At 70.2% G+C, this 454,655-nt stretch carries 400 protein-coding genes and 15 pseudogenes (1 of these 415 cut by a window edge); 189 read left to right on the forward strand and 226 right to left on the reverse strand.

Features of this window, described 5'->3' with window-relative positions; genetic code table 11:
* Window positions 1-29 precede the first annotated feature (29 nt).
* Together AB5J53_RS01705 and AB5J53_RS01710 are read right to left on the reverse strand one after the other, a co-directional pair.
* Entirely contained in the window at window positions 30-776 is a 747-nt protein-coding gene (locus tag AB5J53_RS01705; RefSeq protein WP_369243866.1) for an SDR family oxidoreductase, read from the reverse strand.
* A gap of 183 nt (window positions 777-959) precedes the next feature.
* Complete coding sequence (locus AB5J53_RS01710) at window positions 960-1,979, reverse strand: aldo/keto reductase (protein ID WP_369243867.1); 1,020 nt, start codon at window positions 1,977-1,979, stop codon at window positions 960-962.
* Between the two features lie 179 nt (window positions 1,980-2,158).
* Between AB5J53_RS01710 and AB5J53_RS01715 the strand changes: the two genes are divergently transcribed.
* Entirely contained in the window at window positions 2,159-3,043 is an 885-nt protein-coding gene (locus AB5J53_RS01715) for a helix-turn-helix transcriptional regulator (protein WP_369243868.1), read from the forward strand.
* A 9-nt stretch (window positions 3,044-3,052) separates the two neighbouring features.
* On the opposite strand, the gene AB5J53_RS01720 is transcribed toward AB5J53_RS01715, so the two are convergent.
* Window positions 3,053-3,493, reverse strand: coding sequence for a hypothetical protein (locus tag AB5J53_RS01720; RefSeq protein ID WP_369243869.1), 441 nt, complete (start codon window positions 3,491-3,493; stop codon window positions 3,053-3,055).
* A gap of 134 nt (window positions 3,494-3,627) precedes the next feature.
* Here AB5J53_RS01720 and AB5J53_RS01725 point away from each other — a divergent pair.
* Window positions 3,628-4,026: pseudogene (locus tag AB5J53_RS01725) on the forward strand (ISL3 family transposase); the annotation flags it as partial.
* Complete coding sequence (locus AB5J53_RS01730) at window positions 3,996-4,136, forward strand: hypothetical protein (RefSeq protein ID WP_369252933.1); 141 nt, start codon at window positions 3,996-3,998, stop codon at window positions 4,134-4,136. The pseudogene AB5J53_RS01725 and the gene AB5J53_RS01730, both read left to right, overlap by 31 nt.
* Here AB5J53_RS01730 and AB5J53_RS01735 read toward each other — a convergent pair.
* Window positions 4,133-5,575 (reverse strand): ArsR family transcriptional regulator, encoded by a 1,443-nt coding sequence (locus AB5J53_RS01735; protein WP_369243870.1) that lies wholly within the window; start codon window positions 5,573-5,575, stop codon window positions 4,133-4,135. The genes AB5J53_RS01730 and AB5J53_RS01735 overlap by 4 nt on opposite strands.
* 329 nt (window positions 5,576-5,904) lie before the next feature.
* Window positions 5,905-6,468, reverse strand: a complete 564-nt coding sequence (locus tag AB5J53_RS01740) for a helix-turn-helix domain-containing protein (RefSeq protein WP_369243871.1) — start codon at window positions 6,466-6,468, stop codon at window positions 5,905-5,907.
* Window positions 6,469-6,641: 173 nt separating this feature from the next.
* Here AB5J53_RS01740 and AB5J53_RS01745 point away from each other — a divergent pair, with 173 nt between their 5' ends.
* Complete coding sequence (locus tag AB5J53_RS01745; RefSeq protein ID WP_369243872.1) at window positions 6,642-7,751, forward strand: PP2C family protein-serine/threonine phosphatase; 1,110 nt, start codon at window positions 6,642-6,644, stop codon at window positions 7,749-7,751.
* A gap of 52 nt (window positions 7,752-7,803) precedes the next feature.
* Here AB5J53_RS01745 and kstD read toward each other — a convergent pair whose 3' ends face one another.
* Window positions 7,804-9,600: a 3-oxosteroid 1-dehydrogenase gene (kstD, locus tag AB5J53_RS01750; RefSeq protein ID WP_369243873.1), complete on the reverse strand. Its 1,797-nt coding sequence runs from the start codon at window positions 9,598-9,600 to the stop codon at window positions 7,804-7,806.
* A 250-nt stretch (window positions 9,601-9,850) separates the two neighbouring features.
* On the opposite strand from kstD, the gene AB5J53_RS01755 reads away from it, so the two are divergent.
* Entirely contained in the window at window positions 9,851-11,494 is a 1,644-nt protein-coding gene (locus AB5J53_RS01755) for a GMC oxidoreductase (protein WP_369243874.1), read from the forward strand.
* A 64-nt stretch (window positions 11,495-11,558) separates the two neighbouring features.
* Here the strand turns inward: AB5J53_RS01755 and AB5J53_RS01760 are convergent, their stop codons facing one another.
* Both AB5J53_RS01760 and AB5J53_RS01765 read right to left on the reverse strand, forming a co-directional pair.
* On the reverse strand, window positions 11,559-12,038 hold the full coding sequence (locus AB5J53_RS01760) for a carboxymuconolactone decarboxylase family protein (protein ID WP_369251988.1): 480 nt from the start codon (window positions 12,036-12,038) through the stop codon (window positions 11,559-11,561).
* A gap of 9 nt (window positions 12,039-12,047) precedes the next feature.
* Window positions 12,048-13,121: a dihydrodipicolinate reductase gene (locus tag AB5J53_RS01765; protein WP_369243875.1), complete on the reverse strand. Its 1,074-nt coding sequence runs from the start codon at window positions 13,119-13,121 to the stop codon at window positions 12,048-12,050.
* Between the two features lie 112 nt (window positions 13,122-13,233).
* Between AB5J53_RS01765 and AB5J53_RS01770 the strand changes: the two genes are divergently transcribed.
* Window positions 13,234-13,854 (forward strand): L-threonylcarbamoyladenylate synthase, encoded by a 621-nt coding sequence (locus AB5J53_RS01770; protein ID WP_369243876.1) that lies wholly within the window; start codon window positions 13,234-13,236, stop codon window positions 13,852-13,854.
* Between the two features lie 23 nt (window positions 13,855-13,877).
* Here AB5J53_RS01770 and AB5J53_RS01775 read toward each other — a convergent pair whose 3' ends face one another.
* Window positions 13,878-15,152, reverse strand: coding sequence for an ArgE/DapE family deacylase (locus AB5J53_RS01775; RefSeq protein ID WP_369243877.1), 1,275 nt, complete (start codon window positions 15,150-15,152; stop codon window positions 13,878-13,880).
* A 170-nt stretch (window positions 15,153-15,322) separates the two neighbouring features.
* On the opposite strand from AB5J53_RS01775, the gene AB5J53_RS01780 reads away from it, so the two are divergent.
* Both AB5J53_RS01780 and AB5J53_RS01785 read left to right on the forward strand, forming a co-directional pair.
* A complete protein-coding gene (locus AB5J53_RS01780) occupies window positions 15,323-15,760 on the forward strand; it encodes an Lrp/AsnC family transcriptional regulator (protein WP_369243878.1) in 438 nt (145 codons plus the stop codon).
* A gap of 67 nt (window positions 15,761-15,827) precedes the next feature.
* Window positions 15,828-16,421 (forward strand): hypothetical protein, encoded by a 594-nt coding sequence (locus AB5J53_RS01785; RefSeq protein WP_369243879.1) that lies wholly within the window; start codon window positions 15,828-15,830, stop codon window positions 16,419-16,421.
* Between the two features lie 13 nt (window positions 16,422-16,434).
* Here the strand turns inward: AB5J53_RS01785 and AB5J53_RS01790 are convergent, their stop codons facing one another.
* Entirely contained in the window at window positions 16,435-17,283 is an 849-nt protein-coding gene (locus AB5J53_RS01790; protein ID WP_369243880.1) for an SMP-30/gluconolactonase/LRE family protein, read from the reverse strand.
* A 107-nt stretch (window positions 17,284-17,390) separates the two neighbouring features.
* Between AB5J53_RS01790 and AB5J53_RS01795 the strand changes: the two are divergent.
* A pseudogene (locus AB5J53_RS01795) lies at window positions 17,391-17,633 on the forward strand (ABC transporter); the annotation flags it as partial.
* Window positions 17,634-17,657: 24 nt separating this feature from the next.
* On the opposite strand, the gene AB5J53_RS01800 reads toward AB5J53_RS01795, so the two are convergent.
* The gene (locus AB5J53_RS01800) at window positions 17,658-19,463 is read right to left on the reverse strand and encodes a PucR family transcriptional regulator (RefSeq protein WP_369243881.1); all 1,806 of its coding nucleotides are present in this window, start codon (window positions 19,461-19,463) and stop codon (window positions 17,658-17,660) included.
* Window positions 19,464-19,826: 363 nt separating this feature from the next.
* On the opposite strand from AB5J53_RS01800, the gene dnaK reads away from it, so the two are divergent.
* From dnaK to AB5J53_RS01835, 7 genes are all read left to right on the forward strand, one after another.
* Window positions 19,827-21,719: a molecular chaperone DnaK gene (gene dnaK / locus AB5J53_RS01805; protein WP_369243882.1), complete on the forward strand. Its 1,893-nt coding sequence runs from the start codon at window positions 19,827-19,829 to the stop codon at window positions 21,717-21,719.
* 9 nt (window positions 21,720-21,728) lie between these two features.
* Window positions 21,729-22,277, forward strand: a complete 549-nt coding sequence (locus tag AB5J53_RS01810) for a nucleotide exchange factor GrpE (RefSeq protein ID WP_369243883.1) — start codon at window positions 21,729-21,731, stop codon at window positions 22,275-22,277.
* A 6-nt stretch (window positions 22,278-22,283) separates the two neighbouring features.
* Window positions 22,284-23,237, forward strand: coding sequence for a DnaJ C-terminal domain-containing protein (locus tag AB5J53_RS01815; protein ID WP_369243884.1), 954 nt, complete (start codon window positions 22,284-22,286; stop codon window positions 23,235-23,237).
* The gene (locus AB5J53_RS01820) at window positions 23,234-23,629 is read left to right on the forward strand and encodes a chaperone modulator CbpM (RefSeq protein WP_369243885.1); all 396 of its coding nucleotides are present in this window, start codon (window positions 23,234-23,236) and stop codon (window positions 23,627-23,629) included. Before AB5J53_RS01815 ends, AB5J53_RS01820 begins: the two co-directional genes overlap by 4 nt.
* Window positions 23,620-26,262 carry an ATP-dependent chaperone ClpB gene (gene clpB / locus AB5J53_RS01825; RefSeq protein WP_369243886.1) on the forward strand — a complete coding sequence of 881 codons (2,643 nt, stop codon included), beginning with the start codon at window positions 23,620-23,622 and terminating at the stop codon, window positions 26,260-26,262. The genes AB5J53_RS01820 and clpB overlap by 10 nt, the downstream gene beginning before the upstream one ends.
* 5 nt (window positions 26,263-26,267) lie before the next feature.
* Window positions 26,268-26,711: a thioredoxin gene (gene trxA / locus AB5J53_RS01830; protein WP_369243887.1), complete on the forward strand. Its 444-nt coding sequence runs from the start codon at window positions 26,268-26,270 to the stop codon at window positions 26,709-26,711.
* 194 nt (window positions 26,712-26,905) lie between these two features.
* Window positions 26,906-27,466 carry a GNAT family N-acetyltransferase gene (locus AB5J53_RS01835; protein WP_369243888.1) on the forward strand — a complete coding sequence of 187 codons (561 nt, stop codon included), beginning with the start codon at window positions 26,906-26,908 and terminating at the stop codon, window positions 27,464-27,466.
* Here AB5J53_RS01835 and AB5J53_RS01840 read toward each other — a convergent pair.
* Window positions 27,427-27,663 carry a DUF6296 family protein gene (locus AB5J53_RS01840; RefSeq protein WP_369243889.1) on the reverse strand — a complete coding sequence of 79 codons (237 nt, stop codon included), beginning with the start codon at window positions 27,661-27,663 and terminating at the stop codon, window positions 27,427-27,429. The genes AB5J53_RS01835 and AB5J53_RS01840 overlap by 40 nt on opposite strands.
* Window positions 27,664-27,850: 187 nt before the next feature.
* Here AB5J53_RS01840 and AB5J53_RS01845 point away from each other — a divergent pair, with 187 nt between their 5' ends.
* Entirely contained in the window at window positions 27,851-30,583 is a 2,733-nt protein-coding gene (locus tag AB5J53_RS01845; RefSeq protein WP_369243890.1) for a SpoIIE family protein phosphatase, read from the forward strand.
* A gap of 201 nt (window positions 30,584-30,784) precedes the next feature.
* Here the strand turns inward: AB5J53_RS01845 and AB5J53_RS01850 are convergent, their stop codons facing one another.
* From AB5J53_RS01850 to AB5J53_RS01860, 3 genes are all read right to left on the reverse strand, one after another.
* Entirely contained in the window at window positions 30,785-31,645 is an 861-nt protein-coding gene (locus AB5J53_RS01850; RefSeq protein WP_369243891.1) for an ABC transporter permease, read from the reverse strand.
* Entirely contained in the window at window positions 31,605-32,477 is an 873-nt protein-coding gene (locus AB5J53_RS01855) for an ABC transporter ATP-binding protein (RefSeq protein ID WP_369251990.1), read from the reverse strand. Before AB5J53_RS01855 ends, AB5J53_RS01850 begins: the two co-directional genes overlap by 41 nt.
* 188 nt (window positions 32,478-32,665) lie before the next feature.
* Complete coding sequence (locus tag AB5J53_RS01860) at window positions 32,666-33,121, reverse strand: MarR family winged helix-turn-helix transcriptional regulator (RefSeq protein ID WP_369243892.1); 456 nt, start codon at window positions 33,119-33,121, stop codon at window positions 32,666-32,668.
* Window positions 33,122-33,273: 152 nt separating this feature from the next.
* Here AB5J53_RS01860 and AB5J53_RS01865 point away from each other — a divergent pair, with 152 nt between their 5' ends.
* The 4 genes from AB5J53_RS01865 (at window position 33,274) to AB5J53_RS01880 (ending at window position 36,465) form a co-directional block, all read left to right on the forward strand.
* Entirely contained in the window at window positions 33,274-34,086 is an 813-nt protein-coding gene (locus tag AB5J53_RS01865) for a LacI family DNA-binding transcriptional regulator (RefSeq protein ID WP_369243893.1), read from the forward strand.
* Window positions 34,087-34,408: 322 nt separating this feature from the next.
* Window positions 34,409-34,789 (forward strand): DoxX family protein, encoded by a 381-nt coding sequence (locus AB5J53_RS01870; RefSeq protein WP_369243894.1) that lies wholly within the window; start codon window positions 34,409-34,411, stop codon window positions 34,787-34,789.
* Window positions 34,786-35,253: a peroxiredoxin gene (locus AB5J53_RS01875; RefSeq protein WP_369243895.1), complete on the forward strand. Its 468-nt coding sequence runs from the start codon at window positions 34,786-34,788 to the stop codon at window positions 35,251-35,253. Before AB5J53_RS01870 ends, AB5J53_RS01875 begins: the two co-directional genes overlap by 4 nt.
* A 264-nt stretch (window positions 35,254-35,517) precedes the next feature.
* Window positions 35,518-36,465: a TauD/TfdA dioxygenase family protein gene (locus AB5J53_RS01880; RefSeq protein ID WP_369243896.1), complete on the forward strand. Its 948-nt coding sequence runs from the start codon at window positions 35,518-35,520 to the stop codon at window positions 36,463-36,465.
* 45 nt (window positions 36,466-36,510) lie between these two features.
* Here AB5J53_RS01880 and AB5J53_RS01885 read toward each other — a convergent pair whose 3' ends face one another.
* The 9 genes from AB5J53_RS01885 to AB5J53_RS01925 form a co-directional block, all read right to left on the reverse strand.
* Window positions 36,511-37,977: an FAD-binding protein gene (locus AB5J53_RS01885; RefSeq protein WP_369243897.1), complete on the reverse strand. Its 1,467-nt coding sequence runs from the start codon at window positions 37,975-37,977 to the stop codon at window positions 36,511-36,513.
* A 425-nt stretch (window positions 37,978-38,402) separates the two neighbouring features.
* Window positions 38,403-39,602 carry an SPFH domain-containing protein gene (locus tag AB5J53_RS01890; RefSeq protein ID WP_369243898.1) on the reverse strand — a complete coding sequence of 400 codons (1,200 nt, stop codon included), beginning with the start codon at window positions 39,600-39,602 and terminating at the stop codon, window positions 38,403-38,405.
* Between the two features lie 11 nt (window positions 39,603-39,613).
* On the reverse strand, window positions 39,614-39,865 hold the full coding sequence (locus AB5J53_RS01895; RefSeq protein ID WP_369243899.1) for a hypothetical protein: 252 nt from the start codon (window positions 39,863-39,865) through the stop codon (window positions 39,614-39,616).
* Window positions 39,866-39,971: 106 nt separating this feature from the next.
* Window positions 39,972-40,850, reverse strand: coding sequence for a hypothetical protein (locus AB5J53_RS01900; protein ID WP_369243900.1), 879 nt, complete (start codon window positions 40,848-40,850; stop codon window positions 39,972-39,974).
* Window positions 40,851-41,034: 184 nt separating this feature from the next.
* On the reverse strand, window positions 41,035-41,949 hold the full coding sequence (locus AB5J53_RS01905) for an ROK family protein (RefSeq protein ID WP_369251992.1): 915 nt from the start codon (window positions 41,947-41,949) through the stop codon (window positions 41,035-41,037).
* Window positions 41,950-41,981: 32 nt separating this feature from the next.
* Window positions 41,982-43,628 carry a nickel ABC transporter ATP-binding protein NikE gene (gene nikE / locus AB5J53_RS01910; protein ID WP_369243901.1) on the reverse strand — a complete coding sequence of 549 codons (1,647 nt, stop codon included), beginning with the start codon at window positions 43,626-43,628 and terminating at the stop codon, window positions 41,982-41,984.
* The gene (locus AB5J53_RS01915) at window positions 43,625-44,506 is read right to left on the reverse strand and encodes an ABC transporter permease (protein WP_369243902.1); all 882 of its coding nucleotides are present in this window, start codon (window positions 44,504-44,506) and stop codon (window positions 43,625-43,627) included. The genes nikE and AB5J53_RS01915 overlap by 4 nt, the downstream gene beginning before the upstream one ends.
* Complete coding sequence (locus tag AB5J53_RS01920) at window positions 44,503-45,462, reverse strand: ABC transporter permease (RefSeq protein ID WP_369243903.1); 960 nt, start codon at window positions 45,460-45,462, stop codon at window positions 44,503-44,505. Before AB5J53_RS01920 ends, AB5J53_RS01915 begins: the two co-directional genes overlap by 4 nt.
* A gap of 6 nt (window positions 45,463-45,468) precedes the next feature.
* Complete coding sequence (locus tag AB5J53_RS01925; RefSeq protein WP_369243904.1) at window positions 45,469-47,262, reverse strand: peptide ABC transporter substrate-binding protein; 1,794 nt, start codon at window positions 47,260-47,262, stop codon at window positions 45,469-45,471.
* Between the two features lie 176 nt (window positions 47,263-47,438).
* On the opposite strand from AB5J53_RS01925, the gene AB5J53_RS01930 reads away from it, so the two are divergent.
* Window positions 47,439-48,680 (forward strand): ROK family protein, encoded by a 1,242-nt coding sequence (locus AB5J53_RS01930; RefSeq protein ID WP_369243905.1) that lies wholly within the window; start codon window positions 47,439-47,441, stop codon window positions 48,678-48,680.
* 140 nt (window positions 48,681-48,820) lie between these two features.
* Complete coding sequence (locus AB5J53_RS01935) at window positions 48,821-50,350, forward strand: M81 family metallopeptidase (protein ID WP_369243906.1); 1,530 nt, start codon at window positions 48,821-48,823, stop codon at window positions 50,348-50,350.
* Between the two features lie 160 nt (window positions 50,351-50,510).
* Here the strand turns inward: AB5J53_RS01935 and AB5J53_RS01940 are convergent, their stop codons facing one another.
* On the reverse strand, window positions 50,511-50,750 hold the full coding sequence (locus AB5J53_RS01940; protein WP_369243907.1) for a chaplin: 240 nt from the start codon (window positions 50,748-50,750) through the stop codon (window positions 50,511-50,513).
* A 198-nt stretch (window positions 50,751-50,948) separates the two neighbouring features.
* On the opposite strand from AB5J53_RS01940, the gene AB5J53_RS01945 reads away from it, so the two are divergent.
* Complete coding sequence (locus AB5J53_RS01945) at window positions 50,949-51,155, forward strand: hypothetical protein (RefSeq protein WP_369243908.1); 207 nt, start codon at window positions 50,949-50,951, stop codon at window positions 51,153-51,155.
* 84 nt (window positions 51,156-51,239) lie between these two features.
* On the opposite strand, the gene AB5J53_RS01950 is transcribed toward AB5J53_RS01945, so the two are convergent.
* On the reverse strand, window positions 51,240-51,890 hold the full coding sequence (locus AB5J53_RS01950) for a DUF4360 domain-containing protein (protein WP_369243909.1): 651 nt from the start codon (window positions 51,888-51,890) through the stop codon (window positions 51,240-51,242).
* Window positions 51,891-52,208: 318 nt separating this feature from the next.
* Window positions 52,209-52,784, reverse strand: coding sequence for a YbhB/YbcL family Raf kinase inhibitor-like protein (locus tag AB5J53_RS01955; RefSeq protein ID WP_369243910.1), 576 nt, complete (start codon window positions 52,782-52,784; stop codon window positions 52,209-52,211).
* Window positions 52,785-53,038: 254 nt separating this feature from the next.
* On the opposite strand from AB5J53_RS01955, the pseudogene AB5J53_RS01960 reads away from it, so the two are divergent.
* Window positions 53,039-53,457, forward strand: a pseudogene (locus tag AB5J53_RS01960) (SAM-dependent methyltransferase); the annotation flags it as partial.
* A gap of 94 nt (window positions 53,458-53,551) precedes the next feature.
* Window positions 53,552-54,094, forward strand: a complete 543-nt coding sequence (locus AB5J53_RS01965) for a hypothetical protein (protein WP_369243911.1) — start codon at window positions 53,552-53,554, stop codon at window positions 54,092-54,094.
* 76 nt (window positions 54,095-54,170) lie between these two features.
* Here AB5J53_RS01965 and AB5J53_RS01970 read toward each other — a convergent pair whose 3' ends face one another.
* The 3 genes from AB5J53_RS01970 to AB5J53_RS01980 all read right to left on the reverse strand — a co-directional run bounded on the left by AB5J53_RS01970 (window position 54,171) and on the right by AB5J53_RS01980 (window position 56,079).
* Complete coding sequence (locus AB5J53_RS01970; RefSeq protein WP_369243912.1) at window positions 54,171-54,689, reverse strand: hypothetical protein; 519 nt, start codon at window positions 54,687-54,689, stop codon at window positions 54,171-54,173.
* A gap of 188 nt (window positions 54,690-54,877) precedes the next feature.
* Window positions 54,878-55,381, reverse strand: coding sequence for a DUF6624 domain-containing protein (locus AB5J53_RS01975; protein ID WP_369251994.1), 504 nt, complete (start codon window positions 55,379-55,381; stop codon window positions 54,878-54,880).
* Window positions 55,382-55,470: 89 nt separating this feature from the next.
* On the reverse strand, window positions 55,471-56,079 hold the full coding sequence (locus AB5J53_RS01980) for an ATP-binding protein (protein ID WP_369243913.1): 609 nt from the start codon (window positions 56,077-56,079) through the stop codon (window positions 55,471-55,473).
* A 154-nt stretch (window positions 56,080-56,233) separates the two neighbouring features.
* On the opposite strand from AB5J53_RS01980, the gene AB5J53_RS01985 reads away from it, so the two are divergent.
* Window positions 56,234-57,046, forward strand: coding sequence for an SDR family NAD(P)-dependent oxidoreductase (locus AB5J53_RS01985; RefSeq protein WP_369243914.1), 813 nt, complete (start codon window positions 56,234-56,236; stop codon window positions 57,044-57,046).
* A gap of 23 nt (window positions 57,047-57,069) precedes the next feature.
* Here AB5J53_RS01985 and AB5J53_RS01990 read toward each other — a convergent pair whose 3' ends face one another.
* Window positions 57,070-58,482: a hypothetical protein gene (locus AB5J53_RS01990; RefSeq protein WP_369243915.1), complete on the reverse strand. Its 1,413-nt coding sequence runs from the start codon at window positions 58,480-58,482 to the stop codon at window positions 57,070-57,072.
* Window positions 58,483-58,735: 253 nt separating this feature from the next.
* On the opposite strand from AB5J53_RS01990, the gene AB5J53_RS01995 reads away from it, so the two are divergent.
* The 4 genes from AB5J53_RS01995 to AB5J53_RS02010 all read left to right on the forward strand — a co-directional run bounded on the left by AB5J53_RS01995 (window position 58,736) and on the right by AB5J53_RS02010 (window position 61,318).
* Window positions 58,736-59,602 (forward strand): helix-turn-helix domain-containing protein, encoded by an 867-nt coding sequence (locus AB5J53_RS01995; protein ID WP_369243916.1) that lies wholly within the window; start codon window positions 58,736-58,738, stop codon window positions 59,600-59,602.
* A gap of 3 nt (window positions 59,603-59,605) precedes the next feature.
* Window positions 59,606-59,842, forward strand: coding sequence for a DUF397 domain-containing protein (locus AB5J53_RS02000; RefSeq protein ID WP_369243917.1), 237 nt, complete (start codon window positions 59,606-59,608; stop codon window positions 59,840-59,842).
* A gap of 133 nt (window positions 59,843-59,975) precedes the next feature.
* On the forward strand, window positions 59,976-60,473 hold the full coding sequence (locus tag AB5J53_RS02005) for a hypothetical protein (protein WP_369243918.1): 498 nt from the start codon (window positions 59,976-59,978) through the stop codon (window positions 60,471-60,473).
* A gap of 35 nt (window positions 60,474-60,508) precedes the next feature.
* Entirely contained in the window at window positions 60,509-61,318 is an 810-nt protein-coding gene (locus AB5J53_RS02010; protein WP_369243919.1) for an SAM-dependent methyltransferase, read from the forward strand.
* Between the two features lie 9 nt (window positions 61,319-61,327).
* Here AB5J53_RS02010 and AB5J53_RS02015 read toward each other — a convergent pair whose 3' ends face one another.
* The 4 genes from AB5J53_RS02015 to AB5J53_RS02030 all read right to left on the reverse strand — a co-directional run bounded on the left by AB5J53_RS02015 (window position 61,328) and on the right by AB5J53_RS02030 (window position 66,248).
* Window positions 61,328-62,725 (reverse strand): FAD-binding oxidoreductase, encoded by a 1,398-nt coding sequence (locus AB5J53_RS02015; RefSeq protein ID WP_369243920.1) that lies wholly within the window; start codon window positions 62,723-62,725, stop codon window positions 61,328-61,330.
* A gap of 159 nt (window positions 62,726-62,884) precedes the next feature.
* Window positions 62,885-63,712 (reverse strand): LuxR C-terminal-related transcriptional regulator, encoded by an 828-nt coding sequence (locus AB5J53_RS02020; RefSeq protein WP_369243921.1) that lies wholly within the window; start codon window positions 63,710-63,712, stop codon window positions 62,885-62,887.
* An 18-nt stretch (window positions 63,713-63,730) separates the two neighbouring features.
* Window positions 63,731-65,479 carry an AAA family ATPase gene (locus tag AB5J53_RS02025; protein WP_369243922.1) on the reverse strand — a complete coding sequence of 583 codons (1,749 nt, stop codon included), beginning with the start codon at window positions 65,477-65,479 and terminating at the stop codon, window positions 63,731-63,733.
* A gap of 253 nt (window positions 65,480-65,732) precedes the next feature.
* Window positions 65,733-66,248 carry a pep a2 gene (locus tag AB5J53_RS02030; protein ID WP_369243923.1) on the reverse strand — a complete coding sequence of 172 codons (516 nt, stop codon included), beginning with the start codon at window positions 66,246-66,248 and terminating at the stop codon, window positions 65,733-65,735.
* A gap of 304 nt (window positions 66,249-66,552) precedes the next feature.
* On the opposite strand from AB5J53_RS02030, the pseudogene AB5J53_RS02035 reads away from it, so the two are divergent.
* From AB5J53_RS02035 to glgB, 5 genes and pseudogenes are all read left to right on the forward strand, one after another.
* Window positions 66,553-66,744 (forward strand): annotated as a pseudogene (locus AB5J53_RS02035) (DUF5133 domain-containing protein); the annotation flags it as partial.
* Window positions 66,745-66,829: 85 nt separating this feature from the next.
* Entirely contained in the window at window positions 66,830-68,809 is a 1,980-nt protein-coding gene (locus AB5J53_RS02040; RefSeq protein ID WP_369243924.1) for an alpha-1,4-glucan--maltose-1-phosphate maltosyltransferase, read from the forward strand.
* The gene (gene treS / locus AB5J53_RS02045; protein WP_369243925.1) at window positions 68,806-70,527 is read left to right on the forward strand and encodes a maltose alpha-D-glucosyltransferase; all 1,722 of its coding nucleotides are present in this window, start codon (window positions 68,806-68,808) and stop codon (window positions 70,525-70,527) included. Before AB5J53_RS02040 ends, treS begins: the two co-directional genes overlap by 4 nt.
* A gap of 54 nt (window positions 70,528-70,581) precedes the next feature.
* Window positions 70,582-71,955, forward strand: coding sequence for a maltokinase (locus AB5J53_RS02050; RefSeq protein WP_369243926.1), 1,374 nt, complete (start codon window positions 70,582-70,584; stop codon window positions 71,953-71,955).
* 59 nt (window positions 71,956-72,014) lie between these two features.
* Window positions 72,015-74,243, forward strand: coding sequence for a 1,4-alpha-glucan branching enzyme (gene glgB, locus AB5J53_RS02055; protein ID WP_369243927.1), 2,229 nt, complete (start codon window positions 72,015-72,017; stop codon window positions 74,241-74,243).
* Window positions 74,244-74,390: 147 nt separating this feature from the next.
* Here the strand turns inward: glgB and AB5J53_RS02060 are convergent, their stop codons facing one another.
* Window positions 74,391-75,818: a M1 family metallopeptidase gene (locus AB5J53_RS02060; RefSeq protein ID WP_369243928.1), complete on the reverse strand. Its 1,428-nt coding sequence runs from the start codon at window positions 75,816-75,818 to the stop codon at window positions 74,391-74,393.
* Between the two features lie 412 nt (window positions 75,819-76,230).
* On the opposite strand from AB5J53_RS02060, the gene AB5J53_RS02065 reads away from it, so the two are divergent.
* Together AB5J53_RS02065 and AB5J53_RS02070 are read left to right on the forward strand one after the other, a co-directional pair.
* Window positions 76,231-77,124, forward strand: a complete 894-nt coding sequence (locus AB5J53_RS02065) for a Gfo/Idh/MocA family protein (RefSeq protein ID WP_369243929.1) — start codon at window positions 76,231-76,233, stop codon at window positions 77,122-77,124.
* A gap of 131 nt (window positions 77,125-77,255) precedes the next feature.
* The gene (locus tag AB5J53_RS02070; protein WP_369243930.1) at window positions 77,256-78,221 is read left to right on the forward strand and encodes an ATP-dependent DNA ligase; all 966 of its coding nucleotides are present in this window, start codon (window positions 77,256-77,258) and stop codon (window positions 78,219-78,221) included.
* Window positions 78,222-78,276: 55 nt separating this feature from the next.
* On the opposite strand, the gene AB5J53_RS02075 is transcribed toward AB5J53_RS02070, so the two are convergent.
* The 4 genes from AB5J53_RS02075 to AB5J53_RS02090 form a co-directional block, all read right to left on the reverse strand.
* Window positions 78,277-78,645: a DUF6479 family protein gene (locus AB5J53_RS02075; protein ID WP_369243931.1), complete on the reverse strand. Its 369-nt coding sequence runs from the start codon at window positions 78,643-78,645 to the stop codon at window positions 78,277-78,279.
* A gap of 78 nt (window positions 78,646-78,723) precedes the next feature.
* Window positions 78,724-79,542, reverse strand: coding sequence for a methyltransferase domain-containing protein (locus AB5J53_RS02080; RefSeq protein ID WP_369243932.1), 819 nt, complete (start codon window positions 79,540-79,542; stop codon window positions 78,724-78,726).
* A gap of 37 nt (window positions 79,543-79,579) precedes the next feature.
* Window positions 79,580-80,914: an MFS transporter gene (locus AB5J53_RS02085; protein WP_369243933.1), complete on the reverse strand. Its 1,335-nt coding sequence runs from the start codon at window positions 80,912-80,914 to the stop codon at window positions 79,580-79,582.
* Window positions 80,915-81,047: 133 nt separating this feature from the next.
* Window positions 81,048-81,659, reverse strand: a complete 612-nt coding sequence (locus AB5J53_RS02090; protein ID WP_369243934.1) for a LysE/ArgO family amino acid transporter — start codon at window positions 81,657-81,659, stop codon at window positions 81,048-81,050.
* Window positions 81,660-81,725: 66 nt separating this feature from the next.
* On the opposite strand from AB5J53_RS02090, the gene AB5J53_RS02095 reads away from it, so the two are divergent.
* Together AB5J53_RS02095 and AB5J53_RS02100 are read left to right on the forward strand one after the other, a co-directional pair.
* Window positions 81,726-82,646 carry a LysR family transcriptional regulator ArgP gene (locus AB5J53_RS02095; protein WP_369243935.1) on the forward strand — a complete coding sequence of 307 codons (921 nt, stop codon included), beginning with the start codon at window positions 81,726-81,728 and terminating at the stop codon, window positions 82,644-82,646.
* Between the two features lie 192 nt (window positions 82,647-82,838).
* A complete protein-coding gene (locus tag AB5J53_RS02100; protein WP_369243936.1) occupies window positions 82,839-85,367 on the forward strand; it encodes a SpoIIE family protein phosphatase in 2,529 nt (842 codons plus the stop codon).
* A 25-nt stretch (window positions 85,368-85,392) separates the two neighbouring features.
* Here the strand turns inward: AB5J53_RS02100 and AB5J53_RS02105 are convergent, their stop codons facing one another.
* On the reverse strand, window positions 85,393-86,379 hold the full coding sequence (locus tag AB5J53_RS02105; RefSeq protein WP_369243937.1) for an aldo/keto reductase: 987 nt from the start codon (window positions 86,377-86,379) through the stop codon (window positions 85,393-85,395).
* Between the two features lie 71 nt (window positions 86,380-86,450).
* Window positions 86,451-87,116: an NUDIX domain-containing protein gene (locus AB5J53_RS02110; protein ID WP_369243938.1), complete on the reverse strand. Its 666-nt coding sequence runs from the start codon at window positions 87,114-87,116 to the stop codon at window positions 86,451-86,453.
* Between the two features lie 107 nt (window positions 87,117-87,223).
* Here AB5J53_RS02110 and AB5J53_RS02115 point away from each other — a divergent pair, with 107 nt between their 5' ends.
* Window positions 87,224-87,577, forward strand: coding sequence for a hypothetical protein (locus tag AB5J53_RS02115; RefSeq protein ID WP_369243939.1), 354 nt, complete (start codon window positions 87,224-87,226; stop codon window positions 87,575-87,577).
* Window positions 87,578-87,644: 67 nt separating this feature from the next.
* Here the strand turns inward: AB5J53_RS02115 and AB5J53_RS02120 are convergent, their stop codons facing one another.
* Window positions 87,645-88,517 (reverse strand): universal stress protein, encoded by an 873-nt coding sequence (locus AB5J53_RS02120; RefSeq protein ID WP_369243940.1) that lies wholly within the window; start codon window positions 88,515-88,517, stop codon window positions 87,645-87,647.
* A 108-nt stretch (window positions 88,518-88,625) separates the two neighbouring features.
* The gene (locus AB5J53_RS02125; RefSeq protein WP_369243941.1) at window positions 88,626-89,666 is read right to left on the reverse strand and encodes a LacI family DNA-binding transcriptional regulator; all 1,041 of its coding nucleotides are present in this window, start codon (window positions 89,664-89,666) and stop codon (window positions 88,626-88,628) included.
* 375 nt (window positions 89,667-90,041) lie between these two features.
* Between AB5J53_RS02125 and AB5J53_RS02130 the strand changes: the two genes are divergently transcribed.
* Window positions 90,042-91,841, forward strand: coding sequence for a coagulation factor 5/8 type domain-containing protein (locus tag AB5J53_RS02130; RefSeq protein WP_369243942.1), 1,800 nt, complete (start codon window positions 90,042-90,044; stop codon window positions 91,839-91,841).
* Window positions 91,842-91,863: 22 nt separating this feature from the next.
* Here AB5J53_RS02130 and AB5J53_RS02135 read toward each other — a convergent pair whose 3' ends face one another.
* The 7 genes from AB5J53_RS02135 to AB5J53_RS02165 all read right to left on the reverse strand — a co-directional run bounded on the left by AB5J53_RS02135 (window position 91,864) and on the right by AB5J53_RS02165 (window position 101,998).
* Window positions 91,864-93,123 carry an SGNH/GDSL hydrolase family protein gene (locus AB5J53_RS02135; RefSeq protein ID WP_369243943.1) on the reverse strand — a complete coding sequence of 420 codons (1,260 nt, stop codon included), beginning with the start codon at window positions 93,121-93,123 and terminating at the stop codon, window positions 91,864-91,866.
* Window positions 93,120-95,537, reverse strand: coding sequence for a glycoside hydrolase N-terminal domain-containing protein (locus AB5J53_RS02140; protein ID WP_369243944.1), 2,418 nt, complete (start codon window positions 95,535-95,537; stop codon window positions 93,120-93,122). Before AB5J53_RS02140 ends, AB5J53_RS02135 begins: the two co-directional genes overlap by 4 nt.
* A gap of 163 nt (window positions 95,538-95,700) precedes the next feature.
* Window positions 95,701-97,548, reverse strand: a complete 1,848-nt coding sequence (locus AB5J53_RS02145) for a carbohydrate-binding protein (RefSeq protein WP_369243945.1) — start codon at window positions 97,546-97,548, stop codon at window positions 95,701-95,703.
* Window positions 97,549-97,626: 78 nt separating this feature from the next.
* Entirely contained in the window at window positions 97,627-98,511 is an 885-nt protein-coding gene (locus AB5J53_RS02150; protein ID WP_369251996.1) for a carbohydrate ABC transporter permease, read from the reverse strand.
* A 29-nt stretch (window positions 98,512-98,540) separates the two neighbouring features.
* Window positions 98,541-99,461: a carbohydrate ABC transporter permease gene (locus tag AB5J53_RS02155; RefSeq protein ID WP_369243946.1), complete on the reverse strand. Its 921-nt coding sequence runs from the start codon at window positions 99,459-99,461 to the stop codon at window positions 98,541-98,543.
* A gap of 26 nt (window positions 99,462-99,487) precedes the next feature.
* Window positions 99,488-100,801: an ABC transporter substrate-binding protein gene (locus tag AB5J53_RS02160; RefSeq protein WP_369243947.1), complete on the reverse strand. Its 1,314-nt coding sequence runs from the start codon at window positions 100,799-100,801 to the stop codon at window positions 99,488-99,490.
* Between the two features lie 18 nt (window positions 100,802-100,819).
* Window positions 100,820-101,998, reverse strand: coding sequence for an ROK family protein (locus AB5J53_RS02165; RefSeq protein ID WP_369243948.1), 1,179 nt, complete (start codon window positions 101,996-101,998; stop codon window positions 100,820-100,822).
* Window positions 101,999-102,176: 178 nt separating this feature from the next.
* On the opposite strand from AB5J53_RS02165, the gene AB5J53_RS02170 reads away from it, so the two are divergent.
* Entirely contained in the window at window positions 102,177-104,291 is a 2,115-nt protein-coding gene (locus AB5J53_RS02170; protein ID WP_369251998.1) for an alpha-galactosidase, read from the forward strand.
* A gap of 167 nt (window positions 104,292-104,458) precedes the next feature.
* Here the strand turns inward: AB5J53_RS02170 and AB5J53_RS02175 are convergent, their stop codons facing one another.
* The 4 genes from AB5J53_RS02175 to AB5J53_RS02190 form a co-directional block, all read right to left on the reverse strand.
* Complete coding sequence (locus AB5J53_RS02175) at window positions 104,459-105,088, reverse strand: hypothetical protein (RefSeq protein ID WP_369243949.1); 630 nt, start codon at window positions 105,086-105,088, stop codon at window positions 104,459-104,461.
* Between the two features lie 90 nt (window positions 105,089-105,178).
* Window positions 105,179-107,029: a GMC family oxidoreductase N-terminal domain-containing protein gene (locus AB5J53_RS02180; protein WP_369243950.1), complete on the reverse strand. Its 1,851-nt coding sequence runs from the start codon at window positions 107,027-107,029 to the stop codon at window positions 105,179-105,181.
* Window positions 107,026-108,408, reverse strand: a complete 1,383-nt coding sequence (locus tag AB5J53_RS02185; RefSeq protein ID WP_369243951.1) for a hypothetical protein — start codon at window positions 108,406-108,408, stop codon at window positions 107,026-107,028. Before AB5J53_RS02185 ends, AB5J53_RS02180 begins: the two co-directional genes overlap by 4 nt.
* A complete protein-coding gene (locus AB5J53_RS02190) occupies window positions 108,405-109,091 on the reverse strand; it encodes a FadR/GntR family transcriptional regulator (RefSeq protein ID WP_369243952.1) in 687 nt (228 codons plus the stop codon). Before AB5J53_RS02190 ends, AB5J53_RS02185 begins: the two co-directional genes overlap by 4 nt.
* A gap of 254 nt (window positions 109,092-109,345) precedes the next feature.
* On the opposite strand from AB5J53_RS02190, the gene AB5J53_RS02195 reads away from it, so the two are divergent.
* Window positions 109,346-110,542: a glycoside hydrolase family 64 protein gene (locus AB5J53_RS02195; RefSeq protein ID WP_369243953.1), complete on the forward strand. Its 1,197-nt coding sequence runs from the start codon at window positions 109,346-109,348 to the stop codon at window positions 110,540-110,542.
* Window positions 110,543-110,579: 37 nt separating this feature from the next.
* On the opposite strand, the gene AB5J53_RS02200 is transcribed toward AB5J53_RS02195, so the two are convergent.
* Complete coding sequence (locus tag AB5J53_RS02200; protein ID WP_369243954.1) at window positions 110,580-111,707, reverse strand: sulfite oxidase; 1,128 nt, start codon at window positions 111,705-111,707, stop codon at window positions 110,580-110,582.
* A gap of 33 nt (window positions 111,708-111,740) precedes the next feature.
* The gene (locus AB5J53_RS02205; RefSeq protein ID WP_369243955.1) at window positions 111,741-112,400 is read right to left on the reverse strand and encodes a TetR/AcrR family transcriptional regulator; all 660 of its coding nucleotides are present in this window, start codon (window positions 112,398-112,400) and stop codon (window positions 111,741-111,743) included.
* A 116-nt stretch (window positions 112,401-112,516) separates the two neighbouring features.
* Between AB5J53_RS02205 and AB5J53_RS02210 the strand changes: the two genes are divergently transcribed.
* Complete coding sequence (locus tag AB5J53_RS02210) at window positions 112,517-113,080, forward strand: NAD(P)H-dependent oxidoreductase (protein WP_369243956.1); 564 nt, start codon at window positions 112,517-112,519, stop codon at window positions 113,078-113,080.
* 137 nt (window positions 113,081-113,217) lie between these two features.
* Window positions 113,218-113,895: an AIM24 family protein gene (locus tag AB5J53_RS02215; protein ID WP_369243957.1), complete on the forward strand. Its 678-nt coding sequence runs from the start codon at window positions 113,218-113,220 to the stop codon at window positions 113,893-113,895.
* Between the two features lie 124 nt (window positions 113,896-114,019).
* Here AB5J53_RS02215 and AB5J53_RS02220 read toward each other — a convergent pair whose 3' ends face one another.
* The 3 genes from AB5J53_RS02220 to AB5J53_RS02230 form a co-directional block, all read right to left on the reverse strand.
* Window positions 114,020-115,798, reverse strand: a complete 1,779-nt coding sequence (locus tag AB5J53_RS02220; RefSeq protein ID WP_369243958.1) for a M4 family metallopeptidase — start codon at window positions 115,796-115,798, stop codon at window positions 114,020-114,022.
* Window positions 115,799-116,125: 327 nt separating this feature from the next.
* Window positions 116,126-117,175 carry a polyprenyl synthetase family protein gene (locus AB5J53_RS02225; RefSeq protein ID WP_369243959.1) on the reverse strand — a complete coding sequence of 350 codons (1,050 nt, stop codon included), beginning with the start codon at window positions 117,173-117,175 and terminating at the stop codon, window positions 116,126-116,128.
* Window positions 117,172-118,233: a tetratricopeptide repeat protein gene (locus AB5J53_RS02230; RefSeq protein WP_369252000.1), complete on the reverse strand. Its 1,062-nt coding sequence runs from the start codon at window positions 118,231-118,233 to the stop codon at window positions 117,172-117,174. Before AB5J53_RS02230 ends, AB5J53_RS02225 begins: the two co-directional genes overlap by 4 nt.
* A gap of 332 nt (window positions 118,234-118,565) precedes the next feature.
* On the opposite strand from AB5J53_RS02230, the gene AB5J53_RS02235 reads away from it, so the two are divergent.
* Window positions 118,566-119,456 carry an aminoglycoside phosphotransferase family protein gene (locus AB5J53_RS02235; protein ID WP_369243960.1) on the forward strand — a complete coding sequence of 297 codons (891 nt, stop codon included), beginning with the start codon at window positions 118,566-118,568 and terminating at the stop codon, window positions 119,454-119,456.
* Here the strand turns inward: AB5J53_RS02235 and AB5J53_RS02240 are convergent.
* Window positions 119,453-120,295 carry a helix-turn-helix transcriptional regulator gene (locus tag AB5J53_RS02240; RefSeq protein WP_369243961.1) on the reverse strand — a complete coding sequence of 281 codons (843 nt, stop codon included), beginning with the start codon at window positions 120,293-120,295 and terminating at the stop codon, window positions 119,453-119,455. The two genes, AB5J53_RS02235 and AB5J53_RS02240, sit on opposite strands and share 4 nt — an antisense overlap.
* A 101-nt stretch (window positions 120,296-120,396) precedes the next feature.
* Between AB5J53_RS02240 and AB5J53_RS02245 the strand changes: the two genes are divergently transcribed.
* Both AB5J53_RS02245 and AB5J53_RS02250 read left to right on the forward strand, forming a co-directional pair.
* Window positions 120,397-121,104, forward strand: a complete 708-nt coding sequence (locus AB5J53_RS02245; RefSeq protein ID WP_369243962.1) for an SDR family oxidoreductase — start codon at window positions 120,397-120,399, stop codon at window positions 121,102-121,104.
* A 57-nt stretch (window positions 121,105-121,161) separates the two neighbouring features.
* A complete protein-coding gene (locus AB5J53_RS02250) occupies window positions 121,162-121,788 on the forward strand; it encodes an alpha-ketoglutarate-dependent dioxygenase AlkB (RefSeq protein WP_369243963.1) in 627 nt (208 codons plus the stop codon).
* A gap of 45 nt (window positions 121,789-121,833) precedes the next feature.
* On the opposite strand, the gene AB5J53_RS02255 is transcribed toward AB5J53_RS02250, so the two are convergent.
* From AB5J53_RS02255 to AB5J53_RS02265, 3 genes are all read right to left on the reverse strand, one after another.
* A complete protein-coding gene (locus AB5J53_RS02255) occupies window positions 121,834-122,433 on the reverse strand; it encodes a TetR family transcriptional regulator (RefSeq protein ID WP_369243964.1) in 600 nt (199 codons plus the stop codon).
* A complete protein-coding gene (locus AB5J53_RS02260; protein ID WP_369243965.1) occupies window positions 122,430-123,875 on the reverse strand; it encodes an MFS transporter in 1,446 nt (481 codons plus the stop codon). Before AB5J53_RS02260 ends, AB5J53_RS02255 begins: the two co-directional genes overlap by 4 nt.
* Before the next feature lie 209 nt (window positions 123,876-124,084).
* Complete coding sequence (locus AB5J53_RS02265; RefSeq protein ID WP_369243966.1) at window positions 124,085-124,216, reverse strand: hypothetical protein; 132 nt, start codon at window positions 124,214-124,216, stop codon at window positions 124,085-124,087.
* A gap of 135 nt (window positions 124,217-124,351) precedes the next feature.
* Between AB5J53_RS02265 and AB5J53_RS02270 the strand changes: the two genes are divergently transcribed.
* The 3 genes from AB5J53_RS02270 (at window position 124,352) to AB5J53_RS02280 (ending at window position 126,342) form a co-directional block, all read left to right on the forward strand.
* Window positions 124,352-124,744, forward strand: coding sequence for a tyrosinase cofactor (locus tag AB5J53_RS02270; protein ID WP_369243967.1), 393 nt, complete (start codon window positions 124,352-124,354; stop codon window positions 124,742-124,744).
* A gap of 32 nt (window positions 124,745-124,776) precedes the next feature.
* Complete coding sequence (locus tag AB5J53_RS02275) at window positions 124,777-125,601, forward strand: tyrosinase family protein (RefSeq protein ID WP_369243968.1); 825 nt, start codon at window positions 124,777-124,779, stop codon at window positions 125,599-125,601.
* A 111-nt stretch (window positions 125,602-125,712) separates the two neighbouring features.
* On the forward strand, window positions 125,713-126,342 hold the full coding sequence (locus AB5J53_RS02280; protein ID WP_369252002.1) for a hypothetical protein: 630 nt from the start codon (window positions 125,713-125,715) through the stop codon (window positions 126,340-126,342).
* A gap of 12 nt (window positions 126,343-126,354) precedes the next feature.
* Here the strand turns inward: AB5J53_RS02280 and AB5J53_RS02285 are convergent, their stop codons facing one another.
* From AB5J53_RS02285 to AB5J53_RS02295, 3 genes are all read right to left on the reverse strand, one after another.
* A complete protein-coding gene (locus AB5J53_RS02285; protein WP_369243969.1) occupies window positions 126,355-127,053 on the reverse strand; it encodes a ribonuclease H in 699 nt (232 codons plus the stop codon).
* A 75-nt stretch (window positions 127,054-127,128) separates the two neighbouring features.
* On the reverse strand, window positions 127,129-128,127 hold the full coding sequence (locus tag AB5J53_RS02290) for an ArsR/SmtB family transcription factor (protein WP_369243970.1): 999 nt from the start codon (window positions 128,125-128,127) through the stop codon (window positions 127,129-127,131).
* A 111-nt stretch (window positions 128,128-128,238) separates the two neighbouring features.
* Window positions 128,239-129,036: a VOC family protein gene (locus tag AB5J53_RS02295; protein WP_369243971.1), complete on the reverse strand. Its 798-nt coding sequence runs from the start codon at window positions 129,034-129,036 to the stop codon at window positions 128,239-128,241.
* Window positions 129,037-129,178: 142 nt separating this feature from the next.
* On the opposite strand from AB5J53_RS02295, the gene AB5J53_RS02300 reads away from it, so the two are divergent.
* Both AB5J53_RS02300 and AB5J53_RS02305 read left to right on the forward strand, forming a co-directional pair.
* Entirely contained in the window at window positions 129,179-130,195 is a 1,017-nt protein-coding gene (locus AB5J53_RS02300) for a zinc-binding alcohol dehydrogenase family protein (protein ID WP_369252004.1), read from the forward strand.
* A gap of 62 nt (window positions 130,196-130,257) precedes the next feature.
* Window positions 130,258-131,484, forward strand: a complete 1,227-nt coding sequence (locus AB5J53_RS02305; protein WP_369243972.1) for a PP2C family protein-serine/threonine phosphatase — start codon at window positions 130,258-130,260, stop codon at window positions 131,482-131,484.
* Window positions 131,485-131,490: 6 nt separating this feature from the next.
* Here AB5J53_RS02305 and AB5J53_RS02310 read toward each other — a convergent pair whose 3' ends face one another.
* Entirely contained in the window at window positions 131,491-131,892 is a 402-nt protein-coding gene (locus AB5J53_RS02310) for an STAS domain-containing protein (protein WP_369243973.1), read from the reverse strand.
* A gap of 283 nt (window positions 131,893-132,175) precedes the next feature.
* Here AB5J53_RS02310 and AB5J53_RS02315 point away from each other — a divergent pair, with 283 nt between their 5' ends.
* From AB5J53_RS02315 to AB5J53_RS02325, 3 genes are all read left to right on the forward strand, one after another.
* Entirely contained in the window at window positions 132,176-132,850 is a 675-nt protein-coding gene (locus tag AB5J53_RS02315; protein ID WP_369243974.1) for a response regulator transcription factor, read from the forward strand.
* An 8-nt stretch (window positions 132,851-132,858) separates the two neighbouring features.
* Window positions 132,859-134,538, forward strand: coding sequence for an ATP-binding protein (locus AB5J53_RS02320; RefSeq protein ID WP_369243975.1), 1,680 nt, complete (start codon window positions 132,859-132,861; stop codon window positions 134,536-134,538).
* A 92-nt stretch (window positions 134,539-134,630) separates the two neighbouring features.
* Window positions 134,631-135,545, forward strand: a complete 915-nt coding sequence (locus AB5J53_RS02325) for an SGNH/GDSL hydrolase family protein (RefSeq protein WP_369243976.1) — start codon at window positions 134,631-134,633, stop codon at window positions 135,543-135,545.
* Here AB5J53_RS02325 and AB5J53_RS02330 read toward each other — a convergent pair.
* Complete coding sequence (locus AB5J53_RS02330; RefSeq protein ID WP_369243977.1) at window positions 135,542-136,249, reverse strand: TetR family transcriptional regulator C-terminal domain-containing protein; 708 nt, start codon at window positions 136,247-136,249, stop codon at window positions 135,542-135,544. The genes AB5J53_RS02325 and AB5J53_RS02330 overlap by 4 nt on opposite strands.
* 146 nt (window positions 136,250-136,395) lie before the next feature.
* On the opposite strand from AB5J53_RS02330, the gene AB5J53_RS02335 reads away from it, so the two are divergent.
* On the forward strand, window positions 136,396-138,183 hold the full coding sequence (locus AB5J53_RS02335; RefSeq protein WP_369243978.1) for an ABC transporter ATP-binding protein: 1,788 nt from the start codon (window positions 136,396-136,398) through the stop codon (window positions 138,181-138,183).
* A 64-nt stretch (window positions 138,184-138,247) separates the two neighbouring features.
* Here AB5J53_RS02335 and AB5J53_RS02340 read toward each other — a convergent pair whose 3' ends face one another.
* Entirely contained in the window at window positions 138,248-138,730 is a 483-nt protein-coding gene (locus AB5J53_RS02340) for a VOC family protein (protein ID WP_369243979.1), read from the reverse strand.
* A gap of 217 nt (window positions 138,731-138,947) precedes the next feature.
* Between AB5J53_RS02340 and AB5J53_RS02345 the strand changes: the two genes are divergently transcribed.
* Together AB5J53_RS02345 and AB5J53_RS02350 are read left to right on the forward strand one after the other, a co-directional pair.
* On the forward strand, window positions 138,948-140,147 hold the full coding sequence (locus AB5J53_RS02345) for an epoxide hydrolase family protein (protein ID WP_369243980.1): 1,200 nt from the start codon (window positions 138,948-138,950) through the stop codon (window positions 140,145-140,147).
* 122 nt (window positions 140,148-140,269) lie between these two features.
* Window positions 140,270-140,701 (forward strand): (2Fe-2S) ferredoxin domain-containing protein, encoded by a 432-nt coding sequence (locus AB5J53_RS02350; protein ID WP_369243981.1) that lies wholly within the window; start codon window positions 140,270-140,272, stop codon window positions 140,699-140,701.
* Between the two features lie 31 nt (window positions 140,702-140,732).
* Here AB5J53_RS02350 and AB5J53_RS02355 read toward each other — a convergent pair whose 3' ends face one another.
* A complete protein-coding gene (locus AB5J53_RS02355) occupies window positions 140,733-141,089 on the reverse strand; it encodes a putative quinol monooxygenase (RefSeq protein ID WP_369243982.1) in 357 nt (118 codons plus the stop codon).
* Between the two features lie 162 nt (window positions 141,090-141,251).
* On the opposite strand from AB5J53_RS02355, the gene AB5J53_RS02360 reads away from it, so the two are divergent.
* Together AB5J53_RS02360 and AB5J53_RS02365 are read left to right on the forward strand one after the other, a co-directional pair.
* Entirely contained in the window at window positions 141,252-141,905 is a 654-nt protein-coding gene (locus AB5J53_RS02360; protein WP_362019592.1) for an ATP-dependent Clp protease proteolytic subunit, read from the forward strand.
* 1 nt (window position 141,906) lies between these two features.
* Window positions 141,907-142,509, forward strand: a complete 603-nt coding sequence (locus AB5J53_RS02365; RefSeq protein WP_369243983.1) for a ClpP family protease — start codon at window positions 141,907-141,909, stop codon at window positions 142,507-142,509.
* A gap of 64 nt (window positions 142,510-142,573) precedes the next feature.
* Here the strand turns inward: AB5J53_RS02365 and AB5J53_RS02370 are convergent, their stop codons facing one another.
* Both AB5J53_RS02370 and AB5J53_RS02375 read right to left on the reverse strand, forming a co-directional pair.
* On the reverse strand, window positions 142,574-143,062 hold the full coding sequence (locus AB5J53_RS02370) for a helix-turn-helix domain-containing protein (RefSeq protein WP_369243984.1): 489 nt from the start codon (window positions 143,060-143,062) through the stop codon (window positions 142,574-142,576).
* A 214-nt stretch (window positions 143,063-143,276) separates the two neighbouring features.
* Window positions 143,277-144,731: a DUF6777 domain-containing protein gene (locus tag AB5J53_RS02375; protein ID WP_369243985.1), complete on the reverse strand. Its 1,455-nt coding sequence runs from the start codon at window positions 144,729-144,731 to the stop codon at window positions 143,277-143,279.
* A gap of 163 nt (window positions 144,732-144,894) precedes the next feature.
* On the opposite strand from AB5J53_RS02375, the gene AB5J53_RS02380 reads away from it, so the two are divergent.
* On the forward strand, window positions 144,895-146,202 hold the full coding sequence (locus AB5J53_RS02380; protein WP_369243986.1) for a streptophobe family protein: 1,308 nt from the start codon (window positions 144,895-144,897) through the stop codon (window positions 146,200-146,202).
* 12 nt (window positions 146,203-146,214) lie between these two features.
* Here the strand turns inward: AB5J53_RS02380 and AB5J53_RS02385 are convergent, their stop codons facing one another.
* The 4 genes from AB5J53_RS02385 to AB5J53_RS02400 all read right to left on the reverse strand — a co-directional run bounded on the left by AB5J53_RS02385 (window position 146,215) and on the right by AB5J53_RS02400 (window position 150,775).
* Window positions 146,215-147,216 (reverse strand): serine/threonine-protein kinase, encoded by a 1,002-nt coding sequence (locus tag AB5J53_RS02385; protein WP_369243987.1) that lies wholly within the window; start codon window positions 147,214-147,216, stop codon window positions 146,215-146,217.
* 69 nt (window positions 147,217-147,285) lie between these two features.
* Window positions 147,286-147,906, reverse strand: coding sequence for a hypothetical protein (locus AB5J53_RS02390; protein WP_369243988.1), 621 nt, complete (start codon window positions 147,904-147,906; stop codon window positions 147,286-147,288).
* Window positions 147,907-147,912: 6 nt separating this feature from the next.
* Window positions 147,913-150,255, reverse strand: a complete 2,343-nt coding sequence (locus tag AB5J53_RS02395) for an FHA domain-containing protein (protein WP_369243989.1) — start codon at window positions 150,253-150,255, stop codon at window positions 147,913-147,915.
* Window positions 150,256-150,364: 109 nt separating this feature from the next.
* Window positions 150,365-150,775: a hypothetical protein gene (locus tag AB5J53_RS02400; protein ID WP_369243990.1), complete on the reverse strand. Its 411-nt coding sequence runs from the start codon at window positions 150,773-150,775 to the stop codon at window positions 150,365-150,367.
* A 356-nt stretch (window positions 150,776-151,131) separates the two neighbouring features.
* Between AB5J53_RS02400 and AB5J53_RS02405 the strand changes: the two genes are divergently transcribed.
* Window positions 151,132-151,509, forward strand: coding sequence for a nuclear transport factor 2 family protein (locus AB5J53_RS02405; protein ID WP_369243991.1), 378 nt, complete (start codon window positions 151,132-151,134; stop codon window positions 151,507-151,509).
* A gap of 158 nt (window positions 151,510-151,667) precedes the next feature.
* Here AB5J53_RS02405 and mgrA read toward each other — a convergent pair whose 3' ends face one another.
* A complete protein-coding gene (mgrA, locus tag AB5J53_RS02410; protein ID WP_369243992.1) occupies window positions 151,668-152,657 on the reverse strand; it encodes an L-glyceraldehyde 3-phosphate reductase in 990 nt (329 codons plus the stop codon).
* A 128-nt stretch (window positions 152,658-152,785) separates the two neighbouring features.
* On the opposite strand from mgrA, the gene AB5J53_RS02415 reads away from it, so the two are divergent.
* From AB5J53_RS02415 to AB5J53_RS02425, 3 genes are all read left to right on the forward strand, one after another.
* Window positions 152,786-153,679 (forward strand): LysR family transcriptional regulator, encoded by an 894-nt coding sequence (locus AB5J53_RS02415; RefSeq protein WP_369243993.1) that lies wholly within the window; start codon window positions 152,786-152,788, stop codon window positions 153,677-153,679.
* A 99-nt stretch (window positions 153,680-153,778) separates the two neighbouring features.
* The gene (locus AB5J53_RS02420; protein WP_369243994.1) at window positions 153,779-155,269 is read left to right on the forward strand and encodes a carotenoid oxygenase family protein; all 1,491 of its coding nucleotides are present in this window, start codon (window positions 153,779-153,781) and stop codon (window positions 155,267-155,269) included.
* 27 nt (window positions 155,270-155,296) lie between these two features.
* On the forward strand, window positions 155,297-155,797 hold the full coding sequence (locus tag AB5J53_RS02425) for a DUF664 domain-containing protein (protein ID WP_369243995.1): 501 nt from the start codon (window positions 155,297-155,299) through the stop codon (window positions 155,795-155,797).
* A gap of 81 nt (window positions 155,798-155,878) precedes the next feature.
* Here AB5J53_RS02425 and AB5J53_RS02430 read toward each other — a convergent pair whose 3' ends face one another.
* Window positions 155,879-156,949 (reverse strand): adenosine deaminase, encoded by a 1,071-nt coding sequence (locus tag AB5J53_RS02430; protein WP_369243996.1) that lies wholly within the window; start codon window positions 156,947-156,949, stop codon window positions 155,879-155,881.
* A 55-nt stretch (window positions 156,950-157,004) separates the two neighbouring features.
* Complete coding sequence (locus AB5J53_RS02435) at window positions 157,005-157,403, reverse strand: VOC family protein (RefSeq protein WP_369243997.1); 399 nt, start codon at window positions 157,401-157,403, stop codon at window positions 157,005-157,007.
* A gap of 178 nt (window positions 157,404-157,581) precedes the next feature.
* Here AB5J53_RS02435 and AB5J53_RS02440 point away from each other — a divergent pair, with 178 nt between their 5' ends.
* The 3 genes from AB5J53_RS02440 to AB5J53_RS02450 all read left to right on the forward strand — a co-directional run bounded on the left by AB5J53_RS02440 (window position 157,582) and on the right by AB5J53_RS02450 (window position 160,163).
* The gene (locus AB5J53_RS02440; protein WP_369243998.1) at window positions 157,582-158,364 is read left to right on the forward strand and encodes a phosphatase PAP2 family protein; all 783 of its coding nucleotides are present in this window, start codon (window positions 157,582-157,584) and stop codon (window positions 158,362-158,364) included.
* The gene (locus tag AB5J53_RS02445; protein WP_369243999.1) at window positions 158,303-159,379 is read left to right on the forward strand and encodes a sodium-dependent transporter; all 1,077 of its coding nucleotides are present in this window, start codon (window positions 158,303-158,305) and stop codon (window positions 159,377-159,379) included. The genes AB5J53_RS02440 and AB5J53_RS02445 overlap by 62 nt, the downstream gene beginning before the upstream one ends.
* Window positions 159,380-159,452: 73 nt before the next feature.
* Complete coding sequence (locus AB5J53_RS02450; protein ID WP_369244000.1) at window positions 159,453-160,163, forward strand: dienelactone hydrolase family protein; 711 nt, start codon at window positions 159,453-159,455, stop codon at window positions 160,161-160,163.
* A gap of 51 nt (window positions 160,164-160,214) precedes the next feature.
* Here AB5J53_RS02450 and AB5J53_RS02455 read toward each other — a convergent pair whose 3' ends face one another.
* The gene (locus tag AB5J53_RS02455; protein ID WP_369244001.1) at window positions 160,215-160,886 is read right to left on the reverse strand and encodes an NAD(P)H-binding protein; all 672 of its coding nucleotides are present in this window, start codon (window positions 160,884-160,886) and stop codon (window positions 160,215-160,217) included.
* A gap of 178 nt (window positions 160,887-161,064) precedes the next feature.
* Here AB5J53_RS02455 and AB5J53_RS02460 point away from each other — a divergent pair, with 178 nt between their 5' ends.
* Together AB5J53_RS02460 and sph are read left to right on the forward strand one after the other, a co-directional pair.
* On the forward strand, window positions 161,065-161,652 hold the full coding sequence (locus tag AB5J53_RS02460; protein ID WP_369244002.1) for a TetR/AcrR family transcriptional regulator: 588 nt from the start codon (window positions 161,065-161,067) through the stop codon (window positions 161,650-161,652).
* Between the two features lie 158 nt (window positions 161,653-161,810).
* Complete coding sequence (sph, locus tag AB5J53_RS02465) at window positions 161,811-162,797, forward strand: sphingomyelin phosphodiesterase (RefSeq protein WP_369244003.1); 987 nt, start codon at window positions 161,811-161,813, stop codon at window positions 162,795-162,797.
* A 42-nt stretch (window positions 162,798-162,839) separates the two neighbouring features.
* On the opposite strand, the gene AB5J53_RS02470 is transcribed toward sph, so the two are convergent.
* Together AB5J53_RS02470 and AB5J53_RS02475 are read right to left on the reverse strand one after the other, a co-directional pair.
* Window positions 162,840-163,745, reverse strand: coding sequence for an aldo/keto reductase (locus AB5J53_RS02470; RefSeq protein WP_369244004.1), 906 nt, complete (start codon window positions 163,743-163,745; stop codon window positions 162,840-162,842).
* 20 nt (window positions 163,746-163,765) lie between these two features.
* On the reverse strand, window positions 163,766-164,053 hold the full coding sequence (locus AB5J53_RS02475) for an SHOCT domain-containing protein (RefSeq protein ID WP_369244005.1): 288 nt from the start codon (window positions 164,051-164,053) through the stop codon (window positions 163,766-163,768).
* A 234-nt stretch (window positions 164,054-164,287) separates the two neighbouring features.
* On the opposite strand from AB5J53_RS02475, the gene AB5J53_RS02480 reads away from it, so the two are divergent.
* From AB5J53_RS02480 to AB5J53_RS02500, 5 genes are all read left to right on the forward strand, one after another.
* Window positions 164,288-164,713, forward strand: coding sequence for a hypothetical protein (locus AB5J53_RS02480; protein ID WP_369244006.1), 426 nt, complete (start codon window positions 164,288-164,290; stop codon window positions 164,711-164,713).
* Between the two features lie 171 nt (window positions 164,714-164,884).
* Window positions 164,885-165,730, forward strand: a complete 846-nt coding sequence (locus AB5J53_RS02485; protein WP_369244007.1) for an SDR family oxidoreductase — start codon at window positions 164,885-164,887, stop codon at window positions 165,728-165,730.
* A gap of 46 nt (window positions 165,731-165,776) precedes the next feature.
* Window positions 165,777-167,240 (forward strand): cytochrome ubiquinol oxidase subunit I, encoded by a 1,464-nt coding sequence (locus tag AB5J53_RS02490; RefSeq protein ID WP_369244008.1) that lies wholly within the window; start codon window positions 165,777-165,779, stop codon window positions 167,238-167,240.
* Entirely contained in the window at window positions 167,237-168,292 is a 1,056-nt protein-coding gene (locus AB5J53_RS02495; protein WP_369244009.1) for a cytochrome d ubiquinol oxidase subunit II, read from the forward strand. The genes AB5J53_RS02490 and AB5J53_RS02495 overlap by 4 nt, the downstream gene beginning before the upstream one ends.
* Entirely contained in the window at window positions 168,289-168,804 is a 516-nt protein-coding gene (locus AB5J53_RS02500; RefSeq protein ID WP_369244010.1) for a gluconokinase, read from the forward strand. Before AB5J53_RS02495 ends, AB5J53_RS02500 begins: the two co-directional genes overlap by 4 nt.
* A 15-nt stretch (window positions 168,805-168,819) precedes the next feature.
* Here AB5J53_RS02500 and AB5J53_RS02505 read toward each other — a convergent pair whose 3' ends face one another.
* A complete protein-coding gene (locus AB5J53_RS02505) occupies window positions 168,820-170,562 on the reverse strand; it encodes a cation:proton antiporter (RefSeq protein ID WP_369244011.1) in 1,743 nt (580 codons plus the stop codon).
* Window positions 170,563-170,690: 128 nt separating this feature from the next.
* Here AB5J53_RS02505 and AB5J53_RS02510 point away from each other — a divergent pair, with 128 nt between their 5' ends.
* A complete protein-coding gene (locus AB5J53_RS02510; protein WP_369244012.1) occupies window positions 170,691-171,059 on the forward strand; it encodes a hypothetical protein in 369 nt (122 codons plus the stop codon).
* 16 nt (window positions 171,060-171,075) lie between these two features.
* Here AB5J53_RS02510 and AB5J53_RS02515 read toward each other — a convergent pair whose 3' ends face one another.
* The gene (locus AB5J53_RS02515) at window positions 171,076-171,498 is read right to left on the reverse strand and encodes a DUF6325 family protein (RefSeq protein WP_369252006.1); all 423 of its coding nucleotides are present in this window, start codon (window positions 171,496-171,498) and stop codon (window positions 171,076-171,078) included.
* 158 nt (window positions 171,499-171,656) lie between these two features.
* Between AB5J53_RS02515 and AB5J53_RS02520 the strand changes: the two genes are divergently transcribed.
* Window positions 171,657-172,994 carry a hypothetical protein gene (locus tag AB5J53_RS02520; protein WP_369244013.1) on the forward strand — a complete coding sequence of 446 codons (1,338 nt, stop codon included), beginning with the start codon at window positions 171,657-171,659 and terminating at the stop codon, window positions 172,992-172,994.
* A 7-nt stretch (window positions 172,995-173,001) separates the two neighbouring features.
* Here the strand turns inward: AB5J53_RS02520 and AB5J53_RS02525 are convergent, their stop codons facing one another.
* Window positions 173,002-173,970 (reverse strand): DUF389 domain-containing protein, encoded by a 969-nt coding sequence (locus AB5J53_RS02525; RefSeq protein ID WP_369244014.1) that lies wholly within the window; start codon window positions 173,968-173,970, stop codon window positions 173,002-173,004.
* Between the two features lie 131 nt (window positions 173,971-174,101).
* Here AB5J53_RS02525 and AB5J53_RS02530 point away from each other — a divergent pair, with 131 nt between their 5' ends.
* Window positions 174,102-175,037, forward strand: a complete 936-nt coding sequence (locus AB5J53_RS02530) for a cyclase family protein (protein WP_369244015.1) — start codon at window positions 174,102-174,104, stop codon at window positions 175,035-175,037.
* 19 nt (window positions 175,038-175,056) lie between these two features.
* On the opposite strand, the gene AB5J53_RS02535 is transcribed toward AB5J53_RS02530, so the two are convergent.
* Complete coding sequence (locus tag AB5J53_RS02535; protein WP_369244016.1) at window positions 175,057-175,701, reverse strand: GAP family protein; 645 nt, start codon at window positions 175,699-175,701, stop codon at window positions 175,057-175,059.
* Window positions 175,702-175,893: 192 nt separating this feature from the next.
* On the opposite strand from AB5J53_RS02535, the gene AB5J53_RS02540 reads away from it, so the two are divergent.
* The 4 genes from AB5J53_RS02540 to AB5J53_RS02555 are packed head-to-tail and all read left to right on the forward strand — an operon-like array spanning window position 175,894 to window position 181,722.
* Window positions 175,894-176,835 (forward strand): YhjD/YihY/BrkB family envelope integrity protein, encoded by a 942-nt coding sequence (locus tag AB5J53_RS02540; protein ID WP_369244017.1) that lies wholly within the window; start codon window positions 175,894-175,896, stop codon window positions 176,833-176,835.
* Window positions 176,836-176,890: 55 nt separating this feature from the next.
* Window positions 176,891-178,471 carry a GMC oxidoreductase gene (locus tag AB5J53_RS02545; protein ID WP_369244018.1) on the forward strand — a complete coding sequence of 527 codons (1,581 nt, stop codon included), beginning with the start codon at window positions 176,891-176,893 and terminating at the stop codon, window positions 178,469-178,471.
* Window positions 178,468-179,886, forward strand: a complete 1,419-nt coding sequence (locus tag AB5J53_RS02550) for a DUF2252 domain-containing protein (protein WP_369244019.1) — start codon at window positions 178,468-178,470, stop codon at window positions 179,884-179,886. The genes AB5J53_RS02545 and AB5J53_RS02550 overlap by 4 nt, the downstream gene beginning before the upstream one ends.
* A 12-nt stretch (window positions 179,887-179,898) precedes the next feature.
* Window positions 179,899-181,722, forward strand: a complete 1,824-nt coding sequence (locus tag AB5J53_RS02555) for a glycoside hydrolase family 15 protein (protein ID WP_369244020.1) — start codon at window positions 179,899-179,901, stop codon at window positions 181,720-181,722.
* On the opposite strand, the gene AB5J53_RS02560 is transcribed toward AB5J53_RS02555, so the two are convergent.
* The 6 genes from AB5J53_RS02560 to AB5J53_RS02585 all read right to left on the reverse strand — a co-directional run bounded on the left by AB5J53_RS02560 (window position 181,670) and on the right by AB5J53_RS02585 (window position 188,266).
* Window positions 181,670-182,977 (reverse strand): chloride channel protein, encoded by a 1,308-nt coding sequence (locus AB5J53_RS02560; protein WP_369252008.1) that lies wholly within the window; start codon window positions 182,975-182,977, stop codon window positions 181,670-181,672. The genes AB5J53_RS02555 and AB5J53_RS02560 overlap by 53 nt on opposite strands.
* 558 nt (window positions 182,978-183,535) lie before the next feature.
* On the reverse strand, window positions 183,536-183,748 hold the full coding sequence (locus AB5J53_RS02565) for a hypothetical protein (RefSeq protein ID WP_369244021.1): 213 nt from the start codon (window positions 183,746-183,748) through the stop codon (window positions 183,536-183,538).
* Between the two features lie 127 nt (window positions 183,749-183,875).
* A complete protein-coding gene (locus AB5J53_RS02570; RefSeq protein ID WP_369244022.1) occupies window positions 183,876-184,787 on the reverse strand; it encodes an arginase family protein in 912 nt (303 codons plus the stop codon).
* Between the two features lie 405 nt (window positions 184,788-185,192).
* On the reverse strand, window positions 185,193-186,080 hold the full coding sequence (locus AB5J53_RS02575) for a glycoside hydrolase family 19 protein (RefSeq protein WP_369244023.1): 888 nt from the start codon (window positions 186,078-186,080) through the stop codon (window positions 185,193-185,195).
* Window positions 186,081-186,376: 296 nt separating this feature from the next.
* Complete coding sequence (locus AB5J53_RS02580) at window positions 186,377-187,699, reverse strand: aldehyde dehydrogenase family protein (RefSeq protein ID WP_369244024.1); 1,323 nt, start codon at window positions 187,697-187,699, stop codon at window positions 186,377-186,379.
* A gap of 156 nt (window positions 187,700-187,855) precedes the next feature.
* On the reverse strand, window positions 187,856-188,266 hold the full coding sequence (locus AB5J53_RS02585; protein WP_369244025.1) for a MarR family winged helix-turn-helix transcriptional regulator: 411 nt from the start codon (window positions 188,264-188,266) through the stop codon (window positions 187,856-187,858).
* A gap of 114 nt (window positions 188,267-188,380) precedes the next feature.
* Between AB5J53_RS02585 and AB5J53_RS02590 the strand changes: the two genes are divergently transcribed.
* From AB5J53_RS02590 to urtE, 6 genes are all read left to right on the forward strand, one after another.
* Window positions 188,381-189,493, forward strand: a complete 1,113-nt coding sequence (locus tag AB5J53_RS02590; protein ID WP_369244026.1) for a substrate-binding domain-containing protein — start codon at window positions 188,381-188,383, stop codon at window positions 189,491-189,493.
* A gap of 282 nt (window positions 189,494-189,775) precedes the next feature.
* Complete coding sequence (urtA, locus tag AB5J53_RS02595; protein ID WP_369252010.1) at window positions 189,776-190,996, forward strand: urea ABC transporter substrate-binding protein; 1,221 nt, start codon at window positions 189,776-189,778, stop codon at window positions 190,994-190,996.
* A gap of 65 nt (window positions 190,997-191,061) precedes the next feature.
* The gene (gene urtB / locus AB5J53_RS02600; protein ID WP_369244027.1) at window positions 191,062-191,958 is read left to right on the forward strand and encodes an urea ABC transporter permease subunit UrtB; all 897 of its coding nucleotides are present in this window, start codon (window positions 191,062-191,064) and stop codon (window positions 191,956-191,958) included.
* A complete protein-coding gene (urtC, locus tag AB5J53_RS02605) occupies window positions 191,955-193,070 on the forward strand; it encodes an urea ABC transporter permease subunit UrtC (protein ID WP_369244028.1) in 1,116 nt (371 codons plus the stop codon). The genes urtB and urtC overlap by 4 nt, the downstream gene beginning before the upstream one ends.
* On the forward strand, window positions 193,067-193,924 hold the full coding sequence (gene urtD / locus AB5J53_RS02610) for an urea ABC transporter ATP-binding protein UrtD (RefSeq protein WP_369244029.1): 858 nt from the start codon (window positions 193,067-193,069) through the stop codon (window positions 193,922-193,924). Before urtC ends, urtD begins: the two co-directional genes overlap by 4 nt.
* 10 nt (window positions 193,925-193,934) lie before the next feature.
* Entirely contained in the window at window positions 193,935-194,627 is a 693-nt protein-coding gene (urtE, locus tag AB5J53_RS02615) for an urea ABC transporter ATP-binding subunit UrtE (protein ID WP_369252012.1), read from the forward strand.
* A gap of 1 nt (window position 194,628) precedes the next feature.
* On the opposite strand, the gene AB5J53_RS02620 is transcribed toward urtE, so the two are convergent.
* Together AB5J53_RS02620 and AB5J53_RS02625 are read right to left on the reverse strand one after the other, a co-directional pair.
* On the reverse strand, window positions 194,629-195,819 hold the full coding sequence (locus AB5J53_RS02620) for an RNA polymerase sigma factor (protein WP_369244030.1): 1,191 nt from the start codon (window positions 195,817-195,819) through the stop codon (window positions 194,629-194,631).
* A complete protein-coding gene (locus tag AB5J53_RS02625) occupies window positions 195,819-196,166 on the reverse strand; it encodes a YciI family protein (RefSeq protein ID WP_369244031.1) in 348 nt (115 codons plus the stop codon). Before AB5J53_RS02625 ends, AB5J53_RS02620 begins: the two co-directional genes overlap by 1 nt.
* Window positions 196,167-196,273: 107 nt before the next feature.
* Here AB5J53_RS02625 and AB5J53_RS02630 point away from each other — a divergent pair, with 107 nt between their 5' ends.
* Window positions 196,274-197,335, forward strand: a complete 1,062-nt coding sequence (locus AB5J53_RS02630; RefSeq protein ID WP_369244032.1) for an acyl-CoA dehydrogenase family protein — start codon at window positions 196,274-196,276, stop codon at window positions 197,333-197,335.
* Between the two features lie 193 nt (window positions 197,336-197,528).
* Window positions 197,529-198,752, forward strand: coding sequence for a GDSL-type esterase/lipase family protein (locus AB5J53_RS02635; RefSeq protein WP_369244033.1), 1,224 nt, complete (start codon window positions 197,529-197,531; stop codon window positions 198,750-198,752).
* Window positions 198,753-198,762: 10 nt separating this feature from the next.
* Here the strand turns inward: AB5J53_RS02635 and AB5J53_RS02640 are convergent, their stop codons facing one another.
* The 5 genes from AB5J53_RS02640 to AB5J53_RS02660 form a co-directional block, all read right to left on the reverse strand.
* Window positions 198,763-199,905, reverse strand: a complete 1,143-nt coding sequence (locus AB5J53_RS02640; protein ID WP_369244034.1) for an LLM class flavin-dependent oxidoreductase — start codon at window positions 199,903-199,905, stop codon at window positions 198,763-198,765.
* Between the two features lie 40 nt (window positions 199,906-199,945).
* Window positions 199,946-201,130: an SfnB family sulfur acquisition oxidoreductase gene (locus tag AB5J53_RS02645; protein WP_369244035.1), complete on the reverse strand. Its 1,185-nt coding sequence runs from the start codon at window positions 201,128-201,130 to the stop codon at window positions 199,946-199,948.
* 4 nt (window positions 201,131-201,134) lie between these two features.
* Window positions 201,135-201,689: an NADPH-dependent FMN reductase gene (gene ssuE, locus AB5J53_RS02650; RefSeq protein ID WP_369244036.1), complete on the reverse strand. Its 555-nt coding sequence runs from the start codon at window positions 201,687-201,689 to the stop codon at window positions 201,135-201,137.
* 36 nt (window positions 201,690-201,725) lie between these two features.
* Window positions 201,726-202,886: a dimethylsulfone monooxygenase SfnG gene (sfnG, locus tag AB5J53_RS02655; protein ID WP_369244037.1), complete on the reverse strand. Its 1,161-nt coding sequence runs from the start codon at window positions 202,884-202,886 to the stop codon at window positions 201,726-201,728.
* Between the two features lie 176 nt (window positions 202,887-203,062).
* Window positions 203,063-203,146 (reverse strand): putative leader peptide, encoded by an 84-nt coding sequence (locus AB5J53_RS02660; RefSeq protein ID WP_369252014.1) that lies wholly within the window; start codon window positions 203,144-203,146, stop codon window positions 203,063-203,065.
* Between the two features lie 137 nt (window positions 203,147-203,283).
* Between AB5J53_RS02660 and AB5J53_RS02665 the strand changes: the two genes are divergently transcribed.
* Window positions 203,284-204,210, forward strand: coding sequence for a LysR family transcriptional regulator (locus AB5J53_RS02665; protein ID WP_369244038.1), 927 nt, complete (start codon window positions 203,284-203,286; stop codon window positions 204,208-204,210).
* Window positions 204,211-204,393: 183 nt separating this feature from the next.
* Window positions 204,394-205,125 (forward strand): DUF4142 domain-containing protein, encoded by a 732-nt coding sequence (locus AB5J53_RS02670; RefSeq protein ID WP_369244039.1) that lies wholly within the window; start codon window positions 204,394-204,396, stop codon window positions 205,123-205,125.
* A 117-nt stretch (window positions 205,126-205,242) separates the two neighbouring features.
* On the opposite strand, the gene AB5J53_RS02675 is transcribed toward AB5J53_RS02670, so the two are convergent.
* Complete coding sequence (locus AB5J53_RS02675) at window positions 205,243-206,079, reverse strand: MBL fold metallo-hydrolase (protein WP_369244040.1); 837 nt, start codon at window positions 206,077-206,079, stop codon at window positions 205,243-205,245.
* Between the two features lie 126 nt (window positions 206,080-206,205).
* On the opposite strand from AB5J53_RS02675, the gene AB5J53_RS02680 reads away from it, so the two are divergent.
* Together AB5J53_RS02680 and AB5J53_RS02685 are read left to right on the forward strand one after the other, a co-directional pair.
* Window positions 206,206-206,808 carry a TetR/AcrR family transcriptional regulator gene (locus AB5J53_RS02680; RefSeq protein WP_369244041.1) on the forward strand — a complete coding sequence of 201 codons (603 nt, stop codon included), beginning with the start codon at window positions 206,206-206,208 and terminating at the stop codon, window positions 206,806-206,808.
* A 195-nt stretch (window positions 206,809-207,003) separates the two neighbouring features.
* Window positions 207,004-207,444, forward strand: a complete 441-nt coding sequence (locus AB5J53_RS02685) for an SPW repeat protein (protein WP_369244042.1) — start codon at window positions 207,004-207,006, stop codon at window positions 207,442-207,444.
* Window positions 207,445-207,576: 132 nt separating this feature from the next.
* On the opposite strand, the gene AB5J53_RS02690 is transcribed toward AB5J53_RS02685, so the two are convergent.
* Window positions 207,577-208,344, reverse strand: a complete 768-nt coding sequence (locus tag AB5J53_RS02690; RefSeq protein WP_369252016.1) for an ArsR/SmtB family transcription factor — start codon at window positions 208,342-208,344, stop codon at window positions 207,577-207,579.
* A gap of 176 nt (window positions 208,345-208,520) precedes the next feature.
* On the reverse strand, window positions 208,521-210,779 hold the full coding sequence (locus AB5J53_RS02695) for a molybdopterin-dependent oxidoreductase (protein WP_369244043.1): 2,259 nt from the start codon (window positions 210,777-210,779) through the stop codon (window positions 208,521-208,523).
* 206 nt (window positions 210,780-210,985) lie between these two features.
* Here AB5J53_RS02695 and AB5J53_RS02700 point away from each other — a divergent pair, with 206 nt between their 5' ends.
* The 3 genes from AB5J53_RS02700 to AB5J53_RS02710 are packed head-to-tail and all read left to right on the forward strand — an operon-like array spanning window position 210,986 to window position 213,383.
* Window positions 210,986-212,245 carry an aminoglycoside phosphotransferase family protein gene (locus tag AB5J53_RS02700; protein WP_369244044.1) on the forward strand — a complete coding sequence of 420 codons (1,260 nt, stop codon included), beginning with the start codon at window positions 210,986-210,988 and terminating at the stop codon, window positions 212,243-212,245.
* Window positions 212,245-212,829 carry a GNAT family N-acetyltransferase gene (locus AB5J53_RS02705; RefSeq protein ID WP_369244045.1) on the forward strand — a complete coding sequence of 195 codons (585 nt, stop codon included), beginning with the start codon at window positions 212,245-212,247 and terminating at the stop codon, window positions 212,827-212,829. The genes AB5J53_RS02700 and AB5J53_RS02705 overlap by 1 nt, the downstream gene beginning before the upstream one ends.
* Window positions 212,826-213,383, forward strand: a complete 558-nt coding sequence (locus AB5J53_RS02710) for a hypothetical protein (RefSeq protein ID WP_369244046.1) — start codon at window positions 212,826-212,828, stop codon at window positions 213,381-213,383. Before AB5J53_RS02705 ends, AB5J53_RS02710 begins: the two co-directional genes overlap by 4 nt.
* Window positions 213,384-213,415: 32 nt before the next feature.
* Here AB5J53_RS02710 and AB5J53_RS02715 read toward each other — a convergent pair whose 3' ends face one another.
* Window positions 213,416-214,870 (reverse strand): APC family permease, encoded by a 1,455-nt coding sequence (locus tag AB5J53_RS02715; protein WP_369244047.1) that lies wholly within the window; start codon window positions 214,868-214,870, stop codon window positions 213,416-213,418.
* Window positions 214,871-215,242: 372 nt separating this feature from the next.
* Here AB5J53_RS02715 and AB5J53_RS02720 point away from each other — a divergent pair, with 372 nt between their 5' ends.
* Both AB5J53_RS02720 and AB5J53_RS02725 read left to right on the forward strand, forming a co-directional pair.
* Window positions 215,243-216,424 (forward strand): ROK family protein, encoded by a 1,182-nt coding sequence (locus AB5J53_RS02720; protein WP_369244048.1) that lies wholly within the window; start codon window positions 215,243-215,245, stop codon window positions 216,422-216,424.
* Window positions 216,425-216,593: 169 nt separating this feature from the next.
* On the forward strand, window positions 216,594-219,320 hold the full coding sequence (locus tag AB5J53_RS02725; protein ID WP_369244049.1) for a sugar-binding domain-containing protein: 2,727 nt from the start codon (window positions 216,594-216,596) through the stop codon (window positions 219,318-219,320).
* Window positions 219,321-219,371: 51 nt separating this feature from the next.
* On the opposite strand, the gene AB5J53_RS02730 is transcribed toward AB5J53_RS02725, so the two are convergent.
* A complete protein-coding gene (locus AB5J53_RS02730) occupies window positions 219,372-220,814 on the reverse strand; it encodes a hydrolase (protein ID WP_369244050.1) in 1,443 nt (480 codons plus the stop codon).
* Between the two features lie 232 nt (window positions 220,815-221,046).
* On the opposite strand from AB5J53_RS02730, the gene AB5J53_RS02735 reads away from it, so the two are divergent.
* Window positions 221,047-221,310 carry a GlsB/YeaQ/YmgE family stress response membrane protein gene (locus AB5J53_RS02735; protein WP_369244051.1) on the forward strand — a complete coding sequence of 88 codons (264 nt, stop codon included), beginning with the start codon at window positions 221,047-221,049 and terminating at the stop codon, window positions 221,308-221,310.
* A gap of 145 nt (window positions 221,311-221,455) precedes the next feature.
* Complete coding sequence (locus AB5J53_RS02740) at window positions 221,456-222,337, forward strand: N-acetyltransferase family protein (RefSeq protein ID WP_369244052.1); 882 nt, start codon at window positions 221,456-221,458, stop codon at window positions 222,335-222,337.
* Window positions 222,338-222,564: 227 nt separating this feature from the next.
* Here AB5J53_RS02740 and AB5J53_RS02745 read toward each other — a convergent pair whose 3' ends face one another.
* The 8 genes from AB5J53_RS02745 to AB5J53_RS02780 all read right to left on the reverse strand — a co-directional run bounded on the left by AB5J53_RS02745 (window position 222,565) and on the right by AB5J53_RS02780 (window position 230,618).
* Window positions 222,565-223,476 carry an NAD-dependent epimerase/dehydratase family protein gene (locus AB5J53_RS02745; protein ID WP_369244053.1) on the reverse strand — a complete coding sequence of 304 codons (912 nt, stop codon included), beginning with the start codon at window positions 223,474-223,476 and terminating at the stop codon, window positions 222,565-222,567.
* 165 nt (window positions 223,477-223,641) lie between these two features.
* Window positions 223,642-224,415 (reverse strand): GNAT family N-acetyltransferase, encoded by a 774-nt coding sequence (locus AB5J53_RS02750; protein ID WP_369244054.1) that lies wholly within the window; start codon window positions 224,413-224,415, stop codon window positions 223,642-223,644.
* Between the two features lie 329 nt (window positions 224,416-224,744).
* Window positions 224,745-226,070 (reverse strand): MFS transporter, encoded by a 1,326-nt coding sequence (locus AB5J53_RS02755; RefSeq protein ID WP_369244055.1) that lies wholly within the window; start codon window positions 226,068-226,070, stop codon window positions 224,745-224,747.
* 298 nt (window positions 226,071-226,368) lie between these two features.
* Window positions 226,369-227,319, reverse strand: a complete 951-nt coding sequence (locus AB5J53_RS02760; protein ID WP_369244056.1) for a catechol 2,3-dioxygenase — start codon at window positions 227,317-227,319, stop codon at window positions 226,369-226,371.
* 10 nt (window positions 227,320-227,329) lie between these two features.
* Entirely contained in the window at window positions 227,330-228,418 is a 1,089-nt protein-coding gene (locus AB5J53_RS02765; RefSeq protein ID WP_369252018.1) for a 4-oxalomesaconate tautomerase, read from the reverse strand.
* Window positions 228,415-229,143: a 4-carboxy-4-hydroxy-2-oxoadipate aldolase/oxaloacetate decarboxylase gene (locus AB5J53_RS02770; protein ID WP_369244057.1), complete on the reverse strand. Its 729-nt coding sequence runs from the start codon at window positions 229,141-229,143 to the stop codon at window positions 228,415-228,417. The genes AB5J53_RS02765 and AB5J53_RS02770 overlap by 4 nt, the downstream gene beginning before the upstream one ends.
* Window positions 229,140-229,889, reverse strand: coding sequence for a PIG-L deacetylase family protein (locus AB5J53_RS02775; protein WP_369244058.1), 750 nt, complete (start codon window positions 229,887-229,889; stop codon window positions 229,140-229,142). The genes AB5J53_RS02770 and AB5J53_RS02775 overlap by 4 nt, the downstream gene beginning before the upstream one ends.
* A 78-nt stretch (window positions 229,890-229,967) precedes the next feature.
* Entirely contained in the window at window positions 229,968-230,618 is a 651-nt protein-coding gene (locus AB5J53_RS02780) for a GntR family transcriptional regulator (RefSeq protein WP_369244059.1), read from the reverse strand.
* 292 nt (window positions 230,619-230,910) lie between these two features.
* Here AB5J53_RS02780 and AB5J53_RS02785 point away from each other — a divergent pair, with 292 nt between their 5' ends.
* Window positions 230,911-235,203 (forward strand): discoidin domain-containing protein, encoded by a 4,293-nt coding sequence (locus AB5J53_RS02785; protein ID WP_369244060.1) that lies wholly within the window; start codon window positions 230,911-230,913, stop codon window positions 235,201-235,203.
* Between the two features lie 65 nt (window positions 235,204-235,268).
* Here AB5J53_RS02785 and AB5J53_RS02790 read toward each other — a convergent pair whose 3' ends face one another.
* Window positions 235,269-236,333, reverse strand: coding sequence for an LLM class flavin-dependent oxidoreductase (locus AB5J53_RS02790; RefSeq protein ID WP_369244061.1), 1,065 nt, complete (start codon window positions 236,331-236,333; stop codon window positions 235,269-235,271).
* A 30-nt stretch (window positions 236,334-236,363) separates the two neighbouring features.
* A complete protein-coding gene (locus tag AB5J53_RS02795) occupies window positions 236,364-236,819 on the reverse strand; it encodes a MarR family winged helix-turn-helix transcriptional regulator (RefSeq protein ID WP_369244062.1) in 456 nt (151 codons plus the stop codon).
* 131 nt (window positions 236,820-236,950) lie between these two features.
* Here AB5J53_RS02795 and AB5J53_RS02800 point away from each other — a divergent pair, with 131 nt between their 5' ends.
* Window positions 236,951-237,511: an NADPH-dependent FMN reductase gene (locus tag AB5J53_RS02800; RefSeq protein WP_369244063.1), complete on the forward strand. Its 561-nt coding sequence runs from the start codon at window positions 236,951-236,953 to the stop codon at window positions 237,509-237,511.
* Between the two features lie 9 nt (window positions 237,512-237,520).
* On the opposite strand, the gene AB5J53_RS02805 is transcribed toward AB5J53_RS02800, so the two are convergent.
* The 3 genes from AB5J53_RS02805 to AB5J53_RS02815 are packed head-to-tail and all read right to left on the reverse strand — an operon-like array spanning window position 237,521 to window position 239,108.
* Window positions 237,521-237,697, reverse strand: coding sequence for a hypothetical protein (locus AB5J53_RS02805; RefSeq protein WP_369244064.1), 177 nt, complete (start codon window positions 237,695-237,697; stop codon window positions 237,521-237,523).
* Between the two features lie 23 nt (window positions 237,698-237,720).
* On the reverse strand, window positions 237,721-238,548 hold the full coding sequence (locus tag AB5J53_RS02810) for an ATP-binding cassette domain-containing protein (protein WP_369244065.1): 828 nt from the start codon (window positions 238,546-238,548) through the stop codon (window positions 237,721-237,723).
* Complete coding sequence (locus AB5J53_RS02815) at window positions 238,545-239,108, reverse strand: carboxymuconolactone decarboxylase family protein (RefSeq protein ID WP_369252020.1); 564 nt, start codon at window positions 239,106-239,108, stop codon at window positions 238,545-238,547. Before AB5J53_RS02815 ends, AB5J53_RS02810 begins: the two co-directional genes overlap by 4 nt.
* A 233-nt stretch (window positions 239,109-239,341) precedes the next feature.
* Between AB5J53_RS02815 and AB5J53_RS02820 the strand changes: the two genes are divergently transcribed.
* Complete coding sequence (locus AB5J53_RS02820) at window positions 239,342-239,746, forward strand: cupin domain-containing protein (RefSeq protein ID WP_369244066.1); 405 nt, start codon at window positions 239,342-239,344, stop codon at window positions 239,744-239,746.
* Window positions 239,747-239,768: 22 nt separating this feature from the next.
* On the opposite strand, the gene AB5J53_RS02825 is transcribed toward AB5J53_RS02820, so the two are convergent.
* Complete coding sequence (locus AB5J53_RS02825) at window positions 239,769-240,623, reverse strand: LysR family transcriptional regulator (protein ID WP_369244067.1); 855 nt, start codon at window positions 240,621-240,623, stop codon at window positions 239,769-239,771.
* 68 nt (window positions 240,624-240,691) lie between these two features.
* Between AB5J53_RS02825 and AB5J53_RS02830 the strand changes: the two genes are divergently transcribed.
* Window positions 240,692-241,600, forward strand: coding sequence for a DMT family transporter (locus tag AB5J53_RS02830; protein WP_369244068.1), 909 nt, complete (start codon window positions 240,692-240,694; stop codon window positions 241,598-241,600).
* A gap of 31 nt (window positions 241,601-241,631) precedes the next feature.
* On the opposite strand, the gene AB5J53_RS02835 is transcribed toward AB5J53_RS02830, so the two are convergent.
* Window positions 241,632-243,638, reverse strand: coding sequence for an RICIN domain-containing protein (locus AB5J53_RS02835; RefSeq protein ID WP_369244069.1), 2,007 nt, complete (start codon window positions 243,636-243,638; stop codon window positions 241,632-241,634).
* A gap of 237 nt (window positions 243,639-243,875) precedes the next feature.
* Between AB5J53_RS02835 and AB5J53_RS02840 the strand changes: the two genes are divergently transcribed.
* On the forward strand, window positions 243,876-244,625 hold the full coding sequence (locus AB5J53_RS02840) for an MBL fold metallo-hydrolase (protein WP_369244070.1): 750 nt from the start codon (window positions 243,876-243,878) through the stop codon (window positions 244,623-244,625).
* On the opposite strand, the gene AB5J53_RS02845 is transcribed toward AB5J53_RS02840, so the two are convergent.
* Window positions 244,618-244,992 carry a MerR family transcriptional regulator gene (locus AB5J53_RS02845; protein ID WP_369244071.1) on the reverse strand — a complete coding sequence of 125 codons (375 nt, stop codon included), beginning with the start codon at window positions 244,990-244,992 and terminating at the stop codon, window positions 244,618-244,620. The two genes, AB5J53_RS02840 and AB5J53_RS02845, sit on opposite strands and share 8 nt — an antisense overlap.
* A gap of 96 nt (window positions 244,993-245,088) precedes the next feature.
* Here AB5J53_RS02845 and AB5J53_RS02850 point away from each other — a divergent pair, with 96 nt between their 5' ends.
* Window positions 245,089-246,330: an MFS transporter gene (locus AB5J53_RS02850; RefSeq protein WP_369244072.1), complete on the forward strand. Its 1,242-nt coding sequence runs from the start codon at window positions 245,089-245,091 to the stop codon at window positions 246,328-246,330.
* On the opposite strand, the gene AB5J53_RS02855 is transcribed toward AB5J53_RS02850, so the two are convergent.
* A complete protein-coding gene (locus tag AB5J53_RS02855; RefSeq protein WP_369244073.1) occupies window positions 246,327-247,181 on the reverse strand; it encodes a GNAT family N-acetyltransferase in 855 nt (284 codons plus the stop codon). The genes AB5J53_RS02850 and AB5J53_RS02855 overlap by 4 nt on opposite strands.
* 194 nt (window positions 247,182-247,375) lie before the next feature.
* Here AB5J53_RS02855 and AB5J53_RS02860 point away from each other — a divergent pair, with 194 nt between their 5' ends.
* Window positions 247,376-247,912 carry a GNAT family N-acetyltransferase gene (locus AB5J53_RS02860; RefSeq protein ID WP_369244074.1) on the forward strand — a complete coding sequence of 179 codons (537 nt, stop codon included), beginning with the start codon at window positions 247,376-247,378 and terminating at the stop codon, window positions 247,910-247,912.
* 49 nt (window positions 247,913-247,961) lie between these two features.
* A complete protein-coding gene (locus tag AB5J53_RS02865; protein WP_369244075.1) occupies window positions 247,962-249,425 on the forward strand; it encodes a glycoside hydrolase family 76 protein in 1,464 nt (487 codons plus the stop codon).
* A 65-nt stretch (window positions 249,426-249,490) separates the two neighbouring features.
* Here AB5J53_RS02865 and AB5J53_RS02870 read toward each other — a convergent pair whose 3' ends face one another.
* Entirely contained in the window at window positions 249,491-250,141 is a 651-nt protein-coding gene (locus tag AB5J53_RS02870; protein ID WP_369244076.1) for a chaplin, read from the reverse strand.
* Between the two features lie 280 nt (window positions 250,142-250,421).
* On the opposite strand from AB5J53_RS02870, the gene AB5J53_RS02875 reads away from it, so the two are divergent.
* Together AB5J53_RS02875 and AB5J53_RS02880 are read left to right on the forward strand one after the other, a co-directional pair.
* On the forward strand, window positions 250,422-251,990 hold the full coding sequence (locus AB5J53_RS02875; RefSeq protein ID WP_369244077.1) for an alpha/beta fold hydrolase: 1,569 nt from the start codon (window positions 250,422-250,424) through the stop codon (window positions 251,988-251,990).
* Between the two features lie 156 nt (window positions 251,991-252,146).
* Entirely contained in the window at window positions 252,147-252,692 is a 546-nt protein-coding gene (locus tag AB5J53_RS02880; RefSeq protein ID WP_369244078.1) for a DUF4232 domain-containing protein, read from the forward strand.
* On the opposite strand, the gene asnB is transcribed toward AB5J53_RS02880, so the two are convergent.
* On the reverse strand, window positions 252,685-254,526 hold the full coding sequence (asnB, locus tag AB5J53_RS02885) for an asparagine synthase (glutamine-hydrolyzing) (RefSeq protein WP_369244079.1): 1,842 nt from the start codon (window positions 254,524-254,526) through the stop codon (window positions 252,685-252,687). The two genes, AB5J53_RS02880 and asnB, sit on opposite strands and share 8 nt — an antisense overlap.
* Before the next feature lie 363 nt (window positions 254,527-254,889).
* Here asnB and AB5J53_RS02890 point away from each other — a divergent pair, with 363 nt between their 5' ends.
* Window positions 254,890-256,458: an FMN-binding glutamate synthase family protein gene (locus AB5J53_RS02890; protein WP_369252022.1), complete on the forward strand. Its 1,569-nt coding sequence runs from the start codon at window positions 254,890-254,892 to the stop codon at window positions 256,456-256,458.
* Window positions 256,459-256,461: 3 nt separating this feature from the next.
* Here the strand turns inward: AB5J53_RS02890 and AB5J53_RS02895 are convergent, their stop codons facing one another.
* Together AB5J53_RS02895 and AB5J53_RS02900 are read right to left on the reverse strand one after the other, a co-directional pair.
* On the reverse strand, window positions 256,462-257,724 hold the full coding sequence (locus tag AB5J53_RS02895; RefSeq protein ID WP_369244080.1) for an arginine deiminase: 1,263 nt from the start codon (window positions 257,722-257,724) through the stop codon (window positions 256,462-256,464).
* Window positions 257,725-257,760: 36 nt separating this feature from the next.
* Entirely contained in the window at window positions 257,761-259,179 is a 1,419-nt protein-coding gene (locus AB5J53_RS02900) for a basic amino acid/polyamine antiporter (protein ID WP_369244081.1), read from the reverse strand.
* 131 nt (window positions 259,180-259,310) lie between these two features.
* Here AB5J53_RS02900 and AB5J53_RS02905 point away from each other — a divergent pair, with 131 nt between their 5' ends.
* Window positions 259,311-260,408, forward strand: a complete 1,098-nt coding sequence (locus tag AB5J53_RS02905) for a chemotaxis protein (RefSeq protein WP_369244082.1) — start codon at window positions 259,311-259,313, stop codon at window positions 260,406-260,408.
* A gap of 60 nt (window positions 260,409-260,468) precedes the next feature.
* On the forward strand, window positions 260,469-261,482 hold the full coding sequence (locus AB5J53_RS02910) for a Gfo/Idh/MocA family protein (protein ID WP_369244083.1): 1,014 nt from the start codon (window positions 260,469-260,471) through the stop codon (window positions 261,480-261,482).
* 39 nt (window positions 261,483-261,521) lie between these two features.
* Here the strand turns inward: AB5J53_RS02910 and AB5J53_RS02915 are convergent, their stop codons facing one another.
* Entirely contained in the window at window positions 261,522-263,552 is a 2,031-nt protein-coding gene (locus AB5J53_RS02915; RefSeq protein WP_369244084.1) for a phosphocholine-specific phospholipase C, read from the reverse strand.
* A gap of 431 nt (window positions 263,553-263,983) precedes the next feature.
* A complete protein-coding gene (locus tag AB5J53_RS02920; RefSeq protein ID WP_369244085.1) occupies window positions 263,984-265,054 on the reverse strand; it encodes a medium chain dehydrogenase/reductase family protein in 1,071 nt (356 codons plus the stop codon).
* Window positions 265,055-265,170: 116 nt separating this feature from the next.
* Between AB5J53_RS02920 and AB5J53_RS02925 the strand changes: the two genes are divergently transcribed.
* On the forward strand, window positions 265,171-265,857 hold the full coding sequence (locus AB5J53_RS02925) for a TetR/AcrR family transcriptional regulator (RefSeq protein WP_369244086.1): 687 nt from the start codon (window positions 265,171-265,173) through the stop codon (window positions 265,855-265,857).
* A 74-nt stretch (window positions 265,858-265,931) separates the two neighbouring features.
* Here AB5J53_RS02925 and AB5J53_RS02930 read toward each other — a convergent pair whose 3' ends face one another.
* Entirely contained in the window at window positions 265,932-267,101 is a 1,170-nt protein-coding gene (locus tag AB5J53_RS02930) for an RNA-guided endonuclease InsQ/TnpB family protein (protein WP_369244087.1), read from the reverse strand.
* An 11-nt stretch (window positions 267,102-267,112) separates the two neighbouring features.
* Between AB5J53_RS02930 and tnpA the strand changes: the two genes are divergently transcribed.
* Window positions 267,113-267,538, forward strand: coding sequence for an IS200/IS605 family transposase (gene tnpA, locus AB5J53_RS02935; protein ID WP_369244088.1), 426 nt, complete (start codon window positions 267,113-267,115; stop codon window positions 267,536-267,538).
* A 434-nt stretch (window positions 267,539-267,972) separates the two neighbouring features.
* Complete coding sequence (locus AB5J53_RS02940; protein ID WP_369244089.1) at window positions 267,973-269,439, forward strand: PP2C family protein-serine/threonine phosphatase; 1,467 nt, start codon at window positions 267,973-267,975, stop codon at window positions 269,437-269,439.
* A gap of 72 nt (window positions 269,440-269,511) precedes the next feature.
* On the opposite strand, the gene AB5J53_RS02945 is transcribed toward AB5J53_RS02940, so the two are convergent.
* Window positions 269,512-271,011 (reverse strand): hypothetical protein, encoded by a 1,500-nt coding sequence (locus AB5J53_RS02945; RefSeq protein WP_369244090.1) that lies wholly within the window; start codon window positions 271,009-271,011, stop codon window positions 269,512-269,514.
* 233 nt (window positions 271,012-271,244) lie between these two features.
* Here AB5J53_RS02945 and AB5J53_RS02950 point away from each other — a divergent pair, with 233 nt between their 5' ends.
* From AB5J53_RS02950 to AB5J53_RS02960, 3 genes are all read left to right on the forward strand, one after another.
* Window positions 271,245-272,387: an aminoglycoside phosphotransferase family protein gene (locus AB5J53_RS02950; protein ID WP_369244091.1), complete on the forward strand. Its 1,143-nt coding sequence runs from the start codon at window positions 271,245-271,247 to the stop codon at window positions 272,385-272,387.
* A gap of 297 nt (window positions 272,388-272,684) precedes the next feature.
* The gene (locus AB5J53_RS02955; protein WP_369244092.1) at window positions 272,685-274,664 is read left to right on the forward strand and encodes an N-acetylmuramoyl-L-alanine amidase; all 1,980 of its coding nucleotides are present in this window, start codon (window positions 272,685-272,687) and stop codon (window positions 274,662-274,664) included.
* Window positions 274,665-274,839: 175 nt separating this feature from the next.
* On the forward strand, window positions 274,840-275,463 hold the full coding sequence (locus AB5J53_RS02960) for a dihydrofolate reductase family protein (RefSeq protein WP_369244093.1): 624 nt from the start codon (window positions 274,840-274,842) through the stop codon (window positions 275,461-275,463).
* A 51-nt stretch (window positions 275,464-275,514) separates the two neighbouring features.
* On the opposite strand, the gene AB5J53_RS02965 is transcribed toward AB5J53_RS02960, so the two are convergent.
* From AB5J53_RS02965 to AB5J53_RS03005, 9 genes are all read right to left on the reverse strand, one after another.
* Window positions 275,515-276,012: a hypothetical protein gene (locus AB5J53_RS02965; protein ID WP_369244094.1), complete on the reverse strand. Its 498-nt coding sequence runs from the start codon at window positions 276,010-276,012 to the stop codon at window positions 275,515-275,517.
* A 104-nt stretch (window positions 276,013-276,116) separates the two neighbouring features.
* Window positions 276,117-279,008, reverse strand: a complete 2,892-nt coding sequence (locus AB5J53_RS02970) for an AAA family ATPase (protein WP_369244095.1) — start codon at window positions 279,006-279,008, stop codon at window positions 276,117-276,119.
* Between the two features lie 145 nt (window positions 279,009-279,153).
* Complete coding sequence (locus AB5J53_RS02975) at window positions 279,154-279,753, reverse strand: ABATE domain-containing protein (RefSeq protein WP_369244096.1); 600 nt, start codon at window positions 279,751-279,753, stop codon at window positions 279,154-279,156.
* A gap of 77 nt (window positions 279,754-279,830) precedes the next feature.
* Window positions 279,831-280,733, reverse strand: coding sequence for a universal stress protein (locus tag AB5J53_RS02980; RefSeq protein ID WP_369244097.1), 903 nt, complete (start codon window positions 280,731-280,733; stop codon window positions 279,831-279,833).
* Between the two features lie 306 nt (window positions 280,734-281,039).
* The gene (locus tag AB5J53_RS02985; protein WP_099502242.1) at window positions 281,040-281,282 is read right to left on the reverse strand and encodes a DUF397 domain-containing protein; all 243 of its coding nucleotides are present in this window, start codon (window positions 281,280-281,282) and stop codon (window positions 281,040-281,042) included.
* Window positions 281,283-281,365: 83 nt separating this feature from the next.
* The gene (locus AB5J53_RS02990; protein ID WP_369244098.1) at window positions 281,366-282,532 is read right to left on the reverse strand and encodes a thiolase domain-containing protein; all 1,167 of its coding nucleotides are present in this window, start codon (window positions 282,530-282,532) and stop codon (window positions 281,366-281,368) included.
* A complete protein-coding gene (locus AB5J53_RS02995; RefSeq protein ID WP_369244099.1) occupies window positions 282,529-283,584 on the reverse strand; it encodes a thiolase domain-containing protein in 1,056 nt (351 codons plus the stop codon). Before AB5J53_RS02995 ends, AB5J53_RS02990 begins: the two co-directional genes overlap by 4 nt.
* On the reverse strand, window positions 283,585-284,523 hold the full coding sequence (locus AB5J53_RS03000; protein ID WP_369244100.1) for a Zn-ribbon domain-containing OB-fold protein: 939 nt from the start codon (window positions 284,521-284,523) through the stop codon (window positions 283,585-283,587). It lies immediately after the preceding gene.
* Window positions 284,524-284,599: 76 nt separating this feature from the next.
* Window positions 284,600-285,400 (reverse strand): crotonase/enoyl-CoA hydratase family protein, encoded by an 801-nt coding sequence (locus tag AB5J53_RS03005; RefSeq protein WP_369244101.1) that lies wholly within the window; start codon window positions 285,398-285,400, stop codon window positions 284,600-284,602.
* A 176-nt stretch (window positions 285,401-285,576) separates the two neighbouring features.
* Between AB5J53_RS03005 and AB5J53_RS03010 the strand changes: the two genes are divergently transcribed.
* Entirely contained in the window at window positions 285,577-287,196 is a 1,620-nt protein-coding gene (locus AB5J53_RS03010) for an acyl-CoA synthetase (RefSeq protein ID WP_369244102.1), read from the forward strand.
* On the opposite strand, the gene AB5J53_RS03015 is transcribed toward AB5J53_RS03010, so the two are convergent.
* Together AB5J53_RS03015 and AB5J53_RS03020 are read right to left on the reverse strand one after the other, a co-directional pair.
* Window positions 287,190-288,581 carry a DHA2 family efflux MFS transporter permease subunit gene (locus AB5J53_RS03015; protein WP_369244103.1) on the reverse strand — a complete coding sequence of 464 codons (1,392 nt, stop codon included), beginning with the start codon at window positions 288,579-288,581 and terminating at the stop codon, window positions 287,190-287,192. The two genes, AB5J53_RS03010 and AB5J53_RS03015, sit on opposite strands and share 7 nt — an antisense overlap.
* 301 nt (window positions 288,582-288,882) lie before the next feature.
* Window positions 288,883-289,671 carry an IclR family transcriptional regulator gene (locus AB5J53_RS03020; RefSeq protein ID WP_369244104.1) on the reverse strand — a complete coding sequence of 263 codons (789 nt, stop codon included), beginning with the start codon at window positions 289,669-289,671 and terminating at the stop codon, window positions 288,883-288,885.
* 107 nt (window positions 289,672-289,778) lie between these two features.
* Between AB5J53_RS03020 and AB5J53_RS03025 the strand changes: the two genes are divergently transcribed.
* From AB5J53_RS03025 to AB5J53_RS03035, 3 genes are all read left to right on the forward strand, one after another.
* On the forward strand, window positions 289,779-290,738 hold the full coding sequence (locus tag AB5J53_RS03025; protein ID WP_369244105.1) for a 5-dehydro-4-deoxyglucarate dehydratase: 960 nt from the start codon (window positions 289,779-289,781) through the stop codon (window positions 290,736-290,738).
* A 213-nt stretch (window positions 290,739-290,951) separates the two neighbouring features.
* Window positions 290,952-292,289 (forward strand): gluconate:H+ symporter, encoded by a 1,338-nt coding sequence (locus AB5J53_RS03030; RefSeq protein ID WP_369244107.1) that lies wholly within the window; start codon window positions 290,952-290,954, stop codon window positions 292,287-292,289.
* 62 nt (window positions 292,290-292,351) lie between these two features.
* A complete protein-coding gene (locus AB5J53_RS03035) occupies window positions 292,352-293,683 on the forward strand; it encodes an enolase C-terminal domain-like protein (RefSeq protein WP_369252024.1) in 1,332 nt (443 codons plus the stop codon).
* A 94-nt stretch (window positions 293,684-293,777) separates the two neighbouring features.
* Here AB5J53_RS03035 and AB5J53_RS03040 read toward each other — a convergent pair whose 3' ends face one another.
* Both AB5J53_RS03040 and AB5J53_RS03045 read right to left on the reverse strand, forming a co-directional pair.
* The gene (locus AB5J53_RS03040; protein ID WP_369252025.1) at window positions 293,778-294,326 is read right to left on the reverse strand and encodes a DinB family protein; all 549 of its coding nucleotides are present in this window, start codon (window positions 294,324-294,326) and stop codon (window positions 293,778-293,780) included.
* Window positions 294,327-294,495: 169 nt separating this feature from the next.
* Window positions 294,496-294,954 (reverse strand): bacteriocin immunity protein, encoded by a 459-nt coding sequence (locus AB5J53_RS03045; RefSeq protein WP_369244108.1) that lies wholly within the window; start codon window positions 294,952-294,954, stop codon window positions 294,496-294,498.
* 144 nt (window positions 294,955-295,098) lie between these two features.
* Between AB5J53_RS03045 and paaK the strand changes: the two genes are divergently transcribed.
* The gene (paaK, locus tag AB5J53_RS03050) at window positions 295,099-296,403 is read left to right on the forward strand and encodes a phenylacetate--CoA ligase PaaK (protein ID WP_369244109.1); all 1,305 of its coding nucleotides are present in this window, start codon (window positions 295,099-295,101) and stop codon (window positions 296,401-296,403) included.
* A 293-nt stretch (window positions 296,404-296,696) separates the two neighbouring features.
* Here paaK and AB5J53_RS03055 read toward each other — a convergent pair whose 3' ends face one another.
* On the reverse strand, window positions 296,697-298,232 hold the full coding sequence (locus AB5J53_RS03055; protein ID WP_369244110.1) for an acyl-CoA synthetase: 1,536 nt from the start codon (window positions 298,230-298,232) through the stop codon (window positions 296,697-296,699).
* Window positions 298,233-298,474: 242 nt separating this feature from the next.
* Here AB5J53_RS03055 and AB5J53_RS03060 point away from each other — a divergent pair, with 242 nt between their 5' ends.
* Window positions 298,475-300,904: an acylase gene (locus AB5J53_RS03060; RefSeq protein ID WP_369244111.1), complete on the forward strand. Its 2,430-nt coding sequence runs from the start codon at window positions 298,475-298,477 to the stop codon at window positions 300,902-300,904.
* Window positions 300,905-301,161: 257 nt separating this feature from the next.
* Here the strand turns inward: AB5J53_RS03060 and AB5J53_RS03065 are convergent, their stop codons facing one another.
* Together AB5J53_RS03065 and AB5J53_RS03070 are read right to left on the reverse strand one after the other, a co-directional pair.
* Window positions 301,162-302,712 (reverse strand): acyl-CoA synthetase, encoded by a 1,551-nt coding sequence (locus AB5J53_RS03065; protein WP_369244112.1) that lies wholly within the window; start codon window positions 302,710-302,712, stop codon window positions 301,162-301,164.
* A complete protein-coding gene (locus AB5J53_RS03070) occupies window positions 302,709-303,821 on the reverse strand; it encodes an NAD(P)H-dependent flavin oxidoreductase (protein WP_369244113.1) in 1,113 nt (370 codons plus the stop codon). Before AB5J53_RS03070 ends, AB5J53_RS03065 begins: the two co-directional genes overlap by 4 nt.
* A gap of 171 nt (window positions 303,822-303,992) precedes the next feature.
* On the opposite strand from AB5J53_RS03070, the gene AB5J53_RS03075 reads away from it, so the two are divergent.
* Both AB5J53_RS03075 and AB5J53_RS03080 read left to right on the forward strand, forming a co-directional pair.
* Window positions 303,993-305,777, forward strand: a complete 1,785-nt coding sequence (locus AB5J53_RS03075; protein ID WP_369244114.1) for a serine hydrolase — start codon at window positions 303,993-303,995, stop codon at window positions 305,775-305,777.
* Between the two features lie 59 nt (window positions 305,778-305,836).
* On the forward strand, window positions 305,837-306,421 hold the full coding sequence (locus tag AB5J53_RS03080; protein ID WP_369244115.1) for a dihydrofolate reductase family protein: 585 nt from the start codon (window positions 305,837-305,839) through the stop codon (window positions 306,419-306,421).
* 37 nt (window positions 306,422-306,458) lie between these two features.
* On the opposite strand, the gene AB5J53_RS03085 is transcribed toward AB5J53_RS03080, so the two are convergent.
* From AB5J53_RS03085 to AB5J53_RS03110, 6 genes are all read right to left on the reverse strand, one after another.
* Window positions 306,459-308,015 carry a phytoene desaturase family protein gene (locus tag AB5J53_RS03085; RefSeq protein ID WP_369244116.1) on the reverse strand — a complete coding sequence of 519 codons (1,557 nt, stop codon included), beginning with the start codon at window positions 308,013-308,015 and terminating at the stop codon, window positions 306,459-306,461.
* Between the two features lie 222 nt (window positions 308,016-308,237).
* Entirely contained in the window at window positions 308,238-310,517 is a 2,280-nt protein-coding gene (locus tag AB5J53_RS03090; RefSeq protein ID WP_369244117.1) for a tetratricopeptide repeat protein, read from the reverse strand.
* A gap of 65 nt (window positions 310,518-310,582) precedes the next feature.
* Window positions 310,583-311,380, reverse strand: a complete 798-nt coding sequence (locus AB5J53_RS03095; protein ID WP_369252026.1) for an oxygenase MpaB family protein — start codon at window positions 311,378-311,380, stop codon at window positions 310,583-310,585.
* A 69-nt stretch (window positions 311,381-311,449) separates the two neighbouring features.
* On the reverse strand, window positions 311,450-312,628 hold the full coding sequence (locus AB5J53_RS03100) for an acyl-CoA dehydrogenase family protein (RefSeq protein ID WP_369244118.1): 1,179 nt from the start codon (window positions 312,626-312,628) through the stop codon (window positions 311,450-311,452).
* A gap of 450 nt (window positions 312,629-313,078) precedes the next feature.
* Window positions 313,079-313,423, reverse strand: a complete 345-nt coding sequence (locus AB5J53_RS03105) for a ferredoxin (RefSeq protein WP_369252028.1) — start codon at window positions 313,421-313,423, stop codon at window positions 313,079-313,081.
* A 123-nt stretch (window positions 313,424-313,546) separates the two neighbouring features.
* Window positions 313,547-313,948, reverse strand: coding sequence for a nuclear transport factor 2 family protein (locus AB5J53_RS03110; RefSeq protein WP_369244119.1), 402 nt, complete (start codon window positions 313,946-313,948; stop codon window positions 313,547-313,549).
* A gap of 81 nt (window positions 313,949-314,029) precedes the next feature.
* Between AB5J53_RS03110 and AB5J53_RS03115 the strand changes: the two genes are divergently transcribed.
* The 3 genes from AB5J53_RS03115 (at window position 314,030) to AB5J53_RS03125 (ending at window position 316,119) form a co-directional block, all read left to right on the forward strand.
* Entirely contained in the window at window positions 314,030-314,593 is a 564-nt protein-coding gene (locus AB5J53_RS03115) for a PadR family transcriptional regulator (protein WP_369244120.1), read from the forward strand.
* A gap of 249 nt (window positions 314,594-314,842) precedes the next feature.
* Complete coding sequence (locus AB5J53_RS03120; protein WP_369244121.1) at window positions 314,843-315,538, forward strand: type 1 glutamine amidotransferase domain-containing protein; 696 nt, start codon at window positions 314,843-314,845, stop codon at window positions 315,536-315,538.
* A 5-nt stretch (window positions 315,539-315,543) separates the two neighbouring features.
* Entirely contained in the window at window positions 315,544-316,119 is a 576-nt protein-coding gene (locus tag AB5J53_RS03125) for a TetR/AcrR family transcriptional regulator (protein ID WP_369244122.1), read from the forward strand.
* A gap of 40 nt (window positions 316,120-316,159) precedes the next feature.
* On the opposite strand, the gene AB5J53_RS03130 is transcribed toward AB5J53_RS03125, so the two are convergent.
* Window positions 316,160-317,200 carry a LacI family DNA-binding transcriptional regulator gene (locus AB5J53_RS03130; protein WP_369244123.1) on the reverse strand — a complete coding sequence of 347 codons (1,041 nt, stop codon included), beginning with the start codon at window positions 317,198-317,200 and terminating at the stop codon, window positions 316,160-316,162.
* 111 nt (window positions 317,201-317,311) lie between these two features.
* Here AB5J53_RS03130 and AB5J53_RS03135 point away from each other — a divergent pair, with 111 nt between their 5' ends.
* From AB5J53_RS03135 to AB5J53_RS03145, 3 genes are all read left to right on the forward strand, one after another.
* Window positions 317,312-318,466, forward strand: a complete 1,155-nt coding sequence (locus AB5J53_RS03135) for a Gfo/Idh/MocA family protein (protein WP_369244124.1) — start codon at window positions 317,312-317,314, stop codon at window positions 318,464-318,466.
* A 79-nt stretch (window positions 318,467-318,545) separates the two neighbouring features.
* Window positions 318,546-319,667, forward strand: a complete 1,122-nt coding sequence (locus AB5J53_RS03140; RefSeq protein WP_369244125.1) for an NADAR family protein — start codon at window positions 318,546-318,548, stop codon at window positions 319,665-319,667.
* Between the two features lie 239 nt (window positions 319,668-319,906).
* Window positions 319,907-321,337, forward strand: coding sequence for an alginate lyase family protein (locus AB5J53_RS03145; RefSeq protein WP_369252030.1), 1,431 nt, complete (start codon window positions 319,907-319,909; stop codon window positions 321,335-321,337).
* A 63-nt stretch (window positions 321,338-321,400) separates the two neighbouring features.
* Here AB5J53_RS03145 and AB5J53_RS03150 read toward each other — a convergent pair whose 3' ends face one another.
* Together AB5J53_RS03150 and AB5J53_RS03155 are read right to left on the reverse strand one after the other, a co-directional pair.
* Window positions 321,401-322,396 (reverse strand): sugar phosphate isomerase/epimerase family protein, encoded by a 996-nt coding sequence (locus AB5J53_RS03150; RefSeq protein ID WP_369244126.1) that lies wholly within the window; start codon window positions 322,394-322,396, stop codon window positions 321,401-321,403.
* Between the two features lie 40 nt (window positions 322,397-322,436).
* Window positions 322,437-323,621: a Gfo/Idh/MocA family protein gene (locus tag AB5J53_RS03155; protein WP_369244127.1), complete on the reverse strand. Its 1,185-nt coding sequence runs from the start codon at window positions 323,619-323,621 to the stop codon at window positions 322,437-322,439.
* Between the two features lie 184 nt (window positions 323,622-323,805).
* Here AB5J53_RS03155 and AB5J53_RS03160 point away from each other — a divergent pair, with 184 nt between their 5' ends.
* A complete protein-coding gene (locus tag AB5J53_RS03160; protein WP_369244128.1) occupies window positions 323,806-324,852 on the forward strand; it encodes a LacI family DNA-binding transcriptional regulator in 1,047 nt (348 codons plus the stop codon).
* 22 nt (window positions 324,853-324,874) lie between these two features.
* Here the strand turns inward: AB5J53_RS03160 and AB5J53_RS03165 are convergent, their stop codons facing one another.
* The 6 genes from AB5J53_RS03165 to iolC all read right to left on the reverse strand — a co-directional run bounded on the left by AB5J53_RS03165 (window position 324,875) and on the right by iolC (window position 331,990).
* On the reverse strand, window positions 324,875-325,675 hold the full coding sequence (locus AB5J53_RS03165) for a GntR family transcriptional regulator (RefSeq protein ID WP_369244129.1): 801 nt from the start codon (window positions 325,673-325,675) through the stop codon (window positions 324,875-324,877).
* A gap of 92 nt (window positions 325,676-325,767) precedes the next feature.
* Window positions 325,768-327,261, reverse strand: a complete 1,494-nt coding sequence (locus tag AB5J53_RS03170; RefSeq protein ID WP_369244130.1) for a CoA-acylating methylmalonate-semialdehyde dehydrogenase — start codon at window positions 327,259-327,261, stop codon at window positions 325,768-325,770.
* 28 nt (window positions 327,262-327,289) lie between these two features.
* Entirely contained in the window at window positions 327,290-329,161 is a 1,872-nt protein-coding gene (gene iolD, locus AB5J53_RS03175; RefSeq protein ID WP_369244131.1) for a 3D-(3,5/4)-trihydroxycyclohexane-1,2-dione acylhydrolase (decyclizing), read from the reverse strand.
* On the reverse strand, window positions 329,161-330,045 hold the full coding sequence (gene iolB / locus AB5J53_RS03180; protein ID WP_369244132.1) for a 5-deoxy-glucuronate isomerase: 885 nt from the start codon (window positions 330,043-330,045) through the stop codon (window positions 329,161-329,163). The genes iolD and iolB overlap by 1 nt, the downstream gene beginning before the upstream one ends.
* A 43-nt stretch (window positions 330,046-330,088) precedes the next feature.
* The gene (locus tag AB5J53_RS03185; protein WP_369244133.1) at window positions 330,089-330,967 is read right to left on the reverse strand and encodes a deoxyribose-phosphate aldolase; all 879 of its coding nucleotides are present in this window, start codon (window positions 330,965-330,967) and stop codon (window positions 330,089-330,091) included.
* A 66-nt stretch (window positions 330,968-331,033) separates the two neighbouring features.
* Window positions 331,034-331,990 (reverse strand): 5-dehydro-2-deoxygluconokinase, encoded by a 957-nt coding sequence (iolC, locus tag AB5J53_RS03190; RefSeq protein ID WP_369244134.1) that lies wholly within the window; start codon window positions 331,988-331,990, stop codon window positions 331,034-331,036.
* A gap of 293 nt (window positions 331,991-332,283) precedes the next feature.
* Here iolC and AB5J53_RS03195 point away from each other — a divergent pair, with 293 nt between their 5' ends.
* From AB5J53_RS03195 to AB5J53_RS03220, 6 genes are read left to right on the forward strand one after another with little or no spacing between them, the layout of a single operon-like run.
* Window positions 332,284-333,303 carry a sugar ABC transporter substrate-binding protein gene (locus tag AB5J53_RS03195; protein WP_369244135.1) on the forward strand — a complete coding sequence of 340 codons (1,020 nt, stop codon included), beginning with the start codon at window positions 332,284-332,286 and terminating at the stop codon, window positions 333,301-333,303.
* Between the two features lie 5 nt (window positions 333,304-333,308).
* Entirely contained in the window at window positions 333,309-334,382 is a 1,074-nt protein-coding gene (locus tag AB5J53_RS03200; RefSeq protein WP_369244136.1) for an ABC transporter permease, read from the forward strand.
* 9 nt (window positions 334,383-334,391) lie between these two features.
* Window positions 334,392-335,300 carry an ATP-binding cassette domain-containing protein gene (locus AB5J53_RS03205; protein WP_369244137.1) on the forward strand — a complete coding sequence of 303 codons (909 nt, stop codon included), beginning with the start codon at window positions 334,392-334,394 and terminating at the stop codon, window positions 335,298-335,300.
* Between the two features lies 1 nt (window position 335,301).
* On the forward strand, window positions 335,302-336,204 hold the full coding sequence (locus AB5J53_RS03210; protein WP_369244138.1) for a sugar phosphate isomerase/epimerase family protein: 903 nt from the start codon (window positions 335,302-335,304) through the stop codon (window positions 336,202-336,204).
* Between the two features lie 23 nt (window positions 336,205-336,227).
* Window positions 336,228-337,247: a Gfo/Idh/MocA family protein gene (locus tag AB5J53_RS03215; protein WP_369244139.1), complete on the forward strand. Its 1,020-nt coding sequence runs from the start codon at window positions 336,228-336,230 to the stop codon at window positions 337,245-337,247.
* 21 nt (window positions 337,248-337,268) lie between these two features.
* Complete coding sequence (locus AB5J53_RS03220) at window positions 337,269-338,126, forward strand: sugar phosphate isomerase/epimerase family protein (protein ID WP_369244140.1); 858 nt, start codon at window positions 337,269-337,271, stop codon at window positions 338,124-338,126.
* On the opposite strand, the gene AB5J53_RS03225 is transcribed toward AB5J53_RS03220, so the two are convergent.
* On the reverse strand, window positions 338,123-339,886 hold the full coding sequence (locus tag AB5J53_RS03225) for a SpoIIE family protein phosphatase (RefSeq protein ID WP_369244141.1): 1,764 nt from the start codon (window positions 339,884-339,886) through the stop codon (window positions 338,123-338,125). The two genes, AB5J53_RS03220 and AB5J53_RS03225, sit on opposite strands and share 4 nt — an antisense overlap.
* 237 nt (window positions 339,887-340,123) lie before the next feature.
* Entirely contained in the window at window positions 340,124-341,122 is a 999-nt protein-coding gene (locus tag AB5J53_RS03230; RefSeq protein ID WP_369244142.1) for a LacI family DNA-binding transcriptional regulator, read from the reverse strand.
* A gap of 289 nt (window positions 341,123-341,411) precedes the next feature.
* Between AB5J53_RS03230 and AB5J53_RS03235 the strand changes: the two genes are divergently transcribed.
* From AB5J53_RS03235 to AB5J53_RS03250, 4 genes are all read left to right on the forward strand, one after another.
* Window positions 341,412-342,338 (forward strand): carbohydrate ABC transporter permease, encoded by a 927-nt coding sequence (locus AB5J53_RS03235; protein ID WP_369244143.1) that lies wholly within the window; start codon window positions 341,412-341,414, stop codon window positions 342,336-342,338.
* A gap of 4 nt (window positions 342,339-342,342) precedes the next feature.
* The gene (locus tag AB5J53_RS03240) at window positions 342,343-343,299 is read left to right on the forward strand and encodes a carbohydrate ABC transporter permease (RefSeq protein WP_369244144.1); all 957 of its coding nucleotides are present in this window, start codon (window positions 342,343-342,345) and stop codon (window positions 343,297-343,299) included.
* Window positions 343,300-343,381: 82 nt separating this feature from the next.
* Entirely contained in the window at window positions 343,382-344,722 is a 1,341-nt protein-coding gene (locus tag AB5J53_RS03245) for an ABC transporter substrate-binding protein (protein WP_369244145.1), read from the forward strand.
* Between the two features lie 101 nt (window positions 344,723-344,823).
* Window positions 344,824-346,881 carry a beta-galactosidase gene (locus AB5J53_RS03250; protein ID WP_369244146.1) on the forward strand — a complete coding sequence of 686 codons (2,058 nt, stop codon included), beginning with the start codon at window positions 344,824-344,826 and terminating at the stop codon, window positions 346,879-346,881.
* A 48-nt stretch (window positions 346,882-346,929) separates the two neighbouring features.
* Here AB5J53_RS03250 and AB5J53_RS03255 read toward each other — a convergent pair whose 3' ends face one another.
* From AB5J53_RS03255 to AB5J53_RS03270, 4 genes and pseudogenes are all read right to left on the reverse strand, one after another.
* Entirely contained in the window at window positions 346,930-349,314 is a 2,385-nt protein-coding gene (locus tag AB5J53_RS03255) for a phosphoketolase (protein WP_369244147.1), read from the reverse strand.
* Window positions 349,315-349,541: 227 nt separating this feature from the next.
* The gene (locus tag AB5J53_RS03260; protein ID WP_369244148.1) at window positions 349,542-350,432 is read right to left on the reverse strand and encodes a universal stress protein; all 891 of its coding nucleotides are present in this window, start codon (window positions 350,430-350,432) and stop codon (window positions 349,542-349,544) included.
* Between the two features lie 5 nt (window positions 350,433-350,437).
* Complete coding sequence (locus tag AB5J53_RS03265; protein ID WP_369244149.1) at window positions 350,438-350,620, reverse strand: hypothetical protein; 183 nt, start codon at window positions 350,618-350,620, stop codon at window positions 350,438-350,440.
* 293 nt (window positions 350,621-350,913) lie between these two features.
* Window positions 350,914-351,223, reverse strand: a pseudogene (locus AB5J53_RS03270) (histidine kinase); the annotation flags it as partial.
* A gap of 322 nt (window positions 351,224-351,545) precedes the next feature.
* On the opposite strand from AB5J53_RS03270, the gene dhaK reads away from it, so the two are divergent.
* From dhaK to AB5J53_RS03285, 3 genes are all read left to right on the forward strand, one after another.
* Window positions 351,546-352,538, forward strand: a complete 993-nt coding sequence (gene dhaK / locus AB5J53_RS03275; protein ID WP_369244150.1) for a dihydroxyacetone kinase subunit DhaK — start codon at window positions 351,546-351,548, stop codon at window positions 352,536-352,538.
* Window positions 352,539-352,728: 190 nt separating this feature from the next.
* The gene (gene dhaL, locus AB5J53_RS03280; RefSeq protein WP_369244151.1) at window positions 352,729-353,328 is read left to right on the forward strand and encodes a dihydroxyacetone kinase subunit DhaL; all 600 of its coding nucleotides are present in this window, start codon (window positions 352,729-352,731) and stop codon (window positions 353,326-353,328) included.
* Complete coding sequence (locus tag AB5J53_RS03285) at window positions 353,321-353,737, forward strand: PTS-dependent dihydroxyacetone kinase phosphotransferase subunit DhaM (protein WP_369244152.1); 417 nt, start codon at window positions 353,321-353,323, stop codon at window positions 353,735-353,737. Before dhaL ends, AB5J53_RS03285 begins: the two co-directional genes overlap by 8 nt.
* Before the next feature lie 28 nt (window positions 353,738-353,765).
* Here the strand turns inward: AB5J53_RS03285 and AB5J53_RS03290 are convergent, their stop codons facing one another.
* Window positions 353,766-354,431, reverse strand: coding sequence for a TetR/AcrR family transcriptional regulator (locus tag AB5J53_RS03290; protein WP_369244153.1), 666 nt, complete (start codon window positions 354,429-354,431; stop codon window positions 353,766-353,768).
* A gap of 163 nt (window positions 354,432-354,594) precedes the next feature.
* Between AB5J53_RS03290 and AB5J53_RS03295 the strand changes: the two genes are divergently transcribed.
* Window positions 354,595-355,359: an SDR family NAD(P)-dependent oxidoreductase gene (locus AB5J53_RS03295; RefSeq protein ID WP_369244154.1), complete on the forward strand. Its 765-nt coding sequence runs from the start codon at window positions 354,595-354,597 to the stop codon at window positions 355,357-355,359.
* A 40-nt stretch (window positions 355,360-355,399) separates the two neighbouring features.
* Here AB5J53_RS03295 and AB5J53_RS03300 read toward each other — a convergent pair whose 3' ends face one another.
* The gene (locus AB5J53_RS03300; RefSeq protein WP_369244155.1) at window positions 355,400-356,098 is read right to left on the reverse strand and encodes a glycoside hydrolase family 75 protein; all 699 of its coding nucleotides are present in this window, start codon (window positions 356,096-356,098) and stop codon (window positions 355,400-355,402) included.
* A gap of 401 nt (window positions 356,099-356,499) precedes the next feature.
* Here AB5J53_RS03300 and AB5J53_RS03305 point away from each other — a divergent pair, with 401 nt between their 5' ends.
* The 3 genes from AB5J53_RS03305 to AB5J53_RS03315 all read left to right on the forward strand — a co-directional run bounded on the left by AB5J53_RS03305 (window position 356,500) and on the right by AB5J53_RS03315 (window position 359,159).
* On the forward strand, window positions 356,500-357,453 hold the full coding sequence (locus AB5J53_RS03305) for a fibronectin type III domain-containing protein (protein WP_369244156.1): 954 nt from the start codon (window positions 356,500-356,502) through the stop codon (window positions 357,451-357,453).
* A 21-nt stretch (window positions 357,454-357,474) separates the two neighbouring features.
* Complete coding sequence (locus AB5J53_RS03310; protein ID WP_369244157.1) at window positions 357,475-358,404, forward strand: LysR family transcriptional regulator; 930 nt, start codon at window positions 357,475-357,477, stop codon at window positions 358,402-358,404.
* Window positions 358,405-358,592: 188 nt separating this feature from the next.
* Window positions 358,593-359,159, forward strand: coding sequence for a hypothetical protein (locus tag AB5J53_RS03315; RefSeq protein WP_369244158.1), 567 nt, complete (start codon window positions 358,593-358,595; stop codon window positions 359,157-359,159).
* Window positions 359,160-359,232: 73 nt separating this feature from the next.
* On the opposite strand, the gene AB5J53_RS03320 is transcribed toward AB5J53_RS03315, so the two are convergent.
* The 5 genes from AB5J53_RS03320 to AB5J53_RS03340 all read right to left on the reverse strand — a co-directional run bounded on the left by AB5J53_RS03320 (window position 359,233) and on the right by AB5J53_RS03340 (window position 364,918).
* The gene (locus AB5J53_RS03320) at window positions 359,233-359,778 is read right to left on the reverse strand and encodes a PadR family transcriptional regulator (RefSeq protein WP_369244159.1); all 546 of its coding nucleotides are present in this window, start codon (window positions 359,776-359,778) and stop codon (window positions 359,233-359,235) included.
* A gap of 86 nt (window positions 359,779-359,864) precedes the next feature.
* The gene (locus tag AB5J53_RS03325; protein WP_369244160.1) at window positions 359,865-361,880 is read right to left on the reverse strand and encodes an FAD-dependent oxidoreductase; all 2,016 of its coding nucleotides are present in this window, start codon (window positions 361,878-361,880) and stop codon (window positions 359,865-359,867) included.
* 110 nt (window positions 361,881-361,990) lie between these two features.
* Window positions 361,991-362,791, reverse strand: a complete 801-nt coding sequence (locus tag AB5J53_RS03330) for an alpha/beta fold hydrolase (RefSeq protein ID WP_369244161.1) — start codon at window positions 362,789-362,791, stop codon at window positions 361,991-361,993.
* 109 nt (window positions 362,792-362,900) lie between these two features.
* Complete coding sequence (locus AB5J53_RS03335) at window positions 362,901-363,674, reverse strand: putative protein N(5)-glutamine methyltransferase (protein WP_369244162.1); 774 nt, start codon at window positions 363,672-363,674, stop codon at window positions 362,901-362,903.
* Window positions 363,675-363,850: 176 nt separating this feature from the next.
* Window positions 363,851-364,918, reverse strand: coding sequence for a hypothetical protein (locus tag AB5J53_RS03340; protein WP_369244163.1), 1,068 nt, complete (start codon window positions 364,916-364,918; stop codon window positions 363,851-363,853).
* 228 nt (window positions 364,919-365,146) lie between these two features.
* On the opposite strand from AB5J53_RS03340, the gene AB5J53_RS03345 reads away from it, so the two are divergent.
* Window positions 365,147-365,557: a MarR family winged helix-turn-helix transcriptional regulator gene (locus AB5J53_RS03345; protein WP_369252032.1), complete on the forward strand. Its 411-nt coding sequence runs from the start codon at window positions 365,147-365,149 to the stop codon at window positions 365,555-365,557.
* A gap of 91 nt (window positions 365,558-365,648) precedes the next feature.
* On the opposite strand, the gene AB5J53_RS03350 is transcribed toward AB5J53_RS03345, so the two are convergent.
* Window positions 365,649-366,404 (reverse strand): GNAT family N-acetyltransferase, encoded by a 756-nt coding sequence (locus tag AB5J53_RS03350; RefSeq protein WP_369244164.1) that lies wholly within the window; start codon window positions 366,402-366,404, stop codon window positions 365,649-365,651.
* The gene (locus AB5J53_RS03355) at window positions 366,401-367,321 is read right to left on the reverse strand and encodes an NADP-dependent oxidoreductase (RefSeq protein WP_369244165.1); all 921 of its coding nucleotides are present in this window, start codon (window positions 367,319-367,321) and stop codon (window positions 366,401-366,403) included. The genes AB5J53_RS03350 and AB5J53_RS03355 overlap by 4 nt, the downstream gene beginning before the upstream one ends.
* Before the next feature lie 264 nt (window positions 367,322-367,585).
* On the opposite strand from AB5J53_RS03355, the gene AB5J53_RS03360 reads away from it, so the two are divergent.
* Together AB5J53_RS03360 and AB5J53_RS03365 are read left to right on the forward strand one after the other, a co-directional pair.
* Window positions 367,586-368,191: a sulfite oxidase-like oxidoreductase gene (locus AB5J53_RS03360; RefSeq protein WP_369244166.1), complete on the forward strand. Its 606-nt coding sequence runs from the start codon at window positions 367,586-367,588 to the stop codon at window positions 368,189-368,191.
* 16 nt (window positions 368,192-368,207) lie between these two features.
* Window positions 368,208-368,963 carry a ferredoxin reductase gene (locus AB5J53_RS03365; protein WP_369244167.1) on the forward strand — a complete coding sequence of 252 codons (756 nt, stop codon included), beginning with the start codon at window positions 368,208-368,210 and terminating at the stop codon, window positions 368,961-368,963.
* A gap of 23 nt (window positions 368,964-368,986) precedes the next feature.
* Here the strand turns inward: AB5J53_RS03365 and AB5J53_RS03370 are convergent, their stop codons facing one another.
* The gene (locus AB5J53_RS03370; RefSeq protein WP_369244168.1) at window positions 368,987-369,880 is read right to left on the reverse strand and encodes a universal stress protein; all 894 of its coding nucleotides are present in this window, start codon (window positions 369,878-369,880) and stop codon (window positions 368,987-368,989) included.
* A gap of 471 nt (window positions 369,881-370,351) precedes the next feature.
* Here AB5J53_RS03370 and AB5J53_RS03375 point away from each other — a divergent pair, with 471 nt between their 5' ends.
* A complete protein-coding gene (locus AB5J53_RS03375; RefSeq protein WP_369244169.1) occupies window positions 370,352-371,053 on the forward strand; it encodes a response regulator in 702 nt (233 codons plus the stop codon).
* Window positions 371,054-371,400: 347 nt separating this feature from the next.
* Here AB5J53_RS03375 and AB5J53_RS03380 read toward each other — a convergent pair whose 3' ends face one another.
* The gene (locus tag AB5J53_RS03380; RefSeq protein WP_369244170.1) at window positions 371,401-373,110 is read right to left on the reverse strand and encodes a GAF domain-containing sensor histidine kinase; all 1,710 of its coding nucleotides are present in this window, start codon (window positions 373,108-373,110) and stop codon (window positions 371,401-371,403) included.
* 271 nt (window positions 373,111-373,381) lie between these two features.
* Here AB5J53_RS03380 and AB5J53_RS03385 point away from each other — a divergent pair, with 271 nt between their 5' ends.
* From AB5J53_RS03385 to AB5J53_RS03395, 3 genes are all read left to right on the forward strand, one after another.
* A complete protein-coding gene (locus tag AB5J53_RS03385) occupies window positions 373,382-374,347 on the forward strand; it encodes an acetylxylan esterase (RefSeq protein WP_369244171.1) in 966 nt (321 codons plus the stop codon).
* An 8-nt stretch (window positions 374,348-374,355) separates the two neighbouring features.
* On the forward strand, window positions 374,356-374,757 hold the full coding sequence (locus tag AB5J53_RS03390) for a nuclear transport factor 2 family protein (protein ID WP_369244172.1): 402 nt from the start codon (window positions 374,356-374,358) through the stop codon (window positions 374,755-374,757).
* A gap of 322 nt (window positions 374,758-375,079) precedes the next feature.
* The gene (locus tag AB5J53_RS03395) at window positions 375,080-375,667 is read left to right on the forward strand and encodes a hypothetical protein (RefSeq protein WP_369244173.1); all 588 of its coding nucleotides are present in this window, start codon (window positions 375,080-375,082) and stop codon (window positions 375,665-375,667) included.
* Window positions 375,668-376,118: 451 nt separating this feature from the next.
* Here AB5J53_RS03395 and AB5J53_RS03400 read toward each other — a convergent pair whose 3' ends face one another.
* The gene (locus tag AB5J53_RS03400) at window positions 376,119-376,808 is read right to left on the reverse strand and encodes a type 1 glutamine amidotransferase domain-containing protein (protein WP_369244174.1); all 690 of its coding nucleotides are present in this window, start codon (window positions 376,806-376,808) and stop codon (window positions 376,119-376,121) included.
* 530 nt (window positions 376,809-377,338) lie between these two features.
* Here AB5J53_RS03400 and AB5J53_RS03405 point away from each other — a divergent pair.
* From AB5J53_RS03405 to AB5J53_RS03420, 4 genes are all read left to right on the forward strand, one after another.
* Window positions 377,339-378,358, forward strand: a complete 1,020-nt coding sequence (locus AB5J53_RS03405; protein WP_369252034.1) for a GlxA family transcriptional regulator — start codon at window positions 377,339-377,341, stop codon at window positions 378,356-378,358.
* Between the two features lie 305 nt (window positions 378,359-378,663).
* Window positions 378,664-379,545 carry an alkaline phosphatase family protein gene (locus AB5J53_RS03410; RefSeq protein ID WP_369244175.1) on the forward strand — a complete coding sequence of 294 codons (882 nt, stop codon included), beginning with the start codon at window positions 378,664-378,666 and terminating at the stop codon, window positions 379,543-379,545.
* A gap of 5 nt (window positions 379,546-379,550) precedes the next feature.
* Window positions 379,551-380,822, forward strand: a complete 1,272-nt coding sequence (locus AB5J53_RS03415; RefSeq protein WP_369244176.1) for an MFS transporter — start codon at window positions 379,551-379,553, stop codon at window positions 380,820-380,822.
* Window positions 380,819-381,841, forward strand: a complete 1,023-nt coding sequence (locus AB5J53_RS03420; protein ID WP_369244177.1) for a TolB family protein — start codon at window positions 380,819-380,821, stop codon at window positions 381,839-381,841. The genes AB5J53_RS03415 and AB5J53_RS03420 overlap by 4 nt, the downstream gene beginning before the upstream one ends.
* A gap of 208 nt (window positions 381,842-382,049) precedes the next feature.
* On the opposite strand, the pseudogene AB5J53_RS03425 reads toward AB5J53_RS03420, so the two are convergent.
* Window positions 382,050-384,764: pseudogene (locus AB5J53_RS03425) on the reverse strand (multifunctional oxoglutarate decarboxylase/oxoglutarate dehydrogenase thiamine pyrophosphate-binding subunit/dihydrolipoyllysine-residue succinyltransferase subunit); the annotation flags it as partial.
* Between the two features lie 501 nt (window positions 384,765-385,265).
* Here AB5J53_RS03425 and AB5J53_RS03430 point away from each other — a divergent pair.
* Window positions 385,266-385,811, forward strand: coding sequence for a DUF6884 domain-containing protein (locus AB5J53_RS03430; RefSeq protein ID WP_369244178.1), 546 nt, complete (start codon window positions 385,266-385,268; stop codon window positions 385,809-385,811).
* Here AB5J53_RS03430 and AB5J53_RS03435 read toward each other — a convergent pair.
* Window positions 385,796-387,106 (reverse strand): carboxypeptidase regulatory-like domain-containing protein, encoded by a 1,311-nt coding sequence (locus AB5J53_RS03435; protein WP_369244179.1) that lies wholly within the window; start codon window positions 387,104-387,106, stop codon window positions 385,796-385,798. The two genes, AB5J53_RS03430 and AB5J53_RS03435, sit on opposite strands and share 16 nt — an antisense overlap.
* Window positions 387,107-387,481: 375 nt before the next feature.
* On the opposite strand from AB5J53_RS03435, the gene AB5J53_RS03440 reads away from it, so the two are divergent.
* Both AB5J53_RS03440 and AB5J53_RS03445 read left to right on the forward strand, forming a co-directional pair.
* Complete coding sequence (locus AB5J53_RS03440; RefSeq protein ID WP_369244180.1) at window positions 387,482-388,648, forward strand: serine hydrolase domain-containing protein; 1,167 nt, start codon at window positions 387,482-387,484, stop codon at window positions 388,646-388,648.
* A gap of 144 nt (window positions 388,649-388,792) precedes the next feature.
* Window positions 388,793-389,518 (forward strand): GntR family transcriptional regulator, encoded by a 726-nt coding sequence (locus AB5J53_RS03445; protein WP_369244181.1) that lies wholly within the window; start codon window positions 388,793-388,795, stop codon window positions 389,516-389,518.
* 63 nt (window positions 389,519-389,581) lie between these two features.
* Here the strand turns inward: AB5J53_RS03445 and AB5J53_RS03450 are convergent.
* Window positions 389,582-390,202: pseudogene (locus AB5J53_RS03450) on the reverse strand (MEDS domain-containing protein); the annotation flags it as partial.
* 53 nt (window positions 390,203-390,255) lie between these two features.
* On the opposite strand from AB5J53_RS03450, the gene AB5J53_RS03455 reads away from it, so the two are divergent.
* The 4 genes from AB5J53_RS03455 to AB5J53_RS03470 all read left to right on the forward strand — a co-directional run bounded on the left by AB5J53_RS03455 (window position 390,256) and on the right by AB5J53_RS03470 (window position 393,059).
* A complete protein-coding gene (locus AB5J53_RS03455) occupies window positions 390,256-390,930 on the forward strand; it encodes a hypothetical protein (RefSeq protein WP_369244182.1) in 675 nt (224 codons plus the stop codon).
* Window positions 390,905-391,159: a hypothetical protein gene (locus AB5J53_RS03460; RefSeq protein ID WP_369244183.1), complete on the forward strand. Its 255-nt coding sequence runs from the start codon at window positions 390,905-390,907 to the stop codon at window positions 391,157-391,159. Before AB5J53_RS03455 ends, AB5J53_RS03460 begins: the two co-directional genes overlap by 26 nt.
* A gap of 183 nt (window positions 391,160-391,342) precedes the next feature.
* The gene (locus AB5J53_RS03465; protein WP_369244184.1) at window positions 391,343-392,176 is read left to right on the forward strand and encodes an alpha/beta hydrolase; all 834 of its coding nucleotides are present in this window, start codon (window positions 391,343-391,345) and stop codon (window positions 392,174-392,176) included.
* A gap of 61 nt (window positions 392,177-392,237) precedes the next feature.
* Window positions 392,238-393,059 carry an alpha/beta fold hydrolase gene (locus tag AB5J53_RS03470; RefSeq protein ID WP_369244185.1) on the forward strand — a complete coding sequence of 274 codons (822 nt, stop codon included), beginning with the start codon at window positions 392,238-392,240 and terminating at the stop codon, window positions 393,057-393,059.
* Between the two features lie 74 nt (window positions 393,060-393,133).
* On the opposite strand, the gene AB5J53_RS03475 is transcribed toward AB5J53_RS03470, so the two are convergent.
* The 3 genes from AB5J53_RS03475 to AB5J53_RS03485 form a co-directional block, all read right to left on the reverse strand.
* Window positions 393,134-394,597, reverse strand: coding sequence for an MFS transporter (locus AB5J53_RS03475; RefSeq protein WP_369244186.1), 1,464 nt, complete (start codon window positions 394,595-394,597; stop codon window positions 393,134-393,136).
* Window positions 394,587-394,850 (reverse strand): hypothetical protein, encoded by a 264-nt coding sequence (locus AB5J53_RS03480; RefSeq protein WP_369244187.1) that lies wholly within the window; start codon window positions 394,848-394,850, stop codon window positions 394,587-394,589. Before AB5J53_RS03480 ends, AB5J53_RS03475 begins: the two co-directional genes overlap by 11 nt.
* Before the next feature lie 139 nt (window positions 394,851-394,989).
* Window positions 394,990-395,760, reverse strand: coding sequence for a class I SAM-dependent methyltransferase (locus AB5J53_RS03485; RefSeq protein WP_369244188.1), 771 nt, complete (start codon window positions 395,758-395,760; stop codon window positions 394,990-394,992).
* Window positions 395,761-395,814: 54 nt separating this feature from the next.
* On the opposite strand from AB5J53_RS03485, the gene AB5J53_RS03490 reads away from it, so the two are divergent.
* Entirely contained in the window at window positions 395,815-397,410 is a 1,596-nt protein-coding gene (locus tag AB5J53_RS03490; protein ID WP_369244189.1) for an alpha-amylase family glycosyl hydrolase, read from the forward strand.
* On the opposite strand, the gene AB5J53_RS03495 is transcribed toward AB5J53_RS03490, so the two are convergent.
* From AB5J53_RS03495 to AB5J53_RS03555, 13 genes and pseudogenes are all read right to left on the reverse strand, one after another.
* Entirely contained in the window at window positions 397,407-398,381 is a 975-nt protein-coding gene (locus AB5J53_RS03495) for a hypothetical protein (RefSeq protein ID WP_369244190.1), read from the reverse strand. The two genes, AB5J53_RS03490 and AB5J53_RS03495, sit on opposite strands and share 4 nt — an antisense overlap.
* A 66-nt stretch (window positions 398,382-398,447) precedes the next feature.
* Complete coding sequence (locus AB5J53_RS03500; protein WP_369244191.1) at window positions 398,448-399,905, reverse strand: MFS transporter; 1,458 nt, start codon at window positions 399,903-399,905, stop codon at window positions 398,448-398,450.
* 442 nt (window positions 399,906-400,347) lie between these two features.
* A complete protein-coding gene (locus AB5J53_RS03505) occupies window positions 400,348-401,613 on the reverse strand; it encodes an RNA polymerase sigma factor (RefSeq protein WP_369252036.1) in 1,266 nt (421 codons plus the stop codon).
* Between the two features lie 29 nt (window positions 401,614-401,642).
* Entirely contained in the window at window positions 401,643-401,984 is a 342-nt protein-coding gene (locus AB5J53_RS03510) for a YciI family protein (protein WP_369244192.1), read from the reverse strand.
* Window positions 401,981-402,727: a nuclear transport factor 2 family protein gene (locus AB5J53_RS03515; RefSeq protein WP_369244193.1), complete on the reverse strand. Its 747-nt coding sequence runs from the start codon at window positions 402,725-402,727 to the stop codon at window positions 401,981-401,983. The genes AB5J53_RS03510 and AB5J53_RS03515 overlap by 4 nt, the downstream gene beginning before the upstream one ends.
* A 148-nt stretch (window positions 402,728-402,875) precedes the next feature.
* Window positions 402,876-404,405, reverse strand: a complete 1,530-nt coding sequence (locus AB5J53_RS03520) for an MFS transporter (protein WP_369244194.1) — start codon at window positions 404,403-404,405, stop codon at window positions 402,876-402,878.
* 13 nt (window positions 404,406-404,418) lie between these two features.
* Entirely contained in the window at window positions 404,419-404,841 is a 423-nt protein-coding gene (locus tag AB5J53_RS03525; RefSeq protein WP_369244195.1) for a VOC family protein, read from the reverse strand.
* 6 nt (window positions 404,842-404,847) lie between these two features.
* Window positions 404,848-405,618, reverse strand: coding sequence for an SDR family NAD(P)-dependent oxidoreductase (locus AB5J53_RS03530; RefSeq protein ID WP_369244196.1), 771 nt, complete (start codon window positions 405,616-405,618; stop codon window positions 404,848-404,850).
* A gap of 192 nt (window positions 405,619-405,810) precedes the next feature.
* Window positions 405,811-406,152, reverse strand: a pseudogene (locus tag AB5J53_RS03535) (cytochrome P450); the annotation flags it as partial.
* Between the two features lie 49 nt (window positions 406,153-406,201).
* Window positions 406,202-406,378: pseudogene (locus tag AB5J53_RS03540) on the reverse strand (IMP dehydrogenase); the annotation flags it as partial.
* A gap of 58 nt (window positions 406,379-406,436) precedes the next feature.
* Window positions 406,437-407,414, reverse strand: coding sequence for an aldo/keto reductase (locus AB5J53_RS03545; RefSeq protein WP_369244197.1), 978 nt, complete (start codon window positions 407,412-407,414; stop codon window positions 406,437-406,439).
* Between the two features lie 17 nt (window positions 407,415-407,431).
* Complete coding sequence (locus AB5J53_RS03550; RefSeq protein ID WP_369244198.1) at window positions 407,432-407,836, reverse strand: cupin domain-containing protein; 405 nt, start codon at window positions 407,834-407,836, stop codon at window positions 407,432-407,434.
* A gap of 48 nt (window positions 407,837-407,884) precedes the next feature.
* Window positions 407,885-408,866: pseudogene (locus AB5J53_RS03555) on the reverse strand (aldo/keto reductase).
* 199 nt (window positions 408,867-409,065) lie between these two features.
* Between AB5J53_RS03555 and AB5J53_RS03560 the strand changes: the two are divergent.
* Window positions 409,066-409,995 (forward strand): helix-turn-helix transcriptional regulator, encoded by a 930-nt coding sequence (locus tag AB5J53_RS03560; RefSeq protein ID WP_369244199.1) that lies wholly within the window; start codon window positions 409,066-409,068, stop codon window positions 409,993-409,995.
* Window positions 409,996-410,011: 16 nt separating this feature from the next.
* Here the strand turns inward: AB5J53_RS03560 and AB5J53_RS03565 are convergent, their stop codons facing one another.
* Entirely contained in the window at window positions 410,012-410,677 is a 666-nt protein-coding gene (locus AB5J53_RS03565) for an SDR family NAD(P)-dependent oxidoreductase (protein ID WP_369244200.1), read from the reverse strand.
* Between the two features lie 255 nt (window positions 410,678-410,932).
* Between AB5J53_RS03565 and AB5J53_RS03570 the strand changes: the two are divergent.
* From AB5J53_RS03570 to AB5J53_RS03580, 3 genes and pseudogenes are all read left to right on the forward strand, one after another.
* Window positions 410,933-411,849 (forward strand): annotated as a pseudogene (locus AB5J53_RS03570) (helix-turn-helix transcriptional regulator).
* 21 nt (window positions 411,850-411,870) lie between these two features.
* On the forward strand, window positions 411,871-412,482 hold the full coding sequence (locus AB5J53_RS03575; protein ID WP_369244201.1) for an AzlC family ABC transporter permease: 612 nt from the start codon (window positions 411,871-411,873) through the stop codon (window positions 412,480-412,482).
* Window positions 412,475-412,801, forward strand: coding sequence for a branched-chain amino acid transporter permease (locus tag AB5J53_RS03580; RefSeq protein WP_369244202.1), 327 nt, complete (start codon window positions 412,475-412,477; stop codon window positions 412,799-412,801). The genes AB5J53_RS03575 and AB5J53_RS03580 overlap by 8 nt, the downstream gene beginning before the upstream one ends.
* Window positions 412,802-412,827: 26 nt before the next feature.
* Here AB5J53_RS03580 and AB5J53_RS03585 read toward each other — a convergent pair whose 3' ends face one another.
* Window positions 412,828-413,748 carry a zinc-binding dehydrogenase gene (locus AB5J53_RS03585; protein WP_369244203.1) on the reverse strand — a complete coding sequence of 307 codons (921 nt, stop codon included), beginning with the start codon at window positions 413,746-413,748 and terminating at the stop codon, window positions 412,828-412,830.
* A 447-nt stretch (window positions 413,749-414,195) separates the two neighbouring features.
* On the opposite strand from AB5J53_RS03585, the pseudogene rho reads away from it, so the two are divergent.
* Together rho and AB5J53_RS03595 are read left to right on the forward strand one after the other, a co-directional pair.
* Window positions 414,196-415,344 (forward strand): annotated as a pseudogene (gene rho / locus AB5J53_RS03590) (transcription termination factor Rho); the annotation flags it as partial.
* An 89-nt stretch (window positions 415,345-415,433) separates the two neighbouring features.
* Window positions 415,434-416,336, forward strand: a pseudogene (locus tag AB5J53_RS03595) (D-alanyl-D-alanine carboxypeptidase family protein); the annotation flags it as partial.
* Between the two features lie 86 nt (window positions 416,337-416,422).
* Here the strand turns inward: AB5J53_RS03595 and AB5J53_RS03600 are convergent.
* The 16 genes and pseudogenes from AB5J53_RS03600 to AB5J53_RS03675 all read right to left on the reverse strand — a co-directional run.
* Window positions 416,423-417,733: pseudogene (locus tag AB5J53_RS03600) on the reverse strand (glycosyltransferase 87 family protein); the annotation flags it as partial.
* A 68-nt stretch (window positions 417,734-417,801) separates the two neighbouring features.
* Window positions 417,802-419,190 carry a polyprenol phosphomannose-dependent alpha 1,6 mannosyltransferase MptB gene (mptB, locus tag AB5J53_RS03605; RefSeq protein WP_369244204.1) on the reverse strand — a complete coding sequence of 463 codons (1,389 nt, stop codon included), beginning with the start codon at window positions 419,188-419,190 and terminating at the stop codon, window positions 417,802-417,804.
* Between the two features lie 226 nt (window positions 419,191-419,416).
* Window positions 419,417-420,349 carry a glutaminase gene (locus tag AB5J53_RS03610; protein WP_369244205.1) on the reverse strand — a complete coding sequence of 311 codons (933 nt, stop codon included), beginning with the start codon at window positions 420,347-420,349 and terminating at the stop codon, window positions 419,417-419,419.
* Window positions 420,343-420,576, reverse strand: coding sequence for a hypothetical protein (locus AB5J53_RS03615; protein ID WP_369244206.1), 234 nt, complete (start codon window positions 420,574-420,576; stop codon window positions 420,343-420,345). The genes AB5J53_RS03610 and AB5J53_RS03615 overlap by 7 nt, the downstream gene beginning before the upstream one ends.
* Window positions 420,577-420,649: 73 nt before the next feature.
* Window positions 420,650-422,062, reverse strand: coding sequence for an aspartate ammonia-lyase (gene aspA / locus AB5J53_RS03620; RefSeq protein ID WP_369244207.1), 1,413 nt, complete (start codon window positions 422,060-422,062; stop codon window positions 420,650-420,652).
* A gap of 92 nt (window positions 422,063-422,154) precedes the next feature.
* Window positions 422,155-423,174: an asparaginase gene (locus tag AB5J53_RS03625; RefSeq protein ID WP_369252038.1), complete on the reverse strand. Its 1,020-nt coding sequence runs from the start codon at window positions 423,172-423,174 to the stop codon at window positions 422,155-422,157.
* Window positions 423,175-423,182: 8 nt separating this feature from the next.
* Window positions 423,183-424,631, reverse strand: a complete 1,449-nt coding sequence (locus tag AB5J53_RS03630) for an amino acid permease (protein WP_369244208.1) — start codon at window positions 424,629-424,631, stop codon at window positions 423,183-423,185.
* Entirely contained in the window at window positions 424,628-425,305 is a 678-nt protein-coding gene (locus tag AB5J53_RS03635; protein WP_369252040.1) for a FadR/GntR family transcriptional regulator, read from the reverse strand. The genes AB5J53_RS03630 and AB5J53_RS03635 overlap by 4 nt, the downstream gene beginning before the upstream one ends.
* A gap of 327 nt (window positions 425,306-425,632) precedes the next feature.
* On the reverse strand, window positions 425,633-426,469 hold the full coding sequence (locus tag AB5J53_RS03640) for an undecaprenyl-diphosphate phosphatase (protein ID WP_369244209.1): 837 nt from the start codon (window positions 426,467-426,469) through the stop codon (window positions 425,633-425,635).
* Window positions 426,470-426,553: 84 nt separating this feature from the next.
* The gene (gene crcB / locus AB5J53_RS03645; RefSeq protein ID WP_369244210.1) at window positions 426,554-426,928 is read right to left on the reverse strand and encodes a fluoride efflux transporter CrcB; all 375 of its coding nucleotides are present in this window, start codon (window positions 426,926-426,928) and stop codon (window positions 426,554-426,556) included.
* Window positions 426,925-427,371: a DUF190 domain-containing protein gene (locus AB5J53_RS03650; RefSeq protein ID WP_369244211.1), complete on the reverse strand. Its 447-nt coding sequence runs from the start codon at window positions 427,369-427,371 to the stop codon at window positions 426,925-426,927. Before AB5J53_RS03650 ends, crcB (AB5J53_RS03645) begins: the two co-directional genes overlap by 4 nt.
* Window positions 427,368-427,853: a fluoride efflux transporter CrcB gene (gene crcB / locus AB5J53_RS03655; protein ID WP_369244212.1), complete on the reverse strand. Its 486-nt coding sequence runs from the start codon at window positions 427,851-427,853 to the stop codon at window positions 427,368-427,370. Before crcB (AB5J53_RS03655) ends, AB5J53_RS03650 begins: the two co-directional genes overlap by 4 nt.
* 329 nt (window positions 427,854-428,182) lie before the next feature.
* Window positions 428,183-429,163 (reverse strand): SMP-30/gluconolactonase/LRE family protein, encoded by a 981-nt coding sequence (locus tag AB5J53_RS03660; protein WP_369244213.1) that lies wholly within the window; start codon window positions 429,161-429,163, stop codon window positions 428,183-428,185.
* Window positions 429,164-429,194: 31 nt separating this feature from the next.
* Window positions 429,195-429,482 (reverse strand): helix-turn-helix domain-containing protein, encoded by a 288-nt coding sequence (locus AB5J53_RS03665; protein ID WP_369244214.1) that lies wholly within the window; start codon window positions 429,480-429,482, stop codon window positions 429,195-429,197.
* Window positions 429,483-429,650: 168 nt separating this feature from the next.
* Entirely contained in the window at window positions 429,651-431,210 is a 1,560-nt protein-coding gene (locus tag AB5J53_RS03670; RefSeq protein WP_369244215.1) for an arabinogalactan endo-beta-1,4-galactanase, read from the reverse strand.
* 180 nt (window positions 431,211-431,390) lie between these two features.
* Window positions 431,391-433,412, reverse strand: coding sequence for a beta-galactosidase (locus AB5J53_RS03675; protein WP_369244216.1), 2,022 nt, complete (start codon window positions 433,410-433,412; stop codon window positions 431,391-431,393).
* 184 nt (window positions 433,413-433,596) lie between these two features.
* Here AB5J53_RS03675 and AB5J53_RS03680 point away from each other — a divergent pair, with 184 nt between their 5' ends.
* From AB5J53_RS03680 to AB5J53_RS03705, 6 genes are all read left to right on the forward strand, one after another.
* A complete protein-coding gene (locus AB5J53_RS03680; RefSeq protein WP_369244217.1) occupies window positions 433,597-434,925 on the forward strand; it encodes an ABC transporter substrate-binding protein in 1,329 nt (442 codons plus the stop codon).
* A complete protein-coding gene (locus tag AB5J53_RS03685) occupies window positions 434,922-435,845 on the forward strand; it encodes a carbohydrate ABC transporter permease (protein ID WP_369244218.1) in 924 nt (307 codons plus the stop codon). The genes AB5J53_RS03680 and AB5J53_RS03685 overlap by 4 nt, the downstream gene beginning before the upstream one ends.
* On the forward strand, window positions 435,842-436,747 hold the full coding sequence (locus AB5J53_RS03690) for a carbohydrate ABC transporter permease (RefSeq protein WP_369244219.1): 906 nt from the start codon (window positions 435,842-435,844) through the stop codon (window positions 436,745-436,747). The genes AB5J53_RS03685 and AB5J53_RS03690 overlap by 4 nt, the downstream gene beginning before the upstream one ends.
* A complete protein-coding gene (locus AB5J53_RS03695) occupies window positions 436,744-437,775 on the forward strand; it encodes a LacI family DNA-binding transcriptional regulator (RefSeq protein ID WP_369244220.1) in 1,032 nt (343 codons plus the stop codon). The genes AB5J53_RS03690 and AB5J53_RS03695 overlap by 4 nt, the downstream gene beginning before the upstream one ends.
* A gap of 567 nt (window positions 437,776-438,342) precedes the next feature.
* The gene (locus AB5J53_RS03700; protein WP_369244221.1) at window positions 438,343-438,696 is read left to right on the forward strand and encodes a VOC family protein; all 354 of its coding nucleotides are present in this window, start codon (window positions 438,343-438,345) and stop codon (window positions 438,694-438,696) included.
* Window positions 438,697-438,778: 82 nt separating this feature from the next.
* Window positions 438,779-439,171 carry a MarR family winged helix-turn-helix transcriptional regulator gene (locus tag AB5J53_RS03705; protein ID WP_369244222.1) on the forward strand — a complete coding sequence of 131 codons (393 nt, stop codon included), beginning with the start codon at window positions 438,779-438,781 and terminating at the stop codon, window positions 439,169-439,171.
* A 9-nt stretch (window positions 439,172-439,180) separates the two neighbouring features.
* Here AB5J53_RS03705 and pqqB read toward each other — a convergent pair whose 3' ends face one another.
* The 4 genes from pqqB to AB5J53_RS03725 form a co-directional block, all read right to left on the reverse strand.
* Entirely contained in the window at window positions 439,181-440,089 is a 909-nt protein-coding gene (gene pqqB / locus AB5J53_RS03710; protein ID WP_369244223.1) for a pyrroloquinoline quinone biosynthesis protein PqqB, read from the reverse strand.
* A gap of 60 nt (window positions 440,090-440,149) precedes the next feature.
* Entirely contained in the window at window positions 440,150-441,262 is a 1,113-nt protein-coding gene (locus tag AB5J53_RS03715; protein WP_369244224.1) for a hypothetical protein, read from the reverse strand.
* A gap of 10 nt (window positions 441,263-441,272) precedes the next feature.
* The gene (locus AB5J53_RS03720) at window positions 441,273-441,602 is read right to left on the reverse strand and encodes a hypothetical protein (protein ID WP_369244225.1); all 330 of its coding nucleotides are present in this window, start codon (window positions 441,600-441,602) and stop codon (window positions 441,273-441,275) included.
* Between the two features lie 185 nt (window positions 441,603-441,787).
* A complete protein-coding gene (locus AB5J53_RS03725; protein ID WP_369244226.1) occupies window positions 441,788-442,207 on the reverse strand; it encodes an SseB family protein in 420 nt (139 codons plus the stop codon).
* Between the two features lie 401 nt (window positions 442,208-442,608).
* Here AB5J53_RS03725 and AB5J53_RS03730 point away from each other — a divergent pair.
* From AB5J53_RS03730 to AB5J53_RS03740, 3 genes and pseudogenes are all read left to right on the forward strand, one after another.
* Window positions 442,609-443,501 (forward strand): annotated as a pseudogene (locus AB5J53_RS03730) (family 2B encapsulin nanocompartment shell protein); the annotation flags it as partial.
* Between the two features lie 5 nt (window positions 443,502-443,506).
* Entirely contained in the window at window positions 443,507-444,802 is a 1,296-nt protein-coding gene (locus tag AB5J53_RS03735) for a family 2 encapsulin nanocompartment cargo protein terpene cyclase (RefSeq protein ID WP_369244227.1), read from the forward strand.
* Window positions 444,803-444,841: 39 nt separating this feature from the next.
* The gene (locus tag AB5J53_RS03740) at window positions 444,842-445,711 is read left to right on the forward strand and encodes a geranyl diphosphate 2-C-methyltransferase (RefSeq protein ID WP_369244228.1); all 870 of its coding nucleotides are present in this window, start codon (window positions 444,842-444,844) and stop codon (window positions 445,709-445,711) included.
* Between the two features lie 43 nt (window positions 445,712-445,754).
* Here the strand turns inward: AB5J53_RS03740 and AB5J53_RS03745 are convergent, their stop codons facing one another.
* Entirely contained in the window at window positions 445,755-448,727 is a 2,973-nt protein-coding gene (locus AB5J53_RS03745) for a carbohydrate binding domain-containing protein (protein ID WP_369244229.1), read from the reverse strand.
* Window positions 448,728-448,934: 207 nt separating this feature from the next.
* Here AB5J53_RS03745 and AB5J53_RS03750 point away from each other — a divergent pair, with 207 nt between their 5' ends.
* Window positions 448,935-450,200, forward strand: a complete 1,266-nt coding sequence (locus tag AB5J53_RS03750) for an alpha-L-fucosidase (protein ID WP_369244230.1) — start codon at window positions 448,935-448,937, stop codon at window positions 450,198-450,200.
* On the opposite strand, the gene AB5J53_RS03755 is transcribed toward AB5J53_RS03750, so the two are convergent.
* The 5 genes from AB5J53_RS03755 to AB5J53_RS03775 form a co-directional block, all read right to left on the reverse strand.
* Window positions 450,176-451,105, reverse strand: coding sequence for a PfkB family carbohydrate kinase (locus AB5J53_RS03755; protein ID WP_369244231.1), 930 nt, complete (start codon window positions 451,103-451,105; stop codon window positions 450,176-450,178). The genes AB5J53_RS03750 and AB5J53_RS03755 overlap by 25 nt on opposite strands.
* Before the next feature lie 4 nt (window positions 451,106-451,109).
* Window positions 451,110-452,117, reverse strand: a complete 1,008-nt coding sequence (locus AB5J53_RS03760) for an ADP-ribosylglycohydrolase family protein (RefSeq protein WP_369244232.1) — start codon at window positions 452,115-452,117, stop codon at window positions 451,110-451,112.
* Between the two features lie 68 nt (window positions 452,118-452,185).
* Window positions 452,186-452,893: a GntR family transcriptional regulator gene (locus tag AB5J53_RS03765; RefSeq protein ID WP_369244233.1), complete on the reverse strand. Its 708-nt coding sequence runs from the start codon at window positions 452,891-452,893 to the stop codon at window positions 452,186-452,188.
* Window positions 452,890-453,507: a cysteine hydrolase family protein gene (locus AB5J53_RS03770; protein ID WP_369244234.1), complete on the reverse strand. Its 618-nt coding sequence runs from the start codon at window positions 453,505-453,507 to the stop codon at window positions 452,890-452,892. Before AB5J53_RS03770 ends, AB5J53_RS03765 begins: the two co-directional genes overlap by 4 nt.
* Window positions 453,504-454,655: the 3' portion of a cytosine permease gene (locus AB5J53_RS03775; RefSeq protein WP_369244235.1), read on the reverse strand. Its footprint extends 354 nt past the window's final position; the window shows 1,152 of its 1,506 coding nt (coding positions 355-1,506); its start codon lies beyond the right edge, outside the window; the stop codon is at window positions 453,504-453,506. The genes AB5J53_RS03770 and AB5J53_RS03775 overlap by 4 nt, the downstream gene beginning before the upstream one ends.

Genomic DNA, 454,655 nt, shown 5'->3' on the forward strand with positions numbered 1-454,655 from the left:
CGCGAGTGGACGACCCGCCCGGCATGGCGTCAGGTCTGCGCTGTGCCCTGGACGATGACCTCGTTGACGTTGACGTCGGCCGGTTGAGCGATGGCGTAGGCGATGGCCTGAGCGATGGCGGAGGCGTCGATACCGACTGTTTCGAGTGCTGACCGCACCGCGCCCTGCAGCTGGTCGTCGCCGCCGGAGAGAGTGAGTTCTGTCTTGGTGAGGCCGGGGCTGACGACGGTGACGCGGATGTCGGCGGTCTCCTGACGCAGGCCGTCGGACACGGCGCGTACGGCGAACTTCGTCGCGCAGTACACGACGCCCGTCGGGTCCACGCGGTGCGCGGCAGTGGAGGCGACGTTGATGATCTGCCCGGACCGGCGCTCGCGCATGGAGGGGAGGACCGCCGCTATGCCGTGCAGCACGCCGCGCAGATTCACGTCGACCATCTGGTCCCATTCGTCGACGCGCAGCTCCTCCATGAAGGAGAGCGGCATCACGCCGGCGTTGTTGACCAGGACGTCGATGCGCCCGTGGCGCTCGAGCGCACTATCGGCGAAGGCCTTCACGCTGTCGCGGTCGGTGACGTCCAGCTGTGCGGACTCGGCGTGATGGCCTGCCTCGGTGAGCTCGGTGACAAGACGGTCCAGGCGGTCCGTGCGCCGGGCGCCGAGGACGACGTGGTGTCCGGCGGTGGCCAGGTGGCGGGCGGTGGCCTCGCCGATGCCGCTGGACGCGCCGGTCACCAGGATGATCTTGCGGTCGGGGGAAGAGGTGGGGTACTGCACAGTGATCTCCGAACGGGATAGGGATGTACGAGGTGGTGGGGTCCGCGGTCGGCTGCGCCTCCTTGTCGGTCGCGGATCCGCCGGGGGCGGTCGGGTGTGGCGCTTACGCGGTGAGCGCGGTCTGGGCCACGTGTCGATCGGCCGTTGTGCCGTGGTCCTGGCTTGTGATCCGGACCAGGCACGTCACCGGCGGCGCAAACGCTTGTCGAGGAGGGCCGGTGGCTGGGTGGCGAAATTGTCGGCGGCATTGACCTCGGTGCCGGGCGCGACGATCTCGTCGATCCGGTCGAGGATGTCGTCACTGAGTTTGGCGTCGGCACCGGCGAGCAGGCCGTCCAGCTGCTCGCGGGTCCGCGGCCCGATGAGCACCGATGTGACGGCCGGGTGGGTTCGCGCGAACGCCAGGGCCAGATGAGTCAGTGGCATGCCCGCGTCCTGTGCCACCTCGGCAAGCTCACGCACGGCCGTGACCTTGGCCTGGTTGGCGGGCTCGCTGAGATCGAATTGGCCTGCCGCGATACGGGCGCGGACCCGCGTGGTCGGGTCGGCGCCGGACAGCCAGCCGCTGGACAGGGGAGCGTAGGTCAGCACGCCCATGCCATATCGCTGAGCGGTGGGCAGAACGGCCTCCTCGATGGTCCGGCTGAGGATCGAGTACCGCGGCTGCTCGGTGAGGAAGCGTCGGTGACTGCCCCTCTCGGCGGCCCACTGTGCCTCCACGATGCGCTCGACGGGAAAGGTGGAAGAACCGATCGCCAGGACCTTGCCGGCGCGGACCAGGTCGGACAGGGCCGCCAGGGTCTCGTCCAGGTCGGTGTCGTAGTCGGGGCGGTGCATCTGATAGAGGTCGATGTAGTCGGTGTCCAGCCGGCGCAGGCTGTCCTCGACCGCGTGCTTGATCCACCGCGCGGAGCCGCCGGCGTGGTTGGCGTCCGCACTCATCGGAAGGGCGAACTTCGTCGCCAGCACCACCTGATCGCGACGGCCCTTGAGCGCCTTGCCGACGATCACCTCGGACTCGCCTTCGGAATACACGTCGGCGGTGTCGATGAAATTGATGCCGCCGTCCAGCGCCGCGTGGATGATGCCGACGGCGTCAGCGTGGTCGGCATTTCCGGAGCTGCCGAAATCACCGAAATTCATCGCCCCGAGAGCGAACTCGCTCACCGATATTCCGGTGGCACCGAGAATCCTGCGCTTCATGGGTGTTTCTCCCTTGCCTGTATCCGCCCTCGGCCCTGGTGGCCGGGTGACACATACAGAGCACCAGCGGCCGGGAACACCAGGAAGAGCTCTCCTTGGCCCGGGGTGCGGCCTACGGGGGTCCGGCAGTACCCCCCGGACCAGGCTGGGGGTCGGCTCGCAGAGCTAGCCTGAAATACATGAGCCAGCATGTGCCCGAGCCCGATATCCGGGATTTCCTCCGGACACGCCGGGCCCGCATCACCCCGGAACAAGCCGGTCTACCCCCGCACCCGGGCGTGCGCCGGGTGCCCGGTCTCAGGCGCGAGGAAGTCGCCCAGCTGGCCGGAGTCAGCGTTGACTACTACGTACGGCTGGAACGCGGACGCAACACGAGTGTCTCGGCTGCCGTCCTGGACGCCGTCGCTCGCGCACTGCAACTGAACGACACCGAGCGTGACCATCTGTTCGCGCTGGCCAACCCCACCCGGCAGCGCCCGCATCCGAGAGCAAGCCAGCGTGCCCGCTCCGGGCTGCTGCGGGCACTGGCGAACATCGCCGACGTCCCGGCTCTGCTACTGGGTCACCGCCTGGACGTTCTGGCCACCAATCACCTGGCCCGCGCGTTCTACCGTGATTTCCCGGGCCTGCCGGACGGCGAGTGGAACATGGCCCGCTACATGTTCCTCGACGCTGCGGCCCGCGATCTCTACGTCGACTGGCCCGCCACCGCCCGCGAGAACGTCGGCATGTTGCACCTGTATGCCAGCCACCATCCGCGCGATCCCCGACTCGCCCAGCTGGTAAGCGAACTGTCCGTCGCCGACCGGGACTTCCGCCGGTGGTGGGCGGAACACGACGTGTACCAGCCCAAGTACGGCTCCAAGCGCTACCACCACCCACTCGTCGGGGAACTCACCCTCGGATTCGAAGCCTTCACTCCGATGGGAGACCCCGACCAGACGCTCGGCCTGTACACCGTCGAACCCGGATCACCGTCGGAAAACGCCCTGCGCATGCTCGCCAGCTGGACCGCAGACAGCACGCACATCCAGCCCGAAGAAACCGCCGACCATGAACACTGAAACAGCACCTCAAACCCCTGTCGTTCGGAACTGTTCCGACGAACGCGGTGGGTGCGGCGAGAGCAGACGCGCGAGATCCGTCTCGTAGCAGCCATGACATCGGCACGTATCGACACCGTGGCCGACACCCCGAAGATTCTCACTACAACCGCGCCAGAACGGGCGGGGACTCACCGGCAACACCAGTGGCTGTAAAAGCAAGCACAAGGCGTTGGTGGCGCGGCACTCGGCGACAGCCTGGTTCGTGCACGGACACGGGCCGAACAGGCACGCGTCGACCAGGCCGAACAGCGCCTGATCCCAAGGGGGAAAGCCGATGACATTGAGGAAATCGACCACGGCACTCATGATGTCCGCACTGTGTGCCGGCGCGCTGGTCACCACCACGGGCACGGCCGACGCCGCACCGGCGTCGGACCAGAAGGCCACCGCTGTCCTCGTCGTGAACACCTTCCAGAGCCTGGGCACTTTGAGGGCTCTTCACAGTTGAGGGTGTAGTCGCTGGTTGGATGGTGGCTGGCGCGTCGGTGTCGAGGTCTTCCGAGGATGGAGGTTCCTACGCCGCCCATCTGGAAGACCTCGACGTGCCTGACGCTACCTTCGGCTGCCCTGACCTGACCACGTTCTGCCGCCTGGATGAGCTCGGCCTGGTCGTGGTCGGCCAGCGTCTGGAGCCCGATTGCGCGGTCCTGGCGTGCCGGGTCCTGGAGGCCGATGACGGCACCGAGGGCTGGTGCCGACGCTGCGGGTGTGCAGGAAGACCCCGGGACACCGTCACGGGGGAGCTGGCGCACGAGCCGCTGGGCTGGCGACCGACCACCCTGCTGGTGACGATCCGCCGGTACCGGTGCACCGGGTGTGGGCATATGTGCCGCCAGGACACCAGCCACGCGGCCGAGCCGCGGGCCAGGATGTCGCGTCGTGGACTGGCCTGGGCGCTGGAGGCGATCGTGTGTCAGCTCTTGAGCATCGCCCGCGTCGCCTCGCCCGCTACAACGGCACGAACGAGGACGCCCAGGAGTACGGGCGGCGAGCCCGCGACCTCTACAACATCTTCGAGAAGTACAACATGGTCATGCGGAACCGTTCCTAATCAGTGGGCAGGAGTGTGTCTTGGACCCACTGCCAGTCACTGCGCGCATCCCGAACGGTTTTGGGTGCGCTGGTCGCCCGCGTTCTTTGATTGTTCCCCGTCCGGGCGGGTGGCTCGTGGCCACGGTCCGTGACGGGGCGGCGGGTTTCCTCACGCCCTTGGACATCCGATCCGGCCTGGATGGTCCGATGCCCGTGCGCATCGCTCTGGTGTGCACGGGGCGGTGCCGTCCGTCGCCGGATCGGGTGTCCGAGGGCGCGTCGTCCAATCGCGATGCTCGCGGCATCGTGACGAGTGGTGGTGCGGCGGGGCGCGGTCATGGGCTTGTGCCAGTGCTGCGCGCCCCACTGGGAGGTGTAGGCCGGATCGACGGCGACGATGGCGATGCCGAGTGCGGCGGCCATCGACACGAGCCGCGCCTTGAGTCTGCCGGTAGGAATGCCGGAGATGAGTTGCCTAAACCGCTTGTTGCGGCCGTGCTTCTCGCGGGTCTTCTCGGCGGTGAAGTCGAGGTCTTCGATCGCGATCGCCGCGACGCCGCACTGCCTGGCCCAGTGCAGCAACTGGCTGATGGCGTGCCGGACCTGCGCGTCACGATGATGGGCGGTGCCGCTGAGATCGTAGTGGAACCGCTTGGGTTCGCCGGTCGGGTTGCCGTGCACGTCCAACTGCCATGCGGCGAAGTGGTCGGCGTTGGTGTCCACGCCGACCATGCCGCCCGCGTCGCGCAGGGCGGCGGTGTGCTGGGAGACCGCAGCGGGCGAGACGGCCAGCCGCCGGGCCAGTTCGGTCGTGGATCCGCCGCCGGAGGCGACGGCGGCGAGTAGTTCGGCACGGGTCCGGCCCAGCAGGGTGCGCAGGGCTTCACGGGCATCGGCGTTGCGTCCGAGGGAGCCCTGCGACCATCCGAGGTCGTGGGCGACGGGATAGACGATCACCGGAGGAAGGTAGGGGTCCCGCAAGGTGATCGGGGCACGCCAGCAGAAGAACGAGGGCAGCAGGATCACGCCGCGCCCTTCGAGATGGATGTCCCGCTCGTAGTTGCTGGTCACGGTGAGCACGGGGGGCTGCCAGCACAGGGATGGGTGCACCGTGGCCAGCATGCCTTCGGTGCCCCCGTCCAGGGCGGCACGCGCGCGCAGGGAACGGTCCGCCTCGAACGCGGCTCGCACGCGGTTCCAGTGCGGTCGCAGGGCGAGATCGAAGTAGCCGCGCAGGGCCGTGCCCAGGCGCCGCACCGTGTCGGAGTCCGCGTCGGCCATGGAGCGGGTCCACGTCGCGATCCGGCGGCCCCGGGCCAGCCGGGCCAGGTCCTGGCGGAATTGGCGGCGCGGGGTGGAGAGTACGGCGTCGATACCCGATTCCAATTCGCCCCGGTTGAGGGCGGGTGTCAGGAAGTCGGCGGAATATCCGCAGGGCGGTGCGAGGTCGAAGAGCATGCGGGTGCGTGGGGGTAAGTGAGTACGGACGCGGCTTTTCCATGCCCCGAACACCACCGCTCCATCTCTTTCTTGCAGCAAGTGCAGGCTGAGCAGGATTTCCCACAGGGGATCCGGGCTGGTCGCCATTCGGATACGGGCCATGTCGGCGTCGGTGAAGTGGAACTTCAGCATGGATCCCCCCGGGTTTGCTCCTCTCATCCTGGAGTTGTTCCGTATGAGGTAAGAGCAATCCATCGAGGGTTGGGTTGCGCAAGGGGCCAATAATGGGCGCAGTTTGGCTGATTCCGTCGAGATCAGGACCCGGCACGTCCAATAGAGCCCCCTGCTCAGTGAGCGGGGGCGTCGAAGGGGGTCTGGACGACGAGCAGCCCGCGGGCGTCGCTTCCGATGGCTTCGTAGAGGTGCGGTACGTCGGCACGGAAGCGCACGAAGTCACCGGCGCCGAGCTCCACCGGCTCATCCCGGGGGCCGACGCGGACCGTGCCCTTGTGCAGCAGGAAGTACTCGACCACACCCGCCTGGTGCGGCTGCGAGTGCTGCGGCGGGCCCGCGTGGATGGCCACGTCGTACAGCTCGGTGCGCAGGTGGGGATCGAGGTGATCGAGCAGTCGGGCGTCGACCGCGCCACCTCTCACCCGGGGGCCTTCGCCGGCCCGCAGCACCGAGGCACTGGGCGCACGCACATCCGCGATGAGCTCCGCCGGCGACGTGTCGAGCACGGTCGCCAGTGCGTAGAGGGTGTCGAGCGTGGGGTTGCCCCGACCGGACTCCAGCGCCGTGAGGGTGGCGCGCGCGACTCCCGACCGGCGGGCCAGTTCCGTTGTCGACAGATGCCGCTGTGCGCGCAGGCGGCGCAGATGGACGGCGACGGCGGCGGCTGGATCCCTCACCCTGCCTACTTTAATGAGCACGGTCGCCTACTTCAATGCTCAGGCCGCCGAAGGCGTCCAGAGAGCGCAGCCCTGCGCATGTGTCCGGCTGCCCCCGCGCATCGCCCTCCGCGGGGCATCGGAATGCGCGGCGGGGGCGAACGGAGGAGCGTGGTGATGTGAGGAGGAGCGTCATGGCCGGCAGGGCCGCTTCCGGGAGGCGGGACGGTGAGGAGCAGGGGTGGCTGCATGGTTCGCCGCCTCCGCGCTGGGTGCGTGCGCTGCCGCCGGCCCTGCTGGTGGGGGTCTGTGCGGCCGAGCTCATCAGTCGCGAGCCGCTGGACATCGGTTTTCTGCTGGGCGCCATTCCGTCGCTGGCCGTGCTGTCGTACGGGCCTGTGGCCACGGGCGTATTCGGTTTCATCGTCGTCGTGCTGTTGAACGTCCCTGCCCTGCAGCTCAACCGCCCCGGCAATACCGACCTGTGGACCATCAGCTTCATCGCCGTGCTGAGCGTCCTCGCGTCCCTGATGCGCAGCCGGCGGGACGAACACCTGGTGACGGTGCGAAGCGTCGCGGAAGCCGCCCAGCTCGCCGTTCTGCCGCCCCTTCCCGAGCGCGTAGGACCGGTGCGCTGCGCCGGTCTGTACCGGGCGGCGCAGCGCGAGACGCTGGTGGGCGGCGACTTCTTCGATGTGCGTGACGGGCCCTATGGGGTCCGGGCCGTGATGGGCGATGTGCGGGGGCACGGGTTGGCGGCCGTGGGCACGGTCGCCTCACTGCTCGGGGCGTTCCGGGAGGCCGTGCTCGACCAGCGCGACCTCGAGGCGGCCGCGGCACGCCTCGATCGCAGGCTGGTCGTGGACTCCGCGGGAACCGAGCATGCCGAGCTGTTCGCGACCGCCGTACTCCTGGAGTTCTCGCCCGGCGCCGATACGGTGCGGCTCGTGTCCTGCGGGCATCCGCAACCGCTGCTGCTGCGCGGCACGGAGGCCGTCGAACTCGATCTCGAGCCCGGGGCTCCACTGGGTCTCGGGCTCCTCGACGTCGCCGCCCCGCAAGGGCGCACCGTACCGCTGGAGCCCGGCGACCGGCTGTTCCTGGCGTCCGACGGAGTAACGGAGGGCCGGGACCAGACCGGTGCTTTCTACCCGTTGACCGAGCGTCTGGCCAAGTTCGCCGAGGATTCGCCGACCGCACTGATCGACGGCGTGTGGGAGGACCTCGTCGAGTTCTGCACCACGGTTCGCGACGATGTCACCATGCTGGTTCTCACGCCGCTACCGGACGACGTCCCGGAGTGAATCTCCCGTCACGGCGACTGATCGGCTCCCCGGCGCATCGCGCCCCGCGCTTTCAGGCCGTCGCCGCGATGTCCAGCGCCGCGATGTAGCCGAACGTCATCGCCGGACCGATCGTCGAACCCGCGCCCGCGTAGCTGTGCCCCATGACCGCCGCGCTCGCGTTCCCCGCCGCGTACAGACCGGGTATCACGGAGCCGTCCGGCCGCAGCACGCGGGCGCGGGCGTCCGTGCGCAGTCCGCCCTTGGTGCCCAGATCGCCGGGGACGATTTTGAAGGCGTAGTACGGGGCCAGCCACAGGGGGGCCAGACAGGAGTTGGGGAGGATCGCGGGGTCCGTGTAGTAGTGGTCGTAGACGCTGTCGCCGCGGTGGAAGTCGGTGTCCTTGCCATTCAAGGCGAGGCTGTTGAAGCGGTTGACGGTGGTGCGCAGGGCGGCCGCGGGTACGCCGATGGCGGCGGCCAGGGCGTCCAAGGTCCAGGCCTTGTACGCGGCGCCGGACGTGTACCACGCGTCAGGGAACGTGAACGTCGGTGCGACGTCCTTGAACAGGTAGCGGTTGCGGCAGTTCTGGTCGACGATCAGCCAGGCCGGGATGTCGGGCGCGGTCGCGTCACGCTCGTACATGGTGTGCACGACATCGCTGTAGGGAGCTGCCTCGTTGACGAAGCGCGCTCCGGCGGCGTTGACCAACAGTCCGCCGGGCAGGGTGCGTTCGGCGAGGCAGAAGTAGGGCTGGTCGGGCAGCGGGATCGCCGGGCCCCACCAGGCGTCGTCCATCAGCTCGAGCGCGGCGCCGGCCCGCTCCCCCGCCCGGATGCCGTCGCCGGTGTTCTCCTTCGCGCCGACCGTCCAGGCGGTGCCGATGGGCTGCCGCTGGTACTGGGCGCGCATGGCCGCGTTGTGCTCGAATCCGCCGGATCCGACGATCACCCCGCGCCGGGCCCTGACCAGGCCGGGTGCGCCGTTCTGGGAGACCACCGCGCCGGTGACGGCTCCGTTCTGCACGTACAGATCGGACAGCGGGGTGTTCAGCCATACCGGCACCTGGGCGGCGAGCAGTCCGGCGCGCAGGCCGGCTGCCAGCGACTGGCCCATCGTCAGGGGTTTCTGGCCGAGCAGTGCCGCCTTGGTGCCGCGGGCGAGACATGCGGTGGCGACGGCGGCGCCCTTCGCGCTGACGGCGGAGAGGGTGAGCCATTTGTAGTCGGCGCTGAAGACGACCATGCCGCTCGGGACCGTCATGTACGACGGGTTCAGACGGGCGAGTTCGGCGCCGAGGATGTTTCCGTCGAGCTGGTCGGGCTCGATGGAGCGGCCGTTCGGCAGTCCACCGGACAGCTCGGGGTAGTAGTCGCTGTAGCCCTCCATCCAGCGGAAACGGAGCGGGCTGTTGGCCATGACGAAGGAGATCATGGCGGGTCCGTGGCCGAGGAAGGCCTGTTGGCGGTCGGCGGAGACGTCGGGGCCGACCACCGCGGAGAGGTAAGTGGCGGCCTTCGCCGGGGTGTCGGGGACGCCGGCGGCGAGGATCACCGGGTTGTTCGGGATCCAGATACCCGCGCCGGAGCGTGCCGCCGAGCCCCCGAAGGTGGCCGCCTTCTCCACGACGACGCAGCTCAGTCCCTGTTTCGCGGCGGTCAGCGCGGCGGTCATTCCCGCCGCTCCGGAACCGATCACCACGACGTCGTACGTGCCGAGCAGAGGCAGATCGGCCGCCTCGGCGACACCCGGGAGGCCCGTCGCGAGCGCGAGCCCGGCGCCCGTGGCGGCGCCGAGCACATGGCGCCGCGACGGGCCGGGTGCCGAGAAGGATTCGGTACGTCTGACGGGGTCCGCGCTCGTGGACATGGCAGGGCGCTCCAGCCGGGCGAAGGAATGTGAGGCGTGCCGTGCTCCGGGAGCCAACAGGCCCCCGCCGCAGCAGTTCTGATGTGGCGTCAGGAAATGTTGCGCGGGGGTCTTGTGAAGTCAAGACACGCAGGGCCCACCACTCCAGACCACCCCAAGATCGGACACAAGTTACCTAGAGGTATGTAGTGACTTAACAAGCAAGCAACAGTAGAACGTGTTCCCACTCATCGAGAGTGAGGAGCGTCACATGAGTGACACTGCCCAGCAAAACAAGGCATTCAGGGGTGTCTCGCGTCGAAGATTCATCGCTGGAACCAGTTCTATTCTTGGAGCCGTGACTCTCGCGGGTCATCCCGCGGCGGCTCAGGAGCAGGCCGTCACGGCGGCCGGACCGATCACCTCCGGAGCGCACGTCCCCGTCCTGGTGATCGGCACCGGATACGGCGGCTCGGTCGCCGCCCTGCGCCTGGCCCAGGCCGGCATCGACGTACAGATGATCGAGATGGGGATGGCCTGGGACACCCCCGGCTCGGACGGCAAGATCTTCGCCAACACGACGAGCCCGGACTACCGGTCGTACTGGCTGCGCACCAGGACCAAGCAGCCCCTCAGCAACTTCCTCGGCTTCCCCATCGACAAGGACGTCCCCCGCTACACCGGGATCCTGGACGCCGAGGAGATGGGGCAGATCATCGTGTACCAGGGGCGCGGCGTCGGCGGCGGCTCGCTGGTCAACGGCGGTATGGCGGTCACCCCCAAGCGGGAGAACTTCGGTGCCATCCTCCCGTCGGTGAACGCCGACGAGATGTACGGCACTTACTACCCCCGGGCGAACGCCGGGCTCGGGGTCGCCACCGTCGACCCGACGTGGTTCGACAGCACCGACTGCTACCAGTACGCGCGGGTCGGCCGTAAGCAGGCCCAGCGTTCCGGCTTCCCCTTCGTCTTCGTACCCGACGTATACGACTGGGACTACATGGAGCAGGAGGCCGCCGGAACGGTCCCCAAGTCGGCGCTTGCGGGCGAGATCCTCTACGGCAACAACTACGGCAAGAAGTCCCTGCAGAAGACCTACCTCGCCCAGGCCAAGGCCACCGGCAAGGTCACCATCTCACCGCTGCACAAGGTGACTTCGGTCTCCCCGGCGGCCGGTGGCGGCTACACGGTCCTCATCGACCAGATCAACACCACCGGTGACACCACGGCCACCAAGACGGTCACCGCGGACCGGGTGTTCTTCGCGGCCGGCAGCGTCGGCACCAGCAAACTGCTGGTCAAGCTGAAGGCCACCGGAGCGCTGCCCGGCCTGAACGACGAGATCGGCAAGGGCTGGGGCGACAACGGCAACGTCATGTGCGGTCGCGCCAACCACCTGTGGGACCCGACCGGCGCACTCCAGTCGAGCATCCCCTGCGGCGGCATCGACAACTGGACCGCCGGTGGCGCGTTCGCCGAGGTCGCACCGCTGCCCACCGGGATCGAGACGTACGCGTCGTTCTATCTGTCCATCACCAAGAACCCGAATCGCGCCCAGTTCTCCTGGAACGCCGCCACCGGCAAGGTCGATCTGAACTGGCAGACCGCCTGGAAGCAGCCGGCCATCGACATGGCCAAGTCGATCTTCGACAAGATCAACGCGAAGGAGGGGACGATCTACCGGACCGACCTCTTCGGCACGTACAAGATCTGGGGCGACCACCTCACGTACCACCCCCTCGGCGGCGCGGTGCTCAGCAAGGCCACCGACAACTACGGCCGCCTGCAGGGCCATCCCGGCCTGTACGTCATCGACGGCTCGCTGATCCCCGGCAACACGAGCGTCAACCCGTTCGTCACCATCACGGCGCTCGCCGAACGGAACATCGAGAAGATCATCGCCACCGACCTCTAGCGCCGACCGGGCCGACCGGGCGGCCCGAAACCGTGCCGGGTCCTCTCAACCGGCCCCAGCCCGCTCAGTGGGTGGGCAGCACGCACACGGTGTCCAGGCCCAGCACATGGTTGAGCCGGCCGAACGCCAGCCAGGAGCCGATGCTCATGCTCAGCTCCACGATCTCGCGCTGGCTGTAATGCGCGGTCATCCGAGTCCAGAACTCGTCGTCCAGACCGTGGTGATCCAGTGCGTACCGCTCGGCGTACTCCGCGGCCAGCCGGGTGCGGTCGTCGAAGGCGTCGGTGGTACGCCACTGGGTCACCGCCTCGGCGAACTCCTCCTCGACCTTCTGCCCGTCCCGCTCCGTGCGCCAGTCGAGGCAGAACAGGCATCCATTGATCTGGGCGATGCGCAGCCGGGCGGCCTCGAACTCGCGCAGTCCCAGGGTCGTGTGCTCGTACACCGACAGCGAGAAGTTCGCGGCCGCCATGCCGATGCCGGGGACCATCTCGCCCCACACGTACCCGATCGGCTCCTGGCCCTCGGGGATGTCGATGTGCATGGTCATGGGTCATTTCCTTCCGAGTCTGCCGACTGCGGGACGCAGCGGGACGTCGAGCGCGTCGTAGAGTCCGGGTTCCGCGTCCACCAGCCAGTCGATGGCGCTCACCAGCCGGCCGACCGCGGTGGCGTTCCCGCCCGCGGAGCGGTTCTCGCCTTCGTCGGTGGCCTCCACGGTGACCTGGATACGGGGGCGGCCCTCGATGATCACGCGATGGGCTCCGTCGCCGTCGGGTGGCGTCGGCCAGTCCGGTGCGCAGGACGGGTGGATCCGGGTGACGTGCTCGATGACGATCCGGGGTTCGCCCCCGACGATCCCCTGTACCTCGAACCGGACCGCACCCTGGTTTCCGGCCTCGAACTCGCCCATCGTCCGGGTGCTCACCGTGGCGTCGAGCGGGCGCCGCTCCATGGTCTCGCGGATCTCGTCGAGTTCGACACCCAGCGCCCTGGCCATCAACCGTATCTGCCCGCCCCACACCATGGTGGGGATCGACGGCGCGAGCATCAGCGGTTCGTAGTCCATCGGACGGCCCATGCCGACCAGATACCGAACGGATTCTTCCTGCTCGTACGTGGAGTAGTCGAAGATCTCCTGACAGCGGATCGCGTCCACCTCGCTGCCAAGACCGCTGATCAACAGGGGCAGTACGTCGTTGCCCCAGCCGGGGTCGACACCGGAGACGAACAGGGAGCCGCCGCCGTCCTCGATGGCGGCGAGCACCGGGTCCCGGAACTCCGGCGGGGCGTTGCGCTGGTCGTAGAGCGGGTAGAGCGCGGGGGTGACGACCACCGCGCCGGCCCGGATCGCCCTGCCGATGTCGGCGAGGGCCTCGTCGGGCCGGATGTCGCCGGACGCCGCGTACACCACGGCCTGCGGTCCGGCGGCCAGTACGGCGTCGATGTCGTCGGTGGCCGCGACCCCCAGTCCGTGGTCGAGCCCGGCGAGGTCCCCCGCGTCGCGGCCGACCTTGTCGGGGTTGTGCACGAGCACGGCCGCGAGTTTCAGCGCCGGATGGGCCTCGACGGCGCGGATGGCCGCGCGGCCGACGTTGCCGGTACCCCAGACCACCGTGGAAATCATGCGGCGGAGGGTAGCGAGAGGACCTCGAGGTTCCTATAGCCGTGACCGGTGAAGATGCGGGAGGCGAGCGCCGGTCGGCCGGACGGCCCCGCCGCCGATCTAAGCTCGGCGCATGGCCAAGTACTTCGACGTGCACCCGGAAAACCCGCAACGGCGCATCATCGGCCAGGTGGTCGAGATCGTTCGCGCCGGAGGGCTCATCGTCTATCCGACGGACTCCTGCTTCGCGCTCGGGTGCGCCCTGGGCAACCGGGATGGGCTCGACCGCATCCGCTCGATCCGCCAGCTCGACGAGCGGCACCACTTCACCCTGATGTGCCAGGACTTCGCGCAGCTGGGCCACTTCGTACGCGTCGACAACGCGGTGTTCCGGACGGTGAAGGCGGCGACCCCCGGCAACTACACCTTCATCCTCCCCGCGACGAAGGAGGCACCGCGCAGGCTGCTGCATCCGAAGAAGAAGACGGTCGGGGTCAGGATCCCCGACCATGTCGTCGCCCAGGCCCTCCTCGCCGAACTCGGCGAGCCGCTGCTGTCGAGCACGCTGCTCCTTCCCGACGAGGAGAAACCCCTGACGCAGGGCTGGGAGATCAAGGAACAGCTCGACCATGTGGTGGACGCCGTGATCGACTCCGGTGACTGCGGCACCGACCCGACGACCGTCATCGACTTCTCCGGCCCGGAGCCCGAGATCGTACGCCTGGGGGCGGGAGATCCCTCACGGTTCCAGTAGCCCAGCACAGGCAGGAACTCGAGCTACTTGGTGCCGACCGCGCGCAGTGCGGCAAGCACCAACGCACGGGTGACGGTCACGACTTCGGCGAGGTGTACCTGCTCCCGCGGCCCGTGCGCCAGCCGCACGTCGCCGGGTCCGTACTGCACGGTGGGTACACCCGCCGCGCTGTACAGCCGCAGGTCGCTGCCGTAGGGCGCGCCGTGTTCGTGCGGGCGGTGACTTCCGGTGACCTCGGCGTGCGCGCCACCGACCAACGCCGCGAGCGGGTGCCCGATCGGCAGCCGTCCGCTGGCGAACTGGCCGCCGGGCCAGGTCACCGTAGCGGGGTGGGCGCGCAGCCATGGATCGTCCGCGCAGGCTTCGGCGACGCACGTCTCCAGTTCCGTACGCGCCTGTGACGGGTCCTCGCCCAGCCGGACACCCAGTCTTCCTTCGACCACGAGCAGGTCGGGGACGCTGCTGGCCCAGTCGCCCGAGCGGACCGTGCCCACGGACAGCGGGTAGGGGATGGGGTATTCGGCCATCAGGGGGTGCGGGTCGGCGTTGCGGCCGGTCTCCAGACGGCCGAGTGCGCGATGAATCGGCAGGTAGGCGTCGAGGGCGCTGACCCCCGCATAACGGGTGCTGCCGTGGGTGGCCTTGCCGGGCACCTCGATCCGGAACGTCAGCGCCCCGGCGTTCGCGGTCACGAGCGTGGCGCCGGTCGGTTCGGTGATGACGCAGGCGTCCCCGATATGGCCGCGCTGGAGTGTGCCGAACGCGCCGAGCCCGCCGTCTTCCTCGCTGACCACGAAGTGGGCCGCGACACGGCCGCGCAGCTCCGCCCCCACGGCGCGGATCGCCGCCACGGCCGCGAGCACGGCCGCTACTCCGGCCTTCATGTCGCACGCGCCACGGGCACGGATCACCTCCCCCGCACAGCGGGCGACGAACGGGTCCCCCGCCCACTGCGCGCGGTCACCGGGCGGTACGACGTCGACATGACCCTGGAGTATGAGGGTCGGGCCATCACCGCCGTTCCCCGTGCTGCCCACCAGCCCCCAGGCCTCCTCGCGCGGGGCCTCACAGCCCGGAAAGCCGGGATGCGCGCGCAACTCGGGCACGTTCATGGACCACAGGTCGACATCGAGATCCAGTCGTTGCAAGTGCCGGGCCAGATTGTGCTGCAGCTCGGACTCCGCGGCGCTGCCCGTCACGCTCGGAACGGCGAGCAGTTCCAGCAGCGTCCGGGCGATCGCCCCTTCATCGACTGCGGCCAGCGCGGCTGCTTCCACATCGCTCAGGATCGCTGTCATGGCGAATCCGCTCCCAGCACGTCGACGTCAGGACGAGCGGAGACTACGACCGTCAAGGTGACGCAAACAATCGCCAAATCCTGCTGATCACAGACAGTAACTTGCAATATTTGGCGCACTTTGGAGAATCATTGCGTGCTCGTCCACCCCCTGACGCCCGGAGGCCACTCGTGGACTCGATCGACGAGGAGATCATCCGCTGCGTGCTGCGCAACGCCCGGTCCACATACGCCGAGATCGGCAAGGCGGCCGGGCTGTCCGCGCCGGCCGCCAAGCGCCGTCTCGACCGCCTGGTCTCGACCGGCGCGATCCGTGGTTTCACGGCCATCGTCGACCCCCAGACGCTGGCCTGGCGCACCGAGGCATTCGTCGAGGTCTACTGCCGGGGCAACCCCACTCCCGCCGAACTGCGCCAGGCGCTGGAGGACATCCCGGAGGTCGTCGAGGCCTGTACGGTCTCCGGTGCCGCGGACGCGGTCCTTCACATGCTGGCCAGGGACATCACCCACCTGGAACAGGCCATCCAGCACGTCCGGGCCACCGCCCCCGTCGAGCGCACCGAAAGCGTCATCGTGCTCTCCCGGCTGATCGACCGGCCACGCCTGTGATCGGTACGGGGCAAGACGTGGGTCGCCCTTTCGAGGGTTGCCCCAGGACATGGTCGACAATCAGCGCATGGACGTCCCCGAAATACTCGAAGCGGCCGGCCTGTTGGTCCCCGAGAAGACGGCCACCGAGAACGACGTCACGGTACGAGAGGTCTGGGAGTACCTCGTCGCCGACGAGTGGGAGACCGCGCTCGGTCTGTTGGAGGAGTTCGGGGACGCCGGGCCGCTACCTCTGACGTTCTGGGAGACCCTCGGCGACGCCGCCGAGCAGCTGCGGATGGAACGGAGTGCGGCCTGGTGCCACTGGCGCTGTACCGAGATCCGCAACGGCATGATCCGGGCTGACCTGACACTTCGTCCGGCCGGGGAAGGCCGCCGTACAACGCCCATCGACGGGGCCGGAGTTCTGCGGCCGATGTGGGACATCGGACACAGAACGGCCACTGGTGAACGGTCGGTCAACATCGCGGCGCTGTGGCTTGAGGAGGTGCCCTTCCTCGAGCCCGGCGGACGGTGCCGGGTGCGACTCGTACCCCTCGTTCCCTCCTCGTGGCGGCAACTTGAGCCGGGACGCCGAATCACCATGCATGAGGACCGAACCGTGGCCGGCACCGCAATCGTCTTGGAAGTACGTCCGCCGGCTGCCCCGTCCGAGGGGTGATCGTCGGCCGGGGTCACGGCCAGCCCGCCCCCGGTACCTCGACCTCGGTGGCGAGCACCTGCCCGGAACCGGGTGTCACCAGCTCGGACGCCGTCATCCCCTGCCACCCGGCGGCCACGATGAACAGGGTCGTTCCGTCGAGGCCGCCCAATGCGCAGGCGAAGCCTCCGCGGTCCAGGTCGACCCGGTCCAGCACCGTGCCGCCCTCGGCGACACGCACACAGCACCGGCCCGGCACATCGGCGTACCAGACGGCGTTCTGCGCGTCGACGCAGATGCCGTCCGGGGTGCCCTCCCCGAGGTCGGCCCAGACACGCCGGCCGGACAGCCCGCCGTCCGCGCCTACGTCGAAGGCCACCAGACTGTGCCGGTAGGAGTCCGCCACGATCAGCGTGGAGTTGTCGGGCGTCACCGCCATCCCGTTGGGGAACGCGATGTCGTCGGCCACTTGGCGCACCGCGCCGTTGGGCGTGACCACCGAGACCGAGCCGGGCTTGAAGGCCTCCCCCGCCATCGGGTTGAAGTCGGCGCGATTGACGTAGGTGTTGCCGCGGCCGTCGATCACGATGTCGTTCCAGCCCGGCCTGCCCAGGTCCGCACAGGTGCCCAGCGAGCCATCGGGTTCCCGCCGCAGCAGTTGCCCGTCCGGTGACGAGACGATCACCATCCGCCCGTCGGGGAGCCAGTCGGTGCACAGCGGCAGCGACGCCACGCGTGCGATCACCTCGCTGCGGCCGGCCGGATCGAGGGCGAGGACCTCGCCCGCGGACCAGTCGGAGAAGTACAACCGGTCCCCGTGCCAGCGCGGTGACTCGACCAGTCCCCGTCCGCCGAGCAGCGTCCGTACCTCGTTCATCCTCATCACAGCCCTCGTCCCGCGCCGGCCGACGCCGACGTCTCACTACCTGAACGAACGGCCACCCGCCGAATCGACAGGGCCGTGCCCCCTGATGAGCTCTCCGCATGACGGCGCTCTCGTTCACCTCGTGCCTCGAACTGGTCGGGCACATCGACCGGTTGGCCAAGGAGGGCGGCCAGGTCATCTGCGCCACGCACTCCCCACCGCTGACCGCCCTGCCGGGCGCGGACATCGTCGAGGTCGGCGAGCACGGCATGCGCAGGGTCGCCTGGCAGGAGCTCGGCGTCGTGGACCACTGGCGCCGCTGTCTCGCCGACCCGCACGCCTATCTGCGGCACATCGTCGAGTCGTAGGCACGGCCTGCGGACTCGCGGTGGTCAGGAGCGCCGGGTCGGCCCGGCCTCGGCCGCGAAGCCGCTCACTTTCCAGATCCGCGTGGCCACTTGAAGGTTGAATCGGCTGTCCACGTCGTCGAGCCGCCGGCCGCTGACCTCGCGGATGCGCTGCAAGCGGTAGCGCAGCGTGCTGCGGTGGACGGCGAGAGCGTGTGCCGTCTCGTCGTAGTTGCCGCCGTGGTCGAAGTACTGGGTGAGGGTGAGGACCAGGTCGCTGTGGTGGGCGTGGTCGTAGTCGAGGAGCGGGCCGAGCCATTCGCGGACGAACAACTGCACGTCGTGGGAGTCGTTGCCTCGGTCGAGTATGCGGTAGAGGCCCAGCTCCTCGTAGGCAGTGGTGCCGTGCGGGGGCTGCGACTGGCCCCGTACGTTCAGCGCGCGGACGGCCTTGTCGTAGGAATGGGGAATGTCGGCCATGGTCTCGCACGGACTGCCGATGCCCACGGCGCCCTGATGAGAGCCCAACTCCTCGGCCACGGCTTCGTACAGGCCCGTGTCGCGCGGCTTGCCCCGCACGACGAGCACCGCCATGTCGGCGCGCCGCGCGAGCAGTGACCTGAGGCCCAGTCCCTGCGCGGCACGGCCCACCGCTGCCATGAACCGGTCGTCGGCGGCCGTTGCCTGCCACTGGACTACCACGACATGCTGCGGTCCGTGCAGGTCGTGGCCGACCGCTTCCGCCCTGGCGTACGCGCCGCCCTCGTCGGCGCCGGTGAGCAGGTCGTCCACCAGCTCCCGGCGCATCCGCAGCTCGACCTCGGCCAGACTGCGGCGGTGGGCCAGTTCGAGGGCCAGGGCCGTGCACGCGTGTCCGAGGGCGAACTCCTCGGCCGAGCCCGCCGCGCCCGCGGGGTCGATGAGCGCGATGGCTCCGAGGACTTCGCCGTGATGGCGGGCCAGCCCGACGAGCCGGCCGTCACGGCGGACGGGGGTCACATCGCGCAGCGCGGCCCGCATGAGCTGCTCCCGCTGCGACGGATCGGGCTTGTCGCCGGTCTCGGCGGGTCCGGGCCCGGCCGAGGCGATCAGGTTCCCGAAACGATCCTCGATGCGGGTGGGCAGGCCGGTCAGTTCGTGCACGGCGTCGGCGATCCCCGCCTCCCCCTCGTCGGCGATGTAGGTCCGGTTGAGGACGTCATGCACGGTGCGCTGTCCCTCCAGCTCCGCCACGAGCGTGGTGAGCCTTTCATTGACCGCGTCCCGCTCCTCGATGGCCCGGAACAGCTGCCGGGCGTACTCGCGGTCGCGGCGGCGCGCGTCGGCGTTGGAGAGCGCGGCGCCGGTCGGCCGGGCAAGGGCGTACAGGAGGAAGTGTTCGTCGTCGGGCGGCGGCTTCGGTGCGCTGACGACGAGGTAGCCGCGGAGTTCGTCGGCGCATCGCAGGCCTGCCGCCCATCCCCAGCCGCCCTCCGCGAACTTGACGGCGCCGTCCTCGCCATCGAGTGCGGCCAGCTGGTCGGCCGGTTCGGGCATGTCCTGCCGCGGGTGACTGCCGAGGGACTCCACGCCCGGGCTGGCCGCCAGGGCGAAGTGTCCGTCCCGGAGCAGATAACAGCCCTCCGGCCGACAGCCTCCGAGACGCGGTACCTCCTCCATGGCCAGCTGGAGGATCTCCTCCCCCGAGCGCCCGTCGAACATGGTCATGGCAAGCGCGAAGAGGTTGTACAGGCTCGCCAGCTGCCGACGCCCCCAGGTGGCCGGGGCCGTGGTCGGCGCGTGACTGTAGAGCCCACCCGGTTCGTAGCTCTGGTCCGCGGCACCTGCGACGTCGTCCGCCATGCCAGGCATGGGGCAATACTAACTTTTGCCCTGTTCGACCGCTTGCCGAGCCGATGGCCGGAGCAGGGATCGCTGCCCGGCGGTGGTGTACATCTGTTCCCCTGTGCTCCGAGGCTGAGTCGAGGGCGGAATTTGGCCCCGTCGGGAGCAAGCGTCCTCCCTTGGTCCTGTAACAGGCTGGCAGGGACAGGAACGACGAACCACGAATCCGTGTTCGCACGGGGCTTTCGTGCACGCCGACAGCGACTGGCGGGGCGCTCGCCGACACCGAAGGCTCCGCGGGAGCGCGCGGACGACACGGCCCCTCACCTGAACACAGCCGCCACCACCGGGTGCGGGTGGATGCCTGGGTGGCAGGCAAAGGAGTTCCTCATGGCCAAGGCAGTCGGAATCGATCTGGGCACCACCAACTCCGTGATCGCCGTGTGGGAAGGCGGTGAAGCGACCGTCGTACCGAACGCCGAAGGCTCGCGTACGACGCCTTCCATCGTCGCCTTCGCCGAAGGGGGCGAACGTCTGGTGGGTCAGCTGGCCAGGCGCCAGGCGATCCTCAATCCCAAGGGCACCATCTACTCGGCCAAACGGTTCATCGGCCGGCATTACGACGAGATATCCGACGAGGCCAAGGCGGTGGCGTACGACGTCGTCGAGGGCGAGGGCGGCGTCGCCCGCTTCAAGGTGCGCGACAAGCTCTACGCGCCCGAGGAGATCAGCGCCCAGGTGCTGCGCAAGCTCGCCGACGACGCGGGCAAGCAGCTCGGCGAGCGGGTCACCGAGGCCGTCATCACCGTGCCGGCGTACTTCAACGACGCCCAGCGCCAGGCGACCAAGGACGCCGGCCGTATCGCGGGGCTCGAGGTGCTCCGGATCATCAACGAGCCGACGGCGGCGGCACTGGCGTACGGCATGGACAAGAAGCAGCACGAGACGGTGCTGGTCTTCGACCTCGGCGGCGGCACCTTCGACGTCAGCATTCTGGACGTCGGCGACGGGGTCGTGGAAGTGCGGTCGACCGCCGGTGACAGCCACCTCGGCGGCGACGACTTCGACCGCCGGCTCGTCGACCTGCTGGCCGACACCTTCCAGAAGGAGAACGGCATCGACCTGCGCAAGGACCCGCAGGCGCTGCAGCGGCTGTTCGAAGCCGCGGAGAAGGCAAAGACCGAGCTGAGTTCGGTCACCCAGACCCAGGTCAGCCTGCCGTTCATCACCGCGGACGCCTCCGGTCCCAAGCACCTGACCGAGACGATCATGCGGTCCAAGTTCGAGCAGATCACCGCCGATCTGGTGGAACGGACCATGGAGCCGGTCAAGCAGGCGATGACCGATGCCAAGGTCAGTGAGAGCGACATCGACGAGGTCATCCTCGTGGGCGGCTCCACCCGCATACCCGCCGTGCAGAACCTGGTCCGCCGGCTGACCGGCGGCAAGGACCCGAACATGAGCGTCAACCCGGACGAGGTCGTGGCGCTGGGCGCCGCGATCCAGGCGGGTGTCCTCAAGGGCGAGGTCAAGGACGTCCTGCTGCTCGACGTGACACCACTGTCGCTGGGCGTGGAGACCCGTGGTGGTGTCATGACGAAGATCATCGAACGGAACACCACGATCCCGGTCCGCCGCTCGGAGACCTTCTCCACCGCGGAGGACAACCAGGAGGCCGTGGACGTCGTCGCTCTGCAGGGCGAGCGTGAACTGGCCGCCGACAACCGGGTCCTGGGCAGGTTCCAGCTGAAGGACATCCGCCCGGCACCGCGCGGTGAGCCGCAAGTCGAGGTCACCTTCGACATCGACGCCAACGGCATCCTGAACGTGACCGCTCGGGACAAGGACACCGGCAAGGAGCAGTCCATCACCATCAGCGAGGGCTCCAACCTCGACCAGGGCGAGGTCGAGCGGATGATCCAGGAGGCCGAGCGCCACCGTGGCGAGGACAAGGCGCTGCGCGAGGCCGTGGACGCCCGCAACGAGCTCGACGCCGTGGCCTACCAGGTCGAACGCCGGCTGAGCGAGCTGGGCGACGCCGCTCCCTCGCACGAGCGGGCCCGCGCGGACATGCTCGTCGCCGACGCCCGGGAGGCGGTCAAGCAGGAGGCGCCGCCGGACAAGGTCAGGCCGCTCACCTCCGAGCTGCAGCAGATGCTGGCCTCGCTCGCCGCCCACCAGGCGGGCGCGACCGCCCAGGCCCAGGCCGGCGCGGACGAGACCGCGAGCAGCACCGCGGGTTCCGAAGACGACGTGATCGACGCGGAATTCGACAAGAGCTGAGGTGCGGTCATGGCCACCGGACAGGAGCCGATGACGCCCCCGGAGCAGCAACCGGTCGAGAACCCGACCGCACAGCAGCCGGTCGAGAACGCCACGACCGCGCGGCAGCCGGAGGCGGACGATCAGACCGCGGCCCTCGACGAACTCCGGGACCGCTGGCGCAGGGCGCTCGCCGATCTGGACAACCTGCGCAAGCGCCACGCGAAGGAACTGGAGCGCGTACGCGGTGACGAGCGCGCCCGTACGGCTGCGGCCTGGCTGCCCGTTCTGGACAATCTGGAACGGGCTCTGGCCCACGCCGACGCGGACCCGACCGCCGTGCTGAAGGGCGTCGAAGCCGTACGCGATCAGGCCGTCGAGGTGCTGCGCGGCCTCGGATACCCCCGCTACGAGGAGACCGGGGTGCCCTTCGACCCGACCCGGCACGAGGTCGTCGGCGTGGTCGACGATCCCGACGCCGAGCCGAACACCGTGGCCCAGGTGGTGAGTCCGGGCTACGGCGCGGACGGGAAGCAGCTGCGTCCCGCGTTCGTCGTGGTCAGCAAGCGGCAGGAGTGACGCCCCATGGCACGCGACTACTACGACGTGCTCGGGGTGTCGCGCGACGCGAGCTCGGAGGAGATCCAGCAGGCCTTTCGCAAGCTGGCGCGCAAGCACCACCCCGACATCAACAAGGACCCACAGGCCGAGGAACGCTTCAAGGAGATCAACGACGCGTACAGCGTGCTGTCCGACCCCAAGACACGGCAGCGCTTCGACCGCTTCGGTGAGAACTTCCGGCAGATCCCGGAGGACTACGACGAGCGGGTGGCCGCCGGGGCGGGCGCCCGTGGCGGCTGGGGCGCAAGAGGAGGAACGGGCGGCACCCGGGTCCGCTTCCGCACCGACGAAGGTGTCGACTTCGACGGCTCCGGCATCGACATCGAGGACCTGTTCGGCGGGATCTTCGGACGGGGTGGCGGCGGGGGCTGGGGACCGGTTCCCGGCGCCGACCAGGAGGCCGAGATCCAGCTCGGCGTCGAGGAGGCGTACCGGGGCGGCAAGCGCAGCGTCACCCTGGGCGGGCCGGGCGGACAGCGGACGTACGACGTCAACATCCCGCGCGGCGTGGCCGACGGGCAGCGCATCCGGCTGGCCGGAGAGGGCGGGAAGGGCAGTGGCGACGCCCCATCGGGCGACCTGTATCTGCGGGTTCGGATCAAGCCCGACGCGCGTTTCCGTCTGGAGGGCCGCGACATTCACGTCGTCGTCCCGGTGACGCCTTGGGAGGCGGCGCTCGGCGCGACCGTGCCGGTGCCCACCCCCGGCGGCACGGCCAAGGTCACGGTCCCCGCGGGTTCGTCCAGCGGCCGTCGGCTACGGCTGCGCGGTGAGGGCATGCCCAACCCGCGTGGGAAGAGCGGGGACTTGTACGCGGAGATCCGCGTCATGGTGCCGCCCGATCCCACCGCCCGCGAGCGTGAGCTCCTCGAGGAGCTGGCCGCCGTGTCCGCCTTCGATCCGAGGAGGCCCCGATGACCACAGCCCCTGGTCCCGGCGGCGAGAACCGCCGAACGGCCACCCCGGTCTCCCGGCCGGGCCTGAACGTGCTGGTCCGCACCACCGCCCTCGTGCCGGTCCGCCGGCTCGGTCTCGACGTCGTCGCCCGGCGGTCCGGACTCCATCCGGACCTCGTACGGCGATTCGTCGCCCTCGGCCTCGTCGACGCCACCCGGGACGCCGCCGGGCGGCTGTGGTTCGAGCCGTCCGCTCCCGCCACCCTCGCCCGCATCCAACGTCTACGGGCCGCGCTCCCCCTCAACTACGCCTCCCTGGGTCTGGTGCTCGATCTGCTCGACCGGATCAGTGAGTTGGAGGACGCGCTGAGGCGCAGCAACGCCGGCTCCAGGAGTGATGAATCGTGGATATGAACCGGCTCACCCAGAAGTCCCAGCAAGCGCTGCAGGAAGCGCAGACGATCGCCGGCCGGCTGAACCAGACCGAGGTCGACGGCGAGCATCTGCTCCTCGCCCTCCTCGACCAGCCGGACGGACTGATACCACGTCTGATCGACCAGTCCGGAGCCGACACCCGGGCCCTGCGCACCGCCCTCTCCGACGAGTTGGCGCGTCGTCCGAAGGTGACCGGCCCCGGCGCCACCCCCGGCCAGGTGTACGTCACCCAGCGGCTGGCCAAGGTGCTGGACGCGGCCGAGCAGGAGGCCAAGCGGCTCAAGGACGAGTACGTGTCCGTCGAGCACCTGCTCCTGGCGCTGACCGACGAGGGCTCGCGGACCGCGGCCGGACGTCTGCTCAAGGAGTACGGCGTCACCAAGGACGCGTTCCTGTCGGCGCTGACCCGGATCCGCGGCCACCAGCGCGTCACCTCGGCGACGCCCGAAGCGTCGTACGAGGCATTGGAGAAGTACGGCCGTGACCTGGTCTCGGAGGCGCGCAGCGGCAGGATGGACCCGGTGATCGGCCGGGACGCGGAGATCCGTCGCGTGATCCAGATCCTCAGCCGCAAGACCAAGAACAACCCCGTACTCATCGGTGACCCGGGCGTCGGCAAGACCGCCATCGTGGAAGGTCTCGCGCAGCGCATCGTGCGGGGTGACGTGCCCGACGGGCTGCGCGATCGCACGATCTTCTCGCTCGACATGAGTTCGCTGGTGGCGGGCGCCAAGTACCGAGGCGAGTTCGAGGAGCGCCTGCAGGCCGTGCTGAGCGAGGTCAAGGCGGGCGAGGGGCGCATCCTGCTCTTCGTCGACGAACTGCACACGGTCGTCGGCGCGGGCGGCGGCGCCGAGGGCGCGATGGACGCGGGGAACATGCTCAAGCCGATGCTGGCGCGCGGCGAGCTGCACATGATCGGCGCCACCACCATGGAGGAGTACCGCAAGTACGTCGAGACCGACGCCGCCCTCGAACGCCGCTTCCAGCAAGTACTGGTGGACGAGCCGAGCGTGGAGGACACCGTCTCCATCCTGCGCGGGCTGCGCGAGCGCCTGGAGGTCTTCCACGGCGTGAAGATCCAGGACACCGCGCTGGTCGCGGCGGCGACGCTGAGCCACCGTTACATCTCCGACCGGTTCCTGCCCGACAAGGCCATCGACCTCGTCGACGAGGCCTGCGCGCGGCTGCGGACCGAGATCGACTCCATGCCGGCCGAACTGGACGAGATCACCCGCCGGGTGACCCGCCTGGAGATCGAGGACGCGGCGCTCGCCAAGGAGAGCGACCCGGCCAGCGCCAAGCGCCTGGACGAGCTGCGCCGCGAACTGTCCGACCTGCGCGCCGAGTCCGACGCCATGCACGCCCAGTGGGAGGCCGAACGCCAGGCCATCCGCCGCGTACAGGACCTGCGCCAGGAGCTGGAGCAGGTGCGGCAGGAGGCCGAGGAGGCGGAACGCGCCTACGACCTCAACCGTGCCGCGGAGCTGCGCTACGGCACGCTCACCGAACTCGACCGCCGGCTGGCGGCCGAAGAGGAGCGGCTGGACACCAAGCAGGGCGAGAACCGGCTGCTGCGCGAGGTGGTGACGGAGGACGAGATCGCGGAGATCGTCGCGGCCTGGACCGGCATCCCCGTCACCCGTCTGCAGGAGGGCGAGCGCGAGAAGCTGCTGCGCCTCGACGAGATCCTCACCGAGAGGGTGGTCGGCCAGGACGAGGCGGTCAAGCTGGTCACCGACGCGATCATCCGGGCCCGTTCGGGCATTCGCGATCCGCGCCGGCCCATCGGTTCGTTCATCTTCCTCGGCCCCACGGGGGTCGGGAAGACCGAGCTGGCCAAGACGCTCGCGGCAGCCCTCTTCGACTCCGAGGAGAACATGATCCGCCTGGACATGAGCGAGTACCAGGAACGGCACACGGTCAGCAGGCTGGTGGGAGCGCCTCCCGGGTACGTCGGCTACGAGGAGGGCGGCCAGCTCACCGAGGCGGTGCGCCGCAAGCCGTACTCGGTGGTGCTGTTCGACGAGATCGAGAAGGCCCACGCCGATGTGTTCAACACCCTTCTCCAGGTGCTCGACGACGGCCGGATCACCGACTCCCAGGGCCGCACCGTCGACTTCCGCAACACCGTGGTCATCATGACGTCCAACATCGGTTCGGCCCACCTTCTCGACGGGGTGACCGCCGACGGCGAGATCAAGCCCGACGTGCGGGCCCTGGTCCTGAGCGAGCTGCAGAGCCACTTCCGGCCCGAGTTCCTCAACCGGGTCGACGACATCGTGCTGTTCAAGCCGCTGGGCATGACCCAGATCGAGCACATCGTGGAGCTGCAGTTCAACGACCTGCGCAAGCGTCTGGCCGAACGGCAGATCACCGTCGAACTCAGCAACCCCGCGCGTGATCTCATCGCCCAACAGGGCTTCGACCCCGTGTACGGAGCACGCCCGCTGCGCCGGTACATCTCCCACGAGGTCGAGACGCTCATCGGGCGGGCACTGATCCGCGGTGACGTGCAGGACGGCACGGCGATCCGGGTCGACGCGCAGAACGGCGAACTGGTCATCACCTACGGCGAGTCGACCGAGCGGGACGTGCGGAAAGCCGCGTGAGTCCGATGGCCACGAGCCGGAGCAGGACGATCGTCTGCGACCAGTGCGGCCGCAAGAACCGGGTACCGGCGGCGGCCGAGGGCGCCCCGCGCTGCGGGAACTGCCGCTCCCCGCTCGCGTGGATCGCCGACGCCGGCGACCAGGACTTCGCGGAGATCGCCGAGCAGGCGAAGCCGTACGTTCTGGTCGACCTGTGGGCCACCTGGTGCGGGCCCTGCCGAATGGTCAGCCCCGCACTGGAACAGGTGGCCCACCAGCTCGCCGGGCAGGTCAAGTTGGTCAAGGTCGACATCGACCAGAATCCACGGCTCGCCCAGCGCTTCCAGGTGCAGGCCGTGCCGACCCTTCTCCTCCTCGACAAGGGCGAGGTGATCTCCCGCAAGACGGGCGCGGCACCCGCTCCGGCGCTGCGGCAGTGGGTCGAGGAGAGCCTGGCGGTTCGCCGGTGAACCCGCCTCCCGCTGCGCCGGAGACGTGAGAAGCGGCTCCGTCGAGCGGGTGGCCTCCGCGGTGGGCGAGGGCGCCATCGCCGTCCGGCTCGTGCACGAACACCGGGCGCAGGAGGGCGACTTGGTCCGGACGGCAGCGGAGAACGCGCCGGGGGAACTCCCTTCCGCGACAAGAGGGCGCATAGCATTGCCTGATGCCTCGACTTCAACTCCTCCGTCTCGACCACGCCCCGGCTCTTCTTCGGTTCGAGCGGGAGAACCGGGACTACTTCGCCGCCTCGATTCCCGACCGAGGCGACGAGTACTTCGCCCACTTCGACGCACGGCACGACGAGTTGCTCGCCGAGCAGGCGGCGGGGCTGCGCTTCTTCCATCTCGTGATGGACGACAGCGGTGCGGTGCTGGGACGCGTCAACTTGGTCGACGTGGCGGACGGTTCGGCCGATCTCGGCTATCGGATCGCCGAGCGGGCTGCCGGGCGGGGACTCGCCACGACAGCCGTGCGCGAAGTCTGTGCCCTGGCCGTCGCGGAGTATGGCCTGAGCACACTGCGGGCCGCCACGACCCTCGACAACACCGGTTCGCGAACGGTCCTGGCCCGTACGGGATTTCGGTCCGTCGGCGAGATCCTGCTGAGCGGCCGCCCGGGCCTTCGCTTCGTCCGGGAGCTGCGAGACACGGACCGGGCGGTGCCCGAATGGGCGGACGACGCCGTTCAGGGAATCGGTTCGGCGGAGGGGATGATCGGCGACTGATAGGCGCCACTGGCCAGCATGCGTACCTCCCCCGCCGGGCTGATCTCGGCACGGAGGATGCCCGTCGGATCGCAGTACACCGGGTTGCCGCCCGGGCCGAGGGCGTCGGTCCTTTCGACGACCACCTCGTCCGTCACGACGCTGGTACCCGATCCGGGGTGCGTGAAGGTCAGCCGGTAGCGGTCCATGGTCTTCATGACGCCCTCCCACGCTGGGAACGAATGCGGGCAAATGGGTACCCCTCCATGATGCGGCCAGATCCCCTCGACGGCAGCACTCGCGACAACCGACGGCGTGGGCCCGCGCCACACGGCCCCGGCGAGCTTCGTTCACATTGCGTGACGCCTCTCGCCTCCGGGCGCCGGGCAGTGTAGACATAGGCACATGGTCGGACTATTGGGTCGATCCCGGGCTCAGTCGACCCGCCGCCTCAAGACCCCCCTCGATCAGCATGGGCCACACGGAGGCAGGCACCGACGCAGCCCGTCCGCCGGGCCCAGGTCGGCGCTGAGCGGGCGCAGCGTCGCCGGGCAGGTCTTCCTCCTGCAAGTGGTGATCGTGCTGCTCCTGGTCGTGTCCGGGGTGGTGGCGCTGGTGCTCCAGGTACGTCACGACAGCACCCAGGAGGCCCGCAACCGTTCGCTCGCCGTCGCCGAGACCTTCGCCAACGCGCCGGGCACCCGCGCGGCGCTCAGCGCGCCCGACCCCACGGCTGTGCTTCAGCCGCGAGCCGAAGCCGCCCGCAAGGCGTCGAAGGTGGACTTCATCGTCGTGATGAACACCGACGGGATCCGCTACACCCATCCCAAGCCCGACCGGATCGGAAAGAAGTTCGTCGGAACCCTCGCACCCGCGCTGGCCGGTCACCCCACCGTCGAGCAGATCACGGGAACCATCGGGCCGCTGGTGCAGGCCACGGTTCCCATCAAGGCGCCCGACGGCAAGGTGGTGGGCCTGGTGTCGGCCGGCATCACCACCGCGAACGTGGGCGGTGTCGCGGACCGGCAGCTGCCGCTCATGCTGACCTCCGCGGGCGTCGCGCTGGCGCTGGCGACCGGCGGGACGGCGCTCGTGAGCAGGCGCCTCATGCGCCAGACCCGCGGCCTGGGCCCGTACGAGATGACCCGCATGTACGAGCACCACGACGCGGTACTGCACGCCGTCCGTGAGGGAGTGATCATCGTCGGCGACGAGGGACAGCTGCTGCTCGCCAACGACGAGGCGAACCGACTGCTCGACCTGCCCGACAACGCCGAGGGACGGGACGTCCGCGATCTCGGTCTCGACGCGGACACCGCCGACCTGCTGGCCTCGGGACGCGTCGCCACCGACGAGGTGCACCTGGTGGGCGACCGGTTGCTGGCCATCAACCAACGGCCCACGGACCTTCAGGGCGGCCCGGCCGGCAGCGTCGCGACGCTCCGTGACTCGACCGAACTGCGCGCGTTGTCCGGCCGGGCCGACGTGGCGCGGGAGCGACTCAAACTCTTGTACGACGCCGGCGTGGGAATCGGGACGACCCTGGACGTGACGCGCACCGCCCAGGAACTGGCGGAGGTGGCCGTCCCACGGTTCGCGGACTTCGTCACCGTGGATCTCGCCGACGCCGTGCTGAACGGGCAGGAGCCGGACGTGGGCACCGATCTGCGCCGCACGGCCTCCGGCGGAATCCGGAAGGACGCTCCGCTCTATCCGGTGGGCGAGCACATCGGATTCGTCACCTCCACCCCGCAGGCCCACAGCCTGCGCACCGGACAGGCAGTCGTCGAACCCGACCTCGGTGGGTCCCCGGGCTGGCTGGCCCAGGATCCGGAGCGCACCGGGCGGGTCGTGGACTACGGCATCCACTCACTGATCACCGTCCCGCTGCGGGTGGGCCCCCTGGTGATGGGCGTGGTCAACTTCTGGCGCTCCGAGAAGCCCGAACCCTTCGACGGGGAGGATCTGGCCCTGGCCGAGGAGCTGGTCGCCCGAGCCGCGGTCTCGATCGACAACGCGCGCCGCTACACCCGCGAGCACACCATGGCCGTGACGCTGCAGCGCAGTCTGCTGCCGCGCAACCTGCCCGAGCAGAGCGCCCTGGACATCGCGTATCGCTACCTGCCCGCGCAGGCCGGGGTCGGCGGGGACTGGTTCGACGTGCTGCCACTGCCCGGAGCCCGTGTCGCGGTCGTCGTGGGCGATGTCGTCGGCCACGGGCTGCACGCCGCGGCGACCATGGGACGGCTGCGTACCGCCGTCCACAACTTCTCCTCCCTGGACCTGCCGCCCGACGAGCTCCTCGGGCTCCTGGACGAACTGGTCGGCCGCATCGACCAGGACGAGGTGGCGGAGGAGAGCAGAGCCGCGGTCACCGGCGCCACCTGTCTGTACGCCATCTACGACCCGACCTCTCGGCTCTGCACCGTCGCACGGGCCGGCCACCCGCCGCCGGCGGTGGTGCGTCCCGACGGGAGCGTCGACTTCCCCGATGTGCCCGCCGGTCCGCCGCTCGGGCTGGGCAGCCTCCCGTTCGAGACGGCCGAGCTCGAGCTGGCGGAGGGAAGCCGCCTGGTGCTGTACACGGACGGGCTCGTCGAGGACCGGGAACGGGACATCGACACCGGTCTGGATCTGCTGCGCACCGCCCTCGCCGGGGCCGACCGGTCGCCGGAGGACACCTGCCGGGCCGTGCTCGACGCCCTGCTTCCGGCCCGGCCGAGCGACGACATCGCCCTGATCGTCGCTCGCACCCACGCGCTCGCTGCCGACCGGATCGCGGAGTGGGAGGTGCCGTCCGAACCTGCCGCCGTCGGCGAGGTGCGCGCCTCGGTCACCCGGCAGCTGGCGGAGTGGGGACTGGACGAGATGGCGTTCACCACGGAGCTCATCCTCAGCGAGCTGGTCACCAACGCGATCCGTTACGGCAGCGGTCCTATCCGGGTCCGTGTGTTGCGCGACCGCAGCCTGATCTGCGAGGTCTTCGACGGCAGCAGCACCTCACCCCACCTGCGCTACGCGGCCACCACGGACGAGGGCGGACGCGGCCTGTTCCTGGTCGCCCAGGTCGCCGAGCGCTGGGGCACCCGCTACAACCTCGCCGGCAAGGTGATCTGGGCGGAACAGCCCCTGCCGTGATCCTGCGGCTCAACCGTGATCGGCCGGCCCCTCACCAGCGTCCGCCTCACCCACCGGCGCCGAGCGAGCCGCCTCGCCGACCTCGACCGGGAGGTCCTCCTCCGGTACGAGGGGTACGGCGCGGCCGCCCTGGAGTCGCTCCAGGGCGGAAGCCGCACCTCGGTGACGATCAGGCAGAACGGGCACCGAGCCGTGCCGGGCTCAGCGGGCCAGGCGGCCCAGCAGGGACGAGGCGGACAGGATGCCGAGGGCCGCGGCCAGCACGAGAACCCCGTAGTCGAGGGCCAGATGGGCATGCGTGCCCAGCAGCAGGCCGCGCAGCGCGTCCACTTGGTAGCTGAGGGGATTGATCTTGCTGATGGTCTGGAGCCAGCCGGGCATGACGGCCACCGGATAGAGGGCGTTGGAGCCGAAGAACAGCGGCATGGTGATGGCCTGGCCGATGCCCATCAGCCGGTCCCGGGTGAGCACGATGCCCGCGATCGTCATCGAGAGGCAGGAGAAGAAGGCCGAGCCGAGGACGACGGCCACCGCGACACCGAGCAGCCGCAGCGGGTTCCACGTCATCGCCACCCCGAGCAGCGCGGCGATGACGACGACCACGACCGCCTGGATCAGCGCCTTCACGCCGGCGGCGAAGGCCTTGCCGGTGATGAGCGCCGAGCGCGGAGTCGGTGTGACGAGGAGTTTGGTGAGGATCCCGGCGTCCCGCTCCCAGATGATCATGATGCCGTAGAAGATGGCGATGAACATGGCGGACTGGGCAATGATGCCGGGCGCCAGATAGTCGATGTACGGGATGCCGCCGGTGGGTATCGCCTTGATCCGGGTGAAGGTCTCGCCGAAGATCAGCAGCCAGAGCGCGGGCTGGACCGCCCGGGTGTACAGCTCGGTGCGGTCGTGGCGGAGCTTCTGCAGCTCGACCGCGCACATCGCACCGACCCGTGCGGGCAGCACCTTCCAGCCGCTCCGGGCCCGGGGCGGCACGACGAGCAGGTCGAGGCCGGCGGGGTGGACGCGGTCAGCCGACACGGGTTGCGGTGCGACGCGTGTTTCGGACATCGCTGAAGTCTCCTGAATGGTCGTCGAGGCCGCTGCCGGCGATGTCGCGGAAGACGTCCTCCAGCGTGGGCAGTTCACCGATGTTCGTGGCGCCGCGCCGCTCGCCGAGGCCCGCCCTCAGCTCGTCGGGGGTGCCGAGGGCACGGACACGGCCGCGGTGCATCAGCGCGACCCGGTCGCAGTACTGGTCGGCCTCGTCCATGTAGTGCGTCGTCACCAGCACCGTCATGCCGGTGGCGGCACGTACGGCGTTGATGTGCTCCCACACGCTTGTCCGCGCGATCGGGTCGAGGCCGATGGTCGGCTCGTCGAGTATCAGCAACCGGGGCGCGCTCACCAGTGCCTGGGCGAGTTCGAGGCGGCGGACCATGCCTCCGGAGTACGTCTTGGCGAGCCGGTCGGCCGCGGCGGAGAGGTCGACCGCCGCGAGCGCCTGGTCGACGCGCGCCGCACGCTCCCGGCGGGAGACGTCGAAGACACGGGCGAACAGCTCCACGTTCTCCCGCCCTGTGAGCCCGGAGTCGGCGGAGAGCTGCTGCGGTACGTAGCCCAACAGGCGCCGTACGGCCATGCGTTCGCGCGTGGCGTCGTGCCCGAAGACACGGACCATGCCGGAGGGAACGGGCAGGAGCGTGGTGATGCAGCGGATCGCCGTGGTCTTGCCCGCGCCGTTGGGTCCGAGCAGTCCGAAGACCTCGCCGTCGCGGACGGAGAGTTCGAGCCCGTCGACCGCGGTGGTCTCACCGAAGGAGTACACGAGCCCGGCGCAGGTGACGGCGTCCGTCCCGGTATACGCCGCCGCGACGGGTCCGTCGGCGGCGCCCTGTCCGATACCGGTCGGCGCGGCCCGTCCGTCGGCTGCGCCCCTCCCGACACCGGTCGGCGCGACGTGTCGATCGAGTGCGCCCGCCCCGAGACCCGTCGGCACGGCCCGTCCGTAGGGTGCGTCCGTCACGCCGTCGTTCACCTCGGTCCGGCTTCCGTCCTGGGCGGGGTCTCCGCCGCCGGTCGTGTTCCGCGTCATGTCTCCTCGGCCTCCTCGTGCAGGTTCGCCGCCAGCTTGCGCAGGGCCGGAAGGGCCGCCTCCAGGGCCGCACGGTCGGCCTCGTCGAGACGGGCCACCTGGCGACGTACGAGCGCCGCGCGCCGCTGGCGCCAGTCGCGCAGCCGTGCGTCGGCCGCCGGTGTGGGCAGCAGCCGCGCGGCCCGCCGGTCGGCCGGGTCCGTCTCGCGGATCACATAGCCGTCCCGCACCAGCTGGTTGACCAGCGTCGAGACCGAATTGCCCGCCAGGTAGAGCTCCTTGGCGGCCTCCGAAACGCGGATGCCCGGGCGGGCCACGACCAGACGCAGCAGCTCGACCTCGGCGCCGCGCAGCCGCGGAGCGGTCATGCCGCTGCGCAGCCGCCGCCGGATCAGCCGCTGCACTCCGGCCAGGGTGTCGGCCAGTGCCTCGGGAAAGGTCTCTGACTCCACACTTCGAGAATAGCTCTGTGTCAGAGGTATTTCGGAAAGGGAGAGTCAAGAGCGCGCAAGCAGAGGGCCTGTGGGCACACCCCAGGGGCGTATGAGCACACCTCACGGGCGTACCGAGGGGGCTCTGTCGTCAGTGTTCCTTGAGTTCGTCGATGCGGACCGGTCCGCCGACGGTGACCGACCGGACGGCGGCGAGGGCGGCGCGGGCCGATGTGTCCGTCGCCCTGGTCTCCGTCGTGATGCGCGGGGCCAAGGGCGCCGGACCCGCCACCCGGGAGCGGGTGCTGCGGGCGGCGAAGGAGATCGGCTATCGGCCCGACTCCCGGGCGCGCCTGCTGCGCAGCAACCGCTCGCGCCTGCTCGGGGTGCAGTTCGGGCTCCAACAGCCGTTCCACACCGACCTGGTGGAGGGCCTGTACGCCGCGTCGGAGCCCGTCGGCTACCAGATCGCCCTCAGCGCCGTCGCCCTGAGCCGCAGCGAGCGGCAGGCCGTGGAGGCGTTGCTCGCCGACCGCTGCGAGGCCCTGATCCTGCTCGGTCCGCAGGCCCCCGCCGCTCGGCCGGCGGAGCTGGCCGTACAGCTGCGGGTCATTTCCGTGGCCCGGCGGCTGCGGCCGCCCGCCGTCGGGGTGGATGTCGTCCGGACGGCCGACGACGAAGGCGCCCGCCAGGCCGTCGATCATCTCGTGGCCCTCGGTCACCGGGACATCGCCCACATCGACGGCGGCCGGGCGCCGGGCGCGGCCGACTGGCGCCGCGGCTACCGTACGGCCATGAACCGCCACGGCCTCGGCGAGCACGCGCAGGTCCTGCCGGCCGGACTGACCGAGGAGGACGGCGCCGCGGCGGCCCGCGCCCTCCTCGACGCGGGCCGTCGGCCCACCGCCGTCCTCGCCTTCGACGACCGCTGTGCCACCGGCGTCCTCGACATGTTTCTGCGCGCCCGCGTAACCCGTCCCCGGTGAGATCTCCGTCGTCGGCTCGACGACAGCTGTCTTGCCCGACTCGCCCATATCGACCTCACGACCGTCGGTCAGGACATCGCGCGCTTCGCGCAGTCGACGGTCGGCCGGGCCGTGGCACGGCTGGAGGGCGAGACACCGTCCGAGGGCCAGGGGCAGGAGATCGTCATCGAGCCGCACCTCGTCACGCGCGGTACCACCGCCGCTCCCCCGGTCACCTGAGCCCTCGGCGATCCCGGCCGGACGGCACTCAACGAGTGCACCTCGCCCCACTGCCACTTACCGTCCAGTAATATCGCGCGACAGGCCCCCCAGAGGAGGAACCGTGCCACGGTCGGAACGCTCGCCCTTGTTGCTCGCCGGCCTATTGGCCGCCGCGGGCGTCACCCACTTCGTCGCGCCACGGCAGTACGACGCGACCATTCCGCGCGCCCTGCCGGGGACGCCGCGCACCTGGACCTACGCCAGCGGTGCCGCCGAACTCGCGCTGGCGGCCGGGGTGGCGCTGCCCCGTACACGGCGTATCGCCGGGCTGGCCACCGCCGCCTTCTTCGTCGGCGTGTTCCCCGCCAACGTCCAGATGGCGGTGGACTGGCGCCACCGTGCGACGCCTCTCAAGGCGGCGGCACTCGCGCGGCTGCCGCTGCAGGTGCCGCTCGTGCTGTGGGCGCGCGGTGTCGCCCGGGCCGCGGAGGTGCGGTCATGACGTCTCGGGTGAACGTGGGCGACACCGTCGAGGACTTCACGCTGCCGGACGAGACGGGGGCGAACCGGAGCCTGTCCGAACTGCTCGGCGACGGGCCGGTGGTGCTGTTCTTCTATCCCGCCGCCCTCACCGCCGGCTGCACCGCAGAGGCCTGCCACTTCCGTGATCTGGCCGCCGAGTTCGCCGCCGCGGGTGCCCGGCCGGTGGGGATCAGCGGTGACCCGGTCGACCGGCAGCAGGAGTTCGCCGGGCGCCACACGCTCGGGTTCCCGCTGCTGTCCGACACCGAAGGGACCGTCCGTGAGCGGTTCGGGGTGAAGCGCGGCTTCTCCATGGCCCCGACCAAGCGGGTCACCTTCGTCATCGCGCAGGACCGCACGGTCCTGGAGGTGGTCCGCAGCGAACTGCGGATGAGCGCGCACGCCGACCGCGCCCTGGCCGCTCTGCGCGACCATCGGAGCTGACGCACGCACGACACAGTCAAGTGCCCACGTGAACGGGGCCCGCCCCTTCGCGGATGGTGGGCGGGTCCCGTTCACTGCGCTTCATTCTCGACACCTCGTCCGGCCTCCGGCAGGGAGTGCGACCAGGCATGTACGCGGCACGGAGCACACCCCGTGTGTACGCCGCGTCTCCCGTGCGTCCCCCCGCGAGGCGCCCTGTCCTGAGCCGGACCGGGCGGTCATGCTGGTCCCCGACGAGCCGACAGCACGATCAACGGAGCCCACATGACAGACCAGGTCACCCGTCTCGAAGTGAAGCCCGTCGCCGGTCATGTCGGCGCCGAGATCACGGGAGTCGACCTGGCCGGGGAGTTGGCGGACGAGGTCGTCGACCGGATCCGGGCGGCGGTGTTGCGCTGGAAAGTGGTGTTCTTCCGGGCACAGCGACTGGATCACGCCTCTCATGTCGCGTGCGCGCGGCGGTTCGGCGAGCCGATCCGCCTGAGGTCACGCGGAAGTGCGTCGCCCAGGGACGTCCCCGAGGTCGAGACGACGGCCGATCGGCTGGAACTCGGTGGCCGTTACGGCATGGACCACGACGAGTGGCTGCGACGGCGCCGCCATTCGCTGCTGCGGGGGTGGCACTGCGACCACGGCGCCCGAGTCGATCCGCCGGCCGCGACCATCCTGCGCGCCGAGGCCGTACCGCCGTACGGCGGTGACACGACCTGGTCCAACCTGGCCGTCGCCTACGCGGGCCTTTCGGAGCCCGTACGCCACTTCGTGGACGGCCTGCGTGCGGAGCACCGGCTCGGGGTCGGGTACCAGGCGCGGCCCGGCGATGACGCGTACGTGCGCCATCTGCTGGACCATCAGATCGCCTCCGACCACCCGCTGGTACGGGTGCACCCGGAGACGGGCGAGCGGGTGCTGTTCGTCAACGGCTACTACATCGAGCAGATCCTGGGGGTGTCCCGCGCGGAGAGCCGGGCGCTCCTGGAGATGCTGCTGGAGCAGGCGACCCGGCCCGAGTACACGGTGCGGTTCCGGTGGGAGCCGGGCAGCGTGGCCTTCTGGGACAACCGGGCCACGATCCATCTGGCGCCGAGTGATACGGCCCATGTCGACCATCCCCGGGTCATGCACCGCGTGATGCTCGCCGGCGATGTCCCGGTGGGGGTCGACGGCAAGCCGTCGGTACCGATCGTGGGCAGCGAGCCGCAGCGCTGGTGAGCCACGGCCGGCAGGCGTGAGGCAGCACCCCAGGGCAGGGTGCCGTCAGAAGATGCCCTGTCCCGGGACCAGAATGCCGTTCGGGTCGTAGGTGTGTCTGGCAGTGGCCAGTTGGCGCCAGGCGGAGCCGAAGTGGTCGCGCCAGTCCGTCGGGCTGAAGGGGACGGAGCCGACCGGGTAGTGGGTGCCGCCGGCCGCGTGAACGGTGTCGTAGGCGGAGCGGTTGGCGGCGAGGAGACGGTCGATGGTCGCCGTGTCGTCGGGCGGGGTCGTGCGCAGAACAGCCAGAAGGTAGGGCACGGGGTCGTCGGGGGTACGCAGCAACGGCATGTGCAGTCGCTCGCGCAGCAGTGGATACAGGAGGACGACGCCCGGGCCGAGGTCGGCCGAGGTGAGGTCGTCCAGCAGGGATCCGGCGAGAGCGGCGGCCTCGCGGCCGGGCAGCAGCAGGTTGAGCCAGGGGTGGGCGTACGCCCACAGCCCCGCCTCCTTCAGAGCGGCGATGCCCGGGGCGAGCCGGTCGAGGAAGTCGTAGTACGCGAGGTCGGACGTCTGTACACCGGACGGGTCGTGGCGCAGTCCTCGCAGCAGTGCGCCGTCGTCGGGAGCGGGACCGACGGGAGGGCCGTAGGCGACGGCTTCGAGGAGGTAGCCGCGGAAGGCTCCGGCGCTGTCAGGGATGACTTGGCCCTCGACATAGGCGAATCGGCCCTCCCGCACCAGCAGTCGCTGGTCGTCGAGGAACGTACGCAGGTCGTCGTACGGCAGGAGGTAGTGGCGCACCGTCTCGGGCGCGGGAACCAGACGCAGGGTGGCGCCTACGACGACCGCGCATTGGCCGAGTCCGGCGAGCACGGCGCGGAAGAGGTCGCGGTGGCGTGTCGGGGAGCAGCGGACGAACTCTCCGGCGCCGGTGACGACGTGCAGTTCCGTGACGTTGTCGACCTGGGCGCCGTGCCGATGGGTCTGGCCGCCGAGACCGCCGACCGACAGGGTGCCGCCGACGGAGAGTTCGAGATAGTCGGTGAAGGTGGGCGGGGTGAGGCCGTGCACCAGGGTGGCCTTGGCCACGTCGCTCCACTTGGCACCCGCCCCGACCGTGACCGTCGTACTCCGTGGTCCGACAGTGCCGATGGCTCCGAGCGGTGCGGTCTCGATGACCAGACCGCCGTCGACCTGTGCCTGGCCTTGAGTGGCGTGGCCCTGACCACGAGGGGCGACCCGCAGTCCGTGCGCGTTGCAGAAGCGGATCATCGTGACGACGTCCCTGACGGAACCCGGTCGCAGGACCGCGGCCGGACGCCGATGGACGATGTGTCCGAAGTCGTCGGCGGCGGCGGTGAGTGATGCCTCGTCGGTGTGCAGGGTCCCGTCGAGCGGCGGGAGGTCGGTCAGCGGCCGGTCGGACGCGGTGACCGCCCAGCTGCGGGTGAAGGGGTCGAACCCGATCACCGCGGCGCCCACGGCCGCGAGGCCGTGCAGTGCGGTACGTCGCGAGGGTGTCCGGGGCATGCGCTCCTCCTGGGGCAGGCGGGATGCGGCGATCAACTCCGGCCGAGTCTAAGGCGATTGGGTCTTGAGACGAGGGCGGACCACCGTGGATTCCCACCAACGGCCCTGTTCCGCGGGGGCTGTGGGAGGTGGGACGAGTGCGGCCGCCGTCCGGGCGTGGACGGCGGCCGACTTCAGACCGACACGGCGCGGTTCACTCGGCGACGCGGCACGGTTCACTCGCCGACGCGGCACAGCTCACTCGTCGACGGCGCACCGCTCACTCGCCGACGGCGACACCGAAATGGGCGCCGCCACTCAAGTCGCCCAGCGCGCCCGCCTGGTGGCGCCACGAGGCGGGGCACATGATGCGGGGAGCGTGCCGGTGTGCCGCGGGGCGTCGCCCCGGTACGTGAACACTCGGCGGGGGCGGCCGCCGGCGCGGCTCAAGTCGTCGAGGACGGCCCCTCCTGCGGCTTGTCCTCGTCGGTGTCCTTCTCCGGCGTACGCAGGTATCCCTGAAGTTCGAGCAGACCCTCCGGCTTCGCGGGGCGGCCGTCGGAGTTCTGGCCGTTCAGGTTCTGCCGGACCGAGTCCAGGATCGTCAGGCCCTGGGCGACCAGGCCGGCCGCGATCTCGCCGAGGCCATCGGCACCGTTCAGGACGTTGACGTTCGCTCCGGCGAGACCGCCCGCCGCTTCCTTCACGATCTGCGGAAGCTGGTCGATCAGCATCCGGTCGAGTGCGACGCGGTCGTGCGAGGCCGCGGCCTCGGCCTGGATCTTCATGCGTTCCGCCTCGGCGATGGCGAGCACCCTGATCCGCTCGGCCTCGGCCTCGGCGGGCTTCACGATCTCGGCCACCAGCTGCTGCTGACGCAACTTGGCCTGGCGCAGGGCCAGTTCGGTCTGCGCGGCGAGCACCTCCTGCTGCGCGTGGGCCTGCGCCAGCGGCCCGGCCTGGGCGGCCTGCGCCTGCGCGCGGTCCACCTCGGCCGAGTACTCCGCCTTCACCACCGCGGTCTGCCGGGCGTACTCCGCCTGGTTGCGGGCCGCCACCTGCTCCGCCTCGACCGAGGCCTGCGTGGCCTGGGCCTGCGCGATCTGGGCCTGCCGCTGGATGGCCGCCTTGTGCGGTGCCGACATGGCGTCGATGTAGCCGACATCGCCGTCGTCGATCGACTGGATCTGCAGCGAGTCCACGATCAGGCCGATCTTCGCCATCTCGGTCTTCGAGGTGTCCAGGACCTCCGCGGCGAGCTTCTGCCGCTCGGTGACGATCTCCTCGACCGTCATCGAGCCGATGATCGCGCGCAGGTGCCCGGCGAAGATGCGGCCGGTCAGCACCGACATCTGATCCTGGTCGGAGAGGAAGCGCTGACCGGCGTTGATGATGCTCTCGTGGTCATTGCCGACCTTGAACGCGATCACGGCGCGGACGTGCAGCGCGATGCCCTGCCTGGTCACACAGGTCTCGGTGACCTCGGCCTCGCACATCGACAGCGTGAGGAACCGCGTCTTGCGGAAGACGGGGAGCACGAACTTTCCGTGCCCCGTCACCACTCGGAACGGCGCGCCCCCCAGTCCCCGCCTGCCTCCCGAGATCAGCATCGCCTCGTCGGGAGCGGGAACGCGGTAACCGAACATCCTTGTACTCCTTAACCGGCGTCGGCGGTGTCCCCGCCCAACGCGTCCAACGGATCGGCCCACTCGATGACGTCGACTTCGCGACATCCACGTGATTCGATCACGAGCACGGTCGCGCCTGTCGGCAGGGGTTCCTGCGACCAGGCGAGGAAGGTCTCGGATCCGCCTCTGACCCGCACGAGGATCTCGCCGGGACCGGCGGCTCCGCGCGTGCCGACGAGTAGCTCCCCCGTACAGCCGATCACGGCCTCGTCCTGCACCACTGTCGGCCGCCCCCAATCGTTGTGGTTCTCCTTTCGACCTTAGACCCACCTGCGTCGGGCGCCTATGCTCCTGGCGATCCTGGTGTCCTGCCAGGAGCCCGCACGCTCAGCCCCTGGTGAACCGATAGGTCTTGCTGTCGGTCAGGACGCAGAAGCCCGGCGACACGACGATCACGCGCAGGGTGCCGGTGCGCCGGTCGTAGTCGATGCCCTCCGCCTCGAAGGTGCCCGAGCAGGAGCTGCGCAGCGGGAGCTGGCGGAGCGCCGTGACATGGCCGGACACGTCCGCCGAGCCGGGCTCGCCGCTCAGGTCGACCTGCAGCAGCGGCTTGGTGATGCCGAAGAGCGTGCCCGCCGGGTCGTCGGACGAGCACAGCAGCTGGGTCGCGGTGACGAAGTCGCAGCCCTGTACGTCACGGACCGCGTGGTCCAGGTTGATCGTGGACGCCTGCGGCAGGTTCGCCGAGGGGGACGTGCTCGGGTTCACGCCCGGGGTCGGGAACACCAGCAGCCGGCTCATCGTGCCGTACTCGCCGGACACCATCCACGTACCGCTCGGCGCGACGGTGGCGAACGAGTTGTTCAGCGCCTCTCCCGCGCTCAGCGCGTGGACGTACTCCGACCAGCCTCCGCCCGGCGCCTGTACCCGGAACATCTTCGAGCTGCCGGAGTCGCTCTGGTACGGCTCGATGTAGTAGCCGTTGTAGGAGGCGTCCGGGTCGCCTACGTGGTTCCAGCCGCGGCTACTGACGCTGGAGGGGATCGTGCCGATGCCCGTGTAGCGGTTGGGGCTTCCGGCCGGGATTTCGACCGAGGTCAGGCCCTGGCTCTCGGTCAGCGGATCGGCACGGTCCGAGCCCACCTCGTTCCAGGTGTCGGCCGCCGTGGCGGGCGCGGTGGTGGCGACGGACAGGACGGCCGCCGTAGCGAGCGTGACGAGACCGGCCAGGGCGGCGTGACAACGTTGCCGTGCGGGCATGCGCATGAAGTCGACTCCTTGGTGGGGGGTGTGTTCGGCGCACAGTCTGGCCCGACATGATGGTCATGTACAGACCAATGAATGGACGTCAGTCGTCGACTCACCGTCCACGAGGCGACTCACCGTCCAAGAGACGACGACTCACCGTCCACGAGGCACGGTGGCCGCCGAGGAGGCGACGAGCACGGCCCTACACCGGTGTCGCCGCCCCGAGTTCCGTACGCACACGCGACGCGGCGCCGAGCGCGACACTCCCGCTGCCGAGGCGGGCCCGTACGACCCGGATCGGCTGCCCGCTGACGGGCGGCTCGGCGGCGAGCGCTGCCAGAATCGGCGGTTCGAGGAGATCCCACGCCCTGCTGACACCGCCGCCGATCACGAAGGTCGCGAGGTCCACCAGGCCCGCCGTGATCAGGAGGGCCCGGGCGATCCCCGCGCCCGCCGCCTCGTACACGGCGATCGCTTCGGGATCCCCCGCGACCGCCGCCTCGGCGACACCCCGTGCCGTGAGGTTCCCTCCCGTCCGCTCGCCGTACCGCGTGGCGATGGAGCGACCCGAGGCGAGTGTCTCCAGGTGACCCCGGCCGCCGCAGGTGCAGGGGAGGTCTCCGAAGCCCGGGATGTGCCCTATCTCGCCCGCGGCCCCGTGCGGGCCGTCGAGCAGTGCGCCGTTCATCCACAGCGCGCCCCCGACTCCGGTGCCGAGTGTCATTCCAAGGACGTGCGGTTCGCCCACGACGGCGCCCTTGGACACCTCGCCGCGGAGGAAGGCGTTGACGTCGTTGTCGAGGAAGGCCGGTACGCCTAGCGCGTCCTTGATCGTCGCCGTCACCGGGAATCCGGCCCAGCCGGTGAAGGAGTCGCTCGCCACCAGGACGCGCCCGGCGCGGGTGTCGACCACGCCCGCCGCGCCGACTCCGACCCCGAGCAGGCAAGAGGGCACGCGGCTTTGGAGCAGACCGAGCGCGCCGAGTGCGGCGTGGATCATCGCCTGCCCGCCGCGCGCGGCCGGCGTGGGCACCTCGACCCTGTCGACGACGGTGAGGTCGGCCGTGCAGAGCACGACCTGTGTGGTCGTGCCGCCGATGTCGACACCGGCGAACACCTCGGGCGTCGGACTGCCTGTGCGGGATGCGGTCACGCCTTGACCCCCATGGCGGCCCGGCGCTCCTCGCGACGACGGCGTTGCAGGACCGGGTCCGGTACGGGCACGGCGGAGATGAGCCGCCGCGTGTAGTCGGTGCGCGGGTGCAGGAGCGTGGTCGCGGTGCTGCCCTCCTCTTCGACGCGCCCGGCACGCAGGACGACCACGTGCTGGGCGAATTGCTGTACGACGGCCAGGTCGTGGGAGACGAACAGGCAGGCGAAGCCGAGTTCGTCCTGGAGTTCGCCGATCACCTCCAGCACCGACTGCTGCACACCGACGTCGAGTGCGCTCGTCGGCTCGTCGGCGACCAGCAGCCGCGGCCGAAGGACCAGCGCGCGGGCGAGGCTCACCCGCTGACGCTGACCGCCGGACAGTTCGCGTGGCCCCCGGTGCGCCAAGTCCCGTGGCAGACGGACGAGTTCGAGTACGTCCGCGACGCGGGCCCGGCGCTCGGCCGACGTCATCCCCCTGCGGTGCACGCGCAACGGTTCGGCGACGCACTCCCCCACACTCATCCGGGCGTCGAGCGAGGCCACCGGATCCTGCAGCACCACGCCGACGCCGGACAGCAGAGCTCGACGGGCACGCCCCCTGGCTCTGCCGAGGTCGGCACCGAAGAGGGAGACCGAGCCCGCGGAGGGCGGTACCAGGCCGAGTGCGACACGGGCCGCGGTCGACTTGCCGGAGCCCGACTCACCGACGAGGCCGACGGTCTCGCCGGGGCGAACAGTCAGCGAGACGCCGCTGAGCGCCTGTACCGCTCGGCGGCCGCGGCCGAACCGTACCGACGCCTCGCGCAGTTCGACCACCGGGTCCTCAACGGGCCGGTCGCGAGTGCCACTTACCGGCTCGGCGAGGGACAACCTCGGCACCGCCCCCAACAGCCGTTTGGTGTAGCCGTGCGTGGGCCGCAGCAGCACCTCCTCCACCGGGCCCGTCTCCACGACGTCCCCCTGGAGCATCACGGCGACGCGGTCCGCGAAGTCCGCGACGACCCCCATGTTGTGGGTGACCAGCAGCACCCCCGTGCCCGAATCGGCGGCAAGCCCTCGCAGCAGATCCAGGATCTCGGCCTGCACCGTGACGTCGAGCGCGGTGGTCGGTTCGTCCGCGATGAGCAGGCTCGGCGCGTTCGCGATCGCCATGGCGATGACCACGCGCTGCCGCTGCCCGCCGGAGAGCTGGAAGGGGAACGCGAAGGCCCGCTTCTCCGGCTCGGGGATGCCGACTCGGCGCAGGAGCTCGACCGCTTCTCGGGCGGCGTCCTTGGCCGGGACGGGCCGGTGATTGCGTATGACCTCGGCTATCTGCGCGCCGATCCGGGTGAGCGGGTCGAGCGCGGTCGCGGGCTCCTGGAACACCATCGACGCGGTGCACCCGCGAAGGCCCGCGAGGTCTGCCTCGGCCGCGCCGATGACGTCGGTTCCGCCGACGCGAACGCGGCCCGTGGCGCGGGCGCTGCCCGGAAGCAGCCCCATCGCGGCGAGCGCGACCGTCGACTTCCCCGAGCCGGACTCGCCGACGAGGGCGAGCGTTTCACCGGGCCGGACGCGCAACGACACATCGCGGACTGCGGGCACGTCACCCGTCTCCGTCGAGAACGTCACGCCCAGGTTCTCGATCTCCAGGATGCTCATCCCCGCCCCCTCACGTCGAACGCGTCCCGCAGCCCGTCCCCGATCGCGTTGAACGCGCACACGACGAGAATGATGGCGAGGCCCGGCGGAACGATCAGCCACCAGCGCCCGGAGTAGGCGGCCGTGAGTCCGGCCGACAGCATCCCGCCCCAGTCCGTGGACGGCGGTTGCACGCCCAGGCCGAGATAGGACACGTACGCGACGAGCAGGATCGCGTCGGCGACCTGGAAGGTCGCGGCGACCACGATGGTCGAGACGGAGTTCGGCAGGATGTGCCGGGCGATCGCCCGCCCGTGCGTGCCTCCGATGGCGCGGAGGGTGAGCACGTAGTCGCGGTTCTTGAGGGTGAGGGTCTCCGCCCGGACGAGCCGCGACGGCACCAGCCACGACACCAGACCGAGGATGACGACGAGTCCGAACGTGTCCGGGGTCGTGATGGCGGAGACGACGAGCAGGATGAAGAGCGCGGGAATCGCGATCCCGGCGTCGACGACACGCATCATGACCGCGTCGATCCAGCCGCCCGCGTAGCCCGCGATCGCTCCCCAGAGCGTGCCGATGACGGTGGCGAGGATGCCGGCCGCGAGGCCCACGAGAAGCGACACCTTGCCGCCGTACATGAGGCGTCCGAGCTCGTCGTGTCCGACGGCGTCGGTGCCGAGCAGGTGCGCGCCGCCGGGGGCGACGTTCACCTGCGTGAGGTTCGTGTGGGTCTGGTCGGTCGAGTACAACAACGGGCCCAGGAAGGAGAAGAGCAGGAAGAGCACGACGACCACGAGCCCGGCGACGGCGAGTCTGTTCCGCGCGAACCGGCGCACGGAGAGCCGGTACCCGGCGGCCGCCTCCACTGGTGGTGTCACCGGCAACACGGCACTCATGCGCGGCCCGCCTTCACTCGGGGATCGATGATCCGCTGGACGACGTCGGCGAGCAGCGTGCCGACGACGGTCGCGACGGAGATGACGAGGACACAGCCGAGCAGCACCGGATAGTCGGAGGACTGCGCGGCGCTCCAGAACAGCAGCCCCATTCCCGGGTAGTTGAAGAGTTGCTCGACCACCAGAGCTCCGCCGAAGAGCACCGGCACGTAGTAGCCGAGCATCGCGACGACGGGGGTGAGCGAGTTGCGGAACACGTGCCGCCACAGGATCGCGCGCGGCCTGGAGCCGCCGGCGCGCGCGGTCCGCACGTAATCCTCGGAAAGGTTCTCCAGCGTCGCAGCGCGCATGTACCGGCTGAACACGGCGACCATGGACGCGGCTCCCGCGACGACCGGCAGAACGAGCGCGTTCGGCTGCGCGAGCACCTGCCCGAGCGTGTCGCCCTGCGGCGCCTGCGAGGGGAACCAGGGCAGGAGCTGCGTGAACACGAGCACCAGCACGAGTCCGAGGAAGTACACCGGTGTCGAGTAGGCGACGAAGCTGAGCGTCGTGATGACGTAGTCGACCGGCTTGTTGCGCCGCACCGCCTGCCACATGCCGAGCGGAACCGCGAGCGCGAGCCCGACGAGTGCGGAGAGCACGGTGAGGACGAGCGTCTTCGGCAGACGCTGCTCGATGAGCCGCGAGACCGCCTCGTTCAGGGTGTACGACGTGCCGAGGTCGCCGTGCAGAAGGGTGCGCAGGTAGTAGACGTACTGCACGGGGAGCGAACGGTCGAGGCCCTGCTCGTGGTTGAACTGCGCGATCTGCTGCGCGGTCGCCTGCGGGCCGAGGATTCCGCGTGCGGGACCTCCGGGAAGCGCGTGCAGGAGGCAGAAGACCACCACGGTCACGATGAGGATCACCACAAGTGACTGGAGGGCGCGCCGGGTCAGGTAGAGGAAGGTGTCCATGCGGCGTCAGCTGGTCCACTTCCACTGCGCGGGGTGGAAGTTGGCGAGCGAGTCCTGCGAGAAGCCGCCGAGACCGTTCTTGACGACGGAGATCTGGTAGTCGGGCTCGGGCAGCCAGATCACCGGCAGGTCCTTGGCGACGGCGGCGCTGTAGTCCTGTACGGCCTGCGGCGAGTTGGAGGTCGTCGACGCGGAGATGAGCTTGTCGACCTCCGGGTCGGAGTAACTGCCGAAGTTCGAGCCGCCCTTGCTCTGGAAGAGGGAGTCACCGGTCGGGAAGGCGCTGAAGTACCAGCTGCCCGCGGTACCGAAGAACGAGAGCTGCCACTTGCAGATGGACTGGTCCGCGGCGCACGGCGGGGTCTGGGACAGCACCGAGTTGACGGGCGCGGTCTTGATCGAGAACTTGATGCCGGTCTTCTCCAGCGACGACTGGATCGCGCTCATCATGTTGTCCGTGACGGTCGAACCGGACTGCGACAGCACCTGCATCTGGAACTTGGTGCCCTTGGCGACCCCCGCACCGCACTGGCCGGAGCCGGTGCCGGGGGCGGCGCACACCATCACGCCGCTCTGCTCGGTCCAGCCATGGCTGGTCAACAGCGTCTTCGCCGCCGAGGTCGAGAACGGGTACGGGTTGTTCTTCTGCGCCGGCGAGAGGAAGTCCGACGACTGGGCCTGTGGGATCGGGCCGTAGCCGGGGACCGCCGTGCCGTTGAAGATGACCTTCGCCAGACTGGCCTGGTCGATCGACTTCTGGACCGCCTGGCGGGCGTACAGCTGCTTGAACACGGCGCCCATGGACGGGTTGTTGAAGTTGTACGGCATGTACGTGATCGCCCAGCCCGACCACGGCTTCACCGTGTACCCCTGTGCGGTGAACCGGTCCTTCTGGTCCAGGTCGGTGGCCTCGATGTAGCCGTAGTCGACGCCGCCGGAGCGCAGGGCGTTCTTCTCGGCGTCCGCCGTCGTGAACGGGAGCAGGTTCACCGTCGCGATGTTCGCCTTCTCACCGCCGTCGTACTTCTTGTTGGCCGCGAGGACGACCTTGCCGGACGTCGAGAACGACTTGACCGCGTACGGGCCGCTGATGGTCTTCCACAGCGCGTTCTTCTCGTAGCCGGAGATGTTCTTCGCGGCCGTGTTCAGGTACGTCCAGACTTTCTTCGCACCCGCGGCCGTCCGATCGGCGTCCGACACCGTCGCCGACGCGCCCGTTCTGTCCCAGGCGTGCTGCGGCAGTGGTGTGATCTCGCTCAGCTCGTTGGCCAGCATCCACTGGGAGTTGTAGGCCTTGTCGAAGGCGATCGTGAAGTGGCGGTCGTCGATGGTCTTGAACGAGGTCCAGTTGTCCGGGGACTTGCCGGGGGTGTAGCCCGCCCACTGCGCCTTGTTCGCCTTGATGAGGTTGAACCAGAACTCGACGTCGCGCGAGGTGATCGGCTTGCCGTCGCTCCAACTGCGGTCGCCCAGCGTGATCTTGACACTCTTGCCGTCGGACGCGAAGTCGGCGGAGGTGGCGATCGACGCCTTCTTGTTCCAGGCGACCTCGCCGGTGGAACCGTCGTACGCCACGAGCCGCTCCCACAGGCTCGCGGCGATGGAGATGTTGTTGGTGTTCAGGTGCGCCGCGGTGCCGATCGGCAGGATCCAGTTCGGCGTGAAGTTCGCGGGCAGCGCGTAGTTGATGGAGTCGCGTGACGCGGACGACGTACCGCTCGTGCCGGAGCAGCCCGCGAGCAGCAGGGTGCCCGCCGAGACGACGGCACCGGCGACGAGTGTCGGGCGAGCAGGGGACATGGCTCTCCTCGGGGTGAGCGATGGCGTGTGGCGGAGCCAGTCAACGACTCGACTGTTCGAAGAAACAGACGGCTTCCTGTAAAAAGTCTGTTTCTGCTGTTCTGGAAAAAGTCGGGAGGCGGCTCTTTGGACGTACGCTCCCCTTCTCGGACCCCACGTCGGAAGTTACTTCGTCCATGTCTGAAAAAAGTGTGTCGCACCGCAGGGGTGTCACCGGCGTCTCCTCACTGGCCGAGCGCGTCCTCGAACTTCTCTCCTCCGGACAGGCGACCACCCGCACCGAACTGGCCGATCTGCTCGGTGCCGCGCCGTCGACGATCTCGCTCACCGTCGGCCAGTTGGTGACCCACGGGCTCGTCGCGGAGCAGGGCACGCGTTCCTCCACGGGAGGGCGTCCGCGCAAGGTGCTACGGCTCGGCGGCAGCGAGGGGTTCGCTGTCGCGGCCGAACTCGGCGGCCGGCACGCGCACGTCGGCGTGGTGCTGCCCGGTGGCGGACTCACCGATGTCTCGACCGTCCCGTTCGCGACGGCGGAGGGACCCGAGGCGGCGCTTCCCGGTCTCGCCGAGACACTGCAGGCCCTCGCCGAGCAGCACGGACGGGAGCTGCTGAAGGGGGTCGGCCTCTCCCTCCCGGGTCCGGTCGACGTGGCCTCCGGCGTGGTGACGCTGCCGTCGCGGATGCCGGGCTGGAACAGATTTCCCGTTCAGGCCTGGCTGGAGGACCGGTTCGGCGTTCCGGCGGCGATCGAGAACGACGCCAACTGCATGGCCGTCGGTGAGCACAGCGTCCGCCCCGCTGAGATACGCCAGTCGATCATGGTGAAGATGGGGTCGGCCATCGGCGCGGGCGTCATCGCCGACGGGCGGCTGTACCGGGGCGGAACCGGCGCCGCGGGCGAGATCACCCACGTACGCGTCGAAGCCGGTCACGACATTCCCTGCTCGTGCGGCAACACAGGATGTCTGGAGACCGTCGCCTCAGGTGCCGCGCTGGTGCGCATCCTGCGCGAGCGGGGCCTTGACGTCGCCACGATCGAGGACGTCGTCCGCTTCGCCCACGACGCCGACCCGGAGGCGACACGCGCCGTGCGCCAGGCCGGCCGGTACCTCGGCATGGTGCTGGCCGCGAACGTCAACTTCTTCAACCCCGATGCCGTGTACCTCGGCGGCATCCTCTCCACGCTCGAGCCGTTCGTCGCCGCCGTGCGCAGTCAGCTGTACGAGGGCTGCCATCCGCTGGTGACCCAGCATCTGGTGATCGAGCGGGCGAGCCTCGGCGCGGACGCGGGGCTCGTCGGCGCGGGCCAGTTCGCGCTCCAACGCGCGCTGGCCCACGCGCTCCAGGCCGTGACCGGAACGGGTGACGCCGCCCCGCGCCCCGAAGCGCGTCGCGGCGCGGCGCGCACGGACTTCTGACACCGAGCACCGGCGGAGGAGCCACGCCGCCGCGAGGAGTACGAGCAGCCATGCCACCAGGAGCACGAGCGGCCGCGTGGCAAAGAGCCTGAGCAGTCGTGCAGCAAGGAGGACGAGCAGCCGTGTCGCAAGGAGGAGCCGTGCCGCAACCCCGCACCCCCGTCGCCCGCCCCGTCATCGCCATTGCCGGACTGGGCATCGAGTCGTCGACGTTCTCGCCGGCCCGGACCGATGCCCCCGCCTTCCATCCCCTGTGCGGCGCGGACGTCCTGACGCGCTATCCGTTCCTCGCGACCGGGACGCCGCTGCTCGACGCCGCCGAGTGGCGCGGCGCGCTCGTCGGCAAGGCGCTGCCCGGCGGCACCATGACCGCCGCCGCGTTCTCCGAGCTCTCCGGCGAACTCGTCGAGCGGCTCGCGGCGATGCCGCGTCTCGACGGCCTCTGGTACGACATCCATGGCGCCATGACGGTGGAAGGAATCGACGACGCCGAGGCCGTCCTGCTCGCCCGGATCCGCGAGACCGTCGGTCCGCAGGTGATCGTGTCCACCTCCATGGATCTGCACGGCAATGTCTCACGCGAACTCGCCCATATGAGTGACCTGATCACCTGTTACCGGATGGCCCCGCACGAGGACCACCTGGAGACGAAGGAGCGGGCCGCGCGCCATCTCGTGGACCTGCTCACGACCGGCGCGCCCCGGCCCGTCAAGGCCTGGATCCCGGTGCCGGTGCTACTGGCCGGGGAGCAGACCTCGACGCGCATCGAACCGGCCAAGAGCGTGTACGCGGCGGTCGACGACGTGGAGGCGATGGACGGTGTCACCGACGCCGCGATCTGGGTCGGGTACGCCTGGGCCGACGAGCCGCGCAACCGTGCCGCCGTCGTCGTCACCGGACCGTCCGAGGTCGCCGTCACCGCGGGCGCCGAACGGCTGGCCCGCGGCTTCTGGGAGGCGCGGCACGCGTTCGCCTTCGTGGCGCCGACCGGATCACTGGACGAGTGTCTCGACGAGGCGCTTGCCTCCTCCCCCGAGGCACGGCCGTTCTTCATCAGCGACACCGGTGACAATCCGACCGCGGGCGGCGCCGGCGATGTCACCTGGGGGCTCGAACGGGTCCTGGCCCGCCCAGAGTTCAAGGACGCGTCCGGCCCGACGGTCATCTACGCCTCGGTGCCGGGCCCGGCGGCCGTCGAGGCGGCGGAGAAGGCGGGCATCGGCGCGACCGTCACGGTCACGGCCGGTGCCGAGGTGGACGACCGGCATGCGGGGCCGCTCACGATGACGGGGGTCGTGCACGCGGTCCGGCACGGCGACCGGGACGCGGGAACCGAGGTGGTGCTGCGGGTGGGCAGCGTGTACGTGATCATCACCAGGCTCCGCAAGCCGTACCACCATGAGCACGATTTCACCGACCTGGCGCTCGCCCCGCGGGGCGCGGACATCGTCATCGTCAAGATCGGCTATCTGGAACCGGAACTGTTCGACATGTCGGTGGGCTGGAAGATGGCGCTCACTCCGGGCGGCGTCGACCAGGACCTCGCCCGGCTGGGCCACCGCCGCATCCGCCGCCCGATGTTCCCGTTCGACCCGGAGATGGCCGAACCGGACCTCACGGCCCGGATCATCCCGCCCTCGGACACGCCGCTCACCGGGGAGGACGAGTGAGGCACCGGGTCGTCGCGGAGACCCCGTGGTCCCGGTGATCCCCCTTGGATCCGTTGGATCCGTTGGACCATTGGTTCCGCTGATCTCGGCCGTCCGCCGGATCCGTTGATCCCGGCCGTCCGCCGGGCAAGGGAAAGCCCTGCCCGGCGGCACTCGGCAGTCAGTTGCTCACGCAGCTGTTGTTGGTCGCCGGGTTCAGCAGACCCACCAGGTCGATGGTGTTGCCGCAGAGGTTGAGGCCGAGGTCGACGGGTATCTGGATGACGTCGCCGGACAGGACTCCGGGACTGTCCGCGGCGACACCGACCGGGGTGGGGTCGGGGTCGGCGGCGGCGGTCCCGGCGGTGGCCAGAAGGGCCACGCTCGCCAGCCCGGCGGCGGCCATCAGACGAATACGCATTGCAAGCTCCGATCAGTCGCAGGGGTGCGAGTTCCTCCACCATCGCCTCCACGGGCGGCGGCCGACATCGCTGTACGCCCGAATGGGGCACCTCCCGCCGAGGGGCGCCCCCCGAGCCGCGTCTGCGCACGGGACGCGTCGCGCGGGGTGCGCGGAGCCCGTAGCGTGAGAACAGGTCAGGTGGAAGAGGGAGAGATCATGTCAACCAGCCAACCCGATTCGCCCGCGCCGTCCGACGACAAGGCGACCCCCGACGCGCTGCTGCACACCGGCTCCGGCGGCGACGTGACCGCCGAGGATCTGGTGCTCGCCGCGGGCCGCGACATCACCCCGAAGAACCTCGCCTGGGCCGAGCGAAAGCTGCAGAAGGAAGGGCCAGCGGCCATGGACAAGCTGCTCCCGTAGCTTGACCGGAAGCTTGACCGGCTCCGGTGCGGCGGAGCCGGTCAAGGACCCGCGGGGAGGGAACAGCGGGTCAGGCGCGGTGGGTCAGGAGGCGGGGCACTCCTTCCAGGCCAGGTGGTAGACGGTGCTGATGTCACCGTCCGTCGAGTCCATGGTCATGAAGCTGGTGCTGCCCGGAGCGGAGGTGCCCGCATTGACGCGGAGCTCCGTGTTGATGTTGAAGTTGCGCTGAACACCGCAGGGTGCCCACACCAGTTGGGCCCAGTCGGTGGTGTCCGTGGCCTGCCAGTTGTCGTTGTACGGACCTCTGAAGGGGTGCGTGATGGCGGCCGTGTTCGGGGACCCCTGGAAGTAGTACGAGGCCTTCTCGGTGCTGCTCGCGCCCTGCTGGAGTGCGGCGAAGCCGCGGTAGTCCGCGCTGGCGATGGCGTACGTGAAGCCCTGCGGGACGTGGACGATCAGATTGAGCTGGCAGTTCTTGCGGAACGCGGTGGGGTCGGAATTGCCCCCGACCTGGGCGAGGTAGTCGCTGTAGGTCACCGTGAAGGCCGTGTTGTCCGGGGAGACGGCGACGGCGGCGGTCCCCTGGGGACAGCCGGAGCCGTTCACCGTGGCGACCTTGATGACGATCTTGTCCGGGGGCGGGTCGACGAACCCGGAGGACGGGTCCTGTATCGGCAGCGCTGAGGCGAACAGGGCGGCGATTGCGCCGCCCAGAAGCAGCCCACCAGCCATGGTGCTCCAATCCGTTGCGTTGGTGTTCCGGCGGCAGCACGGGATGTGTGCCGTCGTGGAATGGGGGGTGCGGTTCCCCGCGTGCGGGAACCGTCGCAGACCAGTGCGTTGGATCAAGAGTTGGCTCGTTGAAACATGCGCATGACAAGCACGCCACCGGCAGCCGACGGCGCATGCGCAACAACCCCCGGTTGTGAAGGAGCCGTGAAGACCGGGAGTGACGGAATCGTACGTACGCGTGCCCGGGGCGGCCAGGGTCATCTCCGGCCATTCGGCGCCGGTCGTTCCACGCCGCCGACAGTGGGCGCGCGAGCCGGGTCACCGACCGTAGCGGCCGACCAGCGTGCCGTATGCGGTGATGTGTCCGGTGAGCGCGCGCTTGACGTCGTCGGCCGAGGCGCCCATGGGGAGGGCCGGTTTCTCGTCGGCGGCGAACACCGAGAAGACATAGCGATGGGGCTTGCCCTCGGGCGGGCAGGGCCCGCCGTAACCGCGTTTCCCGAAGCCGTTGCGGCCCTGCGCGGCACCGTTCGGCAGCTCCCCCGCGCCGAGCGCCGTCTCGTGGGGATCGATGCCCCACACCACCCAGTGCACGAAGGTGCCGTGCGGGGCGTCCGGGTCCTCGACCAGCAGGACCAGCTCGGCGGAGTCGCCCGGCACACCGTCGAAGTCCAGCGGCGGCGAGACGTTCTCGCCGTCGCAGGTGTAGCGGCGCGGGATGGTCCCGCCGTCCTCGAAGGCCCGACTCGACACCGTGATCGTCTTCGACGCGCTGGGCGTCGGTGCGGCGGACGCGGCAGCGGCACCTCCGCCGCCCGCGCAGCCGGCGGTGAGCCCCAGCAGCACGGCTGCCGCCACGAGGGCTGAGACCTTCCGGCGGCTCGTACGGCGCATGTACGCCACGTTAGCGCCGGGGGGCCGGATGGGCAGCGTGACCACGGGCACCAGCGTCGTGCCGCGGAACGGCGCACGGTGTCCGGCACGGCGTGCGATGCGGGTCGAGTGTGGCCAAAAGCCGTACGTCGACGCGGAGTTGGGGTGGCGGAGCAGGGCGCGGGCTGTACCGGTCCGCCCAGGTCGATGTTCGGCCGTCGAAGATCGCAGCGCAGGGGCGCCCCGTGTCAGACCCTGATCCCCGGCTCGTTGAGACCGCGTATCTCGACGCCGACCTGTAAGACCCCGACGCCCTCCTGAAGGCCGCCGCGGGGCACGCTGGGCCTCTCCCGGCCGGTCGCCCTGATGATCGTCAATACGCTCGGCCACATCGCCGACCACGAGCGCGCGGGCGCTGGTCTCCCGGCTCATGGAGGGTCTTCCGCCGGGGAGTTGCCTCGTCATCAGTGACAGCACCTCCACCAGCGAGGGCATGATCGCGGCGTGCGAGGCGTACAACTCCAGTGGCGCGGTGCCGTACCACGTGCGGGGAGATCGGGGGCTTCTTTTCGACGGGCTCGAACCGGCCGAGCCGGGCATCGTCCCGGTCACGCAGTGGCGGCCGGAAGCCGGTCGTTCGTCGAGCGGCGTCGCCGTCGACGCCTTTCGCGGGGTGGGACGCAAGCCGTGGTGATCCGGCCACACGGTGGCGGGGCGAGAGGTACGGTGACCGCGCGATTCGCCCGCCCCCTCATCGGGCCGGGCGTGCCCCTGCGACACTGAACCGCATGGATCCTCGACACCTGACACTCGGTCGCCGTCGCATATGGCTGGGCAGCGCGGCCTGCATCCTGGTGCTCGGGCCGATCGGCTGGTTCCTGGGTGGCTGGATTCCCCTCGTGCTGCTGTCCGTTGCCCTCGTCACGGCCACGTCGGTCGCGCACTGGAGGGCCCCTTCGTGGCTCGCGCCCGCCATCGCGAAGGGACAGCGGGAGAGCCGCCGGGACGTGGCCGCCTTCTGCGTGGTCATCGCCGTCAGCGGGTATGCCCAGCCCCTGACGCTGCCCTCCGGTTCACCCCGGGACCTGGCTGCCCTGCGCCTTGAGGCATACCGGACCGCGGCCGACGACGATCTGTCCGAGGAGCTCCGCCATCTGGCGGCCGACGCGCTGGCCGCCGCCGACCACGCGTACGCAGAGGACACCCCGGCGGGCTGGCGAGCGGCCCGCGCGAGCGCGGAGCGACTGGCGCATGCCGCGCAGGAGGGCAATCCGTACGTGCGCCAGCTCCTCATCCAGTGGGTGGAGCAGAACCCGGCCGGGGAGCGCTAGAGCCGGTCTTTCGGATCACGCCTGGGCCGCGAAGCCTGGCACGCACATCTGCGGCGTTGTCGTCACTCGCCGACGCTCAGGAGTCCGCTTCCCTTCTCAGGAAATTGCTCACCTGGCAGGCGAGACTGTCCCTGTCCGTGCCGGGGCGTGTGCCCGCCTCGGTGGAGGTCTCGTACAGGTCGATGCCGCCCGCCCAGAGGTAGCGCTCGGTCCACTCGTCGTCGACCTTCAGCTGGATCTGGATGTCCACGCGGTGCAGGAAGGCGTCGGGGCCCGCGGAGTAGAGGACCGCCGTGGCCCGGCGCAGCGGGTAGACGTCGAAGCCCTCGATGAACTGTGAGTTCCGCCAGTCGAGGAACGCGCTCTCGCCGTCGGCGCCGATGCGAATATCGATCTGTCCGTCTTCGAGATGGATACCGAAATGCTCGGTCGTGCGGTTTTCAACGGTCACCCGAAATCTGAAGTAGGTGAGTCCGTCGGCGGCGTCGTCCCGCCCCCTCGGCGGCTCCGCCTTTTCCACACCGTGGACGCGGACACGCAGGCCGGCATGCTCGTCGTACTCCTGCCAGTCCTCGACCACGTTCGGCTCGCGCACAGTCCACCTCTCACCTCAGAGAGCTGTTTCCTATCTTTGCTCCGAACGCAGTGTCAAATGCGCGCAACATGCCGTGGCCAGGGATTTCCCTTTTCTTGATCGGCGATCAAGCCGTGCCCAGCCAGAACCTTTCGCCGGCGGCCGCGCCGACATTTCCGCGCGTGCTGCACATCACGTTCAGCGGCGTCTCATCCGCCGTCGCGCAGTGTCCGCATCTGCTCGTCGAGCGGGCCCAGGCCGACGTCGCGGCGGCGCTCGTCGAGGGTCTGGGGCCGGCGGATCGGGTACGGGCGGAGGGTCAGGGGATTGACGCGGGTGCCGTAGAACTGCGGCCGGCCCTCTTCGACGGCGCAGTGGTCGGCGATATAGGCGTGGTGCAGGGCGGGGCAGCGTCCGTCCGCCGCGGCCTGGGCGATCAGGTCGCGGCACCTGAGCTGGAAGTCGAGGTCGGCGGCGTGCAGCAGGATCATCAGGGCTGCCGTCGAGGCGGGCGCGCCGACCAGGTCGGCGGTCGGCCAGCCGTGCCTGCGGACGATCGTCCGCAGGGCTTCGGCGTTCGCCCCGCGGCACTCGTGGAGGGCGGCCCGGCACCGCGAGGTGGGGTCCACCCGCGCCTGCCGCATGAGGCACCGCTCCTCGTCCACCCGGCGCACCAGCTCTCCGGCGAGAGCCGCCGCGAGTTCCGGGACCATCCGCCGCGCGGCCTCGTGCTCCTCGCGCGCGCCGTCGTCGGCCTCCTCGCGCGTGGCGTCGTCCACCGCGAGGTGCCCCGGGTAACCCTTCACGGCATCCCCTGAAGCACCAGCGTGAACCACACCTTCTTGCCCGGGCAGCCCGGGTCGGGCAGTGCGGTGCCCCAGTCGTCGGCCAGCGCGGCGACGATGGCCAGTCCTCGTCCCGACTCCTCGGCTCCATCCGCCGTACGCAGGCGCGGCAGGTCGGGCGAGCGGTCGGCGACCGTCACGCGCAGCTCGGGCTCGGTGTACTCGATGGTGACGGTGATCATGTCGCCGCGGTCGGGACTTCCGTGTTTGACCGCGTTGGCGAACAGCTCGTCGGTGGCGAGGACAGCGTTGTCGAGGCACTCGGGCGGCAGCCGCAGGTGGGTGAGGTGCTCGGCGAGCATGGCCCGTACGCCCGCCGCGCGCGAGGGGTGGGCGGGGACGGTGGTCCGCAGGAGGTGGGCTTCACTCACGGGCATCACGGGCGTCACGGGGGTCAGGGGGCTCGTAGGGGTCAAGGGGGACGCGGGGATCGTGGCCGCCTCAGCGGGCCGGGCCCGGCTCGCCGGCGCGTGGTCGTCCGCCGCGTGGACGTTGTGCGCCGGCGCGTGCACGTCGTGTGCCAGTGAAGGCGACGGCCCGCGGCGATGCGCCCTGGATGCCGTCATCGATCCTCCTTCGGGTGCAGCACGGGTGGGGGACGGTCTCGGTGGCTGCCCGTGCAGCCAACACGCCGGACCGGCGGGTGGACCAGGGGGTATGGGGGTTGTCCGGTTGCAGGCACGTAGTGGCGTGGGATGTATGTTCGATCGGGTGAGGAACGTGAGCGGGGGCCAGGCGGCGGTGCGACGGAGCGGGGGCACCGGGTGGCCGGGCGTGCTCGGCAAACGCGTACTGGTCACTGGTGGTACGCGGGGGCTCGGCGAGCAGATTGTGCGACTGCTGGCCGCCGAGGGCGCGCGGGTGGCGACCTGCGCGCGCACCGCGCTCGATCTGGAGGCGCTGGCCGCGTCGATGGACTCCGCCGTGTTCACCCGGCCGCTCGATGTCACCGCGCGTGAGGAACTGGAAGAGTTCGTCGCGGCCTCGGCGAAACGTTTCGGCGGCTTGGACGGGGTGGTGGCCTGCGCGGGCGGTTCTCGCGGAGGCGGCATCGAGCAGGCGGACGCCGAGGACTGGGCGGCGACCTGGGAAGTGAACGTCGGCCATACGGCGCGGCTGGTGCGGGCCGCGGTCCCGCATCTGCGGGCGGCGGGCGGCGGCTCGGCCGTGGTGATCTCCTCGATCTCCGGCTGGAAGCCGGGGCCACATGCTCAATACGGGGTCGCGAAGTCCGCGCAGATCCATCTGGCAGCGTCGCTCGCCCGCGAACTCGGTCCCGACGGCATCCGCGTGAACGCCGTCTCCCCCGGGTCGATGCTCATCCCCGGCAGGCGCTGGGACCGGATGCGCAAGGAGGATCCCGAGGCGTTCGCCGGGTTCGTGGCGGCGGAGCTTCCGGGCGGAGAGCCGGTCGCGCCGCAGGAAGTCGCCCGCGTAGTGGCGTTCCTGCTGTCGGACTGGTCGAGCGGGATCTCGGGCGCCCACCTGCCGGTCGACCGCGCCCAGAACGCCCCCTCCCCCGACGGGTACTAAGGCACCCGGCGCCCCCGTACCGGTCACGCCACCGCTCCCAGTACGGCGCGCGACCTGCGCTCGAACTCCTGCACCACGGGCTCGTGGCGGCGGGGCTCGAGCCGCCTGCGGAAGTCGCGCAGGGCCTGGATCGACCGTTCGCTGTGCACGGTGCTGAGGGTGTCGAGCGCCTCGGTCGCCGTACCGACGGCCTCGTCCAGGCGGTCCTGCTGGAGATGCGCGGTCGCGAGGACGGAGCGGCTGATGGCCTGGCGCCTGCGCCGGTCCGCGTTGGCACTGAGCGATTCGCTCGCCGTGCGCTCAGCCTGGGCGGCAAGGCCGAGGTCACGGAAGCACAGGGCGGACTCGGCCTGCAGGTAGTGGTGGTCGAGGTAGCGCACCCACACCGACTCCTGGGCGGCTCCCTTGCTCGCGTCCAGCTGCCGCTCCGCGAGGCGCAGCGCCTCGGAAGCCTCGTCCGAGCGTCCCTGCGCGGCGTGCCCGCGCGCCGACATGGCGTACAGGCGCATCAGGCCGAGCGGGCTGCCCGATTCCTTCGCGGTGACGATCCCGGCGCGGGCCAGGGCCACCCCCTCGTCGGGGCGGCCGAGGTTGGTGGCCAGATGGGAGAGTCCGGCCAGGATCTGGCCGCCCAGCACCCGGTCGCGCCCCTCGGCGCACAGTCTCAGCGCCTGGGTCATATAGCGCTGTGCCAGGCCGTACTCCCCCGCGTCGTACGAGCTCCAGCCGGCCATCGCGGCGAGGCGCGCGGCGGCGGCGTACAACTGGCGGCGCAGCCGCGGCGGTGTACCGCGCCGCTGCAGCAGGGGGACGACCTCGGTGGACAGGTAGTGCACGATGCTGGTGCGCACTCCACCGCCGCCGTAGTGGTTGTCCATCTGGTCGAACATGGCGATCATCGCGTGCACCTGCTCGACCGGTCCGCCGCTCGCCACCAGGGTCGGTTCGACGGCGTCCTGGTGCTCCAACAGCCAGAGCAGCCATTCGCGCTGAGGGTTCGTCAGGGCGGCCGCGACAAAGGGGACCGTGCCGAGGAGGCTGCGGCGGGAGATGTCGGTGGATCCCAGTTCGGCCAGGGTGTGAAGGGTTTCTGCCACGTCTTCGCCATATAAGAGCGCCCTGCTCACGACCGGGCGCTGCTGATCGGAGTGGAAGCCGAGGTCCGCGGACGACACGGCGCGGCCGAGCCGCTCGGACAGTACGGCGGCGATCAACTCGGGTGTGGTTCCCCGAGGTTGCTGGCCCTGGAGCCAACGGGTGACCGACGCCTTGTCGTAGTGGGAGTCCGTGCCCTGACGGCGGCCCAGCTCATTGACCCGCAAGGCGAGTGAGGCGTAGGAGCAGCCGGCTTCCTTGAGGGCGGCCGCCAGCACCTTGTTGACCCCGGAGGGGGCCTTGCCGGCGTTCCTTGCTTTTCCGTCGGTCACGGTGGCCATCCCGGTCTCGCCTCACGGTCGCGTGCGGCTGCGCCCGTACGTACCTTGCCGGGACATCAATTCCCGTACGGCCGAGCACAGTTGCGCGTCGTCGTCACGGAGTGTGCGACACGTCACTCGATCACTATGGTGGCCGACACACTCAGCATGCAACCGGCGTTCTGATAATTTCAAAACGATTGGCATCGCCCTGTCTCTGTCATCAACCGCGTGGCACACTGCACGCTGTGACGGCCGTTCCGGGAGGTAGGACGTGAGCGAGAACCGCTCTGGCGGCAGCGCACCCACCGTCCTGCGGATGGTTCTCGGAAAACGGCTGCGCCAACTGCGGGAACGGGCAGGGGTGTCGTTCGAGGACGCGGCACGGGCCATCGAGGTCACTCCCTTGACGGTCCGCCGGATCGAGAAGGCCGAGGTCGGGCTCCGGATTCCGTACGTACGGGAGTTGCTGCACACCTACGGGGTTCCGGCGGCGGAGATCGACGACTTCCTCGCCCTGGCCAGGGAGGCCAACCAGCCCGGCTGGTGGTACAAGTACCGCGACGTACTGCCGGAGTGGTTCAGCGCCTACGTGAGCCTGGAGAGCGAAGCCAGCGTCATCCGCCTCTACGAACCCCACTACGTTCCCGGTCTGTTGCAGACCCCCGACTACGCCGCCGCGCTCATGCGCGTCGGCTTCCCCAACGAGTCGAAGGAGGACATCGCCCGCCGCGTCGCCCTGCGGATCAAACGCCAGGACCTGCTCGCCAAGCCGGACGCGCCCGCGGTCTGGGCCGTTCTGGACGAGACGGTGCTGCGCCGCCCGGTGGGCGGGGCCGAGGTGATGCGGGCTCAGATCGACCGGCTGCACGAGGTCCTGGACATGCCGAAGGTCCGGATCCAGATCATGCGCTTCCACGTGGGCGCCCACCCGGGCGCCTTCGGACCGTTCCACCACTTCCGCTTCGGCTTCTCCGAACTCCCCGACGTCGTCTACACGGAAAGCCTCGCCGGCGCGGTCTACGTCGACCGGCCCGACGACGTCGTCAGCTATCTCGAAGTACTGGACCGGATGTCCGTGCAGGCGGAGCCGGTCGCTCGAACCAGGGCCATCCTGGGTGAACTGCGTAAGGAGTTGTGATCCATGGGATCCGTCTACAGCGGCATGTCCGCCGTCGATCTGGGAACCGAGGGCTGGCAGAAGCCCTGGAGCGGCACGAACGGCGGGAGCTGTGTCGAGGCCAAGCGGCTGCCCGACGGCAGCGTCGCCTTCCGTCAGTCCAGGGACCCCGAGGGGCCGGCGCTGGTCTATTCCCGGGACGAGATGATCGCGTTCCTGCGGGGCGCCAAGTCCGGGCAGGCCGACTTCCTGATCGCCTGAGCCCCCTCACCGCGGGGCACCGAGGTTCACCACTACGCCCGCACAACCGGACAACCCGCACGCCTACTCCCCCGTGCGGGTTGTCCCCTGCACACTGAGGGAGTCGGTCGTCTCGGAGGGAGTGGGTGCGGGGATGATCCTCCACCAGGCTCTCGCCCAGTGCCGGACGCTGGTCGTCGAGGGCCCCGACGGCATCGGCAGGAGCGGCCTGATCGCCGAACTGGCCCGCCACGGATTCATGATCCGCCGCTCGCGCGGGCACCTTCACCATGTGAACCCCACCCAGCCCTACCGCGAACTCCTCGCCGCACCGGGGCGGTTGGCCATCGACGGCAGTCTCGTCCACGAACTGGTCTACGGACCGCTGCGCCGCGGGCGCTCCCGGGTGTCATGGATCCAGGCACTCGACTTCGCGGAGGCGGTGGCCGAACGCGACGGCGCCCTCATCCATGTGACGGGCGAGGCGGACGACACCGAGTCGGTCGGCGCGTACGAGCGGGCGCTGCGCACCCTGGCCCAGCATGTCCCCGTCGTGACGGTCGACGCCGCAGAACTGGGCAATCCGATCCGCGGTCCCGCCTCCCCTGTGCCCCAACTCTGGGGCTGCACACAGACGTTGAGGATAGGTTAGACACCGACCGCGTGACGTACGGCAGGAGACATCCCATGGCAGACGGCCAGTCCACCCCCGACCAAGAGGCGCTGTCCAAGATCGACACCACGGTGCCGCACTCGGCGCGCATCTGGAATTACTGGATGGGCGGGAAGGACAACTACGAGGTCGACCGGGTGGCGGGCGACGCCTACCGCGAAGTCGCCCCGAACATCGAGACCATGGCCCGCGCCTCCCGTGACTATCTGATCCGTACCGTCACCCTCGTGGCCGGCGAGTTCGGCATCCGTCAGTTCCTGGACATCGGCACCGGCCTGCCCTCGTACGACAACACCCATCAGGTCGCGCAGCGAGTGGCGCCCGAGTCGCGCATCGTCTACGTCGACAACGATCCCCTGGTGCTCCGCCATGCCCAGGCACTGCTCACCAGCACCCCCGAGGGCGTCACCAACTACATCGACGCGGACCTGCACGAGCCCGAGAAGATCATCGAAGCGGCGAGCCGCATCCTGGACTTCGACCAGCCCGTCGCCCTGATGCTCATGGGCATCCTCGGCCACATCCAGGACTACGAGGAGGCCAAGTCGATCGTCCGCCGCCTCCAGGCCGCCCTGCCCTCCGGCAGCTACTTCGTGCACTACGACAGCACCGACACCGACGCCGCCCTCAAGGAGGCCCAGCAGGGCTACGACGACACCGGCGCGATCCCGTACGTGCTGCGCAGTCCCGCTCAGATCAGCGCGTACTACGAGGGCCTCGAACTGATCGACCCCGGCATCGTGTCCTGCCCGCTGTGGCGCCCGGAGCCCGGTACGTCGCCCGAGCCCACGGACGTCCACGGGGGCGTGGCCCGCAAGCCGTGATCAGGTCCCTCAGGCCTGCGCCGCCGGTTCGATGTTCTGGTTGAGACGGAACAGGTTGCCCGGGTCCCGGTCGGCCTTGATCCGGGCCAGGCGGGCGTAGTTGTCGCGATAGCTGGCCCTTACGCGCTCCTGGCCCTCGTCCATCATCATGTTGACGTAGGCCCCGCCCGCGGAGAACGGGTGCAGTGCGTCGAAGTAGTCGACGCTCCACCGCCTGATGACGTCGGCGTTGGCCGGGTCGGGGTCCACACCCGCGAAGACGGATGCCCAGCCGGCGTCGCGGTAGCTCCACGCGGTGTCCGTCGGAGCGTGGTCGTGGACGGCGGCGTCGATCGGATACATGTGCATCGTGGACTTCCACGTCGGCATCTCGGCAGCGAACTTGGCGTGCACGTCGACCGCGTCGCCCGGGATCTCGTTGACGAAGTCCGCGCGCCAATACCACTGGTCGCCGGGCGGGTAGATCCCGTCGAACGCGGACTGGATCGCGGGGTGCGGCATCGGCGCGGGGCCGTGCAGCAGTGGCTCGGGTACGGCGTCGAGCAGGGGGGCCATCTCCCTGGCCGCCGCCTCCGTGTCGTCACCGACGCGGCACCACACGATGCCGCAGACCTTGCGCAGATGGATCTCTTCCGGGAACGGCGGGCCCGGAGGGACGGAACCGAACATGAAGAAGGCGTTCAGCTCGCGGGGCGCGTGCGGGAGGAAGTCGCGGTAGGCGGTGAGGACTTCGGCGCCGAGTTCGACGGGCCAGAAGGTGGGGCCGGCGACGACCGTGCTCACTTCGTGCAGCCGGAACAGGAACGAGGTGACGACACCGAAGTTGCCGCCGCCACCGCGGATCGCCCAGTACAGGTCGGTATTCTCGTCGGCGCTCGCGCGCACGCGCTCCCCGCTCGCCAGAACGAGCTCGGCCTCCAGCAGGTTGTCGATGGTCAGCCCGCACTTGCGGGTGAGGTGCCCGATGCCGCCGCCGAGAGTAATGCCTCCGACGCCCGTCGTGGAGATGATGCCGCTCGGTGTGGCCAGGCCGTGCGCGTTGGTGGCGCGGTCGACCTCGCCCCAGACGCAGCCGCCGCCGACCCGCACCGTGCGTGCCTTCGGGTCGACCTCGACGTCCTTGAGCGGGGAGAGGTCGAGGACCACCCCGTCGTCGCAGGTACCGAGGCCCGCTCCATGGTGGCCGCCGCCGCGTACCGCGAGCGGGAGGCCGTGGTCGCGGGCGAAGCCGACGATCTGAGCGACGTCGTCGGGGCCTGTGCACCGCGCGACCAGGGCGGGGCGCCGGTCGATCATCGCGTTGTACACGGTACGGGCCTCGTCGTACCCGGAATCCTCCGGCCCGATCAACTGCCCCTTGAATCCCGCCAGTTCCTGGCGTGTCGCCTGTGCCGGTGTGATGGACATACGCATCCCCCGTGTCTGGGGACCGGTACCGGGGTCCCTGTCCGGGTCCCCTGCTCCAGTCTCCCTCTGATGGGTTCGATGCGCCTGTTCTAGTCCGGCTCCTCGCTACGCAGATATCCGTGCCCGCCACCCAGCTCGCCCCGGGCGGCTACCTACCTTTCAGCGGCCGGGCAACATGCCCAGCTCCACAGCACGGGCCGCGGCCTGACGTCGGGTGCGGACACCGAGTTTGTCCAGTACGGCGGAGACATGGTTGTCGACCGTGCGCACCGACACCACCAGCTTGTCGGCGATCTCCGGGTTCGTCAGCCCTTCCGCGAGCAGCCCCATGACCTGCGCCTGGCGTTCCGTGAGACCGGCGGGGTTCTCCCGGGTCACCGCGAGCGGGCCCCGTGGGATCCGGCGTAGCCCGAGCGCGCGCAGCTGCCCGCGGACCAGACGGGCGAGCGGCTCCGCGCCCAGGCCGTCCAGAGCGGCGAGCGCGGTGAGCTTGTCGTCCGGGTCCGGGCTCTCGGCGAGGGCGGCCGCATGCTCGTACGGGCATCCCGCCGCGTCCCAGGCCCGCGCCGCCTCGCGCCAATGACCCGCGGCCTGCAATGCGTACGGATGCTTCGAACCGTCCGCCCGAACCGGATGCCCGGCCTTGGCGAGCCAGTAGCCGAGCTCGGCCCGGTGCGGCACGGAGGCCAGCCGACAGGCTTCGGCGAAGACAGGGCCCGCGGCCGCGACCACCGCGGGGTGGTCGCCCCGCAGCCACGCCGACTCGGCCTGGGCCGCCGCGACCGGTCCGGTGCGCTGGAGTTCGCTGCTCCGCTCGGCGATCTCCCAGGCCTGTGCGAGCAGTTCGTCGCCGCCACCGCTGCCGCGGCGCACCCGCACCCGGGCCAGCACCGTCAGCGCGGGGCAGCGGGCGGGCACGAAATCGTGGGCGCCGAGCTCGGCGTACTTCTCGGCGTCGTCCCAGGCACCGGCGGCGAGTCGGCGCATGGCCAGCTCGACCTGGAGTTAGCTGAGGAAGCCGAGGTGCTCCGCCCGGTCCGCCAGGTCCATGGCCGGTGCCAGAAAACGGTCCGCCTCCGCGTAGTCGAGGTTTTCGAGCAGGGTCCAGATGATGTTGGCGTAGGCCCGGCAGGCGTGCTCGACCTCGCCCGCCCCGAGGGCCACCTTGAGGCTCTCCTCCAACTGGGTCCGTCCCAGCGGGTCTCCCGCCCTCCAGCGGGCGGCGCCGACGTTGTTCAGGGCATGGGCGAGGATCTCCAGGTCTCCCGCCCGGCGGGCCAGATCGATGGCACGCTCACCGAAAGCGACCGCCTGGGCGTGCCGGTCGGACAGCATGTGCAGCTGGGAGGTGTTGCTGAGGGCGAGCGCGAGCAGCCGGTCGTCCCCGGCTTCTTCCAGCACCGCGATGGCCTCCCGCGCGGCCTTCCGGGCCTCCTCGGCGTCACCGGCCCACCAGTGGATTCTCGACAGCCACCGCAGATCCGCGCCGAGTGCCCGCGCGTCTCCCAGGGACCGGCGCAGCTCGACCGCCTCCCGCTCCGCGAGGACCGCCGCCCCGGAGTCCGCGATGGTGTAGCCCTCCACCGCGTAGCGTTCGAGCAGGTCTGCGCGTTCGGCCGGGTCGAAGCGCTTGCGCTGCCTCAGCACGAGGCGCAGGTGCGCGGCAGCCTCGCGGTGCGCACCTGCGCGGGAGGCGTCGCGTGCGGCATTGGGCCCGTGACGCGCGATCGCCTCCTCGTCGCCCGCCTCGGCGGCGTGGTGGACGATCCGGGACACGTCGCAGTCCGGTGTGGCGACGAGCGCGGCGAGCACGTACCGGTTCAGCTCGATCCGCCGTGCGGCGGGGAGGGAGTCGGCGACGGCACGGCGGATCAGCTCGTGCCGGAAGCCCACCCGTTCCGGGGTGACGACCAGCAGGCCGCGCTGCTCGGCGGCCGTCAGCGCGGTCACGCCTTCCGCCAGCAGCGCGTTGACCAGCGGGAGTTCCACCGCCGACGGCACTACGGCGAGCTGTTCCAACGCGTCACGAGTGCCGTCGTCCAACCCCCGCAGACGGGCCAGTACGGCGTCCACGACCGTTGGCGGTACGCCGCCGGTACCGCCTGCCGCCACCACCTCGGCGACGAAGAAGGGGTTGCCCGACGTCACCTCGTACACCTCGGCCGGATCCAGTCGGCTGGCGGAGCTCAGCCGGCGTACTGCCGCGGCGGAGAGCCGGTTCAGCGGCAGGCGGTGCACACGCTCGGCACGGGACACCTGTCCGAGCAGATGGCGCAGCGGATGTTCACGGCCCAACTCGTCGTCCCGGTACGTCAGGACCAGCACGGCCGGGAGCCGCTCCACCCGGCGGACGAGGAACCGCAGGGCGTCGAGCGACGCCTCGTCCGCCCAGTGCACGTCCTCGACGACGAGTACCGCAGGATGCGGCGCCGTTCTCAGTTCGGCGCGCAGGGCGTCGTACACCCGATGACGGTCGCCACCCTCGGTGAGCGCCCGGGCAAGGTCCGGCCCGACGCTTCCCACGAGGTCACGGAACGGCCCGAGCGGCCGTCGCGTCGCGAGGTCGTCGCACTCGCCCAGCAGCACGCGTGCCGCGGCGGGCAGCACCTTGGGCAGGGCCTTCACCAGGCTGGACTTGCCGATGCCGGCCTCGCCGAAGACGAGCGCGACGGACCCGGCGCCGTCGGCCGCTTCGCGCGCGGCGGCAGCCACCTGGGCGAGCTCGCGGTCGCGTTCGAGGATCCCCCGATCCACGGCGCCATTGTGGCACGCACCGCGCTGCCCGGCGGGGGCTCCGCGAACTCGCCGTGGTGCGATGTGATGCGCAGACGTACGAGAGTCGCCGAACGCGTCGATCAGAATGCGATCGACGCGTTCGGCGACTTGGGTGAACGGGGCGAAGTCGGTGCCCTCGCCGTCGATGGCCGCGCCCAGTGGCTCGGGGTGCCCGTTCCCGGTGCGTACCCGGTCACCGCGGGGCGCTCACGGCCTCGATGTCGTCAGGGGATCACCCGACGGCGGCGACAGCCTCTGTATCGTCACGGAGGCCGGCGAGCGCCGGCTCCGGCAGCGGTGCCTCGCGGGGCGCCTGGCGCGCCTCCTGCAGGCTGGGAACGGGTGCGGCCGGCACGAGCGGCGCGTGTTCGGCGGCCCGGGCGCGCCACGAGAACCAGATGATCTTGCCGCCGGCGCCTGTGGCGCAGCAGCCCCAGCCGTCACTCAGCGCGGCGATCTGGGCCAGGCAGCCCTGCGGCGCGTTGTGCGGGCGGATGTCCTGGTTGTTGTCCGAGACGGCGGCGATGAGGTGCTGGCCGTTCCACCACATCTCGATGGTCGTGTTCTTGTCGGCCGCGTGCTCCTCGATGGTGTGGAGCAGCGCTTCGGCACAGTGGCAGACGGACTCGACGAGAATCTCCAGGTTCCAGTACCGGAGGTGCGCGGCCAGAATGCGCCTGACCTGTCCGACCCGTTCCGGGCTGACCTCCACGTCGAGGTGGTAGTAGCAGGGCACTGCAGGTTTCATCGTCGTTGGCTCCTCACGGCGAAGCTCCCGCTTCTCCTCGCCCTCGCGGGCCGAGCCCCGATCACAAAGCGTGAGCACTGATCGCTTCTGAGTCAGTCCCAGAGTGAGAGCACTACTCCATTCGTGCAACACGAGAGCGCCCCCCAATGTGGTTGAAGACCCAACAAGACGCTCGGTGGCCGTGCGGGCACCATGGGTGAGGGCTCTGACTTTCGTAACGGATCGGTGCCCCTGCGTGCACGGCCCTCACCCGCCATCCCGGCCAGCCGTGCGCGGTCGAGAGAGTGGGAAGGTGACCAGCGTGATGCTGCTGCCTGCCAAAGCCGAGGTCGCCAGGCATCTGGAGCGGTACCGGGCCTGGGAACGCCTGCTGCTCGCGGCCCCCGCCGACCACGTCGTGCGGGGCAACTTCGAGAACACCGGGTACACCCTGTGCGTCCTGATGGGGAAGCGCTGCGCGCGGGAGGCCGCGGACGCCGCCGAGCACTATCTGCGGGATGTCCCGGCACGGTTCTGAAGCGCAGGTGGGGCTCACGGACGTGAACCACAAGTGGGGCTCGAGGACGGCGGAGGCGAAACGCATGGACGCAATCCCGGACACCGACCGCATCCCGATCGTGGATGTCCGCCCGGTCGTCGAGTGCGGCGGTCGGCCCGCGAAGGCGGTCTCCGGCGAGACCTTCCAGGTCACCGCCACCGTCTTCGGCGAAGGCCAGGACGCCGTCGGCGCCAATGTCGTGCTGCGCGATCCGAGCGGCGGCCTCGGCCCGTGGACGCCCATGCGTGAACTCGCCCCCGGCAGCGACCGCTGGGGCGCCCACGTCACACCGGGAGAAGTGGGCCACTGGACCTACCTGGTGGAGGCGTGGAGCGACCCTGTCACCGCCTGGCGCCGTTCCGCCGAGATCAAGGTCCCGGCCGGCATGGACACGGAACTGGTCCTGGAGGAGGGCGCCGCTCTGTACGAGCGGGCCGCCGCCGGGGTACCGGACACAGCGGGCAGGGACGCGGTGCTGGCCGCCGCGAACGCCCTGCGCGACGAGTCGCGGCCACCGGCCGCCCGTCTCGCGGCCGCCCTGACCCCGGAGGTGGACGCCGCCCTCGCGGAGCACCCGCTGCGCGAACGCCTCACCCGCTCGCTGCCGTTGCCCCTGCTCGTGGAGCGGGAGCGGGCGCTGTACGGCTCCTGGTACGAGTTCTTCCCGCGCTCGGAGGGCAGCCCGGAGCATCCTCATGGCACGTTCCGTACGGCGGCCGAACGCCTGCCCGCGATCGCGGAGATGGGCTTCGACGTCGTCTACCTGCCCCCGATCCATCCCATCGGCACGACCTTCCGCAAGGGCCCCAACAACAGTCTGTCCGCGGGCCCGGACGACGTCGGTGTGCCCTGGGCGATCGGTTCCCCGGAGGGCGGCCACGACGCGGTCCACCCGGACCTGGGCACGATCGACGACTTCGACGCGTTCGTACGCCGGGCCGCGGGCCTCGGCCTGGAGGTGGCCCTCGACTTCGCGCTCCAGTGCTCCCCCGACCACCCGTGGGTGGAGAAGCACCCCGAGTGGTTCCACCACCGGTCGGACGGCACGATCGCGTACGCCGAGAACCCGCCGAAGAAGTACCAGGACATCTACCCGATCGCCTTCGACAAGGACATGCCGGGCCTGATCGCCGAGACCGTACGGCTGCTGCGTTTCTGGATGGACCACGGCGTACGGATCTTCCGCGTCGACAATCCGCACACCAAACCGGTGGTCTTCTGGGAGCGGATCATCGCGGAGGTCAATCGCACCGACCCCGATGTGGTCTTCCTGGCGGAGGCCTTCACCCGGCCCGCGATCATGCACAGGCTCGCGGCCATCGGCTTCCAGCAGTCGTACACCTACTTCACCTGGCGCGACACCAAGGAGGAGCTGACCGACTACCTCACCGAACTCTCCGGCGAGGCGGCCGCGTACATGCGGCCCAACTTCTTCGTCAACACCCCCGACATCCTGCCCGGCTACCTCCAGCGAGGCGGGCGCCCGGCCTTCGAGGTACGGGCGGTGCTGGCCGCCACCCTCTCGCCGGCGTGGGGGATGTACGCCGGATACGAGCTGTGCGAGAACACCCCCGTCAAGGAGGGCAGTGAGGAGTACGTCGACTCCGAGAAGTACCAACTGCGGCCGCGCGACTGGGAGTCGGCCGAGCGCGAGAGCAGGACGATCGCACCACTGATCACCCGGCTGAACCGGATCAGGCGGCGTCACAGGGCCCTGCACGAGCTGCGGAATCTCCGCTTCCACGAAACGGACAACGACGCCCTCATCGCGTACAGCAAGCGCACGGGCGACGACACGGTCGTGGTGGTGGCGAACCTCGACACTCAGCACCCCCAGGAGGCCACGGTCTCGTTGGACATGCCGCAACTCGGCCTGGACTGGCACGAGTCCGTGCCCGTGCGCGACGAGCTCACCGGCGAGACCTACCACTGGGGCAGGGCCAACTATGTGCGTCTCGAGCCAGGCGGTGCGCATGTGCTCGCCATCGGCCCCTCACCGCGGATCGGAGGGTCACCCGCATGATGGTCAACGAGCCCGTCCCGGATACGTTCGAGGACACACCGGCCAGGGACCGCGATCCCGATTGGTTCAAACGTGCCGTCTTCTACGAGGTCCTGGTCCGCTCCTTCCAGGACAGCAACGGCGACGGCGTCGGCGACCTCAAGGGCCTGACCTCCCGGCTCGACTACCTGCAATGGCTCGGTGTCGACTGTCTGTGGCTGCCTCCGTTCTTCAAGTCCCCCCTCAGGGACGGCGGGTACGACGTCTCCGACTACACCGCCGTCCTGCCCGAGTTCGGTGACCTCGCCGACTTCGTCGAGTTCGTCGACGCGGCCCACCAGCGCGGCATGCGCGTCATCATCGACTTCGTCATGAACCACACCAGCGACCAGCACCCGTGGTTCCAGGAGTCCCGCACCCACCCGGACGGCCCCTACGGCGACTACTACGTCTGGGCCGACGACGACAAGCAGTACCAGGACGCCCGGATCATCTTCGTCGACACCGAGGCCTCCAACTGGACCTTCGACCCCGTCCGCAAGCAGTACTACTGGCACCGCTTCTTCTCCCACCAGCCCGACTTGAATTACGAGAACCCACGGGTCCAGGAAGAGATCCTGGCGGCACTCCGCTTCTGGCTCGATCTGGGCATCGACGGCTTCCGGCTCGACGCCGTGCCGTACCTCTACCAGGTGGAGGGAACGAACTGCGAGAACCTCCCCGCCACCCATGACTTCCTGAAGCGGGTCCGCACCGAGATTGACGCCCTTTACCCGGACACGGTGTTGCTGGCGGAGGCGAACCAGTGGCCGGAGGACGTGGTCGACTACTTCGGCGACTTCCCCTCCGGCGGCGACGAGTGCCACATGGCCTTCCACTTCCCCGTCATGCCGCGCATCTTCATGGCCGTACGCCGCGAGTCCCGCTACCCGGTGTCGGAAATCCTCGCCAAGACCCCGGCCATCCCGTCCGGCTGCCAGTGGGGCATCTTCCTGCGCAACCACGACGAGCTGACCCTGGAAATGGTCACCGACGAGGAACGCGACTACATGTACGCGGAGTACGCCAAGGACCCGCGCATGCGCGCCAACATCGGGATCAGGCGAAGGCTCGCCCCGCTGCTGGACAACGACCGCAACCAGATCGAACTCTTCACCGCCCTGCTGCTGTCCCTGCCCGGCTCACCGATCCTCTACTACGGCGACGAGATCGGCATGGGCGACAACATCTGGCTCGGCGACCGGGACGCCGTGCGCACCCCGATGCAGTGGACCCCCGACCGCAACGCCGGCTTCTCCTCCTGCGACCCGGGCCGCCTGTTCCTGCCCACGATCATGGACCCGGTCTACGGCTACCAGGTCACCAACGTCGAGGCGTCCATGTCGTCGCCCTCCTCGCTGCTGCACTGGACCCGCCGCATGATCGAGATCCGCAAGCAGAACAAAGCCTTCGGCCTCGGCTCCTACACGGAACTCCAGTCCTCGAACCCGGCGGTCATCGCCTTCCTGCGCGAGTACAAGGACGACCTGGTCCTGTGCGTCCACAACTTCTCCCGCTTCGCCCAGCCCACCGAACTGGACCTGCGGGCGTTCAACGGGAGGCACCCGGTCGAGCTGATCGGCGGAGTGCGTTTTCCGGCCATCGGTGAGCTGCCGTACTTGCTCACCCTCGCAGGCCACGGCTTCTACTGGTTCCGACTGCGTCGCGCAGTCGCGCCCAGCGCCACCAGGCGCTCTTGACCTGTGCCTCCGTGTGTTCCCGCAGTCCGCCTGCCTCTGAAGGGACGTGTCGCCATGGCGAAGACCGCGCTGCACCGTCCGAGCGGCCTCGGCCCCGCTCCGCTGCTGACCTCGCTCGCAGAGCTGCTGCGCGCGTGGCTGCCGCGGCAGCGCTGGTTCGCGGGCAAGGGCAGGCCCGTCACGGATGTGACCCTGGTGTCGACGACCGAACTGTATCCAGGGTGCCTGCACCTGCTGGTCCGCACCGAGCACCTCGGCCCCCCGGCCCACGGCGGCCCGGGCACTCCCCCACCCGACGACTGCTATCAACTGCTCCTCGGCATAAGGAATGTCCTGCCGCCGCGTCTCGCCCATGCCGCCATCGGCCGGGCGAGCGCGGGCCCGCTGGCGGACCTTGTGGTGTACGACGCCTTCCACGACCCCACGGCGGCGGGACTGCTCCTGGACCGCCTCCGCAGGCCGGGCACGGCGGGTCCGCTGCGTTTCGAGCGCGACACACGCGTGACGGTGCCCGCCGGTCTCGCTCCGCGTCTCCTCGACGCCGAGCAGTCCAACTCCTCGCTCGTGTACGGGGATTCGTTCATCCTGAAGGTCTTCCGCCGCGTCCAGCCCGGGGTCAACCCGGACCTGGAAGTGCCCTGGGCGCTGGCCCGTCAGGGCTGCACCCGCGTACCCGCTCCCGCCGCGTGGTTTCGGACCTCACGGCCGCAGGAAGCGACGCTCGGAGTTCTTCAGCCGTTCCTGCGCGAGGCCGCCGACGGCTGGACGCTGGCGCTCGAATCCCTTGCCTCGGGACGGGAGTTCACCAACGAGGCGTACGAACTGGGCCGGGCGACCGCGGAGGTGCATCTGGCACTGGCCTCGGCGTTCCCCATAGGCGTGGCAAGTCCACCCCAGAACACGCTACTTGCCACCGCGATGAGCGAGCGGCTCGACGCCGCGGTCCGTTCCGTTCCAGAACTCGGTCCGCACGCGGACGGGTTGCGGTCCGCCTTCGACGCACTCGCGGCCCTCGACACGGCGGTCCGCCCCGCCCAGCGCATTCACGGCGATCTCCACCTCGGCCAGGTGCTGCGGGCCGGACAGCAGTGGTCCGTCATCGACTTCGAAGGCGAGCCCGCCCGACCGCTCACCGAACGCCGACGCGTCCAGTCCCCCGTACGCGATGTCGCGGGCATGCTGCGCTCCTTCGACTACGCGGCCCGCTCCCGCCATCCGTGGCGTCCCGAGTGGGCACAGCGCTGCCGCGAGGCCTACTGTGCGGGCTATGCCGCCGAGGCGGAATGGGACCCGCGCGAGGAACCCGAGCTGCTGCGCGCGTACGAGACGGACCGAGCCGTCTACGAAGTGCTGTATGAGGCGAGACACCGTCCTGACTGGCTGCCCGTGCCGATGGCGGCGGTCAGACGTCTCGCCGAACGCCAGTGAAGGCCATTCGACCGCGACACCCCACACGCTCCCTTTCCCCTCACGAGGAGGCTGAAGCCGTGACAGTCCGCACCGCACCGGTCAGCGTACGGCCGGCCACTTCCGCTTCGCTGGACCCGACGGACCGGGGGCGCCTGCTGTCGGGGGCACATCACGATCCTCACGCGCTGCTCGGCGCGCACCCGGTGCCTGGCGGCATCGTGTTCCGCGCGCTGCGTCCATACGCCCAAGCCGTGGCCGTGGTGGTGAACGGGCTGCGCACGAAGCTGGACGACGTGGGCGACGGCCTCTTCTCCGGCGTACTGCCGCTCGACGCGATCCCCGAGTACACGCTGTCCGTGACGTACGACGGCACCGATTTCGAGGCGCAGGATCCGTATCGTTTCCTGCCCGCACTGGGCGAACTCGATCTGCACCTCATCGGCGAAGGGCGGCACGAGGAGCTGTGGAGCGCGTTGGGCGCCCACCCGATGACCCACGAGGGCGTGACCGGCACCCGCTTCACGGTGTGGGCCCCGAACGCGCAGGGCGTCAGGGTCTGTGGGGACTTCTGCCACTGGGACGGCAACACGGGATTCCCGATGCGGTCGCTGGGCTCCTCCGGGGTGTGGGAGCTGTTCCTTCCCGGCATCGGTGAGGGCACGCTCTACAAGTTCGACATCACCCGCCCCGACGGTACGCGCACGCTGCGCGCAGACCCGATGGCCCGCCGCACGGAGGTGCCTCCGGCGACGGCCTCGATCGTGACGGAGTCCTCATACGTCTGGGAAGACGCCGAGTGGATGGCGGGTCGGGCGGAGTGCTCGGTGCACGAGGTCCCGTTCTCGGTCTACGAGGTGCATCTGCCGTCCTGGCGGCCCGGGCTGACGTACCGCCAGCTGGCAAATCAACTCCCCTCCTACGTCTCGGACTTGGGCTTCACCCACGTGCAGTTCATGCCGGTGTCCGAGCATCCCTTCGGCGGGTCGTGGGGCTATCAGGTCACCGGGTTCTACGCCCCCACGGCCCGGCTGGGCACCCCGGACGACTTCAAGCACCTGGTCGACGCGCTGCACCGGGCCGGGATCGGCGTGCTGATGGACTGGGTGCCCGCACACTTCCCGCGCGACGACTGGGCACTGGCCGAGTTCGACGGACGGCCCCTGTACGAGCACGAGGACCCGCTGCGGGCCGCGCACCCCGACTGGGGCACCCTGGAGTTCGACTACGGACGCCGCGAGGTGCGCAACTTCCTGGTCGCCAACGCGGTGTACTGGTGCGAGGAGTTCCACATCGACGGGCTGCGGGTGGACGCGGTCGCCTCCATGCTCTACCTCGACTACTCCCGCGAGCCGGGCCAATGGGTCCCCAACGAACACGGCGGCCGGGAGAACCTCGACGCGGTCGCCTTCCTCCAGGAGATGAACGCCACCGTCTACCGCCGCAACCCCGGAGTCGTGACCATTGCCGAGGAGTCCACGGCGTGGGACGGCGTCACGCGGGCCACCGACCACATCGGCCCCGGTGGCTTCGGGGGTCTTGGCTTCGGGCTGAAGTGGAACATGGGCTGGATGCACGACTCGCTGGACTACGTGGCCCATGAGCCCATCCACCGCAAGTACCACCACAACGAGATGACCTTCTCGATGGTGTACGCCTACAGCGAGAACTACGTCCTGCCCATCTCGCACGACGAAGTCGTCCACGGCAAACGCTCACTCGTGTCGAAGATGCCCGGCGACTGGTGGCAGCAACGCGCCACCACCCGCGCCTACCTCGGCTTCATGTGGGCCCACCCCGGCAAACAACTCCTCTTCATGGGACAGGAGTTCGCCCAGGGCGCCGAATGGTCCGAGGCACACGGCCCCGACTGGTGGCTCCTCGACCCCGCCTACAGCGCCGAACCCGACCACCGCGGCGTGCGCGACCTCGTCCGCGACCTCAACGGCATCTACCGCCACACCCCCGCCCTGTGGCAACAAGACACCCAACCCGCCGGCTTCGCCTGGATCACCGGCGACGCCGCCGACGACAACGTCTTCGCCTTCCTGCGCCACGCCGCCGACGGCACCCCCCTGCTGGCCCTCTCCCACTTCTCCCCCGTCGTCCGGCACGGCTACCGGCTCGGCATCCCCGAAGACATCCCCGCCTGGCACGAAATCCTCAACACCGACACCGCCCGCTACGGCGGCAGCGACGTCCTCAACCCCGACCCCATCAAACCCGAACCCCACGCCGCCCATGGCCGCCCCGCCAGCATCCAACTGACCCTGCCACCCCTGGCCACCATCTGGCTGCGACCCGCCTAAGTTTTTCGCCCCCGCCGCCCCTCCCCATTCCCGCACCTGGGGGCTGCGCCCCCAGACCCCCCTGGGTTGTCCTTTGACTGCGGGACCGTGGGGGCTTGTCGCGCAGTTCCCCGCGCCCCTTACGGGGCGGCGGGGCGAAGAAACCGCTCACGGCGACGACGGCTTGCCTGCTGTGGCGATCCATGTGTGGAACAGGCCGTCGAGGTCCTTGTCGGACTCTCGTTCGCAGAGGCGGATGAACTGGGCCGTGGTTCCGTGACCGTCACGGTGCTCGGTGGCCCAGGCGCGCAGGATCCGGAAGAACACGGGATCGCCGACGGCCGTACGCAGCTTGTGCAGGGCCATGGCCCCCCGCGAATAGACAGGCGTGTCGAAGATGTGCGCCCCGCTGCCGGGATCGGCGGGAGGGAAGGCCCACAGATCGCTGCTCGCCGGACTGGCGTACAGGGCGTCGAAGGTCTTCTGTGCGCTCTTGCCCCCGTGCTGCTCGGCATAGAGCCACTCGGCATACGTCGCGAAGCCCTCGTTGAGCCAGATGTCCTTCCAGGTGGTGAGGGTGACGGAGTCCCCGAACCACTGGTGGGCGCTTTCATGGACGAGGGTGCTCAGGTCCGGCGCCGAGTCGTAGACGGGCCGGGTCTGGGTCTCCAGCGCGTAGCCGACCTGGGGCGCCCGGTCGACGATGGACCCGGCGGCTCGGAACGGGTAGGGGCCGAAGACCTTGCTCTCCCAGGCGAGCACGGAGGGCAGTTTCTTCAGGACCGGCGCGGCGGCGGCGGCCTCGCGCGGGTCGACGGCGTTGTAGACCTTGAGGCCGTCCGGGGTGGTGTACTGCTCGACCTTGAACTTTCCTACGGTCGCTGTGGCCAGGTAGGCCGCCATCGGTTCGGACTGCCGCCAGCGGAAGGTGGTGCGGCCGTGGGTGGTCTTCTGCCCGAGGAAGACGCCGTTGGCCACGGCGGTGCGCCCCTTGGGGACGGTGAGCGTGAAGTCGTACGACGCCTTGTCCTTGGGGTGGCTGTTGGCGGGGAACCACGTCATGGCGCCCTGCGGTTCACCCGCCACGAACGCGCCGTCGTCGGTGGGAATCCACCCGTCGAGGGAGCCGTCGGGATCGGTGACCGGTTTGGGCGTGCCGGAATAGGTGACGGTGACGCGGAACTCCTGCCCCTTGCACAGGGCGTCCCGTGGGGTGACCACGAGTTCCTGTCCGTCGCGACGGAAGGTCGCCTTCGCGTGGTCGACGGTGATGCCCGTGACCTTCAGCCCTTTGAAGTCGAGGTCGAAGCGGGTCAGTCGCTGGGTGGCCCGTGCGGTGATGACGGCCTTGCCGTCCAGGTGGCGGCTCTGCGGGTCGTAGCCGAGCGTCAGGTCGTAGTGGTGGACGTCGTAGCCGCCGTTGCCCGCGAGGGGGAAGTACGGGTCTCCCGCGCCGGAGGAGCCTCCCGTCCCGGCCGTGGCCGGTCCGGCCGCGGCGAGCAGGGCCGCTAGGGCGACGGGGACCGCGGCGACAACGGCTTCTCGGCGAAGGACAGTTGTGCGTCTGGCGGCGGCCTGATGGGGGCGTGGCGTCACGTTCGCTCCTCCGGTCGATGGAGACACTCACGGGTCCATGGGTGAGCACTCGTAGGCCAGTGGTGGTCATTCACGGGTCAACGGTGATCACGCGCGCTCAGCCTATGAGCCACCTCGCCCGACGGCCCCCTCAATCAGGTCAAGTTACGCCGAGCCTGGAACACCGGCGAGCGCGCCGAGGAGTTCGGGTCCGGTCCGGCAGGGGGCCGACCTTCGTGGACGGCCTTGTCGAGAAACCAGGGCAGCGGCCGAGGGTGCTCCCCTGGTCCTCCGCCCGGTCCCGGTGCCCGCCCCCAAGCCAGGTGCGTCAGGCACTCTCCGTCTCGAAGACCACACCCCCTGGCCGATGACCCCGACATCGTGGTGAAGTTCGTCCACGTCCAAGCCCCGCACCCCGCAGAGGAGCATTCTCGTGACCGGAACTTCGCAGGCCTGGCCCCATGCACCGGTCAGGGTCGGGCTCGTCGGTGCGGGTCCGTGGGCGCGCGCCGTGCACGCGCGCGTGCTCGCCGCGGGGCCCGAGACGCTGCTGACGTCGGTGTGGGCCCGCCGCCCCGAGGCGGCCCGCGAAACGGCGGCGCCCTACGGTGCCGGCGTCGCCGCGACCTTCGAGGAGCTGCTCGACGGCTGCGAGGCGGTCGCCTTCGCGGTTCCGCCCGCCGTGCAGGCGGAGTTGGCGGCGCGTGCCGCGAAGGCGGGCAAGGCCCTGCTCCTGGAGAAGCCGATCGCGCTGGACCTGCCGTCGGCCCAGCGGCTCGTGGACGCCATCGACACCGCCGGTGTCGTCTCCCAGCTGGTCCTGACGAACCGTTACCACCCGGTCACCCGGCAGTTCCTGAAGGCCGCGCAAGGCCTCGACGCCGTGGGCGCACGGTCCTGCTGTCTGAACGGTGCTTTCCTGGGCGGCGACTTCGCGACCCCGTGGCGTCTCGAACACGGTGCTCTTTTGGACCTGGGGCCGCACATTCTGGACCTGCTGGACGCGGCCCTGGGGCCCATCGCCCGTGTGCGCGGCGCCGGAGACGTGCGCCGTTGGATCGAGCTCACCTGCGAACACGAGAGCGGCGCCGTGAGTCAGGCGTCCCTGTCGGGGTCGGTCGAGCTCGAGCGCGGCATCACGCGGGTCGAGCTGTTCGGCCGGCACCCCGAGCTCGTGTTCGACAGCGGCGCACTCGACCACGAGGAGTCCTGGCCCGTACTGCGCCGGGAGTTCGCCACCGCCGTACGAACGGCGCAGTCGGACACGCTCGATGCCCAGCGAGGGCTGTATCTGCAGACCCTCATGGCCGGGGCGTTCGAGAGCTAGGCCTGTCGTCGAATTCCCGCCTGCCTCGCGACGCCGTGCACGCACTCTCGCCGCCCCGGAACGCGACGCCGTTCAGGCGAAACGGCGGGCCGGGGTGCGTGGGCGCCCGAGGGTGTGTCGACAACACAGCTGTGAGACTGCCGCTGATCGCTCCCATGCTCGCCACACCGGGCACCCTGCCGCCCGCCGGGCAGGACATGCGCTGGTCGTACGAGACAAAGCACGACGGGCAGCGTGCCGTGGTCTATCTGCCCGGTGACGGCAGCGTGCTGCTGCGTGCCCGGTCGGGGGAGGACATCACCGCCGCGTACCCCGAACTCCGTTCCCTGGGCGGTGTTCTCGGCACGACCCCGGCGATCCTGGACGGGGAGGTCCTGGTCCTCGACGAGCAAGGGCGGGGTGACTTCCAGCTCCTGCAGTCCCGTATGGGGCTGGCCCGGTCTCCGGGCAAGGCGGCTCGTCGTGCGGCGGAGGCGCCCGCGCATCTCGTCCTGTTCGACGTCATGTACTTGCGGGGCGATCTGACGGGGCTGCGCTACACGCGCCGGCGGCAGGAGTTGGAGGGGCTCGCGCTCAGCGGTCCGTTCTGGTCGACGCCGTCCGCGCTCGTCGGCCATGGGGAGCTGGCCTTGCGGGCGACTCGCGAGAGCGGCCTGGAGGGGCTGGTCTGCAAGCGGTTGGACTCGGTGTACGAGCCCGGGGTGCGCTCACGCGCCTGGATCAAGATCCGCAATGTACGCACCGTGGACGTCATCGTCGGCGGCTGGGTCCCCGGCAAGGGGCGCCTGTCGGGGCTGCCCGGCGCCGTCATCGTGGGACAGCGTGAGGCGGGGCGGCTGCGCTACGTCGGGAGCGTGGGGACCGGCTGGAGCGAGGCCGAGCGATCGGAACTCGCCCGGCTCCTGCGGGCCGCCGAGACCGACCGTTGCCCCTTCGACAACGTCCCGCGCGTGGCCGGAGCGCACTGGGTGGTGCCCCGGCTGGTCGGCGAGGTCCGGTACAGCACCCGCACCCGGGCCGGGCTGCTGCGACAGCCGTCCTGGCTGCGCCTGCGCCCCGACCTGGCCCCGGAGGACTCCGCGGCGGACCTGCCCTAGTGCGTACGTACGACATGACCGCCCCGCGGGGCGGTCATGTCCTGCCGCGGCCCGGTCACGTCCTTCCGGGACCGCCGCTGCCGAAGGAGCCGCTGGATCCGGGGACCCAACGCTTTCGATGCTGGTCGTCGGCGTGCCTGCTCCCCGCGGCATGGAGGTTGTACGGCATCAGCCGCTCGCTCTCCTCCGCGGCGTGCGGTACTTCGTCGGGTTCCCGCATCTCCCGTTCTTCATGGACTGCTCCGGTGTCGGGCAGCCTGGGCTGCTCCTCCGGAAGGGGCGGGGGTGACTCCTTGCGCCGCACCCTGATGCCCAGGAAGACGGCCCAGACGAGCGCACCCGCGATGAAGAGGCCACCGACAAAGGCGGCAACCGCGTTCACCGTGTGGTTCGCTGCGATCAGTTCAAAGCTCGCGGTGTTCATTGTGCTCGTGTACCCCCAATACAAGGGGAAACCTGAGTGGTGTCTCCGTCAGCGACGGCCCATCCATTGTATTCCGGTTCATTCCGGACGGTGCGCCACGGCTCCGAACATGGTCACCGACATGTGCAGGGCGCCTTGGGCGGCGGCCTCGGTGAGGTCCGCGTACAGGCGGTCGCGCTGGGCCTCGGTGATGAGGGCACGGCGCAGCGCCGACTCGCCCAGCATGCGGATCAGCGGCCAGGCGACCGATGTGTGGTCCTGGAGCAGGGCCTGCGATCCCCGGTCGTCGATCACCAGACCGGCCGCCGTCAGCCGGCCGACCAACTTGCGTCCTGAGTACGGGTCCGCGGCCGCGGACAGCGCGCCGGAGGTGAGGCCCGCGACGGTCTCGGGGTCGCCGGGGTGCAGGATCGTGGTCGCCCAGTCGGTGTCCAGGAGGGCGACCCGCCCGCCGGGGCGCAGCACACGCGCGATCTCGGCGACGGCTTTTCCCGGTTCGAGCAGGTGCTGGAGCACCCGTTCGCACCACACCACGTCGACGCAGGAGTCGGGCAGAGGCAGGGTGAGCGCGTCGCCGTCCACGAAGCGGGCCGCGCTGCCGGCCTCGGCCGCCCGCTGTGCGGCCACGGCACGCAGTCCGGGGTTCGGCTCGATCCCGAGTGCCTCACCCTGCGGAGCCACGGCGGCCGCCAGTTGCCGGGTCTGCGATCCGGTGCCGGAGCCGATGTCGATCGCCCGTTCTCCGGGCCGCGCAGCCAGCGCCGCATGCGCCCACGCCCGCAGCCGTCGTACACCGTCATTGACGTCCTGCGCATCGAGCACCGCCGCCAGCCGTGCGGCGCTCTCGGCGGTGATGTTCCGCGCGTGGAATTGCGAGGTAGGTCGTGTGTCCCCCATGCGGGTCACTCTAGGACCGGCACGGCCGCCTCCGGAGTCAGATCGTGTAACGCCTCAGGGCCGGTGTGGCGGCGGCCAGACCCAGCACGGCGGCGATCACCAGCAGCCCGCCGCCCGCGACCGCGGTGCGTGCCCCGAGGACGGAGCCGACCGTGCCGTGCAGGACGTCGGCGAGGCGCGGACCGCCCACGACGACCACCGTGAAGACGCCCTGCATCCTGCCGCGCATCTCGTCGGTGGCGGCGGACAGCAGGATGGCGCCGCGGAAGACCATGGAGACCATGTCGGCGACGCCGGCCGCGGCAAGGAAAGCCACCGCTACCCACAGGCTGGTGCTGAGCCCGAACCCCGTGATGGCGGCACCCCATGCCGCGACCGCGACGATGACCATGAGGCCGTGTCTGCGGGCGCGGGAGAAGGTACCCGACATCAGCCCGCCGATCACGGCGCCGATGGGGATCGCCGCGAACAGCAGGCCGAGCGCGAGCCCTTCGCCGTAGGGCGCGTAGGTCTGCGCGGCGAGCTGCGGGAACAGGGCGCGGGGCATCCCGAAGACCATGGCGATGATGTCGGCGAGGAAGGACAGCAACAGCACCTTGTGCACCGAGATGTAGCGGAAGCCGGCGACGACCTCGCGCCATCCCGCCCGCTTGGCCGCCGATTCCGTCAGGGGCGGCAGGGCGGGCAGCCGCACCACCGCCCACACGGTCACACACAGGGCGAGCGCGTCGATCAGATAGAGCTCGGGCAGGCCGATGACGGGGATGAGCGCGCCGGCGAGCAGCGGTCCGGCCACCAGGCCCGTCTGCATCACGGTCGAGCCGAGGGCGTTGGCCGCGGGCAGTTCGTCCGCCGGGACCAGCCGGGCGATGGAGGCGTTGCGGGCCGGGGAGTTCAGGCCGAAAAACGCCTGCTGGAGGGCGAGCAGCACCATCAGGACGAGTACCGAATCGAGTCCGGTGACCGCCTGTATCCAGAAGAGCAGCGAGGTGACGGCTATGCCGCTGTTGGTGATGAGGAGCAGTTTGCGCCGGTCCATGCTGTCGGCGATCGCACCGCCCCACAGCGCGAACACCACGAGAGGCAGCAGACCGGCGAGGCTCGCGTAGCCGACCCAGGCCGAGGAACCGGTGATGTCGTAGATCTGCTTGGGCACGGCGACGGCGGTGAGCTGGCTGCCCACCGCCGTGACGATCGTGGAGGACCACAGGCGACGGTAGGCGGGGCGGCGCAGCGGCCGGGTGTCCATCGTCCAGCGGCGCCAGCCGCGCCGGTTCACCCGCTCCGGCCCGGGTGTCCCGTCGTGATCCGCGGGGGTGCTGTCCGTGCTGCTCTCGCTCGTGTCCACGCTCGTCCTGGCTGCTCGATACATCTTTCGGTTCAGGGATCACTATGGCCGAGTGGGAGCGGAACGCGTCCCTGGGGTATCGGACTTGTGCGCCAGGCGCAGGACGTCACGAGCTTGCCCGCCCCGCGTACGACGCCTCGGGCACCGGCGACCGCTCTCAGGATCCGGCGATCAGCATGGCACCCATCGCGATCATCGTCGTGGCGACCAGGCCGTCCAGCACGCGCCACGACGAGGGCCTGGCCAGGAAGCGACTGAGCAGCCGGGCGCCGAAGCCGAGCGCGACGAACCAGCACACGCTGGCCAGGGCCGCGCCCAGTGCGAAAGTCCAGCGCAGCGCGCCGCGGTCGGCCGCGATCGAGCCGAGCAGGAACACGGTGTCGAGGTAGACATGCGGGTTGAGCCAGGTCAGCGCCAGGCACGTGAGCACGGCGCGGCGCCGCGAGCCCGTCGACACGCTCGCCGCTTGGAGTACCGAGGGCTTGAGCACCCTGCGGGCGGCGAGGAATCCGTACACGAGGAGGAATCCGCCACCGACCAGTCCGACCGCGGTGAGTGCGGCGGGCCAGGCCACGACCACCGCGCCGACACCGCCGACGCCCAGCGCGATGAGCACCGCGTCGGACAGGGCGCAGATACCCACCACGGCGAGTACCGCGTCCCGGCGGATGCCCTGACGCAGTACGAACGCGTTCTGGGCTCCGATGGCGACGATGAGGGAGAGGCCAGTGCCGAATCCGGCGGCCGCAGTGGTCAGGGCGTCTGTCATGACACCGACGCTAGAAAACTGATCGCCGAGAGTACAGCTAAAGATTCTTACGTATCATTAGCGTTCATGAAGACAGAGCTCCCCCTCGACCAGGTGCGCACCCTGCTCGCGGTGGTCGACGAGGGCACCTTCGACGCGGCGGCCGCCGCGCTGCATGTGACGCCGTCGGCGGTCAGCCAGCGCGTCAAGGCGCTGGAGCAGCGCACGGGCCGGGTTCTGCTGGTGCGGACGAAGCCGGTGCGGGCGACCGAGTCCGGCGAGGTCGTGGTGCGCTTCGCGCGCCAACTGGCCAGGCTGGAGGGCGACGCGCACGCCGAACTCGGCATGACCGGTTCCGGGGAGCCGACACGTCTGTCGATCGCCGTGAACGCCGACTCGCTGGCCACCTGGTTCCTGCCCGCGCTGGCCCGCGTACCGCAGGAGCTGCGGCTCTGTTTCGAACTGTCCCGCGAGGACGAGGACCACACGGCTGCCCTGCTGCGCGAGGGAGCGGTGATGGCGGCGGTGACGTCGTCGCCGGACCCGGTGGCGGGCTGCTCCGTGCGCGCCCTCGGCCGGATGCGGTACCTGCCGGCGGCGAGCCCGGGGTTCGCGGAGCGGTGGCTCGGCCACGGGACGCACACGCCCCTGCGCGACCTGATCGCCGATGCTCCGGTAGTGGCCTTCGACCGCAACGACGACTTCCAGGACGACTTCGTCCGCACCCTGCGGGCCGGTCCCGGTGCGAGCGCGCTACGGCACCTCATGCCCACGTCGGAGGGGTTCGTGGACGCCGTCGTGGCCGGAATGGGCTGGGGCATGGTGCCCGAGGCGCAGGCCGAAGCACTGCTGCGCACCGGGCGATTGGTCCATCTCGCACCGGATCGTGGCGTCGACGTTCCGCTGTTCTGGCAGCAGTGGAAACTCGACTTCCCGGCGCTCGCGGCAGTGGCCGACGTCGTGGCGGCCGTCGCCGCCGAGACGCTCGCCGCCGCACCGGGTTCTTGAATCACCTCGCTCCCGGGCGGCTCCCGAACGGCGTACGACCCGGTATCTTCGCGCTGGGGACAGCCGAGCGCGGCCGCGACGAGCGGCTCGCGCGACACCGTGCTCCGGAAGGCGTCGAGGTGCGGTCAGGGGCCTGAGAGGCGCATTCTTGCTGTGTTACCCCCCTGGCGGTGGGCGGACGAGGGCAGACCGATGACTGGGAGCGCCGAGCTCGAGGACCGGGCGCTGCAAAGCCTGGCCGCCCTGCTCAGCGGCGCCGTAGCGGACGCGATGCGGGCGGCCCGCGGCTTCGCCGGCGGCGTTTATCTGCGCTCGAGCACACCCGGACTGCTCAGGCTGGCCGTGCTCGCGGGGCTGCCGGGCAAGCTGTTCCGCCCCTGGTGGCGCATGCACATGGACCGTCCCTTCCCCGTCGCCGACGCCCATCGGCTCGGCGTGGAGGTACTGCTCACCGACGCCACGGAGACGATGCGCCGCTACCCGCAACTCGCCGCGGGGCTGCCGTTCCAGTTCGGCTCGCTGTACGTGCCGGTCGTGGGTGCCTCGACGCCGTTCGGCGTCCTGACGGTGTTGCGGCCGCCGGCCTCGGACGCCACCGAGGTACTGCCGGATCGTGACCGCATGACCGCGGTGGCGGAGGAACTGGGTGCAGCTCTGGCGACGCTGGACAAAGCCGGACCCGGCGTCCTCTGGGACGGGGAGCCGATGTGCACGCGGCCACCGGCCGAGGGCCCTTCGTCGCGGTGTGTAGGGGGGTTCACCTGGGATCCCGCCGATGGCACGGTCATGGCGGACGACGCCTTGTGGACCCTGCTCGGCACCAGTCGCGAGGGCTTCGCCGGAACGCCGGAGGCCTTGGCCCGCGCAGTCACCCGCGACGATCCCCGCCTGCTGCTGGCCGCGCTGCGCGAGACGGCCGCCGGACGGCCGCCGCCGCACCCGCTACCGGTGCACACCGCGGACGGCGGACTGCGGCTGCTGGAGCTGTGGACCTCGGGTGCGGCGCCCGCCCCGCCGTACCGAGTCAGCGGCGTGGTCGTCGATCCGGGCCCGGGACCGGCGGCGGACTGCGCGGCCGATCTGCTTCCGGAGGGCGTTTTCGCGGTCGACCGGCTCGGACTGATCACGTACGCCAATCCGCGCGCCGCCGAGTTGCTCGGCCGAACGCGCACGGAGCTGCTGGGGCGGCCGCTGTGGGAGGCGGTGCCCTGGCTGGACCGGCCGGCGTACGAAGATCATCTGCGTGGGGCGCTGATCTCGCCGGATCCGGTGCAGTTCCAGGTCAGACGCCCGCGAGGGAGCAGAGACGAGGTGCCTTTGGGACGCACGGGAGGCGCCTGGCTCTCACTGTCCGTCTACCCCGGTGCCAGCGGCCTGACCTGCAAGATCGTGTCGATGGGTCGGGCCGCGGACACCGCTGAGGCCACCCCGTTCGACGCGAGGGTGGAGGCCGAAGAGACCGACGTCGACGAGCCCGTGACCGGTCTCCCGACGACACCGCCGCAGTACCGGCCCATCGTCCTCGCCATCGCGCTGTCCGAGGCGGTGACGGCCCGCCAGGTGTCCGAGGTGGTGATGCGAGAGCTGCTGCCCGCGTTCGGCGGACGCCGCCTCGCCATCTATCTGCTCCAGGACCGGCGCCTGTACCTGGCCTGGGAAACCGGCTTCCCACAGGGGTTCCTCGCCCCGTTCGACGGGGTGGGTCTGGACGCCAAACTGCCCGGGGTCGAGGCACTCACCGGTGGCCGCCCGCTCTACTTCGAGTCGATGCAGCAGCTGGCGGCCACCTATCCAGGCATCCCGATGGACGCCGCGGAGGGGGCTCGGGCGTTCCTGCCGCTGATCGCCTCGGGACGGCCGGTCGGCTCCTGCATCCTCGGCTTCGACCGCTCCCGCGGCTTCAGCACAGAGGAGCGTACGGTGCTGACGGCGCTCGCCGGACTGATCGCGCAGGCTCTGGAACGTGCCCGGCGCTACGACAACGAGGCCGCCCTCGCCCGCGGGCTCCAGGAGGCCCTGCTGCCGCACCGCCTGTCGGCGCACCCGTTGGTGAAGACGGCCGGGCGGTACCTGCCCGGCACCCTGGGCATGGACGTGGGCGGCGACTGGTACGACGTCGTCGAGGCCGGCGACGGCCTTGCCCTGGTCATCGGCGACGTGCAGGGGCACGGCGTCCAGGCGGCGGCCACCATGGGCCAACTGCGCAGCGCGGTACGGGCGTTCACGCTCGGGGACCACTCCCCGGACGAGGTGATGAGCGGCACCAACCGGCTGCTCATCGGCCTCGATCCGGGTCAGTTCGCCAGTTGCTGCTACGTCAGGCTCGACCCGGTCACAGGCGTCGCCCGAGCCGCCCGGGCCGGGCATCCGCAGCCCCTGCTGCGCCATCCCGACGGCCGCACCGAGGTCCTGGACCTGCGCGGCGGGGTGGTACTCGGGGTGGACCCGCAGGCCCGGTATCCCGTCACCGACCTGCTCCTCGAACCCGACGCCGTCCTGGCCCTCTACACGGACGGCCTGGTCGAGCGCCCCGGCACCGACATCGACGAGGGCATCGAAACCCTCCGCACGACCCTGTCCCGCGCGGGCACCCCGGGCAGCCCCTCCCTGTCCCGTGCGGCCGACCTGCTCACCGCGGAGGCCCGGCAGGCCACCGAGCGCCCCGACGACATCGCGCTTCTCCTCACAAAACGCCGGTCTCCCAACGACAGCGACAAATAGGCGTCCAGCAGAGCTCCCCGAGTCCTCAGTGCGCCGCGTCGAGCCGGGCCCGCTGATCCGGCGTCAGTTCGAGCTCCACCGCGGCCAGGTTCTCCTCCAACTGCGCCACGGAGGATGCCCCGGCCAGCGGGATCACCGGCAGCTCCGCCCCGATCTGCCAGGCCAGCACCACCTGGTTGGGGCTCGCGCCCGTCTCCTTCGCCACGTCCCGCAGCACGGCGAGCCGGGCGGGGGTACCCGGGTGGTCGTAGTCGGACGGCAGTGGCTTGTCCTGCCGTACGTAGGCGCCGGTCAGCAGCGGCGAGTAGGCGACCAGGGTCAGGGCGGGCTCGGCCTTCAGGTAGCTGAGCAGCTCCCCGGTCGCCGCACCGAGGTTGCCCTCGGGGAAGAGTCCGCTGGGCACGTCGGCGCGGGGCCGCAGGAGGCTGTGGTGGTACTGCAGCACCTCGTAGCCGGGCAGTCCCGCAGCCGCGGCGAGTGCGCGGGCCCGCTCCACGCGCCACAGGGCGTGGTTGCTCACGCCGAGCAGCCCGACGCTGCCCTCCGCGACGAGCTCGCCGAAACCCTCCACGGTCTCCCGCGGTGCGACGGTCCGGTCCTCGATGTGCGCGTACAGCAGATCGATCTTCTGCACACCGAGCCGTTCCCGGCTGCGCTCGGACGCCTCGCGGATCACCTTGGCGGACAGACCCTCGGGGTTGTCGATGTAACCGGTGCCGGGGGCCAGCGGCCGCGCGCCCAGCTTTGTCGCGATGACGATCTCGTCGCCGATGCCGCGGCTGCGCCGCCAGCGTCCGAGCAGCGCCTCGCTCTGCCCGCCCTGGCTGTCGTCGGTCCAGAAGGCGTAGTTGTCGGAGGTGTCGATGAAATTCCCTCCGGCCTCGACATAGCGGTCGAGTACGGCGAAGGAGGTCTTCTCGTCCGTCCGTGAGCCGAAGAGCATCGCGCCGAGTGCGAGCACGCTCACCTCACGGCGGGTCCTCGGGTCGGTGCCGATCGTGCGGTACTTCATGGTGTCCCTCCCGTTCGGGCCCGAAATCCGCGGGCCTGAACAGGAGTCTGGAACTTGAAGTGCTCTTCAAGTCAAGCCTTCTTGAACGGTCCTTCCAGGGCCGCCCACTGCAACAGCATGATCGTCTTCGCGTCGGCGATCTCCCCGGTGCGGATCATGTCGAGGGCGCCGCGGAAGGGCAGTTCGACGATCTCGATGTCCTCGCCCTCCTCGTCCAGCCCGCCGCCCTCGTGGGTACGCGTGGAAGGACCGTACGAGGCGGCGTAGAAACTCACCCGCTCGGTGACCGAGCCGGGGCTCATATAGACGTCGAAGACATGGTGGACCGCGCCGACGGTGTGCCCGGTCTCCTCGATGACCTCACGCCGCACGGCGACCTCGGGATGCTCGTCCTCCTCGTCGAGCAGCCCGCCCGGTGTCTCGATCAGCATGCCGTCGGGGTGCCCGTTGACGTACACGGGATAGCGGAACTGCCTGGTCAGCAGCACGGTTTCGCGTTCGGCGTCGTACAGGAGGAGGGTGGCTCCGTTGCCGCGGTCGTGCGTTTCGCGCTCCTGGGTGCTCCAGGTGCCGTCGGCGTGCCGGAAGTCGAAGGTGGTGGTGCGCTCCACGTACCAGTGGCAGGACAGGAGTTTCACCTCTCGGACCTTGACCCGGGGGTTGCCGGTCAGGTCGCGGCCGACGCGGTCGAGTCCGGTCCGGCCTCGGCGGTCCGGGGTGTCGATGCCCGCGGTCATCGCGCGCCGACCGGACGGGAGCGGGAGAAGTCGTTCATGGCCACTGTCTACCATCCCGAACCGAATACCGAGGCCACAGCGGGGCTTCACCCGTCTAGGCTCACGGCATGGAACAGACGGAGATCATCCTGCGCGCCATCGGCGTCCTCACCGAGACCAACGCGATGGTGCGCAGGATCGCCCAGGACGAGGACGCCGAGGTCGAGTCGACCGAGACCCAACTCGGCTCGCTCGTCACGGAGGTGTTCCCCCGCGTCGAGGTGCCCGCCGACGCCGGACCCGCCGAGGCGGGCCAGGCCGTCGCGGACGCCTACCTGCCCGCCACCATCTCGCTCGTGGGCGCCTTCGCGTTCCTCTTCTCCGAGCTCGCCGACCTCCACGACTCCGGACGGACCGACATCAAGACGGCCGACCTGCTGCAAGACCTCGCCCTGCGGATGTCGAGGGCGGACAACTCCTAGGAATCAGTCGTGCACGAGCCTGCCCGGCGGCCCGGTCATACGGCGCGGGGCCGCCCGCACCCCCCCCTCAGGAGTGTGGAACCACCGCCACCGGACAGGGCGCGTGATGCATCACCGCGTGGGCCACCGAACCGATCCGTGCCCCCACCGCCGAACGCTGGGCGCGGCGGCCGACGACCATCAGCTGGGCCCGGTCGGCCAGCGACAGCAGTACCTGCCCGGCGCTGCCCATCTCGACGTGCTGGGTGACCGGCACGCCGGGGAAGCGCTCCCGCCACGGCTGGAGCGCTTCGGCGAGTGCCTTCTTCTCGTACGGCTCCAGGCCCCCGGCCTCGTCCAGCAGCTTCAGCGAGCCCGGGCTGTAGGCGAACACCGGCGGCAGGCTCCACGCTCGTACGGCGCGCACCCCGGCGCCGCGTGCCGCCGCGGTCTCGAACGCGAACCGAAGGACGGCCGCGCTGTCGTCCACACCGCCCTGCTGGCCCACGACGATCTCCCGGCCCCCGGCTTCGGACGCGGCGCGGTCATCGGCCCGCACCAGCACGACCGGACACGGCGCCTCGGCGATCACCTGCTGTCCGACGGAACCGAGCAGGAAGCCGACGATCGTGCCGTATCCATGGGATCCGAGGACCAGTGTCCCGGTCGTCGCGGCCTCGGTCAGTAGCGAGTCGACGGCCGCGCCGTCCAGGGCCTCGGACGTCACCGGCAGGTCCGGGTGCCGCTCGGCTACGGTGCGGGCCGCGTCCTGCACCATGTCCCGCGCCCAGCGCGCGTGATCGTCCCGGTCTCCGCCGCGGAGCATCTCGTGGTGCGGCCACTGCCAGGCGTACACCACGCGCAGGGGCAGCCCGCGCCGGACGGCTTCCCTGCCCGCCCAGGCCAGCGCGGCCCGGCTCTCGGGGGATCCGTCCACGCCCACGGTGATCCGGTCGGTCATGCGCCTGCCTTCCCGTCGCCGGCTCGCCCGCAGTGCCGGCCTCGCCCATGCTGACCGGTCCAGTGTCGGTCACCCTCGCCCTCGACTCGCGCAGGGGTGGGGCGTGGCCTAGGCCGACTCTCGCACCACGAGCTCGGGATCGAAGATCACCGAGGTGGGCTCGGTGCGCGCGCCCCGGAGGTGCTCGTCGAGGAGTCGGGCCATCACCGAGGCCATCTCCTCGACCGGCTGCCGCACCGTGGTCAGCGGCGGACGGCAGGCCGTCGCGGCGCTGGAGTCGTCGAAGCCGATGACCGCGACATCGTCCGGCACCCGTCTGCCGCGCTCCCGCAGTATCTGGCACGCCCCCTGGGCCATCAGGTCGTTGGCCGCGAACACCCCGTCCACGCCGGGGTGTTCGGCCAGCAGCCCGGACATCGCGGCCATGCCGCTGTCGAGCGTGAAACCGCCCTCGGCGACCGGTACGTACGGATGTCCCCTGCGCGCCATCGTGTCGCGGAACCCGGCGAGCCGGTCCTGGCTGGCCGAAACGCCCAGCGGCCCTGTCACGGTGACGATGTGCCGGCACCCACGGTCCAGCAGATGGTCGGCGGCCAGGCGGGCGCCGTCCCGATGGGCCAGGTCGACATAGCTGAGCGGCACCGGCCGTGACGGCCGGGCGAAGAGCACCGCGGGCAGACCGGCGTCGGCGAGCAGCGCCGGCAGCGGATCATCGGCGTGGGTGGAGACGACGAGCGCACCGTCCGCGCTGCCCTGCCGCAGATCGTTCAGCACCTGCTGTCGCGCCTGTGCGGAGTCGGCGAACATCAGCAGCGGATGCATGGACCGGGGACGCAAGTAGTCCACCACCCCGGTGACGACCCGTCCGAAGAACGGGTCCGCGAACACCCTTGCCGTGAAGGCGTTCCGCTCCTCGCCGGACACGTCACCCGCGCCGGAGACGATCAGCGCGACCGTCTCGGTCCGCCGTGTCACCAGTGACCTGGCAGCCCGGTTGGGAGCGTAACCGGTGCGTTCGACCGCTTGGCGCACCGCGTCCTGAATGGCGGGATCGACGGTGGGGACGCCGTTGATGACCCGGGACACGGTGGCACGTGAGACGCCGGCCTCCCGTGCGACATCCTCCAGCGTGGGGGCCCGTCCGTTCATGCCCGCAGCCTATCGGCCGGCGCTGCGACGTCATAGAGCGCTCTCTCGCAGCACCCGCGGCACCCCGGCACGAGACGGCATCGGAGGTCACGACGCCGCTGCGCAGGGCGAGTCGAGGGACCGCATCGTGGATCCGCTCGCCGCCTTGCGAGCATCTCTTGAACACAATCATCCATGGCCCGGCAGGCTCGACAGGGTCCAGACATCAACGAACTAGCGCAAATTATCTGCTAGTTGGCGGTTCAGTGGGCAACAATCTGCGGGACTCCTGCGACAACTCTTGACGCTGTGTTCACGCGGATGAAGCATGCATCGGCAAGAGAGCGCTCCCCGCACCTCCCACCGTTCACTTTCTGAACCAGGAGAGTCGCCCCCATGCCTCACATCCCCACGGATTCCTCGGACTCCGGCCGGTCCCCGCTGGCCCGACGGTCCGTTCTCGGAGCGATGGCCGCCACCGCGGCCGCGCCCGCGCTGCTCGGTCTGTCCTCGCCGGCGTCCGCCGCACCCGTCGTGCGCCCCCGAGCCCTGCCGGGCGGCGGCGATCTCGGCCCGAACGTCATCGTCTTCGACCCCTCGACCTCCGGCATCCAGGCCAAGCTGGACGAGGTCTTCAGACAGCAGGAGTCGGCCCAGTTCGGTACCGGCCGCTACGCGCTGCTGTTCAAGCCCGGCACGTACAACGGACTCAATGCCCAACTCGGCTTCTACACCTCGATCGCGGGACTCGGCCTGTCCCCGGACGACACGACGATCAACGGCGATGTGACCGTCGACGCGGGCTGGTTCAACGGCAACGCCACCCAGAACTTCTGGCGTTCCGCGGAGAACCTCGCCCTCACCCCGGTCAGCGGCACCAACCGGTGGGCGGTCGCACAGGCCGCCCCCTTCCGCCGGATGCACGTCAAGGGCGGCCTCAACCTCTCCCCCACCGGCTACGGCTGGGCCAGCGGCGGCTACATCGCCGACAGCCGCATCGACGGCTCGGTCGGACCGTACTCGCAGCAGCAGTGGTACACCCGCGACAGCTCCGTGGGCGGCTGGGTCAACGCCGTCTGGAACATGGTCTTCTCCGGCGTCCAGGGCGCTCCCGCGCAATCCTTCCCGAACCCGCCCTACACCACCCTCGACACCACACCGGTGTCCCGGGAGAAGCCGTTCCTCTACCTCAACGGCGGCGAGTACCGGGTCTTCCTGCCCGAGCGGCGCACCAACGCGCGCGGCACCACCTGGGGCGGCGGAACCCCGCGCGGCTCGTCGCTGCCGCTCACCCAGTTCTACGTGGCCAAGCCCGGCGTCACCGCCGCCACCCTGAACGCCGCGCTCACGCAGGGCCTCCATCTGCTGCTGACCCCGGGGATCTACCACCTCGACCAGCCGATCCAGGTCAACCGCGCGGGCACCGTGGTCCTGGGCCTCGGCTACGCCACCCTGATCCCGGACAACGGCGTCACCGCGCTCAAGACCGCCGACGTCGACGGAGTGCGACTCGCGGGATTCCTCATCGACGCGGGACCGGTGAACTCCTCGACACTGCTGGAGGTGGGCCCCACCGGGGCCTCGGCGAACCACTCCGCCAACCCGACCACCATTCAGGACGTCTTCATCCGGATCGGCGGCGCGGGCGCCGGCAAGGCCACCACCAGCATGGTCATCAACAGCCGCCACACGATCATCGACCACACCTGGGTCTGGCGAGCCGACCACGGCACCGGAGTCGGCTGGGAGACCAACCGGGCCGACTACGGCATCCGGGTCAACGGCGACGACGTCCTGGCCACCGGTCTGTTCGTCGAGCACTTCAACAAGTACGACGTCCAGTGGCACGGCCAGCGCGGCCGCACCATCTTCTTCCAGAACGAGAAGGCGTACGACGCGCCGAACCAGGCCGCCATCCAGAACGGCGCCGTCAAGGGGTACGCGGCCTACAAGGTCGCCGACTCCGTGACCACGCACGAGGGGTGGGGCCTGGGCAGCTACTGCTACTACAACGTCGATCCGACGATCGTCCAGCACAACGGGTTCGCCGCGCCGAACACTGCGGGCGTGAAGTTCCACGACCTGCTCGTCGTCTCGCTCGGCGGCCAGGGACAGTACGAGCACGTCGTCAACGAGACAGGGGCACCGACTTCGGGCACCTCGACGGTGCCGTCCACGGTGGTCTCCTACCCCTGACCGCCCCGCGCGGAGCCTGTCGTCAGCAGGACGTCAGGCTCGCGAGGTCCACCGCGTCGGCCATCGCCTGCATCCCCTTGTCGTTGGGGTGCAGGTGATCGCCGCCGTCGAAGAACGGCAGGATCAGCTGCGGGTCGTACGGATTACGCGTGATCCTGTCGAAGTCCGTCACGGCGTCGAGCGCGCCGCTGTTCCTGATCCAGTCGTTGACGCCTTGGCGCACGGCCTCGGCGGCGGCGTCGTACTCGGACCAGCCCTTGAACGGCATGACTGTCGCGCCGACGACACACTTGCCCGCCGCGTGCGCCCGGTCGATGATCTGCCGATAGCCGGCGATCATGTCGTCCACCGTGACGCCGCTGTGGGCCTTGATGTCGTTGATGCCTTCGAAGAGGAAGACCGTGCGGACCCCGGGCTGGGACAGGACGTCACGCTGCAGCCTGTTCAGCGCGGCCTGCCCGGCGCCGTCCGCGAGCACCTTGTTGCCGGAGATGCCCTCGTTCGCCACGCCCTTCACGGTGATGTCGGACGCGGCCTGGAGCCGGCGGGAGAGATAGTCGGGCCAGCGGCGGTTCCCGTCCGTGGTCGAGGCCCATCCGTCGGTGATGGAGTCACCGAGGGTCACCACCGAGCCGACCGCCGTGGGCGTCTCCACGTCGACGGCGTCCAGCCAGTACCAGGAACCCATGGGATCGGTCCAGTTGGCCGCGCCCTCCTCGGCGGCGTGGTCGCCCGCTGTTGCGTAGTTGGTCTGCATGGCCATGCCGTGACCGGTCGTCGGTCCCTGGGCGCCCGTCACGTACAGGCTGATGACCAGATCGCTCTGGGCGGCGAGCTTTCCGGGCAGCGGATCGCTGAGCACGATCTCGCCGGCCGGGACGGTGATGGACGTGGCCCCGCCGAAGGACAGCTGCCTGTTGGAGCCGTGGACCAGCTCCGCACCCTGCTGCTGCAGCCCGGCGTACGCGCTCGCGAAGGTCACCGGGTGGTCGCCGAAGGCGTTGGAGAGCCGGATACGCATGTTCGTGCCGCCGACGCTGGTGCGCACGATCAGCCGGTAGCTGCGGTCGGCGGGCCCGGCGCCCTGTCGGTCGGCACTGGCGCCCCAAGTGACCACGGGGTGTTTGCCCTTCGCGACGGCCGGGGCCGTCGCCGTGCCCGCCGAGGCCGGCGACTGAGTCTGCGCCTGCGCCGCCGACGAGGCGGTCAGGGGTCCGCAGACCGCCAGGATCAGCGCCGATACGACACCCACCGCGCGGCGTCGGTACCTGACGGCGCTCATCCGAGACCCCGCAGGGTGACGGACTCACCGGGCTTGAGGCTGATCTTCCGCGAGGCACCATTGGCAACGACGGTCGTGGCGCTGCCGCCGACGCTCTTCAGCGTCGCCCGGGTGACCTTGCCGTTCTTCCAGCCGATGTCGGCGACGAAGCCGCCGCGCAGGCCCACGCCGGACACCGAGCCGGACGCCGCCCAGGCCGCGGGCAGCGCGGGCAGCAGCTCGATGTGTCCGGGCCGCGAGTAGACCAGCATCTCGACGATCGCGGCCGGAGTGCCGAAGTTCGCGTCGATCTGGAAGATGCCGCGGCCCGACTCCACCTCGTAGATGTCGAAGAGGTTCATCGCGCTGCCGTTGCTGCCGTTGTCCGAAGGCCTCAGGTTGTTGACGACCAGCTGGTACGCCTTCTCCGCGTTCTTCAGCCGCGCCCAGCACAGGCTGCGCCAGGCATTGGCCCAGCCGAAGCTGTTCATGCCGCGTGCGGTGAGGAGGGCGGTCGCGCCGTCGAGGATGTCCTTCGGTGTGGAGTCGTCCGGACGGATCCGGTCGCCGGGAAAGAGCCCGATGAGCGGGGAGAGATGGCGGTGGGTGGTCTCGCCGAGGTTGTCGGGCGACATCCACTCCTCCAGCCAGCCGGTCTTGGGGCTGACCACGGGCAGGTACAGGCGCCCGCGGAGACCGTCGATGGTCTTGCTGTAGGCGGCGTCCTTGGCGAGCACCTCGGTCGCGGTGCGGTAGTTGCCGAAGAGGTTCCACACCAGTTCCTGGGCGTATGTGATGCCCTTGGCGTCGAGCGGGCCCTGCTCGGGCGACCAGTCGCTGTCGGCGACCAGGACCTCGCGCGAGGCCCCGGACGCGTCGGTGACGGTAGTGGTGATCAGGCGGGCCTCCCAGAACTCCACGGCGCCCTTGAGGAGGGGGTAGACCTTCTTCAGGTAGGCGCGGTCCTGCGTGTACTCGTAGTGCTCGAACAGGCTCTGGCAGAGCCAGGCGTTGCCCGCAGGATGCCACCACCAGCCGCCCCCGCCATAGGGGTTGGTGGAGATGGCCACGGTCCAGCCGGCGATCTTGCCGCTGGAGTTGCGGTATCTGTTGGTGGAGTCGTTGAACAGCCGCTGGGTGACGTCCGTCCAGGAGGGCAGCTGCGCGAGACAGTAGTCCGTGAAGGCGTCGAAGCAGTCGGACAGGCCCGTCCGGTCGGCCATCCAGTAGTTCATCTGGATGTTGATGTCGGTGTGGTAGTCGGCCATCCAGTCCGGGTCGTTGCCGTCCAGCCACGGGCCCTGGAGGCCCATCGGCAGGCTGCCACGCGATCCGGAGATCATGAGATAGCGGCCGAACTGCAGGTAGGCGGCTTCGAGTTCCGGGTCGGGGACATCGTCCCGATGCCGCGCCTGCACCCGCTCCCAGGTGTCCAGTTCGCGCTGCGCTGCGGACGACGTACCGAGGTTGATGTCCAGCTGCCCGAACACGGCACGGAAGTCGGCGACATGGGTGTGCAGCAGGGTGCTCGCCGAATGACCGGCCGCGTTCAGGACCTTGGTCCTGGCGAGGCGCTCCGGGACGACGGTCGGGTCGCGGAACTTCGCGGCCGCGTCGGGTGCGTAGTTGGTGCCGCCGCTGAGGACGATGGTGAGGTCCTTGCAGCCGCTGAAGGCGATCGTCGTGCCGTCGACGCGGACCCTGCCGGTGGTGCTGTAGGCGGTGACGGCGGCGCCGTACGTGAGGCCATTGGCGAAGGTGCCGCCGAACGACGCGTACCGTCCCGCGCTGTTGGCGGTGGTGGACTCGCCGTGGGTGCCGGCGAGGGAGACGGTGCCGGTGTAGGAGCCGCCGCCCTGCTGGGAGAAGTACAGGACGATGGCGTCGTCGGGGCGGCTGGCGAAGATCTGCCGCCGGTAGGTGACGCCCGAGAAGTCGTACGAGGTGCTGACCAGGCCCTGGGCCAGGTCGAGGGTGCGACGGTAGTTGTTGACGTTGCCCAGGTCGTGGTCGGGGAGGGCGACGGTGAGCTTGGCGAGGAGCGTAAGGGAGCCGAAGTCTTCGCGGCCGTAGGGGAATTGGCCGTCGCTCTGCAGCTTGTCGTTGAGACCGCCGGTCCACAGGGTGGCGTCGGTGATCATCAGCAGTTCGCTGGAGGGGTCGTTGCTCGCGAGCGCCCCGAGGCGCCCGTTTCCGAGCGGCAGTCCCTGCTCGATCATCGAGTGGGAGGAGCCGGGAGCCTGCCACCACAGCTGGTTCTTCGCGGCGTCGGCCGCGGACAGCATGGGCGACTCGGTGGGGCGCAGGGGGGCCGCGGAGGCGGTGAAGGCGGGCAGACCGCCGAGTGCGGTGGCCGCGCCGGCAGCGGCGGCGAGGGCGAGGAAGCCTCTGCGGCTGGTTTTGTGATCGCGTTGTTCGGTGTGCTGGATGTCCACTGTCGTGCACTCCATATCCGGGAACGGCTCGTGCGGGGGCAGCTCGTGAGAGAACGGTTCGTGAGGGAACGACGGCCGCGGGCCGTCAAGGTGGGTCGGCGCCCGCGGGGCCCGGGTCGTGTCACCGGGCCCCGTGGGAGCAGGTCGGCCTGACCGAGATAGCTCAGTCGGACTGCGGGACGGCGATCCTGTCGATGTCGGGTGCGTATCCGCTGCCGCTGTCGAAGGTGATGGTGTTGGTGCCCGCCTTCAGTGCCAGCTGGACGCTGACGGTCTCGGCCGTGCTCCAGTCGCCGGTGGAGGGGAACTTCTCGCTGGTGCCGTTACCGCTGTTGGAGAAGACCGTCACCGAGCGGGGGTCGCCGCTGACGTAGGCGACCTTGACGGTGTAGATCCCGTCCTTCTTCACCGTGACGTCGTTGAACCGCAGCTTGCCACCGGAGTAGAGGTTGCCGACCTTCTTGGCGCCGGAGCAGTCGTCGCAGCCGGCGACGGAGGCGTTGCCCGACAGGGTGTTGGCCGCGTCCTCGGCCTCGTAGCTCGTGGTCGCCAGCGTGCTGCCGCCGGGCTTGATCGTGAACAGCCGTGAGCCGTGGGCGGGCAGCGCCTCGGTGATCTTGTTCTTGTAGGTCCCGAGGTTCGCCTTGTTCCACAGGTCGCGCACGGAGGCGTTGCCGGTGAAGCCGAAGGAGGCCCAGTGCGCGGTGACGGAGGCGGGCGAGTCGCCGAGGTTGAACAGGGCGACGGTGTAGCTGCCGTCGGCGTTCTTGGTGCCCCAGACCTGCTGGTCGCCGACCGGGGTGACCGGACGCGCGACGGGCGAGTCGTTCTGGTCGACGGCGATGACCTCCTTGTTGGTGAGCAGGGAGACGCCGTAGCCGTCCAGCTTGGTGATGTCGTCACCGGTGAACAGGGGCGACTTGTTGATGGCCCACAGGGTCATGTAGCTCTGCCGCTCGGCCTTGGTGAGGCCGTCCATCTCGCCGTTGCCGACATCGATGGCGTCGAGGTCGTTCCAGCCTCCCGGGCCTGCCTTGCTGCTCCACGCGGGGGCGTCGTCCCAGCGGTCGTTGACCGAGTTCTCCCAAGTGACAAGGGTGTTGCAGTAGCACTCGACATCGGTGTCGATGCGCCAGCCGTTGGAGTACTTCTTCCAGTCGGCGGCGTGGCCGATGTCCAGCGACCAGGAGAGTTCGAGGTGGATCGGGCGACCGGCGGTGGCGATGGCCTTCTGCCAGGCGGCGACGTCGGGGACGTTGTCGTAGTTGTCACCGGACTTGAACGAGCCCGGGCCCACCCCGTCCAGCTTGAGGAAGTCGTAGCCCCAGTCGGCGAACTGCTGCGCCTGAGAGTCGATGTACTTCTGCGCACAGGGGTTGTCGAAGTCGATCTTGTAGGCGTTGTCCCAGCCGTTGGTGGTGCGCAGGTCCGAGTAGACGATGTCGGCGGTGGTGCAGCCGGGGGCGTTCCAGATCGGCGTCTTGCCGTCGCCGTACGCCCCCTTCTCCAGGCCGACGGGCAGGTAGATGCCGGCCTTGAGGCCCTTGGAGTGGATGTGGTCGGCGACCGACTTCATGCCGTGGGGGAAGCGGACCGGGTCGGGCGTCTGCCGGCCGTACTGGTCGAAGCCGGTCTTCCAGTTCTTGTCCATCCACCAGCCGGCGTCGATGTTGACATGGTCGTAGCCGTACTTCTTCAGCTTGGCGGCGAGGGCGTCCGTCTGCTTCAGGACGTTCGCCTCGGTGAGGTAGCTGTAGTCGCCGTCCGGGTTGAGGCCCGGGTACTTCGACGACTGCATGCTCCAACTCGACCAGCCCATGTACGGCTTGGCGGCGATCGAAGCGGCGGTGGTGGTGTCGGCCTGAACGGCCGGGGCGTTGGTGTCGGCCTGGGCGGCCGGCACGGCCGTCGCGACGCCCGCGGTGAGGGCGAGGACAAGCACTGTTCTTATGGAGCGGCGGCCGGAGCGCGGGACGGCTCCGGGCATGGCGAAATACGAGGATGACCGCATGGGTCGGACCTCCTGGGACGGTGTCAGCGGGGGTGGTGAAGACGCGGGGGGCGGCTCGTGCTCCGGTGTTCTGTCGGCTCAGCCCTTGCCCGAGCCGATGGTGAGTCCGCTGATGAACTGGCGCTGGAGCGCGAAGTACACCAGCAGCGTGGGGATCGCGGTCATCAAGGCACCGGCCGCGATGAGGTTGGGATTGGTGAAGTACGCACCCTGCAGGTTGGCCAGGGCGGAGGTGATCGGGCGCTTGTCGCCGCTCTCGATCAACGCGAGCGGCCAGAAGAAGTCGTTGTAGATCCAGATCGATTCGAGCGTCGCGAGGGCGGCGAACGCCGGGCGGCACAGCGGCAGGATGATCTGGAAGAACTGCCGCCAGACGGGAGCGCCGTCGACGAGCGCGGCCTCGGAGATCTCCTTGGGGATCGTCTTCATGTAGTTGCTGAGGACGAAGGTGCAGAAGCCGGACTGGTAGGCGATGTGGATCGCGATGATGCCCCAGGCCGAGTTGTAGAGGAGGAGCGAGTCGCTCATCCACTGCGGCAGCGGGACGAGGAGGTAGAGCCGGTACAGGGGGGTGATGAGGACCTGTGCCGGGAGCAGGTTGCCCGCGGTGAAGAGCATCAGCAGGACGATGTTCCAGCGGAAGTCGAAGCGGGAGACGAAGAAGGCGACGGCTGCCGAGAACAACAGTGTGCCGAGGACCGAAGGGACGGTGATGAGAACGGAGTTCCAGAAGAAGTGCGGCATCCCGGACTGGTTCCAGGCGTCCGTGAAGTTGCCGAGGCTCAGACTGCGCGGCCAGGAGAGATAGCCGTGCTTGGCCGTGTCCGAGTAGGGGCGCAGCGAGGTGTACACGGCCCACAGGAGCGGGACGAGCCAGAGCAGGGCGATGCCCGCGAGCATCAGATGGCGGCCGGTCTGGCGCCGGGGCGCCGAAGTGGTCTTCCGCGTCTGGGACTCACGCACCCGGGAGGTGGGCCGCGTCACCGTCGTGGTCACTGGTCCTCCTTGCGGAAGGTCTGGACGAGGAAGGTCCCGATGGCGGCCAGGGAGACCAGGAGCAGGACGACCGCGAGGGCGGAGCCGTAACCGATGTGACTGGACTCGCCGATGATGTTGTCGGTGATGAGGAGGGACAGCAGCTCCATGCCGGGCTTGCTGCCGACGCCGCCGCCGAGGACGTACACGATGTCGAAGGCCCGCAGGGACTCCATGACCGTGACGACGAGGATGATGATGTTGACCGGTTTCAGGGCCGGGAAGACCACGCGCAGGAACGTCTGGCGGCCGTTGGCGCCGTCGAGCGCGGCGGCTTCCTTCAGCGCCGGGTCGAAGCCCTTCAGCCCTGCCAGGTAGAGGATCATGATGTAGCCGGTGTGCCGCCAGCCGGAGGCGATCAGGACGGCCCACAGGTTGAGGTCGGGGTTGCCGAGCCAGTCGATGTGGTGGCCCGAGCCGGCCGCGTTCAGGATGCCGTTGAGGAGTCCGGTGTCCGGGTTGTAGATGATCTCCCAGATGAAGCCGACGACGGCCAGGGAGAGCACCATCGGCAGGAAGATCGCGGTCTGGTAGATCCTCGTGAAGCGGATCTTCCGGTCGAGCTGGTAGGCGAGGAAGATGCCGAACGGCGTGGGCAGCAGGGCCGTGAACAGCAGCCAGATCACGTTGTGCCGCACCGCGGGCCAGAACGGCGGGTAGTTGGTGAAGATCTCCTTGTAGTTGTCCAGGCCGATCCAGTGGATGTCGGCCAGCTCGATGCCGTCCCAGGTGGTGAAGGACAGCCCCAGGGAGGCCAGTGCGGGCAGCCAGACGAAGAAGAGCAGGGCGGCGAGCGGGATGCCGATGATGACGGTGAGGAAGATCCGGTCGCCGGGACCGAGACGGCGAGGGCGAGTCCGGGGCGTGGCGGAGGACACGGTGGGTGCGACCTTTCCGGTCCTGGTCAGGCAGTGAAGAAACGCGAGCGCTGGGACTCGATCTTCTTCAGCGTGCCGGAGCCGTCGTCGGGGTGGCCGAGCCATTCGGTCAGGCCCGGCAGGACGACGGTGGAGATGAAGCCGGGGTCGCTGTCGCGGTCCGCGAACTGACTGATGTGCTTCGCGGAGGCGATGAGGTCGGCGGACTTCTTCTGGAGTGCGTTGTACGAGTCCGTCTTGGCCTGTTCGTTGACGGCGAGGTTGCTCGGGTCGACGCCCATGTACAGCTCTTCGGCCTGGGCGCCGCCGAGGAACTCGAGGAGCTTCTTGGCGCCGTCCTCGTTCTTGGGCCTGCGGCTGAGCATGAAGCCGTCGGTCGGTGCCTCGACGGCGTCCTGTCCGTGGGTGGCGTCGATCTCGGGGAAGGGGAAGAAGTCGATGTCGGCGCGTATCTTCTCGTCGGTGATCTGCTGGCCGAGGAAGAGCCCGATGACGGCCATGCCGGACTTCTTGTCGAGCAGGGACTGGGCGGCGTCCTGCCAGGAACGGCCGCCGGCGCTCGGCTGGTAGTAGGGGGTCAGCTCACGCCACAGGTCGAGGACGGCGACGGTGCGCTTGTCGGTCCAGGAGACCTTGCCGCGCATCAGGGACATGTGGAAGTCGTAGCCGTTGGCCCTGAGGTCGAGGTAGTCGAAGGCGCCGAGGATGCTCCAGCTGTCGCCGCCGCCGTATCCGGAGGCGATCGGGGCGAGGCCGTCCTTCTTCATGCGCTTGGCGAGCGCGATGAACTCGCCCCACTTCTGCGGGACTTGGTAGCCGCGCTCCTTGAACAGGCTCTTTCGGTAGAACACGGCCCACGGGTAGTTGTACAGCGGCACGAAGTAGTACTTGCCGTCCTCGCCGCGCGAGAGCTGCTTGGTGGCGTCGCTGAAGCCGGCGCCGATCTTGTCCCACACGTCGTCGAGGGGGCTGCAGAGCTGCTTCTTGGCGAAGTACTGCATGCGGTAGCCCGCGAACCAGGTGAAGACGTCGTCCGGGGTGCCCTGAAGGTAGGTGGAGATGCTCTTCTGGAAGGTGTCGTGGTCGACGGTGTTCGTCTTCACCTTCAGCCCGCTGTCCTTGGCGAATGCCTCGGTCACTGCGGCGTAGGCCTTCTTGGGGGTGGCGTCGGCGCCGTTGGATCCGAAGGTCACCGTCTTCGGGTCGGCGCCCGCCCCACTGCCGCAGGCGCTCAGGACGGGTGCCCCCAGTGCGGCCGCACCGAGTCCGAACAGCCCACCGACCACTCCGCGCCGACCCGGGCCACGCGCAGCCAGGTGATGGCGGCTCTGCTGCGTCATCGTTACTCCTCGTGCGTGCTAGTACGTGTCTGATCTGATGAAGGACTGGATCGCGGTGGCCGCGGCCCCGCGCGCCCACTCCTCGAAGGGCAGCGGGCGGGTCTGCACGTCGCACCGCGCGGCCGATCCGAAGGCGGCCGCGGCGAACGCGTCGCGGATCTGCTCGGCGAAGAGGTCGTAGGCGGCCAGGCCCTCGCCCGAGATGATCACCCGCTCGGGGCCGAGCAGGTTGGCCACGGTCGCGATGCCGCGCCCGATCGCCTCCCCCGCCCGCGCGTACACTTCCCGCGCTCCGGGGTCGCCGTCGTGGGCCAGGTCCAAGGCCGCGGCGGCGTCGGCGACTTGGACGCCCGTCACCTCCCGGACCTTGCCGACGATCGCCGAGTCCGCGGCGATCGCCTCGACACAGCCGCGGTTGCCGCAGTGGCAGAGGGGACCGGCCGGGTCGATGGCGACGTGCCCGATCTCGCCGGCCACACCGTGGGCTCCCGACACGACCTGACCGTGCACCACCAGGCCGCAGCCGATGCCCGCGCCGACGGTCACCACCGCGAAGTCGGACAGTCCCACTCCGGCGCCGAACCACTGCTCGGCGACGGTCAGGGCCCTGACGTCGTTGTCGACGGTGACCGGCAACCCTGTGGTCATCGCGGCCAGTTCGGCGAGCGGGACGTCGCGCCACTCCAGAAAGGGCGAGTAGCGCACCACTCCGGCCGCACGGTCCACGTCGCCGGACACCGCGATGCCCAGCCCCTGGACCCGCACCCCGAAGCCGTCGGCCTCGGTCAGCAGTTCCTGGACGAGCGCCGCGGTCGAGGCCAGCACCGCTGTGGGGTCGTGGGTGGTGAGCGGCACGTGCCGGGCGACCCTGATGCGGCAGCAAAGGTCCGTGAGTACGGCGATCAGTTCGTCGCCCGTCATCTTGACGCCGATGAACAGCGCCCTGCCTCCGTCGACCAGCACCGGGTTGGCGGGGCGCCCGAGGGAGGGCTGCCGCGCGTCCTCGGCGACATCCTCCAGGAGGTAACCGGCCTCGATCAGCGGCCTGACCGCCTTGGTGACCGCCGCCGCCGACAGCCGCGTCCGTGCGGCTATCTCCGATCGCGTGAGCGGGCCGTGCGACAGCACGGTGGTGAAGATCTGGGAAGCGGCCGGCGTGTGAGCCGGGAACGCCTCGGTACGAGAGGTCGAGCGCATGGCCGGAACCTAAGTCCCTTATTTTCTGCTGTCAATGAAAGAAACAGGATTATCTTGAGGACCCCCTCTGATGGGCATGCAGCCTGCAAATGGCAGATACACGCGAGGTGTTGACATGTGATCGAAGGTCGCGGTTGGCTTTCGAACATCTCGTGGCACTACCGGAACGTGAGGACCCCTGTCGATGATCTCCTTCGCCCCGGACACCGGGGTCTGGCTGCTGGCCACACCGCACACGTCGTACGCGCTGCGCGTCGACGAGACCGGCGCGCCCTGCCACCTCGCCTGGGGCCCACGCCTGACGCTCGCGGAAGCCGAGGAACTCGCCGTGCCGCGGCCCGCCTCGACCAGCAGCTTCGAGGGAAGACCTCCTGTCGGGGAGGAACTTCCCGTGGACGGCGGGACGCGCTACGGGCCGCCGTCGCTACAAGTCCGGTTCGCGGACGGTTCCCGCGCCTTCGAGTGGCAGCCGACCGGCCATCGTGTCGACGAAGGCGAGCTGGAACTGGCGTTCCGCGACCGCCGCTACCCTCTGCATGTCGCGCTCCACTACCGCGTACGGGACGACACGGACGTCATCGAGCGCTGGACCGTCGTCCGCAACGCCGGCGATGAGCCCGTCACCCTGCTGCGCACCGACTCGGCCGCGTGGTCCCTCCCTCCGCTACGGGACTATCGGCTCAGCCGTGTCACCGGACAGTGGTCCGCCGAGAGCCAGCTGCGGCGAGGCCAACTCCCCTACGGCGAGACCGTGTTGACGAGCCGCCGTGGGATCACCAGTCATCACGCGAACCCTTGGGTGATGCTGGACTCGGGCGAGGCGACGGAGGAGCACGGCCGGGTGTGGAGCGCCGCCCTCGCCTGGAGCGGAAGTTGGCGGATCACCGTCCAGCGGACTCCGGACGGGCGGGCGGGATTCACCGGAGGCGTGGGCCACGACGGTACGAGCGTGCCGCTCTCGCCGGGCGAGGAGTTCACCTCTCCCCCGTTCGCGGGCCTGTGCAGCGACGGCGGCTTCGGTGCGGCCAGTCGTGCCTGGCACGCGTACACCCTGGCCCATGTCCTGCCGCATCCGGACGAGTTCGCGCCGGTGCTCTACAACTCCTGGGAGGCGACGGGCTTCGACGTCGACGAGGTCGGCCAGAAGGCGCTCGCCGAACGCGCGGCGGAGCTCGGGGTCGAGCTGTACGTCGTCGACGACGGCTGGTTCGGGGCGCGCCGCAGCGACCGGGCCGGACTCGGCGACTGGACGCCCGCCCCCGACCGCTTCCCCGAGGGGCTGGCACCGCTGGTCGAGGCGGTGCACCGGCTCGGGATGGGCTTCGGCCTGTGGGTGGAACCCGAGATGGTGAACCCGGACAGCGACCTCTACCGCCAACACCCTGACTGGGTCGTGCACTTCCCGGGCCGCCCCCGCTCCGAGCTCCGCAACCAGCTCGTCCTCAACTTCGCCCGCCGCGACGTCGCCGACTGGGCCTACGGCTGGCTGACCCGGCTGGTCGGCGACCACGGCATCGACTTCCTCAAGTGGGACATGAACCGGGCGTTCAGCGAGGCCGGCTGGCCGGGCCGGCAGGACGGCGCCGACCGTCTCGGACCGCAATACGTGCGCAATCTGTACGACGTCGTCGACCGCCTCCGTGCCGACCACCCGGCGCTGCGGATCGAGTCGTGCAGTGGCGGGGGCGGCCGGGTCGACCTGGGCATCCTGTCCCGTACGGACCAGGCGTGGGCGTCGGACAACACCGATGCCGCCGACCGGATGTGGATCCAGCACGGCTACGGCCAGGTGTATCCCGCGCGCACCATGGGCTCGTGGGTCACGGACGTACCGAACCAGCTCACCGGCCGCACGGTCCCGCTGCGCTTCCGCTTCCATGTGGCGATGGCCGGGGCACTCGGCATCGGGGGCGATCTCACGCGCTGGTCCGAGGAGGAACTGCGGGAGGGAGCCGCTCTGGTGGCCGAGTACAAGAAGGTGCGCCATCTCGTGCAGCACGGCAGGCTGGACCGCCTGTCACCGCCCTGTGATGACGCCGTCTCCGTGGTGCAGTACACGGCCGCGGACGCCTCGGAGACCCTGTTGCTCGCCCACCGGCGCGTCACCCGCCACGGCGCCGCGGATCTCCCGGTCCGCCCGCGGGGTCTGACCCCCGCGGCCCGCTACCGTGACGCCCGCACCGGCGCCGTGCACCGTGCCGGCGTGCTCGGCGAGTACGGGTTCCACCTCGACCTGCCGCAGGGCGACTGGGCGAGCACGGCGGTGCACCTGGTGCGCGAGCCGGAGGCCTGACGCCGGTCAAGCCCCTGCGCCCGCTCGGCATGGAGCGCTTCCACCGCGCCCCGTGTGTCCCCGATCGTCGTGTGGTCGACGGCGACAGGACCGACTTCACGGCGCGGCTCCTGTCGTCGGCGACCGCCCAGAGGGCTGGGGCACGGTCGCGCGGACCGGTGACGGCGTCAGTAGCGCTGCGCCTTTGTCAGCCGGGGGGTCAGCACGGGTTCGGCGGGCTGCCTGCTGATGGCGATGGGCTGGGCCCGCGCCCCCGGGTCGAGGTTCTCCGCTCCGACGAACCTGGTCTCCACGACCTTGCCGTCGGGATTCTTGAAGTCGATCTGCACGGCGTACGAAGCCTTGTGGTCGGTCTTGTTGGTGATGGTGACGAGGACGGCGAGCAGCCCGCCGGTCTCCGACCTGGGCAGGCCGGTCATGGCGACGTCGGACAGCGCGTTGCCGCTGCCCTTCAGGTCCTTCAGCTTCTTCTCCGCGGCCGCGGAGGCGCGTGCCGTGTCGGCCGAGACCGACGCCTCGAACGCCGACGCAGCGGCGGAGGCGGACGAGGCCGCCGCCGACGCCGAGGCCCGCGCGGAGCCGATGATCGAGGAGGCGGCCGAGGACATGGCGGACGGCGGCGTGCCGGTGAAGTTGGACGCGTTCGGCGCGGTCGGGCGCGGGCTGAAGGTGGAGGCGCCACTTCCGTTGCCGCTGTCCGTGCTGCAGGAGGCCAGCACGGACCCGCACGCCAACGCGGCCAGGAGAACGGCGATCCGGCGTGATCGGCCTCGGCCGTCGGGAATGCGTGTGCTCATGAGGGCTCGTCCTCTTCCTGGCGTACGGGACTCTCCTCATGCTCCGCGCCGGTCCCGGGGTACGCGAACGGCGCGAAGCATCTGAGTGACTCAGCGTGCCGCCGGGCCGCCCTCCCTTTCGAGGCAGGTCTCCGCGATCGCCAGGGCGGCCGCCATGATGCTCAGCTGCGGGTTGACCTCGGGGCAGCTGGGCAGCACCGAGCCGTCCACGACCAGGACTCCCCGGACGCCGCGCAGCCTGCCCTCCGGGTCGGTCGGCGCCCGCTCGGCATCGGCGCCCGCGGCAGCCGTGCCGGTCGGGTGGAACGCCGAGAGGTGCAGGTTGCGGGCGTTCACCGAGGTGAGCTGTGCGTCGAGCTCGTCGAGCGAGCGGGCCCGCGGTGAGAACGGGACGCCGGTGAGGACCTCCTCGGCTCCCGCCGCGAACAGCAGCCTGCCCATGGCGCGTACGGCCGTCATCAGCCGGTTGCCGTCACGGGGGTCCAGGTCGTAGCGGACGAGGGTGCGCTCCCGGCCCTGGACCCGACCGGAGGGGCGGTCGGCGATCATGGCGCCGAGGGTCGCCAGGTGGTCCATGTCCTCCAGTTCGCGCCGCAGCTCGCGGCCCAGGCCGGGGAGGACGAAACTGCCCAAGCCGGGCGGGCTCGCGGTCGCCTCGATGAGGACGCCGCGGGCGTGCAGTTCCTCGACGCCGACGCTCTGCAGCACGCCCTGCCAGGCGGTGACCGGCTCGGCAAAGCGTCCCGCGACACTTGTGGCCGGGTGCACGCTGAGGTTGCGGCCCAGGCGTGGATGTCCGCCGAGGCCCGAGCGGCGCAGCAGGGGCGGTGACTGCAGCGCTCCGGCCGCCGTCACGACGAGCGGGGCGAGGATCTCCAGTTCGCTGCCGTCCGGCCGCCGCACCTGTACTCCGGCTGCGCGCGGCGCTCCCGGTGCGTCGTGGTCCAGCAGGATGCGGCGGACCCGCGCGCCCGTGACGATCCGGGCTCCCGCGGCGCACGCGTCCGGCAGGACGGAGAGCTGCACGCTCTGCTTGGCGCCGGTGGGGCAGCCGACCACGCACTGGCACGAGCCCTTGCATCCGGGCGCGTTGCGGCGCAGCGGTCGGGCCCGCCAGCCGAGCCGGTCGGCCCCCGCGAGGGCGAGCAGACCGTTGTTGCCCAGCACGTCGAGCGGCTGGGTGGCCACGCGCAGGGTGCGCTCGATCTCGTCGAGCAGGGGCCCGAAGCCCTCGGCGAGCCCGAACCCGTACTCCTGGCTCCATCGGGCCAGCACATGGTCCGGAGTCCGGTAGCACGTACCGGAGTTGACCACGGTGGTGCCGCCGACCGCGCGGCCGACCGGCAGCAGGAGCGGCGGGTTGCCCACGGCCACCGTGGCGCCGCCGTCCCGGTACAGCTCGGTGAATCTGTCGAGCGGCGCCCGGCGGCCGAAGGAAGCCGTCGAGTGGTGTTCGCCCTCCTCCAGGACGACCACGTCGAGTCCGGCGAGCGCGAACGTCCGGGCGGCCACGGCACCGCCCGCGCCGGATCCGACGACCACCACGTCGGCGGTGGAGCGTGTCGGCCACTCCTGGGCCGGAGTGCAGTCGAGCGGCGGGTCCTCGGGTGCCGTCGCGGAAACCGGCGCGGCCGGCATCCTCTCGGTACCCGCCGCGAGCATCACCGGCACCTTGAGCACGTCGAGCAGCGGGACGAGCCGGGGTCGTGCGGCCAGCGAGCCGAGCACGCTCTCGCGTTCGTCGGGGTCGAGTGCTGCCAGGCGTCTGCCGGTGCGCAGGACGGCGTACGTCTCCAGGGCCGCGACCGCGGTGTGCACCCCGGCTCGGGCGGGCCGGGACAGCGCGGCGAGCACTGTGTCGAGCCGGTTCGGCACGCGGGACGGCCAGTCCTCGTCGCCGGCGTCGGCCAGCAGCGCCGCGACGAACCCTTCGGCGGTCACCGCTCGCCCGCCTCGGCGTGCGCGGTGCCGTCCAGGAGCCAGGAGGCCTCCGGGCGCCAACGGCCCCACCAGCGTTCCAGCACGACGTGGGCGTCGGCGGACTCGCTGTTGCGGCACACTGCGCGGGCTCCGTCCGGGTCGCGATACTCCAGGGTGAGGGTCCGCTCGGCGGGCTGGTCTACCTCGACCCGGATGCGGCGCAGTGCCGTCCGGCCGGTCACCGTCCACTTGGGCAGGCCGAACACGGCCCGGAACCGTCCGACGCCCAGCAAGCCGACCGCCGACCGCTCCGCCCGGCGCGGCCAGGTCCGGCCCCCGCGGCGCAGCCGCAGGAAGACCAGCGGAGGAAGCCGCCGCAGGCCCGGCCGGGTGGACACGGCCGCCACGATCTCCAGGACGTCTCCGCCGCCCAGCTCCGCGTGCAGCCAGGTCCACCGGTGCGCGTTACCGTGCCCGTAGATGCGGGCCGAGGCGCCGGGTGCACCGCGCAGGGTCAAGGTCTGTTCACCGTAGGAGAATTCGCCCTCGTACGTGGCCCGCGCGGCCGGGAGCATCTGGGCGGCGGGCAGCAGCGGCCGACGCCACGACCAGCGAGGGAAGGTGAACAACGGTGCCTCTTGGGGGCGTTCGGTGAGCTTCCAGTGGAAGTCACCGGTGTTTCCCCTCAGTTGACCTGGGGTGGCGGTGACGTTGTCCCCCGTGAAGCCGTCCGCGGGCCGGGTCCAGGGGACGGGCCCGAAGCGGGCATGACGCACCGCGCCCCCGCGGGGAAACGCCGCGACCCATCCGTGCGCGAACGGCTCGGATCCGTCGGCGGGTGCGGTCACTTCGTGGTGCAGCCAGAGGCCGGTGCCGCTCTCCGGATCGGTCAGCGTGGTGTACCAGACCTCGGTACGGCCCGGTGCGCCGCTCCAGCGCGGCGCGAAGTGCTCCGCGCCGCTCTCACGGCGCGGGAAGCGGAAGCTGAGGAGGAACGGCGCGAGGCCGGTCGCCAGCGGGAAGCGGAGCACTCCTTCGCCCACCCGCGCGTCACCCTCGTACAGGGTGAACGGCAGGACGGTCATCGACTCGACCGGGCGGCACGCGGTCACGGACTTCCAGCCGTCCAGTGTGAGGCCGCGCCCGTCGGCGGTGAACGCGAGTTGATAACGGATACGGCGTCGAGCGAGCGGTGACACCTCCAACTCGCCCTCGGCGCACGGGGCGTCGGCGAACCCGGCGATCCGCACCCGGCCGGTCAAGCGCGCCACTGTCGTGCGATGCGGGCGCAGTACGGCGTCGGCCTCGGCGCGCAGATCGAGGCGTATGCGGCGCTCCCGTGTCTCGGCGTCGAGCCGGACCGTGCCGAGCATCGTCTCCGTGAACGCGGTGCCCCTCATACGAGACCCTCCAGCATGATGCGCTCGGTGGAGCGCAGATAGGCATCGGCCGCCGCGTGTGCCTGCCGGGCGTCCTGGGCCGTCACCGCCGCCACCACCGGCGCCAGCCGTTCGTAGGCCGCCGCCGGGTCGGTGAAGGGCCCCTTGAGCAGGAAGCGGACGGGCAGATAGGCGTTGAAGAGCGTGTTGGTCAGCAGGACGTAGACGCGGTTGCCGGTGGCCCGGGCGAGTGCCCGGTGCACCTCGACGTCGGCCAGCTGCACGGCGTCGGCGCCGTCGGCCTCCCGTACGGCTTCCAGCAGTGCGAGGAGCTCCCCCCGCTGCTTGCGGGTGGCCCTCGCCGCGGCCCGCTCGGCGATCAACGCGCCGACGCCGCGCCGAACTTCGAAGACCTCGTGGACCCATTTCGCGTCGTGTCGCACGAGCATGGGCAGCAGGTCCGCGCCGCCCAGGCGTGCGTAGTCACGCACCCTGGTCCCGACACCGTGCCGGGTTTCGAGCAGGCCCGCCTGCACGAGTCGGCCGAAGGCGTGCTTGAGCGTGGTGCGGGTGACTCCGTAACCGTCGGCGAGTTGGCGCTCCGGGGGCAGATAACTCCCCGCTGGATGGCGGCCGTCGAGGATGTCCGTGCGCAGCCGGTCCTCCAGGACGTCCACGATGGTCTCGCGGGGCAGTGCCTCCACGGTTCTTCCCTCCGGGCAAGTGGATGAGTGGCTGATCCACTGAACCAGTGGGGCCCTTCGTGGTCAACCCTTCGCCGGAAGGCGGCTGTTGGCGAAAGGGCGGCAGCCGTGACTCGTCAGCGGTCGCCCGTCGGCGACGCGAGCGCAGTTGGACCAGACCAACCCTGTCCGAAGCGTTGACATGTACGCCACCGGGCGCAACTCTGAAATGGCCTTGAGAGCGCTCTCAGCGCGATCCCGGACGGAGGAAGAGGATGCCCAGAAGGATCAGATGGCGGGCGTTAGCGGTGGCCGCGGCCACCCTCGCCGCGGCACTGCTGACGTTCGGGACCCCGTCCCGGGCCGAGGCCGTCGTCCCGGCGACCATCCCGCTGAAGTTCACGAACAACTCCGGCCGCAGCGACCCGGTGTACATCTACGACCTCGGAACGCTGCTGTCGACGGGCCAGCAGGGCTGGGCCGACGCGAACGGCACGTTCCACGCCTGGCCCGCGGGCGGCAATCCGCCGACGCCCGCACCCGACGCGTCGATCGCGGGACCGGGGAACGGGCAGTCCAAGACGATCCGGATCCCCAAGTTCTCGGGACGGATCTACTTCTCCTACGGACAGAAGCTCGACTTCCGGCTGACGACCGGCGGTCTCGTGCAGCCGGCCGTGCAGAACCCGAGCGACCCCAATCGCAACATCCTCTTCAACTGGTCCGAGTACACACTCAATGACTCCGGTCTGTGGATCAACAGCACACAGGTCGATATGTTCTCGGCGCCGTACGCCGTCGGAGTCCAGCTCGCGGACGGCACGACGAAGAACACCGGCCACCTCAAGGCGGGCGGATACAACGGCTTCTTCAACGCCCTTAGGGGTCAGCCCGGCGGCTGGGCCAATCTGATCCAGACCCGGTCCGACGGCACGGTGCTGCGAGCCCTCGCCCCCGGTCACGGCATCGAGGCGGGCGCACTGCCGAGCACGGTCATGGACGACTACGTCAACCGGGTGTGGCAGAAGTACAGTTCGTCGACGCTGACGGTGACGCCGTTCGCCGACCAGCCGAACACGAAGTACTTCGGCCGGGTCTCCGGTGACGTCATGAACTTCACCAACAGCGCCGGAGCCGTCGTCACCAGCTTCCAGAAGCCGGACTCCGACAGCATCTTCGGCTGCTACAAGCGGCTCGACGCGCCCAACGACCTGGTGCGCGGCCCGATTTCACGCACGCTGTGCGCCGGCTTCAACCGCTCCACGCTCCTGGTCAACCCCAACCAGCCGGACACCGGCTCGGCGAACTTCTACCAGGACACGGTGACCAACCAGTACGCGCGCAAGATCCACGCCCAGATGGCCGACGGCAAGGCCTACGCGTTCGCGTTCGACGACGTCGGGAACCACGAGTCGCTCGTCCACGACGGCAATCCGCAACAGGCGTACGTCACGCTGGATCCGTTCAACTGACGGAGAGTTCCGGGCGGCCGGGGCTCCGGCCGCCCGTTCACTTGGCGTCCTCGCAGTCCAGGCACAGTACGGGTACTCGCTGGACGAGGTTGTTCGCGAAGCCGCCCCGATTCCACGGCTGGTCCAGCGGCTGGGTGTGCCCCTCGGCGTCGGTGGCCCGCGCGCTGAGCACATGAGGGCCGGGGGTGGCCGTCCAGGCGAAGCGCCACGGGCGCCAGGCCCAGCGGTGGTCGCCTCCCCCGTCGAGGTCGGCCGCGTACCACGAACGCCCCCCATCCGTGCTGACCTCGACCCCGGTCACCGGCGCACGCCCCGACCAGGCCCGTCCCTCCAGCGCGACGACACCAGGCCGGACCACCCGCGTCCTGGACATGAAGTCCGGGAAGCCGGGCGGTATCAGCAGGGCGCGTGGGGCGATCCGGGTGACCGGTTCGCCCTCGTCGCCGGCGTCCTGCCGAAGCCGATAGGCCACGGCCTGCTGGAATCCCGTGAACGGCGTGTCCGTCACCCTGATCTCGCGCAGCCACTTCACATGCGCCATGCCGTACCAGCCGGGCACCACCAGGCGTACCGGATGTCCGTGCTGCGGGGGCAGCAGGCCGCCGTTCATCTCGTAGGCCACGAGCACCTCGGGCTCGCCGCCCATGGCCACGTCCATCGGGAGGGACCGCTGGTAGTCCTGCTCGACTCCGCGTTCGACCCCGTGATCGGCGCCGGTGAACACCACGTCCACCGCCCCGGGTTCGACCCCGGCCTCGGCGAGCAGCACCCGCAACGGCGTACCGGTCCACTCCGCCGTACCGACCGCTTCCGCCAGCCACGGCTGGCTCACCGGCCGGGGCGTCAACAGAGCCCGCCCATTGCCCGCACACTCCATGGTCACCCGCCGCGTGACAGCGGGATACGCCCTCAGCTCATCCATCCCGAGCACCAGCGGCTGCCGCACCCCGCCCCCGACGACGAGCTGCCACGCCCCCTCTTCCCCATACGGGATGTCGTAGTGCGTCAGCACATAATGCAGTCCCGGCGGCGTCACCTCGTACCGCAGCGCCTCCAACGGCATCCCGTGATTCCGAGCGGCAAGCGCCAGCTCCTCCTGACTGATGCCTTCTTCCGGCCCGGCCAGCCGAGCGGGCGCGCTCACATCATCGAGACGATGGCCCATGCCCGCATTGTCCGCCTCCCCACCGGGGGCACGCTAGGCGGAACCCGCCCCCGTACATCGGTCCACGAGGTCGTGCCAGCCCGACTCCAGACGCTCCAGGGACATGCTCCGCTGGCGGGTCAGGTGGTGGATCAGAGCGGGGTCCAGGTAGCTCATCAAGGTCTGGGCGACGAGTTCGATGTCCGTGCTCGGGGTGGTCTGGCGCAGCAGCATGCAGACGTGCATGAAGCGGACGCGGTACGGGGCGGAGCTGAAGCGGCGGGAGGGGTCGGGCTCGGCGGCGAGGTACAGATCGAGCTGCTCGGAGGCGTTGCGCAGGGCGCGACAGCCGAAGGCGTGCAGCCGCTCCACCGGTGAGGCGCCGGGGCCCATCGGGGGCGGACCGCTGATGAATGCGGTCTGGAACTGCTGCTCGGTGTGGTCGAGGAGTGCCATCAGCAGGCCGGTGCGGTCGCCGAACCGTCGAAAGACGGTCCCCTTGCCCACTGATGCCGCGGTGGCGACGGCCTCCATCGTCACCTTGTCCACTCCGTGCTCCTCCACCAGGCGGGCGGCGGCCTCCAGCAGGCGTGCGCGGTTGCGTGCGGCGTCGGCGCGCAGCTGGGGGGCCGTGCCCGGGGTGGCGAGCTCCGTCAGCACGGGTTCGTCGGACGGTTCCTGTCGCTTCGGAAACGGCGGAAGTGGAGTGGACATGCACCCAGCGTAGCCGCACTCGGGGAAAACTGGACCACGGTCCGGTTTAGTGGTACACATTTAAGCGGACCTCGGTCCGGTTTATTGCGGCAATGTTACAGCTTCGGGAGATCACCATGTCCGTACGTATCCTCGCGCTCGTCGGCAGCCTGCGCGCCGGCTCCCACAACCGTCAGCTCGCCGAGGCGGCCGTCAAGCTCGCCCCGGAGGGCGTCGAGGTCGAGCTGTTCGAGGGCCTGGCCGAGGTCCCCTTCTACAACGAGGACATCGACGTCGAGGGCAGCGTGCCCGCCTCCGCTGCCCGGCTGCGTGAGGCCGCCGGTGCCGCCGACGCCTTCCTCCTCTTCTCGCCCGAGTACAACGGCACGATCCCTGCCGTGCTGAAGAACGCCATCGACTGGCTGTCCCGCCCCTACGGCGCCGGCGCCTTCAGCGGCAAGCCGGTCGCCGTGATCGGCACCGCGTTCGGCCAGTTCGGCGGCGTCTGGGCGCAGGACGAGGCCCGCAAGGCCGTGGGCATCGCCGGTGGCACCGTCCTGGAGGACGTCAAGCTCTCCATCCCCGGCTCCGTGGTCCGCTTCGCCGAGACCCACCCCGTCGACGACGCCGAGGTCGCCGCCCAGCTCACGGAGGTCGTCAGCCGCCTGCACAGCCAGGTCGGCGCGGCCGACGCCGCCTGACAACTGCCGTGAGGGCCGGTCCGGTTCACCCGGGCCGGCCCTTTCGCGTGTCACGAGATCGCCGTCGAATGTCTCAGGTCCGCACGATGGCCTGCACGATCTTGGCGGAACGAAATCCTCCGGGCCAAGATGCCCGCATGAAGGGTGATCTCTTTTCCAGTGACCACATGGTGCAGCCCGCTCTCGCGCCGGGCATGACCATCCAGAACGCCAAGTCCATCAAGTACGCCGTCAACGGCGAGATGTTCGCGCGGCAGGGGGCGATGGTCGCCTACCGGGGGAATCTGCAGTTCGAGCGCAAGGGCCAGGGCGTCGGTGGCATGCTCAAGCGGGCGGTCACCGGTGAGGGACTGCCGCTGATGACCGTCCGCGGGCAGGGCGAGGCCTGGTTCGCGCACGAGGCGCAGAACTGTTTCATCGTCGGCATCGAGCCGGGCGACGTGTTCACCGTCAACGGCCGCAACGTCCTGTGCTTCGACGCCACGTTGTCGTACGAGATAAAGACCGTGAAGGGCGCGGGGATCACCGGCGGCGGCCTCTTCAACAGCGTCTTCACCGGCCACGGCAGCCTCGGACTGATCTGCGAGGGCAACCCGCTGGTCATCCCCGTCTCGCAGCAGCAGCCGGTGTTCGTCGACACGGACGCGGTCGTCGGCTGGACCGCCCACCTGCACACCTCGCTGCACCGCTCGCAGTCGATCGGCTCGATGATCCGCGGCGGTTCCGGTGAGGCCGTGCAGCTGAAGCTGGAGGGCGAGGGGTACGTCGTCGTACGTCCCAGCGAGGTGACGCCGCAGAAGGCGCAGCAGCACTGAGTTCAGCAACGACGAAGGGTGCCCCGCCACACGGCGGGGCACCCCTTTTTCACCTTCGGCACCCGGGCATGTCACCCGTCGGCACCCGGATGGGTCACCCGTCGGCACCCGGATGGGTCACCGGTCAGTGCCCGGCGGCCGGCGTGTTGGCGGTGGTGACGTTGACCGCGGCCCAGGCCTTGTCCACCGTCTTGTACTCGGTGCTGTTCGCCCCGTACATGTCGGCGGCGGCCTTGAGCGTGGCCTTCCGCGCGTCGTGGAAATCGGTCGTGGAGACCATGTAGCGGGTGAGCGCCCGGTAGAAGATCGCGGTGGCCTTGGCGCGCCCGATGCCGGTCACCCGCGAACCGTCGTACGTCGGCGAGTCGTACTGCTCGCCGCCGATCGTCTTGCGGCCGCTCCCCTCGGCGAGCAGGTAGTACGCGTGCGAGGAGACGCCGGAACCCGCGTGGACCTCGGTGTCGTAGGCCGCGGGCGACCAGTAGTCGATCGTGCCTTCGAGCTGGTCGAGGGACGGGTGGTCCAGGCGGCGCAGGAACTTCTGCGCGAGGCCCAGCTTCTCGCCCACGAGGTAGTTCGGCGGGTTGTTCGGGTTGTTGGTGGCGAACTCGACGTTCGAGCCGAAGATGTCGGCGAGCGACTCGTTGAGGGCGCCGGGCTCCCCGTACTGGTTGCCGTCCTGGTCCACGCGAGTGGGTTCGAGGGCGGCGGTGGCGTCGACGACGCCGTGGGTCAGCTCGTGGCCCGTGACGTCCAGGACGACCAGCGGCTTCTTGAACAGGTCGCCGTCACCGTCGCCGTACAGCATGCAGCCGCAGGTCGAGTCCCAGAAGGCGTTGCCGACCTTGTTGCCGAAGTGGACCATCGCGCGGGCCCCGGCGCTGTTGTTCTTGATGCCCTTGCGGCCGAAGGTCTTCTTGTAGAAGTCCAGCGTCTTGGTGATGCCGTACTGGGCGTCGACCGCGGCGGTGGTCCGGCTGGAGGTGGTGCCGGTGCCCCACTTGTTGTCGCCGTCGGTGAACTTCTTGCCGCGCGAGAAGGCCTCCAGCTCCTGACCCCTGGCGTCCCGGGTCTCGGTGTTCCACCGAGTCGGGTCCTTGAGGAGGAAGCTGGTGCGCGCCGTCTGGGTGGTCTTCAGCGTCACCGCGCCGACGAAGAGGGACTTTCCGCTACCGGTGGCGGTGACCGGGTAGTGCGTGGCTCCCGTCGCACCGACCAGACCGGACGGCTGGGTGGCCGTGCCCGTCTCGGGGGTCGCCTGCTCTCCGCGCTTGCGCAGCGTCTCCTCCAGGGACGGCGAGATGAACTCGTCGCTGTCGGGGGTGTTGCTGCGTATCTTGCCGTTCTGGGCGTCCACGACGACCGTGCTGGAGCCGCCGGCCTCCGCGGTCTCGCTGTCCGTCACGCGCACCTGGTAGGCGAGGGCGGCCGCACCGTCGCGGGCGTCCACGACGAGTTCCGCACTGCCCGCGTCACCCTTGGCGACCGCCGCGGCCTTCTGCTCGGCCTGCTGCGGCGTCAGCTTCGCCTCGGTATGGGCCGGCTCGACCATGTGGCCGGCGGCCCGGGTCACTCCCAGGTAGGCGGACTCCTTGCTGAGGTGGACGACCAGGTCACCGCCGAGGACCGCGAGGCCCTGGTGGGTGCGGACGAAGCGGACGTGCCGCTTGCCGTCCGGGTCCGTCATGACGTCCTTGGCCCGAAGGGTGTCGCCCTGAGTGACACCGGTGGCCGACGCGTGGGCGAAGGCGGCCGCCCGGGCAGCGTCCACCGTCGAGGAGGCCGAAGTCGCGGCGCGGGCGTGCGAGTCGGACGCGGCCGCGAAGACGGGGCCCGCCGGGAGCGTGGCGGCCGTCGTCACCGCGACGGCGATCGCCACGCGGCGTATGTGGGGTCTACGCACTGAGTTCCTTCGAACAGGGCAGCCGGGATCACCAACTGCCGTGAGGCACAGCGCTGTTGGGCGCCGTGGGGGCTGTCGGGCCCCGAGACGACACCCTCACCGATTCACCATGTACATGTAAAGACGAAAGATCCCTTTTATTAATTTCCGGGTGATCTCTTTACGAATGTTCACTTCTCGGTGATCAACGGGTGACCAACTGCGCGTCGCCCGGACAGATGTGAGGGGAGATGAGGCGGTTGCCTGGTGAGGCCCGCCGACACCCAGATGTGACGGATGTCGCAGCGCCTCCGGCCCGGAGCGGACGGGTCCGGAGGCGCGCGGGCGTCAGATCGCGCGATGGGCGAGGGAGGACAGCAGGGTGCGCAGTTCCTCGGCGGGACGCGAGGTGAGCGACACCCCCGCCAGCAGCGCGTCCGCCACGGCGAGATGACGCCGGGCCTCGCGCAGGGCCGCCGTACGACCGCCGGCCCGCTCGACGAGGACCGCCGCCTCGCGTACGCCGGTGTCGTCGAGGACGGCCGGGGAGGTGAGGAGTTCGGCGAGCGCGGGGCCGCCGGGCGCGTTCAGGGCGACGAGGACCGGGAGGGTCTTCTTTCCCTGGCGCAGGTCACCGTGGACCGGTTTGCCCGTGACGGCCGGCTCACCCCAGATGCCGAGAAGGTCGTCAGCGATCTGGAAGGCCACGCCGAGATGACGCCCGGCACGGTCCAGGGCGGCGGCGGTCCCATCCGGCGCTCCGGCCAGTTGGGCACCCAGGGCCAGCGCGCAGCCGAGCAGAGAGCCGGTCTTGTGCTCGGCCATCGTCTCGTACTCCCCCACCCCGACCGCCTCGGGCCCGGTCCAGGGGCGGTCGGCGAACAGCAGGTCGTCCGCCTGGCCTCGGACCAGGTCGCGCAGGGCTGTGGTCAGGTGTCGTACGGCCGCTGCGGCGTGCGGATTCGCGGGCGCCGCGGTGAGGGTCTCCACGGCCAGAGCGAAGAGGGCGTCGCCCGCGAGGACGGCGGGGCCGGTGCCGTACGCCTTCCAGAGCGCGGGGCGGCCGCGGCGCAGCGCGTCGCCGTCCATGATGTCGTCGTGGAGCAGCGAGAAGGTGTGCACGAGTTCCACCGCGACAGCACCCGGCACGCCCGCCTCGCCGGGACCTCCCGCCGCCTCCGCACCCAGCACGGCCAGCGCCTGCCGTACACCCTTGCCCTGACTGTGGGTCGCGGGGGCGCCGCCGACCTCACAGCGGCCCAGCGCGTATCCGGCCATCTCCGCCACCCAGGGGTGCAGCCCGCCGATCGCGTCCGCGAGGGCCGGGGCGACCAGTTCACGGCAGCGGGCCAGGATCTGTGGCGCGCTGGGCGGCGACTGCAGGGCCGTGGAGGTCATCGGGCGGCCTCCGCGTCCGCGCCCTCGGACTCCGGCGTCAAGCCGAGTTCCGTCCGCGCCCGTTCGACCATCTGCCGGGCGTGGCGCAGCCCGATGCTCTCCAGTACGCGGGCCAGTTCGGCCAGGTCGGCGGCGGTCTCGGCGCGGTCGCGACCCAGGCGTGCCAGGGACTTGACGAGACCGAGCCGGGACAGGGCCCGGCCGCGCGGCTCGCTCATCGCCTCGAACTCCGCGAGTGCCTGGTCGTAGACCTCGCGGGCCTGCTCGTAACGCCCGGCCCGGTAGAGGACGTTGCCGCGCATCTTGTGGTTGTAGGCGAGCGCGCCGGACAAGTTCATCGCGCGGCAGGACACCTCCGCCTCGCTCAGCAGGTCCAGCGCGCGGTCCACGTCCTGGTCGCGTACGGAGACGATGTCCGCGAGGCCGCGCAGGGCCCAGGCGTGGCCGCGCCGGTCCTCGGCGCGCGCGGCGATCTCGGCCGCCTCCTCGAACATGGCGTACGCGGTGTCGTAGGCGCCGGTGTTGCGATGTATCTGCGCGATGCCCTCCAGGGCCCAGACGGTGTGCCGGGCCTCGCCGCGCTTGCGGGCCTCGGCCAGGAGCTGTTCGTGCAGGGCGGTCACGGCCGCGTAGTCGCCCTGGATGCGGCCGGTCTCCGCCATCCCCGCGAGGGAGTAGCCGCGGACGACCACATCGCCGGCCTGCCGGCCGAGTTCGGCGGCAAGGCGCAGCAGCCGCCACGCCAGCGGGAACGCGCCCCGCTGCCGGGCCAGCGTGCCGCCGCTCCACAGCGCCCACGCCATCGCCGCGGTGTCCGCTGCCTCACGGGCCGTGCGATAGCTCGCCTTCCACGCCCGGTCGGCGTCCGCCACCTGCCCGAGGCGGCGGTGCGCCTCCGCGACCGCGAGTCCCGAGCGGGCCGCCTCGGCCCGCGCCCCCGAGCGCTCGGCGGCGCGCAGTTGCTCGGTGCCGGCCGCGAGGACGTCGGTCAGCGAGGAGTTCACGGACAGGGTGGTCAAAGCGCCCTGGTACTCCGGGGCGAAGGCCTTGCCGTACATGTATGCCTTTCCGTATGCCACCGGTCGGCCGTGTCACGCGTAGGGCGCCGGTGCGGGCTGTTCCTGGTTCCTGCCGGCAGGCGGCGCTTGACGACCTGGCTATACGCTCGACGTATACATGGCATGTATACGCGGAGGGTATAGTGCGCCGGATTTCCACCTGGAAATCCCTGGTTCACCGCGGTGCACGCGCCGCCCACCCGTTGCCGATCAAGACGACGGCGGCGCCCGCAAGGTTGCCTGGAGTGACGAGGAGGCCAAAATGCGGTGCGCGGAAGCCCGAACGAGGCTCAGGATGGCGCAAGTTGACCTCGCCCAGGAAGCAGGCGCCCATGCCGTCAGGCCCGATGCACGCCCATGAGGTGCGGATCGACGACACGCTCGTACGACGGCTGCTGGCCGCGCAGTTCCCGAAGTGGGCCGACCTGCCGCTGAAGCGCGTCGAGTCGTCCGGAACCGTCAACGCCATCTACCGACTCGGTGCCGACCTGGCCGTACGCCTCCCCCGCGTCCCGGAGGGCGCCGGCGACGTGGACAAGGAGTGGGAATGGCTGCCGCGGCTCGCGCCTCTGCTGCCGTTTCCCATTCCCGAGTTCCTCGCCGTCGGTGTGCCCGGGGAGGGGTTTCCGTGGTCCTGGGCCGTGCTTCGTTGGCTCGACGGCGAGCTCCCCGTCCCCGGGCGCCTCACGGACGCGGGTGCGCTGGCCGCCGACCTCGGCGGGTTCGTCCGCGCGCTGTGGCAGGTCGACCTGCCCGGCGGGCCCCCCGCCTACCGGGGTGGGCCGCTGGCGACCGTGGACGAGTCCACGCGCTCCGCGATCGCCGAACTCCACGGCACGATCGACACGTCGGCCGCGACGGCGGCATGGGAAGCGGCGCTGACCGCGCCGCTGTGGACCGGCCCGCCCACGTGGGTCCACTCGGATCTGATGCCGATGAACCTCCTCACCCGCCATGGCCGTCTCACCGCCGTCCTCGACTTCGGCACCGTCGGCACCGGCGACCCCGCGTGCGACCTCATCGCCGCCTGGAACCTCCTCCCTGCCGAAGTGAGGCCCGCCTTCCGGCGCGCGCTGGGCACGGACGACGCCACATGGGCCCGCGGGCGCGGTTGGGCCCTGTCCATGGCCCTGCTCCAACTCCCGTACTACCGCACGACGAATCCCGTGATCGCGGCCAACGCCGAGCATGTGATCCGCGAGGTCCTGGGCGATCTCGACTAGGAATCCACGAGTGCCTGAGTGCCGAGCACGCCGAGGAGCTCGAGGCGTTCGGCGTCCTCCGTGTCGGGCTCGGCGGTGTAGATCATGATGCGCAGGTCGCTGCCCGCGACGCTGAGCACGTCGCAGTCCAGGGTCAAGGGGCCCACCTGCGGGTGATCGACAGTCTTGCGCGACGCCTCGTGCCGGCCCACGGCTCCGGAATCCCACAGCTCTGCGAACCGGTCGCTGTTCGCGCGCAGTTCCGCGACCAGGCGGCGCAACCGCTGGTCCGCGGGATACCGGCTCGAGGTCGTGCGCAGATCGGCCACCAGCGCGGTCTCGAACGCGCGCTGGACCTCGGGAGTGCGGCGGAGGTGGCTGCCCGGGCTGACGAAATTGCGCCACACTCCATTGCGCTCGTTGCCGCGCCAGCCGGAGGGATCACCCATCAATGCCGCGTACAGCGGGTTGGCCAGCAGCAGCGTCCAGGCCGCGTCGTAGACGGCGACGGGGGTCCCGGTCAGCCGGTCCAGCAGCCGGTGCACGCTCGCCGAGATGTGGGCGGGCACCATGTCCCGTCCCGGCGGCACGAGCCCAGCGACATTGAACAGATGTTCACGCTCGGCCCCGGACAGCCGCAGAGCGCGGCCCAGGGCCTCCACGACCTGCTCCGACGGGTGGACCGCCCGGCCCTGTTCCAGGCGGGTCACGTAATCGACGGAGATCCCGGCAAGCAGGGCGAGCTCCTCACGGCGCAGCCCGGCCGCGCGCCGCTGGCCGCCCGTTGGCAGCCCCACCGCCTCCGGGGACACCCGTTCGCGCCAATGCCGTACCGTCCGCCCGAACTCCGTTCTCGCCATCCCACCACTGTGCACCGCCCGGCGCGGACATGCCTGGTACTGGCAGTCCCAGGAAGACGGGACTCCTGGCTGAACTCACCGTCGGCGCGGAACCTGGAGACATGACTACGACACTGATCACCGGAGCGAACAAGGGTCTCGGCTTCGAGACCGCACGCCAACTCATCGCGGCGGGCCACACCGTCTACGTGGGCAGCCGGGACCCGGAGCGCGGGCGCAGGGCCGCCGAGCAGCTGGGGGCGCGGCTGATCGTCCTCGACGTCACGGACGACGCGTCCGTCGCCGCCGCGGCGAAGACCATCGAGGCCGACGGTGGCCTTGATGTGCTGATCAACAACGCCGGCGTCGAACAGCGCGGCGAAGGGAACACCGTGGTCGGCGCGGCGGACGTGACCGCCGAGATGATGCGGGAGGTGTTCGAGACGAACGTCTTCGGCGTCGTCCGCGTCACCCACGCGTTCCTGCCCCTGCTGCAGCGGTCCGCCGCCCCGGTCGTGGTGAACGTGAGCAGCGGCCTGGGCTCGATGGCCCACGTCACCGACCCCGCCGCCCCGGCGTACGGCTACCCGGGCGTCGCCTATCCGGCGTCGAAGACCACGGTCAACATGATCACCGTGCAGTACGCGAAGGCGTTCCCGGCCATGCGGATCAACGCGGTCGAGCCTGGTTACACCGCGACCGACCTGAACGGCCGCACGGGCACCCAGACCGTCGAGGAGGGCGCCGAGATCATCGTCCGTATGGCGCAGATCGGCCCGGACGGACCCACAGGAGGCTATTTCGACGCCGCCGGATCACTCCCTTGGTGAGCGAGGCGCCCCCAAAGTCATGGAACACATATTCGATTACGGGGGTACGCTGGTCGTATGGCCATGCACCTCCAGGGCTCGCTCTTCGACCAGACCGACGAGCTCCATCTCAGTCCGCTGAACGGGATGCGCCGCACCGCCCTGGGCGACGGGGCCTGGATCGACCTGCTGCCCGGGTGGCTCGGTGGGGCCGACGCGCTCTTCGCCCGGCTCGCGACCGAGGTGCCGTGGCGGGCGGAGCGGCGGCAGATGTACGAGCACGTGGTGGACGTACCGCGGCTGCTCGCCTATTACCGCGCCGGCGATCCGCTGCCGCATCCGATCCTGGACGAGGCCCGGGACGCGTTGTCCGCGCACTACGCCGCCGAGCTCGGCGAACCGTTCACCACGGCAGGGCTCTGCTACTACCGGGACGGCCGGGACAGCGTGGCCTGGCACGGGGACCGGATCGGCCGGGGCGCGCGCGAGGACACCATGGTCGCCATCCTGTCGGTCGGCGCCCCGCGCGATCTGCTGCTGCGCCCGCGCCGGGGCGGCGACACCGTGCGGCACCCCCTCGGGCACGGCGACCTGATCGTGATGGGTGGCTCCTGCCAGCGCACCTGGGAGCACGCCATCCCCAAGTCGGCGCGGGCGGCGGGACCGCGGATCAGCATCCAGTTCCGTCCGCACGGGGTGAACTGAGTCCAAACCGGCGTTCGGCGACCCGCCGGTCGCGCTCCCCTCGGCTCACGGCGTGAGCTGGGCCTGCACCGTCGGGGCATAGCGGTCGACGATGTCCTCGATCGCGGTGGCGCGCAGGCGGGTGCCGCGGGCGATGCCGTACATCACGCCGAGGCCGAGCAGCGTGCTCACGGCGAGTTCGGCGCGCAGGCCCGCGTCGGGACCGCTGAGGCGCTCGGCGAGGCGGTCGCTGACCTGGGTGCGGAAGTTGGCGCGCAATATGTCGCCCTGCTCGCCCTGGATCGGGGCGAAGACGATCCGCAGGATGGGATCCGCGCCGCGCTGGGTCTGGCCCTCCAGCAGATGGCGGACCATATGACGACCGAGGTGCTCCACAGGCGCCTCCAGCAGGGCCTCGGCATCGGACTCGAAGGACATGACCCGCGCGAACAGCGCGTCCTTGTTGCCGAAGTACTTCAGGATCAGCGGCGCGCTCACCCCTGCCCGGTCGGCGACCGCCTTGAGCGTGATGTCCGCGTGGGCGTGCCGGGCCAGCAGATGGCGTGCCGCGCGCAGGATGGCGGCCTTCGTCGCCTCGGCGTCACGGCGCGCCGGGGCGGCAGGGGATGCCGTGAGACCGGGGGGCGGGCTGGTCACGGTGCTCATGCTCCTTCGAGGGCCTCGTCGCGGGGAGCTCCGGTGCGGCCGCGGGTCCGTCGGGTGGCGCGCGAGGCGGGGTCGGCGGGTATGGAGAGTGCGGCGGCGCAGGCCACCAGTGCGACCGTACCCGCCATGGCGAAGGCCAGCAGATAGCCGTGCAGCGTGGGCAGCGGGGCGCCGCCGACGAGGCTCGTGTGGTGGACCAGTACGGCGGCCACGGCGGCGCTGCACACGGCCTGCCCGATGGTCCGCATCAGGACGTTGACGCCATTGGCGGACGCGGTCTGCCCCGCGGGCACGGCACGCAGGATCAGGGTGGGCAGGGCGGAGTAGGCGAGGGTCGTGCCGATCGCGCAGACCGTGGCGCCCAGGATGATCAGCCACAGGTCGCGGCTGTCCATGATGCGTATGACATAGCCGAGGGCGATGATCGCGGTCCCGAGGGCCAGCGTCACGCGGGGGCCGCGGGCGGCCGAGATGCGCGCGGAGACCGGCGACAGGAACAGCATGGTGACGCCGCCAGGCAGCAGACACAGGCCGGTCGCCACGATGGACAGCCCGAGCCCGTAGCCGGTCTCCTTCGGCGCCTGCACCAGCTGCGCCGTCACCAGGGAGTTCCCGTAGAAGGCGAAGCCCGTCAGGAGCGCGGCGATATGCGGCAGGGCGACCCGCGGGCGGGCGGCCAACTTCAGGTCGACCAGCGGCCGTTCGGTACGGCGTTGCTGTATCCACCACAGGGTCATGATGAGCACGCAGGCCACGAACAGGCAGAGGATCCTGGGGCTGCCCCAGCCCCAGGTGCCGCCCTGCGACACCCCCAGCAGCAGGCATATGAGCCCCGCCGCCAGGCCCACCGCGCCCAGCGTGTCGAAGCGGCCGGGCTCGCGCACGGGCGACTCGCGCACCGCCCACCACGCCAGCGCGAGGCCGACGGCACCGAGCGCCGTCGTCGCCCAGAACATGACGTGCCAGTTGGCGTACTGGACGACCAGCGCGGCGAGCGGCAGGCCGAGGGCGGCGCCGATTCCCACGGTGGAGCTCATCAGCGCCACGGCGGAACCCGTGCGCTCCGGCGGCAGTTCGTCCCGCAGGATGCTGATCGACAGCGGCACGACGGCGGCCGCCGCGCCCTGCAGGGCACGCGCCGCGATGAGCACGCCGATGTCCGACGTGAGGGCACACAGGAGCGACCCCACCGTCATCAGCCCGAGAGCCATCAGCAGCACGCGCCGCTTGCCGTACATGTCTCCCGCGCGGCCCAGCACGGGGGTCAGCACAGCTCCGGACAGCAGCGTCGCCGTCACCATCCAGGAGACCGCGCTCGCCGAGGCGCCCGTCAGGCGTGGCAGGTCGGGCAGCAGCGGCACCACCACGGTCTGCATGACGGCCATGAGGATCCCGCCGAATGCCAGGACAGGGACCGCCAGCCGGTCGCGCAGGGCCGCCATGATGCTCCAGAAGTCGACGCGAAAAAGAAGGTGAATGGCGATTCACCATACCGGTGAATCGTCATTCACCCAAAGGCCCGTCGACCTGTCGCCGGGCAACCACCGGTGGGAGCGGGCCTGCACCGTGCGGGCAACTCGCGGTCCAAGGTGAAGGAGTCGAAGGCCTTGGTCGTACCGAGCCAGATGCAGTTGGGGTGCCACCCCGGAGTTCACGTCACTTTGCGGGCGTGAGCCGCGCCACTCGTCGCGGGCCACCTCAGCAAGATCATCCACAGCGGGTCGCCCGGCAGGAGGAATTCCACGTTCCGGTAGGTCGCGGGCACCTTCGACAGCAAGATCATCTTCGTTCAACCTTGCACGACATTTACTTAATTGTCCGGATCACAGCCAACCGACATTCGGCGATTTCTCCCGGTCTTCGACGACCCGATAGGCATACCGGGTCGTCAACAGAACTGATCGCAGGAGGTCTTCGCATGCCGGAACTCACTCGTCGCCGCGCCCTCGGGGCCGCGGCCGCACTGGTCGCCGTGGCCGGTACCCAGACCGTCACCGCACCCTCTGTGTCCGCCGCACCGGGGGTGTCGGCCGGCGAACACCACCACGGCGGGCCTGAAGCCTTCGACGAGGTCTACCGGGGCCGCCGCATAGAAGGCCGCCCCGCCGGCGGAGGCGGTCATCACCACGGCGCCGGCTACGCCGTGTTCGTCGACGGCGCGGAGCTGCACGTGATGCAGAACGCCGACGGCAGCTGGATCAGCGTCGTCAGCCACTACGCCCCCGTGCCCACCCCGCGCGCCGCCGCCCGCGCCGCGGTCGTCGAGCTGCAAGGGGCCCCGCTCGTCCCCTTCAACTTCAACGCCAACTGACCCAACCGCAAGCAGATCGTGGAGTCCCGCACATGACCGTACGCAAGAACCAGGCGAGCCTGACCGCCGACGAGAGGCGGCGTTTCGTCGACGCGCTCGTGCAGCTCAAGCGCAGTGGCCGCTACGACGCCTTCGTCACGACGCACAACGCCTTCATCATGGGTGACACGGACAACGGCGAGCGAACGGGCCACCGTTCACCGTCGTTCCTGCCCTGGCACCGCAGATTCCTCATCGAGTTCGAGCAGGCACTGCAGTCCGTCGACTCCTCCGTCGCGCTGCCGTACTGGGACTGGAGCACCGACCGCTCGACGCGCTCGTCGCTCTGGGCGCCCGACTTCCTCGGCGGCACCGGGCGCAGCCTGGACGGCCGGGTGATGGACGGCCCGTTCGCGGCCTCGTCGGGCAACTGGCCGATCAACGTGCGCGTGGACAGCCGTACGTACCTGCGCAGATCGCTCGGCAGCAGCGTCCGCGAGCTGCCGACCCGCGCCGAGGTGGAGTCCGTGCTCGCCCTGGCGACGTACGACATGGCGCCGTGGAACAGCGCCTCGGACGGCTTCCGCAATCACCTCGAGGGCTGGCGCGGCGTCAATCTGCACAACCGGGTCCACGTCTGGGTCGGCGGTCAGATGGCCACCGGCGTCTCCCCCAACGACCCCGTCTTCTGGCTGCACCACGCCTACATAGACAAGCTGTGGGCCGACTGGCAGCGCCGCCACCCCGACTCGGGCTATCTGCCGACGGCCGGTACCCCCGACGTCGTCGACCTCGACGAGACGATGAAGCCCTGGAACGACGTACGGCCGGCGGATCTGCTGGATCACACCGCGTACTACACGTTCGACGCCGCCTGATCAGGGCCGGTTGCGGTCCCGGAGGTTCCTCGCGAGGGGTCTCCGGGGGGGTCCGCGGAAAAAGAGCGGCGCTCATGCGCGCCGATCGGCACGATGAGAGGCGTGCTGATCATGGACGCCGTACTGGAGACCTACGAAGCCGCCGACTTCACGCTGTGGCCCACCGCCGCCCCGCCCGCGGACCGATTGCTCGTCCTCTCCGGAGACCTGTCGCCGCTCGAGGTCGGTACCGCGATGGCGGTCCTGGCCGGCTACAACAAGACGCAGCGCAAGCGTCATGACCCCGGGCCCGCGAACGGCCTCGCGATGCTGCGCCGCCTGGTGTCGGTCGAATCCGTCGTCGCTCCGGGCGGCTTGCGGCTCAGGGACGCCGCCACCGGAGTCACCGTGTCGCCGGGGTGCTGCTTCGGTCTGGAGAACTGGCGGGACTGGCTGGGTCTGCTGGAGGGCGAAACGCCCTGGCTCGGCCACGACCCCGCGCCGGGCGTCGAGCACTCCGGGGCGCTCGTCCGGCTGTGGCCGGACGCGGAACGCCCGGCCGACCTGCCGATCGAAATGCCCTTGAGCGAGCTTCCGGTGCTGCTCGACTCCGTGCGGAGCGCGCTGGCAGGATTCCTGGGCCTCGTCGAGCGGTGGACGGCCCGGAACTTCCCCGCCGCGCTTGCCGCGCAGGTCGTCGCGAAGCTCGACGACGACCTGGCCGTCAGCGCGTCTCTGCGGACGTCTCCTGACGTCTCCTGACGCGAACGACGCCTACGCGTTGCTCGTCTCTGCGGTACGGCACTCCGGGTGCCCCCACCCCTGGTCGTTCTTGGCGATGGGCTCGCCCGCGGCGTAGGAGCGGCCGCAGACGCAGCGACCAGGGAACTTGGCCTTGATCGTGCGGGTCGACGTGCCTTGTCGGGGCGTCTTCGCGGAGGTGCGGCGGCGGGCGGGCGCCGGGGTGTCCGGCGAGGACGGCGGCTCCGGAGAACCGAGGTCGCTGCCCGCGGGCTGCTGGACGGTGGCCGCCTGGCTCGCGGCGCGGTCGGCGAAGTCGTTGAGGCGGTCGCCGTCCACCTGGTGCGCGGGAACGTAGCGGAACTCCACGGTGCGGCCGTCGAGGAGCTCGTCGATGCGGGCGACCAGCTCCTGGTTGGCGACGGGCTTTCCGGCGGCCGTCTTCCAGCCCTTGCGCTTCCAGCCGGGCAGCCAGGTCGTGACGGCCTTCATCGCGTACTGGGAGTCCATCCGGATCTCCAGCGGCACGTCCGGCGCGATCGCCGTCAACAGCCGTTCCAGCGCGGTGAGTTCGGCGACGTTGTTGGTCGCCGTGCCCAGCGGGCCGGCCTCCCAGCGGGTGGGGGTCTCCGCCCCGTCGGCGATGACCCAGGCCCATCCGGCGGGTCCCGGGTTTCCTTTCGAAGCCCCGTCACAGGCGGCCACAACGCGTTCAGGCATGGCCCCGATCATGCCACGCTCCGACCGGGTCCTGGCGCCGCGGGTTCACCGGATTCAGCCGCGGGCTCGCCGGACCCAGCCGCAGGTTCACCGGACCCCGGAGAAACTGCCCGCGCCCAGGAGTCGCAGGCCCAGAGGAGTGGCCACGTGCAGGACGTACTTGCCGTCGCGGTGGCTGGTGACGAGTCCCCCGTCGCGCAGGACGCCGATCTGGTAGCTGGCGCTGGGCATCGCGATCCCCACGGCCAGGGCGACTTCGGAGGTGGTGCGGGCGGTGCGGCTCGCCACCTGCGTCAGTACGGCGGCCCTGGTGCGGCCCAGTAGACGTTCGACGCCGTCGTCCGTGCCGTGCGCGACGGCGAGGGGCGCCTTCTCGACCGGGTAGACGAGCACCGGATCGAGGCCGGGGTCCGCCAGCGCGGTCGGCCGGCGCCAGCAGAAGAACGACGGGACGAGGAGCAGGCCGCGGCCTTCCAGGTGCAGGTCGCGCTCGGTGGGGTAATCCACTTCGAGCACGGGGGCTCTCCAGCGGGCCAGCGGGCGCAGGCCGTCGAGGAGCGCCCGGGTGCCGCCGTCGAGGAGGGCGCGGGAGCGCAGGTCGACATCGTTGCCGACCGCCGTGCGGATGTGCGGCCAGTACGGTTCCAGCAGGGCGCGGAAGTAGATCCCGAGGGCGCCCGCCAGGGACTCGAGCGCGTCGCTGCCGGGCCGGCCCAGCGAGGTCGTCCAGTTCGGCACGGGGCGCGACTCGGCCAGCCGCGTCAGCTCCCGGACCAGCCGTGCGCGGGGAGTGCGCCGCAGCTGGTCGAGGCCGGCCGACAGGCCGCCGCCCGTCACGGGCGGTGTGAGGAAGTCCGGGATGTAGCCGGCCGCGGGGATCAGTGCCCGCAGCGGGCGTAACGCGCGGCCCGCGAGCTCGTCCTTGGACAGTCGGTCGTGGGCCGCGCGCCGCCAGTGCCCGAAGTCGAGGGGTCCCTGCCCGGTTTCCAACCGGCAGACGCTGCAGATCAGTTCCCACAGCGGGTCGGGTTGCCGGGCCACGCGAATGTTCTGCAGATCGTGCGAGGTGAAGTGAATGCGAAGCATGCGGTCTCTTTCGCTCGCCGTCCTTGTGAGGGATCCGGCCACCCTGGGGTGCCGCGGCCACAAGAAGGGACGAGTACCGCATCCACGCGGTTGCTCTCGCGAAAGAATGGGTCAGGACACGTCGGTCATCTTGGGCATGTCCCCCTGGGCCGCCGTCATGTCGATGACGGAGAACGACGCGCCCTGCGGGTCGCTCAGTGCCGCGAACCTGCCGAACGGGCTGTCCATGGGCCCGAAGCGCAGGATGCCGCCGCGCTCCGTCGCCTTCGCCACCGCCGCGTCGCAGTTGTCGACGGTGAAGTACACGTTGACGTACGGCGGTACCTCGAGCGGGAAGTCGTCCGTCATCTTCATCCGGCCCAGGACCGCGTCGTCTCCCAGGCTGAAGATCCGGAAGTCGACGGCATCGTCCTCGATCTGCTTGGCGCTGAACGGAAAGACTGCGGGGAAGAACGCGTCGGACTTCTCGGGCTCGCGGGTGAAGACCTCGGCCCAGGCGTACGCGCCGGGCACGGCCGTCGCCTCGAAGCCCTCGTGCGTGCCCGCCTGCCAGACGCCGAAGACGGCGCCGCTGGGGTCGCGGGCCAGCGCCATGGTGCCGAAATCGCCGACCTGCATCGGCTCCATCAGCACCTCACCGCCGTTGTCCTTGATCTTCGTGGCGGTCGCCGCGGCGTCGGGCGAGGCGAAGTACAGGCACCAGGCGGACTGGCCTTCCTGCCCGGTCATCGGCGGGACGACGGCGGCCACCGCCTTGCCGTTCGCGTACGCCTGTGTGTAGTTGCCGTACTCGGAGGACGATTCGCCGAAAGTCCAGCCCAGTACGTCACCGTAGAAACTCTTGGCCCCCTCGACATCGCTGAACATCGCGTCCGCCCAACAGGGCGTTCCTTCAGGCTGTACGGCCATGACGTCGACCTTCTCCGGTTCGATGAACGGTTGCGCATTTCACGCTAGCCAGCCTTCGCCCGGGCCGCGCGCCGAGCCCGACACGTTGCACGACACTGGAGATCGGGCACAGGTGGTCGTCGACAGGACGGGGCACTGGATGATGAGGGCATGGGAAGTGGCCCGGCCCGGGCCGATCGGCGGAGATCCGCTGCGCTTCGTCGAGAAGCCGGTGCCGACGCCGGGGTCCGACGAGCTCCTCGTGCACGTCCGCGCGTGCGGGGTGTGCCGTACCGATCTGCATGTCGCCGAGGGCGACCTCCCCGTGCACCGGCCGGGGGTGACACCGGGGCACGAGGTCGTAGGCGTGGTCGCGGGGACGGGCGACGACGTGAGCGGCTTCGCCCTCGGCGACCGGGTGGGCGTCGCCTGGCTGCGCCGTACGGACGGCACGTGCCGATACTGCCTGCGCGGCTCGGAGAATCTCTGCCCGGCGTCCGTGTACACCGGCTGGGACGCCGACGGCGGCTACGCGGAGTACACGACCGTCCCGGCCGCCTACGCCTACCGGCTGCCCGACGACGTGGACGACATCGCCCTGGCACCGCTGCTGTGCGCAGGCATCATCGGCTACCGCGCGCTGCTGAGGGCCTCGCTGCCGCCGGGCGGGCGTCTCGGGCTGTACGGCTTCGGCGGCAGCGCCCACCTGTGCGCCCAGCTCGCCGTCGCGCAGCGCGCCACCGTGCACGTACTGACCCGCGACCCGGCCGCCCGGCGGCTGGCGCTCGACCTCGGCGCCGCGTCCGCCCGCGGGGCGTACGACGAGCCACCCGAGCCGCTGGACAGCGCGATCCTGTTCGCGCCGGTCGGTGACCTGGTCCCGGTCGCGCTGCGGGCACTGGACCGGGGCGGGGTCCTGTCGGTCGCGGGGATCCACCTGAGCGACACCCCGCCGCTGCGCTACGAGAGCGAGCTGTTCTACGAGAAGGAGCTGCGCAGCGTCACCTCCAATACGCGCGAGGACGGCCGGAACTTCCTGGCGCTCGCGGCCCGGCACGGTGTACGCGCCACCACGCACAGGTACCCGCTCTCCGAGGCGCAGCAAGCCCTCAAGGACCTCGAGGCGGGCCGTTTCGACGGGGCGGCCGTCCTGGTGAACGACCTTCCGCCACGGACTTGAGCATGCGGGCCCGCCGCCCGCGTGCGTGGATGGACCCAGGCGTGTATGGCGGTGGAGGTGTCATGACGGGCCGAGGCGGTGAGGACTCCGAGGGCATGCCGACGCCGCTCGGTGCGATGGACGACGCCGTCGAGTCGATCGGCACCACTTTGGACGAGCGGACCACGTGCAGCGAGCTCGCCGCTTTCGCGTGCCGGCACTTCAGCGACGCCGCGGCGGTGGATCTGCTGCCCGCGGACGTCCCGGCCGCCCAGCAGACGCCCGATCCGGACCTCTCCCGTGTCGCCATGGCGGGCAGCACCGACCTGCTGACCCCGTGGACCCCGCACGGCTCGCGGCCGCTGTCCGTCCGGGCGCTGGACGAGGGGCATCCGATCACCGCCTCGATCGATCTGTCCGGCCTGGTCCCGCGGCGGGTCATGACGGTGCCGCTGCTCGCGCACGGGCGCCTGTACGGGGTGCTGCTGGCCGTCCGGCAGGGGCCGGCGTTCACCGACGCGGAGACCACCGGCACGCACTACGCGGCACGTCTCGCCGCCGTCCATCTCGGCCATGCGCGCCAGCACAACGCCGTGCGCAGCACGGTCCTCAGCCTCCAGCGGGCACTGCTGGCGGAACCGGGCCGACCGCATCCCAACCTCGATCTGGCCACCCGCTATCTGCCGGCCGGGGGCAGCACTCTGGTGGGCGGCGACTGGTTCGAGACCGTACGGCTGCACTTCGGGCGCACCCTGCTGGTCGTGGGCGACGTCATGGGGCACGGTCTGGACGCGGCGGTGGACATGAACGCGTACCGCTCGATGCTGCGCTATGTCGCCTCCACGGATCTGCCGCCGCACCGGGTGCTGCGCCGCCTGGACGCCGCGGTCGCCGAGGACGGCATCCGGCGTCCGGCCACCTGTCTGCTCGTCCAGGTCGACCCGGCACGCGGCACGGCGGCGATCGCCGCGGCCGGGCACCTGCCTCCGGTGGTCTTCGCCGGGGACGGCACCGGTGAACTGCTGGACCTGCCGGTCGGTCCCCCGCTGGGCACCGGGATCGGCGGCTACGAGCCGGCCACCCGCGCGCTCGCGCCCGACGACACCCTGTTCATGTTCACCGACGGTCTGGTGGAGCGCCGCAGCGAGGACATCGACGAGTCGCTCGCCCGGCTGGCCGGGCTGCGGCTGCCGCCGGGGGCGGCCGTCGAAGCGCAGCTCGACGAGGTCCTCCTCAAGCTCGACGCCCGTCACGCGGAGGACGATGTGGCGGTGATGGCCGCCCGCATCCGCCGCCGGCACCCGACGTGACGCCGGTCAGCGGGCGCTCCGCCGGTGCTGCCCGGCGAGGACTTCGCCCAGTGTGGCCGCAGGGCAGAGCACGTCCCACGTGCCGTGCGCGCGAAGCAGCCGGTGGGCGCGGCGCGTACAGAGCAGGCCGAAGTCCATCTCGGTACACGTCACCCGCTCGCGGAAGCGCAGCACCATGCCCAGGCCAGTGCTGTCGATGAACGTCGTGGGGCGCAGGTCCACGATGTGCAGCCGGGCGGGCAGGGCCGCGACCGAGTCCAGCCACGGGTGCACGTGGAGGACGGCGGCCAGGTCGATGTCGCCGCGCAGTTCGACGAGCAGCAGACCGGCTCCCGCGTAGAGGTGGGCGTGGTCGCTGGGCAGTGGCCAGGAGACGCCGTTGATCCGCTCCAGGGCGTGCTCGCTCAAGCTGTCCGGTTCCGTTCTGTGGGCGGCGCGCGGGCACGTCTCGTGCCGTACGCGGCCTGGTCACGGTGCACCGGGAGGTGACTGCCTGCGCGTCCCGGCACGGGTCCGTGCGGTGGTGCTCCATCCCCGCACCGCACGAGCCCGCGCCGGAACTCCCCCCGGACGGCTCCCCCTTGAACCGTGGGCCGTTTCTGTTCTACCTTCGCCACATGGTCGGGGCATCAACGCCCGCTCACCAGCGAAACAACGTGGTGGCGGCGGCAGCTGGGCCGGGTGGTGCGGGATGCGTCCTCACCTCGCGCTGATAGAAGACGATCCGGATTTCGCACTGATGTGCCGTACCTATCTCGAGCGTGCGGGGTTCACCGTCAGCTGGGCGATCGACGCCCGGGCCGGCAAGGCCGCCATGTACGACGGCGGCATCGACCTGGTCGTCCTCGATCTGGGGCTGCCGGACGGCAGTGGCCTGGAACTGCTGCGCGCCCTGCGCTCCACCAGCCGCCTCCCGGTGATCGTCGTATCCGGGCGCGGCGGTGAGGCGGACCGAGTGGCGGGCCTGGAGATCGGCGCGGACGACTACCTGGTCAAACCCTTCTCTCAGCGCGAACTCGTCGCCAGAATCCGTGCGGTGCTGCGCCGTTCCCAGCCTCCCGACGTACCGGTCGTCCTGGAGGTCGGGGCGCTGCGCGTCGACACGGCGGCGCATCAGGCCACCGTCGCGGGCATCCCGCTGACGCTGCGGCCCAAGGAGTACGCCCTGTTGGAGCTGCTGGCCCGCTCCCCCGGCCGGGTCTTCTCCGCCGAGCAGCTGCTCGAGCAGATCTGGGGAGCGTCCTGGCAGCAGCCCGCGACCGTCGTCGAACACGTCTACCGGCTGCGCGGCAAGCTCTCCGGACTCCCCAGGCCCGCACCGCGGATCACCACGGTGCGCGGCTTCGGCTACCGACTCGATCCCTGAGGGCCGCCATGTCCGCGAGCATCCCGCTTCCCGCCCCGGACTTCCGGAGCCTGTTCGACGCGACGCTCTCCCCGCTGCTCGTCCTCGCGCCCGACTTCACGATCGTGGAGGTCAACCGCGCGTATCTGACGGCCACGCGCACCGAGCGGAGCATCGTCGGGCGCCCCATCTTCGACGTGTTCCCCGACAACCCGGACGACCCCTCGGCGGACGGGGTGGCGAACCTGCGCCGCTCGCTGCAGACCGTGGTGGACACCGGCCGTACGGACACGATGGCCTTGCAGCGCTACGACATACCCACGGGCGAGGCGGGCGCGTTCGTCGAGCGGTACTGGAGCCCGGTCAACACACCGGTGGTGGACGGCGACGGCCGGGTGACGCACATCATTCACCGGGTCGAGGACGTCACCGACTTCGTCCATCTTCGAAGGGTCGGGCGCGAGCAGGAGCGTGCCGTCGCCGAGGCGCAGATGCGTGCCGAGGGCATGGAGATCGATCTCTTCGTCCGTGCCCGGGAGATCCGCGAGGTCAATGAGCAGCTCAGCCGCGCCAACGCCGAACTCGACGCTGCGGGGCGGACGTTGAAGGAGGAGCAGCAGGCCAAGGACCGGTTCATCGCCACCCTCTCGCACGAGTTGCGCAATCCGCTCGCCGCGGCCACCGCGGCCACCGAACTGCTCGCGTTCGATCTGCCGGAGGGCCATCCGGCGCTGTCGGTCCTGGAACGGCAGCTGGGCACGCTGGTGCGGATGAGCAACGATCTGCTCGACGGGACACGGGCGGTGACCGGGCGGCTGGAGCTGGTGCGCGAGCGGACGGACCTGTGCTCCGTCGTGCACGGCGCCTGCACGGACATCCGCGGCCTCTTCGCGCACGAGGGCCGCACGCTCGACGTCGATCTGCCCGCCGGTCCGGTGCTTGTGCACGGGGACCGGCTGCGGCTGGCCCAGGTGCTGACCAACCTGCTGTCCAACGCGCTCAAGTACACGCTGCCGGGCGGCCGTACGCGGGTGTGGCTGTCGACGGAGAACGGACAGGCGCGCCTCTTCGTCGAGGACGACGGGATCGGTTTCGAACCGGGTCAGTCCGAGGAGCTGTTCGGGGTCTTCATGCGGGCGGCTCCGGCGGGCCCCAGCACCCCCGAGGGTCTCGGCCTGGGGCTCGCGGTGGCCCGGACGATCGTCGAACTCCACGGCGGCCGGATCACCGCGCACAGCGACGGACCGGGGACCGGCGCCTCGTTCACCGCGCTGCTTCCGCTCGCCCTGTCCGACACTCCGGAGCCGCGCCCCGCGAGGCCCGCCCGCCCCGCGCCACGGCAGCTGGCCATCCTGATCGTCGAGGACAACACCGACCTGGCCACGACCTACCGCACCCTGCTGGAGCGGCAGGGGCACCACGTCACGGCGGTGCACACCGGCACGGACGCCCTCACGGCCACCGCGTCCCACCTCTTCGACGTCGTCCTGTGCGACCTGGGGCTGCCGGATATCGACGGCTACACGGTCGCCCGCGAGGTGCGCTCCCGCCCGCACGGCGACAAGTTGCGCCTCATCGCCGTTTCCGGGTTCAGCCAGGGCTCCGACCACGGGCAGTCCCGGGCGGCCGGGTTCGACGCCCACCTGGCCAAGCCCCTGCCACTCGCGGACCTGCTGGAACTCTTGGCGGGCGGCTGCGAGCAGGAGTGAGCGTCGCCCCATGGCCGACGGATGTCTTCCCCCTTGTGCCCGGCTGTGCTTGCCTGGGGAACCCTTTCGGTGGGCGGGGCGGGAGTTGCGTCATGCGAAGGCCGTGGTTCGTGGGGGTGTTGCTGGCCGGGCTGCTGCTCGGCGGCTGCGGGGATCCGGCGTCGGGCCCTGAAGCGGCTCCGCCCGCGCCGGCGGAGCCCGGTGCCTCCCGGTCACCGTCCTCGACCACGCGTCAGCGGGCGGCCGCCTCCCCCCGTACTCCGGCGAGGACCCCCACCGTGCTGTATCTCGGGGACTCGCTCGCCATGGAGAACCAGAAGGTGCTCGGGCAGTCCCTGCGGGACGAGTTGCACGCGCACTACACGAGCGCCCCCTACTCCGGGACAACCCTGTGCGACTACCTGGAAGGCACCGGGGAGCGGTCGCTCGTGCCGACCGCGGACAAGGCGGCCGCGCTGGTGCGCTTGCTGCGGCCCGACTTCGTGGTGCTGCAGTTCTGGGGCAACTCGTGGGGCTACACGCCCTGCATGGACGGAATCACCTACGACGCGAACCGGGACACGTACTTCTCGCGCTACGCGGCGGACGCGGAACGGCTGACCGATCAGATCGCGCGGGCGGGAGGCGCTCGGCCCCCGAAGGTCGTGTGGGTGCTGCAGGGGCCGGACCCGATCACTCCCGACCGGGTCCGGCGGGTGAACGCGCTGTACGAGAAGCGTGCCGACACCTCCGGCGAGCTCGTCGCCGACGCCGGCCGGACCGTGAGCCCCGCGTCGGCCCGCTACACCTGGGCGCAGTACCTGCCGTGCACCTCGTACGAGCACGACCATGCCGGGTACTGCACCCAGCCGGGCCGCGACCGCACCGCCCTGCACCGCGACGACGACTATCTGCACTTCTGCCTGGCGCCCACCACGTCCACGCCGAAGCCGTGCCCGGTCCGCTCGCCCGGGATCGTGCGCATCACCCGGGAGATCACCCGGACGATCGCCGCGGAGGTGCACTAGGGTCTCCGCCCGAGTTCCGTCTCGATCAGCCGGTTGAGGTGGCGGCGGGCGTCCTCCGTGCTCAGCGGAGGTGCCTGGCGCAGCCGTTGCAGGGCGAGGCCGTCGGCGAGGGCGGCGAAGCGGACCGTGAAGCCGTCGAGGTCGGCACAGGTGAACTCGCCGTCGTCGACGCCTCGTTGGGCGAGTTCCCGGATCTGGGTGTGCCAGGCCTCGTACCGCTGTGCCTGGCCGCGGGCGAAGGCCTGGTCCGGGTCCTGGTCGCCCGCGTTCCAGTAGTCGAACCACATCCGCCAGTGCCGGTCGGTGTCCTCGGTGAACAGCGCGTCGACGAGCAGCCGCAGCGCCTCGGCGCCGCTGATGGCCTGTTCGGCGGCCTCGCTGAGCGCGGCGTAGGAGCGCTCGATGTGCAGCACCATCGCCTCGGACAGGATCTCCTGGACACTGCCGAAGTGGTACGTGACCGTGCCGACCGAGACGCCGGCCGCGGCGGCGACGTCGCGGACACCGACCGACGCCAGGGCGGCGGTCGCGCAGACCTCCTCGCGCAGCGGCAGCGGCGGGAACTGCCCGCACAGCACAGCACGTACGACTTCACCGGTGACCACCGCCAGGATGACCACCGCGAGCGGCGTAACTCCGGCGTCGACGGCGGGGCGTGCGCCGATCACGGTCACGACGGCCGGACCGATGGCGTCCGCCGTCATCAGCGACCGCTGTGGCAGGGTCCGGACTTCGGCCCTACGACCACGATCGGACCGGCCGAAACGACGACCTCGTCGCGGGTGTACTCAGGCCCACGGAGGGCAGAAAGCGCTTGCCCAATACTCGGCAACCAGGAGGACCATCGCCGATGGCGTCGTCCGAGAAACCGCTCGACCATCGCTATCGGGGCGAGCACCCGATACGCACCCTTGCCTATCTGTTCCGCGCCGACCGCGGACGGCTGGCCGCGGCGTTCCTCGTCTTCACCGTGAAGCACAGCCCGGTGTGGCTGCTGCCGCTGATCACCGCGTCCATCATCGACACCGTCGTCCAGCACCTGCCGGTCGGCCGGGTGTGGCTGAGCGCCGGGGTCATCCTGTTCATCCTGCTGGTCAACATCCCGCTGCATCTGCTGTACGTCCGGCTGCTGTACGGCAGCGTGCGCCGCATGGGCACCGATCTGCGCTCCGCGCTGTGCACCCGTATGCAGCAGCTCTCCATCGGCTATCACTCGCGGGTCAGCGCGGGCGTGCTGCAGGCCAAGGTGATCCGCGACGTGGAGACCGTGGAGCAGATGGTGCAGCAGACCGCCGAGACCGGGCTCGGCGCGCTCACCGTGCTCACGGGCGGACTGGTCGTCATCGCCGTCCGCACACCCGAGTTCGTGCCCGTCTTCCTGTGTGTCGTACCGGTCGCGGCCCTGCTCGTGGCCCGGCTTCGTACCCGGCTGCGCTCCCAGAACGAGCACTTCCGGCTCGAAGTGGAGCATCTGTCGTCGCGGGTGAGCGAGATGACCCGGCTCATCCCGGTCACCCGGGCACACGGCCTGGAGGGCAAGGCGCTGCGCCGCATGGACGGCACGCTGCGGCAGGTGCTCCGCTCCGGGCTGCGCCTCGACCTGCTCAACGGGCGGTTCGCGTCGCTGGCCTGGGTGTTCCTCAACGTCGTCGGCGTGCTGTTCCTGACCGGCGCGGCGCTGGTGTCGTACTACGGCTACTGGGGTGTGACACCCGGCGACGTCGTCATGCTCAGCGCCTTCCTGGCCACCCTCACCAACTCCACGACGACGCTCGCGGGTCTGGCCCCGGTCATCTCCAAGGGCCTGGAGTCGGTGCGGTCGGTCGGCGAGGTGCTCCAAGCGCCCGAACTGGAGGACAACGAGGGCAAGGCGGAGGTCGCCTCGGTGCGCGGTGCGGTCACCTTCGAGGGTGTCGGGCATACGTACGTCGAAGGTGACGGTCCGCCGTACGAGCAAAGCAGGCCCGCCGTACGGGACTTCACGCTGTCCGTCTCCCCCGGCGAGACCATCGCCCTCGTCGGCGCCTCGGGGGCGGGGAAGTCCACGGTGCTCAATCTCGTCATCGGCTTCATCCGTCCGACGTCGGGCCGGCTGCTGCTCGACGGGACCGACATGAACACCCTGGACCTGCGCACGTACCGGCGTTTCGTCTCCGTCGTGCCGCAGGAATCGATCCTCTTCGACGGCACGGTCAGGGAGAACGTCGCGTACGGCATGGACGACGCCGGCGACGCCGTGGTGCGGGAAGCACTGCGCGACGCCAACGCACTGGAGTTCGTGGACCGGCTGCCGCAGGGTCTCGACACCGTGGTCGGGGAGCACGGGGCGCGGCTCTCCGGGGGTCAGCGCCAGCGGCTCGCCATCGCGCGGGCGCTGATCCGCAACCCCCGGGTGCTCATCCTCGACGAGGCCACCTCCGCCCTGGACACGCACTCCGAGGCCCTCGTCCAGCAGGCGCTGGCCCGGCTGCTGCGCGGCCGCACCACGTTCGTCGTGGCGCACCGGCTGTCCACGATCCGGGGCGCGGACCGCATCGTCGTGATGCGGGACGGGGCCATTCAGGAGATCGGCTCGCACGAGGAACTGCTGCGGCGCGGCGCCGCGTACACGGCGCTGCACGGCGGCCAACTCGCCTGACCCGCACAAGGGCGGGCCGCAGACCACGTACGGCTCGTGGCGTGCGGCCCGTCCGGCCGACCCGCTACTCGCCCGCGTACACCTTCTCCAGTTCCGTGATGTCCAGCTTGGACATCTGGAGCATCGCCTGGGTCGTGCGGGCCGCCTTCTCCGGGTCCGGGTCGCTGATCAGGTCGATGAGCCTGCTCGGGACGACCTGCCAGGACAGGCCGAACTTGTCCTTGAGCCAGCCGCAGGGTCCTGCCTCGCCGCCGTCCTCGATGAACTTGTTCCAGTAGTGGTCCACCTCTTCCTGATCGTCGCAGTGGATCTGGAACGAGATGGCCTCGTCGAACGTGAACTGGGGTCCTCCGTTCAGGGCGACGAACTTCTGTCCGTTGGCCACGAACTCGGCGACCAGGACGGAGCCGGCGGGCCCGGGCCCGGCCTCCGTATAGCGGCCGATCCTGCCGAGCTTGGAGTTCTTGAAGATCGAGACGTAGTAGTGCGCGGCCTCTTCGGCCTGGCCGTCGAACCACAGACACGTGGTGAATCCGTCGGCGGGCATACGTACCTCCTCGGGCGGGAAACGTCGTCACCTCTGTCGACTGATCCTCGTCCGAAAACTCATCGGTGGCGCCCGCACCGTCCTGATACCACCGCAAGGGTGCAGTCCCCGTGGCTTCTACCAGCGGGTAACGTGCAGCTCACGGCTCCGGACGCGCCCGCCGGGCGCCCGAAATCCACTGCGGTCGCCGTCCCGTGCGGAGCTAGCATCCGCGTATATGACTTCCACGGACATCACCCCCGGCATCCATCCCTTCCGTATCGACTTCCCCCAGAGCGACCTGGACGACCTCCATCAGCGCCTCGACCGAACCCGCTGGCCCGACGAACTTCCGGGAGTGGGCTGGGCGTACGGGATTCCGCGGGATTATCTGCGGGAGCTCGTACGGTATTGGCGGCACGAGTACGACTGGCGTGCCGCGGAGGCGCGGCTCAACGAATGGCCACAGTTCACGACCGAGATCGACGGCGCGCGTATTCATTTCGCGCACATCCGGTCGCCGGAACCGGATGCGACTCCCCTGCTCATCACGCACGGCTGGCCCGGCTCGATCGTCGAATTCACCGACGTCGTGGGGCCATTGACCGATCCGCGTGCACACGGCGGCGACCCGTCGGACGCGTTTCATCTGGTCGTCCCGAGCATTCCCGGATTCGGGCTCTCCGGGCCGACACGGGACACCGGCTGGGAATTCACCCGGGTGGCCGCCGCGTTCGCCGCGCTGATGAAACGTCTCGGTTATCAGCGGTACGGGGTCCAGGGCGGGGACTGGGGCGCGGCCGTCTCGCGTGAGCTGGGCCGGGCCCATCCCGAGCGCGTCATCGGCGCCCATCTGAATCTGCTGCCCGGTTCCTACGCGACCACCGAACCGACCCCCGAAGAGCTGGCCGCGTTGAGCGCCGACGAGCGTGAGCGCACGCTGGCCTCGTGGCGGCGGGCCCAGGAGTGGAGCCGCGACGAACAGGGGTACGCCGATATCCAGTCGACCCGGCCGCAGACCCTCGCGTATGCCCTCACCGACTCGCCGGTCGGCCAACTCGCCTGGATCGCCGAGAAGTTCAAGCAGTGGACGGACTCACGAGACCGCCCCGAGGACGCCGTCGACCGTGATCTCCTGCTGACCAACGTGATGCTGTATTGGCTGACCGGCACGGCCGGTTCGTCCGGCCGCATCTACTACGAGCGAGCCCACGCGGACTATTGGGGCAAGCCGTCCGAGCTGTCGACCACCCCGACCGCCCTCGCCGTCTTTCCCCGAGAGAACTTCGTACTGCTCCGGCACATCGCCGAGCGCACCGACAACATCGTCCGGTGGACCGAATTCGACCGGGGCGGCCACTTCGCGGCGATGGAGGAGCCGGATCTGCTGATCGCGGATGTGCGGGCCTTCTTCCGGGAGCTTCGCGCTGCCGGCTGAGAGCACCGGCCGGGGGTGATCAACACCGCCCGCGAGGCGTCTCGTACGGTGATCATCCGCGCCGTCCGTGAGAACTCCGTACTCCGGCGAACGGCGCCCCGTTTGAGAGGACCCGCATCCCCGTGACCGGCGCCACGCCTCAGAGCCTTCGCACGACCGCGATCGGCGCCGCCGGTTCCCGGCCCTGCACCCTGGTCGTCTGCCGGGGCTGCTGCTGCGGCAACCCGCGCAAGCACCCCGGAACCGACCACACCTGGCAGTTGGAGCGGCTACGAGCCGGTGCCGACGCGTCCGGTGGTCGCTTCGTCGTGCGGACGACCGACTGTCTCGGCCCCTGCGACCAGGCGAACGTCCTCGTCGTGCAGCCGTCCGGTACGGGGCGCCGGGCCGGCGGCCGGGCCACCTGGATCGGCTTCGCCATGGACGACGACTGCTTGGACGAGGTGCTGCGCTGGGCGGAGGTCGGCGGACCGGGCATCGCCGAGCCTCCGGTCGCTCTGGAGCCGCAGTTCATCAGCCCGCCGCGCGGGGCCCGGTCAGGTAGGCGCCGATGAGCGCGCGGGGCCATGGCCCCGCGCGTGTGCTTCAGCTCTCGGTGCCGCCGTGACCGGGGAAGTCCGGGAACACGGTCACTTGAGGACGTGCCTCGGCCCAGGCACGGATTTCGGGTCCGACGGTGCCGTGGATCTCCGCGTACACCAGGTCCGCGAACTGCCCTGCCCGTTCCAGCAGTTCCGCCGAGCGCTCCTGGTGGACGGCGACCGCCTCGTCGTCGGTGTACTCCTCGATGACCAGATAGCTGCCGGCACCGGCGGAGAACCAGCGGTAGGTGAGAGTCCCCGGCTCCTCCTTCACCTGCTCCTGCAGGGCGAGTGCCAATTCCTCGAACTCCGCCCGCCGTTGGTCGTGGGCGTCGAATCGTGCGCGTACGAAGATACTCATACCGTATTCGAACAGATCGGTGGGTCGACCGGGGCGAGCCATGCGCATGCGTCCTCTGCCCTCGGCGAATCTGCCGCGGGCAGAGAAAACTGATCCACGGGCGCGTTCGGGCCGAGAGTGGAGAACGCGGCAACGGCAGCCGCGTCTCGACAAGGAGGAACGATGACTCCACTCATCACCGGCTGGGACCCGGCCCGCGCGCCGCGGGCCGAGGAGGGCGACACCCCTCCCTCACGCTTCGACGACCATCTGGCCGCGCAGCTCCTCGCGCAGCGGATCGTCTTCCTCGGCACGCAGGTCGACGAGGTCTCCGCGAACCGGGTCTGCGCACAACTGCTCCTGCTGTCTGCGGAGGACGCACGGACCGACATCAGCCTGTACATCAACAGCCCGGGCGGATCGGTGACCGCCGGCCTCGCGATCTACGACACGATGCGGCTGATCCCTAACGACGTCTCGACGCTCGCCATGGGATTCGCGGCGAGCATGGGCCAGTTCCTGCTCAGTGTGGGCACGCACGGGAAGCGTTTCGCGCTTCCCAACGCGCGGATCATGATGCACCAGCCGTCGGCCGGAATCGGCGGCACCACCGCGGACATCGAAATCCAGGCTCAGAACCTGGAGTTCACGAAGAAGGCCATCGAGCGGATCACCGCGGAGCACACCGGTCAGAGCGAGGAGACGATCTCCCGGGACGGCGACCGGGACCGCTGGTTCACGGCCGAACAGGCCAAGGAGTACGGCATGGTGGACCGGGTCGTCGAGTCGCTCGACGACGTCCGCCCGGCCGCGTCACGGCGACGGATGGGGCTCTGAAATGGGTACATACACGATTCCGAACGTCGTCGAGCGGACCCCGCAGGGCGAGCGGTCCTACGACGTCTTCAGCCGGCTGCTGTCCGAGCGGATCATCTTTCTCGGTACGGAGATCGACGACGGGGTCGCCAACGTCGTCATCGCGCAACTCCTCCATCTGGAGTCGTCGAGCCCGGAGAGCGAGATCGCGATCTACATCAACTCGCCGGGCGGCTCCTTCACTTCACTCATGGCGATCTACGACACGATGACCTTCGTCCAGGCGCCGATCTCGACGTTCTGCGTCGGGCAGGCGGCCTCGACGGCGGCGGTGCTGCTGGCCGGGGGCGATCCCGGGCGGCGGTTCGTGCTGGAGCACGCGCGCGTGCTGCTCGGCCAGCCGGCGAGCGGCGGACGGCAGGGCACCGTCTCGGACCTCACCCTGCAGGCCAAGGAGATGCTCCGCATCCGCTCCCAGGTCGAGGAGGTTCTCTCCCGGCACACGCACCACGACATCGCCACGCTGCGCGCGGACATGGACCGCGACAAGGTGTTCACCGCGCAGGAGGCCGTGGCGTACGGGCTCGCCGACGACGTGCTGAGTCGGCGGCTCGCGATGGTCTGACACCCGGGGCCGCGCGACGTGCGTTGGACCACCGCGCGACAGGCGTCGGACCATCGCGGGCCGGTCAGGCGGCCAGGCACATCCCGTCGTAGCGGGAGGTCGTTGTCGTCAGCCTCGTCGCGGTCGTCGAGGTCGCCGTCGTGGTGCGCCCTCGGCCCGCTCCGGCCCGGGTGAGCTCGTCCTGGGCCAGCGACAGCAGGTCGGTGAGGCCGAGGCCGAGGGCGCGAGCGGCGGCCGCGAGGACTTCGGAGGAAGCCTCCTTGCGGCCGCGCTCCAGCTCGGAGAGGTACGGCATGGAGATCCGCGCCGCGTCGGCCACATCCTTGAGCGTGCGCTCCTGGGCGAGCCGCTCGCGTCGCAGAACGTCGCCCACGAGGTCGCGCCACAGCGGCTCCTTGCCCGCGGGGGCCGGTGGCGTCTGCCTGGGCGCGAGAACCGGCCGGGGCCGCTGAGGTGCTCGTGCCGGGGCGTCCGCCCGGGCCGGGGCCGGACGCGGCGTGGCCGCCGGGCGCAGCGGGATGACACGGGCTTCGTTCGGCGCTTGGTTGCTCACCCCTTCAGCCTAGAAGCGCTGAGCTGCACGGGAAGGGATCGACGTTCCGCTCTCGGTGGAATCCGGGGGGCGGGGGAGGTACGACAGCTGGTCGGTCCCGAGCGAGATCGCGACGCTCCGTTGGCGCCCCTAGGGACGATCCGCCCCTACTGCCCCCACTCGGCCGTCGGTCCGTTCGCGCAGGAAGTCCGCGTGGCCGTGGTACCGGTGTTACTCACTGGACCGACGACTCCTCAGGGGCCTGGGAATTCTCGGGCGGTTCTTCCGGGGCGCTGTTGGGCGGGGCGGAGGAGGGCGCCGGCGCGGACTCCGTCTGCGCGGACGAGGACTCCGCCGTGCGATCGGCGGAAGCGGAGCCGGACGCCGGCTCCGACGTGGGCGTCGTCGGAGGCTCCGTGGACGGGGACTTGGTGGACGGGGACTCGGATGCCGACGGCTCAGACGGGGACTTCGAGGTCGACGAAGGTGACGAGGACTCGGACGACGGGGACTTCGAGGTCGACGAGGGCGACGAGGACTCGGACGACGGGGACTTCGACGTCGACGAAGGCGACGAGGATGCCGGAGACGGAGAGGTCGGAGGGCACTTGCTCGCGCCGCCCGGCGAAGAGGCGCACGGCGACGGGGACTTCGGCGACGGGGACTTCGGCGACGGCGAACTCGGCGTCGGGGAGGAGACACTCACCGACGGGAAGGGCGAGCGCGGCGGCCGATGCGTCTTCTGATCGTGGTGGACGTTGTCGCCCTTGCGCCGGGCGATCCACTCGTCGTGGTGGGGGTCGAAGATGATGAACACGTTGATGACCGTGACCGAGGGCGCGACGACCACGACGTTCTGTGGCCGGTACGACGGCCACGAGTCGCCGGTCGGCTTGGGCGTGGTCTTCTGCTGGACCGGCTCCGCCACCGGGTTGCCGCACGCGCACCGAACGCGGGGCACGCCTCGGGAGTCGACGAGGACGGAGGTGCCCGCCTGGAAGACCGACTGGTAGCTGGTGGAGGCGCCGTTGCGGTAGCCGTGATTGGTGACGCGGGTGTCCACCCGCAGCTGTACCGGGGTGAGCGAGCGCAGATACGCCGGGACCCCGGACGGCTGGATGCCCTGCACCGAGGCGAACGCCCTGTTCTTCGCCGGGTCCGCCTGCAAGGAGCTGATCTGCTTCTCCACGTTGCAGCTGGAGACGTTGCGGGTGCCGCTGTAGAGGCCGGGCGCGGAACCGTCCACGCCACGTGTCACGTTGGCGGCTTCCGACCCGGTCGACACCGTGGGGGTCTCGGGCGCGCCGGAACTGTCGTTCGCCGACGACTCGGTGTAGGGGTCGGGGCCGGACGTCCCCGCGGCCTGGAGGAAGACCTCGCCGGCGGTGTTCTTCCCGCCGCCGGAGTTGCTGTTGCTGAAGACGAGACCCAGGATCACCGCGGCCGCGACGGCACCGGATATCAGCGCGATGCGGGGCGCCGACTTCCACCAGTGCCGCTCCGGCCCCTTGCCCGACTCGTCCGGGCCGCCCGGACCACCGCCACCCGAGCCGCCGCCACCGCCCGCACCGCCAGGCGGTTCCGTGGGTGCGCGGCCGTCCGGCTGGGTCGGGGTCGGCTCGGAAGGACCCGACAGGGGGCCCGAAGGCGGTCCGGTGGGTCGGCCTGAGGGCGGCGGTTCGACGCTCACGAGCTCTTCTTCCCGGTGTAGGGATCCCGCGGCACTTCGCGCATTTTGTGCCGCTTTCTTCCATAACGAACCTATTGTGTGCTCCGATCAGGTACTGCCCGCAAGCTGACGCGGTCGGACCTCCCGAGGGGCGGACCGCCTCCGCGCTGCTTAGCGTGGCAGCGTGAGCCGGCGAACACCGTCCGACCAGGCAGTTGCCCGCAACGGTGCGCGGACTGCCGCCCGCCACGGCTGGGTCCAGGCCGTCGTGGCCGTGCTGGCCGGACTGATCGTCATGGGGGTGGTCGCCGCACTCGGATTGTGGGCGGCGGGTGCCACGGACCTTCCCGACAACGCGTTCCCGCGGGTCGTCGCGGCCACCGTCGTGACGGCGGTCGGCGGCACTGTCGAGTTCGCGGGTGCCGCCGGAGTCATCGCCGAGACCCAGGCGGGTCTGACGGTGATTCCACTGTCGGTCACGCTGGCCGGAGCCCTGGTGATCGCGGCCGGTTTCCTGCGGCCGTTGCGGCACCGGGCCGTCGCCGGCGCCGCCGAACTGGCCGGATGGGCCGCCCGGTTCGGCGTCCTGTGGGCGCTGGCCCTTGTCGGCATCGCGCTGTTCGCCCGCCAGAACTTCGAGATCTCCCTGGGGAACGGGACCATCGCCGACATTGGTGAACTCTTCGGCACCACGCCCAAGGTGGGCTTCACGACCGACGTGCCGCAGACCCTGGGCTTCGGGGTGCTGTGGCTGGCGGGCGTGTTCGTCCTCGCCCTGCTGGTCTCGCCCGGGGCACCGCTTCCCGCGCGGCTGCTGCGGTTCCAGGAGTCGGTGCGTCCGGCCGCCTTCGCCATGGTCGCGCTGCTGCTCACGTACGTCGCCCTGGGCGTGGTCATCGCGCTGGTGGTGGCGGCGACCCGCGGGCACGCCTCCGCGACGTTCGCCCTGATCCTCCTGGGGCTCCCGAACCTCGTCTGGCTCAGCCTCACGATCGGCTTGGGCGCCACCTGGAACGGCCGGGTGGACGGGCCCTTCGGGCTGCCGATGCCGCATCTGCTCGACGAGGTGCTGCGCACCCCGGACGTCTCCACGCTCAACCTCCACACGCTCGCCGAGCACGACGGCAGAGTGTGGTGGCTGGTGGTTGTCGACGCGGTGCTGCTCCTCGCGGCCGCGTTCCTGATGGCGGCGCGCTCACCGGCTCGGATGCGGGCCTGGCAGCACGCCGTGCACATGGCGGTCGCGCTCGTGCTCACGGTGCTGATGATCTGTCTCGTCGTCCGGATCTCGGCGCACTACGGCCTGTCGATCGTCGGCATCGGCGACATCGGCGGCGGCCTGCAGGGCGAACTCTTCCTGAAACCCCAGGTGTGGACCGCGCTCGGGTTCGCCGTGCTGTGGGGACTGGTCACCGGATTCCTGGGCGGCCTGCTGGCGAAACGCGTCCACCGGAAGGGCGAGGTCAAAGCAGCCGCCCCCGAAAGGAGTTGACGACGCGTCCGGCTAGCGTGGGAAGACCGGCCGGGCCCAGCTCGGCGGCTGCGGTGGCGGACCGGAATACCCCGGTGTTCCCGCGGCTACGGCTTCGGCCTGAGCCGGTTTCCTGCCCGCGCCCGAGGCGCCTCGCGCCGCTGCTCGCAGCGCGGCCATGAAGGCGAGGCACGAGTCGTACCGGTCCTCGGGGCTCTTCGCGAGCGACTTGGCGAGGACGGCGTCGACGTCGGCGGCGATGTCGGGGCGCTGAGCGGTCAGGGCCGGCGGCCGGTCGTACTGGTGGGCCCACAGCAGCGCCATGTCGTCCTCGCGCTCGAAGGGCGGATTCCCGGCCATCATCTCGTAGACGACGCAGGCGAGGCTGTAGACGTCGCACCGGCCGTCCACCGGCTTTCCCGAGATCTGCTCCGGTGCGACGTAGTCGAGCGTGCCGACGAACTCGCCGACGTTCGTGAACCCGGTCAACGACAGCGACTTCTTCGTCAGGCCGAAGTCCGTGAGGTAGACGTGCTCGGGGTGGTCGCTGTCGGTGCCCTGCGCCACCAGGATGTTGCCGGGTTTCACGTCCCGGTGCACCAGGCCGTGGTCGTGGGCCGCGTCCAGCGCCGAGGCGACCTGGACGCCGATCCGGGCGGCCACCACGACCGGGAGGGGCCCCTCGCGGTCGAGCAGCTGGCGCAGGTCGCGCCCGATGACGAACCGCATGGCGATGTACAGGACACCGTCCGCCTCGCCCGCCTCGAAGACCGGCACGATGTTCGGATGTTCGATGGCGGCGGCCACCCGCGACTCATGGGTGAAGCGGCCGCGGAAGGTGTCATTGCGGGCGAGCCCCGGCGCGAGCAGCTTGAGGGCGACGGTGCGGTCCAGACGCAGGTCCTTGGCACGGTAGACGACGGCCATCCCGCCTCGGCCGATCTCCTCCTCGATCCGGTAACCCGCGATGGTCCGTCCGATCAGATCGGACGGATTCCCCGCGAACAGACTGGTGTCGTGCCGGGAGCCGTCCATCAGCCGTCACCCCCGTCGTGTCGCGCACCGCCCATCAGCCGTCACCCCATTCGACCCGCGTGCCGTCCATCAGGCGTCACCCTGGTCGTCTCCGTCGTACGTCACGAGGCGGGTGGGTTCGCGGCCGTCGGGAGCCGGTTCCCGTACGCCCCTGGTCTGCCCCTGCGCCTTGGGCGCCTCCCCGGTCCGCTCGGGCGTAGCAGATGCCGGGTCCCCCTCGGCCGCGAAGGTGCTCAGCCGGGTCCCGTCGCAGTACACCCACCGCTCGTGCTCACCGTCGTACAGCCAGAGGGACTCGCCGTCGACGACCACCCCGATCCGCCGTCCCTGGGTGCGGTCGCGGAAGGACTCACCGTCGAGCCGCCCGGCCGCGAGTTCCTCGGTGGCGCTGCGGTAGCTCGTGAGCGCCTCCTCGACGCGGGCGAGCAGCGGGCGCGGGTCCGCGGTGCGGGTGAGCGGGCTGCTCGCGGCGGGCGGTGCCTGCGGTACGGCGATCAGGAGGCGGCCGTCGACCCAGGCCGACCAGCCGTTGGCGCATACGATCCGGCCCCAGTCCCCGAACCGGTCGACCAGCTGGACCGGCAGCAGCGCGTCGAGCGGAACGGTGGGCCGGGACGGGTCCGGGGTCTCCCAGGCGGGCAGGCCGTCCTTGGGGACGACATGCGTGGGACGGAAGTCGGGGGTCGTCATCGGCGCCTACTTCCGCATGACCGCGGGTTCGTACCGCCGCAACAGGCGGACCACCACGTATCCGAAGACGACGGAGAGCACGACCAGCATCCACACGTTCAGCAGCCAGACGCCGGACGAGTGCCGGAACAGCGAGTCGGCGGTCAGGGGCCCCGGGACGATCCGGGCCAGCCCGACGGTCCCCGCCATCGCGCCCAGGGCCCAGCGCGCGGGCACGAACCAGGCCAGTTGCTCCATGCCGGGCACCCCGTCCAACTTCAACAGCGCACCGCTGAAGACCACCTGGACGATGGCGAGCAGCACCAGCAGCGGCATGGTGACCTCCTCCTTGGTCACCGCGGCGGAGACGACGAGGCCGAGCATCATCGCGGCGAAGGCGAGCAGGGCCACGGCGACCGTGATCTCGAGGAGCGGCGGCATGAGGACCCCTTTGCCGCCGGGCGCGTTGAGGTCGACGCCGAACAGGGCGACGAGGCTCAGCACGACGGCCTGAACGACGGTGATCGTGCCGAGGACGACGATCTTCGACATCAGGTACGCCGATCGGGACAGGCCGACGGCGCGCTCCCGCTGGTAGATGACCCGCTCCTTCACCAGTTCGCGCACGGCGTTGGCCGCGCCCGTCAGGACTCCGCCGATGCAGAGGATGAGCAGCACGTTCATCGCCGTCTCCACCGTCAGTCTGCTGCCGGCCACGGCGTGGGCCATCGCGCCCATCACACACGGCAACCCGATCATGACGGCGAGGAAGGTCCGGTCGGCGCTGAGCACGGCCGCGTACCGGCGCACCAGGGTGCCGAGTTGCGCGCCCCAGCTCTGGGCCTTGGGCGGCGGTCCGACCACGGCGGCGGGGGCGGCCGGCGGCAGATGCGGCTGTGCGCTGGAGTTGTCGATGTACTCCTGGTGGAACGGCGAGTCCCGGTACTCCCCCGCCCAGTCTCTGCCCTCGTCCCGCTCGAAGGCCTCGAACGCCTCGGGCCAGTGCCGGTAGCCGAAGAAGGCGAGGGTGTCGTCGGGCGGGCCGTAGTAGGCGACCTTGCCGCCGGGCGCGAGCACCAGGAGCCGGTCGCAGACCTCGAGGCTGAGCACGCTGTGGGTGACCACGATGACCGTACGGCCGTCGTCGGCGAGGCCGCGCAGCATGTGCATCACCGAGCGGTCCATGCCGGGGTCGAGACCCGAGGTCGGCTCGTCGAGGAACAGCAGCGACGGCTTGGTCAGCAGTTCCAGGGCCACGCTGACCCGCTTGCGCTGGCCGCCGGACAGGCTGTGGATGGGCTGGCCGACGCGCTGCTCCAGGCCCAGCTCGCGGATCACCTCGTCGACCCGCGCGCGGCGCTCCGCCTTCGCGGTGTCCTGCGGGAAGCGCAGCTCGGCGGCGTACCCGAGGGCCCGGCGCACGGTCAGCTGTGTGTGCAGGATGTCGTCCTGCGGGACCAGGCCGATGCGCTGGCGCAGCTCGGCGTAGTCGCGGTAGAGGTCGCGGCCGTCGTAGAGGACGGTGCCACGGTCGGCGGGGCGCTGCCCGGTCAGGGCGTTGAGGAGCGTGGACTTTCCGGCGCCGCTCGGGCCCACGACGGCGAGCAGGCATTTCTCGCCGACGGGAAAGGACACCTTGTCGAGAAGCGTTTTGCGCCCCCGGTCGACCTCGACGGTGAGGTCCTGGACATCCAGGGAGACCTCGCCCGTGTCGACGTACTCCTGCAGCTGGTCGCCGACGAGGCAGAACGCGGAGTGGCCGATGCCGACGATGTCACCCGGAGTGACCGGAGCGCGCTCGACGGGCCGGCCGTTGAGGAACGTGCCGTTGTGACTGCCGAGGTCGACGATCTCGTACGTCCCGTCCGGGCGGGTGCGCAATTCCGCGTGCCGTCGGGAGACCACCAGCTCGTCGACGACCAGGTCGTTGTCGCCGCCGCGGCCGATGCGGACGGTGCGCTCCGGTAGCGGCCGTACGGTGGATGGCTGCCGGAAGGTGCCGGTGGCCGCGGGTGTGGAGACGGCGGAGGGGCGCTCCGTGGTGGCCGGCGGGCGGCTGACGAGGACGGCGCGCGGGCCGTCGGAGGGATTGGCGAAGTGGATGACGCTGCCCGGTCCCACGCCCCACTCGTGGACGCGCCGGCCGTCGGCGTAGGTGCCGTTCTTGCTGTTCTCGTCCTCGAGCGTCCAGTGATCGTCCTCGGGCCGCAGCACCGCGTGGTGCCACGAGACCCGGACGTCGTCGAGGACCACGTCACTCATGGGATCGCGCCCGACGTGATAGTCGCGGCCCGGGCTCATCACCGTGGAGCCCGTCTCGGTCTCGAGGACGAGTTCGGGCGCAGTCGAGGCGACCGGCCGCTCTCGCATGCCAGAATTCTAGCTATTCGTCCACATGTGCGCCTGATCAGTGGGCCGGGGTGAAAGGGCCGCCGAGGCGGTACGCCGGCGGGGCGAAGCCCGCTCGGCGGTCGCGCGATCAGGCGGCGGAAATGCCGAGCACGGCGGCGGTCCGCTGCATGCGCAGCGCGTCCACGGATTCGGCGAGCAATTCGTATTCGGTGGTGTCGTCACTGGTGGCGATCCGAACGAGCTTTCCCGCGGCCAATTCCTCCGCGACCAGTTCCTGCTGGACCGAGTCGCCGCACCAGGCGCGCAGCATGCTCGGCACGTCCGGAACGGTGTCCGCCACCGGCGCGATCGAGTTCGGCGGAAAGGTCGGGTCGTCGGGCTGCGGGTCGAGCCGCTCCGCCATCCACGCGGCACGGTCCCTCATCCACCACAGGGCCAGCGCCAGGGTCGGCGCGCGATACGTCCCCAGGGGTACGCCGACGCGCTGACCGCCGCATATTCCGTACGCGGTGACATGGCAAAGGAATTCGTCGTGCACGATCGCTCCCCCATTGGCGTCGCTCGCTGCCGGTCCGGCCTCGCTTTCCCCGCGGCTCTTTGCTGTGCACGATGCTGCTGTCCGGGCGTGGCTGAATTGCCCTAGGAATTGAGTATCGTCACTCCTGACGCTCTGTCACCATGCCATTCCAGCCAGTCTCTTGGCATATTCACGGCTTGGTTTGGCCGAAAGGGAGCGGGCAGCGCCGACGCCCCGCGCTCGGGTCATTACCCGCGAGGTAATCGACGCCCCCAGCGACGCCCGGCATGGTGGTCGTACCGGATCCGAGCAGCGCACGACACGCCGGGATTCGGCCCCTGACCAGCAGGTACGACCTCAATGGAGGCTGATTCACCATGTCCGCGAACAACGACCGTTACGAGACCGCTGTCGCCCGCTACTTCGAGGCCTGGAACGCGGGCGAGCAGGACGCGCTGGCGAAGGCGGTCGCCGCCGCCTGGGCCGCGGACGGCAGCTACACCGACCCGCTGGCCGACGTCCGCGGGCACCAGCAGATCGCGGCCGTGATCGCGGCGGCGCACGAGCAGTTCCCGGGGTTCGCGTTCCGGCCGCTGGGCCCGGTCGACGGCCACCACGACATCGCCCGCTTCGGCTGGGAGCTGGTCAATGAGGCGGACGGCTCGGCGCCCGTCGCCGGGTTCGACGTGATCACCCTGGACGGCGAGGGTCGCATCCGGAGCGTGCACGGGTTCCTGGACCGCGTTCCGGCCTAGGCCGGGGCGAGGGACCGCGATGAGTTCTCCCGCTCCGGATGGTCTCTTGAGCAGGAGGACCACCGGACCGGGAGGAGTGCTGCCCTACGCCATCGACCCCGAAGCGGCCGACCGGCTGTGGGAGCTCAGCGAGCGCCTCACCGCCTGACCAGTGGGCGTCACGGCTTGATGATCGCGTCGATCCGGGCGAGCTCGTCCGGATCGAACTCCAGGTTGCCGATGGCTGCGACACTGTCCTCCAGCTGCCGCGGGCTGCTCGCGCCGATCAGTGCCGAGGTCACCCGGCCGCCGCGCAGCACCCAGGCCAGCGCCAATTGGGCGAGGGACTGCCCACGCGACTTGGCGATCTCGTCGAGGGCACGCAGCTGCCGTACGAGATCCTCGGTGACCGTGTCGGCGCTGAGGAAGGGGCTGTCGCTCGCGGCGCGCGAACCCTCCGGGATGCCGTCGAGGTAGCGGCCGGTCAACAGGCCCTGCTCCAGCGGCGAGTAGGCGATGGAGCCCACCTGCAGCTCGTCCAGCGCGTCCAGGAGCCCTTCCTCGGGGCGGCGGTCGACCATCGAGTAGCGCGGCTGGTGGATGAGCAGCGGGGTGCCCAGCTCACCCAGGATGCGGGCGGCTTCGCGGGTCTGCTCCGGCGAGTAATTGGAGACGCCGACGTACAGCGCCTTGCCCTGCTGGACCGCCGAGTGCAGAGCGCCCATCGTCTCCTCCAGCGGAGTCTCCGGGTCGGGGCGGTGCGAGTAGAAGATGTCCACGTAGTCCAGGCCCATACGGCCCAGGCTCTGGTCGAGCGAGGACAGCAGGTACTTGCGCGAGCCCCATTCGCCGTACGGGCCCGGCCACATCAGGTATCCCGCCTTGGTGGAGATGACCAGCTCGTCGCGGTAGGGCGCGAAGTCCGCCGTCAGGGCGTCGCCGAGGGCCGACTCGGCGGCTCCGGGCGGCGGTCCGTAGTTGTTCGCCAGGTCGAAGTGCGTGACGCCGAGGTCGAAGGCGCGGCGCAGGATCGCGCGCTGGGTCTCCACCGGCCGGTCGGGGCCGAAGTTGTGCCACAGGCCGAGCGACAGCGCGGGGAGCTTCAGACCGCTGCGTCCGGTGCGTCGGTAGGGCATGTCCGCGTAACGGTCGGGGTGTGCGGTGTACAACGCGTACTCCTGAGAGGCCGGGAAACCAGGTCTCCTACTCTCGCGCGCGCCCGGGGCAGCGGTCCAACGGGAGAATCGGATGGGATTCAGCGATGACGCTTCTCAATGAGCGATTACGCTTGCCCCTCATGGAACTGCGCCACCTTCAGCACTTCGTCGCCGTCGCCGAGGACCAGCACTTCACCCGGGCGGCGGAGCGGCTCATGGTGTCGCAGTCCGGCCTGTCGTCGTCGATCCGCGCCCTGGAGCGGGAGCTGCAGGCTCCGCTCTTCGTCCGCACCACTCGTCGCGTCACCCTCACGGAGGCCGGTCGCGCGCTGCTTGGCGAGGCGGAGCGGATCCTCGCGCAGGTCCGCTCGGCGCACGACGCGGTCGCCGCCGTACAGGGCGTGCTGCGCGGCACCCTCTCCCTCGGCACCGAACAGTGCATCGCCGGAGTGCATGTGGCGAGGCTGCTCGCCGCGTTCCGACGGCGCCACCCCGATGTCGAGATCCGGCTGCGGCAGGCGGGTTCCGGAGCGCTGGCCGAGGAGGTCGCCGCGGGCCGTCTCGATCTGGCCTTCGCCGTCAAGACGCAGGCCGACACCGAGCAGCTGCGTTCGGTGCCGCTGACCAGCGAGTCCATGACCGTGCTCTGCCATCCCACGCACCACCTTGCGACCGCCGCCGTGCTCACGCCCGAGGAGCTGGGTGGCGAGGCCTTCGTCGACTTCCACCCCGACTGGGGGCCGCGCCGCACCACGGACGCGGCCTTCGCGGCGGCGGGCGTGCGACGGACCGTGACCCTTGAGGTCAACGACGTGCACAGCCTTCTGGAGCTCGTCCACGAGGGCCTCGGCATCGCCGTCGTACCACGGCACTTCGGCCTCAAGCGGGAGGCCGGCGATCTCACCGCCCTCCCCCTCAAGGGCGCCTCCGAGGCGTCGTACGAGACCGTCGCCATGCTGCCGCCGCCGGAGGCCACCAGTCCGGCGGCGCGGGCGCTGATGAGTCTTCTCGACACCTCGGAAGAGGGGGTCTGACACCACCCCCGAAAGGGCCCCAGCACTCCTGACCGGCCCGGCCCGCCGCCGCAGACTCGTGACCGTCCAGTACGAGAACTGCGAGGCGGGAGTACCCAGATGACGGATCACACACGACGGACGGTCCTGCGGGGCGCGGCGGTCGCGGCGGCGGGAGGGCTGGTCGGCGGCATCGGCGGCCGAGCGGGGGCGGCAGCCCCACCCCGCACACAGGACACCCGGCATTACCCCTTCCTCGAGGGGGCGTTCAAGCCCGTCACCGAGGAGCTGACGGCGTTCGATCTGCCGGTCACCGGACGGATCCCGCGCGAACTGAACGGCCGCTTCCTGCGAAACGGCCCCAACGTCCTGGGACTTGAGGACCCTCGTGCCCACCACTGGATGCTCGGCGAGGGCATGGTGCACGGCGTGCGGCTGCGCGACGGCCGCGCCGAGTGGTACCGCAACCGCTGGGTCCGCTCGTCGTCGGTGGCCAAGAAGCTCGGCGAGCCCTACCCCGGGCCCGTGCCGCCGGACGACTTCCCGTGCAACACCCATGTCATCGGCCTGGACGGGCGGATCCTGGCGCTCCAGGAGAGCGGGCCCCTGCCGTACGAACTCGACCACGAGCTCAACACCGTGGGTACCTACGACTTCCGGGGCACTCTCAAGGGGGCCTTCACCGCGCACACCAAGTTCGACGCGGCGGCCGGCGAACTGCACGCGATCGCCTATTACCCGACCTGGGACCATGTCCGGCACCACGTCATCGATCACACGGGCCGGGTCGTGCGGAGCACGAGGATCCCGGTGGCGGACGGGCCGATGATGCACGACTTCGCGCTCACCGAGAAATACGTCGTGATCTTCGATCTGCCCATCACCTTCGACCCCGCGGCCGCGGAGCGTGGCGACCTGGTTCCGTACATCTGGAACGAGAAGCACGCGACGCGCGTCGGCCTGCTGCCGCGCGCGGGCGGCGAGGTCCGCTGGTTCGAGGTCGAGCCGGTCTACTACTCCCACACACTGAACGCGTACGACGAGGGCTCGTCCGTGGTCGTCGACATGACGACCTACCCGGCACCCTTCTTTGTCGCGGGCCGCGGCTCCGACGGACCCTACGGAGCGGGCACCGCCTCGCTCGAACGCTGGACCGTCGACCTGGCCCACGGCCGCGTACGCACCAGGACGATCGACGACCGCCCGCAGGAATTCCCGCGCGTCCACGAGGCGTTGGTGACCCGGCGGCACCGGTACGCCTACACCGCGGCCGCCGCCGACATGACGCTGGCGTACATGACGGCCGACGGAAATCCGCCCGACCGTGCCTTCAGCAACGCGCTGATCAAGCACGACCTGTTCCGGGGGACCACGCAGGTACACCGCCTGCCGCGGGACGCCGCCGCGGGGGAAGCCGTCTTCGTGCCCGCGCAGGGGGCGAGGGCCGAGGACGACGGCTACGCGATCGCGTACGTGCACAACCCCGATCGCGGGGCGGCCGACCTGGTGATCCTGGCCGCCCAGGACTTCATGGGTGAGCCGGTCGCCCGGATCCATCTGCCGGGCCGGGTGCCGCTGGGCTTCCACGGGAGCTGGATTCCGGACGCGTGAGGCGCCGCTGTGCGCGATGGTGGACGCATGCATGCAAAGGACATCCTCATCGACGCGTACAGCCGCATCCAGGAAGAAGTCCATGCCGCCGTCGAGGGTCTGGCCCCGGACGACCTCAACGCCCGGCCCGCCGAGACCGCCAACTCCATCTCATGGCTCATCTGGCATCTCACCCGGGTCCAGGACGACCATGTCGCCGACGCCGCCGAGCTGGACCAGGTCTGGCTGGCGGGGGGCTGGGAGAAACGCTTCGGGCTCGATCTGCCCCGCCGGGACACCGGGTACGGTCACACCCCGGCGAAAGTGGCCAAGGTGCGGGTGGAGTCGGGCGATCTGCTGATCGGCTACTACGACGCCGTGCACGAGCAGAGCATGGAGTTCGTGCGCGGGCTGACCGCCAAGGACCTGGAGCGCGTCGTGGACGAGCGCTGGACCCCGCCGGTCACCCTCGGCGTACGGCTGGTCAGCGTCCTGGCCGACGATCTGCAACACGTCGGCCAGGCCGCGTACGTACGCGGGCTGCTGTAGGGCGCGGCCCCGAACGCGGGCTGCTTCAGGGCGCGGCCCGCACGCGGGATTCGCTGAAGCGTGGCCCGCACCCGGGTTTCCCTAGAGCGCGGCCTCGTACCCGGGCAGCACCACGTCGCGGATGAGGGCGTTGCGCTCGTCGAACGGGATGAACGCGCTCTTGATCGCGTTCACTGTGACCGTGCGCAGGTCCTCGACATCCCAGCCCGCCTCCTCGACCAGCAGCGACATCTCGCGGGTCATCGTCGTGCCCGACACCAGACGGTTGTCGGTGTTGAGGGTGACGCGGAAGCCCAGGTCGCGCAGGGCGGTGATGGGGTGCTCGGCGATGGAGGTGGCCGCGCCCGTCTGAAGGTTGGACGTCGGGCACATCTCCAGGGCGATACGGCGGTCGCGCACCCAGCCCGCCAGGCGGCCGAGCTTGCCGTCGACGATGTCCTCGGTGATGCGGACGCCGTGGCCGATGCGCTGGGCGCCGCAGACCTGGAGGGCCTGGTGGATGCTGGGCAGGCCGTGGGCCTCGCCGGCGTGGATGGTGAACGGGACGCTCTCGCCGCGCAGGTGCTCGAAGGCGGCCAGGTGGTCGGCGGGCGGGAAGCCGTCCTCGGCGCCCGCGATGTCGAAGCCGACGACGCCGCCGTCCCGGAACGCCACCGCCAGGTCGGCGATCTCGCGGGTGCGGTCGAACATGCGCATGCCGCACAGCAGGGTGCCGACGCGTACGGGGGTACCGGCGGCGGCCGCCTTGGCCATGCCCGCCGCCAGGCCTTCCTGCACGGTCTCGACGACTTCGGGCAGGGTGAGGCCGCCGTTCACCATCAGCTCGGGCGCATACCGGACCTCGCCGTAGACGACGCCGTCCTCGGCCAGGTCGAGGACGTACTCTTCTGCGGTGCGCAGCAGGCCCTCGCGGGACTGCATCACGGCGAGGGTGTGCTCGAAGGTGGCTATGTAGCGCACCAGGTCACCGGAGTTGGCGGCCTCGTAGTACCAGTCGGCCAGCGCCAGCGGGTCGGTGGTGGGCAGGGTGTGGCCGACCGTCTCCGCGAGCTCCACGAGGGTGGCGGGGCGCAGACCACCGTCGAGGTGGTCGTGCAGTACGGCCTTGGGGAGGCGGCGGATGGTGTCGACGTCGATGCGGGGCGCGGTCATGCGTGTCTTTCCTCGGCAGGTTCGGCAGGTGGTGTGCGGCGGGTTCTCGACCGGCTCAGGCGGTGGTGGCCGGCTGGAGCAGGTCCCAGCGGTTTCCGTACAGGTCCTGGAAGACGACGACGGAGCCGTACGGCTCGTGGCGCGGCTCTTCCAGGAAGGTCACGCCGGCGGCCCGCATCCGCGCGTAGTCGCGGGCGAAGTCGTCGGTGTGCAGGAAGAAGCCCACGCGCCCGCCGGTCTGGTCACCGATCCGGCCGCGCTGCGCCTCGTTCTTGGCCCGGGCCAGCAGCAGCCCGCTGCCGCCGCCCTCGGTGCCCGGTTCGACGACGACCCAGCGGGAGCCGTCGGGGCGCGGCGTGTCCTCGACGAGCCGGAATCCGAGGGCTTCGGTGTAGTGGCGGATCGCCTCGTCGTAGTCGTCGACGACGAGGGTGACCAGGGCGATGCGTCTCATCGGGACCCCTCCAGGGTTATACGTAACACGTAGCGTACGGCATCCGGTCGGGTGCTCCGGGAACGCTCCCCACCGCTTAATCGTCTACAGTTGCGTAGACCGTCTACAGGTTTGTAGTCAGCACGGGGTGTGGTCTCCTGCCGCGTCCGCCTGACCAGCATGGAAGGGGGCCGCACCGATGTCCGCAGCCCGGCGCATCGCGTCGTCGCGCGAGGATGCCACGGACCTCGCCGGTTCGACGGCGGTGGGCAGCGCCGTCGCGTTCGTACTCCTGACGCTGGTCCTGATCGGCCGGGACGGCGCGGCGCTGTTCGGCGACGAGAACCTCGCCTCCTGGTCGGTGGGACACCGCCCGGATGTGGCCCTCGCCCTGGCGCGCGGTGTGACGTACACCGGCACAGGGATCGTTCCGTACGCGCTGGTCGCCATCGCCGGCCTCGCCCTGGGCCGTACGGCGCGCCGGCGGATCCTCTCCGCCGTCGGCTGTCTCGTCTGTCTGGCCGCCGCGCAAGCCGTGCGGCACGGGGTGATGTCCCTGGTCGCCCGCCCCCGCCCCGCGACGGCGGACTGGGCCACGCACGCCTCCGGCTGGTCCTTCCCCTCGGGCCACACCACCACATCCGCCGTCACCGGCGGACTGCTCATTCTCGCGGTGCTCGCGCGGGCTTCGCGCGGAAGAAAGTCGCTCGTTCTGGTCATCGGCTGCTGGGCCGCGCTGGTCGGACTGTCGCGTGTCTACTTGGGAGTTCACTGGTTCTCCGACGTCCTGGGCGGCTGGCTGTTCAGCCTCTGCTGGCTGAGCCTGTGCACCTACGCTGTCGCACGGTTCGCTCCCCGTGCCTGCTCCGCGATATCGGCGCCCCGTCTCCGCCCAGGTCCCACGACGGAAGAGCGCCGCCATGAATCGCACGCCCCGAGCGATGTACCCCCTCGCGAAATCCCCCCTCACTCTGCTCCGTAGCCATCTCGGATGGGCCGTCGGCGCGGCCTATCTCGCCGCCACGACGATGCCGGCCTTGGGTCTGTGGCTGCGCGACACGCACACGATCGGCGCGGCCGGGGTCCTTGGACTGCCTGAACTCCCTTTCAGAATGCCCCATCTCCTGCTGTCCCTCGTCCTGTTCACCGCAGGTCTCCAAGTGCCCCTGCACGAGCTGCGGGCGTTACTCGGACGCCCCACCGCGCTGCTGACCGGGCTCGTCCTTCATCTGGTCGCGCCGCTGCTGATCATCCCAGGGGTCGCGTTCGCGCTGCGGCAGTCGCCCGACACCGACGGGGGCAGCGGCATGGTCGCTGCGATGATCCTGATCGTCGCCATGCCCGTGGCGGCCGGGGCCACCGTGTGGACCAGCAAGGGGGACGGCGATCAGCCGACGACGGTGGGCCTCGTGCTGGCGTCCACGATCGTCAGCCCCCTGACCGCACCGGTCACGATGACAGCGCTGTGCCCGCTGCTGAGCGGTGAGTACGCGGGCACGCTGGCCGGAGCAGCGCAGTCCGCGGGGAGCGGCTTCGCGCTCACGGGGGTCCTGCTGCCCTGCGGCGCCGGAATCCTGTGCCGGCTCGCCCTGACCCGCCGCCTCATGGACCGGCTCCTCGGCGCGGCGGTTCCCGCGGCGATACTCGGTTCGCTGCTGCTGACGTACATCAATGCCAGCGGCGTCCTCGGCCCCTTCCTCATCCACCCGGAACCGGTGTTGTTCGTGGCCGCGTTGGCCGTCGCCGCCACCGTCTGCGGGCTGTCGTTCACGCTGGGCCGGATCACCGCGCGCGCACTGCGCCTCGACCCGCCCGCCGGTGCCTCCGTCACTCTGGCCTGCGGGATGAACAACAGCAGCGCCGGCGCGGTCCTCATCACGACGACGCTGCCCGACCGGCCGCATGTGCTGCTGCCGGTTCTCGCGTACAGCCTGCTGCAGAAGGTGGCAGCGGGCCGTGTCGTGCGGGCCGGGCGAGGTCGCGGTGCGCGCGCATGACATCGTGGAGATCGACTCGGGGCCGGGCCCACCGCGCCCCCACCTGACGCTGCCCCCACAGGAGTTGACTGACATGTCCGAGCTGCCGAAGTCGACCGGAGCCCCCGCCCATCAGAACGTGACCTTCCCGAGCGCCGGAGGCACCGCGCACGGCTATCTGGCGCTGCCGCCTTCCGGGCAGGGCCCCGGCGTGATCGTCATCCAGGAGTGGTGGGGCCTGACCGACCACATCGCGAATGTCGCGGACCGGCTGGCGGCGGAGGGCTTCGTGGCCCTCGCGCCCGACCTGTACGGCGGCAATGTGGCGCACGACAGCGGCGAGGCCTTCCGGATGATGAAGGAGCTGCCGGTCTCGCGCGGCGTCGAGCTGCTCTCGGGCGCGGTCGACCATCTGCTGGGTCTGCCCGAGGTCACCTCGGACACGGTGGCGTCGGTCGGCTTCTGCATGGGCGGCGGCTTCGTCATCTACCAGGCGGCGGCCGACCCGCGGGTCAGCGCGGCGGTGCCGTTCTACGGCGTGATCCAGGGCGAGTTGCCGGACTTCTCCGGCCTCAAGGCGCAGATCCTTGGCCACTACGGGGAACTCGACACCAGCATTCCGAAGGAAAGTCTGGAGCAGCTGAGCGAGGCGATCCAGGAGCAGTCCGGGGTCACCCCCGACCTCCGCCTCTACCCCGCCCACCACGCCTTCTTCAACGACGGCCGCTCCGAGACGTACGCCCCGGAGTCGGCCGCACAGGCCTGGGAGAGCACGGTGTCCTTCCTGCACGAGCGGTTGGGCTGACCCCTTGGGCAGCCGCCCGCCCCACGACGATCCCTCACGGGCGGGCGGCGGCTACGCCGTCTCCTGGGCAGCCAAGCCGTTGATCTCCACGCTGGTGAGCACGCGCGGCCCTCGCCCTTGAAGTCGCGTCACCGCGAGCATCGCGCGGCCCACGGTGTCGGTCGTGGTCATGTGCCGCGGGAACAGGCGGCGCAGTACCGGGTAGAGCCAGGAGGTGGAGGCGTACAGCAGACGGTAGGGGCGAGTCGCGGGACGGGCGCCCCGCCGGGGCCGGATGTAGGACGGCCGGAAGACGTAGGCGCGGAACGGCAGGGCCAGCAGTGCCTCCTCGGCCCGGCCCTTCACTCTCGCCCACATCGTCGCGCTGGCGCTGTCCGCGCTGTGACCCGAGACGTACACGAAGGTCAGGTCCCCGTTCAGCGGCAGCAGCGCGCGGGCTGCCGCGAGGGCGTAGTCGTGGGTGACGCGGGTGTACTCGACCTCGGTCAGCCCCGCCGAAGAGGTGCCCAGGCAGAAGTAGCAGGCATCGGCGCCGTCGAGGGACGCGGCCACGTCGGTCAGATCCGTGAAGTCCGCATGGACCGCCTCACGAAGCTTGGGGTGCCGTACCCCGAGGGGGCGCCGGACGACGGCGGTGACGCTCTCCACGCCGTCGTCGTCCAGACACGCCCTGAGGACTCCGTGCCCGATCATGCCGCTCGCTCCGAAGAGGACGACCTTCACCTGTACCGCCTCCGAAGGGCAGGGTCGCCGAATCGGCGCACGCCACCTGCGTCGATGATGTGCTCTACTTGTCCGGAGGGGTCTCCGGATCACTGCCGACATTAACGGAGAGGTCTCCGGTAGGCAAGCGCCTCCTGGCAGAGTCACGCGGCCCACGGCGGAAGGACGGAGCGGCAGCATGGCCGAGCGGCACAACGAGCCCGTGCGGGCGGACGCGCGACAGAACCGCGCCCGCATCATCGAGGTCGCACGGGACGCGTTCACCGACTCCAGCGACGCCTCGCTGAACTCCATCGCCAAGAAGGCGGGCGTCGGGCCCGGGACGCTGTACCGGCACTTCCCCACCCGCGAGGCGCTGATCCTCGCGGTCTACCGCCACGAGGTCGACCAACTCGCGGCGTACGCGCCGGAACTGCTCAAGGAGCACCCCCCGCTGGAGGCGCTGCGGCTCTGGTTCGACCGCCTCGCGTACTACGGGCGGATCAAGCACGGCCTGTCGGACGTCCTGCACGCCCTCACCGACGACAGCCTCGCGGGCGAGATCTACGCCTCGGTCATCGGCGCCATCACTCTGCTGCTGCGCGCGTGCGAGGACGACGGCAGCATCCGGCCCGGCATCGACCCGGACGACGTGCTGCTGATGGTGGGATTCCTGTGGCGGATCGGCCCCGGCCAGGAGGGCGAGGCACGCGTCGCCCGGCTACTCGATCTGGTCATCGACGGCTTGCGCCTCGGAGCGCCGGGCGCGACGAGGGCGGTCTCCTGACGCACGTACTCGGGGACGCACTCCGGGCACACCCTTGGAAGCGCCTCTGGACGTACTCCTGGGAGACATCCTTTCCCTGCACGGGAGTTACCTGACAGTAATCCCCGGTGATTTGATGTGCGGCGCCACTCAACCCCCTTCACTCACAGGGAGATCCAGTGCCGCTCTCCTCACTGCGCCGCACCCAGGGCGCAGCCACCCTCGTCCTCACGCTCACCGCCGCGGGCCTCGTCGGGGCCGCGCCCGCGTCGGCCGACACCGCGACGACTCCTTCGATGAGGGTGCTGACGTACAACGTCTTCCTCATGAGCAAGAACCTGTACCCGAACTGGGGGCAGGACCACCGCGCCGCGGAGATACCGAAGACCTCGTTCTTCCGCGGGAACGACGTCGTCGTGCTGCAGGAGGCCTTCGACAACTCCTCGTCGGACGCCCTCAAGAGCGCGGCGGCGAGCGAGTACCCGTACCAGACGCCGGTAGTCGGGCGGAGCAAGAGCGGCTGGGACGCGACCGGCGGGGCGTACTCGTCGACCACGCCCGAGGACGGCGGCGTGACCGTGCTCAGCAAGTGGCCGATCCTGCACAAGGAGCAGTACGTCTACAAGGACGCGTGCGGCGCGGACTGGTGGTCCAACAAGGGGTTCGCCTATGTGGTGTTGAATGTGAACGGCACCAAGGTTCATATGGTGGGCACCCATGCGCAGTCAACAGACCCGGGATGCAGCGCGGGTGAGGCCGCCTCCATGCGCAGCCGGCAGTTCAAGGCGATCGACGCGTTCCTGGACGCCAAGAACATTCCGGCTGACGAACAGGTCCTGGTCGCCGGTGACTTCAACGTCGACTCCCGCAGCCCGGAGTACGCCTCGATGCTCGCGGACGCCGACCTGTTGGGAGCCGACGCACGCACCGGGCACCCGTACTCCTTCGACACACAGGAGAACTCCATCGCGCACGACCGCTACCCGACCGACCCCCGTGAGGACCTCGACTACGTCCTCCACCGCGCCGGTCACGCGCGTCCCGCGGTCTGGAAGAACGAGGTCGTCAAGGAACAGTCCGCGCCCTGGACGGTGTCCAGTTGGGGCACCGACTACACGTACACGAACCTCTCGGACCACTACCCGCTGAACGCGTACGCGGGCTGAGCCCGGCGGGCCCCTGCCGCGAGCCGTCAGGGGCCGGCCGGCTCACTGCGCCCGTGTATGGAGCGCGTCGAGGCGGGCCATCTCCTCGTCCGTGAGACGGAGCGCGCCCGCCGCCACGTTCTCCGCCAAGTGGTCCGGGTTGCCGGTGCCGGGAATGGCGAGCACGTGCGGGCCCTGCTGGAGGGTCCACGCCAGCCGGACCTGGGCGGGCGTCGCGTCGTGCGCCCGCGCGACGGCGAGCACCACGTCGTCGGTGGCACCGCTCGGGCCCAGCGCGCCGCCCTTGCCCGCGATCGCGAAGAACGGCACGAACGCGATGCCCTGTTCGCCGCAGGTCCGCAGAACGGCGTCGGCCACGGGGTCCGGGGAGTCGAGGCCGTACTTGTTCTGGACGCTCACCACCGGCGCGATGGCCAGTGCTTCGGCGAGGTGCCTGGATTCGACGTCGGAGACGGCGAGGTGCCGGATCAGCCCGGCATCGCGCAGCTCGGCCAGCGCGCCGAAGTGCTCGGCGATCGAGTCCTGTCGCATACGGCGGAGGTACACCATGTCGAGGTGATCGCGGCCGAGCTGGCGCAGGTTCTCCTCGACGTGGCCGCGCAGATCCTCGGGCCTGGCCGAAGTGCCCCACTCCCCCGAGTAGTCACGGAACGGCCCGACCTTCGTGGCGATCACCAGGTCGTCCGCGTACGGGGCGAGCGCGCTGTTGATCAGTTCGTTCGCGGAGCGCAATGAGGAGAAGTAGAAGGCCGCGGTGTCGATGTGGTTGACGCCCAGCTCGATCGCGCGCCGCAGCACGGCGATCGAGCGTTCGCGGTCGCTCGGTGTGCCGTAGTGGAAGGCCGCGCTGCCGGTCAACCGCATCGCGCCGAAGCCGATGCGGTTGACGGTGAGATCTCCGAGTTTCCAGGTGCCCGCGGCTGCCGCGGTGATCGTCTCTGAGGCCATCGCGGCAGTTTCGCACACGTTCAGCCGAGGAGCCTGCGCTTCTGCTCCTCGAACTCGGCCTCGGTGAGCACGCCTTGTGCCTTGAGTTCGCCGAGCTGCTTGAGTTGGTCGAGTGTGCTACCCATGTCGTCGGTCGGCGCTGCGGCCTGTTGCGGCTGCGCGGCGGGAACGGGCTGCGGCTGGGTTTCCTGGTAGCCCTGCTGGGCGGCCCATCGTCCCTGCTGGCGGCGCGACACGCGGTTGGAGACTGCGGTCGCCGTTCCCGCGACGACCGCCGTGCGGGCGACTCCGCGAAGAAGACCTGGCATGGCGATGTCCTTTCTCACGCGGAATCGCTGAATGACTCCTCGAGTCGGCGCGTCAATGTCGGCATACCGGGCAAGGCGATTATTTCACCGCTTGGATTCCACTGCACGTCGGGAAGCGCGGCCGAGGTGCATTCTCGCCGAACTGCTTGCGGACGGCACTCGTGGCAGCCTGGAAACGTGTGAGCCGTCGGCCGAATCCGTCTCGGCGATGGACCTAGGCAAGAGGAGTCCCACATGGCCACGCACACCACAGGTATGCAGCGGACCACCGCCGGTGGGGGAACGGCCGTGACCGGCTGGACGGTATTCGCCGCGATCATGATGATCTTCGGCGGCATCATGTCGATATTCGAGGGAATAGCCGCCATCGCCCAAGACGACGTGTTCGTCACGACCAGGAATTTCACCTTCCAGTGGAGCCTCACCGGCTGGGGCTGGCTGCACCTCGTCCTCGGCATCCTCGTGACGCTGGCGGGCCTCGCCGTGCTCAAGGGGGCGACGTGGGCCCGCGTCGTCGGCATCACGCTGGCGGGGCTGTCGATGCTCGCCAACTTCGCGTGGCTGCCCTGGTACCCGTTCTGGGCCATCACGCTGATCATCGTGGACGGCTTCGTCATCTGGGCCCTGAGCGCCCGCACGGGCAGCGACGCCGCAGCGTAGCCCGCGGAGCGGGCGGAGTCGCGCGGCGGCGCGTGGTTGCGCCGTTCGGCCCCCGCCATCACCCGCACGGGGCTGACAGGACCCGTGCCAGCGAGCTGGGGTGACCCACTGATGCTTTCGTGGTGGGGCGGATTCCCCCGGCAACGGGGTTGCACCCATAGGGAGTCATCAGTGGAGACCAGCGTCAGTGACGGCACTCGGCCGAGGCCGATTGCCTTTCCCCTCCTCAAAGGTCAGAAGGCGCTCGTCACCGGCGCGAATTCCGGCATTGGCAAGGCGACCGCGATCGCTCTCGGACGGGTGGGCGCCGATGTCGTGGTGAACTACGTCGCCGGAGGCGACGCGGCGGAAGAGGTGGTGCGCGAGATCGAGGGATTCGGTGTCCGCGCGTACGCACATGAGGCGGACGTCTCCCAGGAGGACCAGGTCGTCGAGATGGTCGCCCGTATGGTCAGGGAGTTCGGGACCATCGACATCATGGTGGCGAACGCGGGCCTTCAGCGGGACGCGCCCATCACCGACATGACGACGGAACAGTGGCACAAGGTGCTGGACGTCAACCTCACCGGCCAGTTCCTCTGCGCTCGCGAGGCGACCAAGGAATTCATGCGCCGGGGCGTCGTGCCGGAGGTGTCACAGTCGGCGGGGAAGATCATTTGCATGAGCTCGGTGCACCAGCTCATCCCCTGGTCCGGACACGCCAACTACGCCGCCTCCAAGGGCGGTGTGCTGATGCTCATGGCGACGCTCTCGCAGGAGCTCGCGCCGTATCGGATCCGGGTCAACGCAGTGGCCCCCGGGGCGATTCGCACACCCATTAACCGCAGCGCGTGGGACACCCCGGAAGCCGAGGCCGCCCTGCTGCGGCTCATTCCCTACCGCCGTGTCGGCGACCCGGACGACATCGCGAACACGGTGGCCGTGCTCGCCTCCGACCTGCTCGACTACGTCGTGGGCACCACGATCTACGTGGACGGCGGCATGACGCTGTTCCCCGGCTTCGCCACGGGTGGCTGAGAGGTTCCGTTCCCCCCGCCCGTCCCGATGATCAGCGAGGCCCCGCGTGACCAACGCGATCGACGTCCTGGCGGCCACCCCGCCCCAACTCCTCCCCGCACGCCAACTGATGGCCTTCACCCTGGCCACCCACATCCTGCTCGTACCCTTCGGCGTCGCTCTGCCGGCCCTCACCCTGCTCATGCACCACCGCGGGCTGCGCAAGGGCGACGAGGTCGCGCTGCGCATCGCGCGCCGGTGGTCGGCGGTGATGGCCGTCCAGTTCGCCATCGGCATCGTGACGGGCACCGTACTGTCCTTCGAATTCGGGCTCTTGTGGCCAGGCATGATGGGGCGTTGGGGCGACGTCTTCGGACTCGCCTTCGGTATCGAGGGGTGGGCCTTCTTCCTCGAGGCGATCCTCATCGCCATCTATCTGTACGGCTGGCGCACCCTCAAACCGTGGCCGCACTTCTGGGTCGGGATTCCGTTGTGCGCGTCCGCCCTGCTGGGGGCGTTCGGGATCATCGCCGCGAACTCGTGGATGAACACGCCCCAGGGCTTCACCCTCGACGCGTCCGGGAACCCGGCGAGCGTCGATGTACGGCAGGCGATCTTCACCCCGATCTTCGGCCCCGAATACTGGCACTTCCTGGGCGCTGCCTACATGACCGCGGCCTATGCCGTGGCGGGCGTCTACGCGGTCGGATGGCTGCGCGGCCGCAGGGACCGCTACCACCGGCTCGGCTTCACCCTGCCGTTCACGGTCGCGGCCATCCTCACGCCGATCCAGTTCATGCTCGGGGACTCACTGGCCCGCTCCGTGTTCCACAAGCAGCCGGTGAAGTTCGCCGCCATGGAGATCGTCTGGAAGACCGGCACCCACGTCCCGGAGTACATGTTCGGGCGGATGCACCCCGACGGGAGCATCTCCGGCGGCCTGAAGATCCCCCAACTCGACTCGATCCTGGCCGGCTTCAGCCCGGCCACCCAAGTGTCGGGACTCACGACGGTCCCCGCGAGCGACCGTCCGACGGCCACTCAGGCCACCATCGTCCACTGGGCGTTCGACATCATGGTGACCATCGGGAGCCTGCTCATCCTGCTCGCGCTCTGGTACGGCTGGTGCTGGCTGCGCCACCGTGACCTGCCCAAGTCGCTCTGGTTCTTCCGGAGCGCGGCCGTCGCTGGCGCGGCGTGCCTGATCACCGTCGAATGCGGCTGGATCACCACGGAGGTGGGCCGCCAGCCCTGGATCGTCTACCAGCACATGCGGGTGTCGGAGGCGGTCACCGGCACCCACGCCTACGGGCTGTGGACGATGCTCGGCATCGTGATCGTCGTCTACATCTGCGCCTTCGGCGCGTTCCTGACGGTCGTACGGAAAATGAGCGGCAGATGGCGGCAGGCGGACTCGGGCGCAGCCCCGGAAGCCGCGGCGGAAGGCCCGGAGAGCGAGATCCCCTACGGGCCGCGGGCGATGTCCGGCGCCGATGACGGCACCGGGCCCGGGAACGGAGACCGCGCATGACCATCGCGGACCTCGTGGCCTGGGTGCTGCTGATCCTGGTGGCCGCCTATGCCTGCGCCGGAGGCACGGATTACGGTGCCGGTTTCTGGGACCTCATGGCCGGTGGCGCCGAGCGGGGCAAACGTCCCCGATGGCTGGTCGACCATGCGATGGCGCCGGTCTGGGAGGCCAACAACGTCTGGCTCATCTTCATCCTGGTCGTCATGTGGACGGGCTTCCCGATCCTGTTCCAAACGCTCTTCTCGGCCATGTGGCTCCCGCTGGCCCTGGCGGCGGTGGGACTGGTCCTGCGCGGTGCGGGCTTCGCCCTGCGCAAACCCACGCGGCGGATCGCCGGACGCAGGGTCTACGGGGCGCTGTTCGCCGTCGCCTCGCTGCTGACGCCCTTCTTCCTCGGCGCGGCGGTCGGGGGCCTGGCCACCGGGCGGGTGGCTCCGGGGACGACGGCGTCGGCCGAGGCGTGGTCCAACGGGACGTCGGTCATCGCGGGCCTGCTCACGGTCGCGGCGACCGCGTTTCTCGGCGCGGTGTTCCTCACCGCCGACGCCCGCCGCTTCGGGGCGACCGACCTCGTCGGCTATTTCCGGCTGCGGGCCTGGGGCAGTCTCGGCGTCATCGCCGTCCTGGCGCTCATCGGTCTCGGCGTGACGCATGACGACGCTCGGTACGTGTACGACGGTCTCACCAGCGGAATCGGACTGGTCCTGGTGATCCTGGCAGCGGTCAGCGCACTGGCCACCGCGGGGCTGCTGTTCCGCTTTGCCACCGGGTGGGCACGGCTCACCGCGGCCGCCTCCGTGGCCCTCGTGGTCTTCGCGTGGGGGCTGGCCCAGCGTCCGTACCTCATTCCCACCTCGCTGACCGTCTCCCAGGCGGCGGGGGCGTCGACGACGCTGCGCTGGCTCGCCCTGGTCACGCTCATCGCGATCGTGCTGGTCGGGCCGGCCCTGGTCCTGCTCTACCGACTCGACACCCGCGGTGCTCTGCAGCCCCTCACCGACGCGGACCTGCGCCAGGCGGCGCCCGGATCCGGTCCCGAGGGACCCGAATGATCGTCGTGGTCATGGGCGTGTCGGGTTCCGGTAAGTCCACGGTCGGCACCGCGATCGCCGACGGGCTCGGCATGCCGTTCCTGGACGGCGACGCGGTCCATCCCAGTGCCAACATCGCCAAGATGCGCGCCGGGCATGCTCTGAACGACGCGGACCGCGAGCCGTGGCTGCGCATCCTGGCCGACCACATCCGCGGAGCCGCCGAATCCGGCCAGGGGTTGATCGTGGCCTGCTCTGCGCTCAAGCGCCGCTACCGTGACGAACTGCGGTCCGCCGCAAGCGAGGTCTGGTGCCTTTACCTGGCCCTGGACCGGGACACCGCCCAGGACCGCGTCGCCGCGCGCACCGGGCACTTCATGCCCGCCGGGCTGATCGACTCGCAGTTCGGCGACCTGGAGCCGCTGGAGCCGGCCGAGCCAGGCGCCACCGTCGACGCCACGGGGGACCTCCAGGTCACGCTCGCGCGGGCCCGTGCCGCCGTCACGCACTTCGGCGGACGTGCGGCGCACTGAGGCGCCGAGCCGCCTTCAGCCGAGCAGCACCGCCACGTCCCCGTCCTGGGGCGTCGGGCGGTCCGTCCGCGTCACGGGGAGCAGCCGGCCGTCGCCACGCACCAGGAAGAGCACCTCGGTGCCGTCGGGGAGAGGCCCCCTCACGCGGCGCGTCAGGACCCGGGCACCTCGGTCATGGCGGCGCGTCAGCTCGACTCCGGTCAGCGCCGCGCCGAAGAGCACCTCGCCACCCGAGTACGGGGCGACGACGCCCTCGCTGTCCACGGGCGGCCCCAGGCGGTAGACCGTACCGTCGACGCTGCCCGCCAGATTCGTGGCGGCCAGGGCGTTGAAGTCGTCCTCCTCGGTGAGCAGCAGGACCCCCGTGAGACCTTCCAGCTCCGCACCGGCGCCCGTGGCCGCCGCGAACAGTTCCCCGCGGGCGAGTTCGAGCCCGGCGGCGGCGATCCGTTCCCGTTCGTCCTCGCGCCCCGCCCACATGACGACCTCCAGCCCCACCGACCGCAGCGCCTTCCCCAGATCGACCACCCACGGGGCGCCGCCCACCAGCAGGGGCCGGGAGCGTGCCGAGCGCACCACGTGCAGCCGTCGCGCCATGGGCGCCGCGGTCAGCCCGTACAGCGTGACCGTCGCCACGATCACCACGAACGTGGCGGGCAGGATCTTCGAGGCGCCGCCGATCCCCTTGTCGACGAGCGACGCCGAGAAGGTCGAGGCGGTGGAAGCGGCCACGATGCCGCGTGGCGCCATCCACCCGATGAAGCCTCGCTCCCCGCGCGACAGGTCCGTACGCAGGGACGCCACCAGTGCCGCCACGGGTCTGGTCACCAGGACGAGGACGGCGACGATCCCGAGCGTCGGCAGCATGACGTGCCGCAGCGAGTGCGGGGTGACGGTGGCGGAGATGGAGATGAACAGCAGCCCGATGATCAGATGGACGAGGGTTTCGAAGAAGGGCTTGCGGGCGGGGACGTCGGCGCCGGGCAGGTTCGCCACGGCCAGACCCATCAGGACGGCGGCGATGAGCCCGGTGTCCTCGCGGACGATGTCGCAGGCGGCGGCGACCCCGACCACCGCCGCCAGCTGCACCGTCGTACCCAGTACCTCGCCCAGCTGAAGCCGGCGCAGCACCAACAGCACGGCCGCCCCGACGACACCCCCCAACACGCCGACCGCGGCGCTGGCGAGGAAGACCTCGAGCCGGCTGCCGAGGCCATGTTGTTCGCCGGCCACCACCGCGTGGAAGACCAGCGCGCCCAGGATGCCGCCCAGCGGGTCGATGAGGGACCCCTCCCACACGAGGATCCGCTGGACGCGGTCCGTGGGGCGTACGAAGTTGAGCAGCGGGCCGACCACCGTGGGCCCGGAGACGACCAGGATCGCACCCAGCATCCACGCCGCGCTGACGGACATCCCGAGCAGGGGGACGGCGAGCAGCGCCGCCGACAGCCACGTGACCAGCACACCGAACCACAGCAGCCGCACCACGACCCGCCGGGTGTGAGCGACGAACCGGCGCAGATCGAGTCCCAGCCCGGCGTCGTACAGGATCACCGCGACCGCCAGCGAGACCAGCGGCGAGAAGGTGCTGCCCAGCAGTCGCTCGGGGTTGACGGCGTCCGTCAGAGCGCCGGCGGTGAAACCGACCGGCAGCAGCACGATCAGCGCCGGAATCCGCAGCCGGCTTGCCAGCACCTGTGAGCCGACCGCCAGTACGACGATCAGGCCGAGGCCCGTGAGCACCTGGTCGGTCGTCACCGGGGTGTCTTCCGGAATTCATCCGACTGGTCGCGCATCAGATGACGCGGACCCGTGGTCACGGCAGCGTGGGCCACAGAGGCCCCAGGCTTCCCGCTGACTTCCCGCACAGACGAGGACTTGTCGCCATGATCTGTCGTCGCCAGGCCGGCCGCCGGGCCGGGGCCGTCGTTCTCATGCTCGCGGCCGCGGGCTGCACGCGCTCCGCCATGGGCACGATCGTCTACACGACGCCGGCCAAGCAGGAAGTGGTGATCCAGAGCCCGGCCGGCAAGACATGCCATCGCCTGCCGGGCGGCGCCTACCGCGTGGTCAACTACACGCTCTACGACATCCGGCTCTACACCAACGCGGACTGCGCGCTGACGCCGGCTGGTCAGGACCAGAGCGGCCAGACCGGCGGCGAGAGCTTCTACCTCGCGACGCAGTCGTCCATCGGCTACACGCCCGGCCAGTCCCCGTGGCTGAGCTACTACGTCGTCCCCGGTAGCGGCTGAGCTTGCGGCCGGCACCTCAGGACGCGGCCTCGGCCGCCTCGAGCGAGGCGAGGACGGCCTGTACGGGGAGCCGTCCGGAGGCGACCAGCTGCGCTCCGCCACGCCGCAGGGCGGCGGCGAAGGGCGCGGCCCACACGTTCTCGTAGACCAGCAGGCCGGCGGAGTTGCCGGGCTCCACGGCCGCGGCGGCCTCCTCGAGGTCGTCCTGGCCCAGCAGACCGGAGTGGACACCTTCGAAGACGGCGAGGTCGAGTTTGCCGTCACCGGTGAGATCGGCGATCTCCAGGGCGGCCACCGAACCGTCCTCGTCCTTCCTGATGAACACCAGGTCGAGGATCCGGATGAGGCCGCGGTCCACCAGATCGACCAGCAGCGGAAAGCCCTCGCCTGTCATGTGGCTGCCGGGGAACTCCACCACCACGTAGTCGATGGGTCCCATCTCGTCGAATTGCTCGCTCACGGCGTCACCTCTGGTGCTCGTGGGCCCCCTGAATGCCATTGCATCACCGGGCGCCGGTCGTCGCACCCGGTACGGATTTCACCCCGGCGGCCCCTCCCGCCTCGCTCAGTGGTCCTGACCGGGATCTGCTCGGAGGTATGACAAGCAGCGACACGCCCCCACCGGAACCGGATCGCCCCCGTGCGACTTCTTCCGACGATCGGCGCCCCTCGCAGCAGGGGGGCGGCGAACTGGACGAACTGCGTCGCCGGGTGAGCGAGTTGGAAGGTGCCCGGCGCGAGCCGAGGCACTGGCTGCGGTCCCTGGGCTCGGTCCTGCTGATCATCCTGGCGTCCGTGCTGGCACTGCTCGCCGTGGTCGCGGTCTGGGCGAACAGCATCATCCGGGACACCGACCGTTACGTCGCGACCGTGGCGCCGCTGGCCTCCAATCCCGACGTCCAGCAGGCGGTCACGACCCGGGTCACCAACGAAGTACTCAAGCAGATCGACGTGGACAGTCTGGTCGCGGAGCTGAGTCGGGCGGCGGCGCAGAAGGGCGTGCCACCCAGGGCCGCGAGCCTCATCGGTGACCTGAGCGGTCCCATCAACAGCGGCCTGAAGGAGCTGGTGAGCTCCACCGTGATGCGGGTGGTCTCCAGCAGCGCCTTCGAGACGGCCTGGACAGACGCCAACCGCCGGGCCCACACCGCCGTGGACAAGGCGCTGACGGGCTCGGCCGACGCCGCGGTGTCGCTGAAGAACAATCAGGTCGCCATCGACGTCGCGCCCATCGTGGCCCAGGTGAAGGACCGACTGGTCAGTTCGGGTTTCGGGGCGGCCGCGAAGATCCCGGACGTCCACACGGACTTCGTCGTGGTCGAGGGGAAGGACGTCGGCAAGATCAAGTCGTATCTGAGGGTGCTGCAGATCATCGGCAACTGGCTGCCCGTCATCGCGGTGCTGATCGCCGCCGCGGGCGTGTTCCTGGCGTCCCATCGCCGGCGGGCGCTGATCGGGGCCGCGCTCGGGGTGTTCGCCGCCATGGTGGTCTTGGGACTGTGCCTCACCGTCTTCCGCACGGTGTATCTGGACCATCTGCCGCCGGGGGCGAACCAGGCAGCGGCGGGCGCCGTCTACGACTCACTGGTGAAGTTCCTGCGCTCCAGTGTGCGGGCGGTCGGGGCACTGGCCCTGGTCACGGCCGTCGGCGCGTTCTTCATCGGCCCGTCCCGAGCCGCCGTGTTCACCCGTCACTTCTGCAGCAAGGGCATCGGCGCGGGGCGGGACGTGGCCGCCTCGGCGGGGCTGCGGCTGGGCGCGGTGGGGCGGTTCGTGCACCGCTACAAGCGGTGGATCGGGGCCGCGATCCTGGCGGTGGCCGCGATCGTCCTGTTCACCTGGAGCTACCCGACCATGGCGGTCGTGATCTGGACGGCGGTGATCGTGCTGGTGGCCTTCGCGATCCGCGAGTTCCTGGACACGGCGCCCGCGTGACACTCTGTCAGCCCGGCGGTGTCCGCTGTGCCGCGCGTGCGTCGCGGCGCTTGCGCACGCGGCGCCAGATCGCCCGTTGGCACTTCAGCGTGCCGGCGCCGACCACGATCAGGATGCCGATGTTGAGCAGCAGTTGCAGAAACGAGCCCCATGCCTCGTCCCAGCTGGCGAAAGCGCACGAGACCCCTATGTCGGCCCCGGCCGGAATGGTGGTGACCGAGATGAAGACACCGAGCAGAGCGCTGGTGCGGGCCTCCGCCAGGGACACGATGCCGACGATTCCGGCCAGCACCGCGACCACCACCGAGTAGAAGTCCGGCGTGTCGATCAGGTGCGATACGGGCCTGATCCCCAGGTCGAACGCCGGTGGCTGCAGGTCGTAACCCCGCACGAGCAGGCCGAACAGGAAGGCCCAGACGATCGCCAGCAGGAACCCGACGAGCAAGGCGGCGAGCCCCTGCCGGATCCTGGTCCCGGAGCGTCGGTCGACACCGAGCGCGACGCTGGTGATCGCCCCGTACTCCGGTCCGACGACCATGGCCGCCACGATGAGGATCTGGGAGTTGGTGATGATGCCGACCGCACCGATGATGCCGGCGATCACCAGGAACAGGTAGAAGCTCGGCGGATAGCGGCCCTCGGCCCGGATCCTGGCCTCCACCTGTTCCCACACCGGCGCCCGCAGCCGGGCCCCGAGCTCCTCCGCCCCGGCCGTGGCCGCGCGGTCGGAGAAGGCGAAGTCGACCGGCGCCAGGACGATGGATCCGCGGTGCTCCAGCTTCAGGTCGCGCAGGCCCCTGAGCACCTCGTTCGCCGCCCCGGTCAGCACGTCGCACTCGATGGCGTCGCCGTCGGGGTTGCGTACGCGGTCGCGGTGCAGGACGAGATTGAGGACACACGGCTCGGTGCTGAGCAGTGCCATCGCGCGTTCCGTGAGATCCGGCGGGGACACCGCCCGGACATGAAGCATGTCCATCGGAACCTCCGAGTCTCGGGGCGCTCATCCATTAACGCGGCGACGCCGGGGCCCGGCAAATCGGCCCCGGGCACCGCCGATGCCGAGCGGCTCCGCGCGCGGGAACCCGGGCCCTGCCCGATGGTGGGAGCATGTCGACGTCCCACGAGCTCAGCGAGGCCGACTTCCGTTCGCTGTACCAGCGTCTGCGGAGCACCGCTCCCGGTGCCGCGTCCCCGAGGGGTGCTCTGGACACCCTCACCTCCGAGCGGTTGCTGGCCGCCGTACGCGAGGTGCGTTCGGGCCGTACGATCTCGCTGGCCGCCCCGGTGAACACCCTCGCCGGCCCTGACGACCCGGAGCCCGCCGAGCACCGGCTCACCGCTCCTGCGGGCGGCGTTCCGGGACCGGGCGGGGGCCTGGACTTCGCCCGGGACCGCTTCGCCATGGACGTCCACAGCGATGTCAACAGCCACATCGACGCTCTGTGCCACGTCATCTACGACGGCACCCTGCACGGCGGCGTCCCGGCCGCCGACGCCCTTTCGCCCGACGGGGCGAGCGCCCTGTCTCTCGACCTGGTCCGGGACGGCATCGTGGGGCGTGGCGTGCTGCTGGACATCCCGGGACTGCACGGCCTCCCCTGGCTCGAACCCGGATCCCACGTCACCGCGGAGGACCTCGCCGCCGCCGAGGCCCGCCAAGGTGTGCGGGTCGGCCCCGGCGACATCCTGCTCGTACGAGTCGGACACCGGCGGCGTCGCGAGGAGCGGGGGCCGTGGGACTCCGCCGATGCACGGGCCGGGCTGCATCCGGCTGCCCTGGAGTTCCTGGCCGAGCGGGAAGTGGCGGTGCTCGGCAGCGACGGCAACAACGACACGGCGCCCAGCACCACCCAGGGCGTGGCCTTCCCTGTGCACGTGCTCGCCGTGCACGCCATGGGGCTGCACCTTCTCGACTTCCTGCGATTCGAGGATCTCGTACCGGTCTGCGTACGAGAAGGGCACTGGTCGTTCCTGTGTGTGATCGCGCCGCTGCGGTTGCCCTTCGCGACCGGCTCCCCGGTCAATCCGCTCGCCGTGCTGTGAGCCCCCGGCCCCCTCGCGCTCAGGACGTCAGCTCGTAGATGCTCCTGCCCACCAGATACAGCCCCAGGAACAGCGACAGGCCGACGAGCGCCTGGTCCTGGTGACTCTCCATCCAGGTGCGCAGCTTTCCGAGCCGTACGCGGGCGGAGTCGGGGGCGAACGTCGCGTAGATCTCCATCGCCAGCAGGCTGCTGGTGGCCAGGAGGCAGTAGCCGAACAGGACCACGAAGGAGGAGCCGTGGGACAGGTCGGCATGCACCACTGTCGCCGCGCCCGCCGCCACGAGCCCCCACGGCTGCAGGAGCGGCGCCAGCCCCGCCGCGGTCCACAGGGAGATCCGGTCGAGCCGCGACATCATCCCGCCGGAGGGCTTGGGCCGACGGGACGACCGGCGCCGGTGCTCGGCATACCAGAGCAGCCCCACGCCGATCGCGAGCCGGGCGGCGAGCGAGGCCGTGGAGGGCGGGGACTTGGGAGCAGGAGGCTCGCCGCCGGTGGTGAGCAGCACCGCGGCGAGAACGGCCACGAAGGAGGCAAGCCAGGCAAGGATGAAGACCAGGCCCTTCCAGATCCCGCGCCGCGCCGACAACACCAGGACGAACGCGGTCACCGGCAGCGGATCGACAGCGATCGCCAGGCCGATGAGCATCAGGTCAAGCACCATCGCAGCCCCCGAAGGTCCGCGCGGCCCCCGCCGCGTGGCCGGTCTCGCTCATGGCCTCATCGTCACCGCCCCGACATGAGCCCACAAATCCTCGGCGCCCGCGGGCGCCGGCCCGGCCGCGCTGTCACCCCTACGGCCCCCGCCACACCCGCGCCACGGGCTGCGCGGCCACTGCGACGGCACGCTGGCAGCATGCAGCCAGGCAAGGGACCCGGACAGGACGGCCCGCCCTCGCAGGCAGGTCAGGAGCGGCGGCGCCGGCGGGGCGCCTCGGTCCGGGCCCGGCTCCTCGGGCTGCGTGCCCGGACCGAGACACGGTTCCCGGTGATCACGCATCTCATGTCGCATCTGGTCTCGGTGAATGTGCTGGACTCCGCGACCCGCCTGGCCGCCCAGACGTTCCTCACGGCGGTACCGCTGCTCTTCGTCGTGGCCTCCGTCGCCCCGCAGGCGGTGCGCGACCAGTTCGTCACCTCGGTGCATGACGTCTTCGGACTGACCGGAAGCGCGGATGCCCAGTTGAAGAAGGTCTACCAAGGGGATGAGTCCGAACTGCGCCAGAGCACCGGCGTCGTCAGCGGGCTGATGGTGCTGATCTCGGCCACCGCGTGCAGCCGTGCCATGCAACGGCTCTGCGAGCGCGCCTGGAGGCTTCCGGGAGCGGGCGCGAGGGTCGCCGCGTGGCGATGGATCGCCTGGCTCGCCGCGTGGCTGGTCATGATCGGGCTGCAGGGGCCCCTGCGGGGCGGCTTCGGCCAGGGACTGTGGCTGGGCCTGCCGCTCCTGCTGGCCGCCGAGGTCGGCATGTGGTGGTGGACCCAGCACCTGCTGCTGACCGGTCGCGTGCCGTGGCTGCCGCTGCTGCCGGGTGCCCTCCTGACGGGAACGGCCCTGAGTGTCCTCACCTCGGCCGCGCACCTGTACGTGCCCAGGGCTCTCAACCACAGCCTTGACAAGTACGGATCGCTGGGCGCGGTGTTCACCATGCTGTCGTGGCTCATCGCGCTGTGCGTGGTCGTGACCCTCTGCATCACCGCCGGCGCGGTCATCGCACGCGAACCCGCGATGGCGCGGGCCCTGGGTTCGCCCAATTCGCCGGGAACACCTTCCGGCGATACGTTTGTAGCCGGATAACTGTCCACCAATTCACCCGGCAGGACCGGAGCGTGCTCCGAGGACGGCGGCCGGCATGAGCGACGCGCAGCACTATGACGTCATCATCATCGGAACCGGCGCGGGCGGTGGCACTCTCGCCCATCGACTGGCGCCCAGCGGGAAAAACATCCTCATTCTCGAACGGGGTGACTATCTCCCCCGCGAACGAGCCAACTGGGATTCCACAGCGGTCTTCGTCAAGGGAAAGTACCGAGCTCCGGAATTCTGGTACGACAAACACGGCAACCAGTTCCCGCCAGAGGTCAATTACTACGTGGGCGGAAACACCAAGTTCTACGGAGCCGCGCTGTTCCGGCTGCGCCCCGAGGATTTCGGTGAGCTCCGCCATCACGACGGCGTCTCGCCCGCCTGGCCACTGCGGTACGAGGACCTGGAGCCGTACTACACACAGGCCGAGCACCTCTACCTGGTGCATGGCCGGCACGGCGAGGACCCCACCGAGGGGCCCACGAGCGCGCAGTACGCCTACGAGCCGGTCCAGCACGAGCCGCGCATCCAGCAGTTGAGCGACGACCTGGAGAAGCGAGGGCTGCACCCGTTCCATCTCCCGATCGGGGTGAACCTCACCCAGGACGAACGGGGACGGGCGACCCACGACAGCGTATGCATCCGCTGCGACCGCGTCGACGGCTTCCCCTGTCTGGTGGGCGCGAAGTCCGACGCCCAGGTCATCTGTGTCGACCCCGCGCTGCGCCACGACAACGTCGAGTTGGTCACCGGCGCCGAGGTCCGGCGTCTCGTCACGGACCCGGCCGGCCGCAGCGTCACCTCGGTCGTCGCGGCTCTGCAGGACGGTTCGGCAGCGGAGTTCAGCGCCGACATCGTGGTCGTCGCCTGCGGTGCCGTCAACTCCGCGGTCCTCCTGCTGCGTTCGGCCGACGACCGGCACCCGGACGGCCTGGCCAACAGCTCGGGTGTAGTGGGCCGTTACTACATGCGGCACAACAACCTGGCGCTGATGGCCGTGTCAAAGGAGCCGAACGACACCAAGTTCCAGAAGACACTCGCCCTGCACGACTGGTATCTGGGTTCGGACGACTGGGACTACCCGCTCGGCGGCATCCAGATGCTCGGCAAGTCGGACGCCGATCAGATCCACGGGGAGGCGCCGCGCTGGGCAGGAACCGTTTCGCCGGACATGCCCTTCGAGGTGATCGCCCACCACGCGGTCGACTTCTGGCTGTGCGGTGAGGATCTGCCCATGGCCGACAACCGCGTCACTCTCGACCAGGACGGCGCGGTGCACCTTGCCCTGGACGAGAAGAACAACATCGCGGGGCTGACACGTCTGCGGCACAAGCTGCAGGGGATGCTCGGCCACCTGGGCATGCACGAGCACCATCTGCTGTCGCACAGCATCTACCTGCACAAGGGGATGCCCATCGGCGCCACGGCACACCAGGCGGGCACCGTCCGCTTCGGCAGCGACCCCGCAAGCTCCGCTCTCGACGTCAACTGCAAGGCCCACGACCTCGACAACCTCTATGTCGTCGACACGAGCTTCTTCCCGAGCATCGGAGCGGTCAATCCGTCGCTGACGGCCATCGCCAACGCTCTGCGTGTCGGTGACCACATCGCGGAGCGCCTGCAATGAGCGAGCACAGCCCCACCGGCCACGACCTGCGGCACCGCACCCCGAAGGAGCGGGCCGCGCTCGGCAAGGCCGCCCGGTCCGCCGCCCCCCGTTCCGCGCACGCCGAGTTCACACCCCCGCCGAAGCGCACCGATCCGGTGGACGTCATCGAGACGCAGTCGGCGAAGCGGGTGCCGGAACTCGTACCGATCCGCTACGGCAGGATGAGCGAATCACCGTTCCGCTTCTACCGCGGAGCCGCCGCCATCATGGCCGCGGACCTTGCCGACACCCCGCGCACCGGTATCAGGGCGCAGTTGTGCGGCGACGCACACATGCTGAACTTCCGGCTGCTGGCCTCTCCGGAACGCCGTCTGATGTTCGACATCAACGACTTCGACGAGACGCTGCCCGGCCCGTGGGAGTGGGACGTCAAGCGCCTGTCCGCCAGCCTGGTCATCGCGGGCCGGGCGAACGGCTTCAGCTCCACGGAGCGGGCGTCGGTGGTGCGGGCGGCCGTGCGGTCCTACCGCGAGCGGATGCGAAGCTTCGCGGGGCTGGGCAATCTCGACGTCTGGTACACCCGCTTCGAAGCGGACGAGATGCAGGAGCAGTTCGCCCCGGTGCTCGGCGCCAAGGACCGCGACCGCTGGGAGCGCGCCCGGGAGCGGGCCCGCGCGCACGACACGGTGCAGGTCTTCGACAAACTCACCCGCGTCGTCGACGGAAAGCGCCGGATCGCTCCCGACCCGCCGCTCCTGGTACGGCTGGAGGATCTGCTTCCGGAGGCCGAACGCGGCCAGCTGGAGAAGGAGATCAGCAGGCTGATCGAGCGGTACGGCCACTCTCTGCAGTCCGACCGCCGGTTCCTCCTGGAGAGCTACCGTGTCGCCGACATCGCGCGCAAGGTCGTCGGGGTGGGCAGCGTGGGAACCCGCTGCTGGATCGTGCTGTTGCTCGGCAAGGACGACGAGGACCCGCTGTTCCTGCAGGCCAAAGAGGCCGACGAGTCGGTGCTGGCGCCCTACGCCGGTGGCGCCGCCTTCCGCACCCAGGGCGAGCGCGTCGTCAACGGCCAGCGGCTGATGCAGGCCACCAGCGACATCTTCCTGGGCTGGGAACGCGCTCAGGGCATCGACGGCAGGCGCCGGGACTTCTACGTACGCCAGTTGCGGGACTGGAAGGGCATCGCCGTGGCCGAAACCATGTCGCCGCAGCAGATGGCCCTGTTCGGTGAGCTGTGCGGCGCCACGCTGGCCCGCGCCCACGCCAGGTCCGGCGACCGGATCGCGATCGCCGCGTACCTGGGCGGCAGTGACGTCTTCGACCGCGCGCTGGCGACGTTCGCCGAGCTGTACGCGGACCAGAACGAGAAGGACCACCAGGCCCTGGTCGATGCCATCGAGGCGGGACGGGTCCCCGCCGAAGCGGCCTGAAGGGAGACTGTCATGGACCGCTACCCGCCCATCGCCGACCACGGACTGATCGGGGACCTGCAGACCGCTGCCTTGGTGACCTCCGAGGGCGTGATCGACTGGTTCGCGGCACCACGCTTCGACTCACCCAGCATCTTCGCGTCCCTGCTGGACCACGACGGCGGCGGACACTTCCTGTTCGCACCCACCTCCCCCGAGGTGACGCGCCGACAGCTCTACTACCCCGACACTGCCGTCGTCGTGACCCGCTTCATGTCTCCCGACGGGGTCGGTGAGGTCATCGACCACATGCCGGCCATCCAGTCGCGGACACCGTCCGACCGGCACACCTTGGTGCGCGCCGTACGGACGGTGCGCGGTACCGTCCGTTTCGACCTGGAGTGCCGCCCGCGCTTCGACTACGCGCGGGCCGAGCACGAACTCGATCTGACCGACGGGGCCGCCACCTTCCGGGCTCCCGGTACGACCGCGTACCTGCAGACCAGCTTCCCGGTGGAGCGGGACGGCCGGGACGTCCGGGGCGCGGTCACGCTGGAGGCAGGTCAGGCGGCCGTCGCCGTGTTCACCGTGAGCGGCCCGGACGGCGAGACACCGCCACCGCCGACCGTCGACACGATCACCGAGGATCTGTGGGCCAACATCGACTTCTGGCAGCGCTGGGTGCGCACCTCCCGGTACCGCGGCCGCTGGCCGGACATGGTGAACCGCTCGGCCATCACCCTCAAACTGCTCACGTACGCTCCGAGCGGTGCCCCGGTGGCCGCCGCGACGATGGGTCTGCCCGAGCAGGTCGGCGGCGAGCGCAACTGGGACTACCGGTACACATGGGTGCGGGACGGCTCGCTGTCGGTCCGGGCGCTGCTCGACCTAGGATTCGTCGAGGAGGCCTCCCAGTTCACCAGCTGGCTCGGAGACCGGCTGCGGGCGGGCGAGGAAGCCGACGGGGAACCGCTGCAGATCATGTACCGGGTCGACGGGGACCCCCATCTGACGGAGGAGATCCTCGAGCACTTCGAGGGCTACCGCGGGTCCAGCCCGGTACGGGCCGGCAACGCCGCCGCCGATCAGCTGCAGCTCGACATCTACGGCGAGGCCCTGTATGCCATGTCCGAGGGCATGGAGGAGATCGGCCAGCAGGCGGGCTACCACGGCTGGAAGGGACTCGCGGGGCTGATGGACTGGCTCGCGGACAACTGGGACCGGCCCGACGAGGGCATCTGGGAGACCCGGGGCGGACGCAAGGACTTCACCTACAGCCGCGTGATGTGCTGGGCGGCCTTCGACAACTGCCTGAAGATCGCCGAGGAGTTCAGGCGGCCGGCCAACACACAGCGATGGACCCAGGCACGCGACACGATCCTCGAGCAGGTCATGGAACGCGGCTGGAGCCAGAAGGAACAGGCACTGGTCCAGCACTACGGCGGCGATGTCCTGGACGCCTCTCTCCTGCTCGCCCCTCGGGTGGGTTTCCTCGCCCCGAAGAGCCCCGGCTGGCTGTCCACCCTCGACGCCATCGACCACCGGCTCGTCTCCGACAGCCTGGTCTACCGCTACGATCCGGCGGCCTCTCCCGACGGACTGCGGGGCTCGGAGGGCACGTTCAGCCTCTGCACCTTCCTGTACGTCGACGCCCTCGCCCGGGCCGGCCGCCTCCCGCAGGCCCGCTACACCTTCGAGAAGATGCACACGTACGCGAACCATGTCGGGCTGTTCGCCGAGGAGATCGGCCCCAGCGGGGAGCAACTGGGCAATTTCCCGCAGGCCTTCACCCACCTGTCGCTCATCATGGCCGCGACGACGCTCGACGACGCGCTCGACCGCCTGGCGACTCGCTGAACGCGGGGATCCGCGGGCCCTGCGGCAACAGCTCGGTCAGGACGAAGGACACGACCGACGCCAGCACCACTACCGCGACCGTCTGCACGTTGCCCAGCAGGAGGACGACCAGCACCACGCTGCTGACGGGCAGCCGCAGGGCCGCCGTCACCGACGCCGCCATCCCGGCCGCCATGGCCGGCACCAGGCCGAAGCCGGGCAGCGGCGCCAGCAGGGCGCCGGCCGCTCCGCCCAGGAACAGCGCGGGGAAGACGGGACCGCCCCGCAGACTGCCCAGACACAGCGAGTACCCGATGGCCTTGAACACCATCATCGCGACGAGGGCGCCCACCGACCAGGCATGCGGATCCTTGGCCAGTTGACCCAGGGTGGTCTCCCCGGACAGGGCGACCTCGGACGGCGAACGGCCGGTGGCGACCGTGTAGAGCGCGATGCAGCCCGCCGCCCCGAGCGCGCAGAGGGTGGTGTTCCGTACCGTCCACGACGACACGAACCCGGCCGCGAAGCGCCCGCCGACGAAGACCCAGTGGATCAGGAATGCGACGGCCGGTGCCATCAGGAGCGACCACAGGATGTCTCCCGCGTCGAGCAGCGGCGCCTTGGGCAGGCCGATGTCCAGACTCCCGGTCTGCAGGCCGGTCCAGTGGACGAACCCGGTGAACACCAAGTCCCCGACTCCGCTGGACAGCAGGACCGGCAGCATCACCGCGAAGAGCTGCGGCCCGCCCACTCCGGCCACCTCCATCAGGAGCACCGCGCCCACCACCGGGTTCCCGAAGAGTGCGGAGATGGCCGCGGCGGCTCCGGCTGCGCCGAGCAACGCCGCGCTCGCCTCCGTCCGGGGCGCTCGAACAAAGCTGGCGAAGAGCAGAGCGAGACCGCTGCCCAGGGCGATCAGGGGCGCCTCGGGACCCAGCACGACGCCGAGCGGCAGGCCCAACAGGGCAGCGATGACGACACCGGGCAGCGCGTTCTTCGTCATCCCGCCCGAGTGCAGGCCGCCCGCCGGGATGTGACCGCCCCGCCCGGGAAGCCGGGCGACGATCAGGCCGACGACCACTCCGGCCACCAGCAGCAGAGGGAACGCCCACCACCAGGGAGCCTGTTTCCAGCCCAGATCCCTGGGCCAGTCCGTCCAGATCAGCTGCTCCAGTTGGTGGAGCGCCACGAGGAACCAGAACGCGATCAGCGACACTGGGATGCCGATCAGCCCGCAGAACACCAGCACCTGTCGGTACTCGGGCCGGCGCAGCATGTTCCTGAGCTCGTCGGCTTCTCGGGGCTGGCTCCCCGGCGCGGACACGGCGCCTTCCGACTTCGTCCCGGCGATGGGGCCCTCCTGGGCTCGGCGACTCGACAGGCGATTCATCCCATAACGGGACGAGGCTATCCGGCTTGTCATCCATTGCCCGTCGCCACGCCCGCCGACCTCGAGCCGTTGGCTCACACAGCGCGCAGGGATGCTCGCGAGCCCTCCCCCTGCGAGGCACGTGCGTCGCCCCACCCAGGTCCGCAGCGGTCCGCCAAGGCCGACGGAGACGGAGACGGAGAACGTCGAAGGGCCCCACCACAAACGGTGGGGCCCTTCGACAACGTGCCCGGCGAGGGGGTACGGATGCCGTCGGGGTCACAGACCACGAAGCGCCTGGTAGAGATCGCCGTGGTGATCGTCACGGCGGCCGTGGTGTGCGTCCGAGGATGGCCTCGTGGTGAATGACCCGTACGCGCAGGCGGAGGAGCGCAGTTGCCGGCGTCCGCCCTGCAGTCGGGACAGCATGGCTGCCTCGGTGTCCACGTCGGCGGGGCGGCGGGTTCAGGCGTCGACGACCGGAGCGGCCCCCGACGCGGCGTCGGTGAAGCGTGGCAGGGCGGCGGCACCGACCGCGAGCAGAGCGACGATGCCCATCTGCACGTACTCGACGTCGGTGAAGGCATGAGCGACGTCGTGCGGTGCCAGGGCCAGGTAGAACGTGCCGAGGGTGGCAACGCCAAGGGCCAGACCGCTTTGCTGCAGGGTGATCAGCACACCCGTCACCCTCCTCACCTCCGACCCGGAGGACGCGCTGCGCGACGGGCGCGTCACCGTCATACGCTCACCCATCCGGACCGTCCCACGCGCAGGGCAGTTCGACCAGCGACGTTGAACGGCAGGCTCAAACCTGGCCGCTGCGCGCCGACAGCCCGCGACGCAGGCACTCGGTGAGGCGGGCTGCGATGCTGCCGTCGGGATCGAGGCGGGGGTTGAAAATCGTCACGTCGAGGCCGAGGGCTCGCTCGTCAGCCACCGCCGTGCGCAGCACACACTCCAGCTCCGACCAGGTCAGCCCACCCGGCAGCCGGTAGTCGACGGCCGGCATGACCGCGTCGTCCAGAACGTCGACATCAAGGTGGACCCAGTATCCGGCGCTCTCACCGGCGCCGAGCCATTCGACGGCGCGGCGCGCTGCCGCGGCGGCGCCCAGAGCCCGTACGCCGTCGAGGTCGATCGCATGCAACTGAGGCGGCAGCGGCTGCATCCCGGCCTGCGCGGACTCGGCGGAGTCACGGAAGCCGAAGGCGACGACGTCCTCGTCACGCAGCAGCGGGCCGCGGCCTTCGAGGTCGGTGAGCTGCCGAGGGCCGCGGCCCGTCGCCAGGGCGAGTTCCATCGAGGCAACCTCGCCGTTCGGCTCCGCCGACGGCTGGTAGAAGTCGGTGTGGCCGTCGAGGAACAGCAGGCCGTAGTGTCCGCGGCGGCGCAGGGCGAGGAGGTTGCCGAGCAGGATGCTGCAGTCACCGCCGAGGACGACAGGGAACAGGCCACGGTCCAGGACGTCGCCGACAGCATCGGCCAGCCTGACGGAGTACTGCGCGATGCCGCCCGGGTTGAGGAGTCCTGTCTCCTCGTCGCGCCCGGGTTCGTACGCCGGATCTTCGAGCCGGTCCGACCTCGCCACCCCCAGGTGGTCCAGCAGCCCGGCCCGGAGCAGCGCCGACGGTAGCTCCTCGACGCCGGAGGGCCGCAGCCCGAGCACCGACGGCGCCTCGATGATCGCCAGGTCCCGCACGCCCGCCGCCTCCCTCATCGACAAGACGGTCGATTCTCCGCCAGACGGCTCCGCCGGCCGGGACGCCGACCCAGCACGCCCTGTGGCAGAGGGGCGCCCTCACCAGGATCCGCCGCAATCCGGAGTACCGCACAGTGGACATCGCGCCCGCCCCACTTCCCGCGCGCGCCGGCACCGCATCACGAAGGCGATGCGGAGCCGTTGCGCTCCAAGGGGCCCCGGTCTCGGCGGAACCTTCAGCGGTAGTGGTCGGCCCCGGCAGGGCGCCGGCTCCCACGCGGCGCCGCACTCGTACAGGCCACGGTCCAGGCCGGGTCAGCGGCGCGAACCAGACAACTACACGCCGCGTCGCCCATATGGCCTCTCCCCCTGGGGAGTCATGAGCAGGCCTCGCCGCTGCCGCCACCAGTGCCGGTGCGGGCGTCAGCAGTACAGGTTGCCGCCCGCCGTCGTACCGAGGATCTGCACGAACCTCTGGTAGGCGTCCACCCGGCTCTGCACCTGCGCCGGGTTCTTGCCGTCGCACTCCAGGGAGCCGTTGATGCTGCGGATCGTCTGGCCGAATCCGGCGCTGTTGACCATCGCGTTGTGGCCGGTCATCGTGCCGGGTCCGGTCTGCGTGTTCCAGTACCAAAGGCCGGTCTTCCAGGCCACGGAGGCGTCGTTCTGCACCAGGTAGGGGTTGTTGAGGAGGTCGATGCCGAGCGCGTCGCCCGCGGCCTTGTAGTTGAAGTTCCAGCTGAGCTGGATCGGGCCGCGGCCGTAGTACGCGGACTGGCCTGCCGGGCAGCCGTACGGCTGGCTCCAGTCGCAGTAGTGCGGGTAGTTGGCGGTGTTCTGCTCCACCACGTACACCAGGCCGCCGGTCTCGTGACTGACGTTGGCGAGGAAGGCCGCGGCCTCCTGCTTCTTGACCGTGTCGCTGCCCGTGTTGGCGAAGGCCGGATAGGCGCTCATCGCCGCCCGCAGCCCGCTGTAGGTGTAGAACGAATTCCTGTTCGGGAACATCTGGTTGAACTGCGCCTCGCTCACGACGAAGCCGTCGGAGGGGGTCGTGGAGCCGTCGCAGGCGTACGGCTCCCAGTACCAAGTGCTGATGGTGGGGTCGTAACCGGGGTTGTCGTGTTCGGCGATGTAGGCCTTGCCGTCGGTGTACCGGACGACGTTGCCGGTGACGTAGGACCTGCCGGCCACCCAGCTCGGGTAGCTCGAACAGGCCGCGGCGGAAGCGCTCGTGGCCGGCAACAGCGCCGGTACGGCGGTTCCGACGACGATCGCGGCCATGACTGCGGAGATGCGGCGCCTCGACACAGGATCAACTCCTTCGCGCAGCACGGCCGCTCCCGGTACAAGGGCAGAGCGAAGCAGAGCCTTGTGCGCACGGGCCGGCGAGACCGGCCACGGCGTCGGGGGCGGCCGCGGTGGGGGGTGTGGAGGCACACTCAACCGCTTTGGTATGTACCAGTCAAGGGTGTAGACCAGTCAGATCTGACAACGTTGGCAGACAAGTGCGGGACACCCCGCGGCGATTGGCCGGTACCTACACCAATGGCCCGGACCCGTCCGAAGACCGGCCCGGGCCACCGCCCGTCTCAGCTCGACCCGGATCAGCCGAGCGGCTTCGCCAGCACCGCCTTGCGGTGGCTGAACGTCTCGATGGAGTAGCGGCCGTGGTAGCTGCCCATGCCGCTCTCGCCGACCCCGCCGAACGGCAGGTCGGAGACGGTCAGATGGGCGAGCGGCAGCCCGAAGCCGAGGCCTCCGGACGAGGTCTCGGCGGCGATGCGCTCCCGGGTGGTGTCCGATTCGGTGAAGACGTACAGGGCCAGCGGCTTGTCGCGGTCGTTGATGAAGCCGATGGCCTCGTCGAGGTCCGCCACGGTGACGATCGGGAGGATCGGGCCGAAGATCTCCTCCTGCATGACGGGCGACGTGGGGTCGACGTCCGCGAGGACGGTCGGCGCGATGTATTTGGTGGCTCGGTGGCTGCCGCCGCCGGTGACGGTGCGGCCGGAGCCGAGGAGGGAGCTGAGCCGGTCGAAATGCCGCTCGTTGACGATCCGCCCGAACTCGGTGGACTGCTGCGGCTCGGCCCCGAAGAGCGCCTCGACGGCTTGGGCGAGCTCGGACTCAAGGGCACGGGCGGTCTCGGGGTCGGTGAGGACGTAGTCGGGCGCGACGCAGGTCTGCCCGGCGTTGAGGAACTTGCCGCGGGCGAGGCGGTCCGCGACGACGGCCAGGTCGGCGTCGCGGTCGACGAACGCCGGGGACTTGCCGCCCAGTTCGAGGGCGACGGGGGTGAGGTGCTCGGCGGCGGCGCGCATCACGATGCGGCCGACGGTGCCGTTGCCGGTGTAGAAGATGTGGTCGAAGCGCTCGGCCAGCAGGGCCGTGGTCTCCGGGATGCCACCCTCGAGGACCGCGACCGCGTCGGTGTCGAGGTACTGCGGCAGCAGTCGGGCCACGACGGCGGAGGTGGCGGGGGCCAGGTCGCTGGGCTTGGCGACCACCGCGTTGCCCGCGGCCAGCGCGCCGAGCATCGGGGTGAGCAGGAGCTGCAGCGGATAGTTCCAGGGGGCGATGACCAGGACGACGCCCAGAGGGTCGTACCGCGTCCAGGCCGTCGCGTCGTCGCCGAGGTGCGCCGGGACCGGGGCGGACTCGGGGCGCAGCCAGCCGTCGAGGTGCTCCAGGGTGTGGTCGATCTCGCGCACGGTGAAGTCGATCTCGGTGCGGAAGGCCTCGGTGGAGCTCTTGCCGAGGTCCGCGTGGAGGGCTGCGGCGAGGTCCTCGCCGTGGGAGGTGAGCATCTCGCGCAGGCGGCGCAGCTGGTTCGTACGCCACCCGACGGGCTTGGTGCGGCCGGAGCGGAAGGTGGCGCGCAGCCGGGAGACGACGTCGGCGGGCTGCTCGGGGGCGGAGTGGTTCACGGTGCCTCGCTGGTCGGGGCGCGGCCGGGCAGGTCGACCGCGCGAAGGTGCTCTGTGGTTGGTTGTACGAGCCAACCTATCTGGATGTATACGCCAACCTTTCATGCGCCCAAATAAATTCCGAACGCGAGAACTACTTTGCGTGAGCGACTCGTTTCAGACAGCGGACTCGGCGCTCGTCGCGTCGAGGGTGTCCACCAGGCGTTCCAGGAGGGCCCGCAGCAGCTCGTCGTCGCCGTCGCTCAGCACCGGCCACTGCGCGCGGACCTCGCGGTCAAGGCGTCGCCAGTACGTCTCGCCGCGCGGAGTCAGATACGCGAGGATGCGACGCCGGTCGAGCGGGTCGACGCGGCGGTGCACGAGGTTCTGGTCGACGAGGTGGTCGACGAGCTTCGTCAGCGTCGCGGGCGGCAGGAAGGCGGCCTCGGCGACCGCCGTCATGTGATGTCCCTGGCCGTCGGAGAGCAGCGCGAGCACCCGCCAGGCATCGAGCGAGCAGTCGTCCTCGTCGAGCACGGTCTGCAGCCGCCGCGCGGCCAGCCGCTCGGCCCGCGTCAAGAGATGCATCAGATCCTGGGGCTGACGCGGAGATGGGGTGGGCATCCTGCTCCTCGATCCAGGGGGATGTACATGCTATGAGACAGATTGGAGTTCACCCGGCGGACCCGAAATCATGACGTCATGTTCCGGCACGATCCGCCTCCGCCCGACTGGCTCACGGCAGACGACTCCGTGCTCCGCGTGGCGTTCGTCTTCCCCATGCAGGGGTCGGCGGGGATCTTCGGGCCCACCTGCGAGCTGTGTGCGCAGCTGGCCGCGGAGGAGGTCAACCGCGCGGGCGGAGTACTCGGCAAGGAGCTGCGGCTGCTGCCCGTCGACGGTGGCACCGCGCCGCGCGAAGTCGCCGACCATGTCGAGGCGTTGGTGGATCTCGGAGTCGTGCAGGGCGTCACGGGCTGGCACATCTCCTCGGTGCGGCAGGCGCTGGCGCCGAGAATCGCGCATCGGGTGCCGTACGTCTACACCGCCCTGTACGAGGGCGGGGAGCACACCGCGGGCGTGTTCCTCACCAGCGAGACGCCGCGCGATCAACTGCGGCCCGCGATGGGCCTGCTGGCCCACGAGCGCGGGGTGCGCCGCTGGTTCGTCGTGGGCAACGACTATGTGTGGCCGCGCCGCACGGCCCGGGCCGCGCACGCCTACGCGCGCGACTCGGGCGGGAGCGTGCAGGGGGAGGTCTATCTGCCGCTGGGCACGCACGACTTCGACGCGGTACTGCGCCGGATCGAGCGGTCGGACGCGGACGCCGTGATCATGCTGCTCGTCGGCAGTGACGCGGTGCGCTTCAACCGGGCGTTCGCCGCGGCCGGGCTCGACGCCCGCTGTCTCAGGCTGAGCACCCTGATGGACGAGAACATGCTGATGGCCAGCGGGCCGACGGCCACCGTGGACCTTTACAGCACCGCCGGGTTCTTCGCCTCGCTCGCGAACCAGGACACCCTCGACTTCCACGGCCAGTACGCCGGCCGGTACGGCGTCGAGGCGCCGGCCCTGGGCAGTCTCGGCGAATCCTGCTACGAGGGCGTGCTGTTGCTGGCCGCGCTCATCGGCCGCGCGAGGACCCTCGATGTGTCGGCGATCGGGGCGGCGGCCGAGACGGTGTCGTACGAGGGCCCGCGCGGACTGCTGCACCTGCGCGGCGGACACGTACGCCAACGGATCTATCTGGCGCGGGCGGACGGCGTCGACTTCGACGTCGTCGCCGAGCTCGATCTTCACGGATCCCGCCCTTGACATGACCGCGCCCCGCCAAGATACTTCCCACAGAAAGTAATTAGAATGCCTCGGGCGAATTGTGAATTCGGGTGACGAATTCCGCCCCGGGCATTTTTTGTTGCCCCGCGAATGCCCCATGAAGGCTTCATGAGAGCGGGAAGATACCGCCGGGAAAGTATCGCGAAACACCTTGGAAACAGGGTGACTTGAGGCTGTGGACCGCACTTCAGGAGGTTGTCTCCTCCACAGCCCGAGGGGGTTCTTTTGTCCAGCGGTTCCAGTATTCTCCGACGCCGTGTGATGGCCGGTGCCGCCGCGCTCGCGGCGGTCGTCGCGCTCTCCGCGTGCGGTGCCAAGACCGACGCGGGCGGTACGTCCGACAAGGCCGCGCAGGCGGACGTGAGCGGCGACACGGTCAAGGTCGGCCTGCTCAATTCGCTCTCCGGCACGATGGCGATCAGCGAGGTGACGGTACGCGACTCGCTGAAGCTGGCGATCGAGGAGATCAACGCCTCGGGCGGAGTGCTCGGCAAGAAGATCAAGCCGATCAGCGAGGACGGCGCCTCCGACTGGCCGACCTTCGCGGAGAAGGCGCAGAAGCTGATCAAGGAGGACCGGGTCGCGGCCACCTTCGGCTGCTGGACCTCCGCGAGCCGCAAGGCCGTCAAGCCGGTCTTCGAGAAGAACAAGTCGCTGCTCTTCTACCCCGTGCAGTACGAGGGCCTGGAGGAGTCCCCGTACATCTTCTACACGGGCGCGACCACCAACCAGCAGATCGTCCCGGCCCTCGACTACCTCAAGAGCCAGGGCAGGAAGAAGATCTACCTGGTCGGCAGCGACTACGTCTTCCCGCGCACCGCCAACAAGGAGATCAAGGCGTACGCGAAGGCCAACGGCATGACGGTCCTCGGCGAGGACTACGCGCCGCTGGGGTCGACGGAGTTCAGCACGATCGCCAACAAGGTGAAGGCGTCGAAGGCGGATGCGGTCTTCAACACCCTCAACGGCGACTCGAACGTGGCCTTCTTCAAGGAGTACAAGTCCGCGGGCCTGACCGCCAAGACCATGCCGGTCGTCTCGGTGTCGATCGCCGAGGAGGAGGTCAAGTCGATCGGATCGCAGTACCTGGCGGGCCAGTTGACGGCCTGGAACTACTACCAGACCACCCCGGGCGCGGCGAACACCAAGTTCGTGAAGGCGTACAAGGCCAAGTACGGCCAGGACAAGCCGACCAGTGACCCGATGGAGGCCGCGTACACCTCGGTCTACCTGTGGAAGGCGATGGTCGAGAAGGCGAAGTCCTTCGACCCGGAGAAGGTGAAGGCGGCCTCCGACGGCATCACCTTCGACGCCCCAGAAGGCAAGGTCACCGTCGACGGCGCCAGCCAGCACATCTACAAGACGGCCCGCATCGGCAAGATCGGCTCCGACGGTCTGATCAAGCAGGTCTGGGACTCCGGCAAGCCGATCAAGCCGGACCCCTACCTGAAGGGTTACGACTGGGCCTCCGGCCTCTCCTGATCACTCGTCACGCGGGGGCCTCGCACACCGGGGTCCCCGCGTCCCGCCTCCCCCGGAGCCGCCGCATGACCGTGATCCTCGGGCAGATGTTCACCGGTGTCAGCATCGGTGCCGTTCTGCTGCTCATCGCGCTCGGCCTGTCGCTCACCTTCGGCCAGATGAATGTCATCAACATGGCCCACGGCGAGTTCATCATGGCCGGCGCCTACACCACTTACGTACTGCAGAAGTCCATTGCCGGCGCAGGAATTTCACTGATCGTCGCGCTGCCCGTCGCTTTTCTCGTCTCGGGTGCCCTCGGCGCGCTGCTGGAATGGCTGCTGATTCGCCGCCTTTACCTCAGGCCGCTCGACACACTTCTCGTCACGTGGGGCGTCTCACTGATGCTCCAGCAGCTCGCGCGTGACATCTTCGGCGCGCCGAATGTGCAGACCCGCGCGCCCGATTTGCTCACCGGGAACATCACCGTCATCGGCGGCGACGATCCGCTCACCTTCGCCAACAGCCGACTGTTCATTCTGGGGCTGGCGATCGCGGCGGTCGTGGCGCTGTCGCTGACGCTCCGGCTGACGCCGCTCGGGCGGCGCATCCGTGCCGTCGTGCAGAACCGGGATCTGGCCGAGGTGTCCGGCATCTCCACCGGCCCGGTCGACCGCACCGCGTTCTTCATCGGGTCCGGGCTCGCCGGAGTCGCCGGGGTCGCGCTGACGCTGGTCGGTCCGATCGGGCCCACGATGGGCACCAACGTCATCATCGACGCCTTCCTGGTGATCGTGGTCGGCGGCATCGGGCAGCTCAAGGGCAGCGTGATCGTCGCCTTCGTGCTGGGCGTGCTGCAGTCCGTCCTGGAGTACTCCACCACCGTCAGCGTCGCGAAGGTACTGGTCCTCGTGGCCATCGTCGCGTTCCTCCAGTGGCGGCCCCAGGGGCTGTACACGCTGCGTACCAGGAGCCTCGTATGACCACCGCCACTCCTGACGCCGCCAAGTCGAAGCAACTCAGCGGTCTCCGGGGCCGGTTCGCCGCCGCGCGTCCCGCAGCCGGATTCGTCGCCGCGGCCCTCGTGCTCTTCGCCGTCGCCCCGCTCGCGCTCTCCGACTTCCGGCTGGGGCTGCTCGCCAAGTACCTGTGCACGGCCATGGTCGCGGTCGGCATCTGTCTGGCCTGGGGCCGCGGCGGGCTGTTGACGCTCGGGCAGGGTGTGTTCTTCGGGCTCGGCGGTTACGCCATGGCGATGCATCTGAAGATCGCGGACGCCGGGCCCGGCAACCTGCCCGACTTCATGCAGCTGTACGGGACGGCGACCGAACTGCCGTGGTGGTGGCGGCCGTTCGCGAACCCGGCCTTCGCGCTCGCGGCGACCGTGCTGCTGCCGATGGCCGTCGCGGCCGTCCTCGGATCGTTCGTCTTCCGGCGCCGGGTCAAGGGAGCCTACTTCGCGATCCTCAGCCAGGCGCTCGCCGCGGCCTTCGCGATCTGGCTGATCGGCCAGCAGGCCACGACCGGCGGCACCAACGGACTCACCGACATCCAGGGCTTCTTCGGCTACGACCTCGACGACCCGGTCAACCAGCGGATGGTGTACTTCGTCATCGCCGCGGTCCTGCTCCTCCTGATCGCCCTGGCCCGCCAGCTCATCCACAGCCGGTACGGCGAACTCCTCGTGGCCGTACGGGACTCAGAGGAGCGAGTGCGCTTCCTCGGGTACAACCCGGCGAACGTGAAGCTCGTCGCGTACGTCGTGGCGGCGGGCATGGCCGGGCTCGCCGGCGCCCTGTTCGTGCCCGCGGTCGGCATCATCTCCCCCGCGCTGATCGGCATCGTGCCGTCCATCGAGCTGGTGATCGGCGCCGCGGTCGGCGGCCGCGCGAGCCTGGTGGGCGCGGTACTCGGCGCGATCGGCGTCGCCTGGGCCAAGACGGCGCTGTCGGAGGAGTTCCCCGCGGCCTGGACGTACTTCCAGGGGCTGCTGTTCATCGTGGCCCTGGCCTTCCTGCCGGGCGGTCTCGCCTCGCTGGTGGGGATCGTGCGGCGGCGCAGGCCGAACCGAGCACTCGCTGGAGACGTGGCATGACTGAGTTTTCGGACAGCAGTGAGCTTTCAGGGCTCGAGATACGGGGACTTCGGGTGTCCTTCGACGGCTTCACCGCTGTCGACGGTGTGGACCTCGACGTACGGCCGGGCGATCTGCGCTTCCTCATCGGGCCGAACGGCGCGGGCAAGACGACCCTGGTCGACGCGGTCACCGGTCTGGTGAAGGCGGAGGGTTCGGTGCGCTTCGGCGGCGAGGACATCCTCGGCCGCAGTGTGCACAGGATCGCCCGCTCGGGGATCGGCCGGACCTTCCAGACGGCCACTGTCTTCGAGGAGTTGACGGTCCTTCAGAACCTGGACATCGCGGCGGGCGCGGGCCGGGGCGCGTTGACGATGCTGCGCCGCCGCAAGGGCGTGCCGGAGTCCGTCGCTCGCGCCCTGGAGACGGTGGGTCTCACAGACCTCGCCGACAGCCCGGCCGGGACGCTCGCGCACGGCCAGAAGCAGTGGCTGGAGATCGGCATGCTGCTCGTGCAGGACGTACGGCTGCTGCTGCTCGACGAGCCGGTCGCGGGCATGAGCCACGACGAACGACAGGCCACCGGCGAGCTGTTGGAGCTCATCAGCCGGGAGCGGACCGTGGTCGTCATCGAGCACGACATGGACTTCATGCGCTCCTTCGCGCGCAGCGTCAGTGTGCTGCACGCGGGCAAGGTGCTGAGCGAGGGGACGGTGGCCGAGGTGCAGGCGGATCCGAAGGTGCAGGAGGTGTACCTCGGGCACGCGGCCACCGAGGACGTACCCGACACGGCGGCCACCGAGGACGTACAGCACACGATGGCCTCCAAGGATGTACGCGACACCGCGGCCCCCGCGGCCGTACAGGAGGCGTGAGGCAGTCATGATGCTGGAGATCCAGAACGTCCGGGTCGGCTACCACCGCAGCACCGTCCTGCACGGAGTCACGGTCGAGGTGCCGAGGGACGGCGTCGCCGCCGTGCTCGGGCACAACGGCGCCGGCAAGAGCACCCTGCTCCGGGCGGCTGTCGGACTGCTCACTCCGCAGAGCGGTGCCGTCCGCCTCGACGGCGAGGACATCACCCGCCGCAAGCCCCACGAGCGGGTCGCGCGCGGCATGGCCTACGTCCCGCAGGGCCAGCAGGCCTTCCCGCATCTCACCACCGCCGAGAACCTCCAGCTGGTCGCGGACGGGCGGCGACGGGGCAAGGCGGCGGTCGCCGAGGCGCTGGATCTGTTCCCCGCGCTGCGCGCGCTGGCGAGCCGCCGCGCGGGCCTGCTCTCCGGCGGCCAGCGCCAGCAACTCGCCATCGCGCGCGCCCTGGTGACGGAGCCTCGGATCCTCCTCCTCGACGAGCCCACCGAGGGCATCCAGCCCTCCGTCGTCGCCGAGATCGAGGAGACGATCCTCGCTCTGGCCGCCCGCGGCGGGCTCTCGGTGCTCCTGGTCGAGCAGCACGTCGGCTTCGCGATGCGTGCGGCGCAGCGTTACTACGTCCTGGAGGCCGGCCGGGTCACCTCGTCCGGGGAGGGCGGGCAGGACGCCGAGCGGTCCGTACGGGAGGCACTGAGCGTGTGACTCAGTCGCGTACCAGCGCGACCCGCGTCCGTTCGAGGTAGGCGCGTTCCGCCGCGCTCTCGGTGAGCGCGATGGCCGTCCCGTACGCCTCCACGGCCTCCGTGCGACGGCCGAGCCGGCGCAGCAGGTCCGCTCGTACGGCGTGGAAGGCGTGGTAGCCGTCCAGGTCGAGCGTGTCGACGAGCGCGAGGGCCGGCTCCGGCCCCTCGACCTCGGCCACCGCGACGGCGCGGTTGAGGGCCACCACGGGACTGGGGGCGAGGGCCATGAGCTGGTCGTACAGCTGGAGGATCTGGCCCCAGTCCGTGGCGGCCGCGGTCGGGGCGTCGCTGTGAACGGCGTTGATCGCGGCCTGGATCTGGTAGGGGCCCGGGCGGTTCAGCCGCAGGCAGCGGCGTACGAGGGACTGGCCCTCGACGATCAGCGCTCGGTCCCACCGGGAGCGGTCCTGGTCGGCGAGGAGGACCAGGTCTCCGTCCGGTGTCGCGCGGGCGGGTCGGCGGGCCTCGATGAGGAGCATCAGAGCGAGCAGGCCGAGGGCCTCGGGCTCGTCCGGCATGAGTTCGGCCAGCAGGCGGCCGAGGCGGAGGGCCTCGGTGCAGAGGTCCTCGCGGCCGCCGTACCCCTCGTTGAAGATGAGGTAGACGACCGCCAGCACTCCTTCGACGCGGTCGGGGAGGTCGGCGTCGCGCGGGATGCGGTACGGGATGCGGGCGTCGCGGATCTTGACCTTGGCCCTGACCAGGCGTTGGGCCATGGTGGGCTCGGGCACGAGGAAGGCGCGCGCGATCTGTGGCGTGGTCAGGCCGCCGAGGAGTCTCAGGGTGAGGGCGACCTGGGCCTGGGTGGCGAGGGCGGGGTGGCAGCAGGTGAAGATCAGGCGGAGCCGGTCGTCGCGCACGGGGCCCTCCTCGGGCGGTTCGTCCGGTGCGTACAGCTGGGCCGCCTCGGCGTGCCGGGCATCTCGCGTGGACTCGCGGCGGAGCCGGTCGATGGCCCGGTTCCGGGCGGTGGTGATGATCCACCCGGCGGGGCTCGGCGGTATGCCCGTCTCCGGCCACTTCTGCACCGCCGTGGTGAAGGCGTCCTGCACCGCTTCCTCGGCGAGGTCGATGTCGCCGAGGAAGCGGATGAGGACGGCGACCGCACGGCCGTACTCCGCGCGGAAGACATCCTCGATGCCGGCAGTCATCAGGCTTCGCCCATGAAGGGCCGCACCTCGATGGGTAGCGTGGTCGCCACGGTCGCCTTGCGGCCCCATTCGAGCGCCGCGTCGAGGTCGGAGGCCTTGATCAGGCAGATACCGCCCAGGTACTCCTTGCTCTCGGTGTACGGGCCGTCGGTGACCAGGACATCTCCTTCCTTGGCCCGCAGCACGGTGGCCGTCTCCGGCCCGTGCAGTCCCCCGGCGAACACCCAGGCACCGGCCTCCCGCAGCTCCGCGTGGAAGACATCGAGGTTGTGCATGATCTCTTCCAGGACCTCCGGCGCGGGCGGCTCGCCCTGCGGCTGCATCACGCTCAAAAGGTAGTACTTCATGAGGTGTCCTCCTCGGTGGTCTCTCGCACTGGATGGTCTTCACTGACTACACGAACGGGAGACCGCCAGATCGACACACACCACGACAACAGCGGGAGATTCTTTCGATGACCACCCCACCGCATCCGCTCGTCACCCGGGCCCGGCAGCTGGCTGCCGAGGTGCTGGCGCCCCAGGCGGAGCGGGTGGACCAGGAGGGTGTGCCGGCCAGCAGCATCGAGGCGGTCAAGCGGTCGGGGCTGCTCGGGGTGAGCGCGCCCGTTGCGTACGGAGGCTCGGCGGCGCCCGCCGCGGTGGCCCGGGAGACCGCCGAGATCCTCGCCGGGGCGTGCTGCTCGACCTGGTTCGTACAGACCCAGCACCACACACCGGTGATGACGCCGGCCAGGAGTGAACTCCCGGTGCGGGAACGGCTGTTGGGACTCCTCGCGAAGGGGGAGCTGCTGTCCGGGGTCGCCTACGCCCAGCTGCGCGCGTATCCGCGCGTCCCGGTCCGGGTCACGCGAGAGCGTGGCGGCTGGCGCTTCGACGGGACAGTGCCCTGGTACACGGGCTGGGGCCTGAACGACGTGATGCTCCTCGCCGGTGTCACGGACGCCGACGAGGCGCTGTTCGCGTTCACCGAGGCGCGCGAGCAGCCGGGCCTGCGCCCCTCCCCCACGATGCGGCTCGCCGCGCTCACCGCCTCCCGGACGGTCTCGCTGGAGCTGGACGGCCTGTGGCTGCCGGACGACGCGGTGGCGCTGCGTACGCCGTACGAGACCTGGGCGGCCACCGATCGCCCGAAGAACACCAACGCCTCACCGGCCGTCTTCGGCATCACGGCGTCGGCGCTCGACCTGCTGGACTCGCCGGCCGGCGACGCTGCCGCGAAGGAGACCGCGCATGCGCTGCGTGCCCGCCTCGACGAGGTGCGGCGCCAGGCGTACGCGCTGGCCGACCACCCGGTGCCGACCGAGCGGATCGAGGAGCGGTTGGCGGCCAAGACCCGGGCGTACGACGTGATGCGCGCGGCCACGACCGCGGCGGTCGTGGCAGGGGGCGGGCGGTCCATGGACCTGCGCAGCCCGGCGCAGCGGCTGGCCCGGGAGGGGATGTTCCTGCTGGTGCAGGGGCAGACGGCCGAGGTGCGCGGGGCGCACCTCGGGTCGCTGTCCGTCGTGGACTAGCACTGCCCCCCCCGGTCACGGGCGGATGGCTTGCACGACGGCAGACGGTGCCGGGCCAGGCCAGGCCAGGCCAGGCCAGGCCAGGGGATGGTCCCGCCGATCGCCTGGTGGGCGGCGACCATCGGACTCGGGCACGAGGGTGGGGGACGGAAAAACATGTGCGGATCGGGTATCCGGTTGACAGGCTGAGATCATGACCGCTGAGCACGACCCCGTCCCCGGCTCCTCCACCACGCCCCGGGCAACGAACTGGAGCACCACGCCCGTCACCTCGGACCTCCTGCGCGGCGCGCTCGACGTGGAGCGCACCGAGCACGGAGTGCTGCCGCACCGGCTGCCCGCCCGGGCCCGCGCACAGTGCGCCGACGGACAGCTGGCCATGGCGGAGGCCCAGCCCTCCGGCGTACGGCTGGTGTTCCGCACCCGGGCCACCGCCGTCGAACTGGACACACTCCGCACCAAGATGGCGTACCAGGGCGCTCCGCCCCGTCCGGACGGCGTGTACGACCTGCTGGTCGACGGCCGGCTCATCGCCCAGGCCGGCACGACCGGCGGCAACGTCCTGATGGTGGACATGACCACCGGCTCCGCGGAAACCCGGCCCGGCCCGGTCGGCACCGTCCGGTTCACCGGTCTGCCCGAGGGGCTCAAGGACGTCGAGATCTGGCTGCCCCACAACGAGATCACCCAGCTGGTCGCCTTGCGCACCGACGCCCCCGTCGAGGCCGCGCCGGAACAGGGCCGCAGGGTGTGGCTGCACCACGGCAGTTCGATCAGCCAAGGCTCCGACGCGGCGAGCCCCACCACGACCTGGCCGGCGCTGGCCGCCTCCCGCGGCGGTGCGGAGCTGATCAACCTCGGTCTGGGCGGCAGCGCCCTGCTCGACCCGTTCACCGCCCGCGCCCTGCGGGACACTCCCGCGGACCTGATCAGCGTCAAGATCGGCATCAACGTGGTCAACACCGACCTGATGCGGCTGCGCGCCTTCACTCCGGCGGTGCACGGCTTCCTCGACACCATCCGCGAGGGGCATCCCACCACTCCGCTGCTGGTCGTCTCGCCCATCCTGTGCCCCATCCACGAGGACACCCCCGGCCCCAGCGTTCCGGACTTCAGCAACCTCAGCGAGGGGAAGCTCCAGTTCAAGGCCGCGGGCGACCCCGCGGAACGGGCCGGCGGGAAGCTGACGCTCAACGTCATCCGGGACGAACTGGCCCGCCTCGTGAAACAGCGGGCAGCCGAGGACCCGAACCTGCACTACCTCGACGGGCGCGACCTCTACGGCAAGGCCGACTTCGCCGAGCTGCCGCTGCCCGACCAGCTCCACCCCGACGCCGCCACACACCGCCGCATCGGCGAACGCTTCGCCGCCCTGGCCTTCGACACCGGCGGACCGTTCGCCGCCGAGAAGGTGTGAGACACCCCGCCTAGTTCGCGAACGGAACCTGGGCGGAGGGGGCGGCGGGCTGGGCGAACGGGTGCTGCCACAGCCCCTGGGCAGCGAGGCGCGGCAGGACGCCCTCGCCGAACCAGTACGCCTCCTCCAGGTGCGGGTAGCCGGAGAGCACGAAATCGTCGATGCCGAGGCGGTGGTACTCGGCGATGCGCTCGGCGACCTCGTCGTGGCTGCCGACGAGAGCGGTGCCCGCACCGCCGCGGACCAGGCCGATCCCGGCCCACAGGTTGGGGTGGATCTCGAGTCCGTCCCGGCTGCCGCCGTGCAGCGCGAGCATGCGCTGCTGCCCTTCCGACTCGCTGCGGGCGAGCCCGGCCTGCACGGACTTCACGGTCTGCGGGTCGAAGCCGTCGAGGAGCTTGTGCGCCTCGGCCCAGGCCTGCTCGGAGGTGTCGCGGGTGATGACGTGCAGCCGGATGCCGAACCGGAGGGTGCGCCCTTCCTTCGCCGCCAGCCCCTGGATCCAGGCGATCTTCTCGGCGACCTGGGCGGGCGGTTCGCCCCAGGTGAGGTAGACGTCGACGTGGCGGGCGGCGACCTCTCCGGCGATGGGCGAGGAGCCGCCGAAGTACACCTCGGGGACCGGGTCGGGGACCCGGGCGAGCTTGGCGTCCTCGACCTGGAGGTGCTCGCCGGACAGGTCGACGGTCTTGCCGTCCCACAAGTCCCGGACGATCTCCAGGAATTCGCCGGTACGGCGGTATCGGGCGTCCTTGTCGAGGAAGTCGCCGTAGGCGCGCTGCTCGTGGCTCTCGCCGCCGGTGACCACGTTGAGCAGGAGACGTCCGCCGGTCTGCCGCTGGAAGGTGGACGCCATCTGCGCGGCGAGCGTGGGCGAGACGAAGCCTGGGCGGAACGCGACCAGGAACTTCAGTCGCTCGGTGTTCTGGCTGACCATCGCGGTGGTCAGCCAGGCGTCCTCGCACCAGGCGCCCGTGGGGGTGAGCGCGCCGACGAAACCCAGGTCCTCGGCGGCTCGGGCGATCTGGCTCAGATAGGCGACGCTCGGCGGCCGGTCCCGGCCGGAGGCGGTGGCAGGTGTGCCGTGGCCGCCGCCGACTACATGCCGGCTGTCGCCGTTGGTGGGCAGGAACCAGTGGAAGGTGAGGGACACGGCGGAGTTCTCCGATCGTGGGGGTGTGTCGGTGAGGCGGTTACAGGAGGCCGTGGCGGGGCGGCTTCGTGCCGTTGAGGACGTAACGGCCGATGTGCTGGATCTTCCAGCGGGCTGGATCGTGCAGGGTGTGGGTGCGCGCATCCCGCCAATGGCGGTGCAGATTGAGGGAGTTGAGGGCCGAGCGGGTGCCGGACACCTCGAAGAGGGCGCCCGCCACCTCCACGGCGGTGGCGGCGGTGTGCGCCTTGGCCGCGGCCACGGCGATGGACGCCTCGGCCGCCGAGTCGTCGGTCAGCTCCTCACGGGCCGCGTCCACCGCGCGGGCCGCGACCCCGAGCAGCGCCTCGGACGCCCGTACCTGGAGGGCGAGTTCACCGAAGCGCTGGATGAGCAACGGGTCCTCGGCCGCTGTGTCGACGCCGCTCTCGAACCAGGGGCGGCTCTGGGTGCGGACGAACTCGGCCGCCTCGGCGAGTGCGCCCGCCGCGATCCCGGCATCGATGGCGGCGTGCAGCAACTGCGCCACGGCGCCGTGGAGTTGCGGCCCCTGGAAAGTGAGGTGGTGCGCAACCACGCGGTCGGCCGGGACGGCGACGGCGTCGAGGCGGACGGTGCCGCTGGCCGTCGTACGCTGTCCCATGCCGTCCCAGTCGTCGACGACCGTGACTCCGTCGGCGTCCCGTGGGACGTACGCGACGTGCAGGTTGTCGTCCTCGGCGCGGGCCAGGACGGGGATCCAGTCGGCGAAGAGCGCTCCGGTGGAGTAGTGCTTGACGCCGGTGAGCCGGTACGAGCCGTCGGGTCGCGGTTCCAGGCGGGTACGGACGTCCTGGACGTGTTTGGTGCCGGCCTCCGACTGGGCGTTGCCGAAGCGGCGCCCGGCCAGGACTTCGCGGAAGAAGAACTCCCGCTGCTCGGCAGTTCCCTGACGGCGTATCACGTTCACGTACACGAAGTGGTTCTGCGGGATCTGGGCGAGGCTGGCATCCGCCGAGGCCAGCAGCCGGAAGATCTCCGCGAGGGTTTCCTGGCGCACGTCCGCTCCGCCGTGCTCGGCGGGCACGGTCACGGCGAGCAGACCGGAGGCGGTCAGGCGCTCCAACTCCTCGTGCGGGAGCCTGCGTTCCGCGTCCCGCGCCGATGCCCCGGTGCGGAACTCGTCGGCGAGCGCGGCGGCGACGGCCAGGGCCTCCCCGTCGTCGACGATCACTTTGGCGGTCATGGTGTCAGCCCGCCGCCGCGAGCAGAGGCGTACGGACCAGAGCCGCGGAGAACTGGTCGACCACCTGGCTCAGGGCCTCGGCCGTCCCCGGTGCCACGGTGACACTGCCGTCTTCACGCGTGGTGATGTCCTTGTCCAGGGTGAACCAGCCCTGGACTATGTGCGCTGCCCCCATGGAGTTGAGGACCGGGCGCAGCGCGTAGTCGAGAGCGAGGACATGCGCGGTACTGCCTCCGGTGACCAGCGGCAGCACCGTCTTTCCGGTCAGGGCGTACTGCGGGAGCAGGTCGAGCAGGGCCTTGAGTACGCCGGAGTAGGCGGCCTTGTAGACAGGGGTGCCGATGACGACGCCGTCGGCGCGGGCGAAGAGTTCGGTCGCCTCGACGATGGCGGGGTGCTTGAAGTCGGCGCCGAGCAGGGCCTCGGCGGGGATCGTACGGACGTCGAGCGGGATCACCTCGTGGCCCTGCGCGATGAGCCGGGTGTCCAGATGGCGCAGGAGTCTGGCGGTGCGGGAGGTGACGGAGGGGCTGCCGGAGACGGACAGGACGGTGGCCATGGGCCCTCTTTCGTGAGTGATTCGCGGGGGCGAGTGTCAGGCGTGCGCGGGGACGGACCCGGGCTCGGTGTCCGGCAGTTGGGCCTCCAGCTCGCGTACGAGGGGCAGCACCCGGCGGCCGAAGTACTCGACCTCCTCGTGGTAGTGCAGGAAGCCGAGCAGGAAGAGGTCGACGCCGAGCCGCCTGTAGGCGACGATCCGCTCGGCGATCTGCTCCGGCGTGCCGATCAGCCCCGTACGGAAGCCGTCGTTGTACTGGACGAGATCCTCGAAGCTGCAGTCCTGCCACATGCCCCTGCCGTCGGCGGTGGACTGCCCGGCCTGCTTCACTGCGGCGCCGAAACCCTCGACGGCCTCCGTGTCGGCGTGGGCGACGATCTCACGGAGGGTCTCGCGGGCCTCGGCCTCGGTGTCACGGGCGATGAGGAAGCCGTTGAGGCCGAACTTCGGTGCCTTTCGCCCGGCTTCGGTGGCGGCTTTCTGCACATCCGCGATCTGTTCGACGACTCCGTCGAAGTCCTTGCCGTTGGAGAAGTACCAGTCGGAGACCCGGCCCGCCATGGCGCGGGCGGCGGTGGAGTTGCCGCCTTGGAAGATCTCCGGGTGCGGGCGCTCGGGGGTGTTGAGGGGCTTGGGCTTGAGGGAGAAGTCGCGCAACCGGTAGAAATCACCGGCCAGTTCGGTGTGGTCCTCGGTCCAGATCTGGCGCAGGGCGCGGATGAACTCCTCGGAACGGCGGTAGCGCTCGTCGTGCTCGAGCCAGGGTTCGCCGAGGGCGGTGAACTCGCCCTTGAACCATCCGCTGACGACGTTCACCGCGAAGCGGCCGCCCGACAGGTGGTCGGCGGTGGCGCCGAGTTTGGCGAGGACGCCGGGGTGCCACAGGCCCGGGTGGACGGCGGCGATCACCTTCAGACGCTGGGTGGCCAGGAGCAGGGCCAGGCTGAAACTGGTCGACTCGTGCTGGAACTCGGCGCCGTAGCTGGCCATGTAGCGGACCTGGCTGAGCGCGTAGTCGAAGCCGTTGTTCTCGGCGAGGACAGCCAGTTCACGGTTGTAGTCGTAACCCCAGTCGGTGCGCTGCTCGATCTTGCTGGTGACCAGGCCGCCGCTGACATTGGGCACCCAGTAGGCGAAGCGGACGGGTTCGGTGGCGGTGCCTGTTGCGGTGCCGGCTGCGGATTCTGTTGCGGACACGGAGAACTCCCGGTGTGCGGAACGAGGGCATGACGAATTGAGGCCCGGAAATTCACAGGGAATGCGGGCGGTGAAATGGGTGCGGCAGGCAGGGGAATGCGTCGAGGTGCGCCGTGCGGGAGGAAATCACCGGGGGCGGACCGGTCCGTGCGAAGGGGACCCTACCGTCGCGATCGTCAGGCTTCGCGACAACAGAAGGAGCTGGAGACACGCGCGAGGTCGACGTGGCGTCGCCGCGTGAGGTCCAGTCGCATCGTCATGTCGCCGATCGTCGCAGCCCCCGCTGAGGGCAGTCAAGGAATAGCCGACCGGTCTCGCATCCCGGACCGCCGAATTTCACGAAGGCGTAATAGGGCAACCCTTGAACACGGCGCGGTCGCGTCGGCAATCTGCAGCGGTGCGAATAGAGCAGCTGGAATACATCGCGGCCGTCACCCGGCTCGGCTCGCTGCGCCGGGCCGCCGAGGAACTTCACCTCTCCCAGCCCGCGCTGAGCGAGACCGTGCGGAATCTCGAGCGCGAGCTCGGCGTCGATCTGCTGGAGCGCAAGCGGTCCGGGGCGAAGATGAGCGCCGAGGGGCGGGAGCTGCTGCCGCACATCATCAATGTGCTGGACGCGGTCGACCGGCTGCGCGGAGCCGCGGGCGAACAGCACCGGATCAGCCGGATGGTCCGCGTCGGCACCGTGAACGCGGCGACCGTGCCGTTGCTCATCCCCACGGTTCGGGCATTTCGCGCGACGCATCCGCTGACGCAGGTCGAGGTGGTCGGCGCCCAGCAGTCGGAGATCCACCGGGCCCTGTCGGAGGGCGGCCTCGACCTGGGCCTGGTCAACCATCTCGACGGCGACGACCTGCCCGCCGACTTCGAGACCACCGAACTGCTGCGCGGGCGCCCGGTGTTGTGCGTACGCCCGGACAGTCCTCTCGCCGCACTGGAGACGGTGACGGGGTCCGACCTCCTCGACGAGCACGAGCCACTGATCGCCATGCGTTCCGGATATGTGATGCACCGCTATATCCACCGGCTCCTGGAGGGCCACTCCCCCGCCTTCTCGTACTCCACGGACGGAGCCGAGATGGGCAAGCTCATGGTCGCGGAGGGCTTGGGCGCCACGGTCCTGCCCGACTTCAGCGTCATCGGCGACCCTCTGGAGCGGCGCGGTGCGATCACCTACCGGCCGCTCGCCGGCGACACGACACAGGTCCTGCTGATGCTGCAGCGCCGCCGTGCGGTCTCGGTGCCTCGTGCGGCCCACGATCTGCATGAGGAGTTCGTACGCAGGGCCGGGGATCTCGGCGGGAGTCTGACCCGCCGGCCCTGACGCGGGTCGAGGGTCGCATCGGCGGGCGGTGCCAGGGATTTTACCCGGAGTAGAGATTTCTCCCGCGCGTACGGCCGTACTGGTGGGCGTCCGAATCACCCGTACCGGATCCACCCGCACCGGATCCACCACGTGGCCGACCGGAGCGTCCGGCTCTGGAGTGCCGCCCCGCCAGGAGGCTCAATGCGCATTGCACGGAACATGGGAACCCTCTTCGTGACCGGTGCGTTGACCATGACCCTCGCCGCGCTCGCCTACCCCGCCGTGCTCGGGCTGCAGAACACATCCAGCTCCCCGACGCGCGTGATCGCCCAAACATCGACGGGGCCGCTGACCGAGGCCGACCGCGACTTCGTCGTCAAGGTGCGGGCGGCCGGACTGTGGGAATACCCCTCCGGACAGCTGGCTCTGCAGAAGGGCACCACCCCGGCGGTCAGAACCGCCGGTCAACACCTCATCAAGGGCCATGCTTCACTGGACGACACCTGCCGCAAGGTCGCCACTCAGCTCGGCATCACGCTGCCGAACAAGCCGTCTCCCCAACAGCAGGGCTTCGTGGCCACCTTGAGCGCGGACAGCGGCAAGCAGTTCGACAGCGACCTCGCCAACATCCTGCGGGTGACCCACGGGCAGATCTTCCCGGTCATCGCGAAGATCCGGGCCTCGACCGAGAACTCCCTGGTGCGTCAACTCGCCGACCAGGCCAATGACACCGTGCTGGACCACATCACGGTGATGGAGAAGACCGGGCTGGTCAACTTCGATCAGGTGCTGTTCCAGGAGACCAAGAAGCCGAATCTGCCCGGGCAGGACGTCACGCCTCCGGCACCCCAGCCGGGCGAGCCGACCGTCGTGCTCACCCCGCCCGGGGACGGCGCCTCGGCTTCCGTGTCGCCCACACCGACGGTGAAGTGAGCTGCCGCCCACACCGACGGTGAAGTGAGCTGCCGCCCACACGTGACGGTGAGCTGAGCTGCCGCCCTCTTCCACCGCGCCGGCTACTCGCCCTCATGCGGCGTGGGGAGTTCGTCCTCACTCGGCTCCCGCACCCCTGGGTCCGCCCGTGTACCGCGCCAGTTCCCACGGGTCGTGCGCGCTGAAGACGTCGACCTGGCCGCCGTGCAGACGCACCAGTTCCCGCAAGCGGGCATGGTTGCCGAGCCGCAGCGGCCGGTCCACCTCGGTGATCTGCTGGAGAATGTCCATGCCGGGGTGGCCCTGGGGACGGTCGGGGTCGATCTCGCGGTGGAAGTAGTAGGCGTCGCCGCAGTGCAGGAGCTGGCGGCCGGAGTCCTGGACGGCTATGGCGCTGTGCCCGCGGGTGTGGCCGCCGAGCGGGACGAGCAGGATCTCCGCGTCCAGGCCCTCAAGTGGGCGGACCGCGTCGAATCCGAACCAGGGGTCGCCCTGCGGCTGCGCGTACGTCACCCAGTGCGGCCGGTGCGCCCATTGGGCGGGGCGGTAGCGGACGCGGTCCTCGGGATGGGCGCCGGGTGCCGCCATCGCCGCGCGGTGCTCGGCCTCGCTCAGATGGACCTTGGCCCAGGGGAAGTCGGCGAGACCTCCCGCGTGGTCGAGGTCGAGGTGGCTGAGCACGATGTGCCGGACGTCCTCGGGCCGGAATCCGAGTCCGATGACCTGGTGCAGTGCGGTCTCCCCCAGGTCGAGGACGGGCTGGGCCCGGCCGAGGAACTCCGCGCCGAGGCTCTCCTCGGGCCGCGCCACATCGGCCGTACCGAGGCCGCTCTCGACCAGGACGAGTCCGTCATGGTCGGTCTCGACGAGCAGGCAGTGACAGACCGCGGGCAGGCTCCCCTCCTCGGTGTCGATCGTCCGCATGGAACCGCAGTTCAGGTGGTGGATCTTCACGGTGGGTCCCTTCGCACACCTATGGATGCCGCCCCGGTCACCGGCACGGCACCGTGTTGAAGCCCGCCCTTAGATAACGAACGATCGTAAGCTAATAGCGAACGACCGTTAGGTTAAAGTGGTGTCATGAGCCCGCGCAAGTCCGTTGCCGAAACCGCCGCCACCCGCGACCGGATCATCGAGAGCGCCCTCGCACTGGCCTCCGCGGAGGGCCTCGAAGGGCTCACGATCGGCCGGCTCGCGACCGATCTGGAGATGAGCAAGGCCGGGGTGATCGGTCACTTCGGCACCAAGGAAGCGCTGCAACTCGCCGTTCTGGACGCCGCGGTCGAGCGGTTCCGACTGCGGGTGCCGGCCCGCGCCGTGGGCGCCAGACCCGGAACCGAGCGGCTGGCACGCGCCTTCGGCGAGTGGATCGATTACATGGCCGAGGACGAAGGGCACGGGGGCTGCTTCCGCACCTCGGTGGCGAGCGAGTTCGACGGGCGCCCCGGGCCGGTCCGCGACGCGGTGCTCGAAGCGCTCGCCGCGTGGTCGGCGTACGTGACGGCGGAACTGAACACCGCGGTCGACAACCGCGAGCTCCCGGAGCGCACCGACGTGGATCAGCTCGTCTTCGAACTCAACGGCGTTGCCCTGGCGGCCAATCAGTCCATCCAGCTGCACCGTGATCCGCTCGCGCCCACGCGGGCCCGACGCGCCATCGCCCGCCTGCTCATCGCGCCTTGAGGCGACCTCGTCACCCCGTGAGGTCGCCCCATTCGCCCCGCAGGGCGGCGGAGCCTGTCACTCCCGCCCCTGCGAGCCCGTCAGCCCTACACATAAAGAAGAAATAAGCGCAGAATGCATGTACGCGGCGCTTACCGCATACCGCACCAGACGCGGTCGGGCCGCGGGGCCGAAAGAGATCGAAGGAGACGAGTCATGGCCGACGTCTCGCACCCCAGGGGTGACATCACCAGCCACCCTGATGTATCCGAAATGCGCGCGCGGTACGACCGCGTGCTCGGTGGTCGCGATGTGGCACTCGTGGACGGGCCGGTGTTCCTGCTCGGCCTGTACTGCGCCGTGTCCCCGTGGATACTCCACTACACGACAAGCCAGCCCGACCTGGTGACCCACAACCTGATCATGGGCATCGCGATAGGCCTGCTGGCCCTCGGATTCACCGTCACGCCGGAGAGGATGTACGGCCTGAGCTGGGCCATCTGCGCGATGGGCACGTGGATGATCATCTCGCCGTGGATTGTCGGCACCAGCCCGGACACCGGAGTCGTGCTCAACAGCATCATCATCGGCGCACTGGCCGTGGTGCTGGGGGCGTTGTGCGCGATGACGGCGACGAAGAGCACCCCTCGGGCGTAGACCCGACAGCAGGAAGGAAGCGGAAACAAGCGGAAGCAGCGGGGACTCCGCGCCGCTGGCGGGCGGGGCCGGTCCGCCCCGGGCGAGCCGGCCCGTTCGCGCCCGCTCGTAGCCTCGAATCGCTCCCGTCCCTCAGCGGCTCGGCACCAGCCACGGCTCCTGCGGCAGCGGACTGCCGGTCTCGAGCACGGACTTCAGGTTGGACAGCACCGCCGGCCAGCCGGAGCTGACGTCACTCAGCGCGCTCTCGTCGGCCAGGTCCTCGTGAGTCACCGTCAGCCGGACGATGTCGGCGTGCGGCTGGATGTCGAAGGTGACACGGGAGTACTTGTCCTCCTGCCCCTCGTCCTCGGGAGCGGCCCACGTGGTGACGAGGCGGGTCGGCCGCTCACTCTCCACGACGGTGCCGACCACATCGGCGATGCCCGAACCGTCCGTGCGCCGATGTTCCCAACGGGAGCCCGGCTGCCAGTCCGAGACATTGCTGTGGCCCCAGTACGCGGCGGTCAGGTCGGCGTCGGTGAGCGCGTCCCAGACCTTCTCGGGTGTGCTCTGGATGTAGATGACGTACACGAAATTCGGCCTGTCGGTCATGGTTTCCTCGGCTCTTCGCTTCAGGGCACTCAACGCGCGCAGGCGCGGGCGCTCGAACTTGTCGATCCACCGCTCCTGGATCTCATGGAGCGGCACCGGATTCAGGTAGTGCAGCTTCTCCCGCCCCCGCCGCACGGTGCTGACGAGGTTGGCGGCCTCCAGGACTGCCAGGTGCTGTGTCACCGACTGGCGTGTCATGTCGATGTGCTCGCACAGCTCGCCGAGCGTCTGACCGTTGTGCTCGTGCAGCCGGTCGAGCAGCCGCCTTCGCGTCTCGTCGGCCAGTGCCTTGAAGACCTGGTTCATTCCGGAGTCGCCGTCTGATCGCACACTCAACGTTATGCAGGCAATCACTTGCATGTCAAGCGCACGACGGAGGATCCCCGGACGCTCGGAACGGCCTCCAGGTGGCGTCTTGAAGGCAGCTCGACGGGGGTTTCTCAGCATGCAGAGGGGACCCTGCGCCGCAAGGACCGCCTTGCCTACCGCCCGCGCAGAGCGGCCCCGGTCGCCTCCACACGCGCCGGAACGTGCTTGTGCCAGGGCGTTCCGGCCAGCCAGTCGCGGTGGTGCAGGGAGGTGAGGTCATTGGGGGCGACGCCAACGATCCCGTGGTCGGGGTGATCGACGCCGAGGCCGTTGGGCAGGGAGATGTGCCCCTCGCGCATCATGTCGGTCACCTCGACGACCACGTCGGCGCTGCCGCGTTCGGTGTGCAGGCGGGCCCTGGACCCGGTGGTCAGGCCGAGGCGGTCGGCGTCGGCCGGGCTGACGCGCAGGGCGCCTTCCGCGTCGCGGCGGCGCCAGGCCGGGTCACGGTAGATGGTGTTGGCGGTGAAGGAGCGACGCTCGCCGGCCGAGAGCACCAGCGGGTACTCGGCACTCGTGAGGGGTTTCCCGGGACCGCCCAACTCCCCAAGCTTCTCTATCAGTTCGGGGATCTCCACGGTGAAGCGGCGGTCGGGGCGACGCACGTAGTTCCATACGTCGTCCCAGTCGTCGACCGTGAAGGTGACCCCGGAGGGCGTCGTCACGATCGCGTCGAAGAGGGCGTCTCCGTCGGCGAACCCGGCGCGGCGCACGGCGTCCGGGTATGTCATCGCGCACAGCTGGGACAGTCCCCACACCGGCGCGGTAGCGCGCTGACCCTCCGGGAGTGCGGTGCCCAGCGTCTCGTACAGAAGGTACGGCGCGAGGCCGAGGAGCGCCGGATCCTCGCCGAGGGCGGCGAAGAAGGCCCGGCCGAAGGCGGTGCGGGAGGTGTGGGCCGCCTTGGTGAGAGCGGTCACGAGTTCCTCGTCGGCGGCGCCCAGGCGGCGCAGCAGCCGGGCGTAGATCTCGGGTTCGGGGAGAGTGCCGGGGAGCGGGTCGAGGACGGGCGGGCGGAGCTGGAAGGCGTTGTGCGGGAACTCGGTGTTGAAGAAGGTCGCCTCCCACTTCTCGAACTGGCTGGCCGCGGGCAGTACGTAATCGGCGCGCCGGGCGGTCTCGGTGAGCGCCACATCGACGACGACCACCAGGTCGAGCGCGTCCAGCGCCTCGGCGAAGGCACGTGAATCGGCCAGCGAGTGGGCGGGGTTGGCACTCTCGATCCACATCGCGCGGAAACGGTCGGGGTGATCGGTGAGGATCTCCTCGGCGATGGAGTTGCAGGGCACCAGACCCGAGATGATCTTCGCGCCGGTGACCGGAGTGCGGCGCCCACGACCGGACTTCCCACTGCCGCCGGCGAGTGCGGCGAAGGCGGAGTGCAGGAACATCGTGCCGGGTCGCCCGAAGTTCCCGGTCAGGATCCACACCAGCTTGTTCAAATACGACACCAGGGTGCTGTGCGGTGCCTGCTGCACACCCAGGTCCTCGTACGTCGTGACGCTCGCCGCCGTCCCGATGCGTCGCGCCGCGGCCCGCAGCAGTTCCTCGCCCACTCCGCAGCGGGCCGCGTACTCCGTCACGGGTACGTCGGCCAGCGCGTCGAGCACGGGGCGGGTCCCCGTCGTGTGCGCCTCGATGAACTCAGTGTCGTACAAGCCCTCTTGCACGATGACGGCGAGCAGGGCGGCCAGGCACCACGCGTCCGTGCCCGGCCGTACCTGGAGGTGATAATCGGCGAGCGCGGCGGTCTCGCTGCGCCTCGGGTCGAGGACGATCACCGAACGGTCGGGGTCCTTGGCGAGCGCGCGCAGGGTCGGCCGGGCCCGCGGGAAGCTGTGCGACTGCCAGGGGTTCTTGCCGAGGAAGACGACGACTTCGGAGTGCTCGAAGTCGCCCTTGGTGTGGCCGCCGTAGAGCTTCGCGTCGACCCACATCTCGCCGGTCTTCTCCTGGGCGAGCGCGTTGGAGAAGTAGGGGCTGCCGAGGGCCGCTTGGAGCGCCTTGGTGTGCAGGCCGCCGAGATGGTTGCCCTGTCCCCCGGCACCGTAGAAGAAGATCTTCTCGCCGCCGTGCTCGTCGCGCACGGCCGCGAGCCGCTCGGCGATCTCGTCGAGCGCGGTGTCCCAGTCGATCTGCTCGTACGTCCCGTCGGCGCGGCGGCGCAGCGGTGAGGTGAGCCGGTGGCGGCCGTTTTGGTAGTGGTCGAGGCGTAGAGCCTTCTCACAGGTGTAGCCGGCCGAGGAAGGGTGCTTCTTGTCGCCGCGGATGCGGGCCAACCGCCGCCCGTCCACCTGGACTTCGATTCCGCAGTTGCACTCACAGAGGATGCACGCGGAGGTCTGCCAGGTCTCTCGTCCGGTGTCGGCCACGCCCATCGGCTCCTCACGCCCAGCGGGTTCCAGTGAGTCCTGCGTCTGTGCCGTGTTGCCCGTGTCTGTGCCCTGTTGCCTGTGCCCTGCTGTCCAGTGGAACAACTTACTGGACGGTAGCGCCGTCAGTCCTATAGAGCAACCCACTCCGCCCGGGCCCGGATATTCGCTCGCCAGAGGCATCCGTCGCCGCTCACACTGGCGCCGTGAGTCGAACCGTGAGCGCGTGGGTGACCTCGGGCGAGGACTTCCTGGGTGTCGCCGGGCCCTTCCCCGTGGACGTCCCATGGTGGTCCGAGGTGGAGCCGGTCATCGAACGGCTGGAGGGGCTGCTCGGCGTACCGGTACTGGTCCTGCGTCTCGTGGACGTCGACGGTGGTGAGGGCGGACGGGACGGTCATGTGACGTACCACGTCGAGGCGTTGGAGCGTCCTGCGCCCGGAACGCTCGACCGACGGCCCGTCGATCGGGGCCTGTGGAACGGTCACGAGGTGTTCCGCTCGCCGTGGGCGCGGGCCGACGGTCTGCGCGAACTCCTCGGCTGGGCGACAGGCACGCTGGCGTCGGCGGGTCGCCCGGTGACCGGTCCGGTCGAGCAGCGCCGCACTTGGAACCTGGCCGGGCTCTTCCGCCTGCCCACCGAGCGGGGCATGGTCTGGCTCAAGACGACACCGCACTTCGCGGCCGACGAGGCCACGGTCGTCGGCGCGTTCGCGCGGGTCGAACCCGGTCTGGTCGCGACCCTCCTCGGCTCGGGCGAGCACCGCATGCTGATGGAGCACATCCCCGGCGAGGACTGCTGGGGCGCCTCGTCCGATACGGTCGCCGCCGTCGTGGAGCGCTTCGTGGCGGCGCAGGCGGCCCTCGCGGCGCGAGAGCCGGGGGCCCCGTCGGGCATCCGGGACTGGCGCGCGCCGGTGCTCACCGACCAGCTCCGCGAGCTGCTGGACGGACCGGTCGCACGGGAGCTGAACAGTCAAGAGCTCGCCACCGCGAGGGAGTTGATGAACCGCTGGGACATCCTCGCCGAGTGCGGGCTGCCCGACACGCTCGTGCACGGCGACTTCCATCCCGGCAACTGGCGCAGTGACGGCGGTCCGCCCGTGGTGGTGGACTTCGCCGACGCCCACTGGGGCAACCCGGTCCTGGACGGACTGCGCGTCCAGGGCTTCCTCCCCGAGTCGCGCCGGGCGCAGGCCGCCCGCGCCTGGATCGACGCGTGGAAGGTACGGGTCCCCGACGCCGATCCGGCGCGCGCCCTCGCCCTTGCCGAGCCGCTCGCCCATCTCACGTACGCGCTCCGCTATCAGGAGTTCCTCGACGGCATCGAGCCCTCGGAGCGGCCGTACCACCGGGGAGATCCGGCGGACGAGATCCGCGCGGCGGTGCGGTGCGCCGGGAAGCCGAGCCCTTACCTCGCGGGGCCCTCTTGGCTGCCGCCCGTTCCGGGCGCCAGGATCAACTGATGGACAGCCGACCGATGTTCGACTTCGCCAGGCCGCTGCACATCGAGGGGCTGGGACTGCAGCTGCGCGAGTGGTCCGCCGACGACGTGGCGGACCTCGTCGCGCTCTACGACGATCCCGAGATCGACCGCTGGACGCCGGTCCCCTCGCCGTTCGACGCCGAGGCGGCGCGGGCGTACCTCGCCGCCGCCGAGCAGAAGGCCGCCGAGGGGCATACGGTGCAGCTGGCCATCACCACGGACGGCGGGCGGCCGCAGGGTGAGATCCTGCTGTTCCGCAGCGCGACGGACGAGCGGGACCTCGAACTCGCTTACGGAGTGGGGGCGGCCTACCGGGGCCGGGGGCTCGCGACCCGCGCGGTGCGGCTCGCGGTGTACTTCGCGAAGCGTCGTGTCGGGGGGCGACGCGTGGTGCTGTGCATCGAGGACGGGAACGCGGCGAGCGAGGCGGTCGCCAAGGCGGCCGGGTTCGTACCGACCGACGACGAACCGGTCCTTCGGGTGGCGAAGGGCCGGGAGGTCATCCTGAGGACCTGGAGCCATCTCGACGGCGACGAAGCGCTGAGCGAACGGCACCGGCTGTGAAGCGGCGCTCCGCCACTCACGCGCAGGCACTTCTCATCGGCGGGCGCGCCGGTGTCGGCAAGTCCACGGTGGGCTGGGAGGTTTCGGCGCGGCTGCGGGCCGCGGAGGTCGCTCACGCGGTGATCGAGGGCGACTTCATGGGGCAGGTGCATCCGGCGCCGGAGGGCGACCCGCACCGCGCATCGGTCACCGAGCGCAACCTCCGGGCGGTCTGGGGGAACTACGTCGAACTGGGCTACCGGCGTCTCGTCTACACCAACACCGTGAGCGTACTGGCCGAGTCGGCGAGCCTCTTCGAGCGGGCGATGGGAGCGGACGTACGACTCGTACGCGTGCTGCTGACCGCCACCGACGAGACCACCGCCCGCAGACTCAAGGGACGGGAAATCGGCTCCGAGTTGGAGCACGAGCTGAAGAACAGCGCATACAAGGCAAGGCTGTTGGACGAGCGGGCGCCCGCGGACACCGTGCGGGTGGCGACCGACGACCGCGCGGTGATCGACATCGCGCGTGAGATCGTGGCCGCCACCGGCTGGCTGGCCGCCGAGCCCTGAACCGGGCCCTCAAGAGGGCGGACGCCCCTCCCTCACGCCCCCGCGGGTTCCGCGTCCGGCGTCGGCGTGGCCAGGTACTCCTCGGTGATCTCCCTCGGTCCGAAGGGCCACACCTTCTCCAGGCGCGCCCAGATGACGTAGGCGACACAGCCGAGGGCGAGCCAGGCCAGGGACCATTCGATGGGGTGGCGGCCCGGAGAGTTCTTGTCCGCGTATCCGTAGATGGTCAGCCAGCCCGCCAGGGCGACGAAGCTCGGCACGGGGTAGAGCCACATCTTGTACGGGCGGCGCAGCTCCGGTTGCCGCTTGCGCAGCACCGAGAGGGCCACGATCTGGGCCAGCGCCTGGACGATCACCATGACGGTGGTGAGCAGTTGGATGAGCGTGGCCAGGTCGGTGTGGCGGCCGATGAGGAAGCCGATCGCCGTGACGACGCCCATGGTGGCCAGGCCCAGCATCGGGAAGCGGTGCTTGGGGTGCAGCTTGGCGTACGGGCGGAAGAAGACCCGGTCGCGGGCGGCGTCGTACGGGACGCGCGAGCCGCCGAGCAGGCCGGTGAAGACCGAGGCGAACGCGGTGATGAGAATGAGGACCGTGACCGTGTCGGCGGCGCCCTTGCCCCAGGTCTTCTCCAGGACCGCGGAGGCCACGGACGTGGAGGCGATGTCGCCGGGGTCGGTCATCCGGTGCCAGTCGATGACACCGAGCGTGCCGATCTGCAACAGCAGGTAGATCGCCATGATGCCGAGGATCGAGAAGATGATGGAGCGGGGCAGCGCGCGGCCCGGGTCCTTGATCTCGGCGCCCATGTACGCGGTGGTGTTGTAGCCGAGGTAGTCGTAGATGCCGATGGTGAGGCCCGCGGCGAAGCCGATCCAGAAGTGGCTGCTGGTCAGCTCGAAGGCGTGCGCCGGGTAGGTGAAGGCCAGGTGCGCGCTGAAGTCGGTGGCCGCGGCGAGGATCACCAGGACGACCGAGGTGATCATGACTGCCCACATCACGGCGGTGATCCGCGCGATGTGCTCGATGCCGCGCCACAGGAGGATCACCACGAGGGCGACCATGCCCAGTCCGATGAGGTCCCCCGTGGTCCTGCCCATGTCGGGGGCCAGGTAGCCCAGGTACTGGACGAAGCCGACCACGCCGGTGGACATGATCAGCGGGATGAAGAGCATGGCCGTCCATACGAACAGGAACGGCATCAGCCGCCCGGTGCGGTACTGGAAGGCCTGACGCAGATAGACGTAACTGCCGCCGGAGCCGGGCATCGACGCGCCCAGCTCGGCCCAGACGAGCCCGTCCGCGAGGGCCAGCAGGGCGCCGGCGATGAAGCCGATGACGGCCTGCGGGCCGCCGAACGCGGCGACCATCAGCGGGATCGTCACGAACGGCCCGATGCCGCACATCTGGCTCATGTTGATGGCGGTGGCCTGGAACAGGCCGACGCGCCGGACGAAACCGCCGTTGGGTGGCGGACTACCGGACATGGCTCCTCCTGAAGCAAGACGCGGGGAGAGGTACGAGGTGACGGCCGACCCAAGTGGCGGCCGACGGAGGGGCGGCGGGTGACCGGCCGGCGCTAGGTCCTGTCGTCACATTCCCGCCTGCCTCTCGACGCCATGCACGCACTCTCGCCGCACCGGGCACAGACCCAAGTACATCCAGTACGAGGGTCTGCGCCCGGCACGCCGAGAGCACGCACCTGACGCCGCGAGGCCCGCCCTCCGGGCGGACGACGGGAATGTGACGACAGGACCTAGGCTCCCCTTGGCTCGCCCGGCGAGGCTGACTGGGCGATAAAGTTAAGGAACCTTACTAGATGCGTCAAGGGGGTGTCCCCCATGCGTGAGAATGGTGCGATGCCCGCCAGCGACGCCGCAGAGCAGCCGGAACAGCCCTGGAACCCTAGGCGGCTGCGCAGTACCAACGAGCGACTGCTCCTCGACCGGCTGCGCACCGCCGGTGCCGCCTCGCGCGCCCAACTCGCCCGCGAGACAGGGCTGTCCAAGCCGACGGTCTCCAGCGCGCTCGCGGCCCTGGAGGAGGCCGGCCTGGTCCACGAGGTCGGCACCCACGCCCCGGAGCGCGGCCGGGTCGCGGTCCTGTACGCCCCTGACCCCGCGGCAGGTTACGCCCTCGGCATCGACATCGGCCGCGGCTGGCTGCGCGTGGCGGTCGCCGATCTGGACGGCGCGGTCGTCGCGCGGGCCGACGTACGCAACCGGGCACGCAGCTCGGGCGCCATGGCCGACCTGGTGGTCTCCACGGCCCATCAGGTGATCGCCAACTCCGGCGTCAAGGCGGACGAGGTGGCCCACGCGGTGGTGGGCACGCCGGGCGTGTACGACGAGAAGCAGCGCCGGGTGCGGTACGCGATACATCTGCCGGGGTGGGGCCGCGCGGGCCTGTTCGACCGGATGCGCGAGGAGCTGGGCATCCCGCTGGAGGTGCACAACGACGCCAACCTCGCGGCGCTGGGCGAGTACACCTATGGAGTCGGCGCGGGCAGCCGCCTGTTCACGTACATCATGATCGGCACCGGTCTCGGCATGGGCGTCGTCAGCGAGGGGCGGCTGTTCACCGGGGCGCACGGCGGGGCCGGGGAGATCGGGTTCCTGCCGTGGCCGGGACAGCAGAAGCCGGAGACGCTGGAGGACGCGGTGTCGGGTGTGGCCGTCGTCGAGGCGGCGCGGCACTTCGGCATGACCGGGCAGCTCACCGCGAAGGCCGTCTTCGACGCGGCGCGCGAGGGACATCCCGCCGCGGTCCAGGCGGTTCAGCTGGAGGGCGAGCGGATCGCGCACACCGTGGCGGCCGCGGCCGCGGTGCTCGACCCCGATCTGGTCGTCCTGGGTGGCGGGGTGGGCCACAGCGTCGATCTGCTCCTGCGGCCCGTACGCGAGACCCTGCGCGCTCTCACGCCGCTGCGACCGAAGGTCGTACCCAGCCGACTGGGTGAGGACGCGGTGCTGCTCGGGGCGGTGGCGACGGCACTGGGGACGGCACGTGATGTGGTGTTCGAGCGTCGGTCTGCTTCCTGAGCGGCACCCGCCCGCCAAGCGGGGCGTGCTCCCTGCGGTGATTGACATGACTTGCTCAGCCACCTAGCTTGTGGGCCAAGTTAGTAAAGTTTCCTAACTTGTAGTGTCGAAGCTTGCAAGCCTGCAGTGTCGAAGCGCGGATGCTCCCCCACCCCCCAAGGAGACCACCGTGTTCCACCGCCCTGCCTCAAGACGGCGCCGCGCCACGGCCGCCGTCACCCTGGGCCTTCTGTGCACCCTGTCCACGAGCGCGTGGTCCGGTGTCCATGACACCGGACCCGCCACCGCGCAGCGGGCCCGCGTCACCACGGTGGCCTCCGCGCCGGGCAGCACCACCGCGCTCGCCGGGTACGCGATCCAGTCCACCGCCAAGGTCAGCGACCCGGCGGCGGACGTCTCGAGCCCCGGCTATCCGGCGAGCGGCTGGTATCCGGCGGGCTCGCGCTCCACGGTCCTCGCGGCGCTGCTCGCGAAGGGGAAGTACGCGGACCCGTTCTACTCGACCAACCGGCAGAAGATCCCGAAGGCCGACTTCGCCGTGCCCTGGTGGTACCGCTCGGATTTCACGGTCGCCGACACCTCCGAGCGCAGCTATCTGGACTTCAGCGGGGTCATCTCGGCGGCCGACGTCTACGTCAACGGCAAGCAGGTCGCCAAGGCCGCCAATGTGGCGGGCGCGTACACGCACCACGAACTCGACATCACCCCACTGGTGCGGGCCGGCACCAACACGGTCGCCTTCCGCATCCAGCCCAATGAGCCCAACAAGCACCTCACCATGGGCTGGATCGACTGGCTGCAGCCGCCGCCCGACGAGAACATGGGCATCGTCCGCGACGTCCTCGTCCGCCGTGGCGGCCCGGTCGCGCTGCGCGACGCGCACGTGGTGACCAAGCTCGACGTCCCCTCGCTCGCCTCGGCGGACCTGACGGTCAAGGCGAAGGCGCGCAACGAGACGGGCACCGCCGTCACGGCCACGGTCTCCGGCACGATCGGATCGACGTCCTTCACGAAGACCGTCGCCCTCGCCGCGCACGAGACGAAGACGGTCACCTTCGCCCCGGCCGACTCCCCCGGCCTGCACCTGACGTCGCCGATGGTGTGGTGGCCCGCGGGCATGGGCGGACAGCCCCTGTACGGCCTCGACCTGACCGCCTCCGTCGCCGGCACCCCCTCGGACACCGCGCACGAGGACTTCGGCATCCGCGACGTGAAGGCGCCGCTCAACTCCGACGGCGCCCGGCAGTACAGCATCAACGGCCGGCGGTTGCTGATCAAGGGCGGCGGCTGGTCACCGGACGAGTTCCTGCGCTGGGACCGGACGTACGTCGAGGACCGGCTGAAGTACGCGCTCGACCTGGGCCTCAACACCATCCGTCTGGAAGGGCACATCGAGCCGGACGAGTTCTTCGACCTCGCCGACCGGTACGGCATCCTCACCCTGCCCGGCTGGGAGTGCTGTGACAAGTGGGAGGGGAACGTCAACGGCAGCGAGCGGGGCGACAAGTGGACCGCCGCCGACTATCCCGTCGCCAAGGCATCGATGGCCGCCGAGGCCGCGCGCCTGCGCGACCACCCGAGTGTCATCTCATTCCTCATCGGCAGCGACTTCGCGCCCGACGCCACGATCGAGAAGAACTACCTCGACGCCCTGAAGGCGGCCGACTGGCCGACACCCGTGGTCGCCGCCGCCTCCGACAAGTCGTCTCCGCAATCCGGCAGTTCGGGCATGAAGATGACCGGGCCGTACGACTGGATCCCGCCGCACTACTGGTACGCCAAGCGCGAGGGCGGCGCCACCGGCTTCAACTCCGAGACCAGCGCGGGCCCCGACATCCCCACGCTCGACACCCTGCACCGGATGATGTCCCCCGCCGATCTGGACACCCTCTGGAAGAACCCGGGTGCCAAGCAGTACCACCGCTCGCCGTCGCCGACCTTCGACACCCTCAAGATCTACGACGCCGCCCTGAGCGGCCGCTACGGCGCACCGACCGGCCTCACCGACTACGTGCGCAAGGCGCAGCTCGCCCAGTACGAGAACGTGCGCGCGCAGTTCGAGGCGTACGGGCGCAACGCCACTGACTCCTCGAAACCGTCGACCGGCGTCGTCTACTGGATGTTCAACAGCGGATGGACGTCACTGCACTGGCAGTTGATGGACCGTTACCTCGACCAGGGCGGCGCCTACTTCGGCGCCAAGAAGGCCAATGAGCCGCTGCACATCCAGTACTCGTACGACAACCGCTCGGTCGTGGTGGTGAACAACCGGCACACGTCCGCGTCCGGTCTCACGGCCCGGGTCACGCTCTTCAACACCGACGGTGCGCAGAAGTACGACAAGTCGGCGACCGGCGTGAACGTGGGCGGGGACGGCGCCCGCAGCACCGCGCTCACGGTGCCGTCCTCGGTGAGCGGGCTGTCGACGACGTATCTCGCGCGCCTGACCCTCACCGACTCCAAGGGCGAGGAGGTCAGCCGCAACGTCTACTGGCTGTCCACCAAGCCCGACACGCTCGACTGGGCCAACACCGACTGGTACTACACGCCGACGACGAGCTACGCGGACCTCAAGGGGCTCAACTCGATGGCGCAGGCGCCGGTTTCGGCAACGGTGTCGAGCTCCTCCGGCCCGGACGGCACGTCCACGACTACGGTCACCGTACGGAACACCGGGACCGGGAAGACTCCGTCACTCCTCACCGATGTGCACCTCGTGGACGCGAAGGGCAAGCCGGTGCTGCCGGTGCGGTGGTCCGACAACCAGGTCAGCCTGTGGCCCGGCGAGTCGACGACTCTGACGGCCACGTACCGGACGGCCGATCTGCACGGATCCGCGCCTCGGGTGCGGGTGTCGGGGTGGAACACGCCGGAGAAGACGGTTCCGGCGACATAGGTCGGACAGGCGGAGGGGCGGGTCCGGATCCGGGCCCGCCCTTCCGCGCGCTCAGCTCACATTGAGCGCGGTGTCGTCGATGACGAACGACGTCTGGAGCGTGGAGCCCTCCGTGCCGGTGAACTTGATGGTGACCGTCTGCCCGGCATAGGTGGTGCCGAGGCTGAAGGTGCGCTGCGTGTACCCCGACGCGGCGTTCAGGTTCGAGTACGTGGCCAGGGTCGACAGGACCGTGCCGCTGCTGTTGAGGACCTGGGCCTTGAGGGTGTCGTACGCCGTGCTGGTGGTCGTCTCGGCCGTGTCCACGTGGAGGTAGAAGCTCAGGGTGGCCGAGCAGCCGGACGGGACGGTCACCGGCTGGGAGAGCGTGTCGGTGTGGGCGGAGCCGTATCCGTTCAGCCATGCCTTGTAGGAGCCGGTGCGGGCGGCCTCACCGGTGTCGGTGGTGATCACGCCGCTGCTCGCGGTCCAGGACGAACTGCCGGACTCGAAGCTGGGGTTGGCGAGCAGCTGCGCGGCCGTGCAGGTGCCGCCTCCGCCACCACCGCTGCCGCCGGCGCCGGCGAGCCATTCGGTGGCGTTGAGCGCGAGGGCCGCGTTGGTGGCGCCGGTGTCGTTCCAGCCGTCGTACAGCGTGTTGCCGGACTGGCCGGTGCCGTCGTCGATCGGCGAGCTGTCGCCCCAGAAGGCGACCTTGCCGCTGCCGAAGGTGCTGGTGGCGAAGAACGCTCCGGTGTTGCCCGAGTAACCGGTCCGGTAGAGCAGGCCCTTGACGGCCGAGTTGTCGGCGGGCTTGAGCGTGGCCGTCGTACCGCTGGCGATGAGGCTCTTGGTGACGGTGCCGAACGAGCCGTGCAGGACCGGGTTGGTGCTGTCGCTGATGGCGCTCGGGTAGTCGGAGCTGATGCTCAGCGAGTCGATGGAGAAGCCGAACGGGTCGGTGCTGTCGACGCTGTTGTTGGTCATCAGGTCGTTGAGGATCTCGACCGCGTCCTCGCCGTCGTTGTTGCGGTCGGCGCCGGTGTGGTCGGAGATCATGAACAGGCCGCCGCCGTTCTTCACGAACGTCATGATCGCGGTCTTCTCGGCGGTGGTGAAGAGCGTGTTGGGCTCGGGCAGCACCAGCTCGTCGAAGTTCGACAGGTCCGTCGCGGCGGAGCCGCCGTAGGTGAGGCTGGAGCCCGAGGGCAGCGTCTTGAGGCTGTAGTTGCCGGTCTTCTGCAGGGCCACGCCCCACGAGGACAGCGCGCCGGTCCAGTCGGTCTCGGCGGACGGGGAGGAGTCCTGGCCGAGCGGGTCGGGCTGGCTGGTGGAGATGATCCAGTCGGCGTTGCCCGCCGTCTCGGCATGGGCGTTGTCGAACAGGATGCGGTGCGTGGTCGCCGCGCGGGCGGGAGCGGCGCCGGCCGCCTGGACGGCGGCGCCCGTGACGAGCAGTCCGAACACGGCCAGCGCCGTGGTGAGTCTGTGGCGGGATCTTCTGAATCCGAGCATCCGGCGAACCTCCGTGAGGGGTGGGGAGAGGCGGTGCGGGCGCCAAGTCTGCGCGCGTAGAACGGGAGTTGGCCGTCTACCGCGCGACAGATTCTTGAACGGTACATGGCGAGACGGCGACTGAACAGGAGGGCTCCGGAGCCGCATCCCGGGGCGCCCGAAGCGGAGCGGACTGCCTCGGCGTACAGGGGGCACATACATAACTGCGGGGGACCGACAAAGAGGAGCGGAGATGGAGATCTCAGGCATCATCAGTGCCATCCTCATCGGCATCATCATCGGCGTACTGGGCCGGCTCGTCGTCCCTGGACGCCAGCGCATCGGCATCCTGTGGACGATCGCCGTCGGCATCGTGGCCGCGTTCATCGGCTCGGGGATCGCCGCCGCGTTCGGCGTCGCCGACACCAAGGGCGTTGACTGGATCCAGTGGCTCATCCAGATCGGCCTGGCGGCCCTGGGCGTCGCGGCACTCGACCGGGCGAAGGTGCGCCGCTGACGGGCGAGGTGGACGCGCCCGCGGAAGCGGGCAAGGGGGCGGGCCGGCGGGCCGCGCCGCGCGCTCAATTCCGTTGCGGGCGGCGCGTCGGTACGGCTACGTTCTGCGGGCTTCGCCCCCGCACACCCGACGCCACGGAGAGACCTTGCCGCCGCGCATCACGCCGCTGACCGACCCCGAGCCCACACCGTCGAGCCGCCGCCTGGCATGGCTGGCCTCCGGAACCGACGGAGCTCCCGCGGGCTCCGCCTTTCTGCGGTTGTTCACCAAGGAGGGGCAGGAGCATCTCGCCGAGCTGGAGCTCGCCGTCCACCCTGCCGAGCGGCGGCGGGGTGTGGGCGGCGCGCTCCTGGAGGCGGCCGTCTCCGCGGCGCGCGACGAGGGGCGGCGGTCGCTCGTCGCGCAGGCCGAGACCGGTTCCCCCGGCGACCTGTTCCTCGCGGCGCGCGGCTTCCGCCGGGTGCTGGCACTGACGTACGCGAGGCTGGTGCCGGCCGACGTGGATCACGCGCGGATCACCGAGATCGTCGAACGGCCGCATCAGGGCTACGAGTTGACGCACTGGGAGGGCACAGTGCCACCCGAGCTGGCTCGGACCTTCGCCGACTCGCGGCGGGCCATGGACGACATGCCGATGGAGGGGACCGACTACGGGACCGTCGTATGGGACGTGGAGCGGGTGATATCGGCTGCCGAAACCGTCGCGAAGCGCAGGGAGTTGCTCCGCACGGTCGCCGCGGTGGACTGCTCCGACGGCTCGATCGCCGGCTTCTGCGAACTCGTCGTGCCCGGCGACGGCCGGGGTGACGCCCAGCACTACGGCACCGGCGTGCTGCCCGAGCACCGCGGCCACGGCCTTGGCCTGTGGATGAAGGCGGAGTCGATCCGGCTGGCACGTCAGCAGCACCCCGAACTCGACGGCCTGCTCACGGACACCGCCGACAGCAACGCTCCCATGCGCGCCATCAACGACGCGCTCGGCTATCTGCCCACGCACAGGGCGGTGGAGTGCCAGCTGGATCTGTGAGCGAGCCGGATTCGCAGAGAGCTTGGTTCAGGCCCGCCGACGCGGCTCCCCTCGGCAGTCGGCGGGCCTGCCGCCTCGACCGAGCGCCTGGCGCGGGAGAGTCGAGCGCGACGGGAGGCAGTCCCCCGGGACGGCTGGCGTCCACACCTTCAGCATGCCGCCTCGCCCGCTCGCCCGCGTGGGCCGACCGGCCCCCAACTCCCTCCCGTTCGGCCCATGTTCGGGCGTCAGACGGCCGCCTCGAGCGCGGCCAGTCCGTCGAGGCTCGACGGATGGGCGGGGGTCCAGCCCAGTTCCCGCTCCGCCTTGGCCGCGGACACCCGCATGGTCGTCCGCATCATCACGTGCGCGTACGACATGGGCTTCATCAGCCACAGCGGTACGGCCATCGGCTTCGGCAGGCCGAACCGCTCGGCCACGGCGCGGACATGGGTGGCGAAGCCCAGCGGGGTGCGGTCGACGATGTTGTAGGCCTGGCCGGGACGGCCGTGCTCGACGGCGGCGACGACCGCGCTGGCGGAGTCGACGAGGTCGATCCACGGCAGGACCTGGCCCCGGTCGTCGGCCACGGGGAGCTGCCGCTTGCGCAGCATGGGCAGGATGGCGTCGGTACCGCCGGGGCCGTAGAAGAGGCCGAATCGCAGCGCGATTCCCTCCAACCCGCTTGCCTCGAGGGTGAGTTGCTCCTTGATACGCATGGCCGCGAGGTGCTGTTCCAGCTGGGGTGTGGCCCCCCGCGGGCCGAAGGTGTCGTCCTCCGTGAGGATGTGGTCGCCGTGATCGCCGTATCCGTACCCGAAGACCATCGACTCGGCGACGAGCCGCCGTGCGCCGGTGGCTCGTGCGGCCTCGACGAGGTGGGCGGTGCCGTCGATGCGCAGCGCGTTGGTCGCGCGCATGTCGCGGTGGCGCAGGGGCGCCTTGCGCAGAGCGGTGGCGGCGAGGACGACCGTGTCGAAGTGCTGCCCGTCGACGGCGCGCAGCAGTGCGTCGCGGTCCGTCAGATCGGCCTGGACCCCGTTGGCGGGGCCCCGGCCGAGACCGGTGACCTTGTGGCCCGCGTCGGTCAGGGCCCGGGTGATGTGCCGGCCGAGAACGCCACTGGCGCCGGCCAGGAGGATGCTCTGGTTCGTCGTCATGCAGGTGCGACGGAACGAGGGGGCCAGGATGTGACATCGGGTCCCGGAAGGCGCCCTCCTCGTCGACGCGACGCCGGCGGTACTACCCGTGTACGTACTACCCGCGCCCGCCTCGCGCCCGCGTACGTACTACCCGTATACGTACGGCCACCGTCTACGTACGGCCTACCCATATACGTACGGCGTCGTCGTGGTGAGTGGCTGGAAGCCGAGGCGGGCGAGGATGGGGCGGCTCTGGCTGGAGGCGTCGACCTGGACGTAGCGGTAGCCGCGCTCGGCGGCGACGCGGGCGCGGTGCGCGACGAGGGCGCGGTAGATGCCGCGGCCGCGCCAGGCCTCGACGGTGCCGCCGCCCCACAGACCGGCGAACCGGGTGCCGGGCAGGAGTTCCATACGGGCCGCGCTGACCGGTACGTCGCCGGCGAGGGCCACGACGGCGACGACCGTGTCCGCGTCGCCGGTGAGCTGGGCGAGCAGCTGGTGGCGCAGGCGCGTGCCGTCCGTACCGAAGGCCTGTTCGTGGACGTCGGCCACCAGGTCGACGCCCGCGCGGTCGGTGACGGGGAGCAGCCGTACGCCCTCGGGCGGCTCGGCGTCGAGTGCCAGGTCGCCGAGTTCGGCGACCATCAGCGTCTCCTCGGGCTCGGCGGTGAAACCGGCCGTCCGCAGTCGGTGCCCGAGATCCTCCGGTTTGTCGTGCCCGTACAGCTTCCACTCGAACTCTCGCCCGAGGTCGGAGAAGTACCGGACCTGGTCGGCGATCGCCGCGTCGGCGCCGGTCTCGTCCAGGTCAGACCAGATCACCCCGTTCCAGCCCCGCTCGGCGCCGACCTGGCGCACCACCTTGCCGACACGCTCGACCCGGGCATCCGGGGCGTCGGGCCGCGCCCCCTCGCGCATGTCGCGATCGAACAGGGCGAGTACCGCATCGTGATCCATGAGGTCACTCCAGCATCCTGGAGTGACTGGGGCAACGGATATTCAGTAACCCACGGTGAACCGGTCGGCTTGGACTCCTCGAAAACAGTCTCCGTGCGTGTTCAGGCGGCGGGTCCCGTGAAGCCGGCGGAGTTCGCCGATGCCGCTGATCCGGCTGACGAGTTCGTCGCCTTCCGTGGGATAGCGGGGTGGGGTGGCCCTGCTGCTGTCGGTCGTCGCCTGACGACTCCCGCACAAAGAGGATCGGCCGACTCCAGAGGCCCGGTACGCACACACGTCTGGGCCGGGCCCATCAGGCCCGGCCCAGACGCTGGTCCCCCGCCCCTCGGTCAGCCGGTTGCGGTCAGTTGCTGCCGCGTGCTGCTCTGGGGCGCGGCCGGCTGGACCCGGCGCAGGCCGGTCAGGCTGACGAATACCAGCGAGAACACGCCCGCTATGGCGAAGGCGGTGAAGCCCGCGGTGGTGGAGCCGGTGGCGAGCAGCCGACCGCCGAGCCACGGGCCGAAGACGGCGCCGAAGCGGCCCATGCCTGAAGTCCAGCCGACCGCGGTGGCGCGGTTGTCGTCGTGGGAGCGGGCGGCCACGGTGGCGTAGATCATCGCCTGGGCGCTGAAGAGGAACATGCCGGTGAGGAAGACGACGGTGTAGGTGAGGGCCAGCGGCATGCGGATGCTGAGGGAGTAGACGCCGATGGCGGTGGCACCGAACCAGATCGCGGAGATGCGCGAGCCGCCGAACTTGTCGGTGAGCCGGCCGCCGATCAGCATGCCGACGATGCCGCCGAGGTTGATGACGATGACGAAGCCGATCGAGGACCCGAGGTTGTAGCCGTTGGCCTTCATCAGCGACGGCAGCCACTGGGAGACGCCGTAGACCAGCAGCAGGCCGCCGAAGGAGGCCACCCAGAAGAGCAGGGTCTGGACCCACAGGCCTCCGCGGAACAGGGCGGCGAGCGCGCTGAAGCGGTCGGCGGCGGCCGGGCGCTCCTTGCCGCGGGCGGCCAACTCGACGCCATAGCGGTCGGCCAGCGCCAAGGCTTCCGTGTCCCGGCCCTTGGCCTGCAGGAAGGCCATCGACTCGGGCAGGAACTTGGCGGCCAGCGGGACGCCGATGAAGAGCGGGATCACGCAGATCCAGAAGGAGACCCGCCAGTCGCCGGTCCACAGCGCCACGAAGCCGGCAACGATACCGCCGGCCTGGTGGGCGGTCATCAACGAGCCGACGATCAGGGCGCCGCGGCCGCGCGGGGCGTACTCGGTGACCAGGGTGATCGCGCTCGGCAGCAGTCCGCCGAGGCCGAGGCCGGCCAGGAAGCGGCCGAAGCTGAAGACGCCGAGGCTGGAGGCGGAGGCGCAGACGGCGGAGGCCAGGGAGAAGACGGCGGTGGACACGATGATGGTCTTCCTGCGGCCGACCCAGTCGCTGACGGTGCCGGAGGAAAGGGCGCCGATCAGCATGCCGAAGGTGGCGTAGGAGCCGACGTCACCGGCCTTGCCCGGGTCGATGCCGAGCGCCTCCGTCTCCAGCATGTGCGGAAGCACGGAGCCGTAGATGAACATGTCGAGGCCGTCGAAGAGGACAACCAGCCAGCAGAGGCCGACGACGAGCGCGGCCAGTCTGCCGCCGCGAGCGGGCAGGGCGAGGGAGGAGGACATCGTTGTTTCCTCTCGTCCAGGAGGCATGGGCCCTGGAAGGGGGATCGGTGAGGTGGGTCGACGCGGCTCGTGCGGCGGACCCGATGGTGCCCCAGACGCTAAGGATTGACATCAAGACTGTCAACGCTTTTGTCAACAATCCTGGAAACCATCCGGCCACCGCAAGAAACGGTGCCACGGGGAGCTGAGAAGCACGTGAGAAGGGCGCGGGCGGCACATGATGAGGTGCCGCCCGCGCGCGTGATGTGGCTGGAAACAGCCGTCAGAACCTCGGCTGGGGACCGCCGGGCAAAGGGGATCAGCCGACCGGCGGCGTGCCGTGGGTGTGGAAGGACTCGATGGTCTTCAGACCCCAGGCCTGCCCCTTCTTCCGCTCGTCCTCGGTCCAGGTGACCAGCGGCCAGTCGGGTGCCAGGACCAGGCGGGTGAGCGGGTTGCACAGCTCGACGCGGTTGCCGCCCGGCTCGTAGACGTACAGGAAGAACGTCTGCTGGATGGCGTGCTTGTGCGGGCCGGTCTCGATGAACACACCGGTGTCGATGGCGAGATCGGCGGCGCGCAGGATGTCCTCGCGGGTGTCCGTGGCGAACGCGACGTGATGGAGGCGCCCGTTCGAGCCGGTCCAGTCCTCGGTGTAGACGATGTCGTACGACTTGTTGCTGAAGGTCAGCCACTGGGCGGCGATCTTCCCGCTGTTGAGCTGGATCTGCTCGGTCGGGCGGGCGCCGAGCGCGTCGCGGAGGAAGTCGCCGTTGGGCGAGACGTCCGCGGCTAGGTAGTTGACGTGGTCCAGGCGACGCACGCCCACCCCGTGGCCGGGCTTGGCCTGCGGCTGGTTCTTCAGGGCCGGCTTCAGCTCGTCCGGCGCCCGGTACCACTCGCTCTCCCAGTACAGGGCGAGTTCGTGGCCGTCGGGGTCACTGGTGACGTACAGCGGGCCGAGGCCCGGTTCGTCCTCGACCCAGCGGCCCCTGCGGCCGCTGTTCTCGATCTCCTTGACCCGTCGTTGGAGGGCTTCCTCGCTGGAGACCCGGAGGGCTGTGCGGCGGATGCCCGAGGTCGAGTGGGCGGTGAGGGTCAGGCTGTGGTGTTCGTAGTCGTCCCAGGTCCGCAGGTAGACGGAGTCCTGGGAGCGACCGTTCTCGGTCAGGCCGAGGTAGTCGGTGAAGAACCGGACACTGCCGTCCAGGTCCGGGGTGAGCAGTTCGACATGCCCGAGGTGGGCGATGTCTCCGAGGGGCGGCGCCATACGGGCCTCCTTAAAGGTGATGTGCGGCTCCGGCCGGCCGGGGGAAGACCGTGCCGTCGAAGATCTTGCGGGCGGTACGTACGACGGCGGTGCGTCGGGCCACCGGGGCGGCGCGCTCGGGGCCGTACTCGACACCGGCTTCGATGTCGAGGAATCCGGTGGGGTGCTCGATGCGCAGCCGGTCCCCCCTCTCGGGCAGGCGCGCCACGGCCTGCCCGACGCCGCCCTCCACGCGCAGCCCGGCAGCGACGCTCGCGGCGCCCAGGACTCCGATGGAGGTGTGGCAGCGCACCGGGATGAAAGTGCGGGTCATGACGGCGCCACCGTGCCGGGGCGGCGCCAGCAGGGTCAGCTTGGGCACGGTGGTGTTCTCGACGTCGCCGAGGCCCATCAGCTTCCCCGCCTCCAGGCGGATCTCCCTCAGCCGGTCGGCGAGGGTCAGATCCTCCTCCAGGTCCTTGGGGGCTTCGTAGCCGGTGACGTCGAGGGAGGAGGCGGCGATCAGGACGGTCGGCATCCCGTTGTCCACGCAGGTCACCGATGTGTCGGCTACGAGGTCGCGGGCCCGGCCGGTGGGCAGCAGTGGGCCGCTGCCCCGCGGAAACTCGATCACCACCGGCGCGGCGGTGCCCGGCACACCGGAGATCTCGGCGGAGCCGGTGTACGCGACGCGTCCGCCGGGGGTGGGGAAGCTCGCGACGGCGAGGTCGCCGGAGTTGCGCATGCGGATCCGTACGGAGGTCCGGTCCTCCCCCGGCACGACCAGGCCGCGTTCGACGGCGAAGGGACCCACCCCGGCCAGGATGTTGCCGCAGTTCTGCCGATCGGACACCTCTGGCCGGTCGACGGCGACCTGCAGGAACAGGTAGTCGACGTCCGCCTCGGAGTCGGCCGAGGCGGAGACCACGGCCACCTTGCTGGTCAGGGGGTGCGCCCCGCCCAGGCCGTCGATCTGGCGCGGGTCGGGGCTCCCCATGACGCGCAGCAGCAGGTCGTCGCGTGCGGCGACGTCGGAGGGCAGGTCCTCGGCCAGGAAGTAGGCGCCCTTGGAGGTGCCGCCGCGCATGAGCATGCAGCGCACCTCCTCGGGCCCGGTCAGGACTCCGCTCCGTCCCGCTCGTACGTCCCTCCCCGGACGTACTCCTCGTACGACTGGTAGGTGACGCCGAGTCGCACGAGCGTCTCGCGCAACCCGTAGCGGTCCAGGCCCAGTTGGCCCTCGATGAAGGCGGCGCGGGAGGCGGCCTCCTTGTTCTCGCGGGCCTCGGACGTCTCGGCGGCGCGGCGGGCGCTCTCGCGGGGCACGCACACCACACCGTCGTCATCGGCGAGGATCACGTCGCCGGGCCGCACGATCTGACCGCCGATCGCCACCGGTACGTTGACCGAGCCGCCGGTCGCCTTGACCGTGCCCTGCGGGCTGACCGCCGCGGACCAGGCCGGGAAACCCATGTCGCGCAGCTCGGCGGTGTCCCGGATGCCGGCGTTGATGATCAAGCCGCGCACACCGCGCCGCTGGAGCGCCGTGGCGAACAGCTCGCCGAACATGCCGTCGGTGGAGGACGAGGTGGTGGTGACGACCAGGATGTCGCCCTCGCCGCACTGCTCGACGGCGGCATGGATCATGAGGTTGTCGCCGGGCCAGGAGAGCACCGTGACCGCGGTGCCCGCGACGCGCGTGCCCTGCTGGTTCGGGCGCAGGTGCGTGCCGAGCAGGCCGGTGCGGCCCATCGCCTCGTGCACGGTGGCGACGCCGAAGGTGCCGACGGCCTCGACGTCCTTCGCGTCCGCCTTCGGCGGGTTGGTGACGATCACGCCGCTCATGCCAGCTCCTTCGCGATCTGCGGGTACGGACGCATGTACGCCTCGGCCATCGTCTTGTGGGCCAGGCCGAGGTTGGGGCCGGCGTTGCGCTTGAGCTGGACGCCGCGGCGGACGGCGAGGTCGGTGTAGTAGTCCCACAGGTGCTGCTGGGCGCCGAGGCATTCCATGGCCTTGCGCTTGGTCTCCCACACCTCGGTGATGTCGAGGAGGACCTCGGGCTTGAAGCCGCTCATCTCGGGCTGGTGCGGCTCGAAATAGAAGACCGGCGGGGCGCCGATGATCTCGCCCGGGCCGGGGTAGCCGATGGCCTGGGCGAGGACGCGGGCCTCCAGGGCCATGCGGTGGGCGGCCGGGTGATCGCCGTTGTACGGGTCCTCGGTCGGATGGGTGAGGACGACGTCGGGCTGGGTCTCGCGGTAGACGGCGACCAGTTGGTCCGTCAGCTCGGCGGTGGCGGTCAGCGGGTAGTCGCCGGCATCGAAGAAGCGGACCTCGCCGCCGAGGGTCGCGGCGGCGCGCTCGGCCTCGCCCCGGCGTATCGCCTTGATCTCTTCCAGCTTCTTGCCCTCGCGCCACGCCTTGGCGGACTCGCCGCGCTCGCCGAAGGTCAGGCACGCGATGGTGACCTTCTCGCCTCGGGAGGCGGCCAGGGCGATGGCTCCCCCGGCACGCCACACGAAGTCCCCGGCATGCGCGGTGACGACCAGCGTCGATCGTGGGGTGGCGGGCGCTTTGCCGTGCGTCATTGCGGAAATCTCCTTGGTGGACAGGTACACGCCCACCTCGGCCCGGTCTGTCGCACAGCGCGCCGGCCACGCGGTACGTCAGTCGCGCAGCGCGTCGATCACACTGCCGAGGTGGACGCGGACGGCCGCTTCGGCCGCCTGCGGGTCCCTGGCCTGGATCGCTTCGATCATGGCCAGGTGTTCACTCAGGGACTGCTGGGAACGCCCCGGTCTGAGCGCCAGCTGGAAGCGGTGGCGCACCAGTTGGGCGTTGAGGCGCTCCAGGAGCTCCACGGCCACCTGCTGACCGGAGAACTCCCTGATCCGGGCGTGCACTTCATGGTTGAGCTCGGAGTAGGTCACCGGCTCGCCGTCGGCGACCGCCTTGGACATCGCCGCGCCCAAGTCGCCCAGCTCGGCCAGCTGTTCATCGCTGGCCGCGATGGCCGCCTTGGCCGCGCACAGCCCTTCGAGGGCCATGCGGCACTCGGTGATGGCCACCGCTTCCTCGACCGTCACCACCCGCACCCGCGATCCGCGGTTGCGGATCCGCTCGACCAGTCCCTCCGATTCCAGCTCGATCAGCGCCGCCCGGACGCTGGCCCGAGTGACACCGAACTGCTCGGCGAGCTCGTTCTCCACCAGCCGCTGGGCCGGTGCCATCTCGCCGCGCAGAATCGCCTGCCGCAGCTGCACCAGTGCGTGCTGCTTGGCCTGCTCTCCGGTGCCTGGACGGGCTTCCTTCTGCATTGCGCCCTCCCTGAGTGAGTGCCTGTCGAACGTAAATCTAGTCCAACAAGATTGTCAACAATTTTGTTTTACATGTTGACGACAGAGGGCGTGCCGGACTTCGAGCACACGGCCACCGCACTCGTCCGCAGCTGCTCCCTTCACGACAAGCGAGAGCAACTATGTCTGCGTGAGTTGTGGACTGAACAATATCAACATGCAACTCTTCGACAACTGAGCGCAAAATTCAGACCCTCAGGCTCTCTCGCACCTGTTCCGTATCGACGCGACACCGCTCAAGGACAGGAGACGCATGTCCAGACATCGTTGGAGAGGCCGGTTGACGGCCGCTCTGCTGACCATCGCGCTGGCTCTCATCGGACTTCCGGCGCTGACCACGACCGCGACGGCGGCCGGTGGTCCCCATCTCGCCGCGGGCAAGGCCGCCACGGCGAGCAGCTCGAAACCGGAGTACGGCGCGGCCAACATCACGGACGGCAACTCCGGTACGTACTGGGAGAGTTCGGGAGCAAGCTTCCCTCAGTGGGTGCAGGTCGACCTCGGCTCGTCCAGCCGCGTGGACGAGGTGGTGCTGAAGCTCCCACCGTCGTGGGAAAGCCGTAACGAGACTCTCGCCGTGCAGGGCAGCGGCGACGGCACGAGCTTCGACACCCTCAAGTCCTCGGCGCCGTACGCCTTCACGCCGAGCGCGGGCAACACGGTGACGATCTCGTTCCCGGCCACTCAGACCCGCTCCATACGTATCAACGTCACGGCGAACACCGGTTGGGCGGCCGCGCAGCTCTCCGAGCTGGAGGTGCACGGCGCGACCGACTCCTCCGGAGACCTGGCCGCGGGCAAGCAGTTCACGGCGAGCAGCTACACCCAGACGTATGTCGCCGCGAATGCGGGCGACGGCAACCGGGCCAGCTACTGGGAGAGCAGGAACGACGCGCTCCCGCAGTGGGTCCAGGTCGACCTCGGGTCCTCTGTGCGTGTCGACCGGGCAGTGCTGCGCCTGCCGGCCGACTGGGGCGCGCGCACCCAGACCCTCAAGCTCCAGGGCAGCACGAACGGATCGGACTTCAGCGACATCACCGCTTCGAAGGCCTGCGACTTCAACGCGGCGAACGACCAGTCGCAGACGCTGACCTTCAACGCCACCACCACACGCTACGTACGGGTCCTCGTGACGGCCAACACCGGTCAGCCGGCGGGCCAGCTCTCCGAGTTGGAGGTGTACGGACCCACCACCGGCGACACCCAGGCGCCCGGCGCGCCCACCGAGCTGGCGTACACCGAACCCGCCACCGGGCAGATCAAGTTGACGTGGAAGGCCGCCATCGACAACGTCGGGGTCACCGCCTACGACATCTACGCCAACGGCGAGTTGAGGACCTCGGTCGGCGGCGACGTCACGTCGTACACCGACACCCAGCCCGCGTCGGCGACCGTCGCCTACTACGTGCGCGCCAAGGACGCGGCGGGCAACCAGTCCGCCAACAGCAACACGGTGACCCGCAAGGGCGATTCGGGCGACACCCAGGCTCCGACGGCACCCGGCAACCTGGCCTTCACCGAGGCCACGAGCGGTCAGGTCAAGCTCACCTGGCAGGCGTCCACCGACAATGTGAAGGTCACCGGTTACGACGTCTACGCCAACGGCACCCTGCGCCAGAGCGTCGCCGGTGACGTCACGACGTACACGGACACTCAGCCCGTCTCGGCGACCGTGACGTACTACGTGCGAGCCAAGGACGCGGCGGGCAACGTGTCCGCGAACAGCAACTCCGTGACGCGCACCGGCTCCACCAGCGACGACGCGAACCTCGCCGTCGGAAAGCCGATCACGGCGTCGTCCAGCGTCTACACCTTCGTCGCGGAGAACGCCGACGACGACAAGACCAGCACCTACTGGGAGGGCGGCCCGGGCTCCTATCCGAACAGCCTGACGGTGAAGCTGGGGGCCAACGCCGACGTCAACACCGTGGTCCTGAAGCTCAGTCCGGACGCCGCCTGGGCGGCCCGTACGCAGAAGATCCAGGTCCTCGGCCGGGAGCAGAAGGCCGGCTCGTTCACGAGTCTGGTGGACGCCAAGGAGTACACGTTCGACCCGGCGAGCGGGAACACGGTGCGTATCGGCGTCTCGGGCCGGGTCGCGGACGTCCAGCTGGTGTTCACCGCCAACTCGGGGGCGCCCGCCGGGCAGGTCGCCGAGTTCCAGGTGCTGGGCAAGCCCGCGCCGAACCCGGACCTCCAGGTCACCGGCATCACTTCGGCCCCGGACAACCCGGTCGAGTCCGACGCCGTGAAGCTGACCGCGACGGTGCGCAACACGGGCACGGAGGCCTCGGACGCCACCGACGTCCAATTCCAGCTGGGCGGCACCAAGGTGGGCACCGCCTCCGTCGGCGTCCTGGCGGCCGGTGCCTCGGCAACGGTCACCGCGGACATCGGCGCCCGCGACGCCGGGACCTACCAGGTCGGCGCCGTCGTCGACCCGGACAACAAGGTCATCGAGCAGAACGAGGGCAACAACTCCTACACCAGCCCCACGTCCCTCGTCGTCAAGCCCGTGTCCAGCTCCGACCTCATTGCCTCACCTGTCGGCTGGTCGCCGAGCGCGCCCGCGGAGGGAGACACGGTCACCTTCTCCGTCACGCTGAAGAACCAGGGCACGATCGCCGCCGCGAGCGGCAGCCACGGCATCACGCTCACCGTGCTCGACTCCTCGGGCGCGACGGTGAAGACGCTCACCGGCTCCTACGACGGCGCCATCGCCGCGGGCGGCACCACCTCCCCCGTGAACCTCGGCACTTGGACCGCCGGCAAGGGCAAGTTCACCGTGAAGACGGTGATCGCGGCCGACACGAACGAACTGCCGGTCAAGCGCGACAACAACACCAGCAGCCAGCCGCTGTTCGTCGGACGCGGCGCCAACATGCCGTACGACATGTACGAGGCCGAGGACGGCACCGTGGGCGGCGGCGCGCAGACAGTCGGACCGAACCGCACCGTCGGCGACATCGCGGGCGAGGCCTCGGGCCGCAAGGCCGTCACGCTCAACAGCACCGGCAACTACGTGGAGTGGACCACCAAGGCCGGCGCCAACACCCTGGTGACCCGCTTCTCCATCCCGGACTCCGCGGGCGGCGGCACGAACTCCACGCTCGACGTCTACGTCGACGGCAAGTTCCTCAAGGCCATCGACCTGACGTCCAAGTACGCCTGGCTGTACGGGGCGGAGACCGGTCCGGGCAACTCGCCGGGCTCGGGCTCACCGCGGCACATCTACGACGAGGCGAACCTGATGCTCGGCCAGACCGTCCCGGCCGGCAGCAGGATCCGTCTCCAGAAGGACGCCGCCAACGACTCCACGTACGCGATCGACTTCGTGAGCCTGGAGCAGGTGTCGGCGATCGCCAACCCGGACCCGGCGACGTACGCAGTCCCGGTCGGGTTCACGCAACAGGACGTGCAGAACGCGCTCGACAAGGTGCGCATGGACACGACGGGCAAGCTCGTCGGTGTCTACCTGCCGGCCGGTGACTACGAGACGTCGAGCAAGTTCCAGGTGTACGGCAAGGCGGTCAAGGTCGTCGGTGCCGGGCCTTGGTACACGCGCTTCCACGCGCCGTCGGCGCAGGAGAACACGGACATCGGATTCCGGGCGGACGCCACGGCCAAGGGGTCGTCGTTCTCGAACTTCGCGTACTTCGGCAACTACACCTCCCGCATCGACGGTCCGGGCAAGGTGTTCGACTTCTCCAACGTCTCCGACATCACCATCGACAACATCTGGAACGAGCACATGGTGTGCCTCTACTGGGGCGCCAACACCGACAGCATCACCATCAAGAACTCCCGGATCCGCGACATGTTCGCCGACGGCGTCAACATGACCAACGGCAGCACGGACAACCACGTCGTCAACAACGAGGCGCGGGCCACCGGCGACGACAGCTTCGCGCTGTTCTCCGCGATCGACGCGGGCGGGGCCGACGAGAAGAACAACGTCTACGAGAACCTCACGTCGATCCTGACGTGGCGCGCGGCGGGCATCGCCGTCTACGGCGGCTACAACAACACCTTCCGCAACATCCACATCGCCGACACCCTGGTCTACTCCGGCATCACCGTCAGCTCGCTGGACTTCGGCTACCCGATGAACGGCTTCGGCACGGATCCGACGACCTTGGAGAACATCTCGATCGTCCGCTCGGGCGGTCATTTCTGGGGAGGGCAGACCTTCCCCGGCATCTGGATGTTCTCCGCCTCGAAGGTCTTCCAGGGGATCCGCGTCAACAACGTCGACATCGTCGATCCGACGTACAGCGGCATCATGTTCCAGACCAACTACGTGGGAGGACAGCCACAGTTCCCGATCAAGGACACCGTCCTCACGGACGTGACAATCTCCGGGGCGCACAAGAGCGGCGACGCGTACGAGGCGAAGTCCGGCTTCGGCCTGTGGGCCAACGAGATGCCCGAGGCCGGACAGGGGCCCGCCGTCGGTGAAGTCACCTTCCACAACCTGAAGTTGAGCGACAACGCACAGGACGTGAAGAACACGACGTCCACGTTCAAGATCAACCTGTTGCCCTAGCGGCAGGCAGCGGTACGGCCGGGTGACGGGGCCTCCGGCGCCCCGTCACCCGGGCCGGCAAGGCGTCAGGAGCCCATCATCTCGCGTACCAGCGGTGCCACTTCGGTGCCGAACAGCTCGATGTTGGTCATGAGCGCGGGGTGAGGCATGCCGTTCATCCCGTACTTCAGGTCGAAACGGGTCGCGTTGAGGTCCTTGAGCGTGGCCGTGATCTTGCGGGCCACGGTTTCGGGCGAACCGACGTGCAGCGCGCCGCCGGGGCCGACATCGCGCATGAGGCTCTCGCGGGTGGGCGTGCGGAAGCCGCGCTGCTTGGAGACGCTGCGGATCACGGCTTCGAAGGCGGGCAGGAACTCCTCCTGCGCCTGTTCGTCGGTGGCGGCGACGTGGCCGGGGGCATGGACGCCGACGGGTCGCCGAGGTTGCCCGAACTTCTCCAGCGCCTGCTGGAACAGCTGTGAGAACGGCGCGAAGCGGGCCGTTTCGCCCCCGATGATCGCGAGCATCAGCGAGAACCCGTACCGGGCGGTCCGGACGACCGACTGCGGGCTGCCGCCGACGCCGACCCAGGTCGGGATCGACCCCGACTCGCTGTGCGGATAGACGGAGAGGCCGTCGAGGGAGGGGCGGGTGTTCCCGGACCAGGTGACGGGCTTCTCCCGGAGGAGCTCGGCGAAGAGACCGAGCTTCTCCTCGAACAGTTCCTCGTAGTCGCTCAGGTCATAGCCGAAGAGCGGGAAGGACTCGGTGCTCGATCCCCTGCCGAGGATCACCTCGGCGCGACCGCCGGACACGCCGTCGAGGGTGGCGTAGCGCTGGAAGACACGGACGGGATCGTCGGAACTGATCACCGTCACCGCCGAACCGAGGCGGATGCGCGACGTGCGCGCCGCGATGGCCGCGAGTACGACGTCGGCGGCCGAGAGCGGCATCGTGTCGGTGTGGTGCTCGCCGATGCCGAAGTGGTCCAGGCCGACCTGGTCGGCGAGGACACCCTCCTCGACGAGACGGCGGATGGTCTGGCCGTGGGACAGCGGCCTGCCCTCGGGGTCGTTCGGCACGTCACCGAACGTGTCGAGCCCCAGGGTGATACCTCCCCCGCCGGTCGGGTCGGTCGAAGGGTTGGTCATCTCGTACTCCTCGGTTCTTCGCCAGGTGTCTCAGGTCGCGATGCGCCGCAGCGCCTGGACAAGCTGAGTCAGGTCGGTGCCTTCGAGGTGGTCGAAGACGTGGCGCCGGGCACTGGCCAGGTGGGCGGGCCATGCCTCCTCCAGCCGGGCGAGGCCCGCGTCGGTGAGAACGGCGTTCCACCCGCGGGCGTCCTCGTCGCACCTGGTCCGTTCGATCAGGCCCTGTTTCTCCAGGCGGGTGACGACGCGGGTCATTCCGCTCAGCGAGAGATTGGCGGTGGCGGCGAGCTCGCTCATGCGCATCCGCCGGCCGGGAGCCTCGGAGAGATGCATCAGCGTCGTGTACTCGGAGAGCGGCAGACGCTGCTCACGCATCATGTCCGCGTCGATCACACGGGGCAGGACGATCATCACGCGGCCGAGCTGGCGCAACAGCGCCTCCTCGTCCGCACTCAGGGGTTGCAGTGGCTGCTCGGCGGTAGGCATGCACCCATCCTACTTGCTTGACGAAGCAAGCAAAAAATGGATTACTTGACGGAGCAAGGATTTTTCACTGATGGATCAGCTGGATCAGACACATCAGATCGAGATCACCAGAGAGTCTTTGAGGGACAGCCATGACCAAGATCGGGATCATCCTCGGCAGCACCCGCCCCGGACGTAACGGGGAGGCCGTCGCCCGCTGGGTGCACGAGGTCGCCGCGCAGCGCACCGACGCGGAGTTCGAGCTGGTCGACCTGCTCGACTACAAGCTCCCCCACCTCGACGAGGCGTACCCGCCGTCACTGGGCCAGTACACGCAGCCGCACACTCTGAACTGGGCCGACAAGATCGCCTCGTTCGACGGCTTCGTGATGGTGACGCCGGAGTACAACCACTCCACCTCCGGCGCGCTGAAGAACGCCATCGACTTCCTGTACGCCGAGTGGAACAACAAGGCCGTGGGGTTCGTCAGTTACGGCTCGGCCGGCGGCACCCGCGCCGTGGAACACCTGCGCCTGATCGCCGGCGAACTCCAGATGGCCGACGTGCGCGCCCAGGTCGCGCTGTCCCTGTTCACCGACTTCGAGAACTTCAGCGTCTTCAAGCCCAGCGACTTCCAGCGCGAGGCCCTCGGCACCACGCTGGACCAGGTCGTGGCGTGGAGCCGGGCCCTGGCCCCGCTGCGCGCCGCCTGAGGACCGGGCTCACCGCGCCGATGCCCGCGGCAGGACGCGGGCATCGGCGAGTCTGTGCACGTCCTCGACGCACTCGCGAGCGTCCTGCAGCTCGACACCGATACGACGGCCCACCTGATCGGCCTCACTCAGGCCCGGTCGCACAGGACTCCCCCGCCCGAAGGCCGAGAAGGTGCCGACGGGCATCCTGCACGCGGTTGCGTCGCCGGTCAGGCCGCGGAAGCGAAGCCGGGAATCCGGGCCTTGACGCGTTCCAGTTCGGCGTCGTCGGAGAATGCCCTGGAAGTCGTGGCGCGGAGTGCAGGGGCGCCGGAGCCGGGTGAGTTGGTCGTCGGTGAGGTGGATGTCGAGGAGCCCACTGCCGGCGGCAAGGGCGGCGGTGACACCCGCGGGGGCGCCCGCGGTGACGGCGTGCGGCGTCGTCGGTCTGGGATGTAGTGCGAGATGTAGACGACGGCGACGCCCTCGTCGCGCAGGGTCCGCACCAAGTCCCTGATCTGGTGGGCGGCTTCGGCGCTCAGGCAGGCGGTCGGCTCGTCGAGGATCAGGACCCGGCCACCGCGGCGGACTTCCCGCGCCACCTCCACCATGGTCTGTTCGGCGACAGTGAGCCAGGCAGCGATCCGCTCCACGTCGATGCCGATACCCAGGCTCGAAAGTGCCTGGCGCGCCTCGGACTTGAGCGCCCTCCAGTGCACGGCGCCGCGCCGGGTGGGCAGATCGCCCAGCATGACGTTCTCGGCCACGGTGAGCCCCATCGCCAGTTCACGACGCTGGGGAACCGACGCGATGCCGAGCCGGCGGGCCTTGCGCACGGTCAGGCCGTGCTGCATGTGTCCGTTGACCTCGATGGTGCCGCCGTCGGCCTGGTGGACGCCGGAGAGGACCTGCACCAGCGTCGACTTGCCTGCTCCGTTCATGCCCATCAGCGCGTGGATCTCCCCGGGATACAGGTCGAGATCCACGCCTTTGAGGGCGGCCGCCCCGCCGAAGCTCTTGGTGATCCCTCGCAGGCGGACCACGGCCTCGGGTGTCACGGCTGCAGCCGGTTGCCGTCGGGGACGACCCGCTCGTAGCCGCGGATGTCCGGGAAGGGGGGCTCGCGGTCGGCCTGGAGGTCCACCTGGAACGTGTTCAGGCACATACCGAGCATGGTGAAGTTGCCGAGCGCACCGATGGTGTCGACCAGGCCCTTGGAGCCGAAGTGTTCGAGCGCGGGGGCGAAGGTCTCGTCGCGGACGAAGTGCTCTTCGAGGACCTCCCGGCAGAACTGGTAGAAGTCCTGGTCCGTTTCGCTGTCGAAGACCGCCTCGCGCTTCTCGGCGATCGCCTTGACGGCGGCCTCCGGAATGCCGGCCTCGATCGCCTGGTGCACATGCGCGTTCCAGGAGTACTGCGCGTCCCAATTCCGGGCGGCCATCAGCAGCGTGAGCTCGCGCAGGTGCTTGGGGAGGCTGCAGTCGAAGCGGGCGAAGGCGCCGAGCGACTCGGCGCACTCCCCCATCTGCGGGCTGTGCAGCCAGACGCGGAACGGGCCGCGGACGGCACCGCGCCGGCCGGCGATACGGGCGGCCAACTCCTGCTGGCGCGGATCCATTTCCTCATCGGTGAGAACGGGGAGCCTCATGTGGCCGATACCTGCCTTTTCTTTCCGGCGCGTTTCCGGCACGGACCGAGAAGCCGTGCGATGCCAGCCGACCGTACAGCCGGGTTCAAGTAGCTCACCCTTCTCGGATTGCAAGGTAAAACTGCACGCCGGAGGGCACCCATTCGCGCCATCGCGACCTACCGTCGTTCGTCGCATCGCCACGAAATGGAGAGGAACTCCGGATGACCACGATCATCAAGGCCGCGTCCGTGCCCCTGCTCGACCGGGGCGGCGCCGTCGTGACGACGCCGCTGATCACCACGCCGTCGGCCGGTGGGGAGAACCGGATCACCAGCGGGATGAGCGTGTATCCGGTCGGCTCCGGGGCGCCATTGCACTCGCACAACTGCGACGAGCACGTGACGATCCTCGAAGGCGAGGCGGAGGTGGTGCTCGACGGCGAGGTGACGAAGCTGGAGCGGTTCGACACCACGTATGTCCCCTCCCCCATCCCCCATCTCTTCCGGAACATCGGTGACACGCCATTGCGGATTCTGTGGGTCTATACGTCGGGGACGGTGACCCGCACGTTCACCGGGACCGGAGTGACGGTGGAACACCTTTCGGCGCGGGACCAGATGGGCTGAGGCACCGCCTCCCGTCGCCCGGTCAGCCGGTGCGATAGAGCGATGTCAGGAGTTCCATCACCGCCTGTGCGGCCGGATGCGGGTCGTCCCGCCACCAGGCGAGCCGCACGGCGATCGGCTCCGCGTCGCGCACCGGCAGGTAGACGACACCGGGACGCGGGTACTGGTTGGCCGTTGAATCCGCGGTCATGCCGACACAACGGCCGGTGGAGATCACGGTGAGCCAGTCGTCGACGTCGTACGTCTCCTCGGTGGCCGGACGCGCGTCGGGCGGCCACAGTTCCGTGGTCGTGGTGCCGGTGCGCCGGTCGACGAGGAGCGTGCGTCCGCTGAAGTCGGCGAGCCGGATCGAGCGGCGCCTGGCCAGCGGGTCGTCGGCGGCCAGGGCACACAGACGGCGTTCGAGCCCCACGATGGCCGAGTCGAAACGCCGTTCGTCCAGCGGCCTGCGCACCACCGCGAGGTCGCAGGCTCCCTCCGCCAGCCCGGCCGTGGGCGAGTTGACCCGCACCAGGTGCAGGTCCGTCTCCGGATGCCTTTCGCGCCAACGCCGCTGAAAGGGGAGCGTGTGGCGGCCGAGTGCCGCCCAGGCGTATCCGATGCGGAGATGGGAGTGACCCGACGTGGCCTCCCGGACCAGCTCGTCCGCCTCGGCGAGCACCCGGCGGGCGTGCGCGACGACCCGCAGGCCGGTCCCGGTCGGCGTCACCTCACGGGAGGTCCGCCTGAGCAGCCGTACCCCGAGGGCGCGTTCGAGCGAGGCCAGCGTGCGGGATACGGCCGCCTGGGAGACGCCCAGCACGATGGCGGCGTCGGTGAACGTGCCCTCGTCGACGATCGCGACGAGACAGCGCAACTGCCGCAGCTCCACATCCATGACTCAAGCGTATAGATGGACCGGCGGATGCATTTTGCGCAAGAGGTGGCTCGTCGCACGATCGGGGCATGGACGCAGCGCCCACCCCCGCAGCAGCACCCGCTCAGCGGACGGTCCCCGTGCCGTCCGCTCCGCAGCCTGGTGGAAAACGCCTGGCTGTGGCCACGATGTTCGCCAGCGGCCTGTCCAACCAGACCGGGGCCGCGATCGGTTCCCTCGCCTTCCCCACCCTCGGACCTGTCGGTGTCGTCGCCGTACGCCAGTACGTCGCCGCCATCGCCCTCGTAGCCGTCGGGCGTCCCCGGCTGCGGACCTTCACCTGGCGGCAGTGGTGGCCGGTGCTGCTGCTGGCGCTGGTGTTCGCGGCGATGAACCTGTCCCTGTACAGCGCCATCGGCCGCATCGGCCTCGGGCTCGGGGTGACCCTGGAGTTCCTGGGCCCGCTCAGCATCGCCCTGGCCGCGTCCCGTCGCCGTGTGGACGCGTGCTGCGCGGTGATCGCCGCGGTCGGCGTCGTCACCCTCATGCGCCCGAAGCCCTCGACCGACTACTTCGGGATGGCCCTCGGGCTCCTCGCGGCCGTGTGCTGGGCGTCGTACATCCTGCTCAACCGCACCGTGGGCCGCCGCATCCCCGGAGCGCAGGGCTCGGCCGCCGCCGCCTGCCTCTCCGCCCTGGTCTTCCTGCCGGTCGGTCTCGTCCTCGCCGTCCGGAACCCGCCGACCGCGGGGGCCGTCGCCTGCGCCGTCACCGCCGGCGTCCTCTCCTCCGCGGTGCCCTACCTGGCGGACCTGCTCACCCTGCGCCGTGTACCCGCGCAGACCTTCGGCCTGTTCATGAGCGTCAACCCGGTCCTCGCCGCCGTGGTCGGGTGGATCGTCCTGAGCCAGCGCCTCGGATGGGTCGAGTGGACCGCCGTCGCGACCGTGGTGTGCGCCAATGCGCTCAGCATCCTCACGTCGAGGGAAGGACGCTGAACCCGCCCGGTCGGACGGGTTCAGCCCCCGCTCAGTTACGGCTCCACTGCTGGTTCGATCCTCCGTTGCACGACCACAGGTCGATCAACGTGCCGTTCGCCGTGCCGTTGTTGACCGCGTCGAGGCACAGGCCCGAGACGTTGTTGGTGATGGTGCCGTTGGAGTTGACGGTCCACTTCTGGTTGGTGCCGCCGTTGCAGTCCCACAGGACGACGCGGGTGCCGTTGGCGGTGCCGCTGTTGTATGCGTCGAGGCACTTGTTGCCGTAGACGACGAGTTCGCTGCGCGAGGTGTAGGTGAACGTCTGGTTCTGGCCTCCGCCGCAGTCCCAGAGTTCGGCCTGGCTGTTGTTGGTGATGGTGTTCTGGAAGAAGTCCAGGCAGCGGCCGGACCCCGTGCCGACGATCGCCGTGCCGTTGGTGCCGGGGATGGCGCGGACGGCCACGGCGTCGATGTCGGGGACGGTGCCGGACGGAGCGAAGGTGAGCGTGTTCGAGCCCTTCGCCAGATGGGCGAGGACGGAGACGGTGCGGTAGGTGCTCGACGACCCGGTGGGCGGGAAGGCGAGCGTCTGCGTGTACTGGCCGTTGACCTGCAGGGTCGCCCTGCGGGCCGTGGAGCCGCCGTTGGCGTAGCTGATGTCGATCAGCTTCGTGCCCGCGCCGGCCGTCGTGACGCCGGTGAACGTCGGCGTCGTGGCCGCGGTCGTGTCCTCGTAGGTGGTCCCGGAGCCCTCCGTGCCGGAGACGGTGAGCAGGACGGCCTCCCCGGCGGGCACGCTGGTGGTGTAACTCGTCGCGTACGAGCCGATGTTGGATGCCGACCACACGTTGCGCACGGCGGCGGACGCGGTGGTCAGGCCCATGTCCTGCCAGCGGGCGGTGATGTCGGCCGCGGCGGACGTACGGTTCAGCAGCAGGACCGCGCGCTTGCCGGTGCCGGAGAGGACCTTGCTGTAGACCTGCAGGCCTGTGCTGTCCTCGGCGACCTTCACGCCTTGCAGGCCGCGCGTGTCCTGGTCGATGGCGATGACCTCGGAGTTGGTGAGGATCGAGGCGGTCGACGAGCTCATGGTGGCAAGGTTGTTGCCCGCGAGCAGGGGTGCGCCGGAGATCGCCCACAGGCCCATGTGGGTGCGGTTCTGGGCGGCGCTCAGACCGCTCATGCCGACCGTCAGCATGTCCGGGTCGTTGTAGTAGCCGGTGTGCTGGGCGGCGGGGTGCAGGGACTTGTCGAAGTTGGCCAGGATGTTGGACATCGTGGGGTTGTTCGGCCAATAGACGATATCCGTGCTCGTCCGCCAGATGGCCCCCACGCCGGCGGCCCAGTTCCAGGGCTTGCCGGTACCCCACTCGCACAGCGACAAGACGAGCGGGCGTCCCGTGACGGCGGTCGCGGCGGTGTTGGCGTCACGGATCGCCTTGTAGGTCGTCTCCTGGTTCAGGCCCTCGGCGTCACCGCCGCACCAGTCGATCTTGACGTAGTCGAAGCCCCAGTTCTGGAAGGTCTCCAGGTCCTGCTGGTTGTGGCCCTCCATCCCGGTGTTGGGGGCGGCGGGCGTTCCTTCGGGAGTCGGGTAGTAGTAGCCGCAGCCGTTCTTCCCGGCGTCGGTGTAGATCCCGGCCTTGAGGCCCTTGCTGTGGATGTAGTCGGCGATGGCCTTCATGCCGCCGGGCCACTGGGCGGTGTCGACGCTGATGTTGCCGCCGCTGTCGCGGGCGCCCTGCCACCAGCCCTCGTCGATGTTGACGTACTTGTAGCCGGCGGCTGCCATGCCGGACGAGACGAGGGCGTCGGCCTGGGCCTTGATGGTGTCGTAGTCGATGGCGCTGGCGAAGCTGTTCCAGGATGCCCAGCCCATCGGCGCGGGGGTGACGCCGATCTGGTTGGTGCTGACGGCTGTCGGCTCGGCGGTGAGGGGCGCGGCCGAGTGCCCGAGTCCGGCCAGTCCGGCGACAGCGAGCAACAGGACGGCGCATTGGATGCCTGCGCGTCTCAGGAGGCGCGTGAGACACGACGTGTTCGAAATAGGGGACATGCGGCTCTCCCTTGAGCGGTTTGTTCGCAGACTCGAACAAAAGTCAACGAGACTCGCCATATGGGAGCGGTGTTGTCCGTGCCGCGTCAAGTCCCTTGCCGGAACGGGCCGTTCACCTTCGGCCACCGAAGGCCCCGTGTCCGTGAGGGCGGCGGGGGCACGCCCGGGCGCTCGCGATACCTTCGCCCTGACGCGGCCCCCTTCGGCCGTGAACAGATCTCAAGCGTCGGGATGGTCATGCGCGAGGATGCGATCGTTGAGGCGGCCGCCGGAGTTCATCTGGTCCACGGCAGCAACACCAACTGGGTCGTCCTGACCGACGGCGACGCCGTCACCCTGATCGACACGGGGTACCCCGGCGACCGCCAGGAACTCCTCGCGTCGCTGCACGCGCTCGGCCACGCGCCCGAGGCCGTCAGCGCCGTGCTCATCACCCACGCGCACAACGACCACCTCGGCTCCGCCGAGTACCTCAGCGCCACGTACGGCATCCCGGTCCATCTGCACGAGGCGGAACTGCCGCACGCGCGCCGCGAGTTCCTCCAGCAGGTGAGCGTGGGGCAGGTGATGCGCCAGGCGTGGCGTCCCGGTGTGCTGCCGTGGGCGGTGCACGCCATCCGGTCGGGCGGGACCGCGGACGTCCACATGACCCGGCCCGAGGCGTTTGCGAAGGAGGGGCCGCTCGACCTGCCCGGCCGTCCGGTTCCGGTGCACACGCCGGGCCACACCGCGGGGCACTGCGTCTACCATCTGCCGGACGCCGGAATCCTGATCTCCGGTGACGCCCTGGTCAGCGGTCACCCGACCTCACGTGTACGTGGTCCGCAGCTGCTGCCCACGATGTTCGACGCGGATCGCGACGGCGCCCTCGCGTCACTCGGGCGCATCGAAGCCCTCGGGGCAGATGTCCTGCTCCCCGGCCACGGTCCCGTGTACCGCGGCCCGGTGCGCGAGGCCGCGGAACACGCGCGGGAGCTGGCTAGCTGACGCGGTCCGGCTGAACCGCCGCCAGATAGGCCCGCAACGCGTCCCGGTTGCGGGCCAGACAGTCGATGCGGGCCTGGATGCGGTCGATCTCGCCGCGCAGCAGCGCGGCGGTCTCCGGGGTCAGGCACTCGGGGTGGAGATGGATCTCCCCCGGGTCGGACAGGAACGGCAGGATGGCGCCGATGATCTCGGTGGTGAGTCCGGAGTCGAGCAGCCCCCGGATCTGCCGGACACACTGGACGGCAGAATCGCCGTACGCGCGATAGCCGTTGTCGGCCCGCTCGGGGTGGAGCAGACCCTGCTCCTCGTAATAGCGGAGCATCCGGGCCGGGACGCCGGTGCGGCGCGACAGTTCACCGATCTTCATGGCTCTCCTCGGAGGGCGGGCGGGCTGGGCGGCCCACGCCGCCACTGTGCGGACGCGCTTGCCTTCACACTGATGTGAAGGTTTCAGCATGGTCGCATGTCCGTCGCATCGCCTGCCCACAGCACCGCTCTGCCCGCCGCCACGTTCCCGCTGTCGGGGCTGCTCGCCCTGTCCACGGCCGCCTTCACCGCCGTCATGACCGAGCTGCTGCCCGCGGGCCTGCTGCCGCGGATGGCTTCGGACCTGGGCGTCTCCGAGGGGCGCGTCGGGTTCCTGGTGACCGGTTACGCGCTCGCCTCCTTTCTCGCCGCCGTCCCGCTCACGACGGCGCTGCGCGGTCTGCCGCGTCGCCAGGTACTGATCGGCACCCTCGTGGGCTTCGCCTGCGGCAACGCCGTCACCGCCGTGTCGTCCGCGTACGCGCTGACCTTCGTGGCCCGACTCGCGGCCGGGGGCATGGGCGGCACTCTGTGGGCGATGCTCGTCGGGTACGCGGCCCGGATGGTGCCGGCCGAGCGGCGCGGTCGCGCCATCGCGATCGTGCTGGCGGGGATCACCCTCGCGCTGTCGCTGGGCGTGCCCGCGGGCACCGCGCTGGCCGAAGCCCTGGGCTGGCGTGCGGCCTTCACCGCACTGACCGTGCTCGCCGTCCTGCTCGTGGGCTGGGTGCGGTGGCGGGTGCCGGGCTTCCCCGGTGAGGCGGCGGGCACCCGCGCGCCGCTGCACCGGGTCGCCGCGCTGCCGGGGATCGCGACCATCCTGTCCGTCACCTTGCTGCTGCTCCTGGGGCATCAGGTGATGTACACCTACGTCGCCCCGTTCGCGAACCATGTGGGGTTCGGCCACACCGGACTGGTCCTTCTGGTGTTTGGAATCGCCACCGTCGTCGGCATCTGGATCACCGGCGTACTCGTCGACGCGCACCTGCGCCGAACGCTGCTGACCGCGCTCGCCCTGATCGCCTGCGCCCTGCTCACGCTGGGGCTGTACGCCGCCGCGCCCGCCGTACTCCTCGTCTCCGTCGCCATGTGGGGCGCCGCGTTCGGCGGAGCGCCCACCCTCATCCAGACCGCGCTGGTCGACGCGTCCGGCCCGGCCGACGCGGACGTGGCCACATCGCTCCAGACGACCGTGTACAACGCGGGCATCGCGGCCGGTTCCCTCACCGGCGGGCTGGTCCTGGAGAGTTCGGGCGCGGGAGCACTCCCCTGGACGTCGCTCCCGCTGATCGCGGCCGCGCTGACCGTGGTGGCCGTGGGGCGCCGACGTGCCTTCCCCGCACGGCGCGCGGCCGAAGAGTCGTCCCGTCAGCGCCCCGGATCAGGCTCGACCGGCTAGCCGAGCTCCAGCGTCGTGACGCCGTAGACGCGCTCCTGGGCGAACGGCCTGACCGGGCCCGTGTACATACGGGCCGTTTCGAAGGAGGGGGCGAGTCCGAGTTCCTCGACGAGAGCGATGCCCTCCGCGTTCGTCTCGGGGACGTCGATGGCGAGCTCGCTTCCGGCGGCGTCGGCGGACAGCGCCGAGAACAGCGCCCTGGCATCCGCGGCGGTGTCGGCGAACAGCGGCCCGATGCGCAGGGAGTCGCGGGCCGGGCGGATCACGGCGTAGCCGGTGAGGCGGCCACCCGCGAGACGGACGAAGGTGCGGTGGCCCGGCCCGGTCAGCCACCGCTCCAGGAAGCGCGGGCGATCGGCGGGACAACAGGCGCTGTCGTACGCCGTGATCGCAGCGAGGTCCGCCTCCTCGGCGGGCCGGACTCCCGACGGCGCCTGCCCCACGGGGGCGACTCCGCTGAAACGGACGGTGCGGTGGGCGAGTTCGAAGCCGGACTGGCGGTAGTTGTCCTGTTGCGCGACCACCCCGTCGAGGCCGACGGTGCGGCCGCCGGCACGGGCGAGGCCCGTCTTCCAGGTGGTGAGGCCATATCCGCGGCCACGCAGGTCGGGGCGTACGAGGTAGAAGCCCAGGAAGGCGTAGTCGGCGTCATAGTTGACCACCGAGACGGCCGAGACGGGTTCCCCGCCGATCCAGCCGATGAAGAAGCCCTCGGGGTCCTGGGCGAAGAAGCTCACGCTGTCCGACAGCCCGGGATTCCATCCCTCGTCCGCCGCCCATCCGCCGACCACCTTCCAGTCGTCGAGCGAAGCTCGCGAGACGACAAGGTCTTCAGGTCCCGGAGAGGTCATGTGGGCGCTCCATTCCATACGGGGTCGCTTCGGTGCGGTGGTCGGTCGCACCCGCAGCATCCTTCCCGATCTCCACACCGTTCGCAGCGGCAATCACCGGGCGTGGGAGGGGATTTGGCCAGGACCTCCCGTACCTCTGGGCGGGTACCGGCTCCGGCAGCGCCGACCGCTCGTCCGGCCTAAGGTTGCCCTTCATGAGCGTCGAACGCGTGACCTTGCGCCCCGTGGCCGAAGACGACCTGCCCGTCATGGAGCGGTTCCTGATGGAGCCGCAGACGGCCGAACCCTTCCAGTGGTTCGGCTGGTGGGACATCCGGCGCTGGCGGCGTCAGTGGGCGGAGACCGGCCTGATCACCGAGGAGTCGGGTCAGCTGATGGTCGTGCGGGACGACGAGCGACTGGGATTCGTCGCCTGGCGGAAGATCGTCTCCAGCCGGACCACGCACTACTGGAACATGGGGATCTGTCTGCTCCCGGAGGCGCGCGGCAAGGGCGTGGGGACCGAAGCCCAGCGGCAACTGGTCCGATACCTCTTCGCCCACACCCTCGTGATGCGCATCGAGGCCGACACCGAGTCGGACAACATCGCCGAGCAACGCGCCCTGGAGAAGGCCGGATTCACCCGCGAGGGCGTGCTGCGCAGCGTCGTGTTCCGCGACGGTCGGTGGCGCGACGGCGTGCGGTACAGCGTCCTGCGCCACGAGATTGACGCGGACGCGTCACGCGGTTAATTTCCGAGAGCGCTCTCACTTTCCCTCTCGATCAGAGGTCGACCCGACGATGACAACGTTGTCTCACTCGCGCTGTCTGCGAAGAGCCCTACCCCTCGTCCTCGCCGTCTCGGCGGGGTTCGCTCTCCCCCAGCCGTCCGCGGCCGCACCCACGGCGACCGTCTGCAACAAATACTGCGAAGCCCGCGACCCCGCCCTCTCCCCGCAGGACCGCACCCCGGTCTCCACCACCCTCTTCTCGCGCTCGCTCACGCTCCACTTCGACGACACGGACGCGATGGGCTGGGCGTCGCTGGACAACGGCGGCCCCGGGGACGAGGTGTGGCTCGACCGTTCCTTCGACGGCGGCCGCACCTGGAGTTCGGGCAGCCGCCTCGGTGACACCACCGTGCCTGCGGGGCAACGGGGTTGGCGCACCCTCATGTACAACGTCGACGACTGGAACAACCACGGCGTCGGCGCCCTGCGCGCCTGCGGCAAGGCCGGCGACCGCAGCGACATCGCGTGCACCGCCTGGGCGCGTACGACATGGAACGCGGGCGAGCGGCGTACGGCCGCCGCGACGGCCCAGATGATGTTCTACGACAACTCCACCGGCCTCTTCGCCACGACCGGCTGGTGGAACTCGGCGAACGCGCTCACCGCCCTGATCGACAACATCCGGGTCACCGGCATGGGCAGTTACCGGTACGCCGTCGCCGCCACCTACGATCGCCAACTGGGCGCGCAGGGAGGCCAGTTCCGCAACGACTACATCGACGACACCGGCTGGTGGGGACTCGCCTGGGTGGCGGCGTACGACCTGACCGGCGACAGCCGCTATCTCGACACCGCGCGGGCCGACGCCGACCACATGGCCGCGTACTGGGACACGACGTGCGGCGGCGGGGTGTGGTGGAGCACCGCGAAGACGTACAAGAACGCGATCGCCAACTCGCTCTACATCCAGCTCAACGCGGCCCTTCACAACCGCATCCCCGGCGACAGCGGCTACCTCGCGCGTGCCCGGGCCGGCTGGTCCTGGTTCCAGTCGACGGGCATGGTGAACTCCGCGCACCTGGTGAACGACGGCATCAGCCTGTCGACGTGTCGCAACAACGGCGGCACCGTGTGGTCGTACAACCAGGGCGTACTCCTCGGAGCGCTCACCGAGCTGAACCGCGCGACCGGCGACGACACGCCGCTCACCACGGCGCGCCAGATCGCCGACGCGGCCACCACCTCGTCGGCGCTCAACACCGCCGACGGCATTCTGCGGGACCCCTGCGAGAACGGGGACTGCGGGGCGGACGGCCCGTCCTTCAAGGGCGCCCATGTGCGCGGCCTGGGCAAGCTCAACTCCGCTCTGCCCGACCATCCGTACACCGCGTATCTGAGGAGGCAGGCCGACGCGGCGTACGGCGGGGACCGCAACGCTCTCGATCAGTACGGTCTGCGCTGGTCAGGCCCCCTGGACCGGATCGACGCGGCCCGACAGCAGAGCGCTCTCGATCTGCTGAACGCCGCCGGGTGAGGGAGCCGAGGAGGCCCCACCGGCCATGGGCCCGGTGGGGCCTTCCGTCCTCGGTGGGCCGTGGGTCAGCGCACCGCGGCGGGCCGGAACCGCCGGTACAGGGCCACCCCGCCCAGGACGAGGGCCGCGCTCCCCGCGATCGCCGGGAGCGTCTGGTCCGCGCCGGTGTGCGCGAGCGAGGCCACCGTCTGCTGCGGGGCGTGCCGGGGCGCCTGGGGACGCGGGTACGCCTTGGTCGGGGCGGACGGCGTGGGGGCGGGCCCGACCGGGTGCTGAGGCACGCCGGAGGTGTTCGTGGACTCGTTGCCGATGGCCGCGTTGCCGAGACCGACCACGGTCACGGAGTTGCCGCTGACGTTCACCGGCGCATGCACCGGGAGCTGTACGTCGTTGCCCGAGAGCACGCCCGGCGAATCCTTTCCGCTGCCGTGCGCGACGGCACCGCCGCGCGTCCCGCCGGGCTCCCCGGCCGCGCCGCTCTTGTTGGCGCAGCTGTTGCCCGCGGCCGGGTTGAGCAGCCCGGCCACGTTCACGGTGTTGCCGCACACGTTCACGGGAACGTGCACCGGGAGCTGGATGGTGTTGCCGGAGATCAGCCCGGGCGAACCTGCCGCGGTGCCGTCAGCCCCGGAGTCGGCGTGCGCCGGCATGGTCACGGCCAGCGCGCCCGAGGCGGCGGCAGCGGCGATCAAACCATTTCGGGTAACCCGATTCATAGGTTCCCTGCCTTCCAGACATGGTCGCGGGCACTCGCCCGCATGGCGTAAAACGCAGAAGAACCATCCGAGTTATGGCTTATCGGCCTTTCACTCCATCGAGCGTCACGGCTTTCGAACTGGCGCGCGAGGCCTGAGAGCGGGAGGCGGCCGGCGTGCGGGCGCGCAGGGTAAGGCACGACGGCCCGCTCCGCTCGCCCAGAGGCGTGGCCCCGGACCCGCGCTTATCGTGAGCGAGGGGGTATCGCCGGTCCACCGCCGGGGGTCCCTGGAGGCATGCATGCTGTCCGTGCACCAACGCTGCGCGTTCGCCGGAGCCGCGACCGTGACCCTGGCCCTGCTGGCGGCCGGGCTGCCCGCGGTGGCGACGGCCGCCGACAGCCCGGATCTGTCCCGTTTCTACAGCCAGAAGATCACGTGGTCGGCGTGCAAGGGCGACGGGATGCCCAAGGATCTGCAGTGCGGGAAGGTGACCGTCCCGCTGGACTACGCGCACCCCGGTGCCGGGACGCTCGACGTGGCGCTGGCCCGCTATCGGGCCACGGGCAAGTCGAGGGGTTCCGTGCTGCTGAACTTCGGCGGCCCCGGAGTCGCGGGGATCAGCCAGCTCGCCCTTTCGGGCAAGGACTTCATGAGCCTGACGAACGGCTACGACGTGGTGACCTTCGACCCCCGCGGCGTCGGGCAGTCGTCACCCGTCAGCTGCGGCGAGGGCGCCGACGAGGCCTCCGCCGCGATCGACACCACCGCCGACAGCAGTGATCCGCAGGCCGCCCTCAAGGTCGTGAAGAAGGCCGCCGAGCTGTGCGCCAAGCACTCCGGTCCCGTACTGCCGCACATCGGCACGGTCAACGCCTCCCGGGACATGGACGTGATGCGCCAGGCGCTCGGCGACAAGAAGCTCAACTACCTCGGTTTCTCGTACGGGACCCGGCTGGGCGCGGTGTACGCGTCCCAGTTCCCCAAGAAGACCGGCCGGCTGGTGTTCGACGGGGTGGACACGCTCACCGAACCGCTGTCCGAACAGGGACTGGTGAGCGCCGAGGCGCAGCAGACCGCCCTTGAGGACTTCCTCACCTGGTGCACGAAGGACATGGGCTGTCCGTTCGGGCAGGATCCGCGCAGCGCGCGACAGCAGGTCGTCCAGCTCGTCCACTCGCTCGACCAGGACCCGGTCCCGGCGGACCTCGGCCAGCAGTTCTCCGGCCAGGATCTCGTGGGTGCGATGAGCCAAGCGATGTACAGCAAGGAGTACTGGCCCACCCTCGAGCAGGCCCTCAAGCAACTCGTCCAGGACGGCGACACCCGCGGACTCACGCAGCTGTCCGGAGGCATCGCCTTCCCGGGCGCCTCCGCGGCGGCCCGACGGGACGGCGGCCTCGTCGACGAGCAGGACATACCCATCGACAACCTTCCCGCCGCTCTGATGGCGATCAACTGCGCGGACGACCCCGACCGGCCCACCGCCGACCAGGTCACCAAGGACATCGACAAGCTGCGCGCCTCGTACGAGGAGGCGTCCCCCGTCTTCGGCCAGTTCCGGCTCACCCAGGTGCTGCTGTGCTACGGGCGCCCCAAGGGCACCGACTACATCCGCGACAAGGTGCGCGACGTCCACACCCCGAAGATGCTGCTCGTCGGAACGCGCGGCGACCCCGCGACCCCGTACCGCTGGACCATGGAGACCGCCAAACGGCTCGGCTCGTCGGCCGTCGTGCTCGACAACAAGGGCGAGGGGCACACCGGGTACACGTCCTCCAAGTGCGTGCATCAGAAGGTCGACGACTTCTTGCTGTACGGGTCCCTGCCGCACAGCGGCAGCTCGTGCGGGACGGAATCCGACCACTGAACCCGGGTGCCGCGTGCGGGCCGGGAGGGCCACAACCGCGTAACACGGACAACTCGGCTACAACCCCTTGTGCACCCCGGCCGTCACACTGAGCAGGCGTCGCCGCGACCGGGCACGCCGTACCCGCATGTGACCACACCAGGGGGAACTCCACCGATGCGCATCCGAACCGTTCTCGGCCTTTCGACCGCCGCCACCGCACTCCTGCTCACCGTGCCGCAGAGCGGCTCGGCGGCACCCCAGCCCACGAACGCCGCCACCCGGCCCACGCAGGCCGCTCTGCCCGCGAAGTGCGCGGAGAAGGCGCTCAAGCTGCGGGCCGAGCAGTCCGCGGACCCCGCCGTCGTGCACATCAGCGTCACCAACCGCTCCACTCGCGCCTGCACGGTCGACCGCATCCCCACCGTCACCTTCGGCGACCTCGACGGCGCCGCCCTGCCGACACCCGCGGGGGACAGCGGACCGTACCGGATCGGCGCGGGCAGGACGGCGTACGCGGCCGTCCGGACGATCGCCGACCCGGCCGACCCGGAGGCCCGCCGGGTGGGCTCCATCGGGGTCTCCGCGAACCCGGCGTACGCCGGACGGTCCTTCACCGCGAAGGAGCTGGGCGCCGGTGACGCCGTCCTCGTGTGGGAGCCGGTGACGACATGGTGGAAGTCGTCCGTGGCCGCCGCGGACAGGGCGCTCGGGCTCAGCTGAGCGACACCTCCGGCGCGTACATCTCCATCCAGAGCGCCAGGTCGAGGGTCCGTTCGAGGCCGCGCCGCGACGCCTGCGTGATCTGCGGGGTGTCGCGGTCGGCGGCCCGGCGGACCCTTTCGCGGTCGACGAGGTCGAAGACCGGGTGCGAGGGGCGGGTCAGCAGGTCTTTGACATGCTCCTGGAGGGCGATCGCGTACTTGGGGTCCTGGGTGGACGGATAGGGGCTCTTGACCCTGTCGTACACGGACTTCGGGATCAGGTCCGCGGTCGCCTCCCGCAGCAGGCTCTTCTCCCGGCCGTCGAAGGACTTCAGGGACCAGGGCGTGTTGTAGACGTACTCGACGAGCCGGTGGTCGCAGAACGGCACCCGGACCTCCAGGCCGACGGCCATGCTCGCGCGGTCCTTGCGGTCGAGCAGGATGCGCACGAAGCGGGTCAGGTGGAGGTGGCAGATGCGACGCATGCGGTATTCGAAGTCGCTCTCGCCGTCGAGGCGCTGGATGCCGGCGACGGCCGTGCGGTAGCCCTCGGCGATGTACGACTCCAGGTCCAGCGTCTTGGCGACGTCCGATCGCAGTACGTCGGAGTCGTCGCCGAAGTGCTGTCCGAACCGCACGAGCCAGGGGAAGGTGTCGGCGCGGCGGGCCTCCTCGTCGAAGAACTGCAGGTAGCCGCCGAAGACCTCGTCCGCCGACTCCCCGGAGAGCGCGACCGTGGAGTGCTCGCGGATGGCCTGGAACAGCAGGTACAGCGAGGCGTCCATGTCGCCGAAGCCCATGGGGAGGTCGCGGGCGCGGATCATCTTCGCCCGTACGTCCGGATCGGCGAGGGCGTGCGAGTCGAGGACGATGTCCTGGTGGTCGGTGCGGGAGGCGCGGGCCACGTCGTGCACGAAGGGCGCGTCGGGCGTGCCGCGCAGTTCGTCGGCGACGAAGTGGTCGGTCCGGCCGACGAAGTCCACGGCGAAGCTGCGGACCTTCTCGCCGTGCTCGGCGAGCTGCCGGGCCGCCAGCGCGGTCATGGCGGAGGAGTCGAGGCCTCCGGAGAGCAGGGTGCAGCGCGGCACATCGGCGATGAGCTGGCGGCGCACGATGTCGTCGAGGAGCGAGCGGACGGTGGCGATGGAGTAGTCGCGGTCGTCGGTGTGCGGCCGGGTCTCCAGCTGCCAGTAGACATGGCGGCGCAGGCCGCTGCGGTCGACGGTGACGACGGTGCCGGGCTCGACCTCGTGCATGCCGTCCCACACGGCGTGCCGGGGTGTCTTGACCAGGGCGAACAGCTCTCGCAGGCCGTCGAGGCGGACCCGGGCTCCGGCCTGCGGGTTGGCCAGGATCGCCTTGGGCTCGGAGCCGAACAGGATGCCGTCGGGGGTCGGGTAGTAGTAGAAGGGCTTGATGCCCATGCGGTCGCGGATCATCACCAGCTTGTCGTGGCGGCCGTCCCAGACGGCGAACGCGTACATGCCGTTGAGCCGCTCGGGGAGCTGCTCGCCCCATTCGAGGTATCCGCGCAGGACGACCTCGGTGTCGGAGTCGGTGGAGAAGCGGTGCCCGCGGTCGGACAGCTCGCGGCGCAGCTGGGTGAAGTTGTAGGTCTCCCCCGAGTAGACGAGCGCGACCGTGCCGTCCGGCGTCTCGGCGGTCATCGGCTGACGCCCGCCGGGCAGGTCGATGATGGCGAGCCTGCGGTGTCCAAGGGCCGCGGGACCGTCGACCCAGGTGCCCCGGTCGTCGGGTCCCCGGCAGGACATCGTCTCGGTCATTGCATCCAATGTCCCGGTCTCGGTGCGCAGGTCGCGGTCGAAGGAGACCCAGCCGGTGATGCCGCACATGCGTTACCTCCCGCGTCCGGTTCGCCTGGAGCGCGGCGCCGACCTGCGGTTTTCAGGGGCGCGCGATCGCTTCCGCAAAACCAGTTGTATCTAGCAGCTATACGACAAGGCTGTTTCATGCGCGGAGGGCCGTCAACACGTACGTAATCTGCCCGGCCCAGCCACCCCCACCGTTTCGGGCGCGCTTTGCCCGCGCCGGACCCGCGGATTCCGCTGGTGCCCGGCCTCCGTCAGCAGGAATCGGCCATGGGCAAAGACTTGCTCAACATCCGGCTACGTCCCTGGGCCGTCCGGGGCCACTCGAGCGGCGCGCCCGCGATCGCCCATCTCCTCGCCGTGGGTTTGACTCATGGTGTGCGCCGGATGCTCTTGCTGCTGCTCGTCGCCCTCGGCGCGGCCGGGGCGCTGGTCCTGGTGTGCGCCGTCTCGCCGTGGTGGTGGTTCGCGGCGGGTCTCCTGCTGACGCTGACCATGCTCGGCGTATGGGACCTGGTGCAGCGCCGCCACTCGGTGCTGCGGAACTATCCGCTGCTCGGCCACCTCCGCTTCCTCATGGAGGCGCTGCGCCCGGAGCTGCAGCAGTACTTCGTCGAGCGGAACTACGACGGACGCCCGTACGACCGCGAGGTGCGCAGCATCGTGTACGAGCGTGCCAAGGGTGTCGAGGCAGAGGAGCCGTTCGGCACCGAGCGGGACGTGTACCAGGACGGGTACGAGTTCCTGCAGCCGTCGATGCTCCCGGTCGAGGTGCCTCGGGAGCCGCCCGTGGTCCGCGTCGGAGGTCCCGACTGCACCCAGCCGTACGACATGGCCCTGCTCAACGTCTCCGCGATGAGCTTCGGGTCGCTGTCGTCGAACGCGATCCTGGCGCTCAACAGGGGTGCGGCGCTGGGCGGTTTCGCGCAGGACACCGGCGAGGGCGGCCTGTCGGAGTACCACTTGCGGGGCGGCGGCGACCTGATCTGGGAGATCGGCACGGGGTACTTCGGCTGCCGCACTCCCGAAGGGGGCTTCGACGCACGGGAGTTCGCGGACAAGGCCGCGCTGCCGGAGGTCAAGTGCGTGTCGCTGAAGCTCTCCCAGGGAGCGAAGGCCGGCTTCGGCGGAGTCCTGCCCGGCGCCAAGGTGAACGCCGAGATCGCCCGGGCGCGCGACGTCCCGGAGGGCAGGACGGTGATCTCACCGCCGTACCACCGCGAATTCTCGACCCCGCGGGACATGGTGCGATTCCTCGCCCGTATGCGGGAGTTGGCAGACGGCAAGCCGACCGGTTTCAAGCTCTGCGTCGGCTCGCGCCGCCAGTTCCTCGCGGTCTGCAAGGCGATGCTCGCCGAGGGCGTCACGCCCGATTTCATCGTGGTCGACGGCTCGGAGGGCGGTACCGGGGCCGCGCCGCTGGAGTTCGCCGACAATCTCGGTACGCCACTCACCGAGGGGCTGATCACGGTGCACAACGCGCTGGTCGGTACGGGGCTGCGGGACCGGGTGCGGATCGGCGCGAGCGGCAAGGTCGCCATCGGTTCGGACATCGTCAAGCGGCTGGTGCAGGGCGCGGACTACACGAACGCGGCCCGCGCGATGATGTTCGCCGTGGGCTGTCTCCAGGCCCAGCGCTGCCACACGAACCGATGCCCGGTGGGCGTCACGACACAGGACCCGCGCCGGGTCCGCGCCCTGGACGTGGCCGACAAGTCCGAGCGCGTGCACCGCTACCAGCGGGCGACGGTACGCAGCGCGAGCCAGATCATGGCCGCCATGGGGGTACGGGATCCGGGCGAGCTCGGGCCTCACCAGTTGCTCCGGCGTACGGACCCGACGACCGTCCGGCCGTACGCGGAACTCTACGAGTGGCTCGCGCCCGGCATCCTCCTCCAGGAGCCGCCCGCCTCCTGGGACGCGGACTGGGCCGCCGCCGATCCGGACGCCTTCTGAGGGTCAGAAGCCGACGGGGTCGCGCACGATGGGGCAGGTCATGCAGTGACCGCCGCCCCTGCCTCGCCCGAGTTCGGCGCCGACGATGGTGATGACCTCGATCCCGGCCTTCAGCAGCAGGGTGTTGGTCTGGGTGTTGCGGTCGTAGGTGAACACCACACCCGGTTCCAGGGCGACGGCGTTGTTGCCGCTGTCCCACTGCTGCCGCTCGGAGGCGTACACGTCGCCGCCCGTCTCGACGACCCGCAGTTCGGGGAGGCCGAGCGCCTTGGCGACGACGTCGGTGAAGGGGCGCGAACCCTCGTCGGTGAGTTCGATGCCGGGCGCCTTGTCGCTCGGCCGGAGGGAGAAGGTGTGCACCGCGTTCATGATGGTCGGGTAGAGGGTGACCAGGTCGCGGTCGGCGAAGGTGAAGACGGTGTCGAGATGCATCGCGGAGCGCAGCTTCGGCATGCCCGCGACGACGACGTGCTCGGCCGCCCCGTCGCGGAACAGCGCGGCCGCGACCTGTGTGATGGCCTGGCGTGAGGTGCGCTCGCTCATGCCCATGAGCACGATCCCGTTGCCCACCGGCATGATGTCGCCGCCCTCGAACGTGGCCTGGCCCCAGTCCAGTTCGGGGTCGCCCCACCACACGGTGGAGCCCGCGAAGTCCGGATGGAAGGTGTAGATCGCCTTCATCAGCAGCGTCTCGTCGTGCCGGGCGGGCCAGTAGAGCGGGTTGAGCGTGAGGCCGCCGTACAGCCAGCACGTCGTGTCGCGGGTGTAGAGGGTGTTGGGCAGCGGCGGCATCAGGTATTCGCGTACGCCGGTCGACTCGCGGGCCAGCGCGAGATAGCCGGAGCGGAACTCCTCCGGCAGGTCGGCGGTGGCCAGACCGCCGATCAAGTACTCGGCGAGCCGGGAGGGTTCGAGGGACTCCAGAAAGGCCCGGGTGTCGTCGATGAGTCCGAGTCCGACCTCGTTCGCGATGATCTTCCGGTCCAGGAGCCAGTCCCTGGCCGCCGGGAGCGCCATCGTCTGGGCGAGCAGGTCGTGCAGTTCCACCACCTCCACGCCCCGCTCGCGCAGCTTGTTGACGAAGTCGGCGTGGTCGCGCTGCGCGTTCTCCACCCACATGACGTCGTCGAAGAGCAGGTCGTCGGAGTTGGTGGGGGTGAGCCGGCGGTGCGCGAGGCCGGGTGCGCAGACCAGCACCTTGCGCAGCCTGCCGACCTCGGAGTGGACGCCGTACGCCGGACGGCTCGTGGTGTCTTGGCTGGTCACGGTGTGCCTTTCTCCGGGGCAGACAGATCGGACGGATCAGAGGCTGATCCAGCCCAGCGCCAGGGCGACGATCCCCAGGACCGCGCCCGCGATCGAGACGACGAGGATGACGTGTTCACGGGGCGAGAACAGCCGTCTGTCCTGCTCGCGCCGGGCCATCACGAACAGGACCGTGGCAGGCGCGTAGATGATGAAGGAGACGAGGATGTACTTCAGCCCTGCGGCGTAGATGAGGAACGCGGTGTAGACGGTGGCGAGTACGGCGATGACGAGGTCTTTGCCGAGGCTCCCCCGCGCGATCTTCACGGCGAAGGCCGCCGCCAGCAGGAACGGGATCAGCGTCAGCGCACTGGTCAGATCCAGCGCGAAGTTGAACGCGTCGTCCGAGAACAGCGTGACGACCAGTACGACTTGGCTGAGCAGCGTCGTCATCACCAGCGCGGGCACGGGCACGTCCGCCGCCGTGGAGCGGCCGAGGAAGCGGGGCATGTCCTCGTCCTTGGCGGCGACGAACAGCACTTCGGCCGCCATCAACGTCCAGGCGAGATAGGCGCCGAGGACCGAGATGATCAGCCCGACGCTGACGAAGACCTTGCCCCAGGTGCCTACAGCGCTTTCCAGTACTCCGGCCATGGAAGGTTGCCGCAGCTCGGCGATCTCGCTCATCGGCATCAGTCCGTACGACACGATCGTGACCGAGGCGAAGATGGCGAAGACGCTCAGGAAGCCGAGCAGGGTCGCCCGGCCCACGTCCTCGCGGCGCCTGGCGTGCCGCGAGTAGACGCTCGCGCCCTCGACTCCGAGGAACACGAAGACCGTGGCCAGCATGGTGCCCTTGACCTGTTGGAAGAGGGATCCGGCGTAGTCGGCGCCGCCGAAGTTGTCGGCGAAGACCTGCGGTTTCAGATAGAAGAGCGCCAGGATCACGAAGACGAGGATCGGCACGATCTTGGCCACGGTGACGATCCGGTTGATGGCCGCGGCCTCCTTCACCCCTCTGCGGATGAGGAAGAAGAACGCCCACAGGCCGACCGAGGAGAGCACCACCGCGAGGACGGTGTCCCCGTCGCCGAGCGCGGGTGCGATCGCCCCGATGGTCGACATGATGAGCACCCAGTACGTCACGTTGCCGACACAGGCGCTGGCCCAGTAGCCGAACGCCGAGAAGAAGCCCAGGTACTCCCCGAAGCCCGCCTTCGCGTACGCGTAGACGCCCGCGTCGAGGTCGGGTCTGGCAATCGCCAGCCGCTGGAAGACGAAGGCGAGCATCAGCATGCCGGTACCGGCGACGGCCCAGGCGATCAGAGCGCCGGCCACACCCGTCTCCTGGGCGAAGCGCCGCGGCAGGGAGAAGACCCCGGCCCCGACCATCGAGCCGACGACCATCATGGTGAGCGTCAGCAGCGTCAGCTTGGCGGCCGGCGGCGCCTGAGTTTCCGTGTCGGCCTGCGTCATGGGCGTCCTACGGAGACGGGCATCGTCGTACGACGACCACGATGCGGGGGAAAGCCATCTGGCGACCCGAGTGACACTAACAATCACTTGCCCCAAATGCCCGATAGGCGAATCGGTCCTATGGTGCTGGTATGGAGCACGCACTCAGCCCCGCGACCCTCACCGAGCTGCGCAGGCCGCGGCCCTATCCGGCGGTGTCCGTGCTGACGCCGACACACCGCCGCGAACCCGACAACGCACAGGATCCGGTCCGGCTCCGCAATGTCGTGGCCGAGGCCAAGAAGCAGCTGGAGGCCGACCCCTCGGTGACCCGCGAACGGCGTACTGATGTCGTCGAGCAGCTCGAGCGGGCCCTGGCCGAGGTCGATCTGGCGCACGCAGAGGACGGCCTCGCGATCTTCGCGGCGCCCGGCGAGCACCAGGTCTGGTCACTGGCCCGCACCGTGCCCGAGCGCGTGGTGCTCTCGGACACCTTCCTGACCCGCAACCTCGTCGCCGCACAGGCCTCGGAGCGCCCCTTCTGGGTCCTCGCGGTCTCGGCCGACCGGGTGACGCTGTGGAACGGTGGCGCCGGTCATGTCGTCGAGGACCACTCCGGTGGCTTCCCGCTGATCAGGGACCGCGAGAATTTCGACGCGGAGCGCCAGGAGCAGATCGGCGACATGCCGAGCACCTTCCGGGACGAGGGCACCCGCCACTTTCTGCGCGACGCGGACACCGCCCTGACCGCGGTCCTGCGCGAGCAACCGCGGCCGCTGTACATCACGGGCGAGCAGGCCGCGCTCTCGACGCTCGACGAGGTCGGCACCGTCACCAAGGACGCCGTCCACATGCCGCACGGCGGTCTCGCGCACGGCACCCCCAACGCCGTGTGGCAGGCGGTCCAACCGATCATCGCCGCCGAGGAGCGCAAGAGCATCGACACGGTGAGCCGTGAGCTGGAGGCGGCCCGCGGCCGCAAGGCGTTCGCCGCCGGTGTCGACGAGGTCTGGCAGAACGCCTCCGACGGTCGCATCGGGCTCCTCGCGGTCGAGGAGAACTACCGCGTGACGGTCCGCGACGACGGAGGCGACCATCTGGTCCCGGCCGAGAGCGGTGATCTGGACGCCCGCGAGGACATCGTGGACGAGATCGTCGAGCGCTGCCTGGACACGGGCGCCGAGGTCCGATTCGTCCCCGACGGCAGCCTCGGGGACGCGAAAGGCATCGCCGGGGTACTGCGTTACTGATCTTTCCGGCCGACAATCGGACCACGGGGACCGATCTGTCGGCGGAAAGGTGCGGAGCGCGTGAGCGAGCTGTTGGGTGTGGCGGTCCTGGGTGCCGGACACATGGGTGCCGACCACATACGGCGAATCGACCAAGTGGTGAGCGGCGCCAGGGTCGCCACGGTGGCGGATCCCGACACCGGCCGGGCGAAGGACGCCGTGGCCGGCATCGACGGTGCCTCGGTCCACACGGAGGTGTCGGCCGCACTCGACGCGCCCGGCGTCCAGGCGGTGTTGATCGCCTCCCCCGGGCCCGCGCACGAGGAGGCGCTGCTCGCGGCGTTCGAGCGCGGTCTGCCCGTGCTGTGCGAGAAGCCTCTGGTGCCGGAGTCGGCCGGGGCGCTGCGCGTGGTGGAGGCCGAGGCACGGCTCGGGCGGCGGCTGACGCAGGTCGGCTTCATGCGCCGGTACGACGCCGAGTATCAGCGTCTCAAGTCGCTGCTGGACAGCGGGCGGTTGGGCCGTCCGCTGATGCTGCACTGCACGCACCGCAATGTGTCGTCCCCGCCCGGCTTCACCTCGGCGATGCTCGTCAACAGTTCCGTCTCGCACGAGATCGACGCGGCGCGCTGGCTGCTGGGCCAGGAGCTCACGGCGGTGACCGTGCTCCGTCCGCAGCCGACCTCGCATGCCCCGGAGGGCCTGCTCGATCCCCAATTCGTGCTGTTCGAGACCGCGGACGGGACTCTGGTCGACGTCGAGGTCTTCGTCAACTCCGGCTTCGGCTACCAGGTGCGGTGCGAGGCGGTCTGCGAATCGGGGACCGCGCGGATCGGGGACGAGCACGCGATGGTGGTGACGACGGCGGACGGTGCGTTCGAGGACGTGGCCCAGGACTACCTCGTACGGTTCGCGGATGCCTACGACCGCGAGGTGCAGGCATGGGTGGACGCCACCCGGGCGGGCCGCGTCACCGGGCCCAGCGTCTGGGACGGGTATGCGGCGTCCGCCGTCGCCGAGGCGGGGGTCCGGGCGCTGGAGAACGGCGGCCGGGTGACCGTCGAACTCGCGCCGCGCCCGGACCTGTACGCGTGAACCGCGACGGCGGGTGCTCGGACCCGCCGTCGTACTGGGTCAGCCGCTGACGCTCGCCGCGCCCGTCTCGATGTGCCCGGTGAACCGACGCGACCAGCTCGCGTCGGAGTCGACGGTGATCGTGAAGTCGTACCAACCGTCCTGGTACGCCACCGCGTTGAAGAAGTCCTCGGTCGAACCGCCCGCGGCGACGGTGTAGGTCCAGGGACCGTCAGTGCGGTAGTGGCTGGAGGTGATGGTGAACTTCACCGAGGAAGTCGAGGAGTTGGCCATCTTGAAGTAGATGGCCGTCTTCCCGGTACCGGGCTCGGTCGCGTAGCGGGTGCTCACCTCCGCCGATTTGCCCGCCTTCGTCGCGTCGCCCTTGAAACGGCGCAGGAAGCGGTTGGGGCCGACCATCGAGATGTCGTACTTCCCGTCGCCGTACCCCGAGCCGATGTTGAAGGAGTCGGAGGCGGTGGCGCCCGCGTCGACCGTGTACTGCCAGGGCGTGGTGTCGCGGTAAGCGCTCGGGTGGATGGAGAAGTGCGCGGCGCTCTTGGCGGGCGTGCCCTGGTTGACCATGGTGAACCAGGCGAGGATCTTGCCGTTCGCGCCGAACTCCAGGTGGTCCAGGTAGCCGCCGGGCTGGTACGGCAGCGCGCGGGCGGGCCGGGTGCCGGGCTCCTGGGCGGGCAGCGCGTTGGTGGTGGGCACCGGGTTGGGCAGGGGGCCGCAGGTGTCGTATCCGATGACGCTGGTCGCGGGCAGGGAGGCCGCACCGTAGACCGGATGCGCGAAGTCGAAGACGCCGGTCAGATCGCCGGTCACCTTGCGGCGCCAGGCGCTGATGTTGGGGCAGGCGGCGGGCTTGCCGAGGGCGCTGGTCCAGGTCTCCAGGAAGCGCAGCACGGAGGTGTGATCGAAGACCTCCGAGGAGACCCAACCGCCACGCGTCCAGGGCGAGATGACGAGCATGGGCACGCGGAAGCCGAGACCGTACGGAACGCCGCCCAGGAACTCCCCCGCCGTACCCGCGGGCGGCGCCGGGGGCGGGACGTGGTCGAAGAAGCCGTCGTTCTCGTCATAGTTGAGGAACAGAACGGTCGAGTTGAAGACGCTCGAGTCGGCGGCGAGCGCCTTGTACACCAGGTCGACGAAGTGGGCGCCGTCGCCGGGCGGAGCGTACGGGTGCTCCGAGAAGGCCTGGTTGGCGACCACCCAGGAAACCTGGGGCAGGGTGCCCGCGAGGACGTCGGCCTTGATGGCGGCGGCGATGTCGTCGGGGGTGGAGCCGGTGACCTTCGGCACGGAGGCCATGCCGCGGTCGTACAGCGGGTCGCCCGCCTTGGCGGCGGCGAACTTCTTGAAGTAGGCGCAGCCGTTGTCGCCGTAGTTGTCCTGCGCGTTCTGGTAGACCTTCCAGCTGACGCCGGCCGTCTGGAGGGCCTCGGCGTAGTTCTGCCATGTCAGTCCGGACTCGTCGCCGCCGTCGTAGCTGGTGCTGTCGACCTTGCCGCTCCACAGGTACGTACGATTGGGGCCGGTGGCGCTGAGGCTGGAGCAGAAGTAGGCGTCGCAGATGGTGTAGTTGTCGGCGAGTGCGTAGTGGAACGGGATGTCGGAGCGGTCGAGGTAGCCCATCGTGCGGATGCTGCCGACGCCCGAGACCCAGTTGTCGAGCCGTCCCTTGTTCCACGCGGAGTGCTGCGAGGACCAGGAGTGCGGGAGGTCGCCGTTGCACTGCGCGAGGGTCTCGCCGTCCTTGCCGCCCGCGGCGGGCGTGGAGCTGAGCTTCCACGGGTACTGCCTGCCACCGCCGTTGGGCTGGTTGAAGACGGAAGTGCCGCCGGAGAGCGTGATGCCGCTGCGGTCGTCGAAGCCGCGGACGCCCTTGAGACGGCCGAAGTAGTGGTCGAAGCTGCGGTTCTCCTGCATGAGGATCACGACGTGCCGTACGTCCGAGATGGTGCCCGTCGCCGTCGCAGCGGTGCCGGCGGCCGCTGCCGGACGCGAGCCGACGCCCATCGCCGCGCCTGCCGCCACGGATGCGCCGAGCCCCACAAAGCCTCTTCGGCTGATCGGTGTCATTCGTCCGCCCTCGTCACTGGCATGCCCCTGCGGCACACCGCGCGCAAGCGTGCACGCGGTGATCGTCAAGGTCCATACCGGTGCGGTGAGGCGTGGGTGAACAGCGGTCGAACCTCGCCGGATTCACCGTCCGCGCGGTCGGCGGCGAACACCACCGCCGACCGCGTCCGGTTCCTCGATGCGTGTCCCGTCAGAACCCGGGCAGTTCGCGCATCCTGAGCTGCTGCACCAGCAACAGAGTGTCCGCGTTCGCCCAGTACTCGGCCAACTGGCCGTCCTCACCCGGAGAGTGTCGGTACTCGTGAACGCCACCTTGTTGCCGATCGCCTCCTCGGGAGCGCCCGGAAACCCGCCGCGGTAGGTGCCCCGCGCCTGCCGGCGGACCACCACATACTCGTCGGTGGCGATCGGCCCGACCTGGATACCTGTTTTCAGTGGGCGTCGGGCGCGTCCGGGGCCGAGTCGGGAACGAGGATGACCTTGCCGGTGACGGTGCCGGACTCGGCCAGCCGCATGGCTTCCGCGGCCTGACTGAGCGGGATGCGGGCCGCGACCTGCGCGGTGATGGAGCCGTCGGCGAGCAGGGCGAAGACGTGACCGAGGTCGGTGCGCAGGCGGTCGTGGAAGGCCGCCGCACGACGCTTGCCGGCCCAGATGTTGTAGAAGTGCGTACGCCGGCCGTTGGGCAGGAGCTTCCAGAGGAACAGCCGTCCAACGAGCTTGAGGACGGGCAGCTTGGAGGATCCGGCGACGTCACGGGTGGCCGCGGTGCCGTACGAGACGAGCGTGCCGCCCCGGGCCAGCAGCCTGAAGGAGTCGATGATGCCGTCGCCTCCGATGTGGTCGAAGACGGCGTCGACACCGCCCGGTGCCAACTCCCGCACCTTGGCGGGCAGATCGGCCGCGCGGTAGTCGAGCGGAGTCGCGCCGAGCGCGCGCACCGCGTCGTGATGCCGGGGCGAGGCGGTGCCGATCACGCGGATGCCGGCGTGCGTGGCCAGCTGGACCAGGGTGGAGCCCACGCCGCCGTTCGCCCCGTGCACCAGCACGGTCCCTCCGGCGCGGACCTCGGCGATGCGGTGCAGCATCTGCCAGGCCGTGATGCCGTTGACGACCACTGTTTCGGCGTCCGCGGGGTCCAGCGCGGCGGGGACCTCGACGAGATCGGCGACGGGCAGGACGACCCGGCTCGCCCAGCCGCCCACCTTGGTCAGAGCGGCGAAGCGCCGGCCCACCAGTGACGCGTCCACCCCGGCGCCGGTCCGGACCACGACGCCGACGAGGTCGTAGCCGGGCACGAAGGGGAACGGCGGCTGGTCGTAGTACTTGCCGCGGCGCATCTGCTGTTCGGCGAACGACACCCCGGAGGCCTCCAGGGCCAGGACGACCTCACCGGCCGCCGGTTCCGGCGCGGGGCGCACGCGGATCTCGAGGCCGGAAGGCTCCACGACACCCGGGAGGACGACTTCGGTCGTCACATCGGCCACGGTCTCGGTGTCCATGACGGTCAGAGCTCCTTCGTTATAGCTTCTCGTGTTCGTGATAAGTTCTAACGAGAGCTTGCTCCTCTATATTCCGTGAGTCAAGGGCCACCCACAGAAGACGAAGAGGCGATGGCATGGCGGCAGAGAGCCGGACGGAGCCCGGCCTGCGCGATCGGTTCCGCGCACAGGTACGGCAGGAGGTCAAGGCCGCGGCACTGCGGCAACTGGCCGAGGGCGGGCCGGAGGCGCTGTCGCTCAACGCCATCGCCAAACAGGTGGGCATGACCGGCCCCGCGCTGTACCGCTACTTCACCAACCGGGACAGCCTCCTGACCGACCTGGTCATCGACGCCTACGGGGACCTGGCGTCCGCCCTCTCCCGCGCGGCCGACGCCGGCACGACGGACCCCGTCGCCCGCCTGACCGCGGTCGTCCACGCCTACCGCGCCTGGGCAGTGGCCGAGCCGCACCGCTACCGGCTCCTGTTCCGGGCACCGCTCCAGGGCTACGACGCACAGTCCACGAGCCTGGTCGAGGCCTCTCAGCCCGCCATGAACGTCGTACTGGAGGTGGTGGCCGCCCTCGCGAAGCCGAGTACGCCGGTCCCGGAGGGCCCGGCGGCCCATTTCCGGGAGTGGATGAAGCGCCACGGAATCGAGGACGTGCCGGCGGCGGTCGCCGCGCGGACCACGATGCTGTGGGCCCATCTGCACGGCCTGGTCGGCCTGGAGATCGAGGGCAACTTCACCTCGATGGGCATCGACCCGGCCGCTCTCTACGAGACCGAGGTGAAAGACTTCGTGCGCTCACTGTCAACTTGACCCGGTCCTGAAAGGACCGGGCTTGGAGGTAGGGCACCACTGGCTGCGGTGTGGCCTCCTCCGTCCAGACACCCTTATGGGGTGGCAGGGACGCGTGACTCACGCCCCGCAGTCCACGCAGCCTCGCCCTTGCGGGCGATGTTGTGGGAAGCGTTCTGGTCTGCGTGGGCAACGACCCCGCAGTTCCGGCAGGTGAACAGGGCCTGGCTTGCCCGGTTCTTCTTGTCGAGGTGGCCGCACTCGCAGCACTGCTGCGAGGTGTAGGCGGGATCGACGAAGACCACGGGCACGCCGGCCCTGCGGGCCTTGTAGACGATGAAGTCTGCGAGCTGGGCGAAGGCCCAGGAGTGCAGTGCGACCCGTTGGGGCTTGCGGAGCCGTACCCTCTGCCGGATTCCCTTGAGTTCTTCCAGGGAGATTCCGGCCGAGGTGCGTTCAGCCTCGGTCACGATCGTCTTGGCGATGATGTGGTTGGTGTTGGCGGCGTGGCGCTGCTCGCGCCGGTTGCGCTTCTTCAACAGCCGCTTGGCGGACTTGGTGCCCTTGGCCTGCAACTTGCGGCGCAGGTCGAGTTGCCGCTTGCGGTGCCGGTTCAGGCCGCGCCCGGCGGCCTTGCGGCCGGTGGAGGTGGTGGCGATGTTGACGATGCCGAGGTCCACACCGATGAAGCCGTCCGGCTCGTAGGGATCGGCCTCGGGAACGTCGCAGGTCGCGATCAGGTAGAACACACCGTCGCGTTCGATCAGGTCGGACTCGCCCTGCCGGTGCTCCCGGAGCGTCTTGAGTGCGTCGGCGGAGCAGGCGAAGCGAACGTCCTTGATGCGCCCGGAGGTTGTCCAGATCGACACGGTCTGCACGTCGTACTGCCAGCTCAAACACCGGTCGTCATACGGCTGCGCGGCCTCACGCCGGAAGGCGATCGGCTTGGACTCGGCCTTGACGCGACGCTTCGATCCCGGCCTGCCGAGGTTCCCGGCCTTGATGTTGGCCTTGAGCGTCGTGTAGGCGTCGCGAGTCTTCTTGATGACGTGCTGGGCGGCCTGCGCCCCCAGCCCACGGGCCCGAAGTTCGCCGTAGGTGTGCTTGCGCAGCTCGTACTCACGCGGAACACCGCGCTCGAACGCCACCGCCGACACCCAGTTCGCGGCCTCGTTGACCGTGCGCAGCGTCACCGACAGCGCGGCGGCCTGGTCGGCCTCCGGTGTCAGCTTCACCTGCACGACGACCTTCACGACCGTGATCATATCGTTGCTCTATGTCACCACGCGAGCCAAACCCCAATATCCGCAGGGGCCGTAGGGTCGCCCACACCCTCCACGCTCACTTGGTCTTCACACCCAAGTACCGGCGCGGGCCGTTCACAGACGAGATCCTGCGACGCTGCGAGGAAGTCATGCGCGCCGTCTGCGCCGACTTCGAAACCGAACTGGTGGAGTTCAACGGCGAGACCGATCACGTGCACCTCCTAGTGCACTACCCGCCGAAGGTCTCCCTGTCCCGGCTGGTCAGCTCCCTCAAGGGCGTCTCCGCCCGCAGGCTCCGCCAAGAGTTCCCCGCCCACATCCGCACATACCTGTGGGGCGATCACTTCTGGTCCCCTTCCTACTTCGCCGCGTCCTGCGGCGGCGCACCCCTCAGCATCATCAAGGAGTACATCGACAACCAGAAGCGCCCCGACTGAGGTCAACAGTGCAGACCCATGGGAACCTCCGGGCTATGCCACGATCAATCATCACTGTCAGAGCAGTCCAAAGAAGCGCTTCCTCCCGGCTCTGAAGAGCCGGGGTTCCGCGCTAAATCAAGCTGAACCCGAGCGAGTTTGCCGGATCCGGTAATCGAGAAGGCTTCGCACAAACACCCCTCGAACAGGAGGATGAACAGCGGGCACGCGTACCCCGACGGAACATCAAGTCACGTAGGCCGTCTACGACTTGACCACGCCGGACGCGTACCGAATCGGTACCGCACACCCGGTCCGAGAGGACTGCGGCATATGCCAGAAGCACCACCGTATCGTGTGTTGCCAAATCCCTTACAGCGCGTCGCAGGCTGTGCAACAGTCGTAACGGTCCTTCCTTCAGCCTTGGTCGTACCGTCCCCGCATCGGAGTACGTCATGCCCTCCCATCTCTCTGCGGACCGCTCAGCCGCTCAGCCGCCCCAGCGCGGCACGGTCGACGCGCTGATCTCGCAGACGCGGCTGCTGCGCGGCGAGGTGGACGCCGTACGGCGTGACGCTCCCGTCGACGGCGAGGACCCGCAGGGACGCTGGCAGCGCGCGCTGTGCAATCTGGCGATGCATCAACTCAACGACCTCGATGAGCACTTGGCCCAGCTGCGGGACGGACCGCCGCCCGTGCCCGTCCAACCCGCAGCCGTCCCCGCCGCACGAGCCGTGCCGGCCGCATCCCGGCGCGGCTCGCTGCTGAGCCGGGTCGGCAGCGCCGAGTGGAACCTGCTGACGGACGAGGCCAGTTGGTCCGGTGAGCTCTATCAGATCCTGGGCCGCGACCCCGCCGCTCCCCCGCTCACGCTCGACGAACTGCCGTCGGTGGTGCTCGACGAGGACCGGCAGATGCTCACGGCGATGGTCACGGACTGCCTGGTCGACGCCAAGCCCATCGACGGGGAGTTCCGCATAGCGCGTCCCGACGGCGGGGTGCGGACCGTGCACATGATGGGCGAGCCCGTGCTCGACGCCGACGGCAGCACCGCCTCGATGTGGGCCGTGCTGCGCGACGTCAGCGAACTGCGCCGCAGCCAGCGGACGGTGAGCGAGACCCGTGACTCGCTGCAACGCGAGCGGCACATCGCGCAGACCGAGCACCGGCTCGCGGTCGAGCTGCAGGAGGCCGTGCTGCCGCCGTGGCGTGGCTCCCTGCGGTTCCCGCAGCGGGGCGCGCAGACCCTGGACCTCGCCGCCCGCTATCTGCCCTCGTCGACCAGCGCACTGATCGGCGGCGACTGGTACGACGCTCTCGAACTGCCCGACGGCGACACCTTGTTGAGTGTGGGTGACCTCACCGGCCACGGAGTCGCCGTGACCTCGGGCATGGCGATGCTGCTCGGCGCCCTGCGCGGCATGGCGGTGACGGGCACCCAGCCGGGCCAACTCCTTTCCTGGCTCAACCAGTTACTCGACGCCTCCGTCCAACCTGCCCTCGGCAGCGCCGTCTGCTGCCGCTATCGGCCCCAGACCCACACCCTCAGCTGGGCGCAGGCGGGACACCCCGCCCCGCTGCTGTTCCGCAACGGGACGGGGCGCGCACTGGCAGCACCCGATGGCGTGCTGCTCGGAGCGACATCGGGTGCCGTCTACGGGCAGGCCGAGGTGCCCCTCGAAGAGGGCGACCTGCTGCTCCTGCACACCGACGGACTGGTGCCGTGGCGATGGGGGTCCCCCCGCTCGAGCCAAGCCGAGGGTGGGGGAGGAACGGCGGCCGTCCAGAGGCTGCTCGACCTGGGCCCGCGCTTCGACGCGGCCCGCTCTGCCCAGGAATGTGTACGGATGGTTGTGGAGGAATTCGGCGAGACCGAGCGCGAGGACGATGCCTGCGTGCTCATCGCCCGGGTCGGCTCCTGACGACGCTGTCCATCGGGGTCATGCCGCGACCCGGGCCTGGAAACCAACCCGTGTTGCCGACACGGGCCCCCCTTACGCCCGCGCGCTGTTGCCGCCCCTGGGCTTCAAGGAGCCGTTGGGAAGGGCGAGTTTGATCTCCTCACGCAGGTCGTGGATCTTCGGATAGCTGGAGTACTGCCCGGTGAGCCGGTACATCTCGCGCAGCCGGTCCCAGGTGCGGTGGGAGGAGTTGGCCCCCATCGACGTCAGGGCCAGTCGCGCGTACCGGTCGGCCTGTTCGGGGTCGTCGGCGATGAAGCAGGCCGACGCGAGAGAGATGTGGTCGAAGATCTTCGACCGCTCCCGGCCCGACTCGCGCAGCTTCAGTGCCTCCTTCGCGTGGCGCTGCGCGGTGGCCGCCGCGGCCGGCTCGTGTTCGGCGAGGGTGCGATAGGCGAGGGCCTGCATGCCGTGCATGTCGGCCTCGTCGAACAACTGCATCCAGCTCGGCGGAGGTACGTCGCCCCGGTCGGAGACGAACAGGTCCTCCGCCTGACCGAGGGTGCGCCGCATGGCCTGACCCTTGCCCATGGACGCCTGTGCCCAGGCCTCGATGGTGTAGAGCATGGCCCTGGTGCGGGGCAGCACCTCGTCGCCGGAACCGGACTTGGCGAGCTTCATGAGATCGAGTGCGTCGTCGGGCCGACCCAGGTGCACCATCTGGCGAGCCGCTCGGGAGAGCGCCTCCCCGGCGCGGGGCCGGTCACCGCCCTCTCGGGCCGCGTGGGCGGCGATGACGAAGTACTTCTGGGCCGTGGGCTCCAGGCCGACGTCGTGCGACATCCAGCCCGCGAGGACGGCGAGGTTGGCGGCGACGCCCCACAGGCGCCGCTGCAGATGGTCGGGGTGTCGGTAGGAGAGCATGCCTCCCACTTCGTTGAGCTGGCCCACCACAGCCTTGCGCTGCAGCCCGCCTCCGCGGGCCGCGTCCCAGGCCCGGAACACCTCGACCGAGCGCTCCAGTTCCTCGATCTCCTGCGACCCGATGGGGGCGGCCTCGTAGCGGTCGAACCCAGCGGGGTCGGCGTGCAGGGGATCGTCGAATTGGGGAGCGTCGGCCGAAAGGGCCGGATCGGTGTGGAGCCAGTCGTGCATGGCCGTACTGAGTGCGGATCCTGCGGCGAGCGCGGCACCCGCGCCCACCAAGCCGCGTCGGTTGAGCATGAGGTCCATTCCCGTGAATTCGGTGAGGACCGCGGCGGTTCGCTCGGGCGCCCACGGCACACCGTCGGGATGTTCCGCATTCCCGCCGCCCTGCCGTTTCCCCACGCGCCCGTGCCGGACCAGACCGAGGTCCTCGATGGTCACGACACGGCCGAGACGCTCGGTGAACAGAGCCGCCAGCACCCTCGGCACCGGATCGCGCGGGATCTCTCCCATGTCGATCCAACGCCGCACCCGCGAGGTGTCGGTCGCCAGTTGGGGGTGGCCCATGGCCGCCGCCTGCCGGTTGACCATCCTCGCGAGTTCGCCCTTGGACCAGCCGGCGAGGCCGAACAGGTCCGCCAGGCGGGTGTTGGGTTGTCCGTTCACGTCAAGCCCCCAGGTTCTCGGCTGATTTGACAGTAACCGCCTGTCAGTTGCTGAGCGACTATTCGCCAGGGTTCGCCAGGGTGCGCCAGATGGTGTGCCACTCGGCATCGGGTGTCAGGTAGGAACGCGCCACCCCGACCCGGTTGCCCCACGGACATTCCCCAGGGTGCACCAGGGCGGCCGGGGCGGGTAGCGCGGCAACTTGCAGGCACACGAAGGGATCTGTATCGCCCATGTACACAGCATCGTCCTCCGTGTCCGCTCCGCCCCGGTCGCTGCACCCCCGCCCGGTCGGCGGCGGCCCCTACCTCGACCCCGCGCGCCCGGCGGCGGCTCCCGTGCTCGGCGCCGGCAGGACGCGGCGCGTTCCGGGGCTCGGCACCCAACCGCTCAGCGGGAGACTCGACTTGTCCGGCCCTCAGGGCGCGCAGCTGCGCACGGCGATCGCGTCGGTGCACCGGATCTGCCCGGAGTTCGCTCCGGTCCAGGTGCTGCGCCGCAGCGGACGCTCCGTGCTCCTCGTCGGCACGACGGGGCGCAGCACGGCCGTCGCCAAGTGTTTACTGGACCACTCCCCCATCTGGACCGAGCGGATCCGGCATGAAATAGCGGCCTACCGCTCGTTCGTGCGGCACCGGCCGCCGGTGCGGGTGCCCCGGCTGATCGCGGCGGATCCGGACAACTGCACGCTGGTGATCGAGCGGATGCCGGGCCGGGTGGCTGCTCTGCAGCGGCATCCGGCGGAGGCCCCGCCCCGCGCGGACATCCGGGCGGCGCTGGGCGCGATCTGCCGGCTGAACGCGTGGCGGCCGCCGGCGGGGACGTTCGACGCCCCGCTGGACTACGCGGAGCGGATCTCCCGTTTCCATGAGCTGGGTCTGCTCACGGACCGGGACATGGGCGATCTGCAGAAGCTGGTGCACGGCATCGCCCACTCGGCGGGCCGGCAGGGCATGGGCCAGTTCTGTCACGGCGACGCACTCCTGTCGAACATCCTTCTCTCACCGGCCGGTCCAGTGCTGGTGGATTGGGAGCACGCGGGCTGGTATCTGCCGGGATACGACCTGGCGACGCTGTGGGCGGTCCTCGGGGACGCTCCCGTGGCCCGGCGGCAGATCAGCCAGCTCGCGCAGTCGGCGGGGCCCGCGGCGCGCGACGCCTTCCTGGTGAACCTGATGCTCGTCCTCACCAGGGAGATCCGTACGTACGAGACGGCCCTGCAGCGTTCGATGCACGACACGACCCCGGCGGCACCGGGACCGGCCCACCCGGGTGCTGCGCCGTCCGGCGAGGAGCAGCGGCTGCTGCTGAGGCGGCTGCACGACGACTGCCAGTTGGCCCGTCGGGCCGTTCGAGCGGCGGTCGGCACTCGCTGACGGGGACGGAGGTCCGCGGTTGCGCCAGGGACAGCGGCGCACCGCGGACCTTCGTCGTGTCCGGCAACGCCCGGCTCGCGAGGCCGTGCTCAGGTGTCCCCCGTTCGGATTATTGGTCCACTCCACTGACGCCCCGCAGGCCGGGTGACCACCGCCACGAAAACCCCTTCATCCAGCGCTGACGTGGGAAATCGCCTGTCTCTGGGCATGATTGACGGATCGTCGGAGAGCGGGTACCACTGACGCACGATCGGCCCCCGCACGCCCCACCGCGCTCGACCGTCCCAGGAGGCTGCATTGCGAGGATCCGCCACCGACCCCAAGGCCACCGCCGGGCACAGACGCGCACGCAGGACCGCGGGAGCCGTCGCCTCCGCGGCGCTGCTGCTACCCCTGCTCGGCGCGGCCCCGTCCGGCACCGCTCCGCAGGCCTCTTCCGCACAGTTGCAGCGGGCCTTCGCGACCGCGGCCGCCGACTACCACGTGCCGCAGAGCGTCCTTCTCGCCGTCTCCTATCTGCAGTCCCGCTGGGACGCGCACGCCGGTGCCCCGAGCGTCAGCGGCGGCTACGGCCCGATGCACCTCACCGACGCCCGTACGGCCATCGCCGAGGCACCGCACCACAGCGAGGGCACGGAGGACGCCCGGGGCGACAGCTCGCGTGCGGCCCTCCTTCCCGTCGCGCTGGTGCCGGAGAACTCCGAACTCCCGGCCCGGCTCAAAACATTGACCAAGGCGGCCGAGCTCACCGGCCTCTCGGCGGAGCAGCTGCGTACGGACGCGGCCGCGAACGTCGAGGGCGGCGCCGCGCTCCTCGCCGCCGCGCAGCAGGGCCTCGGCGAGCCGCTGAGCGACGACGCGGCCGACTGGTACGGGGCAGTGGCGCGCTTCTCGGGCGCGGACGACAGCGCGACTGCGGCGACGTACGCCAATGACGTGTACGACGTGATCCACGAGGGCGAGGAACGCTTCACCGACGCCGGACAGCAGGTGGCGCTCGCCGCCCAGCCGGAGGTGAGCCCCGACACGGCACAGCTCCGGCGGGCGGGGCTGCGGACGGCCTCGGCCGATGACACGGAGTGTCCCGAGAGCGTGGCCTGCGAGTGGGTTCCGGCTCCGTACGAGGAGTTCGGCGAGGGCGACTACGGGAACCACGACCTCGGCGACCGGCCCGCCTCGCAGAGCATCAAGTACATCGTCATCCATGACACGGAAGGCACCTGGGACGGCGTCCTGAAGCTGGTCCAGGACCCGACCTATGTGTCGTGGAACTACACCCTGCGCTCGACCGACGGTCACATCGCCCAGCATGTGAAGGCCAAGGACGTCGCCTGGCACGCGGGCAACTGGTACATCAACGCCAAGTCGATCGGCCTGGAGCACGAGGGCTTCCTCGCCTCGCCGGACGCCTGGTACACGGAGGAGATGTACCAGGCCTCGGCGCGGCTGGTGAAGTACCTCTCGATGAAGTACGCCATCCCGCTGGACCGGCAGCACATCATCGGACACGACAACGTGCCCGGTCCGACGACGTCGACCATCCCCGGCATGCACACGGACCCAGGCCCGTACTGGGACTGGCAGCACTACTTCACGCTGCTGGGGCACCCCTTCCACCGCACCACGAAGCCGGCCGGCGGGCTGGTGACCGTGCTGCCCGACTTCGACAAGAACCAGCCGGTGTACACGGGCTGCGTCACCAAGGACGAGCCCTGCGCGGCGCACGGCTCCAGCGAGGTGCGGCTCTACTCCCAGCCGGACGAGACCTCGCCCCTCATCAAGGACATCGGTCTGTACCCCAAGGGCGACGCCTCGACGATCGGCGTGAACGACGTCGCCTCGCGCGTCTCCACGGGGCAGCGGTACGCGGTCGCCGGCCACGACGGTGACTGGACGGCGATCTGGTACCTGGGCCAGAAGGCCTGGTTCAAGAACCCGAAGAAGCAGCCGACGGCGGTGAACGCGTCGGGCTTGGTCGTCACGCCCAAGGACGGTCTCAAGGAGATCCCCGTCTACGGGCGCGCCTACCCCGAGAAGGAGGCGTACCCGACGGGTGTGCCCGTCCAGTCGGTCTCGCCCCTGCCCTACAAGCTGCTCGAAGGCCAGCGGTACGCGGTGGGTGACAAGGTGCCGGGCGAGTACTTCTACGCACCGACCTTCGACACCGCACCGCACAAGGTCGTGATCGGCACGGACATGTACTACGAGATCCAGTTCGGCCACCGAGTGGCGTTCGTGCGGGCCGCGGACGTGAAGGTGCTTCCGTCGCACTCGTGATGGCGGGTCCGGGTCCGCGTGCGTGCGGCGGGCCCGGGTTCAAGGGCCCCGGCCTGCGAACCCGGGCCCGATGTCACCCAGTCCGACGACAGCCTGCCATCCGGCGGGGCACGCTGGTCCCGTAGTCCCGACCGAACGGGCGCCTCGCCCGACCACCGGACCCCAGGAGCAGGCCATGGCCTCCGCCGGAGAGACGTCCCACACCCGGACTGTCGTCGCCAACATCTCGCTGTCCCTCGACGGGCGGATCGCCGGCTCCGCCGGTGAGTACGACATGAGCTGGATCGTGCCGCACGCCGTCAGCGACGGCGCCCGCTCGCACATGGTGCACATCACGGGTACGGCCACCACGGCGCTGCTCGGCCGCAAGAACTACCAGGGCTTCTCGGGCTACTGGCCCGCGGTGGCCGACGACGACCACGCCGACCCGCGCGACCGCACGTTCGCGCGCTGGCTCAACGAGGTGGAGAAGGTCGTCTTCTCCAGGACACTGGAGCAGGTGGACTGGCACAACGCGCGCCTCGCCACCGCGGACCCGGCCGCCACCGTCAAGCAGCTGCGGCAGCTGGAGGGAGGCGACATCATCGTGCTGGCCAGCGTCAGCGTCATCCGGCAACTGCTCGACGCCGGGGAGCTGGACCGCCTCAGCATCACCCTGTGCCCGGAGCTCGTCGGCGGCGGCGAACGCCTGTTCACCGACGGGGCGACCATGTCCTCCTCCTGGTCGCTGGCCTCCACGAGCGCCACGGACACGGGCGCGATCCGCCTCCTGTACGACCGGATCCGCACGGGCGGGTGACATTCGGCGACGGCTGGGACGCCTGCGGCCGCCACACGAACGAAGGGCGGCTCAGCCCTGCTGGAAGAGCTCCGCGGGCAGAGGCTTCAGCAGCGTGTACAGGTCGTCGGTGATGGGACGGTCCCAGGCGGCGATGGTCACCAGGACATTGTCACTGCGGTCGAACTGCACGCAGGAGATGCGGGTCTCGGAGAGCTTGAGGCGGCGCACGATGAGGAGGTTGTCGCCCTGCATCACGGGCATGTCCTCGGTCCCGGTGACGGTGACCTCCTCGTCGTTCTCCAGCGCGAGCAGCAGCTGGGCCACCTCGAAGGGGATCTCGCCCTCGGCGACGTCACGGGCCTGGGAGCCCTCCGGCAGATTGCCGATGATCATCGCGGGGCCCCGGCCGCCGAACAGGTCGTAGCGCAGGAAGACGCCCTGGCAGCTGCCGTCGGGGGCGGGCAGCAGGCCCGCACCGAGATTGCCCGGCCAGTCGCCCGGATCCATGGCCAGAACATCGAAGTCGGGCCCGGCGGGCGTGGCGCTGCGGCGGCGGAGGAAGGACATGCCGCAATGGTACGTGCACGGGCGTGCACCGGGCCCCGGGGGCGCCCCGTGTGAGCGGCCAGGGAGATGGCTGCACCCTCGTGTTGGGGACAGCCGTACGGCGCCTATGGCGCCGCTCGTTCCCCCAGCGCGGAGCCGAGTCCTGTGCGGTCCGTGCCCACCTTCCGGTAGACCGCCGACAGCAGGCGCACGACGGTCGGCTCGTCGGTGTGGAGCTCGTCGGCGATCTCGGCCGTGCCGCGGCCCCGGACGGTGAGCGCGGCGGCGGCGCGTTCGCGGGCCGTCAGCGTGTCCGTCTCGGTGCTGTGCAGGCGACGCGGCCGCAGCCCGGCGGCGGCCAGCTCGTCACGGGCCTCTTCGACGAGCCCGTCGGCTCCGCACTGGACGGCCGCGTCGAGCCCTCGGTAAAGGTGTTCGGCAGCTTCCTTGGGGCGTCCGGCACGGCGCAGTTCGGTGCCGAGCGCGACCAGGGCGCAGGCGAGCTCGTACGCGGCCGGAGAGCGCTCCAGATGGCCGACGGACTCCTCGAGGAACTTGACGCGGGCCGAGCCGGAGGAGACATCGGCGGCCGCGCGCAGTGCCTGGCCGATCGCGGAGGGCGTGCCGTACTGGCGGGCGCGGTTCACCGCTTCGAGTGCCGTGGCGACGGCGCGCTCCGGAGCGTCGTGGCTCTCGGCCCGGGCGAGGTGGAGCTGCCAGGGGCACCAGGCGGGGTTGCGCATGCCGCGCGGGTCGAGCCGGCGCCCGGCCGCGGCCAGCTCGGCGGCGGCGTCCTTGGTGAGGCCGCGGGCGAGCAGCAGCTCGCCGTGCACGGTCTGGGCGTCGGGGAAGGTCACGGCGGCCGGGAAGGGCGCACAGAACGCGTAGTCCTCGCCGGTCCGCGCGGCCTCGGCGACCCGACCGCGGGCGAGCAGGATCTGGATGAGCGTGGCGACGGCGTACCAGTGGACGGGGGTGCCGGGTCCGACGCGTTCGGCGAGCCGGAGGCCCGCGCGGACGAAGTCCTCGGCCTCGGCGAGCCGACCGCGGCGGTAGCGGACGTACCCGAGGATCGTGTAGCCGAAGGAGAGGTGCGCGCCGTGCCAGCCCTGCGCCTCGAAGTCGGCGATCCCGGTGGCGAACAGCTCCTCCGTGCGCCCCGGCCGGTCCGCGTACATGAACGTGAGTGCGACCAGGACGGGCACCTCGAAGCCACGGTCGGCCTCGGCCCAGCCGAAGCCTCCGGCGAGGGCGCGTTCGGCGTGGTGGAGGGCGATGTGGGCGGGTTCGCCGCGCAGGGTGGCGTCCCAGGCACGCAGGCCGATGACATAGCGCTCGGTGAGGTCGCGGCCGGTGAGCCGGTCGGCGAGGCGGGCGAGGCGGCGGGAGCGGGCGGGCGAGTCGGGTTCGTCGGCGCGGAACGCGTCCCACATGAACTGCTCGGACTGCATGCGCAGCCGCACCCGGGCGTCGCCGGTCACGCGGATCTCGCGGGCTAGCGTCTCCGAGGCCTCGGCCAGGCGGTCGCTGTGGGCGAGGACCTGGGAGAGGCGGTAGACGATGTTGTGGCGCAGTTCCGGCTCGGCGATGGGCTCTTCGAGGGCGGCGCGCAGATGGTTGACCGTGGTCGCCGGTTCGGTGAGCAGGGAGGCGCAGCCCAGTTCGTACAGGACGGCCGCCCGGTCCTCGAAGGGCGGCGGTTCGCGCAGGGCGCGGGCGAGATAGCGGCGGGCGGCGTCGGGGGCTCCGGCGCGGAGCGTCTCGCGGGCGGCGGCGCGCAGCTGCTGGACGATCCAGGCGTCGCCGTCGGGGTGCGTCTCCAGGAGGTGGCGTGCGGCGGCGGACGGGCCGAGGCCTTCGTCGATGACACACCAGGCGGCCTGACCGTGCAGCGCGACGCGGACGCCGCCGGGTATGGCGCGGTAGACCGCGGTGGCGATGAGGGGGTGGACGAACTCGAGGATGTCGGCGCCGGTGAGGATACGGGCGCCGCGCAGGGCGTCCGCCGCGTCGGCGGCCTCCTCGGAGCCGAGGCCCGCGACGGCGGCGGCGAGCGTCGGATGGATCTCGGTGCCGAGCACCGCGCAGGCCCAGGCGAAGCGGACCGTCGACGGGCCGAGGCGTTCGAGACGGGCGATCAGGCCACTGCCCTTGACGGCGGCCGCCAGGTCGCGCAGCAGGTGCGCTCCGGCCTCCGTCGGGGTCAGTCCGCGGTCGCGTACCTTCGCGGTCAGTTCGACGGCCTCGAAGGGGTTGCCCGCGGTGACCGCCCAGCACTCACGGCAGAACGCGTCGTCGGCCTGGGTGCCGAGGTCCTCCCGTACCAGCCGGGCGACTGCCGCCGCGCTGAGCGGTTCGAGGTCGATGGGGCGCTGGCCCGCGCGCCCCGGCAGACCCCTGAACGCCTCGGCGTGGTCGGGGAGTTCGTCGGGCCGGTAGGCGACGACGAGCAGCAGCGGAAGGTCCTCGGCGCGCGGCGCGAACGCGGCGAGCCAGCTCAGCGACTCCGGGTCGGCCCAGTGCGCGTCGTCGAGGACGAGCACCATCGGGGCGCGCTGTACCGCGAGATGTGTGAGCACCCAGTCGAGGCCGTCGCGCAGTCCCTGCTGGTCGGGCGGGGCGCCCTCGGCCGGCGCGCACAGGCCGAGCGCGGGGCCGACGATCGCGTACCAACTCCCGAGCCGGTCACGGAGTTCGGGCTCCGGTGCCCCGGCGAGCTGTGGCTGCAGGAGCTGGCGGGCGACGTGGAAGGCGACGCGCTGCTCCTGGTCGCCGCCGCGCGCGGACAGCACGGTGCAGCCTTTGGCGGCGGCGCGGCGGCGCACTTCGGCGAGGAGGGTGGTCTTGCCGATTCCGGCACGGCCGGCGAAGGCGAGGAGTGCGCCGCGGGGGCGGTCCGGTGGCTCGCCACCGTCCCTGTGCACGCCGGTGAGCTCGCTCAACGCCTCTTCGGCAGCGGTGAGTTCACTCTCGCGCTCGAAGAGCGTCCGTCGACTCCGTAGGCTGCGCTGTCCCATGATGCACCCCCTGCCACGGTGGTGCAGCCGACGCGGGGAGCAGGTGCGCACCGTGACCTACAGGCACCTCAGCGTACGCCCGGAGCGAGCCCACGGTGCCCGCTCGACCACTTCTGACCGGAACAGTCGGACAACGATCCGCGGTCTACGCGGACTTCTTGTGCCGCTCGTGGTGCCGGGCGACCCTGGCACGGTTTCCGCACGACGGTTTGCACCATTCCTGGCGCGGGTGTTCCTTGATGAAGTACCGCACGCAGCGCGGCGCGTGGCAGGCACGCAGACGTTGCCGGTCGGGGCTCGCGAGGAAGGTCGTCGCGGCGCGGGCGAGGACTGCCGCGAGCGGGATGTCCCGGCTCGGGGCCTCCTCGTGTACGACGGGGTCGGCGTCCTCGGCCCAGACGAGGACGGGAACGGTCGCGGCGAGCGCCGCCGCCGCGTTGAGGCGCTCCACGGCCTGCGGTACGGGCAGCAGCCGGGCGGCGTCGGCCGGGCTCGGCTCGCCCGGCCGTACGGCGCGGGCGAAGAGGGCACGGACGGCGGCGCGGAGCTCGCGGACGGCGGTGAGCGTCGTCGGATCGGCGACGAAACGGTCGGCTCCCGGCAGTGCGTCGCGGTGCGCGTGGACCCAGGCGGTCAGCCCCGCGGGGTCGGCGAGATCGTCGGCGACACCGCCGTGTCCGTCGTGCCGGATGGTCAGGGCGAGGTCCAGGGCGAGCCGGGCGTCTTCGCTGATCGAGTCCTCCATGATGCTAATGATAGGTTCACCGACTTCCATTAACCTTCGAGGAGGGCACTCACTCCTCCAGCGCATGAGGAGGGCACTCATTCCTCTGTGGCCGTCGGCGGCACCACCGCGACCGGGCTCGCCGCGTGCAGGAGTACGGCCTGGGTGACCGAGCCGATCATGCGGGCCGGTGCGAGGAGGCGGCGGCGGTGACGGCCCACGACGAGTAGTTCGGCGTCCTTCGAGGCCGCGACGAGGTGGCCGGCCGCGTGTCCGGGTGGCACGTGGAGATCGACCTGGAGATCGGGGTGTCGTTCGCGGTGCGGGGCGACGAAGCCGTCGGCCAGATTCCGGGTCTCGCCTTCCACCGCATCCTGGTCGAGGGTGGCGGGCGCGAAGTCACCGGGCACGGCCCACGTCGGGTCGGGCCAGGTGTACGCGGCGACCACCTGGACGCGGGCGGCGCGCAGGGCCGCCTCCTCGAACGCGAAGGCGACCGTGGCATCGTCGGGGCTGTCGACGTGGAGGCCGACGACGACACGCGGCCCCGGTTCGACCGGGGGTGCGTCGGGCACCTGGCGGCCGGGGCGCGGCACCACGACCACAGGGCAATCGGCGTCTCGCGCCGCCGCCATCCCGTTGGAGCCGAGCAGCAGGCCGACAAAGCCGCCGCGGCCCCGGGAGCCGAGCACCAACAGCTGGGCGGTTGAGCCGAGTTCGGGCAGCACGGCGCCCGGGGCGCCCTCCAGAGCGACATACTCCGTCGTCGGCAGGTCGGCCCGGCCCGCCAGGTGGGTGCGTACCTGCTCGAGCACATGATCGTCGGTCGGATCCGGTGGTCCGGCGACCAGGACGTCCGGCTGCCCCCAGGGCGCGTACTGCCGTACATGGACCACACGCAGCGGCGCCTGGCGCCTCCGGGCAGCCGCGAGCGCCCACTCCAGGGCGCGCTGGCCGTCGTCCGATCCGTCGACCGCCGCGATGACCGGCAGGGTGCTCATGAAATCCTCGCCTTCGGCACACGCCCTTGATCTTCCTGGGGCCAGCCTGACTCAGGGATGGCCACAGGGCGGGGTGGCGGGGCGTGTGTCCGGAAATCCGGAGGATCTCGTCGCGGTTTCGGGCGGCGGGGGCGCCGGGTGCGGACGGCCCGCGCGGCGGCCGGTTCATCGCAGCGGCCGACCATCGCGGTCGCCATGGCCGAGCGACTGACCGCCGCGGGAAGGCGTGGCCGCGGCACTGCCGGAGGTCGAGGCCGCCGCCCCTCCCCCATACACAGGAGGCGGGGCGGCCCGACCGCCGTCGGCTCAGGTCAGATCGAACTCGCCCTCTCGGGCCCCCGATACGAACGCGCCCCACTCCGCGGGTGTGAAGATCAAGGAAGGGCTCTCGGGCCGGCCACTGTTGCGCATCGCGATGAAGCCCTCGACAAAAGCGATCTGGACGTCTCCCCGCCCTCGGCTGCTGGACTGCCACTCGGCATTGCTGAGGTCCAGCTCCGGCTTGTCCCAGCCCGCGAGCGGGTGCTGCTCGATGGTGCTTTCGGCCACGTCCGTGCTCCTCCCGGTTCGTCGTCCGCGGCCAGCCTAGCGACCGGTTCGGGCGGCGGACAGGCCACGTGAGGGGGACGGTTTCAGGAGGCGGGCGGCGCGGACCCGACCAGCCACATGGAGAAGAACTGCGATCCGCCGCCATAGGCGTGCCCGAGCACCCTGCGAGCCCCGTCCACCTGGTGTTCTCCGGCCTGCCCCCGCACCTGAAGTGCCGCTTCGGCGAAGCGGATCATGCCGGAGGCGCCGATCGGATTGGTGGAGAGGACCCCGCCCGACATGTTGACGGGCAGGTCCCCGTCCAGCTCCGTCACCCCGGATTCGGTGAGCTTCCAGCCCTCGCCCTCCTCGGCGAAACCGAGGTTCTCCAGCCACATCGGCTCGTACCAGGAGAACGGCACGTACATCTCGACGGCGTCGATGTCACGGCGCGGGTCCGCGATGCCGGCCTGCCGGTACACGTCGGCCGCGCAGTCCTTGCCCGCCTGCGGCGACACGAAGTCCTTGCCCGCGAAGAGGGTGGGTTCACTGCGCATCGCGCCGCCGTGCATCCAGGCGGGTGGCCGGGGCGAACGGGCCGCTCCCGCACGGTCGGTGAGGATCATCGCGCACGCCCCGTCCGAGGACGGGCAGGTCTCCGAGTAGCGGATCGGGTCCCACAGCATGGGCGAGGCCTGGACCTTCTCCAGCGTGATGTCGTGCTCGTGGAGATGCGCGTACGGGTTCTTCAGCGCGTTGCGGCGGTCCTTGTACGCGACGAGCGAGCCGACCGTGTCGGGGGCGCCGGTGCGCCGCATGTACGCGCGCACGTGCGGCGCGAAGAAGCCGCCGGCCCCGGCCAGCAGCGGCTGCTGGAAGGGGATCGGCAGCGAAAGGCCCCACATGGCGTTCGACTCGGACTGCTTCTCGTAGGCCAGGGTCAGGACGGTGCCGTGGACGCGTCCGGCGATGAGGTTCGTGGCGACCAGGGCGGTCGATCCGCCGACGGAGCCCGCCGTGTGCACCCGCAGCATCGGCTTGCCGACCGCGCCGAGCGCGTCCGCGAGATACAGCTCCGGCATCATGACGCCCTCGAAGAAGTCGGGCGCCTTGCCGATCACGACGGCGTCGATGTCGGCCCAGGTCAACTCGGCGTCCTGCAATGCGCGTTGGGCCGCCTCGCGGACCAGTCCCGCGATGGACACGTCCCGCCGGGCCGCCACGTGCTTGGTCTGGCCGATGCCTACGACGGCCACGGGCTCCTTGCTCATCGGGCATCCCCTTCGAGTACGGCGACCAGGTTCTGTTGGAGGCAGGGCCCTGAAGTGGCGTGCGCGAGCGCCCGGTCGGACGCGCCCCGATGGATGCGCGCGGCGGCCTCACCGATGCGGATCAGCCCGGCCGCCATCACCGGATTGGCGGCGAGCGCACCCCCGGAGGGGTTGACTGTCACACTCTCGTCGAGCCGCAGCGCCGTGCGCAGGACCACCTCCTGGGAGGTGAAGGGGGCGTGCAACTCGGCGGTGTCGACGGGCCGTTCGAAGGCGCCCGCCCTCTCGGCGGCCAGGCGTGTGGACGGCGAGTCGGTCAGGTCGCGTACGCCGAGGCCGTGCGCCTCGATGCGGTGGTCGATGCCCCGGATCCAGGCGGGCCGTTCGCACAGCTCTCGGGCCCGCTCCCCCGCCGCGAGGATCACGGCGGCGGCACCGTCGCCGACGGGCGGACAGTCGCCGGTACGCAGCGGACGTACGAGGTAATCGCCTTGAGCCACCGAACCACGCAGCTGCGCGTGGGAGTTGGCGGCCGCCGAGGCACGGCTGCGGGCCGCGACGGAGGCGAGGACGGGCTCGTCGGTCTCGCCTGCGTCGATGAGCGCCTGCGCCTGAAGCGCCGCGAGCGCGACGGAATCCGGCCACAGGGGTGCCACGTAGTACGGGTCGAGCTGCCGGGTCAGGACGTCCCGTACGGAGCCGGGCGAGGACTTGCCGTACGCGTACACGAGCGCGGTGTCGACCTCCCCGGTGAGCAGCTTCGTCCACGCCTCGTACAGCGCCCACGCGCCGTCCATCTCCACGTGCGACTCGGAGATCGGCGGCCAGGCGCCCACACCGTCGAGAGCCATCGTGAAGGAGAAGGCACGGCCCGCGAGATAGTCCGTGGAGCCGGAGCACGTGAAGCCGATGTCGCTGGTCTTCAGACCCGTCCGGTCGAGGACGTCGTGCAGGACCGGGATGAGCATCTCCACCTCGGAGACCTCGTCACTGGTGCGCCGGTGGTCGGTCTGCGCGAAGGCGACGACGGCGATGTCCCTGATGGGCGGCATCTACAACAGCTCCTTGTACGTCTCGTAGTCCGCGTCCGGCTCGCCGGTGGGCCGGTAGTGATCGGGATGGCGGCCGCCCTCCGTCCACACCGGCTCGACGCGCAGGCCCATGCGCACCTCGTCGTAGGGGATGCCGCCGATCCGGCCGTGCAGCGCGAGGTCGGCGCCGTCGAGGGCGATGTGCGCGTAGACGTACGGCACTTCGATGTCGAGGTTCTTCGCCTTGATGTTGACGATGCAGTACGTGGTGACTGTCCCTCGCGGGCCCACCTCGACCTGCTCCGAGGTGGCGACTCCACAGGTGGGGCAGGCTCCCCTCGGCGGGACGTACACCTTGCGGCAGGAGGGGCAGCGTTCGCCGACCGTGCGCTGATCGGAGAGGGCGTTGATGTAGCCGCTCTGGGCGCGCCCGGGCGAGTAGACGTAGTCGAGGCGGGCGGGGGCGACGATGCCGGTCACCATGTCCTCGAACCGGCCGCTGTGGCCCGTGAGTTCCGCGACGCCCTCGTACGGTTCGAAGCAGGCGATGTCCGTGATGGCACCGGAGCGCTCCGCGGCCCAGCGGATGCGGATGCGCATACCCGTGCGTACGGCGTCGGGGCCCGGGGCGTCGAGGGCGTGCAGGAGGGCGGTGTCGGCGCCGTCGAGTTTCACCAGGACCCAGGCGAAGGGGGTGTCGAGGGGCTGGCCCCGGCGTGGTTCGTGGTTCCAGGCCCAGGTGGTGACGGTGCCCGTGGGGGCGACTTCGACGAGGTCCCGTATCTCATCGGCGGTGACCGGGTCGTACTCGACGGGCGGGACCAGTGTGCGGCCGTCCGTGGTCTTCACACCGAGGACGACGCGCTCGCGCAGGCCGGTGAGAAAGGCGCTCTGGACGGGGCCGAGCGAGCGGGTGAAGGGGAATTCGACGATGAGCGGGGCTTTGAGGACTTCGGGCATCCCGGGTGTCTCCTTCGGAGGGTCGGACACGCCATTCCCCGTAAGAGGTCGGGCGCGCCCGGGCGCGGGCTTCGGGTCAGGCGCGCCGGTAGACGGGCGGGCGCTTCTCGGCGAAGGCTCGGGAGCCCTCCTTGGCGTCGGCGGTGTCGAAGATCGGCCAGCCGCGCTTGAGTTCGGCGGCGAGCCCGTCGGTCTCGGTCATCTCGGCGGTCTCGTACACCGAGGCCTTCACGGCCTCGACGGCCAGCGGGCCGCAGACGTTGATCTGTTCAGCGATGGCGAGGGCCTTGTCCAGCGCGGTGCCGTCGGGGACGACGTGGCCGATCAGGCCGATGTCGGCGGCCTCCCGGGCAGCGTACGGGCGTCCCGTGAGCAGCATTTCGAGGGCGTGGGTGCGCGGGATCTGGCGTTGCAGCCGGACCGTCGAGCCGCCGATCGGGAACAGGCCGCGCTTGACCTCGAAGAGCCCGAAGGTCGCGGACTCACCGGCGACCCGGATGTCGGTGCCCTGGAGGATCTCCGTGCCGCCCGCGACGCAGTGCCCTTCGACGGCGGCGATCACCGGCTTGCGGGGGCGGTGATGGCGCAGCATCGCCTTCCAGTGCAGATCGGGGTCGGCCTTGAGCCGGTCCCGGTACTGCTCGCCCTCCATCCCCTTTCCGGCCAGCGCCTTGAGGTCCATTCCGGCGCAGAAGGCACCCCCCGCTCCGGTGAGCACGATCGAGCGGATCGCGTCGTCCTCGTCGGCCTCGACCCAGCCGTCGTACAGGCCGACCAGCATCGGCAGCGAGAGCGCGTTCTTGGCCTCGGGCCTGTTGAGCGTGAGTACCAGTGTGGCGCCTTCGCGCTGCACGGTGAGGTGTTCGGTCCCACCCATTGCCGTCCTCCCGTCTCGGATGCGAGAACAGGTTGCAGGAGGCGCGGATTCAGTACAAGGGTTTTCTGACAGACAGTCAGATTTCTTCTGCCGGGACCCTTCACAGTTGCGTGCGGCTTTGCTCTGATGACCGTCGAGCCGAGTACAGCCACGGACGTTCGGGGTCAGGAGGAGCGGTGGAGTACAACCTTGCCGACCTGTTCGAGTCGGTCGTCGACGTGGTCCCGGGCCGCGAGGCGCTCGTGTACATCGACCACCCCGGCACCGGTGCGGAGCGCCGGCTGACGTACGCACAGCTGGACGCCGCCGCGAACCGTGTCGCGCACCACCTGATCGACAGCGGCATACGCCCCGGCGAACACCTCGGACTCCACCTCTACAACGGCGTCGAATATCTGCAGACCGTGCTGGGCTGTCTGAAGGCACGGGTCGTGCCGGTCAACGTGAACTACCGATATGTGGAAGAGGAGTTGGTCTACCTCTACCGGGACGCGGACCTGGTGGCCCTGGTATTCGACGCGGAGTTCACGGACCGGGTGGCGGCGGCGCTGCCGCACGCTCCGGCACTGCGGCATCTCGTACGGGTGGGATCCCCCGCACCCGGTGCGGTCCCGTTGGACGCGGTGGACTTCACGGACGCCGAGGCCGCCGGGTCCCCCGAGCGGGGATTCTCGCCGCGCTCGGCGGACGACCAGTTCATCATCTACACCGGTGGCACGACAGGGATGCCCAAGGGGGTGATGTGGCGGCAGGAGGACCTGTTCTTCTCCGGCCTCGGCGGTGGCGCTCCGACCGGCGAGCCGGTCATGAAGCCGGAGGAGCTCGCCGAGCGCGTCGCGGCCGGAGGCGAGGGGATCACCTTCTTCCCCACTCCCCCGCTGATGCACGGCACCTCGACGCTCACCGCGTTCATCGGCTTCAACTTCGGCCAACGGATCGTGATCCACCGCAAGTTCGTTCCCGAGGAAGTCCTGCGGACCATCGAGAAGGAGAAGGTCACCAGCATGTCGCTGGTCGGCGACGCGATGCTGCGGCCCCTGATCGACGCGCTGAACGGGCCCATGAAGGGCACGGACTGTTCCTCCATGTTCAGCGTTTCGTCCTCCGGCGCGATCATGTCGGACACGGTGCGCGAGCAGTTCCAGGCGCTCGTCCCGAACGTGATGCTGCTGAACAACTTCGGCTCCTCGGAGTCGGGCTTCAACGGCACCGCGACGGCGGACTCGGGCCCGGAGCGCGGCTTCCGGGTGCGCGTCAACTCCCGTACGCAGGTGGTGGATCCGGTCACGCACGAGCCGGTCGCCGTCGGCGAGCCCGGCCGCATCGCGCAGTGCGGCCATGTGCCCCTCGGCTACTACAACGACCCCAAGAAGACCGCCGAGACCTTCTTCCAGAAGGGCGACGAGCGCTGGGTGCTCCTCGGCGACATGGCCACGGTCGACGAGGAGGGCATCGTCACCGTCCTCGGGCGCGGCTCCCAGTGCATCAACACCGGCGGCGAGAAGGTCTATCCCGAAGAGGTCGAGCAGGCCCTCAAGTCGCATCCGGACGTGTACGACGCCTTGGTCGCCGGGGTGCCCGACACGAAGTGGGGCAACCATGTCGCGGCGGTCGTCCAGCTCCGCGAGGGTGCGGGGCGGCCGTCCCTGGAGGACATCCAGAGCCACTGCCGCTCCCACCTCGCGGGCTACAAGATCCCTCGCCAGCTCGTCATCACGGACACCATCCAGCGCTCGCCGAGCGGCAAGGCGGACTATCGGTGGGCGCGGACGGTGGCCGCGCAGGCGGCTCACTGACCACTGTTCGCGCTCCTGGCAGTCGGCCGGACAAAGGTCGCCGCGAGTGCCGCCGCGGTGAGGAAGCCGGCGGCGGCCACGACGACCGACCGGTGCAGCCCCACCACCAGGTGGGCCGCGATCAGCGTGCCGAACAGGGCGACCCCGACCGCGCTGCCGGTCTGGCGCGCGGCATTCAGCACGGCGGAGGCCGCGCCGCCGCGCGTTTCCGGTACGGCCTCCATGGCCGCGGCGGTGGCGGCGGGCATCGTGAACGCCGTGCCGAATCCAACGGACACCATGGGCACGACGAGTGCCGCGTAGGCGGTGCCGGTCCCGGCCGCCAGCCAGCCGAGGAGCCCAGCCGCACCAACAGTCAGCCCGATCACCATCGGCACCCGCGGTCCGGTCCGTGCCGTCACGGGGCCGGCCAGCGCGGAGCCGAGCGCCACGACGCACACCGCCGGGAGCAGGGCTGCGCCGGTCCGCAGCGGGCCGTAGTGCTGGACGCGCTGGAAGTACAGCGGGGCGAGGAACAGCAGTCCGTAGAAGCCCAGGTTGAGCAGGCCGCCCACGCCGACGGAGGCCGAGAGGTCGGCGCGGCGGAACAAGGACAGCGGCAGCATCGGGGCACGGGAGCGCGCTTCGAGGACGAGGAAGGTGAGGAACCCGGCCGCGCACACGACCCACGCGCCGAGCACCGCGCGGTCGGCCCAGCCCCGTTCGCCCGCCTCGATCAGGGCGGTGACCAGGCCCGCGAGCCCGACGGCCGCGGCGGTCTGGGCGGGGAGGTCGAGGCCGCCGCGCCGCTGGGCGGCTCGGCTCCGCGTCGGCACGCACCGTACCGTCAGGACGCACGCGAGCGCCCCCACCGGCAGGTTCAGCAGGAAAACCGACCGCCAGCCGAGCCACGCGGTCAGCGCACCGCCCAGTACCGGCCCCGCTCCGGCGCCCACGCCCGCCACGGCGCCCCATACGCCGAAGGCTCGCGCCCGGGCCGCCCGGTCCGTGTACAGGATGTTGAGCACGGACAACGAGGCGGGCACCAGCAGGGCCGCGCCCAGGCCCTGGACCAGCCGGGCCGCGACGAGCAGTGCCGTGTCCGGTGCGGCGGCGCATCCGGCGGAGCCGAGCGTGAACACGGCGAGACCGGCGAGGAACACCCGCCGTCCGCCCAGCCTGTCGGCGAGACCACCGCTGAAGAGCAGCAGCCCGGCGAATACCAGCGTGTATCCATCCGCGACCCATTGCAGCCCGGCCACAGAGGCCCCCAGCGAGTCACCGATCACCGGCAGAGCGACCGTGACGACGGTGGCGTCCAGGATCACCATGAAGTAGCCCAGGCACACGGCGAGGAGCGGCAGGCCGAACACGGGTCCCGGGGTTCCTGTGTGAAGTGAATGCATGTGTGTCGCCATGGTCTCCACCGTGCCGTCGGATTGATTCGGTGGGCGGCGAAGCGTCCTCGACGGGTGTGCCTGAGCTGGATGGCGTACGGGCTCTCGGCGGGTCCGGCGCGAGGGCACGGAATCCGACGTCACAGGGGCGACCGATTGTGACAGACAGGGAAACCGGCGGAGCGGACGGCCACGTCGGCGTGGCCGGTCCCGGCACCGTGGCGGCGGCTCGTGAGACCGACGTGGCGGATGTCGCGGCGGCCAGGAAGAGGGCGGCGACGCATCCGCTGTCGGCGCGAGCCTGCGGGGTTCAACGCCAGTCGGGCGCGCCCGAGGCGGGCGGTAGCAGCGTTTCGATCTTCGTCCTGATCTCCCGCATGACGGAGACGATGCGGGCCTCGTGGTCCTCCGAGAGCCGGTTCACCGGGACCGAGCAGCTGATGGCGTCGGTGGCCGGGGTGTCGTAGCGCAGGGCGAAGCCGAAGCCCGCGATGCCGGGCACGGTTTCCTCGCGGTCGATGGAGTAGCCGCGTTCGCGCACCCCGGCGAGGTCGGCGAACAAGGTGGTGCGATCCGTGTGGGTGTTCTCGGTGAAGGTGGTCAGCGGATCGGGGGGTAGCGGGAGGTCGGCGTCCAGGCGCTCGGCGAGGAGGGCCTTGCCGAGGGCGCCGGCGTGGGCCGGGATCCGGCGGCCGACGCGGCTGATGGTGCGTGGGTACTCGTGGGACTCGCGGGTCGCGAGGTAGACGACGTTCGGGCCGTCGAGCCGTGCCATGTGGATCGTCTCGCCGAGTGCGTCCGAGGCCTCGTCGAGGTACGGGCGGACCATCCGTACGTAACGGTCGCTGTCGAGATAGCTGGTGCCCGTGAGCAGCGCGCGGATCCCGATGCCGTAGAGGGAGCCGGTGGTGTCGGTGCGCACCCAGCCGCAGTCGACGAGGGTCCGCAACAGCTGGTACATGCTGCTGCGCGGCACGCTCAGTTCCTCGGCGAGTTCGTCGAGGCGCGAGGGCCGGTCGCCGCGGTCGGCGAGCAGTTCCAGCAGTGCGACGGTACGGGCCGCCGACTTCACCCCGCGGACCCCTGTGCTCTCCGGCATGGGCCCCATCGTAAATCCGCGCCGCCCCACCCATTGACCTCGCAGGGTTCACGAACCTAGCCTCCATTCTCATACGTAGACGCCATCTGCATACAGGGATGACATTCATGACAGGGTTCAGCGCGGACGTCGAGGGCGTGGTCCAGCGACTGCGAGACGGTATGGCAAGTGGGGTGCTGTCCTTCCCGCTCACGAGCTTCCGGGAAGACGGCGAACTCGACCTGGAGTCCTACCGGACGTACCTGACCGCCCAGTTGGCCACCGCGCCGGGTGCGGTGTTCCCCGCCTGCGGAACCGGCGAGTTCAGCGCGCTGGACGAGGACGAGTACCGCGCCGTCGTAGAGGCCACGGTCGAGATCGCGGACGGCCGGCTGCCCGTGGTCGCCGGTATCGGATACGGGTGGGCGCAGGCGCTGCGGTTCGCGCGGATCGCCGAAGAGGCGGGCGCCGACGCCGCGTTGGTGCTGCCCCACTATCTGGTCGAGGCCCCGCAGGACGGACTGGTCGAGCAGCTGCGCCGGATCGCCGCGGGCACCCGGCTGCCGCTCATCGCCTACCAGCGCGGCTCTGTCGCCTTCACGCCCGGCGGCCTGCGCAGAATCGCGGAGATCCGCACCGTCATCGGCCTCAAGGACGGGCACAGCGACCTCGACCGGCTCCAGCGCCTCACGCTCGCCGCCCCCGACGGATTCCTGTTCTTCAACGGTGCCGCCACCGCCGAGATCCAGGCCCGCGCGTACGCCACCGTCGGCGTCCCCGCCTACTCATCGGCCGTCCACGCCTTCGCGCCCGAGATCGCCGACGCCTTCTTCGCCGCTATGAGGGACGGCGACGACGCGACCGTGACCAAGCTCCTGCGTGACTTCTACGTCCCGTTGGTCGAACTGCGCGACCGGGTGCCGGGCTACGCCGTCTCGCTGGTCAAGGCCGCCGCCCGGCTGCGCGGGCTGCCGGTCGGCCCGGTACGCGCTCCGCTCACCGACCCCGGCCCGGCCGACCTCGCCGACCTCGAGAAGGTCCTCGACAACGGCTTGAACCTGGTCGGCGCCGTACGCCGCCTCGACTGACGAAGGCCGTACGACACCTCGCGCCTGACGAAGGCCGGCCGTACGACACCGCGCCTGACGAGGGTCGTACGACCCGCCCGATGAAGGCCTTACCACCACCCACCTCACGCACCCGCGACCGCCCCGCGGGTGACGCCACGCGGCCCGGACGGGACCCGGGCCGCCCTCATGTGTGCTCCGGCTGCCTGCTCCACAGTTCAAAGGGGAACTGCCATGCCTCTCCTCGTAGTCGGGATCAGCGTTCTGATTCTGCTGCTCCTCATGACCAAGCTGAGACTGAACGGCTTCGCCGCCCTCCTCCTCGTGGCGGTCGGCGTCGGCGTCGTCCGCGGGATTCCGCTGGAGAAGATCCCCGACGTCCTCTCGGAGGGCATCGGCGGCCAGATCGGCGACACGATGCTCACCATCGGGCTCGGCGCCATGGTCGGCCGTGTCATGGGTGACTCGGGCGCCGCGCAGCGCATAGCCGGCAAGCTCCTGGACGCCTTCGGCCCCCGCTGGGTTCAGTTGGCCATGGTGGTCACGTCCATGCTCATCGGCGTCACCATGTTCTACGAGGTCGCCTTCATCATCATCGTGCCCATCGCGTTCACCCTGGTGCGGGTCACCGGGGCGAGGCTGCTCTGGGTAGGGCTGCCGATGTCGATCGCCCTTTCCACCATGCACAGCTTCCTGCCGCCGCACCCCGGCCCCACCGCCGTGGCCTCGACCTTCCACGCGTCCATCGGACTGACCCTGTTCTACGGCCTGTTCATCGCCGTCCCGGCCGGAGCGCTCATCGCGCTCGTGTGGCCGCGCCTGCCGTTCATCAAGGTGATGGACCCCGCCATCCCCAAGGGGCTGGTCAGCGAGCACGAGTTCACCGACGACGAGATGCCGGGCCTGGGCTGGTCGCTGGGCGTGGCCCTCTTCCCCGTCGTCCTGATCGCCGGCGCCGCCGTGACCGACCTGGCCACCTCCGCCGAGACCCCGTTCCTGCACTTCGTCGCCTTCATCGGCTCGGCACCGATCGCGCTGCTGCTGACCCTGCTCCTGGCGGTCTGGGCGTTCGGACCGCGGATCGGCCGGAGCCTCGCCGACGTCAGCGCCTCCTGCACCTCGGCGGCACAGGCGATGGCGATGATCCTCCTGGTGATCGGCGCCGGCGGCGCCTTCAAGAACGTCCTCGTGGAAGGCGGGATCTCCGACTACATCAAGGACGCCACGGACAGTTGGTCCATCTCGCCGATCATCCTCGCCTGGCTCATCGCGGTCATCCTCCGCATCGCGCTCGGCTCGGCGACGGTCGCCGTCGTCACGGCCTCCGGCGTGGTGCTGCCGCTCCTGGCGGGCAGCGGGGTCCATCCGGAGATGATGGTGCTCGCCGTCTCCTGCGGCTCGATCGCCTTCTCGCACGTCAACGATCCCGGATTCTGGCTGTTCAAGGAGTACTTCAACCTCTCGGTCATCGACGCGATCAAGGTCCGCACCACCTATACGACGGTGCTCGCGATCCTCGGCCTGGGCGGCGTCCTGGCGGTCGAGTGGGCCCTCGATGTCCTCAGCCTCTGATCACCGCGCCCGCGTCATCCCCGTACACAAGGACTTTGATGAGCATGAACACGAGCACGAGCATGAACAAGCAGCCGACCGTCACCGGGTTCTCCGTCTATCCCGTCGCCGGCCGGGACTGCATGGAGCTGAACCTCTCCGGCGCGCACGGCCCCTACTTCACCCGCAACGTGGTCGTCCTCAAGGACTCCGAGGGCCGTACCGGTCTTGGCGAGGTCCCCGGCGGGGAGAAGATCACGCAGACCCTGCGGGACGCCGAGTCCCTCGTCGTGGGCGCGAAGGTGGGCGACTACAAGCGCGTCCTGCGCGAGATCGGGGACCGCTTCGCCGACCGCGACGCCGGTGGACGCGGCGCGCAGACCTTCGATCTGCGGACCACCGTCCACGCGGTCACCGCCGTCGAGTCGGCGCTGCTGGACCTGCTGGGGCAGCACCTCGACGTGCCGGTCGCGGCGCTTCTCGGCGACGGACAACAGCGCGACTCCGTACGGGTCTTGGGCTACCTCTTCTACGTCGGCGACCCCGACCGCACCGACCTGGAGTACGTCCGTGAACCCGACGCGGACGTGGACTGGTACCGCATCCGGCACGAGGAGGCCCTGTCGCCCGAGGCGATCGTCCGGCAGGCCGAAGCGGCCTACGACCTCTACGGCTTCCGGGACTTCAAGCTCAAGGGCGGCGTCCTGGAGGGCGCCGAGGAGGTCAGGGCCGTCCGCGCGCTCAAGGACCGCTTCCCCGAGGCCCGGATCACCCTCGACCCCAACGGGGCGTGGTCGCTGCGCGAGGCCATCGAGCAGTGTACGCCCCTGGTCGGCACCCTCGCCTACGCGGAGGACCCCTGCGGAGCCGAGGGCGGCTACTCCGGGCGGGAGATCCTGGCCGAGTTCCGCCGCGCCACGGGCCTGCCGACCGCGACCAACATGATCGCCACCGACTGGCGGCAGCTGACCCACGCCCTGGCCCTGCACTCGGTCTCCATCCCACTCGCCGACCCGCACTTCTGGACGATGCAGGGCTCGGTGCGCGTGGCCCAGCTGTGCAACGCGATGGGCCTGACCTGGGGCTGCCACTCGAACAACCACTTCGACATCTCGCTCGCCATGGTGACGCACTGCGGAGCGGCGGCCCCGGGCGAGTACAACGCCCTGGACACGCACTGGATCTGGCAGGAGGGTCTGGAGCGGCTCACCACCGCCCCGCCGCGCATCGTGGACGGCGAGATCGCCGTCCCCGACGCCCCCGGCCTGGGAATCCAGCTCGACATGGACCGGCTCCTCGCGGCGCACGAGCTCTACCGGGAGAAGGCGTTGGGGGGCCGGGACGACGCGATCGGGATGCAGTACCTCGTCCCGGGCTGGGAGTTCGACGCCAAGCGCCCTTGCCTGGTGCGCTAGCCGCCGTCCGGCCCCGCGCCAAAGAGCGCCACCGGCCCGGTCCCGCGGTGTGGAGAGCGCCGCGGGGCCGGACAGCGGTTGCCGGCGTCCCGAGCTACGCGCCTCGGCCGGCTTCCTCGGCTGTGCCCTCCAGCCGGTCGCGATGGCTCTCGCACCACGCCGAGTCGCCGGGCGCCGACCCGTCGCCGCCCTTCCCCGGTCCCCCTACCCCGGCGATGAGTTCCCGGACGATGTCGGCGTGTCCGGCATGCCGATCGGTCTTGGCGATCATGTGGACGAGGCTCCGGTGGATCGTCGCCTCCACCCGTCTCCCCCAGGCCACTCGCCTTACCGCGTCGAGGGGCAACGACTCGATGGTCACGTCCGAGCGGGCGCACGCCCGGCGACAGAGCGCGACGATCTCCTCACTTGTCTCGTCGGCCGTCGCCCACAGATCCGAGTTCTGCTCGGCGTCGCCCACGATCCAGAGCGGCGGCCCGTCGAACGGCCGCCCGTAGGTCGCGCCGAAGTACATCGCCTCGGCACCGGCCGCGTGCTTGACCAGCCCCAGCAGATTGGTGCCGGTCGGGGTCATGGGGCGGCGAAGGTCGTCTTCGGTCAGCCCCTCCAGCTTCCACAGCAGGGCATCGAGGGCATCCTGCAGGTAGAGGTGGAGGTCTGCCCTTGGCGTCTGATCCGGTCATCGAGCCAGTCTGTCGCTCACGCGATCTTTGTCCACCGACTTGGTTCACCGCTCGCCGCGCACCTCGTCGCGGCCACGCCTCTCAGCCCTCCGACCGATCTCGGGCAAAGCCGACGTCGAGGGGCCACCGTCAAAGGGCGATCGGACGATAGGCCAGGATCTCGTCCACGATCCGCTCGGGCGAGGCGTCCTCGAGGTCTTGTGGCGGGTGGTAGAGCAGGTCGTAGGCTTGTGGGTGCGTCACATTGGTCTCCAGGACCAACAGGTGGTACGAGTGCTCCGGGTCGCCGTCCAGGATCTTGCGCACCACCTCGACGAGTTCCTCGCGCGTGATGTCGGACAACCTCGGGTACGCCGGCCGGGCGGCCTCGAGCGCGAAGTCCTCGAGGTCACGCCAGCCGGCGTATCCGGTGAGGTCCGTGGGCCCGTAGGCGTGACCGGTCGCCGCGTTGAACGCGGCGATGGCCGCGTCCGCTTCCGCCAGGTCCTCGCTGAACAGGAGATCCTCAATACGCTCGATCTCGTCGGCGAGCGTCCGCAGGCGCCGTTCCGTGACAGGCGGGGGCAGCAGCTCCGGTCGAAGATCCATGGGCACCGTTGTTGCGGCCTGCTTCTCCAAGAAAATCGAGTCGACCTCTTGCCTGGGGCTGAGTGTCCTGAATTACTGATCCCGAACAACTCGACCGAATGATCGGTCGCCCGTAATGGTGCGTTTGGTGAGGGAGAAGTCCCTATGGCGGATTCCACAGACTCGAAGGGCCTGCTCGACGCCGGAGAGGGGCTTGACGCGGACGGACTGCGGGAGCTCCAACTGGAGAGGCTGCGGGCGTCGCTGCGGCATGCGTACGAGAACGTGCCGTTCTACCGGGAGTCCTTCGACAAGGCAGGGATGCGCCCGGACGACTGCCGTGCGCTCGCCGACCTGGCGCGGTTCCCGTTCACGGTGAAGGCGGATCTGCGCGAGAACTACCCCTACGGAATGTTCGCCGTACCCCAGGACCGGATCCGGCGCATCCATGCCTCGAGTGGCACGACCGGGCGCCCCACAGTCGTCGGCTACACGGAGAACGATCTCTCCATGTGGGCCGACATGGTAGCCCGCTCGATTCGCGCGGCAGGCGGGCGTCCGGGCGACAAGGTGCATGTGGCCTACGGCTACGGGTTGTTCACCGGCGGGCTGGGCGCACACTACGGCGCCGAACGGCTCGGCTGTACGGTGATCCCCGCCTCCGGGGGCATGACGGCACGTCAGGTCCAGCTGATCCAGGACCTTAAACCCGAGATCATCATGGTCACCCCTTCATACATGCTGACGCTGCTCGACGAGTTCGAGCGGCAGGGCGTCGACCCGCGCGGCACCTCACTGCGCGTCGGAATCTTCGGGGCCGAGCCGTGGACCGAGGAGATGCGGCGGGAGATCGAGGAGCGGTTCGCGATCGACGCGGTGGACATCTACGGCCTGTCGGAGGTGATCGGCCCGGGTGTCGCCCAGGAGTGCGTGGAGACGAAGGACGGGCTGCACATCTGGGAGGACCACTTCTTTCCGGAGGTCGTCGACCCGATCACCGGCGAGGTCCTGCCGGACGGCGAGGAGGGCGAGCTGGTCTTCACCTCGCTCACCAAGGAGGCCATGCCCGTCATCCGTTACCGGACCCGGGACTTGACGCGTCTGCTACCCGGGACCGCGCGGGTCTTCCGCCGGATGGAGAAGATCACCGGCCGCAGTGACGACATGGTGATCCTGCGGGGCGTCAACCTCTTCCCCACACAGATCGAGGAGATCGTCCTCCGCACCCCGGGCGTGGCACCGCACTTCCAGCTCCGCCTGACCCGTGAGGGCCGCCTCGACGCACTCACCGTGCGAGCCGAAGCGCGCTCCGGCGCCACACCCGAGATCCGCGAGGCGGCCGCACAGGCCATCGCGGCGGCCGTCAAGGACGGAATCGGCGTGTCGGTCACGGTGGAGATCGTCGAACCGGAGTCGCTGGAGCGCTCGGTGGGCAAGATCAAGCGGATCGTGGATCTGCGCCCGCGTTGAGCCTCGCGGCGCGGGCGCTGTTCGGCGACGGCAGCGCGGCTCTGGTCATGGCCGGACATCGCCACCTGGGTCTGCCACGCCGGCAGCGCGATGATGCTCGACGCGATGGCCTCGGACTGGGTCTCGAAGAGGCGGTGCTGCGTCATGCGCGCGACGTGCCGGCCCGCTGCGGCAACATGGCCGCGGTCACCGTGCTGCACGCCCTGCGTGACGCCCTGGCCGACGAATCCGAGCCGGGGAGTTGGGGTGTCGTACTCGCGGGGGCCCCGGACTTGCCTACGAGACCGTGCTGTTCAAGCATCCGTAGAAGGGTCCGATGAAGAGTCGGAAGAGGAGTCCGAGAATCGGTCCCGCAGCTCCCGCTTCAGGATCTTCCCGCTCGCGTTGCGGGGCAGTTCGTCCACGAAAAGGACTCGCTTGGGTGCCTTGAAGTGGGCGAGCTTCTCGCGGGCGTGGGCGATGAGTTCGGTCTCGGTGACCTCGCCGCGGGGGACGACGACGGCGGTGACGGCCTCGATCCAGCGCTCGTCGGGGAGACCGATCACGGCCACTTCGGCGACCTGGTCGTGGGTGTAGAGGGCGTCCTCGACCTGGCGTGAAGCGACCAGTACGCCACCGGAGTTGATGACGTCCTTCACCCGGTCGACGACCGTGAAGTACCCGTCGGCGTCCCGCACGGCGAGGTCCCCGGAGTGGAACCAGCCGTCGCGGAAGGCCTCGGCCGTCTCCTCCGGTTTGTCCCAGTAGCCCTCGCACAACTGCGGTGACCGGTAGACGACTTCACCCGGTGTCCCGTCGGGCACGTCCTTGCCGTGCTCGTCGACCACTCGGGCGTCCACGAAGAGGACCGGACGTCCGCAGGAGTCCATCCGCCCCTTGTGCTCGTCGGGTGCGAGGACCGTGGCCAGGGGGCCGATCTCGCTCTGCCCGAAGCAGTTGTAGAAGGCCAGCTTCGGCAGCCTTTCGCGCAACCGCTCCAGGACGGGCACCGGCATGATCGACGCGCCGTAGTACGCCTTGCGCAGCCCGCTCAGGTCGCGGGTCGCGAAGTCGGGACGGTTCGACAGGCCGATCCATACGGTGGGCGGGGCGAAGAGGCTGTCGGCGCGGCCCGCCTCGATCAGATCGAAGAGCTGGTCGCCGTCGGGCGAGTCGAGGATGACGTTCGACGCGCCGACCGCGAGATACGGGAGCAGGAACACATGCATCTGCGCCGAGTGGTAGAGCGGCAGCGAGTGCACGGGCCGGTCCCCCGCGCTCAGGTCGAGGGCGGTGATCGCGCTCAGGTACTCGTGCACCAGGGCGCGGTGCGTCATCATCGCGCCTTTTGGGAGGGCTGTGGTGCCGGAGGTGTAGAGCAACTGCACGAGCGTGTCGCCGCGCGGCTCGGCACCGTCGTACGGAGAAGCCGTGTCCAGCCGGGCTAGCAGCGAGTCTTCGGCGTCGCGCAGCGGCAAGGTGCGTACACCGTCGGGGAGTTGACCCGCGAGGTCGGGGTCGGCCAGGACCAGCGTGCTCCCGGACTGGTCGACGATGTACGCGAGATCGTCGCCGGTCAGGTTCTGGTTGACCGGTACGTGCACGAGTCCCGCGCGGGCGCAGGCGAGGAAGCCGATCAGGTACGCGTCCGAGTTGTGGCCGTAGGCGCCGACCCGGTCGCCGGGAGCGACCCCCTCGGCGAGAAGCACGCTCGCGGCGCGGGAGACGGCGTCGTCGAGTTCCGCGTAGGTCCAGGAGCGCTCGCGGTAGTCGACCGCGACGCGCGCCGGGGTGCGCCGGGCGCTGCGCCGCAGCACCCCGTCAACCGTGCTGCCGTGTCCAGGCGTCATGACACATGATCCTCGGTCCGCGGCGCGGGGAGGTCAAGGAGGACGCAGGGACGACGTCAAGGAGCACATGGGGACGACGTCAAGAAGGACACAGGGACGACGTCAAGCACGACACCGAGACGACGTCGAGCCGGACATGAGGAGGTCGGAACCGAGGAGGGACATCGTTACAGCCACCCCCCGCCGCACATACCCGTTGGTACGCTCAACCGCCCCTTCCCCCAATGACGTTGGGAGGCACGATGCGCACCCGCCTGAGACGGCTCGTCGTCACGGCCGTCGCCCTGCTCACGGTCACGGCCACACTGCCCGCGGCCGCGGCCGAGCAACAAGGCCGTCAGGAACATCCCTCGCACGGCGGCCTGTCGGCCGTGATCCGCTACACCGAGTACGGCATTCCGCACATCGTCGCGAAGGACTACGCGAACCTCGGCTTCGGCACCGGCTGGGCGCAGGCCGCCGATCAGGTGTGCACCCTCGCCGACGGCTTCGTGACCCTGCGCGGCGAGCGGTCCCGCTTCTTCGGACCCGACGCGGCGCCCGACGGCTCGCTGTCCTCGGCGGCCAAGAACCTCTCCAGCGACCTGTATTTCCGCGGGGTGCGGGAGACGGGCACGGTCGAGAAGCTGCTGGCCGAGCCGGCGCCGTTGGGGTCGGGCCGCGAGGTCAAGGACCTGATGCGCGGCTGGGCGGCCGGATACAACGCCTGGCTCGCCCGGAACCGGATCACCGATCCGGCGTGCCAAGGCGCCGCCTGGGTCCGCCCGGTGACTCCTGTGGACGTGGCCGCGCGCAACTTCGCGCTGGCCGTACTCGGCGGCCAGGGCCGTGGGGTCGACGGCATCACGGCCGCGCAGCCACCGACGACGTCCACGCTCACGCGTACGCCTGACAAGCAGAGCACCGCCACCCCCGACGCGAAGAGCACCGCCGAAGCCGCGCGGGAACTCTTCGACACCGCCGACATGGGCTCCAACGCGGTCGCCTTCAGCGGTGACAGGACGGCGAACGGCCGCGGCCTGCTGCTCGGCAATCCGCACTACCCCTGGCAGGGCGGCCGCCGCTTCTGGCAGATGCAGCAGACGATCCCCGGTGAACTGAACGTCGCGGGCGGTGCGTTGCTCGGATCGGCGACGATATCCATCGGGCACACCGCGCATGTGGCGTGGAGCCACACCGTCGCGACGGGCGTCACGCTCAACCTCCATCAGCTGACACTAGATCAGGCCGATCCGACCACGTATCTGGTGGACGGCAAGCCGGAGCGCATGACCAAGCGGACCGTCACCGTCGACATGAAGGACGGCACACCGGTGACGCGCACCCAGTGGTGGACCCGGTACGGCCCGGTCGTCACCTCTCTCGGAGCGCAACTGCCGCTCCCCTGGACCTCCACGACGGCATACGCGCTGAACGACCCGAACGCGGCCAACCTCCGCGCCTCCGACACCGCGCTCGGCTTCAGCAAGGCCCGCAGCACGGCCGATGTCCTGACGGCCCTCAGGCGCACCCAGGGGCTGCCGTGGGTGAACACGATCGCCGCCGATTCGGGCGGCCACTCACTGTTCACGCAGTCGCAGGTACTCCCGCGCATCACCGACGAGTTGGCGCAGCGCTGCTCGACGCCGCTCGGCAAGCTCACCTACCCCTCGGCCGGTGTCGCGATCCTCGACGGCTCACGCGCGGACTGCGCGCTGGGCAGCGACCCGGACGCCGTACAGCCAGGGATCTTCGGACCGGCGAAGATGCCGGTGCTCAAGGACGCGCCGTACGCGGAGAATTCCAACGACAGTGCCTGGCTGGCCAATGCGGACCGGCCGCTGACGGGGTACGAGCGAGTCTTCGGCACGATCGGCACGCAGCGCTCGATGCGTACGCGCGGCGCCGTCGAGGACGTGGCGGCGATGGCCACGAAGGGCCGTCTGACGGTACGGGATCTTCAGGCGCAGCAGTTCGCGAACCGGGTGCCCGCGGGTGATCTCGTCGCGGACGACGCGGCGCGTGCGTGTGCCACTCTGCCGGGTGGCGCAGCAACGGGCAGCGATGGCAAGGCCGTTGACGTGACAGAGGCCTGCGGTGTGCTCAAGGCGTGGGACCACTCCATGAACACCGACAGCCGGGGCGCGCTGCTCTTCGACCGGCTCTGGCGGAAGCTGACGGCCGCGGTCCCGGCCGCGCAGCTGTGGAAGGTCCCGTTCTCGGCGGCGGACCCGGTCCGCACCCCGAACACGCTCAACACCGACGCGCCGGGCTTCACCACGGCCCTCGCGGACACGGTGACCGAGTTGCGTACGGCGGGCATCGCGCTGGACGCGCGGCTCGGCGCGAACCAGTTCGTCGTACGCGGCGGGCAGCGCATCCCCGTGCCCGGCGGCACGGAGTCGCTCGGCGTGTGGAACAAGGTCGAGCCGGTGTGGAACCCGGCGGCCGGTGGATACAGCGAGGTCACCACCGGGTCGTCGTACATCCAGGCCGTCGGCTGGGACGGCGGCCGCTGCCCCGTCGCCCGCACCCTCCTGACGTACTCCCAGTCCTCGAACCCGAACTCGCCGCACTACAGCGACCAGACGCGGCTGTTCTCGGGCGAGCGATGGGTGACGTCACGGTTCTGCGAGAAGGACATCCTGTCCTCGCCCGGACTGCGGGTGATCCGGGTCAGCGACCACCGCTGACCACAGGGGGCGCGGCGTCTGTGCGCCGCGCCCCCACAGGTCACAGCCCCATGTGCCCCAGCTTGTCGGGATCGAGGACCGCGCAGACGCCGTCGACGCGCCCCTCCTGCACGGAGACGGTGACGACCTGCTCGACGCGGTCGACCGAGAGGGCCAGGGCGGGGCCCCCTTGGCATCCACGACGCGTGCCCCGCCGAACGGACAGCGGGCGACCAGACCGGCGATGAACGCGTCGCGTAGGCGCGGCGGGACGGGTGTCACACCACCCGCGTGCGGCCCTCCCAGTACGGATCCCGCAGCCGCCGCTTGTACAGCTTCCCGTTCGGATCGCGCGGCATGGTCTCGATGAAGTCGACGCTCTTGGGGCGCTTGTACCGGGCGAGCTGCTGCTCGCAGTGGTCGAGGATGGCGGCGGCGAGGGCAGGGCCCGGTTCATGGCCGGGGGCGGGCTCCACGACGGCCTTGACCTCCTCGCCCCAGTCGTCGTGCGGGATGCCGAAGGCGGCGGCGTCGGCGACGGCGGGGTGGCTGAGCAGCGCGGCCTCGATCTCCGCCGGGTAGATGTTGACCCCGCCCGAGATGATCATGTCGATCTTGCGGTCGCGGAGGAAGAGATAGCCGTCCTCGTCGAGACACCCGAGGTCGCCGACGGTGAAGAAGTCCCCGATGCGGTTCTTCTTCGTCTTGGTCTCGTCCTTGTGGTACGAGAATCCGCCGGTGCTCATCTTCATGTAGACGGTGCCGAGTTCACCGGGCGGCAGCCTGTTGCCGTCGTCGTCGAAGACGGCGAGTTCGCTGATGGGCCACGCCTTGCCGACCGTGCCGGGCTTCTTCAGCCAGTCCTCGGCGGTCGCGAAGGCGCCACCGCCCTCACTGGCCGCGTAGTACTCCTCGACACTGTGGCCCCACCACTCGATCATGGCCCGTTTTACGTGGTCCGGGCACGGGGCGGCGCCGTGGATGGCGTGTCGCATCGACGACACGTCGTAACGCTCCTTCACCTCGCTGGGAAGCGCCAGCAGACGGTGGAACTGGGTCGGGACCATATGGGTGTGCGTGCACTTATGGGCGTCGATGACACGCAGCATCTCCTCGGGCGTCCACTTGTCCATCAGCACCAGACGGTGGCCGATGTGCAGCGACGCGCCCGCGAATTGCAGTACGGCGGTGTGGTACAGCGGTGAGCAGACCAGGTGCACGTTGTCGTCGTAGGGCTTGATGCCGAAGATGCCGAGGAAGCCGCCGAGGTACGACTCCTCGGGGAGTTTGCCGGGCAGCGGGCGCCGGATGCCGCGAGGGCGTCCCGTGGTGCCCGAGGTGTAGTTCATGACCCAGCCGAGCGTGCGGTCGGCGGGCGCCGACTCGGACTGCCCGTCGAGGAGTTCGGCGTACGGCCGGAAGCCCTCGACCGAACCGACGGCGTAGCGGTGCGTGGCCGGGAGCTTCGCCTCGTCGGCGGCGTGCCGGGCGGCGTCCGCGAACCGCTCGTGGGCGATGAGGACCTTGGCGCCCGAGTCGGAGACGATCCAGGCGATCTCGGGGCCGACGAGGTGGTGATTGACGGGGACGAGGTAGAGGCCGGCCTGTGAGGCGGCGAGGTAGGCGACGAAGAACTCGACGCCGTTGGGGAGGACGACCGCGAAGGCGTCGCCGCGTTCGAGGCCCGCCCCGCGCAATCCGTGGACGAGTTGGTTGGCCGCGGCGTGCAGCCGCCCCGCCGTCCACTCCTCTGCGTCCGGCGTGATGAGGGCGGTCCGCCCGGGGTCGGCGGCGGCCTGGGCCCAAAAACCGTTCGGCGGCGTGCTCACGACTGGGCGCTCCTTCCCGCGATGCGGTTGATCCGGTCCACGGCCTGCTCGAAGCCCCGTGTCAGGTCGTCGAAGACGGCCTGGACGCTGCGTTCGCTGTTCATCCGGCCGACGATCTGCCCGACGGGGGTGCCGAGCAGTGGCTCGACCTCGTACTTCTGGATGCGCGAGAGCGCCTCGGCCACGAGCAGCCCCTGGAGCGGCATCGGGAGCGTGCCGGGACCGTTGGGGTCGTCCCAGGCATCGGTCCACTCGGTGCGCAGCTGGCGCGCCGGCTTGCCGGTCAGCGCGCGGGAGCGGACGGTGTCGCCGGACCCGGCGGCGAGCAGTTTCCGGGTCACGGCACGCGAGTGCATCTCGGCCTCGGTGACGGTCAGCCACAGGGAGCCCAACCACACACCTTGGGCGCCGAGGCTGAGCGCGGCGGCCACCTGTTGCCCGCTGCCGATGCCGCCCGCCGCCAGTACGGGCAGCGGGCCTACCGCGTCCACGACTTCGGGCGTCAGCACCATCGAGGCGATCTCCCCGGTGTGCCCGCCCGCCTCGTAGCCCTGGGCCACGACGATGTCGATGCCGGCCTCGGCGTGCTTCTGCGCATGCCGGGCGCTGCCCGCGAGCGCGGCGACCAGTACGCCCTTGTCGTGGGCGCGCTCCACCACGTCGACGGGGGGTGAACCCAGCGCGTTGGCGAGCAGCTTGATCGGATAGTCGAAGGCGACATCGAGCTGCGTGCGGGCGACCTGCTCCATCCACCCCGTGATGCGCCACCCGGACGCCTCGCCCTCGGCGAGTTCGGGCACGCCGTACTTGGCGAGGGTGTCCTGGACGTACTGGCGGTGCCCCTCGGGAATCATCGCCTCGACATCGGACTCCGTGACGCCTTCGACCTTCTTGGCGGGCATGACGACGTCCAGGCCGTAGGGCCTGCCGTCGACGTTCGCCTCGATCCAGTCGAGGTCGCGCTTGAGGTCGTCGGGTGCGGTGTAGCGGACCGCGCCGAGCACACCGAATCCGCCCGCGCGGCTGATGGCCGCGGCGACGGCGGGAAACGGCGTGAAGCCGAAGATGGCGTGCTCGACTCCCAGTTTCTTGCTCAGCTCCGTCTGCATGGCCGCAGGATGCCGCAGTCCTCCGGACGAGGGAAGAGGTTTTCTGATGCTTCGTCAGATTCCTTCAAGCCACCGAGGGAGTCTTGACACACCTGTGCCTGACGGGAAAGTTTCACTCCGCGAGGCGAACCAGGAAAGATACTTTCAGGCGGCGCGGCGGGAGGCTCCTCGATGACCGAAGGTGCGAAGGACAGAGGGGACGGCGGGCTGACCCGTCGTCAATTGGGCCGACGAGTACTGGCCGTGGGCGGAGCGCTGGCCATCGCGCCCTTCCCCGCAGGCCCGGCGGCGGCCTCGGACAAAGCCGGCCACCCGACGCTGCGCCACGGTACGGCCGAGCAGGCGGGCCTGCTGCCGGAGCACCTGCGCCAACTGGTCACCGACGCAGAGGCGTTCCTCGGCCCCTCCCCCAAGCACCCTTGGTACGCGGGCGCCGTACTCCTCGCCGGGCGCGGCGGCACCGTGGCCCTGCATCAGCCGATCGGCATGGCGGTGCGCTACTCGGCCTACAACGAGAAGACGGACACCGGCGTCGAGTTCCCGGCCGACCAGCAGATCGCCGCCGCGGCGGACACCGTCTACGACCTCGCCTCCGTCTCGAAGCTGTTCACCTCGATCCTCGCCGTGCAGCAGATGGAGCGCGGCGCCCTGGAGCTGGAGGCGACGGTCGCCTCGTACCTCCCGGAGTTCGCCGGTGGCGGCAAGCAGGGCATCACGATCCGTCAACTCCTCACCCACACCTCGGGGTTCCGCGCCTGGATCCCCCTCTACAACGCGCCGACCCGCGAGGGAAAGCTCCAGCTCATCTGGGACGAGGTACCTCTCAACCCACCGGGCACCAAGTACCTCTACTCGGACCTGAATCTGATCTCGCTCCAGCTGGTCCTCGAGAAGATCACCGGCCGCCCCCTCGACACCCTCCTCCACGACGAGATCACCGCGCCGCTCGGCATGCACCGCACCCGCTACAACCCACCCGCCTCCTGGAAGCCCAAGATCGCCGCCACCGAGGACGCCCGGCTGCCCTGGTCAGGGCTGAACCGCGGTCTCGTCTGGGGCGAGGTGCACGACGAGAACGCGTACTCCTTGGGCGGGGTGGCGGGCCACGCGGGCGTCTTCTCCTGCGCATGGGACCTCGCGATCCTCGCCCGTACGCTGCTGAACGGCGGCGCGTACGGCAAGGCGCGCATCCTGAAGCCGGAGACCCTGGACCTGATGTTCACCGACTTCAACACCGCCTTCCCCGGCGACGAGCACGGCCTCGGCTTCGAGCTCTACCAGCACTGGTACATGGGCGCGATGGCCACGCCGCGCACCGCGGGCCACACCGGCTTCACCGGCACCTCGCTCGTCCTCGACCCGACGACCGACTCCTTCCTGATCGTCCTCGGCAACTCCGTCCACCCGGTGCGCAGTTGGCGGTCCGGCTCCGCTCCCCGGGTCGCCACCGCGAACAACCTGGCGCGGGCCGTACCGGTGCGCCCCGCGCGCGGCCGTACGTCCTGGTTCTCCGGAATGGCGAGCGCCACGACGGCGACACTCACCCTCCCGGCGCTCGACACCACGGCGGGCCCGGCGCGCCTGCAGTGCGCCTTGTGGTGGGACACCGAGCCCCAGTCGGACCTCCTCTTCCTGGAGGCCTCGACCGACGACGCGACGACCTGGCAGCCGGTCCCGTTCACGACGGTGTCGTCCGGCGAGGCCCCGCAGGAGCATCCGGCCGCAACGGCCACCGGCTGGTCGGGGCGGGTGTGGCACCGGCTCACCGCGGAGCTGCCCCGGGCGCCGCGGCTCGCGCTGCGCTGGCGGTACACGACCGACCGGCTCTACGTCGGCCGTGGCGCGTACGTCGACGGCCTGCGGGTCGAGGCCGGGGACCGGGTCGCCTTCGACGAGGCGCGGCCGACGGACGCGGCGCGTATTGAGGCGGTGGGCTGGGTGGCGTCCCGGAACTGAAGGCTCGAAGGTGGATGTGTGCGTCACGGCCCACATCCATCCTGAAAGGGAGCCGCGGCATGGGAAGGATCATCGTCACCGAATTCGTCTCGCTCGACGGCGTCCTCGAAGCGCCCGGCGGAGGCGAGGGCTTCAAGTACGACGGCTGGAGCTTCGAGATCGACCGCGGAGACGGCGGCAACCAGTTCAAGCTCGACGAGACGATGAGCTCGGACGCGCTGCTGCTCGGACGCGTCACCTACGAAGGGTTCGCCGCCGCCTGGCCCTCCCGCGAGGGCGAGTTCGCGGACAAGTTCAACAACATGCCCAAGTTCGTGGTCTCCTCGACCCTCGACAAGGCCGAGTGGAACAACTCCACGGTGCTCGGCGGCGATGTGGTCGAGGAGGTCACGAATCTCAAGCGGGCGCAGCCCGGGAACATCGTGGTCCACGGCAGTGCCCGGCTGGTGCAGACGCTGATCGAGTACGACCTGGTGGACGAGCTGCGGCTGATGGTCTTCCCCGTCGTCCTCGGAACCGGGAAGCGCCTCTTCGGGGCCACGTCGGACAAGAAGCGTCTGCGCCTGACGGATTCCAAGGTCGTCGGGGACGGCGTCGCGATCCTCACCTTCGAACGGCCGCAGAACGCGGGCGAGGGCGGCTGAGCGACCCCCGGGAGCCGCTCGGGCCCTGTCCCAAGGCCTAGGCCTTGTCCTCCAGCACGGCCATCGCCGCGTTGTGCCCGGGCACCCCGCTCACACCGCCACCGCGCACCGCGCCCGCCCCGCACAGCAGGACGTTCGCGTGCCGGGTCTCGACGCCCCAGCGGCCCGTGCCTTCCTGGGCGTACGGGAAGGCGAGGTCGCGGTGGAAGATGTTGCCGCCGGGCAGCCGCAGGTCTCGCTCCAGGTCGAGCGGGGTCTTCGCCTCGATGCACGGGCGGCTGTCCGCGTCGGTGGCGAGGCAGTCGGCGAGCGGTTCGGCGAGGTGAGCGTCCAGCTGCGCCAGGGTGGACTTCAGCAGCTCTTCCCGTACGGCGTCGTTGTCGCGCTCGAACAGCCGGGCGGGTGTGTGCAGGCCGAAGAGGGTGAGGGTCTGGTAGCCCTGCTCGACCAGGTCCCGGCCGAGGATGCTCGGGTCGGTGAGCGAGTGGCAGTAGATCTCGGAGGGCGGCGCGCTGGGCAGCTCGCCGGACGCGGCCTCGGCGTGGGCTCGGGCCAACTGCTCGTAGCCTTCGGCGATGTGGAAGGTCCCGGAGAACGCCTCGCGTGGGTCGACGGAGGTGTCGCGCAGCCTCGGCAGCCGCTTGAGCAGCATGTTCACCTTGAGCTGCGCGCCCTCGGCCGGGGTGGGCGGCTCGTCGCGGGTGAGGTGCGCGAGCTCGTGCGGCGAGGCGTTGACGAGGACGTGCCGGGCCGCGACGACGCCCTCCCCGTCCGCGGTCCGGTAGGTGACCTCGGCAGCCTCGCCGTCCGTCTCGATCCGCAGCACCTCGTGGCCGGTGGCGATCACGGCGCCCGCGTTGCGCGCCGCCGCGGCGATCGCGTCGGTGAGGGCGCCCATGCCGCCGACCGGCACGTCCCAGGCGCCGGTGCCGCCGCCGATCACGTGGTAGAGGAAGCAGCGGTTCTGCCGCAGCGAGGGGTCGTGGGCGTCGGCGAAGGTCCCGATGAGGGCGTCGGTCAGGACGACACCGCGTACGAGATCGTCGGCGAAGTACTCCTCGACGGCCGTGCCGACCGGCTCCTCGAAGAGCATCCGCCACGCGTCCTCATCGTCGACGCGGCCGCGCAGCTCCTCGCGTGTCGGGAGCGGTTCGGTGAGCGTCGGGAACACCCGCTGGGCGACCCGGCCCGTCATCCCGTAAAAGCGCTGCCAGGCCTCGTACTCGCGATCCGAGCCGGTCAGCCGGGCGAACGCCTCGCGGGTGCGCCGCTCGCCGCCGCCGACGAGCAGTCCGGTGGGCCGGCCGTCGCGTTCGACGGGCGTGTACGACGAGACGGTGCGCCCGCGGACCCGGAAGTCGAGGCTCAGATCCCGCACGATCTTCCGGGGCAGCAGGCTCACCAGGTACGAGTAGCGCGACAGGCGCGCGTCGACCCCGGCGAACGGCCTGGTGGACACGGCGGCGCCGCCGGTGTTCCCCAGGCGCTCCAGCACCAGCACGGACCGGCCGGCCCGGGCCAGGTAGGCGGCGGCGACCAGTCCGTTGTGGCCCCCGCCGACGATCACGGCGTCGTATCCCTCGTGTGCAGGCATGCTTCTTCGTAGCACGTGATGATCTACGTCGGCCAGGGGTGCGCGGCGTCCGGCGGGCGGCCGTATGGGGCGCGGCGGTCCTTCCCGGACGGGGCGGGAGAGTTTTGGCCCGTCCGGCGTTCGAGGACGAAGTCGTCAAGGCCGATACGGGGGTCTGCGGCGGAGCCCCCGGATACAGGACGGGCAGGAGCAGGGGCAGGGGGCGAAAACCCATCCCCCCGCTCAATGTCCCCCGGCCGCCCTCTGCTGCCGTAGCACCGCCACCCTGCGATACAGCTCGACGGCCTCCTGCCCACGCCCCAGCTGCTCCAGGCAGTGGGCCTCGTCGTTCCGGCTGGCGAGGGCGTCGGGATGGTCGGCACCGAGGACCCGCTCACGGGCGGTGGCGACACGGCGGTACTCGGTGAGCGCGTCGGCCCAGCGGCCGAGCCAGCCGAGGCCGACGGCGACCTCGCGGCGGCTGACGAGGGTGTCCGGGTGGTCGGTGCCGAGGACGCGCTCGCGGATGGCGCACACGTCGCGGGACTCGGCGAGGGCCTCTTCCCAGCGGCCCATGCGGCCGAGGTTCACGCCGAGGCCGTGCCGGGCGCGCAGTGTTTCGGGGTGCGCGGGGCCGTGCACGCGGGTGCGGTCGTCGATCAGGTCGCGGTACAGCTCCAGCGCCTGCGCGCTGCGGCCGAGCCGGCCGAGGCTGATGCCGACCTCGTAGCGGGCGGCGAGCGTGTCCGGATGGTCGGGGCCCAGCGCCTGCGCACGGGCCTCGGCCACTTCCTGGTAGGTGTGCAGGGCCTCGGGCCAGCGCCCCAACTGACCGAGTGCGTAGGCGACTTCGTACCGGGTGACGAGCGTGTCGGGGTGGGTCGGGCCGAGCACCCGGGCGCGCGCGGCGGCGACCTCGCCCGCCATGCGGTACGAGTCCTCCAGGCGCCCGAGCCTGCTCAGGTTGAAGGCGAGGTTGTGGCGGCAGCGCAGGGTGTCGGGGTGGTCGGGTCCCATCGCGCGCTCCCGGGCGCCGAGCACGGACGTGTAGGCCTGGTGCGCCTCGAAGTGGCGGCCCAACTGGCCCAGCACGTACGCCATTTCCTGGCGTGCGGCCAGCGTGTCGGGGTGGTCGGCGCCGAGCACGCGCTCCCTGACCTGGGCGACACGCGCATACTCGCGCAGCGCTTCGGCGGGGCGTCCGGTGCGGCTCAGCGTGAAGCCGACCTCGTAGCGGCTGGCGAGCGTGTCGGGGTGGTCGGGCCCGAGGGCGTGTTCCCGTTCGGCGGCGACCGCGCGGTGCACCTCGCCCGCCTCGGTCCACCGGCCGAGCCGCCCCAGACTCAGGCCGGCGTTGTGCCGCCCCGCCAGGGTGGTGATCAACTCCGGTGAGGGGGTGGGCCGTTCGGTGCGCTCGGGCTCGCGGGCAAGGGCCGTGGAGGGGCGGGCGATCCACTCTCCGGTGAGGCCCGCGGCCGCGTCCGGCGGGGTGGTGCGCAGTCCGGCGCCGGTCGCCTTGTGGCCGGTGGTCATACCCCGGGTCCAGGACGGCAGCCGGGGTTCGCGGGACGGCGGCTGTTCGGGGCGGGACTGTGTCGAGGGCGCCAGGGGACCCTGCTCCGCGGCGGGGTGCCGCAGTGCCGGGGTCACCACGGTCGGCACGTACGCCGGGGTCGTGCGGCCGGCGCTGATGCGGCGGCCGAGTTCCCGGGCGTCCTGCGGGCGTTGTTCGGGCCGTTTGGCGAGCAGGTCGAGGATGATCTTCTCGACGTACTCGGGGAGTTCGGCCCGGTGGCTGCGGGGCGGTTCGGGCGGCGTGTCGCGGTGGCCGACGAGGACGGCCCAGGCGTCGTCGAGGTCGAACGGCGGCGCTCCGGTGGCGATTTCGTAGAGCACGCATCCGAAGGAGTACAGGTCGCTGCGGTGGTCGACATGGGCGCCGCTGATCTGCTCCGGCGACATGTAGTGGGGGGTGCCCATCGCGATACCGGTGCCGGTCAGCCGTGCCGTGAAGCCGATGTCATGACCGAGCCGGGCGATCCCGAAGTCGCAGATCTTCACCGTGCCGTCGCCGAGCCGCATGATGTTGGCGGGCTTCAAGTCCCTGTGCACAATGCCCTGTTGGTGGGTGTACGCGAGCGCGGCGGCGACCTGGTCGGCGATGTCGACGACATCGGCGACCGGCAACGGATGCTGCTTGTTGTCCTCCAGGAGCTGGCTCAGATTCCGGCCCTCCAGCAGCTCCATCACCAGATACAGCACGCCGTCGGACTCGCCGAAGTCGTGGACGACGGTCACCCCGCGGTGCTGGAGGGCGGCGGCAACCCTGGCCTCGCGCCGAAACCTCTCCCGCAGGACACGGGTGAAGGACTGATCGTGGTGCGGACCATGGGGCTTGAGGCACTTGACCGCCACCTGCCGGCCCAGCGACTCGTCGCGCGCCCGCCACACCTCGCCCATACCGCCACGCCCGATCAGATCGAGCAGCCGGTACCGGCCCTGGATCAGCCTGGTCTCCGCCATCTCGTGCGATCGCCCCCGTCGCTGCTCAGCCCCACGCCCTCCCCCGGCCCGTCCAGTATGGCGACCTATCTGCCGACTTTGTATGGCGCAGGGCGCGAGCCGGGGCCGAGCCGTGACATGGCGCGCACAATGTGTTTGGGCGGGAGTTGCCAGCGCAGACGTGCGGGAATACAGCGCAGCAAGGTGCCCGTGACACGCAGGCGCCGAGTCACGGCGGCGGGCGGCGGGGCCGCTCTGCCGTACAACTCGTGGGCGTACGGCGGCAGAGAGGCGTACGCCAGATGCGCCACGCGCCGCCACAGCAGTGCGCGCGCCGGGACGAGCACCGGGTGGGTCGGCGGCCGCACCAGGAAGTCGTCCACCTCCCGCGCCTCGGGCCCCGCAGCCAGCTCCGGCAGCACCTTCTCGAAGTAGGCCGCCAACTCGGCCTGATTCGCCGGTACGTCGGCGGCATCGATCCCCACCAGCCCTGCGCTGACCCGGTTTTCGGCGATGTAACGGTCGGCCAGCTCGTCCGTGAGACGGAACCCCGAGCGCCGCAGGACGTGCAGATAGGAATCGATCTCGGCGCAGTGCACCCACAGGAGCAGCTCGGGTTCGTCGATCCGGTATCGCTCACCCGTGTCCGGGTCCGTGGCCTTGAGCATCGTGTGGATCTTCCGCACCCGCGCGCCCGCCTTCTCGGCGGCTTCGCTGGTGCCGTACGTCGTCGTCCCCACGAAGTTCGCGGTCCGCATCAACCGGCCCCAGGCGTCGCGCCGGAAGTCCGAGTTCTGCATGACGCCGCGGACCGTGCGGGGGTGCAGGGCCTGGAGGTAGAGCGCACGGATCCCGGCGACCCACATCATGGGGTCGCCGTGCATCTGCCAGGTCACCGAGGACGGACCGAAGAGCCCCGGGTCACCCGCCTGAAAGGGCTTCACACCAGCAGGCTAACGCCGGACCCGCGGCATCCCCAGACCGATCCACGAGATGATTTCGCGCTGGATCTCGTTGTTTCCGCCGCCGAATGTGAAGATCACCGCCGATCGGTAGCCGCGCTCCAGTTCGCCGTGGAGGACCGCGCCGGCGGAACCCTCCTTGAGGACGCCGGGTGCGGCGACGACTTCCATCAGCCAGGCGTAGGCGTCGCGGCGTGCCTCGGAGCCGTACACCTTGACGGCGGAGGCGTCCTGCGGGGTGAGGGTGCCTTCCTGGACGGCGTTCACCATCTGCCAGTTGAGGAGTTTCATGGCGTCGAGCTTGGTGTGGGTCTGGGCGAGGCGGCGGCGCACCCACGGGAGGTCGATGACGCGACGGCCGTCGGCGAGTTTGGTCTCCATGGCCCAGCGCTGGACGTCGTGCAGGGCGCGGATCGCCATGGTGCCGTGGGCGGCGAGCGTGACGCGTTCGTGGTTGAGCTGGTTGGTGATCAGCCGCCAGCCCTTGTTCTCTTCGCCGACCCGGCGCGAGACGGGGACGCGGATGTTCTCGTAGTAGCTCGCGGTGGTGTCGTGCGAGGCGAGCGTGTTGATGATCGTGCACGAGTAGCCGGGGTCGGAGGTCGGCACCAGGAGCATGGTGATGCCCTTGTGCGGCGGGGCGTCCGGGTCGGTGCGGACGGCGAGCCACACCCAGTCCGCGGTGTCGCCGTTCGTCGTCCAGATCTTCTGCCCGTTCACGACGTAGTCGTCGCCGTCGCGTACGGCCTTGGTCTTGAGCGCGGCCAGGTCCGTGCCCGCGTCGGGCTCGCTGTAGCCGATCGCGAAGTCGATCTCGCCGGACAGGATCTTCGGCAGGAAGTACGCCTTCTGCTCCTCCGTGCCGAACTGCATGATCGTCGGGCCGACGGTGTTGAGCGCCATCAGCGGCAGCGGCACCCCCGCCTGGGCCGCCTCGTCGAAGAAGATGAACTGCTCCATGGGGCTCAGCCCGCGCCCGCCGTACTCCTTGGGCCAGCCCACGCCGAGCCAGCCGTCGCCGCCGAGCCGGCGGATGGTCTCGCGGTAGAAGCGCTTCTGCGCGGCCGGGTCCGCGTATCGGGCGTAGGCATTGTCCGGCACCAACCGCGCGAAGTAGTCGCGTAGTTCGGTGCGCAACCGCTGCTGCTCCGGCGTGTATTCGAGATGCACGGCGCCTCCTGGCTCCCCAAGGCCGACCTGACGGCGCACACCGTAGAACGTGTTTCAGAAATTGGGAATGGCGATGACGCGGCCGCTCAGCCGCGGAAACTGCCGGAGGCGTCGGCCGGGCGGCCGTACTCGCGGACGCGGCCGAACTCGGCCCGGGTCGTAGATCTCGGGCCGCTTGGGAAGGGTGCGGCGTGCGGCCTTCGGAGGCACTCTTCCGTCAGCCTGGAGGGCTGCCGCGCGAACCGCTGCCGTGGCGGAGCCCGGAGGCGTACGCGCTTCGACGGTACGCGTGTCGGGACGCCGGAGTCGGCCGACGGCGATGTGCCGCCGACCGCCCCGGAGTTCAGGGCCGGGCGGGGCGCTGGAACCATCGGGCCGGGCGGCCGGTCTCGCAGCCGCGTCGGCCTGCGACCGCACTACAGCCGCCGTCGGCGCACGCGTCCTGGCGCCTCAGCTCAGAATGGCGAGGAAATCCGTGCACGCCTGGGCGCATTCACGGCAGGCCTTCGCTCCGTCCTCCGCGCCGACGTGCCCGTCGAAGGCCTGTGCGCACTCCAGGCAGACCGTGCGGCACCACTCCACCTGCGCGCGGATGCCGTTCTCGTCCTGGTGGAGTTGTTCGGACAGTACGAGGCAGGTCGCGTCGCACACTTCCGCGCACATGACGCCCTTGCGGCGCAGGAGTCCCTGTTCCCGCGGCCCGTCCGGGTCCAGGACGCTCGCGCGCAGCGCGCACGCCCGCGCGCACTCGGTGCAGGCCTGGGCGCAGGCGAAGCGGTCCTCCAGGAACCGGATGGGCTCCCGCTCGGATTGCCGAGACTGCCGGGTTGGCTGAGATTGCCGTGATGTCGTCGATGTCACAACGCGCGGGTAGCCGGAGGGAATCGCGTCAAACCCGCAGCGCCACGGGAGTGTTGCCTACGCGCCGGACGCCTCCGCCGCCTCCCGCGAGATCCGCTCGAACTGCGCCCCCATCGCCTCGGAGAGCGCCTGGGCGGCCGACAGCGGACGGACCATGACCATGAGGTCGTCGATTCTGCCGTCCTCGTCGAAGTGCAGGAAGTCGCAGCCGTTGATCTCCTTGTCGCCCACCTTCGCCTCGAAGAGCAGCGCATGGTCCCGGCCGTCGGCACCCGCGATTTCGCGGACGTACCGGAAGTCGGTGAAGACGCGGGAGACGCCGCGCAGGATGGCCGCGGTGATCGCCTTGCCCGGGTATGGCTTGAAGGCGACGGGGCTGGTGAACACTACGTCGTCGGCCAACATGTCCTCGATCGCGGCGAAGTCTCCTGCCTCCACGGCCTTGCGGAAGGAATGCATCAAGCCCACCCTTATAGTCAACTAATTGATTAGGTGCGGATCAGATTAGTCGCGGGGGTGTCCGACGTCTAGCCTTGCGGCATGGCATTGCGCAACGCGGTCCTGGCCGCGCTTCTGGAGGGCGAGGCGTCGGGGTACGACCTGGCCAAGGGGTTCGACGCGTCGGTGGCCAACTTCTGGATGGCGACCCCCCAGCAGCTGTACCGGGAGCTGGACCGGATGGAGTCCGAGGGTCTCATCGAGGCCCGGCTCGTCCAGCAGGAACGGCGGCCGAACAAGCGCGTGTTCTCCCTGACCGAGGCGGGCCGCGGCGCCCTGCGCGCGTTCACGGCCGAGCCGTCGAAACCCACGGCCATCCGCGATGAGTTGATGGTCAAGGTCTATGCCGTCGACGACGGCGACGACGAGGCCGTACGGGCGGCGATCGCCGAGCGACTGGAGTGGGCCCGCGGCAAGCTGGCCCACTACGACCGGATCCGTGCCCGGCTCCTCGACGGGCGCACCGAGGACGAGTACCTGGCCGGTGTCGAGCGCGTCGGCCCGTACCTCACGCTGATGGCCGGACGCGCCTGCGAGCGGGAGAACATCCGTTGGGCCGAGCAGGCCCTGCGGATCCTGGAGCGGCGCGCCTCCGTACCTCGGTAGTTCCGCTTCCTCGGCACTCCTTGGGCATCGCTCCCCTATTCCCGGGGAGCCATTGGAAGTCCTATACCTGCAAACGGCTTCCCTATTGGTCACCTATGTCCGACCCGCATACGGTCGAGGACATCGCCGCCCTGACGATGTGAGCGCAGAGCGTCAGGGCGTACGACGGCGTACGTCCGTTCACGACGGCGTACGGCCAAGACCCCTCCCCCAGGTCCGTCAGGGCCCGCACCCTCGGAGAAGCACACCATGTCGAAGATCCTTTTCGTGATGACCGGCGTCGACTACTGGACGCTCGCCGACGGCACCCGGCACCCGACCGGGTTCTGGGCCGAGGAGGCCGTCGCCCCGTACGAGGCCTTCAGGGCCGCGGGCCACGAGGTCGTCGTCGCCACCCCGGGCGGCGTCGTGCCGACCGTGGACAAGGGCAGCCTGGCGCCCGAGGTGAACGGAGGCCAGGAAGGCGCCGACCGGATCGCGAACGCCCTCGCCTCGATCGTCGAGCTCCAGCAGCCGATCAAGCTGGAGGAGGTGGACCTGGACGACTACGCGGCGGTCTTCTACCCCGGCGGCCACGGCCCCATGGAGGACCTCGCGGTCAACGCCGACTCCGGCCGGCTCCTCACCCTCGCGCTCGACTCGGGCAAGCCGCTCGGCGTGGTGTGCCACGCTCCGGCCGCGCTGCTCGCCGCCACCCGTGAGGCCGGCGGCAACGCCTTCGCGGGCTACCGGGTCTCCGCCTTCACCAACGCCGAGGAGACCCAGGCGGGTCTCGCCGACAAGGCCAAGTGGCTGCTCCAGGACCGCCTGGTCGAGGCGGGCGTCGACTTCCAGGAGGGCGAGCCGTGGGCCCCCAAGGTGGTCGTCGACCGCAACCTCGTCACGGGCCAGAACCCGTCCTCCTCCGCCCCGCTCGCGGCCGAGCTGCTGAAGAAGCTGGGCTGACCCTCATGGCCACCGACCGGCTCGACGAGGTCCTCGACGCCGCCTACGACTGCCTGACCCGGTACGGCGTACGGCGCACGACGATGGACGACATCGCCTCCACCATGGGCGTGTCCCGGTCAGCGGTCTACCAGTACGTCCGCAGCAAGGACGACGCCTTCCGCCGCCTCGCCGGACGCCTGCACGAGCAGGCGCTCGGCCGGGCCCGGCAGGCGGCCGCCGAGGACGCCCCGCCCGCCGAGCGTGTGCGGGGCGTTCTCGCCGCCAAGCTCGACCTGGTGGTGCAGCTGGCCGGGGACTCCCCGCACACCGCCGAACTCCTCGACGAGAAGGCCCGGTTGTTCGGCGACATCTGCCACGCCTTCACCGGCGACCTGCGCCGCCTCCTGATCGCCCTCTTCGCCGAGGTGGACTCCCCGGCCGGTGTCGAGCCCGCCGAGGCCGCCGACATCTGCCTCGCCCTGGTCGTCGGCCTGGAGTCGGCGCCCGACGGCAGGCGTCTGCTCGCGCCGGCGACGGACGCGCTGCTGACCGGACTGCTGGGCACTTCGGTCCAGCTCGGTCCAGCTCGGTCCAGGTGAGGCATCAGTTGCGCTGCGGGGCCGTCAGGGGCACCGCCGATCAGTTCGGTGCCACCGGCGTTCCGGCACCCGCCCCGGCCCGACCGCGCGGTGGTGCCGTCGAGCCGCGGACTTCGAGGACCGGGGCGGTGAGGACGACCTCGCCGGCGCGCGCGGGGTCGGCGATCCGGTCGAGCAGGTGCTGGGCGGCGCGGCGCCCGACGTCGTGGCTGGCGTTGTCCACGCTGGTGAGCCACAGGTGCCGCAGACGTGAGAGGTATGTGTTGTCGTAGCCGACGAGGGAGAGGTCGCGCGGCACCCTGAGGCCGAGCTCCTCGGCGGCCGAGAGGGCGCCGACACAGGCGATGTCGTTGAACGCGAAGACGGCGGTGGGCCGTTCAGGGGTGCTGAGCAGCCGGACCGTGGCCCGGTAGCCGCCCTCCTCGGTCAGGTCGCCCTGCTCCACGATCGCCGCCTCGGCCAGCCCGTGCTCGCGCATGACCGCCTCGAAGCTGCGGCGGCGCAGCTCACCGACCATGCCCTGCCCGGCGATGTGGGCGATGCGCCGGTGGCCGAGGCCGACGAGGTGCTCGGTGGCCAGGCGGGCGCCGTGCTCGTCGTCGCCCGCGACGATGTCCACGCCGGGCAGCACGGGCTCCCGGGCGCCCGCGACGACGGTGGGGATCTGCCCGGCCGCCGTACGCAGCGCTTGGGAGACCGGCAGCGTGCCGACGGCGATCAGACCGTCGACCCCCAGGTCCATGAAGGTACGGGTGAGGTCTTCGCCGAGGCGCCGGTTGAGGTGGCCGTCGGCGAGCAACATGCGCAGACCGGAGTCGTGCAGCCGGGAGTTCAGGCCGTCGAGCAGCTCCACGAACCAGGGGTTGCGCATGTCGCTGAGGAGCACCCCGACCGTGCGGGTGCGCCGCTCGCTGAGGCTGCGCGCGGCGGCGTTGGGCCGGTAGCCGAGCTCTTCGACGGCGGCAAGGACGGCCTGCCGCTTCTCGTCACGGACCTGGGCGGAGCCGCGCAGCACGAGGGAGACCAGCGACTTCGACACTCCGGCCCGTTCGGCGACGTCGCGAATAGTCGGTGCTCTCATGGTCTGGACCGTTCCATAGAGCGGTCGAGCTTGTCAAAGGGCTTGACACTACTCACAACGGCACTCAGTGTGAGCCTGGAAATTGTTGGACCGGTCCAAAGAGGGGCAGTCATGGTGCGTACGCTCGGCGTTGCCGTCGTGGGGTTCGGCTGGATGGGACGGGTGCACACCCAGGCGTACGCCCGCGTGCCGCACCATTTCCCGCAACTGTCCCTGCGGCCCGAACTGATCGCCGTCGCCGACGAGGTGCCCGGCCGCGCCGAGGAGGCAGCGGCCCAGTACGGCTTCGCCACCGCGGCCCGCAACTGGCGTGAGATCGCCGCCGACCCCCGGGTCCAGGCGGTGAGCATCGCCGCGCCGAACTTCCTGCACCGCGAGATCGGGACCGCCATGGCCGGGGCGGGCAAACACATCTGGATCGAGAAGCCGGTGGGCCTGACCGCCGAGGACGCCCGCGCGGTGTCGGACGCGGTGGCCAAGGCCGGGGTCCAGGGCACGGTCGGCTTCAACTACCGGGGCGCGCCCGCGGTCGCCGCCGCCCGCGAACTGATCGCCTCAGGCGAGCTCGGCACCGTCACCCATGTCCGCATCCGGTTGTTCAGCGACTACGCGGCACATCCGGAGGGCGCGCTGACCTGGCGCTACGAGCGCGAGCGGGGCGGCAGCGGGGTCCTGGGCGACCTGGCCTCGCACGGCGTCGATCTGGCGCGCTTCCTGCTCGGCGAGATCGAGGCGCTGACCGCGGACACCGCGATCTTCCTGCCCGAGCGGGCCCGCCCGACGGGCTCGACCGCCGGCCACACGCGTGCGGCGGGCGGTGAGCTGGGCCCGGTGGAGAACGAGGACTACGTCAACTGCCTGCTGCGCTTCGCCTCCGGCGCGCGGGGCGTGCTGGAGGCCTGCCGGGTCTCCGTCGGCGAGCAGAACAACTACGGCTTCGAGGTGCACGGCACGAAGGGCGCGGTGTTCTGGGACTTCCGGCGAATGGGCGAACTGGGCGTCAGCCGGGGTACGTCGTACCAGGACCAGCCCGTCAGTACGCTGTACGTCGGCCCCGCGCACGGCGAGTACGCCGCCTTCCAGCCGGGCTCGGCGAACAGCATGGGCTACGACGACCTCAAGGTCATCGAGGCGCACCATTTCCTGCGGTCCATCGCTGACAACACCCCGTACGGCGCGACGCTGGTCGACGCGGTGCACAGCGCGGCCGCGCTGGATGCGATGTCACGCTCGGCCGAGCGGGGAACGTGGGTGTCACCGGCATGAGCGAGGCGTGCGCACAGGCGTAACGGCCCCGGGCGGAAAATCCGCGTCGCGCGGCCGAGGACTCCGTCACAATGTCGCGATGATCGGCAATCGGATCACCTACCGCATGGCGGACGGCATACGCGTACCCGGAACCTGGCGGCACGCCTTCATCCGCAACGGCGACTACTTCCTGACCGACTTGTTCATCTACGCGGACGGACTCATCAACTGCTGGGGCCTGGTCACCCTCGAGGAGTTCGAGGACAAGCTGCGCAGCGGCTGGGTCGCCACCGAACTCCCCGACGGCGCCAGGGCGTCCGGCCACGAGTTGGCCGCCTGGAAGTTCAGCGAGCCGCGCACCTGGCACACCCCTGAGCTGCTGCTCGCCGAGGTGCGCGACACCATCGACCGGCTCAACGGCCGCCCGGATTCGACGGATCGGTGCCTGGCCGCCGTTGACGTGTTCCTCGCCGACCGGACCGAGGAGAAGCGGGCCGCGGCCCGCGCCGCCTATCTCGCCATCCCCGAAACGCAGCGCCACTACGCGCTCGGCGACATGGACCGCAAGGACGGGCCGCTTCAGGTCCTGGTGGCCGGACCCGGCGGGCGGGCGGAGGCCTGGCCGGACGAAGCGGTCACGCAGGAGGAGTACGAGGAGGCGGTCGCCTACTTCGAGGACCGGGCGAAGTGGATCGCCGAACGGCCCTCGCGTGTCCCGGCGGACGGACCCGCGACTCCGGTCGCCCCGGCGATCCACCTCTACGAGAGCTATCCACTGAAGCCGTCCGACGATCCGGGCAAGAAGGCCCTGCGCAACGGCTACCCGGCACCCATCGAGGTGGACGGCGTCACCTACCCTTCCGTCGCATACGCGTACTGGGCCCTCTCGGCCGCCGACCCCGACGCCCGGGTCGCGATCACCGGAGCGGAGAGCGCGTACGCCGCCCAGCAGCTCGCCGCCGGCGCCCGCCGACGCGACGGCTGGGAGCAGGCCCGTACGGCTGTACTGACCGGCCTGCTACGGGCCAAGTACACCCAGCACCCGGCCCTGGCCGAGATTCTCCTGGCCACGGACGACGCGACACTCGTCTACGACCACGTCGACTCCGACTTCTGGGGCGACAACGGCGGCCGCGGCCGGAACTGGACCGGTCGCCTCCTCGAACTCGTCCGTTCCGAACTGCACGCCGAGCACGCAGGGATCCGGGTGTGCCGTTGACCGACATCAGCTCGTGCGGCGGTATGGAAGGCCACGGCTGTTGAGGTCGAGCCGGGTTCCGGGGGTCGCCACCAAGAGTTCGCTCCTGCTCGTTGCGATCCTGAACCGCGCGATGGCCCCATGCGGCGCCCGACTTTCTGTTATCGGCCGCGTTCCGCGACGTCTCCTGTGCGTAGGCATCCCCAGGCGTCGAGTGTTAAGGAACCAAGTCAGTGACAGCACAGATCACTCGCCGGAACATGCTGAAGATCGCCAGTGCGGCCGCCGGAGCCGGCGCGGCCGTCGCGGCGAGCCCGGCGTCGGCGGCGGGCGGTGTCTTCGCACATCCCGGGATGCTGCACACCCGGGCCGACCTGGCCCGTATGGCGTCCAAGGTGAAGGCGGGCGCACAGCCCTACACGGCAGGCTTCGCCAAGTTGACGGCCAACCGGCATGCGCAGAGCACCTGGACGGCCAACCCCCAGGCGACCGTCTACCGCGGCTCGGGCACGCCCGAGAACTACGTGACGCTCTACAACGACATCCACGCCGCCTACCAGAACGCCCTGCGCTGGCACGTCACCGGTGAGACCGCGCACGCCGACGCCGCCCGCGACATCCTCAACGCCTGGTCGGCCAAGCTGACCAAACTCGAGGGAAGCGCGGACCGGTTCCTCGCCTCGGGCCTCTACGGCTACCAGTTCGCCAACGCCGCCGAGCTCATCCGCGGCCACGACGGCTTCGAACTCGCCCGCTTCCAGAAGATGATGCTCAACGTCTTCCACCCGCTGAGCGAGGACTTCCTCGCGAACCACAACGGTGCCTACATCACCAACTACTGGGCCAACTGGGACCTGACGAACATCGCCTCCGTCCTCGCCATCGGCATCCTGTGCGACGACCGCGGCAAAGTCGACCGCGCCGTCCAGTACTTCAAGCACGGTGAAGGGATGGGCTCCATCAAGAACGCCATCCCGGTCGTGTACTCGGGCGGCCTCGCCGAGTGGGCCGAGGCCGGCCGCGACCAGGGCCACGCCCTGCTGGGCGTCGGGCTGATGGGCACCATCTGCGAGATGGCCTGGAACCAGGGCATCGACCTGTACGGCTACGACGACAGCCGCTTCCTCAAGGGCGCCCAGTACGTGGCCAAGTGGAGCATGGGCGGAGACGTGCCCTACACCTCGTACACCCGGAAGAAGGGGGCGCCCGGTGTCTGGTCGGGCACGGAGACCGCGTCCGCGGCGGCGGCCGTCGACCCGGCCATGGCCCGGCCGATCTGGGCCATGATCGCCAACCACTACACCAAGCGCCGGGGACTGGACGCGCAGTACCTCACGCGGATCGCGGCCCGCTTCGCGCCCGAGGGCGGCGGCGGGGACTATGGCCCCAACAGCGGCGGCTACGACCAACTGGGCTTCGGCACCTTGGCGTTCACTCGCGCCCGGGCCACCGCGGCCGAGACGAAAGCGTCGCCGACGCCTTCCACCACCGGGTCCGGCGCGCCGGGCTCCGGCAGTGCGTCCGCCACCCCCTCCAGCGCGAGCCCTCAAGGCGGGAGGAGCGGCGACCTGGCCGCCACCGGATCCTCCGACCTGCCCGCCTGGACCGCCGCCACCGGCGTCGCCGCTCTCGCGGGCGGCCTGCTCCTGCTGCGTCGGCGCGGACAGGCGCGTCGCGACTCCGGGCAGTAGGAGGAAGCCCGGGGCCGGCTCCCGCCGGCGGCGGGGTCGGGAGTCGGAAGGCCGCCTGGGAGGTCAGACGCCCGCCGCGGCCGCCTGCAGATTCTCGGCCGCCAGGCGCAGGCCCTCGAACTGGTCGAGTTCCTGGTCCTCGTGCTCGATGTTGACGGCCATGTCCGCGTCGACGGCCTTCAGGGCCCTCAGGAACTCGGTCCAGAAGGGGACGTCGTGGCCGCGGCCGACGGCGACGAAGTCCCAGGAGGCGTTCTTGGGCCAGCGGCTGAGGGTGTAGCGGCCGCCGAGCGAGAGGCCGCCCGGCTCGTCGGCCGCGACCCGCTCGTGCCGGTGGTCGAGGACGCCGTTGATCTTGGCCTCCTCGTTGATACGGGTGTCCTTGGCGGCCGCGTTGTAGACCAGGCTGCCGAGCCGTCGTACCGCGGCGACCGGGTCGATGCCCTGCCAGAACAAGTGGCTGGGGTCCATCTCCGCGCCGACGTGGGTGGCGTTGATCTCGGTGGCGAGGCGCTCCATCGTGCCCACGTTGTAGACCAGGTTGTGCGGGTGCATCTCGATGCAGACCTTCACATCGGCAGCCGCCGCCCGCGCCTGGATGTCCTTCCAGTACGGGATCGCCACCTCGTCCCACTGGTAGTCGAGGGCGTCGAGGTAGGCGCTGTCCCAGGGCAGGACCGACCAGGACGGGAGCCGGCCGCCGGGGTCGGAGGCGGGCAGCCCGGACATCGTGACGACGCGCTTGACGCCGAGCAGAGCGGCCAGTTCGATCGCGTCCCGCACGTCCTGGGCGTGCTTGTCACGCACCTCGGGGTCGGGGTGCAGCGGATTGCCGTTGCAGTTCAGCGCGGTGAGGGTGATCCCGGCCTCGGCGAACTGGGCGAGGTACGCGTCGCGCGCGTCCTTGCCGGCGCGGATCTCGGCGATGGGCAGGTGCGGCGCGGCCAGAAAGCCGCCGGAGTTGATCTCCGCGCTGTCCAGGCCGAGTTCACGCAGGATCCGCAGGGTCTCGGCGAGGGGCTTGTCGTGCAGGACGGCGGTGTAGGCACCGAGTTTCATGTCACGTTCCTTTGCGGGGAAGGGCGTTGGAGTTCAGGAGTTACTGGACGGCGACGGTCTTGCCGCCGGCGTGCGCGGAGGCCGTGATCGCGTCGATCACGCTCAGGTTGTGCAGCCCTTCGGCGAACGTGGCGCAGCGCGGCAGCCGGTCCAGGCCCGCGATCTGCTCCAGGAAGGACCGCGCCTGCCAGACGAAGAACTCGTGCTGGCCGTGGCCCACGCTGGGGAAGTCCATCGGCAGCCCCCCGGAGATGTACGGGTGGTCGGGGCCGATGACGACCCGGCGGTAGCCGTTGACGGGGTCGGGCACGCAGGCGTCGGCGATGGTGAACTCCGCCGGGCGGGACAGGTCGAAGACTGCGGCTCCGCCCTCGGAGAAGACCTCGAAGCCAAGGGAGTTCGCGAGACCGAAGGCCACTCGGGAGACGGAGAAGGTGCCGACCGCGCCGGACCGGAAGGTCGCGGTGAACGTCGCGATGTCCTCGTTCTCGACCGCTTCCCGCCGCTCACCGACCTGTACGTCGGCCGAGTGCCCGACGGCGGCGCCCAGCGGGACGGGGCGGTCCTTCACCTGGGCCGACAGGACGGCGCCCTGCACGCTCTCGACCGGGCCGCAGAAGTATTCGCCGAGGTCGACGAGGTGGCTGCCGATGTCGGAGAGCGCCCCGGAGCCGAGGCCGCCCTTGTAGCGCCAGCTGATGGGGGCGTCCGGGTTGTGCCCGTAGTCGCACCAGTAGTGCCCGTTGAAGTGCTGCACCCGGCCGAGCGAGCCCTCCGTCACCTGGCGGCGAATCGCGTTGATCGACGGGGAGCGGCGGAAGGAGAAGCCGGTCGCCGCCACCAGTTCGGGGGCGGCGGCGGCCGCGTCCACCATGGTCCGGGCGTCGGCCACGGAGGGGGCGAGCGGCTTCTCGCACAGTACGTGCTTGCCCGCGGCCAGCAGGCCTTCGGCGATTTCGCGGTGCAGATGGTTGGCCACCACGACGCTGACGGCGTCGATGTCGGGCGCCTCGGCGATCGCCCGCCAGTCGGTCTCGGCGCGCTCGAAGCCGTAGCGTCGGGCGGCGTCCTGGGCGAAGGGCTCGTAGGCGTCGGCGACGGCGACCAGGCGCACCTCCGGCAGCCCCGCGCCGTACAGCGTGGAGGCCTGCCGGTAGCCGTTGAGGTGGGCTCGGCCGGCCATGCCGGCGCCGATGACGGCCACCCCGATCGACTTCTTTCTCATCGCGATTCCTCTCCCGACGCGTCGACCGCGCCACGGCTTGAGAGTTGAGGACTGCTGAGTCCGGAATATGTCCGAGCAACAGGACTTTTTAAAGCGCTTTAAATCACTGGTACTCTGAGCCCGGTCGCGTCGGCCTGTCAAGGGTGTGACGTCGAGGAAGTCGAAGAAGGCGAGGCAAGAGCAGGTGGACGTATCAGGACCGCGCCCGCGTCTCGAGGACGTGGCGGCCCGGGCGGCTCTGTCGACGGCGACGGTGTCGCTGGTCCTGCGCGGCGCGCCGGGCCCGAGCGACCGCACGCGCAAACGGGTCCTACAGGCGGCTGCCGACCTGGGATACCGCCCGGACCGCAACGCGAGTCTCCTCGCCCGTCGGCGCAGCCGGCTGCTCGGCGTCATGATCGACGTACACAGCGCGTTCCACGCCGAGCTCGTCGAGGACCTGTACGCCGCGGCCGAGGAGATCGGCTACGACCTCGTACTCAGCACGGTGACCCGCACGCGCGACGAGCACAAGTCCGTGGAGACCCTCCTCGACTTCCGGTGCGAGGCGCTCATCCTGCTGGGCCCCGAGGCCCCCGCGGCACGGCTGACGGCTCTTGGCTCCAAACTGCCCGTGGTCGTCGTCGGACGCCGTATCAGCGCACAGGACCTGGACGTCGTCCGCACGGCCGACGAGGACGGGGTGGGGCAGGTCGTCGACCATCTGGTCGGTCTGGGGCACCGCGACATCGCCTTCGTCGACGGCGGGAAGGGCGTGATCGCCACCGATCGCCGCCGCGGGTACCGCAATGCCATGCGCCGCCATCGGCTTGCCAGCCAACTCCGCGTCGTCGCCGGCGATTTCACCGAGCAGGCGGGCGAGCGGGCGGCCCGGCGGTTCCTCGACGAGGGTTCGCTGCCCACCGCCGTGGTGGCGTCCAACGACCGGTGCGCGATCGGGCTCCTCTCCGCGCTGGGCCGCGCGGGAGTCGATGTGCCGGGAACCGTGTCCGTGGTCGGCTACGACGACGACGCGCTGTCCCGACTGGCCTGCTTCGACCTCACCACCGTGAGCCAGAACGCCGAGGATCAGGCCCGGCACGCCGTGAGAGCCGCTGTCGAGCGCCTCGACGAGGGCCGCACCACTGCGCGCGAGATCGTCCTCGCCCCGCGGCTGGTCGTCAGGGGCACGACGACCGCGGTCGGCCGGCACGTCGGCGGGACGCCTGCAGGGACGTACGAGACGCCATGACCGTACGACCGCACGCGCGGTGTCAGGCGCGGACGAGCAGCTGGAACTCGAAGGCGTACCGCGAGGCGCGGTAGATGTGGGTGCCGTACTCGATCGCGCGGCCGGTGTCGTCGTAGGCCGTGCGCCGCATGGTGAGCAGGGCGGCGCCCGCGGGTTCGTGCAGCCGCTCGGCCTCCCCCGGCGTAGCGGAGCGGGCCCCGACGGACTGGCGGGCACTGTGCAGGGTGATGCCGGCGGCGCGCATCATGCGGTACAGGCCGGTCGACTCCAGCCGGGCGGTGTCGACGTCCAGCAGTCCTTCCGGGATGTAGTTGCACAGGGCCGCGACGGGCTGCCCGTGGGTGAGGCGCAGTCGGTCCACGCGGTGCACGCCGCTGCCCTCGGCGATGCCCAGGGCGGCCGAGACCTCCGGGGAGGCCGGTTCGACCTCGTTGTGCAGCACCTGGGTCGTGGGGCACTGTCCGGCGGTCTCCAGGTCGTCGTAGAGGCTGCTCAGTTCCAGTGGGCGTTTGACCTGGCTGTGCACCACCTGGGTGCCCACGCCGCGGCGGCGGACCAGGAGCCCCTTGTCGACCAGGGTCTGGATGGCCTGGCGGACGGTGGGGCGGGACAGGCCGAGCCGTCCAGCGAGCTCGACCTCGTTGCCCAGCAGGCTCCCGGGGCTCAGCACGTCGCGCTGGATCGCGGACTCCAACTGCTGCGCGAGCTGGTAGTAGAGCGGGACGGGGCTGCTCCGGTCGAGCGCGAAGTCGATGCCCGCGAGCGTGCCGGCGGCGCTCGCTCGTGTGGATCCGGCGGTCCGGTGAGTGGAAACCCTTGCCATCGCATCGTCCTGACGTTCGGTCCTGAAGGCGGCCGGTGCACAAGGCCGCGGGCCCCTACCCGCACCGGCCGCCGCTTGAGGTCACAAACGGCTCAGGAATGGCTGGGGAAACCGAGGTTGATGCCTCCGTCGGCCGGGTCGGGCCAGCGGGTGGTGATCACCTTGCCCTGGGTGTAGAAGGCGATGCCGTCGCTGCCGTAGATGTGCAGGTCGCCGAAGAGGGAGTCCTTCCAGCCGCCGAAGGAGTGGTAGCCGACGGGCACCGGGATCGGCACGTTGATGCCGACCATGCCCGCCTGGACCTCCAGTTGGAAGCGGCGGGCGGCACCGCCGTCCCGGGTGAAGATCGCGGTGCCGTTGCCCCAGCGGGAGCCGTTGATGAGCTTGATGGCGTCGTCGTACGTGTCGGCGCGCACCACGCACAGCACCGGACCGAAGATCTCGTCCTTGTACGCGTCCGCCGTCACCGGCACCTTGTCGAGCAGCGATACGCCGAGGAAGAAGCCGTCCTCGTGGCCCTCGACCGAGTAGCCGGTGCCGTCCACCACGACCTCGGCACCCTGGGCCGCCGCGCTCGCCACGTACGAGGCCACCTTGTCGCGGTGCTCGCGGGTGATGAGCGGACCCATCTCGGAGGCGGGGTCGTTGCCCGGGCCGATCTTCAGCCCCTTCGCCCGCTCGGCGATCTTGCCGACCAGTTCGTCGCCGGTGTCGCCGACCGCGACCACGACCGAGACCGCCATGCACCGCTCGCCCGCCGAGCCGTACGCGGCGTTGATCGCCTGGTCGGCGGCGAAGTCCAGGTCCGCGTCGGGCAGGACGAGCATGTGGTTCTTGGCGCCGCCCAGGGCCTGCACCCGCTTGTCGTGCTCGACGCCCTTGAGCTGGATGTACTTGGCGATGGGCGTGGAGCCGACGAAGGAGACCGCGACGACGTCCGGGTGCTCCAGGAGGCGGTCCACGGCGACCTTGTCACCCTGCACGACGTTCAGGACACCGTCCGGCAGCCCGGCTTCGGAGGCCAGCTCCGCGAGCCTGAAGGACGCCGACGGGTCCTTCTCGCTCGGCTTGAGCACGAAGGTGTTGCCGCAGGCGATGGCGAGCGGGAACATCCACATCGGCACCATGGCGGGGAAGTTGAACGGCGTGATGCCGGCGACGACGCCCAGCGGCTGGCGGATCGAGGCGACGTCGACCCGGGTCGAGACCTGGGTGGACAGCTCGCCCTTGAGCTTCTCGGAGATGCCGCAGGCCAGCTCGACGATCTCCATGCCGCGGGCGACCTCACCGAGCGCGTCGGAGTGGACCTTGCCGTGCTCGGCGGTGATCAGCTCGGCGATCTCGTCGCGGTGCGCGTCCAGCAGTTCGCGGTACTTGAACAGGATCGCCGTGCGCTTGGCGAGCGACGCGTTCCCCCAGCTCTCGAACGCGGCCTTCGCGGTGGCGACGGCGGCGTCCACCTCGTCGACGGAGGCGAAGCCGACCTGCTTGTCCTGGGCACCGGTGGCCGGGTTGTAGACGGGGCCGAATCGTCCGGAGGCGGACTCGACGGGCTTGCCGCCGATCCAGTGGGTGATGGTCTTCATGGTGCGGGCCTTTCGTGAGCGGGGAGAGTCAGAGGTGGCGTCGGCGGCCGGCGGCATGGCCGTCGTACCGTTCGCGGGCGGTCAACGCGGCGTCGCGCGTGGCCACTTCGGCGACCGGTACGTCCCACCACGCCTCGGCGGGCGGGGCGGTGGGTGTCGGGTCGGTCTCGACGTACACGCACGTCGGCCGGTCCGAGGCGCGCGCCGCAGCCAGCGCGTCGCGCAGTTCCCGCACGGTCTTGGCGCGGATGACGTCCATGCCGAGGCTGGCGGCGTTGGCGGCGAGGTCCACCGGCAGCGGGGCCCCGGAGAAGGTGCCGTCGGCGGCGCGGTAGCGGTAGGCGGTGCCGAAGCGCTCGCCGCCGGTCTCCTCGGAGAGGCCGCCGATGGAGGCGTAGCCGTGGTTCTGGATCAGCACCAGGTTGACGGGCAGGCCCTCCTGCACGGCGGTGACGATCTCGGTGGGCATCATCAGGTAGGTGCCGTCGCCGACCAGCGACCAGACCGGCGTGCCGGGGGCGGCCTGCTGGACGCCGATGCCGGCCGGGATCTCGTAGCCCATGCACGAGTAGCCGTACTCCAGGTGGTACTGGCGCGGGCTGCGGGCTCGCCAGAGTTTGTGCAGGTCGCCGGGGAGCGAGCCGGCCGCATTGATGACCACGTCGTCGTCGCCGACGACGGCGTCGAGGGCGCCGACGACCTGGGTCTGGGTGGGCACCGCCGAGTCCTCGGCCCGGTAGGCCGCCTCGACCACGTCGTCCCAGCGCTCCTTGCCGGACCGGTACTCGGCCTCGTACGCCTCGTCCACGCGGTGGCCGGACAGCCCCTCTGCGAGCGCCTCCAGACCCGTCCGCGCGTCGGCGACCAGCGTGCGGGCGGCGAGCTTGTGGGCGTCGAAGGCGGTGATGTTGAGGTTGACGAACCGGACTCCGGGCTTCTGGAACAGCGTGTTGGACGCGGTGGTGAAGTCCGTGTAGCGGGTGCCGACTCCGATGATCAGGTCGGCGATGCGGGCGATGTCGTCGCAGACGGCGGTGCCGGTGTGACCGATGCCGCCGAGGTCGGCCGGGTGGTCGTACCGCAGCGAGCCCTTGCCCGCCTGCGTGGAGGCGACCGGGATGCCGGTGGCGTCGACCAGGGCCTTCAGCGCGCCCTCGGCCTCACTGTGGTGGACTCCCCCGCCGGCGACGATCAGCGGGCGCTCGGCGGCGCGGATCGCCCGTACGGCTTCGGCGAGTTCGACCCGGTCGGGAGCGGGACGGCGTACGTGCCAGACGCGGTCGGCGAAGAACTCCTCGGGCCAGTCGTACGCCTCCGCCTGCACGTCCTGCGGCATGGCGAGGGTGACGGCGCCGGTCTCGGCCGGGTCGGTCAGCACCCGCATCGCGTTCAGCGCGGACGGGATCAGCATCTCGGGGCGGGTGATGCGGTCGAAGTAGCGGGAGACCGGGCGCAGCGTGTCGTTGACGGAGACGTCGGCCTCGACGGGGTGTTCCAGCTGCTGGAGCAGCGGGTCGGCGGGGCGGGTCGCGAAGTAGTCGCCCGGCAGGAGCAGCACGGGCAGGCGGTTGACCGTGGCGAGGGCCGCGCCGGTGACGAGGTTGGTGGCGCCGGGGCCGATGGACGTGGTGACTGCCTGTGCCGAGAGGCGGTTGAGCTGGCGGGCGTAGCCGACCGCCGCGTGCACCATGGACTGCTCGTTGCGGCCCTGGTGAAAGGGCATGGTGTCCTCGCCGGCCTCCAGCAGCGCCTGGCCGATGCCCGCCACGTTGCCGTGGCCGAAGATGCCCCAGGTGCCGGCGATCAGCCGGTGCCGTACGCCGTCGCGCTCGCTGTACTGCGCGGACAGGAAGCGCACGAGTGCCTGGGCGACGGTCAGGCGGCGGGTGGGGGTGCTCATCAGGACTTCTCCGGTGCCGTGTAGAGGGGGAGGCGGGGGTCGACCGGCCGCTCGGGCCAGGTGTCGCGGATCCACGCGTGGTCGGGGTGGTCGCAGATCAGCCAGGCTCGGTCGGCGCCGGGCCCCGCCATGACGTTGAGGTAGTACATGTCGTGTCCTGGCACGGCCATGGACGGTCCGTGCCAGCCGTCCGGGATGAGGACGACGTCGCCGTCGCGCACCTCGGCCAGCACGTCGGTGTTGGTGCCGTGGCCCGAGGGCGAGACCCGCTGGTAGCCGAGGCCGGGCGTGCCCTCGTGGGCGGCGAACTCGAAGTAGTAGATCTCCTCCAGCTCCGACTCCTCACCGGGCCGGTGCTCGTCGTGCTTGTGCGGCGGGAAGGAGGACCAGTTGCCGCCGGGCGTGATCACCTCGACGGCGATCAGCTTGTCGCACTCGAACACCCCCGCGGCGCCAAAGTTGTTGACCTGGCGTGAGCAGTTGCCGGTGCCGCGCAGCTCGACCGGGACGGAGGAGGCGGGCCCGTAGCGGGCCGGCAGCCGGCGGGTGCAGCGGGCGCCGGTCAGCGCGAACCGCCCGCCGTCGCGCGAGGCGATCGAGACCTGGGCGTCCCGGGGGACGTACGCGAAGTCGCTCACCCCGCTGAAGACGTTCTCGCGCCCGGCGAGGCGGAAGGTGTCGCCGCCGACGGCGACGGTGCAGCCGCCCGACAGCGGGAGCACGATCCACTCACTGCCGCCGGTGTCGAAAGCGTGCCAGCCGCCGGGCGGCAGTTCGAGGACACGCAGGCTGGAATAGCCCCAGTCGGCGGACTCGGGGGTGACGTCGACGGTGTAGGCATCGGCGGCGGCCTTGCCCGCGGGAAGGTGGTGCGCGGTGGTCATCGGGGTGGCTCCTCTACGGGATTCAGAGCAGGCCGAACGGGATTCAGAGCAGACCGACCGCGGTGTCCACCGCGGTCTCCACGCTGCCCTCGGCGGGGTACAGCAGCGACCGGCCGACGACCATGCCCTGGACGGTGGGCAGCCGCAGGGCCTTGCGCCATCTCTCGTACGCGCCTTCCTGGTCCCTGCCGACCTCGCCGCCGAGCAGCACGGCGGGCAGGGTGGACGCCTCCAGCACCTCGGCCATGTCGTCGGGGTCGCTGGTGACCGGCAGCTTGAGCCAGGTGTAGGCGGAGGTGCCGCCGAGGCCGGAGGCGATGGCGATGGACCGGGTGACGGCCTCGGCGCTCAGGTCGTTGCGGACCGTACCCTCCACCCGGCGGGATATGAACGGCTCGACGAACAGCGGCAGTCGGCGGGCGGCCATGTCGTCGACGGCGCGGGCTGTGGTCTGCAGGGTCTCCAGGGAGCCGGGGTCGTCGTAGTCGATACGCAGCAAGAGCTTTCCGGCGTCGAAGCGGAGCCGCTCGATGTCCTCGGCACGGTGGCCGGTGAAGCGGTCGTCCATCTCGAAGGAGGCGCCCGCGAGCCCGCCGCGGTTCATGGAACCCATCACGACCTTGTTCTCCAGGACGCCCAGGAGCAGCAGGTCCTCCAGGATGTCGGCGGTGGCGAGCACCCCGTCCACACCGGGCCGCGACAGCGCGACGCAGAGGCGTTCCAGGAGGTCGGCGCGGTTGGCCATGGCCAGGCGGTGCTCGCCGACGCCGAGGGCGCCGCGCGCTGGGTGGTCGGCGGCCACGATCATCAGGCGGCCGCTCTCACCGATCAGCGGGCGGCGGACACGGCGGGCGGCCGCTTCGGCGATGGCCTCCGGGTGCCGGGCGCGCACCGTGACGAGGTCGGGAATGCTGATGCTCAAGACAGGCTCCGTTCAGGGGTGGCGTCGGTCGGCCGCGTATGCGGGGCACCTCGGCCTCGGACTCGGTCAGCCGCGTACGAGGAGGTCCTCGACCTCGGACTCGGTCGGCATCGCGGAGGAGCAGGCGAGCCGGGAGGCGACGAGCGCGCCGGCCGCGTTGGCGTACCGGATGGTCTTCTCCAGCTCCCAGCCGGACAGCAGACCGTGGCAGAGCGAACCGCCGAACGCGTCTCCCGCGCCGAGGCCGTTGACGACCTCCACCGGCACCGGCGGGACCTCGGCGACGGTGCCGTCGCGGTGGACGGCCAGGACTCCCTTGGGGCCCTGTTTGACGACCGCCAGTTCCACACCGGCGTCGAGGAGGGCCTGGGCGCAGGCCCGTGGTTCGCGTACGCCGGTGGCGATCTCGCATTCGTCGAGGTTGCCGACGGCGACCGTGGCGTGGCGCAGGGCCTCGGCGTAGTACGGGCGCGCGCTGTCGGGGTCCTTCCAGAACATCGGGCGCCAGTCGAGGTCGAAGACCGTGGTGCCCGACTTGGCGCGCGCCTTCAGGGCGGCGAGCGTGGCCGAGCGGCTGGGCTCCTCGCTCAGGCCGGTGCCGGTGATCCAGAAGATGCGGGCCGCGCGGATGGCGAAGAAGTCCAGCTCGTCGGTGTGGATCTCCAGGTCGGGCGCCTTGGGCCGCCGGTAGAAGTACAGCGGGAAGTCGTCCGGCGGGAAGATCTCGCAGAAGGTGATCGGCGTGGGGTAGGCGTCGACGGGTGTGACCCAGCGGTCGTCGACGCCGAACTCCTTGAGCGCCTGGTGGAGGTAGGTGCCGAAGGGGTCCTGGCCGGTGCGGGTGATCACCGCGGTGGCGCGGCCCAGGCGGGCGGCGGCCACCGCGACATTGGCCGCCGAGCCGCCGAGGAACTTTCCGAAGGACTCGACCTGCGCGAGCGGCACACCCGTCTGCAGCGGGTAGAGATCGACGCCGATACGTCCCATGGTGATGACGTCGAAGGTTTCAGCGGACTCAGGCATGCGTGACGCTCCTGATGCGTGGGATGCGGGCAACGGGGCGCCCGATGCCTCTTAGGTGTAGGACCCACAGCAAGCCTCTGTCAAGACTTTGTACGGACATTCGGACCTGCTCAGGAAATGATGTCTTAACAAAGTATTGACAGGTGGGTGCAACAGGGACTTGTATCCCGTCCCAACGAAACAGCCGCGTCACCGGCTCAAGACCCGGACCTGCCGTCCGGGCCCCGCACGGGCCCCGCGCCCCGCGCCGTCCCGTTCCCTTTCCCCCGGTCGCACAGTGAGGTGCTGGAAAGATGGACCGCACGTTTCACCCCCGCTCTCGCAGAATTGCCCCACTCGTCGCGACACTCGCGGCATCCGCGCTGCTGATAGCCGGCTGCTCCAGCAGCTCCGGCGGCAAGAAGGCGGAGGAGAGCGGCGCCGACGCCTCCGCAGGCAAGGCCAACACCCCCCGCATGACGATCGCGATGGTCACCCACGCGCCCCCCGGCGACACCTTCTGGGACACCATCCGCAAGGGCGCCCAGGCCGCGGCCGCCAAGGACAACGTCAAGCTGATCTACTCCAGCGACGCCAACGCGGGCACCCAGGCCAACCTGGTGCAGAACGCGATCGACCAGAAGGTCGACGGCATCGCGGTCACCCTTGCCAAGCCGGACGCCATGAAGGACGTGCTCGCCAAGGCCGAGAAGGCGGGCATCCCGGTGGTCGGCTTCAACGCTGGTGTGGACGACTGGAAGAAGCAGGGCCTGCTGGAGTACTTCGGCCAGGACGAGACCGTCGCGGGCGAGGCGTTCGGCAAGAAGCTCAACGAGCTCGGTGCCAAGCACAACATCTGTGTGATCCAGGACCAGGGTCATGTCGCCCTGGAGGCCCGCTGCGCCGGTGTGAAGAAGACCTTCAGCGGCAAGACGGAGAACCTCTACGTCAACGGCACCGACATGCCGTCCGTGAAGTCGACGATCACCGCGAAGCTCAAGCAGGACAGCTCCATCGACTACGTCGTCACCCTCGGCGCCCCGTTCGCGCTGACGGCGGTGCAGTCGGTCAGCGACGCGGGCAGCAAGGCCAAGGTCGCCACCTTCGACCTCAACAAGGACCTGGTGAAGGGTGTCCAGGACGGTGACATCTCGTTCGCCGTCGACCAGCAGCCCTATCTGCAGGGCTACCTGTCGGTCGACTCCCTGTGGCTCTACAAGACCAACGGCAACTACAGCGGTGGCGGCGAGGCGCCCGTCCTGACCGGACCGGCGTTCGTCGACAAGACCAACGTCGACACCATCGCCAAGTTCGCCGCGAAGGGTACTCGGTGATGACCATGAGTCAGGCAACGGCACCGGCGACGAGTCCCTCGTCGCCGGCCTCGCCGGCCACTCAGAAGGACGGCCGCGCCACACAGCGGTCCCTGGGGCGCCGGCTGCTCGCCCGCCCCGAGGTCGGCGCGCTGATCGCGGCCGTCGGCGTGTACATCTTCTTCTTCTCGGTGGCTCCTTCCTTCCGCGAGGCGAGCGCGCTGTCCACCGTGCTCTACCAGGCGTCGGTCATGGGCATCATGGCGATTCCGGTCGCCCTGCTGATGATCGGCGGCGAGTTCGACCTCTCGGCCGGTGTCGCCGTCACGACCTCGGCGCTCACCGCCGCGATCCTCAGCTTCCAGCTGACCACGAACGTGTGGACCGGTGTCCTCGTCGCACTGATCGCCTCCCTCGCCGTCGGCGCGTTCAACGGCTATCTGCTGGTCAGGACCGGACTCCCCAGCTTCCTGATCACCCTGGGCTCGTTCCTGGTCCTGCAGGGCGCCAACCTCGCCGTCACCAAGATCTTCACCGGCAATGTCGCCAGCGACTCGATCGCCGACATGGACGGTTTCGACCAGGCCAAGAAGATCTTCGCCTCCGAGGTGAGCATCGGCGGGGTGGACTTCAAGATCACCATCTTCTACTGGCTGCTGTTCGCCGCGGCGGCGACCTGGCTGCTGCTGCGCACCAAGTTCGGCAACTGGATCTTCGCGGTCGGCGGCAACCAGGACAGCGCCCGAGCGGTCGGCGTGCCGGTGAAGTTCACCAAGGTCGCCCTGTTCATGGGCGTGGGCGCGGGCGCCTGGTTCGTCGGCATGCACCTGCTGTTCTCGTTCAACACCGTGCAGTCCGGCGAGGGCGTGGGCAACGAGTTCCTGTACATCATCGCCGCGGTGATCGGCGGCTGCCTGCTCACCGGCGGCTACGGCTCGGCGGTCGGCCCGGTCATCGGCGCCTTCATCTTCGGCATGGTCTCCCAGGGCATCGTCTACGCCAACTGGAACCCCGACTGGTTCAAGGCGTTCCTCGGCGTGATGCTCCTGGTCGCCGCCCTCGTCAATCTGTGGGTCCGCCGCACGGCGACCCGGAGGTGATCTGATCACATGACAACCAACGGAACCTCACCGAACGGCGCGGCGGTCAAGGCCGAGCCGGAGGACACCGGGCCCATCGTCGAGCTGCGCGGCGCCGGCAAGGCGTACGGCAACATCCGCGCCCTGCACGGCGTCACCCTGGCCGTCCACCCCGGCAAGGTGACCTGTGTGCTCGGCGACAACGGCGCCGGCAAGTCCACCCTCATCAAGATCATCTCAGGGTTGCACCAGCACACCGAGGGCGAGTTCCTCGTCGACGGCAAGCCGGTGCACTTCAGCACTCCCCGCGAGGCACTCGACAAGGGCATCGCCACCGTCTACCAGGACCTGGCGACGGTCCCGCTGATGCCGGTGTGGCGGAACTTCTTCCTCGGCTCCGAGATGACCCGCGGCCCCTGGCCGGTGCGCCGCCTCGACATCGCGAAGATGCGGCAGACCGCCGACCAGGAACTGCGCAACATGGGCATCGCCCTCGACGACCTGGACCAGCCCATCGGCACGCTCTCCGGCGGTCAGCGCCAGTCCGTGGCCATCGCCCGCGCCGTCTACTTCGGTGCGCGGGTCCTGATCCTGGACGAGCCCACGGCCGCGCTCGGTGTCAAGCAGTCCGGTGTCGTCCTCAAGTACATCGCCGCCGCCCGCGACCGCGGCCTCGGCGTCATCTTCATCACCCACAATCCGCACCACGCCTACATGGTCGGCGACCACTTCAGCGTGCTCCGCCTCGGCACCATGGAGCTCAGCGCCGACCGCAGTGAGGTGAGCCTCGAAGAGCTCACCAACCACATGGCCGGCGGCACCGAACTCGCCGCGCTCAAGCACGAGTTGGCGCAGGTACGCGGCGTCGACGTCGAGGAGCTCCCCGAAGCGGAAGACCTCCAGGCACCCGTGGCGGCCTCCTCCGAAGGGACCTCCTGAGATGACCACTGCCCTCGACCGCATCCGGGTCGGCTCGGCACCCGACTCCTGGGGCGTCTGGTTCCCCGACGACCCCCAGCAGGTTCCCTGGGAACGTTTCCTGGACGAGGTCGCCGAGGCCGGCTACTCCTGGATCGAACTCGGCCCGTACGGCTATCTGCCGACCGACCCCGCCCGGCTCACCGACGAGGTGAACAGGCGACGGTTGAAGGTGTCGGCCGGCACGATCTTCACCGGGCTGCACCGCGGACCCTCGGTCTGGGAGTCCACCTGGAAGCACGTCAGCGAGGTCGCCTCCCTCACCCAGGCCATGGGCGCGAAGCACCTGGTGGTCATCCCGTCCTTCTGGCGGGACGACAAGACCGCCGAGATCCTCGAGCCGCCGGAGCTGACCGCCGAGCAGTGGGCCCACCTGACCAAGGGCATGGAGCGGCTCGGCCACGAGGTCAAGGAGACGTACGGCCTGGACATCGTCGTCCACCCGCACGCCGACACCCACATCGACACCGAGGACCACGTCGAGCGCTTCCTCGACTCGACCGACTCCGAGCTGGTCAACCTCTGCCTGGACACCGGGCACTACGCCTACTGCGGCGGCGACAGCGTGAAGCTCATCGAGACGTACGGCGAGCGGATGGGCTATCTGCACCTCAAGCAGGTCGACCCCGACATCCTCGCCGACGTCGTCAAGAACGAGGTGCCGTTCGGGCCCGCCGTCCAGCGCGGTGTGATGTGCGAACCCCCTTCCGGTGTACCGGAGTTGGAGCCGGTGCTGGTCGCGGCCCAGGGCCTGGGTGTCGAGCTGTTCGCCATCGTCGAGCAGGACATGTACCCCTGCGAGCCGGACAAGCCGCTGCCCATCGCCGTCCGCACCCGGAAGTTCCTCCGCTCCTGCGGCGCCTGACCCCGAAAGGACCACCGAACACCATGACCCAGCGCGGAACGCTCGGCATCGCCGTCATCGGCACCGGCCGGATGGGGGCCGACCACGTACGCCGTATCACGGAGGTCATCAGCGGGGCGCGGGTGACCGCCGTCGCGGACCTCGACGCGGAACGGGCCAAGCAGCTCGCCGCGGGCATCGACGGCTGCACCGCGTACACCGACCCGGCCGCCGCCATGGCCGCGGACGACGTCGACGCCGTGATCATCGCCTCACCCGGCCCGGCGCACGAGGCGGCGCTGCTCACCGCCTTCGAGCACGACCTGCCGGTGCTGTGCGAGAAGCCGCTCACTCCGGACGCGGCCTCCGCGCTGCGCGTCATGGAGGCCGAGCAGAAGCTCGGCCACCGGCGGGTCCAGGTCGGGTTCATGCGCCGGTACGACGCCGAGTACATGAAGCTCAAGTCACTGCTGGACAGCGGTGAACTGGGCCGGCCGCTGATGCTGCACAACCGGCACCGCAACGCCGACGTCCTGCCGTATTTCACCGAGCAGATGCTGATCAACGACTCCGTGGTGCACGAGATGGACGTCGCCCGCTGGCTGCTGGACCAGGAGATCACCGCGGTCACGGTGATGAAGCCGAAGCCCTCCGGCAACGCGCCCGAGGGGCTGTCCGACCCGCAGTTCGTCGTCTTCGAGACGGACGGGGGCACCCTGGTCGACGTCGAGATCTACGTCAACTGCCGATTCGGCTACCAGGTGCAGGCCGAGGCGGTCTGCGAGAACGGCACGGCACGGATCGGCGAGGCCCAAGGGATGCTCGTCAACACGGCGGGACGGTGGGGCGGTTCCATCGCCCCGGACTTCGTGGAGCGGTTCGTGGACGCGTACGACCGCGAGGTCCAGGCCTGGGTCGACGCCACGCTGCGGGGCGAGGTCACCGGCCCCAGCAGCTGGGACGGATACGCCGCGGCGGCCGTCTGCGAGGCGGGCGTCCGGGCCCAGGCGGAGGGCCGCAGGACCGAGGTCGAACTGATCGAGCGCCCCGCCCTCTACCGCTGACACACCGGAAGGCACTGCCCCATGAAGATCGCGCTCGACCCGTACATGATCCGCCATGTACCTCTCCTCGAACTGCCCGCCGTGGTGGCCGAGTTGGGCTACGAGTGGATCGAGCTGTCCCCCCGCGAGGACTTCATCCCCTTCTTCCGGCATCCCCGCGTGGACGACGGCACGGTCCGCAAGTTCCGCAAGGCGCTGGACTCCGCGGGCGTCGGCATCTCCTCGCTGCTCCCCCTGTTCCGCTGGTCGGGACCGGACGAGGACGACCGCCGGGCCGCCGTGCGGTACTGGAAGCGGTCCATCCAGATCGCCGCCGACCTCGGTGTCGACAGCATGATCTCCGAGTTCAACGGCCGCCCCGAGGCCTCCGACCGCTCGGAGGCCCAGTTCTGGAACTCCCTCGACGAGCTGCTGCCACTGTTCGAGCGCGAGGGCATCCGCCTCGCCCTGGAGCCGCACCCGGACGACTTCATCGAGAACGGCTACGACGCGATCAACCTGATCCGCGGCATCAACCACCCGAACGTCACGTTCCTGTACTGCGCCCCGCACACCTTCCACATCGGAAACGACGCGCCCGGCATCATCGAGTACGCCGGCGACCTGCTCACCCATGTGCATCTCGCCGACGCCTTCGACCACACCGCCTCCTCCGGCAACCGCTACATCCTCAACCCGCCCGGCACCCCGGCCCGCATCCACCAGCACCTGGACATCGGGCAGGGCGAGGTCGACTTCGACGAGCTGTTCCGCGAGCTGAAGTCCCACCACTTCGACGGCACCCTCACGGCCTGCGTGTTCGCCTGGGAGGAACGGGCCAAGGAGTCGTCGGTCTTCATGCGCGAGAAGATCGCCGAGTACCTCGCCCACGTGCCTTAGAGATGGGTCAGGCGGTGCACGCGGGCGGCGAGCACGGCGACGTCGTCCTCCGCGGGGCCGCTCATCAGCTGGGCCAGGACATCGTCGACGATCTTCTCGAGGCTGTCTCGCGGGGAGAGTCTCAGGCGAGTGAGGCGTCGGAGGGAGTCGTCGATGTCCTCGTCCCGGCGTTCCACCAAGCCGTCGGTGTAGAGCAGCAGGGTCCCGCCGGGCACACCCGGGCGCGTGACGGTCTCGTACACGCCGAACCCGGTGCCCAGCGGTGGACCCACCGGAAGGGGCACGATCTCGATGTGCCCCTGCGGCGTGATCCGAACGGGCGGCAGATGTCCCGCGTTCGAGTAGGAGACGGTGTTGGCACGAGGGTCGCCGAGAGCCAGCAGGCAGGTGGCGACCCGCTCGAAGCCCGCGTCGGCGACCATGCGGTCGGCGTGATGGAGCATCTCGTGCGGTCGCAGTCCGGTGTCGGCCAGGGCCCGCAGCATGGACCGGTAGTGGCTCATGGCGACGGCCGCCTCGACTCCGTGGCCCATGACATCGCCGATGACCAGGAGGTTTCGGTCACGGGACAGGGCCAGGGAGTCGAACCAGTCGCCGCCCACCACCGTGGTGTCGTCCGCCGGCAGATACCGGAAGGCGGTCTCCAGGTTCGGGTGGGGGACGGTCGGCTCGGTCAGCAGGGCCCGCTGCAGCTCCAGGGCCATCGCATGCTCGCGGGCGTAGCGGAAGGCCCGGTCCAGGGCCCGGGCGGCGCGGGCAGCCAACTCCTGTGCCACCACGGCGTCTTCGCGTGTGAAGGCGGGTGAGGGGCCGACGCGGACCATCGACAGAGTGCCGAGGAGACGGTCCTCGGTGCCCACTGGTGTGATGAGTACCGAGTGCACCCCGGCGGCGCGATACCGGGCGATCCGATCGGCGTACGACCCCTCGGGCACGTCGCCCGCCGAGAGGTCGTGCATCCAGGACCGGCCGGCGTCCAGCCGCTGCCTGATCGGTGATCCCGCCTCGTATTCCACATACACACCGGCCGAGCCGATCTCCCTCAGCGCGGCTCTGACCTGCGGTGCGGCGCTGAAGGCGGCCCGGCGCAGCCGCATGACGCCGGGCGGAGTCTGCCGCCGCCCGCCCGGCCGGTCCTGCTGGAACAGTTCCACACCCGCGGCGTCCGCGAGCCCGGGGACCACGAAGTCGGCCAGCTCACCGCAGGTGGCGTCGATGTCCAAGGTGTTGCCGATCCGCGTGACCGCGGTGTCCAGCAGCGCCATGCGCTGGTGGGCACGCTCCAACTCGGGCAGATACCGGAGCGGTTCGGTGATCTCCAGACCGACGCCGACCAGCCCGACGACCTTGCCGTGCTCGTCCTCCAGCCGGTGGAACGTCACCCGCCACTCGTGGCGCACATGAGGCGAGGGGGCATGGGCGAATCCGGTGCCGACCAGTTGGCGCGGCCGTCCGTCCCGGAGCACCTCCCGCAGCACCTGCCCGGCACGCGCTGCCCCTGGCAGGACGTCGGCGAGGGTGCGGCCGAGGTGGGCCTCGGCGGACAGCCCGTCCACCCGGGCCATGCGCGGGTTGACGTAGAGGTAGCGCAGTTCGGTGTCGAGTACGGCCAATCCTGCCTTCGTGCCCTCCACGCTCCGGTGCAGTGCTCGGTACTCACGGCCGAGCGGCAGGCCCGCGACGACGCCGCCCGCCGCCGCCAGCACCGCCTCGACGTCGCTGGAGATCAGGGGCTGCGCGGCAGGAACATCCGGCTCCACCGGCATCCTCCTCGACTCCCGGAGTCTGCGACCCGCTGAAATCCATGATCGGTCACGCGGGCGTGCCGCGCACGCGCGTCGGGTCAAAAGCCGGTGAGCGGCGACGCGCCGGCGGCGCTCCCCGGGCGTCGGCCGGCCGGGCGGGCCATGCCTCCTCCAGCCGGGCGAGACCCGCCTCGGTGAGAACGGTGTTCCCTCCATGCTGGCCGCGCCGAGCATGCGCGCCGGAGCGCCGTTCTACTCGCCCGCGGCAGGAGGCCACGATGCGGTGCTGTCGCGCACCACGAGTTTCGTAGGGACGAGTGTCGTGCCGTGCTCCGCCCCCTCGTGGCGCATCCGCCGTAGTACACCCTCGACGCACAGGCGTCCCACCTCGGCGAAGTCCTGGTGGACGGTCGTCAGGGGAGGCAGGAAGGAGCCGGCCTCGGGGATGTCGTCGAAGCCGATGACGCTGACGTCGTCGGGGATCTTCCGGCCGCGCTCGTGCAGGGCCCGCAACAGCCCCAGCGCCATCTGGTCGTTGGCGGCGAACACCGCCGTACAGTCCTTCTCGCCGGCGAGTCGCAGACCCGCGCGATAGCCGGACTCCGCCGACCAGTCGCCTCGTACGACGGGCGGCAGGACGCGGCCCGCCTCGGCGAGTTCGGCGCGCCAGGCGGCGGCACGGCGCTCGGCCGCGAAGGACTCCTCGGGGCCGGCCAGATGCCAGACCGTGCGATGGCCGAGGTCCAGGAGGTGCCGCACAGCCGCGCGGGCTCCGCCGGCCTGGTCGGTGTCGACCACGGTGTAGCGGTCGCCGGCGTCCGAGTCGGCGACCACGACCTGGACGCGGGGCGGCAGGGAGATGGTCGCCGCGTCGAGCAGGTGCACTTCCATGATGACGATGACGGCGTCGACGGCGAGCTCGCCCAGCCGGGAGAAGGCGCCGCGCACCTCGTCCTGGGTGGGGACGGCGACGGGCAGGAGCGTGACGGCGTAACCCTCCTGCGCCGCGGACGTGGCGATCGCCTCCAGGGTGCGCATATTGCCCGTGGTGGAGAGGTTGAAGGTGATGACGCCGATGGTGCGGAACTCGCCGCGCTTCAGGGCCCGGGCGGCGCTGTTGGGCCGGTAGCCCAGTTCTTTCATGGCCGCGAGCACCTGCCGCCGGGTCTCCTCGTTGACGCCCGCGTAACCGTTGGACACCCGGGAGACGGTCTGCGAGGAGACGCCGGCCAGGCGGGCGACATCCGCCATGGACGCACTCGGTGTGCGCCGCGCGGCCCGCGTCTGCGTACGCGTGCGTGCCCGATCCCTGCTCGTCGAGGCACCGTCCGCTGTGTCCACCCGTCTCCCTCGATTACCTGAGTCGCCGTTTCATCAGGCGACCCTTGACCGCCGACATGGGGGCAGTGTAGACATGCCGCCATCAGATGTTTACGTAAACATAACAGCCCAGGGCCTCCTTCGGAGCTGCATGTTTACGCAAACATCTGCGACGGCGTGAGACGCCGGTTCCGAGATGGACGAGCGAGGAACGAACGACATGACGACGCTTCAACCCCCTGCCGCCGTGACACGGCGCCCTGACCGGCCTCCGGCGAAACGGGACCGCCGTTCCTGGACGGGGTGGGGGTTCATAGGCCCCTTCGCGGTGGTCTTCGCCTTCGTCTTCCTGGCTCCGATCGCATACTCGATCTACCTCAGCCTCTTCCGGGACAAGCTCATCGGCGGCACGTCCTTCGTCGGCCTGGACAACTATCAACAGGCTCTGCAGGACGACCAGTTCTGGGACTCCCTGGTCCGGGTGTCGCTGTTCCTGCTGGTCCAGGTGCCGATCATGCTGGGCATCGCGCTGCTCGTGGCGCTCGCACTGGACAGCGGGCGGCTGTACGGCCGGGACTTCTTCCGGATCTCGATCTTCCTGCCGTACGCGGTGCCCGCCGTGGTCGCCACCCTCATGTGGGGCTTCATGTACGGCACGAAGTACGGACTGGTGGGCGACATCAACGGGGCGTTCGGCGTCACCCTGCCCGACCCGCTCTCCTCCGACCTGGTGCTGGCGTCGATCGGCAACATCGTCACCTGGGAGTTCGTCGGCTACAACATGCTGATCTTCTACTCCGCGCTGCGGGTCATCCCGAACTCGCTGTACGAGGCCGCGGAGATCGACGGCGCCGGGCAGATCCGCGTCGTCACCGCCATCAAGCTCCCCGCGATCCGCGGCGCCCTCGTCATCGCGACGATCTTCTCGATCATCGGCAGCTTCCAGCTCTTCAACGAGCCGAACATCCTGCGGCCGCTGGCGCGCAACGCCATCACGACGGACTACACCCCGAACTTCTACACGTATTCGCTGTCCTTCAACGGCCAGCAGCACAACTACTCCGCGGCGGTCGCCATCATCATGGGGCTGATCACCATGGTCATCGCCTATGTCGTGCAGCTCCGCGGCATGCGCAAGGGAGCGTGACCCGATGAGCAGCACGAGCAGCCCCGTCACCACCGCTTCCCAGCCCGCACCCGCTCCGGCCGCCGGCGGTTCCAAGGGCGCGCCCCGACTGCGTACGCGCCGCAAGCATGTTCCAGGACGCCCCAGGCGCAGCGTTCTGCTGACCGTGCTCACCGGCCTGATCATGCTCTATACCGTGGTGCCCCTGGTGTGGCTGGTCATCAGCGCCACCAAGACCCAGGAAGGGCTCGCGGAGTCCTCCGGACTGTGGTTCAGCCACGACTTCGCTCTCTGGGACAACATCAGCCAGACCTTCACGTACAACGACGGCATCTTCGTACGCTGGCTGCTGAACACCCTGCTGTACGTCGTGCTCGGCGCCGGCGGCGCCACCTTCCTGGCGATCCTGGGCGGCTACGCGCTGGCGAAGTTCACCTTCCCCGGCAAGCGCGCCGTCTTCGCCGTGGTCATCGGTGCCGTCGCCGTCCCAGGCACCGCCCTGGCGGTACCCACCTTCCTGATGTTCAGCAAGATGGGACTGACCGACACCCCGTGGGCAGTGATCATCCCCTCGCTCGTCTCGCCCTTCGGTCTGTACCTGATGTGGGTCTTCGCCAGCGAGGCGATCCCCGTCGAACTCCTTGAGGCCGCCCGCATCGACGGCGCGGGCGAGGTGCGCACCTTCTTCCGGGTCTCCCTGCCGCTGCTCGCCCCCGGCATCGTGACCGTCCTGCTGTTCACCACGGTCGCGACCTGGAACAACTACTTCCTGCCGCTGATCATGCTCAAGGACCCGGACTGGTACCCGCTGACCCTCGGCCTGAGCGCCTGGAACTCCCAGGCCGAGACCATCGGCGGCGACGTGATCTTCAACCTGGTGATCACCGGTTCGCTGCTCACCATCGTGCCGCTGATCGCCGCGTTCCTGCTGCTGCAGAAGTACTGGCAGTCCGGGCTCGCCGCCGGAAGCGTCAAGGAGTAACCCCGCCCACTGGCCCCACCCCCTCAGCGTCACCTCTTTCACCCTCGCCCTGTCCCACCCACGAAGAAGTGGAAGCACCTTCATGCGCAGAACCACCGGCCGCCTGCTGCGCGGCATCGCTCTCCTGTCCGCCCTCGCCCTGGGGACGACCGCCTGCGGCGGCTCCGACGACGACAGCTCCGACACGAAGCCGGTCTCGGCCCAGGACATCCAGGCGGCCCTGAAGAAGGGCGGCACGGTCACGGTCTGGGCCTGGGAGCCCACGCTCAAGACGGTCGCCGCCGACTTCGAGAAGAAGTACCCCAAGGTCAAGATCAACCTCGTCGGCGAGCGGTCCGGTGACAAGCACTACACCGCCCTGTCGAACGCCATCTCGGCCGAGAAGGGCGTCCCCGACGTCGCGCAGGTCGAGTACTTCGCGCTGGGGCAGTACGCCCTCACCAAGGGCCTCACCAACCTGGCGCCCTTCGGCGCGGACAAGCTCAAGGACAAGTACACCCCCGGCCCGTGGAACGCCGTGAGCGAGGGTGACAAGGTCTACGGCCTGCCGATGGACTCCGGCCCCATGGCGCTGTTCTACAACAAGAAGGTCTTCGACAAGTACAAGATCGCAGTCCCGACCACCTGGGACGAGTACGTCGAGGCGGCCCGCAAGCTGCACAAGGCCGACCCCAAGGTCTACATCGCCAACGACGCCGGCGACGCGGGCTTCACCACCAGCATGCTGTGGCAGGCCGGTTCGCGTCCCTACAAGGTCGACGGCACCAAGGTGAAGATCGACTTCGCCGACGCGGGCGCCAAGAAGTACACCGACACCTGGCAGAAGCTCCTCGACGAGAAGCTCCTCGCGCCCATCAACGGCTGGACCGACGACTGGTACAAGGGCCTGGGCGACGGCACCATCGCCACCCTGGCCACCGGCGCCTGGATGCCCGCCAACTTCGTCACCGGCGTGCCGAACGCCTCCGGTGACTGGCGCGCGGCCCCGATGCCGGCCTGGACCAAGGGCGACAAGGCGAGCGCGGAGAACGGCGGCAGCTCCCTGGCCGTGCCCGAGCTGGCCAAGAACAAGGAACTCGCCTACGCCTTCGTCAAGTACGCGAACGCCGAGGACGGCGTGCAGACCCGCGTCAAGCAGGGCGCCTTCCCGGCGACCAAGGCGGAACTCCAGTCCACCGAGTTCCAGAACACCAAGTTCGACTACTTCGGTGGCCAGGAGGCCAACAAGATCTTCGCCGAATCCGCCGCCAACGTCGCCGACGACTGGTCGTACCTGCCTTTCCAGCAGTACGCCAACTCGATCTTCAACGACACCGTCGGCAAGGCGTACGTCTCCAACACCAAGCTGGCCGCCGGCCTGAAGTCCTGGCAGGACGCCTCCGTCAAGTACGGAAACGAGCAGGGCTTCACCGTCGAGAAGTGACGGCTGTGAAGTAACCGCTCGGAAGTGACCGCTCAGAAATAGCCGCCCGGACATCGCGACGCACCACGCGCCGCCCCGTGCAGCACACCGGAAGGACCATCATGATCTCCACCCTCCTGTCCCGGCTTCAGGACGGGGCGGACGGTGACCCCACCCCCCGCCTCGCGTTCGGCGCCGACTACAACCCGGAGCAGTGGCCGCGCGAGGTGTGGGAGGAGGACGTACGGCTGATGCGCGAGGCCGGCGTCAACATCGTCTCGGTGGGGATCTTCTCCTGGGCCCGCATCCAGCCGGCCCAGGACGAGTGGGACTTCACCTGGCTCGACGAGGTCATGGACCTGCTGCACGCGGGCGGAATCGGGGTCGACCTGGCCACCGCGACCGCCTCCCCGCCGCCCTGGCTCACCACGGCGCACCCGGAGATTCTCCCGGTGACCGCCTCCGGTGAGACGCTGTGGCCGGGGGGCCGCCAGCACTGGCGTCCCACCTCGCCCGTCTTCCGCGACCACGCGCTGCGCCTGGTGCGGAAGATGGCCGAGCGGTACGCCCACCATCCCGCGCTGGTGGCCTGGCATGTCTCCAACGAGCTGGGCTGCCACAACATCTACGACTATTCCGACGACGCGGCTCGTGCCTTCCGCGACTGGCTGCGCGCTCGCTACACCACGATCGACGCGCTCAACCACGCCTGGGGCACCGCCTTCTGGTCCCAGCGGTTCAGCGACTGGGAGCAGATCCTGCCGCCCCGTCTTGCCGCCTCCTACCCGAACCCCACACAGCAGCTGGACTTCAAGCGTTTCTCCTCCGACGCGCTGAAGGAGTATCTGTGCGCCGAGCGGGACCTGCTGCGCGAGATCACACCCGGCGTTCCGGTCACCACGAACTTCATGGTGATGGGCGGCACCAAGGGGATGAACTACGCCGACTGGGCCGGCGAGATCGACTTCGTCTCCAACGACCACTACGTCATGCCCGGTCCGCAGGACCGGGACGAGCTGTCCTTCTCCGCCAACCTCGTCAGCGGTATCTCCGGCGGACGTCCCTGGTTCCTCATGGAGCACTCCACGAGCGCCGTGAACTGGCAGCCCGTCAACGTGGCCAAGCGGCCGGGCGACCTGGCCCGTGACTCGCTGCTGCACGTCGCGCACGGCGCCGACGCCGTGTGCTTCTTCCAGTGGCGCCAGTCGGCGGCCGGCGCCGAGAAATACCACTCGGCGATGGTGCCGCACGCTGGGCCCGACAGCGAGGTCTTCCGCGCGGTGGCCGGCCTCGGCAGGACCTTGCGGACGCTGGCTCCGGTCGCGGGGACCGAGCGCGAGCCCGCCCGGGTCGGGATCGTCTTCGACTGGGAGTCGTGGTGGGCGAGCGAGCAGGACTCCCACCCGACCTCCCGACTCGACTACCGCCGGGAGGCGCTCGACTGGTACTCCGCCCTCCTCGCCCTCGGCGTGCGTGCCGACCTCGTCACCACGCAGACCGACCTCGGCCGGTACGAGCTGCTGATCGCACCCGTGCTGCACATGGTCCCGGCTCCGCTGGCCAAGGAGCTCACGCGGTACGTCGAGCACGGCAGCCACCTGGTCACCACCTACTTCTCCGGCGTCGTGGACGAGAACGACCACATCTGGCTCGGCGGCTACCCGGGAGCCCTGCGCGAGCTGCTCGGCATCCGCGTCGAGGAGTTCGGGCCGCTGCTCTACGGCGACACGGCCGAGCTGGAGCTCGGGCCGGACTCCGTCGCCACCGGCACTCTGTGGACCGACCGGATCACCGTCACCGACCCGGAGGTGGAGGTGCTGTCCCACTACCGCGGCGGCACGTACGCCGGTCGCCCCGCAGTCACCCGCCGCACGGTGGGCCGTGGTTCGGCCGCCTACGTCTCCACCCGGCTGGGCGTGGACGGCCTCACCGGCCTGCTGCCGCAGCTGCTCGCCCCTGCCGGGGTCGTCAGTGAACTGCCCGACGGCGCACGGGGCAGCGTCGAGCTGATCGTGCGCCGTGGCGCCGGTAGCCGCTATCTGTTCCTGGTCAACCGCACCGACGAGACGGTGCCGCTGACAGGGCTCGCCGGGGAACTCCTGATCGGCCATGCAGGGGACGACGGCGCCCCTGTCCTCTCCCCCAGGGACGTCGCCGTACTGCGACAGCCCACGACCTGACGAAGGTCACGCCCAGGTGGGCGGCCGGGCCGGAGGCACCCGCTGTCTTCAGACACTCCAGGCCCAGTCGGCCACCTCGGGCAGGTCGGTGCCGTGTTCGCGGATCCAGGCGTGGTGCCGGGTGCGGACGTCGGCCATCTGCTGGCGTACTGCGGCGGCGCGGACGCCGAGGCCGTGAACCCGGTCGATGACGTCCATGACCAGGCGGTAGCGGTCCAGGTCATTGCGGACGACCATGTCGAAGGGGGTCGTGGTGGTGCCCATCTCCCTGTAGCCGCGGACATGCAGGTTGGCGTGGCCGGAGCGGCCGTAGGCGAGCCGGTGGATCAGCCAGGGATAGCCGTGGTAGGCGAAGATGACCGGCTTGTCGGACGTGAACAGCCCGTCGTACTCGAAGTCGGTCATCCCGTGCGGGTGGTCCTCGCGCGGCAGCAGCCGGGTCATGTCGACGACGTTGACGACCCGGACGGCGAGCTCGGGCAGATGCCGACGCAGAAGATCGGAGGCGGCAAGGACTTCTTGGGTGGGGACGTCGCCCGCGCAGGCGAGGACGACATCCGGTTCGCGATCTCCATTGGCAGAGCCCGCCCAGTCCCAGATTCCGGCGCCTCGGGCGCAGTGGGCGCGGGCCTGGTCCATGGAGAGCCAGTCGAAGCAGGGCTGCTTGCCGGCGACCACGACATTCACGTAGTCGCGGCTGCGCAACACGTGATCCGCCACGGACAGCAGCGTGTTGGCGTCCGGCGGCAGATAGACCCGTACGACCTCCGGGCTCTTGTTGAGGACGTGGTCCACGAACCCCGGGTCCTGGTGGGAGAAGCCGTTGTGGTCCTGGCGCCACACGTGCGAGGTGAGAAGGTAGTTGAGCGAGGCGATCGGGGCCCGCCAGGCCAACTCCCGTGACGTCTTGAGCCACTTGATGTGCTGGTTGACCATCGAGTCGACGATGTGCACGAAGGCCTCGTAGCAGGAGAACAGTCCGTGCCGGCCCGTCAGCAGATAGCCCTCCAGCCAGCCCTGGCAGAGGTGTTCGGAGAGGATTTCCATGACCCGGCCGTGGCGGTCGAGGTGCTCGTCCACCGGAAGGGTCTGGGCCTGCCAGGCCTTGCCGCTGGCAGCGAAGACCGCCTCCAGCCGGTTGGAGGCGGTCTCGTCGGGGCCCACCAGCCGGAAGTCGCGGCGACCGGCCGTGTCCGTCATGACCTGTTCGAGCAGGTTGCCGAGGACCCGGGTGGGCTCGTGCAGGGTGGCGCCCGGCTTGTCCACGGGCACGGCGAAGCGGTCGAGGGAGGGGATCGGCAGATCACGGACGAGCAGGCCGCCGTTGGCGTGCGGGGTGGCGCCGAGGCGGCGGGAGCCCTCGGGAACGCAGGCGAGGACATCGGCGACGGGCCGCCCCTCGGCGTCGAAGAGCTCCTCGGGACGGTACGAGCGCAACCAGGTCTCCAACTGCCGCAGGTGATCCGGGTTTTCGCGGACACCGGCCAGCGGGACTTGGTGGGCGCGCCACGTGCCCTCGACCGGCACGCCGTCGACCTCGGCGGGCCCGGTCCAGCCCTTGGGGGTCCGCAGCACGATCATGGGCCAGCGCACCCGCTCGGTCACGCCACCCTCGCGAGCCGTGGCCTGCATGAGCGCGATACGGTCCAGCGCTTCGTCGAACGCCTGGGCCATGGCCCGGTGGACCTGGTGCGGGTCGTCGCCGGTGACGTGGATCGGTTCGTGGCCGTACCCCCGCAGCAGCGCGTCGAGCTCCGGCTCCGGCAGGCGGGCGAGCACGGTCGGGTTGGCGATCTTGTAGCCGTTGAGATGCAGGATCGGCAGGACGGCGCCGTCGTGCACCGGGTCGAGGAACTTGTTGGAGTGCCAGGACGCGGCGAGCGGCCCGGTCTCGGCCTCGCCATCGCCGATCACGCAGGCGACCAACAGGTTCGGGTTGTCGAGGGCGGCCCCGTAGGCGTGCGCGAGCGAGTAGCCCAGTTCCCCGCCCTCGTGGATCGAGCCGGGCGTCTCGGGTGCCACGTGGCTGGGCACTCCGCCGGGGAAGGAGAACTGACGGAAGAGCCTCTCCATGCCCTCCGCGTCACGCGAGACGTCCGGATACGTCTCGCTGTAGCTGCCCTCCAGCCAGGAGTTGGCGACAACGGCAGGCCCACCGTGGCCGGGGCCCCATACGCACAGCGCGTCGAGACCGCGGGCCTTGATGACGCGGTTGAGATGGGTGTGGACGAGGTTGAGGCCGGGCGAGGTGCCCCAGTGGCCGAGCAGCCGCGGTTTGATGTGCGCGGGCGTGAGGGGCTCGGTCAGCAGCGGGTTGGCCAGCAGGTAGATCTGGCCCACGGCAAGGTAGTTGGCGGCCCGCCAATGGGCGTCCAGGGTGCGTAGTTCCTCGTCGGTCAGTACGGTGCTGGCCTGGTGTTCGACCTTGGGCATGGTGACTCCGTAAGTCATAGAGGTACGTCATCGAGGTCGTCATCGAACGGACTGGGTGGCGTGGCGGGCGGCACGATCAACGGAGTCTCCGAGCATCGGAAGCCGCGGGTCGCGCGGACCGCGCCATGAGCCGCCGCGCGGCGGGCCGCGCCGGTGTCGAGCACCTGCGCCCCACCGCGCGATCCGGATCGCTGCCTCCCCGGTCACGCGGCGGGTCGCTGAACCGGTCACGGTGTTCGCACCCGCTGCGGTACGACGGCGACCGGGCAGGCCGAGTGGTGCAGCACGGCGTGGGCGACCCGGCCGAGCTGCAGCCCGAAGTGCCCGTGGCGACGCTCGGCGCCGACGACGAGCAGATCGGCGGTGGCCGAGGCGTCGAGCAGCGCCTTGCGGGCGGGGCCCTCGACGGTTCGCCGGTGCAATTCCACGGACGGGAACTCCGCGGCGGCGGCGCGCAGCGCGGCGTCGAGGGTGTCCGTGGCCCGCTTCTCATGGAGACCAGCGGCTTCTCCGGCGGGCGGCGGATGGTCTGTGGTCCCGTGGGCGGGCCGACGCCAGGACCGTACGGCCTCCAGAGGGACCTTCCGTACGTCCGCCTCCTGGAAGGCGAAGCGCACGGCCGCGGAGTTCTGCGGCTCCTCGCCGACACCCAGCACGATGCGCCGCTGTACCCCTGACTTCGCCTGGTTGTCGTGGCTGCCCCGCAGCACGATCACCGGGCAGTGCGCGCGGGCGGAGACGGCGAGGCCGACCGAACCGAGCAGCAGCTCGGCGATGGCACTGCGGCCTCGGGCGCCGAGGACCAGTGCGGTGGCGTTGCGGGCCTCGCGCAGCAGAGCGGGCACCGGCTCTTCGGGCAGCACATCGGTGGAGATCTTCACCTCCGCGTCGCGACGGTGTGCCCGCCGAGCGGCCGCGTCGACGATGTCCTCGGCCATCACCTCTTCCGAGGGGCGGTCCTGTCCCTGAGCGAGCGAGGTGCCCTCGTAGCGCTCCCAGAGTGAGGCGTACACCAGCCGGAGCGGTAGTCCGCGCAGGCCGGCCTCGTCCGTCGCCCAGTCCACGGCGCGCAGGCTCGGCTCGGAGCCGTCGACCCCCACGACCAGCGGCAGCTCCATGATCCTCACCTTCCGTCGGGGAACTCGAAGACGATCCGGGCGTCGACCGGGCCGTGCGGGACGTCCTGGAAGGATTCGTTGACCGAGGCCAGGGGGCGGGGCAGGGAGACCACCCGCGTGGGGCCCGCCGTGCGCAGCGGGAACACCTCGTCGAGATCCTGCCGGGGGTCCCCACCAAGCCCGCCCATTCGGCTGCCGCCCGGCTCTCGGGCGAGCCGTCGAGGCCGACGGTGATCGTGCGGGGCATCGTCTTCACCTCCTGAATCGGGGGGCCGATTCCAGCGTCGTGTCCAGGGTGTCCGTGTTGGAGGGGCCAGAGGTACTCGGCCGGGGCCGATCGGCCCTATGACCGGCCCCGGCGGGAACCTCCGGGGCCCCGCTGTCAGCGGAGCCGGCCGTCGGCGCGGGCGCGGGCGCGCGCGGCAAGACGTACGCCTGCTGCCGCCGGGCGAGGCGCGCGCTGGTTCCCGGACTCCCTGCCGCGCTCGCGGATGGGCACCCCACCAGGAAGGAGTGAGTCGGCGGGTGATGGGCCGTAGTGCCGTACGAGGAGAGGTGCTCCGAGAGCTCCGGCAGTCGCAGCGGTACAGGATGCCGGATCAGCTCGCCGAGAATGCCGTGGCCGCTCGGCAAGTCACCGATCCGGGCACACTGTTCCTCCCCGTTCCACGGTCAGGAACTCCGACAGCCGACGATCGTCGCCGATCACACCCGGCGCTCCGTACTCGGCGTCCACCTACTACGGCGGCTTCGACGATGCGGCGCGGCACCTGCGGGAGATCCAGTTCTCGCCGTACTGGCTGAGAGTCGGGGGTCGAAGGCCTTACAACCCCCGCGCCGTACATCGCCCTTCACGAACCCGGGAGTGTCGCTGCAGGTGACCACGGCCCCCTGAGCGCCGATACTGCCGGGAGTGGACTACTCGGCTCCCTCACATGCACAGCACCAGATCCATGGCAACCCGTCAGGAGCGCGGCGACAGCTCAGTGACAACCCGGTCGGAGCCCGCTCCGGCCGGCCGCGAACCACCAAGATCGACAAGCGGTCGTACGCACTCTGACCAGGAAAGACATCGGCCGGCGGCTAAGCTGAAAATCTCACCAGGAGGTTCCCATGAAGATGCTCATCAACGTGGCGGAGACGGTGGTCGCGGACGCGCTGCGGGGCATGGCGGCGGCACATCCGGAGCTGACGGTGGACGTCGAGAACCGCGTGATCGTGCGGCGGGACGCCCCGGTGGCCGGGAAGGTGGGCCTCGTCTCCGGCGGCGGGTCGGGGCACGAGCCGCTGCACGGCGGATTCGTGGGTCCCGGGATGCTGTCGGCGGCCTGTCCCGGAGAGGTGTTCACGTCTCCGGTGCCGGACCAGATGGTGCGGGCAGCGGCCGCTGTGGACAGCGGCGCGGGCGTGCTGTTCATCGTGAAGAACTACACGGGTGACGTGCTCAATTTCGACATGGCGGCCGAGCTCGCCGAGGACGAGGGCATCCAGATCGCGAAGGTCCTGGTCAATGACGACGTGGCCGTCACCGACAGCCTCTACACGGCGGGGCGGCGCGGCACCGGGGCGACGTTGTTCGTGGAGAAGATCGCGGGTGCCGCCGCCGAGGAGGGCGCGCCGCTGGAGCGGGTCCAGGCGCTGGCACGGCAGGTCAACGAGAACTCCCGGAGTTTCGGCGTCGCGCTCAGTGCGTGCACGACTCCGGCCAAGGGCAGCCCGACCTTCGACCTGCCGCCCGGGGAATTGGAGCTGGGCGTCGGTATTCACGGCGAGCCCGGCCGGGAGCGGCGCGCGATGATGACCTCGAGCGAGATCGCCGACTTCTCGGTGCACGCGATCCTGGAGGACATGAGCCCGCGCAATCCGGTGCTGGTACTGGTCAACGGCATGGGCGCGACCCCGCTCCTGGAACTGTACGGCTACAACGCGGAGGTGCAGCGGGTGCTGGGCGAGCGCGGAGTCCCCGTGGCGCGCACGCTGGTCGGTAATTACGTCACCTCGCTGGACATGGCCGGCGCCTCGGTGACGCTGTGCCAGGTGGACGAGGAGCTGCTGCGGCTGTGGGACGCACCGGTGAACACACCGGGCCTGCGCTGGGGCGTGTGAACCCGGTCAACAGGCGATCGGCTGCCGATGTCGGCAACCAGTCGACGCTCGTAGCGCACGGTCAACGCTCGTCCCCGCAGTACAACGCTCGCTCCAGGTCCCGGCAATCAACGCTCACTCCAGGCCCCCGCAGTCAACGCGCGCACCACACAGTCACCGCTCGCACCAGGCAACCACGCAAGGAGATTCCGTGCTCGACGCCGATTTCTTCCGCCGTTGGATGACGGCGACCGCCGCGTCCGTGGATCGCGAGGCGGAACGGCTCACCGCTCTGGACTCGCCGATCGGCGACGCCGACCACGGCAGCAATCTGCAGCGCGGGTTCAAAGCCGTGGTGGCCACGCTCGAGAAGGAGGCGCCGGACACGCCCGGCGCCGTCCTCATGCTCGCCGGGCGGCAGCTGGTCTCCACGGTCGGCGGCGCGTCGGGACCGTTGTACGGCACCCTGCTGCGCCGGACCGGCAAGGCGCTCGGGGATGCCGCCGAGGTCACCGAGGAGCAGTTCACGGACGCGCTGCGCGCGGGCATCGACGCGGTGATGGCACTGGGCGGAGCCGCGCCCGGCGACAAGACCATGATCGACGCGCTGGTGCCCGCGGTCGACGCCCTCGCCGACTCGTTCGTCGCGGCGGAGGCCGCCGCCGAGGAGGGCGCCGTCGCGACGACACCGTTGCAGGCCCGCAAGGGCCGGGCGAGCTATCTGGGCGAGCGCAGCATCGGGCACCAGGATCCCGGCGCCACCTCCTCGGCTCTCCTGATCGCGGCACTCGTGGAGGCGGCCGGTGAGTGACTCCACGGACAAGCTCGTAGGGATTGTCCTGGTCTCCCACAGCGCCGCCGTCGCCGCTTCCGTGGCCGAGCTCGCGACGGGCCTCGCCGGCGGTGGCACGACCGCTCCCATCGCTCCGGCGGGCGGCACCGTGGACGGCGGCCTCGGCACGAGCGCGGAGCTGATCGCCGCCGCGGCCGCCTCCGTTGACCGTGGCGCCGGAATCGCCGTCCTCACCGACCTGGGCAGTGCCGTCCTCACCGTGAAGGCACTGCTCGCCGAGGGCGACGAACTCCCCGACAACACCCGTCTGGTGGACGCGCCCTTCGTCGAGGGCGCGGTGGCCGCGGTCGTCACGGCCTCGGCGGGCGCGGACCTCGCCGCGGTGGAGGCGGCGGCCGTGGAGGCGTACTCGTACCGGAAGGTGTGAGCGCCGGGACCACTCGTCCCGGGCTTGATCAGGAAAGTCCTTCGGCCGCGACGGCGAGGGCCGAGCGAACGGTCGCCACCAGCTCGGCCTCCGCCGCCCGGGGGTCGGGCTCCTCCTCGTCCGTGCGCCACGCATAGTGCTCGACCGCCGTGCGCAGGGCCGCGTTGAGCATGGCGGCCTGGATCTCCGACCGCAGGTCGACGGCGGCCGAGCCGGCGCGGTCGGCGAGCGCGCGGGCGAAGACCGGCTCGGCCTCGTCGTGGGCCTGGAGCCAGACCGCGCGCAGGCCCGGCTCGGTGCGGGTCAGCCTCAGCAGCGCACGGACCTTGGGCAGGTGCGGCCTCGCCATCGGGCGGTCGCCGGTCGTGGACGCCCGTTCCAGGGCGTCCTCCAGCGGCTGGTCGGGGCGCCATGCGCGCAGCGCCGAGGCGATCGCTTCGATCCCGGCGGCGAACAGGGGGCTGACGCAGCTCTCCTTGCTCGGGAAGTAACGCCACAGGGTCCGCGCGGAGACGCCGACCGCCTGTCCGATCTGCTCGCCGGTGGTCGCGGCCACGCCCTGGGAGACGAACAGTTCCACCGCGGCGCGCGCGATCTCCAGCCGGATCTCCTCTTTGCGCTGTTCGGTCAGCGGAGGCCGTCCGGTACGGCCGCCCGCTCGGCCGGGGGGTTCGGTGATGGCGCCGTCCGGCACTGGTGACTCCCTGGTTCTGCCTGCGGCTGCTGCCCTGGACTGCCTGAGTCTAACGATCTCGAAAAGGGCTCCCGGACTTTATGTCACTCAAAGACATTAAGTCGTACGGTGTGGAGCGCGGCGGCTCCGTCGCACCTCGCACGCACACCTCTGGGAGAACGTCATGACCACCACTGGACTGTCCGGCCGCAGCGTCATCGTCACCGGCGCGGGCTCCGGCATCGGGCGCGCCACCGCGCTCGCCTTCGCGGCGGAGGGTGCGCGCGTGGTCGTGGCCGACCTCAACGCCGAAGGCGCGGAGAGCGTCGTGAAGGACATCGTGGCGGCTGGCGGTACCGGCGTAGCCGTCACGGGCGACCTGAGCGAGCAGGCCGTCGTCGACCGGGTGACCGCGACCGCGGTGGAGCGGTTCGGCGGGGTGGACGTGCTGGTCAACAACGCGGGAATCATGGACCGCATGTCGGCGGCGGGAGACGTCAGCGACGCGGAGTGGGAGCGGGTCATCCGGGTGAACCTCACCGCTCCCTTCCTGCTCACCCGGGCGGTGCTGCCGCACATGCTGGAGGCCGGCGAGGGCGCCATAGTGAACACCGCGTCCGAGGCGAGCCTGCGCGGCAGCGCCGCGGGGGCCGCGTACACCGCCTCGAAGCACGGCATCGCGGGCTTCACGAAGTCCCTCGCCGTGACCTACCGGGACAAGGGCATCCGCGCCAACGCCATCGCCCCGGGCGGCACACAGACCGGCATGGTCCCGGATCTCGACCAGGGCGCGACGGGCCCCACGGCCCTCCTCGCGTACATGGGCAATGTCGGCCGCGTCGCGAACGCCGAGGAGCAGGCCGCCGCCATCGTGTTCCTGGCCTCGGACGCGGCGAGCAACATCAACGGCGTGATCCTGCCCGTCGACAACGGCTGGGCCGCGGTCTGACGACCACCGAGCACCGGCCCGGCGGCCGCTCAGTGGCCGCTCAGTGGCCGCGGACGAACTGCCGGGCCAGCCGCTTCCCCACCGCCACCGCGGCCGCGTGGTCCTCGATGGGCGACACCCGGGAGTTCCTGAAGACGATGTACGTGACCCCGGAGTCCGTCCCGCCGCCGTGCGGGTCGGGGCGGATGCCGAGTGCCTTGGCGGTGGCGTACGAGGCCTCGCCGATGATGTCGTGCGGTCCGGTGTCGCCGACGACCGCGTACTGGATCCGGCCCCGGTAGATCACGGCGACGACCGACCCACCGCGAACACCGTGGTCGTGATGGTCCCAGATGTCGCCGGCCGTGGGCACGACGACGTACGGAAGGGTCTCGGCGCTCAAGTACCGGCCGTCGGACTGCTGGTAGGCGGTGGTTTCCGAGATGAGAGGGTCGGTCCGCCGGTTGCACAGGCGGCTGGGCCTACCGTCGCAGTCGATGTCCAGGTCGGCCTTCCAGAACACGGCGCCCCGTGTGCCGCAGACGGGGATGTCGGCGCGGGCGCCGTCGTCGCTGCGGTAGCGCCCCTTCGAGACCGGAACACAGCGGCGTACCTTCGCGAGCAGGTCGGCGGCCCGGACGTTCCCTTCCCTCACCGCCGCCGCGGGGCGAGTGGGTTGGGCGTCGGCGAGAAGCACCGGCGAAGCGGGAGCGAGCAGGGCGGCACCGGCCGCGGCCAGCGTCAGCGACTGGACACGCACGATAAGAGACCCTCTCCTGGGGGATATAGACGGTCATTTGCGCAAATGTGGTGCGCGTTTGACGGTGCGTCAACTTGAGAGGGCCGGACGGCCCATGGGCGCGCCGACGGGCGCCGTGCGGCCGAGGGCCCGAGCCGCAGTCGGCTCCGGCCACTCGACCGCCCTCGCCGGCGCGGGATCAGCGACGACAGCGGCCCGCGCCGTGGGCGTGAACTCCCCTGAGACAAGGGCGAGTTCACGCCGCGTCAGGACTCAGCATACGTACCCGAACGCCGGTCCGACCAACAACCACCCACCCTCTTGATGTGGCCGCGCCAGCCGTGTCTTATAGGTACAGACCAATCCCGTCGAGGGAGGGCAGGCCCTTGCGACGCGTTCCCCCTGCTGTGAGGCATGGCTTGATGTGCGGGGCACTGCTCGTCCTGTCGTCCTGCGGGTGGGGTGCGCACGACGACGGCCAGGGCGATCGACTGCCCTCGGCGCCGATGGGCGTCACCGCCGCTGCGGGCAGTGCGACCAGCGTGCACGTCATGTGGAACCTGGCTTCCGTGGATCCGGAGGTCACCCGCTACGAGGTGTATCTCGGCACCACAAAGGTCAAGGAAGTGCCCGGCGCGGAGCACATGGTGGACATCACCCGACTCACACCGTCGACCACATACGTCTTCACGGTCCGGGCCCGGAACGGCGCCGGGGACTCCGGACCGCCCAGCAAGCAGGTGCGCGCCACCACGCCGGCGGCGGTCGCGGCCGATCACACGGCGCCCACCCGGCCCGGCCTGCCGCACGGCAAGGCGGTCGGGAGCCGGGCGGCCCAGCTGTCCTGGGAGAAGTCGACGGACGACCGCGGTGTGGCCTCGTACGACATCTATCAGGGCACCTCGAAGATCCACAGCGTCGGCGGCGCGCAGACGGCGACGGTGGTCACCGGGCTGCGGCCCGGTACCCACTACTCCTTCACGGTGCGGGCGCGGGACGCGGCGGACAACCTCTCGCCCGAGAGCGGCACCGTCCGGCTCACCACCGCGCGGGGGTCGGACGACGGTCGGGGCACGGCGCCGACCGGCTTCCGTGCGACGACCCACCGCGCGGACGGGGCGTACTACATCGATCTGTCGTGGGTCGCGCCGGAGGTGGACGGGGTGATCACGGAGTACCGGATCCATCTCGACGGGCGTCCGGTGACCTCGCTGGTGTGGGGCGGCAACCCGCCGCGCGGGAGATCCACGTACAGCTTCTACGTGGGCCGGGACGCCGGGGTCGCGCACCGGGTGCGGATCAGGGCGAAGCTCCCGGACGGTACATGGGGTGGGTTCTCGGCGGAGCGCACGGTGACGACAGGCAGCCGGAAATAGCCACGGCATAGAGTTGCTGGCATGCCCCATAGGGAAACCAATGCCGCCGCACCCCTCGATCTCTCCCTGCTGCGCACCTTCCTCACGGTGCACCGGTCCGGTTCCTTCACGGCGGCCGCGCGGCTGCTGAGCCTTTCCCAGCCGACGGTGACGACACAGATGCGCTCGCTGGAGGAGCAGTTGGGCCGGGAGCTGTTCGAGCGGGGGCCGCGGGGGGTGGTGCCGACGTCGGTGGCGGACGAGCTGGCCGCGCAGGTCGCGGCGCCGCTCGACGCGCTCGCGGCGGTCGCGGACCGCGGCGGCTTCGGCGCCGACCAGCCGCCGGACCCGGTCCACGTGGCGGGTCCGGCCGAGCTGCTGTGCGCGAAGGCGCTGCCTGCGCTGGCGCCGCTGACGGAACAGGGCGTACGGCTGCGGATCAGCACCGGGCTGACCGACGACCTCCTGGAGGGGCTGCGCGGGGGCCGCTTCGACCTGGTGATCGCCACGACCCGGCCGCGCGGGCGCACCCTGACGTCCGTGCCGCTGATGGACGAGGAGTTCGTGCTCGTCACCTCCCGGGCGTGGGCCGAGCGCATCGGCCCGGACCGGGTGGCGACCGAGGGGGCCGCCGCGCTGCACGGGGTGCCCCTGGTGACATACGCCGAGGATCTGCCCATCGCCCGCCGCTACTGGCGGCATGTCTTCGGAGTGCGGCTGACCGGGCAGGCCGCGATCACGGTGCCCGATCTGCGCGGCGTCCTCGCGGCGGTCGTCGCCGGCGCCGGGATCACGGTGCTCCCCCGCTATCTGTGCCTGGACGAGCTGGCCTCCGGTGCCCTGGTGCCCCTGCTGTCGCCCGAGGACCCGCCGATCAACACCGGGTATCTCACCCAGCGGCCCGGCGCCTCGGACAACCCCCACGTGGCACTCGTCCGGGAGCGGCTGCTGCAGGCGGGCCGCTCGTGGTGACCGACGGCCCACTGCCGTAACAAGCGATCAGCAGTCGGCCGGACGAAGGAATTCATCACCTGCCCGGTCCCCGTCCGCATGCGGGCCGGGCCGATGGCGGATTGGCTCTCCCTGAGGCAGCACGGGCCTTTCCAACCCTCGGCGGCGCATGGGAAGTACCGCCAACCGTGCCGCTGGAGGGCAGTCCAATGCGTACTACTCAGATATTTCTCCGCTCCGGCCTGACCGTGGCCGCCGCCGCTGCGCTGCCGCTCACCCTGGCCGCCCCGTCGGCCGTCGCGGTCGGTTCCGGAATCTCCGTGAGCACCACCGGTTCCAATGTTTCGGTGACCACCGGCTCGTGTCCGAGCAACGGCAGCAGCTTCGGCAACGCCTCCTTGCTCAGCAGTGGACAGGCGAACTTCGCCCAAGGGCGCCAAGCGTCGTTGACGGGGACGAGCACTAGTCAGTCCGCGTCCTGGTCGGGCGTGAGCCCGGGCACCTATACGGTCATCGTGGTCTGCGCGAACGGAACGACGGCGGGCACCCAGTCCATCATCGTCTCGACCCCCACGACCCCCACGACCCCCAAGACCTCCAAGACCCCCACGATCTCATCGACGGCCTCGCCGTCACGCGGAGTCCTGGGCGGTTTCGGCGGAGCCGTCCAGGACTACGGCACGGTCACCCTGGTGGGCGGCGGGGTACTGGTCGCCACCGGAATCGTGGCGGCGGCCTGGTACCTGCGGCGCCGGGCCAAGCCCCACCGGCTCTGATTCAGGGGCCCGTCACACCGGCGGCCGTCCACCCGACTCCGGTCGGAGGGACGGCCGCCTGTGCGGGTGACCCCTACTCGGGCGCGGGCAGCCGCTCGAACTCCTCCAGCGCGTGGCTCAGCCACTGGGTCCAGAAGGTCTCCAGGTCGATTCCGGCACGCAGCACGAGGTGCCGCAGCCGGTCCTGGGGAGCGTCCTTGTCCGGCGGGAAGTCGCGCTCCTGGATCTCCTCGTACTCCGCCAACTGCCTCTGGTGCAGGGCGAGATGGCGGCGCAGATCGGCCTCGACGCCCGCGGTGCCGACCACGGCCGAGGCGCGCAGCCGCAGCAGCATCGTGTCGCGCAGCGGCTTCGGATCCTGGGATGCGGCGGTCCAGCGGGCGAGTTCGGTGCGACCCGCGGGCAGGACCTCGTAGCTCTTCTTCTGTCCCCGGGCCGGCTGCTCGGCGGGCAGGGCGCGGATGTAGCCCTCGGCCTCCAGTTTTCCCAGCTCGCGATAGATCTGCTGATGCGTCGCCGACCAGAAGTAGCCGATCGACTTGTCGAACCGCCGGGTCAGTTCGAGGCCCGACGACGGCTTCTCGAGCAGGGCGGTGAGGATCGCGTGCGGGAGTGACATGGGGTCATCCTAAGGAGGGCCGTACCGGAGACCGGGCGCCCGGCTGCTGCCCGCGGACGCCGCGACGGCCCTCCCGCCTCTCGTCCCTAGAGCGCCGCCGCCAGCTCGGTACCCTGCTTGATGGCACGCTTGGCGTCCAGCTCGGCGGCCACGTCCGCGCCGCCGATGAGGTGCACGCTGCGCCCCGCGGCGAGCAGCTCCTCGTACAGGTCGCGGCGCGGCTCCTGCCCGGTGCACAGCACGATCGTGTCGACCTCCAGGACCTGGCTGTGCCCCTCGACGGTGACGTGCAGCCCGGCGTCGTCGATCCGGTCGTACTGGACGCCCGGGACCATGGTGACGCCCCGGTGCTTGAGCTCGGTGCGGTGGATCCAGCCGGTGGTCTTGCCGAGCCCGGCGCCGACCTTGGAGGCCTTGCGCTGCAGGAGATGGACGGTGCGCGGCGGCGCGGGCCGCTCGGGCGCGGCGAGGCCGCCGGGGGCCCGGTAGTCCATGTCGACGCCCCAGTTGCGGAAGTACGTCGCCGGGTCCTCGCTCGCCTTGTCGCCGCTGTCGGTCAGGTACTCGGCGACGTCGAAGCCGATGCCGCCGGCGCCGAGGATCGCGACGCGGTCGCCGACGGGGGCGCCGTCGCGCAGCACGTCGAGGTAGCCCACGACGCTGGGGTGGTCGACGCCGGGGATCTCGGGGGTGCGGGGGCTGACGCCCGTCGCGACGACGACCTCGTCGTAGCCGTCCAGTCCGTCCGCGGAAACGCAGGTGTTCAACTGGACGTCCACGCCGTGGAGTTCGAGCTGCGTACGGAAGTAGCGGATCGTCTCGTCGAACTCCTGCTTGCCGGGGACCTTGCGGGCGACGTTGAGCTGGCCGCCGATCTGGTGGGCGGCGTCGTACAGGGTGACGTCGTGGCCGCGCTCGGCCGCGCTGACCGCGCAGGCGAGTCCGGCGGGACCGGCGCCGACGACGGCGACGCGCTTGCGCAGCCGGGTCGGTGACAGGACGAGCTCGGTCTCGTGGCAGGCGCGCGGGTTGACCAGGCAGGAGGTGATCTTGCCGCTGAAGGTGTGGTCGAGGCAGGCCTGGTTGCAGCCGATGCAGGTGTTGATGGCCTCGGGGCGACCGGCTTCCGCCTTGGCGACGAAGTCGGGGTCGGCGAGCATCGGGCGGGCCAGCGACACCATGTCGGCGTGGCCGTCCGCGAGCAACTGCTCCGCCAGCTCGGGGGTGTTGATGCGGTTGGTCGTCACCAGCGGGATGGAGACGGCGCCCATGACCTTCTTGGTCACCCAGGCGTACGCGCCGCGCGGCACCGAGGTCGCGATGGTGGGGATACGGGCCTCGTGCCAGCCGATGCCGGTGTTGATGATCGTCGCTCCGGCGGCCTCGACGGCCTTGGCGAGCGTGATCACCTCGTCGAGGGAGGAGCCGCCCGGCACCAGATCGAGCATCGACAGACGGTAGATGATGATGAAGTCCTCGCCGACGGCCTCGCGTACGCGCCGGACGATTTCTACGGGGAAGCGCATGCGGTTCTCGTACGAGCCGCCCCAGCGGTCCTCGCGCTGGTTCGTCTGGGCGGCGATGAACTCATTGATCAGATAGCCCTCGGAGCCCATGATCTCCACGCCGTCGTACCCGGCCCGCTGGGCGAGGCGGGCGGCGCGCGCGTAGTCGTCGATGGTCTGCTCGACCTCGGCGTCGCTGAGCGCGTGCGGCGGGAAGGGGCTGATCGGCGCCTGCAGGGCGCTCGGGGCGACCAGGTCCTGGTGGTAGGCGTACCGCCCGAAGTGCAGGATCTGCATCGCGATCTTGCCGCCCTCGCGGTGCACCGCGGCGGTGATCTCGGCGTGCTGCTCGGCCTCGGCCTCGGTGGTCAGCTTGGCGCCGCCCTCGTACGGCCGTCCCGCCTCGTTGGGCGCGATGCCGCCGGTGACGATGAGGCCGACACCGCCGCGCGCCCGGGTGGCATAGAACTCCGCCATCCGCTCGAAGCCGCGCTCGGCCTCCTCCAGGCCCACGTGCATAGAGCCCATGAGCACGCGGTTGGGCAGGGTGGTGAAGCCCAGGTCGAGCGGGTTCAGCAGGTGCGGGTAACGGCTCATCGGGCCCTCCGTGCGCGGTGTCGTGCCTCTGTTGTAGACGACGACACGCTCTTTATGCAACTAGTTGCACAAGTGGCTCGGGCCAGCTGGATCGGGTTGGCGGGCTCGGGTCAGCCGAAGGCCACCGGGGCGACGAGCTCGGCGACCGGTGCGGGCTGGTCGACCATCACCAGGTGGCCCGCGCCGGGGACGGCGACCATCGTGACGTTGGGGCTGGCCTCCAGTGCGGCCCGCTCCTGCGCGGTCAGCCCGATCTCGTCGTGGTCGCCGCGTACCACCCAGGTCTGCACGCCCGAAGAGCGGAGCCGGGGGACCAGCGATCCGTGCCGGTCCAGGTACTCGAAGTAGTGCCGGACCACCCGGCGGCAGAACGCCGGGTCGTTCTTCTTGAACTCGGCGACCAACGCCGCGCGGCGGGCCGGGGGAAGACTGCTCGCCATGGCGCGGGGCATCACCTTCACCAGGGCCGACCAGGTCAGGGCCCCGATGCCGGGCAGCCGCCCCAGGCGGTCGGCCACGGCGAGCACCTGGGGCTCGTCGGGCCGCGAGAAGGTCGGGGACAGCAGGACGAGCGGGCCGGCGAAGTGCCCGCCCGCCGCCATCTCCAGGGCGATATTGGCACCGAGACTGTGGCCGACCACGACATCGCAGCCGCGCGCCGCCGCGAACGCGCCGGCGAGCGCCGCGTAGTTCTCCATGCCGAGATCTCGTGGGGGTGGAGTGCCCGCATGGCCCGGCACCGTCGCGGCCACCAGCCGCACCGGCGCCGAGGCGAGCGCCGGTGCGGCCATCAGGTCGTCGTAGAACGCCGTGCTGCACATCCCGCCGGGCAGCAGCAGCACTCTCCGTTGCGCGTCGGTGGGCCCGGACTCGCGGACGTCCCACGCGCGGAACTCGTCGGGACTGCTCACCTTCGGCCCTCCGTCCGCCGTCACGGTCGGCCACAGTGTGGCGCGCCGAACGGGGCGACCCGACGATCCAGGACGGAACGCGGCATGTCGGACGCACCGGCCTCCGTGACTACGGCCGGACGCCGATCACGACGTTCGCGTACATCTCCTCCGAGACCTCCAGCCGGGTGATCAGACCGCTGCGGGTGAAGGCCTCGACGGCCAGGGATGCCTGGTGTTCGCTCGTCTCGACGAGGAGGCAGCCACCGGGAGCCAGCCACCGGGGTGCCTCGACGGCGACCCGGCGCACGAGGTCGAGCCCGTCCGCGCCGCCGTCGAGTGCGACCAGGGGTTCGTGGTCGCGGGCCTCGGAGGGCAGCAGGCCGACCTCCTCGGTGGGGACGTACGGCACATTGGCGGCCAGGACGTCGACGCGTCCGCGCAGGGTGTCGGGTAGGGCCGTGAAGAGGTCGCCCTCGTGGACGAGTCCGCCGAACGGCGCGACGTTGCGGCGGGCGCAGCGCACCGCGGCCGGGTCGATGTCGGCGGCGTGCAGCTCGGGCCCGCCGAGGGCCGCGGCGAGGGCGGCGCCCACCGCGCCCGAGCCGCAGCACAGGTCCACGACGACGGACGCGCCCTTCGCGAGCGCCACGGCCTGGTCGACGAGGAACTCGGTGCGGCGGCGGGGCACGAAGACACCCGGTTCCACGCCGATGCGCAGACCGCGGAACTCGGCCCAGCCGAGGACGTGTTCAAGGGGGAGTCCCTGGACACGCCGGTCCACCATGGCGGTGACCTCGTCCGGGGTGCGGGCTGTGCTGAGGATCAACTCCGCCTCGTCCTCGGCGAAGACACAGCCTGCGGAGCGGAGCGCGGCGACGACGGAATCAGAAAGAGGGGTCATGAAAGCGAGAGCCTTTCGAGGGGCCGAAGGGCGCTCTCGCGGTCACCTACAGGCGGTGAGCCGCACTGCCTCGAGGTGAGAGCACCCGACCTGACACAGCGGTAATGGGTCCCACCTCCTCGGCAACTCCTCGACTGGGGCGGTCCGCAGCTGGGACGGCCACATTACAGGAACCGTCAGACGGCGACCGACTCCTCCAGCTCTTCCTCGGCCTCCTCCACTTGTGGAACAGGCTCTTCCCGTACGGCGCCACGGGCGCGCGCCCGCTCGACGGCGCCGGCGACGGCCGTGACCAACAGGCCGACCACCAGCCAGGCGACCAGCGTTCCCACATTGCCGGACAGGCCGTTGCGGTCGAAGTAGAGGAGGCTGCGGACACCCTCGACGAAACCGGCGCCGTTCCAGAAGGCGTGCAGGGTGCCGAAGAAGCCGTTCTGCAGCTCCGGCCGGAACAGGCCTCCGGAGCTGGTGAAGTTGAGCATCACGAAGAGCACCATCATGGCGAGTGTGGTCCACCGCTTGAGGAAGGTGTGGAGCCCGACGCCGATGAAGACGATGCCCGCAGAGTAGAGCCAGCTCATCCCCCACACCGTCGTGAGGTCGTGGTGCGCGAGGTGGAAGACGGGCCCGGCGAGCGCCGCGCCGATGACGCTCACGACGCCGGAGACCCCGACGGCCAGCAGCGCGCGCATCCGCAGGGGCAGGCCCGCGCCCGCGGCACCGAGCGCGGCGACGGACGCGTACGAGCCGATGCTCACCGCGATCAGCAGGAAGAACAGGCCCTGGCCCGTGGGGTCGTCGTCGACCGGCGGGGCGACGTCGGTGACCTTCAGTACCACGCCCTGCTGGGCGGCGACCGGCATGAAGACCTTCTCGACGGCCGTGGCGCCCATGTCGGACGCGGCGGTGGCGACGACCAGTTCCGGCGACTTCGCACGCAACACGTAAGCACCCGTGATGTCACGGGACTTGAGCAGGTCCACCGCCTCGGTGCGGTTCGGGACGGTGCGCACGTCGAGCTTGTCCCCCGCCTCGTCCTTGACCGACTGGGCGAAGACCTTCGCCTCCGGGCCGGTGCCGACGACCGCGACGGGCAGGTGATGCGGCTCCGGCGTCACGAACGCACCCATGTAGGCCAGCCCCATGCCGAGACACATCAGCAGGGGTGTGACCAGGTGCGTGAGCACATGGCGCAGGGCCGGTGAGCGCAGGCCGGTGACCACAAGACCTCCATTGGTTGGCATATACAACTCTCTATCAAGTTGTACTATACAACCAGGTGAGTGGAGGGAGGTCCCGTGAAGGCATCCGAGGAGCGCGATGAGACGGTTGTCACCATCGGCACGTCGGCGGACACGGCCGACAGGTCGGCTGACACCGCCGGCACGTCGGCGGCGGACAGCACCGGCACGTCGGCGGACACCACCGGCACGTCGGCCGCCGACGCGGCTGTCGAGACCATTCAGCGCGAGATGACCGTCTTCGCCCGGCGGGCCCGGGCCTCGGCGGGTCGCATGCACCCCGAGCTGTCCCTGGTCTCGTACACCCTGCTCGGTCATCTGGAGGAGAGCGGCGGCTGCCGTGCCACCGACCTGGCCTCGCACTACGCGCTCGACAAGTCCACCGTGAGCCGTCAGGTGGCCGCGCTGGAGCGGGCCGGGCTCATCGAGCGACGACTCGACCCCGAGGACCACCGGGTGCAGGTGCTGCATCTGACGGAGGCGGGCACCCGGATTCTCGCCCAGGTCACCGAGAGCCGCCGTGAGGCGTTCCGGGAGCGGCTCACGGGCTGGCCCGAGGAAGATCTGGAACGGTTCGCCGCGTATCTCGTGCACTACAACTCGGCGTACGAACCGCCCGTCGGAAAGGGAGCCGCGAGCTGAGGAGCTCCTCCGTCAGGAGGTGCGGCCGCGACGTGGGCGGGCGTCACCCCGTCGCGTATTCACCGGGGGAGCTCCACCACGGTCCTCGTCGTCATCGCGCTCCCACGACCCGCTCGTCCCCCAAGCGCTCGGGCACACGCGCCGCCATGAACCGGGTGGTCCGGCGCAGTCGGAAGCCCAGGGATTCGTAGAGGCGAATGGCGTTGGTGTTGCCCGCGGCGGTGTGCAGGAAGGGGGTCTCGCCGCGCTCGCGGATGCCGTGGGCGACGGCCAGGATCAGCCGGGTGGCCAGGCCCTCACCCCGGAAGCCGGGGTCGGTGCAGACCGCGCTGATCTCGGTCCAGCCCGGCGGGTGCAACCGCTCCCCCGCCATGGCGATCAGGGCGCCGCTTCGGCGTATGCCGAGATAGGTGCCGAGCTCGACGGTGCGGGGCAGGAAGGGACCGGGTCTGGTCCGTTCGACCAGGTCCAGCATCTCGGGCACATCGGCCGCGCCGAGCCGCACGGCCTCGGCGTCCGGCGCCGCGGCGATCCCGTCGTCGACCAGCTGGACACCCTCCACGCTGAAGGTCACCTCCCAGCCGTCGGGAGTCTGCCCGGTGAAACCCGCCAGCGGAGCCTCGGCACCGGGGCCCACCAGGGCAGCCAGGTCCGCCCAGTCGTCGACATCCGGCTCGTCCGGCAGGGCCAGCCACGGCGATACGTCCGCCGGGTAGCGCAGGACCCGGCCCCGGCGCTCGGCGAAGTGAGCGTGCGGGCCGGCCAGGGAGCCGAGGGCGGGGTTGTCCAGCGGGTGCGGGCCGGTCGACGAACCGAGCTCCGGATGGTCCGGCGCGCGTGTGCTCATGCGGACACCTCGATCACGATCTTGCCGCGCGCGTGACCGTCCTCGACGGTGCGCAGTGCTTCCCCGGCCCGGTCGAGCGGGAACGTCCGCGTCACGAACGGTCGCAGCTTTCCGTCGACCACGAGCTTCGCCACCTCGTCGAGCACGGCGGCGGTCCGGGCCCGTGCGACGGGTACGCCCCCGAGCCGCGCGACCGTCTCCCGGTCGGCGCCGGTGATCAGCTTCGTACGGTCGGTCAACAGCGTCGCCACGGCTTCCAGTACCTCGCCTCCGACGAGGTCGAACACGGCGTCCACCCCGTCCGGCGCCGCCGCGCGCACCCGCTCCGCGAGGTCGGGCCCCGACGGGACGTGCACGGCTCCGAGCGACTCGACGAAGTCCTTCTTGCCGTCGCTCGCGACCCCTACGACACGCAGCCCGAAGGCGCGCGCGATCTGCGTGGCGGCGACGCCGACTCCGCCGCCCGCGCCGGTGATCAGCACGGTCGCGCCGGAGGGAAGGTCCAGCTGGCGGATTCCGTCGTACGCGGTGGCCGCCGCGACGGGCAGGGTCGCGGCGTCCGTGAACGACAGCTCGGCGGGCTTGTGCGCGGTGACGGCGCCGGGAAGGAGCGTGTACTCGGCGTACCCGCCGGTCACCGGGTTGCCGAAGACCTCGTCGCCCGGGCTGAAGCCGGTCACGTCGTCGCCGATCGCCTCGACGACCCCCGCGACCTCGTTGCCGAACACGGCGGGCAGCTCGGGCTCCGGGCCGCCCGGGCGGCGGTAACCGGTCCGCTGCTTCCAGTCGACGGGGTTCACACCGGCCGCACGTACGGCGACGAGGATCTGGCCGGGGCCCGGGCTCGGCCGGTCCCGCTCCACCAGGGCCTCGGTCTCCGGGCCGCCGTAGCGTGTGAAGACGTACGCCTTGGACATCTGCTCCCTCACTCTCCTTCGCTGTCACCGGTCGCGGGGCCACTGTCACCGGTTGTAGCTGTACAGGGCACCGAACTGGCTCTAGCGGCAAGGAAGATCGCGGCACGGCTATTCCCCGGCCCCGGGAGAGTTCATACGTCCGCAATGATCGGGGCCCTGCCCGTGCCAGAGCACGGTGCACAGCCGCGTACGGTTGAATGCGTAAGCAATGATCACGCTCGATCCGCGGGCCGCCGTCCCGGACGGCCTGGAGGCACCACCCGCATGAATGTCACGCGAGGCTTCACCGGGCGCCCGCGCGCCCACAACACCGGGCTGCCGCCCGGGCAGTACGACGCGGGCGACGACTGGCCCGTCCTGGCCGCCGAGGTCACACCCGACCTGGCGCCCGCCGACTGGACCTTCGGGATCGACGGTCTGGTGGCCGAGCCGCGCACCTGGGACTGGGAGCAGGCGCACGCGCTGCCCGCCTCGGCCTACGAGGGCGACATCCACTGCGTGACGAGCTGGTCGAAGTTCGGGGTGCGCTTCGGGGGCGTGTCACTCGACGCGTTCCTGGATACCGTACGCCCCGACGCGACCGCCACCCACGCGGTCGCGTACTCGCACACCGGCTACACCACGAACCTTCCGCTCGCCGATCTCACCGGCGGCCGTGCCTGGATCGTGTGGGAGTACGACGGCAAGCCACTGCCGGCCGAACACGGCGGCCCGGCGCGGCTGATCGTGCCGCATCTGTACTTCTGGAAGAGCGCCAAGTGGATCGCGGGCCTCAGGATCCTCGACCACGACGAGCCGGGATTCTGGGAGCAGAACGGCTATCACGCACGCGGCAACCCCTGGGAAGAGCAGCGCTACTCCGGTGACTGAGACGGCCGTATCCCCGATGACCGAGACCTTCGTACCCCCGACGGCCTTCGCCGTGCCCGGGCGGATCGCCGTGAACAACCGTGCCGCGGCCACCTGGCAGACGGCCACGCTCACCGAGATCCGCCGGGAGACACCACACGCCGCCACCTTCCGGTTCGCGGTTCCGCAGTGGACGGGGCATCTGCCCGGGCAGCATCTGATGCTGCGGCTGACCGCCGAGGACGGGTATGTGGCGCAGCGCCACTACTCCATCGCGTCGCCGCCCGGCGACGCCGGGCACATCGAGCTGACGCTCGACCATGTCGAGGGCGGCGAGGTCTCCGGCTGGTTCCATACCGTCGCCCGGCCCGGCGACTCGGTCGAGGTGCGCGGCCCGCTCAGCGGCTTCTTCGCCTGGCCGGGCGACCGGCCCGCGCTGCTCATCGGCGCCGGCTCCGGTGTCGTACCGCTGATGTCGATGCTGCGGCACCACCGCGCGCGGGCCCTGGACGTGCCGCTGCGGCTGCTCGTCTCCGCCCGCAGCCCCGAAGAGCTCATCTACGCGCGGGAGTACGGCGCGGAGACCATGCTCGTCTTCACGCGCGGCGCGCCGCACGGTGTGCCGGTGGGACGTATGGCGGCCGTACATGTGGCGCCGCTCCTGGCCGAGCAGCCTCGCGGTGGGTGGGAGGCCTATGTGTGCGGCTCGAACGGGTTCGCGGAGCACGCCTCGCGGTTGCTGGTGGAGGCGGGTCAGCCCGTGGACCGGATTCGTATCGAGCGCTTCGGCTGAGGCGTTTCCCGCAGTCCCCGCTGTCAGTTGTGTGGCACCACTGCCACGGGACACGTGGCGTGGTGGATGAGTGAGTGCGCGGCGCGGCCCAGGCCCTCACCCGAACGGCGCCCGATGACGAGCAGACCGGCCCGGGTGGACGACTTCAGCAGATGGTGTCCGGGGTGGCCGTAGATGACCTGCTCGGAGACGGGTGTTTCGGGGAACTTGTGGCGCCACGGCTGCAACGTGCTGGTCAGCACGTGCCGCTTGCCGTCCTCCCGCTCGGCGGTGTCGCCGGGCAGCGGCATCCCGGGCGCGTAGCCGCGCAGCGGGGGCAGAGTCCAGGTATGCACCACGTGCAGCGGCGCCGAGCGGACGGCGGCCGTGTCGAAGGCGTAGCGGATGAGATCGTCCGCCGGGTGGTCCAGGTCGAGGCCGAGGACCACTGGAAGATACGGGGCGGCGCTCGGTGGTGTGCCGTCGACGGTGGGCATCCGTTCGTCCTCGGGGAGTTCGCCCGCGCGCACCAGGACCACCGGGTGTTCGGCTCCGGCCGCGACGGCGAGGGCGACCGAGCCGATCAGGAATCCGGCGAACCCGGTGAAGCCGCGTGAGCCGAGGACCAGGGTCTCGGCCTCCGCGGCCTCCGCGAGCAGCGCCGGAACGGCGGGGGTGTCGGTACTGCGGGCGATGATGTCCAACGCCGGGTGGGCGTACGACAGTTGGATCGCGGCACGGTCGAGTGCGGAGCGGGCACGCCCGGCCGGCACGTCGACGTCCGGGATCCGCGCGGGCACGACGGGGTCTGCCCCCGCGTGCAGCAGACGCAGGGGGAGACGGCGGCGCCCGGCCTCGCGGGCGGCCCAGTCGGCGGCGTCCAGACTGGCGCGCGAGCCGTCGATGCCTACGGTGATGGTGCGGGTGCCGATGCTCATGGCTCCTGCCTTCCGGGAGTTCGGCGGTCAGCCGGTCCAGGGCTGCCGTTCGCTGCGCGGAGTGGTGCGCGGGTTCCACGAAGGGCTCGGTTCAGTCGTACGGCGCTGGAATCGGCGCGGGTCCACTGTGGACGCTGGCAGCCGTGCGCGGTCCGTCGGGAGAGGCGAACCGGCCTCCCACAGGGGCCGTTCGGCCCATCTCACGGGCGGACGGCCGCTCGGCCCACTGGGAAGGCGGAGCTGCGAACCCGGGTGCACGCCCGGCACCGCGATCCTCCGCTCCGGCCTCGTCGAGGCGCGCCGAACCGGAGTGGACGCGGCGCACGGCGTGACGCGTGCGGTGCACTCCCCCTGCGGCAGCGGCGCACCCCTGTGAAGGGACCATTCGGCCCTGTCGACGTTTGCCGTAGTACGCGACGATCGATCGTGGCCCCCTGCCTCCGGGGCCCCAGCGTCCGGGGAGCAGTGGACATGGACGAACCAGAGCACGCGCCGCATACGCCGCCCGTCAGGGTGTTCCTCCTCGACGACCACGAGGTGGTCCGCCGGGGACTGCACGACCTCATCGACGCCGAGCCGGACATGCGGGTCGTCGGGGAGGCCGGAACCAGCGAGCAGGCACTGGTCCGTGGACCGGCGCTGCGTCCGGACGTGGCGATCCTCGACGTCCGGCTCCCCGACAGCGACGGGATCACCGTCTGTCGTGAACTGCGGTCGCGGATACCGGGGTTGGCGTGTCTCATGCTCACGTCGTTCGACGACGACGATGCGCTGCTGGACGCGATCATGGCGGGGGCGTCCGGCTATGTGCTCAAGCAGATCAGGGGCTCGGACCTGATCTCGGCGGTCCGCACGGTCGCCTCCGGGCAGTCGATGCTCGATCCGGCGACGACCGCGCGGCTGATGAGCGCCCTGCGGGATCCTCAGGGCGAGGGCACCGCACAGCAGGAGGAGGACGCCCGGCTGACCGGACTCTCCGAGCGGGAGCGGGACATCCTCGCCCTCATCGGCGAGGGGCTCACCAATCGGCAGATCGGCGAGCGGCTGTACCTCTCCGAGAAGACGGTGAAGAACGGGATTTCGCGGCTGCTGGGCAAGTTGGGGGTGGAGCGGCGCATCCAGGCCGCGGTGATCGCGGCCCAGTTCCCGCCGCCTTCGGGGCGGGAGGGGTGACTGGCCAAGGATGCCTCGGCCGGGCCGCGCTGACCTGGGTCACTTGAACTCAGCGTGAAAGGGAGGCAGAGGCCGCCTTGAGCAGGATCGCCCAGCGAGACCCGAGAGGCAGAGGCCGCCTTGAGCAGGATCGCCCAGCGAGACCGGAGGGGCAGAGGTCCCCCGGCGAGGAACGCTTGGCGTGACCGGAGCGGCAGAGGCCGCCCGAACCAGGGGGTCTCAGCGTGACCGGAGCGGCAGAGGCCGCCCGAACCAGAGGGTCTCAGCATGACCGGAGAGGCAGAGGACCCCCGACAAGGAACACCCGGCGTAACCGGAGCGGCAGAGGCCGCCCGAACCAGAGGGTCTCAGCGTGACCGCAGCGGTACCCGCCACTCCAGGCGTGTGCCGCCTTCCTGACGTGTCGTCACGGTCAGGCGCCCGCCCAGTCGTTCGGCCCGTTCCGCGAGATTGCGAAGTCCGCTGCGGCGGCCGCCGTCCGTCTCCATGCCGACGCCGTTGTCGTCGACGCGGAGCGTGAGGTGCCCCTCGCGCACGACGAGGGCCACCTCCGCCGCGGTGGCCGCCGCGTGCCGGGCCACATTGGTGAGGGCCTCGCCGACGACGGCGACGGCGTCCTCGGCGATGGCGCCGGGCACGTCCACGTCGATCAGCCCCTCCATGCGCAGGGCGGGGGTGAAGCCGAGCCCGCCTGCCGCCTGCTCCAGGGCGCGCACGACGCGGATACGCAGACCGGCGTCGGGGGTCTCATGGGCGCGCAGTCCGAAGATGGTCGATCGGATGATCTTTATGGTGATGTCCAAGTCGTCGACGGCACGGCTGAGGCGTTCGGCGGCCTGCGGATGCTGCACGAAGCGCTGCGCGCTCTGCAGGGTCATCCCGGTCGCGAACAACCGCTGGATCGCCAGGTCGTGCAGGTCGCGGGCGATCCGGTCGCGGTCTTCGAGCAGGCTCATCTGCTCGGCGTCGCGCCGCCGTTCCGCGAGTTCCATCGCCAAGGCGGCCTGCCCGGCGAACCCGAGCAGCGGCGCGGTCTCGACCTCCGTGAAGGGCGTCCGTCCGGCGCCCCGGGCCAGCATGAGGACCCCGCGCAGCCCCTCCCGGGTGCCCATGGGCACGGCGACAGCGGGCCCGAGGCCCTCCCAGCGGTCGGGGCCGTAGGTGATCCGGGTGTCCTTGCGGACGTCGGCGGTGGCCACGAGCGTGCCCGCGGTCAGGGCGGCGCCGGCGAACGTGCCCTCCCTGGGCAGCACGAGTCCCAGGTGCGCCTCGGCCTGGTGCCCCAGCGCGAGCGCCCCGCGCAGGTCGCCGGTGCTCTCGACGACGAGGTCGACGACGCCCAGGTCGGCCGCGGTGATCTCCCGGGCCCGCTCCAGCATGACTTCCATGACCTGCGGCTCGGGCACCCCGGACAGCAGCCCGCTGGTGATCTCCGCACCCGCCTCCAGCCAGCGTTCCCTGAGCCTGGCCTCGCCATACAGGCGGGCGTTCTCGATGGCCACACCGGCGGCCACGGCGAGGGTGGCGAGGACGGCCTGGTCCTCGGGGTCGAACTCTCCGCCGCCGCGCTTCTCGGTCAGATAGAGGTTGCCGAAGACCGTGTCGCGCACCCGGATGGGGGCTCCCAGGAAGCTGCGCATCGGCGGGTGGTGCGGCGGGAATCCGGACGACGCGGGATGCTCGGACAGTTCCGCGAGCCTCAACTGCTCCGGGTTCCGGATGAGTTCGCCGAGCAGACCGTGCCCGGAGGGCAGGTCGCCGATCGCCGCCCACACCTCGTCGCTGACGCCCACGGGGATGAACTGCGAGAGCTTCTGCTGCTGTCCGATCACGCCGAGCGCTCCGTACTCGGCGTCCACCAGGACGACGGCGGCCTCGACGATACGGCGCAGCACCTGCGCGAGGTCGAGCTCGCGCCCCACCGACAGCACCGCCTCCAGCAGGCCCTGCAGCCGGTCACGGGTGCCGCGGACAGTCTCGATCCGCCCCTGCAGTTCCTCCAGCAACTCGTCCAGGCGCAGCTTCGGCAACCCGGCCCCGCGCCCGTCCCCGCTCATGCGCCCTCCCCCGGTGAGAGCCGACGAGACGTCACCACTCGGTGTCTCACCGTAGCCGCTGAACGTGGCCGTGGCAGCAGGGACTTGAATGTGGCGGTGACGTGGGGAACCGGTCGTCCCAGGGCTTCACGGCCTGGCTCGCCCCCGGGGGACGCCCGACGCCCCCGCTGCACGGGCGCCGCGGAGACCGATGGGAGGCAAGGCTTGGCGACCTCCCACGGCACACGTACGGTGTGATCATCCGCACCCCTGATGCCAAAGGTGGTCCTTCATGGCCTTGTTCGACCTCCCCCTCGACGAGCTCCGCGACTACCGCAGCGCGTCCGCCGAGCCCGAGGACTTCGACGACTTCTGGGCCAAGACGCTCCAGGAGGCCGGTGAGCACGACCTCGCCGCGCGCTTCGAGCCGTTCGAGACACCGCTCAAGACCGTCAAGGTGTACGACGTCACGTTCGCCGGGTTCGGCGGGCACCCGGTCAAGGGCTGGCTGACCGTCCCGGCCTGGGCGAACGGGCCCCTGCCGACCGTCGTCGAGTTCATCGGGTACGGCGGCGGACGCGGCCTTGCGCACACGCATCTGCTGTGGGCATCGGCGGCCTTCGCGCACTTCGTGATGGACACGCGCGGCCAGGGCAGTGCCTGGGGCGGTGGCGAGACCCCGGACCCGGTGGGCAGCGCGCCCGCGTTCCCCGGTTTCATGACGCGCGGGGTCGAGGACCCCGAGGGCTACTACTACCGACGGCTGTTCACGGACGCGGTGCGCGCCGTGGAGGCCGCCCGCTCGCATCCGCTGGTCGACGCGGCGCGCATGGCGGCCCTCGGCGGCAGCCAGGGCGGCGGCATCACCCTCGCGGTGGGCGGTCTGGTGCCCGACCTGGCCGCGGTCGTTCCCGATGTGCCGTTCCTGTGCGATTTCCCGCGCGCCACGGTGATCACGGACCGCAACCCCTACCGGGAGATCGGCAACTACCTCAAGACCCACCGCGGCCGCACCGACCAGGTGTTGCGCACGCTCTCCTACTTCGACGGAGTGCACTTCGCCGCGCGAGGCCGGGCGCCCGCCCTGTTCTCGGTCGCCCTGGAGGACCAGACCTGCCCGCCGTCGACGGTCTTCGCGGCGTACAACGCGTGGGCGCACGACGACAAGAAGATCGAGGTGTACGACTTCAACGACCACGAGGGCGGCGGCCCTTACCAGGAGGCGGCTCAGCTGCGCTGGCTGCCCGACCACCTCTGAGGCCCGTGATGGACACGGCTCGGGCGGCGCGGCGCTTTGTCACGGTGTGGGAACGGGCCTGGGCGGCCCACGACGTCGACGCGATCCTGGAGTTGTACGCCACCGACTGCGTCCACCGGTCCATGCCGTTCCGCGAGCCTCACCGGGGCCGGGACGAACTCGCCGCGTATGTACGGTGGTCCTTCGCGGCCGAGCAGGCGACCGACGTTCGATTCTCCGAACCGATTGTCGGGCAGGACGGTCAGGCCGTCGCCGAATTCCGTGTCCTCGCAGAGGAGGACGGGCGGCCGTCGACGCTGGCGGGCTGCGTCTTCGTCCGCTTCGACGCGGCCGGCCTGGCCGTGGAAACCCGCGACTACTGGCACAGCACCCCGGCGTACGTGACCTCTCTCCCATGGGAGATGACTTAGGACAGCGAGCACACTGGGGGAATCTGGAGGGACAGAACTGGGCGGGCTTGGCCCGCCTGTCCACCGCAGAGACCAAGGGCGAGATCTCCTCTGACGCAACGTCGGAGGAGGCTGACCCTCGGTTCATCACCGGCAGGGACATCAAGAGCGGTTCGTCACCCGTAGGGACGTCAAGAGCACCGAGGAGCAGGAGAGGGACGGCCGCGGGTTCGTCGAGAGCCGACCGTCGAGCACTACCACCGACCGATCATCGACATCACGGGCAGTTGGACCTGTCGACCCGCCGGCGTCGTGTATGCACGGGACGGGTAAGACCCCCACCATGGATACGTTGTCGATCGCCCTACCGGTTGTCGCGACTGCAATGGTGGCCGCCCTGGGATTCCTCCAGTGGGCGCGCACCGAAAAGCGCCAAGCACGCAACGAGCATGCAGCACGACAAGCGCTGGAGACCGAGCAACGCCGAACCCTCGCAGCGCCTTTTCGCCAAGAACGCGCAGCCGCTCTACGGGCGCTCATCGACATGCTCAAGCAGTACGAACTCAAATCCCGCTGGAACGCGGGTAACCAGGACCTGAGGGCCGAGATCCCGAAGTTGAATTCCTTTCTCATTCAGAATCGGGCGCTACTCAGGGAATACGAGTGTGAACTCGCACGACAGTTCCTAGAGGGCCTGACCTGGATTGACCGCTACCAGGAACAGCGTCGCGAAGACTGGAGCGAATACCGCCAGTCGGAAATACGGTCTGGCCGCCCAGATCCCGGCGAGCATGAAAGCGCATGGGAAGACACGCGAACGTTGGACATTCCCCTCGAAATGTGGGAAGTGGTGAGGAAGTGGAAGTCGGCTGGAGAAGCTCTGGAGTCATGCCTCCGAGACGTACTCCAGGGAAAAGATCTGCCTCTATGAACGGATCTTGCTCAGTGGGGCGCAGAACACCGGCCTCTACCACGGCTGCCAGTCGCGCGGTGGGTCGTCGTTCCGCAACGCGGCGATGCGCCGACCTGTCCTCGCCCGCCGCCCGCTCGCCCTCCTGAACGTTCTGCATGAGTCACGTCGTCATGCCGCTTGCAGGCCACGCAGCGTCTCGGACCCATGCCGGTGGTACAGGTCCCACCCGTACGCGGCCACGAAGTCGGCGTACTGCTCGTCGATCTGCCACCCAGCTGTGGTGCTCAACAGCCGTGACCGGTCCCGCGCACGCGACCGACGCCGAACCGCCGACGGCGGCGCGCCGCAGGTACCGCCCTGTTCGCCCTGGCGGGGATCGTTGAGCGGCTGGTGCCGGACGAGTTCGCCTGCTCCCTCATGTGCTATCGCAGACTCACTGAATGAGATGCCCCTCAAGGACCTAAAGGAGCTAAAGGACCTTGAGCAGTCGTTCGGCCAGGACGGCGGCCGAGGCAGGGTTCTGTCCGGTGAACAGGTTGCGGTCAACCACCGTGTAGGGCTTCCAGATCTCACCCTTGGTGAAGTCGACGCCCAGGTCGATGAGCTCGTCCTCCAACAGCCAGCGGGCCTTCGGGCCGAGCCCGACCGCGTTCTCTTCTTCATTGGTGAACGCAGTGATCCGGTAGCCGGCGAAGGGCGATACGCCGTGGATCCTGGTCGCCAGCATCGCGGCCGGGGCGTGGCAGACAATGGCGAGGGGCTTGCCGGAGGCGAGCGCCGCGGTCAGCAACCGGCCGGCGTCCGCGTCGACGCACAGGTCTTCCATGGGGCCGTGGCCGCCCGGGCAGTAGACGGCGTCGTAATCCTCCAGGCGGGCGTTCGCCAACTGGATCGGCCGCCGGATCACCTCTGCGGAGCGGATGATCGTCTCCAGATCAAGGGCGATCTGGGCGCTGCCGGCCATGTCGGGGCGCAGGCTCATCATGTCCACGTTCGGGACCACCCCGTTGGGGGTGGCGACCACCACTTGATGGCCGGCCTCGGTGAGCGCCTTGTACGGGGCCGCGAACTCCTCGGCCCAGTATCCCGTGGCATGCCTGGTGCCATCCTTGAGCGTCCAGTACGTCGCCCCGGTCATCACGAAAAGTAGCTTCGCCATCGGACAACCGTCTCCTCGTCCGCATCTGGTGTGATTTAGCCGGATTCATTACAGAACACACCCTATATCAGAGTGTGATCTAGGTCCTGCCGGCTGACTCTGCCGCGTGCACTTCGTTGATCGGCCGCATACACGGCACTACGCAGTGCCGTCGCATTGAAGTTCTCCGGTCCCGGCGTCTTCACCCGACCGAGCAGGGCTCCGGGCATGGTGACCGGCTCGCCCGGCCGCGGCGCGGTGCGCCACCGGTGCGACTCCCGATGAGTGGGCTGGGAGTCTGTGCCTTCCAGCAGGTAGTAAGCCGGTCGTGGCTTCGGTACGGGTCACGAGCACATGATGAGCACACGGAGATCCGACGAACGGCGGACCGGGGCAGGCCATGACCCCGTTCCTGATCTCCGGGATGCACTCGCCGACCAGCCCCTCAAGGGGTCGGTTACAGCCCCTTGGACCGGGATCCTGAAGCGCGATGCCGTCGCCGGCCTCGTATCGATCCAGTGTCCACACCGCGCACGGCCCGGAGGCACCCGATGAACCACAAGCACCCTGGAACGGGTCCGCTCACCGTGACGGTGTTCGTGTTCCCGGGCGTGCGGTTGCTCGATGTGACCGGCCCCATCGAGGTGTTCACGACGGCGAACGAGTTCGGCGGGCACTATCGGGTGCAGATTGCGTCCGAGGACGGAACGGAGGTGATCACCTCCGCCGGGACCCGCCTCGGCGCTGACCTTTCCGTCGACGATGTACAAGAGCCGTGCGACGTTCTGCTGATCCCGGGCGGTCCGCAGTGGGAAACGCTGATCAAGGACGACGCACTCTTGGATGTTGTCCGGCAACTGAACGAGAAGAGCCGCTGCACGGCATCGGTGTGCACGGGAGCGTTTCTGCTGGCCGCGGCCGGACTTCTGACTGGCCGTCGCGCTGCGACGCACTGGCGGCATTCACGTCAACTGGCCTCGCGGTTCCCATCCGTGCAGGTCGAACCGGACGCCATCTTCGTGCGGGACGGGAAGATGATGACTTCGGCAGGTGCCAGCGCCGGTATCGACCTGTCCTTGGCGCTAGTCGAAGATCATTACGGTGCGGAGGTCGCTCGCTCGGTTGCCAAGGACATGGTCGTCTTCATGCAGCGACCGGGTGGCCAGTCCCAATTCAGCGTCCGCTCCCGGGCGCCGCACACCCGCCAGGAGATGCTCCGCCGGGTCCTGGATGCCGTCGCCGAGAACCCCGGGGCCAACCACACGCTAACGGCCATGGCCCGCAGGGCAGGCGTCAGCGTCCGTCACGTGACCCGGCTCTTCTACGAAGAGGTGGGAACCACCCCGGCCCGGTATGTCGAGCAGGTCAGGCTGGAAGCAGCCCAGGTGCTGCTGGAGACGGGTGATGACCCCATGGCGGTCGTAGCCCGGCGCACAGGGTTCGGCTCACCCGAGTCGCTCCGCAGAGCGTTCGTGCGGCACCTGGGTGTGACGCCTGGTGCATACCGGGCCAGTTTCCGGACGACCGGCGTGAGCACGAAGGATCTGGTGTCCGCGGCGGTCTCCTCGTAGTCGAGGCACAACGGGCCGATGCCGGTGAGCTGTCAGCTGCCTGAGGCCGGCTCAGCGGAATACAGACACCGCTCCTGAGAAGCGAACTCGCCCCCGCCCAAACCGCGTTCCCCTGTGTGCACCGTAGTGCCGCAGCGCGGCGATGCCTGCTTGGCACGCCCTTTACCTTGCGTGACCTGTGCCTGGCGTGATGTTCGCCTGGCGGGGCCCACGGTTCGTCTGACCTTCACTCAGGTCCGGCCCAGGGCTCCTAGGGTTACGGCGCCTCCCCCCGCACGTCCGTCACTCCTGTCCGGAGGACAGTCATGACCGCCGTCAAGGCTCCCAAGCGCACCCTCGCCGCACTCGCCGGTGCTGTCGCCCTCACCGCCACGTCGATCGGTCTGTGGGCCGCCACAGCCTCCACCGCTCAGGCCGCCGCGCTCCCGACCCCCGACCACGTGGTGGTCGTGGTGATGGAGAACCACGCCTACTCGCAGGTGATCGGCAGCTCCAGCGCCCCGTACATCAACAACACCCTCAAGGCGGGTGGCGCCAACCTCACGCAGTCCTACGGTCTCACCCACCCCAGCGAGCCGAACTACTACATGCTGTTCTCGGGCTCCAACCAGGGCCGCACCGACGACAGTTGCGTGAGCGTCGGTTCCATCAACAAGCCCAACCTCGCCTCCGAGCTGATCGCCGCCGGGAAGACCTGGGCGAGCTACAACGAGTCGCTGCCCAGCCAGGGTTCGACGACCTGCAGCAGCGGCAACTACGCGCAGAAGCACAACCCGTGGTTCGGCTTCTCCAACGTGCCGACGAGCAGCGCCAAGACCATGACGCAGTTCCCGACCGACTACACCACCCTGCCGAAGGTCTCCTTCGTCACCCCGAACCTGTGCAGTGACATGCACGACTGCTCGGTCTCGACGGGCGACACCTGGATCAAGAACAACCTGGGCGCGTACGCCACCTGGGCCAAGACCCACAACAGCATCCTCGCCGTCACCTTCGACGAGGACAACAAGCTGTCCGGCAACCGCATCCCCACCGTCTTCTACGGGCAGCACGTCACTCCCGGCAGCTCCAGCTCCACCACCTACAACCACTACAACGTCCTGCGGACCGTGGAGGACCTGGCCGGTCTGAGCGCGCACGCGGGCAACGCCGCCTCGGCTTCCGACATCACCGGCATCTGGAACTGACGCCCGTGTATCTCGCGGACTCCCGCAGCACCAAGGCCGCCGTCGCCCCGGACACCCGTCCGGGGCGGCGGTCGGCCGCTGTGCCCGGCACCGTGCTGGCCCTGGGTGCGGTCAGCCTGATCACGGACATCTCCTCGGAGATGGTCACGGCCGTCCTGCCGCTGTACGTGGTCGCGGGCCTCGGCCTGTCGCCGCTCGGTTTCGGTCTCCTTGACGGCATCAACAACGGCGTCGGGGCCCTGGTCCGGCTGGCCGGCGGTCACCTCGCCGACCGGGGAGGCCGCCGGCACAAGGTCGTGGCGGGCCTCGGCTACGGCCTGTCGGCGGTGTGCAAGCCGCTGCTGCTGCTCGCCCACACCCTCCCCATGATCAGCGCCGTGCTCGCGGCCGACCGCACCGGCAAAGGACTGCGCACCGCCCCTCGGGACGCGATGATCTCCCTGGCCACCCAACCCGAGCACCGGGGAAGGGCGTTCGGGGTGCACCGCGCCATGGACACCACCGGAGCGCTGCTCGGCCCGCTCGTCGCCTTCGCCGTGCTACGGGCCACCGTCGACGGCTACGACGCGGTCTTCGCGGTCAGCGGCTGCGTCGCCGTGCTCGGGGTCCTGGTGCTGGTGCTCTTCGTGCCCCGCCACCTCGTCGCCCCCGCCGATGCGGTACGGCTCCCCGAACCGGCCCCGCCGGCACTGCGTGACGCCATCGGGCTGCTGCGCCGTCCGGAACTGCGCCGGCTCACGGTGTGCGCGACCCTGCTCGGCCTGACCACCGTCAGCGACTCCTTCCTGTATCTGCTGCTCCAGCGCGAAGGGGACCTGCCCGCCCATCTGTTCCCGCTGCTGCCTCTGGGCACGGCCGCCTTCTTCCTGCTGCTCGCCGTCCCGCTCGGCGCACTCGCCGACCGCGTCAGCCGCCGCCGGCTCTTCCTGGCCGGCCACGGCGTCCTGCTCCTCGGCTACGGCCTGGTGCTCTCCCCGTGGCACGGTGTCCCGGCCGTGGTCGCCGTCCTGGTGCTGCACGGCACCTTCTACGCCACCACCGACGGCGTGCTCGCCGCCGCCACTGCGGGAGTCGTCCCCGCACAGCACCAGGGTGCCGGGCAGGCGCTGGTGGGCACCGGCCAGGCGCTGGCCCGGTTCACCTGCTCGCTCGCCTTCGGCGCGGCCTGGAGCCTGTGGGGCGGGCGCACCGCCCTCGCCGTCACCGCAGCCGCGCTGGCCGTCAGCGCCGTCGTGGCCTCGTTCGTCCTTCGTATCGCCGATGAGGTGCCCGCATGACCCGAACAACCCGCCTGGTGATCCTGCTGGCCGCCGTTGTGCTGCTCGGCGCGGTCGGCACCGGGTCGGTGCTGTACGCCGCCCACCGGTCGGACATGCGTGACCAGCAGCAGGCGGACGGTCCGACCGTGCGGGCCGGTACCGTCTCGCTCCGGCCGACGGCCGGCCGCCGACTGCTGGTGCGCAATCTGGCCTGGGGCCCGCACCGCGACGAGATCGCCACCGTGCCCGCCGACGATCCGCAGGGGCCGCGTACCGCGTCGGGCGTCAAGTGCCTGCGCTTCCACGCGGCAGCCGGTACCGGCATCTGCCTGCAGGCCGTGCACGGCGCACTGGAGGACACCTACCGGGCGGTGGTACTCGACTCGCACCTGCACGAGCTGCACCACTTCCCGGCAGCAGGCATCCCGACCCGGGCCCGGGTCTCACCCTCCGGCCACATGGTCGCCTGGACGGTCTTCGTCAGCGGAGACTCCTACGCCGGCACCAACTTCTCCACCCGCACCGCCATCGTCGACACCCGCAACTGGGCCATCGACGACAACCTGGAGACCTTCCACATCATCAAGGACGGCCGGCCCTACCGCGCCGCGGACACCAACATCTGGGGCGTCACCTTCGCCGACGACACCCAGTTCTACGCCACGCTGGCGACCGGCGGCCAGACCTACCTGGTCCGCGGCGACGTTGCCGCACGCACCCTCACCACCTTGCACCGCAACGTCGAATGCCCCTCCCTCTCCCCCGACGGCAACCGGATCGCCTACAAGAAACGCGTCAAGGGAGCCTCACCCGACGCCCCCTGGCGGCTGTACGTCCTCGACCTGCGCACCATGACGGAGACCGCGACCGCCGAACAGCGCAACATCGACGACCAGGCACTGTGGGCCGACGACTCCACCCTCGTCTACGCCCTCCCCGGCGACTACGGCTCGGACCTGTGGACCGTCCCCGCCAACGGCACCGGCGCAGCCCGCCGGCTCATGACCTCGGCCGTCGCCCCCGCCTATCTGGGGTGACAGGCCGGCCACGGCCGGCGACGTCGCCATCGTCTACCGGCAACTACACCAGGCACTTCAGGACACCAAGAACTAACTGGCGCAACCGACTTCTGGGTGGAGTCACGCAACCGGACACTCCTCGGATCCTTCCCGAGAGGTGTCCGGGGCAAAAGGCCGCGGGCCGTAGTGCGCGGGGCCCGTCTTGCGACCCTTGTAGGCGGCACGGTCAGTGGAAGGCCGACATCACGAGATCCTTCTGTTCGCCGGCATGCCGCCGGGCAGAGCCCACGGCGGGGGCCGGTGCCTGCGGTCGGCTGACGCATTCGATGGGACGGCTCGCCAGCCGGTGCACATAGGGCCTCACGAAGGACCATGCCCCTTGGTTCTCCGGCTCCTCCTGCACCCATCGCACCTCTGCCTCGCCGGGGAAACGGGCGAGTTCCGCGCTGAGCTCCTCCTCCGGGAACGGGTAGAGACGCTCCAGGCGGATGATCGCGGTGTCCGACAGGTCAGCGCTTCGCCGGTGGGCGTCCAGGTCGTAGAAGACCTTGCCCGAGCACACCAGCACGCGCCTGATCCGGGCGGTGTCCGCCGTCTCATCCGGTACGACCGGACGGAACGCGCCCATGGTGAGTTCCGTCAGCCTGGAGGTGGCTGCCTTCGACCGCAGCATCGACTTCGGAGTGAAGACGACCAGGGGCCGTCTGTGCTCGCCGAGCGCTTGCTGCCTGAGCAGATGGAAGTAGTTGCCCGGCAGGGAGGGCATGGCGACGGTCATGTTCTCCTGCGCGCAGAGTTGGAGGAATCGCTCGATCCTGCCGGAGGAGTGGTCGGGCCCCTGCCCCTCCGAGCCGTGCGGCAGCAGCAGCGTCACCCCGGAGCGCTGGCCCCATTTCTGTTCGGATGACGAGATGTACTCGTCGATGACTGTCTGGGCCCCGTTGGCGAAGTCGCCGAACTGGGCCTCCCACAGCACCAGAGCGTCGGGCCGCGCGAGTGAGTAGCCGTACTCGAAGGCCAGCGCTCCCAGTTCGGACAACATCGAGTCGTAGGGTGCGAAGCCGGCGGCCCGCGATCCGAGGGAGCTCAGCGGCGTGTGCTCCACGCCGGTGCGCCGGTCGGTGAGCACGGCGTGCCGTTGGCCGAACGTGCCGCGGCGGGAATCCTGCCCGGCCAGCCGCACCGGAACCCCGTCCAGCAACAGGGAGCCGATGGCCAGTGTTTCCGCGGTGGCCCAGTCGATCGTTCCCGCATCCAGCATCGTGGCACGCCTCTGGAGCTGCGGAAGAACGCGCCTGTGCACGGTGAAGCCTTCCGGCAGACCGGTCTGGGAAGCGATGACGTGCCGGGCGGTCGCCTCCGTGATCGCTGTCGCCACCTGGGGGGCGGCCGCATTGTGAGCGTCCACGGGGTTCGCGGGCTTCGGGGAGTGGGGCACCGACAGTGCCCGGGTCTCGGTGAAGGCCCGCTCAAGGTGCCCCTGATAGTCCCGCAACGCGCCTTCCACCTGCCGCTCGCCGATGTCCCCTCGGCGGACCAGCGCCTCGGCGTACAGCTTGCGTACCGAAGCCCTGCCGTCGATGCGGTCGTACATCGCCGGCTGCGTGATGGATGGATCATCGACCTCGCTGTGCCCGTGGCGCCGGTAGCAGATCAGATCGACGACGACGTCCTTGTGGAACGCCTGACGATAGTCGAAGGCCAGGCGTGCGACCCGGGCAACGGCCTCGGGGTCGTCTCCGTTGACGTGGAAGATCGGTGCCTCGACCGTCCTCGCCACATCGGTGGCGTACGTGCTCGAACGGCCGCTGGCGGGCGAGGTCGTGAAGCCGACCTGGTTGTTGATGACGATGTGGACCGTCCCGCCGGTGCGGTAGCCGGGCAGCTGTGACATGTTCAGCGTTTCGGAGACCACGCCCTGACCGGCGAATGCGGCATCGCCGTGGACGACGATCGGCAATACGGGAAAGGCTTCGCCACCGTCTGCGGCCCGGTCCTGCTTGGCGCGCACCACCCCCTGGGCCACCGGCCCTACGATCTCCAGATGCGAGGGGTTCGCCACGACGGAGACGGCGATCGTGCCGCCGTCCAGGGCACGGTAGGTCCCTTCCGCACCGAGGTGGTACTTCACGTCGCCGGATCCCTGGACCGACCGGATGTCCACTGCGTCCTCGAACTCATGGAAGATCTCTGCGTAGGACTTGCCGATGATGTTGGCCAGAACATTGAGCCGGCCTCGGTGTGCCATACCGATGACGGCTTCCCTCACCCCTTGCCTGATGGAGCGGAGCAGCAGGGCGTCGAGCAGCACGATCGCCGACTCGCCGCCTTCGAGCGAATACCGTTTGTGGCCGACGTACTTGGTCTGCAGGAACGTCTCGAAAGCCTCTGCCGTGCCCAACCGGTAGAGAATCTGCAATTGTTCGGCGACGTCCGGCCGGGGTCGAGATGATTCGATCCGGTCCTGGACCCAGCGACGTTCCTGGGAGCTTTGGATATGCATGTACTCGGTGCCGACGCTACGGCAGTAGGATTCCTGCAAGGCATTCAGCACATGGCGAAGAGTCATGGTGGCCTGCCCGGCGAACCCGTCGACGACGAACTCTCTTTGCAGGTCATCGTCTCGGAGCCCGAATGCCATGATGTCGAGCTCCGGATGTGCGACCACCCGCCCTGCCGTGAGCGGGTCGGTATCGGCCACCAGGTGTCCGCGGACTCGATACGCGTCGATGAGCGCGGCAACGCGGACCGCCTTGACTGCCGCCTCGTCCGTGCTGTCATGCGCAGTCGTCGCGCCGTTGCGCGCCTGCTGAGCGGGCACGGAGACCGGGGAGGCGAAGAACTCCCTCCAGGTCCGGTCGACCGAGCCGGGGTCGCGCAGGTATCGCTCGTACTGTTCGTCCACGAGCCATTCGTTGATGCCGAATTCCAGCCCGTTCAGGACCGGCTCCCCGGCGCGTGATTGAGACGCCACTGTGGGGATCGCCTTCTTTCCTCATGCGGAACGACCGATGGCGGACACGGCCGGACTGCCCGGTCATCACTTGTCGTGACCGCGGACTTCGCTTCCACTGAATTTCCCCGGAACACCCTCGTGGGGGCGAAACCGTCCGGCCGTGTCCCGCCATCGACGCTACGGCGCCGCGGGGGCCGAGAGAGATACCCCGGAATGCCATAACGGCGTCACATCAGGACATTGCACCAGGAAGGTGGCCTGGCGTGGAAAGCTGCCACCGCACGGCCGAGGCCTGATCACGGAGTACGCGCGTCCTGATCCGAGGGCTTGTGGTCCACACGGCGCGACATCGCTGCGGTCCAGAGCCTGGTTGTAAGTCATCAGGCGCGACCTCACGGACGTTCGAGTCGACTCATGGAACTCGCGCCAGGTGAGTACGGCACCAGTGCCGCTGACGACACACGCGAACAGAACAGGACGACAGGCATGACAGCGATCGACCATCTCGACTGCTTCGAACCACAACTCGTCGTCATCCCGTGCGGCAGCCGCAAACTGGGCCGGCGCGCACGAGCGGCGGACCTGTATGTCGGCTCCTACCACCGTGCGTGCCGTAAGGCGGCTGACGCACTGCAGCCTGACCGGCTGCTCATCCTCTCCGCACGCTACGGCCTGCTCGACCTCGACGACGTCATCGAGCCGTACGACACATCCCATGGCGCCGCCGACGCCATAACGGCCCAAGTCCTCCTGAAGCAGGCGACTGTGCGCGGCATCGTGCTCCTCGACCCCGTTGTGGCCCTCGGCGGCGCACGACATGTGAGCCTCGTCCGCGCCATCTGGCCGCACGCCCGCACGCCGCTGGCCGGGACACGCGGCATGGGTGAGCAAATGGCCCGACTCGCACAGTTGCGCAATGGACGGGATGAACAGCTGACGAGCCTCCCGTCGGCGAGCAGCTCCACGATGGGGCCCGCCGCAAACGCGCGGAGCAGACCCATCAGTGAAGGAGTCGTTCATCCCTCGTCGTGAGCCAGCGTCAGATCGAAGGCGTCCTGGCCGGTGGCCTCGAGTGTGAGGGGTGCCGCTTGAGCCGGGTACCCCGCGGCTACGACGGTGTAGTGGTCGGCTTCGAGATCGGTGAAGGCGTACGAGCCGTCCTCGGCGGTGAGTGTGATGCCGACGACATCGCCCGCCGGGTCCAGGAGGGTGACCCGGGCCTCGGAAATCGGGCGTCCGTCGGTGGTGCTGCGGACGGTGCCAGTGAGCATGGCTGCCACGCCGAGCCACAGGTCCGGCTCGGCGGGCCGTCGGCGCGCGTGCCCGGCGACGGGCCGGCGGCGCCCATGCCTGGCTGCATGGCGTAGGGAGTGGCCGGCCACCACCACCCAGGCGATGACGAGCAGCGCATAGAGCCCGACGGCCGTCCAGATGAACAGCTCCGAGCCGGTCCGCGCCGCGAGGGCACCGGTGGCAGTCACACAGGCACCGACCGGGAAGATGAAGGACCACCAAGTGGGCGCGAAGGGCAGCCCGGCACGGATCGTCCGCGCGGTCAGCCCTATGGCGAGCGCCAGCCACAGCATGGCGAAGCCCCACACCACGATTCCGCCCAGCAGCGCGAAGACCGCGGTGCCCCGCGCGTACGGCGCGGGCAGCGCGCTCGGCGCGACCGCGGCCAGCGCGCCGAGCGCTGTCACCGACTGACCCAACGCCCCGAGGCCGATCCACACCGTGGGCACCATCGCTCCGGTGGGTGCGTCATGGTGCACCAGGCGGCTGTAGATCATGGCCAGCACCAGCAGCGCCGTGACGAGGCCGAGCCCGAGCATCGCGTAGCAGCCCAGTAGCAGGGCGAGCCGCGGTTGCCCGGCCGGTGTGTAGGGGACAAGCAGCGCGCCCGCCGCGGCGGAGACCATCGGCGGCACCACCGGCATCAGCCAGCCGCCGAACGCCGCTTCCGGCGCGAAACGGTGCCGGGTGACCATCAAATAGGGCACCGTGCAGGCCGTGACAAGACCGAGCGCGGTACCGAGCGACCAAAGCACCCACTCCACATCCAGCGCTGCCTCAAGCCCGATCAGCCGTCGGCCGAGCAGCAGCGTCCCGGCACCCACCGTGAGCAGCGCCATCGGCGGCGCGCCGAAGAACTGGGCCATCACCGGATCAGCCGCGTGTACCCGCAGCGCCCGCTGCCTGAGGTAACCGACGGCCAGCAGGAACAGCAGCAGCGCGGCGCCCAGCCAGACCACCGTGGCGGCAGCCCGCAGTCCGTGGAAGCTCCGGGGCAGGGTGACCGCCGCGTTGGCGACGATGCCCGTGCCCATAACGGCAGCGAACCAGCTGGGGCCGAATACCGGACGCGTCGTTCTCTTTGCCGTAGGCGACCAAGGACGGGCAGACAAGGAATTCATGACCCGAACCTATGGTCGGGTTGGGGCAGCACTGTCCATCATGTCCAGATGCGAGGGGCTCAGGGCACATATCGAGCGACCGCCATCGTGTGGCGATCCCGCAGCGCCGACCCGGTCGGCCGCGACCGTGCATCCGCTCCGCCGGGGGCAGGACGGCCGGCCGCGGGGTGCGACTTCACGGCCGAATGACGGATGCGGTCCCGCGACTTCCCTCCAGTCCGACCAGTCGGTACGTTCGACGGGCCCGGACCCTTCCGGGTTCACCCGCGGACGCATGACGGAGGTCCCATGTCCCAGCACGTGCCTGATGTTCAAGGCCACTGCGACGCGCGCTTCTCGGCGGTGCGCGCCGCGTTCGAGGAGAACTTCCGCGAGCGTGGCGAACTGGGCGCGGCGGTGACCGTCACGCTCGACGGGGAGACCGTGGTGGACCTGTGGGGCGGCTGGGCCGACGCGACGCGCACCCGCCCCTGGGAGCGCGAGACGCTGGTCAACGTGTGGTCGACGTCGAAGGGGCCGACCTCACTGTGCGCCCACATCCTGGCCGATCGGGGGCTGCTCGACTTCGACGCCCCGGTGGCCAGTTACTGGCCCGAGTTCGCGGCGGCGGGCAAGGAGACGGTCCTCGTACGGCATCTGCTGTCGCACCGGGCGGGACTGTCCGGGCTCCGCGCGCCGCACACGCTCACGCAGCTCTGCGACTGGGAGCTGACCGTCGAGCGCCTCGCAGCCCAGGAGCCGTGGTGGGAGCCCGGGTCCCAGTCCGGCTATCACGCGCTCACGTTCGGCCATCTGGTCGGCGAGGTGGTGCGTCGAGTCTCCGGGCTGCTGCCGGGCGCCTTCCTGGAGCGGGAGGTAACCGGGCCGCTCGGGATCGACTTCACCATCGGACTGCCGGAGAAGGAGGCCGACCGGGCGGCCGAGCTGGTGCACCCGCCGGCCGCGTCCAGCAGTGAACAGGCGGCGATCTTCGCCCAGTTGGCGCCCGCGGCGCTGGCCGCGCTCGCCAATCCGCTCGTCGGCGCGGCAGAGGCGAACACGCCAGAGTGGCGAGCGGCCGAGATCCCGGCCGCGAACGGCCACGGGACGGCCCGCGCCGTCGCCGCGCTGTACGCGATCTTCGCCCGGCGAGGCGCGTACGGCTCCCGGCAGGTGCTCTCGCCGGAGGCCGCCGAGCGGGTGCGCGAGGGGCAGGGCAGCTGCCGTGACCTGGTGCTGGGCGCCGGGTTCGAGAACGAGACGGAGATCGGGCTCGGGCTGTGGCTGAGCGGGCCCAACGGGTCGTACGGACCCAACCCGAGGGCTTTCGGACACGACGGCTTCGGCGGCTCCTGCGGTCTCGCCGACCCCGAGGCGGGCGTCTCCGTCGGGTACGTCATGAACCGCATGGGCCCGCACATCGCCGACGATCCAAGGAAGATGGCGCTCGTCGACGCCCTGTACAGCGCGCTCTGAGCCCGTCCGCACCGTACGGAGGGTGCGGACGGAAATCGGCCGAACTGCCCGGCCGCTCTTCCCTGGTGGTTTAGACCAATGCTAGATGTGGTCGCGCAATGAGCCCGCACGGCTACGTCTTGTCACCACGCAGGAGGCGCGGACATGGCCCGCACCACCCATCCATCCGACCACGAGCCGCTGTACTCGCGGATCGCCACGCAACTGCTCGGCGAACTGCGCGACGGTTCCATTCCACCTGGTGAACGACTGCCGGGAGAACGGGAGTTGGCCACCCGCTTCGGCGTGAGCCGCGAGACCGTACGGCAGGCGCTGCAGATGCTGCGGCGCAGCGGCCTGGTCTCCACCGACCGGCGCGGCAGCCACGCCACGCTGCCCGGCACCGCCGCCGAGCACGTCCCCTCCCTCGACTTTCCCGTCGGGGCGCACACCGCCGAACCGTGCGCCGTCCAGCGGACCACGGTGAACTGGGAGGCTCCCCCACCGGAGCACGCGCACGCGCTCGGACTCGCCCCGCGGCGCCCGACGCTGGTCCACCGCTACGAGTCGGCCGCGGCGGACGGCACCGGTCTGCGGACGGCCGTGACCTCGTTCTCGGCGGTGGCGGTGACCGAGGTCGCGGAGCTGGCGCGCTACCGCGACCGCGCGGACGGCACCGCGGAGGCGCAGCTGCGCCGGGCGTACGACTGGATGCGCAAGGCGGGGCTGACCCTGCACCACCGGGACTCGATCACCCGGCTCCCGCAGTCCATGCGGGTCACCCGGCGCGTGCACGACCAGTACGACCGGCCCTTGGAGATCACCGATCTGGTGGTGGACGCCCAACAGGACGCCCTGGTCTACGAGTTCACCCTGCCGGCGGCCGGATGACCTCTCCCGGGCGGCGGAAGTACATGCGGACGCTGGAGCCAGCTCCTCGGCGACGAGATCGCTCAACTGCCGTACCACCCACATCCCGTGGCCACCGACGGACCGCGCGTCGGGCGGAAGATGGCCGGGGAACCGCGCGGGCACCGCCGAGTTGTGCGCGCCGTTGTCGACGACCTCGCAGATCACGTAGTCGGGGTCGCTGCGCAACCGCAGCACACCGCCCCCGCCGCCGAACCGCACGGCGTTGACGAGCGCCTCGTGGACGGCCGCCACCATGTCGTACGTCCGCTGCTCGGGCATCCCCGAACGGCGGGCGTACGCGGCGAGGGCACGGGGCACGGCAGCCGACCGGCCACGCGCGAAGCGGATGTCCTCCGTGCCGTCGGGCAGTGGGTCCCGCGGGCGGGCGGCGTCGCACTCGGCGTAGAAGTCGGCCGGGTCTGCGTAGTGTCCGCTGGGGGCGGACGTATGGGCGCCGAGGGCGAGTTCGGGGTGGGTGCGGGTCGCCGAGCGCACCACGTCGGCGGGGAGCGTCCGGGTGTCGTAGGGGCACAGGATCCAGTGGCCGGAGCGCGCGAAGGCGACGTTCAGCAGCGACTCGTAGCGCATCCACTCGCGCGCCTCGAACTCCGTGCGGCCCGTCCAGACGGGTTCGCCAACGACACGCACGCGGCGGTCCCCGCCGTGGTCCGCGCGGTACGCGTGATACTGGCCCGCACGCCAACCTGCGGCTCGCGATGGAGGACTGCCTCGCGGCGCGGGAGCCCGAGACCGCGCTCGAACTCGCGGGCACGCTCTGGTACTTCTGGTTCGCCTGCGGCTTCGCCGAGGAGGGGCGCGGCTATCTGGAGCGGGCGCTGCGCCGGGCCCATGACCTCGGCCCCGAGCACACGCTCGCCATCTGGGCGCACCGCCTGGTCACCGTCGTACCCGACGACCTGGACGCCGCGGAGTCGGTGAGCGCCGCGTATGTGTGGCTCGCCGAGGAACGCCGGCTGCCGGTGCCCGCCTTGCCGTTGACCGGTGCGAGCCTGGCCGTGCGCGGAGAGTCGGCGCGGTCGGCGGTGCTCTACGGAAGCGCCCCGCAGTGGCCCGGGGGTGGCGGAGGCGCGGAGTTCTTCCAGTTGCTGACGCTCGCCGTGCAGGCATATCTGCTGGCCGGCCAGGGCGCCTTCGAGCGGTGTGCGGCGGTGGCGGAACGGCTGCGCGCGGACTGCGCGAAACGGGGCGAGCTGTGGATGCGGGCCTGGGGCGACTTCTTCGTCTCGCTCTCCGGCATCGGCCTGGGCCGCCGGGGACGAGGCGATGCGTACGGGGCGCGAGGCGCTGGTCGCCAAGTGGCGCGTGCACGACCGGCTCGGCGCCGCGGCGGTCACCGACCTGCTGGTGGCCGCGCATGCCTGTCGGGGTGAACCGGAGCTCGCCGCACAGCTCCTCGGCGTCAGCAGACGTCTCTGGTACGCGGCCGGGATCCCCCGGCTCGGCAACTCCGAGACGACCGTCTTCCGCAGAGAGTACGTACGCCGGTTGCGCGCGGCCCTCGGCCACACTGGATTCGCCGAAGCGGTGTGCGAGGGGCACGAGTTGGGGCCGGACGCGGCGGTGACGCTGGCGCTGGGCGGGCTGCCCCAACAGCCCTGACGCCGGCCAGGTGCCGCACCAGCCATGGGGGGCATCAGCTCGCGCTCGGAGCTGCGGGACGCACTGCACTCACTGTGGAGCATGGGGACGGTGGGGACTATGACGTGAGCACATACCCGTCCGGGGCGGTAATGCAGTCATCTGACCGATCCCAGGAGGGCCGTTCGCGTCTAGCGTCGAGACATGACCACCAACGACGCACAGCAGATCGAGCGGGCCAACGCCACCGGCCGCGTCCCGGTCGTCTTCGTCCACGGTCTGTGGCTGCTGCCGAGCAGCTGGGATCGGTGGGCCGCGCACTTCGAGCAGGCCGGTTTCGCGCCGGTCTCGCTGTCCTGGCCCGACGACCCCGACACGGTCGAGGAGGCCAAGGCCCACCCGGAGGTGTTCGCCGGCAAAACGGTCGGGCAGGTCGCCGACCACCTGGAGGGGCTCATCGGTGGCCTCGACAAGAAGCCCGCCCTGGTCGGTCATTCCTTCGGCGGACTGCTCACCCAGATTCTGGCCGGCCGCGGGCGGTCCGCCGTCTCGGTGGCGATCGACCCGGCGCCGTTCCGGGGTGTGCTGCCCCTGCCGATATCCTCCCTGCGCTCCTCCGCGCCCGTCCTCGGCAACCCGGCCAACCGGCACCGGGCCGTCCCGCTCACCTACGACCAGTTCCGGTACGGCTTCGCCAACGCGGTCGGCGAGGAGGAGGCCAAGGAGCTGTACGACACCTTCGCGGTGCCCGCACCGGGCGCGCCGCTCTTCCAGGCGGCCACGGCCAACTTCAACCCGTGGACCGAGGCCAAGGTCGACACCGAGAACCCGGACCGCGGCCCGCTGCTGATCATCTCCGGCGAGAAGGACCACACCGTGCCGTGGGCCATCGCCAACGCCTCCTACAAGAAGCAGCAGCGCAACCCCGGCGTCACCGAGATCACCGAGATCAAGGACCGCGGGCACGCGCTGACCATCGACCACGGCTGGCAGGAAGTCGCCGATACGGCCCTGGAGTTCGTCCGCCGTTTCGTCTGAGCCCCACCAGCCGTACGGCGCCCGCACGCCGCTTCGCACCAACACTCGAAAGGGAACGCCCATGAGCACGTTCACGACTTCCGACGGCACCGACATCTTCTACAAGGACTGGGGCAGTGGGCAGCCCGTCGTCTTCAGCCACGGCTGGCCGCTCAACGCGGACACGTGGGACGGCCAGGCGAGGCTGGTCGCCGAGAACGGCTTCCGGGCCGTCGCACACGATCGCCGCGGACACGGCCGCTCCGGGCAGCCGTGGCAGGGCAACCACATGGACCAGTACGCCGACGATCTGGCCGAGCTCATCGAGACGCTCAACCTCAACGACGTGATCTTGGTGGGGCACTCGACCGGCGGCGGCGAGGTGGCCCGCTATATCGGCCGGCACGGCACCTCGCGAGTGGCCAAGGCCGTCCTGCTGGGCGCGGTCCCGCCGCTGATGCTGAAGACGGACGCGAACCCGGAGGGCACGCCCATCGACGCCTTCGACGGGATCCGGTCAGGGGTCGAGGCGGACCGTTCCCAGTTCTACTGGGACCTGAGCGAGGCCTTCTTCGGCTTCAACCGGCCCGGCGCCACCGAGTCCGAGGGCATGCGCCGCGCGTTCTGGCTGTGGAGCATGCAGGTCGGCCTCAAGGGCGCCTACGACTGCATCAAGCAGTTCTCGGAGACCGACTTCACCGAGGACCTGGCCCGTATCGACGTGCCGACGCTCGTCGCGCACGGTGACGACGACCAGATCGTGCCGATCGGCGCCGCGGCTCTGAAGACGGCCCAGCTCGTCAAGGACGCCACGCTCAAGGTGTACCCGGGTGCTCCGCACGGCCTGGTGGGCGAGTTCGAGAAGGCCTTCAACGCCGATCTCCTCGACTTCATCCGCAGCTGAGCGGACGGCCCGAACAGGGTTCTGCCCCCGCCTTGTGCGGGGGCAGACCTCGTCGGAGAGGCTGGGTCGAAGGCTCAGCTCTCCTCGGCCAACCCGGAGGCGACGGCCGTGGCACGCGCGGACCACAGCGAGGATGCCAGCGAGAGCCCCGCCCCGACCAGCAGCACCGCCACCACGACCCACGTCGCATGGCCGACCGCGTCGGTGAAGGCGACGCGTGGGTCTCGGACTTGGCGGACCCGCTCGTCGAAACGTGAGGTCATCAGCGTGCCGAGGACGCTGGTGCCGAGCACCGCGCCGATCTGGCGGGCGGCGTTCACCGTGCCGCCCGCCTCCCCCTCGCGGCCACGCGGCACATGACTGACGGCGAGCGCGGTGGACGGCGCGTTGGCGAGACCGGAGCCGAGGCCGAAGACGACGAGGGCGGCGACGTATCCGCCGAACCCGGTGCCGGGATCGACGCGCGCGAAGAGCGTGGCTCCGAGGGCCGCTAGCAGCAGACCCGCGGTGATCAGGGTGCGCGGCCCCAGGCGCCGTACGAGCACTCCCGCGAGCACCGAGGCGGCGATGAACGTGCCGAATTCCGCCAGGAGTTGAGCACCCACCTCCAACGCCGTCAGGCCCCGCGCCCGCTGCAGCCAGAGCACCTCCAGGAGGGAGAGGCCGACGAAGGCGAACAGGACGGTCGCGGCGAGCAGCAGCGAGGCGCCGTAGGACGGGTCGCGCATCAGACGCAGGTCGACCATGGGCGCCTTACGGCGCAGTTCGACCACGACGAAGGCGGCGAGGAGGACGACCGCTCCGGCGGCGGCCGCGAGGGCCCGCCCGGAGCCGTAGCCGTGGTGACCGCCGTCGATCAGCCAGAAGACCATCAGGGCGAGTCCACCGATGGCCGTCAACTGGCCTGCCCAGTCGAGGCGTTGAGAAGGGTTGCGCGACTCCTCCACATACCGCAGGGCGACCGCCGCACCGAGCGCGGCGACGACCAGGTTGAGCCAGAACGCGGTGTGCCAGGTCCACCAGCGCAGGGCCAGGCCCGCGGTGACGGGGCCGATGGCGAGGCCGAGTCCGGAGGTGGCCGCCCAGGCGGCGATCGCTCCGGCACGGCGCCGGGGGTCGGGGACGGCGTGGGTGATGAGGGCGAGCGAGCTGGGCGTGATGAGCGCGCCGCCGAGGCCCGCGACCGCCTGTCCGGCGAGGACGGCGGCGAGGTTTCCGGCGAAGACCAGCACCACTCCGCCCGCGGCCATCGCGGCGGCCCCGGTGAGGAAGACGCGCCGCCGCCCCCACCGGTCGGCGAGCGCGCCCGCCCCCAGCACGCAGGAGGCGACGACCAGCGTGTACATGCTGGGCACCCACACCAGGTCGGCCGCGGCGATGTGCAGGTTGTCCTGGACGGCACTGAGGGTGCCGATCGTCTGGGTGGTCTGCAGGAAGACGACGAACAGGCCCAGACAGGCGGCGATCAGGACCGGCAACGGGCGTTCCCCATGGGCGAGTTGCGGCTCGGTCGCCGCGTCGCGCAGGTCAGACGCCATCGGGCGCCCCACCGGACAGCGCGGCCTTGGCCTGGCGGGTGATGTCGCCGGCGAGCACTTCCTCACGGCCGGCCTCGATGGCGTCGAGGACGTGACGGGCGACGTCGGCGGGACTGGTCTCCAGCTCGGCGCGCGCTCCGTCGAGCGCCGCGGCATGTCCGCCATGCGCGCCTTCCCATGACCACCACAAGGGATCGATGCGGGCCACGGCTTCATCCGTGACATGCGTGCTGTCGGGCAGTGGGGCCTTCATGGCGCTTCCTCGTACGGTCGGTCCCGAAGGGAGACATGAGGTAGTTAGTTTGAAAAGCAGACCCACTATACCCGAGCGAGTTGGAAAAACAAACTCTCGCGTGGGCAAGGCACTGCCCCGACAGGTGGACCTGGAGTACCTAGGCGGGTGTGGTGCCGGGGCCCCGCGTGGCCACGACCATCCGGCACCGCGGGCTACCGTCCCGCCGGTACCCGAATTCGGGCAGCGCGTGGAGTTCGACCTCGAAACCGGCCCACGCCAGCTCCCGCCGCACGTCACCGAGCCGGAACGCCCGGTAGTACATGACGAACGGAGGACGCCGGACGGCATTGCGTACCCGCATCACCGCGTCGAAGCCCAGCAGGGCCCAGTACCAGGGCGAGCTCGGCCGGGGCGGGGCCATGATCGGGAACGCGAAACGCCCGCCGGGGCGCAGTACGGAGTGGACCTGGGCGAACAGGCCCGGCAGCTCGCGGGGAAGGAAGTGCCCGAAGGCACCGAAGCTCACGACGAGGTCGAAGGCCGGGCCGAAGGGAAGGGCGCGGGCGTCGCCGCGTACCCACGCGGCATGAGGCCGGGGCGGCGGTGACGGACTGGACGGCGGTCCGGCGGCACCCAGCCGCTCGCGCCCGACCGCCAGCATCCCCGCGCTGATGTCGACCCCGGTGACGCTCTCCCGGCACAGCGTCCCCAGGACCCCCATTCCGGCCCCGGTGCCGCAGCACAGATCGAGCCCGGCGTCGAACGGTCCCATGGGGCGCAGCGCCCGTCCCACCGCGTCGAGGATCGAGTCCGGTGTCCGGAACGGCGTGTGGTCGAACTTCGGCGCGAGCAGGTCGTAGCCGCGTTCGACGGACGAGAGAGCCTGTACGGCCAGCTCGCGGAGCGTGGGACCGTGCGGGGTGAACATCGCCTTCAGCTTAGGGGCAGCGGGCGCGGTGTGCGCTGATCTATGGTCCCCTGCATGACTTCGTTCCGTCCCGCCCCCACCTGGCTGGCCGACGCCGTCTTCTACCAGATCTACCCGCAGTCGTTCGCCGACTCGAACGGCGACGGCATCGGCGACTTCAACGGAATCGCCGAGCGCCTCGACCACCTGACGTGGCTGGGCGTCAACACCGTGTGGCTCAACCCGTGCTTCGTCTCACCGTTCCGCGACGCCGGATACGACGTCTGCGACTACCTGAACGCCGCGCCCCGCTACGGCTCGAACGACGATCTTGCCAAGCTGGTGGACGAAGCGGGCCGCCGCGGCATCCGCGTCCTGCTGGACCTCGTGGCGGGTCACACCTCCGACGAGCACCCGTGGTTCAAGGCCGCCGCGAACGATCCGGCCGACGACCGGTACATCTGGGCGCCCGAGGGCCGGCCCGACGGCTTCGTCCCCTCCCCCGGGGCCCGTCCGGGCGCGTACCTCCCGAACTTCTTCGCCTTCCAGCCCGCCCTCAACTTCGGTTACGCGCGCGAGAATCCGGCCGAGCCCTGGCGACGACCGGTCAACGCCGAGGGACCGCGCGCCAACCGGGCGGCCCTGCGCGAGATCATGGACCACTGGCTGGGCCTCGGCCTGTCCGGCTTCCGCGTCGACATGGCCGCGTCGCTGGTGAAGGACGACGCCGACAAGACGGAAACCGCCAGGATCTGGGCCGAGTTGCGCCACTGGCTGGACGCCGCGCATCCGGGCGCGGTGCTGCTCTCGGAGTGGGGCGAGCCGGAGGTGTCCGTCCCCGCGGGCTTCCACGCCGACTTCTTCCTCCAGTTCGGCGGCCCCACCGACGGCCTCGCCCTGCGCTCGCTGTGGAGCAACGCCGAGGGCACGGTCAACGAGTCCTGGGACCCGCTCGACTGCTTCTTCGACCCCAGCGGCAAGGGCTCGCCCCGCCCCTTCGTCGAGGCCTGGCACCAGGCGGCCGCCGCCGTCGGCGACAGCGGCTTCATCTCCCTGCCCACCGCCAACCACGACTTCTCCCGACTCAACTGCGGCCCCCGCACGGCCGATCAGCTCCCCGCCGCCTTCGCCTTCCAGCTCACCTGGCCCACGCTCCCGGCGATCTACCACGGCGACGAGATCGGGATGCGCTACGTCCCGGGCCTGCCCGACAAGGAGGGCAGCGTGCTGGGCCCCCGCTACAACCGCGCGGGCTCCCGAACCCCGATGCAGTGGGACGACGGTGCGAACGCGGGCTTCTCCACCGCCCCGCCCGACCGCCTGTACCTCCCGCTCGACCCGTCCCCGGACCGCCCGACGGTCGCCGCCCAGCGCGCCGACGACACCTCCCTCCTGCATCTCGTACGCCGTCTCATAGCGCTCCGCACCGGCACGCCGGAGCTGGGCTCGGGCGGCTCGGTGGAGGTGCTGCACTCCGGGTATCCGTTCGTGTACGCGCGGGGCGGGCGGTATCTCGTGGTCGTCAATCCACAGCGGAATGAGGTGAGTTACGACTACGAAGGCGCCCGGGGCGCCGGGGCGCTGGAGGCCTCCGGCGTCCACATCGACGGCGCGAGGATCACCGCGCGAGGGTTCGCGTACGGGATCTTCAAGCTCGCCTCCGCGAGCTAGCCCACCGTCAGCACGATCGCACCCGAGTAGCTGCCGCCGGCCGTGAGCGCCGTCGTGGTGCCGTCGACCGTCATGGTCACGGACTTGCCGCGCGGCGCGTTCACGGCCGCGTCGGAGGCCACGGTCAGCTTGGTCAGGTACGACGTGCCGGTCACCGTCCAGGTCGAGCCGCTGTTCAGCTGGACGACCACGCCGTTGTTGACAACCGCCCGGGCGGTGTTGGTGACCTCGCCGAGCTCGTAGAAATTCGAGGAGTCGATCGTGCTGACACGATGCTTGGCCGTCGTCGCCGAGATCACGCCCTGGACGCTGGAGTCCTCGAAGGTGAGGACCATGTTCTTGCCCTTGCGCATGCCGTTGCAGAAGTCGCCCTCCAGGGCGATGGAGCTGAAGGTGGCGGCCCCGTCGGCCGTGTGGACCGCGGTCGTGTCGAAGGTGGTGGCCTTGGCCGGGTCGTCCGTGGGCTCGGTGTAGACGCCGACGTTCATCATCTTTCCGCCCACGTTCACCGGGCCCGGGTCGTCCAGCTCGATCATCTGCAGGATGATCCCGTTGCCCGGGTTGAGCCGGGCCCCCTGGGAGCCGTCCACGGTGATCGTGGTCTGCTGGCCCTTGTTGAGGAAGGTCGACTTCTCGGAGTTGATGATCGTGCCGCCGTCGAGCTTCAGGGTGCCGGCGCCGAAGAACATGTAGCCGAAGTGGCCCGAGGTGACGACCGTGTTCTGGACAGGAAGAGCCGCCAACTCAGCACCACTCAGCCCGAGTTCCAGCTCGGAGTTGAGCGCGGCGACCGCCTCGCGGGTGCTGTCGCCGTAGTGCACCGACGCGGCCGGGCCCGCGATGATGGTCGCGTAGCTGCCGACGTCGAACCGCGATCCGAGCACCCGCACGATCGCGTCGCCGATGGCGTAGGTGCCGTAGCCGTACGCCCCCGTGTTCCCGACGTGGCTGTTGATCGCCGTCAGCTTCAAGCCACTCCCGCCCTCGACCGACAGCGCGCCCCACGTCTCCGAGAAGACGGTCCGGCGTGAAGGCGATCACGAACGCGCTCGACTCGTAGTGACCAGCCGGTCCGAAGCCGATCGTCCGAGCCTGCGCAGCAGGGCGAGCGCGCATCCCAGCCCGACCGCCGCGAGGACGACACACGCCGTGAACGCGGCCCGGTAGCCGGCGGTCAGGCCCGCGAGACCCGGGCCGCTCGTATAGGTCACGGCGACCGACGAGACCACCGCGACACCGAAGGCGCCCCCGATCTGGAAGGCCGCGGTGTTGATGCCGGACGCCACGCCCGATTCCCGCTCCTCCACACCGGTCAGCGCCGCGATGGACCCGGCGACCGCGCAGGCGCCCAGGCCCGGCCCGAACATCAGCAGCCCCGGGAACAGATCGCGGACGAATCCGCCGTCCACGGGAACCCCAGCCAGCAGCAGGCTGCCCGCGCCGACCAGCGCGAGGCCGCCGACCGCGACCGGGCGTGCGCCGATACGGGTGACCAGGGCCTGACCCGCGTACGAGCCGATGACGGCCGTAGCGGGCATCACGACGTTGTAGAGCCCGAACCGCAGCGGCGAGTAGCCGAGCACCCCCTGCCCGTACTGGGAGAGCGTGTACGACATCCCGAAGGCGCAGCTGCCCAGCAGGAACACCACGAGATTGCCGCCGCTCACCGACCGCGTGCGCAGCAGCCGCAGCGGTACCAGGGGCTGAGCGGACCGTGCCTCGACGCGGACGAAGAGACGTGCCAGCGCGGCCGCGACGGCGAACAGGCCGACCGTCTGCGCGGACAGCCACCCCGCGCGGGGTGCCTCGACGACGGCGTACACGCACGCGACGAGCGCGCCGGTGACGGTGAGCGCCCCGGCCGGGTCGTACGAGCGGGCGCGTGCCTCGGCGCGGCTCTCCCGCAGCAGCCGTGGACTCAGGGCGAGGAGGAGCAGCGCGACCGGCACGTTCAGGAAGAAGACCCACTGCCAGCCGAGCAGGTCGGTGAACGGTCCGCCGATCAGCAGCGCGGCCGTGGCGCCGAAGCCGCCGCTGCCGGACCAGATGGCGAGGGCCTTGTTCCGTTCGGGGCCCTCCTCGAAGGTGTTGAGGAGGAGCGACAGCGCGGTGGGCGCCATGACGGCGGCGGAGACGCCCTGCACGGCGCGCGCCGCCACCAGCACGCCCGCGCTCCCGGCGAACCCGCACAGCAGCGAGGAGAGCCCGAACAACAGGGTGCCGGTCATGAAGACCCGACGGCGGCCCAGCAGATCGGCGACCCGGCCGCCGAGCAGCAGCAGCCCGCCGAAGCTGAGCAGATAGGCGCTCATCACCCATTGCGCGCCGTCCGCCGAGAAGCCGAGTCCGTCCGCGATGGACGGCAGCGCGAGGACGACGATCTGCGAGTCCAGGATGACCATGAATCCGGCCAGGCAGAGCAGGGCGAGGGCGCGCCAGCGGCGGGGGTCGGGGGTGGTGACGGACATGTCGGTGGGGGTGGTGGTGGCAGTCATGGCTCAGCTCCCCAGGCGGAGGCCGGCGAGCCAGACGTCCGGGGCACTGGGCCCTGGCTCGACTTCCGGGGCGCCCGGACCGGGCACGACCCGATCCGACGCGGCCGGGCCTGACTGGGCCGGAACCGGCGCGACCGGGCCTGACGCCACCGGGGCACCAGGCGCTGGCTCGACTTCCAGGGCACCCGGACCGGGCACGACCCGACCCGGCACGACCGGGCCTGAGGCCTCCGGAACCGGCGCGCCCGGGCCGCCGGACGGGGACATGGCGCCCGACCCGGCCGAGGCGCCGGACGCCTGCGGCGTCGGCTGCCTGCGGCGCGCGAGCAGCCGGGCGAGAGCCTTCTTGAGGAGCGATGCGGGGACTGGGACGGGGACGGTGGCGGTCACGAGAGCCTCCAGTGTCGCGATCGGGTCCTTACACCCCACCGACGAACGGCCCCTACGCCGATCGACACTCCGCGAGCCGCTTCTCCAGGAAGTGCCTCTCGGCGTCGTTCTCCACCAGCTGCAGAGCGCCGGCGTACGCCTCCGCGGCCTCCGCCATGCGTCCCATCCGGCGCAGCAGGTCCGCGCGAGTGGCGGGCAGCAGGTGATACCCCTCCAGCTCGCCCTCTTCCTCCAGGTCCGCCACCAGGAGGAGCCCTGCCTCCGGGCTCTCGGCCATGCCCACGGCCACCGCCCGGTTGAGCCGCACCACGGCGGAGGGCACGAGGCGCTCCAACTCGCCGTACAGGGCCGCGATGTCGGCCCAGTCCGTGTCCTCGGCGGTGGCGGCGGTGGTGTGGCAGGCGGCGATGGCGGCCTGGATCTGATACGGCCCCGGACGCCCGCGGCGCAACGCGGTTTCCAGCAGGCCGGCGCCCTCGTCGACCGATGCCTTGTCCCAGGCCGTACGGTCCTGGTCCTCCAGCGTCACCAGCAAACCCGCCGCGTCGACCCGCGTGCCGCGCCGGGCGTCGTGCAGCAGCAACAACGCGAGCAGACCCAGCACTTCGGGCTCGTCGGGCATCAGGCGGGCCAGCACGCGGGCGAGGCGGATCGCCTCCGCGCACAGATTCGTCCGCACCAGATCGGCGCCGGCCGTGGCGGCGTACCCCTCGTTGAAGAGCAGGTAGAGCACACCGAGAACGCCCGTAGTGCGTTCGGGGAGGAGGTGCGCGGGCGGTACGCGGTAGGGGATGCCCGCGTTGCGGATCTTCCGCTTGGCGCGGACCAGGCGCTGCGCCATGGTCGCCTCGGGGACGAGGAAGGCGCGGGCGATCTCGGGCGTGGTCAGTCCGGCGAGGGTGCGCAGGGTCAGCGCCACCCGGGCCTCGATGGGCAGCGCGGGGTGGCAGCAGGTGAAGATCAGCCGCAGCCGGTCGTCCTGGACTCCACTGTCGTCTCCGTATTCCGGGTCGTAGGGTCCCTCGTCGCGCGCCAGCACGGCCACCTCCCGCAGCTTCTGTGCCCCCACCGCCTCCCGGCGCAGCATGTCCAGGGCGCGGTTGCGCGCGGTCGTGGTCAACCAGGCGCCGGGGCGGCGCGGCACACCGTCGCGCCGCCACCGGTCCAGGGCCTGGGCGAAGGCGTCCTGCGCGCACTCCTCGGCGAGGTCCCAGTCGCCGGTCACCCGGATCAGGGTGGCGACGACCTGGCCCCATTCCTCGCGGAAGGCGGCGGCGACGGCCTGCTCGACGTCCGGCGTTCCCGGACTCCCGGTCACGCCCGAACCCGCCGCCTCCTCGCTCTCGTTCACTCCCAGACCGGCCGCACCTCCACCGAACCGCCGCTCAGCGCCGCCGGGTGCCGGGACGCGAGCGCGATGGCCTCGTCGAGGTCGGCGACCTCGATGATGTCGAATCCCGCGACGTACTCCTTGGACTCCACGAACGGACCGTCGCTGAGCAGGACTTCGTCGCCCTGGACACGGACGGTGGTGGCATCGGTGGACGGCCGCAGCCGGGTGCCGCCCCGCACCACGTCGCGGCTGCGTACCTCTTCGATGTACGAGGTGAAGCGGGGGTCGTCGGCGATCTCCTCGGGGCTGAGCTCCTCGCCGCCGACGGATGTGCAGATGAAGAACACGTACTTCATGACCGACCCTCCTCGTTTCCCAGGGTTCCTGCGGCGAACGGGACCGACGTGTGCTGGTGGACGATCTGCCACTTGTCACCGGCCGCACGGTAACCCGTGGTCACCCGTGCCGTGGTGTCCAGCGAGTCGCCGTTGGTGAGCGTGGCGCGCATCCGCACGAGGGCGTGGCTGAACGCGACACTCTCGTCGACGCGGACCCGGAAGTCGAGCACTTCGCGCTCCACCGGTCCGGCCAGCGTCGCCCACCACCACTCCTCGGCCTTGCGCAGGGCTTCGATTCCGCTCTGCTCCAGACCGCTCACGGGGTGGAACACCTCGACGTCCGGGGCGTAACAGGCCATCGCCCGGTCGAAGTCCCGATCGCGTGCGGCGGCGGTCAGCTCAGCGTCGAGCCGGCGGATCTCCCCCTCGGCGTCCTCGTCGTCCCAGAACGCGCGCACCTCCATGGCCCCGATGGACGCCACGGGGTGCTTGGCCGCCGCCTCGATCGCCTCCTCCATGGTCTCGCACTCGAGGATGTCGAACCCGGCGACGTACTCCTTCGTCTCCGCGAACGGCCCGTCGGTGCGCAGCACTTCGCCGTCGCGCACCCGCACGGTGACCGCCTCGGCGGGGAGCCGCAGCCGATGGCCGTGCAGCCGTACACCGCGCTCGGCGCCCAGCTCCTCGACCCAGGGTTCGACGGGTGCCATGCCGGAGGCGTCGGCGGTGTCGTCACCGCAGACCAGCAGCATGTACTTCATGGTTCCTCCCGGTACTCATGAGGTCCTGACACCCCACCGACGAACGGGGCGGCGCCCCATCGACACCCTTCCAGATTTTCCTGCGTACGGCCGGACATGCGAGGGAGCCGGGGCGCGCGCCCCGGCTCCCTTCTCGTGCACCTGCGTACTAGACGGCCGCCGCCTCCGCCGCCGACTCGCCCGTGACGCCGACCGCCGCGCGGGCGGTGTTCTTGCGCACCAGCAGCAGGGTGACCACCGCGCCGAGCAGTGAGGCGCAGCCGCAGATCACCACGCCGAGGGCCATGCCGTGGCCGAGCGCCGTCTGGGCCGCCGCCCTGGCGCTGTCGCTGCCCGCGTTGACGACGGCGAGGGGACCGGCCGCGGCCTCCATGCCCGCGTCCGCGCCACTGAGCTTGCCGACCAGCGCCGAGGACGCGGCGCTCATCGCGATGGTGCTGATCACGGCCGGGCCGAGGCCCTGGCCGAACTCGCGCACCAGGCTGGTGGCACCGCTGGCCATGCCGGTCATCTCGATCGGTACGGCGTTCACGGCCGCCGAGGTCAGCGAGGACACCACGCAGATGAAGCCGATGCCGAGCAGCAGCACCGGGCCGATGAAGGCCGCGAGGGACGTCGTGGTGATGGGGAGCGCGGCGATCCAGAACTGTCCCGCGGCCATCGGCAGCAGGCCGCCCATCAGCAGCCAGCGGGCGTCGACGCGGGTGAGCATCTTGCTGAGCACCGGCGCCAGCAGCAGCGGGATCAGCTGCAGGATCACGAACGGCATGCTGGCCCGCAGGGCGCTCAGATGCATCACCGCGCCGAGCCGGATCGACACGCAGTACGCGGTGCCGATGAAGCCGAACATGCCGGCCAGCGCGACGACGGCGGCCGCGGCGAACGACGGGATCCTCAGCAGGTCCAGGTTGAACATGGGCGAGGCGGCGCGGGTCTCCGCGACGATGAATCCGACGAGAGCGACGGCCGCCAAAGACAGCGAGCCCACGATCGCCGCGCTGCCCCAGCCGCGGTCGCCGCCCTCGATGATGCCCCAGAGCAGGGCGGTGAGACCGACGGCGATGGTGATCTGGCCGGGCCAGTCCAGGCTGCGGCCCTCGGGAGCCTTGGAGTCCGTGACCAGCTTCCAGCACGCGACCGCGACGACCAGACCGAGGACGACCGGCGGCACGAACGCCCAGCGGAAGTCGGCGACCGTGGCGAGCACGCCGGACGACAGCGGCCCCAGGGCGGAGGCGAGGGAAATGCTGAGCGCCCACGTGGAGACCGCCTTGGCACGGTCCTTCCCGTCGGGGGTGGCCGCCGCGATGACCGCGAGGGAGCTGGGGAAGAGCGCGGCGGCACCGATGCCGGCCAGGGCCTGACCGGTCCACATCATGGTGATGTTCTGGGAAGTGGCGTTGAGGAGTTCACCGAGCGCCAGGATCAGCCCGCCGAGCACCAGAAGGCGCTTGCGGCCGAAGAGATCTCCGACCACTCCGAAATTCAGTTCAAGAATTGCGGTGGGGAGAATGAAGGCGGAGGTGACCCAGGCGACTTGGGAACCGGAAGCCCCGAATGCGGCCTGGATTTCTCCATTGATGGGGGACGGAACGGTAATGCACAGCTGCGCGGCGGCAACTGCGAGACAGCAGGCTATGAGCGTGCCTCTGTCGAGCCTTTTCACGAGATTGGTCATCCCGTACTCCATCTCACTCGGAAAAACTAGTGCTGCGCTCTATCAGTTCGACGAGATTGCCCTCGGGGTCGGCGACCCAGGCCATCCGGATGCCGGGCTCGGGGGACGGCCCGGGCTTCATGACCTCGCCCGCGCCCTGGGCCACCAGGGCCGCGTAGACGGGGTCGAGTTCGGGGGTGGTGACCGCGAAGTGGCCGTATCCCTCGGTGAGGGCGGCGGTCAGCGGGTCGGGCGCCCGCAGTCCGGGGGTGGATCCTGGGCGGGCGAGGAGTTCGATGCGCCAGCCGTGCGGATGCTCCAGGACGACACCACTGAGCCCAGGCCCTTCGAGGGTGAACTCGAAGACGGTCCTCAGCCCGAACGCCGCCTGGTACCAGGCGGTTTGGGCGGGCAGGTCGCGTACGTTGACGCCGATGTGGTCGAGTCGTGTGTTCACCGGCGCTCAGCCCGCCATCGCGCTGTCGCCGCCGTCGACCATGAGGTTGGCGCCATTGACGAACGCGGCCTCGTCGGAGCAGAGGAAGGCCGCGGCCCGCGCGATGTCCTCGGGCTGCCCCACGCGTCCGACCGGGATCCGCGCCTCCAACTGCGCCTTCGGCCCCTCGGGATCGTCGAGGAATGGCGCGGTGGCGGACGTATAGGTCATGCCGGGCGCGATGGTGTTGACGCGGATGCGGTGCGGGGCGCCGGCCGCGCACAGATGCTTGCTCATCGCCAGCACCCCGCCCTTGGCGGCGCCGTGCGGCACCATCGGCATGAAGGGGGCACCCCGTACGGCGGCCACCGAGGCGACGTTGAGGACGGCTCCGCCGCCGCTCGCGATCAGATGCGGCCAGGCCGCCTGCGTACAGAAGTACGGGATGTCGAGCTCGTTCTTGATGGTGAAGTACCAGTCCTCGGCGGGCATGGTCTCGAACGGCCCGTTCCGCAGGGCGGACGCGTTGTTGTACAGGATGTCGATCCCGCCGAACGCCGCGATCCCCGCGTCGATCCACTCCCGTGCTCCCGCTTCGGTGGACAGGTCCACCGGCGCGAGGGACCGCATGACTCCGCCGGCCTTCTCGACGAGTTCCACCGTTTCGGCGGCGGCTTCGGAGTCGATGTCACAGCCGAATACGGTGGCGCCTTCCGCGGCGAATATCTGAGCCGCGGCCCGCCCTATTCCAGCTCCCGTGCCGCTGATGAAAGCGATTTTTCCGGCCAGTCGACCCATGATTGCCGTGTCCCTCGTCCAGTGCCGCCGGTGTGCGGTGGTGGAAGCGTAGGTACGGCGTTTGGCGAGAACAAGAAAAGGGTCGGCTCAGGGCCATCGCGGTGTCGTATGGCTGGTATGCGCGGGGTCAGCCGCGGGGGTTCTCGGCAGCTCGCGGAGTCGGCCGAGGACGGTCCCCGGCCGCCGGCGGCGTCAGCGGCGGGAGATCCCCGGCCGCACCGGGAGGGCCCGCACGCTGTTGCCCACGAAGCTGGGGTGACGGGAGAGTTCCGCCTCCGACACGGCGAGGTCGAGGTCGGGGAAACGGGTGAACAGTCGCTCCAGGGCGATGGTGGCCTCCAGGCGCGCCAACGGGGCACCCAGACAGTAGTGCGCGCCGTGCCCGAGGGAGAGGTGCCGGGCGGCGCCGGACCTGCCGGGCCGGGTCACGTCGAAACGGTCGGCATCGGGTCCGTGGGCCACCCGGTCGCGCCCCGCGGCCGAGTAACCGGCGAGCACCGGCGTGCCCTTGGGGATCACAGTGCCGTCGAGGGTTCAGCCCGGACACGTCCGAGCCGGTGTCCTCGACGACGCCGAGGAATTAGTGGCCCATCCGCTCGCCGTGCTCCGAGGCCGGCATGGACCCGTAGGACCACAGGTCGCTGCCACAGACGCAGGAACGCAGGACGCGTACGAGGGCGTCGGTGGGCCGCTGGATCTTCGGGTCGGGGACGTCCTCCACTCGGACGTCGCCGGCGCCGTACATCAGTGTTGCTCGCATGAGATGCTTCCGATTCTCTGTTGCCCTATGTAAAATTGACGGTGCGTCAGTCCGTGTGTCAGTAGCGGCCGCCGGTCGGAGCGGGCAGGGCGTCGAGCTCGGCCAGGTCGGCCGCGCTCAGAGCGACGTCCGCCGCCACGGCGTTGTCCGCCAGGTACTTCGGGGTCTTGGTGCCGGGGATGGGGACGACGTACCGGCCCTGGGCGACCACCCATGCCAGCGCCACCTGCGCCGGGGTGACCCCCGCACGCTCGGCGATCTCCCGTACCCGGCCGACGATGGCGAGGTTGGCGCGCAGCGCGTCCTGCTGGAAGCGCGGCAGCCGGCGCCGGAAGTCGTCCTCGGGCAGGTCGTCGAAGGACGAGAACCGCCCGACGAGGAAGCCCCGGCCCAGCGGTGAGAACGGCAGGAAGGCGATGCCCTGCTCCTGGCAGTACGGCAGTACGTGGTCCAGCGCGTCCCGGGTCCACAGCGACATCTCGGACTGCACCGACGCCACCGGGTGCACCGCCTGGGCCCGCTCGATCTGCTCGACGGTCACCTCGGACAGGCCGATGTGCCGCGCCTTGCCCGCGGCCACGACCTCGGCCATGGCGCCCCAGGTCTCCTCGATCGGTACCTCGGGGTCGACGCGGTGGAGTTGGTAGAGGTCTACGTGGTCGGTGCCCAGGCGGCGCAGGCTCGCGTCGATCGACTGCCGTACGTGCTCGGGGCGGCCGTTGTTGGCGATGAGCGGGGAGCCCTCGGGTCCGCCGGTCGGGTCGGCGACGTACAGGCCGACCTTGGTGGCGAGGACCGCGCGTTCACGATGGCCGTCCGCGAGCGCCCGGCCGACCAATTCCTCGTTGGTGTACGGCCCGTACACATCCGCGGTGTCGATCAGTGTGGCGCCCAGGTCGAGGGCCTGGCGGATCACCTCGATCGACGTGTCCTCGTCTCGCGGGGTCTTCACGTCGTACGCGAAGGTCATGCCCATGCAGCCCAGGCCGATGACGCCGACCTCGGGGCCCTTGTTGCCCAGTGTGGTGGTACGCATGATCGCTGCCCCAGTCCCTACTTGTTCGTGCGGTGGTATTCGGCGTCGGTGACCTTGTCGCCCCAGGTGGTCTCGGGGCTGCCGTCGCCCGTGCCCTCCCACATCGCGAGGTGCTCCATGAAGCGGTCGGGAGCGGCGCCGTGCCAGTGCTCCTCGCCCGGCGGGGTGTGGATCGTGTCGCCGGGGTGGGCCTCGACGACCGTGCCGTCGCGCGTGCCGATCAGCGCGATGCCGGACACGATGTGCAGGGTCTGGCCCAGTGCGTGCGAGTGCCAGTCGGTTCGGGCGCACGGCGCGAAGCGCACCATGTTGACCCGCATCCGGGACGGCTCCTGACCGGCGTAGACGACGTCCCACCACACGTCACCGGTGAACCAGTCGGCCGGAGCCTTGCTGGTGGGCTGCTGCTTCAGGATCTCCAAGATCCTTCTCCTTCTTGCGTGCTCATGTGGCGCTCGCGACCTGCGCACTCAGTTGTGGTCGATCATGTCCATGTGGTCCTTGCCGAGGCGGTCGCCGACGGCAGGGGTGAGGTGGTCGAGCGTGTGGAGCACCTCGGCGGACAGCTGGATGCCGTCGGCCGTGACGTTCTCATCCAGGGGGGAGACGCGCCGGGTGCCGGGGATCGGGGCGATGTCGTCGCCCTGGGCGACCAGCCAGGCCAGGCACAGCTGCCCCGCAGTGATGCCGACCTCGTCGGCGATCGCCTTGACCTCGTCGGCGACGCGCAGGTTCTGCTGGAAGTACTCGGTGTCGTTGAAGCGCGGCATGGTCGCGCGCAGGTCGACCTCGGTGTCGAACCAGTCCGTCGTACGGAACCCGCCGGCCAGGAATCCGTGGCCCAGCGGCGCCCACGGCACGAGCCGATGCCCAACTCACGCGTCACCGGCAGGATCTCCCGCTCCGGCTCCCGGAACCACAGGGAGTACTCCGTCTGCACCGCGGCTAGCGGGTGCACGGTGTGGGCGCGGCGGATCGTGCCGGGGCGGCCTCCGACAGACCCAGGGTTCGGACCTTGCCCTCCTCGACCAGCTCGGCCATGGCGCCGACGGTCTCCTCGATCGGCGTGGCCGGGTCGACCCGGTGCTGGTGGAGCAGATCGAGGTAGTCGGTGGCAAGCCGCTTCAGCGAGCCCTCCACCGCGACGCCGATGCTCTCCGGGCTGCTGTCGAGGGAACCTTCGGCGGCCCGAGTACGACACGAAGCCGAACTTCGACGCCAGCACCACCTGGTCGCGGCGGCCCTGCAGCGCCTTGCCGACGAGTTCCTCGTTGAGGAAGGGGCCGTCCGCCTCGGCGGTGTCGATGTGTGTGACGCCGAGGTCGAGCGCGCGGTGGATGGCGCGGATGCCTTCCTCGTTGTCCGCGTTCGCGCCGGTGTAGAGCGCGTTGATGGGCATCCGCCCATACCGATCCGGGTGACGTCCAGGTTCCCGAGCTTGATGTGCTGCATGGGGTGGTACTCCGTTCGTTCGCCGGATGCCGGGCGCCGTGCGGGGGCCGTGCGTGGGGGACGACTCCGACGCGATCAACCTTGCTGCGCGGGCGCGCCGCGTGGCAGACCGCGCTGTGCCGGGGAGCCGTGTTCCGGGGTGTGACAGGGCCCCTCATGCGCCTACCGCCCAGGTCACGGCGTTGCCACACTCCATGGCATGACGAGTGAGCAGGACAACGGCACGGAGCTGGGGCGCTTTCTGCGTGCCCGCCGGGCCCGGGTGACCCCCGCCGAGGTCGGCCTGACGGCCGGCGCCGGGCTGCGCCGCACGCCCGCGCTGCGCCGTGAGGAACTGGCCACCCTCGCCGGGATCAGCATCGACTACTACACCCGTCTGGAACGCGGCAAGGAGACCCGCCCCAGCCCGTCCGTGGTCGATGCCCTCGCCCGCGCCCTGCTGCTGGAGGAGGACGAGCACGAGCACCTGCGCACTCTGGTCGCCCTCGCCGCCCGGACCGCACCCCAACCGCCGGCCGCGCCGAGCCGGACCATACGGCCCGGCGTCAAACTGCTCCTGGAGAGCCTGCGACCCAACCCCGCGCACGTCGTCAGCCGCACCAACGACCTGCTCGCCTGCAACCCGAGCGGGCTGCGCCTGCTCGTCGGAATGGAGGACTGGCCGGCCAAACAGCGCAACATCGCCCGCTACGTCTTCCTCCACCCGGCGGCCCGCGAGCTCTTCGACGACTGGCACCGCCAGATCCGCGGCTGCGTCGCCCGACTGCGCGCCCTGGCCGGCACCGACCCCGACGCGCCGGACCTGACCCGACTGGCGGGTGAACTGCTCCTCAAGAGCCCGGAGTTCGCCAGCGTGTGGGAGCGCTACGACGTGAAGGGCAGCACCCACGGACGCAAGACCTTCCACCACCCCGAGGTCGGCGAGCTCACTCTCGGCTACCAGTCAATGGAGCTGGAAGGCACCCCCGGCCACCGCCTGATCGCGTACTACGCCGCACCGGGCACCCCCGAGTACGACGCCTTGGTCCTCCTCGACCTGCTCGCGTCCGAGCCCTCGTCGAACGGGGCCGCACCGACCGGCGGAGCACCGCGAACCACGCCGAGCGGGGTCACGTCCCCTTCGCCCTGACGCGGCCGCCAGGTCGTCACGCGTCCAGGTCGTCCGCGAAGTGCCGGAAGCCGTGGCGGTCCTGATGCAGGCCCCAGAGGGTGTCCGCGAGCACCGCCGGGTCCTTCCTGGCGTGTCCCGGGATGATCTCGCCGGGGATGACCAGCTGCGCGACGTGGATGCCCTCGCCCGCGAGGGTGTCGTGCAGCAGATGGCCGTAGGCGCTCTCGGCGGCGAAGGCGATCGACGTACCGGCGCGGTCGGGGTGCGGGATCACGGCGGAGCCGCCGTTGACGAAGAGGATGGTGCCGCGGCCCAGCTCGCGCATGCCGGGCAGCACCTGCTGCACAGCGGCGACCGGGCCGTACACGGAGAACTCGATAGGGCCGACGAGGTCGGTGGCGCTGGTCTCCAGAACCGGCCGCATGAAGTCCCGGTGCGGCAGCGGGCTGTATTGCAGAATCTCGATCGGGCCCAGGGTCGCCGTCGCCGCGTCGAGCGCCGCCCCCAGGGCTTTCGGGTCGCGTACGTCGGCGGCGAAACCGCGCGCCGTGATGCCCTCGCGGGCCAGATCGGCGGCGAGGCCACTCGTCCGCTCGTGGGTGCGTGCGATGAGGGCTACGTCGAATCCCTCGCCGCCGAACCGCCGTGCGACGGCGGCTCCGAGGCCGGGTCCCGCTCCGATGATGGCGATGGTGGTCATGGTCCTGGCTTCCTTGGACGGCCTGAGGTCCTGGCGGTTTCGAAGCTACTGGAGGTCGTGCTCGTCGGCTCAGCGTCGAGGCGTCACGACTGAGGGGGCTCCCGCGAGGAGGGAGGGATCTTCAATGGACGGTCAGCCTGTTCCTGGCACCCGAATCCGGGCGGACCGCGCTGTGGCCGGGTGAGGTGTTCGGGGGCGTGGCAGGGCTCCCCACTGCGCTGTTACGCAGGTCACAGGGCTGCCACACTGGAAGGCATGGCACGTGAGCAGCAGAGTGGCGGCAACGACGGCAGCGAGCTGGGAAGGTTTCTGCGCGCCCGCCGCGCCCGGGTGACCCCCGCCGATGTCGACCTTCCGCAGGGCCTCGGGCTGCGCCGTACGCCCGGCCTGCGCCGTGAGGAACTGGCCACGCTCGCCGGGTCAGCATCGATTACTACACGCGTCTGGAACGCGGCAAGGAGACCAACCCCAGCCCGTCCGTCGTCGACGCCCTGGCCGCCGCCCTGCTGCTGGACGGCGACGAGCGTGAGCACCTGCGCGACCTGGCCGCACGCGCCGCCCGCAGCAACGCCAACGAACCGCCGACCGCGTCGAGCCGGACCGTGGCACGCGGCGTCGAGCTGCTGCTGGAGAGCATGCGGCCCTACCCCGCCCACGCGGTCAGCCGCACGATGCAGCTGCTCGCCTGGAACCCGGGCGGACTGCGGCTGATGGCCGGGATGGAGGACTGGCCGGCCGACCAGCGCAATGTCGTGCGCTACGTCTTCCTGCACCCCGCCGCCCGCGCACTGTTCGACGACTGGGAGAACCAGATCCGCGGCTGCGTCGCCCGCCTGCGCACCCTGGCCGGCACCGACCCCGACGCCTCCGATCTCACCGGGCTCGTCGATGAACTCCTGCTCAAGAGCCCGGACTTCGCGCGGCTGTGGGAACAGTACGACGTCAAGGGGAACACCTCGGGCCGCAAGACCTTCCACCACCTCCAGATCGGCGACGTCACCTTCGGTTACCAGGTCATAGAACTGGAGGGCGCCCGCGGCCATCGCCTGGTCGCGTACCACGCCGAGCCCGGCACTCGCGAGTACGACGCGATGCTGCTGCTCGACGCGAGCGCGGCCGTCAGTCCTCGAAGGGGGCCACGCTGGAGACCAGCCCCTGACGCCGCTCGCTGAGCGGGTGCTGCCGCGGGGCGCGTGGCACTCGGCGTCGTCGACCTTCCCGGCAGCTCGTCATCCGGACCGCCGAAACCGGCACGCCTTCTCGCGACGGGCTGCGCTTTTCTCGCCTCCTGGGCGGCGGCCGAGCATCCCCGGTCCGCAGCTACGGGGACGCTGGTCAACTTCCGCCACGTCTTCTACGCCTTCAGCTTCCCGCTCGACCTGGTCAGGAACCCGTTCGCGAAGGCGTACGCCGTCTACGCGATGACCGACGAGGCGTACGCCGTCAACGCGTCCCTGCCCGAGCGCGAGCGTTCGGCGCCCCGGCTCCTCGCGATGCGGATCGCCTGCGAGACGTACTGGGTCGGCGGCGGACTGGTCGGGGTCGCTCTCGGCGCGGCCCTGCCCGCGCCGATCAAAGGCCTTGAGTTCGCCCTGTGCGCGCTGTTCACCGTGCTCACCCTGGACGCGTTCCGCTCGCGCAGCGAGATCCCCTCGGTGCTGCTCGCCGGCGCGAGCGCGACTGCCGCCCTCGTGCTCACCCCGGGCGTAGCCCTGCTGACCGCGATGCTGTTGTTCGTCGCCCTGCTGCTGGCCCGCCACACCCTCACCGCCGGCCGCCCCGCCGAGGAGGCCGCCGATGCCTAGCACCTCGTACCCCGTCGCCGTCCTCGCGATCGTCTTCACCATCACCCTCGCGCTGCGCGCCGTTCCCTTCGCGGTACTGCGCACACTGCGCACCTCCGTGATCGTGCGGCGGCTGTCGGTGTGGATGCCGGTGGGCATCCTCGCGATCCTCGCGGTGACCGCCCTGCACGGCACCATCGCCGCCGAGCCGCACGCCACGTGGTTCGCACGGCTCGCGGTCGCCGTCACGGCGTGCGTCCACCTCGCCTGCGGCCGCCGCACGATCCTGAGCGTCGGCATCGGCACCGCCGTGTACGTCGTCCTCGTCAACGCCCTGTGAACCCTCAGGCTGTGGCCGGGGCGGTCTCACCCCACGTCCAACACCGCCTTGCCCCGCAACCGCCGGTTCCCCAGTGCCTCCGCCGCGTCCGCGATCTTGTCCCACGGCCCGCGCCAGCCGACCGGTACGCGCAGCTTCCCCGCGGCGACCAGGTCGAGCAGCCGGCGCAACTGCGGCTGCCTGTCGGTGAGTCCGACGCCGTTGTAGACGGAGACGATCGTCTTCGGTGTGCGGCTGCCCAGGGTGGAGCCCACGGGCAGGGTCGCCCCCTGCCCGGAGGCCCAGCCGACGCTCTGCAGGCTTCCGTCGGGGGCCAGCAGGCCGTACGCCGCGGCCAGTTGGTCGCCGCCGACGGTGTCGACCACGACGTCGACCGGCTGCGTCACCCCGGCGAGGCCGATCGCGATCTCGTCCGCGCCGAGGTCGCCCAAGCCCCGGGCGCTCTCCTCGGAACCGGCGACGGCGATGACGTACGCACCGCCGATGGCCGCGAGTTGCACGGCGAACCCGCCGACGCCACCGGACGCGCCGGTGACCAGCACCCTGCGGCCCAGCAGCGGTCCCGCCTGCTCCAGCGCCCGCAGGGCCGTGCCGGCGGCGACCGGCAGCGTGGCCGCCTCGCCCAGGTCGACCCCGTCGGGCACGACGGCCAGGTCCGCCACGTCCATGGCCCGCAGCGCGCCGAAGCCGCCGCCGTCCGCGAAGCCCACCACTCGGCTGCCGACCGCCGGCCCGCTGCCGTCGGCCGCGGCGGCCACGACGACACCACCCGCGTCGAAGCCGAGTACGTCACCGGGCTCGGCCCGTTCCGCGAAGAACAGTTCGGCCGCGTTGAGCGAGGTGTGCCGGACCTCGATCAGGGCCTGACCGGGTCCGGGCAGGGGATCCGGGGCCTCGCCCAGACGCAGCTTTCCGGGGACCGTGGGGTCAACGATCAGTGCGCGCATGAGAGGTACCTTCTCTCGTCGAGGGCGACTCGACAGGCACCAACTCCCGCCGATCCGGAGTTCTTCCCACCGCCTCCCCCGGGCATGGACGGTCGACCGCGAGCGGTGGGTCACAGGCCTCGGTCACCTTCTGCTCGCGGGCCACTGAGTCGCACATCACAGCCGGACCCGGTCGATGGGTGGTACAGTGCGGTGAGCACTTGTGTACGCCCCCTCTCGGGCGCCGGTGCCGGTTCCACTTCATTTCGCTGACACGCCCGTCGCTCGACGACCGGCGGACCAGCTTCTCAGCACCACCTCCTGAGCACGGCCACGGGCAGTTCTTCCCGTCCGCCGTTCGCGAGGTGATGTCTCCCCGCCGCACGGAGTCGTGAGCACGCCGCCTCCGCAGCCGGCACATCCCCCTTCCCTTCCTCATGACCTCATGAATCCGTCCTTGAAAGGACCCGCATCATGACCACCACACTCGAACACCCTCCTGTACGACAGCAGCTCCCGGCCCAGGCCGCCGGTGTCCTCGACATCGCGCACAACGGGCAGGGGTACCTGCGCGCCGCCGAGAGCTGCCTGCCCACACCGACCGACGTCCAGGTCTCCGCCGCGCTGATCCGCCGTCACGGCCTGCGCAAGGGCGACACCGTCGAAGGCGTACGCGGCGGGCCCCGCGCGCTCGCCGAGGTCGAGCGGATCAACGGCCGTACGCCCGAAGAGCTGCGCCGCCGCCCGCACTTCGGCGACCTCACCCCGCTGCACCCCCGCGACCGGCTCCGCCTGGAACACCCGGCGAGCGGTCTGGCCGGGCGCGTCGTCGATCTGGTCTCGCCGGTCGGCAAGGGCCAGCGCGGTCTGATCGTCGCCCCGCCCAAGACCGGTAAGACGGTGCTGCTCCAGCAGATCGCCGCCGCCGTCGCGGGCAACCATCCCGAATGCCACCTGATGGTGGTGCTGCTCGACGAGCGACCCGAAGAAGTGACCGACATGCGGCGCTCCGTCCGGGGCGAGGTCTTCGCCTCGACCTTCGACAAGACGCCCAAGCAGCACATCGCGCTCGCCGAACTCGTCGTCGAACGCGCCAAGCGCCTCGTCGAGCAGGGCGAGGACGTCGTCATCCTGATGGACTCCCTCACCCGGCTGTGCCGGGCGCACAACAACGCGGCCGCCTCCGGTGGCCGGACCCTCAGCGGCGGCGTCGACGCGGCCGCGGTGCACGGCCCCAAGCGGTTCTTCGGCGCCGCGCGCCTCGCCGAGGAGGGCGGCTCGCTCACGATCCTCGCCACCGCCCTGGTGGAGACCGGCTCCCGCGCCGACGACTACTTCTTCGAGGAGCTCAAGAGCACCGGCAACATGGAGCTCCGCCTCGACCGGACCCTGGCCTCCCGGCGCGTCTTCCCGGCCGTCGACGTCACCCCGTCGGGCACCCGCCGCGAGGAACTCCTGCTTCCCGCGGCCGAGTTGGCGGCCGTACGCGGACTGCGGCGCGCCCTGCAGACGCGGGACGGCCAGGCGAACCTCGAAACCCTCCTGGAGCGGCTGCGCGCCACGCCGGACAACGCGACCTTCCTCCGCCAGGTCCAGCCGACGTTGCCCGCCGCCTGACCACTCCCGCGTGCGGCATCCGGGTACTGCATCCCGCCGCTCGGCCCTGGCACCCTGGCGTACGGCGACTCCGTTCCTACGTTTGCGGTATGACCATCGGATTCTCATCCCGCGCCGCCGCCTCCCGCGCCGGCCTCGCTCGCGCCGCCGTCTCCTGTTCCGCCGTCTGCGTGGTCGGCGCGCTGGCCCTCGCGCCGAGTGCGGCCGTCGCCCGGACGGCCACGGACCCGGGCGTGCCCCGGCCCACGGCATCGCAGCCGCCGCTGTACCGGCCAGGGACGCAGGTACGGCCGCGGGCTGGGGCGCCCGAGGTCCCCGAGGACGTCTCCGCACTGTCCTGGCTGGTGGCCGATGCCCGCACCGGCGAGGTGCTCGCGGCGCACGACGCCCACCTCAAGCTGCCGCCCGCCAGCACCCTGAAGACCCTGTTCGCCCTCACGGTGCTCCCGGTGCTGCCCGGCGGCATCCGGCACACCGTCAAGGGGGAGGAGCTGGCGGACGTCGGCCCGGGGAGCAGCTTGGTCGGCGTCTCGGAGGGCCACACCTACCGTGTGGCCGACCTGTGGCGCGGTGTCTTCCTCAACTCCGGCAACGACGCCGTGCACGTGCTGGCCGCGATGAACGGCGGCTGGCAGACGACGGCGGAGCGGATGCAGGCCAAGGCCCGTTCACTGGGGGCACTCGACACCCATGTCGTCTCGCCCGACGGGTACGACACGCCCGGCCAGGTCTCGTCGGCGTACGACCTGGCGGTGTTCGGGCGGGCCGGGCTGCGCAACGCGGACTTCGCTCGGTACTGCTCCACCGTCGAGGCCATGTTCCCCGGCGACGGCTACCCGTACGAGATCGAGAACACCAACCGGCTGCTGACCGGTGCCGATGGGGTGGAGCCGTATCCGGGCCTGATCGGCATCAAGAACGGCTACACCAGCGAGGCGGGCAACACACTCGTCGCCGCCGCGCGGCGGGGCGGGCGCACGCTCGTCGTCACCGTGATGAACCCTCAGTCGGGCGGCGGGTTCGCCGTCTACGAGGAGGCGCGCTCGCTGCTCGACTGGGGCTTCAAGGCAGCCGGTCACGTCGATCCCGTCGGATCGCTGCTGGACACGCGTGGCGTTCCGGCGGCCGGACCGGCCGCCCTGCCCACGCCCGCGGCACTCCCGGACAACGGCGAATCCGGCTGGCCCGAAGCCGCCGGTATCACCGGAGCCGCGGGGCTGGGCGCCGGAGGCGTGGCCCTCGCCCTGTGGCTCAAGAACGGGCGGCCCACCCGCGGCTGACCGACGGGCAGCCACAGCAGCAGCCCCAGCGTGATCCACGTATACGTGTTGCTGCCGAGGAATCCGTCGAGGCCGGACGCGTCGTCGAACCAGAGCCACACCACGCTGCTGCACAGCACCACGTACAGGGCTCCCGCGACCCGCAGCCGGCGCCGGCGCAACAGCACGGCGAACGACGGCAGCAGCCAGACGAGATGGTGCACCCAGGTGATCGGGCTGACGAGGCAGGCCGCGAGCCCGGTGAGAGCGAACGCGGCCGTCCAGTCCTCGTCGGCCAGCGCGCGGGAGGTCCGCCACGCCCATACGCACAGGACCAGCAGGGCGGCAGTCGCCCAGGCGGCCCTGCTCGGTTCGTCCGGTGCCACGAGCCGGGCCAGCACGCCCTGCAACGACTGGTTGGAGACATAGGCGAGACGTCCGATGCGGTTCGTGTCCCACAGCGCCTCGGTCCAGTAGAAGCGCGAGGCGTCCGGTGCCACCCAGGCGGCCAGCGCGGTGGCCGCCACGGCGACGGCCGTCGCGACCCCGGCGGCGCGCCAGCGGCGGGCGAGCAGCAGCATTCCGATGAAGATGGCGGGCGTGAGCTTGACCGCCGCGGCGAGGCCGATGCCGACGCCCGCCCGGCGTCCCCGTCCGGTGGACAGCAGCCATGCGTCGCTCAGCACGAGGGCGAGGAGCAGGAGGTTGACCTGGCCGAAGCTGAAGGTGTCGCGGACCGGTTCGAGCAGCGCCAGCAGACAGCCCGTCAGGGCGAAGCCGAACCAGCCGTAGCGGCGCAGCGCGGGCCCCACCAGGATCCACACGATTGCGGCGATGGCGGCGAGGTTGAGCAGCAGCTCGACGGCGATCGCCGTGCGCAGTCCGACCAGCGCCATCGGCAGCATGCCGAGGGCCGCGAACGGCGGATACGTGAAGCCGTACGTCGTCCCCGGCACGTGGTAGTCGTAGATCCGGCCGCCGTGATGGGCCCAGGCGTCGACCGTCCCGTAGTAGACGCGCAGGTCGAACCAGTCGCGCAGCAGCGGCACCGTGGCGGTGAACACGCCGACGGCGACGGCGAGTCCGAGGACGAAGAGCAACCGCCGGCGATCGATGCTCAGCGCTCTCATGCCCATCACTTCCCGTGTGCTGCCCCGCTCGCTCTTGTCGTCCTGCCGTCTCTTGCCGTCCAGCCCTCTCATGCGGTCCGTCCGAGCACCGGTGCCTGCGCCGCTTGGTGGGCCTGCCAGAGCACGACCAGCGCGAGCACTCCGCCGGAAACGGCCAGGATCACCTGTTCGGCGTCCGGCGGTCCTCCGCTCGGCAGTACGGCCAGCGCGAGCACCGCGCTGGCGGCCGCGACGCGGTGACGCACCGAAGCGCTGGGCGCCGCCGCGGCGATGAGGAACAGTCCCCACAGCGCGTACCAGGGCCGGATCGCCGGGCCGAATACGGCCACCGCGGCCAGGCTCAGGCCCAACGCGTAGATCGGGCCGGGCCGTAGGCGCAGCCATATGAACAGGACCACGATCACGGTCAGCGCGAGTCCGGCCGCGTGCCACACGGGCAGGGCCAACGGTGCGAGGCCGCTGCCGAGCTTCTCGAGCAGGGCGCCGGAGGCGCGGCCGAGGACACTGGTGGGCGACCAGTTGTGCGGCGAGACGGGGGTCTTCAGGGCCGCGATCCAGCCGTATCCCGTACCGGTCGCGGCGGTGGCCGCGACCGTGGTGGCGAGGGCGACCACGGTCGTGGTCAGGGCGGACTTCACCATCCCCCGCCGCCCGCGCAGCGCGACCACCGCCAGCAGGCCGAGCACGGCGGGCGCCTTGACCAGCGCGGCGAGGGTGATGAGGACGACGCCCAGCACATGCCACCGGCCGCGCGCGGCCACCAGGCCGACGCCGAGCAGGCCGAGCATGATGGCGTCGTTGTGCGCACCGGCCACCAGGTGGAGGAGGACGAGCGGGTTGAGCGCCCCCAGCCACAGCGCGGCGGCCGGATCGGCGCCGCTGTGCCGGGCGAGACGGGGCAGCGCCGCCGCCATCAGGGCGACGCCAAGCAGGGCGACCAGGCGCATGCCGAGCAGTCCTGCCGGTATCTCCCCGCGCGTCAGGCCGGACAGCGCGGAGGCGACGGCGAGGAAGACCGGGCCGTACGGCGTCGTGGTCTGCTGCCACACCGGCGCGACCTCGTCGGCAAGCGGGCCGCCCAGCTGCGCCGGCCCGTGCGCGTAGACATCGATGTGCGCGTCGACCATCGCGCCCTGCGCGAGATAGCTGTACACGTCCCGGCTGAACAGTGGCGGCGCGAGCAGCAGCGGGGCCGCCCACACGGCAAGAACGAGCAGCAGGGAGCGCGGAGTCGGCGGTTCGGGGCCCCGTACGACGGTGCCGAGGAGCGCCCAGGCGGCGATCAGCAGGACAACGCCGAAGTACACGCCGACCAGGCCGAGCACGGCACGCCCCGACTCGGGGGCGAGGAGATCCCTCGCGGGCAGCGCGCCGGCCGTTTCACCTCCCAGCGCGAGGAAGGCGGTACCGGCCAGGCCAAGAGCCTGGCAGTGGCGGAGATCGACGGGGAAAGCCATGGCCAACACTCGGAAAGCGTGTCAACGCGAGGTGGCCGGAGGGCGACGTGTTGCCCTCCGGGCGGGGGCCGTCGTGTGACCTCCGCGTGGTCGCTCCGCTGGGTTCGCCGGAATGCTGCGGGTGGTTCGCCTGCCGCGGGGCCGGTGGGGGCTCGTCGCGCCCACGCGGCGGAGCCGCATCATGTCACTGCCCCGCGCCCCTTACGGGGCGCTCCACATCCCCTTCTCAGAACACTGAGACGCCCGTCAGTGTGGTGAAGCGGTCCAGGGCCGCCACGCCCGCCACCGAGTTGCCGCGCTCGTCCAGGCCCGGGCTCCAGACACACAACGTGCAACGTCCCGGCACCACCGCGATGATGCCGCCGCCCACCCCGCTCTTGCCGGGCAGGCCGACGCGGTACGCGAAGTCGCCGGCCGCGTCGTACGTCCCGCAGGTGAGCATGACCGCGTTGACCTGTTTGGCCTGGCTCTGGGTGAGCAGCCGGGAGCCGTCGGCGCGGATGCCGTGGCGGGCCAGGAAGCTGGTGGCGAGAGCGAGGTCGGCGCAGGACGCCTCGATCGAGCACTGCCGGAAGTACTGCTCCAGGAGCACCGGTACCGGATTGTCGATATTGCCGTACGACGCCATGAAGTGGCCGAGCGCGGCATTGCGGTCGCCGTGCGCGGCCTCGGAGGCGGCTACGTCCTTGTCGAAGGTGAGCCGCCGGTTGCCGCTCTCGGCGCGCAGGAACTCCAGGAGCGTACCCGCCGCGTCACCCGTCCGGGTCTGCAGCCGGTCGGTGACGACGAGGGCGCCCGCGTTGATGAAGGGGTTGCGCGGGATGCCGTTCTCGTACTCCAGCTGGACCAGGGAGTTGAAGGGGTTGCCGGAGGGCTCGCGGCCGACGTGCTCCCAGAGTTCGTCGCCCTCGCGGGCCAGGTCAAGGGCCAGAGTGAAGACCTTGGTGATGGACTGCGTGGAGAACGGCTGCCGCCAGTCCCCCACGCCGTACACCGTGCCGTCGAGCTCCGCGACGGCCATGCCGAAGCGGCGCGGGTCGCAGGCGGCGAGCGCCGGGATGTAGTCGGCGGGCCGCCCGCGACCCGGCGTCTGCGCGATCTCGGTGGCGATGCGCTCCAGGACCGGCTGGAAGGTCAGGGACGGGGACATGATCACCATTCTGCCGCCAGGCCGGTCGTGTTGCTCATCGGCTGCCGGGGCAAAATGGTCCGGCTGCTCATCGGCCGCTTGGCCACCGTGGTCCCGCTCCTCATCAGCCGCTTGGCCACCGTGGTCCCGCTCCTCATCAGCCGCTTGGCCACCGTGGTCCCGCTCCTCATCAGCCGCTTGGCCACCGTGGTCCCGCTCCTCATCAGCCGCTTGGCCACCGTGGTCCCGCTCCTCATCAGCCGCTCAATCGGCCTGGTCCGCTGCTCAACGCCCGCTCAGTCCGGCGTGGTCGCGCTGCTCACCGGCCGATCAGGGACGTACCGCGCCACTGCCCGCGACCACCTCGGGCCGCAGCAGCTCGGCGAGCCGCTCGGCGGGCAACAGCCCCTTCTCCAGGACGAGTTCGGCCACTCCACGTCCACTGGCGAGGGCTTCCTTCGCGATGTCGGTGGCGGCCGTGTACCCGATGTGCGGGTTGAGCGCGGTCACCAGCCCGATGGAGTTCTCCACGGCGGCGCGCAGTTCCTCGGTGTTCGCCGTGATGCCCGCGACGCAGCGCTCGGCGAGGGTGAGGCAGGCGGTCCGCAGGTGGGTGATGGACTCGGACAGGGAGTGCAGGATGATCGGCTCGAAGGCATTGAGCTGGAGTTGACCGGCTTCCGCGGCCATGGTGATGGTGACGTCGTTGCCGATCACTTCGAAGGCGACCTGGTTGACGACCTCGGGGATCACCGGGTTGACCTTGCCGGGCATGATGCTCGAACCCGCCTGCACCGGCGGCAGGTTGATCTCGTTGAGGCCCGCGCGCGGCCCGGAGGACAGCAGCCGCAGGTCGTTGCAGCTCTTGGAGAGCTTGACCGCGATCCGCTTCAGCACACCGGACATCTGCACGAAGGCGCCGCAGTCCTGGGTCGCCTCGACCAGGTTGGCGGCGGTGACCAGCGGCAGTCCTGTGATGTCGGCGAGATGGCGGCGCGCCGACTCGGCGTATCCGGCGGGGGCGTTGAGCCCGGTCCCGATGGCGGTGGCGCCGAGGTTGATCTCGTGGATCAGCTCGACGGCCTCGGCGAGCCGGCTGCGGTCCTCGTCCAGCATCACCGCGAACGCCGAGAACTCCTGCCCCAGCGTCATCGGCACGGCGTCCTGGAGCTGGGTGCGCCCCATCTTCAGTACGTCGCGGAACTCGACGGCCTTGGCGGCGAACGCGTTCTGGAGCACGGCCATCGCCTTGAGCAGCCCGCGCACCGCGAAGACGGTGGCGACCTTGACGGCGGTCGGGTAGACGTCGTTGGTCGACTGGCCGAGGTTGACGTCCTCGTTGGGGTGGAGGTGCAGGTACTCGCCCTTGTCGTGGCCGAGGAGCTCCAACGCCCGGTTGGCGACGACCTCGTTGGCGTTCATGTTCGTCGAGGTGCCTGCGCCGCCCTGGATGACGTCGACCACGAACTGATCGTGCAGTTTGCCGTCCCGGATCTCCCGGCAGGCCTCGACGATGGCGGCGGCCTTGCGGGGCTCGAGGAGGCCGAGTTCCTCATTCGCGCGGGCAGCTGCCTCCTTGACGGCGGCGAGGGCGTCGATCAGGTGCGGATAGGCGGAGATCGGGGTGCCCGTGATGGGGAAGTTCTCCGTGGCGCGCAGGGTGTGGATGCCCCAGTACGCGTCGGCGGGGACGTCGCGGTCTCCGAGCAGGTCGTGTTCGCTGCGGTGGGCTGCGGCGGTCATGTCGGTGCGGGTCTTCTTTCAGAAGGGGTGAGTCACGCGTACAGAAGGGGTGAGTCAGGCGTACGTAGCTGCCTGCCTCTCAGGTGGACGGTTCAGGCGTGCGTGGGGTGCGTGAGGGGATCGAGGGCTCGGGTCGGCCGGATGTGCCCGACCACCGCGCCGCCCCCGAGGAGCGGCGCGCCCGCGAACTCGGCGAGCGCGGTCGGATCGACCCCGCAGCGCGCGAGGGCGGCCGCGGCCACCGGGACGCGCGCCCGGTCGGCGCCGTCGGCGATCTTGACCGCGACGGCCCGGCCGTCCGGCAAGGCCGCGACCTGCACGCCTTCGAAGCCGTCCTTGGCGAGCAGTCCCGGCACGGCCCGCATCAGCGCGGCGACGTCGCGCCCGGACCCGGAGGCCATCTCGGCGTGCTCGCGCATCGCGTCGGCCACCCGCGCCTCGGGGGTGCCCGGCGCGGCGGTGGTGATCCGGGCGGCCGCGCGGGCGAGCCCGTGCAGCGAGACGGAGAACAGGGGTGCGCCGCATCCGTCGACGGTCACCTGGGCTATGGCCTGTCCGGTGAGGTCCTCGACGATCTCCGCGATGGCCTGCTGGAGCGGGTGCGCCGGGTCGAGGTAGTTCTCGAGCGACCAGCCGTTGAGGTGGGCCGTGTACAGCATGGCCGCGTGCTTGCCCGAGCAGTTCTGGGCGAGCTGGGAGGGCAGACGGCCCTCGCGCACCCAGTCCTCGCGTACCACCGGGTCGAACGGCAGGTCGGCGACATTGCGCAGCCGGTCCTCCGGCAGTCCGGCCAGCTCCAGGATCCGCCGCGTCCCGGCGAGATGACGTTCCTCGCCGGAGTGGCTGGCGGCGGTCAGCGAGAGCAGTTCGCCGTCCAGCGGCAGCCCGGCCCGCAGCATGGCCACGGCCTGGACTGGCTTGAGAGCCGAGCGCGGGTAGAAGGCCGCCTCGATGTCGCCGATCCGAAGCTCCAGGCTGCCGTCGGCGGCCAGCACGACCACCGAACCGTAGTGGATGCCTTCGATGACACCGCCGCGTACGAGCTGGGCGACGGGGGCGTGCAGAGGTTCGCGGATCACGGGGGCCGCGGCGAGCGAACTGCCGTAGGTCATGGTCGGGTTCACGCGTCGGCTCCGTCGCGTATCCCGGCGACCCGGCGGCGCACTCCGTACCAGCCCGCGACGAGCGCGGCCACGATCAGCGGCAGACACAGGACGGTCGTGCGGCCCGCTCCCCCGTCGGCGTACATCAGCACGAGCACGGAGGCGAGGAAGCCGATGGTCACGATCTCGGTCCACGGCGAGCCGGGGAGGCGGTAACCCGGCCTGGACAGCTCGCCGTTCTGGGTCTTCCGCCAGAACAGCAGGTGACAGAGCATGATCATGCCCCAGGTGGCGAGAATGCCGATCGCCGCGAAGTTCAGCACGATCTCGAAGGCGTCGGCGGGCACGACGAAGTTGAGGCCGACGCCGAGGACGCAGATGCCGCTGGTGAGCAGGATGCCGCCGTACGGGACCTGGCTGCGGCTCATCACGCCGGTGAACTTCGGTGCCGAGCCGGACATCGCCATCGAGCGCAGGATGCGGCCGGTGGAGTACAGGCCGGAGTTGAGGGACGACATGGCGGCGGTGAGGACGACGAGGTTCATGACGCCGCCCGCGGCCGGGATGCCGATGTTCGACAGCACGGTGACGAAGGGGCTCTGGTCCGCGCTGTACTTGCTCCAGGGCAACAGCATCGACAGAAGGACCACGGAGCCGACGTAGAAGATACCGACGCGCCACATGATCGAGTTGATGGCCTTGGGCATGATCTTCTCGGGGTTCGCGGTCTCGCCCGCCGCGACGCCGACCAGCTCGACGGAGGCATAGGCGAAGACGACGCCCTGGATGATCAGCAGCATCGGCAGCAGACCGTTGGGGAAGATGCCGCCGTTGTCGGTGATCAGGGACGGGCCCGGGTTGTGGCCGTCGACCGGGTGCTGGGTGACCAGCAGGAAGATGCCGATGAGCATGAAGACGACGAGGGCGCTGACCTTGATGATCGCGAACCAGAACTCCAGTTCGCCGAACATCCTCACGGATATCAGGTTCACCGTCAGGACGACCGCGAGCGCGATGAGCGCGATCACCCACTGCGGGATGTCGGAGAACATGCCCCAGTAGTGGGCGTAGACGGCCACGGCGGTGATGTCGGCGATGCCGGTGGTGGCCCAGTTCAGGAAGTACATCCAGCCCGCGACGTACGCGCCCTTCTCGCCCAGGAACTCACGGGCGTAGGACACGAAGGCGCCGGACGACGGCCGGTACAGGACGAGTTCGCCGAGCGCGCGGACGACCAGGAACGCGAACAGGCCACAGACCGCGTACGCGACGAACAGTGAAGGACCGGCGTCGGCGAGGCGGCCGCCGGCGCCGAGGAAGAGGCCGGTGCCGATGGCTCCGCCGATGGCGATCATGTTGACGTGCCGGGACTTCAGCGACTTGCTGTAACCGGCGTCTCCGGCGTCGACGTGCGCGGTCGGCCTCGCGGTCGATGGGGCCTCTTGTTGGAGGGACTGCTCGCTCACGCCTCGGGTCCGCCTTCCGTGGGGGTGTCCGTGTGCGCGGGGCGCACGATGTCGGTGAGGGTGGTCTCCACGCGGTCGAGGTGATGGGACATCGCCTCCACCGCGTCGTGTTCACTGCCGTCGATCAGGGCCTCGACGATCGCCCGGTGCTCGCGGTTGGACTGCTCGCGCCGGCCGCCGAGTTCGTTCAGGAACGCCGACTGGCGGGCCAGGGCGTCCCGGATCTCCTCGATGACCCGGCGGAAGACCGGGTTCTGGGACGCCTCGGCCACGGCGATGTGGAAGATCGTGTCCATCGCGACCCAGGCCGTGGTGTCGGTCTCCCGCTCCATCCGCTCCAGCAGATGGGCCAGGTGGTCGAGGTTCTCCGGGGTGCGGCGCACCGCCGCGTACCCGGCGACGGGGATCTCGACGTGGCGCCGCACTTCGAGCAGGTCGCTCGCCGCGTAGTCGCCGAAGGTGGGGTCCTCGACCGTGTTGGCGAGCACGAAGGTGCCCTTGCCGGTACGGGACACGGTCAGGCCCATGACCTGCAGGGCCCGCAGCGCCTCGCGGAGCACGGGGCGGCTGACTTCGAGGCGGCGGCAGAGCTCCGCCTCGGAGGGGAGCTTGTCGCCGATGGCGTAATCGCCGCGCTCGATGGCGCTGCGGAGGTGGGTGAGCACCGCTTCCATGGCGCTGACGCGCCGCGGTACCGAGCCACCTGTCTGGCTGTCTGACAGGTTCACGGGGTGATCCTCCGGGTGACCGGCGGGGGCTGTCAAGGGCAGCGAAAAGAAAAATTCAGGGGGCGCGAAGCCTGAAAACCGGCTTTACGCCCCCTGTGACCAGCTGTTTCTGTGCTCAGCCGGCGACTTCGGCTGTATCTCTGCTCGGCCGACTGGTTCAGCGGTCTTTGTGGTCGGCCGACCGCTTCAGCCGTTTTTCTACCCGGTCGACTGCTTCAGCCAGTTTTGCGCTCGGTCGACTGGTCCAGTCGTTTCCGCGATCAGTCGGCTGGCTCAGCTGTCGAGGGCCCCGGTGGCCAGCAGCCCGAACAGCGCCACGCCGATGACGATCCGATAGATCACGAACGCGTTGAAGGAGTGCTTGGCGACGAACTTCAGCAGCCAGGCGATCGAGCCGTACGCGACCACGAAGGAGACGAGGGTGCCGACGGCCAGCGGGGCGGCGCCGACACCCGTGCCCAGGGCGTCCTTCAGCTCGTACAGACCGGCGCCGGTCAGCGCGGGGATGCCGAGGAAGAAGGAGAGCCGGGTGGCCGCGACGCGGTCCAGGTCGAGGATGAGCGCCGTGGACATGGTGGCGCCGGAGCGCGAGAAGCCCGGGAAGAGCAGGGCGAGGATCTGGGAGCTGCCGACCAGCATCGCGTCCTTGAACGAGGTGTCGTCCTCACCGCGCTTGTGCCGGCCCATCTGGTCCGCCGCCCACATGACACCACTGCCGACGATCAGCGAGGCCGCGACCACCCACAGCGAGGCGAGCGGCCCCTCGATCAGCGGCTTCGCCGCGAGGCCCACGATCACGATCGGAATGGTCGCGTAGATCACCCACCAGGCGAACTTGTAGTCGTGGTGCTGACGCTCCTGCTTGTTGCGCAGTCCACGCCCCCAGGCGGAGACGATCCGCACGATGTCCTTGAAGAAGTACACGAGCACGGCGGCGATCGCGCCGACCTGGATGACCGCGGAGAAGCCGACGACGGCGTTGTCGTCGACGGGGATGCCCATCAGCCCTTCGGTGATCTTGAGATGGCCGGTGGAGGAGACGGGGAGGAACTCGGTCACCCCCTCGACGGCTCCGAGGACGACGGCCTGACCGACGTTGATGACGCTCATGGGATCCAGTTCTGAGGAGTTGGTCGACAGTGCTGTAGACGGTGCTGGGGGACAGTCTTACCTATGCGTGCGGACGCCTGGCGCCTAGGTCCACAAAGCTTGCGCAAACGAGACCCCGGCGAACGCCGCGCCCAGGCCGGCCGTCACGCTCAGTACCACGTTGGCGGCGGCGTAGAACCCCGCGCCGGTCTCGGTCAGCCGCAGTGTCTCGTACGAGAACGTCGAGTACGTGGTCAGCGCCCCGCACAGGCCCGTGCCGATCAGCAGCTGCAGGTGCGGGGAGGCGTGGCCCGCCGAGGCCGCGCCGGTGAGGAGCCCCAGGACCAGACAGCCTGTCACGTTGACGACGAGCGTGCCCCAGGGGAAGACCGTGTCGTGTTTCAGCTGCACCGCCCGGTCGGTCAGATAGCGCAGGGGTGCCCCGACCGCGGCACCGATGATCACCAGCAGCCAGTTCACAACGACTTCTCACCTTTCCCGTCCGCGTCGCCTCTCCCATCCGTGGCCTCGGGGGTGTCGCGAGGAGTGCCCTCGGAGGCGTTGCGGCGGGTGTCCTCACCGTCGCCGCCCCGTCCGACGTACCGGATGACCTCGCAGTCGTCGAGGATCACCAGACCCTCGGTGACGAGTTCGTCGAGCTTCGGCAGGAACGCCCGTACGCGCTCCTCGGTGTCCACGATCACGATGGCCACCGGCAGGTCCTCGCTCAGCGAGAGCAGCCGCGAGGTGTGGATCAGGGAGGAGGCGCCGAAGCCCTCGATGCCCCGGAAGACACTGGCGCCCGCGAGGCCTGCCGCGTGGGCGCGGTGCACGATCTCCGTGTAGAGCGGTTTGTGGTGCCAGGTGTCGTTCTCGCCGATGAAGATCGTCACCCGCAGGGCGCTGCCCGTCAGCCTCGTCATCGCTGCCTCCATGCCAGGGCGCGGCGTACCGCCGTCCCCGCGAGCCACACCGCCGCGAGCGCCGCGAGCAGGGTCGCGGCGAGGTAGGCGAGCCCGGTTCCGGGGTGGCCCGCGTCGAGAAGTTTCTGGATGTCGACGGCGTAGGTCGAGAAGGTGGTGAACCCGCCGAGCACGCCGGTACCGAAGAAGGGCCGGACCAGCCGATGAGCCGCCCACACATCGGTGATGACGACCATGAAGGCGCCGATCACGGCGCAGCCGATCACATTGACCCAGAACGTGGTCCAGGGAAATCCGCCCGTCTGCACCGGCCACAGCTGCGCCGCTCCGTAGCGGGCCGTGGCGCCGACGGCGCCGCCGAGCGCGACCATCGCGACGACGGGTCCCTGGCCGCGCCAGGGCGACGCCGCCCTCCGCGCGGGCATGCGCACGGGGGCCGGGGTGTCGGGTTCGTCGACCCGCTCGGGGTGCGGGACTGTCATGGACGTACTTCTCCTACTCGCCGGGCCCCGCGGGGCACACATCATCGCAAGTAGGGACCGTTGGCGGCAGCGGCGCCGCGGTTCGGGTACGGCGGGCCCCACCGCCGCGCCGCGACACAAGATCGCGGCCGGTGAACAGGGTAACGCCGGGGGTACCGGCCGCGCACACTCGGCTCAGCCTGTGGCCACCGGCCGGGCGCACGGGCTCCCGACGACCGGCGGTGCGCAACGGCTCAGTCCGCGGCGACCACCCGTACACAACGGCTCAATCCCCGACGACCAGCCGTCCGCAACGGCTCAATCCCCGACGACCAGCCGTGTGCATCGGCTCAGTCCGTCGGAGCGGGCAGGTCGCACACGGCGATCCCCCGTTCCCAGATGCTCCCCAGCACCAGCCGGCCGTCGGCCTCGCAGGCGCTGGTGACCATGCGGAACCGTGCGCGGCGGCGTTCGAGGTGATGGAGGACGCGGCCCTCGTCGTCGACCGCGATGACCCCCGCTGTGCCCGGAGGACGGAACGGCGCGCGCACCGCGACGCGGGCGGCGGTGTGCCGCAGCGCGGGGCCGCGGCGGTGGAGGAGTTCCAGGGCGGCGACGCGGGGTCCGGGCAGCGCCACCCAGATCGGCCCGTCGGGGGCGCGCCAGAGGTTGTCGGGCTGACCGGGCAGATCGTCGACGAAGGTCTCGCGGCGCCCCTGCTTCGGCCCGGCGAGCCAGTAGCGGGTGAGGCGCCGCTCGCCGGTCTCCGCGACGACGAGGAAGGACTCGTCCGCAGCGGGTGCGAGCCCGTTGGCGAACTGCAGCCCCTCCAGGAGCACTTCCGGTTCCTTCTCCCCCGGTGCGAGGCGCAGCAGGCGGCCGGTTCCGGTGTGCTCGACCAGGTCGCCGATCCATTGCTCAAGCGGGTGACTCCGGCTGGAGACAGTGAAGTAGATCGTGCCGTCCGACAGTGCGACCACGTTGCTGCAGAAGCGCAGGGGTTCGCCGGCCACCGTGTCGGCGAGGACGCGCACGATACCGTCGTCGAGCCCGATCCGCAGCAGTCCGCGCCGGGCGTCGCAGACCAACAGGCCGTCGTCCGGGAGGAGTTCGAGCCCCAGGGGCCTGCCGCCCGTCTCCGCGATCACCCGGGAGCGGGTGCGTTCGGGATCGCCGAATCCGTCGACGCGCACGATGCGGCCGTCCTCCAGGCCGGTCAGCACCCGGCCCCGGGCGTCGGCCACCACGTCCTCGGGGCCGCGGCCGTCGAGCAGGACGAAGCGCCGGGGTACGAGCGGGGCGGGCCCGCCGGTGGCGCGCGAGTGAGCCATGGGTGCCTCCTGCGGCCGGTGGGCCACGCCGCTACCAGCCCTTCTCGAAGAAGTGCGCGACCTCGGCGATGCGCCATTCGTCGCGACGGTAGAAGGTCCGGCGTCTGATCTTCTTGGCCCGCAGCAGACCGACCCCGGTGAGCAGGTCGAGATGCGTGCGCGCCACCGCACGGCTCACACCGAGCTTGGCGGCGAGGGCCTCCGGGCTGACACCGTCCTCGACGAGGTCGCCGTAGCGCTGTGGTGGGAAGTGCGCGGCGGGGTCCCGCAGCCACTCCAGTATGTCCAGGCGTTGCCCACTGACGGGAACCTTCAGCATCTCGTCCCCCTCCGAACCGGCGGTCTCCCGCTACTGTCCCGCAGCCCGGGGCGGCACGCACGGGCTTCCGCGACCCTGGCCGGGGCCGAACGGGTAGAGCTGACCGGGCCGAACGGCCCAAGGGCGCCGCAAGGGCCCGGCTGCCGGGGCAGCCGGGCCCTCAGGGGCTCAGCGGTGACTGAACACCGACATGGCCGGAAGCGCCTTGTCGTCGAAGCCGAACAGGGCCTGGTTCTCCCAGCCGTTGCCCGACGTGGCGTCGGTCGGGTCCCAGCCGTTGCCGGTGACCGCCGTCCAGGTGGCCTCCCAGTAGAAGACGCCGAGACCGCGGCCGTTCGGGACGGCCTCCACGATGTTCATCACGTCCCGCAGCCAGGCGGTCTGCCCGGCCGTCGAGGCCGGGTAGCCGGAGACCAGCTCACCGGTCGTGTCGATCTGGTTGACGAGCGAGTCGTCGCTGTCCAGACGGAAGGGGTATGCCGTCTCGGCGACGAAGACCGGCTTGTTGTAGCGGGCCGCCGCGTCGTCCAGGGTGGTCTGGAAGTCGTAGAGCGAGCCGTGCCAGTAGCCGTAGTACGACAGGCCGATGGCGTCGAAGTTCACACCGTTGGCCACCGCGTTGTCGAACCACCAGCGGGTGCCGGTCAGGTCGCCGCCCTTGGCGAGGTGCAGCGCCACGACGGTGGACGAGGACACCGCCTTGGCCGCGCTGTAGCCGGAGTTGAGCAGGCCGGCGAGCTGCGACCAGTTGTCCGTGGAACCCTCGGACCACAGCATGCCGCCGTTGATCTCGTTGCCGATCTGCACCATGTCGGCCGTGGTGCCCTGCGCCTTCAGCGCGTTGAGCACGTCGTAGGTGTGGTTGTAGACGTCCGTCTTCAACTGGCTGTACGAGTGCCCGGCCCAGGCCGCCGGCTTGGTCTGGGCGCCGGGGTCGGCCCAGGTGTCGGAGTAGTGGAAGTCGACGAGGAGCTTCATGCCCTGCGCCTTGATGCGCTTGGCCATCGCCAGGACGCGCGTCTTGTTGTTGTAGCCGTCGGCCGGGTTCACCCACACCTTGAGGCGGGCGTAGTTCATGCCGGAGGACTTGAGGATGGCGAGCGCGTCACCGGTTGTGCCGGAGCTGGTCTTGTAGACCCCGCCGAGGGCCTCGCTCTTGGCGAGGGAGGAGATGTCGGAGCCCTTGACGGACAGTCCGGTGGTGCCCGAGGTGAACGTCAGGTCGTCGACGTTGATCCAGTTGCCCGCGTTGGCGTCGGAGTAAATGCTGATCGTGCACTGGTTGTTGGTCACCGCTACGGGCACGACGAGGTGTATCCATCCGCTGCTGGAGACCGGCAGATCGGTGCGCTGCTCGGTGCCGCCGCAGTTCTTCAGTGCGAGGTAGGCGGAGTTCTGGCCGCCGCCCGAGCGCACCCAGGCGGTGAGCTTGTAGTTGCCGTTGGTCAGCCCGGAGAGGTACTGGTACGTCTCCACCTTGTACGCGGACGCCGAGTAATGGGTGAGGCGGTAACTCCCGCCGTGGCCACCGGACTCCACGTAGGAGGCGCCGGTGTCGCCGTACTCCGACCACCCGCTGGGCGTGGCGACGCCGGAGCCGTCGGTCTCGAATCCGGCGTTCGTGAGGGTGCTCGCCGCCTGCGCCGTCTGCGCGGGGAGGGCGGTGAGGGCGAGCCCGGCCGCGAGCGGCAGCAGCAGGGCCCTGAGTGTGCGTCTGGGATGGAACATCATCGTCCGTCGTCCCTTCGACGTGATGGGGATGGGGGTGCCCCCGCGATGGAGCCGGAGGGCGCCCCCTCCGCCCGCGGCTCGTGCGCTCACACGGGCGGAGGGGAGTCGGCTGGGCCGGGCGGGTCGTGGGACCCGCACGGCCGACATCTGAAAGCGGCTCAGCCGGCGGACATCGGCTCAGTCGTCGAGTCGTACGACCCGCACGCCACCCGCGGGGACCGCGAGGCGGCCCGCGGCGCGTTCGCCCGTCAGGAGCTCGGTGCCGTGCGCTTCCAGCGGCACCTTGGCGTCCGACGCGGTGTGGTTGATGGCGAAGACGTAGGTGCCCGACTCGCCGGTGCGGCGGACGACTTCGACGTCACGGGGCAGGTCGGCACGCGGTGCGATGCGCGCGTCGTCGGTCGCCCAGCCGATCAGGGCGTCGAGACCCTGGGCCCCGAGACGCGTGGACACGTACCAGGCCGAGCCCTCGCCGACGCGGTGTCGGGTGACGGCCGGATGGCCCGCGGTGAGCCCGTCGGCGTACGTCCAGACGGTCTCGGCGCCGCGCGGCACCACGAACTCGGTCCACACGTCACCGGTGAGCTCCGAGCCGTCGGGTCCGGTGATCCGCACGAGGTCGCCCTGGAGGAGCGGCGAGAACTCCTCGACGGTCAGGCCGAGTACCTCGCGCAGGGCGCCCGGGTAGGCGCCGTCGTGCACGGCGTCGTGCTCGTCGACGATGCCGGAGAAGTACGAGACGACCAGGGTGCCGCCGTTCTCGACGTACTCCTTGAGGCTGTTCCCGGCGGCCTCGGTCATCAGGTAGAGGGCGGGCACGACGACAAGGGGATACGCCGACAAGTCGGCTTCCGGGTGCGCGAAGTCGACCGTGAGGTGGCGGTCGTAGAGCGCCTCGTAGAACGCGTCGGCGCGCTCGCGCGGGTCGTGGTCCTCGCTGGGGCGCCACTGGAGGTTCTGCGCCCACCAGGACTGCCAGTCCCACAGCACGGCGACGTCGGCGACGGTGCGGGTGCCCTTGAGCGCAGCCAACGAATCGACGGAGGCGCCGAGTTCGACCACCTCGCGCCACACCCGGGAGTCGGTGCCCGCGTGCGGCAGCATCGACGAGTGGAACTTCTCGGCGCCGCGCCGGGACTGCCGCCACTGGAAGAACATCGCGCCGTCGGAGCCGCGGGCGACATGTGCGAGGGAGTTGCGGGCCATCTGACCCGGGGCCTTCGCGGGGTTGCGGGGCTGCCAGTTGACGCCCGACGTGGAGTGTTCGAGCAGTAGCCAGGGGGCGCCGCCGGCGACCGAACGGGTGAGGTCGGCGGACATCGCGAGGTTCACATGGGTGCGGCGGCCGTCGGTCATCAGGTAGTGGTCGTTGGTGACGAGGTCCACCTCGCGGCCCCAGGCCCAGTAGTCGACGGAGTCGCACTGGCTCAGGGCGGTCATGAAGTTGGTGGTGACCGGAATGCCGGGCGCGAGACGGTGCAGGATGTCCCGCTCTGCCACGAAGTTCTCGCGCATGGTGGCGTCGGCGAACCGCTTGTAGTCGAGCGCCTGGGCCGGATTGCCGACGGTCGGGGTCACGCGCGGCGGGTTGACCTGGTCGAAGTCCGCGTAGCGCTGGCCCCAGAAGGCGGTCCCCCAGGCTTCGTTGAGCGCCTCGATCGTCCCGTACGTCCGCGTCAGCCGGCGGCGGAAGTGCGCGGCGCAGGACTCGCAGTAGCAGGCCGAGACGGGGACGCCGTACTCGTTGTGGACGTGCCACAAAGCGAGCGCGGGGTGGTCGGCGTACCGGGTGGCGAGCCGTGTGGTGATGTTCGCGGCGGCGGCTCGGTAGTCGCTGTTGCTGTGGCAGATGGCGCCGCGTGAGCCGAACTCGTAGCGGGTGCCGTCGGCGGCCACCGGCAGCGCGTTGCGATGCTCGCGGTAGAACCAGGCGGGCGGCGCCACGGTCGGTGTACCGAGGTCGGCGCGTATGCCGTTCTCGTGGAGCAGGTCGAGCAGGCGGTCGAGCCAGCCGAACTGGTAGGTGCCCGGCGCCGGTTCCAGCAGCGCCCAGGAGAAGATCCCGACGCTCACCATCGTGACACCCGCCTCGCGCATCAGCCGGACGTCTTCCTGCCAGACGCTTTCCGGCCACTGCTCGGGGTTGTAGTCCCCACCGAAGGCGAGCCTGGTGAGGCCCCTGGGGGTGGTCTCCGGCATGGATCTCTCCCGTTTGGTCGATCATTTGGGAACGTGCACACACAGCGCCAGCGGCGCGATCCCAACATAACCGCACAGCAACAACCATTGACAAGTGTCCTGGATGTTTCTCTACTGTGAACGCTCACAGAAGCATGGCAGGTCTCCGCAGCAGGCGGAGACCCAGGTCAGGGGAGAACGATCCATGCCCAACACGAAGCACAGCCGGCTCCGTCGATGGGGTGTCACCACCATCGCCGTCGCGCTCGGCGCCACCTCACTCGCCGCTTGCGGCTCGGAGGACAAGGACAGCGACGCCCAGTCCGGACCCGCGTCGTTGACGTACTGGACCTGGACCCCGGGCATGGACAAGGTCGTGGACCTGTGGAACAAGGGGCCGGGGAAGAAGCAGCAGATCACCGTCACGGTGAAGAAGCAGGCGGCGGGCGACGACCTGGTCACCAAGATCCTCACCGCGCACAAGGCGAAGAAGGCCCCGGACCTCGTCCAGGCCGAGTACCAGGCACTGCCGACGCTGGTCAGCAATGACGCACTCGCCGACATAGCGGGCGAGTCGAAGGACGTGAAGGGCAAGTTCACCGCCGCCGTCTGGCAGCAGACGACGCTGGGCACGGACGCGGTCTACGCGATCCCGCAGGACATCGGTCCGATGATGTTCTACTACCGCGCGGACCTCTTCAAGAAGTACGGCCTGACGGTCCCGACGACCTGGGATCAGTTCGCCGAGACCGCCCGCGCGCTGAAGAAGAAGGCCCCGGACAAGGACCTCACCACCTTCTCCGCCAACGACTCCGGCCTCTTCGCCGGTCTCGCCCAGCAGGCGGGCGCCAAGTGGTGGACGACCTCCGGCGACAAGTGGAAGGTCGGCATCGACGACGCGGCCTCGCAGAAGGTCGCCAAGTTCTGGGGCGGTCTCGTCAAGGAAGGCGTGATCGACAACCAGCCGATGTACCAGCCGGCCTGGAACAAGGCGCTGAACACCGGCAAGCAGATCGCCTGGGTGAGCGCGGTGTGGGCCCCCGGCACCCTCGCGACCGCGGCCCCCGACACCAAGGGCAAGTGGGCGATGGCCCCGCTGCCGCAGTGGTCGGACAGCGAGAACGTCACCGGCAGCTGGGGCGGCTCCTCGACCGCCGTCACCACGGACTCGAAGCACAAGGCGGCCGCCGCGAAGTTCGCCGCCTGGCTGAACACGGACCCGAAGGCGGTGGCCGCACTGGCCAAGGAGGGCGGCATCTACCCCGCCTCCACCAGCGCTCAGCTCAGTGACGCGTTCACGGAGCCGCCGGCCTTCTTCTCCAACCAGACGGACTTCTACACCAAGGCCTCGGAGATCGCGAAGACCACCGCGCCGTCCGCCTGGGGCCCGAACGTGAACGTCGCCTACACGTCCTTCAACGACGCCTTCGGCGCCGCCGCGAAGAACAAGTCGGACTTCGGTGCCGCCCTGAAGACCATGCAGGACACCACCGTCGCCGACCTCAAGAAGCAGGGCTTCGGGGTCGCTCAGTGACGACGGCACGTCGGAAGTCGTACGGGGTCAAGGGGGCCCCGTACGCTTTCCTCCTCCCCGCGACGATCCTCTTCGCCCTCTTCTTCGCGCTGCCCATCGGGTACGCCCTTTGGCTGAGCCTGCACAAGGTCCAGGTCAAGGGCCTAGGCCTGGGCGCCGGTGCCCGCAGCGAAGTCTGGGCGGGCCTGGAGAACTACACCGACGCCCTCACGGACAACGAGCTGCTCGGCGGCGCGCTGCGAGTGCTGGGCTACGGCGCCATCGTGGTTCCGGTGATGCTCGGCCTCGCCCTGCTGTTCGCGCTGATGCTCGACACGGACAAGGTGCGCCTCGCCCCCTTCACCCGGCTCGCGATCTTCCTGCCGTACGCCATTCCCGGCGTCGTCGCCGCGCTGCTGTGGGGCTTCCTGTACCTCCCGGACGTCAGCCCCTTCTACTTCGTCCTCGACAAGCTGGGGATGCCGCAGCCCGATCTACTGGACGGCGGCCCGCTGTATCTCGCCCTGTCCAACATCGCGGTCTGGGGCGGAACCGGCTTCAACATGATCGTCATCTACACCTCGCTGCAGGCCATTCCGGCCGAGGTGTACGAGGCGGCGAAGCTGGACGGCGCCACTCCTTGGCAGATCGCGCTGAGGATCAAGATCCCGATGGTGACGCCCTCGCTGGTGCTCACCTTCTTCTTCTCGATCATCGCGACGCTCCAGGTGTTCAGCGAGCCGACCACCCTCAAGCCCCTCACCAACTCCGTCTCCACGACGTGGAGTCCGCTGATGAAGGTGTACCGGGACGCGTTCGGCACGGGCGACATCTACTCGGCCGCCGCCGAGGCCGTGATCATCGCCATCGTCACGCTGTTCCTGTCCTTCGGCTTCCTGCGCGCCGCGAACTCCCGTAACAAGCAGGAGGAAGCACGATGAGTTCTCTTGCCGTACGCAAGGCCGCGCCGGCCGCCGGTACGACCCCCGGGACCGCCCAGGGGCCGCCGCTGCGCCGCCGGATCGCCCTGGTGCCGACGCTGACGCTGCTGCTCGGCGCCCTGTACTGTCTGCTGCCCGTCGCCTGGGTGGTGATCGCCTCCACCAAGTCGGGCCGTGAGCTGTTCTCGACGTTCACGTTCCTGCCGGGCACCGGCTTCACCCAGAACGTGCGGGACCTCAGCGCCTACCGCGACGGCATCTACTGGCAGTGGATGGGCAACTCGGCGCTCTACGCCGGTCTCGGCGCCCTGCTCTCGACGGCCGTCTCGGCGCTCGGCGGCTACGCCCTCGCCGTCTACCGCTTCCGCGGCCGCGAGACCATGTTCAGCATCCTGATGGCGGGCGTGCTGATGCCTCCGGTGATCCTCGCGATCCCGCAGTACCTGCTGATGGCGAAGGCGGACCTGACGGACTCGTACGCCTCCGTCCTGCTCCCCCTGATCCTCTCCCCGTACGGCATCTACCTCGCCCGGATCTACGCGGCCGCGGCCGTGCCCGGCGATGTGGTCGAGGCCGGGCGGATGGACGGGGGCGGCGAGTGGCGGATCTTCACCCGGATCGCGCTGCCGATGATGGTGCCCGGACTGGTGACGGTGTTCCTGTTCCAGTTCGTGGCGGTGTGGAACAACTTCCTGCTGCCGTACATCATGCTCAGCGACGACGAGAAGTTCCCGATCACGCTCGGCCTGTTCACCCTCCTCAAACAGGGCTCCAACACCCCGGCGCTCTACACGCTGGTGATCACCGGCGCGATGCTCGCGGTCATCCCGCTGGTCGCGCTGTTCCTGGTCATCCAGCGGTTCTGGAGCCTCGATCTGCTGTCCGGAGCCGTAAAGTCATGACCATGAGCAACACGGGGGCCCGGCGCAAACCGCCGACGATCCACGACGTCGCACGCGAGGCGGGAGTCTCACGAGGCACCGTCTCGCGCGTGCTCAACGGCGGTCACTACGTCAGTCCCGCGGCGCAGGAGGCGGTCAACGCCGCCATCCGCAAGACGGGTTACGTCGTGAACCGGCACGCCCGCTCGCTGATCACCGGACGCTCCGACTCGATCGGCTTCCTGCTGACCGAGCCGCAGGAGAGGTTCTTCGAGGACCCCAACTTCAATGTCCTGCTGCGCGGCTGCACGCAGGCGCTGGCCGCGCACGACGTTCCCCTCCTGTTGATGCTCGCGGGCACCGAGGACGAGCGGCGGCGCATCACGCGGTACATCACCGCGGGACATGTCGACGGAGTGCTCCTGGTCTCCAGCCACTCCGGCGATCCGGTCGCGGAGCAGCTGCGCGAGGCGGGCGTGCCGCTGGTCGCCTGCGGCAAGCCCATCGGCATGGGCTCCAAGGTGAGTTACGTCGCCGCGGACGACCGGGACGGCGCCCGCGACATGGTCAGGCACCTGCTGTCCCTCGGCCGCCGCCGGATCGGCATGGTCACCGGCCCGCTCGACACCCCCGGCGGCGTCGAGCGGCTCGCGGGCTACCGGGAGGTGCTCGCCGAGGCGGGCATCGAGGCCGACGACCGCTTCGTCGTCTCCGGCGACTACAGCCGGTCCAGCGGTGAGGCGGGCGCCGAGCAACTCCTTCAGCGGGTTCCGGACATGGACGCCGTGTTCGTCGCCTCGGACCTGATGGCACAGGGTGTGCTGGGCGCGCTGCACAGGGCCGGCCTCCGGGTTCCCGAGGACGTGGCCGTCGGCGGCTTCGACGACTCCCCCGCCGCCACCGCGTCCACCCCGGCCCTCACCACGATCCGCCAGCCCTGGGACCGCATCAGCGCCGAGATGGTACGGGTGCTGCTCGCCCAGATAGGGGGCGAGGATCCGGCGGCGGTGATCCTGCCGACGGAGCTGGTGCGGCGCGAGTCGACCTGACTCGCCCAGCGCGGCCGGCGACTCTGGGGCGCCCAGCCGCGACCGACGGACTCCGGTGCGCCATACCCGCGGCCGCCGCGCCAAGGGTGCGGTGGCCTCGGCCACGAACATCGGCAGCGCCAGGAACAGCCGGTCGGTCTCGCAGCGGGCGCGTTGTCCGGCGATCCAGGTGTCCGTTCGCTCGGGCGACACGGCACCGGCGCCGCGCGCGCCCTCGACGAGACCGACCGGCATCGGGAGCGCCGCCGCACCCACGCCGGCCACCGACGCCCACCCGGCCACCCGGCCACCCGGCCACCCGGCCACCCGGCCACCCGCCGACCATCCTCCGCGCGGAGGCCGAGGCCCTCCGCTCCCGTATCTCCGCCGCCCGGGCATCCCTCGACTTGATCGTGTACACCCTCGGCTGCGACCACGAGGGCATCACCCGGTGCGCGCACTTCCCGACCGGTCAGGATTCGAGAAGCCGACGGGTGCTTCCCCGTCTTAGCGTGAATGCGCCGACGAGAAAGCCGTCGGCGCGACAAGCACATCGCACGCACTGATCAGCATCACGGAGGAGTCGCCATGACCGCCGGAGTCAAGACCATCATCTATCCCGTCAAGGACGTCACGCAGGCAAAGGCGCTGTTCAGCGTGCTGTTGGGCGTGGAGCCGTACGCGGACGAGCCGTACTACGTCGGGTTCAAGGACGCGGGCCAGGATGTCGGCCTGGACCCCAACGGTCACGCCAAGGGGATGACCGGGCCCGTCCCCTACTGGCACGTGTCCGACATCAGGGGGACCCTGGCGGGCCTGCTCGACGCCGGGGCCGAGTCGCTGCAGGACGTCCAGGATGTGGGCGGCGGCAGGCTCATCGCCTCGGTCAAGGACGCGGACGGCAACCTGATCGGGCTCCTCCAGGATCCCTCCGCCGAGTAGGGCGACCGGGCAGCGGTCCGCTGAATGCATCCGCACTAGTTGCACACTCAACGACTGGCCGGATCTCTGTTACCGTTCAGTTATGGCAGCGACAACGCGCGGATCCCTCCTCGAAGACCAGTGGCGGGAGATCCTCTCGGTGCACGCGCGCACGATGTGCGAGATCGACCGCGCGCTGCACCCCCACGGCCTCGGAGCCAGTGACTTCGAGGTCCTGGACATCCTCGCCTCCGCCACGGCCACGGAGCCGGGCGAGCAGTGCCGGGTGCACAACATCGCGGGCCGGGTCCACCTCAGCCAGAGCGCCCTGTCCCGCCTCATCGGCCGGCTGGAGAAGGACGGCCTGGTGGAGCGCAACGTCTGCCAGGAAGACCGACGCGGAGTATGGGTCGCGCTCACCGAGAAGGGTCGCGACCTGCACTCCGAGGTACTCCCCCTGCAACGCGCCGTCCTGGCCCGCATGTTGAACGGCTAGCGCGGCCGGCTAGACGGTGAACTCCGCGCCGTCCGGCAGGACTTCGACCCCGGTCGCGGTCACCCGCGCATGGGCGTCCGAGGCGTGGTCGAGCAGCGGGTTCGTGTTGTTGAGGTGGGTGTAGATCCGGCGCGGGCCGGGATGGCGGGCGAGGGCGGCCAGGCTGCCGTGCGCGCCCGAGACGGGAAGATGCCCCATCGCGGCCTGCCCGTTGGACGGCATCCCGGCCTGGCCGCCCGCGGCCCGCACCGCCGTGCGCATCTCGTCGGCCGCGTAGAAGGTGCCGTCGAGCAGCGCGCAGGTCGCCGTGGTGAGCAGTGCGTCCAGCGCGGGTGTCCAACTGCCCAGGCAGGGCGCGTAGACGAGCTCTCCCCCGCCGGCCAGGTCCTCGATCCGGTACGCCGTCACCCAGCGGGCGTCCGCGGCGGGCCCGGAGACGTACTTCGGGGCCTTGGAGCCGACCGGGTGCGCGCTCACCACCAGACCGCCGGCCAGCACGAAGCCGCCCTCGGTCAGACTGTCCGTCCACTCCCAAGGGGCATAGCGGTCGAGCACGGCGCGCAGCGGGGCCAGCGTGGCGAGGACGGGAGGCGCGGCATAGACCTTGAGTCCCGCGCCGCCCCGCAGAATGGTCAGCCCCATGACGTGGTCGGCCTCGGCATCGGTCAGGAGCACGCCGCGTACCGGGGTGTCCCTGGCGCCCGGCCCGGGTGCGAGCGCGGGCGTGCCGGTCAGCTGCGTACGGATGTCGGGTGAGGCGTTGAGCAGCCACCAGTCGCGGGAGTTGCCGCTGACGGCGACACACTCCTGTGTTCGCGCCGGCAGTTTGCCGTCGCGGGCGGCCGCGCACAGCGCGCACGCGCAGTTCCACTGAGGGAAGCCGCCACCGGCGGCCGTGCCCAGCAGGACGACTTTCAACAGAAACCCACCCCTCCGTATCGGATCCTCCCGGGGATCTTCCCGCCAGGACGGGCCGAACTACCCGACGGAAGGGGGCAGTTCCGGACGACCTTCGCCCGGGCGCCGGTCCTGCGGTCGCCGGGGAGGGATCGGGCTGGTGACGAAGTCCCGCGAACCCGTCCACAGCGCGGGGACCGCGTCGCCACGACGGCACAACTCGTACGCGACCGTCTCGTAGTTGACCCGCCAGCCGTGGAAGTGCGGCCAGGCCTGCTTCGCGGTCCGCTCGGCGGGGAAGCCCGCCGCCTCCACCATCGCGACGGCCGCGTCGAACTCCAGGAAGGACAACTGGATCGGCGCCTCGGGGCTGGGGTCCGTGTCGAACTCGAAGCGCAGTGAGCGGGCGATGTCGCGCAGCGCGGTGAAGCCCGCGCGCAGCACCAGGCGTGCCTCGGGCGGAGCGCTGTTCGGCGTGAGCGCCAGCTGCATGGCCGCCGCGTCCATGACGGCGACCAGGCCGACGATCCAGCTGCGGTAGGGCCGCGGCGAACGGAACGCCAGCAGGATCGGGTACGTGGAGTGGCTCTCGCCGATGTCCGAGGCGAGCCGCTCCCAGGCGCGGTACAGCTCGGGCAGCGCGGTCTCGGTGTCGACCAGCCACTGCCGGGCGAGGATCTCCGGGCCCCAGGCGGGTTCGCCCGCGCGTGACTGCAGGAGGGTCACTTCCAGTTCGCGGCGGTTGTAGGCGGCGTACAGGGTGGGCAGGTACGCGATCTGCAGGGCGATCACCACCGGTCCGGTGGCCGCCGCCAGGAAGTCCACCACGGACAGGTGCAGTCTGTCGCCGCTGGCGAAGCCGAGCGTGAACAGGCTGGAGCCGGCCTCCCTGACGGACTGGGTCCAGGTCAGCGTGGACAGGGCGTGCAGCAGCAGCCCGAAGCCGAGCAGCGCACCGCCGAGCCAGCTCGCGAGCATCCCGACCAGCATGAGCGGGGCCAGCCAGGTCTGCGCGCGGTCGTGCGCCTGGTAGCTGCCGCCGGGAGCGGCGAGACGCAGCAGGAGGCGCAGCGAGCGCCACCAGCGGATCACCAGCGAGGAGTAGAGCCCGCGGGGCACGACGAGGGTGCGCAGGATGCTGACGAGAACCAGCGCCAGGAGCAGTCCGCCGGCCACGCCGGAGATCCATTTCATGCGGTCATTGTCACGCCGGTCGCGGCCGTTCTTCAGGCAGGCCGGTCGGGTCGTTCTTGAGGCAGGGCGAGTCGTGCCGGGACGCCGCAGCTGCCGTACGGCCCCGAACGCGGGCCGTGACTGTCGTCGGGTCCACTCCGGGGCGGGCCGGCGCGCTCAGCGGGATCGGGGTGACCTGGGGCAGCCAGTCGTACGGAGTGAGGCCGACGCGCTGCTCGCCGCCCGCCGCCTCGCGCTGCCCGCACTGGAGCGTCTCGGCCGTCCGCTGATCGAGGACATCGCGGTGCACCCGTCCCGGCTTGCCGAGGCGGCCGGCAGGCCATGACGTGCCCGTCTGCACCTTCCGGTGGGCGCCTCCCTCCGGCGCCACTGATCGGCTGCGACTTCCGGACGGCGGCCTCGTCGTGCGGAGCGACTTCGGTTCGATCACCACCTGGATTGTGATCACGGCGGCCCTCGGGGCGCCCGGGGGGATGAGCGGTGTCGGCACCGTTCATCCCCGTCACGCGTGGGAACGGGCGGCCGTCAGACCTGCGGCCGGGCCAGCAGGGTGCGTACGCCCTCGGAGCTGAGGGTCAGACCGTGCGGCGAGCTGGCGTCGATCGTGAGCGACAGGTCGCCGGACGGCCACTGGGAGGCGAGGGCGCCGAGCGGCACCAGGCGGTAGCGGGAGACGGACGGGAGCAGCTCGGCCATCTCCAGCTCCGAGGTGAACACCGGCACCACCTGCTCGCCGCCCGGCTGGTCCAGGACGGGCAGCGCCACGGCCGTGGGGTCGGCGACGTCCTCCTCATTGGCGTCGTCGGGCACGGGGACCAGCACGTCGCTGCCGGCCAGCGTGTCGAGGGCGGTGGCGTCCTGCGTGTTCTCGACGAGCGCGTTCAAGGCCTCCTGAGCCGGTGTCTCGCCCGTGGGCCGGTGGTGGTCGTTCGAGGGTGTGTCCATGGCAGATTCCCGGGTAGTGGCGGACGGGCCACCCGGGACAGCATCGTTCCCGGGCGCAACGTCCGTCGCGTACCCGTCCTGAGCCGGGGCATTCCTCCAGTTCCCCCTCAGGGCAGCAACGGGATGCCGTCCGACGGCAGGCCGAGGCGGTCACAGCCGACGCGTCGGTGGAGCGGCTCGGCCACGTCAGCCCGCGAGCACCGACAACCAGCCTGGCAGTGCCCCACATGCACCGGGCACTCTTTCGGCGAGGCCGTACCGCGGCAAGCGGCGAGACACTGGCACCAGCCGACATATCCAAGGCAAGGGCACCAAAGGGCCAATGTGGCTTTTGAGTCAGACGGATACCAGGCTCCACTCACCTGCCAGCAACCACAGCCAGTTGCCATCCGTGAGTCTCACAGTGGGACTTCACGGCGCGCGCCGCGACCGCCACCACGGCCCTCGCTCTGCCGCTCACCGGTACAAGGCCGTCGCCGATCGCCACGAGGGCCCGCGCAACCACGTCCAGCAGATCAGCTCCAACGGACACCAGAAGATGAACAAGTCCGGCGAGGCCGAGATCGCTCTCAGCTCGGGGCATGTCGGGGAGGAGACGCTGCCGGGCACGTTCGCGGACTACGAGCTGCAGCCGCGCGAGTACGAGCTGAGCGTGGCCCAGACGGTGCTGCGCGTGCACAGCCGGGTCGCCGACCTCTACAACGAGCCGATGAACCAGACCCATCAGCAGCTGCGGCTGACCATCGAGGCGCTGCGCGAGCGCCAGGAGTACGAGCTGGTCAACAACCAGGACTTCGGCATGCTCAACATCGCCGACTTCGACCAGCGGATCTCCACCTACTCGGGCCCGCCGACCCCCGACGACCTGGACGAGCTGCTGAGCATGCGGCGCGGCACCCGCTGTATGTTCGCCCACCCGCGCGCGATCGCCGCCTTCGGCCGGGAGTGCAACAAGCGCGGTATCTACTTCGGCGGCATCGAGCTGAACGGCCATCACCTGCCCGCCTGGCGCGGTGTTCCGCTGCTGCCGTGCGGCAAGATCCCCGTCAGCAAGGCGAACACCTCGTCGATCATCGCGATGCGTACGGGTGAGGACGACCAGGGTGTGATCGGCCTGTACCAGACCGGAATTCCGGACGAGGTCGAGCCCGGCCTGAACGTACGGTTCATGGGGATCGACGAGAAGGCGATCATCTCCTACCTGGTCAGCACGTACTACTCCGCGGCCGTCCTCGTACCGGACGCCCTCGGCATCCTGGAGAACGTCGAGGTCGCCCGTACGAACGGGAGCTGACGACGGTGTCGTTGATCTCCCGGGTCGTCGCACCCGCCGCGGGCCATGACATGGCGGGGCTGGTACGGGCACTGCTGTCGGCTCGGTCGTCGGCGCCGCCGCGGTTGCCCGTCCCCCCCAAGGCAGCGCGCGGGCCACGGCTGCCGTCCGCCCCGACGGGGCTGGGCACGTCCGCGGCACGGCTCCGTTCCTCCGCGGTGGGGATCACCTCCTGCGCGGTGGGGATCGCCCCGCCTGCGCCCGCTCCGGTGCGTCCCCCGATCCTGCCCTCAAGGCCGACGGGACTCGGCACGTCGGCTGCCCGGCTCGGGGCGCCGGAGCCACAGCGGGAGCGCGCACAGGCGGCGGATCCCGCCCCGAACCTGCACTGTCCGCCCGCCGTCCGCGACGACCCCGCCCTCGGCGAGACCGTCACCGAGCGACTGGTCGAGTGGGCCGAGGAGGTCGGGATCTACCCCGGCCAGCTCGACAAGATCCGCACGGCCGACTTCGGGCGGCTGATCATGCTGGCGCACCCCGAGTCGGACGACCCCGACCGGCTTCTGGCGGCGGCGAAGTGCGCGCTCGCGGAGTGGTCCGTCGACGACCACTACGTGGACGGAGAGGTCGAGGAGGCCCGGCACGAACTGCTCGGGCAGCGCCTCGCGATCGCCCACTCCGTGATCGACCAGGCACACCTCCCCCTGGCGTACGCGCCGCAGTTGGAGGAGGTCGTGCAGGCGGACCCCGTCATGCGCGCCCTCCGGTCGAGTCTCGACAACCTCGCCCGGTACGCGACGACGGGACAGGTGCGCAGGCTCCGCCACGAACTGGGGATCATGTTCGTCGCCTACAACCAGGAAGGCGTCTGGCACACCGCCGAACAGACCCCGCCGGTCTGGGAGTTCCTGATGCACCGGCACGAGAACAGCTTCGTGCCGTGCATGGTGCTGGTCGACGCGGTCGCGGGATACGAGCTGCCGTACGGCGAATTCGCCGACCCCCGGGTGCGCCGCGCCTTCACCATGGCGGGCTCGGCGAGCGTGATCGTCAACGACCTCTACTCCATGGGCAAGGAGGATCCCACGGACTTCAGCCTGCCGAGGCTGATCGCGTCCGAGGCCCAGTGCTCCCTGGAGGAGGCGATCGACCGCACCGTCGAGATCCACAACGAACTCATGCACACCTTCGAGGCCGAGGCCGCCGCCCTCGCCGCCGCCGGCTCCCCCGAGCTGCGCCGCTTCCTGGCCGGCACCTGGGCCTGGCTCGGCGGGAGCCGCGAATGGCATGCCGGCAGCGGCCGCTACGCCACCGCCGCCTGAACCGTCAACCCCCTTATCCCGCAAGGAGATTGCTTCACCATGCCTGTCACCGACATGGAAATGATCGCCATGGACAAGGTCCTGCGCACCGAGTACCAGAAGTCCGTCGCCGACTACTGGAACGCGGAGAAGAACGCGGTCAACCTCCGGCTCGGCGAGGTCGACGACCTCTACCACCACCACTACGGCATCGGCGACTACGACCCGTCCGTTCTCCAGGGCCCGGCGGACACCCGCGAGCAGCGCATGATCGAGGAGATGCACCGTCTGGAGACCGCACAGGCCGACGTCCTCCTCGACCACCTCGGCCCGATCAAGCCGGCGGACCACCTGCTGGACGCCGGCTCGGGTCGCGGCGGCACCAGCATCATGGCCAACGCCCGCTTCGGCTGCTCGGTGGACGGCGTGAGCATCTCGGAGCAGCAGGTCGCCTTCGCAAGCGACCAGGCCGCCCGCCGCAAGGTGTCCGACAAGGTCCGCTTCCACTTCCGCAACATGCTGGACACGGGCTTCGCCACCGGCTCGCGGCGCGGCATCTGGACCAACGAGACCACGATGTACGTGGACCTCGTCGAGCTGTACGCGGAGTTCTCCCGGCTGCTGGAGCCCGGCGGCCGTTACGTGTGCATCACCGGGTGCTCCAACGACGTCAAGGGCATGCGCTCCAAGGCCGTCAGCAAGATCGACGAGCACTACACCTGCAACATCCACCCGCGCAGCGAGTACTTCAAGGCGATGGCCGCGAACAACCTCGTCCCCATCAACGTCGTCGACCTGACCGCGGCGACCATCCCGTACTGGGAGCTGCGGGCCAAGTCCTCGGTGACGACCGGCATCGAGGAGGCGTTCCTGACCGCGTACAAGGAGGGCAGCTTCCACTACCTGCTGATCGCGGCCGACCGCATCTGACATGAGAGTGGGCCCGGACTTCGAAAGGCCGGGCCCCGCACGGCTACTTCAGGTACGGACCGTCGCTCCCGATCTTCCCGGGACCGTTCAGCACGTACACCCGGAGATTGCCCTTCCCGGGTGCCGCCACGGACAGCGTGCCGTTGGAGACGGTCTTCACATCACCGGTGACGGCGTCCGCATAGGTGCCGTTCGGGATGCCGGTGTACGTCGCGTCGCCGGTGACAGTGACGAGCGCGAAGCTGTCCGTCGAGCCGCTGGTGTAGCGGCGCTTGAAGGCCATCGAGCCGCTGATGCCGTCGGTGGAGTACTGGCCCATCTGGAGCGCCGGGATCGCCCGGCGGATCTGGTTCAGTCGCTGGAGGTGCTTGACCAGCGGCTGTGCCAGCGTCGAGGCGACTTCGCCGCTCGCGGAGTCGACCTTGGCGAAGTCCGAGGCGGTGACGGATCCGGCGAGATGGTCGCCGTAGTACGCGCGGCCGGTGGACGCCAGCGGACACGTCGGCCCGCAGTCGATCTGCTTGCCCTTCTGGAACTCGATCTCCGAGCCGTAGTAGAGGGTCGGGATTCCGCGGAAGGTCCACATCAGCGCCATGTTCTCGGCCCAGGCGTCGGTACCTCCGCCGTAGCGCGTGCTCGACTTGTTCGGGCCGTAGTCGTGGCTGTCGACGTAGACGACGTTGTACGTGGCGTCGTTGACGGAGTCGTCCGAGTCCTTGCCGTTGCCGTAGGCGTTCTGCGCGTCACCGAAGTTCATGTGCATGCGCATGTCGATGATGTTCATGCCCGAGAACTGGCTGCGGTCCGGGGTGTGGTAACTGTTGCCGCTCAGAAAGGCGTTGGTGGACGTCGGCTGGTTTCCCGTACCCAGTTGTTCCTCGTAGTTGTACTGCTCGATCGCCGCCGCTTCGTCGTCCGCGCTGTACTCCTTGCGCTCCTTCCAGGTGAAGAACTGCGCGGAGTGGTTCACGGAGCCGCGGTTCCACTTGTCGTTGACGAACGCGCCGACCTCGCCGAAGACGAAGAAGTTCTTCGCGGCGTCCGTGCCGAACCTCTGGGTGACCCGGTCGTAGATCGCGGGCAGGAAGCGGCGGTTCCAGGTGACGCGCGGGATGTGCACGGCCGTGTCGATACGGAGACCGTCGACGCCCATGTCGATGTACTTGTCGTACGCGCCGATGAGGTAGTTCTGCACGGGCGTCGACTCGGTGTTGAAATCGGCGAGGTCCTCGTGCAGCCAGCAGGAGCGGGAGTCCTCGCCCTCCCAGTTGCCGATCCAGCACTGGTGGTAGTACGTCTTCGGGAACATGCCCGAAGTCGGGCTGGGCCACTGGCAGTTGTAGATCGTGTAACCCTCGGCGCTCCTGCCGCCGGTGGGCTTGCCCCAGTTGAGGCAGGTGTTGCCGGACGGCTCGGCCGTCGACCAGAGGTCGCCGTTGTAGTACGACTTCCCGGACTTGGGCTCGACCGTGAGGCCGTCGTACTCGAAGCCCTCGTTCTTCTCGTCGTAGTACCAGCTCCACTGGGAGTCGCGGACGCCATACACGGTCGGAGTGAACAGGCCCTTGGCGCCCCAGCGGGAGCTGTGGTTGTAGACGACATCCTGGTAGATCTTCATGCCCTTGGCGTGGGCCGCGTTGATCAGGTCCTGGTAGGAGGCGCCGGCCGACTCCAGGCGCGGGTCGACCTTGTAGAAGTCGTAGCCGTGATAGCCGTGGTAGTCGTAGTCCGAGCGGTTGAGGACGACCGGGGTGATCCAGACCGCCGAGAAGCCGAGCGCCTTGATGTAGTCGAGCTTGTCGACCAGGCCCTTGAAGTCGCCGCGGAACATGGGGTCGTTGTTGGCCGCGTTGCCCGACTTCACGTCCTGGCTGCCGCCGCGGTTGTTGGAGCTGTCGCCGTCGTAGAAGCGGGCAGTGAGGACGAAGTAGATCGGGTCCTTGCGGGGGTCAGTGCCGAGCGGGGTGCCGGAGGCCGGTTCGGGCGCGTTCTCCCCGGTCGTCGCGGTGGCCTCGGCGGAGGCGGGCGAGGTGTTTCCGGCCGCGTCTAGGGCCTTCACGGTGTACGTGTAGGCCGTCTTCTCCTCGAGTCCCGTGTCGGAGTAGACGGTCGATCCGACGTCGGTGACGACCGTGCCCTTGGTTCCGCCGGTGCGTGTGACCTGATACTTCGTCACCGCGGTGTTGTCGGTGGAGGCCTCCCAGGAGAGCACGATGGAGGTGTGGGTGGCGCTCGCGGTGACCTTGGTGGGGGCGGTCGGGGCCTCGGTGTCGGGCGCCTCGGCGGCGCAAGGGTCCTTGGCGTCGGCGGTGACCGTCCTGTCCTTCACGGTCGTGGTGCCGGTGGGGATGGTGTAGTCGGAGCTGTTGTTGTTGTCCCAGACGCCGTTGCCGTTGTTGAAGGCGGCCTTCAGTGACGTCGCCGTACCGATGTCGAGAGTCTTCTTCCACCAGCCCGTGCAGGCCGTCTCCATGCCGACGCCGGGGACCGTCGTCCACGAGCCGCCGGAGGGCGCGTAGTGGATGTTGGCCGTGGTCCAGCCCGAGGTGGCGGTCGAGTAGTAGACGGTGGCCTGGTTGCCGCTGCCCGTCCCGGTGTCGGCGCACGGGTCGCTGTGGGCGATCACGCCGTCCTTGACGGTGATGGTGCCGGTGCCCAGCGCGTAGTTGTTCCCGCCGTTGTTGTCCCAGGTGCCGCTGCCGTTGTTGAAGGTGGCCTGGAGTCCCGCGGCCGAGCCCAGGTCGACGGTCTTCTTCACCCAGTCAGTGCAGGCCGCCTCCATCTGCACTCCGGGCACGGCGGTCCAGGAACCGCCGTCCGGTGCGTAATGCAGGTAGGTGGTCGGCCAGTTCTTGGTCTTCGTGTAGTAGAAGACAGTCGCCGTGTTGGAATCGGCGGCGGTCTTCTCCATGGGGGCGGAGCCCATTCCGGAGTCCGGTGGGACCAGTCCGAACAGCCCGGTCGCCGCCACGAACGCCACCAGTGGGCGCAGCAGGCGCGGGGGTCTACTTCTCACGGGTGTCTCCAATGCGGGCTGGGGAGTGGGGAGTTGCCTTGCAAGAAGAACCGGCAAATTCCTGAAAGGGCTTGCAGCGCGGAAGCTACAGGGACATGACAGTCACGTAAAGGGATCTCACAACGACCGGAGCTCAGGGTGAAAACGAACCAGTAATGGTGACCCGAGCCCACGCGCGGAGCGAGGGCCGGCACCTAGCTTGGCTCCATGCCGATGCAACCCTGGTTCACCGATGCCAAGCTGGGCATCTTCATCCACTACGGCATCTACGCCGTCGACGGATGGGCCGAGTCCTGGTCCTTCTACACGGGGGAGGTCTCGCACGAGCAATACATGAAACAGCTCGACGGCTTCACCGCGTCGCACTACGACCCGGAGGCCTGGGCCGAGCTCTTCGCCCGTGCCGGCGCCCAGTACGCGGTGCTGACCACCAAGCACCACGACGGCGTCGCCCTGTGGGACACCGCCCACGGCGACCTCGACGTCGTACGGCACACACCGGCCGGCCGTGACCTGGTCAGCGGATTCGCGGACGCCCTGCGCGAGCGGGGCCTGAAGGTCGGCCTCTACTACTCGCACTCCGACTGGAACCACCCCGACTACCCGAGCATCAGGCACGTCGAGCCCGGCGACGAGCACCCGAGCCCGTACTCCCACGCCGAGCCCGGCAAGGAGGACCCGGCGGCCTGGGAGCGCTACCTGGCCTACCGTGACGGCCAGGTCGGCGAGCTCGTCGACCGCTTCCGCCCGGACCTGCTCTGGTTCGACGGCGAGTGGGAGCGCAGCGAGGAGCAGTGGCGGATGCGCGAGCTCGCCGAGCTGATCCTCGCGGGCAACCCGGACACCGTCCTCAATGCCCGCATGCTCAGTTTCGGCGACTACGCCACTCCCGAACAGGGCGTCCCCCTCCAGGCCCCGGACGGCCCCTGGGAGCTGTGCCTGACAGTGAACGACTCGTGGAGCTACCGCCCGAAGGACCGCGACTTCAAGTCGGTGCGCCAGCTGGTGCGCTACTTCACGGAGACGATCGGCATGGGCGGCAATCTGCTGCTCGGCGTCGGCCCCCGCGAGGACGGGACGATCCCCGAGGAGCAGGCCGAACGCGTCGAGGGTCTCGGCACATGGATCGCGAAGCACGCCGACGCCGTGTACGGCACGGTCGCCGGACTGCCCGCCGGACACCACTACGGCCCCAGCACCCTGTCCGCCGACCGGCGCACGCTGTACCTGATGTGCTTCGACGCACCGCGCGAGTCCCTCTCGGTCCGCGGACTGCGCAACGCGGTACGACGGGTCACCGTCCTTGGCACGGGCACAGAACTGGACCACCACATCACCGGCGGCCTGGACGCGGTACCCGGTGTGACCTGGATCGACGCCCCGGCCGCGGCGGACCTCGACGAGTACGCCACCGTGCTGGCGGTCGAGCTGGACGGGGAGTTGGACCTCTATCGGGGCGCGGGCCGCGACTGACGGAGGAACGCGTCGAGGGCGTCCGCGTCGGGCGCGGTGGCGGGACCGGCCGCGGTGACGGCCATCGCCGCGGCCGCATTGGCTCGGTGCGCGGCGGCAACCGGGGCCAGCCCCTGCGCGAGGCCGGCCATGAAGACCCCCGTGTGCGCGTCACCCGCGCCATTGAGGTCGACGGCCCGGACGGCGAAACCGGGGATCGCGTCGAACGTGCCGTCGTGGTGCAGGAGGCAGCCGTCGGGGCCCGTGCGCACCAGGGCCGAACCGCGCTTCAGGCGGGACTGTACGGCGCGGGCGGCGCCGGGCGGGTCGTCGATGCCGGTGAGCAGCGCTGCTTCGCGGGCGTTGCAGCTCCACCAATCGGCGCGCGCCAGGAGCGACTCCAGGGCGGCCGAGGGGATTTCACGCACCAGTGGCCCCGGGTCCACGATCACGGTGACGGTCGGGTCCAGTCGGGGCACCCATGCGGTGAGCGCGGCACGATTGGCCTCGTACAGCAGGCTGTAGCCGGAGAGGTAGACCAAGTCTTGTGGGACTGGCCGCAGTTGAGCAAGATCCTTCGGGGTCAGGGTCGCCTCGGCGCCCGGGCTGGTGACGAAGGTGCGCTCGCCCTCGGCGTCCACCAGGCAGACCACGAAGCCGCTGTCACGTTCGGTGCGCGGTGCGAGCAGCACGTCGATGCCTTCGGCGTACAGCGCGGCCCGCGCCCGGTCGCCGAAGGGGCCGCTGCCGTGGGCTCCCGCGTACGTCACCGGCAGGCCCTGGCGGGCCGCGGCGGCCATGACGTTGAAACCGCCGCCCGGCACGCTCCGTGTGCCCGTGGCCAGTACGTCACCGCCCCTCTCCGGCAGGGCGGGCACGCTCAGCACCAGATCCATCACCACGTTGCCCAGGTGCAGGAGTCTCATGCGATCACTGCCGCCCGCGCAGTGCGAGCAGCGCCGTGGCCGTGGCGTCCAGGTCGAGCGTGTTGACCCGGTCGAGAGTGGCCCGCGCATCGGCGGGGAAGGCCTCCGCCCCGTGACACGCGCCCCCGATCGCGCCCGCGACGGCGGCGATGGTGTCGCAGTCGCCCCCGACGGAGGCGGCGAGCAATACCGCCTGCCACGGGTCGTCCTGACAAGCCATCAGCACAGCGAAGGCGGCCGGTACGGACTCCTGCGTCGCCAGACTTGTGCCCACGAGTGAGTACACCCGCTCGCACACCTCGGTCGCCGACAGCCCTCGCACGAGTCCGGTGGCCCAGACGATCCGCTCGGCCACGTCGGCGGCGGCCACCCAGTGCCCACGCCCGGCTCCCAGGCGTGCCGCGCCGACCGCCGCCTCCACCGCCTCCGGAACCGACGCACCGTCAAGTCCCGCGCTGACCGCGGCGGCGACAGCTGCCGCGCCGGCGAGCGCAACCCCGGTGTTGTGGGTCAGTCTGCTGGCCTCCACGACGAGGTCCACCAGGGCGACCGGGTCCGCGGACGGCACGGCGATGCCGACGGGCGCGATGCGCATCGCCGCGCCGTTGGTGGCGCCGTACCGGCCGACCTCGTCCACCGGCGTCCCCGCGAGGACCAGCTCCACCGCGCGCTTGGTGGACGGCCCGAGCAGATCGAGCGAGCCGCGGGCCCGCATGTCGTCCTCCCAGGCCACCAGGCGCCGGGCCAGCTCCGCCGCGTCGACCCTTCCGTCGCCGTCGAGCAGCAACCGGGCCAGCAGCAGGGCCTGTTCGGTGTCGTCGGTGATCGCTCCCGCGGGCATCCCGGCGGCCAGCGGATGATCCGGCGCGGCGGCGTGGAAGCCGGTCAGGACCGGTCCGTAGCGGGCGGTGATCTGCGGGCGGGACAGCATCTGCGTCGGCATCCCGAGGGCGTCGCCGAGCGCGAGGCCGTAGAGAGCTCCGGTGGCGCGGCTGTGGAGGGTGGGGCTCATGGGTGCTTTCCGTGCTGAGGCCCTTCCGGGCCGGGGGCTTCGGTGGCGGGGGGGCTTCGGTGGCGGGGTCAGCCGAATTCCAGAGACAGCTGGAAGTGGTCGGGGTCGAGCAGGCTCACGACATGTTCGACGAAGGAACCGTCGGCCGCGCGGCTGGTGCGCCATGTGTCGAGGAACCAGTCACCCGGCGCGCGGCGCAGCACCTCCGCCTCCCGCGCGCTGATCCGCCGCCCGGCCAGCCGCTGCTCGCCGTGGTCGGGGCGCAGCCCGGCCCGTCGCATCACCTCGGTGAGGGTGAGCTCGCCGAGGCCTTGCTCCGGCAGTTCCCGCACACCGGGGACGGGCGGCAGAAAGCTGCGTTCGTACGAGATCACGGAGCCGTCCGCGACGAGCTCCCGGGTGCGGTCGACCCGGATGAACATGGCGGCGTCCAGGGCGAGTTGAGCGGCCAGCTCCTCGTCATGGGTCTCCTGGACGGCGAGCGTCCGTACCCGCGTCTCGATGCCCTGGACGGCCAGGGCGTGCGCCCAGCCGAGCCGGTCGTCCAGCGGGCGCCCGTCGAAGAGGACGTATGAGCCCTTGCCCGTGCGGGTGGCGATCAGCCCTGCCTCGTTCAGCTCGGCGAGCGCGGCCCGCACCGTGGTGCGGCTGACGCCGAAGCGCTGGGCGAGGGCGTGCTCGCCCGGCAACTGCTGCCCCGCCGGACGGTGTCCGCTGCGGATCTCCTTGGCGAGCACCTCGGTGATCTGCTGGTGTTTGAGCCGGACTTCGGTCATGAAGGATCCCCCGCGAGCACCTCGTCCACGGTCACGACGCGGATCAGGGGTCGGTAGAGGTCCATCACATGGAGGGCCTTGGCGTGCGAGTCGTCGTCGACGCCCGCGCAGGCGTCGGCCGCGACCAGCACCTCGACTCCGGCGTCGGCGGCGGCGAGCGCCGTGGACAGCACACAGCAGTCCGTGCTGACTCCGGCCAGGACCAGGCGTCCTTCGGCGCCGACGCGCTCGGCCAGTTCGGGGGTCCACTTGCCGAAGGTGGTGGCTTCCACCAAGTGCCGTGCGCGCGCCGCGAATTCGTCCGTCAGCTCCCACAGCCGGGCCATCGGCGGCTGCAGCGCGAAAGGCCACTGGTCGTAGTACGCGCGCCAGGCCCCGACGGGTTTTTCGGCGGCGAGGAAGCGGGTGAAGGTCACGCGGTCGCCGAAGGCCGGCAGCAATCGACGTACACCTTCGGCGGCTTCGTCGAAGCGCGGCGTCGCCCAGGGGCTGTCGGGCTCGGCGAAGACGCGCTGCATGTCGATGACGGTGAGCAGGCCGCGGGGGGTGTCGGCACTCCCGCGGCCCGGGCGCGTGTGCTCAGTAGGGTCGAGGCGCCCGTGCCCGGTACTCATGCGCTGAGCACCTCCTCGCTCGCCGTCGGGCTCGCGTCCAGCCGCTCCTGGGCGCGAACTCGGCCGCGGTCGAGGGCCAGCGTGCCGAGGAAGCCGAGGGCGAGCGCGATCAGGACGCCGAGGTTGGCGTAGGCCCAGGCGCCCGTCTTGCCGCCCAGTCCGAACGGGGCGAGCAGATAGCCCTGCCACTCCAGCCAGCTCGCGGCCGAGTTGGTGACCAGGCCCCAGCCGAGCGCGGTGGCGGCGAGGGTGAGCAGCAGCGGCCGGAGCGGGACGTCGCCGTACCGGCCGCCCGTACGGAACAGATCTCCCTCGTCGTAGTCGCGGCGGCGCAGCGCCAGGTCGGCCAGCATGACGCCGCACCAGGCGGCGACGGGGACGCCCAGCGTGGTGAGGAAGCCGATGAACTGGCCGAGGAAGTTGTCGGTGAGGAAGACGATGTAGACCGAGCCCGCGATCATCAGGACACCGTCGACGAGCGCCGCCAGATAGCGCGGCACGCGCAGACCGGCGGACAGCAGCGCCAGTCCGGACGAGTAGATGTCCAGGACCGCGCCGCCGACCAGACCGAGCACGGCGACCACGGCGAAGGGGACCAGGAACCACGTGGGCAGGATGGTGGTCAGGGCGCCGATCGGGTCGACGGCGATAGCCTTGCTGAGGTCCTCGGAGGAGCCCGCGAGGAGCAGTCCGAAGACCAGCAGGAGCAGCGGCGCCACCGAGGCGCCGAAGGTGGTCCAGCCGATCACTCCCCGGCCGGAGGAGGAGCGCGGCAGATAGCGCGAGTAGTCGGCGGCGGCGTTGACCCAGCCGAGTCCGAAACCGGTCATCATGAAGACCAGGGCGCCGATGAACTCCTGTGCGGAGCCCGCGGGTACGGCGCTGACCGTGTGCCAGTGGATGTGGTCGGCGACCAACGCGATGTAGACGATCGTGAGCACGCCGGTGACGACCGTGATCACGGTCTGCAGCCGCATGATCAGGTCGAAGCCCATCACTCCGCCGACCACAATCAGCGCGCCGACCAGGATCAGGGCGACCACCTTGGTCTCGGTGCCGCCGCCCCAGCCGAGCCGCCCGAAGACCGTCGCGGTGGCCATGGTCGCGAGCGCCGTGAGCACCGTCTCCCAGCCGACGGTCAGCATCCA

Origin of the sequence: Streptomyces sp. R41 (assembly GCF_041053055.1) — a bacterium.
Classification (GTDB): Bacteria; Actinomycetota; Actinomycetes; order Streptomycetales; family Streptomycetaceae; genus Streptomyces.

Bases quoted from the DNA above. Each gene is read 5' to 3' on its own strand.
- AB5J53_RS01710 (WP_369243867.1), bottom strand. From the start codon at position 1,979: ATGAAGCGCAGGATTCTCGGTGCCACCGGAATATCGGTGAGCGAGTTC.
- AB5J53_RS01715 (WP_369243868.1), top strand. From the start codon at position 2,159: ATGAGCCAGCATGTGCCCGAGCCCGATATCCGGGATTTCCTCCGGACA.
- AB5J53_RS01735 (WP_369243870.1), bottom strand. From the start codon at position 5,575: ATGCTCTTCGACCTCGCACCGCCCTGCGGATATTCCGCCGACTTCCTG.
- AB5J53_RS01745 (WP_369243872.1), top strand. From the start codon at position 6,642: ATGGCCGGCAGGGCCGCTTCCGGGAGGCGGGACGGTGAGGAGCAGGGG.
- kstD (WP_369243873.1), bottom strand. From the start codon at position 9,600: ATGTCCACGAGCGCGGACCCCGTCAGACGTACCGAATCCTTCTCGGCA.
- AB5J53_RS01755 (WP_369243874.1), top strand. From the start codon at position 9,851: ATGAGTGACACTGCCCAGCAAAACAAGGCATTCAGGGGTGTCTCGCGT.
- AB5J53_RS01760 (WP_369251988.1), bottom strand. From the start codon at position 12,038: ATGCACATCGACATCCCCGAGGGCCAGGAGCCGATCGGGTACGTGTGG.
- AB5J53_RS01765 (WP_369243875.1), bottom strand. From the start codon at position 13,121: ATGATTTCCACGGTGGTCTGGGGTACCGGCAACGTCGGCCGCGCGGCC.
- AB5J53_RS01770 (WP_369243876.1), top strand. From the start codon at position 13,234: ATGGCCAAGTACTTCGACGTGCACCCGGAAAACCCGCAACGGCGCATC.
- AB5J53_RS01775 (WP_369243877.1), bottom strand. From the start codon at position 15,152: ATGACAGCGATCCTGAGCGATGTGGAAGCAGCCGCGCTGGCCGCAGTC.
- AB5J53_RS01785 (WP_369243879.1), top strand. From the start codon at position 15,828: ATGGACGTCCCCGAAATACTCGAAGCGGCCGGCCTGTTGGTCCCCGAG.
- AB5J53_RS01790 (WP_369243880.1), bottom strand. From the start codon at position 17,283: ATGAGGATGAACGAGGTACGGACGCTGCTCGGCGGACGGGGACTGGTC.
- AB5J53_RS01800 (WP_369243881.1), bottom strand. From the start codon at position 19,463: ATGCCTGGCATGGCGGACGACGTCGCAGGTGCCGCGGACCAGAGCTAC.
- dnaK (WP_369243882.1), top strand. From the start codon at position 19,827: ATGGCCAAGGCAGTCGGAATCGATCTGGGCACCACCAACTCCGTGATC.
- AB5J53_RS01810 (WP_369243883.1), top strand. From the start codon at position 21,729: ATGGCCACCGGACAGGAGCCGATGACGCCCCCGGAGCAGCAACCGGTC.
- AB5J53_RS01815 (WP_369243884.1), top strand. From the start codon at position 22,284: ATGGCACGCGACTACTACGACGTGCTCGGGGTGTCGCGCGACGCGAGC.
- AB5J53_RS01820 (WP_369243885.1), top strand. From the start codon at position 23,234: ATGACCACAGCCCCTGGTCCCGGCGGCGAGAACCGCCGAACGGCCACC.
- trxA (WP_369243887.1), top strand. From the start codon at position 26,268: ATGGCCACGAGCCGGAGCAGGACGATCGTCTGCGACCAGTGCGGCCGC.
- AB5J53_RS01835 (WP_369243888.1), top strand. From the start codon at position 26,906: ATGCCTCGACTTCAACTCCTCCGTCTCGACCACGCCCCGGCTCTTCTT.
- AB5J53_RS01840 (WP_369243889.1), bottom strand. From the start codon at position 27,663: ATGAAGACCATGGACCGCTACCGGCTGACCTTCACGCACCCCGGATCG.
- AB5J53_RS01845 (WP_369243890.1), top strand. From the start codon at position 27,851: ATGGTCGGACTATTGGGTCGATCCCGGGCTCAGTCGACCCGCCGCCTC.
- AB5J53_RS01850 (WP_369243891.1), bottom strand. From the start codon at position 31,645: ATGTCCGAAACACGCGTCGCACCGCAACCCGTGTCGGCTGACCGCGTC.
- AB5J53_RS01865 (WP_369243893.1), top strand. From the start codon at position 33,274: ATGCGGACCGGTCCGCCGACGGTGACCGACCGGACGGCGGCGAGGGCG.
- AB5J53_RS01875 (WP_369243895.1), top strand. From the start codon at position 34,786: ATGACGTCTCGGGTGAACGTGGGCGACACCGTCGAGGACTTCACGCTG.
- AB5J53_RS01880 (WP_369243896.1), top strand. From the start codon at position 35,518: ATGACAGACCAGGTCACCCGTCTCGAAGTGAAGCCCGTCGCCGGTCAT.
- AB5J53_RS01885 (WP_369243897.1), bottom strand. From the start codon at position 37,977: ATGCCCCGGACACCCTCGCGACGTACCGCACTGCACGGCCTCGCGGCC.
- AB5J53_RS01890 (WP_369243898.1), bottom strand. From the start codon at position 39,602: ATGTTCGGTTACCGCGTTCCCGCTCCCGACGAGGCGATGCTGATCTCG.
- AB5J53_RS01900 (WP_369243900.1), bottom strand. From the start codon at position 40,850: ATGCGCATGCCCGCACGGCAACGTTGTCACGCCGCCCTGGCCGGTCTC.
- nikE (WP_369243901.1), bottom strand. From the start codon at position 43,628: ATGAGCATCCTGGAGATCGAGAACCTGGGCGTGACGTTCTCGACGGAG.
- AB5J53_RS01915 (WP_369243902.1), bottom strand. From the start codon at position 44,506: ATGAGTGCCGTGTTGCCGGTGACACCACCAGTGGAGGCGGCCGCCGGG.
- AB5J53_RS01920 (WP_369243903.1), bottom strand. From the start codon at position 45,462: ATGGACACCTTCCTCTACCTGACCCGGCGCGCCCTCCAGTCACTTGTG.
- AB5J53_RS01925 (WP_369243904.1), bottom strand. From the start codon at position 47,262: ATGTCCCCTGCTCGCCCGACACTCGTCGCCGGTGCCGTCGTCTCGGCG.
- AB5J53_RS01930 (WP_369243905.1), top strand. From the start codon at position 47,439: ATGTCTGAAAAAAGTGTGTCGCACCGCAGGGGTGTCACCGGCGTCTCC.
- AB5J53_RS01940 (WP_369243907.1), bottom strand. From the start codon at position 50,750: ATGCGTATTCGTCTGATGGCCGCCGCCGGGCTGGCGAGCGTGGCCCTT.
- AB5J53_RS01945 (WP_369243908.1), top strand. From the start codon at position 50,949: ATGTCAACCAGCCAACCCGATTCGCCCGCGCCGTCCGACGACAAGGCG.
- AB5J53_RS01950 (WP_369243909.1), bottom strand. From the start codon at position 51,890: ATGGCTGGTGGGCTGCTTCTGGGCGGCGCAATCGCCGCCCTGTTCGCC.
- AB5J53_RS01955 (WP_369243910.1), bottom strand. From the start codon at position 52,784: ATGCGCCGTACGAGCCGCCGGAAGGTCTCAGCCCTCGTGGCGGCAGCC.
- AB5J53_RS01965 (WP_369243911.1), top strand. From the start codon at position 53,552: ATGGATCCTCGACACCTGACACTCGGTCGCCGTCGCATATGGCTGGGC.
- AB5J53_RS01975 (WP_369251994.1), bottom strand. From the start codon at position 55,381: ATGGTCCCGGAACTCGCGGCGGCTCTCGCCGGAGAGCTGGTGCGCCGG.
- AB5J53_RS01980 (WP_369243913.1), bottom strand. From the start codon at position 56,079: ATGACGGCATCCAGGGCGCATCGCCGCGGGCCGTCGCCTTCACTGGCA.
- AB5J53_RS01990 (WP_369243915.1), bottom strand. From the start codon at position 58,482: ATGGCCACCGTGACCGACGGAAAAGCAAGGAACGCCGGCAAGGCCCCC.
- AB5J53_RS02000 (WP_369243917.1), top strand. From the start codon at position 59,606: ATGGGATCCGTCTACAGCGGCATGTCCGCCGTCGATCTGGGAACCGAG.
- AB5J53_RS02005 (WP_369243918.1), top strand. From the start codon at position 59,976: ATGATCCTCCACCAGGCTCTCGCCCAGTGCCGGACGCTGGTCGTCGAG.
- AB5J53_RS02010 (WP_369243919.1), top strand. From the start codon at position 60,509: ATGGCAGACGGCCAGTCCACCCCCGACCAAGAGGCGCTGTCCAAGATC.
- AB5J53_RS02015 (WP_369243920.1), bottom strand. From the start codon at position 62,725: ATGTCCATCACACCGGCACAGGCGACACGCCAGGAACTGGCGGGATTC.
- AB5J53_RS02020 (WP_369243921.1), bottom strand. From the start codon at position 63,712: ATGCGCCGACTCGCCGCCGGTGCCTGGGACGACGCCGAGAAGTACGCC.
- AB5J53_RS02030 (WP_369243923.1), bottom strand. From the start codon at position 66,248: ATGAAACCTGCAGTGCCCTGCTACTACCACCTCGACGTGGAGGTCAGC.
- AB5J53_RS02040 (WP_369243924.1), top strand. From the start codon at position 66,830: ATGGACGCAATCCCGGACACCGACCGCATCCCGATCGTGGATGTCCGC.
- treS (WP_369243925.1), top strand. From the start codon at position 68,806: ATGATGGTCAACGAGCCCGTCCCGGATACGTTCGAGGACACACCGGCC.
- AB5J53_RS02050 (WP_369243926.1), top strand. From the start codon at position 70,582: ATGGCGAAGACCGCGCTGCACCGTCCGAGCGGCCTCGGCCCCGCTCCG.
- AB5J53_RS02075 (WP_369243931.1), bottom strand. From the start codon at position 78,645: ATGAACACCGCGAGCTTTGAACTGATCGCAGCGAACCACACGGTGAAC.
- AB5J53_RS02080 (WP_369243932.1), bottom strand. From the start codon at position 79,542: ATGGGGGACACACGACCTACCTCGCAATTCCACGCGCGGAACATCACC.
- AB5J53_RS02085 (WP_369243933.1), bottom strand. From the start codon at position 80,914: ATGTATCGAGCAGCCAGGACGAGCGTGGACACGAGCGAGAGCAGCACG.
- AB5J53_RS02090 (WP_369243934.1), bottom strand. From the start codon at position 81,659: ATGACAGACGCCCTGACCACTGCGGCCGCCGGATTCGGCACTGGCCTC.
- AB5J53_RS02095 (WP_369243935.1), top strand. From the start codon at position 81,726: ATGAAGACAGAGCTCCCCCTCGACCAGGTGCGCACCCTGCTCGCGGTG.
- AB5J53_RS02100 (WP_369243936.1), top strand. From the start codon at position 82,839: ATGACTGGGAGCGCCGAGCTCGAGGACCGGGCGCTGCAAAGCCTGGCC.
- AB5J53_RS02105 (WP_369243937.1), bottom strand. From the start codon at position 86,379: ATGAAGTACCGCACGATCGGCACCGACCCGAGGACCCGCCGTGAGGTG.
- AB5J53_RS02110 (WP_369243938.1), bottom strand. From the start codon at position 87,116: ATGACCGCGGGCATCGACACCCCGGACCGCCGAGGCCGGACCGGACTC.
- AB5J53_RS02115 (WP_369243939.1), top strand. From the start codon at position 87,224: ATGGAACAGACGGAGATCATCCTGCGCGCCATCGGCGTCCTCACCGAG.
- AB5J53_RS02120 (WP_369243940.1), bottom strand. From the start codon at position 88,517: ATGACCGACCGGATCACCGTGGGCGTGGACGGATCCCCCGAGAGCCGG.
- AB5J53_RS02125 (WP_369243941.1), bottom strand. From the start codon at position 89,666: ATGAACGGACGGGCCCCCACGCTGGAGGATGTCGCACGGGAGGCCGGC.
- AB5J53_RS02130 (WP_369243942.1), top strand. From the start codon at position 90,042: ATGCCTCACATCCCCACGGATTCCTCGGACTCCGGCCGGTCCCCGCTG.
- AB5J53_RS02135 (WP_369243943.1), bottom strand. From the start codon at position 93,123: ATGAGCGCCGTCAGGTACCGACGCCGCGCGGTGGGTGTCGTATCGGCG.
- AB5J53_RS02145 (WP_369243945.1), bottom strand. From the start codon at position 97,548: ATGCGGTCATCCTCGTATTTCGCCATGCCCGGAGCCGTCCCGCGCTCC.
- AB5J53_RS02160 (WP_369243947.1), bottom strand. From the start codon at position 100,801: ATGACGCAGCAGAGCCGCCATCACCTGGCTGCGCGTGGCCCGGGTCGG.
- AB5J53_RS02165 (WP_369243948.1), bottom strand. From the start codon at position 101,998: ATGCGCTCGACCTCTCGTACCGAGGCGTTCCCGGCTCACACGCCGGCC.
- AB5J53_RS02175 (WP_369243949.1), bottom strand. From the start codon at position 105,088: ATGAGCACACGCATTCCCGACGGCCGAGGCCGATCACGCCGGATCGCC.
- AB5J53_RS02185 (WP_369243951.1), bottom strand. From the start codon at position 108,408: ATGAGGGGCACCGCGTTCACGGAGACGATGCTCGGCACGGTCCGGCTC.
- AB5J53_RS02195 (WP_369243953.1), top strand. From the start codon at position 109,346: ATGCCCAGAAGGATCAGATGGCGGGCGTTAGCGGTGGCCGCGGCCACC.
- AB5J53_RS02200 (WP_369243954.1), bottom strand. From the start codon at position 111,707: ATGGGCCATCGTCTCGATGATGTGAGCGCGCCCGCTCGGCTGGCCGGG.
- AB5J53_RS02205 (WP_369243955.1), bottom strand. From the start codon at position 112,400: ATGTCCACTCCACTTCCGCCGTTTCCGAAGCGACAGGAACCGTCCGAC.
- AB5J53_RS02210 (WP_369243956.1), top strand. From the start codon at position 112,517: ATGTCCGTACGTATCCTCGCGCTCGTCGGCAGCCTGCGCGCCGGCTCC.
- AB5J53_RS02215 (WP_369243957.1), top strand. From the start codon at position 113,218: ATGAAGGGTGATCTCTTTTCCAGTGACCACATGGTGCAGCCCGCTCTC.
- AB5J53_RS02225 (WP_369243959.1), bottom strand. From the start codon at position 117,175: ATGACCTCCACGGCCCTGCAGTCGCCGCCCAGCGCGCCACAGATCCTG.
- AB5J53_RS02230 (WP_369252000.1), bottom strand. From the start codon at position 118,233: ATGTACGGCAAGGCCTTCGCCCCGGAGTACCAGGGCGCTTTGACCACC.
- AB5J53_RS02235 (WP_369243960.1), top strand. From the start codon at position 118,566: ATGCCGTCAGGCCCGATGCACGCCCATGAGGTGCGGATCGACGACACG.
- AB5J53_RS02240 (WP_369243961.1), bottom strand. From the start codon at position 120,295: ATGGCGAGAACGGAGTTCGGGCGGACGGTACGGCATTGGCGCGAACGG.
- AB5J53_RS02245 (WP_369243962.1), top strand. From the start codon at position 120,397: ATGACTACGACACTGATCACCGGAGCGAACAAGGGTCTCGGCTTCGAG.
- AB5J53_RS02250 (WP_369243963.1), top strand. From the start codon at position 121,162: ATGGCCATGCACCTCCAGGGCTCGCTCTTCGACCAGACCGACGAGCTC.
- AB5J53_RS02255 (WP_369243964.1), bottom strand. From the start codon at position 122,433: ATGAGCACCGTGACCAGCCCGCCCCCCGGTCTCACGGCATCCCCTGCC.
- AB5J53_RS02260 (WP_369243965.1), bottom strand. From the start codon at position 123,875: ATGGCGGCCCTGCGCGACCGGCTGGCGGTCCCTGTCCTGGCATTCGGC.
- AB5J53_RS02265 (WP_369243966.1), bottom strand. From the start codon at position 124,216: ATGATCTTGCTGTCGAAGGTGCCCGCGACCTACCGGAACGTGGAATTC.
- AB5J53_RS02270 (WP_369243967.1), top strand. From the start codon at position 124,352: ATGCCGGAACTCACTCGTCGCCGCGCCCTCGGGGCCGCGGCCGCACTG.
- AB5J53_RS02275 (WP_369243968.1), top strand. From the start codon at position 124,777: ATGACCGTACGCAAGAACCAGGCGAGCCTGACCGCCGACGAGAGGCGG.
- AB5J53_RS02280 (WP_369252002.1), top strand. From the start codon at position 125,713: ATGGACGCCGTACTGGAGACCTACGAAGCCGCCGACTTCACGCTGTGG.
- AB5J53_RS02285 (WP_369243969.1), bottom strand. From the start codon at position 127,053: ATGATCGGGGCCATGCCTGAACGCGTTGTGGCCGCCTGTGACGGGGCT.
- AB5J53_RS02290 (WP_369243970.1), bottom strand. From the start codon at position 128,127: ATGCTTCGCATTCACTTCACCTCGCACGATCTGCAGAACATTCGCGTG.
- AB5J53_RS02295 (WP_369243971.1), bottom strand. From the start codon at position 129,036: ATGGCCGTACAGCCTGAAGGAACGCCCTGTTGGGCGGACGCGATGTTC.
- AB5J53_RS02300 (WP_369252004.1), top strand. From the start codon at position 129,179: ATGAGGGCATGGGAAGTGGCCCGGCCCGGGCCGATCGGCGGAGATCCG.
- AB5J53_RS02305 (WP_369243972.1), top strand. From the start codon at position 130,258: ATGACGGGCCGAGGCGGTGAGGACTCCGAGGGCATGCCGACGCCGCTC.
- AB5J53_RS02315 (WP_369243974.1), top strand. From the start codon at position 132,176: ATGCGTCCTCACCTCGCGCTGATAGAAGACGATCCGGATTTCGCACTG.
- AB5J53_RS02320 (WP_369243975.1), top strand. From the start codon at position 132,859: ATGTCCGCGAGCATCCCGCTTCCCGCCCCGGACTTCCGGAGCCTGTTC.
- AB5J53_RS02325 (WP_369243976.1), top strand. From the start codon at position 134,631: ATGCGAAGGCCGTGGTTCGTGGGGGTGTTGCTGGCCGGGCTGCTGCTC.
- AB5J53_RS02330 (WP_369243977.1), bottom strand. From the start codon at position 136,249: ATGACGGCGGACGCCATCGGTCCGGCCGTCGTGACCGTGATCGGCGCA.
- AB5J53_RS02335 (WP_369243978.1), top strand. From the start codon at position 136,396: ATGGCGTCGTCCGAGAAACCGCTCGACCATCGCTATCGGGGCGAGCAC.
- AB5J53_RS02340 (WP_369243979.1), bottom strand. From the start codon at position 138,730: ATGCCCGCCGACGGATTCACCACGTGTCTGTGGTTCGACGGCCAGGCC.
- AB5J53_RS02345 (WP_369243980.1), top strand. From the start codon at position 138,948: ATGACTTCCACGGACATCACCCCCGGCATCCATCCCTTCCGTATCGAC.
- AB5J53_RS02355 (WP_369243982.1), bottom strand. From the start codon at position 141,089: ATGAGTATCTTCGTACGCGCACGATTCGACGCCCACGACCAACGGCGG.
- AB5J53_RS02360 (WP_362019592.1), top strand. From the start codon at position 141,252: ATGACTCCACTCATCACCGGCTGGGACCCGGCCCGCGCGCCGCGGGCC.
- AB5J53_RS02365 (WP_369243983.1), top strand. From the start codon at position 141,907: ATGGGTACATACACGATTCCGAACGTCGTCGAGCGGACCCCGCAGGGC.
- AB5J53_RS02385 (WP_369243987.1), bottom strand. From the start codon at position 147,216: ATGGACGGCTCCCGGCACGACACCAGTCTGTTCGCGGGGAATCCGTCC.
- AB5J53_RS02390 (WP_369243988.1), bottom strand. From the start codon at position 147,906: ATGACGACCCCCGACTTCCGTCCCACGCATGTCGTCCCCAAGGACGGC.
- AB5J53_RS02395 (WP_369243989.1), bottom strand. From the start codon at position 150,255: ATGCGAGAGCGGCCGGTCGCCTCGACTGCGCCCGAACTCGTCCTCGAG.
- AB5J53_RS02405 (WP_369243991.1), top strand. From the start codon at position 151,132: ATGTCCGCGAACAACGACCGTTACGAGACCGCTGTCGCCCGCTACTTC.
- AB5J53_RS02415 (WP_369243993.1), top strand. From the start codon at position 152,786: ATGGAACTGCGCCACCTTCAGCACTTCGTCGCCGTCGCCGAGGACCAG.
- AB5J53_RS02420 (WP_369243994.1), top strand. From the start codon at position 153,779: ATGACGGATCACACACGACGGACGGTCCTGCGGGGCGCGGCGGTCGCG.
- AB5J53_RS02425 (WP_369243995.1), top strand. From the start codon at position 155,297: ATGCATGCAAAGGACATCCTCATCGACGCGTACAGCCGCATCCAGGAA.
- AB5J53_RS02430 (WP_369243996.1), bottom strand. From the start codon at position 156,949: ATGACCGCGCCCCGCATCGACGTCGACACCATCCGCCGCCTCCCCAAG.
- AB5J53_RS02435 (WP_369243997.1), bottom strand. From the start codon at position 157,403: ATGAGACGCATCGCCCTGGTCACCCTCGTCGTCGACGACTACGACGAG.
- AB5J53_RS02440 (WP_369243998.1), top strand. From the start codon at position 157,582: ATGTCCGCAGCCCGGCGCATCGCGTCGTCGCGCGAGGATGCCACGGAC.
- AB5J53_RS02445 (WP_369243999.1), top strand. From the start codon at position 158,303: ATGAATCGCACGCCCCGAGCGATGTACCCCCTCGCGAAATCCCCCCTC.
- AB5J53_RS02450 (WP_369244000.1), top strand. From the start codon at position 159,453: ATGTCCGAGCTGCCGAAGTCGACCGGAGCCCCCGCCCATCAGAACGTG.
- AB5J53_RS02460 (WP_369244002.1), top strand. From the start codon at position 161,065: ATGGCCGAGCGGCACAACGAGCCCGTGCGGGCGGACGCGCGACAGAAC.
- AB5J53_RS02470 (WP_369244004.1), bottom strand. From the start codon at position 163,745: ATGGCCTCAGAGACGATCACCGCGGCAGCCGCGGGCACCTGGAAACTC.
- AB5J53_RS02475 (WP_369244005.1), bottom strand. From the start codon at position 164,053: ATGCCAGGTCTTCTTCGCGGAGTCGCCCGCACGGCGGTCGTCGCGGGA.
- AB5J53_RS02480 (WP_369244006.1), top strand. From the start codon at position 164,288: ATGGCCACGCACACCACAGGTATGCAGCGGACCACCGCCGGTGGGGGA.
- AB5J53_RS02495 (WP_369244009.1), top strand. From the start codon at position 167,237: ATGACCATCGCGGACCTCGTGGCCTGGGTGCTGCTGATCCTGGTGGCC.
- AB5J53_RS02500 (WP_369244010.1), top strand. From the start codon at position 168,289: ATGATCGTCGTGGTCATGGGCGTGTCGGGTTCCGGTAAGTCCACGGTC.
- AB5J53_RS02510 (WP_369244012.1), top strand. From the start codon at position 170,691: ATGATCTGTCGTCGCCAGGCCGGCCGCCGGGCCGGGGCCGTCGTTCTC.
- AB5J53_RS02515 (WP_369252006.1), bottom strand. From the start codon at position 171,498: ATGGGACCCATCGACTACGTGGTGGTGGAGTTCCCCGGCAGCCACATG.
- AB5J53_RS02520 (WP_369244013.1), top strand. From the start codon at position 171,657: ATGACAAGCAGCGACACGCCCCCACCGGAACCGGATCGCCCCCGTGCG.
- AB5J53_RS02525 (WP_369244014.1), bottom strand. From the start codon at position 173,970: ATGGACATGCTTCATGTCCGGGCGGTGTCCCCGCCGGATCTCACGGAA.
- AB5J53_RS02530 (WP_369244015.1), top strand. From the start codon at position 174,102: ATGTCGACGTCCCACGAGCTCAGCGAGGCCGACTTCCGTTCGCTGTAC.
- AB5J53_RS02535 (WP_369244016.1), bottom strand. From the start codon at position 175,701: ATGGTGCTTGACCTGATGCTCATCGGCCTGGCGATCGCTGTCGATCCG.
- AB5J53_RS02540 (WP_369244017.1), top strand. From the start codon at position 175,894: ATGCAGCCAGGCAAGGGACCCGGACAGGACGGCCCGCCCTCGCAGGCA.
- AB5J53_RS02545 (WP_369244018.1), top strand. From the start codon at position 176,891: ATGAGCGACGCGCAGCACTATGACGTCATCATCATCGGAACCGGCGCG.
- AB5J53_RS02550 (WP_369244019.1), top strand. From the start codon at position 178,468: ATGAGCGAGCACAGCCCCACCGGCCACGACCTGCGGCACCGCACCCCG.
- AB5J53_RS02555 (WP_369244020.1), top strand. From the start codon at position 179,899: ATGGACCGCTACCCGCCCATCGCCGACCACGGACTGATCGGGGACCTG.
- AB5J53_RS02560 (WP_369252008.1), bottom strand. From the start codon at position 182,977: ATGCTGCGCCGGCCCGAGTACCGACAGGTGCTGGTGTTCTGCGGGCTG.
- AB5J53_RS02570 (WP_369244022.1), bottom strand. From the start codon at position 184,787: ATGAGGGAGGCGGCGGGCGTGCGGGACCTGGCGATCATCGAGGCGCCG.
- AB5J53_RS02585 (WP_369244025.1), bottom strand. From the start codon at position 188,266: ATGCATCTCTTGACGCGGGCCGAGCGGCTGGCCGCGCGGCGGCTGCAG.
- AB5J53_RS02590 (WP_369244026.1), top strand. From the start codon at position 188,381: ATGTTCCGGCACGATCCGCCTCCGCCCGACTGGCTCACGGCAGACGAC.
- urtA (WP_369252010.1), top strand. From the start codon at position 189,776: ATGGCCGGTGCCGCCGCGCTCGCGGCGGTCGTCGCGCTCTCCGCGTGC.
- urtB (WP_369244027.1), top strand. From the start codon at position 191,062: ATGACCGTGATCCTCGGGCAGATGTTCACCGGTGTCAGCATCGGTGCC.
- urtC (WP_369244028.1), top strand. From the start codon at position 191,955: ATGACCACCGCCACTCCTGACGCCGCCAAGTCGAAGCAACTCAGCGGT.
- urtD (WP_369244029.1), top strand. From the start codon at position 193,067: ATGACTGAGTTTTCGGACAGCAGTGAGCTTTCAGGGCTCGAGATACGG.
- urtE (WP_369252012.1), top strand. From the start codon at position 193,935: ATGCTGGAGATCCAGAACGTCCGGGTCGGCTACCACCGCAGCACCGTC.
- AB5J53_RS02620 (WP_369244030.1), bottom strand. From the start codon at position 195,819: ATGACTGCCGGCATCGAGGATGTCTTCCGCGCGGAGTACGGCCGTGCG.
- AB5J53_RS02625 (WP_369244031.1), bottom strand. From the start codon at position 196,166: ATGAAGTACTACCTTTTGAGCGTGATGCAGCCGCAGGGCGAGCCGCCC.
- AB5J53_RS02630 (WP_369244032.1), top strand. From the start codon at position 196,274: ATGACCACCCCACCGCATCCGCTCGTCACCCGGGCCCGGCAGCTGGCT.
- AB5J53_RS02635 (WP_369244033.1), top strand. From the start codon at position 197,529: ATGACCGCTGAGCACGACCCCGTCCCCGGCTCCTCCACCACGCCCCGG.
- AB5J53_RS02645 (WP_369244035.1), bottom strand. From the start codon at position 201,130: ATGACCGCCAAAGTGATCGTCGACGACGGGGAGGCCCTGGCCGTCGCC.
- ssuE (WP_369244036.1), bottom strand. From the start codon at position 201,689: ATGGCCACCGTCCTGTCCGTCTCCGGCAGCCCCTCCGTCACCTCCCGC.
- AB5J53_RS02660 (WP_369252014.1), bottom strand. From the start codon at position 203,146: ATGACGATGCGACTGGACCTCACGCGGCGACGCCACGTCGACCTCGCG.
- AB5J53_RS02670 (WP_369244039.1), top strand. From the start codon at position 204,394: ATGCGCATTGCACGGAACATGGGAACCCTCTTCGTGACCGGTGCGTTG.
- AB5J53_RS02680 (WP_369244041.1), top strand. From the start codon at position 206,206: ATGAGCCCGCGCAAGTCCGTTGCCGAAACCGCCGCCACCCGCGACCGG.
- AB5J53_RS02685 (WP_369244042.1), top strand. From the start codon at position 207,004: ATGGCCGACGTCTCGCACCCCAGGGGTGACATCACCAGCCACCCTGAT.
- AB5J53_RS02690 (WP_369252016.1), bottom strand. From the start codon at position 208,344: ATGAACCAGGTCTTCAAGGCACTGGCCGACGAGACGCGAAGGCGGCTG.
- AB5J53_RS02705 (WP_369244045.1), top strand. From the start codon at position 212,245: ATGGACAGCCGACCGATGTTCGACTTCGCCAGGCCGCTGCACATCGAG.
- AB5J53_RS02715 (WP_369244047.1), bottom strand. From the start codon at position 214,870: ATGTCCGGTAGTCCGCCACCCAACGGCGGTTTCGTCCGGCGCGTCGGC.
- AB5J53_RS02720 (WP_369244048.1), top strand. From the start codon at position 215,243: ATGCCCGCCAGCGACGCCGCAGAGCAGCCGGAACAGCCCTGGAACCCT.
- AB5J53_RS02730 (WP_369244050.1), bottom strand. From the start codon at position 220,814: ATGCTCGGATTCAGAAGATCCCGCCACAGACTCACCACGGCGCTGGCC.
- AB5J53_RS02735 (WP_369244051.1), top strand. From the start codon at position 221,047: ATGGAGATCTCAGGCATCATCAGTGCCATCCTCATCGGCATCATCATC.
- AB5J53_RS02745 (WP_369244053.1), bottom strand. From the start codon at position 223,476: ATGACGACGAACCAGAGCATCCTCCTGGCCGGCGCCAGTGGCGTTCTC.
- AB5J53_RS02750 (WP_369244054.1), bottom strand. From the start codon at position 224,415: ATGGATCACGATGCGGTACTCGCCCTGTTCGATCGCGACATGCGCGAG.
- AB5J53_RS02755 (WP_369244055.1), bottom strand. From the start codon at position 226,070: ATGTCCTCCTCCCTCGCCCTGCCCGCTCGCGGCGGCAGACTGGCCGCG.
- AB5J53_RS02760 (WP_369244056.1), bottom strand. From the start codon at position 227,319: ATGGCGCCGCCCCTCGGAGACATCGCCCACCTCGGGCATGTCGAACTG.
- AB5J53_RS02770 (WP_369244057.1), bottom strand. From the start codon at position 229,143: ATGAGCGGCGTGATCGTCACCAACCCGCCGAAGGCGGACGCGAAGGAC.
- AB5J53_RS02775 (WP_369244058.1), bottom strand. From the start codon at position 229,889: ATGACGCACGGCAAAGCGCCCGCCACCCCACGATCGACGCTGGTCGTC.
- AB5J53_RS02780 (WP_369244059.1), bottom strand. From the start codon at position 230,618: ATGCAGAAGGAAGCCCGTCCAGGCACCGGAGAGCAGGCCAAGCAGCAC.
- AB5J53_RS02785 (WP_369244060.1), top strand. From the start codon at position 230,911: ATGTCCAGACATCGTTGGAGAGGCCGGTTGACGGCCGCTCTGCTGACC.
- AB5J53_RS02790 (WP_369244061.1), bottom strand. From the start codon at position 236,333: ATGACCAACCCTTCGACCGACCCGACCGGCGGGGGAGGTATCACCCTG.
- AB5J53_RS02795 (WP_369244062.1), bottom strand. From the start codon at position 236,819: ATGCCTACCGCCGAGCAGCCACTGCAACCCCTGAGTGCGGACGAGGAG.
- AB5J53_RS02800 (WP_369244063.1), top strand. From the start codon at position 236,951: ATGACCAAGATCGGGATCATCCTCGGCAGCACCCGCCCCGGACGTAAC.
- AB5J53_RS02805 (WP_369244064.1), bottom strand. From the start codon at position 237,697: ATGCCCGTCGGCACCTTCTCGGCCTTCGGGCGGGGGAGTCCTGTGCGA.
- AB5J53_RS02815 (WP_369252020.1), bottom strand. From the start codon at position 239,108: ATGGATCCGCGCCAGCAGGAGTTGGCCGCCCGTATCGCCGGCCGGCGC.
- AB5J53_RS02820 (WP_369244066.1), top strand. From the start codon at position 239,342: ATGACCACGATCATCAAGGCCGCGTCCGTGCCCCTGCTCGACCGGGGC.
- AB5J53_RS02825 (WP_369244067.1), bottom strand. From the start codon at position 240,623: ATGGATGTGGAGCTGCGGCAGTTGCGCTGTCTCGTCGCGATCGTCGAC.
- AB5J53_RS02830 (WP_369244068.1), top strand. From the start codon at position 240,692: ATGGACGCAGCGCCCACCCCCGCAGCAGCACCCGCTCAGCGGACGGTC.
- AB5J53_RS02835 (WP_369244069.1), bottom strand. From the start codon at position 243,638: ATGTCCCCTATTTCGAACACGTCGTGTCTCACGCGCCTCCTGAGACGC.
- AB5J53_RS02840 (WP_369244070.1), top strand. From the start codon at position 243,876: ATGCGCGAGGATGCGATCGTTGAGGCGGCCGCCGGAGTTCATCTGGTC.
- AB5J53_RS02845 (WP_369244071.1), bottom strand. From the start codon at position 244,992: ATGAAGATCGGTGAACTGTCGCGCCGCACCGGCGTCCCGGCCCGGATG.
- AB5J53_RS02850 (WP_369244072.1), top strand. From the start codon at position 245,089: ATGTCCGTCGCATCGCCTGCCCACAGCACCGCTCTGCCCGCCGCCACG.
- AB5J53_RS02855 (WP_369244073.1), bottom strand. From the start codon at position 247,181: ATGACCTCTCCGGGACCTGAAGACCTTGTCGTCTCGCGAGCTTCGCTC.
- AB5J53_RS02860 (WP_369244074.1), top strand. From the start codon at position 247,376: ATGAGCGTCGAACGCGTGACCTTGCGCCCCGTGGCCGAAGACGACCTG.
- AB5J53_RS02865 (WP_369244075.1), top strand. From the start codon at position 247,962: ATGACAACGTTGTCTCACTCGCGCTGTCTGCGAAGAGCCCTACCCCTC.
- AB5J53_RS02870 (WP_369244076.1), bottom strand. From the start codon at position 250,141: ATGAATCGGGTTACCCGAAATGGTTTGATCGCCGCTGCCGCCGCCTCG.
- AB5J53_RS02875 (WP_369244077.1), top strand. From the start codon at position 250,422: ATGCTGTCCGTGCACCAACGCTGCGCGTTCGCCGGAGCCGCGACCGTG.
- AB5J53_RS02880 (WP_369244078.1), top strand. From the start codon at position 252,147: ATGCGCATCCGAACCGTTCTCGGCCTTTCGACCGCCGCCACCGCACTC.
- asnB (WP_369244079.1), bottom strand. From the start codon at position 254,526: ATGTGCGGCATCACCGGCTGGGTCTCCTTCGACCGCGACCTGCGCACC.
- AB5J53_RS02890 (WP_369252022.1), top strand. From the start codon at position 254,890: ATGCTCTTGCTGCTGCTCGTCGCCCTCGGCGCGGCCGGGGCGCTGGTC.
- AB5J53_RS02900 (WP_369244081.1), bottom strand. From the start codon at position 259,179: ATGACGCAGGCCGACACGGAAACTCAGGCGCCGCCGGCCGCCAAGCTG.
- AB5J53_RS02905 (WP_369244082.1), top strand. From the start codon at position 259,311: ATGGAGCACGCACTCAGCCCCGCGACCCTCACCGAGCTGCGCAGGCCG.
- AB5J53_RS02915 (WP_369244084.1), bottom strand. From the start codon at position 263,552: ATGACACCGATCAGCCGAAGAGGCTTTGTGGGGCTCGGCGCATCCGTG.
- AB5J53_RS02920 (WP_369244085.1), bottom strand. From the start codon at position 265,054: ATGGACACCGAGACCGTGGCCGATGTGACGACCGAAGTCGTCCTCCCG.
- AB5J53_RS02925 (WP_369244086.1), top strand. From the start codon at position 265,171: ATGGCGGCAGAGAGCCGGACGGAGCCCGGCCTGCGCGATCGGTTCCGC.
- AB5J53_RS02930 (WP_369244087.1), bottom strand. From the start codon at position 267,101: ATGATCACGGTCGTGAAGGTCGTCGTGCAGGTGAAGCTGACACCGGAG.
- tnpA (WP_369244088.1), top strand. From the start codon at position 267,113: ATGTCACCACGCGAGCCAAACCCCAATATCCGCAGGGGCCGTAGGGTC.
- AB5J53_RS02940 (WP_369244089.1), top strand. From the start codon at position 267,973: ATGCCCTCCCATCTCTCTGCGGACCGCTCAGCCGCTCAGCCGCCCCAG.
- AB5J53_RS02950 (WP_369244091.1), top strand. From the start codon at position 271,245: ATGTACACAGCATCGTCCTCCGTGTCCGCTCCGCCCCGGTCGCTGCAC.
- AB5J53_RS02960 (WP_369244093.1), top strand. From the start codon at position 274,840: ATGGCCTCCGCCGGAGAGACGTCCCACACCCGGACTGTCGTCGCCAAC.
- AB5J53_RS02965 (WP_369244094.1), bottom strand. From the start codon at position 276,012: ATGTCCTTCCTCCGCCGCCGCAGCGCCACGCCCGCCGGGCCCGACTTC.
- AB5J53_RS02970 (WP_369244095.1), bottom strand. From the start codon at position 279,008: ATGGGACAGCGCAGCCTACGGAGTCGACGGACGCTCTTCGAGCGCGAG.
- AB5J53_RS02975 (WP_369244096.1), bottom strand. From the start codon at position 279,753: ATGGAGGACTCGATCAGCGAAGACGCCCGGCTCGCCCTGGACCTCGCC.
- AB5J53_RS02980 (WP_369244097.1), bottom strand. From the start codon at position 280,733: ATGAGCACCCTGCCGGTCATCGCGGCGGTCGACGGATCGGACGACGGC.
- AB5J53_RS02990 (WP_369244098.1), bottom strand. From the start codon at position 282,532: ATGAGCAAGGAGCCCGTGGCCGTCGTAGGCATCGGCCAGACCAAGCAC.
- AB5J53_RS02995 (WP_369244099.1), bottom strand. From the start codon at position 283,584: ATGCCGCCCATCAGGGACATCGCCGTCGTCGCCTTCGCGCAGACCGAC.
- AB5J53_RS03000 (WP_369244100.1), bottom strand. From the start codon at position 284,523: ATGCCCGAAGTCCTCAAAGCCCCGCTCATCGTCGAATTCCCCTTCACC.
- AB5J53_RS03005 (WP_369244101.1), bottom strand. From the start codon at position 285,400: ATGGGTGGGACCGAACACCTCACCGTGCAGCGCGAAGGCGCCACACTG.
- AB5J53_RS03015 (WP_369244103.1), bottom strand. From the start codon at position 288,581: ATGCATTCACTTCACACAGGAACCCCGGGACCCGTGTTCGGCCTGCCG.
- AB5J53_RS03020 (WP_369244104.1), bottom strand. From the start codon at position 289,671: ATGCCGGAGAGCACAGGGGTCCGCGGGGTGAAGTCGGCGGCCCGTACC.
- AB5J53_RS03025 (WP_369244105.1), top strand. From the start codon at position 289,779: ATGACAGGGTTCAGCGCGGACGTCGAGGGCGTGGTCCAGCGACTGCGA.
- AB5J53_RS03030 (WP_369244107.1), top strand. From the start codon at position 290,952: ATGCCTCTCCTCGTAGTCGGGATCAGCGTTCTGATTCTGCTGCTCCTC.
- AB5J53_RS03035 (WP_369252024.1), top strand. From the start codon at position 292,352: ATGAACAAGCAGCCGACCGTCACCGGGTTCTCCGTCTATCCCGTCGCC.
- AB5J53_RS03045 (WP_369244108.1), bottom strand. From the start codon at position 294,954: ATGGATCTTCGACCGGAGCTGCTGCCCCCGCCTGTCACGGAACGGCGC.
- paaK (WP_369244109.1), top strand. From the start codon at position 295,099: ATGGCGGATTCCACAGACTCGAAGGGCCTGCTCGACGCCGGAGAGGGG.
- AB5J53_RS03055 (WP_369244110.1), bottom strand. From the start codon at position 298,232: ATGACGCCTGGACACGGCAGCACGGTTGACGGGGTGCTGCGGCGCAGC.
- AB5J53_RS03060 (WP_369244111.1), top strand. From the start codon at position 298,475: ATGCGCACCCGCCTGAGACGGCTCGTCGTCACGGCCGTCGCCCTGCTC.
- AB5J53_RS03070 (WP_369244113.1), bottom strand. From the start codon at position 303,821: ATGCAGACGGAGCTGAGCAAGAAACTGGGAGTCGAGCACGCCATCTTC.
- AB5J53_RS03075 (WP_369244114.1), top strand. From the start codon at position 303,993: ATGACCGAAGGTGCGAAGGACAGAGGGGACGGCGGGCTGACCCGTCGT.
- AB5J53_RS03080 (WP_369244115.1), top strand. From the start codon at position 305,837: ATGGGAAGGATCATCGTCACCGAATTCGTCTCGCTCGACGGCGTCCTC.
- AB5J53_RS03085 (WP_369244116.1), bottom strand. From the start codon at position 308,015: ATGCCTGCACACGAGGGATACGACGCCGTGATCGTCGGCGGGGGCCAC.
- AB5J53_RS03090 (WP_369244117.1), bottom strand. From the start codon at position 310,517: ATGGCGGAGACCAGGCTGATCCAGGGCCGGTACCGGCTGCTCGATCTG.
- AB5J53_RS03095 (WP_369252026.1), bottom strand. From the start codon at position 311,380: ATGCACGGCGACCCCATGATGTGGGTCGCCGGGATCCGTGCGCTCTAC.
- AB5J53_RS03110 (WP_369244119.1), bottom strand. From the start codon at position 313,948: ATGCATTCCTTCCGCAAGGCCGTGGAGGCAGGAGACTTCGCCGCGATC.
- AB5J53_RS03115 (WP_369244120.1), top strand. From the start codon at position 314,030: ATGGCATTGCGCAACGCGGTCCTGGCCGCGCTTCTGGAGGGCGAGGCG.
- AB5J53_RS03120 (WP_369244121.1), top strand. From the start codon at position 314,843: ATGTCGAAGATCCTTTTCGTGATGACCGGCGTCGACTACTGGACGCTC.
- AB5J53_RS03125 (WP_369244122.1), top strand. From the start codon at position 315,544: ATGGCCACCGACCGGCTCGACGAGGTCCTCGACGCCGCCTACGACTGC.
- AB5J53_RS03130 (WP_369244123.1), bottom strand. From the start codon at position 317,200: ATGAGAGCACCGACTATTCGCGACGTCGCCGAACGGGCCGGAGTGTCG.
- AB5J53_RS03135 (WP_369244124.1), top strand. From the start codon at position 317,312: ATGGTGCGTACGCTCGGCGTTGCCGTCGTGGGGTTCGGCTGGATGGGA.
- AB5J53_RS03140 (WP_369244125.1), top strand. From the start codon at position 318,546: ATGATCGGCAATCGGATCACCTACCGCATGGCGGACGGCATACGCGTA.
- AB5J53_RS03145 (WP_369252030.1), top strand. From the start codon at position 319,907: ATGCTGAAGATCGCCAGTGCGGCCGCCGGAGCCGGCGCGGCCGTCGCG.
- AB5J53_RS03150 (WP_369244126.1), bottom strand. From the start codon at position 322,396: ATGAAACTCGGTGCCTACACCGCCGTCCTGCACGACAAGCCCCTCGCC.
- AB5J53_RS03155 (WP_369244127.1), bottom strand. From the start codon at position 323,621: ATGAGAAAGAAGTCGATCGGGGTGGCCGTCATCGGCGCCGGCATGGCC.
- AB5J53_RS03165 (WP_369244129.1), bottom strand. From the start codon at position 325,675: ATGGCAAGGGTTTCCACTCACCGGACCGCCGGATCCACACGAGCGAGC.
- AB5J53_RS03170 (WP_369244130.1), bottom strand. From the start codon at position 327,261: ATGAAGACCATCACCCACTGGATCGGCGGCAAGCCCGTCGAGTCCGCC.
- iolD (WP_369244131.1), bottom strand. From the start codon at position 329,161: ATGAGCACCCCCACCCGCCGCCTGACCGTCGCCCAGGCACTCGTGCGC.
- iolB (WP_369244132.1), bottom strand. From the start codon at position 330,045: ATGACCACCGCGCACCACCTTCCCGCGGGCAAGGCCGCCGCCGATGCC.
- iolC (WP_369244134.1), bottom strand. From the start codon at position 331,990: ATGCCTGAGTCCGCTGAAACCTTCGACGTCATCACCATGGGACGTATC.
- AB5J53_RS03195 (WP_369244135.1), top strand. From the start codon at position 332,284: ATGGACCGCACGTTTCACCCCCGCTCTCGCAGAATTGCCCCACTCGTC.
- AB5J53_RS03200 (WP_369244136.1), top strand. From the start codon at position 333,309: ATGAGTCAGGCAACGGCACCGGCGACGAGTCCCTCGTCGCCGGCCTCG.
- AB5J53_RS03205 (WP_369244137.1), top strand. From the start codon at position 334,392: ATGACAACCAACGGAACCTCACCGAACGGCGCGGCGGTCAAGGCCGAG.
- AB5J53_RS03210 (WP_369244138.1), top strand. From the start codon at position 335,302: ATGACCACTGCCCTCGACCGCATCCGGGTCGGCTCGGCACCCGACTCC.
- AB5J53_RS03215 (WP_369244139.1), top strand. From the start codon at position 336,228: ATGACCCAGCGCGGAACGCTCGGCATCGCCGTCATCGGCACCGGCCGG.
- AB5J53_RS03220 (WP_369244140.1), top strand. From the start codon at position 337,269: ATGAAGATCGCGCTCGACCCGTACATGATCCGCCATGTACCTCTCCTC.
- AB5J53_RS03230 (WP_369244142.1), bottom strand. From the start codon at position 341,122: ATGGCGGATGTCGCCCGCCTGGCCGGCGTCTCCTCGCAGACCGTCTCC.
- AB5J53_RS03235 (WP_369244143.1), top strand. From the start codon at position 341,412: ATGACGACGCTTCAACCCCCTGCCGCCGTGACACGGCGCCCTGACCGG.
- AB5J53_RS03240 (WP_369244144.1), top strand. From the start codon at position 342,343: ATGAGCAGCACGAGCAGCCCCGTCACCACCGCTTCCCAGCCCGCACCC.
- AB5J53_RS03245 (WP_369244145.1), top strand. From the start codon at position 343,382: ATGCGCAGAACCACCGGCCGCCTGCTGCGCGGCATCGCTCTCCTGTCC.
- AB5J53_RS03250 (WP_369244146.1), top strand. From the start codon at position 344,824: ATGATCTCCACCCTCCTGTCCCGGCTTCAGGACGGGGCGGACGGTGAC.
- AB5J53_RS03255 (WP_369244147.1), bottom strand. From the start codon at position 349,314: ATGCCCAAGGTCGAACACCAGGCCAGCACCGTACTGACCGACGAGGAA.
- AB5J53_RS03260 (WP_369244148.1), bottom strand. From the start codon at position 350,432: ATGGAGCTGCCGCTGGTCGTGGGGGTCGACGGCTCCGAGCCGAGCCTG.
- AB5J53_RS03265 (WP_369244149.1), bottom strand. From the start codon at position 350,620: ATGGGCGGGCTTGGTGGGGACCCCCGGCAGGATCTCGACGAGGTGTTC.
- dhaK (WP_369244150.1), top strand. From the start codon at position 351,546: ATGAAGATGCTCATCAACGTGGCGGAGACGGTGGTCGCGGACGCGCTG.
- AB5J53_RS03295 (WP_369244154.1), top strand. From the start codon at position 354,595: ATGACCACCACTGGACTGTCCGGCCGCAGCGTCATCGTCACCGGCGCG.
- AB5J53_RS03305 (WP_369244156.1), top strand. From the start codon at position 356,500: ATGTGCGGGGCACTGCTCGTCCTGTCGTCCTGCGGGTGGGGTGCGCAC.
- AB5J53_RS03310 (WP_369244157.1), top strand. From the start codon at position 357,475: ATGCCCCATAGGGAAACCAATGCCGCCGCACCCCTCGATCTCTCCCTG.
- AB5J53_RS03315 (WP_369244158.1), top strand. From the start codon at position 358,593: ATGCGTACTACTCAGATATTTCTCCGCTCCGGCCTGACCGTGGCCGCC.
- AB5J53_RS03320 (WP_369244159.1), bottom strand. From the start codon at position 359,778: ATGTCACTCCCGCACGCGATCCTCACCGCCCTGCTCGAGAAGCCGTCG.
- AB5J53_RS03325 (WP_369244160.1), bottom strand. From the start codon at position 361,880: ATGAGCCGTTACCCGCACCTGCTGAACCCGCTCGACCTGGGCTTCACC.
- AB5J53_RS03335 (WP_369244162.1), bottom strand. From the start codon at position 363,674: ATGACCCCTCTTTCTGATTCCGTCGTCGCCGCGCTCCGCTCCGCAGGC.
- AB5J53_RS03340 (WP_369244163.1), bottom strand. From the start codon at position 364,918: ATGCCAACCAATGGAGGTCTTGTGGTCACCGGCCTGCGCTCACCGGCC.
- AB5J53_RS03345 (WP_369252032.1), top strand. From the start codon at position 365,147: ATGACCGTCTTCGCCCGGCGGGCCCGGGCCTCGGCGGGTCGCATGCAC.
- AB5J53_RS03350 (WP_369244164.1), bottom strand. From the start codon at position 366,404: ATGAGCACACGCGCGCCGGACCATCCGGAGCTCGGTTCGTCGACCGGC.
- AB5J53_RS03355 (WP_369244165.1), bottom strand. From the start codon at position 367,321: ATGTCCAAGGCGTACGTCTTCACACGCTACGGCGGCCCGGAGACCGAG.
- AB5J53_RS03360 (WP_369244166.1), top strand. From the start codon at position 367,586: ATGAATGTCACGCGAGGCTTCACCGGGCGCCCGCGCGCCCACAACACC.
- AB5J53_RS03365 (WP_369244167.1), top strand. From the start codon at position 368,208: ATGACCGAGACCTTCGTACCCCCGACGGCCTTCGCCGTGCCCGGGCGG.
- AB5J53_RS03370 (WP_369244168.1), bottom strand. From the start codon at position 369,880: ATGAGCATCGGCACCCGCACCATCACCGTAGGCATCGACGGCTCGCGC.
- AB5J53_RS03375 (WP_369244169.1), top strand. From the start codon at position 370,352: ATGGACGAACCAGAGCACGCGCCGCATACGCCGCCCGTCAGGGTGTTC.
- AB5J53_RS03380 (WP_369244170.1), bottom strand. From the start codon at position 373,110: ATGAGCGGGGACGGGCGCGGGGCCGGGTTGCCGAAGCTGCGCCTGGAC.
- AB5J53_RS03385 (WP_369244171.1), top strand. From the start codon at position 373,382: ATGGCCTTGTTCGACCTCCCCCTCGACGAGCTCCGCGACTACCGCAGC.
- AB5J53_RS03390 (WP_369244172.1), top strand. From the start codon at position 374,356: ATGGACACGGCTCGGGCGGCGCGGCGCTTTGTCACGGTGTGGGAACGG.
- AB5J53_RS03395 (WP_369244173.1), top strand. From the start codon at position 375,080: ATGGATACGTTGTCGATCGCCCTACCGGTTGTCGCGACTGCAATGGTG.
- AB5J53_RS03400 (WP_369244174.1), bottom strand. From the start codon at position 376,808: ATGGCGAAGCTACTTTTCGTGATGACCGGGGCGACGTACTGGACGCTC.
- AB5J53_RS03405 (WP_369252034.1), top strand. From the start codon at position 377,339: ATGAACCACAAGCACCCTGGAACGGGTCCGCTCACCGTGACGGTGTTC.
- AB5J53_RS03410 (WP_369244175.1), top strand. From the start codon at position 378,664: ATGACCGCCGTCAAGGCTCCCAAGCGCACCCTCGCCGCACTCGCCGGT.
- AB5J53_RS03420 (WP_369244177.1), top strand. From the start codon at position 380,819: ATGACCCGAACAACCCGCCTGGTGATCCTGCTGGCCGCCGTTGTGCTG.
- AB5J53_RS03430 (WP_369244178.1), top strand. From the start codon at position 385,266: ATGACAGCGATCGACCATCTCGACTGCTTCGAACCACAACTCGTCGTC.
- AB5J53_RS03435 (WP_369244179.1), bottom strand. From the start codon at position 387,106: ATGGGCACGGGCATCGTCGCCAACGCGGCGGTCACCCTGCCCCGGAGC.
- AB5J53_RS03440 (WP_369244180.1), top strand. From the start codon at position 387,482: ATGTCCCAGCACGTGCCTGATGTTCAAGGCCACTGCGACGCGCGCTTC.
- AB5J53_RS03445 (WP_369244181.1), top strand. From the start codon at position 388,793: ATGGCCCGCACCACCCATCCATCCGACCACGAGCCGCTGTACTCGCGG.
- AB5J53_RS03455 (WP_369244182.1), top strand. From the start codon at position 390,256: ATGGAGGACTGCCTCGCGGCGCGGGAGCCCGAGACCGCGCTCGAACTC.
- AB5J53_RS03465 (WP_369244184.1), top strand. From the start codon at position 391,343: ATGACCACCAACGACGCACAGCAGATCGAGCGGGCCAACGCCACCGGC.
- AB5J53_RS03470 (WP_369244185.1), top strand. From the start codon at position 392,238: ATGAGCACGTTCACGACTTCCGACGGCACCGACATCTTCTACAAGGAC.
- AB5J53_RS03475 (WP_369244186.1), bottom strand. From the start codon at position 394,597: ATGGCGTCTGACCTGCGCGACGCGGCGACCGAGCCGCAACTCGCCCAT.
- AB5J53_RS03480 (WP_369244187.1), bottom strand. From the start codon at position 394,850: ATGAAGGCCCCACTGCCCGACAGCACGCATGTCACGGATGAAGCCGTG.
- AB5J53_RS03485 (WP_369244188.1), bottom strand. From the start codon at position 395,760: ATGTTCACCCCGCACGGTCCCACGCTCCGCGAGCTGGCCGTACAGGCT.
- AB5J53_RS03490 (WP_369244189.1), top strand. From the start codon at position 395,815: ATGACTTCGTTCCGTCCCGCCCCCACCTGGCTGGCCGACGCCGTCTTC.
- AB5J53_RS03500 (WP_369244191.1), bottom strand. From the start codon at position 399,905: ATGACTGCCACCACCACCCCCACCGACATGTCCGTCACCACCCCCGAC.
- AB5J53_RS03510 (WP_369244192.1), bottom strand. From the start codon at position 401,984: ATGAAGTACGTGTTCTTCATCTGCACATCCGTCGGCGGCGAGGAGCTC.
- AB5J53_RS03515 (WP_369244193.1), bottom strand. From the start codon at position 402,727: ATGAAGTACATGCTGCTGGTCTGCGGTGACGACACCGCCGACGCCTCC.
- AB5J53_RS03520 (WP_369244194.1), bottom strand. From the start codon at position 404,405: ATGACCAATCTCGTGAAAAGGCTCGACAGAGGCACGCTCATAGCCTGC.
- AB5J53_RS03530 (WP_369244196.1), bottom strand. From the start codon at position 405,618: ATGGGTCGACTGGCCGGAAAAATCGCTTTCATCAGCGGCACGGGAGCT.
- AB5J53_RS03545 (WP_369244197.1), bottom strand. From the start codon at position 407,414: ATGCGTACCACCACACTGGGCAACAAGGGCCCCGAGGTCGGCGTCATC.
- AB5J53_RS03560 (WP_369244199.1), top strand. From the start codon at position 409,066: ATGACGAGTGAGCAGGACAACGGCACGGAGCTGGGGCGCTTTCTGCGT.
- AB5J53_RS03565 (WP_369244200.1), bottom strand. From the start codon at position 410,677: ATGACCACCATCGCCATCATCGGAGCGGGACCCGGCCTCGGAGCCGCC.
- AB5J53_RS03580 (WP_369244202.1), top strand. From the start codon at position 412,475: ATGCCTAGCACCTCGTACCCCGTCGCCGTCCTCGCGATCGTCTTCACC.
- AB5J53_RS03585 (WP_369244203.1), bottom strand. From the start codon at position 413,748: ATGCGCGCACTGATCGTTGACCCCACGGTCCCCGGAAAGCTGCGTCTG.
- mptB (WP_369244204.1), bottom strand. From the start codon at position 419,190: ATGGCTTTCCCCGTCGATCTCCGCCACTGCCAGGCTCTTGGCCTGGCC.
- AB5J53_RS03610 (WP_369244205.1), bottom strand. From the start codon at position 420,349: ATGGTGATCATGTCCCCGTCCCTGACCTTCCAGCCGGTCCTGGAGCGC.
- AB5J53_RS03615 (WP_369244206.1), bottom strand. From the start codon at position 420,576: ATGAGGAGCGGGACCACGGTGGCCAAGCGGCTGATGAGGAGCGGGACC.
- aspA (WP_369244207.1), bottom strand. From the start codon at position 422,062: ATGACCGCCGCAGCCCACCGCAGCGAACACGACCTGCTCGGAGACCGC.
- AB5J53_RS03625 (WP_369252038.1), bottom strand. From the start codon at position 423,174: ATGACCTACGGCAGTTCGCTCGCCGCGGCCCCCGTGATCCGCGAACCT.
- AB5J53_RS03635 (WP_369252040.1), bottom strand. From the start codon at position 425,305: ATGGAAGCGGTGCTCACCCACCTCCGCAGCGCCATCGAGCGCGGCGAT.
- AB5J53_RS03640 (WP_369244209.1), bottom strand. From the start codon at position 426,469: ATGAGCGTCATCAACGTCGGTCAGGCCGTCGTCCTCGGAGCCGTCGAG.
- AB5J53_RS03650 (WP_369244211.1), bottom strand. From the start codon at position 427,371: ATGACGAGGCTGACGGGCAGCGCCCTGCGGGTGACGATCTTCATCGGC.
- crcB (WP_369244212.1), bottom strand. From the start codon at position 427,853: ATGACAGTCCCGCACCCCGAGCGGGTCGACGAACCCGACACCCCGGCC.
- AB5J53_RS03660 (WP_369244213.1), bottom strand. From the start codon at position 429,163: ATGGCTCACTCGCGCGCCACCGGCGGGCCCGCCCCGCTCGTACCCCGG.
- AB5J53_RS03665 (WP_369244214.1), bottom strand. From the start codon at position 429,482: ATGCTGAAGGTTCCCGTCAGTGGGCAACGCCTGGACATACTGGAGTGG.
- AB5J53_RS03670 (WP_369244215.1), bottom strand. From the start codon at position 431,210: ATGTTCCATCCCAGACGCACACTCAGGGCCCTGCTGCTGCCGCTCGCG.
- AB5J53_RS03675 (WP_369244216.1), bottom strand. From the start codon at position 433,412: ATGCCGGAGACCACCCCCAGGGGCCTCACCAGGCTCGCCTTCGGTGGG.
- AB5J53_RS03680 (WP_369244217.1), top strand. From the start codon at position 433,597: ATGCCCAACACGAAGCACAGCCGGCTCCGTCGATGGGGTGTCACCACC.
- AB5J53_RS03690 (WP_369244219.1), top strand. From the start codon at position 435,842: ATGAGTTCTCTTGCCGTACGCAAGGCCGCGCCGGCCGCCGGTACGACC.
- AB5J53_RS03695 (WP_369244220.1), top strand. From the start codon at position 436,744: ATGACCATGAGCAACACGGGGGCCCGGCGCAAACCGCCGACGATCCAC.
- AB5J53_RS03700 (WP_369244221.1), top strand. From the start codon at position 438,343: ATGACCGCCGGAGTCAAGACCATCATCTATCCCGTCAAGGACGTCACG.
- AB5J53_RS03705 (WP_369244222.1), top strand. From the start codon at position 438,779: ATGGCAGCGACAACGCGCGGATCCCTCCTCGAAGACCAGTGGCGGGAG.
- AB5J53_RS03715 (WP_369244224.1), bottom strand. From the start codon at position 441,262: ATGAAATGGATCTCCGGCGTGGCCGGCGGACTGCTCCTGGCGCTGGTT.
- AB5J53_RS03725 (WP_369244226.1), bottom strand. From the start codon at position 442,207: ATGGACACACCCTCGAACGACCACCACCGGCCCACGGGCGAGACACCG.
- AB5J53_RS03740 (WP_369244228.1), top strand. From the start codon at position 444,842: ATGCCTGTCACCGACATGGAAATGATCGCCATGGACAAGGTCCTGCGC.
- AB5J53_RS03750 (WP_369244230.1), top strand. From the start codon at position 448,935: ATGCCGATGCAACCCTGGTTCACCGATGCCAAGCTGGGCATCTTCATC.
- AB5J53_RS03755 (WP_369244231.1), bottom strand. From the start codon at position 451,105: ATGAGACTCCTGCACCTGGGCAACGTGGTGATGGATCTGGTGCTGAGC.
- AB5J53_RS03760 (WP_369244232.1), bottom strand. From the start codon at position 452,117: ATGAGCCCCACCCTCCACAGCCGCGCCACCGGAGCTCTCTACGGCCTC.
- AB5J53_RS03765 (WP_369244233.1), bottom strand. From the start codon at position 452,893: ATGACCGAAGTCCGGCTCAAACACCAGCAGATCACCGAGGTGCTCGCC.
- AB5J53_RS03770 (WP_369244234.1), bottom strand. From the start codon at position 453,507: ATGAGTACCGGGCACGGGCGCCTCGACCCTACTGAGCACACGCGCCCG.